The organism is Treponema peruense (genome assembly GCF_016117655.1).
GTDB lineage: Bacteria > Spirochaetota > Spirochaetia > Treponematales > Treponemataceae > Treponema_D > Treponema_D peruense.
In genome coordinates, this window is sequence record NZ_CP064936.1 from 745,418 (window position 1) to 1,206,790 (window position 461,373).

At 41.8% G+C, this 461,373-nt stretch carries 362 protein-coding genes, 12 tRNA genes, 6 rRNA genes and 6 pseudogenes (2 of these 386 only partly in view); 240 read left to right on the forward strand and 146 right to left on the reverse strand.

Features of this window, described 5'->3' with window-relative positions:
* From IWA51_RS03555 to IWA51_RS03580, 6 genes are all read left to right on the forward strand, one after another.
* Positions 1 to 5,727: the 3' portion of a hypothetical protein gene (locus IWA51_RS03555; RefSeq protein ID WP_198443244.1), read on the forward strand. The gene continues 111 nt to the left of window position 1, outside the view; 5,727 of the gene's 5,838 nt are visible here — the last part of the coding sequence; the start codon falls outside the window, past its left edge; it ends in the stop codon at positions 5,725 to 5,727.
* Positions 5,728 to 5,803: 76 nt separating this feature from the next.
* A complete protein-coding gene (locus tag IWA51_RS03560; RefSeq protein WP_198441892.1) occupies positions 5,804 to 7,042 on the forward strand; it encodes an IS256 family transposase in 1,239 nt (412 codons plus the stop codon).
* A 576-nt stretch (positions 7,043 to 7,618) separates the two neighbouring features.
* Positions 7,619 to 8,698, forward strand: coding sequence for a hypothetical protein (locus IWA51_RS03565; RefSeq protein WP_198443245.1), 1,080 nt, complete (start codon positions 7,619 to 7,621; stop codon positions 8,696 to 8,698).
* A 246-nt stretch (positions 8,699 to 8,944) separates the two neighbouring features.
* Positions 8,945 to 9,784, forward strand: coding sequence for a hypothetical protein (locus IWA51_RS03570; protein ID WP_198443246.1), 840 nt, complete (start codon positions 8,945 to 8,947; stop codon positions 9,782 to 9,784).
* A 20-nt stretch (positions 9,785 to 9,804) separates the two neighbouring features.
* Complete coding sequence (locus tag IWA51_RS03575) at positions 9,805 to 10,359, forward strand: hypothetical protein (protein ID WP_198443247.1); 555 nt, start codon at positions 9,805 to 9,807, stop codon at positions 10,357 to 10,359.
* Entirely contained in the window at positions 10,328 to 10,621 is a 294-nt protein-coding gene (locus tag IWA51_RS03580; protein WP_230402703.1) for an adenine-specific methyltransferase EcoRI family protein, read from the forward strand. The genes IWA51_RS03575 and IWA51_RS03580 overlap by 32 nt, the downstream gene beginning before the upstream one ends.
* A gap of 129 nt (positions 10,622 to 10,750) precedes the next feature.
* Here the strand turns inward: IWA51_RS03580 and IWA51_RS03585 are convergent, their stop codons facing one another.
* The 3 genes from IWA51_RS03585 to IWA51_RS03595 all read right to left on the reverse strand — a co-directional run bounded on the left by IWA51_RS03585 (position 10,751) and on the right by IWA51_RS03595 (position 12,749).
* On the reverse strand, positions 10,751 to 11,332 hold the full coding sequence (locus IWA51_RS03585; protein WP_198443249.1) for a hypothetical protein: 582 nt from the start codon (positions 11,330 to 11,332) through the stop codon (positions 10,751 to 10,753).
* A gap of 225 nt (positions 11,333 to 11,557) precedes the next feature.
* Positions 11,558 to 12,277 carry a hypothetical protein gene (locus tag IWA51_RS03590; RefSeq protein WP_198443250.1) on the reverse strand — a complete coding sequence of 240 codons (720 nt, stop codon included), beginning with the start codon at positions 12,275 to 12,277 and terminating at the stop codon, positions 11,558 to 11,560.
* Positions 12,264 to 12,749: a hypothetical protein gene (locus IWA51_RS03595; RefSeq protein WP_198443251.1), complete on the reverse strand. Its 486-nt coding sequence runs from the start codon at positions 12,747 to 12,749 to the stop codon at positions 12,264 to 12,266. Before IWA51_RS03595 ends, IWA51_RS03590 begins: the two co-directional genes overlap by 14 nt.
* 239 nt (positions 12,750 to 12,988) lie before the next feature.
* Between IWA51_RS03595 and IWA51_RS03600 the strand changes: the two genes are divergently transcribed.
* The 4 genes and pseudogenes from IWA51_RS03600 to IWA51_RS12645 form a co-directional block, all read left to right on the forward strand.
* The gene (locus IWA51_RS03600) at positions 12,989 to 13,918 is read left to right on the forward strand and encodes a hypothetical protein (protein WP_198443253.1); all 930 of its coding nucleotides are present in this window, start codon (positions 12,989 to 12,991) and stop codon (positions 13,916 to 13,918) included.
* Positions 13,919 to 13,991: 73 nt separating this feature from the next.
* On the forward strand, positions 13,992 to 14,978 hold the full coding sequence (locus tag IWA51_RS03605) for a hypothetical protein (protein WP_198443255.1): 987 nt from the start codon (positions 13,992 to 13,994) through the stop codon (positions 14,976 to 14,978).
* A 2-nt stretch (positions 14,979 to 14,980) separates the two neighbouring features.
* The gene (locus IWA51_RS03610) at positions 14,981 to 15,577 is read left to right on the forward strand and encodes a hypothetical protein (protein ID WP_198443257.1); all 597 of its coding nucleotides are present in this window, start codon (positions 14,981 to 14,983) and stop codon (positions 15,575 to 15,577) included.
* A 29-nt stretch (positions 15,578 to 15,606) separates the two neighbouring features.
* A pseudogene (locus IWA51_RS12645) lies at positions 15,607 to 15,864 on the forward strand (DUF4406 domain-containing protein); the annotation flags it as partial.
* Positions 15,865 to 16,485: 621 nt separating this feature from the next.
* On the opposite strand, the gene IWA51_RS03615 reads toward IWA51_RS12645, so the two are convergent.
* Positions 16,486 to 17,724: an IS256 family transposase gene (locus IWA51_RS03615; protein WP_198441892.1), complete on the reverse strand. Its 1,239-nt coding sequence runs from the start codon at positions 17,722 to 17,724 to the stop codon at positions 16,486 to 16,488.
* A gap of 237 nt (positions 17,725 to 17,961) precedes the next feature.
* Here IWA51_RS03615 and IWA51_RS03620 point away from each other — a divergent pair, with 237 nt between their 5' ends.
* Both IWA51_RS03620 and IWA51_RS03625 read left to right on the forward strand, forming a co-directional pair.
* Positions 17,962 to 23,592 (forward strand): defense against restriction DarA-related protein, encoded by a 5,631-nt coding sequence (locus IWA51_RS03620; protein ID WP_198443259.1) that lies wholly within the window; start codon positions 17,962 to 17,964, stop codon positions 23,590 to 23,592.
* Positions 23,593 to 23,697: 105 nt separating this feature from the next.
* A complete protein-coding gene (locus IWA51_RS03625; RefSeq protein WP_198441892.1) occupies positions 23,698 to 24,936 on the forward strand; it encodes an IS256 family transposase in 1,239 nt (412 codons plus the stop codon).
* Positions 24,937 to 24,953: 17 nt separating this feature from the next.
* Here IWA51_RS03625 and IWA51_RS03630 read toward each other — a convergent pair whose 3' ends face one another.
* The 7 genes from IWA51_RS03630 to IWA51_RS03660 all read right to left on the reverse strand — a co-directional run bounded on the left by IWA51_RS03630 (position 24,954) and on the right by IWA51_RS03660 (position 29,152).
* On the reverse strand, positions 24,954 to 25,280 hold the full coding sequence (locus IWA51_RS03630; RefSeq protein ID WP_198443261.1) for a hypothetical protein: 327 nt from the start codon (positions 25,278 to 25,280) through the stop codon (positions 24,954 to 24,956).
* A gap of 89 nt (positions 25,281 to 25,369) precedes the next feature.
* On the reverse strand, positions 25,370 to 25,870 hold the full coding sequence (locus IWA51_RS03635; RefSeq protein ID WP_198443262.1) for a hypothetical protein: 501 nt from the start codon (positions 25,868 to 25,870) through the stop codon (positions 25,370 to 25,372).
* 3 nt (positions 25,871 to 25,873) lie between these two features.
* Positions 25,874 to 26,257, reverse strand: a complete 384-nt coding sequence (locus tag IWA51_RS03640) for a hypothetical protein (protein WP_198443263.1) — start codon at positions 26,255 to 26,257, stop codon at positions 25,874 to 25,876.
* 15 nt (positions 26,258 to 26,272) lie between these two features.
* Positions 26,273 to 27,316 (reverse strand): ParB/RepB/Spo0J family partition protein, encoded by a 1,044-nt coding sequence (locus IWA51_RS03645; RefSeq protein ID WP_198443264.1) that lies wholly within the window; start codon positions 27,314 to 27,316, stop codon positions 26,273 to 26,275.
* A gap of 5 nt (positions 27,317 to 27,321) precedes the next feature.
* Positions 27,322 to 27,690 carry a hypothetical protein gene (locus tag IWA51_RS03650; protein ID WP_198443265.1) on the reverse strand — a complete coding sequence of 123 codons (369 nt, stop codon included), beginning with the start codon at positions 27,688 to 27,690 and terminating at the stop codon, positions 27,322 to 27,324.
* Positions 27,687 to 28,235, reverse strand: coding sequence for a hypothetical protein (locus IWA51_RS03655; RefSeq protein ID WP_198443266.1), 549 nt, complete (start codon positions 28,233 to 28,235; stop codon positions 27,687 to 27,689). Before IWA51_RS03655 ends, IWA51_RS03650 begins: the two co-directional genes overlap by 4 nt.
* Before the next feature lie 164 nt (positions 28,236 to 28,399).
* Entirely contained in the window at positions 28,400 to 29,152 is a 753-nt protein-coding gene (locus IWA51_RS03660; protein WP_198443268.1) for a ParA family protein, read from the reverse strand.
* A 423-nt stretch (positions 29,153 to 29,575) separates the two neighbouring features.
* Here IWA51_RS03660 and IWA51_RS03665 point away from each other — a divergent pair, with 423 nt between their 5' ends.
* Positions 29,576 to 30,625: an NAD(P)H-dependent glycerol-3-phosphate dehydrogenase gene (locus IWA51_RS03665; RefSeq protein WP_198443659.1), complete on the forward strand. Its 1,050-nt coding sequence runs from the start codon at positions 29,576 to 29,578 to the stop codon at positions 30,623 to 30,625.
* A 13-nt stretch (positions 30,626 to 30,638) separates the two neighbouring features.
* Positions 30,639 to 32,048, forward strand: a complete 1,410-nt coding sequence (gene ffh, locus IWA51_RS03670) for a signal recognition particle protein (RefSeq protein ID WP_198443270.1) — start codon at positions 30,639 to 30,641, stop codon at positions 32,046 to 32,048.
* A gap of 9 nt (positions 32,049 to 32,057) precedes the next feature.
* On the opposite strand, the gene IWA51_RS03675 is transcribed toward ffh, so the two are convergent.
* Positions 32,058 to 32,780, reverse strand: a complete 723-nt coding sequence (locus IWA51_RS03675) for an early set domain-containing protein (protein ID WP_198443272.1) — start codon at positions 32,778 to 32,780, stop codon at positions 32,058 to 32,060.
* Positions 32,781 to 32,935: 155 nt separating this feature from the next.
* On the opposite strand from IWA51_RS03675, the gene flcA reads away from it, so the two are divergent.
* Together flcA and IWA51_RS03685 are read left to right on the forward strand one after the other, a co-directional pair.
* A complete protein-coding gene (gene flcA, locus IWA51_RS03680) occupies positions 32,936 to 36,328 on the forward strand; it encodes a periplasmic flagellar collar protein FlcA (RefSeq protein ID WP_198443274.1) in 3,393 nt (1,130 codons plus the stop codon).
* Position 36,329: 1 nt separating this feature from the next.
* Entirely contained in the window at positions 36,330 to 36,959 is a 630-nt protein-coding gene (locus IWA51_RS03685; RefSeq protein WP_198443275.1) for a diacylglycerol/polyprenol kinase family protein, read from the forward strand.
* Between the two features lie 26 nt (positions 36,960 to 36,985).
* Here IWA51_RS03685 and IWA51_RS03690 read toward each other — a convergent pair whose 3' ends face one another.
* Positions 36,986 to 37,807, reverse strand: a complete 822-nt coding sequence (locus tag IWA51_RS03690; RefSeq protein ID WP_198443277.1) for a hypothetical protein — start codon at positions 37,805 to 37,807, stop codon at positions 36,986 to 36,988.
* Positions 37,808 to 37,953: 146 nt separating this feature from the next.
* On the opposite strand from IWA51_RS03690, the gene IWA51_RS03695 reads away from it, so the two are divergent.
* Entirely contained in the window at positions 37,954 to 38,658 is a 705-nt protein-coding gene (locus tag IWA51_RS03695) for a DUF2259 domain-containing protein (protein WP_198443279.1), read from the forward strand.
* Between the two features lie 135 nt (positions 38,659 to 38,793).
* On the forward strand, positions 38,794 to 39,903 hold the full coding sequence (locus tag IWA51_RS03700) for a lipoprotein TP_1001-related protein (protein ID WP_198443281.1): 1,110 nt from the start codon (positions 38,794 to 38,796) through the stop codon (positions 39,901 to 39,903).
* An 11-nt stretch (positions 39,904 to 39,914) separates the two neighbouring features.
* Here IWA51_RS03700 and IWA51_RS03705 read toward each other — a convergent pair whose 3' ends face one another.
* The 3 genes from IWA51_RS03705 to IWA51_RS03715 form a co-directional block, all read right to left on the reverse strand.
* Positions 39,915 to 40,664: a tRNA-uridine aminocarboxypropyltransferase gene (locus tag IWA51_RS03705; protein ID WP_198443283.1), complete on the reverse strand. Its 750-nt coding sequence runs from the start codon at positions 40,662 to 40,664 to the stop codon at positions 39,915 to 39,917.
* Positions 40,665 to 40,669: 5 nt separating this feature from the next.
* The gene (trxA, locus tag IWA51_RS03710; RefSeq protein ID WP_198443285.1) at positions 40,670 to 40,978 is read right to left on the reverse strand and encodes a thioredoxin; all 309 of its coding nucleotides are present in this window, start codon (positions 40,976 to 40,978) and stop codon (positions 40,670 to 40,672) included.
* Between the two features lie 116 nt (positions 40,979 to 41,094).
* Positions 41,095 to 43,179, reverse strand: coding sequence for a methyl-accepting chemotaxis protein (locus IWA51_RS03715; protein WP_198443660.1), 2,085 nt, complete (start codon positions 43,177 to 43,179; stop codon positions 41,095 to 41,097).
* 154 nt (positions 43,180 to 43,333) lie between these two features.
* On the opposite strand from IWA51_RS03715, the gene IWA51_RS03720 reads away from it, so the two are divergent.
* Positions 43,334 to 44,521, forward strand: a complete 1,188-nt coding sequence (locus IWA51_RS03720; protein WP_177528462.1) for a CobW family GTP-binding protein — start codon at positions 43,334 to 43,336, stop codon at positions 44,519 to 44,521.
* 96 nt (positions 44,522 to 44,617) lie between these two features.
* Here the strand turns inward: IWA51_RS03720 and araA are convergent, their stop codons facing one another.
* The 6 genes from araA to IWA51_RS03750 all read right to left on the reverse strand — a co-directional run bounded on the left by araA (position 44,618) and on the right by IWA51_RS03750 (position 53,574).
* Complete coding sequence (gene araA / locus IWA51_RS03725) at positions 44,618 to 46,123, reverse strand: L-arabinose isomerase (protein WP_198443286.1); 1,506 nt, start codon at positions 46,121 to 46,123, stop codon at positions 44,618 to 44,620.
* A 323-nt stretch (positions 46,124 to 46,446) separates the two neighbouring features.
* Positions 46,447 to 47,946 carry an arabinosylfuranosidase ArfA gene (arfA, locus tag IWA51_RS03730; protein ID WP_198443287.1) on the reverse strand — a complete coding sequence of 500 codons (1,500 nt, stop codon included), beginning with the start codon at positions 47,944 to 47,946 and terminating at the stop codon, positions 46,447 to 46,449.
* Between the two features lie 2 nt (positions 47,947 to 47,948).
* Entirely contained in the window at positions 47,949 to 48,218 is a 270-nt protein-coding gene (locus IWA51_RS03735; RefSeq protein ID WP_198443288.1) for a DUF6171 family protein, read from the reverse strand.
* Between the two features lie 9 nt (positions 48,219 to 48,227).
* The gene (locus IWA51_RS03740; RefSeq protein ID WP_198443289.1) at positions 48,228 to 49,736 is read right to left on the reverse strand and encodes an alpha-N-arabinofuranosidase; all 1,509 of its coding nucleotides are present in this window, start codon (positions 49,734 to 49,736) and stop codon (positions 48,228 to 48,230) included.
* 115 nt (positions 49,737 to 49,851) lie between these two features.
* A complete protein-coding gene (locus IWA51_RS03745) occupies positions 49,852 to 50,778 on the reverse strand; it encodes an ArsR/SmtB family transcription factor (RefSeq protein WP_177528457.1) in 927 nt (308 codons plus the stop codon).
* 285 nt (positions 50,779 to 51,063) lie between these two features.
* Positions 51,064 to 53,574 (reverse strand): alpha-L-arabinofuranosidase C-terminal domain-containing protein, encoded by a 2,511-nt coding sequence (locus tag IWA51_RS03750; protein WP_198443290.1) that lies wholly within the window; start codon positions 53,572 to 53,574, stop codon positions 51,064 to 51,066.
* Positions 53,575 to 53,854: 280 nt separating this feature from the next.
* Here IWA51_RS03750 and IWA51_RS03755 point away from each other — a divergent pair, with 280 nt between their 5' ends.
* The 5 genes from IWA51_RS03755 (at position 53,855) to IWA51_RS03775 (ending at position 59,313) form a co-directional block, all read left to right on the forward strand.
* Positions 53,855 to 54,934 (forward strand): bacterial Ig-like domain-containing protein, encoded by a 1,080-nt coding sequence (locus tag IWA51_RS03755; protein ID WP_198443291.1) that lies wholly within the window; start codon positions 53,855 to 53,857, stop codon positions 54,932 to 54,934.
* 46 nt (positions 54,935 to 54,980) lie between these two features.
* Positions 54,981 to 56,348 (forward strand): hypothetical protein, encoded by a 1,368-nt coding sequence (locus tag IWA51_RS03760; RefSeq protein ID WP_198443293.1) that lies wholly within the window; start codon positions 54,981 to 54,983, stop codon positions 56,346 to 56,348.
* 19 nt (positions 56,349 to 56,367) lie between these two features.
* Positions 56,368 to 57,084, forward strand: coding sequence for a hypothetical protein (locus tag IWA51_RS03765; RefSeq protein WP_198443295.1), 717 nt, complete (start codon positions 56,368 to 56,370; stop codon positions 57,082 to 57,084).
* An 8-nt stretch (positions 57,085 to 57,092) separates the two neighbouring features.
* Positions 57,093 to 58,496 carry a hypothetical protein gene (locus tag IWA51_RS03770; RefSeq protein ID WP_198443296.1) on the forward strand — a complete coding sequence of 468 codons (1,404 nt, stop codon included), beginning with the start codon at positions 57,093 to 57,095 and terminating at the stop codon, positions 58,494 to 58,496.
* Positions 58,497 to 58,932: 436 nt separating this feature from the next.
* A complete protein-coding gene (locus tag IWA51_RS03775; RefSeq protein WP_177528451.1) occupies positions 58,933 to 59,313 on the forward strand; it encodes a desulfoferrodoxin in 381 nt (126 codons plus the stop codon).
* A gap of 175 nt (positions 59,314 to 59,488) precedes the next feature.
* Here the strand turns inward: IWA51_RS03775 and IWA51_RS03780 are convergent, their stop codons facing one another.
* Both IWA51_RS03780 and era read right to left on the reverse strand, forming a co-directional pair.
* Entirely contained in the window at positions 59,489 to 60,208 is a 720-nt protein-coding gene (locus IWA51_RS03780; RefSeq protein ID WP_177528450.1) for a transaldolase, read from the reverse strand.
* Positions 60,209 to 60,323: 115 nt separating this feature from the next.
* A complete protein-coding gene (gene era / locus IWA51_RS03785) occupies positions 60,324 to 61,259 on the reverse strand; it encodes a GTPase Era (RefSeq protein WP_408059013.1) in 936 nt (311 codons plus the stop codon).
* Between the two features lie 217 nt (positions 61,260 to 61,476).
* Between era and glgX the strand changes: the two genes are divergently transcribed.
* From glgX to IWA51_RS03815, 6 genes are all read left to right on the forward strand, one after another.
* Positions 61,477 to 63,615 (forward strand): glycogen debranching protein GlgX, encoded by a 2,139-nt coding sequence (glgX, locus tag IWA51_RS03790; RefSeq protein ID WP_177528449.1) that lies wholly within the window; start codon positions 61,477 to 61,479, stop codon positions 63,613 to 63,615.
* 24 nt (positions 63,616 to 63,639) lie between these two features.
* Entirely contained in the window at positions 63,640 to 66,087 is a 2,448-nt protein-coding gene (locus IWA51_RS03795; protein WP_177528448.1) for a glycogen/starch/alpha-glucan phosphorylase, read from the forward strand.
* A gap of 137 nt (positions 66,088 to 66,224) precedes the next feature.
* Positions 66,225 to 67,154, forward strand: a complete 930-nt coding sequence (locus IWA51_RS03800; RefSeq protein ID WP_177528447.1) for a DMT family transporter — start codon at positions 66,225 to 66,227, stop codon at positions 67,152 to 67,154.
* A 118-nt stretch (positions 67,155 to 67,272) separates the two neighbouring features.
* Positions 67,273 to 68,094 carry an ABC transporter substrate-binding protein gene (locus IWA51_RS03805; RefSeq protein WP_198443297.1) on the forward strand — a complete coding sequence of 274 codons (822 nt, stop codon included), beginning with the start codon at positions 67,273 to 67,275 and terminating at the stop codon, positions 68,092 to 68,094.
* Between the two features lie 87 nt (positions 68,095 to 68,181).
* Positions 68,182 to 68,841 carry an amino acid ABC transporter permease gene (locus IWA51_RS03810; RefSeq protein ID WP_177528445.1) on the forward strand — a complete coding sequence of 220 codons (660 nt, stop codon included), beginning with the start codon at positions 68,182 to 68,184 and terminating at the stop codon, positions 68,839 to 68,841.
* Positions 68,842 to 68,863: 22 nt separating this feature from the next.
* A complete protein-coding gene (locus IWA51_RS03815) occupies positions 68,864 to 69,622 on the forward strand; it encodes an amino acid ABC transporter ATP-binding protein (RefSeq protein WP_177528557.1) in 759 nt (252 codons plus the stop codon).
* 24 nt (positions 69,623 to 69,646) lie between these two features.
* Here the strand turns inward: IWA51_RS03815 and IWA51_RS03820 are convergent, their stop codons facing one another.
* Genes IWA51_RS03820 through rsxC form a run of 7 tightly spaced genes read right to left on the reverse strand, consistent with a single transcriptional unit; the run spans position 69,647 to position 76,367 of the window.
* Entirely contained in the window at positions 69,647 to 71,275 is a 1,629-nt protein-coding gene (locus IWA51_RS03820) for an NAD(P)/FAD-dependent oxidoreductase (RefSeq protein ID WP_177528444.1), read from the reverse strand.
* A 58-nt stretch (positions 71,276 to 71,333) separates the two neighbouring features.
* Positions 71,334 to 72,134: an RnfABCDGE type electron transport complex subunit B gene (locus IWA51_RS03825; protein ID WP_198443298.1), complete on the reverse strand. Its 801-nt coding sequence runs from the start codon at positions 72,132 to 72,134 to the stop codon at positions 71,334 to 71,336.
* 8 nt (positions 72,135 to 72,142) lie between these two features.
* Positions 72,143 to 72,721, reverse strand: coding sequence for an electron transport complex protein RnfA (locus IWA51_RS03830; protein WP_177528442.1), 579 nt, complete (start codon positions 72,719 to 72,721; stop codon positions 72,143 to 72,145).
* Complete coding sequence (rsxE, locus tag IWA51_RS03835) at positions 72,718 to 73,335, reverse strand: electron transport complex subunit RsxE (RefSeq protein ID WP_177528441.1); 618 nt, start codon at positions 73,333 to 73,335, stop codon at positions 72,718 to 72,720. Before rsxE ends, IWA51_RS03830 begins: the two co-directional genes overlap by 4 nt.
* Positions 73,328 to 73,939, reverse strand: a complete 612-nt coding sequence (locus tag IWA51_RS03840; protein ID WP_198443299.1) for an RnfABCDGE type electron transport complex subunit G — start codon at positions 73,937 to 73,939, stop codon at positions 73,328 to 73,330. The genes rsxE and IWA51_RS03840 overlap by 8 nt, the downstream gene beginning before the upstream one ends.
* Complete coding sequence (locus IWA51_RS03845; RefSeq protein ID WP_198443300.1) at positions 73,936 to 74,985, reverse strand: RnfABCDGE type electron transport complex subunit D; 1,050 nt, start codon at positions 74,983 to 74,985, stop codon at positions 73,936 to 73,938. Before IWA51_RS03845 ends, IWA51_RS03840 begins: the two co-directional genes overlap by 4 nt.
* Positions 74,982 to 76,367, reverse strand: a complete 1,386-nt coding sequence (gene rsxC / locus IWA51_RS03850) for an electron transport complex subunit RsxC (protein ID WP_198443301.1) — start codon at positions 76,365 to 76,367, stop codon at positions 74,982 to 74,984. The genes IWA51_RS03845 and rsxC overlap by 4 nt, the downstream gene beginning before the upstream one ends.
* Before the next feature lie 110 nt (positions 76,368 to 76,477).
* Between rsxC and IWA51_RS03855 the strand changes: the two genes are divergently transcribed.
* Positions 76,478 to 77,359, forward strand: a complete 882-nt coding sequence (locus IWA51_RS03855) for a YitT family protein (protein ID WP_177528437.1) — start codon at positions 76,478 to 76,480, stop codon at positions 77,357 to 77,359.
* On the opposite strand, the gene IWA51_RS03860 is transcribed toward IWA51_RS03855, so the two are convergent.
* The 3 genes from IWA51_RS03860 to IWA51_RS03870 all read right to left on the reverse strand — a co-directional run bounded on the left by IWA51_RS03860 (position 77,317) and on the right by IWA51_RS03870 (position 80,004).
* A complete protein-coding gene (locus tag IWA51_RS03860) occupies positions 77,317 to 77,997 on the reverse strand; it encodes a hypothetical protein (protein WP_198443302.1) in 681 nt (226 codons plus the stop codon). The genes IWA51_RS03855 and IWA51_RS03860 overlap by 43 nt on opposite strands.
* Positions 77,998 to 78,059: 62 nt before the next feature.
* Positions 78,060 to 78,506, reverse strand: a complete 447-nt coding sequence (gene ndk, locus IWA51_RS03865) for a nucleoside-diphosphate kinase (protein ID WP_177528435.1) — start codon at positions 78,504 to 78,506, stop codon at positions 78,060 to 78,062.
* Positions 78,507 to 78,576: 70 nt separating this feature from the next.
* On the reverse strand, positions 78,577 to 80,004 hold the full coding sequence (locus IWA51_RS03870) for a CapA family protein (RefSeq protein WP_198443303.1): 1,428 nt from the start codon (positions 80,002 to 80,004) through the stop codon (positions 78,577 to 78,579).
* Positions 80,005 to 80,222: 218 nt separating this feature from the next.
* On the opposite strand from IWA51_RS03870, the gene IWA51_RS03875 reads away from it, so the two are divergent.
* The 10 genes and pseudogenes from IWA51_RS03875 (at position 80,223) to IWA51_RS03910 (ending at position 90,618) form a co-directional block, all read left to right on the forward strand.
* Entirely contained in the window at positions 80,223 to 81,656 is a 1,434-nt protein-coding gene (locus IWA51_RS03875) for a citrate/2-methylcitrate synthase (protein WP_198443304.1), read from the forward strand.
* A 214-nt stretch (positions 81,657 to 81,870) separates the two neighbouring features.
* Complete coding sequence (locus IWA51_RS12650; protein WP_230402704.1) at positions 81,871 to 82,083, forward strand: hypothetical protein; 213 nt, start codon at positions 81,871 to 81,873, stop codon at positions 82,081 to 82,083.
* Positions 82,032 to 82,358 (forward strand): annotated as a pseudogene (grpE, locus tag IWA51_RS03880) (nucleotide exchange factor GrpE); the annotation flags it as partial. The gene IWA51_RS12650 and the pseudogene grpE (IWA51_RS03880), both read left to right, overlap by 52 nt.
* The gene (gene grpE / locus IWA51_RS12780) at positions 82,274 to 82,480 is read left to right on the forward strand and encodes a nucleotide exchange factor GrpE (RefSeq protein WP_268969659.1); all 207 of its coding nucleotides are present in this window, start codon (positions 82,274 to 82,276) and stop codon (positions 82,478 to 82,480) included. The pseudogene grpE (IWA51_RS03880) and the gene grpE (IWA51_RS12780), both read left to right, overlap by 85 nt.
* A gap of 33 nt (positions 82,481 to 82,513) precedes the next feature.
* The gene (gene dnaK, locus IWA51_RS03885; RefSeq protein WP_177528431.1) at positions 82,514 to 84,475 is read left to right on the forward strand and encodes a molecular chaperone DnaK; all 1,962 of its coding nucleotides are present in this window, start codon (positions 82,514 to 82,516) and stop codon (positions 84,473 to 84,475) included.
* Between the two features lie 88 nt (positions 84,476 to 84,563).
* Positions 84,564 to 85,697, forward strand: coding sequence for a molecular chaperone DnaJ (dnaJ, locus tag IWA51_RS03890; protein WP_177528430.1), 1,134 nt, complete (start codon positions 84,564 to 84,566; stop codon positions 85,695 to 85,697).
* Between the two features lie 184 nt (positions 85,698 to 85,881).
* Entirely contained in the window at positions 85,882 to 87,282 is a 1,401-nt protein-coding gene (locus IWA51_RS03895) for a PP2C family protein-serine/threonine phosphatase (RefSeq protein ID WP_198443305.1), read from the forward strand.
* Positions 87,283 to 87,285: 3 nt separating this feature from the next.
* Positions 87,286 to 89,463, forward strand: a complete 2,178-nt coding sequence (locus IWA51_RS03900) for a PP2C family protein-serine/threonine phosphatase (RefSeq protein ID WP_198443306.1) — start codon at positions 87,286 to 87,288, stop codon at positions 89,461 to 89,463.
* Complete coding sequence (locus IWA51_RS03905; RefSeq protein ID WP_198443307.1) at positions 89,463 to 89,798, forward strand: STAS domain-containing protein; 336 nt, start codon at positions 89,463 to 89,465, stop codon at positions 89,796 to 89,798. The genes IWA51_RS03900 and IWA51_RS03905 overlap by 1 nt, the downstream gene beginning before the upstream one ends.
* Complete coding sequence (locus IWA51_RS03910) at positions 89,788 to 90,618, forward strand: M15 family metallopeptidase (protein WP_198443308.1); 831 nt, start codon at positions 89,788 to 89,790, stop codon at positions 90,616 to 90,618. Before IWA51_RS03905 ends, IWA51_RS03910 begins: the two co-directional genes overlap by 11 nt.
* A 63-nt stretch (positions 90,619 to 90,681) precedes the next feature.
* Here IWA51_RS03910 and leuS read toward each other — a convergent pair whose 3' ends face one another.
* Positions 90,682 to 93,354 carry a leucine--tRNA ligase gene (gene leuS, locus IWA51_RS03915; protein ID WP_198443309.1) on the reverse strand — a complete coding sequence of 891 codons (2,673 nt, stop codon included), beginning with the start codon at positions 93,352 to 93,354 and terminating at the stop codon, positions 90,682 to 90,684.
* A 189-nt stretch (positions 93,355 to 93,543) separates the two neighbouring features.
* Here leuS and IWA51_RS03920 point away from each other — a divergent pair, with 189 nt between their 5' ends.
* From IWA51_RS03920 to IWA51_RS03935, 4 genes are all read left to right on the forward strand, one after another.
* Positions 93,544 to 94,818, forward strand: a complete 1,275-nt coding sequence (locus IWA51_RS03920; RefSeq protein ID WP_198443310.1) for an O-acetylhomoserine aminocarboxypropyltransferase/cysteine synthase family protein — start codon at positions 93,544 to 93,546, stop codon at positions 94,816 to 94,818.
* Positions 94,819 to 94,943: 125 nt separating this feature from the next.
* The gene (locus IWA51_RS03925; protein WP_198443311.1) at positions 94,944 to 97,703 is read left to right on the forward strand and encodes a valine--tRNA ligase; all 2,760 of its coding nucleotides are present in this window, start codon (positions 94,944 to 94,946) and stop codon (positions 97,701 to 97,703) included.
* A gap of 69 nt (positions 97,704 to 97,772) precedes the next feature.
* Entirely contained in the window at positions 97,773 to 98,372 is a 600-nt protein-coding gene (locus IWA51_RS03930; protein WP_230402738.1) for a hypothetical protein, read from the forward strand.
* A 101-nt stretch (positions 98,373 to 98,473) separates the two neighbouring features.
* Positions 98,474 to 99,664: an ABC transporter ATP-binding protein gene (locus IWA51_RS03935; protein ID WP_177528422.1), complete on the forward strand. Its 1,191-nt coding sequence runs from the start codon at positions 98,474 to 98,476 to the stop codon at positions 99,662 to 99,664.
* A gap of 136 nt (positions 99,665 to 99,800) precedes the next feature.
* Here the strand turns inward: IWA51_RS03935 and IWA51_RS03940 are convergent, their stop codons facing one another.
* The gene (locus IWA51_RS03940) at positions 99,801 to 100,886 is read right to left on the reverse strand and encodes an AI-2E family transporter (RefSeq protein ID WP_177528421.1); all 1,086 of its coding nucleotides are present in this window, start codon (positions 100,884 to 100,886) and stop codon (positions 99,801 to 99,803) included.
* Positions 100,887 to 101,033: 147 nt separating this feature from the next.
* Here IWA51_RS03940 and IWA51_RS03945 point away from each other — a divergent pair, with 147 nt between their 5' ends.
* Genes IWA51_RS03945 through IWA51_RS03955 form a run of 3 tightly spaced genes read left to right on the forward strand, consistent with a single transcriptional unit; the run spans position 101,034 to position 104,651 of the window.
* Positions 101,034 to 101,960, forward strand: a complete 927-nt coding sequence (locus IWA51_RS03945; protein WP_198443312.1) for an NAD(P)/FAD-dependent oxidoreductase — start codon at positions 101,034 to 101,036, stop codon at positions 101,958 to 101,960.
* On the forward strand, positions 101,961 to 103,673 hold the full coding sequence (locus tag IWA51_RS03950) for a glycoside hydrolase family 3 protein (RefSeq protein WP_198443313.1): 1,713 nt from the start codon (positions 101,961 to 101,963) through the stop codon (positions 103,671 to 103,673). It begins immediately after the preceding gene.
* 15 nt (positions 103,674 to 103,688) lie between these two features.
* Positions 103,689 to 104,651: an RluA family pseudouridine synthase gene (locus tag IWA51_RS03955; RefSeq protein WP_198443314.1), complete on the forward strand. Its 963-nt coding sequence runs from the start codon at positions 103,689 to 103,691 to the stop codon at positions 104,649 to 104,651.
* Here IWA51_RS03955 and rsgA read toward each other — a convergent pair.
* Positions 104,626 to 105,588, reverse strand: a complete 963-nt coding sequence (rsgA, locus tag IWA51_RS03960) for a ribosome small subunit-dependent GTPase A (protein WP_177528417.1) — start codon at positions 105,586 to 105,588, stop codon at positions 104,626 to 104,628. The genes IWA51_RS03955 and rsgA overlap by 26 nt on opposite strands.
* A gap of 208 nt (positions 105,589 to 105,796) precedes the next feature.
* On the opposite strand from rsgA, the gene IWA51_RS03965 reads away from it, so the two are divergent.
* From IWA51_RS03965 to gap, 4 genes are all read left to right on the forward strand, one after another.
* Positions 105,797 to 105,878, forward strand: a tRNA-Leu gene (locus IWA51_RS03965).
* A 54-nt stretch (positions 105,879 to 105,932) separates the two neighbouring features.
* Positions 105,933 to 106,682 (forward strand): DUF554 domain-containing protein, encoded by a 750-nt coding sequence (locus IWA51_RS03970; RefSeq protein ID WP_198443315.1) that lies wholly within the window; start codon positions 105,933 to 105,935, stop codon positions 106,680 to 106,682.
* 11 nt (positions 106,683 to 106,693) lie between these two features.
* A complete protein-coding gene (locus IWA51_RS03975; protein WP_198443316.1) occupies positions 106,694 to 107,602 on the forward strand; it encodes a tRNA modification radical SAM protein MnmL/YtqA in 909 nt (302 codons plus the stop codon).
* 98 nt (positions 107,603 to 107,700) lie between these two features.
* On the forward strand, positions 107,701 to 108,729 hold the full coding sequence (gene gap, locus IWA51_RS03980; RefSeq protein WP_177528414.1) for a type I glyceraldehyde-3-phosphate dehydrogenase: 1,029 nt from the start codon (positions 107,701 to 107,703) through the stop codon (positions 108,727 to 108,729).
* Positions 108,730 to 109,167: 438 nt separating this feature from the next.
* Here the strand turns inward: gap and IWA51_RS03985 are convergent, their stop codons facing one another.
* From IWA51_RS03985 to IWA51_RS04000, 4 genes are all read right to left on the reverse strand, one after another.
* Positions 109,168 to 109,371: a helix-turn-helix domain-containing protein gene (locus tag IWA51_RS03985; protein ID WP_198443317.1), complete on the reverse strand. Its 204-nt coding sequence runs from the start codon at positions 109,369 to 109,371 to the stop codon at positions 109,168 to 109,170.
* Positions 109,361 to 109,807, reverse strand: a complete 447-nt coding sequence (locus tag IWA51_RS03990; RefSeq protein WP_198443318.1) for an RNA polymerase sigma factor — start codon at positions 109,805 to 109,807, stop codon at positions 109,361 to 109,363. The genes IWA51_RS03985 and IWA51_RS03990 overlap by 11 nt, the downstream gene beginning before the upstream one ends.
* Positions 109,808 to 109,877: 70 nt before the next feature.
* Positions 109,878 to 111,248 (reverse strand): MATE family efflux transporter, encoded by a 1,371-nt coding sequence (locus tag IWA51_RS03995; protein ID WP_198443319.1) that lies wholly within the window; start codon positions 111,246 to 111,248, stop codon positions 109,878 to 109,880.
* Complete coding sequence (locus IWA51_RS04000) at positions 111,241 to 111,906, reverse strand: MarR family winged helix-turn-helix transcriptional regulator (RefSeq protein ID WP_198443320.1); 666 nt, start codon at positions 111,904 to 111,906, stop codon at positions 111,241 to 111,243. Before IWA51_RS04000 ends, IWA51_RS03995 begins: the two co-directional genes overlap by 8 nt.
* A 252-nt stretch (positions 111,907 to 112,158) precedes the next feature.
* On the opposite strand from IWA51_RS04000, the gene IWA51_RS04005 reads away from it, so the two are divergent.
* The 5 genes from IWA51_RS04005 (at position 112,159) to IWA51_RS04025 (ending at position 115,870) form a co-directional block, all read left to right on the forward strand.
* Positions 112,159 to 112,911: a LamG domain-containing protein gene (locus IWA51_RS04005; protein WP_198443321.1), complete on the forward strand. Its 753-nt coding sequence runs from the start codon at positions 112,159 to 112,161 to the stop codon at positions 112,909 to 112,911.
* Between the two features lie 91 nt (positions 112,912 to 113,002).
* On the forward strand, positions 113,003 to 113,764 hold the full coding sequence (locus IWA51_RS04010; protein ID WP_198443322.1) for a LamG-like jellyroll fold domain-containing protein: 762 nt from the start codon (positions 113,003 to 113,005) through the stop codon (positions 113,762 to 113,764).
* A gap of 116 nt (positions 113,765 to 113,880) precedes the next feature.
* Entirely contained in the window at positions 113,881 to 114,825 is a 945-nt protein-coding gene (locus IWA51_RS04015) for a glycoside hydrolase family 43 protein (protein WP_198443323.1), read from the forward strand.
* A 96-nt stretch (positions 114,826 to 114,921) separates the two neighbouring features.
* Entirely contained in the window at positions 114,922 to 115,227 is a 306-nt protein-coding gene (locus IWA51_RS04020) for an autorepressor SdpR family transcription factor (protein ID WP_198443324.1), read from the forward strand.
* Positions 115,217 to 115,870, forward strand: a complete 654-nt coding sequence (locus tag IWA51_RS04025; protein WP_198443325.1) for a DUF1648 domain-containing protein — start codon at positions 115,217 to 115,219, stop codon at positions 115,868 to 115,870. The genes IWA51_RS04020 and IWA51_RS04025 overlap by 11 nt, the downstream gene beginning before the upstream one ends.
* A gap of 7 nt (positions 115,871 to 115,877) precedes the next feature.
* On the opposite strand, the gene IWA51_RS04030 is transcribed toward IWA51_RS04025, so the two are convergent.
* On the reverse strand, positions 115,878 to 116,720 hold the full coding sequence (locus IWA51_RS04030) for a hypothetical protein (protein ID WP_198443326.1): 843 nt from the start codon (positions 116,718 to 116,720) through the stop codon (positions 115,878 to 115,880).
* A gap of 178 nt (positions 116,721 to 116,898) precedes the next feature.
* Here IWA51_RS04030 and IWA51_RS04035 point away from each other — a divergent pair, with 178 nt between their 5' ends.
* From IWA51_RS04035 to IWA51_RS04055, 5 genes are all read left to right on the forward strand, one after another.
* On the forward strand, positions 116,899 to 118,692 hold the full coding sequence (locus tag IWA51_RS04035) for a glycoside hydrolase family 43 protein (RefSeq protein ID WP_198443327.1): 1,794 nt from the start codon (positions 116,899 to 116,901) through the stop codon (positions 118,690 to 118,692).
* 219 nt (positions 118,693 to 118,911) lie between these two features.
* Positions 118,912 to 120,225: an ABC transporter substrate-binding protein gene (locus IWA51_RS04040; protein WP_198443328.1), complete on the forward strand. Its 1,314-nt coding sequence runs from the start codon at positions 118,912 to 118,914 to the stop codon at positions 120,223 to 120,225.
* Positions 120,226 to 120,299: 74 nt separating this feature from the next.
* Positions 120,300 to 121,247, forward strand: coding sequence for a carbohydrate ABC transporter permease (locus tag IWA51_RS04045; protein ID WP_177527372.1), 948 nt, complete (start codon positions 120,300 to 120,302; stop codon positions 121,245 to 121,247).
* A 15-nt stretch (positions 121,248 to 121,262) separates the two neighbouring features.
* A complete protein-coding gene (locus tag IWA51_RS04050) occupies positions 121,263 to 122,150 on the forward strand; it encodes a carbohydrate ABC transporter permease (RefSeq protein WP_230402705.1) in 888 nt (295 codons plus the stop codon).
* 2 nt (positions 122,151 to 122,152) lie between these two features.
* Complete coding sequence (locus IWA51_RS04055) at positions 122,153 to 123,055, forward strand: arabinan endo-1,5-alpha-L-arabinosidase (protein ID WP_198443329.1); 903 nt, start codon at positions 122,153 to 122,155, stop codon at positions 123,053 to 123,055.
* On the opposite strand, the gene IWA51_RS04060 is transcribed toward IWA51_RS04055, so the two are convergent.
* Together IWA51_RS04060 and IWA51_RS04065 are read right to left on the reverse strand one after the other, a co-directional pair.
* A complete protein-coding gene (locus IWA51_RS04060) occupies positions 123,052 to 123,240 on the reverse strand; it encodes a hypothetical protein (protein WP_177527370.1) in 189 nt (62 codons plus the stop codon). The genes IWA51_RS04055 and IWA51_RS04060 overlap by 4 nt on opposite strands.
* Positions 123,241 to 123,386: 146 nt before the next feature.
* Positions 123,387 to 125,255: pseudogene (locus IWA51_RS04065) on the reverse strand (phosphoenolpyruvate carboxykinase (GTP)); the annotation flags it as partial.
* 239 nt (positions 125,256 to 125,494) lie between these two features.
* Here IWA51_RS04065 and IWA51_RS04070 point away from each other — a divergent pair.
* The 7 genes from IWA51_RS04070 to IWA51_RS12900 all read left to right on the forward strand — a co-directional run bounded on the left by IWA51_RS04070 (position 125,495) and on the right by IWA51_RS12900 (position 134,842).
* Entirely contained in the window at positions 125,495 to 126,025 is a 531-nt protein-coding gene (locus IWA51_RS04070; RefSeq protein ID WP_198443331.1) for an NUDIX hydrolase, read from the forward strand.
* Complete coding sequence (locus IWA51_RS04075) at positions 126,022 to 126,339, forward strand: hypothetical protein (RefSeq protein WP_198443332.1); 318 nt, start codon at positions 126,022 to 126,024, stop codon at positions 126,337 to 126,339. The genes IWA51_RS04070 and IWA51_RS04075 overlap by 4 nt, the downstream gene beginning before the upstream one ends.
* A gap of 26 nt (positions 126,340 to 126,365) precedes the next feature.
* Positions 126,366 to 126,437: transfer RNA gene (locus tag IWA51_RS04080), tRNA-Cys, on the forward strand.
* A gap of 130 nt (positions 126,438 to 126,567) precedes the next feature.
* On the forward strand, positions 126,568 to 129,510 hold the full coding sequence (locus tag IWA51_RS04085) for a hypothetical protein (protein WP_198443333.1): 2,943 nt from the start codon (positions 126,568 to 126,570) through the stop codon (positions 129,508 to 129,510).
* 204 nt (positions 129,511 to 129,714) lie between these two features.
* Entirely contained in the window at positions 129,715 to 133,284 is a 3,570-nt protein-coding gene (locus IWA51_RS04090; protein ID WP_198443334.1) for an HD domain-containing phosphohydrolase, read from the forward strand.
* Between the two features lie 11 nt (positions 133,285 to 133,295).
* Entirely contained in the window at positions 133,296 to 134,498 is a 1,203-nt protein-coding gene (locus tag IWA51_RS04095) for a BMP family ABC transporter substrate-binding protein (protein WP_198443335.1), read from the forward strand.
* 221 nt (positions 134,499 to 134,719) lie between these two features.
* Positions 134,720 to 134,842, forward strand: a complete 123-nt coding sequence (locus IWA51_RS12900; RefSeq protein WP_198443336.1) for a hypothetical protein — start codon at positions 134,720 to 134,722, stop codon at positions 134,840 to 134,842.
* Here IWA51_RS12900 and IWA51_RS04105 read toward each other — a convergent pair.
* The 12 genes from IWA51_RS04105 to IWA51_RS04160 are packed head-to-tail and all read right to left on the reverse strand — an operon-like array spanning position 134,803 to position 152,098.
* A complete protein-coding gene (locus IWA51_RS04105; RefSeq protein WP_198443707.1) occupies positions 134,803 to 134,943 on the reverse strand; it encodes a hypothetical protein in 141 nt (46 codons plus the stop codon). The two genes, IWA51_RS12900 and IWA51_RS04105, sit on opposite strands and share 40 nt — an antisense overlap.
* Positions 134,944 to 134,949: 6 nt before the next feature.
* On the reverse strand, positions 134,950 to 135,669 hold the full coding sequence (locus tag IWA51_RS04110) for a hypothetical protein (RefSeq protein WP_198443337.1): 720 nt from the start codon (positions 135,667 to 135,669) through the stop codon (positions 134,950 to 134,952).
* Entirely contained in the window at positions 135,670 to 137,433 is a 1,764-nt protein-coding gene (locus tag IWA51_RS04115) for a PglZ domain-containing protein (RefSeq protein WP_198443338.1), read from the reverse strand.
* Positions 137,430 to 140,228, reverse strand: coding sequence for a DEAD/DEAH box helicase (locus IWA51_RS04120; RefSeq protein ID WP_198443339.1), 2,799 nt, complete (start codon positions 140,226 to 140,228; stop codon positions 137,430 to 137,432). The genes IWA51_RS04115 and IWA51_RS04120 overlap by 4 nt, the downstream gene beginning before the upstream one ends.
* A 17-nt stretch (positions 140,229 to 140,245) precedes the next feature.
* A complete protein-coding gene (locus tag IWA51_RS04125; protein WP_198443340.1) occupies positions 140,246 to 141,949 on the reverse strand; it encodes an AIPR family protein in 1,704 nt (567 codons plus the stop codon).
* A 21-nt stretch (positions 141,950 to 141,970) separates the two neighbouring features.
* Positions 141,971 to 144,643, reverse strand: a complete 2,673-nt coding sequence (locus IWA51_RS04130) for a DNA methyltransferase (RefSeq protein ID WP_198443341.1) — start codon at positions 144,641 to 144,643, stop codon at positions 141,971 to 141,973.
* Positions 144,644 to 144,656: 13 nt separating this feature from the next.
* Complete coding sequence (locus IWA51_RS04135) at positions 144,657 to 145,460, reverse strand: hypothetical protein (RefSeq protein WP_198443342.1); 804 nt, start codon at positions 145,458 to 145,460, stop codon at positions 144,657 to 144,659.
* 9 nt (positions 145,461 to 145,469) lie between these two features.
* Positions 145,470 to 146,606, reverse strand: coding sequence for a DUF3696 domain-containing protein (locus tag IWA51_RS04140; RefSeq protein ID WP_198443343.1), 1,137 nt, complete (start codon positions 146,604 to 146,606; stop codon positions 145,470 to 145,472).
* On the reverse strand, positions 146,603 to 147,769 hold the full coding sequence (locus tag IWA51_RS04145; RefSeq protein ID WP_198443344.1) for a DUF262 domain-containing protein: 1,167 nt from the start codon (positions 147,767 to 147,769) through the stop codon (positions 146,603 to 146,605). The genes IWA51_RS04140 and IWA51_RS04145 overlap by 4 nt, the downstream gene beginning before the upstream one ends.
* A 13-nt stretch (positions 147,770 to 147,782) precedes the next feature.
* On the reverse strand, positions 147,783 to 151,460 hold the full coding sequence (locus IWA51_RS04150) for a DUF6079 family protein (RefSeq protein ID WP_198443345.1): 3,678 nt from the start codon (positions 151,458 to 151,460) through the stop codon (positions 147,783 to 147,785).
* Positions 151,461 to 151,472: 12 nt separating this feature from the next.
* Positions 151,473 to 151,880, reverse strand: coding sequence for a hypothetical protein (locus IWA51_RS04155; RefSeq protein WP_198443346.1), 408 nt, complete (start codon positions 151,878 to 151,880; stop codon positions 151,473 to 151,475).
* Between the two features lie 2 nt (positions 151,881 to 151,882).
* On the reverse strand, positions 151,883 to 152,098 hold the full coding sequence (locus IWA51_RS04160) for a helix-turn-helix domain-containing protein (RefSeq protein ID WP_198443347.1): 216 nt from the start codon (positions 152,096 to 152,098) through the stop codon (positions 151,883 to 151,885).
* Between the two features lie 131 nt (positions 152,099 to 152,229).
* Here IWA51_RS04160 and IWA51_RS12905 point away from each other — a divergent pair, with 131 nt between their 5' ends.
* The gene (locus tag IWA51_RS12905; protein WP_408059022.1) at positions 152,230 to 152,466 is read left to right on the forward strand and encodes a DEAD/DEAH box helicase family protein; all 237 of its coding nucleotides are present in this window, start codon (positions 152,230 to 152,232) and stop codon (positions 152,464 to 152,466) included.
* Between the two features lie 602 nt (positions 152,467 to 153,068).
* On the opposite strand, the gene IWA51_RS04170 is transcribed toward IWA51_RS12905, so the two are convergent.
* The 3 genes and pseudogenes from IWA51_RS04170 to IWA51_RS12910 all read right to left on the reverse strand — a co-directional run.
* A complete protein-coding gene (locus IWA51_RS04170) occupies positions 153,069 to 153,377 on the reverse strand; it encodes a hypothetical protein (protein ID WP_198443348.1) in 309 nt (102 codons plus the stop codon).
* 210 nt (positions 153,378 to 153,587) lie between these two features.
* Positions 153,588 to 154,475 carry a hypothetical protein gene (locus tag IWA51_RS04175; RefSeq protein ID WP_177527361.1) on the reverse strand — a complete coding sequence of 296 codons (888 nt, stop codon included), beginning with the start codon at positions 154,473 to 154,475 and terminating at the stop codon, positions 153,588 to 153,590.
* Positions 154,476 to 154,762: 287 nt separating this feature from the next.
* Positions 154,763 to 155,059, reverse strand: a pseudogene (locus IWA51_RS12910) (DUF4469 domain-containing protein); the annotation flags it as partial.
* A 344-nt stretch (positions 155,060 to 155,403) separates the two neighbouring features.
* Here IWA51_RS12910 and IWA51_RS04185 point away from each other — a divergent pair.
* The 4 genes from IWA51_RS04185 (at position 155,404) to IWA51_RS04200 (ending at position 160,477) form a co-directional block, all read left to right on the forward strand.
* Positions 155,404 to 157,356, forward strand: a complete 1,953-nt coding sequence (locus IWA51_RS04185) for a ribonuclease catalytic domain-containing protein (RefSeq protein WP_198443349.1) — start codon at positions 155,404 to 155,406, stop codon at positions 157,354 to 157,356.
* 79 nt (positions 157,357 to 157,435) lie between these two features.
* Positions 157,436 to 158,761: an aspartate kinase gene (locus IWA51_RS04190; RefSeq protein WP_177527359.1), complete on the forward strand. Its 1,326-nt coding sequence runs from the start codon at positions 157,436 to 157,438 to the stop codon at positions 158,759 to 158,761.
* 17 nt (positions 158,762 to 158,778) lie between these two features.
* Positions 158,779 to 159,570 (forward strand): 4-hydroxy-tetrahydrodipicolinate reductase, encoded by a 792-nt coding sequence (gene dapB / locus IWA51_RS04195; protein WP_198443350.1) that lies wholly within the window; start codon positions 158,779 to 158,781, stop codon positions 159,568 to 159,570.
* Positions 159,571 to 159,604: 34 nt separating this feature from the next.
* Entirely contained in the window at positions 159,605 to 160,477 is an 873-nt protein-coding gene (locus IWA51_RS04200; protein ID WP_230402706.1) for a M23 family metallopeptidase, read from the forward strand.
* Between the two features lie 14 nt (positions 160,478 to 160,491).
* On the opposite strand, the gene IWA51_RS04205 is transcribed toward IWA51_RS04200, so the two are convergent.
* Genes IWA51_RS04205 through IWA51_RS04215 form a run of 3 tightly spaced genes read right to left on the reverse strand, consistent with a single transcriptional unit; the run spans position 160,492 to position 162,841 of the window.
* A complete protein-coding gene (locus IWA51_RS04205; RefSeq protein ID WP_198443351.1) occupies positions 160,492 to 161,484 on the reverse strand; it encodes a tRNA-dihydrouridine synthase family protein in 993 nt (330 codons plus the stop codon).
* Positions 161,481 to 161,981, reverse strand: coding sequence for a C-GCAxxG-C-C family protein (locus IWA51_RS04210; protein WP_230402707.1), 501 nt, complete (start codon positions 161,979 to 161,981; stop codon positions 161,481 to 161,483). The genes IWA51_RS04205 and IWA51_RS04210 overlap by 4 nt, the downstream gene beginning before the upstream one ends.
* A gap of 8 nt (positions 161,982 to 161,989) precedes the next feature.
* Positions 161,990 to 162,841, reverse strand: a complete 852-nt coding sequence (locus IWA51_RS04215; protein WP_198443352.1) for an Mrp/NBP35 family ATP-binding protein — start codon at positions 162,839 to 162,841, stop codon at positions 161,990 to 161,992.
* Between the two features lie 236 nt (positions 162,842 to 163,077).
* Here IWA51_RS04215 and IWA51_RS04220 point away from each other — a divergent pair, with 236 nt between their 5' ends.
* From IWA51_RS04220 to IWA51_RS04235, 4 genes are all read left to right on the forward strand, one after another.
* A complete protein-coding gene (locus tag IWA51_RS04220; RefSeq protein ID WP_198443353.1) occupies positions 163,078 to 164,679 on the forward strand; it encodes a hypothetical protein in 1,602 nt (533 codons plus the stop codon).
* Between the two features lie 18 nt (positions 164,680 to 164,697).
* Positions 164,698 to 165,180, forward strand: a complete 483-nt coding sequence (locus IWA51_RS04225) for a hypothetical protein (protein ID WP_177527353.1) — start codon at positions 164,698 to 164,700, stop codon at positions 165,178 to 165,180.
* 111 nt (positions 165,181 to 165,291) lie between these two features.
* The gene (locus tag IWA51_RS04230; protein WP_198443354.1) at positions 165,292 to 165,786 is read left to right on the forward strand and encodes a hypothetical protein; all 495 of its coding nucleotides are present in this window, start codon (positions 165,292 to 165,294) and stop codon (positions 165,784 to 165,786) included.
* 76 nt (positions 165,787 to 165,862) lie between these two features.
* The gene (locus tag IWA51_RS04235; RefSeq protein WP_198443355.1) at positions 165,863 to 167,200 is read left to right on the forward strand and encodes a pseudouridine synthase; all 1,338 of its coding nucleotides are present in this window, start codon (positions 165,863 to 165,865) and stop codon (positions 167,198 to 167,200) included.
* Positions 167,201 to 167,212: 12 nt separating this feature from the next.
* Here IWA51_RS04235 and IWA51_RS04240 read toward each other — a convergent pair whose 3' ends face one another.
* Positions 167,213 to 167,374: a hypothetical protein gene (locus tag IWA51_RS04240; RefSeq protein WP_198443356.1), complete on the reverse strand. Its 162-nt coding sequence runs from the start codon at positions 167,372 to 167,374 to the stop codon at positions 167,213 to 167,215.
* Between the two features lie 80 nt (positions 167,375 to 167,454).
* Here IWA51_RS04240 and IWA51_RS04245 point away from each other — a divergent pair, with 80 nt between their 5' ends.
* A complete protein-coding gene (locus IWA51_RS04245) occupies positions 167,455 to 168,792 on the forward strand; it encodes an ASKHA domain-containing protein (protein WP_198443357.1) in 1,338 nt (445 codons plus the stop codon).
* A 131-nt stretch (positions 168,793 to 168,923) separates the two neighbouring features.
* On the opposite strand, the gene rny is transcribed toward IWA51_RS04245, so the two are convergent.
* The gene (rny, locus tag IWA51_RS04250; RefSeq protein ID WP_374047844.1) at positions 168,924 to 170,447 is read right to left on the reverse strand and encodes a ribonuclease Y; all 1,524 of its coding nucleotides are present in this window, start codon (positions 170,445 to 170,447) and stop codon (positions 168,924 to 168,926) included.
* A 169-nt stretch (positions 170,448 to 170,616) separates the two neighbouring features.
* On the opposite strand from rny, the gene IWA51_RS04255 reads away from it, so the two are divergent.
* From IWA51_RS04255 to IWA51_RS04275, 5 genes are all read left to right on the forward strand, one after another.
* Positions 170,617 to 172,101: a hypothetical protein gene (locus IWA51_RS04255; RefSeq protein ID WP_198443358.1), complete on the forward strand. Its 1,485-nt coding sequence runs from the start codon at positions 170,617 to 170,619 to the stop codon at positions 172,099 to 172,101.
* Between the two features lie 248 nt (positions 172,102 to 172,349).
* The gene (locus IWA51_RS04260) at positions 172,350 to 172,817 is read left to right on the forward strand and encodes a PTS sugar transporter subunit IIA (protein ID WP_198443359.1); all 468 of its coding nucleotides are present in this window, start codon (positions 172,350 to 172,352) and stop codon (positions 172,815 to 172,817) included.
* A gap of 380 nt (positions 172,818 to 173,197) precedes the next feature.
* On the forward strand, positions 173,198 to 175,168 hold the full coding sequence (gene tkt / locus IWA51_RS04265) for a transketolase (RefSeq protein WP_177527347.1): 1,971 nt from the start codon (positions 173,198 to 173,200) through the stop codon (positions 175,166 to 175,168).
* 370 nt (positions 175,169 to 175,538) lie between these two features.
* Positions 175,539 to 177,074 (forward strand): ATP-binding protein, encoded by a 1,536-nt coding sequence (locus IWA51_RS04270; protein ID WP_198443360.1) that lies wholly within the window; start codon positions 175,539 to 175,541, stop codon positions 177,072 to 177,074.
* 248 nt (positions 177,075 to 177,322) lie between these two features.
* A complete protein-coding gene (locus IWA51_RS04275; protein ID WP_198443361.1) occupies positions 177,323 to 178,054 on the forward strand; it encodes an Lcl domain-containing protein in 732 nt (243 codons plus the stop codon).
* Between the two features lie 147 nt (positions 178,055 to 178,201).
* Here the strand turns inward: IWA51_RS04275 and IWA51_RS04280 are convergent, their stop codons facing one another.
* Positions 178,202 to 178,642 (reverse strand): YkgJ family cysteine cluster protein, encoded by a 441-nt coding sequence (locus tag IWA51_RS04280; protein ID WP_198443362.1) that lies wholly within the window; start codon positions 178,640 to 178,642, stop codon positions 178,202 to 178,204.
* Positions 178,643 to 178,682: 40 nt separating this feature from the next.
* On the reverse strand, positions 178,683 to 179,966 hold the full coding sequence (locus IWA51_RS04285; RefSeq protein ID WP_198443363.1) for a deoxyguanosinetriphosphate triphosphohydrolase family protein: 1,284 nt from the start codon (positions 179,964 to 179,966) through the stop codon (positions 178,683 to 178,685).
* A gap of 54 nt (positions 179,967 to 180,020) precedes the next feature.
* Here IWA51_RS04285 and IWA51_RS04290 point away from each other — a divergent pair, with 54 nt between their 5' ends.
* Positions 180,021 to 180,650: a 5-formyltetrahydrofolate cyclo-ligase gene (locus tag IWA51_RS04290; protein WP_198443364.1), complete on the forward strand. Its 630-nt coding sequence runs from the start codon at positions 180,021 to 180,023 to the stop codon at positions 180,648 to 180,650.
* Here the strand turns inward: IWA51_RS04290 and IWA51_RS04295 are convergent.
* Positions 180,630 to 183,368 carry a peptidase M16 family protein gene (locus IWA51_RS04295; RefSeq protein ID WP_198443365.1) on the reverse strand — a complete coding sequence of 913 codons (2,739 nt, stop codon included), beginning with the start codon at positions 183,366 to 183,368 and terminating at the stop codon, positions 180,630 to 180,632. The two genes, IWA51_RS04290 and IWA51_RS04295, sit on opposite strands and share 21 nt — an antisense overlap.
* Before the next feature lie 99 nt (positions 183,369 to 183,467).
* Between IWA51_RS04295 and IWA51_RS04300 the strand changes: the two genes are divergently transcribed.
* Together IWA51_RS04300 and leuA are read left to right on the forward strand one after the other, a co-directional pair.
* Complete coding sequence (locus tag IWA51_RS04300) at positions 183,468 to 185,699, forward strand: DUF4954 family protein (RefSeq protein WP_198443366.1); 2,232 nt, start codon at positions 183,468 to 183,470, stop codon at positions 185,697 to 185,699.
* Positions 185,700 to 185,918: 219 nt separating this feature from the next.
* Positions 185,919 to 187,604 (forward strand): 2-isopropylmalate synthase, encoded by a 1,686-nt coding sequence (leuA, locus tag IWA51_RS04305; RefSeq protein ID WP_177527341.1) that lies wholly within the window; start codon positions 185,919 to 185,921, stop codon positions 187,602 to 187,604.
* A gap of 244 nt (positions 187,605 to 187,848) precedes the next feature.
* Here leuA and IWA51_RS04310 read toward each other — a convergent pair whose 3' ends face one another.
* A complete protein-coding gene (locus tag IWA51_RS04310) occupies positions 187,849 to 188,220 on the reverse strand; it encodes a helix-turn-helix transcriptional regulator (protein WP_177527340.1) in 372 nt (123 codons plus the stop codon).
* 130 nt (positions 188,221 to 188,350) lie between these two features.
* On the opposite strand from IWA51_RS04310, the gene IWA51_RS04315 reads away from it, so the two are divergent.
* From IWA51_RS04315 to IWA51_RS04350, 8 genes are all read left to right on the forward strand, one after another.
* Positions 188,351 to 190,723: an SLBB domain-containing protein gene (locus tag IWA51_RS04315; RefSeq protein WP_198443367.1), complete on the forward strand. Its 2,373-nt coding sequence runs from the start codon at positions 188,351 to 188,353 to the stop codon at positions 190,721 to 190,723.
* A gap of 1 nt (position 190,724) precedes the next feature.
* Positions 190,725 to 191,780: an MraY family glycosyltransferase gene (locus IWA51_RS04320; protein ID WP_177527338.1), complete on the forward strand. Its 1,056-nt coding sequence runs from the start codon at positions 190,725 to 190,727 to the stop codon at positions 191,778 to 191,780.
* A 106-nt stretch (positions 191,781 to 191,886) separates the two neighbouring features.
* Entirely contained in the window at positions 191,887 to 193,464 is a 1,578-nt protein-coding gene (locus IWA51_RS04325; RefSeq protein WP_198443368.1) for an SLBB domain-containing protein, read from the forward strand.
* 106 nt (positions 193,465 to 193,570) lie between these two features.
* Positions 193,571 to 195,145: a glutamate--tRNA ligase gene (gltX, locus tag IWA51_RS04330; RefSeq protein ID WP_198443369.1), complete on the forward strand. Its 1,575-nt coding sequence runs from the start codon at positions 193,571 to 193,573 to the stop codon at positions 195,143 to 195,145.
* Between the two features lie 118 nt (positions 195,146 to 195,263).
* Entirely contained in the window at positions 195,264 to 196,535 is a 1,272-nt protein-coding gene (argJ, locus tag IWA51_RS04335) for a bifunctional glutamate N-acetyltransferase/amino-acid acetyltransferase ArgJ (RefSeq protein WP_177527335.1), read from the forward strand.
* On the forward strand, positions 196,532 to 197,428 hold the full coding sequence (gene argB / locus IWA51_RS04340; protein ID WP_198443370.1) for an acetylglutamate kinase: 897 nt from the start codon (positions 196,532 to 196,534) through the stop codon (positions 197,426 to 197,428). The genes argJ and argB overlap by 4 nt, the downstream gene beginning before the upstream one ends.
* A gap of 65 nt (positions 197,429 to 197,493) precedes the next feature.
* Entirely contained in the window at positions 197,494 to 198,654 is a 1,161-nt protein-coding gene (locus tag IWA51_RS04345) for an acetylornithine transaminase (RefSeq protein ID WP_198443371.1), read from the forward strand.
* A 135-nt stretch (positions 198,655 to 198,789) separates the two neighbouring features.
* Positions 198,790 to 200,289 (forward strand): pallilysin-related adhesin, encoded by a 1,500-nt coding sequence (locus IWA51_RS04350; protein WP_198443372.1) that lies wholly within the window; start codon positions 198,790 to 198,792, stop codon positions 200,287 to 200,289.
* A gap of 11 nt (positions 200,290 to 200,300) precedes the next feature.
* Here IWA51_RS04350 and IWA51_RS04355 read toward each other — a convergent pair whose 3' ends face one another.
* A complete protein-coding gene (locus IWA51_RS04355) occupies positions 200,301 to 200,957 on the reverse strand; it encodes a hypothetical protein (RefSeq protein WP_198443373.1) in 657 nt (218 codons plus the stop codon).
* 150 nt (positions 200,958 to 201,107) lie between these two features.
* Here IWA51_RS04355 and IWA51_RS04360 point away from each other — a divergent pair, with 150 nt between their 5' ends.
* The 7 genes from IWA51_RS04360 to IWA51_RS04390 all read left to right on the forward strand — a co-directional run bounded on the left by IWA51_RS04360 (position 201,108) and on the right by IWA51_RS04390 (position 208,041).
* Positions 201,108 to 202,169: a hypothetical protein gene (locus tag IWA51_RS04360; RefSeq protein ID WP_198443374.1), complete on the forward strand. Its 1,062-nt coding sequence runs from the start codon at positions 201,108 to 201,110 to the stop codon at positions 202,167 to 202,169.
* Positions 202,144 to 202,422 (forward strand): hypothetical protein, encoded by a 279-nt coding sequence (locus IWA51_RS04365; protein WP_198443375.1) that lies wholly within the window; start codon positions 202,144 to 202,146, stop codon positions 202,420 to 202,422. The genes IWA51_RS04360 and IWA51_RS04365 overlap by 26 nt, the downstream gene beginning before the upstream one ends.
* A gap of 416 nt (positions 202,423 to 202,838) precedes the next feature.
* Positions 202,839 to 203,366 carry a hypothetical protein gene (locus IWA51_RS04370; protein WP_198443376.1) on the forward strand — a complete coding sequence of 176 codons (528 nt, stop codon included), beginning with the start codon at positions 202,839 to 202,841 and terminating at the stop codon, positions 203,364 to 203,366.
* 2 nt (positions 203,367 to 203,368) lie between these two features.
* Positions 203,369 to 205,282, forward strand: a complete 1,914-nt coding sequence (locus IWA51_RS04375; RefSeq protein WP_198443377.1) for a TonB-dependent receptor — start codon at positions 203,369 to 203,371, stop codon at positions 205,280 to 205,282.
* 259 nt (positions 205,283 to 205,541) lie between these two features.
* Positions 205,542 to 206,576 carry a 3-deoxy-7-phosphoheptulonate synthase gene (gene aroF, locus IWA51_RS04380; protein ID WP_198443378.1) on the forward strand — a complete coding sequence of 345 codons (1,035 nt, stop codon included), beginning with the start codon at positions 205,542 to 205,544 and terminating at the stop codon, positions 206,574 to 206,576.
* Positions 206,576 to 207,475, forward strand: a complete 900-nt coding sequence (locus IWA51_RS04385) for a prephenate dehydrogenase (RefSeq protein WP_198443379.1) — start codon at positions 206,576 to 206,578, stop codon at positions 207,473 to 207,475. Before aroF ends, IWA51_RS04385 begins: the two co-directional genes overlap by 1 nt.
* A gap of 20 nt (positions 207,476 to 207,495) precedes the next feature.
* Complete coding sequence (locus tag IWA51_RS04390) at positions 207,496 to 208,041, forward strand: adenine phosphoribosyltransferase (protein ID WP_198443380.1); 546 nt, start codon at positions 207,496 to 207,498, stop codon at positions 208,039 to 208,041.
* A 63-nt stretch (positions 208,042 to 208,104) separates the two neighbouring features.
* Here IWA51_RS04390 and IWA51_RS04395 read toward each other — a convergent pair whose 3' ends face one another.
* Complete coding sequence (locus IWA51_RS04395) at positions 208,105 to 209,160, reverse strand: DNA/RNA non-specific endonuclease (RefSeq protein ID WP_230402708.1); 1,056 nt, start codon at positions 209,158 to 209,160, stop codon at positions 208,105 to 208,107.
* Positions 209,161 to 209,320: 160 nt separating this feature from the next.
* Between IWA51_RS04395 and galT the strand changes: the two genes are divergently transcribed.
* Genes galT through IWA51_RS04410 form a run of 3 tightly spaced genes read left to right on the forward strand, consistent with a single transcriptional unit; the run spans position 209,321 to position 212,898 of the window.
* Positions 209,321 to 210,838 carry a UDP-glucose--hexose-1-phosphate uridylyltransferase gene (gene galT, locus IWA51_RS04400; protein ID WP_198443381.1) on the forward strand — a complete coding sequence of 506 codons (1,518 nt, stop codon included), beginning with the start codon at positions 209,321 to 209,323 and terminating at the stop codon, positions 210,836 to 210,838.
* Positions 210,839 to 210,859: 21 nt separating this feature from the next.
* The gene (gene asnA, locus IWA51_RS04405) at positions 210,860 to 211,894 is read left to right on the forward strand and encodes an aspartate--ammonia ligase (protein WP_198443382.1); all 1,035 of its coding nucleotides are present in this window, start codon (positions 210,860 to 210,862) and stop codon (positions 211,892 to 211,894) included.
* A complete protein-coding gene (locus IWA51_RS04410; RefSeq protein ID WP_198443383.1) occupies positions 211,891 to 212,898 on the forward strand; it encodes a hypothetical protein in 1,008 nt (335 codons plus the stop codon). The genes asnA and IWA51_RS04410 overlap by 4 nt, the downstream gene beginning before the upstream one ends.
* A gap of 7 nt (positions 212,899 to 212,905) precedes the next feature.
* Here IWA51_RS04410 and IWA51_RS04415 read toward each other — a convergent pair whose 3' ends face one another.
* Both IWA51_RS04415 and IWA51_RS04420 read right to left on the reverse strand, forming a co-directional pair.
* Positions 212,906 to 213,487, reverse strand: a complete 582-nt coding sequence (locus IWA51_RS04415; protein ID WP_177527321.1) for a manganese efflux pump MntP — start codon at positions 213,485 to 213,487, stop codon at positions 212,906 to 212,908.
* A 33-nt stretch (positions 213,488 to 213,520) separates the two neighbouring features.
* Positions 213,521 to 214,420 (reverse strand): DMT family transporter, encoded by a 900-nt coding sequence (locus IWA51_RS04420; protein WP_198443384.1) that lies wholly within the window; start codon positions 214,418 to 214,420, stop codon positions 213,521 to 213,523.
* 163 nt (positions 214,421 to 214,583) lie between these two features.
* On the opposite strand from IWA51_RS04420, the gene IWA51_RS04425 reads away from it, so the two are divergent.
* Both IWA51_RS04425 and IWA51_RS04430 read left to right on the forward strand, forming a co-directional pair.
* A tRNA-Gly gene (locus IWA51_RS04425) sits at positions 214,584 to 214,654 on the forward strand.
* A 60-nt stretch (positions 214,655 to 214,714) separates the two neighbouring features.
* On the forward strand, positions 214,715 to 216,787 hold the full coding sequence (locus IWA51_RS04430) for a tRNA uridine-5-carboxymethylaminomethyl modification enzyme MnmG/GidA (RefSeq protein WP_198443385.1): 2,073 nt from the start codon (positions 214,715 to 214,717) through the stop codon (positions 216,785 to 216,787).
* Positions 216,788 to 216,923: 136 nt separating this feature from the next.
* On the opposite strand, the gene pepF is transcribed toward IWA51_RS04430, so the two are convergent.
* Entirely contained in the window at positions 216,924 to 218,720 is a 1,797-nt protein-coding gene (pepF, locus tag IWA51_RS04435; protein ID WP_198443386.1) for an oligoendopeptidase F, read from the reverse strand.
* 79 nt (positions 218,721 to 218,799) lie between these two features.
* Between pepF and IWA51_RS04440 the strand changes: the two genes are divergently transcribed.
* The 4 genes from IWA51_RS04440 to IWA51_RS04455 all read left to right on the forward strand — a co-directional run bounded on the left by IWA51_RS04440 (position 218,800) and on the right by IWA51_RS04455 (position 224,465).
* Positions 218,800 to 220,134: an SH3 domain-containing protein gene (locus IWA51_RS04440; RefSeq protein ID WP_177527317.1), complete on the forward strand. Its 1,335-nt coding sequence runs from the start codon at positions 218,800 to 218,802 to the stop codon at positions 220,132 to 220,134.
* An 8-nt stretch (positions 220,135 to 220,142) separates the two neighbouring features.
* A complete protein-coding gene (abc-f, locus tag IWA51_RS04445) occupies positions 220,143 to 222,128 on the forward strand; it encodes a ribosomal protection-like ABC-F family protein (RefSeq protein ID WP_198443387.1) in 1,986 nt (661 codons plus the stop codon).
* Positions 222,129 to 222,235: 107 nt separating this feature from the next.
* Positions 222,236 to 223,222: a UDP-glucose 4-epimerase GalE gene (gene galE, locus IWA51_RS04450; protein WP_198443388.1), complete on the forward strand. Its 987-nt coding sequence runs from the start codon at positions 222,236 to 222,238 to the stop codon at positions 223,220 to 223,222.
* A 4-nt stretch (positions 223,223 to 223,226) separates the two neighbouring features.
* Positions 223,227 to 224,465 (forward strand): M20 family metallo-hydrolase, encoded by a 1,239-nt coding sequence (locus IWA51_RS04455; RefSeq protein WP_177527314.1) that lies wholly within the window; start codon positions 223,227 to 223,229, stop codon positions 224,463 to 224,465.
* Between the two features lie 46 nt (positions 224,466 to 224,511).
* On the opposite strand, the gene fabF is transcribed toward IWA51_RS04455, so the two are convergent.
* The 5 genes from fabF to IWA51_RS04480 form a co-directional block, all read right to left on the reverse strand.
* Positions 224,512 to 225,771 carry a beta-ketoacyl-ACP synthase II gene (gene fabF / locus IWA51_RS04460; protein ID WP_198443389.1) on the reverse strand — a complete coding sequence of 420 codons (1,260 nt, stop codon included), beginning with the start codon at positions 225,769 to 225,771 and terminating at the stop codon, positions 224,512 to 224,514.
* A 64-nt stretch (positions 225,772 to 225,835) separates the two neighbouring features.
* Positions 225,836 to 226,906, reverse strand: a complete 1,071-nt coding sequence (locus tag IWA51_RS04465) for an MraY family glycosyltransferase (protein WP_198443390.1) — start codon at positions 226,904 to 226,906, stop codon at positions 225,836 to 225,838.
* 127 nt (positions 226,907 to 227,033) lie between these two features.
* On the reverse strand, positions 227,034 to 228,692 hold the full coding sequence (locus IWA51_RS04470) for a class I adenylate-forming enzyme family protein (RefSeq protein WP_177527311.1): 1,659 nt from the start codon (positions 228,690 to 228,692) through the stop codon (positions 227,034 to 227,036).
* 129 nt (positions 228,693 to 228,821) lie between these two features.
* Positions 228,822 to 230,210, reverse strand: a complete 1,389-nt coding sequence (gene aroA / locus IWA51_RS04475; RefSeq protein WP_198443391.1) for a 3-phosphoshikimate 1-carboxyvinyltransferase — start codon at positions 230,208 to 230,210, stop codon at positions 228,822 to 228,824.
* A 195-nt stretch (positions 230,211 to 230,405) separates the two neighbouring features.
* Positions 230,406 to 231,905, reverse strand: coding sequence for a Do family serine endopeptidase (locus IWA51_RS04480; RefSeq protein WP_198443392.1), 1,500 nt, complete (start codon positions 231,903 to 231,905; stop codon positions 230,406 to 230,408).
* A 236-nt stretch (positions 231,906 to 232,141) separates the two neighbouring features.
* Here IWA51_RS04480 and rplU point away from each other — a divergent pair, with 236 nt between their 5' ends.
* The 8 genes from rplU (at position 232,142) to rsfS (ending at position 237,313) form a co-directional block, all read left to right on the forward strand.
* A complete protein-coding gene (rplU, locus tag IWA51_RS04485) occupies positions 232,142 to 232,459 on the forward strand; it encodes a 50S ribosomal protein L21 (protein ID WP_177527308.1) in 318 nt (105 codons plus the stop codon).
* Between the two features lies 1 nt (position 232,460).
* On the forward strand, positions 232,461 to 232,817 hold the full coding sequence (locus IWA51_RS04490) for a ribosomal-processing cysteine protease Prp (RefSeq protein WP_198443393.1): 357 nt from the start codon (positions 232,461 to 232,463) through the stop codon (positions 232,815 to 232,817).
* A gap of 29 nt (positions 232,818 to 232,846) precedes the next feature.
* Entirely contained in the window at positions 232,847 to 233,113 is a 267-nt protein-coding gene (gene rpmA, locus IWA51_RS04495; RefSeq protein ID WP_177527306.1) for a 50S ribosomal protein L27, read from the forward strand.
* Between the two features lie 133 nt (positions 233,114 to 233,246).
* Positions 233,247 to 234,374 (forward strand): GTPase ObgE, encoded by a 1,128-nt coding sequence (obgE, locus tag IWA51_RS04500; protein ID WP_177527305.1) that lies wholly within the window; start codon positions 233,247 to 233,249, stop codon positions 234,372 to 234,374.
* Between the two features lies 1 nt (position 234,375).
* On the forward strand, positions 234,376 to 235,035 hold the full coding sequence (gene nadD / locus IWA51_RS04505) for a nicotinate (nicotinamide) nucleotide adenylyltransferase (RefSeq protein WP_177527304.1): 660 nt from the start codon (positions 234,376 to 234,378) through the stop codon (positions 235,033 to 235,035).
* Positions 235,022 to 235,648 (forward strand): bis(5'-nucleosyl)-tetraphosphatase (symmetrical) YqeK, encoded by a 627-nt coding sequence (gene yqeK / locus IWA51_RS04510; RefSeq protein ID WP_198443394.1) that lies wholly within the window; start codon positions 235,022 to 235,024, stop codon positions 235,646 to 235,648. The genes nadD and yqeK overlap by 14 nt, the downstream gene beginning before the upstream one ends.
* Entirely contained in the window at positions 235,649 to 236,899 is a 1,251-nt protein-coding gene (locus IWA51_RS04515) for an LCP family protein (RefSeq protein WP_177527302.1), read from the forward strand. It begins immediately after the preceding gene.
* Between the two features lie 66 nt (positions 236,900 to 236,965).
* On the forward strand, positions 236,966 to 237,313 hold the full coding sequence (gene rsfS / locus IWA51_RS04520) for a ribosome silencing factor (RefSeq protein ID WP_198443395.1): 348 nt from the start codon (positions 236,966 to 236,968) through the stop codon (positions 237,311 to 237,313).
* 66 nt (positions 237,314 to 237,379) lie between these two features.
* On the opposite strand, the gene IWA51_RS04525 is transcribed toward rsfS, so the two are convergent.
* Positions 237,380 to 237,679, reverse strand: coding sequence for a hypothetical protein (locus tag IWA51_RS04525; protein ID WP_230402709.1), 300 nt, complete (start codon positions 237,677 to 237,679; stop codon positions 237,380 to 237,382).
* 189 nt (positions 237,680 to 237,868) lie between these two features.
* On the opposite strand from IWA51_RS04525, the gene ispE reads away from it, so the two are divergent.
* The 8 genes from ispE to lepA all read left to right on the forward strand — a co-directional run bounded on the left by ispE (position 237,869) and on the right by lepA (position 246,844).
* On the forward strand, positions 237,869 to 238,747 hold the full coding sequence (gene ispE / locus IWA51_RS04530) for a 4-(cytidine 5'-diphospho)-2-C-methyl-D-erythritol kinase (RefSeq protein ID WP_198443396.1): 879 nt from the start codon (positions 237,869 to 237,871) through the stop codon (positions 238,745 to 238,747).
* Positions 238,748 to 238,777: 30 nt separating this feature from the next.
* Entirely contained in the window at positions 238,778 to 239,068 is a 291-nt protein-coding gene (spoVG, locus tag IWA51_RS04535) for a septation regulator SpoVG (RefSeq protein WP_198443397.1), read from the forward strand.
* 29 nt (positions 239,069 to 239,097) lie between these two features.
* Positions 239,098 to 239,170 (forward strand) — tRNA-Gln (locus IWA51_RS04540).
* A 42-nt stretch (positions 239,171 to 239,212) separates the two neighbouring features.
* Positions 239,213 to 239,767: a 50S ribosomal protein L25 gene (locus IWA51_RS04545; protein ID WP_177527298.1), complete on the forward strand. Its 555-nt coding sequence runs from the start codon at positions 239,213 to 239,215 to the stop codon at positions 239,765 to 239,767.
* 67 nt (positions 239,768 to 239,834) lie between these two features.
* Entirely contained in the window at positions 239,835 to 241,217 is a 1,383-nt protein-coding gene (gene tilS / locus IWA51_RS04550; RefSeq protein WP_198443398.1) for a tRNA lysidine(34) synthetase TilS, read from the forward strand.
* A 21-nt stretch (positions 241,218 to 241,238) separates the two neighbouring features.
* Complete coding sequence (locus IWA51_RS04555) at positions 241,239 to 243,389, forward strand: tetratricopeptide repeat protein (protein WP_198443399.1); 2,151 nt, start codon at positions 241,239 to 241,241, stop codon at positions 243,387 to 243,389.
* Positions 243,386 to 245,029, forward strand: a complete 1,644-nt coding sequence (locus IWA51_RS04560; RefSeq protein ID WP_198443400.1) for a S1C family serine protease — start codon at positions 243,386 to 243,388, stop codon at positions 245,027 to 245,029. Before IWA51_RS04555 ends, IWA51_RS04560 begins: the two co-directional genes overlap by 4 nt.
* Before the next feature lie 9 nt (positions 245,030 to 245,038).
* A complete protein-coding gene (lepA, locus tag IWA51_RS04565) occupies positions 245,039 to 246,844 on the forward strand; it encodes a translation elongation factor 4 (protein WP_198443401.1) in 1,806 nt (601 codons plus the stop codon).
* 188 nt (positions 246,845 to 247,032) lie between these two features.
* Here lepA and IWA51_RS04570 read toward each other — a convergent pair whose 3' ends face one another.
* Positions 247,033 to 248,712 (reverse strand): 6-hydroxymethylpterin diphosphokinase MptE-like protein, encoded by a 1,680-nt coding sequence (locus tag IWA51_RS04570; RefSeq protein ID WP_198443402.1) that lies wholly within the window; start codon positions 248,710 to 248,712, stop codon positions 247,033 to 247,035.
* 9 nt (positions 248,713 to 248,721) lie between these two features.
* Positions 248,722 to 250,257, reverse strand: a complete 1,536-nt coding sequence (locus tag IWA51_RS04575; protein WP_198443403.1) for a peptidylprolyl isomerase — start codon at positions 250,255 to 250,257, stop codon at positions 248,722 to 248,724.
* A 169-nt stretch (positions 250,258 to 250,426) separates the two neighbouring features.
* On the opposite strand from IWA51_RS04575, the gene IWA51_RS04580 reads away from it, so the two are divergent.
* Positions 250,427 to 250,501, forward strand: a tRNA-Asp gene (locus tag IWA51_RS04580).
* A 41-nt stretch (positions 250,502 to 250,542) separates the two neighbouring features.
* Positions 250,543 to 250,615, forward strand: a tRNA-Pro gene (locus tag IWA51_RS04585).
* Between the two features lie 141 nt (positions 250,616 to 250,756).
* Here the strand turns inward: IWA51_RS04585 and IWA51_RS04590 are convergent.
* The 6 genes from IWA51_RS04590 to IWA51_RS04615 form a co-directional block, all read right to left on the reverse strand.
* On the reverse strand, positions 250,757 to 251,800 hold the full coding sequence (locus IWA51_RS04590) for a GGGtGRT protein (protein ID WP_177527291.1): 1,044 nt from the start codon (positions 251,798 to 251,800) through the stop codon (positions 250,757 to 250,759).
* 4 nt (positions 251,801 to 251,804) lie between these two features.
* Positions 251,805 to 252,506, reverse strand: coding sequence for an iron-sulfur cluster assembly scaffold protein (locus tag IWA51_RS04595; RefSeq protein WP_177527290.1), 702 nt, complete (start codon positions 252,504 to 252,506; stop codon positions 251,805 to 251,807).
* A 132-nt stretch (positions 252,507 to 252,638) separates the two neighbouring features.
* Positions 252,639 to 257,111, reverse strand: a complete 4,473-nt coding sequence (locus IWA51_RS04600; RefSeq protein ID WP_198443404.1) for a SpoIIE family protein phosphatase — start codon at positions 257,109 to 257,111, stop codon at positions 252,639 to 252,641.
* Between the two features lie 140 nt (positions 257,112 to 257,251).
* Positions 257,252 to 259,378: a hypothetical protein gene (locus tag IWA51_RS04605; protein WP_198443405.1), complete on the reverse strand. Its 2,127-nt coding sequence runs from the start codon at positions 259,376 to 259,378 to the stop codon at positions 257,252 to 257,254.
* A gap of 114 nt (positions 259,379 to 259,492) precedes the next feature.
* Positions 259,493 to 261,091, reverse strand: coding sequence for a 1,4-alpha-glucan branching protein domain-containing protein (locus IWA51_RS04610; protein ID WP_198443406.1), 1,599 nt, complete (start codon positions 261,089 to 261,091; stop codon positions 259,493 to 259,495).
* A 63-nt stretch (positions 261,092 to 261,154) separates the two neighbouring features.
* Positions 261,155 to 261,829: a DUF4912 domain-containing protein gene (locus IWA51_RS04615; protein ID WP_177527286.1), complete on the reverse strand. Its 675-nt coding sequence runs from the start codon at positions 261,827 to 261,829 to the stop codon at positions 261,155 to 261,157.
* A gap of 239 nt (positions 261,830 to 262,068) precedes the next feature.
* Here IWA51_RS04615 and IWA51_RS04620 point away from each other — a divergent pair, with 239 nt between their 5' ends.
* The 12 genes from IWA51_RS04620 to IWA51_RS04675 all read left to right on the forward strand — a co-directional run bounded on the left by IWA51_RS04620 (position 262,069) and on the right by IWA51_RS04675 (position 274,643).
* Positions 262,069 to 262,239 (forward strand): hypothetical protein, encoded by a 171-nt coding sequence (locus IWA51_RS04620; protein ID WP_198443407.1) that lies wholly within the window; start codon positions 262,069 to 262,071, stop codon positions 262,237 to 262,239.
* A gap of 30 nt (positions 262,240 to 262,269) precedes the next feature.
* A 16S ribosomal RNA gene (locus IWA51_RS04625) occupies positions 262,270 to 263,813 on the forward strand.
* 80 nt (positions 263,814 to 263,893) lie between these two features.
* A tRNA-Ala gene (locus tag IWA51_RS04630) sits at positions 263,894 to 263,967 on the forward strand.
* 83 nt (positions 263,968 to 264,050) lie between these two features.
* A 23S ribosomal RNA gene (locus tag IWA51_RS04635) occupies positions 264,051 to 266,993 on the forward strand.
* Between the two features lie 119 nt (positions 266,994 to 267,112).
* A 5S ribosomal RNA gene (gene rrf / locus IWA51_RS04640) occupies positions 267,113 to 267,221 on the forward strand.
* The 16S, 23S and 5S rRNA genes sit together here with 2 tRNA genes alongside, the layout of an rRNA operon.
* A 122-nt stretch (positions 267,222 to 267,343) precedes the next feature.
* A tRNA-Lys gene (locus IWA51_RS04645) sits at positions 267,344 to 267,416 on the forward strand.
* Positions 267,417 to 267,534: 118 nt separating this feature from the next.
* Positions 267,535 to 268,455 (forward strand): formylglycine-generating enzyme family protein, encoded by a 921-nt coding sequence (locus IWA51_RS04650; RefSeq protein ID WP_198443408.1) that lies wholly within the window; start codon positions 267,535 to 267,537, stop codon positions 268,453 to 268,455.
* Positions 268,455 to 269,405 (forward strand): PhoH family protein, encoded by a 951-nt coding sequence (locus IWA51_RS04655; protein ID WP_329601792.1) that lies wholly within the window; start codon positions 268,455 to 268,457, stop codon positions 269,403 to 269,405. The genes IWA51_RS04650 and IWA51_RS04655 overlap by 1 nt, the downstream gene beginning before the upstream one ends.
* Positions 269,377 to 271,173, forward strand: coding sequence for an HD family phosphohydrolase (locus tag IWA51_RS04660; protein WP_230402710.1), 1,797 nt, complete (start codon positions 269,377 to 269,379; stop codon positions 271,171 to 271,173). Before IWA51_RS04655 ends, IWA51_RS04660 begins: the two co-directional genes overlap by 29 nt.
* Positions 271,163 to 271,645 (forward strand): rRNA maturation RNase YbeY, encoded by a 483-nt coding sequence (gene ybeY, locus IWA51_RS04665; protein ID WP_177527391.1) that lies wholly within the window; start codon positions 271,163 to 271,165, stop codon positions 271,643 to 271,645. The genes IWA51_RS04660 and ybeY overlap by 11 nt, the downstream gene beginning before the upstream one ends.
* Before the next feature lie 21 nt (positions 271,646 to 271,666).
* Positions 271,667 to 272,455: a hemolysin family protein gene (locus tag IWA51_RS04670; protein ID WP_230402711.1), complete on the forward strand. Its 789-nt coding sequence runs from the start codon at positions 271,667 to 271,669 to the stop codon at positions 272,453 to 272,455.
* Between the two features lie 22 nt (positions 272,456 to 272,477).
* Complete coding sequence (locus IWA51_RS04675; RefSeq protein ID WP_198443409.1) at positions 272,478 to 274,643, forward strand: tetratricopeptide repeat protein; 2,166 nt, start codon at positions 272,478 to 272,480, stop codon at positions 274,641 to 274,643.
* A gap of 47 nt (positions 274,644 to 274,690) precedes the next feature.
* On the opposite strand, the gene IWA51_RS04680 is transcribed toward IWA51_RS04675, so the two are convergent.
* Together IWA51_RS04680 and IWA51_RS04685 are read right to left on the reverse strand one after the other, a co-directional pair.
* Positions 274,691 to 275,212, reverse strand: a complete 522-nt coding sequence (locus tag IWA51_RS04680) for a tetratricopeptide repeat protein (RefSeq protein ID WP_198443410.1) — start codon at positions 275,210 to 275,212, stop codon at positions 274,691 to 274,693.
* Positions 275,172 to 275,702, reverse strand: coding sequence for a hypothetical protein (locus IWA51_RS04685; RefSeq protein WP_198443411.1), 531 nt, complete (start codon positions 275,700 to 275,702; stop codon positions 275,172 to 275,174). Before IWA51_RS04685 ends, IWA51_RS04680 begins: the two co-directional genes overlap by 41 nt.
* Before the next feature lie 140 nt (positions 275,703 to 275,842).
* Here IWA51_RS04685 and IWA51_RS04690 point away from each other — a divergent pair, with 140 nt between their 5' ends.
* The 15 genes from IWA51_RS04690 to IWA51_RS04760 all read left to right on the forward strand — a co-directional run bounded on the left by IWA51_RS04690 (position 275,843) and on the right by IWA51_RS04760 (position 293,356).
* The gene (locus IWA51_RS04690) at positions 275,843 to 276,124 is read left to right on the forward strand and encodes a CRISPR-associated protein Cas2 (RefSeq protein WP_177527395.1); all 282 of its coding nucleotides are present in this window, start codon (positions 275,843 to 275,845) and stop codon (positions 276,122 to 276,124) included.
* A gap of 92 nt (positions 276,125 to 276,216) precedes the next feature.
* A protein-coding gene (prfB, locus tag IWA51_RS04695) for a peptide chain release factor 2 (RefSeq protein WP_177527396.1) occupies positions 276,217 to 277,363 on the forward strand; the annotation gives its coding sequence in 2 pieces (ribosomal slippage) (positions 276,217 to 276,285 and positions 276,287 to 277,363; 1,146 coding nt in all).
* A 2-nt stretch (positions 277,364 to 277,365) separates the two neighbouring features.
* A complete protein-coding gene (locus IWA51_RS04700; protein WP_198443412.1) occupies positions 277,366 to 279,126 on the forward strand; it encodes a hypothetical protein in 1,761 nt (586 codons plus the stop codon).
* Positions 279,127 to 279,152: 26 nt separating this feature from the next.
* Positions 279,153 to 280,025: a signal recognition particle-docking protein FtsY gene (gene ftsY / locus IWA51_RS04705; protein ID WP_198443413.1), complete on the forward strand. Its 873-nt coding sequence runs from the start codon at positions 279,153 to 279,155 to the stop codon at positions 280,023 to 280,025.
* 2 nt (positions 280,026 to 280,027) lie between these two features.
* Entirely contained in the window at positions 280,028 to 281,011 is a 984-nt protein-coding gene (locus IWA51_RS04710) for a hypothetical protein (protein ID WP_198443414.1), read from the forward strand.
* A gap of 2 nt (positions 281,012 to 281,013) precedes the next feature.
* The gene (locus IWA51_RS04715; protein ID WP_198443415.1) at positions 281,014 to 282,300 is read left to right on the forward strand and encodes an ABC transporter permease; all 1,287 of its coding nucleotides are present in this window, start codon (positions 281,014 to 281,016) and stop codon (positions 282,298 to 282,300) included.
* A complete protein-coding gene (locus IWA51_RS04720; RefSeq protein WP_177527401.1) occupies positions 282,293 to 282,985 on the forward strand; it encodes an ABC transporter ATP-binding protein in 693 nt (230 codons plus the stop codon). Before IWA51_RS04715 ends, IWA51_RS04720 begins: the two co-directional genes overlap by 8 nt.
* The gene (locus IWA51_RS04725) at positions 282,985 to 284,331 is read left to right on the forward strand and encodes an ABC transporter permease (protein WP_198443416.1); all 1,347 of its coding nucleotides are present in this window, start codon (positions 282,985 to 282,987) and stop codon (positions 284,329 to 284,331) included. The genes IWA51_RS04720 and IWA51_RS04725 overlap by 1 nt, the downstream gene beginning before the upstream one ends.
* 59 nt (positions 284,332 to 284,390) lie before the next feature.
* Entirely contained in the window at positions 284,391 to 284,936 is a 546-nt protein-coding gene (locus IWA51_RS04730; protein ID WP_177527403.1) for a UvrB/UvrC motif-containing protein, read from the forward strand.
* Positions 284,920 to 286,044 (forward strand): hypothetical protein, encoded by a 1,125-nt coding sequence (locus IWA51_RS04735; protein ID WP_198443417.1) that lies wholly within the window; start codon positions 284,920 to 284,922, stop codon positions 286,042 to 286,044. Before IWA51_RS04730 ends, IWA51_RS04735 begins: the two co-directional genes overlap by 17 nt.
* A 30-nt stretch (positions 286,045 to 286,074) precedes the next feature.
* The gene (locus tag IWA51_RS04740) at positions 286,075 to 288,633 is read left to right on the forward strand and encodes an ATP-dependent Clp protease ATP-binding subunit (RefSeq protein ID WP_230402712.1); all 2,559 of its coding nucleotides are present in this window, start codon (positions 286,075 to 286,077) and stop codon (positions 288,631 to 288,633) included.
* A gap of 53 nt (positions 288,634 to 288,686) precedes the next feature.
* A complete protein-coding gene (locus tag IWA51_RS04745; protein ID WP_198443418.1) occupies positions 288,687 to 289,988 on the forward strand; it encodes a valine--pyruvate transaminase in 1,302 nt (433 codons plus the stop codon).
* A 39-nt stretch (positions 289,989 to 290,027) separates the two neighbouring features.
* Positions 290,028 to 290,639, forward strand: a complete 612-nt coding sequence (locus IWA51_RS04750; RefSeq protein WP_177527406.1) for a phosphoribosyltransferase — start codon at positions 290,028 to 290,030, stop codon at positions 290,637 to 290,639.
* Positions 290,640 to 290,641: 2 nt separating this feature from the next.
* Positions 290,642 to 292,762: an FN3 associated domain-containing protein gene (locus tag IWA51_RS04755; protein WP_198443419.1), complete on the forward strand. Its 2,121-nt coding sequence runs from the start codon at positions 290,642 to 290,644 to the stop codon at positions 292,760 to 292,762.
* Positions 292,763 to 293,356, forward strand: coding sequence for a ribonuclease HII (locus IWA51_RS04760; RefSeq protein ID WP_198443420.1), 594 nt, complete (start codon positions 292,763 to 292,765; stop codon positions 293,354 to 293,356).
* Between the two features lie 49 nt (positions 293,357 to 293,405).
* Here the strand turns inward: IWA51_RS04760 and IWA51_RS04765 are convergent, their stop codons facing one another.
* Entirely contained in the window at positions 293,406 to 293,867 is a 462-nt protein-coding gene (locus IWA51_RS04765) for a DUF3276 family protein (RefSeq protein ID WP_177527409.1), read from the reverse strand.
* Between the two features lie 130 nt (positions 293,868 to 293,997).
* On the opposite strand from IWA51_RS04765, the gene IWA51_RS04770 reads away from it, so the two are divergent.
* Positions 293,998 to 294,942: a DNA-methyltransferase gene (locus tag IWA51_RS04770; RefSeq protein ID WP_198443421.1), complete on the forward strand. Its 945-nt coding sequence runs from the start codon at positions 293,998 to 294,000 to the stop codon at positions 294,940 to 294,942.
* Positions 294,943 to 295,016: 74 nt separating this feature from the next.
* Here the strand turns inward: IWA51_RS04770 and IWA51_RS04775 are convergent, their stop codons facing one another.
* From IWA51_RS04775 to tmk, 4 genes are read right to left on the reverse strand one after another with little or no spacing between them, the layout of a single operon-like run.
* Positions 295,017 to 296,195 (reverse strand): cysteine desulfurase family protein, encoded by a 1,179-nt coding sequence (locus tag IWA51_RS04775; protein WP_198443422.1) that lies wholly within the window; start codon positions 296,193 to 296,195, stop codon positions 295,017 to 295,019.
* A gap of 3 nt (positions 296,196 to 296,198) precedes the next feature.
* Positions 296,199 to 297,374, reverse strand: a complete 1,176-nt coding sequence (locus tag IWA51_RS04780; RefSeq protein WP_198443423.1) for a 3-dehydroquinate synthase — start codon at positions 297,372 to 297,374, stop codon at positions 296,199 to 296,201.
* A gap of 9 nt (positions 297,375 to 297,383) precedes the next feature.
* Entirely contained in the window at positions 297,384 to 298,016 is a 633-nt protein-coding gene (locus IWA51_RS04785) for a hypothetical protein (RefSeq protein ID WP_198443424.1), read from the reverse strand.
* A complete protein-coding gene (gene tmk, locus IWA51_RS04790; protein ID WP_198443425.1) occupies positions 298,013 to 298,663 on the reverse strand; it encodes a dTMP kinase in 651 nt (216 codons plus the stop codon). Before tmk ends, IWA51_RS04785 begins: the two co-directional genes overlap by 4 nt.
* A 90-nt stretch (positions 298,664 to 298,753) precedes the next feature.
* Between tmk and IWA51_RS04795 the strand changes: the two genes are divergently transcribed.
* The 16 genes from IWA51_RS04795 to IWA51_RS04870 all read left to right on the forward strand — a co-directional run bounded on the left by IWA51_RS04795 (position 298,754) and on the right by IWA51_RS04870 (position 324,264).
* A complete protein-coding gene (locus IWA51_RS04795; RefSeq protein ID WP_198443426.1) occupies positions 298,754 to 303,247 on the forward strand; it encodes a translocation/assembly module TamB domain-containing protein in 4,494 nt (1,497 codons plus the stop codon).
* A gap of 13 nt (positions 303,248 to 303,260) precedes the next feature.
* Complete coding sequence (gene bamA, locus IWA51_RS04800; protein WP_198443427.1) at positions 303,261 to 305,735, forward strand: outer membrane protein assembly factor BamA; 2,475 nt, start codon at positions 303,261 to 303,263, stop codon at positions 305,733 to 305,735.
* Between the two features lie 25 nt (positions 305,736 to 305,760).
* Positions 305,761 to 306,294, forward strand: coding sequence for an OmpH/Skp family outer membrane protein (locus IWA51_RS04805; protein WP_177527417.1), 534 nt, complete (start codon positions 305,761 to 305,763; stop codon positions 306,292 to 306,294).
* Between the two features lie 14 nt (positions 306,295 to 306,308).
* Positions 306,309 to 308,915 carry a DNA mismatch repair protein MutS gene (mutS, locus tag IWA51_RS04810; protein ID WP_198443428.1) on the forward strand — a complete coding sequence of 869 codons (2,607 nt, stop codon included), beginning with the start codon at positions 306,309 to 306,311 and terminating at the stop codon, positions 308,913 to 308,915.
* Between the two features lie 61 nt (positions 308,916 to 308,976).
* Positions 308,977 to 309,759: a ComF family protein gene (locus IWA51_RS04815; protein ID WP_177527419.1), complete on the forward strand. Its 783-nt coding sequence runs from the start codon at positions 308,977 to 308,979 to the stop codon at positions 309,757 to 309,759.
* Positions 309,760 to 309,870: 111 nt separating this feature from the next.
* Positions 309,871 to 310,359: a chemotaxis protein CheW gene (locus tag IWA51_RS04820; RefSeq protein WP_177527420.1), complete on the forward strand. Its 489-nt coding sequence runs from the start codon at positions 309,871 to 309,873 to the stop codon at positions 310,357 to 310,359.
* A gap of 37 nt (positions 310,360 to 310,396) precedes the next feature.
* Positions 310,397 to 311,506 (forward strand): DegT/DnrJ/EryC1/StrS family aminotransferase, encoded by a 1,110-nt coding sequence (locus IWA51_RS04825; RefSeq protein WP_177527421.1) that lies wholly within the window; start codon positions 310,397 to 310,399, stop codon positions 311,504 to 311,506.
* A gap of 4 nt (positions 311,507 to 311,510) precedes the next feature.
* Positions 311,511 to 312,365 (forward strand): NAD(+)/NADH kinase, encoded by an 855-nt coding sequence (locus IWA51_RS04830; protein WP_198443429.1) that lies wholly within the window; start codon positions 311,511 to 311,513, stop codon positions 312,363 to 312,365.
* Positions 312,358 to 314,061: a DNA repair protein RecN gene (recN, locus tag IWA51_RS04835; RefSeq protein ID WP_198443430.1), complete on the forward strand. Its 1,704-nt coding sequence runs from the start codon at positions 312,358 to 312,360 to the stop codon at positions 314,059 to 314,061. Before IWA51_RS04830 ends, recN begins: the two co-directional genes overlap by 8 nt.
* On the forward strand, positions 314,061 to 314,864 hold the full coding sequence (locus IWA51_RS04840) for a hypothetical protein (RefSeq protein WP_177527424.1): 804 nt from the start codon (positions 314,061 to 314,063) through the stop codon (positions 314,862 to 314,864). The genes recN and IWA51_RS04840 overlap by 1 nt, the downstream gene beginning before the upstream one ends.
* A gap of 18 nt (positions 314,865 to 314,882) precedes the next feature.
* Positions 314,883 to 316,094 (forward strand): HD domain-containing protein, encoded by a 1,212-nt coding sequence (locus IWA51_RS04845; RefSeq protein ID WP_198443431.1) that lies wholly within the window; start codon positions 314,883 to 314,885, stop codon positions 316,092 to 316,094.
* Between the two features lie 181 nt (positions 316,095 to 316,275).
* Positions 316,276 to 316,560: an OadG family protein gene (locus IWA51_RS04850; protein WP_177527426.1), complete on the forward strand. Its 285-nt coding sequence runs from the start codon at positions 316,276 to 316,278 to the stop codon at positions 316,558 to 316,560.
* A 41-nt stretch (positions 316,561 to 316,601) separates the two neighbouring features.
* Positions 316,602 to 318,689: a sodium-extruding oxaloacetate decarboxylase subunit alpha gene (gene oadA / locus IWA51_RS04855; RefSeq protein ID WP_198443432.1), complete on the forward strand. Its 2,088-nt coding sequence runs from the start codon at positions 316,602 to 316,604 to the stop codon at positions 318,687 to 318,689.
* Positions 318,690 to 318,702: 13 nt separating this feature from the next.
* On the forward strand, positions 318,703 to 320,142 hold the full coding sequence (locus IWA51_RS04860) for a sodium ion-translocating decarboxylase subunit beta (RefSeq protein ID WP_198443433.1): 1,440 nt from the start codon (positions 318,703 to 318,705) through the stop codon (positions 320,140 to 320,142).
* Positions 320,143 to 320,219: 77 nt separating this feature from the next.
* Positions 320,220 to 321,392 (forward strand): exonuclease SbcCD subunit D, encoded by a 1,173-nt coding sequence (locus IWA51_RS04865; RefSeq protein ID WP_198443434.1) that lies wholly within the window; start codon positions 320,220 to 320,222, stop codon positions 321,390 to 321,392.
* Between the two features lie 76 nt (positions 321,393 to 321,468).
* A complete protein-coding gene (locus IWA51_RS04870; protein WP_198443435.1) occupies positions 321,469 to 324,264 on the forward strand; it encodes an AAA family ATPase in 2,796 nt (931 codons plus the stop codon).
* A gap of 24 nt (positions 324,265 to 324,288) precedes the next feature.
* Here the strand turns inward: IWA51_RS04870 and IWA51_RS04875 are convergent, their stop codons facing one another.
* A complete protein-coding gene (locus tag IWA51_RS04875; RefSeq protein WP_198443436.1) occupies positions 324,289 to 325,344 on the reverse strand; it encodes a response regulator in 1,056 nt (351 codons plus the stop codon).
* 95 nt (positions 325,345 to 325,439) lie between these two features.
* Between IWA51_RS04875 and tyrS the strand changes: the two genes are divergently transcribed.
* Positions 325,440 to 326,684, forward strand: coding sequence for a tyrosine--tRNA ligase (gene tyrS, locus IWA51_RS04880; protein ID WP_198443437.1), 1,245 nt, complete (start codon positions 325,440 to 325,442; stop codon positions 326,682 to 326,684).
* A 40-nt stretch (positions 326,685 to 326,724) separates the two neighbouring features.
* Here tyrS and IWA51_RS04885 read toward each other — a convergent pair whose 3' ends face one another.
* The 19 genes from IWA51_RS04885 to IWA51_RS04975 all read right to left on the reverse strand — a co-directional run bounded on the left by IWA51_RS04885 (position 326,725) and on the right by IWA51_RS04975 (position 346,410).
* Entirely contained in the window at positions 326,725 to 327,141 is a 417-nt protein-coding gene (locus tag IWA51_RS04885; RefSeq protein WP_198443438.1) for a ParB N-terminal domain-containing protein, read from the reverse strand.
* A gap of 27 nt (positions 327,142 to 327,168) precedes the next feature.
* On the reverse strand, positions 327,169 to 329,778 hold the full coding sequence (locus IWA51_RS04890; RefSeq protein ID WP_198443439.1) for a penicillin-binding protein 1A: 2,610 nt from the start codon (positions 329,776 to 329,778) through the stop codon (positions 327,169 to 327,171).
* A gap of 288 nt (positions 329,779 to 330,066) precedes the next feature.
* Positions 330,067 to 331,041, reverse strand: coding sequence for a hypothetical protein (locus tag IWA51_RS04895; RefSeq protein WP_198443440.1), 975 nt, complete (start codon positions 331,039 to 331,041; stop codon positions 330,067 to 330,069).
* A 100-nt stretch (positions 331,042 to 331,141) separates the two neighbouring features.
* Positions 331,142 to 332,083 (reverse strand): M23 family metallopeptidase, encoded by a 942-nt coding sequence (locus tag IWA51_RS04900; protein WP_198443441.1) that lies wholly within the window; start codon positions 332,081 to 332,083, stop codon positions 331,142 to 331,144.
* 79 nt (positions 332,084 to 332,162) lie between these two features.
* Complete coding sequence (locus IWA51_RS04905; protein WP_198443442.1) at positions 332,163 to 332,333, reverse strand: DUF362 domain-containing protein; 171 nt, start codon at positions 332,331 to 332,333, stop codon at positions 332,163 to 332,165.
* A gap of 81 nt (positions 332,334 to 332,414) precedes the next feature.
* The gene (locus IWA51_RS04910; RefSeq protein ID WP_198443443.1) at positions 332,415 to 333,245 is read right to left on the reverse strand and encodes an exodeoxyribonuclease III; all 831 of its coding nucleotides are present in this window, start codon (positions 333,243 to 333,245) and stop codon (positions 332,415 to 332,417) included.
* A 24-nt stretch (positions 333,246 to 333,269) separates the two neighbouring features.
* Entirely contained in the window at positions 333,270 to 333,968 is a 699-nt protein-coding gene (locus IWA51_RS04915) for an SDR family NAD(P)-dependent oxidoreductase (protein ID WP_198443444.1), read from the reverse strand.
* Entirely contained in the window at positions 333,965 to 334,768 is an 804-nt protein-coding gene (locus IWA51_RS04920; RefSeq protein WP_230402713.1) for a VUT family protein, read from the reverse strand. The genes IWA51_RS04915 and IWA51_RS04920 overlap by 4 nt, the downstream gene beginning before the upstream one ends.
* A 195-nt stretch (positions 334,769 to 334,963) precedes the next feature.
* Complete coding sequence (locus tag IWA51_RS04925; protein ID WP_177527439.1) at positions 334,964 to 336,610, reverse strand: FAD-dependent oxidoreductase; 1,647 nt, start codon at positions 336,608 to 336,610, stop codon at positions 334,964 to 334,966.
* A 93-nt stretch (positions 336,611 to 336,703) separates the two neighbouring features.
* Positions 336,704 to 337,384, reverse strand: a complete 681-nt coding sequence (locus IWA51_RS04930; RefSeq protein ID WP_198443445.1) for a 4Fe-4S dicluster domain-containing protein — start codon at positions 337,382 to 337,384, stop codon at positions 336,704 to 336,706.
* 46 nt (positions 337,385 to 337,430) lie between these two features.
* The gene (locus tag IWA51_RS04935; RefSeq protein ID WP_177527441.1) at positions 337,431 to 338,261 is read right to left on the reverse strand and encodes an FAD/NAD(P)-binding protein; all 831 of its coding nucleotides are present in this window, start codon (positions 338,259 to 338,261) and stop codon (positions 337,431 to 337,433) included.
* Entirely contained in the window at positions 338,261 to 339,298 is a 1,038-nt protein-coding gene (locus tag IWA51_RS04940) for a 4Fe-4S dicluster domain-containing protein (protein WP_198443446.1), read from the reverse strand. The genes IWA51_RS04935 and IWA51_RS04940 overlap by 1 nt, the downstream gene beginning before the upstream one ends.
* Positions 339,298 to 340,287 carry a 4Fe-4S dicluster domain-containing protein gene (locus IWA51_RS04945; protein WP_198443447.1) on the reverse strand — a complete coding sequence of 330 codons (990 nt, stop codon included), beginning with the start codon at positions 340,285 to 340,287 and terminating at the stop codon, positions 339,298 to 339,300. The genes IWA51_RS04940 and IWA51_RS04945 overlap by 1 nt, the downstream gene beginning before the upstream one ends.
* Positions 340,269 to 340,721 (reverse strand): hydrogenase iron-sulfur subunit, encoded by a 453-nt coding sequence (locus IWA51_RS04950; RefSeq protein ID WP_177527444.1) that lies wholly within the window; start codon positions 340,719 to 340,721, stop codon positions 340,269 to 340,271. The genes IWA51_RS04945 and IWA51_RS04950 overlap by 19 nt, the downstream gene beginning before the upstream one ends.
* Before the next feature lie 18 nt (positions 340,722 to 340,739).
* Positions 340,740 to 342,752, reverse strand: coding sequence for a CoB--CoM heterodisulfide reductase iron-sulfur subunit A family protein (locus IWA51_RS04955; protein ID WP_177527445.1), 2,013 nt, complete (start codon positions 342,750 to 342,752; stop codon positions 340,740 to 340,742).
* Positions 342,753 to 342,761: 9 nt separating this feature from the next.
* Positions 342,762 to 343,157 carry a 4Fe-4S dicluster domain-containing protein gene (locus IWA51_RS04960; RefSeq protein ID WP_177527446.1) on the reverse strand — a complete coding sequence of 132 codons (396 nt, stop codon included), beginning with the start codon at positions 343,155 to 343,157 and terminating at the stop codon, positions 342,762 to 342,764.
* A complete protein-coding gene (locus tag IWA51_RS04965; RefSeq protein WP_198443448.1) occupies positions 343,150 to 343,986 on the reverse strand; it encodes a CoB--CoM heterodisulfide reductase iron-sulfur subunit B family protein in 837 nt (278 codons plus the stop codon). Before IWA51_RS04965 ends, IWA51_RS04960 begins: the two co-directional genes overlap by 8 nt.
* Before the next feature lie 29 nt (positions 343,987 to 344,015).
* Positions 344,016 to 345,401, reverse strand: coding sequence for a class II fumarate hydratase (fumC, locus tag IWA51_RS04970; protein ID WP_198443449.1), 1,386 nt, complete (start codon positions 345,399 to 345,401; stop codon positions 344,016 to 344,018).
* Positions 345,402 to 345,468: 67 nt separating this feature from the next.
* Positions 345,469 to 346,410 (reverse strand): L-lactate dehydrogenase, encoded by a 942-nt coding sequence (locus IWA51_RS04975; RefSeq protein ID WP_177527449.1) that lies wholly within the window; start codon positions 346,408 to 346,410, stop codon positions 345,469 to 345,471.
* Between the two features lie 371 nt (positions 346,411 to 346,781).
* Between IWA51_RS04975 and IWA51_RS04980 the strand changes: the two genes are divergently transcribed.
* The 9 genes from IWA51_RS04980 (at position 346,782) to IWA51_RS05020 (ending at position 355,740) form a co-directional block, all read left to right on the forward strand.
* Positions 346,782 to 349,232: a helicase C-terminal domain-containing protein gene (locus IWA51_RS04980; RefSeq protein ID WP_177527450.1), complete on the forward strand. Its 2,451-nt coding sequence runs from the start codon at positions 346,782 to 346,784 to the stop codon at positions 349,230 to 349,232.
* A 47-nt stretch (positions 349,233 to 349,279) separates the two neighbouring features.
* On the forward strand, positions 349,280 to 350,044 hold the full coding sequence (locus tag IWA51_RS04985) for a lysophospholipid acyltransferase family protein (RefSeq protein WP_177527451.1): 765 nt from the start codon (positions 349,280 to 349,282) through the stop codon (positions 350,042 to 350,044).
* Between the two features lie 114 nt (positions 350,045 to 350,158).
* Positions 350,159 to 350,332, forward strand: a complete 174-nt coding sequence (locus IWA51_RS04990) for a hypothetical protein (protein WP_177527452.1) — start codon at positions 350,159 to 350,161, stop codon at positions 350,330 to 350,332.
* 175 nt (positions 350,333 to 350,507) lie between these two features.
* Complete coding sequence (gene rpsT, locus IWA51_RS04995; RefSeq protein ID WP_177527453.1) at positions 350,508 to 350,798, forward strand: 30S ribosomal protein S20; 291 nt, start codon at positions 350,508 to 350,510, stop codon at positions 350,796 to 350,798.
* Between the two features lie 75 nt (positions 350,799 to 350,873).
* On the forward strand, positions 350,874 to 351,206 hold the full coding sequence (locus IWA51_RS05000) for an HU family DNA-binding protein (RefSeq protein WP_177527454.1): 333 nt from the start codon (positions 350,874 to 350,876) through the stop codon (positions 351,204 to 351,206).
* A 48-nt stretch (positions 351,207 to 351,254) separates the two neighbouring features.
* Positions 351,255 to 351,668: a bactofilin family protein gene (locus IWA51_RS05005; protein ID WP_177527455.1), complete on the forward strand. Its 414-nt coding sequence runs from the start codon at positions 351,255 to 351,257 to the stop codon at positions 351,666 to 351,668.
* 231 nt (positions 351,669 to 351,899) lie between these two features.
* Entirely contained in the window at positions 351,900 to 353,684 is a 1,785-nt protein-coding gene (rho, locus tag IWA51_RS05010) for a transcription termination factor Rho (RefSeq protein WP_198443450.1), read from the forward strand.
* Between the two features lie 188 nt (positions 353,685 to 353,872).
* Positions 353,873 to 354,082, forward strand: coding sequence for a 50S ribosomal protein L31 (rpmE, locus tag IWA51_RS05015; RefSeq protein WP_177527457.1), 210 nt, complete (start codon positions 353,873 to 353,875; stop codon positions 354,080 to 354,082).
* Positions 354,083 to 354,279: 197 nt separating this feature from the next.
* Entirely contained in the window at positions 354,280 to 355,740 is a 1,461-nt protein-coding gene (locus IWA51_RS05020; protein WP_198443451.1) for a DUF3943 domain-containing protein, read from the forward strand.
* 14 nt (positions 355,741 to 355,754) lie between these two features.
* Here IWA51_RS05020 and IWA51_RS05025 read toward each other — a convergent pair whose 3' ends face one another.
* Positions 355,755 to 356,918, reverse strand: a complete 1,164-nt coding sequence (locus tag IWA51_RS05025) for a class I SAM-dependent methyltransferase (protein WP_198443452.1) — start codon at positions 356,916 to 356,918, stop codon at positions 355,755 to 355,757.
* Between the two features lie 115 nt (positions 356,919 to 357,033).
* Between IWA51_RS05025 and IWA51_RS05030 the strand changes: the two genes are divergently transcribed.
* Together IWA51_RS05030 and IWA51_RS05035 are read left to right on the forward strand one after the other, a co-directional pair.
* Complete coding sequence (locus IWA51_RS05030; RefSeq protein ID WP_198443453.1) at positions 357,034 to 358,656, forward strand: DEAD/DEAH box helicase; 1,623 nt, start codon at positions 357,034 to 357,036, stop codon at positions 358,654 to 358,656.
* Between the two features lie 245 nt (positions 358,657 to 358,901).
* On the forward strand, positions 358,902 to 360,542 hold the full coding sequence (locus tag IWA51_RS05035; RefSeq protein ID WP_177527461.1) for an ABC-F family ATP-binding cassette domain-containing protein: 1,641 nt from the start codon (positions 358,902 to 358,904) through the stop codon (positions 360,540 to 360,542).
* Between the two features lie 51 nt (positions 360,543 to 360,593).
* On the opposite strand, the gene IWA51_RS05040 is transcribed toward IWA51_RS05035, so the two are convergent.
* The 3 genes from IWA51_RS05040 to IWA51_RS05050 form a co-directional block, all read right to left on the reverse strand.
* Positions 360,594 to 361,655 carry a S66 family peptidase gene (locus IWA51_RS05040; protein WP_198443454.1) on the reverse strand — a complete coding sequence of 354 codons (1,062 nt, stop codon included), beginning with the start codon at positions 361,653 to 361,655 and terminating at the stop codon, positions 360,594 to 360,596.
* 76 nt (positions 361,656 to 361,731) lie between these two features.
* A tRNA-Pro gene (locus IWA51_RS05045) sits at positions 361,732 to 361,804 on the reverse strand.
* A 6-nt stretch (positions 361,805 to 361,810) separates the two neighbouring features.
* Positions 361,811 to 361,883 (reverse strand) — tRNA-Val (locus IWA51_RS05050).
* A gap of 220 nt (positions 361,884 to 362,103) precedes the next feature.
* Between IWA51_RS05050 and IWA51_RS05055 the strand changes: the two genes are divergently transcribed.
* Positions 362,104 to 362,379, forward strand: coding sequence for an HU family DNA-binding protein (locus IWA51_RS05055; protein WP_198443455.1), 276 nt, complete (start codon positions 362,104 to 362,106; stop codon positions 362,377 to 362,379).
* A gap of 66 nt (positions 362,380 to 362,445) precedes the next feature.
* On the opposite strand, the gene IWA51_RS05060 is transcribed toward IWA51_RS05055, so the two are convergent.
* From IWA51_RS05060 to IWA51_RS05085, 6 genes are all read right to left on the reverse strand, one after another.
* Complete coding sequence (locus tag IWA51_RS05060; RefSeq protein ID WP_198443456.1) at positions 362,446 to 364,485, reverse strand: beta-galactosidase; 2,040 nt, start codon at positions 364,483 to 364,485, stop codon at positions 362,446 to 362,448.
* 66 nt (positions 364,486 to 364,551) lie between these two features.
* Positions 364,552 to 366,207 (reverse strand): ABC transporter substrate-binding protein, encoded by a 1,656-nt coding sequence (locus IWA51_RS05065; RefSeq protein ID WP_198443457.1) that lies wholly within the window; start codon positions 366,205 to 366,207, stop codon positions 364,552 to 364,554.
* A 41-nt stretch (positions 366,208 to 366,248) separates the two neighbouring features.
* The gene (locus IWA51_RS05070; protein WP_177527466.1) at positions 366,249 to 367,130 is read right to left on the reverse strand and encodes a carbohydrate ABC transporter permease; all 882 of its coding nucleotides are present in this window, start codon (positions 367,128 to 367,130) and stop codon (positions 366,249 to 366,251) included.
* Positions 367,131 to 367,148: 18 nt separating this feature from the next.
* Positions 367,149 to 368,096, reverse strand: a complete 948-nt coding sequence (locus tag IWA51_RS05075; RefSeq protein WP_198443458.1) for an ABC transporter permease — start codon at positions 368,094 to 368,096, stop codon at positions 367,149 to 367,151.
* A gap of 89 nt (positions 368,097 to 368,185) precedes the next feature.
* On the reverse strand, positions 368,186 to 369,724 hold the full coding sequence (locus IWA51_RS05080; RefSeq protein WP_198443459.1) for a response regulator transcription factor: 1,539 nt from the start codon (positions 369,722 to 369,724) through the stop codon (positions 368,186 to 368,188).
* 25 nt (positions 369,725 to 369,749) lie between these two features.
* A complete protein-coding gene (locus IWA51_RS05085; RefSeq protein WP_198443460.1) occupies positions 369,750 to 371,549 on the reverse strand; it encodes a cache domain-containing sensor histidine kinase in 1,800 nt (599 codons plus the stop codon).
* Between the two features lie 62 nt (positions 371,550 to 371,611).
* Between IWA51_RS05085 and IWA51_RS05090 the strand changes: the two genes are divergently transcribed.
* Together IWA51_RS05090 and IWA51_RS05095 are read left to right on the forward strand one after the other, a co-directional pair.
* Positions 371,612 to 374,554 carry a glycoside hydrolase family 3 C-terminal domain-containing protein gene (locus IWA51_RS05090; protein WP_198443461.1) on the forward strand — a complete coding sequence of 981 codons (2,943 nt, stop codon included), beginning with the start codon at positions 371,612 to 371,614 and terminating at the stop codon, positions 374,552 to 374,554.
* A 118-nt stretch (positions 374,555 to 374,672) separates the two neighbouring features.
* A complete protein-coding gene (locus IWA51_RS05095; RefSeq protein WP_198443462.1) occupies positions 374,673 to 377,102 on the forward strand; it encodes a WD40/YVTN/BNR-like repeat-containing protein in 2,430 nt (809 codons plus the stop codon).
* Between the two features lie 65 nt (positions 377,103 to 377,167).
* Here IWA51_RS05095 and IWA51_RS05100 read toward each other — a convergent pair whose 3' ends face one another.
* On the reverse strand, positions 377,168 to 378,355 hold the full coding sequence (locus IWA51_RS05100; protein ID WP_198443463.1) for an N-acetylneuraminate synthase family protein: 1,188 nt from the start codon (positions 378,353 to 378,355) through the stop codon (positions 377,168 to 377,170).
* Between the two features lie 177 nt (positions 378,356 to 378,532).
* On the opposite strand from IWA51_RS05100, the gene IWA51_RS05105 reads away from it, so the two are divergent.
* The 13 genes from IWA51_RS05105 to ribH all read left to right on the forward strand — a co-directional run bounded on the left by IWA51_RS05105 (position 378,533) and on the right by ribH (position 394,990).
* On the forward strand, positions 378,533 to 379,042 hold the full coding sequence (locus IWA51_RS05105; protein WP_198443464.1) for a TIGR03546 family protein: 510 nt from the start codon (positions 378,533 to 378,535) through the stop codon (positions 379,040 to 379,042).
* Between the two features lie 3 nt (positions 379,043 to 379,045).
* On the forward strand, positions 379,046 to 381,307 hold the full coding sequence (locus tag IWA51_RS05110) for a TIGR03545 family protein (protein ID WP_198443465.1): 2,262 nt from the start codon (positions 379,046 to 379,048) through the stop codon (positions 381,305 to 381,307).
* 124 nt (positions 381,308 to 381,431) lie between these two features.
* Entirely contained in the window at positions 381,432 to 382,181 is a 750-nt protein-coding gene (locus IWA51_RS05115; protein ID WP_177527475.1) for a YebC/PmpR family DNA-binding transcriptional regulator, read from the forward strand.
* A 63-nt stretch (positions 382,182 to 382,244) separates the two neighbouring features.
* Positions 382,245 to 382,733 (forward strand): crossover junction endodeoxyribonuclease RuvC, encoded by a 489-nt coding sequence (ruvC, locus tag IWA51_RS05120; RefSeq protein ID WP_177527476.1) that lies wholly within the window; start codon positions 382,245 to 382,247, stop codon positions 382,731 to 382,733.
* Positions 382,734 to 382,763: 30 nt separating this feature from the next.
* Positions 382,764 to 384,116 carry a flagellar motor switch protein FliG gene (locus IWA51_RS05125; RefSeq protein WP_198443466.1) on the forward strand — a complete coding sequence of 451 codons (1,353 nt, stop codon included), beginning with the start codon at positions 382,764 to 382,766 and terminating at the stop codon, positions 384,114 to 384,116.
* A complete protein-coding gene (locus tag IWA51_RS05130) occupies positions 384,113 to 387,115 on the forward strand; it encodes an insulinase family protein (RefSeq protein WP_198443467.1) in 3,003 nt (1,000 codons plus the stop codon). Before IWA51_RS05125 ends, IWA51_RS05130 begins: the two co-directional genes overlap by 4 nt.
* Positions 387,116 to 387,145: 30 nt before the next feature.
* The gene (locus tag IWA51_RS05135; protein WP_198443468.1) at positions 387,146 to 387,367 is read left to right on the forward strand and encodes a hypothetical protein; all 222 of its coding nucleotides are present in this window, start codon (positions 387,146 to 387,148) and stop codon (positions 387,365 to 387,367) included.
* Between the two features lie 57 nt (positions 387,368 to 387,424).
* The gene (locus IWA51_RS05140) at positions 387,425 to 388,600 is read left to right on the forward strand and encodes a hypothetical protein (RefSeq protein WP_198443469.1); all 1,176 of its coding nucleotides are present in this window, start codon (positions 387,425 to 387,427) and stop codon (positions 388,598 to 388,600) included.
* A gap of 164 nt (positions 388,601 to 388,764) precedes the next feature.
* Positions 388,765 to 391,371: an ATP-dependent chaperone ClpB gene (gene clpB, locus IWA51_RS05145; protein ID WP_198443470.1), complete on the forward strand. Its 2,607-nt coding sequence runs from the start codon at positions 388,765 to 388,767 to the stop codon at positions 391,369 to 391,371.
* A gap of 31 nt (positions 391,372 to 391,402) precedes the next feature.
* Positions 391,403 to 392,587, forward strand: coding sequence for a bifunctional diaminohydroxyphosphoribosylaminopyrimidine deaminase/5-amino-6-(5-phosphoribosylamino)uracil reductase RibD (gene ribD, locus IWA51_RS05150; RefSeq protein ID WP_329601793.1), 1,185 nt, complete (start codon positions 391,403 to 391,405; stop codon positions 392,585 to 392,587).
* Positions 392,572 to 393,228: a riboflavin synthase gene (locus IWA51_RS05155; protein ID WP_198443472.1), complete on the forward strand. Its 657-nt coding sequence runs from the start codon at positions 392,572 to 392,574 to the stop codon at positions 393,226 to 393,228. Before ribD ends, IWA51_RS05155 begins: the two co-directional genes overlap by 16 nt.
* Before the next feature lie 38 nt (positions 393,229 to 393,266).
* On the forward strand, positions 393,267 to 394,487 hold the full coding sequence (locus tag IWA51_RS05160; protein ID WP_198443473.1) for a bifunctional 3,4-dihydroxy-2-butanone-4-phosphate synthase/GTP cyclohydrolase II: 1,221 nt from the start codon (positions 393,267 to 393,269) through the stop codon (positions 394,485 to 394,487).
* Between the two features lie 20 nt (positions 394,488 to 394,507).
* Positions 394,508 to 394,990, forward strand: coding sequence for a 6,7-dimethyl-8-ribityllumazine synthase (gene ribH, locus IWA51_RS05165; RefSeq protein WP_177527484.1), 483 nt, complete (start codon positions 394,508 to 394,510; stop codon positions 394,988 to 394,990).
* A gap of 170 nt (positions 394,991 to 395,160) precedes the next feature.
* Here ribH and IWA51_RS05170 read toward each other — a convergent pair.
* Positions 395,161 to 395,232 (reverse strand) — tRNA-Glu (locus IWA51_RS05170).
* Positions 395,233 to 395,239: 7 nt separating this feature from the next.
* Positions 395,240 to 395,310: transfer RNA gene (locus IWA51_RS05175), tRNA-Gln, on the reverse strand.
* Positions 395,311 to 395,453: 143 nt separating this feature from the next.
* On the opposite strand from IWA51_RS05175, the gene IWA51_RS05180 reads away from it, so the two are divergent.
* The 10 genes from IWA51_RS05180 to lon all read left to right on the forward strand — a co-directional run bounded on the left by IWA51_RS05180 (position 395,454) and on the right by lon (position 407,281).
* Positions 395,454 to 397,196: a DUF5312 family protein gene (locus IWA51_RS05180; RefSeq protein ID WP_198443474.1), complete on the forward strand. Its 1,743-nt coding sequence runs from the start codon at positions 395,454 to 395,456 to the stop codon at positions 397,194 to 397,196.
* 3 nt (positions 397,197 to 397,199) lie between these two features.
* Positions 397,200 to 397,997, forward strand: a complete 798-nt coding sequence (locus IWA51_RS05185) for a purine nucleoside phosphorylase YfiH/LACC1 family protein (RefSeq protein WP_230402714.1) — start codon at positions 397,200 to 397,202, stop codon at positions 397,995 to 397,997.
* Positions 397,998 to 398,078: 81 nt separating this feature from the next.
* The gene (locus IWA51_RS05190; RefSeq protein WP_177527486.1) at positions 398,079 to 399,404 is read left to right on the forward strand and encodes an argininosuccinate synthase; all 1,326 of its coding nucleotides are present in this window, start codon (positions 398,079 to 398,081) and stop codon (positions 399,402 to 399,404) included.
* A 38-nt stretch (positions 399,405 to 399,442) separates the two neighbouring features.
* Positions 399,443 to 401,074, forward strand: a complete 1,632-nt coding sequence (gene malQ / locus IWA51_RS05195; protein ID WP_198443475.1) for a 4-alpha-glucanotransferase — start codon at positions 399,443 to 399,445, stop codon at positions 401,072 to 401,074.
* Position 401,075: 1 nt separating this feature from the next.
* On the forward strand, positions 401,076 to 401,630 hold the full coding sequence (locus tag IWA51_RS05200; RefSeq protein WP_177527488.1) for a chromate transporter: 555 nt from the start codon (positions 401,076 to 401,078) through the stop codon (positions 401,628 to 401,630).
* Complete coding sequence (locus IWA51_RS05205; RefSeq protein ID WP_177527489.1) at positions 401,627 to 402,184, forward strand: chromate transporter; 558 nt, start codon at positions 401,627 to 401,629, stop codon at positions 402,182 to 402,184. The genes IWA51_RS05200 and IWA51_RS05205 overlap by 4 nt, the downstream gene beginning before the upstream one ends.
* A 21-nt stretch (positions 402,185 to 402,205) precedes the next feature.
* Positions 402,206 to 402,907: a purine-nucleoside phosphorylase gene (gene deoD / locus IWA51_RS05210; protein ID WP_177527490.1), complete on the forward strand. Its 702-nt coding sequence runs from the start codon at positions 402,206 to 402,208 to the stop codon at positions 402,905 to 402,907.
* 120 nt (positions 402,908 to 403,027) lie between these two features.
* Complete coding sequence (locus IWA51_RS05215; RefSeq protein ID WP_177527491.1) at positions 403,028 to 403,939, forward strand: nucleotidyltransferase family protein; 912 nt, start codon at positions 403,028 to 403,030, stop codon at positions 403,937 to 403,939.
* A 29-nt stretch (positions 403,940 to 403,968) separates the two neighbouring features.
* Positions 403,969 to 404,775 carry a type I phosphomannose isomerase catalytic subunit gene (locus IWA51_RS05220; RefSeq protein WP_177527492.1) on the forward strand — a complete coding sequence of 269 codons (807 nt, stop codon included), beginning with the start codon at positions 403,969 to 403,971 and terminating at the stop codon, positions 404,773 to 404,775.
* Positions 404,776 to 404,875: 100 nt separating this feature from the next.
* Positions 404,876 to 407,281 (forward strand): endopeptidase La, encoded by a 2,406-nt coding sequence (gene lon / locus IWA51_RS05225; RefSeq protein ID WP_198443476.1) that lies wholly within the window; start codon positions 404,876 to 404,878, stop codon positions 407,279 to 407,281.
* Between the two features lie 101 nt (positions 407,282 to 407,382).
* On the opposite strand, the gene IWA51_RS05230 is transcribed toward lon, so the two are convergent.
* The 4 genes from IWA51_RS05230 to IWA51_RS05245 all read right to left on the reverse strand — a co-directional run bounded on the left by IWA51_RS05230 (position 407,383) and on the right by IWA51_RS05245 (position 413,673).
* Entirely contained in the window at positions 407,383 to 407,823 is a 441-nt protein-coding gene (locus IWA51_RS05230; protein WP_177527494.1) for a flavin reductase family protein, read from the reverse strand.
* Between the two features lie 104 nt (positions 407,824 to 407,927).
* Positions 407,928 to 409,535: a hypothetical protein gene (locus IWA51_RS05235; RefSeq protein WP_198443477.1), complete on the reverse strand. Its 1,608-nt coding sequence runs from the start codon at positions 409,533 to 409,535 to the stop codon at positions 407,928 to 407,930.
* A gap of 230 nt (positions 409,536 to 409,765) precedes the next feature.
* A complete protein-coding gene (locus IWA51_RS05240; protein WP_177527496.1) occupies positions 409,766 to 410,548 on the reverse strand; it encodes an outer membrane lipoprotein-sorting protein in 783 nt (260 codons plus the stop codon).
* Positions 410,549 to 410,919: 371 nt separating this feature from the next.
* Positions 410,920 to 413,673: an efflux RND transporter permease subunit gene (locus tag IWA51_RS05245; protein WP_198443478.1), complete on the reverse strand. Its 2,754-nt coding sequence runs from the start codon at positions 413,671 to 413,673 to the stop codon at positions 410,920 to 410,922.
* 431 nt (positions 413,674 to 414,104) lie between these two features.
* Here IWA51_RS05245 and IWA51_RS05250 point away from each other — a divergent pair, with 431 nt between their 5' ends.
* The 8 genes from IWA51_RS05250 (at position 414,105) to IWA51_RS05285 (ending at position 427,920) form a co-directional block, all read left to right on the forward strand.
* Positions 414,105 to 415,118, forward strand: coding sequence for an HAD-IA family hydrolase (locus IWA51_RS05250; protein WP_198443479.1), 1,014 nt, complete (start codon positions 414,105 to 414,107; stop codon positions 415,116 to 415,118).
* Positions 415,119 to 415,206: 88 nt separating this feature from the next.
* Positions 415,207 to 418,170, forward strand: a complete 2,964-nt coding sequence (gene uvrA, locus IWA51_RS05255; RefSeq protein ID WP_230402716.1) for an excinuclease ABC subunit UvrA — start codon at positions 415,207 to 415,209, stop codon at positions 418,168 to 418,170.
* On the forward strand, positions 418,160 to 421,474 hold the full coding sequence (locus IWA51_RS05260) for an LPS-assembly protein LptD (protein ID WP_198443480.1): 3,315 nt from the start codon (positions 418,160 to 418,162) through the stop codon (positions 421,472 to 421,474). The genes uvrA and IWA51_RS05260 overlap by 11 nt, the downstream gene beginning before the upstream one ends.
* A gap of 165 nt (positions 421,475 to 421,639) precedes the next feature.
* A complete protein-coding gene (locus tag IWA51_RS05265) occupies positions 421,640 to 422,023 on the forward strand; it encodes a hypothetical protein (protein WP_198443481.1) in 384 nt (127 codons plus the stop codon).
* Between the two features lie 259 nt (positions 422,024 to 422,282).
* A 16S ribosomal RNA gene (locus IWA51_RS05270) occupies positions 422,283 to 423,826 on the forward strand.
* 161 nt (positions 423,827 to 423,987) lie between these two features.
* Positions 423,988 to 426,930, forward strand: a 23S ribosomal RNA gene (locus tag IWA51_RS05275).
* A gap of 119 nt (positions 426,931 to 427,049) precedes the next feature.
* Positions 427,050 to 427,158 (forward strand): 5S ribosomal RNA (gene rrf, locus IWA51_RS05280).
* 33 nt (positions 427,159 to 427,191) lie between these two features.
* Positions 427,192 to 427,920: a DNA alkylation repair protein gene (locus tag IWA51_RS05285; protein WP_198443482.1), complete on the forward strand. Its 729-nt coding sequence runs from the start codon at positions 427,192 to 427,194 to the stop codon at positions 427,918 to 427,920.
* Here the strand turns inward: IWA51_RS05285 and IWA51_RS05290 are convergent.
* Positions 427,901 to 428,044: a hypothetical protein gene (locus IWA51_RS05290; RefSeq protein WP_198443483.1), complete on the reverse strand. Its 144-nt coding sequence runs from the start codon at positions 428,042 to 428,044 to the stop codon at positions 427,901 to 427,903. The two genes, IWA51_RS05285 and IWA51_RS05290, sit on opposite strands and share 20 nt — an antisense overlap.
* A gap of 24 nt (positions 428,045 to 428,068) precedes the next feature.
* Positions 428,069 to 428,650 (reverse strand): hypothetical protein, encoded by a 582-nt coding sequence (locus tag IWA51_RS05295; protein WP_198443484.1) that lies wholly within the window; start codon positions 428,648 to 428,650, stop codon positions 428,069 to 428,071.
* 208 nt (positions 428,651 to 428,858) lie between these two features.
* Between IWA51_RS05295 and IWA51_RS05300 the strand changes: the two genes are divergently transcribed.
* The 6 genes from IWA51_RS05300 (at position 428,859) to IWA51_RS05325 (ending at position 433,403) form a co-directional block, all read left to right on the forward strand.
* Entirely contained in the window at positions 428,859 to 429,332 is a 474-nt protein-coding gene (locus IWA51_RS05300; RefSeq protein ID WP_198443485.1) for a GNAT family N-acetyltransferase, read from the forward strand.
* A complete protein-coding gene (locus tag IWA51_RS05305; protein ID WP_198443486.1) occupies positions 429,329 to 430,825 on the forward strand; it encodes a glycoside hydrolase family 32 protein in 1,497 nt (498 codons plus the stop codon). Before IWA51_RS05300 ends, IWA51_RS05305 begins: the two co-directional genes overlap by 4 nt.
* 23 nt (positions 430,826 to 430,848) lie before the next feature.
* Positions 430,849 to 431,829, forward strand: coding sequence for a carbohydrate kinase family protein (locus IWA51_RS05310; RefSeq protein ID WP_198443487.1), 981 nt, complete (start codon positions 430,849 to 430,851; stop codon positions 431,827 to 431,829).
* Between the two features lie 44 nt (positions 431,830 to 431,873).
* Positions 431,874 to 432,008, forward strand: a complete 135-nt coding sequence (locus IWA51_RS05315) for a LysR family transcriptional regulator (RefSeq protein WP_198443488.1) — start codon at positions 431,874 to 431,876, stop codon at positions 432,006 to 432,008.
* Positions 432,009 to 432,147: 139 nt separating this feature from the next.
* Positions 432,148 to 432,777 carry a LysR family transcriptional regulator substrate-binding protein gene (locus IWA51_RS05320; protein ID WP_268969661.1) on the forward strand — a complete coding sequence of 210 codons (630 nt, stop codon included), beginning with the start codon at positions 432,148 to 432,150 and terminating at the stop codon, positions 432,775 to 432,777.
* Positions 432,778 to 433,103: 326 nt separating this feature from the next.
* Positions 433,104 to 433,403 carry an acyltransferase gene (locus IWA51_RS05325; RefSeq protein WP_198443490.1) on the forward strand — a complete coding sequence of 100 codons (300 nt, stop codon included), beginning with the start codon at positions 433,104 to 433,106 and terminating at the stop codon, positions 433,401 to 433,403.
* A 2-nt stretch (positions 433,404 to 433,405) separates the two neighbouring features.
* On the opposite strand, the gene IWA51_RS05330 is transcribed toward IWA51_RS05325, so the two are convergent.
* The 3 genes from IWA51_RS05330 to IWA51_RS05340 form a co-directional block, all read right to left on the reverse strand.
* A complete protein-coding gene (locus IWA51_RS05330) occupies positions 433,406 to 435,058 on the reverse strand; it encodes an ATP-dependent DNA helicase (protein WP_198443491.1) in 1,653 nt (550 codons plus the stop codon).
* 114 nt (positions 435,059 to 435,172) lie between these two features.
* On the reverse strand, positions 435,173 to 436,234 hold the full coding sequence (locus tag IWA51_RS05335; protein ID WP_198443492.1) for a hypothetical protein: 1,062 nt from the start codon (positions 436,232 to 436,234) through the stop codon (positions 435,173 to 435,175).
* 40 nt (positions 436,235 to 436,274) lie between these two features.
* On the reverse strand, positions 436,275 to 437,258 hold the full coding sequence (locus IWA51_RS05340; RefSeq protein WP_456243341.1) for a recombinase family protein: 984 nt from the start codon (positions 437,256 to 437,258) through the stop codon (positions 436,275 to 436,277).
* Positions 437,259 to 437,529: 271 nt separating this feature from the next.
* Between IWA51_RS05340 and IWA51_RS05345 the strand changes: the two genes are divergently transcribed.
* The gene (locus tag IWA51_RS05345) at positions 437,530 to 437,772 is read left to right on the forward strand and encodes a permease (protein WP_230402719.1); all 243 of its coding nucleotides are present in this window, start codon (positions 437,530 to 437,532) and stop codon (positions 437,770 to 437,772) included.
* A 143-nt stretch (positions 437,773 to 437,915) separates the two neighbouring features.
* Here the strand turns inward: IWA51_RS05345 and IWA51_RS12655 are convergent.
* Positions 437,916 to 438,815, reverse strand: a pseudogene (locus IWA51_RS12655) (DUF3737 family protein).
* 23 nt (positions 438,816 to 438,838) lie between these two features.
* Positions 438,839 to 439,087: a hypothetical protein gene (locus tag IWA51_RS05360; RefSeq protein WP_198443497.1), complete on the reverse strand. Its 249-nt coding sequence runs from the start codon at positions 439,085 to 439,087 to the stop codon at positions 438,839 to 438,841.
* Positions 439,088 to 439,246: 159 nt separating this feature from the next.
* On the opposite strand from IWA51_RS05360, the gene IWA51_RS05365 reads away from it, so the two are divergent.
* From IWA51_RS05365 to IWA51_RS12915, 8 genes and pseudogenes are all read left to right on the forward strand, one after another.
* Positions 439,247 to 440,128 (forward strand): LysR family transcriptional regulator, encoded by an 882-nt coding sequence (locus tag IWA51_RS05365; RefSeq protein WP_198443498.1) that lies wholly within the window; start codon positions 439,247 to 439,249, stop codon positions 440,126 to 440,128.
* A 714-nt stretch (positions 440,129 to 440,842) separates the two neighbouring features.
* Complete coding sequence (locus tag IWA51_RS05370; protein ID WP_230402720.1) at positions 440,843 to 441,313, forward strand: flavodoxin; 471 nt, start codon at positions 440,843 to 440,845, stop codon at positions 441,311 to 441,313.
* A 3-nt stretch (positions 441,314 to 441,316) separates the two neighbouring features.
* On the forward strand, positions 441,317 to 441,562 hold the full coding sequence (locus IWA51_RS05375) for a hypothetical protein (RefSeq protein ID WP_198443499.1): 246 nt from the start codon (positions 441,317 to 441,319) through the stop codon (positions 441,560 to 441,562).
* 229 nt (positions 441,563 to 441,791) lie between these two features.
* Positions 441,792 to 442,199, forward strand: coding sequence for a cupin domain-containing protein (locus IWA51_RS05380; RefSeq protein WP_215905262.1), 408 nt, complete (start codon positions 441,792 to 441,794; stop codon positions 442,197 to 442,199).
* 67 nt (positions 442,200 to 442,266) lie between these two features.
* On the forward strand, positions 442,267 to 443,055 hold the full coding sequence (locus IWA51_RS05385) for a formylglycine-generating enzyme family protein (RefSeq protein ID WP_230402721.1): 789 nt from the start codon (positions 442,267 to 442,269) through the stop codon (positions 443,053 to 443,055).
* A gap of 31 nt (positions 443,056 to 443,086) precedes the next feature.
* On the forward strand, positions 443,087 to 443,641 hold the full coding sequence (locus IWA51_RS05390) for a flavodoxin (protein WP_198443501.1): 555 nt from the start codon (positions 443,087 to 443,089) through the stop codon (positions 443,639 to 443,641).
* Positions 443,642 to 443,662: 21 nt separating this feature from the next.
* On the forward strand, positions 443,663 to 443,935 hold the full coding sequence (locus IWA51_RS05395) for a carboxymuconolactone decarboxylase family protein (RefSeq protein ID WP_198443502.1): 273 nt from the start codon (positions 443,663 to 443,665) through the stop codon (positions 443,933 to 443,935).
* A gap of 3 nt (positions 443,936 to 443,938) precedes the next feature.
* Positions 443,939 to 444,355 (forward strand): annotated as a pseudogene (locus IWA51_RS12915) (flavodoxin).
* 348 nt (positions 444,356 to 444,703) lie between these two features.
* Here the strand turns inward: IWA51_RS12915 and IWA51_RS05405 are convergent.
* Positions 444,704 to 446,050 (reverse strand): ATP-binding protein, encoded by a 1,347-nt coding sequence (locus IWA51_RS05405; RefSeq protein WP_198443504.1) that lies wholly within the window; start codon positions 446,048 to 446,050, stop codon positions 444,704 to 444,706.
* Positions 446,051 to 446,325: 275 nt separating this feature from the next.
* On the opposite strand from IWA51_RS05405, the gene IWA51_RS05410 reads away from it, so the two are divergent.
* Positions 446,326 to 447,378 carry a nucleotidyltransferase family protein gene (locus IWA51_RS05410; protein ID WP_198443505.1) on the forward strand — a complete coding sequence of 351 codons (1,053 nt, stop codon included), beginning with the start codon at positions 446,326 to 446,328 and terminating at the stop codon, positions 447,376 to 447,378.
* A gap of 11 nt (positions 447,379 to 447,389) precedes the next feature.
* Here the strand turns inward: IWA51_RS05410 and IWA51_RS05415 are convergent, their stop codons facing one another.
* The 3 genes from IWA51_RS05415 to IWA51_RS05425 all read right to left on the reverse strand — a co-directional run bounded on the left by IWA51_RS05415 (position 447,390) and on the right by IWA51_RS05425 (position 449,094).
* Complete coding sequence (locus IWA51_RS05415; protein ID WP_198443506.1) at positions 447,390 to 447,947, reverse strand: hypothetical protein; 558 nt, start codon at positions 447,945 to 447,947, stop codon at positions 447,390 to 447,392.
* A gap of 206 nt (positions 447,948 to 448,153) precedes the next feature.
* Positions 448,154 to 448,513, reverse strand: coding sequence for an ATP-binding protein (locus IWA51_RS05420; protein WP_198443675.1), 360 nt, complete (start codon positions 448,511 to 448,513; stop codon positions 448,154 to 448,156).
* Complete coding sequence (locus IWA51_RS05425) at positions 448,510 to 449,094, reverse strand: AlbA family DNA-binding domain-containing protein (RefSeq protein ID WP_198443507.1); 585 nt, start codon at positions 449,092 to 449,094, stop codon at positions 448,510 to 448,512. Before IWA51_RS05425 ends, IWA51_RS05420 begins: the two co-directional genes overlap by 4 nt.
* A gap of 351 nt (positions 449,095 to 449,445) precedes the next feature.
* On the opposite strand from IWA51_RS05425, the gene IWA51_RS05430 reads away from it, so the two are divergent.
* The 4 genes from IWA51_RS05430 (at position 449,446) to IWA51_RS05445 (ending at position 454,388) form a co-directional block, all read left to right on the forward strand.
* Positions 449,446 to 450,555, forward strand: coding sequence for a hypothetical protein (locus tag IWA51_RS05430; RefSeq protein ID WP_198443508.1), 1,110 nt, complete (start codon positions 449,446 to 449,448; stop codon positions 450,553 to 450,555).
* Positions 450,556 to 450,625: 70 nt separating this feature from the next.
* On the forward strand, positions 450,626 to 451,174 hold the full coding sequence (locus tag IWA51_RS05435) for a hypothetical protein (RefSeq protein ID WP_198443509.1): 549 nt from the start codon (positions 450,626 to 450,628) through the stop codon (positions 451,172 to 451,174).
* A 38-nt stretch (positions 451,175 to 451,212) separates the two neighbouring features.
* Positions 451,213 to 452,703 carry a hypothetical protein gene (locus IWA51_RS05440; protein WP_198443510.1) on the forward strand — a complete coding sequence of 497 codons (1,491 nt, stop codon included), beginning with the start codon at positions 451,213 to 451,215 and terminating at the stop codon, positions 452,701 to 452,703.
* A gap of 17 nt (positions 452,704 to 452,720) precedes the next feature.
* Positions 452,721 to 454,388, forward strand: coding sequence for a hypothetical protein (locus tag IWA51_RS05445; RefSeq protein ID WP_198443511.1), 1,668 nt, complete (start codon positions 452,721 to 452,723; stop codon positions 454,386 to 454,388).
* A 118-nt stretch (positions 454,389 to 454,506) separates the two neighbouring features.
* Here the strand turns inward: IWA51_RS05445 and IWA51_RS05450 are convergent, their stop codons facing one another.
* The 4 genes from IWA51_RS05450 to IWA51_RS05465 are packed head-to-tail and all read right to left on the reverse strand — an operon-like array spanning position 454,507 to position 460,142.
* Complete coding sequence (locus IWA51_RS05450; protein WP_177527863.1) at positions 454,507 to 454,965, reverse strand: FAD synthase family protein; 459 nt, start codon at positions 454,963 to 454,965, stop codon at positions 454,507 to 454,509.
* Between the two features lies 1 nt (position 454,966).
* Positions 454,967 to 456,052, reverse strand: coding sequence for a pyridoxal-phosphate-dependent aminotransferase family protein (locus IWA51_RS05455; RefSeq protein WP_198443512.1), 1,086 nt, complete (start codon positions 456,050 to 456,052; stop codon positions 454,967 to 454,969).
* Complete coding sequence (locus IWA51_RS05460; RefSeq protein ID WP_198443513.1) at positions 456,046 to 457,290, reverse strand: CDP-glycerol glycerophosphotransferase family protein; 1,245 nt, start codon at positions 457,288 to 457,290, stop codon at positions 456,046 to 456,048. Before IWA51_RS05460 ends, IWA51_RS05455 begins: the two co-directional genes overlap by 7 nt.
* A complete protein-coding gene (locus tag IWA51_RS05465) occupies positions 457,290 to 460,142 on the reverse strand; it encodes a YidC/Oxa1 family membrane protein insertase (protein WP_198443514.1) in 2,853 nt (950 codons plus the stop codon). Before IWA51_RS05465 ends, IWA51_RS05460 begins: the two co-directional genes overlap by 1 nt.
* 167 nt (positions 460,143 to 460,309) lie before the next feature.
* On the opposite strand from IWA51_RS05465, the gene IWA51_RS05470 reads away from it, so the two are divergent.
* Positions 460,310 to 461,373, forward strand: the 5' portion of a protein-coding gene (locus IWA51_RS05470) for a glycoside hydrolase family 5 protein (protein ID WP_198443515.1). It continues 115 nt past the right edge of the window; 1,064 of the gene's 1,179 nt are visible here — the first part of the coding sequence; it begins with the start codon at positions 460,310 to 460,312; its stop codon lies beyond the right edge, outside the window.

Below are 461,373 nucleotides of genomic sequence, written 5' to 3' on the forward strand. Positions count from 1 at the left end.
GATAAAAACAAGACTTCCTTGAGCATGGGCGCAATGGAAGTAATTAACGTAAAGGCTTCTGAAAAACAGAATTCAGCAAGTATTTCATGGTCTTATGATGATTCTGTCATCTTTGCAAAGACAGACAACTATTCTGCAGTCATTACGGGATTAAAGCCAGGAAGCACAACCCTTACAGCCCGATGCGGCTCTAATTCTGCTTCCTGCATTATTACAGTCTCTGCAGACAGCTATGCGGTAACTGTAACTAATCCTTACGTCTATGCCTCATCTGATTTTGTGAGCGTAAAGCCAAATGAAACTGTAAAAATCAGTGCGGCTCTTTTTGGCGGAACTGTTGCAGACATAAACGGTTTTTCATGGAGCATTGATAAGACTTCCGTAGCATCTTTATCTACAGAAGGAAACTATTGCTGGATTACCGGAATGAATGACGGAATTGCAAAAGTAACCGTTAAGCATAATAAGGCTGCTTACGGATATTCTGTTTTAGTAAACTGCTCATCAGACGGAACAAACCAGTGCTATATTACGACAACTGAAAATATCATTACTATAAACCTCAGTGAGGATAACACTGCTTCTTTTGCAATTGACTTGATGAATCCTCTTGTCTCTGATTATGCAAGCGGATTTACTTATTCTGTCGTAGATTCTCTTGGAAACGAAATGTCTTCAAAGCCAGTGGTCGTTTCTGGAGCCGGAAGTTTGAATGTGAGCCTTACAGCCTACAGCGTAGGGGAGTGCTATGTCCGCTGTAAACATCCTTCTGCAATTTATGACCTTGATGTTTTAGTTCGTGTAATTGAAAACGCAGAGACTGCATACATTGAGCCCTCCCAGACTCTTGTTACAGTTTCTGATGATATTTATCAGAACATTTCATTAAGTCTTTTAAACTATGCTGGCCATGTAAATCCTGCTTCTTACAGCTGGAGCTTTTCAGAAAATGCTTCTGAATATATAGATTATTCCATTTACAATGGGGAAGATGATGATACAGGCGATAACATCAATATCAAGGGAAAGAAGACTGGAACTGTTAAGATTACGGTTTCTTATCCTGGAGTTCCTTCAAGAAATATCATCGTGCTTGTAAGAAACATTGACAGCGAGGCAAGCGATGCTACTTACTACATATCTACAAGCCAGAATTACATCAGGATGAAAGAAGGCGATTCACCTCAACAGATAAATATATCACTTAAAAACGCTTCTTCAGATGAAATTTCAAACCTCAAATGGACTATTACAAATGATGCTGCAGACGGCTCTCGTGAAAAGGTCATCAATTGGAAAAGCGGAAACGGAACCGCTGTTCACAAATTTGCTTCAAGAAGCGTAATTGCTAATAACTCATCAGCTTATGCCGTAATTGAGCCTCTTAAAGAAGGTATGGCTTATATTGATATTTCTCATCCGAAAGCGATGTATTCTACAAGAATTACTGTTGTAGTAACAAAAGAAAATACTGTCGTTGAGAAAAAATCAGTTTTAAACCTTACTTCAAGCCCAGTATTGAATATCAAAAACGGGGAATCTTCTGAGATTGATGTTTCTTTTTCTGGTGATGGAGAAATGTCTGAAATTGTATGGCAAAGCGAAGGAGTAGCAACCGTTTCCGGCAACGCTAATCATGCCGTGGTAACGGCACCTCAAAGCGGCTCAGGAGGGTCAAGAAGCATAATTACCGTAACTCATCCTTATGCCACATACCCTGTCAAATACACTGTTGTCTGCTATGACAATGAAAGTGATTTTGAGCAGTATGCGGTAAAAACAATTTACTCATACTCAACCAATGAAACTATAAATACAGACAGTCAGACGACTCTTCATCTTGAGACTTCAGGATTTACTTCAGTTCCTCAGATTACATGGAATATAACGCAAGGAAGCTCTTGTGTGTCTTTATCAACGGAAAACCAGAATAAAGATGCCGTTGTGAACGGATTAAAGCCTGGAAAGGCTGTCATTAAGGCTTCTGTCTCTGGCTGTGATGACGTTACTTTTGTAGTAACTGTTGTCGCAGCAGGAGTTTTGAACCAGGATGCCGACTGCTATCTTTCTACTTCCTCAAACGTTCTTTACTTTGAGGACATCAATAAGTCGAAGTCTCTTTCTGTAGACTTATTCAATATTTCTTCAACAGAATATTCAAAGCTAAATTGGACTCTTTCAAACAGTAATTATGAAATTACTTACAACGGAAACCAGGCGACCGTTACTTCCATGACAAGTGAAGGTTCTGCAGTGCTTACAATAAGTCATCCGCTTTCACAGAATATTCTTACAGTCAACTTGAGAACCGGAAACCAGTTTGAATATAAAAACGAGGATTTCTGTTATATAACCACAAATCAGGATGTGTTCGAGCTTTATTCAGGTCAGGAAGAGGTCACTCTTGTCGCAACCCTTAACCATACGGAAGAAAGCGATGACGCTGCCGTTCCTCAAGGTTTTTCATTTGAATGTGAGGACAATACTGTCGCTTCGATCAGTTATGTAAACTATTCAAATACCTGCTACATAAAACCTTTGAAAAACGGAACGACTAAGATTTTTGTGCGTCACTCTGAAAGCGATTTTGAAAAGGAAGTTGTTGTAATCGTCAATAACGCTCCGAACGATTCTACAATCCCGTACCTTACAACGACAAACAATGTTATAACTGTTGTTCAGGGAGAGTATGCTACAGCAACCGTAACTTTGATGAATTCAAATACCGTTGACAACTCTGCCTGGCACTGGACTTCTTTGGATTCAAGAATATGTGACGTAATTGCTAACAACGGAACTTCTGCAATGCTAAGCGCAAACAGTCCTGGAACTGCAGAAATCAAAGTTACTCATAAAGACTGCCCTTATTCTCTAAAACTTATTGTTACAGTTTTTGATTCTTCTGTAATTGTTTCACGTCCTTATATCTCAACAAGTGCAAATATCATTACACTTCAAAAAGGCATGAGTACAACACTTACTGCAGAGATGATTGGCGGAAACACTGCAAGCGACAGTAACTACTTCCGCTTTGTAGGCTCTTCTTCATCAATGATTTTAGTAAACTCAGTTTCAGGTTCTTGTTACATTAAGGCATTGAACAAAGGCATGGCTTATGTAACTGTCTATAACTCACGCTATTCAGAAAGCTACAGTAAGACGGTTCTTGTTGTAATCGAGGATAAAATTGAAGACGGTGTTTACATTAAGCCTTCTACAAACATAATTAAGATAAAGCCTTCTGAAACAACGCTTACTACCGTTTCTGCAGAGCTTGTAAACGGGGAGGTTACTGACGGCAAAGACTTTATCTGGTGGGCTGATGACTATAACCTAATCGGTATTACTCCGGTTGCAGAACAGTGTTCTATTATGCCGACAGGTAAGACTGGTACTACAAAACTTCACATCAAGCACGCAAAGTCTTCAAAACAGGTTGATATTCTTGTAATGATAAGTAACTATGATACTTTTGCTTTCAGCCAGAAATCTGCAAACATAACAGCAGAAAAGCTTTATTTCTATCCTTTGCAGATTCCTTCAGTAGACGGTGATTTTGAGGTTCATTACTCATCTTCCAATGAAGATGTATGTCTGATTCAAGGCTCTAATGCCGTTGCCTGGGTATGCGGAAGAAGCTACGGAACGGCATCCCTTACGGCAAATATGACTTCATCTGACGGTACTGTTCTTGCTACAACCGAAATGCTCGTCTCTGTTACTGAAGTTGATCCTGCAGTTCCGGTCATCTCACTTGGAAACTCGATTCTTACCGTAGAAGCCGGAACCAGCCGTGTAATCTCTGCAACAATTACGGGAGAGGGAATTGAAGCGACAGAAAAGTTCAACCTTAAATGGAGCGTGAAGAATAAAGACAAGGGCATTTCTCTTATGGATGAAACGCCTGATAAGACTGCATACGGCTCAGACTGCTATGTGACTTTTAACTATGGCGGAGAATTTGTTCTTTCATGTACCCATGAGGCAACGGGAGCTAATGCAGACATTTATTTTATCGTAGAAGAGAAGGGTGAGATTGGAATTGAATTGAACTCTAACCTTGAGACTATGTTCAAGGATGACGGTTCTATTTCACTCACGGCTACTCTTACCAATGCTACAGAAGCTGATTATAAAAATATTACATGGTCTGCAGTAAAGGTAGGAGGACAGAACATCGTTGCAGTAAGCAAGGCAAAAGGTGCCATCTGTACCGTAACTCCAAAGAACGTTGGGCAGACAACCGTAATTGCAAAGCTTCCGAACGGAAACACTGCAAGCTGTATTGTAATCGTTAAGGCAAACACTGAAGTTACGATGGATGTGGGAAGCATTCACGTAATTCCTGGCTACACTGAGGTTATTAACTACAGGACAAATCCTGAAAACGCCACTATTAACTGGTATACTCAGATGACCACAGGCGCTTCTTCATTGTCTGGAAACATTACAAATTATTTCTCGATTGAAGATGATACTGCAAAAAGGCAGCTTCGTATAACAGGGCTTTTAGATTATCCTAACGGTGCTGCAGGAACCATTACAGCCTCTATGGTCGGAGCTTCTGCTGCAAACCTTCCGACAGTCAAGGTTTATGTTGAATATGATGTTGAAGTTAAGCTTCAGGATTTAGAGGGAAACAACCTCACGGTCGTTCAGAACACGGAGCCTGATACAAAGAACGTAAAGAAGTTCAACATTATTTATTATCCTACTGACCTTACGATTGACATCAAAAAGGACAGTAAAATTATTGCTTCCATTCCTAATGAAGGTAACAAGCCTCATACAACTACGCCCATTCCAGAGGTAACGGTCGGTGATGTTTCTAAGGAAATCATTACGGAAGAGGGCTTTGAAAAATGTAAAATGACAGTAACCCTGGTACCTCATACAGAATGCAGCTTTGACCTTTCTGTAAGCGGAACGCTTCCTTCTGATGAACACGGAGTTTACGCAGAGACAAAGACTTTCTATTACACAGCTTATTATGAAAAAGGCTATGATATTGAGCTTATAAACATGACACAAAACGGTGCCTTTACCCAGCCAATGTATGATTCTGAGGGTAAACTTACAAAGCTTGTTATTGGTGACGGTGAGGAAGCCGTGTTCTATCTTAAAATAAAGAACGAGAATGCAGCTGGAAAAATTCTGAATATAAAATCGGAACATTATGTGCCGGATTCTGGTAGTACTGGTGGTAGAAAAGATATTTATATGAATAATAACTCTTATGTAAGGCCTGGAACAAGCAGATTAGATAAGGCAAAAAATCTTTTTGAAGGTATTGAAAATAATGAAAATATCTATAAGATTTCTGCTAATAATTTGCCACCTAGTAAAGGACTTGTGTATCTTACTTCTGAAGCTGATGTCATTCCGAATGCTACTGTTTATCACCTGGGGCATGGCTGGGATTACTATAAGGATTTGCCGCAGGAAGTAACCGGAGATAACTGGTCTACTTATAGAAATAACAACAATTACTCAAACGATTTTATAAGAAACTTGAAAAACAAAGGAGTTGATTATTGGCTTGTTTCTAAAGAAATTGTAGTAAATAATGCCTATAGTTTTTTACATCCGGGAAAATCAAGATTTTCAAGTAAATGGGATGAAGGTGTTTCAAAGCAAAAAATTAGCAAGTTTTTACATTATGAATATAAGTTCAAGGGTTGGGTTGATTTAAAGTTGAGTTATAATCAAAAGTTGTGGATTGCCTGAGAAGGCATAGAAAAAGAGGTCTGTCTAAGGTATAGTTTTCTTTGGAAAAAAAAATAAACACCGAAGGAGACCTCTTATGAAAAGAATACTGGAAATTGAAGAAAATTCCAATAGTCCAACGATTGATTTGCTTGAAAAAGCAATCCGCGCAAGAGCACGTGAAGTAATTGAAAGTCTTTACGAGGATGAAGTTCAGCGTTTTCTTAATAAAACTTCTTCTATCGTAGACAAAACCGGAAACAAACTTGTAGTAAGAAACGGCTTTCACAAAGAACGGACAATTCTTACTACAAACGGTTACGTTACAGTCAGGCTTCCCAGAGTTGATGACCGTGCACTTGAAGAAAAGGATCGCTTTGTAAGCAAAGTCCTTCCTCCGTTTGCAAGAAAAACTCCGACAGTAGAAGCAATACTTTCCGCTGCCTACCTTGCAGGAATTTCTTCAAACAAGTTTTCAGCCATGCTCCATGATGTTCTTGGTAAAGAAGCAAAGGGCCTGAGTCCGTCAGTCATAACAAAGCTTACTGTAAAATGGCAGGCTGAATATGACGAATGGCGCAAACGAGATCTTTCCGGAAAGGAATACGTTTATGTTTGGGCAGACGGAATTTACGTAAAGTCCCGGCTTGACGGTGAAAAGACCTGCCTTCTGGTAATAATTGGCGTAACTGTTGAAGGCAAAAAAGAACTTGTGGCTGTACAGGCCGGAATTCGCGAGTCAACGGAAAGTTGGCGTGGAGTTTTGCTTGATTTGAAATTCCGCGGACTGACAAAAGCACCAAAATTGGCAGTCTGCGACGGAGCGCTTGGGTTTCAAAATGCAGTTGATGAAATCTGGGGCCAGCTAAAAATTCAGAGATGCTGGTTCCACAAGTCCATGAACATTCTGGACAAATTGCCTGACTGTGTGCAGACTCAGGCCACAAAAATGATTCGGGATATGTGGCAGGCAGACAAACGTGCAAACGCCTTGAAAGCCTACGACTTATTTATAGAAACTTTCGGAAAAAAATATCCGAAGGCAACGGAATGTCTTGAAAAAGACAAGGAGGATTTGTTCCGCTTTTATGATTATCCGGCGGAACATTGGGCTCACATTAGAACGTCGAATCCGATTGAATCGACATTTGCAACAGTCAGGTTGCGCCACAAGTCAACAAAAGGAAACGGCTCTTCCGCTGCTTCTGTTGCAATGGCTTTCAAGCTTTGTCTTCAGGCAGAGAAAAACTGGCGACGGCTCAGGGGATTTAAACAACTTGAACTTGTCGCCAAAAATATAATTTTTGTGGACGGTGAACAAATGAAGGCTGCCTGATGAAAAGACACTTTTTTTCAATCCACAACAATTGACAATAACTCTTTAAAGTTTAATAATGTAAATGTTTTCAGTATAAAAAATAATGATGATTCATATAACTATGATATAAGTAACAGTCTTTCTCCTTATTATAAAACTGTAATTCCTTTTGTTATTACTACCGAAGAACTTGTTTCTTCTAATTTAGTAAGACCTGATAAAGACCTTGATGTAGGTTATAAAAAAACAAAAGGGATTTTTTGGGATGAAAATTCATTTGATTCATTTGGACAAGGATGTAGTTCAAAAATAAAACTGTCAAAGTTAATAAGTTCTTATATTACTCCTACAGTTTCAAAAGAAAAAGAATCTGTAATAAGTCTTGGAAAAGCAAAACTCCAAATTCCTTATGAAGATGGTCATGGAGTTGAACAACATGATTTAGAGCTGAATATAGAATTTATTAAAAGAGAATGTGAAGCTTATACTTCAAATACTTGGATTAAAAAGGATGTTTCAGGAAAGCTACATTGGTATTTATCTGATAATCTTTATGACAGCTCTGCAGTTTCAACTCAACCTTACTTAAATATAATGGAGAACTATATTGAAAAAGAGGTTACAGAAGTTGTTGCAGATGTAAATGCACTTAAAGTTGAATATCAGTTATATCCTAAAGAAGCTTCTCTTACAGTAACAATTCCACCGTCAAATGGAACCGGAAATCTTAAGATTTCTTCTGGAGCAACGCTTGTTACAACACAGTCTGACGGAACTAAGATATATTCAATAACTTCACATGAGACTACTTCACAGGGAGCTGCCGGAGGTCATATCAATTTTTCTTTAGATGGAAGTTATGTCGGTAAAGTTACTATAAAAGGAACAGGTTCTTCACTAAATCAGATAAATTATCTTAATTTTAACATTACAAATAAAGATTTATTTGTTCCTGAAATTACATCTAAAACATCTACTGTTGGTAATGTAAATTCAATGTACAGTTATATAAACAAGCCTGAACGCATTTTAGTATTAGGTGATGGAGAAACTGTAAAAGGAAAAATCATAAATGAAGACTCTTCATCAAAAACAATAATAAAGAGCGTTAGCTTTGAAAATAATATGGAAGATCTTGTAGCAGGTGAAGTAACAAAAAATACATCTGGTGTATATGAGTTTAAATTAACAAATAATGTTGATTATGGTTACTTTGCATACAGCGGTAAAGTAAGGGATAAGTTTTATTCAAATAATTATTCTTTATCTGACGTGTCTGTAACTTCTGCGGACTATGAAACTGTTTATTTAAAGGACAGCGAAGGAAATCTTACTAAAAATATTGATGTTGAGAAAACTGAAAAAAACAGACAGAATGCAATAAAAAATAAACTTAATCAGATGAAGATTTCATATATGGAATCAAATATTGGTATTCCTAAGACATCTCATACACATTCTTACCATTATGAAAATTATGAATATATAGAAAGTTCAAAGACTTATTCTTGGACTGATATAGGCAAATTTATAATTACTTACAATGGTGAGGAAGGAGAAGAGACTAATCAGGAAATTATTATTGGCCTTAAGATAACAGAAGGACCTTGTGCAAAGACTTCTGATTACGGAATTGCAGTTCCGGCATCTTACTACTTAAATGTTACTGAATGATAAAGCTTGCCAGGTACGAGTTGAATCGTGCCTGGTGTTTTATCAGGTAAAAACTTATCGAGTTTTAATTTTGCTCTTGACAGCTAAAGGGTTTTAAAGTAATATTTAGATAACTTAAAAGTGTGTATTTTATTTAAACTGCCTGCGAGCAGTGCTTGTTTTTGGAAACTGCGCTTTCCACCTTTTTTGTTTGAGTGCCTCAAACGTCTTAAAAATCAACAAAAAAACTAAGGAAAGGAACTGAATATGAAGAAAATTGCATTTTATTTAACATTATTGTCTTTAATTATGATTTTTGCTGGCTGCCAGCAGCCGACTAATGATAATTCCTCTGATGAAGGAAACACTAATACTTATTCTCCGGCCCAGATTGCTGAATTGAAGGCTATATATGCAGAACTTATTGGAACTACATGGGAAAATTCTAATAATGAACGGAATGACCATTATATAGAAACAGCTGCTTTTGCGAGTGATTCTGTAACATTCAACAACGTTCAGTATTCATTAAATCAGAATACAGATCTTTTCTTTGAAAATGAAGTAACTGATGAAGCCGTAAAAGGGTGGTCATCTGTTGGTTATAATTCTGTGCTAAAAAAAGATAAAGGGTTTTATATTAAAATTAATAATGTTTTTTATGCTATTGGTGGTTGGGTTGATAAGAATACTCCCTATCGTGATGAAACTCCTTTAAATATTAAATGTGGAAATAATAGAGACAGCCTAGAGCTTACATCATCTTCTGGCGATAGTGAAGACACTTCTTCTGTAAACGGAAGCTATGCTTTCAACAGTGCTACTAAAAGTCAGGTTAATGGTACGATTACTCTTTCAGACGGAAACTTTACTTATAGCGGTGGTAAAAACCAGGCTCCTTCCAGCGGTACATACACTGTAAACGGTTCTGACATTACATTCAAGTGGACTGCAATGGGCTATGAAACAAGTACAACAGTAAACATGAGCAAGGATGGTTCTTCTGTTACCTTCAGCTCAAAAGAAGTCTTGTTCTTCAGTACATTCTTTGGAAGCACGGAACAATCTGGTGGTAAGTATACTTTGACTTTCACTTACTCAGAGTAAACACTGTTTAGTGTATTTATATGAAGAAGATTGATTTTAAATGCGTCATATGCTCATGCGTCATCCTCGTTATACTCAGCGTCATTTACTACGTCAAGAATGGAAAGAAAAATTTTTCGACCGTAGACGAAACCGCACTCTACCTCGACCATGAATATTTCTTATTTTCAGAGTACTACATCATTCTCCCGGCAGGCGGCGAAGTGAAAACGCTCACAATGAAACTTGAGAACGGAACGAAAGAAGATGCAAAGAAAGTAAAGTGGAAGTTGAAAAGCTATCCTGAAAAGATAGGAACTTCGGTCTGCAAGGTCGAGGAACTTTCTGAAAATGGAAACATTCGTAATTTCCAGATAACGCCAAAGTCACTTGGAATCGCGACTTTGGAATTCTTCAACAAATCTCTTTCTACTGGCAACAATTGGCAAGCCCTTTTTATCTCAGTCGTTACGGAAAGTGAGTATAAGAAGCTCGTGGAGAATGGATACATAACAAGTCTCACTCGAAAGCACGATGCCCAGAAAGAAGATCGCACAGGCAAACATGAAAGCCTTCATACGCGGAACGGAAGATGAGTTTTATACCCAGCTTTCAGATATAGAAAATGAGCTTTCTAAATATTCAGATTTAAAAGTCTTTGAAAATAAAACCGTAATCTGTAACTGTGACGAACCTTTTGGGTCGAACTTCACTCTCTATTTTTTGATGCACCTTAATTCATTAAAATTAAAAAGACTTATATCTACAGGCTATTCTACTTCCTCTATTATGGGTAAGGAATTACCGCTATACGTATGTGGGTGGGGGGGGGATATGAGGCATACTGCCTGGATATAAACTCCACAAAAAAGTATCTTAGCGGAGACCAGACCGACTTAGACAGCATTTCTGCAAAGAAAATGCTGGAAGAAAACCTAAAAAGTGAAATGTAATATCTTTAATTAGCGTCTTCGGGCGCTAATTAAATCAACTTACCTCATCAGGATAAATATACCAGAGGTCAGGATTTATTTCATCCCTCATTTTTAGGATAAATGATTCATTAGGAAGGGCCTTAAAGCACATAGTTCCTGTCAGTTTATTCATTCTTTTGTAGAGCATGTTTTTTAGAGTAAAAATCGATACGTCATAATATTCTGCAAATCGGGGAATAGACATATCCTTTACCATTTTGAAAAGCTTTTGATGGCCAAGGCTTTCCAGTGAAAGCATTTCAGAAATATCATGTTTAGGATTAAATTCTATTTTTTCTGGAAGAGTCTCGTTTATTTTGTAATACCATTTTGCTGGCTGCATTTTTCCACGGCAGTAAAATACTGAAGTGTTCGGAAGACTTAAACAGCGTCCGTTAAAATAATAATAAAGCTTCTGCTTTGCTACCTGTTCATTAGGAATTCCAAGTGAAACCATGAATTTCCATAACAAAGACTTCTGGGCAGCAGTCTTTAAATCGTGAATTGCATAAGTGTCTTCATCAGAGTATTCTCTAATATCTATGTGATGTTGAGGTTGGCTTTTTATAAACTCTTCTACATTCAGTTCTTCCATAACTCCAAATATAGATTTGTTTACACTTCTTGTCAAGACCTTTTTATTATATCGGCAAGTTTTTTAATGTCTTTTCAATTCCAGAAAAAAATGTTTTTACTGCATGAATGATTTTGTCTGCAAAGTCACCTGCAATAGGGAGTATCTTTGAGAGAATCAATATAATTGCAGCAACTATGACAATGTAAGTAATTAGACGGCAAGCCTTGTAAAATAAACGTAATATCATTTGATTCCCCTTTCAGTTAATGCTTTTATGTAACTGTCAATTCTCTGCTTGTAAGTAAGCGGAGAGTAATCGTATTTTATTGAGAGAATTGATACAATTTCTTTTTCAGACGTAGATTTTATAAGGCAGTTTTTAATTGAAGAAACAAGCGGAATCTGCTCGATTGGATTTCTGAATGAAAGATTTAAGCAGACTGTTTTATCCTTGAAAAAGTTTCCGCCTACGGTAGTTACCTTTGCACCGGAATAAGAAAGATTGTTTACAACACAAGGAAGCTGGAGCTTATCCGCAATAAGAACCTGCTCAATGCTCTTAAAATTTATGAGCTTTCCTTTGTCTTCATCAAGTCCGATTTCATATCTTGCTTCCTTTCTTTTATTCCAGCCTTCATTAAGATTTTCTATGTTTTTTAATTCGGAAAAGAAATGCTGCTTAAAAGCATCCTTGTTTCTCTCTTCTTCTGCAATTCCAATTTCATAGGTAAAGGAATAAATTGTGTCTTTTACTTTTTTCATTATGACTGCATCAAAATAAATAAAAGAGCCTCGATACTTTATTTTAAACTTTATATTTCCTTTAAGCTCCGAGGCATCTGAACTGACAAAAAAAGTCAATCCGCTGAACTCAAGCAGAAGACATGAATAAAGAATATCGTTTGAAATAATATAAGCAGTCTCAATCTGAAGGACATTCAATACATCTTTATAGACTTTCATAACTTCTCTCCAGGGATTTTTTATATTTATCTGTCAATAGATAAACCTGACGTTTTGTACCATTAGAACCTTTGCTTTTGTGTCTGACAGAATCTATGTAAGAGGCGAGAGTAAGCCAGTAGAGCGTTCCGTATTTGTAAAAATCCTTACCGTATTTTTTTTCAAGGTTATAGACCATCTGTTTCAAAAGGTCTATTTTGCGGCCTTTAGCTTTATAAAGGATTCTTACTTCCTGTTTTATATAAGGCATGTGAGCTTCTTCCATAGGAATAGTAAAATCATTTTCCTTTAATTCCTGGAATATAACAGCTCGCCTTGAATTAGAAGCTGAATAAAAGGCTATGGCTGTTCCTTCGATAAAAAGCATTGTACCAAGATTTTCATCTGGAAACTTTGCCTTTATATATCCGCTTACATAAAGAGAATACTCTTCTTTTAATTTCCCGTTAGGGATTTTTACTGCAATTGACATGATTAAAGTATAAAACATTTTTGCAAAAAACACTAGATTTATTTACACTTATGATTTATAATCATAATAGATTATATTACTCTATTTTGCGGAGTATATAGTTTATTCTTCTTAAAACTTGGGGTTATTGAAAATATAACCAATTATAGTCTTCTGTGAGGACACTGTAATTGACAGCCACTCTGAAAAACGAGGGGAAACTTTTCATAACTCCTGAAAAAAAACACAAGGAGTTGTTTATGGAACAGACTGTTTCAATCAATCAGTTTGGAGATGCCTTGAAAAACACATCTCCAATGCCCCTTTACGAGAAGAAGAGCAAGGAAAAGTCATCTTATGATTATTTCCAGGAACTCGGAGACACTCTCGTAAAATCCCTCAAAGATGGTACATCACCGCTTTTGCCAAACAAAGATGGTTTTGTAGATTTACAGCCAGCCTACAACGCAAGCAAAAACACAAAAACTGAAGGCCTTACTCAGATTATGCTTTTGACTAAGAAAGCAGAACTCAACGCACCTACAGCAGCTTTTGTTACTTTTGAAAGCGTAAAGAAAGCTCAGGAAGCTGGGGTTGAATGTAAAATTGCAAAAGGCTCTAAAGGTGTTACCATTCCTGCCGTGGACCTGAAAAACTGGTCAGAAATCAAGTTCAAGAACACATGGTTCAATTTCTCACAGGTTGAAGGTGCTGAAGCTCTCAAGGCATTCCTCGATGCAAAGATGACAGAACAGTACAAAAAGGATGTTCAGTACATCAACGAACATTATCCTAACTCAACTTACAAAGAAAAGAAAAACCCTGCTGATTTCGTTATGAACAAGGAAAACCTCAAGGCTATGCCTTTGAACGAAAAAACGGAGGAACCATATCAGTATCTTGCTCAGGTTCTGAATGCAGTAAACACAGGCCGCAAGCTTTATGTTACTCCTGAACAGGCTGAAAAGTTCAAGAACAAGGCTGTTGAAATCCTCACAGCTGAATATGAACCAGGAAAGCTTGACAAGGCTGCAATCATGAAGCTTTCAGTTTCTGCAGAAAATCTTTATAGAAAAAATAAAGAAATGCTGCAGGAATATTCTCAGAAAAAAGAAGTTGCTCAGGAATCTCCTAAAAAAGAAACTCCTAAAAAGAGCCGCCCAGCTCCTTCTTATGAAAGAGAAAGATAAAAAGTTTTAAATACACGGTGTAAACTAATCTATATATTTAGTTATGCCGTGTATGTTTTTACCAGGAGTTTTTATGAGCGATACTGAAATTAAAACACTTTCAACACAAGTCTTAAAAGATGACCTTTATAAAGAAATCAACTCTCTCATATCAGAAAATATCTTAAACAATTCTTTTCCTTATACAAAAACCACACCCCTTCCACAGGACATGAATGTAGTAAACGGAAGACATCTTGGTGACATCAATAAAATTCAGCTTGAACTTAAAGCTTCTTTAATCAGTGCAAAATCTCTCAAATGGATCTACGGGTCAGACGCAGCGTTATTAAACCTTGAACTAAAAGAGAATGAAAAGCCTCTCGTTGCGCTTGCTAATATTTCTAAAGACTCACACTTAAAAACTGATGCCCAGACTTTCTACCTTCTTGACCAGTTTTCTGAAAACTCATTACAAAAAGCTGTAAAAATCGTAAGGGATGAAAAAACACCTAAACAGAAAAAAATCATTGCCCAGGAAATGATTAAAAATATCACTGAATATGACTCAGGATTAAATGAAAAAGAAATCCGTGAAAATAAAAGAAAAAACATTTCAAACAATCTTTCTAAAAATGGAAATGTACTTGCAAATGTGCGTGAGGCTTTTTCCAATGCAACTGAAGGATATTCTCCTGAAGAAAAAACTCTTTTCAGCCTTTTGAATAATTATTTTGTGCAGCAGGAAACAGGAATTACAATTCAAAAGTTTCCTGATGAACAGAAATCAAAAGCTTTAGAAACTGTGAAGACTTTATCAATGGAAGACTCTCCAAAACTTACACGCCTTTTTACAGAAAGCTTTTTGTATTCAGAACGAATGACCCACTACAACTTTGAAATCAACAGAGTATTTACAAAAGATGACTTGAATAAGTCTCTTCCAGTTCTTTCTCCTTCTGCTTCTGCCTTTGAGCCTAAAAGAACACACGAACTTGAAGCACAGAAAAATATGGAACGACTTCTCGAAAGAGATATAGAAATCAAACCACGGCACATTAGCCATGACAGGAGGAGGTAATCATGAATGCTTTTGTTTCTCTTGAAAATTACATTGTAAAACAGGAACTCAATGCAGGAGTAGGGGTATCAGTTACTCTTGATGAAGCTGTCGCAAAATATGAATCTACCAGAAGGAAAGGTGTTCTTTCCTATAATAACTGGCTTTTAGTAAATATTCCTGGCGAAAACTTTTTTATCGACATGACAAAACCAATCAAAGAACAAAGTGATGATGTGCTTGCATCTTTAATGAAAAACGATTTTATCATGTCGCTTTTTATTTATGAAGCAAGAAAGATTTTTGAAAGCATGAATACTCTTCCTGATGAGCAAAACAACAAAGAAGAATACAACAAGAGGATGGAAAACTTTTCTAAAAAAAAGTACGAATTCCTTCTTTCTTTCAAAAGCGGTCTTGATTTGTTTAACTTCATAAACAGTAAGTGCATTACACATGACAGGGCAAAATCATCCTCTCTTCTTTACGATTTTGGAATCAAGGGCGCTCTTTATGATGATGAAACTGGAAAAAGGTTTTTGCTGTTCAATGCAAAAAAAGATATTGAACCAGTCGATTACAGAACCGGAATCTTAGAAGATTCCACCCTGGTTTTGTAGCAAAAATAATTAAGAAGGAAGAATAAACTATGAATATATATCTTTCAGGCTCAATTTCAAATGACCCGAATTTTAAAGAAAAGTTTGTTTTAAAAGCTGAAGAACTAACATCCAAAGGTCACAATGTTTATAACCCTGCCCAGCACCCTCCAATGTTTACCTGGGAGCAGTTTATGCAGCTTGATTTAACGGCTCTTTCTTTTTGCGATGCAATCTACCTTATGAATGGCTGGGAACAATCTAAAGGGGCAAAAATTGAGCATGATGCAGCAAAAAAACTGAAACTTAAAATCTTTTATGAAGAAAAAACTCAGGAAAAATCAATCAAGTTCTCAAAAACTATTCCTTCAAAAACCGGAACTGCATATAAGTGTTTCTATCTTAAAAACGGAAAACTTTATCCGCCTATGGTAAGTAACCCTAATGGAGAGGCAACACCTGTTGGCTCTTGGATAGATGCAAGTGTGGGAAACTTTGCCGGAACTACAAAGACTGGTCGCCCACAGGTTGAATGTGGTGGGCATGGAACACACACTTCAAAAGGAAAACTTGCATTAAGACCTGGCTGGCACCTGGGAACGCTTCCTATCGCAAATCAGTTCAATGTGACTAATCCAAAAAACGGCAAGAAAGAGCTTTTTCCTTCAGAACTTGTATGGGCTGAAGTTGAATATTCTATGGATAAAGACTACCAGAATGAAGCAATGAAAGAAGGAATAACGGATTCCGGTTCTTTTCGTTATTCATACGCTGGTCTTAAAAATATCCCTGAAAACGGTTTTTACAGATACAGGACAAATCCTGACCCGAATACAGAAGAATGGGTAATCGCAGGTCAGATTAAAGTAAACCGGATTTTATCCAGAGTTATTGTCAATTGTTGTGGATTGAAAAAAAGTGTCTTTTCATCAGGCAGCCTTCATTTGTTCACCGTCCACAAAAATTATATTTTTGGCGACAAGTTCAAGTTGTTTAAATCCCCTGAGCCGTCGCCAGTTTTTCTCTGCCTGAAGACAAAGCTTGAAAGCCATTGCAACAGAAGCAGCGGAAGAGCCGTTTCCTTTTGTTGACTTGTGGCGCAACCTGACTGTTGCAAATGTCGATTCAATCGGATTCGACGTTCTAATGTGAGCCCAATGTTCCGCCGGATAATCATAAAAGCGGAACAAATCCTCCTTGTCTTTTTCAAGACATTCCGTTGCCTTCGGATATTTTTTTCCGAAAGTTTCTATAAATAAGTCGTAGGCTTTCAAGGCGTTTGCACGTTTGTCTGCCTGCCACATATCCCGAATCATTTTTGTGGCCTGAGTCTGCACACAGTCAGGCAATTTGTCCAGAATGTTCATGGACTTGTGGAACCAGCATCTCTGAATTTTTAGCTGGCCCCAGATTTCATCAACTGCATTTTGAAACCCAAGCGCTCCGTCGCAGACTGCCAATTTTGGTGCTTTTGTCAGTCCGCGGAATTTCAAATCAAGCAAAACTCCACGCCAACTTTCCGTTGACTCGCGAATTCCGGCCTGTACAGCCACAAGTTCTTTTTTGCCTTCAACAGTTACGCCAATTATTACCAGAAGGCAGGTCTTTTCACCGTCAAGCCGGGACTTTACGTAAATTCCGTCTGCCCAAACATAAACGTATTCCTTTCCGGAAAGATCTCGTTTGCGCCATTCGTCATATTCAGCCTGCCATTTTACAGTAAGCTTTGTTATGACTGACGGACTCAGGCCCTTTGCTTCTTTACCAAGAACATCATGGAGCATGGCTGAAAACTTGTTTGAAGAAATTCCTGCAAGGTAGGCAGCGGAAAGTATTGCTTCTACTGTCGGAGTTTTTCTTGCAAACGGAGGAAGGACTTTGCTTACAAAGCGATCCTTTTCTTCAAGTGCACGGTCATCAACTCTGGGAAGCCTGACTGTAACGTAACCGTTTGTAGTAAGAATTGTCCGTTCTTTGTGAAAGCCGTTTCTTACTACAAGTTTGTTTCCGGTTTTGTCTACGATAGAAGAAGTTTTATTAAGAAAACGCTGAACTTCATCCTCGTAAAGACTTTCAATTACTTCACGTGCTCTTGCGCGGATTGCTTTTTCAAGCAAATCAATCGTTGGACTATTGGAATTTTCTTCAATTTCCAGTATTCTTTTCATAAGAGGTCTCCTTCGGTGTTTATTTTTTTTTCCAAAGAAAACTATACCTTAGACAGACCTCTTTTTCTATGCCTTCTCAGGCAATCCACAACTTTTGATTATAACTCTTTTATCCAACGAAGAAGTAGATAATATCCTTCTTAAAAACGGCAGAACACCGCCTAAAAGAACGGAATTAGAAAGTATAAAAAAACAAAATGAAATTACTATTGAAAGATAATTAAGGAGAATAAACTTATGGAAAATAGTGAAATCACAGAACAGCAGAAAGAAGATTCAAAAAAACTTCTTGAAACTTATGGAAATAAAAAAGAAATTGAAAATGCGGCAAAAAAAGTTTCTATTCTGGACTTTGTAAGCACAGATAAAACAAGAATGTTTATGAACGGTATCTTCTACGAAAATGGATTTGCCGTTGCTACAGACGGAAGAGTTTTAATTAAACAGAAAACAGATTATCCTGCAGAATATGAGGGAAAAATCATTAATCCAGAAAACGGAAAGGAAATTGAAGGTCAGTTTCCACACTATAAAAAAGTTTTTCCTTATAAAGACACACTTGTAGACCGCTCAAGCCGTCTTGCTCATATTACAGGCTATCTTTCAAATGCAACTGCTGCTATGGCTTTAACTGAAAAACTAAAGTATGGCTCTAAAAACATTGTTCCCGTTGTTTTTGAAAACACACTGGTAGCACCTAAATATCTACAGACTGCACTTCTATATGCCCGTGACAAAGGTTTCAATAAAGTTTATCAGTCAGATAATTTTGAAATTAAAGATGAGCCGAATGTACTTCTCAACAGAGCAATTGAATTTGATTCACCTGATGGTTCATCTATTTTAGTTATGCCTCAAAATCCAGAGAATTTATCACGAACTTATATTGATAAGGACGGAATTCTTCATAATTATGAAGAAAACACTTTTGTTAAAACAAAACTTTTGGGAAAAGGTGATGACTTTTATAAAAACATTGTAAGAGAGCTTCTTAAAGAATCTTCTTATAAAAATGCTGATGTTGATTCTCTTTATGCAGAAAACTTGAAGCTTGCAGAAGAAAAAATGAATCCGTCTATTTTTCCTCGTGACAAAAAGGAATGCCAGATTTATGCAACCACATTAACTTATGCGGATGCAATCGGACAGAATCTTGATAAAAATAATCTTGTTTACAGAAAAGACCAGGGGAAAGCAAATCTTGAACAGCTTATGTTTGAGCTTCACATGTCAAGGTTTAAGGATATTGCAAAAAAGCCGTCTCTTCTTTTTGATGCGTATAAAGATACTATAAATCCTGAACGCATTGTGGGCGTAGCTGAAGCAAACGATATAATTTCAAAAAAGCAGGAAGATGTTCAGCAGAATCTTTCAGAAGATTTTGAAAAGACAGAGAAGGTAAAACCTTTATACCGCTACTATCTTTCAGAACGCCCTGTTGGAATCGGCACACAGCCTAAAGACTTTTTACAGTTTGAAAACTTTGATGAAAAAAAGTTTGTTGAAGAAGCTGGAAAAGAAGCCTGGGCTTTTGTTGAATATGACCATGAGCTTTCAGAAAAAGAAATTAAAGAATATGAACTTACTCCGGTAAATTCGAAATCTTTAGAAATCGAAAAAGAAGAAACTGTTTTGAATGATGAAGAATACGCTAAAAACATTGCAGACTGGATCGTCCAGGAAGGACTTGGTGCATCATCATTCCAGGAAAACGCTCATATTTCTTTTGAAGAAATATATGAAAAAACAAATACACCTTCGGGCTGGCTTGAAAAGAATTATGACCTTGTAAATGACGCATTAAGCGACCATAACGATGAAGAGCTTCTCGATTATAATCCTTCTGAAAATGAAGCTGGAGAGTTTAATCTTTATTTCTGTACAAATGCAGAAAAAGAAGATGACCCTAACACTCTTTTCAAGCAGAACAAAGACGGCCGCTGGGTACGAAAGACTGAAGAAGAACTTCAGAAAGAGCTTGAAGAAAAGTTGGCTGAAGGTATGGAAGAAGCTGTATCAAAAGCTTTTGAAGAAGAAAAGGAAAGACAGTCTAAAACTGAAAACACAAAAGAGGATGTTTCTAAATTTGATTCTGAAATTGAAGCAATAGAACTTGATTTAGAAGAATCTAAAACAGAACCAACAGAAAAAACTTTGGAAGAAAAAATTTATGATAAATACATCGAAAACGATATTCCTCCAGTTTTTGGAAATAAAGAAAGTTACGCAAAAGAGATTGCCCAGGAATTAAGCTCAGCTCTGGAAGAAAAAAGCCCTGTTGATGTGGGAACTCTAAAAGCTCATTTATCACCGACAAATGAAAATGTCTCTTTAAAAGAAAAGAATCTTGTAAAAGAGATTTTTGAAGAAACTACTGGAATTAAACTTCCAGAAATTATTGATGGAAATGAACAGAATGAAATTCAGATTTGGAGAAATATTACAGAATGGTTCCACGGATATGAGCAGACACAAAATGTCTCAGAAGAAATTGAAAAAGAGCCTGAACCTTCAAAGCCAGAAATACAGATGGAAGAATCGAAGAAAGAAAAACCGCTGCCATTTTCTATTATAGATAATAAAGAAAAGGGAAGGATAAATATTAAGTTCAATACAAATTATGAAAATCCTCAGTTCGAGCAAATCGTAAAAGAACTTAAAAGTAACGGATGGAAATACGCTCCATCTACAAAGCAGTGGTACCCAGTTGGAAAGGCTGTCGAAAAAGCAATTGACTTTGCTCTCAAATTACAGGAAAAATATTCAGAAAAGAAAGTTCCTGAAAAGGAAAATGAAGTTTCTGAATATAAGGGAATTAAATTCTTTGACAGAAACTATAATGAGCCTGAAGAACTCACTGCATATTTGAATGAACATCTTTCAACTCATATTACGCTTGCAGAAACATCCGTAATTCTTGAAGCACTGGAACACGAAAATGTAGGTCTGCTTTCTAATAGAAACGAAAGACTCGGCTTGAACAGCGAAAATAAGCTTGTAGTTTTTTCCAGAAGAGAAGGAAACATTGATATTGAAGAACTCAATGATGTAAAACATCTTTTCAATTATGCACAGACCAAAGCCGGAAAAGACTTACAGGAAATCAAAGAAATGCAAACAAAGATGCAACAGAAGAATCCTGAAGTAGTTAATTTTATGGGGTCTATTTATGAAACGGCAATTAGTCGCAGAGAATCTATTGTTAAACAAATGAATTCCATCAAAGAAAGCTATTTCCCTGAAGTTGCTTACTCTTATGACCAGATAAAAGCTGGGCTTTCTGATGAAGAAATTAAAAGAATTAATGATGAAACTCGATATGATTCAGAAAGAACTTTTATTCCAGCTGAAGAAATCCAGAAATGGAAAGATGCAGAAAATTTTGAAGATTTTCACGAAAGAAATCTTGTTTGGTATAAAGTTTATACTCTCTTTGAAGAATATAATCTTCACGAAGAAAACAAGCTTCTTTTAAATCATCATTATTCAACACTTGAACAGATGTATGGAACATTCAATCCTGAAGAAACAAAAACAGCTGAAGTTGAAAATGAAATTAAAAATTTTGTTCCAGAAAACTTAATTCACCTCGGTTCTGAAAAAAGTGAAGATATAAAGTTTCTTGAAGATTATGCTTACGAACATGATAATGCTGTTTTACAGAAATATGCCTATATTTCCGGTTATAACAAAAAACCTGCTGAAATAATGCTCAAATCTGTAGAAGCGCTTGGTTATGAAGTGTATGTTACTCCAGAATCTAAACAGCTTTATATCTATGATGAACAGGACAAAGCAAAACCTTTCTCAGAATATGATTTGTATTCTTTATTTGAACTTGCAGAAGACGAAAACGTTCTTTCAAAAGAAGAAATGAATGTTCTTAAAGAAGCTGAGAATATTTATGACAAATCTTATAAACTTGCGAAAGAAAACATTCCTTATGTAGAAATTCCTTTCTCTGAAAACTCTAAATTCAAAAATAACTGTGCTGGTATAATGGCTCTTTCTGATTTCAATACAAAGCTTATTGAAACAGAAAAAATCATGGATAAAAACGAAGAGTTTTTCAGTGAAGGAGTTTCAAAATACGATGATGCTGGTGCGTATGGAAAATATGCTGATGCAAGAGAAAAAGGAACTTTAACACCGGACCAGGAATACGGATTAGGTTCTTATAAAACAGATGTTGTACTTCATCTTTTTGATGGAACGCCTGAAATGATGACGTACTCTATGACAATTGACTTGGGCCGCATTCATAGCTCAATTTTTGATTATGTAAAAGAAACCTGTTCTTATTCTGAAGTGCAAAATGCAATCAACGCTACGGAAGACAGGCTTTATCATTCATCAGTTACGGATGAAATTAAAACTCAAATTGCGACAATAAGAAATTCTGTTGCAAAAGATTTTGAAGTTTCTTATGAAGCTGATATGAATGTACTTAAAGAACTTCGTGATAATCAGAAATCACTTCGGTCTGCATGGATTGCAAATGCTTCTGACATTTCTAATGCTGATAAAGAACTTGAAAAAATTCAAAAGCAGTTTGCAGAAACATGCAAAGATTTTGGAAAAGAGTTTTACAAAAAAATTGATTTTGAGTCATTGCAAGAGTCTTCTGGTATAAATAAAGCTACGCTAAATAATTATATTCTTAAAGAAATCAAGAACATGATTATTGAACAGACTCATAAAGATTCAAGAAAAGAGTACACAAAGAATGTTGAAGAAAGGTTTGACTACGCTTTATGGCATGATGCAATGAAATTCATTCCTGAAAACACAGAGGAACTTGAAAAGTTCATACAGGATGCAGTAAAAGAGCCTGAAATACAGGTCGAACATACTAAAGAAGAAAAACAGAACAGGGTAATTTATTCAAGAACTTCTTATAGAGGCTGGGAATTTTCTCCTAAAAAAGATTTTTCTGTTTCTTCTTATGTCAGACCTTTTGACCAGAGCGACAGAAGCGGATTTATACTTATGACAGGACTCGAAGGAAAGGACGGATTCTGGAATGAAAAAGTCAATAAAGAGCTTTTGCATTCAGAAGGCTGGTCAAAAAAAGGTGCTTTATATAAAGCTCTTGAAACTCTTTCGATTTCTCCATTAACAAGAGACTTGCTTTCTCTAAAACCTGAACAGACTTTCAAAGAAATGGTTTCAGAATATTCTGTAATCAATATTGATACAGGTGAAGATGTAAGAAAAGAAATCCTGCCTGATGAGCTTCTCAGAGAGCTTTCATTAAATGAAAAACAGAGAGAACCTAATCCTCATGGTGTTGCTGAAGAAATTATGCGTATTGAAAACAATAAAGCTTTGTGGAGAGAAAATCATAAGTCTGTTAATGAAGGTGATACGATTGGTGAGGATTCTGTTTCTGAAGTTTTGAAACTTTCTGACGGTGTTTTTGAAGCTGTTCTTTCAAGAGACATGGGAGGAGCTGGTGCTGCTGCAAATTATCTAGTTATTAATAAAGCTGTCGCTTCTAAATGCAATAAGAATATTATTGCCCTGGCAAAAGAAACAGATGGTTTACTTGTATTCAAAAACAAAGCAGCTGAAGCATATATCAGAAAAGAACTCATCGACAAAAAACTCTGTCCTCTTCCTTCAAACAATGCAGATTATTATGAAAGACTTTCAGATTATGTCGAAAATCATCCGCTGAAATATATCTCTTTGCTTGCAAACACTGCATTTAATTTTGAAAATAATCTCAAAAAGATGCTTGAAATTGAACCTGAACAAAAAGATATTCTAACCCTCGGTAAGAAGCTGATCTCGATGGCAAGCTCAGAAGAGCAGAAAAGAATCGGACAGAAAATTCTTGAATCCGGTGGAAAAGATGAAGCATGAGTTATAATCAAAAGTTGTGGATTGCCTGAGAAGGCATAGAAAAAGAGGTCTGTCTAAGGTATAGTTTTCTTTGGAAAAAAAAATAAACACCGAAGGAGACCTCTTATGAAAAGAATACTGGAAATTGAAGAAAATTCCAATAGTCCAACGATTGATTTGCTTGAAAAAGCAATCCGCGCAAGAGCACGTGAAGTAATTGAAAGTCTTTACGAGGATGAAGTTCAGCGTTTTCTTAATAAAACTTCTTCTATCGTAGACAAAACCGGAAACAAACTTGTAGTAAGAAACGGCTTTCACAAAGAACGGACAATTCTTACTACAAACGGTTACGTTACAGTCAGGCTTCCCAGAGTTGATGACCGTGCACTTGAAGAAAAGGATCGCTTTGTAAGCAAAGTCCTTCCTCCGTTTGCAAGAAAAACTCCGACAGTAGAAGCAATACTTTCCGCTGCCTACCTTGCAGGAATTTCTTCAAACAAGTTTTCAGCCATGCTCCATGATGTTCTTGGTAAAGAAGCAAAGGGCCTGAGTCCGTCAGTCATAACAAAGCTTACTGTAAAATGGCAGGCTGAATATGACGAATGGCGCAAACGAGATCTTTCCGGAAAGGAATACGTTTATGTTTGGGCAGACGGAATTTACGTAAAGTCCCGGCTTGACGGTGAAAAGACCTGCCTTCTGGTAATAATTGGCGTAACTGTTGAAGGCAAAAAAGAACTTGTGGCTGTACAGGCCGGAATTCGCGAGTCAACGGAAAGTTGGCGTGGAGTTTTGCTTGATTTGAAATTCCGCGGACTGACAAAAGCACCAAAATTGGCAGTCTGCGACGGAGCGCTTGGGTTTCAAAATGCAGTTGATGAAATCTGGGGCCAGCTAAAAATTCAGAGATGCTGGTTCCACAAGTCCATGAACATTCTGGACAAATTGCCTGACTGTGTGCAGACTCAGGCCACAAAAATGATTCGGGATATGTGGCAGGCAGACAAACGTGCAAACGCCTTGAAAGCCTACGACTTATTTATAGAAACTTTCGGAAAAAAATATCCGAAGGCAACGGAATGTCTTGAAAAAGACAAGGAGGATTTGTTCCGCTTTTATGATTATCCGGCGGAACATTGGGCTCACATTAGAACGTCGAATCCGATTGAATCGACATTTGCAACAGTCAGGTTGCGCCACAAGTCAACAAAAGGAAACGGCTCTTCCGCTGCTTCTGTTGCAATGGCTTTCAAGCTTTGTCTTCAGGCAGAGAAAAACTGGCGACGGCTCAGGGGATTTAAACAACTTGAACTTGTCGCCAAAAATATAATTTTTGTGGACGGTGAACAAATGAAGGCTGCCTGATGAAAAGACACTTTTTTTCAATCCACAACAATTGACAATAACTCACTTTTTATACGCTCATACGTCACATATTTTTGAAATTCTGGTTCAAGTTCATATTTCTTATTTATAGCCTCAAGATTATTTGCCATTGCTTTTGTAGCTTGATTACTCTTTTTTTCATCAGAAAGTATATCCTGATAGATTAAAAGCAGCAGAAAATAAAACGTAGCTTCTACTTTATAATAGTTTTTCATTGTCAGTTCTTTCCTTAGAAAAAAGTCTTTCCACGGTAGAATTCCATTTCTACCGTGAATTAACTTTTGTGCTTCAGAATTCCACACATTTTTCTTTGCATAATCCATTAGGTTTATTCCCCTCCTGTTTTTTACAAAAAACAAAATAAACAAACCTAAGCCAACTATTTAAAAAAATGGAAGGAAAAGACTTCCTTTCATTTTTTTATAACCTTAATTTCCTGACCAGATAATGACAGCGGTGCGTCTGAATACACACAGCTGACCATAGCTCCTGAACACTCAACGGCCGTTCCATCTGCAAGAAAAAATCTGTAGCCAGGATTATTCGTTCCGTAAGTTCCGTCTACATCAGGTGACTCTCTGTTATAATTGTAACTATACGTTTCGGGCAAAAGATAACTCTGGGCTGAAGCTGGTTTTCCGTGAGTTATAAAATAACCAATGCAGTTTGAACCAATGAAAAAATATGTATAGCAAACTATATCCGGCTTATCCCATCTTTTAGTCCAGTCATATAGGGTTTTTCTTTCAAGAAAATTACCAGTTAAAGGAATTGGATATGCTGTATAGGCATTTTTTTCAATTTTTTCTTGAACAGCCGCAATTGGACCTGTATTTGAGCCAAAAAAGCCGTCTGCAAAACATGTTGTCAGGCATAGCATTAAACAGATAATAAAAAAACTGATTTTTTTCATAAGCTATTCTCCTTTTTCACCAAGTAATTCGTTTATTTCTATCTGATAAGGTAAGTCTACAGGCTTCCACATGGCTTTTGTATGATTCATCCTTGATTTTGAGTTATATTCTTCAACCATGTCCGAAAGAACCATTTTTATTGCTGTTTTTTCAGGTTCAGATGCCATTTTTGCCTTTGTAGCAGTTGAGTTGATTACTCCATACTGGTCGTAAAACCATTCATAGTTGGAAAGCCTTTTGTTTGCATCCTGTCTCATCCACGATTCCTTCAAATCATTGTCAAATGTTGCATATTTATCATTTGCTTTTCTGATGACATTACAAGAATTTAAAGACAAAACTGCAGCAAAGAAAAATGTAATTTTAATTACCGATTTTAATTTCATTTGTTATCTCCTCTTTTATTTATTAAATTCCTTCAAAATTTCTTCATTGCTTACAGCAAGTTCGAACTTTGGAGCAATTTCTGAATATGTAAAGTCTGTAAACAGGTCATCGTTTTCGATCTCTTCTACAGATTTACCTTCTTTAAGCATGGAAATGATTTTGTCATATACCTGATATGCACCTTCTCCAAATCCTTTTTTAAAGCCGTCAGTAAACCCTTCGGTATAACGCTCAACCATTCTTTTATCAATTTCACTAGGCTCTGGCGATGCAAAATGCTCACTCATGTCTCGACTTTTTACAGTTATTGAATGTGGATTTCCTTCATTGTCTTCAAGTGCATCTGACAAATCATCATCTTCATCACTGCTTTCTTTTTTTGATTTTTTTCCTTTGATTTTGTTATATCCGGCTGTCAAAGACATATCTCCGCTTTCAACTGCTTCAATTGTTTCTTCATCACCGCTTTTCAAAATTGCTCGGCCACGCTCAACTTGTCTTGTAGACATTCCCAACTGATCTGCAAGAGCTTCTGCAGATTTACCGTTTTCTTCCTCTGAGTCTTCTGCTTTTTTACCAGGATTTTTTAAGGCGTCCATTGCTTTGATTGCCATGAGTTTTTGACCGGATGTAAGGTTTCTTCTGTTAATCTGAAGCCCGTACATTGCAAGCAAAGCTTCTTTTCGTGTGTCAAATGTGACTTCATATACAGGGATTTTTTCAATTCCTGCTATTTCTGCTGCGGCAAGCCTTGTATGCCCGTCTCCAGGGAATGTATCGTTTTCTTCATTGATGTGAACCATGATAATATGCTGATGTTTGAAGAATCCGTTTTTCTTCATTGATTCGGCTATATTGTTAAGGTCTTTTTCATCTTTGTCATATAGCTTCTGAAATTCACCTTTTGGGTCAAGATGAATTTCTTTTAATGGAATCATCTTGATGTCAGATTCAGTAGCAGGAGCTATTTTAAGACTATCTGAAAATGCCTGAGCGAGCTGGTTTTTAGCTGAATTGTTATTTTTTGCTTCGTTATAGTTTATCTTCTTCATTGCCATATTACTTACTCCCTTGCACCAGAGTCTTCATAAGTTATCTTAGGTTTCTCAATGAAACCGTTTTCGATGCAACGTTTTTCGTCTATCCAATATTGACAAATTCTGTTAGTGGTTTGAGTCTTAAACGGGAGACTTCTGCCATGAAGCCATACAGCCACAAAAAGATAGCCGATAAGTTCTTTTTCAATTGCTGAATCAGAATTCATAGATGTAGCTATAAATATATTTCCAATTCTTAATGTTTCTCGCTGGAGGTTATCTTTTACGATATAATCCCAGTCATCTATTCCAAAGGCTTTCATTTTTGGCTCAAGGAACTTGATGACATGCTCCCGTTTTTCCTGCAACCCTTTCAGGTATTCGTTATCTGTCATAGTGCTGCCTCCTTGCTTTTAGTTATTCGCACTGCGTCGGCTTCCACAAGAATAATCATGTCTATCTTGTCACGGTAATCCACTCTTGGAGTGTTTATGGACTTAATCACTTCGTCAAAATCAATTGTTTTCATGGTCGCAATATGGCCGGAATATCCCATGTCTGCCCATTTAAGAAATGTTATTAGGTCTTCAGCTGATTCAATTCCATCGCAGAAAAATCTTTGTCTATCCATGCCGGAAAAACCGCTTGCTATTCTCATTGCAAGCGTCATAGCCTGACTAATTGACTCCAGTCCGGACTGTTCAAACTGAATCAAGTTGTTTCTGTATTTTTCCAGTTTGTCTGGTCTCACGAACATGAACTCCTCATAAGAAAAATAGGACGTAGTAAGTTGTGAGATTTCATTCAAAACCAAAGTATTTCTGTCTGCTGACGGTCCTGCAATAATTATGTTTCCTGATTCCTTGACGCACTTTAAAATTGTGTCCTGCAAATCTTTTGTTAATAAATTTAAAGATAAAACGCTATCTTGCTTTTTCATCGCTTACTCTCCCACCATGATTTTGATTTCTTTGTTGAAGTCTGCGTCAGGATGCCCGATGACTATTGAGCCTATAATTGTAATAGTCATAAAAATAATAAGACCTATCATTGCAAAAAGTTCCCATCTACAAAAATTTAGAATATTTCTCATTTCACAATTTCCTACATCACCGCTTCCGCAATATTCGAGATGACATTCAGGGTTTCTTTTTTTGTTCCTTGGAGATATTGGACAGGAGCATGAATTGACTGAGCTTTTTTAAAAGCTTGGTCTACAGGAATGATATAAAGTTCACAATCTGTAGATTCCTTAATTTCTTTTATAATGTCGTCCTGCTGAGTAAGGCGTAAATCACGGCTGTTAAGTATAAGTTTGTTGATTACAGGAAGGTCTGAATCATATCTTTTCTTCATTTTATTCAGATTTTCAAGAAAGATAATAAGACCATCTTTTGAAAACTCATCAATGTTCAAAACGGCAAGAGCTTCATCAGAAGCCAAAAAACAAGATTCTTCCAAGGCTCCAAAAGCAGGAGCTGTATCAATAATGCAATAGTCAAATTCATCTTTGAGTTCTTTAACAAGGTGTCTTATTGCGTAAGGTTGTTCTGTAGCGAGTGTTTTTTGATACAAGCGAAGTGAGCCACCTAAAGATGCAGTGGGAATTATTGATAAGTTTTCAATTGGTGTTTGAACAATGGCCTGTTCTGCTGAACACTTTTCCATTAAAACATCTGCAAGTTCATACTGAATTTCAATATCGTCATTTAAAATCCAGCTTGTAGCATTGCCCTGAGGGTCAATGTCAATTGTTAAAACTCTTTTTCCTTTGGATGCAAGTTCAACAGCCGTACTCATGGCTACTGTAGTTTTACCAGTGCCACCCTTTTGCAAATTAATTGTAGTTACTTTCATAGTTCAGTTCTCCTTTGAAAGTTCTCTTAAAATTAAAGAAACATACGTTTCTTTGATGGTCTTATCTGGATTTGAACCAGACCTGCTAAAAGCATCCCCTCCCAGCGCCAACCGAAAGGCTATATTCTCCAACAGTTGTACACCAAGTACATAAGACCGAAAAAAATAAACCACCGGAACTGAACGGTGGTTTATAAAAGAAATAACCAAAACCCTTCAATTCCAAGCACCAAAACTTGAATGCTTTAGCATTGACAGGTAAATTTGGCGCTTAAATGCGAACTTTTAATGAATCGCATCTAAGACGAATATATTCCAAATTGTTGATATTGTCCCTGCATGTACTGGAGTTTTTATTGATAATGATGTATTATGAAACTTAATATCCAGAGAGAACACCTAAAAAAAAACGGAAGGTTTGTAATGGAAACTTATACAGTTGGAATAATTGGCGCGGGAGCATGGGGTACCGCTTTGGGAACAGCTCTTGCCCGCGGCGGTCATAAAGTGCAGCTTTGGGCTATGGAAGAGGACGTTGTAGAGTCTGTAAACGGCAGCCACGAAAACAAGCGCTATCTTCCGGGACTTTCACTTTACCCGACGCTTACCGCAAGTACAGACATAAAGGAAGTAGCCAAAGACAAGCAGTTTCTTATCATGGGAAGCCCTTCCTTGTACCTGGCTTCTACAATTGCCAGATTTACCGATGTTCCGAATATTGCAGACGGAAGCACAATAATCGGCGCGCTTACAAAGGGTTTTGTTCCGGTAGGGGAAGAACCGCATTTTGTTCTTGAAACAATGGAAAGCGCACTTCCGGCATCATACAAAGATGCAACAGTTTACATAGCAGGCCCTTCACATGCAGAAGAAGTTGCCATGGGTAAAATTACCGGACTTATTGCAGCAAGCAACCACCACAGAAACGCAATCCAGATGAGGGATCTTCTTCGTGTTCCCGGAATTCTTGCATACGCTTCTTTTGACACGATTGGAGTTCAGGTTTGTGCAGCAGTAAAAAACGTAATTGCTGTTGTATACGGAAGTCTGGATGCCCTTGCAGAAACCAGCGAAGAGTTCGGTGACAATACAGAAAGCCTTTTGATGGCAGCAGGCCTTAACGAAATCCAGACAATAGGGTTTGCAATGGGGGCAACACATGCAGAAACCTTTACTTCCATAAGCGGAGTGGGCGATCTTGATGTTACCTGCAAGTCAAAGTACGGCCGCAACAGACGCTTTGGACAGGATATAATAAAGACAGACATGCTTGACCGGTTCAAGAATCTTGATGATCTGATTGCAAACGTAAAAAAGGTCGGCTATCTTCCCGAAGGTGCAATTGCCTGCAAATATGTGCACTATATTTCGCAGAAAAAAAATCTTAAGCTTCCGATATGCGATTCACTTTACCGCGTTCTCAACAAGGAAGCAAAACCCCTTGACTGTCTCAAAGAACTTGTAAGCCGCTAAAAAAGGAAAAATTATGCTCGAAAAAATAACAGGTACGTTCAGTAACATTATTCGCACATTAAGCGGAAAAGCGACAATCAGCGAAAAAAACATCGAAGAAACTGTAGAGCAGATAAAAATGGCTCTTCTCGAAGCCGATGTAAACCTTCGCGTAGTACGCCGCTTTGTAAATTCAACCATAGAAGAAGCCAAGGGTGAAAAAGTACTCAAGGCTGTAGACCCGGGCCAGCAGTTTGTAAAGATTATCTACGACAAGATAACGTCCATGCTCGGTGACAAGAAAACAGACCTTTCGCTCAAGGGACCAGACACGCAGTCTGTTATTCTTCTTCTGGGACTTCAGGGTGCAGGTAAAACAACTGCTGCACACAAACTGGCGGCAAGACTTCTAAAAGAAGGTCGCAAACCGCTTCTTGCAGCATGTGACCTTGTGCGCCCGGCCGCCGTGGAACAGCTTTCTGTTCTTGGAGAAAAAATCGGGGTTCCGGTTTACAAAGAAAACGGTGCTTCAAATGCCGTAAAGGTTTCACAGAACGCCGTCTCTTATGCAAAGAAAAACGGCTTTGACACAATAATTGTAGATACTGCAGGACGCCTTCAGATAGACGAGTCCATGATGCAGGAACTTGTTTCCATGAAAAAGGCTCTGAATCCTGTAGAAACAGTTCTTGTTGCAGACTCAATGACTGGTCAGAATGCTGTAGACATTGCAAAGAGCTTTGACGAACAGCTGGGACTTACCGGTGTTATACTCACAAAGTTTGACTCAGATGCCCGCGGTGGTGCTGCCCTTTCTCTGCGTTCAATAACAGGAAAACCTATTCTGTTTATAGGAACAGGAGAAAAAACAGAAGACTTTGAGCCGTTCCATCCAGACAGAATTGCAAGCAGAATTCTTGGAATGGGCGACGTTGTTTCTCTTGTAGAAAAAGCCCAGCAGACAGTTGATGCTCAGGAAGCCGAGCGCATGCAGAAAAAGATGATGCGCAACGAGTTTACGCTTCAGGACATGCTTGACCAGCTGCAGTCTGTAGAAAAAATGGGAAGCATGAGCCAGATTCTTGACATGATGCCGGGTCTTGCAGGCCAGATTTCAGAAGACCAGATAGACAAAGCCGGAATGAAGCACCAGAAAGCCATTATCCAGAGCATGACTCTTAAGGAACGCAGAAACCACCTTATTATAGGACCTGCAAGAAGAAAGCGCATTGCAAAGGGCAGCGGTACTTCTGTACAGGAAGTAAACAAACTTATAAAACAGTTTGAAAAAACAAAACTGGCAATGAAAAAACTTACAAGAAACAGGGGAATGCAGGCAAAACTTATGCAGCAGATGGGCGGAATGGATATGTCCGGTCTTGGCGGCATGGGCGGCATGAACCTTCCGCAGGGATTCAAAATGCCCGGCGGATTCAAGTTCTAGTTCAGGCTTTTAATTGACTACCAGGAGTGACGCTACTTTTCCGTCATTGGTGTAGCACCGTTCGGGGTTACTTTCGTCAGGGAAAGACGTCATTCCTGTATAAAATGCATATTCGTATGTTCCGGGAGGCAGAGGCAGATCAAGCTGGTATGTTCCCGGAGACACTTCTACAAGTTTGTAGATCCAGCTGTCCCAGTTTGTAAAATTCCCGCCAAGTCTTATACTTTCACCCGATTTTCCTTTATAAACAAAACGAACCGTTCCCGAAGAAATTGTTTCTGTTGCTTCTTCTTTTTCAATGTTTGTGTAAAAGCGTGACAGCATGAGGGATGTTTCGGGGCTGTAAACTGTCTGCGGATTGTTCGGGTCAACAGTCCAAAGTCCGTCTATAACAAGCCTGTAGTCAATCTGACTGGTATTTTTTGGAAGACGCATTACATAAAAATAAACCGAATCCTTTATTTCGTAATTTTCATCGCGCAGATTTTTTTTCATAAAAGAGTGGATTGTATTGAAATTCTCAAAGTCCACGGCAATTCCTACGTGACGGGCATTCTTGTCTGCCGTAAAGACCGCGTATCCGTTTTTGACATAAGGTTTTCCTGCAGTCTGAATTTCGGCAACTATTTCGGCAATGTCCAGCTCGGTATCGGTAAGGGGAGCTGGAGTTTCTGCCGCAAACACTGTGATTTGCAGTGCAAGCATAAGTGCGCAAAAAATGAGTCTTTTCATGCCTATATTTTCGGCCGGAATTCACAAAGCGTTTAGTGTTAAGAAAAAAATTGTTTTCTAACCCCCACGGTAAATTTTTCCGATAATTTTAGGGATATTCAGGCCGGCGTCAGTCGGTTGAAAAACTAGCCGTTTGCGGAGTATAATAACAGGTCATGCCAGGATTAAGCCAGCTTCAGAAGTTTAATGCAGATTTATTGAATCTCGGAGATGAGGTCAAGATTCGTTCGGCCCGCGGTGAAAAACCCGTGACCGTTTCCATTCCTTCAGATGTGGAGGACAGGGACGATTCTGATGACTTTAAACTGGGGATGCCGACGCTTTCAGAGGAAGAGCAGGCTCAGGCCGATGCCGCCGCTGCCGAAATGGAACGCGAGGCAAACGATTTCTCTGATATTACGGGCGAGTCTTCTGATTCCGATGAAGATACTGCTCCTCTGACACCTGTTGCTGCTGCCCCTGATGTTTCTGACCTTCTTTCGGCCGGAAGTGACATGGATTTTTCTGACCTTGATTTAAGCGACTTTCAGGATGAACCTTCTGAGCCAGAACCAGAACCTGAACCCATAGAAGTGCCCATAGAAGACATGGATTTGGATGCTCTTCTTGCACCAAAGCCCAAAACTGAACCTGAACCAAAACCTGTTTCCAAACCCCGGCCAAAACCTGTACAAAGACCTGTAAAAAAAGCAGAACCTGCGCCAAAACCGGAACAGCAGGTAAAAAAGCCTGCCGCCGCACAGAATACGCCTTCTTCTGAACCAGATTTTGGTTTTTCAGGTTTGTTTGATGAACCGGGCGATAAAGACGGTAAAAAAGAGGAAAGTGCACCGATTGCGTCTTCTACAGGCGACAGTGATTTTGACGGGGACTTTGAGTCAATCAATATGAACGACGGAATTCCGTCCGAATTTGACGGAATATCTGATGTCGCTCCCGAACAGCCGTTTCAGGATAAAAAGAGCCCCGAACCTGCACCCGAACCCGAATCTGCACCTGAGAGCGGAACAGACGATTTACCTGGTAACGAAAGTTTTGACGGTCTACCGGAAGATTTTGGCGCAGAAACTTCAGATTCCGCAGCAGAAGATACAGAAACGGATATGCCCGACTTTTCTGACATGCCCGATATTCCGGACTTTCCTGATACAGATGACGGCAGTAAAGAAAATACAGAAAACAACACTACAGCTGAACAGAATGAACCTTCAGAGTCTGTAAATGATATGTTCAACACCGACGGGCTGGACGACGACATAAGCGCCCCTTCTGATGAAGGTGATAAAACCGGCGGACTTGAAGCTGTTCCGGATGACTTTTTTAACCTTCCCGAAAAAGGCTCCGAGCCTGCACCCGACATGGATGTTCCCGAAGAAGTGTTCAGTGCACCAGAGATGGACGGCGTTGACTTTAGTTCTGAACCTGAATCTTCTTCTGATTCAGATGATTTTTCTTTTGGCGGAGATGGTGAATTCAGCATTCCGGGATTTTCTGATACAGTAACTGCCGATCTTGAACACAAGCCCAAAGTAGAAACACCCGATTATTCCGGGGCGATGGAAAGTCCCAAGAATTCCTTTACTGATGCCGAATACAAGCGTTTTCAGAAAAATCTTTCGGAATACCCGCTCAACGTTCGCATTGCACTTGAAGAACTTGTCGTTAAGGACGAATTTACCGACGACGCTGTTTTTTCTATACTGGAAAAAGTTTTGCGAAAGGTACCGGCGCGCAGTCTTGCATCTGACATAGAAAAAATGCTGGACATTACGCTCGAAGTACCGCGCGACTTTGAGAGAAGATCAGCCGCAGAATACGAAGCCTACAAAAAGTCCATGGAATACCAGCTCAAAAACCGCATTATACCGGGAGCTATTCTTACGGCCTTTGCGGCTGTCATGGTTTTCTGCATTTTTACGCTTACAAATGTATTTATTTACAAACCCGCGCGCGCCTCATCCCTTTACCACCAGGGATATACTCTTTTGGAAGCGGGACTTTATCCCCAGGCCGACGATAAATTCAACACGGCTCTTACTTACCATCCTTCAAAAAAATGGTTCTACAGATATGCGTCGGGCTTCCGCGAACACAAACAGTATGAGCGTTCACGCCTTATGTACAAGTCTATTCTGTCCCGCTACAGGCATGAAATTTTTGCCGGACTTGACTGGGCAGACATGGAACTTTACGATCTTTATAACTACGAAGAAGCAGAACGCATACTCAAGCGCGAAGTTCTTGACTACCATATAAATGACGAAAGGGCTCTTTTAAAGCTTGGTGATGTTTACCTGGAATGGGCTACAGAACGTGACCAGTCCAAATTTCCGCTGGCAGACGAGCAGTATACTCTTTTGATAAACATGTACGGTTCAAAGGATTTGTACCTTTCACGCAAAATGCGGTACAGTATACGCACAGACAACCTTGCCCAGGTTCTGTCATACAAGGAATATTTCTATCCAAGAAAGAAGGCACTCGGTTCTGATGACCTTACCGAACTTAGCGGATACCTTCTTGACAAGAGATTCGGCCGCCTGAGACCGTCTGAAGCACACCTTCGCTCTTCTATAGAAGATGTAAGGGATCTTCTTGAACGTGCAGTTAAGGCAGACGACAAAAATGCAGTTGCACTTTACAACATGGGACGCTATTACAGGGAAACCAGCAACAGTAAGGGTGCGGCGGCCCTGTTTGACTCGGCAATTGAACAGTTTGAAGCACAGAAGACACGCAGCCCGCGTGATACATACAAATTCATAAATGCATACAGATTCCGCGGTGAAGAATACAAAGATGCGCGCAATTATATTCCAGCCGAAGAAACCTATGCAAAGGGACTGGAGCTTTTTGAAAGGGAGCGCGAAAATGCGGGCTTTAAGGGAACAGAAGATGTAGGCCGCCTTTATGCAGATATGGGCGATATATATTATTTTGTGGCAGGTGATCCAGACAAGGCTCTTTCAAATTACGTGGAAGCCGTAAACAATAGTTTTGACACTTCTTCTGTAAGGTATAAGATAGGAAACATCCAGTATCACAAGAAAAATTATCCTGCAGCCCTCGGTTCGTTTATAAGAAGCCAGGATGCAAGCGCAAACGATACGCACCTTCTTCTGGCCCTTGCAAATACACTCAGTTTGAGCGGTGACAATTTTGTAGCCCGTGGATATTATGAGCGTCTTTTGGGAATTCTAGATTCAGAAAAAGAAAGACATCATATTCTGTTCCCGCAGGTAAGGGAAGATCAGGCAGATCTTGTTGACACATATATGCGTGCTGCAAACAATCTTGGCGTAACCCTTACCCGTATAGCCGGAATGACAGGCGACAGTTCTCTTAATGCACAGGCAATTGTAAATTACCAGAACAGTATGCGTGCGTGGGATGCCCTTACAAGAAACCAGACTACAATGATAAGAATGGAAGGTTCGAATCTTGCGGAACAGAACGTAAAGTATACTGTAACTACTGGTTCGGAATTCAACCCTGAAATTTATACCCAAATACCGCGAACGCTTTATGGTGAGGATATTCTTGAGTAATATGGAACTGAATGAAGGAATACGCAACCGGCAGAAATTCATAGGAATTCTAAAGGAAGTATTCAGAAAATCCATTCATCTCTGCAGTGCATTTGTACCGTCACTGCTTTCTGTCTGGTACATGCCGGTAATGGCTCTTCTTTTTGCAGCCCTCGTTCTATATTCAGCATCTGAGTTTTTAAGAATGACCGGGCATCCTGTTCCTGTTGTTTCTTCAATAACAGCCGCAGCTGCCCGCAAAAGGGATGAAAATAAATTTGTTCTGGGGCCTGTTACCCTTGTTTCGGGAATAATTGCTTCTTCTATTTTATGGCAGCCGCTTGCATCTTCTATCGGAATATATGCACTGGCTTTTGGTGACGGCCTTGCAAGTCTTTCAGGAAAACTGTTCGGAAAGGCGCACATTCCGCTTACAGGAGGAAAAACTGCAGAAGGAAGTCTTACGTGCTTTACGGCAATTTTTATTTCCTGTTTTGCAGCCTGCGTTTCTTCGGGGATTGAAAACTCTTCGTCTGTTGCGCTTATAATTGCTTCTGTAGGAATGATAATTGAACTTCTGCCGCTCAAGGACTTTGACAATATTCTTATACCGGTTCTGCTTGGCGGAATTTCACAGGCACTTCTTTTTTAAAAGCATCTGTTGTTCAGAAATGCGTGCTAAGACCACATGTACATATTGTGAATTGAAGTAAGATACCTGTAGGCTCCGTATACAAGAAGAACTGTTCCTGCTGCGGCAAGAATATAACAGTCAGCCGAACACAGCATAAAGTAGCCTGCCTCAAGTATTGTAATTCCTATGGCAGCTTTTAGATGGTCGGGGCTGTTTTTTACGTGCGATTCCACTGCCAGAATAGAAAATGTTGCTGCCATAAGTACCAGCTTCATGAGCATAAAAGGCGTTCTGAAACTCCAGAGAACTGTGCATGTAGAAGTCGTGTGCCCGGTGTCCAGAGGAAAAAGAAGCCCCATTACTATTGCAACAATAATCAGTATCATGAAATTGCGCTCTGCGTCCTGTCTGTAGTCTGTACCGCTGAAGGCCGCCGCAAAAAAAAGAGACAGGGGAGCGAGTATTCTGCCGCAAATTACTATCTTTCCTACAGCAACAATAAAAATTGAATATGTCTTCCAAAGATCGAACAGCGGTATTAAAAGCCGCATACATTCCGAAAGGCAGCCGATAAGAAAACCACAGAAGAAAAAGACTTCGAGCGACGGTGTTTTTTCAAAGCGCTTGAATATAATGAAGGAAAGAACCGGGGCCGCAAGAGACAGTACAAAAACAGATGCAATTACAGCGTGAAAACTGTATTTAAAAGCCGGCAGTGAAATGGAAATTGTTCTTATTACGCCTTCGGGAGGTGTGATTCCGCCTGAAAAAGCCGCCCATATGACAATAAGCGCGTTTGTAATGAGTGTCAGGGAACTTAAAATTAGAAATGCGATTAAAAGTCTGTTGCGCGTCTTGATGGTCATACTGTTAGAATAGCACGAGAGTTTGATTTTAGTAAAGTGCAGCATTTTTGATTCCGATAAACTAAATGAAGATTACCTTTAAAAACTTCAATTTGTTGGGGCTGTCTGGCTGTTGATTCAGTCTTTAAATATTTTTTGGAGGAGTAATGAAAAAACTTCTTTTGGGTTTGATTTTTGCCGGTCTTGGAGCTGCATTTGTTGCTGCCGGAGATGCTGCTGTTTTTGATGATATAGGATTTTCTGCAGACGGAAAAACTTATCTTTTTGGTCAGTATGGAAAAACCGATGTCAACTACAAGCCGTGGGCCGAAATCTATACGGTTGATGTTGCAAAAAATGATTTTGTTCCGGGCGGGGTATATAAAAATTCTTCTGAGTCTTCAAATTCAGAAATATCAGGAAAAAAAGCCTATTCTGAACTGAAAGACAAAGTTGAATGGAAAATTTCAAAGTATGCCGCATCCCCTGCCGGAACCGACACGCTTTTGTATCTTTATGAAGAAAACGGAAAGTCTGCTACAGATACAATTTCTTTCAAGGACTTCGAGAATTCAACTGAAGACAAATCTATTTTCTATGAAGTAACACTTGTTCCGTCTTATGAAGGAAAGGGAAAAAATGTCCGTTCACGCTTCTATATAAATCTTGTAAAAAAAGATGCGGCGGGTTCCGTGGTTGGTACATGGAAAGTCGGAACACCGGACTTTAAGCGCAAGGGAATTACTTCTTACAGAATAGAAAAGATTTTTGGTGACAAGTCAGGAAAAAGTCTTGTGTTTGTTGTACAGAAAACTCTGGAAGACGATACTGGAACTTCTATAAGGTATATGGTAGAAACAGTCAGATTCTGATTAAAACTTCTGATTTGAAAAAAAGTGCGGTTTTTTTTAGAAAATCGCACTTTTTTTTGCTTTAAAGAAAAAACAGATGCTATTTATCAAGTAGGGGTTATTTGAAAATCCCAAATTGAATAACAGAGGTTTTTTATGAGAACTTTAAGGCTTTATCTTCTTAAGTCGGTGCTTCCTGCTTTTGCACTGGTATTTTGTGTCCTGCTGGCGGTAAACTGCCGCTCGACTGTAGACGGAATCGGAATGCTTTCGGGCGACTACACTTCTCCTGAAATAGAGTCCTTCTGCGTGAATGATTCTTTGTCTTCTACAATTGAATTTTCAAAACCGGTAACGCTTGACAGCCTGTTTTTGTTTACCGGCGCAGCAAAAGGCAGTGGTTCGGGTACGCCAGCATCTTCTTCTGCGTCGTCTTCGGTTGAAACACACACAATTGAGTTTTCTGACAGAACGGTTATAGGCGAGTCTTATGTACTTGAAGGCCGGGCCAGTGACGAAAAGGGAAACTCACTTACGTTCAGCATTCCTTTTACAGGTTACAATGCCAGCCCGGCCGTTTTGTGTCTTTCTGAAGTACGTAACGCTTACGGAACGGCCACAGTTAACGGTGTTAAGACGCACAGGTGTGAATTTGTTGAACTTTATGTTCTTGAAGGCGGCAATCTGTCCGGAATGGAACTTTATTCCGCCGGTGACGGTAACGAACGCAAATATACATTTCCTGCAATAGATGTAAATAAGGGTGAGTATATTACGGTTCACCCGCGCCGGGGAACAACCGCCGATGTTGTTGAAGACGGTATGGTAAGCGAAACGGGTGACGATTTAACACTTTCTGTGCACATGGATTCATGTGATACTGCCAGAGACTTGTGGTCTGAAAATCTAAAGTCGTGCTATTCTGATTCAGACATAATTGTCCTTAAGGGCTCGTCAGGTGCGGTAATGGATGCCCTGGTTTTTGCAAAGAGCACTCTTACTGAATGGAAAGAAGAATATGCAAAAACAGTTTCTGCTGTAGAAGAGAGCGGTGTCTGGCTTGACAGTGAAGGAAACAAAAGCTGTTCTTTGGCAAGTGCCTTTTGCAGCGACTATATAACGACAACTGCTGCAACAAGAAGTATGGCAAGACAGAATCTGGAGTCGGTTGACCCGCAGAATATCTGCAGTTCCAAAAAAGACTGGATGGTTGTTTCTGAAACAACACCCGGTACAAAAAACAGCTCGAAAGAGTATGTAAAATAGGGAATTGTCCTTTATTTAATCACCTTTCGGGAACCCTGGTCGGCTTCTCTTCTACCGCCGATCTGGGTTCCGTCTGACAGTGTAAACGACGGTACATCCTTTATTTTTGTGTACTTCCAGTCTATGGCGTGTGTTCCGGGAACGCCCGACTCTATGCGTTCGTTTTCTTTTTCAAGCTGCCAGACTATCATTCTTTTGAAAGTGTCCATCAGAGGCTCGGGCTCTGCGTCTTTTGAAACAATACCGGCTTCCTGCATTTCTTTGATTATATAGTAGCACGATTCTATTGTAGAAACGCAGTATTCTGCAGGTTCGTGCTTGAAGGTAAAAATGCTTCTGTAATTTCCTGCAAATGAAAGTTTTGGAAGGGCAGTTACGTTGGGGCTCATTCTGAGCATCTTTTTTGAACAGAACCAGGTTGAATCTATTATGATTACAAGAAGTTTTTTTCCTGCAACCGACTGTGCAAAACCTTCCCTGCGGCTGGTCCAGGCGTCTTTTCCGGGGTACAAAAGTACCGGGTAATATGACGGGTCTGAAAGCAGTTCGCAGAGACGGCGGTTCTTTGTAAAATCTATGCCTACAAGAATTTCGCTTTGGGGAAGGCAAGCGGCGGCCATGCGTCCTGTTCCCGTGCGCTGTCTTTTTGCTTCTTTCGGGTGCATTAAAAAGACAAATTTAATTCCCGAATCTACTGTTTTTGTATATTTGCAGAAACAGGAAGACAGCGGTCTGAAACATTTGAGGCATATTTCTCTCATTTCTGTTACTTTCCGGCAAGTTTCAGAAGATCTGCTTTCTGGCAGGCACCGACAGTCTGTGCTGCGGGCTGTGCATTTTTGAATACAATAAAATTCGGAATGCTCATTATGCCGTACTTTGAAGCAAGAGAAGGATTTTCATCTACATTTACTTTGCAGACTTTTATATCCTGGTTTTCAGAAGCAATTTCTTCTACAACCGGCCCCATCATCTGGCAGGGACCACACCAGGGTGCCCAAAAGTCAACAAGAACTGTTTTTTCGCTCTCAAGGACTTCTGTCTGGAAATTTGATTCGTTTACATTAAGTGCCATACAAGCCTCCTATAGATATTGTTTTCATTTACAAGTATAGGAAAAAAACAGGTTGTAATCAATAAAAAAAGGGCCGCCCCGCATAAGGACAGCCCCTTCGTTCAATACGGAATAAATCAGACCTGGAACTGGTCTACTTCATCACCGATTTTTGTAATTGAACTCTTCATGTTTTCTGAGATAGATGAAAGGTTTGAGCCGGTTTCGTTGATTTTCTTTGCACCGATATTCATTTCTTCCATTCCTTCCTTCATGCTAAGTGTTGCATTCTGAAGTACTTTTATTTCTTCGAGGATAGTCTTGTTTCCTTCAGACATTTCAGAAGATGCCGTGCGCACTTCGGAAGTGCTGTCATTCATGCTGTTAAGGGCAATTGAAATCTGCTTGGAACCTTCTCCCTGTTCCTGCATTGCATTTTTTATTTCCTGAACAAGGTTGTTTATCATGTTGATGCCGCTCGAAACACTGGAGAACGAAATTCCTGCTTCCTGTGAAGCTGTGACCATTTCCTGAATGCTGTCGGTAATCTTTTTGAGCTGTTCACCGATAGTCTTTGACTGTGAACTTGAAGTTTCGGAAAGTTTTCTGATTTCGTCTGCAACAACGCTGAATCCTTTTCCTGCTTCACCTGCGTGGGCTGCTTCTATGGCCGCGTTCATGGCAAGAAGATTTGTCTGTTCTGCAATATTTGAAATTACAGTGTTTGCTTCCTGAAGAGCCTGTGATTCTGTTTCTATTACCTGAATGCGTGCGTTAACGTCGTCCTGCTTCTGAACACCGTCTGCGGCCTTCTGTTCAAGCTGGTTGAACTCTTCTGCCATTTTTGTGACGGAATTGTTTACCGAATTGATATTGCCTATCATTTCTTCTACTGCGGCAGAGGCTTCTGTTACGCTTGCAGACTGGTTTTCTATCATCTTGTTGAGTGACTCGATGTTTGAAGCAATCTGGTTTACCGCGCTGGCTGTCTGGGCAACACTTTCTGACTGGGCGCCTATGTTGCCTGTCATGCTTTCGATGTTGGCGATAATCTGTGTAATTGAAGCAGCCGTGTCTTCTGTGCTGTCGTTTAGTTTTGTTCCGGCCGCGACAAGTTCGGTTTTTGTCTGCTTCATTGCAATTATAATACACTGCAGTTTTTCTACAAAGGTGTTGAATTCGCTTGCGAGACGTCCAATTTCGTTGTCTGCATTTGTCTTTACCGAAATTCTCTTTGAAAGGTCTGCATTGCCCGACGAAATGCCCTGAAGTGTTTTTTCTACTACACCAAGCGGTTTCATTATTGAAACGACGCAAAGTGAAAGAACAAGAATAAGTGTTACGGCAAGAATTGCAGATGCGACGCCCATGTAAAGAATTATTTCGTTTGCTATACGGAATATCTGTGCGCCTTCAATCATTATAACAAGACTCCACTGGGTTCCGCTTATGCCGCTGAAGATGTTGAACTGCTTGTGGCCGTTAGGGTTCCTGTTCCAGAAGTGTCCTGCATATTCGGAAGTTGAGTTTGTCTGAATATGATTTTTTAAATCATTGTTTGCTTTGTCTGCGGCAAGGGTTTCCATTTCATCAAGATCGCCGCTGGTTGAAATAACTTTTCCGTTTCCTGAAAACAGAGTAGCAATACGTGTTTCGCCGAGTCTAATATCCTTTACAAGTTTATTTATTGTTTCCATAGAAACTATTCCTGTAAAGAAGCCTATGTTTTTACCGCCATATTTTACGGCACGGCAGACGTGGATTATTGTTTTTCCTGTAATCAAAGAAGTAGCGGGGTTGTCAATAAACTCGTCGGCACCGTTTTTTACGATTGCCTGGTAATAATCGCGCTGTGTAACAAAAGTTTCGTTACCGTTGTCTGCCTGGAACTTTCCTGTTTCATCTACCCAGGCAACGTAGTCAAACATTTTGTTTCTTTTTGATGTTGTTGTTCTGAGCCAGTCTACAATTTCTTCTGTGTCACCTGTTTGGGCAGCATCGGAATTTATATAAAAATCAAGGGCCGTTTTGTATTCTGACAGTTTAAGAACAACCTGACTGGCATAAGACTTTGTTAAATCTGTATAGTCAGATTCAATCTGCTGGTTTGTAATTTTTTTTGTTCTTTCTACAATAAGAACTACCTGAAAAGTATTTATAATCAGAAACGTCGCTGCAACGATAAGCAGAATTCTGGTTAACAAATGTTTTTCCTTTTTCATTTTTGACATGATAACTCCTGCTAATTAAGTTTTGTTAATAATCTTTCATAATATTATCGCCCATAATTGCTGAAAAAACAACTATAAAATTATTCCGCTGAATATGGTCATTTTGTGTAAAATTTATTACTATATTATATACGAGGTAATTAAAATGGAAAAGAAATTGACGCCGATGACGCTTTTGTGCGGATATCTCGGAGCCGGAAAAACAACTCTTTTGAACAGGGTTCTTTCCAACCAGAAAGGATACAAGGTCGCGGTAATTGTCAACGACATAGGTGAAGTGAATGTTGATGCCAAGCTTATTGCTGACGGGGCAAAGATTACAGATACAAGCAGCATTGTTCCGCTTACAAACGGATGCATCTGTTGTACACTCAAGACACAGCTTGCCCAGAACATAGAAAATCTTATCAAAACAAAAAAATATGACTATATCATGATAGAAGCCAGCGGTGTCTGTGAACCGATGCCTATTGCCCAGGAACTTGAAACCATCAGAAATGGAAAACTGGACAATGTTGTGGGCGTTGTAGATGCAGCCCGCCTTGTAGATGAATTTGCAGGCGGAGACAAGCTTCTTTCAAAAAACATGGGAGAAGAAGACATAGAGTCGCTTCTTGTACAGCAGATTGAATTCTGTTCTACACTTGTAATAAACAAGCGTGATCTTGTTACTGACGAACAGATGAAAAAAGTTCATGCCGTAATCAACGCAATTCACCCTGGTGTAAAAATTATTGAAACTTCAAGGGGCGAGGTTGCGGTAGAAGACGTTCTTGCTACAGGTTCATTTGACTTTGACAAAGTTTATGCAAGTGCAGGCTGGTGCCAGAAGCTTGAAGCAGATGAAGACGAAGATGAGCATAAAGAACATGAACATCATGACGAACATGATCACGACCATGAAGAGCATGAGCACGAACATGAGCATCATCATCACGAACACCGCCATGAAGGTGAAAGCGAAGACGAATACGGAATAGGAACTTTTGTCTATTACCGCCGCCGCCCGTTTGACAGACAGCTTCTGGACGAATATGCAAACAAATGGCCGCGCAACATTATCCGCTGCAAGGGACTCATGTGGTTTGCTGATGAGAGCGAAATGGCATGGGTTTTTGAAACTTCAGGAAGACAGATTCAGGCAGGATATTCAGGACAGTGGGTTGCTGCTTCTTCTCCTGCGGAACAGAAACGCATTCTTGCAGACAATCCGGCAATAAAGGCTGAATGGGATGAAAAGGTTGGTGACCGCATGATAAAACTGTGTATAATAGGCCAGAATCTTGACCGCGAAAAAATAAGCGCCGAACTCGACGCATGCCTTGCCAAATAAAATAAAAAAGGCTGCCACGGTTTTCCGTGGCAGCCTTTTTTTGGCAGTTGTGCAGCAACTGTAAGTTTTAATTAACAGCGGTATGACCGATGTTAATTAAATACATTTATTGTTGTAATAAGCAGCATTCCATCTCAATTCATTTCTGAACTGGGGAACAGTTGTATTTGCGTCGATTACGGCACATTCGATTCCTACCATCTCGCACCAGTCACGGAGCATGTCTGTAGTTATGATGTTGCTGAATGCTGTGTGGTGACCGCCGCCTGCAAGAATCCAGCTTTCTGCCGAAGTCGTAAGGTTTGGAAGCGGCTTCCACAATACGCGGGCAACAGGCAGTTTTGGAAGTTCTGCTTCTGGTTTTATTACGTCAAGTTCGTTGACTACGCAGCGGAATCTGTTGCCCATGTCAACGACAGCAGCGCAGAGTGCACTACCTGTGCTTGAGTTGAATACAAGACGTGCCGGATCTTCTTTTCCGCCTATGCCAAGCGGATGAACTTCAATGCGCGGTTTTGAAACAGCAATCTGCGGGTCAACTTCGAGCATGTGGCTTCCGAGGTCTGCTTCTTTTCCGGGTTCAAGATTGTAAGTGTAGTCTTCCATAAAGGCATTTCCCTTTCCGTTGCCTACAAGACCGTCTGTCATTACCTTGAATGTACGTACAAAAGCCGAAGTCTTCCAGTCACCTTCTGCACCAAAGCCGTATCCGTCTGCAAGAAGACGCTGTATTGCAAGGCCCGGCAGCTGTTTCATTCCCCAGAGATCCTGAAAGTTTGTACAGAGTGCCTTTCCGTTGTTGTCCTTAAGGAAGCGGCGCAGTGCAATTTCTATTTTTGCCTGTTCCTTTATGTGGTCGATTGTGTACTGTTTGTCGCTTCCATAAACAATTTCGTATTCTTCGTTGTAGCGGTCGAACAGTGCGTTGATGTCTGCTTCGCTTACTTCATTCATGTAGGCAACCAGGTCACCGATTCCGTAGTAGGGGACAGACCAGCCGAACTGAATCATTGCTGCAACTTTGTCTCCGTCAGTAACTGCAACTTCGCGCATGTTGTCACCAAAGCGCAGTACACGAAGTGATTTTCCGTCTGCTACGGCGCGTGCTACTCTCATCCAGTCGGCAATGCGTTTCTGCGTGGAAGAATTTGCCCAGTGTCCTACAATGACCTTGCGCGGAAGATCCATGCGGCTTGTTATGTAACCGAATTCGCGGTCTCCGTGTGCACTTTGGTTAAGGTTCATGAAGTCCATGTCCATTGTTGCGTACGGAATTTTTTCGTTGTACTGTGTGTTAAGCTGAAGAAGCGGCTTTTTGTAGGCGCTCAGTCCTGCAATCCACATCTTGGCCGGGCTGAATGTGTGCATCCAGCAGATTATTCCGGCACATTTGTCATCGGCATTTGCCTGTTCAAGAGTGCTGCGGATTGAATCCGGAGTCAGAAGTGTAGGCTTCCATACAAGTTCGCAGGGAAGTGCGCCGCTTGCGTTAAGTGATTCCACAATGTCCTTGGAGTCCTTTGCCACCTGTTTGAGTGTGTCTTCTCCGTAAAGATCCTGACTTCCGGTAATAAACCAGAATTCATATTTAGCCAGTTCCATATTTCCTCCTATAAAAACATTTGAAGACTGTTTCAACAGTCAAAAAGGTTTTTATTGCGTTTTGCAACGAAGTGAAAAACGCAGTTCTATAAGAAAGTTTGCAACGCAAACTTTGAGTTAAAAAAGCCGACGCCATTTCGGCGGATTTTTTATACTCCCTCCTATAAAAACATTTGAAGACTGTTTCAACAGTCAAAAAGGTTTTTATTGCGTTTTGCAACGAAGTGAAAAACGCAGTTCTATAAGAAAGTTCGCAACGCAAACTTTGAGTTAAAAAAGCCGACGCCATTTCGGCGGATTTTTTATACTCCCTCCTATATAGATTATTTTTCTGCCTGCATTTTGAATCTTATTACGTTCCATGATGCAGGTTTTAGTTCCAGTGTATAAATTCCGCTGTCGCTCTGTTCAAGCGGAACGTTTTTTGGACTTACGGCATCGGGATTTTCAAGTGAATTTCTTGCACTTAAATTATCGCCGGTGAGTTCTGTCCTGTAAATCATGCTTGTTTTTGCGAATGATTTCAAGTCTATTTCTGTGACCGAGCTTTCTGTTTTGTTTGTATTGAGTGCAAATACAGAAATTTCACCGTTTTCTTCGTTGTGCACGCATGAAAATATCACTGCCGGAACTTCGCCGTACTTTTTTGTTACTTTGTTTTCGCAGTTTACAATCGGCGTGAGTGATGTTCCGCGGCCAAAGAATGAGATGTCCCTGAACGGCCAGTAAATTGCCTGTCTGTATGCGCCTTTTCCCGGTTCCGTAAAAATCGGTGCAATTACATTTACCAGCTGGGCAAGACAGGCGGCTTTTACACGGTCTGCATGGTTAAGAAGGGTAATCGCCATTCCGCCGAAGGCAAGCGCGTCAAGAAGTGAATAGTGGTCTTCCAGAATTCTTGGTGCCGTCATCCACGGGTGCGGTTCTTTTTTCTGCTGGTACCAGATGTTCCATTCGTCGAACGAAAGATACATTGTTTTTGAACTGCGCTTCAATGCCTTTACATAATCGCATGTTGCCGCGCATGTTTTTATAAACTGATCCATGTCGTAGAAAGAAGCCAGAAAGTCATCGTCATCGCCGTAGTTTTCAAAATAACGGTGGATTGAAATGTAGTCTGCAACATCGTATGTGTGTTCAAGAACAATTCTGTCCCATTCCGGATAAGTGGGCATACTTGAAGAAGCGCTTCCGCATACTACAAGTTTTATGTCTTCGTCGGTCCACTTCATTATTTTTGCGGTTTCGAGCGCTTTTTTTCCGTAATCTTCGGCACTCAGGTGACAGATCTGCCACGGGCCGTCCATTTCGTTTCCTATGCACCAGGTTTTTATTCCGTACGGATTTTCGTGCCCGTTGCTGCGTCTCAAATCGCTCCAGTAAGTACCTTTGGGAAAGTTGCAGTATTCTACAAGATCGCCGGCGTCCTGCGGTGTGCCTGTTCCCATGTTAACGGCGCCCATTATTTTTGTTCCGGCTTTTTGGGTCCAGTCGTAAAAGTCGTCAATTCCTATAAGATTGGGCTCTATTGTGTGCCAGGCGCGATCCAATCTTACCGGGCGGTTTTCACGCGGTCCTATTCCGTCTTTCCAGTTGTAGCCCGAAAGAAAGTTTCCGCCGGGGTAGCGTACAAGGCTTACCTTAAGGTCAGAAACCATTTTTATTACATCACGCCTGAATCCCTGTTCGTCTGCGTCGGGATGGCCGGGTTCGTAAATGCCGGTATAAACGGCGCGTCCCAGATGTTCAATAAACGAACTGAATAAATTGTCGTCTACTTTTCCTATTTTGAATTCTTTTGCAACTGTAACTTTTGTTTTCATTTTTAACATCCTTGTGCAGCCCATTTTGCTCGCGGGCAGCTGCTTTTTTTGTTTTTTGCCCTGAACAGAACGTAGGCCCCGCATTCCGAACACATTATCTGTGAAACCAGTGAGGAACATTTTTCGCATACGCCAATTCTTTTTCTGAACTGGCTTTCACAGGCTGTTATTCCTTCAACATACTTCATGCCTGAAACTTCGCGTTCAAGGGATTCTTTTGTTATTGAACTCTGTATTGCGCGAAGTTCACATTCAGGACAGGGCTGCTTCATCTTTTCCTTCTAGATTTGAACGGTTACCGAAGCTACGGAATGTGCAGGCATTGTTATTGAAACAGTGTCTGCGTCCTTTACTGTTACCGAAAGCGTTTTTTCTGTAACGCGCTCGGGATCGTCAAAAGTGTTTATTGTGTTCATACAGTCGCCGGTAATTACTGTACCCGAAGCGGATGCAATTGAAGCGCCCAGGTTTGCAAAAGAGATGTCCACTTTCTTTGAAGAAGAAGCGTCTGTGTTTACGGCCGTAACAAGATAGCGCGGCTTTTGTGTTGCACTGTCTGTCTTTTCTGAAGCAGAAACGCTCAGTCCCGGAACTGTTATGTCCTTTTCGTAAAGTCCCGCACTTGAATATGCTGCCGATGTTCCAAGAAGGGTTGCGCCCTGATGTCCCTTGTACATGTGGAATACGTGCCAGGTTGGTGTAAGAACCATTTTGTCGCCTTCTGTAAGAACAGGAGCCTGCAGTACGTTTACAGCCTGTGCAATGTTTGCAATTTTTACGCGGTCGCTTCTATTGTTGAATATGTTCAACTCGATTCCTGCGACAACGGCATCCCGTACAGAATTCTGCTGGTAAAGGAAGCCGGGGTTTGTTCCGGGTTCGGGAAGATACCAGCTGCCCCATTCGTCTACAACAAGAGCTACGCGTTTAGCAGGGTCGTATTTGTCCATTATTTCTGAATGCCTGCGTACAAGTTCGTCCATGCGGAATGCATTCTTTAACGCCCTGTACCAGCCTTCTGTATCGAATTCTGTTGAAGATCTCTTGTCTTCCCAGCGGTATTCGTAAGTGTAGTAGTGAAGGGAAAGTCCGTCCATGAGCCAGTGTGCGTTTTTCATGAGAACATCGGTCCAGTTGTAGTCGTCTACGTTTGGTCCGCCTGCAATTTTCATGATTTTTTCTTTTCCATACTGGCGCACAAATGTCTGGAACCTGCGGTAAAGGTCTGCGTAGTATTCGGGGCGCATGTTTCCGCCGCAACCCCAGTTTTCGTTTCCTACACCAAAGAAGGGAAGGTTCCATGCTTCTTTTCTGCCGTTCTGTTCGCGCAGTTTTGCCATGGGGCTTTCACCGCTGAACGTCATGTATTCTATCCATTCGTCCATTTCCTGGACTGTACCGCTACCGACGTTTCCGCAGACATAGGGTTTGCAGCCCAGTTCGTCGCACAGTCCAAAGAATTCGTGTGTACCAAAGCTGTTGTCTTCTACAACGCCTCCCCAGTTTGTGTTAATGATACGCTTGCGGTTTGCTGAAGGGCCTATTCCGTCCTTCCAGTGGTACTCGTCGGCAAAGCATCCGCCCGGCCATCTAAGATTGGGTATGTCTATGTCTTTGAAAGCTTTGATTACGTCTTTTCTGTAACCGTTTATGTTTGGAATGTCAGAGTCTTTTCCTACCCAAAAACCGCCGTAAATGCAGCGGCCCAAGTGTTCGGAAAAGTGTCCGTATATATCACGGCTGATTGTGGACTTTTTGTCGGCCACATCAACAATTATTGATTCATTCATATTAAACCTCGCATAAATGATATTCTATCACCACTTTTGCGGATTTGCAACAAGAAAATCTGATATTTATCAAAAAAAAATGGGTTATAAAAATAACCCGTCTGTTCATGCGGCGTCAGTTAAAGTAGGAGCGCAGGACAATTCCCTGATCGTAGTTGCCAAAGCCTTTTCCGAAGATGTTCATTCCGCCCATGTGTTCGGCATCTTCTTTTACGCCTATTTTGACCCTGATTGAATGGTGCTCGGGGATTTTAAGGTCATCGAGTGTTACTTCGGAAATTTTCATTCCGTCTACAAAACTGCCTTCGTTTGTTACCGAAAAATGCTTTAAAAGACCGTACTGAGAGCCTTCTAGCTTCCACCAGGCCGGAGTGTATTTGCCGCGCTTGTCACCGAAGTCACCGGGCGAGACCCATGTACCGATGTCTGTTTTGTTGATCCACATTGTTATGTCTGACGGCCAGTTTGTGTTTGTTCCCGGAGTTTCGCTTGAAAGTTCAAGGGTTACTTCGAGTTTTGTCATCTTTTTGGACTCGTACATTGTGTTGTTGGGGAATTTGTATTCAAAAGTACCGCTTCCGCACCAGAGAAGTCCGGCTTTCATTCTTTCTGGGTTAAGGAAAGAGTCTGGAATGTCCAGAAGGCCTATAATGTGTTCCGAAGAGCACAGTCCGCATGGGGCAGTTACACGGTAGTCGGTAAAGATTCCGATAGGCATTTCTACTTCTATAAAGTCGCCGGACGTGTTGTGTTTTTCGGGGAACTGGATAAGAAGTTCTCTGAACGAAGGGCAGCACAGCTTTTGGTTGCCTTTTTTTGCCTTTACCGACTCTGTTGCAATAAGGCCTGCATCTTCAAGAATTGAAATGTGCGTGGCTACAGTTGACTGCGGCAGCTTGAGGGCATCAGATATTTCGTTGATGTTGAGTGTTTTTTCCCTTAAAAGGTTGAGCATTTGGATTCTTGGTTCTGAAGCGAGAGCCTTGAGTTTGTTTATGTCTTCCAACGGATTAATTACTAATGTTGATTCTATTTCCTGCATTCTGCTATCGTATCGCAATTTATTGATATTGTCCATATTTTTTGAATATTATTTGCAATTATTAATATTGATATTTATGGACTGGAATAAAAAAAACCGGCCTGAAAAAACTTTACAGACCGGCGAAAAAAAAGGAGGCAAGTTCGAACATACGGTATGAAAAGCGTATATTCGAACTTAAAATGCTTTTGTGCCAGCATTTTGTTTATATAAACCGGAACAAAAAGTGGCAGCTGTTCCGGAGTATACCTGTTTTAAGGTTCTTTTAATATTTCAAATTTACGTTTATTTTGTTTTTAACTTAAGCACCGTAACCGAATTTGCCTTTGTTTTGTACGTAAATGAATCAGAAATTCCTGTTATAGTCTCTGTTACGGGCGAAACTTTCTTTGGATTTGCAAAAGAGTTTTCGTCTTCGGGTTTTCCGCAGAGAATTGTTGCCTTTGCTGAAGTCTCAAGTGCCGGGGCATTTTTAAGGCTTATGTCTACGTTCTGGTCGCTTCCCGAAACATTTACGAGCTTAATGATTACTTTTCCGTCTTTTGTGTCACCGATGTGGGCATAAAGCGGGTCAAAGTTCATTGCGTCGGTATAGGAATGGATGAGCTGTCCGTCAAGATAGCAGCTGTAGGAGTCGCCCTTTACTTCTATCTTTATGTCATACCATTTTCCATTTACGAGGTTAAGGGGCTTTGCGTCACCAATTATTGTGCGGCCGTCTGCCGTTCCTTTTTCTATGCATGACTGTGTGTTTCCCCAGCCGCCCATGTTCCACCAGTAAAGCTTTTTGCCCTTTACTCCGAACATAATCAAAAATCCTTCTGCACCGCCTGTTTTCTGGGCTTTGAGTTCGTAAGTGTAATTCTGTATTCCTTCTGTCTGTGCTTCGTTGTTCAGAACTGCTCGTACGTTTATGTCTGCAGAAGACTGTACAATTACCGGGCCGCTCTTTGACCAGGCTCCTGTTTCCTGCCTGAAGTCGGTAATTTTTGAAGACTTTGCGTTTGAATCATAGAGTACTTCTTTGCTGTCTTCGTCGGTTACCTTTATGTCCTTGAACTGGGCTGTTGTTGACCAGGTTCCAAGACCTACTGTTCCGCCTATGGCATTCTTTTTCTGCGCTGTTTTTGGCTGTGTAAGACTGTAACTTACGGTATTGTCGCTTTTGTTTGTAGAGAAAAGCTGCTGAACATAATAGTCCGGTGTCTGGTATGATTCACTGTTGTTGAACCATATCATATCTGGAACCCACTGTGTTGAACCTTCCTTTGCAAAAAGCGGTGCGTAGGAAGAAATTTCTACTATGTCACCGTTGCGTTCGATTGATGTCATGTAGGCTGCCTCGGTAAGGGCTGCGTAAAGGTTGTTGCGTCTTCCGTCTACCCATGATGCATATTCGCCTATAAAGACTTTGGGCTGTCCTTCACCGCGCGGGTAAAAGTCCAGATTGTCATAGCGTTTACCATTTGTAAGGAACCATGCAGATTCGTTATAGTAGTGTTCGTCTACAAGGTCGCATATTCCGGCTGTCTTTTTGCCTTTTTCCCATGCGCGTACCTGGCTCCATGTGTTGTGGAAATTTACGTCGTTGTAGGTGTAGCCCGAAGAAATGATTGTCTTGATATGCGGATACTTTTCCTTTACGGCTTCTGCAATGTACTTGAAGCGTGCAAAGTAGTCCTGTCCGCAGTCTTCGTTTCCTATTCCAAGATAATTAAGTTTAAACGGCTGCGGGTGTCCTGCTTCTGCGCGGATTTTTCCCCATTTGCTTGTTGCGGGACCTGTTGCCCATTCAATCATGTCAAGCGCATCCTGTGCATATTTCTGGTAGTCTGATGCAGGGGATATTTCGCCGTTGTGTGCCATTCCTACGCTTAAAACAGGAAGCGGCTCGGCTCCTATATCTTCGCAGAACCTAAAGTACTCGTAGAATCCTATTCCGTAAGACTGCTGGTAGCCCCAGAAGTTGAGCTTTTCTTTGCGCTGTTCTACAGGTCCTACAGTGTCTTTCCATTCATAGCGGTTTTCGAGGTTGAGTCCGTGTACAATACATCCGCCGGGGAATCTTACAAAAGCAGGCTTTAAGGCTTCGAGCTTTTCTGCAAGATCTTTTCTGAATCCGTTGGGTTCGTTTCTGTAAATGTCTGCACGGAACAGTGAAATAAAGTCTGCGTCAAGTTTGCCCACAGTGTCTGCACAAACTGCAAGTTCACCGTTCTGTACTGTTTCTTCAGGAATAATCGTGAATTCAAATTTTTTCCATTCAGTTGTGATTCCTTCTATAGAAACTTTTGCTTTTTTTGCGTTTTTGCCTGAACCTCCGGCTGTTATTGTAACAGATTTGATTGTTCCGTCGGGGGAACGCAGGTAAAGTGAACCGGGATACTTCTTTCCTGCTTCGAAAGGCATTCCGCCGTAGCCTTTGTTGGCCATTCCGTCACCGGCTTGTTTTACGGTAAGTGTTGCGTAGACCTGGTTGTTTTCGTTGAGCGGTGCGGTTTTTGCAGCACGCAGGCGGCTTTTTGAGCTTGCACCGCTTATGTTTACGTCTTTCCAGGTTTCTGTAGGCGAGCGGTTTGACTTTCTGAATTCGAACGAACGGTTCTGCACCATTTCGCCGTAGAGTCCGCCGTCTGCTGCGTAGTTTATGTCTTCATAGAAGATTCCGTAAAGATTGTCACTTACGCTCGTCTTTTTTGAAAAATCTGCGGTAAGTGAAGCGCCTTGTGCAATAGCTGTTGCCGCAAGGCCTGCAGCCAGAATTGTGCACGCGGCTGTTTTTCTGGTTATTTTCATGGTTCCTCCAACTTCTTGTTTGTTTGCACGTTGAACTTTTTATTAATCATGCGGCATGAATTCAAGATTGTCAAGGAAAATATCAAAAAAAAACAATATATATCATATATCCATCGAATGAACTTGGCATTTACACGTGTTATACTACCCTGATTATCAAAAATTATTGAAAAACTGGGTTGAATATCGTAAAAAATCAATATGTATCAAAAATAATTTGACAAACATTTTTTGAAGGCTTAACATTCTCGTATCAAAAGTAAACAGGAGGAAATGGACTATGAAGAAGACGATGTTCATTTTAGGAGTCATTGCTGCAATTGCTGCCGCGGCCATGACAGGATGTCAGCTTGAGCTGAACAATACAGAAGACCGTGCAAGTGTTGGCGGATACGCGGTAAAGTCAATAGAAATAAGCGGCGGAACAAAATCGTTTGTTATTGGCAATACTTTTACAAAGGGCGACCTTAAGGTTATTGCACACAGCTATAACCCCGCAGAAGATGCAGCCGGAGTCGAAGTTACTGACTATACAGTTTCTATAGCAGAAGGAAGAAAGTTTGACAAAATCGGAACAAAGGAAGTTGTTGTAACATACAAGGGCTTTACAGCCAAATATTCTGTAGAAGTTACAAATGCAGTTAAATCAATCGCTGTAAACCCAAGTTCTGCAAAGACAAAGTTCTACGCATTGAAAGGAGAGGTGTTTGGTTTTGAAAGCAACGGACTTATAGTTACTGCAACATATTCAGACAATACATCTAAAGAAATAAGTGAATATAAAATAGATATATCTGCACTCAACTCTGTAACCGCAAGCGGAAAATATGCTGTCACAGTAAAATACAGCGATACAATCACCACAAGTTATTATGTTGATGTAACAGTAGTAACAGACGCCGGCTGGACAGGAAGTGCAACTTCTGCAGCATGGTGGACAGACATGGGGGGGGCATCTGATGCAAAGGTCGAAGCCGGTGCAGTTGTTTCTTCAAAGTTTACTGTTAATTCTGCAACAACAAGTAACTGGTGTCAGTTACCGTGTGTTGTACTTCGTTCTGAAAACGGTGCCGGAACAGAATATGTTGTAGTCCGTGGTGATAATTTTGGATGGGGCGGAAGTTATGAGGGGTGCGAACTCTCTTCTGACTGGAACTTTGATGAGTTTTGTTCATGGACAAACGGTGCTACATGTACAGTATCTGTAATCAACTGGGGTAACGGCACAGCAGAAGTACGCTATGACCTCGAAAAAGGCGGTACAACACACTTCCAGTACTACAAGAATATTGCGGTGAACGCAGATGTATTCTTCAGACTCAAGGGTGACGCAGGAACAAGCATTACATTTGCAGAATAATTGCCGTGCCGTCAGGTAAAAGAGACTTATTCTTATTGGAGGAAATATGAAACTTAATAAAATTATATTTACAGCTGCCCTTGCTTGTGCAGCAGGATTTGCGGGTGCACAGACAGTAACCCTTAAGGGAAATGTAGACTACACAAATTACGGTGTCATACAGACTTTTTCCAAAGCAGGCGATGCAGACATGAAGCACACAGACCCCGTAGCAGGACTTTCTGATGATGCAGAGACAGTAGTAGACCTTAACCTTAAGGCTGCAAATTTTGAATTCAACCTGGGAGTAAAACTCAACGAATCTGCAGGAGACGAAGGCGACAACGACTACACTGACTATACAGACGGTTACGACGGAACACCCTTCTATCAGGGAAACATGAAGATTGGTTTCTTTAACGACCAGCTCAATGTTTATACAGGAAAATTCGAAGACTTTAACGCAGGTTATTTTGCAGAAGGTCCTGTATTCGGCGACCAGAATATCCGCTACTTTGCTTCAAGTGACATGGGTCAGTATTACACAGCACTTAACTTTACACCTTATGTCGTAAGCGGACTCAAAGTTCTTGTAGGTGTACCTATTCTTCCTGTAGGAGGAAACGGCGTGCAGAACACTGTTGGCGCAAACATGTGGAAAAATCTTTACAAAAAGCTCAACGTTGCCGCAGGATACACAATCCCCGGAACAGAATTTTCTGTAACTGCCGGCTGGAGACCCGGAACATATTACACCGGTGTAAAAGCATACGACGCTTCTGAAGTTACAACAGGAGACGACGGTGCATTTACAAAGAGTGCATTTGGCGAAGCATTCCTTGCCTCAGAACTTAAGGGAATTACAGAAGGTCTTGACCTTATTTTTGCAGCAGACTTCCGCTACCGTGACGCAGAGTACACAAAGACAGATGCAACAACTGCAACTGCATTTACCTATGCCGGCGTATTCAGTGCAGGAGCCAATATTTCTATGATAGAGGCTCTTCCTCTCCAGGCTGAACTGCGCGTAATGTATGCAAACGACGACTACATCAAGGCAGACGAAAAACTTCTTGGCGGTGAACTGGGAGTTTCAGGACAGCACAAGCTTGCCGGAACAAACTGGGCACTGGGCTTTACACTCAAGGGAAAGTATTCTGTTGACGCACGCGGAACTTCTTACGAAGACGGTGAAGTAAGCGACATTTACTTTGATGACTTTGACCTTGGCGATTTGAACTGTGCAGCATCTGTTGCAGCCGGAAAATCCGCAAATTACATAAGCGCCTATGCAAATCCGTATGTTCAGTACAATCTTTCAAACGGATACATCCGCATGGGAGTCGAAGCACAGTATTCGCAGATCAAAAACGAAGACACATCAAACATGGCAATCAGTTACCGTGTTCCTGTTGGAATCTGCTTTAACTTCTAATCTTGCGGAGGCATGACCAATGAAAATAATCAAATTAATGGGAGCGGTTGCTGCAGCGGCACTTACTGTACTGTCTGTATCTTCCTGCGACCTTGAAGTAAGGGAAAAGCTTTCGCTGCCTTCTGCCGATCTCGGAGACATAGAAGTACCTTATGTCCGTACAGGAAGAATTATTACCGACTCAAAGGTTTCCTATGTAAAAGGAATAAATACAGATACTGGAGTTTCAATCAGTTATTACGTACAGGGTGGCTGTGCCAGCGACTGGGGAATGATTATCGTCACACAAAGCGGCAATATAGGCGGAACCTGTCTTCATTACAAGGAAAATTCCGTTTGGAAGGCAAATGCCTGGTATGGTGATGCAGCAGACACTTACGGAGAAGGTTATACAGCTACCGACTGGGCGGCATACAAAAATGCCGTAAACTCTGACGAAGGAGCTTATGTAACAATAAACCTTGACTCTGAAAGCGACTGTATCTCCTGGTACCTTAACGGCAATCTGTATGTAACATACAACAGTGGCCGTACAGCAAAGGATGCAGCATTCCCCGATATGTCTGAATGGATTGACATCATGGTAAAAGAGATAAACATGAACGGCTTTACAATCAATCCTTCTGACTCTTGGGCAAATCAAGGCAATGCCTACAAGGTAATAAAGGATCTGTCTGTAAAAACAGCCATGACGGCAGAAGAAGCAAAGGCAGCTTACGAAGCCTATTCAAAATGAGGAGCAGAATGATGAAAATAAGAAAAATTATCTTAGGTTCTGCAGCCTTGATTGCAGGAGCCGCTTTGGGAGCACAGAATCTGAACTTCCACGGCTACATGGACTATACCAATTTTGCGGTTGGCCAGGAAATAAACAAACTGTCAAAAGACGGGGAGTGGGATGTTTCCGAAGCGTCTGCAGAATACGGTTCTTTCTATAACGGACGTACCGAACTTAACGTAACCGGCGGCGTGGGACCCGTATCTTTTGCAACCGGTGTTCGCTTGGATTCATCTTTGGGCGAATGGTACAACCTTTACCGCGATGTATCTGCTTCAGGTTTGAATGAAACAATGTTCCACCAGGCAAATATCCGCGTAAGCATGCTGCAGGACCAGCTTGTGCTTCATGCAGGAAAGTTCGAAGAATGGAACTGCGGTTTTATTCTTAACGGATACCAGATGGGCGGTCAGCCTATTTCTGATCTTGCCATGCGCGACTATGGCCAGCACATGACGGGTCTTGAGTGGATTCCCAACATGAGCATTGCAAACGGTGCCCTTGTTGGTTTAAGAATGTACGCAGGTCTTCCGCTTCTTCCGCCGGGACAGGACTATGACTGGACAGAAGCAAACAAGTGGGAAAATCTCTGGAAAAAGACAAAGATTATGGCAGCCTACAAGTGGCTCAGGTACAATCTTCTTTTTACAGCCGGATTCCACAACGAATATTATGCGGGAACAAACAATTCCTGGGCATACGAAAACAATTATAACGACATCTTCTACAGTGAAGCGTTCCTTCAGGCAGATCTTCCGACACTCGTTTCTGGAGTCAAACTTAATGCTTCGTACGATTTGAGATGGCGCAAAGCTGAATATGAAGTTCAGGATGCATCAGGTGATATTGCAGACTGGTCAGAGCCGGTTTTTGCACATTACGTGGGCATTTCAGGAAGAACAGAAGCAATTCCTGCATGGCCAATTACATTCGAAAACCGTTTCTTCTATGCAGACGACCATTATCTTTCAATCAACGAAAAGGCTTTGATGGATGCAGTTGCTGTCGGCGTTTCACATGCCATTCCGGGAACTTCATACAAGATTGGTCTTAATGCAGTCGGAAAATATGCGCAGGATGCAAACGGAACTTCCTTTGGTACAACTGACGGTTACGCTCCTACAGACAGCGCACATGCAGGCGGACTTATGGACTTTCATACTGACTGGATGGACGGTCCTAACGTAACAACCACCGGCGCTGCAACACGCTACATTGGTGTTTACGCAAGTCCTTATTTCCAGAAGGATTTCAGCAACGGCTTCTTCCAGATTGCGCTTGAAGTTCAGTACATGAATGTTTCAAACGACAATGTAGAGGCAAACGGAATCAATTACCGCGTTCCGTTCAAGTTCTGCTTCTGGTTCTAGTCGCACAAATGGCGTCCTGCCATTTGTGCTCTGAGAGTTTTTATCCGCGGTTTTAACCGCGGTAAAAACTCTCAATCTTTTTCGGTAAGACTTGACGCGCCGTCCGTGGCGCTCGTTTACGGTTGCAAGTGCGCTTTTCACCTCGTGCCATTTTTGCTCTGAGAGTTTTCGTTAACAACTGACGCGCCGTCCTTGGCGCTCGTTTACGGTTGTAACTGCGCTTTTGCACTTCGTGTGATTTTTTCTTGCTAAGCGACTGTCTTTTTACGGTAACGCGCTGTCCGGCTTTTAACTGCGAACTTTCTAAAAGCAGCTTCTTACAAAATTACGTTCTTCTAAAAATATTTCTTGCAAAACAACCACCAAGGCCTTATATTTAAATTAACTTAAGTTTATAAGAGGGAGTATAAAAAATCCCTGTTCATGGAGGTGTGCTATGGAAAAAGTTGTTTTTTATCGCTGTATTCATTGCGGTAATATTGTAGAAATGGTTAATTCTTCCGGCGTCAATGTTGTATGCTGCGGGGAAAATATGACTGCCCTTGTTCCCAATACAACGGATGCCAGTACAGAAAAACATGTTCCCGTTGTAGAAGTAAAGGACGGTACTGTCAGTGTAAAAGTCGGTTCCGCCGAGCACCCCATGACAGAAGAACATTATATCCAGTGGATTTGCCTTGTTACAGACAAAGGTGTCTACCGCCGCAACTTAAAGCCGCTTTCAAAACCTGAAGTTCAATTTGCACTTAAAGACGAAAAGCCACTCGAAGTTTACGCTTACTGCAATCTTCACGGTTTGTGGAAAGCAGATTGCTGATAAAAAGAAAATGGTAAAAAAAAGCGGCTGTTCCCTTATCAGACAGCCGCTTTTTTTAGTTTAATGGAGCCTTTAAAAATTGCAATTTTTAAAGGCAACTCTGAAAATGCGATGTTCTAAGTCGCGCTATTATAGCGAATTAGAACTCGCTGGGAATCTCTGGAGATTCCCTTACTTATTTAAGAATGCTGAATCCCAGATCCTTGATGTCTTTTGCGAATGTAAGAACTGTGTTCTTTGAACCGGCCATTGGTGTTGTTCCCATTCCAGGAATCTTTGCAAGAACGCTGTTGGGTACAGTGATGATGTCACACTTGCATTCGTCTGCTTCTACCAGGTTGTAGAGTTCGCGTGTAGAAGCCCAGAGGCTCATTGTTCCCGGCTTTGAGCGGCAGATTTTTGAAGTCTTTTTCATAACAGGAATAGGATCAATTCCTGAGTCTGCAAGGCGTCCTGCAAATACAGAAACGATGTTCTTTGTTCCGGCCTTGAAAGCGTGAACGGCTGCACGAACCTGTGCAATAGTGAAAATGGCAGTTACGTTAAGCTGGATTCCCTGCTCAGAAAGCTTTTTGATAAGCGGGGCAGTAGAAGTTCCGTCTGTAAGCATAATTGGAATCTTTACAAATACGTTCTTTCCGAGAGCGCTTATAACCTTTGCTTCCTTTTCCATTGTTTCAAAGTCATCACCAAAAACTTCAAAGCTAAGGGGAAGATCAGGAATTGCAGCGCAAACTTCCTTTGCAAAAGTAACATAGTCAGTAACTCCTGCTTTCTTCATAAGGCTTGGGTTTGTTGTAAATCCCGTTACATAGCCTTTCTTGTATTCTGCGATCATCGCATCCTTGTCTGCACCGTCTGCATAAACAGCAACCTTCAACTGTTTAAAAGTCATTTTCTTTCACCTCGAAAAAATTGATATATACCTATTTTATCTGATTTTAATCAGATGTCAAGCCGTAAGATAAGTAACAAACTTAAGTTTTGAGTCTGCTGCTTTGTATTTTCCTCTAGCGCAGGATTTTGTTAAGAATCTTGTCTTTCTGCCGCCAGTTTTTGTCTACTTTTACCTGAAGATCAATGTCTACCTTGTACGGGAAAATCTTGCGGCATTCTTTCATTGACGCCACGCGTATGTCTTTGATCATTGAAGCGCCTTTGCCTATGACAATTCCTTTCTGGCTGTCACGTTCAACATAGATTGCGGCCCTTACTTTAAGAAGGTTTTCCTTTGCCATTTCCATGTGGTCAACGGTAACGTAAATTGCATGCGGAATTTCTTCCTTGAGCCTGTTGATTGCGTTTCCACGTATAATTTCTGAAATCCTGAAGTCAACTTCCTGGTCAGTGTAAAATTCTTCGGGATAAAGATGTGGTGCTTCGGGGGCCAGGTCGTAAAGGGCCTTGAGAACATCGTTTACATTTACATCATCTTTTGCACTTATTTCAATAACACGGTTCTTTGGAAAATCTGGAAAAAAATCTTCTATAAATTCATGTGATTTTGCTGCATTAGACTTGGGATCTTCTGTTTTGTTTATTGCAATAACCAGTTTGTCAGAAAAAGGGGAAGCCATTTTTGCAATAAGCTGTTCTTCTTCACCGTGTTCTCGTGTTGAATCAAGAATGTAAAGAATAGCGTCACTGTCCTTTATCTGGTCAGAAGCAATTTTTGTAAGCTTAAGGTTCAGCTTTTTGTCGCTTATGTGAAGTCCGGGTGTATCAATGAAGACAAGCTGACCCAAAGAAGTGTTTACTATTCCTTTGATTGCGTTTCTTGTTGTCTGCGGAATTTCTGAAACAATGCTTATTGTCTCACCGCTGGCCGTGTTCAGAAAAGTGGATTTTCCTGCAGACGGCCGCCCAATGATAGAAACCATTGCTGTTTTGGGGCCTGCCTTCGGAATTTCGTAATCTTCGTTTTCTGTTGTGGTTAGTGTATCCATGAACATATTATAGAACAAAAAGCCTCTGTTCTGCAATATTCTTGAGTTGGTGAGTTAAGCCGTTATTCCCCTTTATGTGTGCAGAATCTTAAAATAAACAAAAAGTATAACAAAATACTCTGATTTTTTATAAAAAGGGCTTAAATTCCCTTGAATTTACGTATTTTGTATTTTTTCATGTAGAAGAAAAAAATACAATTTGCTATAATCGCAAATTATGGAATTAATACAGACTTTACCCGGAAACCCTATGCCTCTAGGAGCTTCAGTCGTTAACGGGGGTGTTAATTTTGCAGTTTTCAGCAGAAATGCCACAAGAGTAATTCTTGAGTTCTTTAAAAATTCAGAAGACTGTGAGCCATATGCCCAAATTGAATTTGACCCTGAGGTAAACAGAACCGGCGATGTATGGCATGTTTTTGTACCCGGAATAAAACCTGGCGATCTTTATCTGTATCACGTTGACGGTCCTTTTGAACCTTCTGCCGGTCACCGCTTTAATGTAAAGCAGCTTCTTTTTGATCCCTATGCAAAGGCACTTACGCCTGTATCTTTGTTTCATAATCTTCCGCCGGTGTACAGAACGCCTGTAGACAAAACCGACGTTGAACTTGCAGAAAGCCATTATCATTTTCAGTTCCCCAAGTGTGTTGTGGTCAACGATTCTGACTTTGACTGGCAGGGGGATAAGCCGCTTAATATTCCGCTTTCAGAAAGCATAATTTACGAAACACATGTAAAAGGTTTTACAGCCGGCAAAAACGCAAATGTTTCTAACCCTGGAACATACGCCGGTTTTATAGAAAAGATTCCTTATTTAAAGAGTCTGGGCATTACATCTGTTGAATTTCTTCCTATTTATGAGTTCGATGAGTACGAGAATACAAACGTTAATCCCCGTACCGGCGAACGCATGAAAAATTACTGGGGTTACAGCACAATAGATTTTTTTGCACCCAAAGCAGGCTATTCCGCAGACAAGACACCGGGCGGTTGTGTACGCGAATTCAAAACACTTGTACGCGAAATGCACAAAGCAGGCCTTGAAGTTATTCTTGACGTTGTATTCAACCACACGGCAGAAGGCAATGAACATGGCATTACGCTCAACTTCCGCGGTTTTGAAAACAGCGTATACTATACCCTTGTAGGAAGCCATAAAGAATATTACATGAACTTCAGCGGCTGCGGAAACACAATGAACTGCAATCATCCTGTAGTAGAAGCATATATCCTTGACTGCTTAAGATACTGGGTTCTTCAGTATCATATTGACGGTTTTAGATTTGATCTTGCAAGTATACTCGGCCGCGGTCCTGACGGAACAATCATGCAGTATCCGCCGCTTTTGAATGCAATTTCAGAAGATCCGGTGCTTCATTCCACAAAAATCATTGCAGAACCGTGGGATGCAGGCGGTGCTTACCAGCTGGGTGGCTTTCCCGGAGGACGCTGGGCTGAATGGAATGACCGCTTCCGTGACGACATAAGGCGTTTCTGGCGTGGCGACGAATATGTTTCTACATCAGCAGCAACAAGAATAAGCGGTTCGAGCGACCTTTTTGCACTTTCGGGAAGAAAACCGTGGCACAGTCTCAACTACATAACATGCCATGACGGCTTTACTATGAATGATCTTGTAAGCTATAACGGCAAGCACAATGAGCAGAACGGTGAAGGAAACCGCGACGGTACTGACAGCAACTGGAGCTACAATCACGGTTACGAAGGTCCTACGGCAAATCCGCATATAGAAAAGCTGCGTTCAAAACAGATGCGCAATTTTATACTTACGCTTCTTATTTCGCAGGGAACACCAATGCTTCTGGGGGGCGATGAATTCCGCCGTGGACAGCAGGGAAACAACAATGCGTACTGTCAGGACAATGATATAAGTTGGTTTGACTGGACTAACGTAAATCTAAATGATAGGCTTATCACATTTACAAAAAGAGCCATTGCTTTAAGAAAAGCGCATGCCGTATTCCGCAGAAAGGATTTCTTTCACGGAGACAAAGCTGGTGCTTCTCCCGATATCCAGTGGTACAACATAGACGGAAGCAATCCTGACTGGAACAAGCTGTCAAGGTTCCTTGCATTCCGGCTGGGCGGTTCCTATTGCATTAATGACGACGGAACACCCGACAATGATTTTTATATTGCCGCCAATACAGACAGGCAGGACGCTATGGTTACAGTACCGACACTTACCGACGGTAAACGCTGGTACCGCGTAGCCGACACTTCCATAGATGCCGATGATGCAATTGTTTTGACGGACAAGGCAGAAAAGTTACGGGCTCAGGAGCGCTATATTGTTCCTGCCGGCTCATTAATTATTTTGATTGCTAAATAAAAGAAAAGTTCTTAGGAGGAACAAATGACTTTTGATGCAGAACAGTTTAAGGCGAATCTTACCGCACGTCTTCGCAGACAGTATGGTAAAGACATTTCCCAGGCAAACAAGCACGATCTCTTTGATGCAGTAAGTGCAAGTGCGCTTGAGATTATTATGCCGAACTGGATGGAAACACGCAGGGAATACGAAGCAAAGCCTACAAAGCAGCTTTATTACCTTAGTGCTGAATTCCTCATGGGTCGTGCTCTCAGCAACAATCTTATCAATTCCGGAATTATGGAGCAGGTAAAGGACGTTCTTAAGGGCATGAACATCAACTACGACATGATCGAGGACGAAGAGCCCGATGCAGGTCTTGGTAACGGTGGTCTCGGACGCCTGGCAGCGTGCTTCCTGGATTCTATCGCTACATTGCAGTACCCCGGTCATGGATACGGAATTCGCTATGAGTACGGAATGTTTGAGCAGCATATCGAAAACGGATATCAGGTTGAATACCCCGACAACTGGCTTAAGCACCGCGATCCGTGGGAAGTAAAACGTTCAGACCTTTCTGTTACCGTAAAATTCGGCGGACAGATCAAGTACGGAAAGACTCCGGACGGTCAGGACCGTTTCTATATCGAAAATGCAGAGGAAGTTACAGCAACTCCTTATGATATGCCTGTTGTAGGATATGGATGCAATACTGTAAATACTCTTCGCCTGTGGCAGGCAAGCAGTCCCAACGGTTTTGACCTTCAGCTCTTCAACGACATGCAGTACCACCGTGCTGTAGAAAGACAGAATGATGCAGAAGACATAAGCCGCGTTCTTTACCCGAACGATTCAGGTCCCAGCGGAAAGGAACTTCGCCTTCGCCAGCAGTATTTCTTTACTTCAGCATCTCTGCAGGATCTTATACATCACTTTGTAAATACAGTCGGAACAGATTTCTCTAAGTTCCCGCAGTATCACGTGATTCAGCTTAACGATACACACCCTGTAGTAGCAATCCCCGAACTTATGCGCATTCTTATGGATGAGTACAATGTAGGCTGGGATGATGCTTGGAGTATCGTTCAGAAGACATTTGCTTACACAAACCACACAATTCTTGCCGAAGCCCTCGAAAAGTGGCCTATTGACATCTTCCAGAGGCTTCTTCCGAGAATCTACCAGATTGTAGAAGAAATCAACCGTCGCTTTATGATTGAACTGCGCCAGAAGTTCCCCGAGGACTATGACAAGCAGAATCACATGTCAATAATCCATGATGGAAAAATCTACATGGCATGGCTTGCAATCCACGCTTCATTCAGCGTAAACGGTGTTGCAGAACTTCACACAAAGCTTCTCAAAGAGCAGGAACTCAAGAACTGGAATGCCATTTACCCGCAGAAGTTTAATAACAAGACAAACGGTGTTACACAGCGCCGCTGGCTTTTGAGCTCCAACCCTGAACTTGCTGAATTCATTACTGCAAGAATTGGACACGGTTGGGAAACAGACTTGAGCAAGCTTAAGGGACTCGAAAAGTTTGTTGATGACGAAAAGTCAATTGACGAACTTATTGCAATCAAGCTTCACAACAAAGAGCGCCTTGCAGACTGCCTCAAGCACACACAGAATGAATTCCTTGACCCTGAAAGCATTTTTGACACCCAGGTAAAGCGTCTTCATGAGTACAAGAGACAGCTTCTCAACGTTCTTCACATTATGTATCTTTACAACAGAATTGTTGAAGATCCTTCTTACAATCCGCCGGCACGCACATTTATCTTCGGAGCAAAGTCTGCTTCCGGATACCGCCGTGCAAAGCAGATTATCAAGCTTATCAATACTGTTGCTGAGCGCGTAAACAACGACCGCCGCGTTGGAGGAAAACTCCGCGTTGTATTCGTAGAAAACTACCGCGTTTCAATGGCAGAAAAGATTATTCCTGCCAGCGATGTTTCAGAGCAGATTTCTACTGCAGGATACGAAGCTTCAGGTACTTCAAACATGAAGTTTATGATGAACGGTGCCCTTACTTTGGGAACTCTTGACGGAGCAAATATCGAGATTGTAAACGAAGCGGGTGAAGACAACGCATTTATCTTTGGTCTTACAGCAGATGAGATCATCAAGATTAACAGCGAACATTCTTACAATCCGCAGAAGTATCTTGACCGCAGCCCGGCTCTTGCCAAAGTTGTAAACCAGCTTGTTGACGGAACATACGATCCTACAGGACAGCAGTTCAAGGAACTTTATGACTCTTTGGTTTACGGAATTGAAGGTCAGCGTCCTGACGTTTATTATGTTCTTGCAGACTTTGATTCTTATGTTCAGGCTCAGGAAAAAGTTGCAGCCGAATATACAGACAGAAAATCATGGGCAAGAAAGACACTTATTAATATTGCCAACAGCGGAAAATTCTCAAGTGACCGCACTATTGAGGATTATGTACGCGACATCTGGCACCTTAAAAAGGTTGTAGTAAAATAATCCGAAGTATCGAAAACTGAATTTTTAATTCGGTTTTAGGTTGCTTTCTGATTGTACTGAAATTTTCGCATTCTGCTCGCCGTGGATTTTTCTGCGGCGGGCATTTTTTCTTCAAATTTAAAATTCAGGAAAAAAAGATGAATTATAAAAGCCATTCCGTTCTTTCAAGCCTTGGACTTATTCTGACCGCAGCAATCTGGGGCTTTGCTTTTGTCATTGTTAAAGACAGCCTTGATTATGTAGGCGCGGTTTGGATGATTGCGTTTAGGTTTACAATAGCAGCCGTAATTCTTGCCGCAATTTTCTATAAAAAATTTGCACTTTTTAACCGCAGCTATCTTGTTCACGGGGCGGTTCTGGGGCTTTTTCTTTTTCTGGCATATCTTTTCCAGACTATAGGCTGCAAATTCACTACTGCAGGAAAAAACGCCTTTCTTACGACAGTTTACGTTATTCTTATTCCGCTTATAGGATGGCCAATGCGCAAAAAGAGACCGTCGTGGTATGTTTTTGTTGCGGCTGTAATGTCTGTAACAGGAATAGGACTTCTTGCCCTTCAGAATGACGGCGGAAATGTTTTTGAAATTAACATGGGCGACACGCTTACCCTTGTTTGCGGTATTTTTTATGCACTCCATATTCTTTTTGTAGAAAAATACGACGAAACCGAAGATCCTGTTTTTCTGACAGTCCTTCAGTTTGCATTTGCAGCTCTTTTCGGCTGGATTGTGTCGCCTTTTATGACAGACCCAAAACTTAACGGGCCGTTCCCGCTGGAATATCTTTCAAACCCGCGCGTTATTCTTTCCATGATGTATCTTGGTGTTTTTAGCACGATGGTTGCTTTCTTTTTGCAGAATGTGTGTCTTAAATTTGTTCCGTCTGCACTTGCGTCACTTTTCCTTTCGCTTGAGTCGGTGTTCGGTGTTCTGTTTAGCACACTGCTTTTGGGCGAGCATCTTTCGCTAAGGATGTGGGCTGGCTGTGTTCTTATTTTTGGCGCGCTTATGATGGCCGAAGTTATTCCGAATATAAAACGGCACAAAAGTGATTCTGCCATTGCATAAATTTGCATAAAATCTGTATAAATTATTGACACTTAACAGGATTAATTTTATACTTAAAAAGGTTAGGGACAACGACGTTTTGTACGTTCGAAGTCCCTATTTTTATTTGGAGGACAATATGAAAAAAATTGCATTGATTGCCGGTGCCGTTGTGGCGGTTCTTGCACTTACAGGATGCTCAAAAAAGCAGGAAGCAGCAAAGAAAGGTGAATTTACTGTAGAAGCAGGTAAACTTAAAGTCGCTATGGAAATCGGTTACCCGCCTTTTGAGTATTTTGCAGAAGACGGAAAGACACCGACAGGTTTTGATGTTGAACTGGGAAAGGCTGTTTCTGAACGTCTTGGACTTTCTGTTGAATTTGTAGATACAGCATGGGACGGAATTCTTGCCGGACTTGATACTGACCGCTATGACTGCATTATGTCTGCCATGACAATTACCGATGAGCGCAAGGCAAACTATGACTTTTCTACACCATATATTGGAAACGGACAGGCAATAATTCTTACAAAGGATTCAAAACTTTCTATCGCTGCTCCTGAAGATCTGAAAGGTCTTAAGGTAGGATACCAGGCAGAAACAACAAGTGATTTTTATCTTGAAAAATATGCCGCAGCACACGGATTCACATATGTTCAGAATGAGTACGACAAAGTTATGAACGCCTACAAGGATCTTGAGTTCGGAAGAATAGATGCTGTTATCAGTGACAGCCTTGTTGCCGTTTCTTATCTTGGAAAGCCGGACACTGTTTTCAAGCAGGTTTGGGCAGGTACTCCCGACGATTACTTCGGTGTCTGCGTAAAGAAGGGAAATAAAGCACTTCTTGACAAGATTAATTCTGCTATTGCCGACATGAAGGCAGACGGAACAATGACCAGGATTTACATGAAGATTTTCAATGTAGATCTTTCTGATAGCATTAAAGACGTTCAATAGTTTTTTAACAGAAAAAAACTTGTTTGGATCAGAAGGTTCTGCTTTCTGATTCAAACACTTTTTATTATGTAAGGGGTTCTGTTTAATATGGATACTTTGGAAAAAATCATCAGATGGATTCCTCAGCTTTTGGACGGCGCGAGGATAACTGTTTTACTTACATTGTGTGCTGTTACGGCAGGACTTTTTTTAAGTATTTTTCTTGCTCTTGGAGAAATGTCCAAATCCAAAATTATCAGAGGTATCTGCCATGCGTATGTTTTCTTTTTCCGCGGCACGCCTCTTTTGATGCAGCTTTATTTTGTATATTACGGCCTTCCCGAAATCAACAAGGCTCTTACCATAAACAATCAGTTTCTTGCGGCATTTATTGCTTATTCACTTAACTGCGGTGCATACTGTTCTGAAATAATCCGTGCCGCAATTCAGTCTATTGACAAGGGGCAGTTCGAGGCCAGCAAGGTTCTTGGAATGAGTTACTTCCAGACAATGAGGCTTATTATTCTTCCGCAGTCAATCCGCCGCCTTATTCCTCCTGTAGGAAATGAATTTATCATGATGCTTAAGGATGCTTCACTTGTTTCTCTTATTGCGCTTGCAGATATTACAAAAGTTACGCGCAGTATCCAGTCGTCAACGGCTTCTTCACTTGTTTATATTCCGGCCATGATTCTTTATCTTGTAATTACGGCTCTGTTTACTCTCGTATTCCATCTTCTGGAAAAGAAACATTCTGTTTACGAGTAATTTTTTGGAGGATTTTATGTCGATGATAGAAACTGTTGATATATGCAATTCATTCGGAAAACTTGATGTTCTGAAAAATGTTTCGCTTACCGTAAAACCCAGCGAAGTTGTCTGTATAATCGGACCGAGTGGTGCTGGCAAGTCTACTTTTTTGCGCGCACTCAACCACCTTGAGCACATTAACAACGGAAAAATCTTTATAGAAGGAAATTTGATTGCCCATTATGAAAACGGTGTTAAAAAACTTCATATAACTTCAAAGGAACGACGCCAGAGGCTTCTTGAAGTCGGAATGGTTTTCCAGCGTTTTAATCTTTTTCCGCACAAGACTGTTCTTGAAAATACAATGGTTGCACCGATGAATGTTCTTGGAAAAACAAAGGAGCAGGCACGTATACGAGGAATTGAACTTCTTGAGCAGGTTGGGCTTGGCGACAAAATTGACGCTTACCCGAACAAACTTTCGGGCGGCCAGCAGCAGCGTGTTGCTATAGCGCGCGCACTTGCAATGGATCCCAAGATTATGCTTTTTGACGAGCCAACCAGTGCCCTCGACCCCGAACTTGTAGGTGAAGTACTTGCGGTTATGAAGCAGCTTGCAGAAAAGGGAATGACAATGGTCGTTGTTACACACGAGATGGGTTTTGCGCGCGAAGTTGCGGACCGTGTTGTCTTTATGGAAAGCGGACGCATTCTCGAAGAGGGAACTCCGGAACAGATTTTCCAGAATCCCCAGAACGAAAGACTCAAGCAGTTTTTACGGGCAGTTATTTCGCAATAATAGTATTAATAACATATTGGTAAACTAATGTGTTATTAAACACGCTATTTCGGTGCAGGCGTTTTTTCCGTCCATTGCGGAACTTACAATGCCGCCCGAATAGCCGCTTCCTTCTCCTGCAGGGTAAAGGTGTTTTGCTGTACTGCATTCAAAACTTGTTTTGTCCCTGAGTATTCTTACAGGAGTGCTTGTTCTTGTTTCTGAAGCGATAAGAACAGCGTCGTTGCTTACAAAACCCTGCATTTTTCTTCCGAATTCAGTAAAACCGGACTTGAGTCTTGAGACAATCTGTTTTGGTAGCCATTCATCAAGACGGCTTGAAACAAGACCCGGCGCATAGCTTGACTTTGGCAGTTCAGCAGAAAGTTTTCCTTCCAGAAAGTCAATAAGTTTCTGCGCCGGCGCTTTTTGACCGTCACCGTGTGCTGCAGTTTCCTTTTCTATATATCTTCTGAAATAAAGACCCGCAAGTTCTGCACTTTTGTTTTTTACGGCCATTTCAGTGAATGTTGTCGGTATATCTTCAGGCCGTGTTTCTACTACAATTGCAGCATTGCTCCAGGCGCTGTTCCGTCCGGCAGCAGACATTCCGTTTACAACAATTCCGTCCGGCTCAGTGGCGCTCGGAACAACAAATCCTCCGGGACACATGCAAAAGCTGTAAACCCCGCGTTCATTCTGCTGCGATGTGAGCCTGTATTCCGCAGCCCCAAGATGCTGCCCCCTCTGGCCGTGATACTGTATTTTGTCTATAAGTTCGCGCGGATGTTCAACCCTGACTCCTATAGCGAAAGTTTTTGCTTCAAGTGAGCCAGGAATTTCTTTTGAAAGAATTTCGTAAATGTCCGAAGCGGAATGTCCTGTTGCAAGAAGAACTGCATCTCCTGTAAATTCTTTCTGTGAGCCGCTGGTTGTATTTACAGTTTTTATTCCTTTTACTACTGGAATGGCATTTTTCGTTCCGGCGGGTTTTTCGGTAATGAAGCCAGTCATTTTTGTATTGAAGTGGAATTCGCCGCCCATTGAAATTATAAAAGTGCGCATTGCTTTTATTATCTGCGGAAGTTTGTCTGTTCCGATGTGGGGGTGAGCGTCGGTAAGAATTTTTTTGTCTGCACCAAAGTGTACAAAAATTTTTAGGATGGAACTTATGTCACCGCGCTTTGAACTTCTTGTGTAAAGCTTTCCGTCGCTGAATGTTCCGGCACCTCCTTCTCCAAAACAATAATTTGAGTCTGAGTCAACAAGATTGTTTTTTCCTATCGCCGCTATATCACGCTTGCGGTCATAAACTTCAGAGCCGCGTTCTATAATAACAGGACGGATTCCGTATTCCAGAAGTTTAAGGGCACCGAACAGACCTGCAGGACCAGAGCCGACGATTATTACTGTATGTTCACTCCCAGCTTTTTTCCATAGCGGAATGGAAGACATTGCGTCTGCAGGATTTTCATCTATATAAACTTTGTAGCGCAGAATAAGTTTTACCTGCCTTCTTCTTGCGTCTACAGATTTTTTTACAAGAACAGGAATTATTTTTTTTGTTTCTGCATTTATTCCGTTTAGGGAAAGGGCTTTTTTTATTTTGCCCAGAATAATGCCGCTGTCGTTTTCTTCATGGGGAGCGGCGGTAATTGAAATTTCTGATGTCATTTTGCTGGAAAAATTAGTGGAAAAATCCGCCCCAAACGCATTCAGGGCGGACACGGTTTTAGTTAAAGAATTCCAGTACTTTGTCCGGACATGCCTTTACGCATTCTCCGCAGGAAGTACATTTTGTGTAGTCAATTTTTGGAATTCCAGACGAAATATCAATGCACTGTTCTGTACATTTTTTTGCACAAAGTCCGCACTTAAAGCAGCCTGCAGAACAGTCTTTTCTGATCTGCGGTTTGTTGTCGCTTTTTGAAGAACATTTTGCAACAGGACCTTTTGTTGCGGCAGGAATAATTGAAAACAGATGTTTTGGACATGCAACAGCGCATTTTCCACAGCCAACGCATTTTTCGCGGTTAACGTGCGGAAGTCCGTCGTTTCCCATAGAGATGGCGCCGAACGGGCAGACCACTTCGCAGTCACCGTAACCTATGCAGCCGAAAGCGCATTTTTTTATTCCGTTAACGGCAAGGTTTGCTGCGGCGCATGTTTTGACACCGTTGTATATTCCCTTTGAAAGGGCACACTCTTTTGTACCGGCGCAAGCAAGAAACGCAACTTTTTTTTCTGCACTTCCGGCGTCTACTCCAAGAATGGAAGCAATTTTTTCTGCAACAGAAGGACCGCCTGCAATACAGCCAGAAGCCGGTGCTTCACCTTTTACTACAGCCTCAGCAAAGGCATCACATCCTGCAAAGCCGCAGCCACCGCAGTTTCCGCCTGAAAGTACGTCTCTTACAGCCTGAACTCTAGGGTCAACTTCAACAGCAAAAATCTTTTTGAAAAGACCCAGCAGTATTCCAAGAACAAAGCCTACAAGAAGTGCAACGATTATTGTAAAGATAATTGTATTCATAAAATCACCTATTTAATAAGTCCCTTGAATCCAAGGAAGGCAAGACTCAAAAGGCCTGCTGCAACATAAAGAATGGGTGTTCCTTTGAATGCAGCCGGAACTTTTGCTGTCCTGAGCTTTGAGCGCACTCCAGACATAATTACCATGCTCATTAAAAAACCGGCGGCTGTTCCGAGTGCATAAACAATGCTCTGACCGTAATTGTAGTTTTTTCCGATGCAGTTGATTGTTACGCCAAGAACAGCGCAGTTTGTCGTAATAAGCGAAAGATAAATTCCCATAGAACTGTAAAGTCCCGGAGCAGATTTTTTCAGATAGAATTCCACAAGCTGGACAAGGGAGGCAATTACAAGAATGAAGAAAAGTGTCTGAAGAAATTCAAGTCCCAGAGGAACCATTACGAATTTATACAGCGGCCAGGTAACGGCAGTTGCGAGAATAATTACGAAAGTCGTAGCAAGTCCCATTCCTGTTGCCTTGCCGGTTTCACTTGTCATTCCTATAAAAGGGCAGATTGCAAGATATTGGATAAAGACAACGTTATCTATGAGGGCTGACTTTATGAAAAGCTGAATAAGGTCTGTCATTTTTTAGCCTCCGATTTGTTCTTGAAAGCCTGAACAAGGGCGCCCAAAAGTCCGAATACCATAAATCCTCCAGGAGCACTGTTAAGAATTCCAATTCTGTATGCTTCGGGAATAACGGTAATTTTAAGCGGGGTTCCTGCCATGAGTGTTCCGCCGCCAAGAAGTTCACGTACAAGTGAAATAAGAACAAGAACTATTGTATAGCCGAGTCCCATTCCAAGTGCGTCAAGAATTGAATTGCCGGTATTGTTCTTTGAGGCAAAAGCTTCTACGCGGCCCATGATAATGCAGTTGACTACAATGAGCGGCAGAAAAACTCCGAGTGCATCATAAAGTGACTGTACGTAAGCCTGAAGCACAAGCTGAACAATTGTCGTAAACGCCGCAATAATAATGATAAAAACAGGAAGTCTTATTGCGTTGGGAATGTGTTTTCTGAAAATACTGATTACAATTTCGCTCATCAGAAGAACAAAAGTCATTCCCATTCCCATTCCCAGTCCGTTGAAGATACTCGTCGTTACACCAAGTGATGAGCACAGACCGATGTTCAGAACAAGAAGCGGGTTTTCTCTTAAGAATCCATTTGTGAATATTTTAAGCTGTTTATTCATAGTCGTGTCCCCTGAAGTATTTTAGCATTGACGAAGTTCCGCAGGAAATCATGTCGGCAATAGCATTGCTTGTAATTGTTGCACCTGAAATTGCGTCAAAGTTAACTCCGGCTTTAAATCCCTGTTCCGCATTTTTTCCGTTGAACTGGCCGTAAAAAGTCTGTCCGTTCGGGAGTGTGAATGTAGGATCGTTTGCCTTGAGTCCGAATCCCGGTGAGTCTGTAAGTTCCAGAAACTGAAGGCCGGTAACTGTTCCGTCAACTGTCATTCCTACGATGATTGTTCCCCTGTCATAAGTTGGGCCCGAAACCTGGGCTGTTCCGCCTATAACTTTTTCACCTTTTTTTGCAAGATACATTTTTTCAATTGCAATGCTTTTGTTTTCGCCCTGGGCAAAGTCCTGAATCTGTTCAAAAGATTCTGCTTCGGGAACAACAGCTTTCATAGCCGCGTTTGCTTTGTCTATCTGGTTCTGAGAGATTTTTGGCCCGGTAAGATTGCTTACAACTGCAAGAACAGCGCAGGAAACCATTGCGTAAAGTGCAAGAACCAGTCCGAGCCTGATTGTTTCGACAGAAGATCTGTTTTTTTTGTTTTCACTCATTTCTGTTCCCCGGTCTTTGCGATTGTTGTGTCAAATTCCTGTACGATTTTTCTTGGTGCAGGACGCCTGTGTCCCTTCTTTCCGTAGCCGTACATTCTGCCTGTCACGTTGTTAAGGAAAGGTGCAATTGTGTTCATGATAAGTATGCTGAACATTACGCCTTCGGGATAGCCGCCGAATCTTCTGATAAGGAAGGTTATGAGTCCGCAGCCAAAACCGAAAATAAGGCGGCCAGGTTTTGTAACCGGTGCCGTTGCGTAGTCGGTTACCATGAATGTTGCACCGAAGAGAAGTCCTCCGGTAAGCATGGCCGCAAGTGTTTCCATTCCGGCGGCAGCGGCATTTCCTGTACCTGCAAGTGAAGACAAAAATGTTCCTGCAGCAACTGTAGCAGTCATTGCAAGCGGTGCCCTCCAGTCAATTATCTTTGTAAGTACAAGGAATGCAAAAGAAATGAGTATAAGAAGAATTGAAGTTTCACCGATACAGCCGGCACGGTTTCCAAAGAAATACTGGCTTACCATGTCCAGTGTAAAGGTCTGTGCGCCCGATTTTATTCCGCTCAGAATTGTTGCAGAAGTAACTGCGTCAAGCTGGGGGTCAAGCCATGATGCTCCAAGTGTCGCCGGAAAACTCAAAAACAAAAATGCACGTCCGGTAAGGGCAGGGTTAAACACGTTTGAACCTATTCCACCGAACAGTCCTTTTGCTATTACAATTGCAACAAGGTCCCCAAGAATTATCATCCACAAGGGTGTCGCAGGCGGAACAACAAGTGCAAGAAGTACTCCGGTAACGCATGCCGACAGGTTGGAAACACACACTTTCTGTCTTGTTATTTTCTGGAAGGCTGCTTCAAAAACCACACAGGCAGCGACAGAAACTGCAATAAGTGCAAACGCTTTCATGCCGAATGTTACTGTTGCGTAAATGCATTCTGGAAGAAGTGAAACAAGCACAATAGCCATGATGCCAGTAGTTGACCCGCCAAATTTAAAGTGCGGGCTTGAGGAAAGATAAATTCCTTTTTTTACATCGCCGCTCATTTTGAATCTCCGTTTGGTTTGTTTGAGTCCGCAGCTTTTTTTGCAGCTTCGGCTTTTGCCCTCTCCTGCGCCATTTGTGTACGGACAATGGATTTTCCCATCCTGAATCGCTGCACGAGTCTTATTCCGGCAGGGCATACATAAGCGCAGCATCCGCATTCAATGCAGTCCATGAGTCCGAACTTTCTTGCAGAGGCAATATTCTGTGCTTCCAGTTCCTTTGACATAAGAACGGGTGAAAGATGCATAGGACATGCACTGATACATTTTCCGCAGCTTATGCACTGGCTTTCGTCCTTAAGGAAAGTTTCTTCTTCTGTAAGGAAAGTAATTCCGCTTGTTCCCTTCACAATAGGGAATGCTTCTGTCGGCATGGAAAATCCCATCATCGGACCGCCGCTGATTATTTTTACGGTGCTGTCTTTTTTGTCAAAGAACTGGGGCATAAGGTCGCTTACCAGTGTTCCGACCGGGACTTTAAGGTTGCACGGTTTTGTACATCCGCCGCCTGAAACTGTAAGCGCACGTGAAATAAGCGGCATACCCAGTCTGAATGCGTCACTTATTGCACAGAATGTTCCGACGTTGCTTATAATTGTTCCTGCATCTGCCGGAAGTTTTGCAGACGGAATTTCTGCTCCCAGTACTGACTCTACGATAAATTTTTCACTTCCCTGCGGATATTTTGTTTTGACAAGTACAACTTCCATGTCGTCAGTGTAGCCGCACTTGAGAATCTGTTCTTCAAGAACAGGTTTTAAATAAGCCTTGTTGTCTTCGAGTGCGATTATTCCGTAAGCACCGCTTATTTTAAGTACAATGGCAAGACCGTCAATAAGTTTTTCCGGCGTTTCCTTCATTGTGCGTTCATCAACTGTAAGGTAAGGTTCACATTCCGCTGCATTTACAAGAACGTATTCTATGTCCTTATCTTCAGGCGGATTGAGTTTTACATGTGCAGGGAAAGATGCTCCTCCCATTCCCACAATGCCTGCCTGCTTGATGCGGTCAAGCGCCGCTGTCCGTTCGCACGTAAAGGGATCAAGCGGTTCCATGAAAGCTGTTGTGTCAGAACCGTCGGACTCAATAACGATGCACGGAACTTCAGTATTTCCGGTCGTAAGAAAGTTCGCAATTTTCTTTACTTTTCCGGAGACAGAAGCATGAACCGGAACCGACATGAATTTGTCACCGGACGCAATTACCTGGCCTTTTGCCACAACATCACCGACTTTTACAAGTGGAGTGTTGGGTGCGCCTCCCATGGTTACGGGAATAGTGACAGTGTTGGAAGAAGGAAAAGCAGGTGTTATGGGGCAGTCCCTGCTTAGTTCCTTCATTTCTTTTGGATGAATTCCACCCTTGAATGTGCGCGTTTTCATGCCGGTAATTCTACTGCATATAAGGAAAAAAGTCTATTTTATTGAATGCCGTTTACAGCATTTTGCCGCGCCTGTTTGCTTTATTTTCAAAAAATGTTATCTTTGAAGGCATGAACAAAAATCCTGTAACGACAATAATTCCGACTCCTTCTGCATGGAAAAGAACTGCCCTTGTAATATTGGGAGCAGTGCTTTTTGCGGTAAACTTAAAGACTTTTGTTTACACAGCAAATCTTTTTCCCGGCGGTTTTTCCGGTCTTTCACTTTTGATTCAGCGTGCGGTACAAAAATTTCTGGGCTTTGAAATACCGTATACACTTCTTTACGGAATTCTGAATGCTGTTCCGGTTTATATAAGCTTCAGGTTTATAGGCCGGAATTTTACAATTTTTTCGCTTATAATGATTGTTCTTTCGTCAGTGCTTACAGATTTTATTCCGGGAATTACAATAACTGATGATATTCTTTTGTGTTCTGTCTTCGGCGGAATTCTGAACGGCGCTGCAATTACACTTTGTCTTTATGCAGATGCAACAAGCGGCGGAACAGATTTTATTGCGATTTATTTTTCTGAAAAAACGGGACGGGACATGTGGAATGTAATCTTTGCGGGGAACTGCGTTGTACTTGCTGCAGCCGGACTTCTTTTCGGTTGGGAAAAGGCACTTTATTCAATAATTTTCCAGTTTGCGTCAACACAGGTTCTTAATCTTCTTTACAGGCGCTACCAGAAAGTAACAATGCTCATTGTAACCGACAAACCAGACGAACTCTATGAGATAATTCACCGGACTACAAACCACGATGCAACAAAACTTGAAGCTACCGGCTGCTACAAAAAGTCAGATAAGACAATGCTTTATACTGTTGTTTCGGGAGACGAAGCCGGAACCCTTGCAAAAGATCTGCGCCGTGCAGACCCGCTTGCCTTTGTAAACGTATTGCGTACTCAGGAAGTGCTGGGGCGTTTTTTTACACGGCCCAATGACTGACTTTTCTTTTTCTGAGCAGAAGACTTTGCTGACGTTTTTGCAGAAGGAACACTTTTCTTTGCGGAACCGCCACCGCTTTTACGCGGCCGCCCGCCTTTTTTTCCATTTTCACGTGACGCCGCGGCCTTGCGTTCAGATTTGACTGCGCCCAAAGCCGCCGCCGCGCTTTTTGCAGAAAGAGGTATGTCTTTTTCTTTCCATTCGACCAGCGTTTTTTTTGGCGCTTCTGCAAAATTTACAAGTTCCTGTATATAATTCTGCGCGGCTTTTATTCTGGCAAGAACGTTGTCTGCAAATTTTTTTTCTTTGCAGAGTTCAAGCGCGGCAGAAAGTTCGCAAAGTTCAGAAAAAATATTTTTTGCCGCAGCTGCAGTTCTTTCTACAGTCAAAGAAAAATTCTGCCCGTCATTTTTTTTTCTGAACTTAAGGAGCATATTTTTTACGGCTGCGTCACGGGTACCCAGGTCAACGGTTTTTGTTTCATCAGATGCACCCAGAAGAATAAGTGAAATATTTGAGTCTGCAATTCTGAGGTCAAACAGTACAGACGAGTCTGCTTCAGGAATTTTGCTGAGCCTTTCAATCTCGCCGAGAACATAATTGTGCAGGTTTTCTAATTCTGATAGTTCAACTGTCATGGCAAAAAAAAGGTCACCCCGTCTTGCGCAGTGACCATAAATTCCCTTAAGTTCGTAAGGTTTTAGAACCAGACAGAAGCCTGGTCTTCCCAGTCAATAAGCTCTTCGGGCTTAAAGAAGAGGGCAATTTCGCGCTCGGCACTTTCATCACAGTCGCTGGCGTGAATAATATTGTGCTGTGTGTGGCTGCAGAAATCACCGCGGATTGTTCCCGGGTGTGCTTCTGCCGGACTTGTTGCACCTGTAATCTTGCGTACCAGTGTAACACAGTCATCGCCCTGCCATACCATCGCAACGACAGGACCGCTTGTAATGTAATCTACCAGCGGATCATAAAAAGCTTTGCCTTTGTGTTCGGCATAGTGCTTTGATGCCAGTTCCGGACTAATGTTCATCAATTTAAGTCCGACCAGTTTCAGACCTTTTTTTTCAAGGCGGCTGATAACTTCTCCAACGAGCCTGCGGTTTAAGACACCGGGCTTAAGCATAGTAAAACATCTTGTACTCATTAAACAAAAATAGCAGAAAGTAAAAAAAAATTCAATAATTCAACCGTCAACCGCCATTTTGTTCCGCAGATTAGTTTGCACTTTCTTTAAGTGAAACCGAAGTTCCGTCAATGCGCGCCTGGTAGCGTTCGGCATAGACAGGTCTTCCTTTAAAAAATCCCAGCCTTATGATTTCACTGTCAGTCGCTCCGTACATTTCTTCCATTCCGTTAAAAATAAAATTTCCCTGCGAATAGGCAATAAGTGATTTTCCGTGCCATTCCACCGGCTGAAGAACATGCGGATGGCTTCCAAGAACGGCAGCGGCTCCTGCTTCACAAAGCTTTTCGTAAAAATCCCTCTGTTTTTTTGTCGGAACAAACGAATATTCCTGACCGCCGTGCACGTTTACTACAACAGTTCTTCCGGCTGAGGCTTCTTTTTTTACGGCTTCAATAAGCTGGGGGCTTTCCCAGAGAATTCCCGCTCTTGTTTCAGTTGCAGAGGCGGTTTTTTTTCCGTCAAAGCCCGAACGTTCAACAGGGTAGGCACCGCAGGAAATAATGGAAAATTCCTGCCCTTTTATTGAAGTTGTGTAGAATTTCTGCGCTTCATTTATATTCATTCCGGCACCGCTTGTGGGAATTCCGTATTCTTTAAGTGCAAGCATTGTTTCCCGAAAGCCTTCTTCACCAAAGTCATAGCAGTGGTTGTTTGTCTGCATAAGGTAGTTGAACCCGGCTCTTTTCAGTTCGGGAAGAACTTTTTTATTGAATCTGAACGTGTAGGTTTTTGCTGCGTTTTTTAAGGAATCTGTAATGACACCTTCGAGGTTTCCGGACATTATGTCATTTGACTGCAGAATCGGCAGTGTGTCTCTAAAAACTTTTTGAATTCCGTCAGGTCCCGAAAGAAGAATTTCCTGAACACCGCGTGCAACCATCATGTCACCGACACTTCCCAGAAAAACTGTACGGGCGGCCTTTTTTGCGAAAACAAAAATACGCGCGCATTCATCTTTTATTTCTTTTTTATATATGGAATTATAAACTTCACAGACAGCAGCGGACTTTTTTTCCAAAGCATAGCCTTCTTCACCGGCATATTTTTCGTTTACTGGAAGCGCCCTGAATCCCTGAGGAATGTTTTGTGCGTCAGTCAACGAAACAGAAAGTCCGGGGCTCAAAACAGTCTGCGCTTTTTTCGGGGCAGAAAAATCGGCCTTTACCGAAGGAAACAGGCATTCACTTTCGAGTTCAAAATAAATTTTGTCAGTGCCGTCACTGTTCTCAAGAGCCGGAAAATAAGTCTGCATTGTTACAGAAGCGGCAGCATTTTTCTTTGCAGGAAACTTGCTCTTTTTTATAAATTTAATTTTTGAACTGAAATCTTCCTTTATATAAGCGTCATAAAGCCTGTCATCAACTGCAACCAGCGGTTTTTCAGGGCTGAATACGGATACTGCAAGAATAACTGCGGCAAAAAGACCGTATGCCAAGAATTTAATTTGTTTTTTCATTTTTTTCCTGACCGAATGTTTTTTTCTATAGTATAGGAATCACGGTTGTCTTGCAAGTTTCGGTCTGTTTTGAATGCGCTGAATAAAGCTATGTGTTTTCAAAATCGGCAGACACATCAATATTGTTTCCCTTGATTAAAACTGTAAAAATTCGTATAATTATAACTGTTTTTTTCTTAATCAGTGCATAATTATGCACGCGAAATATAGGAGTACATATGTTTGATGAATCTGATGAATCCGGCGGCTTTGTAAAAAATCTTTCCAAACTTGCCGAAAATAACGATCCTATCGAAACATCTCTTTATGAAAAATATGATGTTAAGCGCGGACTCCGATATTCCGACGGAAGAGGCGTTCTTGTCGGGCTTACAAGAATCGGTGACGTTGTAGGCTATGAAATTGATTCTACCGGAAAAAAAGTTGCTGTTCCGGGCCGTCTTATTTACCGCGGTTACAGTGTCGAAGATATTGTCCGTGATACAGAACGGCGCCACCAGTTCGGGTACGAGCAGTGCGTTTATCTGCTTTTGTTTGGTGAACTTCCTACACAGCGCCAGCTTGACGAATTTACATCTTTTTTGGGAACGCTTAGAACTCTTCCGCCCAATTTTACAGAAGATATGATTATGAAGGCGCCTTCCAGCGATATTATGAACAAGATTGCACGCGGTGTTCTTGCATCCTATTCTTACGATCCCGATCCCGAAAACCGCGATATAGCAAATATCCTGCGCCAGTGCGTTGAACTTATTTCACGTTTTTCTACACTGGCAGCTTACGGCTATCAGGCAAAGAGGCGCTATTATGACGGAAAGAGCATGTATATCCATAATCCTGTTCCCACACTCAGTACAGCCGAAAACTTCCTGCGTCTTATAAGAAGTGACAAAAGCTATACAAGACTTGAAGCCGAAGTCCTTGACCTGGCACTTATTCTTCACGCCGAACACGGAGGAGGAAACAACTCTTCACTTACAATTCACGTTGTATCTTCTGCAGACACCGATACTTATTCCGCAGTGGCAGCTGCAGTCGGTTCTCTAAAAGGCCGCCGCCACGGTGGAGCAAACATCCGTGTTATAGAGATGATGGACGACATCAAGGCCCATGTAAACGACTGGAGTGATGAAAACGAAATTGCCGAATATCTCAGGAAAATAGCACGCAAGGAAGCCTTTGACCACACGGGACTTATCTACGGCCAGGGACATGCTGTTTATACCATAAGTGACCCGAGGGCAATTCTTCTTCGCGACAAAGCAGCTGAACTTGCCAAAGAAAAGGGATGTGAAGAAGAATTCAACCTTTATCGCATTATTGAACGGCTTGCCCCGCAGATTCTGTATGAATTTCACGGTGACAAAAAGCGTATCTGTACTAACGTTGACTTTTATTCGGGCTTTGTCTACACAATGCTCAATATTCCGCGTGAACTTTTTACGCCTCTTTTTGCCATTTCCAGAATTGCGGGCTGGAGCGCACACAGAATAGAAGAAATTGTTGCCGGAGGAAGAATTTACCGTCCTGCATACAAAAATGTGTCCGAAGAAAGAGCGTATGTTCCTATAGAAGACAGGGTGGAGCACGAGCCAATCTGTCCCGTAAAGAAAGATGACAGCGGGGTTGTTACGGGCGGTCCTTCAGACTGAATGTAAAACACTCATTTTTGAACTACTTTATATTCAATTTTCCAAAATCAGGGGTAATGCGGTTTAAAAACTGTATTTCCCCTGATTTTTTTTATTTTTTGTTGACGATTAATGATTTTTTTTATTATCTTATTCTATAAATAAAGGAATTATAGATGAGCAAGGAAGAAAAAAGGAATCTGCAGCACAGAACAAGGAAAATACTGGTTCTGAAATGCAGACTGAAAATCAGGAAACACCAAAAACAGAACTTCAGCTGGCGCAGGAAAAAATTGCTAGTCTTGAAAAGCAGGTTGAGGATCTTAAAAAGTCAATGCCGACCTTAACGATCAGGTTCTTCGCCGTGCTGCTGATTTTGATAACTACCGCAAGCGTTCCATTCAGGAAAAGCAGGAGGTCTTTGATTTTGCAAACACAAACCTTCTGAAAGATCTGTTGGACAGTCTGGACAATTTTGACAGGACAATTGATGCTGCGGCCACTGCGACAGACCCGAAAACCATCGCAGACGGAATCAGAATTATTAACAAGTCAATGGTAAGTATGCTGGAAAACAAATACAATCTGGCAGCTTACGGTGAAGTCGGTGATGCTTTAATCCTGATCTTCACGAAGCCATCGGATCTTCACAAGACCCTGTTGCTGAACCTGTTCTTAAGGCTGTTTATCTTAAGGGATACAAACTCAAGGATCGTGTCATAAGACATGCCAAAGTAATGGTATCAATGCCTGACGGTACTGTCACTGAAAACAAAGAGAATAATTCCGGTGAAGCGGAGGCAGAGGATGGAACTGCCAAAACTTCTCTGGATGAATCTAAATAAATTAAGGTATTAATAGAGGAGCTTAGAAATATTATGGGAAAGATTATTGGTATTGATCTTGGTACAACAAACTCTTGTGTAGCCGTCATGGAAAATGGCGAGCCGGTCGTAATCCAGAACTCAGAAGGCGGACGCACAACTCCGTCAATTGTCGGATTTACAGCCAAAGGAGACCGCATTGTAGGTCTTCCTGCAAAGAACCAGATGGTTACTAACCCAAAGAATACAATTTATTCAATCAAGCGTTTTATTGGTCACCGCTACAGCGAACTTGAAGGAGAAGCAAAGCTTGTTCCTTATACAGTAAAGGATCACGGCCAGGACGTCCGTGTAGAAGTAGAAGAGAACGGTACAAAGAAAGAGTACAGCCCTCAGGAAATAAGTGCATTTATTCTTCAGAAGATGAAGAAGACTGCAGAAGATTATCTTGGAGAGCAGGTTACAGAAGCTGTTATTACAGTTCCAGCTTACTTTAACGATGCACAGCGCCAGGCAACAAAGGATGCCGGTAAAATTGCAGGTCTAGAAGTAAAGAGAATTATCAACGAGCCTACAGCCGCTTCACTTGCATTCGGATTTAACAAGGATCAGAAGCAGGACAAGACAATTGCCGTATACGATCTTGGTGGCGGTACATTTGATATTTCTATTCTTGAACTCGGAGACGGTGTCTTTGAAGTAAAGTCAACAAACGGTAATACACACCTTGGTGGTGATGACTGGGACCGCCGTGTCGTAAACTGGCTTATTGACCAGTTCAAGAGCGAAACAGGAATCGATTTGTCAAAGGACAGCATGGCATTACAGCGTCTTCGCGAAGCTGCAGAAAATGCAAAGATTTCTCTTTCAAACCAGACAACAGCAGAAATTAACCTTCCGTTTATTACTGCCGATGCCACAGGACCGAAACACCTTCAGAAGTCACTTACAAGAGCCCAGTTCGAGCAGATGACAGATGACCTCTTTGAAGCAACACGTGAACCGTGCCAGAAGGCTATGCACGATGCAGAAATTACACCTGACAAGATAGATGAAGTTCTTCTTGTCGGTGGTTCAAGCCGCATGCCAAAGGTACAGGAAATTGTAAAGAGCATATTCGGAAAAGAGGGAAGCCGTGCCGTTAACCCTGATGAAGCTGTTGCAATCGGTGCTGCAGTACAGGGCGGTATTCTTGCCGGAGATGTAAAGGATGTTCTTCTGCTTGATGTAACACCACTTTCTCTTGGTATTGAAACAATGGGCGGTGTATTTACACCTCTTATTCCGCGCAATACAACTATACCTACAAAGAAGAGCCAGGTATTCTCAACTGCCGCTGACGGACAGACTGCAGTTACAATTCATGTTCTTCAGGGTGAACGCGGAATGGCTGCACAGAACAGAACACTCGGTAATTTTGACCTTGTCGGAATTCCTGCAGCTCCGAGAGGAGTTCCTCAGATTGAAGTTACATTCGATATTGATGCAAACGGTATCGTCCATGTTTCTGCAAAGGATATGGGAACAGGAAAAGAGCAGCATATTCAGATTCAGAGCTCATCAGGCTTGAGTGAAGACGAAATCAACCGCATGGTTAAGGATGCCGAAGCCAATGCCGAGTCTGACAAGAAAAAGCGCGAAGCTGTAGATGCAAAGAATGAGGCTGACAGCCTTGTTTATTCTACCGAAAAGACACTCAAGGATTTGGGTGACAAGGTTTCGGCAGGAGACAAGAGCAATATTGAGTCTGCACTTAATGAACTTAAAGAAGCACTCAAGGGTGATGATACAGAGAACATTAAGAAGAAGACAGAGAATCTTAAGCAGGCTTCTTACAAGATAGCAGAGGAAGTTTACAAAGCCCAGGCTGCTGCACAGCAGGCAGGTGCTGGAGCCCAGACAGGAGCTTCTGCCGGTGCTGACACTGGTGCCGGAGCTTCTTCAAATGCCGGCCCGTCAGGTTTTGACAAAGGCAAGGCTGACGATGTCGAGTATGAAGTTCACGATGACAAATAAATAACGTCATGTAAAGTTAGCCTCCGTCGTTGTGACGGAGGCTATTTTTTGATATAATCAGACGTAATTTAATTTCAGGAATAAAAAAATGGCTGCAAAACGTGACTATTATGAAGTTTTGGGCGTAGATAAAAGCGCTGACAAAGATACAATAAAAAAAGCTTACAGAAAACTTGCCGTAAAGTACCATCCGGACAGAAACCCGGGCAACAAAGAGGCCGAAGAAAAATTCAAGGAAGCAACAGAAGCTTATGAAGTTTTAAGCGACGAGCAGAAAAGGCCCATTTATGACCAGTACGGATTTGCCGGTCTTGACGGAATGGGAGGCGGTTCGCAGGGGTACAGCCATGCAGCCCAGGATTTCAGCGATCTGTTCGGCGGTATGGGCGGATTCAGTGATATCTTTGAGAATCTGTTTGGCGGCGGTTTCGGAGGCGGACGTTCTTCTTCCAGAGATTCAAACAGCGGTGCCAGTCTGCGTTATGATCTGGAACTCGACTTTAAGGAAGCGGTATTCGGATGCAAAAAGGAAATTACTTTCAGACATGACGAGCCCTGTCCTGAATGCCACGGTACCGGCGGTGCTGCAGGTTCAAGCAGGAAGACTTGTCCTACATGCCAGGGAATGGGCCAGGTCAGACGCTCTACGGGATTCTTTTCTGTTCAGCAGACATGTCCTGCCTGTAACGGAAAGGGCACTGTAATAGACCATCCGTGTCCGTCATGCAGGGGAGCAGGTGTTTACTCAAAGCATAAGGTTATGACTGTTACAATTCCTGCCGGTGTAGACAACGGAAAACGCATTACTATTCCGCATATGGGAAATGCTGGCGTTAACGGTGGTTCTACCGGAGACCTTATTATTGTAATAAATGTGCGCTCTGACAGATGCTTTGAACGGTCTGGAAACGATTTGTACTGTGCTGTTCCAATAACTATTTCACAGGCAGCCCTTGGTGCAGACATAAGCATCCGTACACTGGACGACAGAACTGTGGTTCTCAAGATTCCTTCAGGTACGACACAGGGCAAACTTTTAAGAATAAAAGGTGAAGGAGTTCCTTTTACCGGAACTACACGTAAAGGTGACCTTTATGTAAAAATTATGGTCGAACTTCCCACAAAACTTACAAGGGAACAGGCGGCAGTAATGCAGGAGTATGCAAGACTTGAAAATGCTACTACTTCTCCTGCACTGATTCCGCTTGAATCGCTCAGATAGTAAAAAAATTAGAGATACCCTATACAAAGACCTGGTTTCATTTTGCAGACCAGGCCTTTTTTTATGCTTTTTGAGTTGTGATAAACTTAACTACTAAAAAAAATCACCGTTTTTGTCGATAATATGATATAATAGTATAAGGTGTTTAAATTCTACCTGCTGAAATTCAAATTTGAGGTGCTAAATGTATAGGACAAGAAAACGTGTCGCCATTATACTGTCTACCGTGGCTCTTTTGATTATTTTGATTTTGTCTACGGTCAGTCTTGTTCCGGCAGCCCGCGAAAAAAATAAAGATGCTATGCCATTCGTTTTGGGAACAGCTTCGGCTTTGTTCTGTCTGGCAAGTGTTGTTATCTACAAAATAAGGTCCGAAATTTCCGACCGTGTAGATAAAAAAATAATGTACACCGGTGAAACGGCTCTTCTTACCGAATTTATTGAAAAACTGCGCTTCTGCTATTCTCTGGATGATTTTTACGATGCAATAGCTTCTGTTCTGGAGATACGCGGTGACTGTTCTGTACTTTATGTAGATAAAATCAAGAATTATGTTTTATATAACAGCCCCAGCAGGCTTTCTTGTTCTCCCGAAGTAATGAATACCCTTCAGCTTAATTATAATGCCGAATGGAAAAAAGGAATTTTCTATATAGGTGACAATTACGGAATCGTATCTGACTCTTCGCAGGCAAGAGGATTTTTTCTTTCAAATGCTTCGCACCATCTTTATGTATTCTGCCGCTATACAAAACTTTTTGACTTTGAAGTTTTTAAAAAGCTTTTTGAAGAATTCTGTCGCTTTCAGAGCAGAACCCAGACAATCAGCAATCTTTCAGAAATAAGCGCCCTTTCAAAGGAATGGAAGCAGCTTGCCGACACACAGCGCTCGTTTCTTCCGCCTGTAATGCCTCAAATAGACGGACTTTCTGTAGCTGCATACTTCAGGCCTTTGGTAAACGTTTCGGGCGACTATTACACGGTTCTTCCTATTTCAAAGACAAAAACCCTTCTTATGCTTGGAGACGTTTCTGGAAAAGGTCTTGCGGCTGCCCTGGTTATGGGTCTTGTTATGAATACCGTCAAGATTCTTGAAAACAAGGATAATCTTCCTGGAATGATTAAGGCTGTTGACAAAGCAATTAAGGGAATGAAACTTCAGGATAAGTATACTGTTCTTTTTCTGGGAATTGTAGATACAGAGAAAATGACAATCCGCTATGTTAACGCATCCATGTCTGACCCTCTGATTATTACGCGTTCTCCTGACGGATACAGAATAAAACCGCTGACTTCAAACTGTTCTCTTGTTGGAATTATTGATTTGCCCGAAGTGGAAGTCGCAGAGCAGCGGTTGTTCAGAGGAGATGTTATTCTTATGGCATCTGACGGTGTTTCAGAAGTAATGGATGATAGCGGTGAAGAACTTGGAAATACAAAGCTTTATCAGAATACAATCAAGGCAAGTGCAGTAAAAAGCCCCAAGGAATTTATAGACGATGTCGTTAACCTTGTAATGACATATAACGGCGGAAAAAAACTTCGCGATGATGTTACAATGATGGTCGCAAAGGTCGAGAGGTAATTTATGTTTTTTATTATCGTAAATATAGTTTTGTGTGCGGTTATGGTTGCCACTTCGTTTTCGATAGACCGTCACGGAAGAGTCAGCAACAATAATAATTCGCTTGTAAATATTATTTTGGTTCTTGCATCTCTTTTTGCCCTTATGGCATGTGATGTTGCTCTGTGTCTGTGGGGACCAAAGCAACTTTCACTTCTGTTGGGAAGATTTACGTATGTGGTTATGGGCTGGTTCTGCGTTTCTGTATGCAATTACATGATGGTTTTCCCGAACTACAATAAGAGCAGACTTCTTTCATTTACAAGATGGGTTTTCTATCTGCTTGCAGTTTATATAATCTTTTTTGCTCCGGGCGGATTTAAGAATATAGGCATAACACCCGTAGGCGCATTTTACATTGAGTCTGACTATATTTTCAAAACCGGAACATTCTCATCTTTGTTCCGTTTAAGATGGCTTGATTTGTATAAGATTTTTTATGTATTTGTAATTCCTGGCTTTACAATGCTTATGATTCTTGTGCGTTCTGAAAATGCAAAGAATAAACTTACGCGCCAAGATCTGGTTATGAATGCGTCTGGAATTATATGCATGTGGGCGCTGCAGCTTTTTATAAATTATTCAGAGACATTTCAGTTTATGGCCCCGGCACTTTATGTTGCAGGCTTTATGCCACTTGTTCTGATGCTTATTCATACAAGCCGCAATGAAGAAATCTGGGATGCAAAAACAGCAGTCCGCGGAATAATGCGCTTTGTTCTAAGGTATCTTATTCCGTCTGCTGTCTGCGGATTTGCATTTTACATAATCTGGCGCACGGTAAAAAATAATACTCTTCTTGAGTACGGCCTTTATTTTGCTGTTGTTTTCATGGTTTTTGCCCTCTGGATTTTCCTCAGAAAAACTTTCCACAACAAGGACTTTTTGAGAGACAACCGCTATGCTGCAAACTTTGAAAATGAAATTACTTCCATAGACTTTGACAAGGAACCTGTTGAAATTACAAACAGGGTATTCGAGATTTTCAAAAAGAATGTAGATACAACTTCAATGCGCATTCTTCTTGATTCCGGAAACGGATACCTTGATACAATTTATGCTTCTGACAACGAAAAGATTTCTGTTTCGGTAGATTCCATGACTTTTGATACTCTTCTTAATCTTCATCATCAGATTGTGTTCAGGGAATATGCCGAACGCAACACGACAGTTTCGGGAATAAGGGCTTCACTTCTTGAACTACTGGACAAAACCAATTCTGATGCATTTATTCTTCTTAATGAAGGACGCCAGATTTTAGGTCTTATTTTACTTGGAAAGAAGGCAAGTGGAAACGTCTATTCTGAATATGATTATACAACCTTCAACAAATTCTACTCAAATCTTTTTGTTATCGGATATTATGTAAAAAACATCATGAATGAAGCGGTTGTCGGTACAGTTAACCGCGAAATCAGAATGTCGGGACAGATAATCACTTCAATCCAGGAAAACATGGATCTTATCAAAAATCCAAAAATTGATGTTGGTTACATAATGGTTCCTGCGCATAACATTGGTGGTGAATTCGTAGATATGATCCGCCTTACCGACACAAGACATATTTTTATCATAGGTGCCCTGAGCGGAAAAGGTATTGCGGCTTCCATGAACATGGTTATTCTTAAGTCAATTATCAGAACCTTCCTTGCTGAGACTACGGACTTCAAGCTTCTTGTAGAAAAAGTCAATTCGTTTATCAGGGAAAGTCTTCCGAAGGGAACGTTCTTTTCGGGAACATTCGGTCTTCTTGACTTTAACACAGACACTCTTTACTACATCAACTGCGGAAGCCCTGCCTTGTTCCTTTACACGCGTGCTTACAATAACGTAATTGAAATTCAGGGTGAGGGAAGAATCCTTGGTTTTGCAAAAGACATAGGACATCTTGTAAAAGTAAAGAAAGTCAAGCTTGCACAGGGTGATATTGTTATGGCCTGTACAGACGGAATAATTGAAACCCGTTCTCTTCGCGGTGAAGTTTACGGCAAGTCCAGGGCACAGTCAGGACTTATGGAAAATTCAGGTTACCCAGCTTCAAAGATGGCCCAGTTCTCTTATGATTCTTTGGTTGAATTTACATCAAAGGAGCTTGAAGACGATATTACAGTTCTTATATTGAAATATCTTGGAGGAAAATAATGGATCAGTTGACAATTCGTGAAAAAGTCGGTGCAAATTATATTCTTCTTGAACTTTCAGGCGCGGTAAATGCATATACAATAAGTGAATTTCAGGAAAAAGTTTATTCTTACATCCCTGATTCAAATGTCGTTATTGATATGGCACAGGTTATCCAGCTTGATTCTTCGGGAATTGGTGTTGTAATTGCAGGGCACAATGACGGCGAGAAGTTCGGAACAAAACTTTTTATAATGAACCCGTCTGACGCGGCACGGCACTCCCTTGAACGGACAGGATTTCTGGATACATTCAATATAATCCATTCTGTAACGGAGGTTGCAGATGCTTCGTAAAAGTGTTGTTTTTGCAGTATTTGTTCCGATTGTATTGATGGCCTGTACAAAACCGGCAAAGGCAGACGCTTCATTACAAAAGGCGCAGAGCGGTACAGAAGCGGCTGTTTCACCTGAATTAAGAAAACTGGACACTGTTCTTTCTGTTATGTCTGAACGTGCAAAAGAGGCTGTTACAATCAGCAGCAAAAAAGAATTTCTTTCTGACCTTGAAGCCGTACTCACTGCAGAAAAAAAATACCGCAGTGATGATTTGCCGCTGTACACACTTATAGACAAGAAAAATCCTGTTTCAGCGGACTATGTTCCCAAAGATCTTGTTCCGCTTGTAAAAAATGATTTGTTCAGCATAAACAGAAATGATCTTTCACTCAGACCCGATGCGTACGAGGCGTTAAAAGAACTTTCTGCAGCAGCTCTTTCTGACGGAATAAAAATTCTTGTAAGTTCAACATACCGTTCCTATAAATATCAGGAAAATCTATTCAATTACTGGGTTTCTGTAGACGGGCTTGAAGAGGCTGAACGTGAAAGTTCGCGTCCTGGAACAAGCCAGCATCAGCTTGGTTCTGTAATAGATTTTGGTTCGATAACCGATGACTTTGCAGAAACAAAAATGGGGCAGTGGATTTATGCAAATGCTTCTGATTACGGATGGTCACTTTCTTTTCCGAAAGGCTACGAAGACGTAACAGGATACCGCTGGGAATGCTGGCACTTCCGCTTTATAGGAAAAGAAGCCTGCGCTTTCCAGAAAAAATATTTTTCCAATATACAGCAGTTTATGCTTGAATTTATAGATATCTGGAAATCGAGCTGAAATAGAAATAAAATGTAAAAATAAAGGGGCTGTCTCGTACTTTTGAGACAGCCCCTCTTTATTTTATTTTGCAACTATATTTACAAGTTTGTCAGGAACAACAACGGTTTTTATTATTGTCTTTCCTTCAAGGAATTTTTTTGCACCGGCAGTTTCAAGAGCCATTTCTTTGAGTGTGTCTCCTGCTGTTCCGGCTGCAGCTTCGAACTTGTCGCGGAGTTTTCCGTTTATCATGACAACAATCTGCTTGCTGTCTTCTTTGCAGAAGTCTTCGCTGAATTCAGGCCACTTTTCGTAGGTAAGGGTTTCTGTGTGTCCCAGTTTCTGCCAGAGTTCTTCTCCCAAATGCGGAGCGTAGCATGCCAGCATCTTTACAAATCCTTCCCACATTGCACGCGGCAGACGGTCAATCTTTGAACACTCATTGATGAAAATCATCATCTGGCTTATGGCCGTGTTGAAGTTAAGTGACGAAGTGTCGTCGGTAACTTTTTTTACGGTTTTGGCATAGGTTTTTCTGAGTGAAACAAGAGCCTTGTCTTCGAGTTTTGCTGTTATGTCAATGTCTTCCACCGGCTTTTCGCTTATGGACCAGATTTTGTCAAGGAAGCGGTTAACGCCTATAAGTCCCTGTGTGTTCCACGGCTTTGATACGGTAAGCGGACCCATGAACATTTCATACATTCTTACAGAGTCTGCCCCGTAAGTTTTGATCATTTCGTCGGGGTTAACGACATTTTTGAGAGACTTGCTCATCTTTGCAACAACGCGCTCAAGTTTCTCATGATCATCCTTTGCTTCGTAGATTCCGCTTCCCGGAGCTGTCTCTTCTACCTGATCAACAGGAACTAGTGATTTGTTTGCCCTCTGGAATGCAAACGATGTAATCATTCCCTGGTTTACAAGTCTGTGGAACGGTTCTTTTGTGCTTACAACACCAAGATCGTAAAGTACCTTGTGCCAGAATCTTGCGTAAAGAAGGTGAAGAACTGCGTGTTCAGCTCCTCCGACATAAAGATCAACAGGCATCCAGTATTTTTCTTTTTCAGAAGATACGAATTCACTGTTGTTTTTTGGGTCAATGTACCTTAAGTAGTACCAGCAGCTTCCTGCCCACTGAGGCATGGTGTTTGTTTCGCGTCTTGCACTTCCACCGCATTTGGGGCATTTGCAGTTAACCCAGTTGTCAATTCCGGCAAGAGGGCTTTCTCCTGTTCCTGTCGGCTGGTAGGTTTTTACATTCGGAAGTTCAAGAGGAAGCTCTTTTTCGTCAAGGGGAACTGTTCCGCATTTGGGGCAGTGAACAAGAGGAATGGGTTCTCCCCAGTATCTTTGTCTGCTGAATACCCAGTCGCGGAGTTTGTAGTTTACGGCTTTTTTTCCTATTCCCTTTTCGCTTATCCACGAAATCATTCCGGGAATTGTCTCTTTTGTAGGAAGTCCCGTGAACTGTTCAGAGTTGATTGCGTATCCGTCTTTTGCAGAAGTGCATTCCGCAGCAACATCAAATACTTCGGGGTGGGCCGCTGCAAGTTTTTTGTATTCTTCCGGATTTTTTGCCGCATTTCTGAGAAGTTCTGCTCCTTTTGCCTCGTCACCGCCGGCGAGTGAAGCAACTTCTTCTTTTGTTGCAACAACTTTTATTATGGGAAGATCAAATTTCTTTGCAAAGTCCCAGTCGCGCTCATCGTGTGCAGGAACAGCCATGATTGCTCCCGTACCGTAGCTTGTAAGAACGTAGTCAGAAATCCATATAGGAATGAGTTTTCCGTTAAGGGGATTAATTCCGTAACTTCCTGTGAAAACACCGGTCTTTGTTTTTGCAAGGTCGGTGCGTTCAAGGTCGCTCTTTTTTGCAGATGCTTCTACATAAGCCTTTATTTCTGCTTTTTTGTCTTCTGTTGCAAGTTTGTCTACAAGTTTGTGTTCCGGAGCTATGACCATGTAGGTTGCACCAAACAAAGTGTCTGCGCGTGTTGTGTAAACAGTAAGATTTTCAGAAGTCGGTTTTCCGTCAGTTCCGGCAACTGCAAAATTTACTTCGGCACCTTCTGAACGGCCAATCCAGTTTTTCTGCATGAGTTTTACGCTTTCGGGCCAGTCAAGTTCATCAAGATCTTCAATGAGGCGGTCTGCATAAGCCGTTATTTTAAGAATCCACTGACGGATTGTTTTGTGTGTAACTGTAGCACCGCAGCGTTCGCATTTTCCTTCTTTAACTTCTTCATTTGCAAGACCTGTTTTGCAGCTTGGACACCAGTTGATCGGTGTTTCTGCTTCGTAGGCAAGTCCTTTTTTGTAAAGCTGCAGGAAAATCCACTGTGTCCACTTGTAGTAGTCCGGGGTGCAGGTAAGAATGCAGCGGTCCCAGTCGTAGCTGAATCCGAGGGCCTTAATCTGCTGTGTAAAGTGTTCGATATTTTTGAGCGTGGTTGCAGCAGGATGTGTTCCTGTTTTGATAGCATAGTTTTCTGCAGGAAGACCGAATGCATCGTATCCCATTGGGTGAAGAACATTGTATCCGTTCATGCGCAGGTAGCGGCAGTAAATGTCTGTTGCCGTATATCCTTCGGGATGTCCTACATGAAGACCCGCTCCGCTTGGGTAAGGAAACATGTCAAGAATGTATCTGCGTTTTGACTTGGGTACACCGGGTTTTTCTTCTGCACGGAAAGTCTTGTGTTCGTCCCAGTATTTCTGCCATTTTGGCTCAATAGTATTGAATGGGTATGCCATCTCTAAACCTCTTGATTCGATTTTAAACGCGGTAATTATATCACTTTTACAATATTTATAGAAGACTTTGTACTTTTTGATGCATTTTTCATTGTCTAAACCGGCATTAAAAACTGTCTCCATATTAACACGGAATAAAAAATATACTATTATTGTTCAATTAACGATTACAAGAAAAGCGGGGAAAATATGGAAAAAGAGACAAAATGTATTCATGCAGGCTATGAACCAAAAAACGGAGAACCAAGAATGATTCCCATTATTCAGAGTACAACATTCAAGTACGATACCAGCGAAGATATGGGAAAACTCTTCGATCTCGAAGCAAGCGGATACTTTTACTCAAGATTGCAGAATCCTACAACAGATATGGTTGCGGCAAAAATTGCTGCCCTTGAAGGCGGAACCGCAGCTCTTCTTACGTCTTCCGGTCAGGCTGCAAACTTTTTTTCTGTATTCAATATAGCCGGCTCTGGTGATCATGTCATTGCTTCTTCTGCAATTTACGGCGGAACATTCAATCTGTTCAACGTTACAATGAGAAAAATGGGACTTGACTTTACGTTCCTGGACCCTGACTGTTCCGAAGAAGAACTGAATGCCGCATTCAGGCCAAATACAAAAGCCGTGTTCGGTGAGTCAATCGCAAATCCTTCCCTTAAAGTTTTTGATTTTGAAGTCTGGGCAAAGGCAGCTCACAGCCACGGGGTTCCGCTTATTGTGGACAATACTTTCGCAACTCCGATAAACTGCCGGCCTTTCGAGTGGGGTGCAGACATTGTAACCCATTCCACGACAAAATACATGGACGGGCATGACGCTACAGTAGGCGGCGCGGTTGTAGATTCGGGCAAATTTGACTGGATGGAACATAAAGAAAAATTCCCGGGTTTGTGTACCCCTGACGAATCCTACCACGGAATAGTCTATGCACAGAAGTTCGGAAACGCCGGTGCCTACATTACAAAAGCAACTGTTCAGCTTATGAGGGATCTTGGTTCTGTTCAGGCACCTGTCAACGCATATATGCTGAATCTTGGGCTTGAATCTCTGGCCGTACGCATGGAAAGACACTGTTCCAACGCTCTTGCCGTAGCAGAATTCCTTGAACAGAATGAAAATGTTGCTTGGGTGAATTATCCGGGACTTGCTGACAACCAGTACTATCGGCGTGCACAAAAATATATGAACGGCGGAACCTGCGGTGTCGTTTCGTTCGGTGTAAAAGGCGGCCGTCCTGCTGCAGAAAAATTCATGAAAAATCTTCATCTTGCAATGATAGCAACACACGTTGCCGACGCCAGAACATGCGTGCTTCATCCTGCTTCTTCCACACACAGGCAGATGACAGACGAAGAACTTGCGGCCGGCGGTGTTCCTGCAGATCTTGTAAGGCTTTCTGTAGGAATAGAAAATGTGTCTGACATAATCGCCGACCTTAAGCAGGCTTTGTCTTCACTGTAGTGGCAAGGTGGGGTAAAAAAAACTACTAGAACATGATTTTAAAATATATTACAATAAAAAATCAAAGTTGGCTTTAAAAATTGCAATTTTTAAAGCCTCACATCAGTAAAATACCGAGGTCGTGAATGAAAGCCATTGAACTGGAAAAAGCATATAATCCTAAGGATTTTGAAGATAGAATTTATAACGAATGGGTAGAAAAGGGCTGCTTCAAGCCTTCTTCTGACAGCCGTTCACCGCTGCACGAATGTTATTTGAATAAAACTTCCGGCGGAAAAACTGTTTCAAAATACACGGTTGTAATTCCCCCGCCGAATGTTACCGGTGTTCTTCACATGGGACACGGACTCAACAATACCCTTCAGGATATAGTTGTACGCTATCACAGAATGCTCGGTGACAATACGCTCTGGCTTCCCGGAACAGACCATGCCGGAATTGCTACACAGAATGTTGTTGAACGCCAGCTCAAAAAGGAAGGAACTTCAAGACAGGCTCTGGGCCGTGAAAAATTCCTTGACAGAACATGGGCAGTTACCCACGAGCACCATGACACAATCGTAAAGCAGCAACGCAAACTTGGAAACAGCGTTGACTGGGACCGTGAAAGATTCACGTTTGACGAAGGATTTTCAAAGGCAGTAAGAAACGTTTTTGTTACGCTTTACGAACGCGGCCTTATTTACAAGGGACATTATCTTGTTAACTGGTGCCCCCGCTGCGGAACAGCACTTGCAGATGATGAAGTTGACCACACAGACACAGACGGTTTTATGTACCACATCTGGTATGAATATGCCGACGGACCTGCTGCTGACGGTTCAACAAAAATAGAAATAGCCACGACCCGTCCTGAAACACTTCTGGGAGACAGCGCCGTTGCCGTAAACCCCGAAGACGAACGATACAAGGCAATCGTAGGCAAAAAACTCAAACTGCCCCTTACTGACCGTGTAATTCCAATTATTGCAGACCAGTACGTAGACAAGGAATTCGGAACCGGTATGGTTAAAATAACTCCTGCCCACGACCCGAATGACTGGGAAGTCGGCAAGAGACACAATCTTGAAGTAATTAATATTCTTAACCCCGACGGAACTCTTAACACAGCCTGTCCTGAAAAATACCGTGGTCTCAAATGTGCCGAAGCAAGAAAAATTATAATTGAAGACCTTAAGGAACTGGGGCTGTACAAAGGCGAAGAAAAGATTAAGCACTCAGTAGGACACTGTTACAGATGTGCGACCGTAGTTGAACCGTACCTGAGCGACCAGTGGTTTGTAAAAATGAAGCCGCTTGCAGAAAAAGCCCTCGCTTCATGGAAAAACGGTGACTTTGTATTCTATCCTAAAAAGTGGGAAAACACATTCCTTCACTGGATGGAAAATATACGCGACTGGTGCATAAGCCGCCAGCTCTGGTGGGGACACAGAATTCCTGTCTGGTACTGCAAAGACTGCGGCGAAACAATTGTATCGCGCGAAGACCCGGCTTCCTGTCCAAAATGCGGTGCCGGAGCAGACAGACTTGAACAGGATCCCGATGTTATGGACACCTGGTTCAGTTCGTGGCTCTGGCCTTTCGGAACACTGGGATGGCCAGAAAAAACAGAAGATCTTTCACTTATGTACCCGACAACAGCCCTTGTTACGGCTTACGATATTATTTTCTTCTGGGTCAGCCGCATGATTATGGCCGGACTTGAGTTTACTGGAAAAGCTCCGTTCCATGACATTTATATCCACGGGCTTGTACGCGACAAACAGGGGCGCAAAATGTCAAAGTCCCTCGGCAACGGAATTGATCCGCTTGAAATTATTGACATGTATGGCGCCGATGCCCTTAAGTTTACACTCGGCTATATGTGTGCACAGGGACAGGATGTTCTTGTAGACAAAGACAGCTTCAAAATGGGAAGCCGCTTCTGCAACAAAGTATGGAATGCAAGCCGCTATATTCTTGGAAATCTTGAAGGAAGAACCCTAGTTCCTGTACGTGACAGTGACCTTACAGAATTGGATAAATGGATTTATTCCTGTTTGGACCGTGCCGTAAGAGAAGCAAAGTCTGCCTTTGAAGGTTACCGCTACAATGAAGGTGCCTCTGCGCTGTATGAGTATTTCTGGTATGACTTCTGCGACTGGTATGTAGAAGCAACAAAACTTTCATTCCGCAACGGTGATGAAAACGAAAAGAACCGTGCAGTAAGTGTACTTCTTAACGTACTTGAGGAAAGCCTCAGACTCATGCATCCTTATCTTCCTTTTGTAACAGAAGAAATCTACGGAAAACTTCCTCTTGCAGAAATTGTTTCAAACCGAACAGCGGCCGGTAAACAGAGTATACTTGCTTCTGAAGAATACAAAGGCCTTCTTGTAGATGCCCCTTACCCGGAACCTGTCGGTGCCCGCGAAAATTCTTCCATAACTGCGCGCTTTGCTGTCCTTCAGGAACTTATACGCAATATACGCGGACTCAGAGCTGAATGCGGTCTTGATCCTGCAGCAAAACTTCATATTGCAGTAAATATTACAGCAGGTTCAAGTGCAGAAGTTATCCGTGAAAAAACAGACATGATAGAACTTCTTGCCGGAGTCAGTGCAATAGATTTCACTGATTCTACACCGCAAAAGTCAATCGGTTCTGTAGGAGACGGATTCGAAGCATTTCTTCTTGTAGACGAGTCAATAAACAAGGAACAGCTTGTTGCACGCTTTAACAAGGAAATTGCTGCAGAACAGGTTTCTGTAAAGAAAAGCGAAGCAAAACTTTCAGGAAAATTCGTAGAAAACGCACCTGCAGATGTTGTTCAGGCTGAACGTGACAAACTGGAAGCTTCCCGCCGTCGTATCGAGAAACTTGTATCCTACGTAAAAAGTCTTTAAATCCAGTTTACTGGATTTTTAGAGATGCCCTTTAGTTTTTTGGAAGTGCTTATGGCTAAAAAATTTGATATGGCAACAGAGAAACCTTCTCATATGGACAATATGCGAATGCTGCAGTTAAAAAGCATTTATACGGCTCCGTATATGCAACTTGCAACAAATCTTATTGGTAAGGCAAGGTTCGCCGGCGGAAACATGTTCCGGCATCAGATAGACACCATGGGCATTCTGATTGACTACGGCTATATAGACAGTGTTCTTCTTAAAGCCAGTTGCGTACATGATGTAATAGAAGATATACCGGGCTTTGATTCTGAATTGATACGCAATGCAGATGAAGAAGGGGAACAGGTTCTTGCTCTGGTAACCGAAGTAACAAAACGTCCGGGGCAGCTTAAGTCAGACTATCTGCGCGGAATAATTGACCACGGAAGCCACAGGGCAAAGGTCCTTAAGTGTGCAGACAGAATCAGCAATATGATAAGCCTGGGGTTTGTTACAAGCTGTGAATTCATAGAAAGATACTGTGATGAAACAGAAATGTTTATATTCCCCATAGCCCTGGAAGTTGACTACAATATGTATCTTGAACTTATAAATCTTGTAATGTCACGCAGACAATATCTTGAAGATTCAGGCTATTACGACAGAAAAAAATCAGAAGACTAAAATAAGTCAGAGATTGCCCTTGTTTTAAAAAAAATTATTTGACAACTTCTTTATCCCGGGGTTATAATATTAACATAATATAACCCCTAGGGAGGCCACAATTGGCAAAGGTAGAACTTAAGGGTATTGGTAAAATCTATGACGGCAATGTTCGTGCCGTACAGAATGCCAATATTACAATTGAAGACAAGGACTTCTGCGTATTCGTAGGTCCGTCTGGATGTGGAAAGTCAACAACTCTCCGCATGATCGCCGGTCTGGAAGAAATCTCTGAAGGTGAACTTCTCATCGACGGAGAACTCATGAATGATGTTCCGCCAAAGGACAGAAACATCGCCATGGTATTCCAGAATTACGCCCTTTATCCACACATGACTGTTTATGACAACATGGCTTTCGGACTCAAGATCCGTAAGATGGATAAGGGAGAAATCAAGCGCCGTGTAGACGAAGCTGCAAACAGCCTTGGTCTTACACAGTATTTGGACCGCAAACCTAAGGCTCTTTCTGGTGGACAGCGTCAGCGTGTTGCTGTAGGCCGCGCTATCGTTCGTAACCCGAAGGTTTTCTTGTTTGACGAACCTCTTTCAAACCTTGATGCCAAGCTCCGTGTAACAATGCGTGGAGAAATTGCTGCATTGCACCAGAGACTTCAGGCAACAATGATTTATGTTACCCATGACCAGATTGAGGCCATGACTATGGGAACAAAAATCGTTGTAATGAAGGACGGACACGTTCAGCAGATTGGAGAACCACTCTATCTGTACAACCATCCGATCAACAAGTTTGTTGCCGGATTCATCGGTTCACCGCCAATGAACTTCCTTACAGTAACAATCAAGAAGGAAGGCGATGCTATCGTTGCAGACGAAGGTTCATTTACCCTTACACCGACAGCAGAACAGCAGGCTGCTCTTAAAGACTATGTAGGAAAGGAAGTATACTTTGGTGTACGCCCGGAAGATCTTACATACTGCGACAAGCCGGCTGCAGAAAACAACATGAGAATGAAGGTTTCAAACAAGGAACCTCTTGGTGCTGAAACACATCTTTTCCTTGCAACAAAGGGACAGAACATCATTGCTCGTGTACTTGCTTCTGCTAAGGAAGGATTCAAGCTTGGTGAAGAAGTTAACTTCCAGCCAGCAATGGTAAGATGCAAGTTCTTTGCAAAGAATCCTGAAGATTTGGACGAAGAAAAGAACATCTGCGAAAAAATCGATGCACCGTGGCTCAAGAACCCCATTACCGGTCAGATCGGATACGACAAGATTCCGGCTGTAAAGTAATTTAGGTTTGCAGTAACCGCAGGAAGGGCTTTCTGGTAAGTTTAATGCTTATCGAAAGCCCTTTTTTTGTTTTTGAAAAATTACTAAATTTCAGTTTTTGGGCAATCCCGGTATAGTTTTATGGGTTTGTCTTGTATTATTCCTGACTGCTTTTTTTGGAAATTATCAAATCAAGAACTGTAAAGAAAAGAATTACCGTAAGCGGGCCTAAAATAAGTCCGTTTATTCCGAAAAGTTTAATTCCGCCCAGAATGGAAAAGAAAATTACAAGCGGGTGAACGTTGATTCTGTCTTTAAGGAAAAGCGGTCTTATAAAATTGTCCAGAAAACTTATGCAGAACCCTGAGAGTATAAGAAATATAATTCCCTTTACTACAGATTTTGTAACGCATATTGCTATTCCCACCGGAACCCAGACTATTGCTGCACCAAACATTGGTATAAACGAAGCAAACATCAGTATTACAGAAAAAAGAAGTGAGCCTTTGACTTGAAAACACGTCATGATTATAAATGAAGCGAGTCCCTGATAAAGTGCTACGAGTATGTAGCCTGCAAAAAGATTTTTTACGATTTCAGAGAATTTTTTTGTAAGAACATTCATGTATTCCGGGTCAATGGGAACGGCTTTTTTTACAAGCGAACTCAGATACGGTCCGTCAAGAAAGCAGAAGTACAGCGAGAATACCACGAACAGAATGGAAACAATAAATGAGCCTGTTTTGCTTACAACCGCTGTTCCCGCCGAAATGAATTTACTGCTGTAGGACTGGATGAAAGAAAGTACATTCTTTTTTATTTCGGCTGTATTCGGGTCGGGAAGTTCTATTCCGAATGAAGAAAGAAAATTTGCTACCTTTTGCAGAAGTTCGCCTTCTTTTGCAAAATTCTGGTTTTGTGAAATGAATTTTTCCGCGGAATCAAGAAATGAAATTCCCTGCTGAACAAGAAGAATGCAGATTACGGTAAGTGGTCCTATTATAAGAAGAAGTGTTCCTATAGAAAATCCGCCGGCAATTGCATGACGTTTTATTCCGTAAGTTTTTTTTGCTTTGTTCAGCTTTGTTTCGCATTTTATGTACAGCGGTCTTATCAAAAGGTAGAGCAGCGCCGTCCAAAGAATTACGGTCGAAAAAGGATAGAGCATTCCGATTAAAAGTGCAAAGAAAAATATAAATGTTGCAAAAATGCATATTGTCTGAAGTGTGTTTTTATTGTTCATACATTTATTTTAGGATATCTCTAAAATTCTGTAAACTTGCTTTTTGGAGATTGCCGCCGAGTTTTTAGTTTATTTTCAGAAATTAATCGATACGCTTGTGTGCGTTCTCTTCTTGTATGGTTTTGGGATATGCCTTATATTTAGTATATGGAAAAAAAGATTTTTGACCTGATTATAATCGGTTCGGGCCCGGCAGGACTTTCTGCTGCTGTATATGCATGCCGTTCGGGGCTTAAAACGCTGATTCTGGGTAATGCAGCCGCAAGTCAGACTTTCAGAATAGATTTGCTTGAAAATTATCCCGGGGTTTTTCCTGCACAAAAAGGATATGCTTTTATTGACTCAATGAAAAACCAGGCTGAAAAATTTGGCGCTGTTACTGACATGAACCAAGTTGTTTCTGTTGAAGTTCCTGCAGTACAAGGCGGAATGTTTGTTGTTAATACTGATAAAATAAGCTATACTGCGGTTTCTGTCATGCTTTGCACCGGCGCTGTTCATAAGAAACTGGGTGTTGAAGGTGAAGACACTCTTTATGGAAAGGGTGTGTCTTACTGCGCTACCTGTGACGGACCTTTTTTTAAGGGAAAGAAAGTTGCCGTTGTGGGAGGAGGAGACAGTGCGTGTTCAGAAGCGCTTTTTCTTTCTTCAATTTGTTCTGAAGTTATTCTGATTCACAGAAGAAATGAATTCCGCGCGCAGAAGTCACTTGTTGAACAGGTTGAAAAAAATCCTGTCGTAAAGATAATGCTTAATTCTGTTGTTCAGAGTATAAACGGCAGGGACAAAGTTGAATCTGTTACTGTCGGTGGTGAAAATATTGCTGTTGACGGTGTGTTTGTTTCTGTCGGAACTGTTCCTGCACAGACTTTTGTTCCGGAACTTAAAAAAGATGATGTCGGATATGTTGTTACCGGGGAAGATATGCAGACTTCTGTTTCGGGACTGTTTGCGGCCGGTGACATACGCTCGAAGTCAATGAGGCAGGTTGTTACTGCGTGTTCTGACGGAGCGGTTGCGGCAGGAGAGGCTCTTTTGTATGTAAAGAATTTAAAAAATGAGGTTCACAAATAAATGTTTTTTAAAAAGATAGTTACGCTCCTTTTTGCTGCATGCGCTGCAGTTTCTGTCGGTTTTGCAAAGACGGGCATTCCTTCAGATGCAGATTTCTGGAGTGATTATCCTGATGATGAACTTGCGACCGCCCTTACCGAAAGAATGACCGACGAAGAGCTTTTTGCACAGATTCTGATGTTCGGGTGGGCAGGTGCTGAACCGAGCGACCTTTTGAATTCATGGGTTATTGACCGCGGGCTTGGAAGCGTTAAGGTTTTCGGCTGGAATACTGACGACATAAGGCTTGTTGCAAAGTCCGTAAAAACGCTTCAGAAAGAGGCTGCTTCCAGAAGATTCAGAATTCCGCTTTTTGTGGCAACTGATCAGGAAGGCGGATGGATCAGGCATGTAAAGGGAGAAACTTCTGACACTCCGGGAAATATGGCTATTGGTGCTTCGGGGTATGCTTTTGATGCATATTATTCGGGCTTTTACATTAACCGCGAAATACGTGCTCTTGGAATAAACATGAACTTTGCACCGACGGTTGATTTGTATACCAACCTTGATTCCAGTGTTATAGGCCCGCGTTCGTTCGGCTCGGACCCTGTTACTGTAGGAATTCTGGGGGAAGCGTTTGCTGCAGGTTCAATGGATGCGGGTGTTATTCCGACTGCAAAGCATTTTCCAGGTCACGGAGATACAAGCCTTGACAGTCACGGAAGGCTTCCGCAGATTGATATAGATTTTTCTACCCTTCAGAACAGGGAACTGGTTCCGTTCAGGTATCTTATAGATGCAGATATTCCTGCCGTAATGAGCGGACATCTTTCTTTTCCTCAGATTGAGTCTGACGGAACGCCTGCCAGTCTTTCAAAGAAATTTCTTACTGACATACTGCGCAACAGAATGGGCTTTAAGGGGCTGATTATTACTGACGACATGATGATGAACGGAGCAACACTTTTTGCAGGTTCATTCCATAGGGCAGTTACAATGGCTGTTGAAGCGGGAAACGATATTATAATTTCTTCTACAACGGCAAATCTTTACGACAATATGTGGACGCGCAATATAGAAAGAATGCGTACTGTTCCTGAATTCAAGGAAAGGGTTCAAGATGCTGCACGCCGTGTAATTGAAGCAAAACTGAAGTATTTTAAAAGCGACAATCACGCACCTCTGTATCCTGACGAAACAAAAATTTATGAGAGCATTCCGGATAAGGAAGGGGTAAAGTTTTTTACCGAACAGGCGTGCCGTTCAATAAGCGTTTATAAAAGGGGTGAGGCTTTTCCGTTTGTGCCGAAGGAAGGGGAACGCGTTCTTATTGCGGGGCCGTTTCTTTCGCTGTTCAACGAAGGCCGTTCGCGCTACCCCAGAGCAGATGTATTTCACTTCAGCTATGAACTCAAGCAGGACAAAAGCAACTTTGACTCGTGGAATGCGGAAAGTCTTGCGTATGTTGCACGCGGGTACGATACTGTAATTATTAATGTTTATGACAGGCATACTGCTTCCATTGCAAAAAGACTCAGAAATTCCGGAAAGAAGGTAATTGTGCTTTCAATAATGTCGCCGGTTTATGTTCTTGAAGATTTTGACTGGGCAGACACGGTTCTCTGCGGCTACAGCTATTCGTCCTATTCTTTTGCAGCTCTGTTCGGCGCTCTTTCGGGAGAATTTGTTCCGCGCGGGGAAATTCCTCTAGGTAAACATCTTTTCAACTAAATCAGGGAAAATTTTATGGGTGAAAAAGAGTTGCTATCAGAAATAAGTCAGCGGCTTGATGTTTTTTTGCGGGAAAAGCTTCCGCCTCTTGTTGGAAGCGAAGTATCCAATTCAAAGATACGCAGGCTCATTATGGCCGGTGCAGTTTTTGTAAACGGAATTCAGCGCCGTATTCCTTCTTTTGTTCTGGCAAAGGGTGCGCGTGTGCGTGTGCGTGTGGACGAACAGAAACTTTTTTTTGAGCGTGAACCTGATGACATAAAATTTACACTTGACCAAAGCGGTGTACTGTACGAAGACGAAGATATAATTGTAGTCAACAAGCCGCCGTTTCTTCCTACAGAGGGGACGATTGTTAAGTCGCGGGCCAGTATGCATGATGCCGTAGTTGAATATCTTTGGAAACAAAACCCGGCACTGAGGAATGCACCCTATGCCGGAATAATGCACCGTCTTGACCGTGAAACCAGCGGCGCCCTTCTTTTTACAAAGCGCAGAACAGCAAATGCGGCGGTTCATGACATGTTTGAAAACCGTACGGCAAGAAAAATATACAGGGCAGTTTGTTTTGCTTCGGAAAAGTTCAGGCCTTCTGCAGGAGAATCTTTTTTTGTAGAAAACTATATCGGAAGAATAAGTGCAAAAAGTTCCAGGTGCGAGATGGGTGTTGTTCCGCAATCACGGGGCGGACTTTATTCCCGCACGGAATTTTATGTTGCCGCAGAAAAGGACGGGCTTTTTTATATTGACTGCGAACTCAAGACAGGCCGTACACATCAGATAAGGGTTCATCTTTCTTGCAAAGGGCTTCCTCTTGCAGGTGACAGTCTTTACGGCGAAACAAAGGCGCAGTCTTTTGCAAAGCGGGTTATGCTTCATTCTTGGAAGCTTGAGTTCCCGCATCCTGCAGACGGACACAAAGTATTGGTTGAAGCTCCACTTCCAGAAGGATTCAGTCTTCCCAACTGCCGTTTTTGAGTTCGTCGCTTATACGCTTCCAGCTGTCGTATCTTTGGGCACTTATTGTTCCTTCTTCGACAGCCTGCTTTATTGCGCAGCCTTTTTCGGTAAGATGGGAACAACTCATTCCAAATGCACATTTGCCCAGATGTTCCTTGAAGTCCCTGAAGTAAAGTGCAAGATTGTCTGCGCTTATGTCGTGAAGAATAAACCGTCTTACTCCGGGTGTGTCAATTATGTTTGCACAGGCACCTTTTCTTCCGCCCATGAGAGCTTCGTCAAGCTGAATGTGCATAAGTGAACCTTTTGTTGTAGTGTGGGTTCCCCTTCCGTATTTCTGCGAGAGGCTGCCGGTTTTTAAAACGACATTGTTGTCCAAAACATTTATGAGCGAACTTTTGCCGACGCCGCTCTGACCTACAAGTGCACTCAGATGGTTTTCTATAAGATTTGCCAGTTCTTCCATTCCTTCACGTGTTCTGGCACTGGAACGGATAACCTTGTAGCCTATGTCTTCCCAAATGGAAAGTCTTGTCTGGAAGTCTTCGTCTTTTGCAGCCGGAAGGTCATATTTGTTGCATACAATCACCGGTGTTATGTTCTGGTATTCTGCCTGTGCAAGGGCGCGGTCTATGAATCTTGGCCTGAACGGTGGTTCATCGGGAGTAGTGACTATGAGAAGATAGTCCAGATTTGCGGCCAGAAGCTGCGGCTGCCTTTTTTTTATGTTGAATCTTACAAATTCATTTTTGCGCGGAACCAGTCCCGTTATTTGTCCTTTGAATTCTTCAAGGGTTTCATCATCCAGTGTTACAATGTCTCCCGGTGCAATGGGGTTATAGTAGCCGTCGCTTTCTTTTAGAATTTTTCCTTTTATGGGGCAGTCACGTGTAATGCCGTCTTCGCATTCCACTTCAAAAACATTTTTGCTTCCGTTTAAAATAAGTCCTTGCATAAGTAGATTTAAATTCTGAATAAAAAAGCGTTGTATGTCAAGACCCGCAGGCCTTATGTGAGAGACGGAATAAAAAGTAAATCCCGGTAATTTTTTGATTTTGACTTAAGCGGTGGTTTTGAAAAAAAATATAAAAAAATGAAAAAAAAGAGAAAACCTTATTGACACGTTTGCTTCAAACTGATATATTCTAATCACGCTTTAACGCGCGGGGATGGTGGAATTGGTAGACACGTCAGCTTGAGGTGCTGATGCCGTAAGGTGTGCCTGTTCAAGTCAGGTTCTCCGCACTGTAAAAGGGACTGTTGCAAAACAGTCCCTTTTTTTTATCTCACGGGGTTTTTATGACAGCCGTTTTTGTAAACTGTGCAGCGGTAATTTTGGGTTCAATTCTGGGGCTTTTGTTTTCGGGAAGAATCGGTTCAAGAATGGAAGAAGTGATAAGAACGGGAGCCGGCATAGTTACTCTTGTTCTTGGCCTTCAGATGGCATTTGAGTTTCAGAATGTAGTTTATTTTACACTTGCAGTTATTGCCGGCGGAATAACAGGAACGGCGCTGGATATTGATGCAAAAATTCTTTGTCTTGGAAAACTTCTTGAGCGGCTTGTGTACAGGAATAAGGTTTCGGCTGCAACTGCTGCAGGTGAAGAAGTACAGCCTTTACGGAATTTTGCCCATGCTTTTTTAAATTCCAGCGTACTGTTTTGTGTAGGTGCCATGGCTATTCTGGGGTCACTCAAGGCTGGTATAGAGCATGACTATTCTGTTATTTTTACAAAAAGTATTCTCGATGGATTTATGGCCATTTCTTTTGCGGCTGCTATGGGTGCAGGTACAATATTCAGCGCGCTTTCGATTCTGGTCTACCAGGGAGCGCTTACCCTTCTGAGTACACTTGCTGCCCCTTACTGTACAGAGCAGATGATTGCCGAAATAACCGGTTCCGGCGGTGCCCTCATCTGCATGATAGGAATTAATCTTTTGGGAATACGCAATATAAAGACCGCCAATTATCTTCCTGCAGTTTTGTTTTCTGTAATATTTGTGCTGCTTGACCCGTATATTTCACAAATTCCGTCTTTATTCCGCTAGGAAAATTTTACATGGAATACAATTCGCTGGATTCTTATCTGAAGCGCACTTTTGGCGGTAAAGTTTACAAACTGGCACTTTCTATGGGAGCAACATGCCCTAACCGTGACGGTACAAAAGGCTGGGGAGGCTGTTCGTTCTGTTCTGCCGGAGGGTCAGGTGATTTTGCCGAAAACACACTTTCTGTTGGAGAGCAGATTGAACTTGCAAAAAAACGTGTCGATTCAAAGTTTCCTAAAAAAAATGATGTTCCGCGGATGTATATTGCATATTTTCAGTCCTTTACGTCGACTTATATAAGCGGTTCTTTGACTTTGCACTCCCTTAGGGAAAGGCTTATGGCGGCGGCTCTTAATAAATGCGTTGTGGCGGTTTCTGTGGGTACGCGCCCTGACTGTCTGGAGCCTGAAGTTATGCAGATTTTAACTGAAGTAAACCAAATAAAGCCTGTCTGGGTTGAACTGGGGCTTCAGACTGTGAATGAAAAAACTGCCGCCGTGTTTGGAAGGGGATATGAGCTTGGGACTTTTACAGACGCTTACTGCCGTCTCAAGAAAGCGGGGCTTTATGTCGTTGTTCATGTGATTCTGGGACTTCCTGGTGAAAGTGAAGACGATATGCTTGAAACGGTGCGCTTTTTGTCTGGCCTGACGCCGGTTCTTGACGGAATAAAATTCCAGCTTCTGCATGTTCTTCGAGGGACAAGGCTTGCGTGTGACTACGAAAAAGGGCTGTTTGAAACTATGGATTTTGAAGAATACTGCTCGGTTTTGGGAAAATGTCTGAAATTGATTCCAAAAGAGACTGTGGTTCACAGGATAACAGGTGACGGCCCCAAACGCATTCTTATTGCACCGCTTTGGAGTGCAGACAAAAAAAAGGTTCTGAATTCACTGAAAAAATATCTTTTATCTATATAGTGACCGAATTTTTTTACATTTTTTTTGCATGTTCTTGAATATTTTGCCGGAATTCATTAGATTTATAGTATAATTTTCATTTATAGGAGTAACCCACAATGGTTAAAGTTGCTATTAACGGTTTCGGTCGTATCGGCCGCCTCGCTTTCCGTCAGATGTTTGAAGCTGACGGCTATGAAGTAGTCGCTATCAATGATCTTACAAGCCCAAAGATGCTTGCTCACCTTCTTAAATATGATACAGCTCAGGGTGGATTCATGGGCCGCATCGGTGAAGGAAAACACACAGTTTCTGCTACTGAAGATTCAATCATCGTAGACGGAAAAGAAATCAAGATTTCTGCAGAGAAAGATGCTGCAAACTGCCCATGGGCAAAATATGATGTAGACGTTGTTCTTGAGTGCACAGGTTTCTACACATCAAAGGAAAAGGCTTCTGCTCACCTTACAGCCGGTGCAAAGAAAGTTGTAATTTCTGCTCCTGCAGGAAACGACCTTCCTACAATCGTTTTCAACGTAAACCACAAGTCTCTTACAAAGGATGACAAGATTATTTCTGCTGCTTCTTGCACAACAAACTGTCTTGCTCCTATGGCAAAGGCTCTTAACGACTACGCTCCTATCCAGAGCGGTATTATGAGCACAATTCACGCTTACACTGGTGACCAGATGATTCTTGACGGTCCTCAGAGAAAGGGTGACCTCCGCCGCTCACGCGCCGGTGCACAGAACATTGTTCCTAACTCAACAGGTGCTGCAAAGGCTATCGGTCTTGTAATTCCTGAACTCAACGGAAAGCTCATTGGTTCTGCACAGCGTGTTCCTACACCTACAGGATCTACAACTCTTCTCTTTGCTGTTGTTAAGGGAAAGGACATCACTAAGGAAGGAATCAACGCAGCAATGAAGGCTGCCGCAACTGAGTCTTTCGGATACAACGAGGACGAGATTGTTTCTTCTGATGTTATCGGTATGAGATTCGGTTCACTCTTTGATGCTACACAGACTATGGTATCTAAGATTGATGACGATACATACCAGGTTGAAGTTGTTTCTTGGTACGATAACGAGAACAGCTACACATCACAGATGGTAAGAACTATTAAGTACTTCTCAGAGAATTGCTAATTAGATTCTGATTTCTGAAGATAAGCCCTGTCTTTTTTAGCAGGGCTTATTTGTTTTTAAAAGGAAGTACTTAATAGTTCTTTCTGATTTTACTGGTCGGTTGTTCCTTCGGAAAACCTCCGGCACAACGCTACGCACCTGCTTGCGTTGTGGGTTAGACAATCAAATATTTCTCTGAGAACTGCTAATTAGATTCTGATTTCTGAAGACAAGCCCTGTCTTTTTTAGGCAGGGCTTGTTTGTTTTAAATGCAAATTGTTAGCAGTACAGTTGTGAAACAACTGTGGTTTTCATGAATGGCGAAATATTCGCCGTTCATGAAATACGTTCCTTCGGAAAACCTCCGGCACAACGCTGCGCACCTGCTTGCGTTGTGGGTAAGGACTATTAAGTACTTCTCAGAGAATTGCTAATTAGCTTCTGATGTAGACTGCGGGGCTATCCCTCAAAACGAAACTTGAAAAGTGCGGTAAGCAGCGTTTGGGTTATATAGTCCTCTGTATCTTGGTCTATCTGTCCGTTTACAAGGGCGACATATCGTATGTGGCTGCGGTAGTGCTGCAATACGGTGTTGACCGCTTCCGGCTCCCCGCTGGCGGCTTGTACGATTGTTTCATAGGGGAGAAGTCTGCTATTCCTCATACGCCATTCCCTTCATTTCCGCTTGTAGCTGCCGCAGGGCTTTTCGGATATGATAGCCCGCTGTGCTGCGGCTGCGCCCGTACCGTCTGCCGATTTCATGCTGCGGCACTTTCTGGAAAAAGGACAGGTAAACCATTTCCCGTTTCTTTGTGTCCAGCCGTGACAGAGCTTCCACAAGTAAGGCGTTACTGAAAATGACGGTATCGCCGCAAAGGGTAAGCGTGTATTCCTCGTCCGGCACCGGGGCTTGGAAATACTTATCTGCTGTGCTTAAAGGGTAGTGATTTTCTTCTGTGAGGTATTCAAGGGATATTTCTCTTTTGTACTTTCTGCTCCTTGCCCTTGCTGCGGTAATCGTTGCGTTGCGGATAACGACTTTGCAAAAGGCGTGAAAGGTATACTCGATATGTTCCCGGTAATCTTTTGTGCAGGTCATGGAAATTCCCCCTTTCCTCCTAAAAGCAAAGACAGGCGGGGCTGTCAATAGCGGACGTAGCCCGCTCATTTTACTGTGGACTAATATGTGTTGCATTTTTTTGTTTTTTTAATTCTATACCCACCAGTACAACAGATAGCACAAACGCTGAAAAATCAGCAACAGGTCCCGCTAGCAATACTCCCATAATTCCAAAACGAAGCGGGAGCAGCAGGGTAAGCGGAATCAAGAAAAAGGTCTGCCTTGTTAATGCCAACAGAGCACCTTTTAACGCTTTTCCTATTGCGGTAAAAAAGCTGGAAGAAAGCAACTGCACACCATTTACCAACACCATGAAAAGATAGGTACGCATGAACAAAACAGCAAATTCAAAATACAGCTCGTCCCCGTCTCCGAATAGTGAAATGATAGATTGCGGGAAAAATTGAAATGCGATAAAAGCAATAGTGGAAACAACAAGATTCCACTTTATTGCAAGCATGTAAGCCTCCCGTACCCGATGATATTGCCTTGCTCCATAGTTGAAACCGATAATCGGCTGTGTCCCTTGCGAGATTCCTACAACAATCGCAAGGATTATGGCATTTGTTTTCATAACAATTCCGCAAGCTGCCAAGGGAATATCCGTTCCATATTTTGTTAATGCGCCGTAATAAGTCAACGAATTGTACTGAATGATTTGAATCACGGTAACTGCAATCTGATTTGAGCTGCTGCTTATTCCCATGCTGCAAATTTTCATGCTTTCTTTGATGTCCAATAAAAACGACTCTTTTTCAAAATGGATTGTTTGGAAACGCCATAGATAACGGAGTGCGAGTATGAAAGAAAAAATTTGCCCAATAACCGTTGCCCAAGCTGCGCCGGCAATTCCCCAATCGCAAACAAAAATAAAAATGGGGTCAAGAATGGTATTGATAATAGCTCCCACAACCATGCAGACCATTGAATACTTTGGTTTTCCATCTGCTCGAATCAAATTGCTCATACCATTCGTTACAATGAGAAACGGCATTCCAATCAATGTTATGCTGGCATACTGCTTTGCATATGGAAATACATCTGTCGTTGCCCCAAATGCCTTTAGGAGCAAAGACAGAAAAGTTTCTCCAACCAGCAAATAAATAATTCCGAAAATTCCCATCAGAACAATACCATTTCCCGCTGCTTTGGCGGCAGCTTTCGGCTCTTTGCGTCCAAGACAGAGGGAAACACGGGAAGCACTGCCAATTCCGACCAGTAGTGCAATGGCAAGGCAGATGGTAGAAAACGGGTAGGCAACATTGGTTGCTGCATTTCCCAGATAACCGACCCCTTGACCAATAAAAATCTGATCCACAATATTGTAGATTGAGCCGACAAGAGACGCCACAATACTGGGAACAGCAAAATTTTTCAACAGCTTTGAAATTTTTTCATAGCCCAGAGGATTTTCAGTCATTGAACTCCTCCCCCTTTCTCTCTATATGGAGTTCCGATGTGATATTTCTGCCCGCCTGTATTAAGAAATCCATAAAAAGGTTCTGCTCGGATTCGCTCATACCCTGCAATAAAAGAGCTTCTGTCTTTTCGCATATCATCTGTATCTTGTCAATAATAGACAATGCTCTTTCTGTAGGATACAATTTACATGTCCGCTTATCCTTATCATTGGGAGAACGTGTAATCATTCCCTGCTTTTCTAATGCCGCAACTGTCCGTACAATATTGCTCGGATGAACATAAAACATATCCATTAAAGAATCCTGTAAAATGCCGGGCGAACGACAGATTTTAATCAAAAACATATATTGACTGTTGTTGATTCCATAGGGGGCAAGTTGCTTGTCCAAATAGATTTTGTAAAATCGGTCTGTTATGGAAAGCCATTTTAATAGTTGCATAGATATATACCTCCAAGCAGAACGTATTATACATAAATATGCGTGTGCACGCAAGTATATTTTCTGCCAACAAATATTTCCACAATGCTTGTCTTTTGGTCTTTGTTTTCTTTGGTTCGGAATAGTGTGGTGCTGGCGGTCTATCTCTTGTTTTCGGTTGCTTGCTTCTTTATCGTACATGAGCATTTTAGCAGGGCTTATTTTTTTTAAACGCAAATTGTTCGCATTACAGTTGTGAAACACCTGTGGTTTTCATGAATGGCGAAATATTCGCCGTTCATGAAATACGTTTACATGTACTCCTGCTTAACGTACAGCTGTTTATTTATCAAAAAAATATGATAAATAACAAAAAAAGTAAAAAAACATTTGCCAATATTGGGAAACGGGTGTAAACTATTAGAAATAGAAATGAATATTCCATGTTTAATTGGAATATATCAATATAAGTTAATACGGAGGATTTTTATGAAGAAAGTTGTGGGCGTTATTGTTGCTGTTACCGCTGCTTTTGGTTTACTGTCATGTGCTTCCGGGGCAAAGGCTTCCGGTGGAACACCGTTTACTATTACCGAAGATTCAGGTGTAGTGGGATATTATTCTTTTGATGAAGAAATAGTAGACAATGAAGTAATCGATCATTCAGGAAACGGACTGAACGTTTACACATCTGCACTTGACGGATCTGTCACTGTAGACGGAAAATCAGGTAAGGCACTCAAACTTAACGGAGAAGATGAATATATAACCCTTGATTCTGAACTTCTTTCAGGAGACGGATTCACAGTTGCTGCATGGGTTAAGGCTGACTCATGGGCTGTCTGGGGCCGTGTATTTGACTTTGGCGATACAAAGACAGACGTATTTGTTGCTGTCGACGGAAGAACTCCCGGAACACTCGGAATGCGCGAAGAAGGAACAGCTGCCCAGGTAAACTGTCCTCTTCCGCCGGTTGGATCATGGGTTCACGTTGCCGCAACATTTGGCAGCGGGAAAATGGCCCTTTATGTTAACGGAAAACTTTCGCAGGAACTTCCCTGTCCTGTTTCTGTAGAGCAGCTTTCTGCAGGAGACCCGCTCGGACTTTATGTAGGACGTTCAAACTGGGCTGCAGATCCGTTGTTCCACGGTGCACTTGATGAACTTCTTGTAGCATCACGTTCATTCAGCGCAAAAGAAATTGCATCTGTTTACGCGGGAATTATAGGTTCTGCAGAGTAACTTTTTTTTCATAAAGTATTTTTATTAATACGGGTGTGTTAAAATATATTTGACCGGCACACCCGGTTAATCTTTGTTCAGGAGGATTTTTATGAAAAAGATTATTATAGGAATTGTTTCTGCCGCTTCACTTTTTGCACTTACAGGATGCGGTACAACAAAGGAGGCTCCGCTTCTTCCGTATACGATTCACGAAGGTGACGGTGTAATCGGTTACTATACCTTTGAAGAAGAAATAGTTGACAATGAAGTTGTTGATCATTCCGGACAGGAAATGAATGTCTATACCGGTGCTCTTGACGGTTCTGTTCTTGTGGAAGGCAAGGATGGTCAGGCACTTCAGTTTAATGGTGAAGACGAATACCTTACTATTGACAGCGAACTTCTTTCGGGTGAAGGCGTAACAATTGCGGGATGGGTCAATCCTTCTTCATGGAAAGACTGGGCCCGTGTATTTGACATTGGTGACGGAAGCCAGTGCGATGTCTGGTGCGGAATGGACTTTAACACAAAGATGCTGCGCATGGATGTGTTCGGGGCTGCAGGAAACGTAACAATTCTTTCACCGCTGCCACCGACCGGCCAGTGGACACACATTGCAGCAACTTTCGGAAACGGATCTGCTGCTCTTTATGTTAACGGAAAACTTGCCCAGAAACTGCCCTGTCCTGTAAAGACTGCAGATATTGCCGCGACTGCTACAGGTATTTACATAGGACGTTCAAACTGGGCTGCTGATCCTTTGTTCAACGGTGCAATGGACAATGTTCTTGTTGCAAACAGGGTATTCTCTGATGTCCAGATTGCACAGCTTGCACTTGGTGCCGTTGCGCCTGAAGGTCCCGCAAAATAAGCGGAACAGATCGCTTTGAGTTAACAGCCGGCAGTTTTGTCCGGCTGTTTTTTTTAAATTAAAAAAATCGCATAGACTGCAACCTGCGTATAAATACTTTTTTTGGAGAAAAATTTATGAATATCACTGATATTACTGATGAAGATGAGAAAAAACCACTTGTGAGACAGACTGCTGACCCTTATGTTTACTTTCATAAAGACGGGTATTATTATTTTACTTATTCCTGCCCTGAATATGACAGAATAGAAATAAGACGTGCCTGGTCTGTAAAGGGACTCGAGGAGGCCAGACCGCTTACTGTCTGGAGAAAACATGCAGACGGTCCCATGAGCTGGCATATCTGGGCACCGGAACTTCATTATATTGATTCAAAGTGGTATTTGTATTTTGCGGCCGGCCGTGCAGAAGATCCCTGGTGGATAAGAACCTGGGTACTTGAAAATACGTCACAGGATCCTTTCTGCGGTGAATGGGTAGAAAAAGGCATGCTTGTTCCAGAATGGGACTCTTTTATGCTTGATACTACAGTTTTTGAAAACAAAGGAAAACACTTTGCTGTTTGGGCACAAAAATCACCTGAAAAGACAGAAAATTCATGCCTTTATCTGGCAGAAATGTCTTCTCCCTATGAACTTAAATTTCCTGTAACTATGCTTACACGCCCTGAATTTGACTGGGAATGCAGGGGATTTAAGGTTAACGAAGGTGCGGCCGTTTTGAAACGCAACGGAAAAATCTTCATTACATATTCAGCAAGCGCAACTGATGCAACATACTGTATGGGACTTTTGTATGCCGACGAAAATGCAGATCTTACAAAAGCACAATCGTGGACAAAACTTGAAAAGCCTGTTCTGGTGACAGATGAGGCCGCAGGAATCTTTGGACCCGGACACAACAGCTTTACGACAAGCCGCGACGGAAAAACAGATTATCTTGTTTATCATGCCCGCCCTTATGCAGAAGTAGATCTTGCTTTTGCACTGTATGACCCCAACCGTCATGCATGGGTAAAAAAAATCAGGTACGACGAAAAAGGCTTCCCTGTTTTTCAGTAAGTCTTCTATATTTAGAAAAAAATCTAAATAGTTATTGACATTTCCTTTCTTCTGTAGTTTACTAGTATTTAGAAATATTTCTAAATAGAGGTGGCTATGGCATTCCAGGACACTTTCAAGGCACTTTCCGATCCTGTGCGGCGTGAGATTCTTACACTGCTCAGAAAAGGAAAGATGTCTGCCGGTGAAATAGGTGCGGAATTTGATATGACCGGTGCAACGATTTCATATCATCTTTCCATTCTTAAAAAGGCCGGACTTGTAGATGAAACAAAATACAAAAATTTCATCTATTACGAGCTTTGTACAAGTGTTTTTGAAGAACTTGTACTCTGGATAAATCAGTTCAAGTCTTCGGGGAAAAATAATGGAAACGAAGCGGGAGAAGAAAATGGAAAATAACAATGAAAACAAAAAGCCGTATCTGGCGCTGATGTTTATTACGACTGCAGTGTGTTTTATGCCCATGCTGTTTGGGCTTGCCGCGTGGAACAATCTTCCTGAAAGTATAGTCGTGCACTTTAATTTTAACAACGAACCCGACAATTTTGCCCCGAAGTGGGTAACAGTTTTTATTCTGCCGGCACTTATGGCTGCCATGAATATACTGTATCACCTGCTTATAGAAAAATCTGCAAAAGGACAGAAAATGCCTGCCGGTTTAAAGCTTGTTTTGAAATGGCTTGCACCCGTTCTGTGCCTTGTAGTCAGTGCCCTGGTTTATGCCTATACGCTGGGAAATTTTATAAATATAAGCGGAATTCTCATTCCTGTAGTAGGACTTGTCTTTGCTGCTGTAGGAAATTACATTCCAAAAATGAATTCTTCTGCAATAAACCTGACGGGACTTGATAAGTCTGATTCAGAGGGCATTACCAAAGCCAAGCGCGTGGTCGGAATACTGTTCGTTGCGGCCGGCGTGCTTAACTTTGCCTGCGGTTTCTTTTATTTCGGAAGATACGTGTTTATGGCATCACTCCCGGTACTTCTGCTGGGGGCTGTTTTTGCCCCTTTTTTTCTAGTAAAGCGCAGTTCCCGAAAGTAATATAACTTTATTCCTGTTCCTGCACTGCCGGATCCGAAGCAGGTTTTTGCGGTGCGGGAATAATTACTGCTTCGTCCGGGACAGAAACGCTTTCTTCTGCGGGCGGGGTGGTGCTGTTGTATAGAAAGTCCATTGCAAATCTGTTTGAGAGAGTCTGAACTGTTTCTTCAAAATAAGAGCATACTTCGTCCCTGTTCCAGTTGTTGTTTCTTAAAGGCGTGTATTCTGCTGAACGACCTGTGTATTCTTTGTTTATAATTGTTTTTCCCTGTGAATCTGCCGCGTATACTGTCATGACAACCCTTGCGCATACTCCTGCATTTCTGAATCCTTCTTGTAGTGTTTCTTTCTGGAAGCGGAATTTAACATAAACAAGCGCTTTTGCCCCTGTCTGTTCTGCCGTCATTTTGTTGAGTTTCCGTGAAGATGAGCCTATGACGTCGTATCCTGTTGCTGCAACCGTACTGTTGAGTGTGTCAAAGAAACCTGTTCCGGCGTTTCTGTAGGCAGGGCAGTCTTTGAGTGTTGCCGGTTCAATTACCTGGATTCCGTTTTGGGCGAGAGTATCTGCAAAAATGCGTGCGGCACTGTCAACCCGTTCCTGAACCAGAAGTGTTTCGGGATTGTTTTTGTCGAGTGCGCGGTTTATAAAGCCTGTAAGAATTCCGTCTTCCTGCTGTTCAAGTTCGTAATTGTCTCCTGTTTTTTCCTGGTACCACGGAACACCGTTGTTTGAGTAAACGGTCATTATTGCTGCGGGTGAATAGTCTGCAAGATTTACGGCTGTTGTACGGCAGGATGTGAGCGCAAGGACTGCGGCCGACAGGTAAAGGACTGGTTTTATTTTCATGGAACTGCCTCTTTTTTAAGATTTGTATCGGAATTATAGCATATAAAACGGAATTTGCAACATCAGAACATTTTCCGGCCTTCGGGAAAAGAAATTTCTTTATTTCAACCGCAACCTGTGATATACTGTATCAAAATAAGTTAAAGTATATCAAAGAAATTAAGAACGGAAGGTTAAAATGAATAATTCAATTTTTGCAAAAACAGCTGCTGCTGCCGTTGCTGCCGTACTTGCTGCCGGAACTGCCTTTGCCGCCAAACGTGACGCAGATAAAAGCGTGTATACAAAATATGCAAGTCCACGGAGCGGAACACAGGCTGAATGGGGTACCCTTAACTGCCACGATCCCAAGATTTTTCAGGATGATGACGGAATGTACTATGTTTATTCCACAGATGCTGCTATCGGAGGGGCCGGACAGAAGGGGCTTCAGATAAGACGCTCTGCTGATCTTGTAAACTGGGAATGCCTTAACACGTCTGCAATTCAGCGCAAGTGGGACAAAGCCTGGCTTAAGTGGGTTGAATTTGACCGCGCGGGAGCTTCTTCGTGGGCACCTACTGTAATTAAACAGAACGGACTGTACTATATGTATCACGGAATCATTACCGACAAAGACCGTTCGGGAGATCCTGTTGCTGCAATTGCACTTGCCGTTTCTTCAAGTGTAACGGGGCCTTTTTATCCTGCACATGAAGCCGCGGCAAAAGACCCCAAAATAAAGGAAGTGTTTGACTCCCTGGGCGTTTCCTATGAACAGTCTCTTCTTGTACGCTACACATATTATGACAGAAGCTACACGAGCGATGACGAGTCGATTACAATGTACGACATGCTCAACACCGGTTCATATGACACTCAGAATGAAACAGACAGTGATTTTACCGGCATGGCATACGGCTTTGGCTGTATTGACCCTGAATTTGTTACCGACGTTTCTACAGGAAAACAGATGGTTTACAATGTGGGCGGAACAGACTGCTACGGAGTAACCTACGGCTCGTGGAAAGGTGGAATTGCCCTTATGTATGTGGACACTGTTTCGCTCAAACCTGTGGACAGAGAAGGAAATATTCTTGATGTTCCTGCAGATTCTGTTGAAGGCGCGTTCGGAAAGGCAATTGCCGGAGGTTACGGTGCTGCCTATGAAGGAGCGCAGGTTATCTACAACAGCAGTAACGGCTGGTATTATTGTTTTGTTTCGATGGGTTCTCTGGACTGGGACTACCGCGTCGGTGTGGGAAGAAGCCGTTCACCTGAAGGACCTTATATTGATGCTTCGGGCAGAAGTATGATGATTGGTCCTCTTAACGGAGCCGGTGAGTTCCATAAGATTGGCGGCAAAATAATAGGATCCCATGTTCTTAAGGGAGAACTCAGTTTCAGAAGCCAGGGTGGCCAGTCAATTCTGCGCACACAGGACGGAAAAGTTGTCTTTGCAAACCACGCACGCACAAATTTCCTGCCGGGATATTTTTTCTTCCTGCAGATACACCAGATGTTCTTTACAGAAGACGGATGGCCTGTCCTTAACCAGAATGAATACTACAACGACTATGACGGAAAAGACGAAGCTCTTGCGCCTTTGTCAGCAGAAGATATAGCTGGAACCTACGATACTATTCTTACCGTACGCAGTGACAGACAGGGTGACTATACTTTCAACGGAGATACAAAGCCCGTAACCGGTATCTATCTGGATGATGCAATTCCGACTGAATCAAAGGAAGTTGTTCTTGAAGCAGACGGAACAGTAAAAGGCACTTATAAGGGAACGTGGACTCTTTCTGACAACGGATGTTCTGTCGTAATAAAGATAAACGGACTGGGTGACTTTAAGGGATATGTCCTTAAGGCTACTGACTGGGCAAAAAACCGAAGTACAACGCGCAAAACAGTTACCTTTACGACACTTGAGTGCAGCGGAAAAGGTTGCGGTGAGTATTTCTGGGGAAACAGACGCGACAAGTAATTTTTTGCTAAATAACGAAAATTATTGATACAATATATTTTTACGGCCGGATTTAAGCATATTTTTCTTGAGTCCGGCTGTTTTTTTCTTGAAAAAGGTGGTTTAATTCAATAAAAAAAGATTTATATCAAATTTTCTTGACTTATAGAAAATCTGGGTTTACAATAAAATCATTAAGAAGATTACTGCTTCCTTACAATTATTCTCAGGAGGATACTTATGAAGAAAGTTTTGCTTTCAATTCTTGCTGCCGCTTCTGTATGTGCAGGCGCATTTGCCGTAGATGAAATCACGCTCATGAACTATGCACAGCCACAGGAAAAGGCAATTCTGGACAGTGTTGTAGCCCGTTTTGAAGAGACACACCCGGGAACAAAAGTAAAGTTCATTTCTGTAACAGGTGATGAATATGCTGCAAAGATTCAGGCGGCTCTTGCTGCAAACCAGCTCCCTGATGTTTTCTATCTTGGACCTGAATCTGTACGCCAGTATGCTGACAACGGAAAAGTTCTGGATCTTGCACCTTATATCAAAAATGCAAAGGGTGTAGATTTTGACGATTTGTATTCTTCTGCTGTAAACGCATACCGCTATGACGGAAAATATCTCGGACAGGGTGATTCGATCTGGGCACTTCCAAAAGACTTCGGACCTTTTGCATTTGCTTACAACAAAACTCTTTTCCAGAAGTACGGAATTCCGCTTCCAAGCAAAGATACTCCCTATACATGGGATGAATTTATTTCAGTCTGCAAAAAGCTTACAAAAGATACAAACGGCGACGGAATGAATGACACTTTCGGAACAGGACTCAATGTTCACTGGGCATTTATTCAGTTTGTATGGGGAAACGGAACAGACTTTTTGGACGAGACAAAAACAAAGGTAAATATTACCGACCCAAAATTTATTGAAGCACTTCAGTTCTGGGCAGACATGACAAACAAGTATGAAGTTACACCGAGCGCAACACAGGCTCAGTCACTTGATACATACCAGAGATGGCTTAAGGGTGAACTAGGATTCTTCCCTGCAGGACCGTGGGATCTTTCTACATTCAACAAGGTTCTTCCTTTTGACTATGACCTTATTCCGTGGCCTGTTCATACAAGTGAAAATGAAACCGCAACATACAGGGGCGGTGTAGGCTGGGCAGTTTCTGCTACAACAAAGAATCCTTCAAAGGCTGCTGAACTTGCACTTTATCTTTCTGCAGACAAAGAAGCAAATGAAATGTTCTGCGACCAGGATCTTCAGATTCCAAACCTTAAGTCACTGGCATCACGCTATACTTCAAAGCCGGGTAATCCGCAGAACCGTCAGGAGTTTATCAATATTATTGAAAAAACCGGACGCAGCTGGCCGTTTGACTACACATACAACCGCGTATGGTATGATAATTTCTATGTTGGAATTCAAAAGGTTCTTGACGGAAAAATGACCGCCGAAGAATACTGCAAGAAAATTCAGCCTAAGCTTCAGCGTGACCTGGACAAAGCCCTTGCAAGAGCACGTCAGAGCGCCAGAAGATAACGGAGTCTGACTTACACGGACGTATCTTTGCAAAGAGATGCGTCTGTGTGACTTTAACCAAATGGAGCTTCTTTATGAAAAATACTGAATTAAACAAATCAAAGAAGTGGAATGATGAGGCGCGCGCCGGTCTTCTTTTTGTAATAGCGCCTGTCGTGGGATTTTTTCTTTTTACGGCCGGACCATTCCTGTTTTCTATCTTTGCCAGTTTTACCAGTTGGGATTCAATGACAGACCTTACAAGTCTTCATAAGATGGACGAGATAGACAGGTCATTTTTTTATGTTGGATTTGAAAACTACAAGGAACTTTTTTCTGACCCGGACTTCTGGCATTCTTTGTGGAATACCTTTGTCTACATGATTGGAATTCCTCTCGGAATGATATGGGCATTTTCACTTGCTCTTGCATTCAACAAGGAGCTTCCCGGAGTAAAAGTTTACCGTGTTATTTACTATATACCGGTTGTTTCTTCGATAGTTGCCGTTTCACTTTTGTGGAGCTGGCTTTATAACGGTGATTACGGTCTTTTAAACCAGTTTTTGAACTGGGCATTCGGTGTGAAAGGACCAAACTGGCTTCAGAATGAACATACTGTAAAGCCTGCAATTATGCTTATGTGTGTCTGGCGCGGAGTCGGAAACACGGCACTTTTGTACCTTGGCGGACTTCAGAATCTTCCGAAGTCATACTACGAGGCTGCAGTTATTGACGGAGCCAGCGGCTGGACTATTTTCAGAAAGATTACCTGGCCTTTGATGCAGCCTATTTCCTTCTATATTATCATTACCGGAATAATCGGCGGTGCACAGATGATAGTTGAACCGCAGATAATGACACCGACCGGAGGACCTGACTACAGTTCTGCTACAATAGTATTCTATATCTGGCAGAAAGCTTTTGGTTCTGCAGATCTTAAGGGATATGCATGTGCAGCATCTTGGGTACTTGCAATTATCGTATTCGTCGTTACGGCGATTCAGTTTAAGCTGAGCCCTGCCAGTGAAAACTATCTGGAATAGGGAAAAGAGGTTTTTATGACAAACGCTATGACAAATCCGCCGGTAGCAAAATATGGTTCACAGAAACGCAATCAGACTCTGTCGAATTTTTTTGTATACTTTTTTCTGACTCTTGGTGCAGTTATAATGATTGTTCCGCTTTGGTGGATGTTTATTTCATCCCTTAAGACAAAGGGACAGTTTTTGATGACACAGCTTTCACTTGCTGTTCCAAAGGCACCGCAGTGGACAAATTATTTCAAGCGCGTATGGGAAATGGATCCCCAGTTACAGCGCGGAATTCTGAATTCAATTTTTATTGCCGTGAGCACAATTGTGATAGGAACACTTGTTTCTTCACTTGCTGCATTTTCTTATTCAAAGCTTCGTTTTCCGGGAAAGAACAAGCTCTTTCTTGCTGAACTTGCAACCCTTATGATACCATTTTCTATCATCATGATTCCGCAGTTTATAATTTATTCAAGAATCGGATGGCTTGATACATGGTACCCGCTTATTATTCCTGGAATGCTTGGCAATGTATCAATGATTTTCTTCCTGCGCCAGTACATGAGCGGAATTCCTACTTCGATGATAGAATCTGCACGTATTGACGGAGCCGGTTTTCTGCGCATTTTCTGGTCGATTATGCTTCCCAATGCAAAACCGGCAATTGCAGCTCAGGGAATCCTGTGGTTTATGGGCTCATGGAACGACTACTTTGCCCCGAGTATTTACCTTAATACACCGGAAAAGCTTACTGTTCAGGTTATGATTGCAAAACTTAACGCAATGTATGCTATCCAGACTGACTACCCGTTGCTTCTTGCGGCTTCAGTTATTGCACTTCTTCCTGTTCTGATTATCTTTATGGTTTTCCAGAAGCAGATTATTGCGTCAGTTGCAATGACAGGACTTAAATAATTATGCCTTTGCTTGAGCTTTGCGGATTTACTTCTACCCATGACCCGGTAATTGTCAAGGAAAACGGTTTGTATTACCGCTTTCAGACAGGACCTGGAATTCCGGTTGCGGTTTCTGACAATCTTTGCAGCTGGAAATACTGCAGAAAAGTTTTTGACGAAAACCCACGCTGGACGTCAGAGAAGATTCCCGGCTCAACGCATTTTTGGGCTCCCGAAGTTGTGTTCCGTGACGGATGGTGGCGCATCTACTATTCCGTTTCTACATTCGGGAGTAACCGTTCTGCCATAGGTCTTGCCCGTTCACGTACGCTGGATGTAAATTCAGCAGAATACGGATGGGAAGATCTGGGCGCAATAATTGAATCTGTTCCCGAAAATAACTACAACTGCATTGACCCTGCTTTAATCAGGGACGAAAACGGCACGGATGTTCTTTTGTTTGGTTCTTTCTGGGGCGGACTTCAGGAAATTGCGCTCGGTGCCGACGGTTTTGTAAAAAAAGGTGAAAAGCCCGTAACTGTCGCCAGCCGCGGAACAAATCCTAATCCGATAGAAGGCGGTTATCTTTTTAAACACGGAAAATATTATTATCTTTTTGCATCACACGATTTTTGCTGCAGGGGAACAGCTTCTTCTTACCACATTGTTGTGGGGCGTTCTGAAAGTGTCTGCGGTCCTTTTTATGATGACATTGGCGTGAGCATGAGTGACGGCGGCGGAACTACACTGCGCAACGGACTCAGTTATTCACGCTGGGCAGGCCCCGGTCACAATACCGTTTTTGCAGACACTGACAATAAAATATATCTTGTTTACCATGCATACGACAGGCTCAATAACGGGGAGCCCGAACTTCAGATAGAAGAATTAAAATGGAACGAATACGGCTGGCCTGAATTTTAGTCTTCACCGCTGAACTGTTCATCTGTTTTACTGTCTGTCATTTCTCTTTCTTCGAGCATTTCGGCATCTTCGCGCCCGTGCGGAACAGCCCATGATGAATATTTGCCGCTGCCGTTTTTCTTTTTTCTTTCAAGCGGATTCGTATACTGTCTTCTTAGTTTTGAATAATATTCTTCGTCGTCCATAATTTTTTTCCAAAGCTTCTATGTGAAAGCGCAGTTGTTACAAAGAGTAAACTCGGCAGAAGTGATACTGCGTAGGGAGCACGCGGGAAGCTGCAAAAAAAGGCTGCCCTTATGGACAGCCTTTCCATTAGAAATTGACTAATTCATTAAGCCTTGCTAAGACGAGCTTCGAGGTCATCAAGACACTCTGTAAGTTCCTTTGGCAAGTGCTTTCCGAACTTAGGATAGTGGTTTTCGCGGATGTCTTTGCATTCCTTGAGCCAGCCTTCCTTGTCAACCTTTGTGATTGCAGGAATCTGTTCCTTGTAAACTTCTGCAAGTCCGTCAAGGTTAAGAGAACCTTCTTTTGGCATATATCCGATTGGTGTGTCAACGAAGTTGTCTTTTCCGTCGCAGCGGTCAAAAATCCATGCAAGAACGCGGCTGTTGTCGCCGTATCCTGGCCACATGAATCCGCCGGGGAGCTTGTCGTTGTTTTCGTCCTTGCGGAACCAGTTAACGTAGAAGATTTTAGGAAGCTTGTCCTGATCCTTTGCGCTCTTTCCTATGCTGATCCAGTGTGCGAAGTAGTCGCCCATGTTGTATCCGCAGAAAGGAAGAATTGCGAACGGGTCGCGGCGAATCTTTCCAACCTGTGATGCATCGATTGTAGATGCAGCAGTGATTTCTGATCCGACGATTGATCCAAGGAATACACCGTGGTTCCAGTTGCGTGCCTGGTGTACGAGAGGAACTGTTGAAGGGCGGCGTCCTCCAAAGAGAATTGCACTGATAGGAACACCCTTTGGATCTTCCCATTCTTTTGCGATACACGGACACTGTTTTGCAGGTGCTGTAAAGCGTGCGTTAGGATGAGCCATTTCTTCGCCCTTTGGAGCCTTGTCCTTGGGGAATGCATCGCGTGTGTTTCCCTTCCAGTCAACAAGCTTGCCCTTTGCAGGGTAACCGATTCCTTCCCACCAGACGTCTCCGTCTTCTGTAAGTGCACAGTTTGTAAAGATTGTGTTCTTTTCTGCAGAAATAAGAGCGTTCTTGTTTGACTCTGCTGAAGTTCCCGGAGCAACACCAAAGAATCCTGCTTCGGGGTTGATTGCATAAAGACGTCCGTCTTCACCGAACTTCATCCATGCAATGTCGTCACCGACAGTTTCGACCTTCCAGCCAGGGATTGTTGGAATAAGCATAGCGAGGTTTGTCTTACCACATGCAGACGGGAATGCGCCTGTAACGTACTTGACTTCGCCCTGTGGGTTTGTGAGCTTAAGAATAAGCATGTGTTCTGCAAGCCATCCTTCGTCGCGTGCAAGAACAGTAGCAATACGAAGAGCAAAACACTTCTTTCCGAGAAGAGCGTTTCCGCCGTATCCTGATCCGTAAGACCAGATGAGGCGTTCTTCGGGGAACTGGCTGATATACTTGTGTTCAACATCAGCGCAAGGCCAGACTCCGTTGTCTTTTTCACCGTTGTTGAGCGGCTTTCCTACAGAGTGGAGACACGGTACGAATTCTGCGTTGGGGTCTGCATTGAAAATGTCAAGAACCTTTGATCCAGCGCGTGTCATGATGTCCATGTTAAGAACAACGTACTCAGAGTCTGTAAGCTCGATTCCGTTCTTTGAAATTGGTGAGCCGAGTGGTCCCATGCAGAAAGGAATGACGTACATTGTGCGGCCGTGCATACAGCCCTTGTAGAGGCCTTTCATTGTGGCCTTAAGCTCTTTCGGGTCAATCCAGTGGTTTGTAGGACCAGCATCTTCTTCTTTTACAGAAGAGATGAATGTGCGTGATTCAACACGTGCAACATCAGAAGGCAGTGAGCGGAACAGGAAACTGTTGGGCTTCTTGGCAAGCGGAGTTGCGAGTCCTGCGTCAACGCATTTTTTCATCAGGCGGTCATATTCAGCCGTAGATCCGTCGCAAACGTAAACCTCGTCAGGTTCGCACATAGCGACACATTCTTCAATCCAAGCCTTGATTTTTGGGTGCTTGATGTCATTGATAGTCATACAACTACTCCTATGATGGCGGGAATCAAAAAATGAAACAGAAGTTTTTACAACGTAGCCTTTCTGTTTTCATGTCCATGCGTCAGCGCAGACCTTTTGATTCCTATACAAAAAATATACATTTTTTTGCCTTTATTTTCAACCGATATTCAAAAAATATTCGTTTACACCTATGCGCGCGGATGTACTTTTACAGTGCATGTGCAGACAACTTGATTTTATCTTTTTAATATGCGTATATTTATGTTATGAAAGACAATAAATTCAATTTTTGTCCTGAATGCGGCTCAAAAAATATATGTACAAAAAACAGCGGGCGCAAGTGGGTTTGCCCTGACTGCGGTTTTGAACTTTACAACAATACCGCTGCGGCTGTAGGACTTCTTATACAGAATAAAAAGGGTGAGCTTTTATTTGAAAAACGTGCAAAGGAACCAAGAAAAGGGTTTTTGGCTTTTCCCGGCGGATTCTGTGAACCTGATGAAAGCGGTGAAAATGCAGCCGTGCGCGAGTGTTTTGAAGAAATAGGTGTAAGGCCGCTTTCTGTAAAATACATATGCAGTTACCCGAATACATATGTCTACAAAGATGTCGTCTACAAAACCTGCGATATGTTTTTTACCGCAACTCTTCCGGCTGGGGCACAGCTTAAGGCCGAAGAGTCCGAAGTGAGCGGATTTGAATGGGTTGGTGTAAAATCTGCGGAAGATGTAGAAAAAATACCGTTAGCATTTGTTTCTGCAAAAAACACACTGTTGAAGTGGCTGGAGACAAAATGAGTTTACCTTTAATTATGTGTATTGCGGGCGCGGCAGTTTTTATTTTTGTATTTTTCTTCTATATAATACGCATATCCCGCCTTAAAAAGACCCGCGCCGGCTCTTCTCTTGATGTACCGCGCGCACCGGTTTCGTACAAGGGCAGCATTGCAGCGGCTTTTGTTCTGGAAGCACTGCCTTTTGCGGTTCCCATGGAATTATATATGGTGGCGGTTTCACTAGCCTGCGGAATTCTTGGCGAGATAATTGTTTTTAAGGAAAGAATAGCAAAAATTTCCGAAAATGAGCCATCGGGTACTGGACAAAGTTCGTAATATTCTATATACTACTAATACTTTATGGCGTCTTACCCAAGCGGTAAGGGAGAGGTCTGCAAAACCTTTATGCAGCGGTTCGATTCCGCTAGACGCCTTTCATAAAAAAAAGGTATCCGGTTGGATACCTTTTTTTTATGCTTACGGACTGTTCGAGCAAAGCTGCGGTCCGATACAATATATTTTGTGCTGTCCGGGTATCCGGGCGGCACTTTTCTGGAGAGATTTATGAGAAGAGTTTTTGTTTTTGCACTTCTGCTGTCTTTTGTTTTGAGTTTTGTTTCTGCCGCCAGTATGCCTTCGCATTCTAAAATACGGATTTCTTCTACAAAGTGGTTTGACATCATCTATCCTGTAGAAAGTGAAAATTCAGCCCGGGAACTTTTTGACAAAGCCGATTCAATTTATGAAAAAATCTGTGCATCTTACGGAAAAGAGCCTGACTTTCGCATGCCGGTTGTAATTACTCCTGACACTGACGCTTACAACGCTTATTTTTCCAACGGACACTACAATCATATTGTTCTTTTTGATGCTGTTTCTGATGAAAGTATGGCTGTTTTTTCTGAGCCGCTTCTTGGAACTTTTACGCATGAACTGACCCATGCTGTTTCTATAAATATGCGCAATCCGTTCTGGAAAGTTATAGATTCTGTGTTCGGCGATATTTTTAATCCGGGCTCGGCTTTTATTATGACGACTCTTTTTAAGGAAGGGGCTGCTGTTTCTATGGAAAGTTCCGGCGGGGAAGGGCGACTTAACGATCCTTTTTACCTTCATATGTCGCGCCAGGCAAAACTTTCGGGCAAATTTCCTTCGGCGCAGGATGTGACAGGCGCAAGGGACAAGTTTCCTTCGGCATCGGCATCTTACGGTTTTGGCGGACCTTTTGCCGCTTTTATCCAGCAGAAATACGGAATGGAAAAATATGCCGAATTCTGGTACCGTGCAATAAATGCAAAAAGCCTGACTTATGAAACTGCTTTCAAGCGAATCTACGATGTGAGTCTTGGAACTGCGTGGAAGGAATTCAAAGATTCTGTTTATGTTCCAGATATTCCCAAAAATCCTCTTGAAGAAAAATTTGTTACTGACTTTTTTAACCCTAAGTCAGACAGTTTTTCAAGACAAAATCTTTTGGGTTCAAGGTTTTACGGCCTTTCGTCTTCTGATGTTTCGGTAAGTTACATTGACGGCGGGGCTGTCTGGCTTTGTTCTGCACAGGACGGGATGTTCGGCGTTCCAAAAAAACTGTTTTCGCGCGACGGAATTCTTTCGGCAAGGCTTTCTTCTGACGGGGAATTTCTTGCTGTAAGTTACGAAGATGACAACAGTTCGGGAACAAAATACAAATCTGCACTTTACGAAATCAAAAGCGGCAGGTGGCATGAAATAAAGCAGGCAGGACTAAGGGACGCGTGTGTTTATTACGCAGAAGGAAAAATTTATGTTACTGCAGTTTATGCTTTTTCTCAGAGCGCTTCCCTTGTGACGTTTGCATTTGACGGAAAATCTTTTTTAAGGGCAAGTGAAGTTTCTTTTGCAAGCGGCGAGTCTGTTTTTTCTCCCTGTTTTATTGAAGGAAATGTTTATGCTGTCTGCAGGTCGGGACTTGAGTGGACTATAAGATGCTTTGGGGATCTGCGGAATTCAAACGGCGTTAAAAATGAGACATATTCTTTTTTGCCTGATGCACGGCTCCGATGGCTTTCGGCGGGAATTCTTGGCGGTAAACCTGTGCTTTTGTTTTCTTATGCCGAGCCTGACACTTTCCCAAGGCTGGGATGGCTTGACCCTTCTTCAAAAGAAATGTTCCTTATGAATACTGACGTTTCGGGCGGCGTGTACTGGCCGGTTGCTGCCGCCGGATCTGTTGTTTACAGCTCTTATTTTTATGACAACAGAAAACTTTTGTGTCTGGACACAACTTCTCTTGACAATGCCGGCGGAGTTTTGAAACTGACCGCCGCCCGGTCTGCGGTTAACGAAAGCAGTGACGCTTTTTCTGAAAGCCACGGCGGTTCTTTAGAAGGGACTTTTTCTTCTAAAAAATACAGAAAACCTTACTGGCACAGGGGGACTCTTCTTACGGGTCCTGTTGTGCCCGGTTATCAGTTAATTCCTTATGTTGCGGATGATGTGAAGAATGATTCCCTTATAAATACTGTTCCGTTTGTCTGGGGTTTGACATGGATGACAAGTAACCCGTGGGATTCTGACACTCTTACACTGAGTGCCGGAACGAGTTTTGATGCAAAAGCATGGGGCTTTTCTGCAGGATTTTCGGGTTCAACCTCTACATCGCTTTTTTCTTACAATGAAATGCCTGCGGTTGTTGTGGACAAGGACGGATTTGTTCAGGCTTCAAACAATCTTTCTCTTTCTTCGGGCGTAAATCTTGGCGGTAAGGCTGACCTTTTGTTTTCTCTTGAGAATAAAGCCTTTTTTGGAAAAAATACATGGGGTTTTGGGGGCTTGATACTGGATTATATTGAAGATGACAACTTGTATTTTTATGACAAGAACAAAGTGTCTGCCAAAATTTCCACAATCCGCAAAATGGGACCCGGAACATTCGAGCTTGGCGGTATTGCGCTGTCTGTTGCCTACAAAACTGTAGTTATGGGAACAGCAGGCGGCCGTCACCAATACAATGTTTTTAATGAAGGCGATGATATGGTTCTGCAACAGTACCTTTACCCCGAAGTGAGTGTAAATATTCCGCGCCTTCTGCCGTTTTCATGCAGGGATTCGTTTACTTACAATCTGCCGGTTGCATTCAATGTGCAGATGTGCTCTTATATAGGAAAATTTCTTTCTTTTGAAGCCGAAAGTGTTATATTTGCGTATGAAATCCAGCGCGGAATTCCGTTTGTGCCGCTTTATTTTAACCGTTTTCTTCTTACGGCAGACTACTGCGGTTCTTTGGGTAATTCAGGAACGGACTATACTCTTTGGAATTTTGTAAAGGTTTTTTCTGACCTTTCTGGAGACAGAATGGGGTACAGGGATTTTTTGTCCCTTAAACTGATTCTGGAACCGTCATTCAATACCGGCCTTTTTGCAAATCCTTCTTCGCACGTGAGTGTTTATTGTTCTGTAGGCCTACCGTTGAAAAACTTTGACCCCGGCAATTTCAAACTATCCTTCGGAGTCGGCTCTCTATTTTAGGCGCAGTAGAGACAGTTGTGAAATAACAGTCTCAACTGTAATTTTTAAGAATGGCTTTGCTGTTCTTGAAATAAAAAATATTGTTTTTTTGTAGAAAAGTATTATAATAATAGCGAGTATAATGCGCCCTGAAAAAAATACAGAAATCTGAAGTGAACTAAGCTGTAAAAGTCGACAATATAATATTAAAATAGGAAAAAAGTGATGTTGGTAAAAGATAAAAGAGAGTATTTGATAGTTCCGTTTACGGTGATTGCGCTTTTGGTTGACCTTCTTGGAAGAGTTTTTGCCGAAAAACTTATGCTTCCGCTTTGGTGCGACTCTGTCGGAACTTTTCTTATCGCGTATTTTGCAGGTCCTGTCTGTGGCGCTATAGTTGGTTTTACGAACAATATAATTTACGGCATTTTTGTTGAACAGCAGTCGGTTTACTGCGTTACTGGCGCATTTATCGGTTTTTTAGCCGGACATTTTGCAAAAAAGAAGGTTTTTGAAAGCCAGTTTTTAACTATGACGATTGGAATGGGGCTTGCCGTAATTTCGACGGTTATTTCCGTAATCGTCAGCATAACAATGTATGGCGGTGATATCGGCAATATCTGGGCATCTCAGGTAATGCGTTTTTTTATGGACGCAGGTTTTCCAAAATATGTTTCCTTTGTGACTGGGCAGTTTTATATTGAATTTTTGGACAAATTGTTTTGTGTGGAAATAATTTATCTTTTAATAAAACTCGTAAGGTTTTACAGAAAAAAACGTGATGAAAACTTAGAGGAAAAAAAATCGTTCAAAAACACAGCTCCGTTTTTGACTTTTATTTTTGCTCTTTTCTTTGTTTTTCAGCCTAAGCCGGCTTTTAGTCAAAATTTTACCGATGAATACGACTCTTATGTTCAGACTGTTTTTTCAAATTCCGAAGGACTTTTGTCTGGCGAAGCAAACGACATAGAACAGACAAATGACGGAAAACTTTGGATTGGAACTTATGCCGGCCTGTTTAAGTATGACGGTTCAAAATTTAAGCTTATGAGTGATATTCATTCTGTAAAAAGCGTAAATTGTCTTTTTGTAGACGAAGAAGGAAGGCTTTGGACTGGAACAAATGACGGTGGAATTACGATTTTTATAAATGAACACGTGATGAATGTGATTGACGAAGAAAGCGGTCTTCTTTCAAATTCTGTAAAGGACATTGTCTGCGATACCGAAGGAAATTATTACATCGGAACAACGGAAGGAATTTCTCTCGTGTCTTTGAGCGGCGGAGTAAAAATTACAAAAAAATATGAACAGATTAAAAACGTAACAAAAATGTCCGCCGACAAATTTGGAAACGTCGTTGCTGTTACCGAACGCGGAGAGCTTTTTTGCTTTAAAAACGGAGAAATTTGCTGTTCATTTTTAAAAGGCGAGGAAAAGACTTCTTTTCAGAGTGTGGATTTTTCGGAAGACGGAAGGCTTTTTCTTGCAAGCCCGGACGATTCGATTTTTATCTACAGACTGACGTCTTCCGGGGCAAATTTAGTCCGCAAATTTAAAATTCCAGGAATCGAAGGCATAAATTCATTCTATTTTGCAGAAAATAATGGCGTTTTTGTTTGTTCTGACACGGGAATAGCCTTTTTTGACGAGAGTTTTAAAGCCAAAAAACTTTACACAAACAATTTTTCGAATTCAATCGACGCAATGCTTATCGATTATCAGGGAAATCTCTGGTTCAGTTCTTCAAGGCTTGGACTTCTCGAAATGTGCAAATCCACTTTTATCGAACTTTTTTCAGAAATTGAAGAAACGGCTGTTGTAAATTCTACAGAAAAATGGCAGGGACTGCTTTTTTGCGGCACTGACGAGGGACTTATAATTCTTGACGAAAAAAACGAAAAAAAACTCGAAAATAAAATAAGTTCATTGCTTAATAAAATAAGAATTCGCTGTTTGAAGGTGGATTCTATGGATAATCTGTGGATTGCAACGACTGGAAGCGGTATTTATAAGGTGAGGGTGGATTCTTCTGGCGAATACGAGATAAAGAATTTTTCACAGAAAACAGGACTTCCTGGAAACCGTTTTAGAAATATCTGTGAACTTAAGGACGGAAGAATTGCTGTTGCCGGAGATTATGGAGTTGCCTTTTTGAGGGGAGATTCCGTTGAAAAAGTTTTTACTGCGCAGGACGGTTTTGCCAACGAAAAATCTCTCTGCCTTCTTGAATACAAAAACGGCTGCTATGTAGGTTCGGACGGCGGTGGAATTTCAAAAATCGAAAATGACAAGATTGTTAAAAATATTGGAAAAAAAGACGGACTTTCTTCAAACGTAATTTTGCGAATGGTTTACGATTCTTTTTCTGACGGTGTATTTATTGTTACAAGCAACGGAATTTGCTATACGTCCGCAAAAGGAGAAGTCAAAAAACTCGATAATTTTCCGTATTCAAACAATTACGACATGATTTGCGATCCTGACGGAACATGCTGGATTTTGGGAAGCGCTGGAATTTTTGTGGCACAGTCAAAAGATTTGATTGAAAATTTAAAAACCGAGTATCCGCTCATAAATGCAAAGCATGGTTTTCGTTCGCTGCTGATTGCAAATTCATGGCCTTGTCTCGAAAACGACAATCTTTATCTTTGCTGCGACAGCGGAGCCGTAAAGGTTAATATGTCAAAATACGACATGGCTTCAAAATCTTACCGCATGATTTTGGATTTTGCGGAAGTTGACGGAATAAAGCATAGAATTAACCGTTCTGACGTTTTTAAGCTTTCGCCTCAAACTCAAAAGCTTGTGCTTGAGCCGGAAATATTGAATTATTCACTGAACGATCCTTACGTAAGATATTTTCTTGATGGAAATGATTTAAAACCTACAGAGTGTTTGCTCAGCGAACTTGGAAAAATTTCTTATTCAAACTTAAAGCCAAAGACTTACGTGTTTAAAATTTCGATTCTCGACGGATTGAACGGAAGCGTAATCGAAAGTGCAAATTACACGATTGAAAAAGAAACAGAAATGTATCAGAAAAACTGGTTTAAGCTCTATGTTATCTTGACAGGCTGTCTTGTTCTTGTCTGGCTTACCTGGTTTGTTACTAGAGTTCGTTCTCAGAAGACTTTGCTTAAACAAAAATACGAACTCGAATATGCAAAGAAGCAGATTAAAATGGTGAACGAAACTATTCTTTCTATTGCTCAAACCGTAGATGCCAGGGATCAAAACACGAATCAACATTCTCGCAGAGTGTCGGAGTATTCGGTTTATATTGCAAAAAAACTTGGATACTCAAAGGAAAAATGCGAGACTCTGCGGCAGATGGCGCTTTTGCACGACATTGGAAAAATCGCAATTCCAGATGCTATTTTAAAGAAGCCGGAAAAACTTACGGACGAAGAATACAAAATCATGAAATCTCATGTTATTCGTGGTGCGGAAATCTTAAAATATCTTACGACTGTTGACAATGTAAGCGTTGGCGCCCTTTATCATCACGAAAAATACGACGGAAGCGGCTATTGTCACGGTCTGAAAGGTGAAGAAATTCCTCTTGACGCAAGAATTATCGGCATTGCAGACGCATTTGACGCAATGACGGCAAATCGTATTTATCGCAAACAGCTGGATCTTGATTTTGTAATAAAAGAGCTTAAGCGGAACAGCGGAACTCAGTTTGATCCGAAACTTGTGGACATCTTGCTTTCTCTGATTGCTGACGGAACAATAGATGTGGAAAAACTTTACGAAAAAACAAAAAACAATCCGGCAGAAAACATTTAATGAGGAAAACTATGAATGTAAAAATGAAAAAAAAATATATTTTGTGCGCAATTACTTCTGTTGCAATGTGCCTGCTTTCTTTTGGAATTCATATTTTGACACGTTCCGAAGATAGAAGCCTGAAAGTTGGTTTTATTTTTGTAGGCGATGAAATAACTCCTTATACAGAAAATTTTATAAAGGCACAAAATCACGTTGTTTCGGTTTTTGGCGACAAAATTGAGTGCGTTACTAAGTACAATGTTACGGAAGACCAGATTGAACCTCCTCTTGAAGAGCTCGTAAACGAAAAGTGTGATTACATAATTGCCGCGAGTTATGGTTACGGTCCGGTTGTAAAAGATATGGCGGCACTTCATCCAGAAATTGAATTTTGCGTGCCGACTGGCGACAATGCAAATGATGAGCCAGTTCTTCCAAATTATCATAACTGTTATGGAACGATTTATCAGGGGCGCTATATTTGCGGCGTGATTGCCGGAGAAAAACTGAAGGAAATGATTGAATCGAAAGTTATAAGCGCAGAAGAGGCAAAAGTCGGTTACGTTGCGGCTTTTCCGTTTCCAGAAGTTATTTCTGGTTATACGGCTTTTTATCTTGGAGTTCAGTCGGTTGTTCCAGAAGCGACAATGCTCGTAAAATATACAGACACCTGGTCAAATTATTCTTTGGAAAAGCAGATTGCCGTAGAATTGATTGATGAAGGTTGCGTTGTAATTTCTCAGCATTCTGACACAAAAGGTCCTGCTGTTGCCTGTGAAAATTCAAAAAGAGCGGTTCCTGCCTATCACGTCGGATATAGCCAAAGTATGACCGATATTGCTCCGACACGTTCTTTGGTCAGCTGTTCAGTTGATTATTCTTACTATTTTGAGCAGTCAATAAATGCTCTTTTGCATGGTAAAAAAATTGAAGATTGCATTGACGGCAAGGTTTACGGTCAGGACGCAATGGCAGGAATCGAAAAAGGCTGGGTCCGCATTCTGGACATAAACTATGAATTTTTGCCGAAAAATGTTGATTCGATCGTAAAATCTGTTAGCAGCAAAATTGAAAAAAATGATATTGCAATTTTTTCTGGAAATTTTACAGGAACTGATCCGTTTGACAGTTCCAAAAAAATTGACTTAAGGACACCTTTTATCGAAAATGAAAAATCTTCATCACCAGCTTTTTGTTATGTCCTCGATGATGTAATCAAGGTTTTGCCTTAATTTAGCAATCCCACCACTGAGCGGCTGTTTGATCTGCCAATTGAAGCAAAATGACGAGAGGATTTTAATGATGTTCCTGTATTTCCTACTTCAAGCAAATTATTATTAAAAACTATTTTTACAACAACATTTTTTGATTTAAAGGTTTGCAACGGCCGCACAGCTTGTCAGCTACATAGTGGCTTTGTCCCGGACAGGATTCCAGCGGCAAGACAAAAATAATGCTTCCGCTGACCAAAGCTGGCAACCGCAGGGTCAGGGCGCTGTTCTGCGAGTCGGCGAAAGCGATAAAACGGACGAATCCTTACGGGCAGAAATGCCAGCCATTTGCAATAAATACCTGACCTTCCTGAATATCACAGGCGTGCTGAATGGGATTTTCGTATTTTTGCTGCAAATCCTTGTAATTGGCTTTTCGGACTGCGGTAATTTTGATTTTGTGCATAAAACCTCATTTCAACTTACAAATCACAACCTGATTAGAATAATCCTGCACAGTCTCTAAGATTTTAGTATTCTTCCAGTCAATTTTCAAATCAGATAAATAAGACATTACAGGTTCATAATACAAATCATTTATAGAAAGTGACTTCTTTCCATTCAATTCAAAGAATGTAGCAATCCAAGCCTCTTTTGCAAAACTTGTCGTAACGATATTAGTTCCTTTAGAAAAAAGCCCCGGTTTATCTCTTGTAATAAATTTACAATCTATTGCAGTCTTCAAAGCTGCTTCAATTCCATGTTCCAAACTCAAATTAGAACCATACATCGAAGCCATTTTCTCATTGATATATTGTTTGTTTACCAAATCTTGAATATTCAATAATTTTGAAAATGCAAACAACAAATCATAAGTAAATGGAAAACGTAGACAAACAAGCGACATAACGATTACATTTTTATCAGCCTCAGAAAGCTTATAAAAACTTTCTGGTGTAAAGTTCTTAACTATGGCCCTGTTTAATGCGCTTGATTTTGTAATTACAGAGTAAATTGCATTTGCAGCTTTCTTTGCTCGATTATCACCGGAGCTGGAGCTTTGCTCTTTTACCTTAAGAAGTAAGCCCTCCTTATCAATATCTTTTGTTTCAAGATATTCAATAATAGAGTCAATCATTATATCAACAGGAATTGGCTGTTCGTTTCCTATGATTTTCTTTTTTTCTGTCATTTATTTAATTACTCCCACTGGTATCAATAATTCAAGAATATGGCTTCCGCCATGTGTTATAACTTTTTCTCCAGAAGAACCAAATCCATTTGTATCTCTAAAATATACAGATTTATCTTTCTTTCCTAAACGATATTCTTTGTTGTTTTCAATAAAAGTAATAGCCTGTTCTTCTGTATCAAACTGAACGAATCTTTTACTCTTAGAAAGCATCACAGTTTTCTGACCGGCTGTAAGTTTTAGATTCAGTTCAGCTTCAATATTTCCATGGTCAGTAGAAATATAAACTTCATATCCGGCATTTCGTAGTTCTTTTACAGCATCGCAAATACAAGATTTTTCAATCCAAAGTTTTGTATTTATAAAAAGCTGCTCATATCCCAGAATATTTCCATGCATCAATTCATCAAGGCCGTTTGTAACAAAACCTGCTACTGTTACGTCAGAAGAAGGAACCTTTATTTTTTCGTTGTTCTTTACTACTTCATAAGAAACTTGATATGTCTGCTTTTGATGTTTTTCAATCCAATACTTCTTAAACAAGTCTCCTTCAGTTCTATTAGTAATAGTAAGATCTGGTTTCTTTCCGGCAAAAATTGACTGTCTGGCCCAAGCTGTAATGCTTGGAAGCCATGATAAAGTTGTTTTTTCCTCAACATTAAGTTTTTCGTTTTCAAGATAATGTTTTAATAAAGTCCATTGCCAGTAATTCATTCCATCAATTACAATAAAAGCAATCTTGTTATTTTTTGTACTGGCGGCTATATAATCCTGAACCTTATCAATGGTAATCGGATGTCTGAGGCCGCTCATCGAGAACAAAGAATCATAATGATTGTTTACAAAAAACTGGAAACGATTATTTATGGTATTTAAAATTTCATTGTATTTATCAAAATATTCTTTGTTATTTAGTTCAAAAATCGCATACCCCAATTCACCTAATTTTGGAGCAATTTCAAACCAATCCTTATACTGGTCTCCGATAGTTTTAATTCGTTCAGTAAGGAATTCAAAAAGTTCGTTTATTAATTTCTGTAAGTCTTTTTCCTGTTTTGATTCAATATTATTTTCAATTGAACCAGTAATCTTTAAATTTGCAATTTCTTTTGCAAGCATAGGATTTTCAAAATTAATTTCTTCGCTTTTCAATGCATTTATAAATTCCAAGAGTTTTTGTTTATCTGAAAAGTCTTTAACTTTAGTTCCAAAATAAGGTTTACCAATATTTTCCAAAAAATCATTAATTGCTTTGTTTGGTTTTTCATTATTTGTATAAACAGAAATCAAAATTGCAAGGCAGCGTTCCTTTGATTTATTCAGTTTCCATGCCTGGAAATCTATTCCATATAAATTTTCCAACATGAATTGAATTGTTTCTTCGTAAGATAATTCATTAAAGATGCTAAGAGAATCTATTGTAGAAAGAGCATTAAAACTAAGGCCACTAATTGCATTCTCATCAAAGTTTCTAAATATATCCTTCGGTTTTAGATCAACAACAAAGGCAGATTCCTTCATATCATCAACTAGAGGATATTTACCAGTGATAACAAGAATTGTTTTTTTTCTGCCTTTTACTTCAAGTTCATATTTCATACGAACTTGTATGCCAGGTTCAACAAAATTAACTTTGTAATCTTCCTGTATTAATCTATCTTGAACTTCTGTAATTTCCAGATATTTTTGAGAATCAATTACAATTATAGGTTTATTTGTAGACGGCGTAACCTTCTGTATTATTGTTTCAAACCATCTGCTCATACAGTCACCTTCAACATCATAAGACATTCAAGTTCTGGAATAACCTGTTTGTCAGTTTCATAGTTTGAAATCCAAGTATCATATTCAGACTTATACTTACGAACTCTATAATTTTTAATCTGCTCAATGCCAATTCGCTCTGCTTGTTGAATCTGGAAATTAAATGCCTTTTCTCTGTTTTCTCTCATTGTAACAGAATGAGCATTTATTTCACTTTCCATAGAAGAATAAACGGACTGCAAATGTTCTTCTGCAGTAGGCTGCAACCTTTCGAACAATTCTTTTGAATTATTATCCTGTCCATCAACCTTAGCACCAAGTTCACCCATACTAAGCTTTGTCCATAAGGCCTGTGAATATGGAGCAAAGTATTGATTTTCAGATGATATAAAAATCGGTACCACTTTGCTTTGTTTTTCATAAGCGTTATGGGCAGAAATATTCCATAACATAAATGTTCCGGCAGCGTTTCCTTCTTGCGGTACTTTAATCACAGGAACAGCCACATTCTCATTTACAGGAACTGCCTCAGTAAGCATTTTTTGAATTAAATCACTTTGAATAGTAAGAAGTTCTGGTACTGGATTATCCAAACTAACCTTTGTATCAAAAGTATAATATTTTGGTGGTTCATCCTTAAATAAGTTCACAGCCAAGCCGTCAAAGGTTAATTCATATTTTATATTTCTATCAAAGAAATATGCTTCGCACAATTTTCTAAGCCAAACAGGAATAGGACTATGCTTTATCTTTTCAGTTTCAGTAAGATTAATGCTGCCATCTTTTGTTGTAGGCAGCTGTTTTTCAGTAACTTTGTAGTCTGCAAGTTTTTCTTTAATACCACTAAGCCATTCTGTACTTTCATATTCAAAATTACTTGGATCAAGCAAAGAAGTTCTGTAAAGTTTATTTACAGTATTGATTTCAAGAGTGCTATCCAAAACATCATTTGTTTTATCAATTCCCATTTCTGCAAGAATTATATTAAGCTTGGTTTCAATAACTTCATAAACACGGCTGTCGATAGAATTATCAATCATCATGTTAATTGCAAGAACTTCATGGCTCTGTCCAATACGGTCAACACGACCAATACGCTGTTCAATCATCATCGGATTCCATGGTACATCGTAATTAATTACAATATGTGCAAACTGCATGTTCAAAGATTCACCGGCAGCATCAGTAGAAACAAGAATCTGAACTTTATCCTTGAATTTCTTAAGAGCCTCGCCACGTTCATCTGCATCCATAGAACCATTAATTGCAACAGATGTATAACCGCCACGATTAGACAGCTCCTGGCAAAGCATATTTTGAGTAGAAGTAAATTCGGTAAAGATAATGAACTTCAAGTCCATATTATTTTCTGCTTTTTTAAGTTCATCAAGTCTACGCAAAAGGTACTCAAATTTTACATCAACTTCATTGGCCTTACAGTGTTTTGCTTCTGAAAGTAAATCTTTTAATTCAGTTAGCTCAGTTTCATATGCTGCAGCTGTGTTTTGAATCTGTTCATTTATTTTTTCTTCAAAGTCTAAACTAAGCTGAGCGTCTGAATCTTCTTCCAAAATTTTCTGAGCCATATTCTCATGTGTTAAAGCCAGATTTTTTTCAGTTTCAAGTCTGTTTGCACGTTTTTCAATTGCATCAAAAATTGCCTGTGTAGATGATGACATCATTCTCTGGAATAAAACCATGACAAAAACATAAGATGTATTTTTAGTTTTCGTTGCTAAATCAAATCCTTTTTTTACATATTCAGTTACAGAATCATAAAGAGCCTGTTGAAGTTTGTTTTTTGAATCATCATATTGAGCAATAAGCTTCTCAGTTCGTCTTTTATTAAAAAGCGGTTTCCCTGAATAGTCTATTGCCTGACGTTTTTCAGTTCTAACAACATAAGGCTCAAGTTCTTCAAGTGTAGGTTTTGCTTCACCACTAAATGCATCATTATTTAAAAGCTTCATAATACGGCGGAAGTGGTCAGACTTTCCGCGGTGTGGTGTAGCGGAAAGAAGCAGTACATTAGGTATGGCAGAACACAGTTCTTTTGCCATCTGAAAACGTCCAACATTCTCATCGCTCCCGCCGACTTTATGACATTCATCTATAATTAACAAATCAAAGTCAGCATTAATAACACTTTCAATTCTATATTTATTATATGCGTCTATTTTTTCTTTGCTCCAGCCACGGCGAGATTCAAGCGGTCTCAAAGAATCCATAGAAACAATTATCTGATTATTCTGCTGCCAGATATTTATGTCGTTATCAGCATCTAGTCTACCAAATGTTTTAGCCATAGAGCCAATAAACTCAGAATCATAAATATGGAACTTTTCATTAAAATGTTTTTTTAATTCAGACTGCCACTGTATCATTGCAGAAAGAGGAACAACAATCAAAGTTCTTTTTACAATGCCTCTAAGTTTTAATTCTTTAAGACAAAGACCAGCTTCAATTGTTTTTCCCATACCAACTTCATCTGCAAGCAGATAACGGCAATAGGCACCATTCATAACTTTTTCAAGTGCAAGGATTTGATGTGGTAGCGGAATTACGTTGCTTTCATAAGGAGAAAGAATCGACTGGCTTGCCATCTCGTTTTTTATGCGGGCGGCCATAGCTCTGTACTGTAAGTTCTGCAAACTTACTTCTGGTGTTTCATCAGTAATTTCTTCTGTACGTACATCTATTGTTTGCCCGGTTGCGAGAATCCGGATTTTTGTAATTGATTTACCGAATACAGTTTTCGAGGAAATAATTTCGACTGGCTGATTATTGTACTGCATAATATTTTCTTTATTGTTTATTCTGAATAATTAAGGAAATCCCCTTTTAATTTCTCTTTAAAACTCGTCATTATTAATTTTCTTGAATCTGCTCTGCCATCAGGAGTCTTAAATTTTGACAATGCCGTTTCAAAGAATTTTATCATTTTTTCGTTTGTATCTAAAAGTGCATTATTCAGAGTTTTTAAGAACAAAATGTAAAAATTTTTTTGGTCAGAATAATCATACTGCTCTAATTTTTTATAGGCTTTTCTAATTTCAAAAAATGAATCAATGAGAACATCAAGTTTTGTTATGTCAAAATTTTTTACAAACAAATCATCATAGTATTTTTCAAATATAGCCTTTTTTTGATTTGAAGCTTTTTCTGGAAATCCAAAATTTGAGAACAGAATTTGGCCAAGACGTTCCATACTTATCTGTTTTGAGTACTTAGAAGAAGTATTTCCTATGTCGCCAGATTTTCTACTATATTGTATCCCCTTTTCTGATAAATACTGTTCTATTTGTATCTGTTCATTTGCTAGAGATTTCAAATCGATAATTGATATTTTATTTTGACTATTAGTATATTCTGCAATCTTGTTTTTTGTGTTAATCTCTTGCGAAGTTTTAAAAATTCTAAGCAAAAGTTGACAATTTGATAAATAGTTTTCTATATTCCGATTATCTAACTGTTTAAAATCATGGATTGTCCTTAAAGTTTGTCCACCATTTACAATTTGAAAATTATTAATTGTAAGTTTAAACTTTTTACCACCATTTGTTGGTATTGAAATTACATCTTCCGCTGTTAAAGTTAATCCATTATTATACATAAAGAATTTGGAAGGCTCTTTTTCTAATGTCGCAGCCATATTCTTATTAAATTTTGATTTAGCAATAAAACCTCTTACATTATCAAATAAAACACCAAAATCCATACTTGTATTATTTAGTAGAGAATAATCTTCCATTGAATAATCATTCCTATATTCTTGATTGTTGCAAGTTATTCGTAATAATTCATTTGCAGTAATTCTTATAATATAAGATTTAGATGAAGAGATATTATCTTCAGAAAAAGGAAGCAAAGCATCACTATCAACATGTAAAACCGCATTTATTGCAGAAGGACGCAATGTTATCATTTGTGAAATCTTTTCAAGTCCAATAGTAATAATTTCTAAATCATATAGTTCTTCAAGATTTGAAAATTCCGATATTTTAGTAGACAATTCTTTTGATTCATTACTCACGATATAAAATTTTAATTTCCACACGTCCTTTCCATTATATTTTACAATTATTTTATCTGCATAATCTTTAAGCATACCTTTTAAAGTGTTTGTTTTTTCATTTTGTATTGCCTGTATAAATTTTGTTGTAATAAATGATTCATTGACACTCTGTTGTCTATCTTTATCAAATTTTTCCCTGTATTTGAAATTGAAAATATTAATAACATTATTTTCCTCATCAAAAAATATGGCATCAACACCGCAATCTTCATTTCTAACATTGAAAACAGTTGAATTAAAATCCATATCTGTAATCAGAGGTGTTATATCCGATATATCTTTTAAATCGCACAGATTACTAAGCATTAAAAAATAAAATCCAAAACGTGCTTTTTGAATATCCGAAATACTCGATAAATCTTTATCCAAATCTTTTTCAAATAATTCGAAATAATGAAGACATTTTTCGTTAAGAATTTTAAAGTCATTAATATTTGTCATTTTAGATTCCCCTATATTTATTTACACCTTACTTGATGCAATATCATAATAGTTCAACAAGGTCTCATCTTCTGTAAGAAGATTCTCTGGAATCTTGTCACCGATTGTGACAATCCGCTTGAAGTCTTTTTTCTGGTAACTATCTTTAAAACCTGCTTTAACTGCTTCAAGACGAACATCTTTAAGTTTCTTTACTTTACCGGACTCAACCTGAGCACAATAATCTTCCCAAATTTTGAGCAGGGCTTTTGTACGGAGTGCGTCGCGGTCTTTCTGCTCGTTCATATCCGGAATACGCCAGGAACCGTCAGATTCTTGAATGAAGTTTTCTTCAAGCACGTCTTTTAGCTCAACCTCAACTTCGCCTTTTCGGTTGATCGTGTAGGCTTTTCGATAATCAGGCTGGATATCCTGGTATTTGAGCGGACCTGCTTCAAGTTTCTCTTTAATCCATTGTATTGCGTCATTCTCGCTTTCAATGATTGAAACGAACAAGCTTGGTTGATCTGTAATGTTGTGCTTTTTCTTGAGCTCGTGATATTGATTCAGTTGTGCAGATGTAAATATCATGCCGTCTTCTTGAATGTAGCGATTGCGCAAACCTTCTTGAAAGTCTGCCGCATCAAGAGGAACCGGGAGACCGCGCATAAAGAAATATGTGATAAGGCGGTCGTAAAGAACTTTCGGGCTGCGCTCAATTACGCTTGTTGTCCGCTCGTCTTTTACGGCTGGAATCGGCAAGTGTTCAAGATGCTCTGAAACAAAGCTCCAGGTATTTGCTCGCGAATCCTGAATCATAAACTGTTTTGTGAATGTTTCTGACGGTTTGTAACAGCTGATAACAAGGTCTTGTTTTACGGCGGTAGGTGTTGTGACAGCCTTAAAACTTCCTTGCTGTTTATCAAGAGACGATACATTTGCAATTACAAAACCAACTCTATTAAGTCCAAGCTGAATTGAATTCCATACAGATGCAGCTGTATTTGAAAACTCTATTGTAATCCAATGTCCCGGTTTTAATACGCGGTAAAACTCTGCAAAACATTTTTGCATTATATTTTGATATTCAAAAAGACCTTTATTTTGACTACCACTTTCAATGGCTTCTTCTTTATTGTTTGTTTTTACTTTGAGCCATGCTTCCTGAATAAAATTTAATTCAGAATAATTAATATTTGCACCAAACGGTGGATCTGTAAAAATATAATCGATTGAATTATCAGAGATATTAAAATTTTCAGCAGATGATATCAAGGTAAGATTTTTCGCTCCTAGTTTTTCATAGGCTTTAATAAAATCATTAAGTTTTCCTACAAATAATTTAAATACATTCGATTCAGCAATTAACGACGGAACATATAAAGTTCCTGCTAGATTTCCATTTCCTCTTTTTCCTTGATTATATCGGACTAATTTTGATGTAAGAAATGTATCAATTGAATCAAATACATTTAAAACTTTGTTTTTATCATTTATCCTATCGCGAATTGATGAAAGTATCCAAAGATTTCGTTTTGTATAAAATTGATGAACATTTGTTATTCCGTCTTTGTCATTTCTATGAGCCTCTCTACCTTCACACATTTCATCTTTTGGATACCAGTATGGAATATCAGAATTTTCAATTTTCTTTATCAAGTCAAAATCAAATTCATCAGGCTTCTTTTCATGTCTTTTGCCTTTTTTATCAACATACTGAATGAGAACTGGCACTGTTTTCGATTGCTGAATTGTCTTGTTCGTTGCCTTATCAAAAACAGTCTGCATAGCTTTTGAAACCTGTTTTTTTGTGTGTTTTGCTCCACAGTTTGGACAGGAAAATTCTTCTTTTACTTTTGGAATAGACATATCAACAGCGGCATCATAAAAAACAATCTCTCCGCCGCAATCTGGACAAATAAAAACATCGCTCCAAACAACATAATTAATCTTTCCAATGCTTCCGTCTGTGTGGCGGGTTTCATACATCCAGCCACATTCTTTTTCCACTTCCGCAAGAATTTTTTTTGCTTCAAGTTCAAAGCGTTTTGCATTTACCGGAGTGTTGTAATTGTATGCGATAAACGAGGCAATAGGGCTAAGGTCTCCCAAAACCGCATGCCGCGCTCCCCAGACAGGCTTTTTGTATTCAAGATTTTCAAACTCGTTTTCAATCTTGTTCTTCAAGTCAATGTCGCACTTTCCGCACATCTGAGCCGCAACGCCGGTCATTCCAGTTCCCGCAAATCCGTCAAGCACAATGTCGCCCGGCTGTGTGTAATGCAGAATGTAGCGCATAATTGCAGGGTGAGGCACTTTTGTATGATATGAGTGGGCGTTGTAAATCGGGTTGTTTTTTCCCTCGCTCACGTCGCTTGCATAGGGGTCTTTCACTTCAAAATCATTTTTGCGGAGTTTCTTGAATTCTGGAGATTCTTTTTCCTTTTCCCATTCAGCTACAAAATCTTTAAGCCATGGGTTCGGGCAGGCAGTGTAATACGGCGGGTCAGAAAGATTTATGATGTCGTCGTCTTCTCCGATTGGGTAGCCTTCCAGTCTTTTGAGTTCCGGCAGCTTTTTGCGAAGCTCTTCACGGAAATATTGGCGGCGTTCATTGTCGTTGGCAAAGGATTTTCCGAGAACGGTTACGGGTGTGTTATCGGTGTTGTTTATTTCGAGATTTGTTAAGTCTTCGTCGGTGAAAAGTGATGACATATGTGTGATGCTCCTACTTTGAATATTTTTCTGCTATAATGTCTGAAATCTTCTTTGTTTCGCGATAATTTCTGCCAGTAGTTTGAATTACCATACCTAAACCTTTATCTGTCCAATAAAGAACTAATTCAATTTGTCCATTAGGTTTTACATCTCTTATTAATTCTTTATCAAAACTATTAAATGGAAGAGAATTTATGCAAGATTCAACATATTCGCAGTTTTTCAGTTTATTCCAGAAGTCTTTTAACACATCAGTTCCATGGTCATCTCTGACATGAAATTGTTTTTTATCAATTGGAGTATTTGTTTTTAATAAGACAATTTGTTTAAGAGAATCAATCCATATTTGTTGACTATTTATATTTACAATTGTAGAAGCGTGATGTATCACTATATTCTTATCATTATCTGATTTATCAACAGCAGAAATAGTATCACAATTCCATTTTTCATTTGTTAAAAGACTAAAAGCTAGAGTATCGTAGGTATAAGCCCATTGAAATCCTTCTGTTTTTTGATTTTCAAAGTACAATTCATGTTGTATAAATTTTTCTTCTATCTCTTCAGGCATATTTGTTTTTTCAAAAGGTTCATGAAAAAATGAGAAGAAAAAATTTGTTATGACAGGAATTGAAACACCTGGTATTTTTTTTAAATAATCAAGTATTTCAGTTTTTATATCTGAACTTAATCTGCATACAGAAAAATTTTCTGATTTTAGTCGCTGATAACAAGCTCTAAGATTACTCAAAACTTCATAGTTTGCAGGCTTATCTTGTAGACATAATTCATTAAAGAAAATCTCGTTCTGCATATTTACCACCTAAAACAATTTTGCCATGAGATTTCCCCACTCATCCAAAAGACCTGTAGGATAACTATCCAACTCACCATTTTTATCTACATTGATAGGTGTAACTTCTGTTTCAAGTTTTGTTGTTTCATTCTTGTCAAAATAGAATAAACGAACTTTGTTAGAATCAATATTATTTTCTTTTACTGCAACTCGGATTCCATTAATTATATGATCACTATGTGTTTCACAAATTATTTGCACCCCACTTTGAGAAGCTAAAGCAATAAGTTTCCCAAGTTCTGCCTGTCCACGAGGATGTAAATGAGATTCTGGATTTTCAATAAGAACTAAATCCCCTGGTTGACTAATTAAAAGTGTTAAAATAAGTGGAAGAACATAAGGAATACCAAAACCAACATTTACAGGCGAATATGGATTTGTAAATTCACTCGTAATCTTTTTTTCTCCGCTCTTCAGTGTTGTCTCATATTTTTTTTCAAATTCTATCGACATTTTTACAATACCAAGTTCTGATATTTCTTCAGATAAAATTGTTGCACCTGGAGAAATTTCACTCATCCATGCGTCTAATTCATGTGCAATAAGATTTGATTTAGCTTTATTATGATGAAGTTTTGTGTTTAATAATTTTTTACCGCTAAGTTTGGCCAAATAATAAGGAGCATTCTCTCCGTTGTTTCCTAACTGATTATAAATATTATTAGCTGCGTTAGCTGCGTTATATGTTTTAGCAGGTGAAATGTGATCTGCTGCAAGATAATGGAAACTTTTTGTGAATAAAGCCAAATTCTTTTCATTTTTTGCAGATAAAATATCTCCACTCAAAACATCTACATCTTCTTTATATTTATATTTTACACTAAATGAAGATGTATTATTTTCAAGTGTGTATTTTATAGAGTCATCAGGATCTGCGTCTTGATAAAAGACATCTTTAGAGTTACCAAGAGAAACCAGTTCGTTATTTATATATAAATTTTTTATAGAATTATCGCGAATATAACTTTGTCGTAACATAAGTAGGGACTGTATTACAGAAGATTTCCCCATACTATTTAATCCCATAAATAGATTTAAATTTTTAAGGTTTAAGGCAACATTTCTTAATGATTTAAAATTCTCAATTCTAATAAAATTTATCATTTATAACTCCTTAATTTATTGTTTAAAAGGTTAGTTAATTCTTGATGTCTCATTCTTACATGGTCGATTAATCCTGTAGCACTATTAATTGCCCAATAAAATGGAGAATCAAAAAGTTTTTTATAATCAGCAAAAAAATCTTCTTTATTTTTTACAATCAAGTCTTGTTCTTCTGATGTTAATAAACCAAAACAACTTGATACACATTCAAATAAAGATTTATTAAGAGGGCCATATTTTTCGACGTCAGTATATAATATCTTTTTTCTGAATGCATAATTACCAAAAACATTTTTACAACATTTCATTGTTCTATCGAAAATTGAAAGTAATTCTTTTACTTTTTCATTTGAATATTCTTTCTTTACTTTTGTTAATCCTTTTTCAAGATATAAATCCATATTTCCGTCATAAGTTTCGTAACCAAGAACATAAAACGCTGTAAATCGTGTGGCTAAATCCCGATCGGCCATTCTTTCTGGAGAAATTCTATATCTTGTAGCTTCTTTAAAAGAATCTAAATTAGCCATATCTTTGACTAAATTTCCTGCGATTCCATGAAATATACAGTTTCTTATTTCTGCCAAACTTAAAACGAGGCCACCAGTATTAATTCTTTTAAAAATACTTATTGTAACATCATCTGGAGTTCCTTTACGAATACAATAAGCCTGAATTTGGCATTCTTGTATTCTTCTTTGCATATTTCTTGGTAAATCGTCATAAGAGTAATCTTGAAATTCATTTAGATATTCTAAATTTGTAAGTCTTAAACTTTTTTTGACTATAAATTCATTTAATGTTGTTATTCTTTGTAAGCCATCAACAATAGTCCATTTTTCATCAATCCTGCTATCAAAATAAAAAACAGGAAGAGGAATTTTTATAAGCATTGATTCTATTAGTCGACTTTTCTTTGTTTCATCCCACAATCCAGACTTTCTTTGAAAATCTGGATTTAAATCTATTTCATCATGTTCAATTCTGTCTAACAATAAACGAATTGTCATTGTATTTGGAATAATATCAACTTTATCAGGATCATAAGGTTCTTTAATTTCAGGTCCTTTAGAGTCATATTCTTTTTCATCTTTATCAAATTCTAAAGAATCTAACTGAGTTTGTTCCATTTCTTCTTGTTTCAATTCATTATCTTCTGACATTAAAAAAGCCTCCTTATTTTCCACTCAAAATAATACGAATTTTTCCGCGTTCCTTGCCAGCGCACTGAGTTTCAATAAATTGATTGAAAGCATTCTTTGCTTCATCAATATTCATCGGTTTATTGAATACACTTGCAAAGTCAGCATTTGTTAATTCAACTTTTTCAAAACCATTTGAAAGATTATTAATAATATCTCTCATCATGTTGCAATTATCTGGTGTAATTTTTGCAGAACCTTTCTTAAAGTTAATTGCAAGTGTTTTCTGGTCACCAGTAAGCATATTCAAGTTCTGGTCTATTCCTGGATCATTGAATGTTGCCTTAATTGCATCTTCCCATTTTGTATAAATTGAGTCCAGTTGTTCTTCTAACTGTTTTACAGTGTAAGATGGCTTGTCGTAATTTTCACGCGGATTAAAGTCTTGATAAGGATTTTCTTTAATTTTATCCTTTGTAACTTCAGCTTCAGCAGGTTTCAGACTTGTAATTGTATTACGCCAGTTTTCAAAGTCAGTTTTGTTCAAGATAGAAATGTCTTTTAATACTTCACAAATCTGTCTTGTATCACTGTTCAAGATACCATCTCGCTTCTGGGCATCAGTATAGTTCAAGCGATATTTTGTATACTGGGTAAGATAATAATCAGCATAAGAATCGATCAAGCTATTAAGTAATGACTCATACTGCTTTTGAACTTTATTATCTGCCTGTAATTTTTCAGAGAGTTCTGCTATGGCATTTTCCATATTGTCGTAAAGCGGTTTTTCACTTTCCACAACATAACTCTTTGCTTGAGTCATGTATTTAATAAGTCCTTCAAACTTATCTGCTTTTTCTTTAAGGTTAGATACAAGCTCGCAATACTGGTAAGCTTTAAATGCCTCATCTAATTCTTCTTCTGTATATTTAAATCCTTTAAGTTTTCCAAAGGTATCAAGATTACGAACAGTATCTAATACATTAATTAAATTATGGAGCTTAGCAGCGTAATCAGTTGTTGTGGAATCATCAATTAACGCAATTCCGTTACAGCGGATTCCATCTGTTAAGTATGAAATTGTCTTTACTACGTTGTCACTATAAGTTGTAAGATTTTTTGCAAGGCTAGAGAATGTTGATTGTTCTTTTAAACTAGATGTTAAATCCGGCAAACCTAAACAACTGAAAAGTTTCTTAAGCGGTTTAATTGGTAAACCAGATGGAGTTTTAATTGTATTGAATAAATAGAACTTATCCTCATCAAGAGTAAGAAGCTTTTCTGCAATATTACTTGCAGTAAGTGTTAGGTCTCCATTCCATGTAATTTCAATATCACCATTGAAAACAAGAGCTGCCAATACAACAAACTCTAGCTGATATTCAAGTTTATAATCGCAAGAATAGTACTGATTCAGTGCCTGATAATGCGTATAAATCACATCTTCACGATTCAATACTTTTCCTGGTCCGCGGTCTGTAAGCATCTTCTTGATTGAATCAGCATATTTAGAATTTTGAATATCAATTGAAGTTCCACCGGCTAAGCCTAATCCAGAGAGAATAGCCTGTCCATCACGGTTTTGAACATTGTATTTTACAATTTTTGTAAGAGCGCTCTTAACACGAGCATTCAAATTTTCAGGTGTATTTGCACTGAGCAAATCCTTAAACTGAGGGTATTCAGGGAATTTTGAATTGAACTTTTCATCAAGGATTGTAGATGTTACAGCACTAAAAAGGCTGAGCTTACTGCAGCCTTCCTGTGGAAGCTGGTAACTTCTAAGAGGAGCAGATTTTCCTTTGTAGATTACATTCATCTTATCTGCAAAATTCTTGTTAAAAAGATCTCTCACACGGTTGCGATGCTGGTCTGCCTGGTCCTGGAATAATTTCTTTTTATCTGATGAAGCATCATTCAATTTGGCCATACTAGAAGCGTACAAGCAAACTTCATTTTTAAATGTTTCATCAAAATTAGAGAAATCAAAATAAACTTCATCATCCAAATCGGTTCTATCTAGCTGAGAGAACAGCGGACAGAAGTACATATAGAATTCCTGAATTGGTTCTGTTGTTGAACGCTCATTAGGATTACCAAAGAAGATATAACCTAAGCGGAAAGACTTTGTAGATTTCCATTCGATTGAATAATCCCAAATATTAAAGCCAGTTCTATAAGGATTTGCCTCAATACCAAGCAGGAACTTCAATAAATTAAAGAAGCTCTGGTCTATATATGCTAAATCTTTTTTGATGTATTCGGCATAGTCTTTTACAATCTGTTCAACATTTATGCCGCCTTCAGTACGGATATAAAAATCTTCTGACTCTTCATCTTTTACAACATACTGTCCTTGTGTTGCAGTAATAAGATTATTTGCTGTAGTTGCAATTGTATCTTGCAAGAAGTCCGGTTCATCAATTCCCATGATTGTATAACACAGGTCTTCTTTTAATGTAAAAGCATTTGCACCAAGATGTTTATCCAAATCATCACACAATGCACGGATAGCTAATGCATTTGCAATTCGGTAGGCTAATGGCATTTTACTTTTAAGAGCAGGTTTTGATGTAAAATAATTTTTAACTTTTTCATCAATGATTTCTATTTTGTCATTAATTGCAGCAACGTCTGCAATTGAAAGCATAGAAGAATCTTTTTTCAAATCTTCAAAGTAACTGTCATAAGTAATAAGTCCAGGATTGTCTTCCGGTACGGTCTGATTTGCCATATCTTCAAAGCGATAACTCAAAATCTTTAAAATTTCACGCTTGTCTTTTCCATGTTTTATCTGCTGGAAAGTTGCAATATAACTTGGATGAACCGGGAACAATTCTACATAATCATTAAGATTTGTATTAAGTCCATCAAAGAGGTGTGAGAATTTATTTAAGTGCTCACGGATTCTTTGTTTCTGCTCAGGTGTCTTTTTCAAAAGACGATTCTTTACAACGAATGCAACATCTTCTTTTGTGATAAGAACTTCATCAAAACGAGCCTGTACTTTATTTAATGTATCAGCAGCTGGCGCAAGCATTGGATCACGATAAAGCTGTTCCTGAACACCATAGATTACTTTAAAACGAGAGCCATCACACATTTCACCCATTTGGCGTAATGTCATAAGGTCGCCGTTTACTTCCATAGCACTTCGGCTGCGCAAATATTCCAAAAGCTCATCAATAACAATAAGAAGATATTTATCCGGGTAAACTTCTTCAAATGCAGCCATCATCTGCTGCAGCTGCTCTTTGTATGTATCTTTAGAATCAGGATCAAAATGGAAATCTACATTAATTGAATTAAGGAAGTTTTCTATGCGATAGCAAACAAGTTCATAAAGAGGTTTTGTAGTTCCAACTTCAAAGCGAAGAACTTTATATTTTCCGGCAAAAGCTTCAAAATCCTGTTTAATTTTATCATTATGAACATACTGTAAGAAGTCAGCATCTTCTGCAACAGAAGAAATAACAGACATAAGATGAGATTTACCGGTACCAAAACTACCTACAACAGAGATACCTTTTTGTTCAGTTACTTTTCCACTTGTGTCCAGGTTAGGGACAACAACACCAGAAAGGAGATTTACCATCTTCTCAGAAAAAACATAAGTTTCTACATTATGCTTTCTTTTTTCAGCCTGACTATCATCTGCAAGTTTAATCACAGTTGTAAGTGGTTCAAATTCAATCAGTTCAGAGTATTTCATATTTTTCCTCTTTTATTCTTGATTCAAGTTTTCAATTACACCTTGAGCAAATTCAATTTTATTTTCTGGATTATCAACATTCCAGACAAGTTTATTTCCATCAACAATATTAAACGGCCCTTGCAATACGAAAACCTGATAATCTTTTGCATATTCTAAAAAGAATCTTGGAACATCAAGAGCAAAATCTTTTTCAAGAAGTATTCCTAAATTCGAAAAGACTATTCTAGTTTTACCAGGTTCTATTACGCTATCAATTATCTGCCGGAAATAACAAAAAGCATCAAACTTTGATTCCTTCTCAAAATCCGATGGATTCTTTTTATATTCATTTGCAAGAACTTTTCCAACATCTATAGTGCAACATTGGTCTTGCTGTTCATGAGGCATTCCCTTTATTACATAAATCTTGTTTCGCATTCCTATTTTTTTTCCTCAACTTCGTTTACTACACAAATATCGCCAACATCGCATTCCAAGGCCTTACATACTTTTTGAATGCTTTCCATAGAGACAAATTCGCCTTTATTCATCTTTGCTAAAACATTTGAAGAAATTCCAGCTACAGGAATCAGGTCTGTTTTTTTCATATCCTTATCAATCAATAATTTCCATAGCTTCTTATAATCTACATTCATAGTGTTTTCTCTAGCCTATATTATAGTACACTTATGAGTTTTTGTGGTGAAAAAACATCACGAAATGCAAATATTTTTTTTATATTGAACATCCTTAATCTGGTCTCCCTGCTCTCACACAAAAAATCAACATAAAAACATATTCCTTTCTTGCAAGAAACTACAGAAAATTTCCCTCGGACGAATATTCATACATCGTTGCAGATGAGGCACACCATGCAGTTGCACCGACCTACAAACGCGTGATTCAATATTTTTTGCCGGACTTTCTAATCGGACTTACCGCGACCGACCAGCGGCCAGACAAAAAAAACTTGAATAAATTTTTGGAGCCTATAAAACTCAGCTTTCTCTTTCCGAGGCGATGAGAAAAGGAATTGTCGCCCAGGCCTGGATTACAACGTGCCTGATGAAATGTATAAATGCTTCCAGTACAATGAACTGAAAAGGAAACGGGCTGCATAATTTTTTACACCTTAAACCTGTAAAAATTTTGTGTTGACTAAATAGCGCATTTTACCTCCCGCGAGCGTCGCGGTGGTTCTTGGTATCACATCGACGGCTGCTGCCCTGTTTCCTACCGTGACTACTTCAACCCGTATAGCCGCGACTACTACAATGGCGTGCGTGTGGTTCGTAACGCCAACTAGCGTTGGCTAGTTCTGTAAGGAAATTATTAAAAAACTTCCGCAGTCGCGGAAGTTCAAAGCCAGCTCTAATTAAATAAATAAATTTCAGGTGCTTTTAAAGAGCGCCCTTAAGGGGCACGATAGAAAGCACCTGAATTTGAAAAAAAATATTTCTTAATGTGGTTTCGACTGCCTCAAGTCGCAACTACGTTGCTTATCGAGTTTTTTCAAAACTCGCATATTTAGAAACTGTCCGCGTCGATTGAGCCTGTTGAAATCAGCGTTAGAATTTCCCTGTCATTCCGGACCTGATTCGGAATCTTTTATTCAGAAAAAGTTCTTTATAACTTTTGAATTTCCGCTAAAGACAATCCAGTACATTTTGCTATTGCAGAGACAGGAATACCTTCAATTTTAAATTTTTTAGCAGTTTCAAGAATTCCTTTTTTTATGCCAAATTTTTCACCTTCAATTCTGCCTTCAATTCTGCCTTCTGCTTTGCCTTCTTCAAACCAGTCGTCGTGTTTTTCTCTGTCATATTCTTCTTGATTAAATTCGGTCAAACTCATATTTAGCACCTCGCTTTTCTGTTTTTTGAAAAAATCGCCGTAAAAGTTATGTTTAATTGCGTAATCTACGGCGTCGGTCATTGCTTGTTTTGCATTAAGCCCTTTCTTTTTAGCCCGGCTTAAGGCTCCGCCCTAAGAACCTGACTTTTTCTTTGGCTTGATTTTTGTATTAAAGAATTCGCGTCGATTGAGCCTGCCGAAATCAGCGTTAGACTTTCCCGCCATTCTGGATTTTGGTATTTCCCCGTTATTCCGAACTTGATTCGGAATCTTTTATTCAGAAAAAGTTCTTTATAACTTTTGAATTTCCGCTAAAGACAATCCAGTACATTTTGCTATTGCAGAGACAGGAATACCTTCAATTTTAAATTTTTTAGCAGTTTCAAGAATTCCTTTTTTTATGCCAAATTTTTCACCTTCAATTCTGCCTTCTGCTTTGCCTTCTTCAAACCAGTCGTCGTGTTTTTCTCTGTCGTATTCTTCTTGATTAAATTCGGTCAAACTCATATTTAGCACCTCGCTTTTCTGTTTTTTGAAAAAATCGCCGTAAAAGTTATGTTTAATTGCGTAATCTACGGCATCGGTCATTGCTTGTTTTGCATTAAGCCCTTTCTTTATGTTGCTGTTAACTCTGTTTGCAAACTCTACATAATAATACAACGGTTCGCACTTTTTTTGAAGAGCTACATTGTGATTTTTGTTAATATTTAACATTTTTGCTGTCCATTCAAATTTTGGCGATTCTTGCGGAGTTATAAATGCGTTGGAAAGTTTGAATTCGACTTCATCTTCTGTTTCTTTTGGGCCGTTGTAAAAGACTATGAAATTCGGGTTCGGGATTTTTATCAGGCGGGTGCTGTATAAATTCCTTTTTATGCCTGTTAAATATTCCTGATAAAGCTGAGCATAATACATTAAGCCGCGCAACGGCATATTCGGGTTGTAAGTTGCCTGCTGCTCATAAAGCGTCATTTCAGATTCGATTAAGAATGAAACATCATTTTTTATCGTAACATAGATTATGTTTTCGATTGTCGTGAGTTGTAAGTCATTCGGGTTTTTGTAATTTGAATTGTTCAACGCGTTGTAAAGTTGCAGTAAATAATGCTTGTTTTCTTCGCTCCCGAAAATCTTTTTAAACAGCGTGTCGCGGTAATTTCTTTTTGGTTCTACATTCATGATTTTTCTCCAATTTTTTTTAATTTTTTTCTACATTATATATATAGATAATAAAATGTTTTTTCGGCAATGTTTTGGAGAAAAAGTTTAGAAATTTTGAAATTTTTTATGTTTTTTTATGTTTTTGAGAGCCTCAAGTCGCAACTTCGTTGCTTATCGAGTTTTTACAAAACTCGCAGAAATGACAGGATCAATCACCGCAGTGGTTTCTTCTTCAAGAACTGCAGTAGTTAAATCCGGCAAAGAATATTTTTTTTCTCTGCCGGAACGGTATTTACCTGTTTTTACTATTCAGCTGCTTTAACTGAAAAAATGTTACTTATTGTTTCAACAATTTCTTTTCTTTTTTGTTTTTTTGAAATGTAATTTGTGCGTATTACGATTCTGTATTTTTTTGTTGTTTCTAAAGAAGTTGGAACTAAAATATTTAATTCAGCCGGAAGGTTTCTGAAGATTGCAGCACTTTCTAGTTTTGTCCAAGTTGATTCATCTACGGTAATTTCTTCATTTTCATCACAAGGAGCAAAATAGATTCCGCAAAGTTCGTCTGTACCAATTTTTAATTTTGCACCAGTTACTTTAGCAGCACCTCCTGTGCGCCATTATTGATTATACTTTCATTTGCTAACCCGATCTAACTTAAAGTAATATCCTGCGAGATTTTTGCCGATAGGGCAGACTTCGAGAACACAGACAGAATTATAGTTCAAATTTGAGGGGTTTTGTGGTAAAAACATTTTAACCGATTCAAACCTCTTTTTCTATTCATGCCATATTAGGCAATCCACAACTTTTGATTATAACTCCAAATTAACACGGCTGCTCCATAACAACAAGCGGTACTTTGCAGAAAAATTAATTTCCCCACCGGCATATTGTTTACCCGTCCATTTTCCGCTACAATAATGCAATAAAAAGTGGGGAAACAATGCTTGTAAATAATTCTCTTGTACTATATAAAAATGCGGCTGCTGCAATTACCGGTGAATGTGTCAGCGGAAAATTTCCTGTAAGATTCAGAACAGCGCCGGCTACCCAGACAAAAAGTGCCGTATACGGAACGCAGAGTGTAAGAAATAAAGATTTTCTTGTTCTGTCAGAAACGCCCGTGTCCTCTTTGGAAAATGCACTTTCCTTTGCAGACACAAATGCACCTTCTGCAGACGACATGTATGACGCCCAGCCCAAAAATGCTATGGCAGTTCAGCTTAAGGAATGTTACGAACTTCTTGTTTCAGATGAAGAAACTGCCGCTGCTCCAATGGGGTTTGAAGAACTGGTGTCTTTGTTCCGCGGGACTTTTCATGCAGACGAAGCGTGGGCAGCATATTGCGCATTAAAAAATACAGTATATTTTAACCAGAGCCTTAAGGCGCAGATGGACGGCAAACTTGAATTTGTTCCGCGCCCGCAGTCAGAAATTGACGAACTTATGCGCCGTGCCGACGAAAAAAGTCGTGAAGGTGAAATTCGCGCAGCTTTTATTTCAAGACTCAAGTCACGCAAACTGGATCTTCCCGATGACGCACGCTACATGGTCGATGTAGAAGCACTGGCTCTTGGCAAAACAGACAAAAGCCGCACCATGCACGACGCGCATTTTAAGGAAACACCCGAGAACGCACACAAAATTCTTTTGGAAACAGGAATCTGGCCAATCACAAGAAATCCTTATCCGTTAAGATGGGGCCTTTCAATGCAGTCCGCAAAAGAAGGGCTTGCTTCACCTCCAAAAGATGAAGAGCGTGTAACTGTTCCTGGAGTTTCGTATGCAATAGACAATGCGTGGTCAGCAGATCCAGATGATGCCGTTGCCTTTGACGGAACATATCTTTGGGTTCACATAGCAGACCCCGCTTCTACTGTAATGCCCGGAAGTTCAATTGATGATGCAGCCCGTGCAAGAGGTTCAACGCTTTATATTCCTGAAGGTGCATCCAGAATGCTGTGCGAAGATTCACTTTCTGACTATGCGCTGGGACTCAATGAAATAAGCCGCGCACTTTCGTTCAGAATATTGCTTGATGAGTCCGGCGCCGTGGCTGACTGTTCTGTTTTAAAAACAATTGTAGATGTAAAACGCCTTACTTACGAACAGGCAGACGAACTCAAGGATACTCCTGAACTTGCACCGCTGTTCAAAATAGCAGAACGCAATATACACAGGCGCAACAAGGCCGGCGCTGTTCAGATAAGCCTTCCCGAAGTTCACATAACAGTAGACCCCGAAACAAAACAGGTTTCCATTCAGAATGAAGTACACCCGCAGAGTTCCGAGATGGTGCGCGAGATGATGCTTCTTGCAGGCGAAGGGGCTGCGCGTTTTGCTTTCAAAAATTCAATTCCTTTCCCGTACGTAAGTCAGGAAGCTCCCACTATTCCCGATGATATTCCCGAAGGGCTTGCCGGTCAGTTCAGATTGCGACGCTGCATGAGAAGACGTTCGGTCGGTGTTACTCCGGGTGTTCATTCAGGTTTGGGACTTGGAATGTACAGTCAGGTTACAAGCCCTTTGCGCCGCTACAGTGATCTTATCGCGCACATGCAGTTAAGGGCATTTATTGACGGCCGTAAACTTTTGGACAAAGACACCATGCTCATGAGAATAAGCGAAGGAGACGCCGGTTCACAGGCCGCACACAAGGCCGAACGCAAAAGCAACACGCACTGGACGCTGGTTTACCTTCTTCAGAATCCCGACTGGACAGGAGATGCAATCTGTGTGGACAAAGGACTCAAACAACCGCAGTTTTCAATACCGTCGCTTGGAATGGAAACTTATTTTACGCCCAATTCCGAAGTTGAACTCAACCAGTCCGTTAAGGTAAAAGCTGCAAATATAAATCTTCCCGAACTTACCGTGGACTTTATTCCTGTTTGATTCTGTTAGCAAAAAGCATACGTATGCAATATATTGCGCATATTGAGAATATTTTTGCATTTTGCTATAATAGCGCATTATGATAGTAATGAAGTTCGGCGGAAGTTCCGTCGCCAATGCGGAAAGAATCCGCCACGTAGCGTCAATTATTCAGGCGTATAAAAATGAACGTCCCGTTGTTGTTTTGAGTGCAATGGGAGACACGACAGACCACCTTCTTGAAGCAGCAGATGAAGCTGTCAAAGGGCGTGTTGATATTAAAAAAATCGAGACCCTTCATTATGATACAGCCCGCGAACTTGGAATAGATGTTCCGGCAATAAAAGAGCTTTTGGGTGAACTCGGAACCCTTCTTACCGGAATAAGCATGCTTCACGAACTTACAAAACGCACGCGCGACTATCTGGTTTCGTTCGGTGAGCGCATGTCCGTAAGAATGATGGCTGCCTTTCTTGAAAAGAGCGGTGTTCCGGCTAAGTTCTACGATGCGTGGGACATTGGCATGGTAAGTGATTCAAATTACATGTCTGCAGAACTTTTGGATGAAGTCTGGGACACAATTCCCAAAGCGTTCGATTCCTACAAAAGCGGCTCTTCACCCGAGATTCCCATCGTAACAGGATTCATTGCAAAAGACAAAAACGGAATAATTACAACACTCGGCCGTGGCGGAAGTGACCTTAGCGCAACAATGATCGGCGCGGCTCTTAAGGCAGACGAGATTCAGACATGGAAAGATGTTGACGGCATTATGACAGCCGATCCGCGCGTTGTAAAAGAAGCACATCCTGTTCCCGAAGTTACATACGAAGAAGCTCAGGAACTTGCCATGTTTGGAGCTCAGGTACTTCACCCGCGCAGTATGATTCCGTGCCGCAAAACAGGAACTCCGGTACGCGTAAAAAACAGTTACAATATAAAAAGTCCGGGAAGTATAATTGTAGAAAAACATTCCGGCGAGCGTCCTCTGGTTACTGCAATTACCAGCGTAAAAAATGTTTCGCTTATTGACATTCAGTCCAGCAGAATGCTCGGTGCCGCAGGTTTTCTTGCACACATATTCAACCAGTTTCTCAAGTGGAACATAAGCATTGATGTAATTGCAACATCAGAAGTTTCTGTAAGCCTTACTGTAAACGGAAAAACTCCTCTTGACGGAGTAATTGCCGATCTTTCAAGAGTTGCAGAAGTCAACGTAAAGAATTCAAAAGCAATTGTGACTGTTATCTGTGATGCATCGCGTTCAAGTTTTATTCTTGCAGATGCATTTGCCTCTCTTTCCAAAAACGGAATCAACGTACAGATGATAAGCCAGGGCGCAAGTAAGGTAAACATAAGTTTCCTTGTTGAACAGACCCAGGCCGATGACACTGTGCGCATTCTTCATTCAGCTTTGTTCAAATAATTTAACGGTGGAATAAAATGAAAATTGCTCTTGTCGGATACGGAAAAATGGGACACATGCTTGAATCTACCGCATTGTCTCTTGGTGATGAAGTTGTTGCAACAATAGATGTTTTTGCTCCAGATGCAAGTGTAAAAGTTAGTGCAGGTGACGGTGCTGCTGTGGCACGAGCAGTAAAAGAAAGCGGCGCAGAAGGTGTAATAGAATTTACACATCCTTCTTCGGTAATGGAAAATATTCGCGCTCTTGTTCCACTCGGCCTTCCTCTTGTAGTAGGAACAACAGGCTGGACAGATTGTGAAAAAGAAGTCGCTGAACTTGCTGCAAAAACCGGCGGTACCGTAATGCACAGCGCAAACTTTTCTATTGGTGTAAATCTCTTCTATAAAATAGTAGAAGAAGCATCGCGTCTGGTTTCTAACTTTGACGAATACGACAGCGCCGTTTGGGAAATGCACCACAATCAGAAAGCAGACAGTCCTTCCGGAACAGCACTCGATATTGCCCGCCGCGTAATGGCCGGAAACCCGCGCAAAACTTCCATGGTAACAGATGCATTCCATTCGCGCCCGTCACCTGAACAGCTGCACGTTTCTTCTACAAGATGTGGCCATGTTCCGGGAACACACACCGTGTTTTTTGACAGCGCGGCAGATACAATTGAACTGACACATACTGCAAGAAGCCGCCAGGGGTTTGCTTCGGGAGCCGTTCATGCACTTGAAAACCTTAAGCGCATGCTCGATTCCGGTGAGCTTTCAAGCGGCGCATTGTATTCAATGTCAGATGTTTTCCCTGGAATGTTCTAAACTTTTTCTGTTATCATGCCGAAAATTGAAGGGTATGAGTACGTCCTTTTTGAGCATGATAAACAGAAAATTAATAATAGCAGTTTTTGCAGTTCTCACTTTTTTTGCACCGGTGTTTTCACAGACGCAGTTTCATGAAGTCAAAAAAGGTGAGACTTTGTATGCCATAAGCCGCATTTACGGAATTACAGTTGATGAACTTTGTGCTGCCAATTCCATGACAAAAAATTCAGTCATAAAAGTAGGGCAGAAACTTGCTGTTCCACAGAAAAAAACAGATAATCTTTCAAAAAAAACAACGGTGCCGGCAAAAACCGAGCGCAAGTTTGACACATACACTGTTCAGAAAGGTGACACTTTTTACAGAATAGCCAAAATAAACGGAATTACCGTAGACGAACTCAAGGCGCTTAATAATCTTGACAATGACAGCATTCTTAAAGCCGGACAGAAACTCAAGATTCCGGTTACAATTGTTGATACTACAAACGTAAATCTTCCCGACCTTACGACAAATGATCCGCGTGTTTATTCTGCAAAAAAAGGAGACTCATCTCTGGTCTGGCCTGTTAAAAATCCGCAGGTAACATACATGAAAGGAAAGGTCAGCGGTGTTCAGCTTAGTGCAGCACGTAACGAAACTGTCACCGTAATCCGCGCAGGAACCGTAATGTATGTAGGAAACTACCGCGGTTACGGACAGGTCGTTTTTGTTCAGTCAAAGACGGGTCATATATATGCATATTCGGGGCTTGGTACAATCAAAGTAAAGCGCGGTGACTATGTTGTGTTCGGTGACGCTCTTGGTACAGCCGGAACAGACAGCATAAAGGGAACTTCGCAAATCTGTCTTATGGTATTTCAGAAATCAAATCCAATAGATCCCGCAAAGGCACCCAGGGGATAATTTTTGCAAAAGAGTCAGTAGGTTAAATATCTGTCGCCGCTTTCTTTTGAAAAATAATCTTTTACTTCAAGAATACTTTCTTCGGGCGATTTGTAGTTGAGCATTCTGGTCTGAAAATAATGGCCGAATGAAAACTGTTCGCAGTAGTAGTTGAAGAACCTCTGTATACGTGTTTTGTGAAATTCCGGCGGCTGGAACTTTACAACATTGTCTATGAAATCGAGCGCAACCTGCATTCTGTCTGCGGTTCGTTTTCCTTCATTCTGAATATTTTTAAGTTCGTCAAAAATCCATGGCTTTCTTGCGGCTGCCCTTGCAATCATAAAACCTTCTGCATCCGGTGCGGCATTTTGAGCAACGGCAAGGCTGTTTTTGTCTTTTATTTCACCATTCAGAAAAATTGGAATTTTATCTTTGTAGCGCAGGGCAAGTTTTTGTACGTATGCGTATTTTGGAAGACCGCGGTATTTTTCTTTTATTGTACGCGCATGAAGTGTAATTGCTTCGACGCCTTCTGAAACAAGCATGTCTGTAAAGTCAAAAAGTGATTTTTCGGTAAAATCTTCGGGACCAAGTCGGCATTTTACGCTCAGGCGCATGTGCTTTTCTGTCTGCTTTTCGTAACTGTCCAGCGCATTTTTTACTTTTCTTACTGCAAGGGCTGTTTCTTCCAGAGGTTTAAGCATCCACGCTATTCCGGCTCCTGTTTTGTATATCTGCGGGGCCGAGCATCCCATGTTAAGGTCAACGCCTGTTCCGCCGTATGAACAGACAATGGAAGCGGCTTTTGCAAGGGATTCTGCATCCCATCCGGTAAGTTGCCAGACAATTTTTTCGGGAACAGGTCCGTTAAGAAGATAGTATTTTTCAAACGGCCCCATTGTGGCAAGAGATGTGGCGTTTATCATTTCTGTAAAATATTCGTCACAGCCACCGAATTTTTCTACGGTTCTTCGGAAGGCTTCATGACTGAGCGTTGCCATTGGTGCGCAGATAAAGCGTTTCATTTTGCAGCAAGATATTCGGCAAGTATACGGGCAGCATCACCGCAGAGTTTGGCGCAGGGGCGCTTTTTGTAATATTCGCCGGTGCGTTCCTCAGAAACAGGAGAAGAAGCACTTCCTGCTACAGTGTTTGAAGCAAGGTATTTCTGCGATTCACCCATCGGGGCAAGTCCAAGAAGTTCGCGGCATATAAAAGAGCCGTTCTGTTCCTTAAACTTTTGCATAAGAAGCTGCCCTGTTTTGTAGATTCTGTCCTTTGAATCTTTGTCTTTCGGGTCTGCACTTCCTTCCAGAAAGCCTAAAGTCATAAGCATCCCTGTAACTGTTCCGCAGATTTCTCTCATGCGGCAGACTCCACCGCCAAAAGGCTGGGCTGTTTTAAGGGCAGTTTCCTGTGACAGTCCTATTTCGCTGCTGAAGGTGCACAAGACTGACTGTGCGCAGTTAAAACCTTCCTTGAAGTTCTGTTCAGCTTTCTGTGCTGCTTCTTCTGCCGTCATAATTTTTCCTATGCGTTCAAAGCTTCTACAGCATGTGCTGCTTCGTCAATGTAGCCTTCATCAAGTATTTCTATTTCGCCGTTGTCTACGGTTACCGACATTTTCTGTTCAATAGGAATGCGTGCAAGTACTTTAAGATTAAAGTCTTTTGCAATTCCTTCGATGTTGCTTTCACCAAAGATTTTCATTTCTCTTCCGCAGTCGGGACACTTTACGTAACTCATGTTTTCTATAAGACCCAGAACCGGAACATTCATCATGTTTGCCATGTTTACGGCTTTTTCTACAATGACGCGTACAAGCTGCTGCGGGGATGCCACAACAATGATTCCGTCTACGGGAATTGACTGGAATACGGTAAGCGGAACATCTCCTGTTCCCGGCGGGCAGTCAACGAACATGCAGTCTACGTCTTCCCAGACAACATCTGTCCAGAACTGGCGTACCGCTCCCGAAATTACAGGTCCCCTCCAGATAACTGGTGTTGTTTCCTCGGGAAGAAGGAAATTCATTGACATAATCTGAATTCCGCCCTTGCTTTTTACCGGTTTTATATACTGGCCGGCTTTTCCGTCTTTAAGTGTCATTGTTGCACTTTCGGCTTTTTCTTCACCAAGACCGAATGCCGTAGGAATTGAAGGGCCTGTGATATCTGCATCAAGAATTGCAGCCTTTAAGCCGTCGCGAGAAATTTTACAGGCCAGAAGGCTTGTTACAAGTGATTTTCCGACGCCACCTTTTCCGCTTACAATTCCGATTACTTTCTTTACTTTTGAACCTTCGTGAAGTTTTTCATGAAGATCGCGCTTTTCACAACTTTTGGAGCACTCTGAACATTCTCCGCTACAGTTTTCTGACATATCTTAACCTCTAAAAATGATTTGTTTAACGACTGCAATGCAACCCCTTATAATATAGTAAATTTGAGCACAAACGGCAATGCGGGAAGCTATGTGAAAACCGATTGAAAAGAAAGTTTATCTTTCTGCTCCTTCCGATGTAAATTAAGGGCGGGCTGGCGAAATTTCTACTTTTCTCTTGTATTTTAAAAATAATATGTTATAATTAACTTAAAGTTGATAGGAGTTTTAGAAATATGAATGTAATTTCACTTAAGTTAAAAGTAGTCTTTTGTCTTTCTGCAGTTTTTTTCCTGTTTTCATGTAAGAATCCATTTGATTTGACAGAAGAAACTGATACACCCGCAGATTGCGAAGTAGTGATCGGCGATGAAATGATTTATGGAAAAGAGTTTTCTTTCTCCAGTCTGTATACATCTCAGGCAAGAGCAGCTGCAGTACCTGAAGAAAATATGATTGAAATGGCTTATTTTTCAGTCTGTCCAACATCCGCCGATTCTGTTATGCTTGTAAATGATACATTCGGTTATCTGAATCCTGCAGAAATGAACAAAGAAATTATTCAGACCTGTGATGCTGACACCATAGTATTTAAAAAAGACGTTAGCGGGCAAATAGAAAATTATAATCCCGACGATTTGCTGAATCTTGGAATCAAGTATTATTATATTGACACAAAAGAAAATGTTGAAAACTATAAAGAACTTCTCGAGAATCTTGAAGTTATAGAAGAGTTTTCAATGCCCGAAGAAGAAGTTCTTGAAACTTCGGATGAAGAATCTGTAGAATCTGCAAGATGGATTTTTTCAAAAGTTTTTTCAAAATATTCAATCCGAGGTAAGGTTTATTACAATATTGAAGGTTGTGAACTTCCTGCCTACGGTCTTAAGATCAGCCGTGAAGGAAACTATAAAAGCAATACGGATATAAACGGCAATTTTTCTTTGGGAAGCAAACGCAACTGTTGGGGCCTTTGCTGGATTTATGCGAATTACGAAAACAGTGCCTGTACACTGTCAAATGTTCTTAATATAACAGCTTCTACTTTATTAAAAGTTGACTGGCCGTCAAAACTTACGAATGTAACGATAAAAGCCGATTCGGGATATGCAAAAACAAAGATGGCTGTTTGCAATGAACTGCTTACAAGATACAACGAAGAAACCAAAACACATGGACGCATTCCGCAGGCAAGAGTCTGGACAACGCAGGCAGGAAACGGAATTTCGTCAGCACCGTGTTTTCAATATTTGCTGGGAATAAAACTGCCTGATATTTTCCTTTCAAACTGCAGCAGGGCATCTTATAATAATTTATGTACTCTGCACCATGAATATACTCATTATCTTCACAATGTTTACTGTGAAAACAAAAATAACTTTTGGAATTCTGTAATCTTTTCAGAGATTGGAAGCACGCTTTCAAATATAAGTGTAGATCTTGTAAATGCTATTTTTTCAAATGCAGATTTTGAAAAAAAATATCCAACAGGTTATGATTTTTCGAACAAATACGTTTGTTTTACAGAGAATCTGGCGGAATGGTATTCGTATAACGGATTGTCTAAAGGACCTTTTGGCAAAAAGGCAAATTTAGGTTTAACAGCTAGAGATATTAACAGGTTGAATATTTATGTAAATCAAGGTGTATTTAAGAATTTGATATATCAAAATGTTTGTTCTGCTACCGATATTATTCTTTTGATAGATAAATATGATATAACAACTTTTAATGATTTTTATAAAATTCTTTTACGTATTTACCCGACAAGAAAAACGACCATAGTAAATACATTCAAATCCTATTATATTCCCTATGGAAATGAAATAGAGTATTAAAAAGGAGTGTTTTAAAATATGAATAAAAAAATCTTTTTTGTTGGACTGTGCTTATTTGCATTTTCTTTTTTTTCATGCGACCCTGCGGAAGCATTCTTCAAGCGTATAACGTTTCCAGTTATCTGTTTGGAAAATGATGAACAGCCTGCCAGTAATGTGTATGTAAATTTGAGAAATGATTCATTGTCAAATAAAGTGCTTGCACATGATGAAACAAATTGTAAAGGAGTAGGCTTTATTGTTTTTGTAGAAGTTCCGGATATTAATGGAAAATATAGGTACTTAACAGAAGCTGAATACCGGTGCGAAGATCTTTCCCCTATTGATGCCCAAATTGAAAGTACCGGGGAAACAGATTTCTATATCGTAGTAAATGACAAGGAAACAGAATATTATAATCCGAAATACGAAACAGAGATATTGTATCTTAATGAATTCGATGATGATAGATTTTTTGAAAAGACAGTTTATCTATTACCCAAATCGAAAAAAACTGAATAAAATTATGTGGGCTGGCGAAATTTCTACTTTTCTCTTGTATTTTAAAAATAATATGTTATAATTAACTTAAAGGTGAATGGAAATAATATTTCATATTAGGAGTTTTAGAAATTGAAAAATAAATTTTTAACTTTTTTTTTAATCATATTCATTTGTTTTTCTTTTTTTTCATGCGATCCTCCGGAAGTTCTTGGAAATTATGTACTTTGCATTCCTTTATCTTTATCAGTATTTTCAGAGTCGGAATTAAACACGCCCCTAGAAAAGGTATGTGTTTCTATACATAATGAATCTGTCTCCGACAGTATATTAGCGTATAATGTTACGGATGAATACAATAAAGCGCAATTATTATTTATCTATATTACAAAAGGTTCTTATACTCCAGAGATAAATGAATATGCATGTAAAAATCTGGAAACTCTGGAAACAGTGAAAGCCCAAATTGAAAGTTCCGGGAAAACAGATTTCTATATCGTAGTAAATGACCGGGAAACAGAATATTATAAACCGGAATACGAAACAAAGAGATTATATCTGAATAAATTCAATAATAAGTCTTTTGAAACGACAGTTTATCTTTCTTCTGCTTCCGATGTAAATTAAGGGCGGGCGGCTGGTATCGTTTTGGATGCTTTCTCCCATTGAAAGAGATAAAAAAATAAAATAAAATCTTTCTGTTATGTTTGCACCATTTGACCAGGAGAGTGCTTTTTTAATCTGCAAAAAATTATGTTCCGAACTCGACTCTGGTGTCTCAAAGCTTGTACGCGTTTCAAAATTAAGCGCGGAACGTGAAGGGCAGGGCGTTATGCTTGGCGCTGTTAAATGCACCGATTCTGACGGTAGCGAAGTATATGCGTATACAGTTTCGGGTTCGGCGTATGTTCTGGACAGAGGCGGCATTACGGACATGGTTTTTGTTCCGCCGATAGTTTCTCCTAAAGACATTGCCGCAGCCCTCTCAGAAAATGATGCACAAATACATTCACTTACGGAATGCATCAATGAAGCCAAAAAAAACGGCCGCCCTTATTTACAGATGTCACAGCAGCGCACTTTACTGACTTCTGCTTCTTTAAAAAAAGTAAACGTCCTTTACCGCTTTCACTGCGCAGACAAAAAAATACGCACGCTTAAAGAAATATGTGCCCAATACAACAACGACTCCCTTGCTCCGACCGGAACAGGAGACTGCTGTGCCCCAAAACTTCTGGACTACGCATATTCACACAATCTGGTTGTACAGAGCATGTGCGAAGTCTTTTATAATCCCGGTTTACAGAACGCAAATTCTGTTCCCTGCCCGCCGTGTGATTCCCGCTGCGCAATACTTCTTCCTGCAATGCTCGGTTTAAAAATAATTTACCGCGACGACAGAATAATTGTTGTAGACAAGCAGAGCGGGCTGCTGAGTATTCCCGGCCGCGGCGAAGACAAACAGGACTGCATAACGTCAAGATTAAAACGGCTTTTTCCCAACTGCATACAGCAGCCTTCTGTTCACCGTCTTGATATGGAAACAAGCGGTCTTATGGTACTGGCCTTTGATGCCGAAGCCCACCGCAACTTAAGCCGCCAGTTTCAGGAAGGAACTGTAAAAAAAGAATACGTGGCTCTTCTGGACGGTGTTCTTGCAAAAAAAGGAATACCCGAAGAAGGAACAATGACACTGTTCTTCAGGCTTGACATAGACAACAGACCGCACCAGATTTGGGACGACGTTTACGGAAAAAAAGCCGTTACTTCCTGGAAGATTCTTGATGTTGAACGTTATACTGCACCTGATGGCAGCGTAAGAAATGTAACAAGAGTTTTATTCAAGCCTCAGACGGGACGAACGCATCAGTTAAGGCTTGCATCTGCAGACCCGCACGGGTTCGGCATTCCGATTGTAGGAGACACGCTTTACGGTAAGTGTGAAGAAGGGGAACGTCTTATGCTCCACGCGCGCTACCTGGCTTTTGACCACCCGACAGACGGCCGCCGCATGGAATTTCAACTGGAAAGCGGGTTTTGACTAAGAGAGATGCTATTCTGTTTTGTAAGATTCTACCAGGCATTTATATCTTTTGTCTGCTTTGCCGAAGTTTCTGCAAGAACCTGCTTCAATTGCTGCATTCATTGCAAGAAGATTTGTCTGGCTTGAAATTTTTGAAATATATGTAAATGCAGTTTTTCCTGTTGGAACCATTGTATAATAGAAAGGTTTGCCCTTACACTCCTTTCTATTGTATTGTTTACAGTTTTTTGAATAAATTATAGAATCTTGTGATGTTATGCAAAGTATGCCGACGGTGCGGGCTTTGTGCAGGACCTGATGAACTAAAGACTTTCTCTTCCCAAAACGTATGTCTTTCAACAATTCTGCCTCATTCTTTTAAGGCTGAATCCGGCGGTTCTTCCTGTGACATAGGCATTGCCTTTGATTTGGGAACAACCACTATTGCGGCTGCTGCCTTTTCCCTGCAGGACGGAATGCTCCTTGCTCAAAAGGGCGAGACAAATGCCCAGGTTCCGTTCGGTGCCGACTGCATTTCAAGAATCTCTTTTGCGGCATCCGGCGGTTTGCAGAAGCTTCATGCAGTTGTTTCAAGCCAGCTTGCTTCCATAGCGCAGTCCCTCTTGATGACAATTGCTCCGGCATTTCTTTCGCAAAGAAGGGGACGGCCGCAGATAAAAAAAATTGTAATCGCCGGCAATACAGTTATGCAAAGTCTCGCCGCCGGCCTTGATGTACAGACGCTGGGTGCTTTTCCGTTTACGCCGCCATCATATTTTGGAAAGACTTTTGATGATGTCTTTAACGGAACTTCTCTTGAAGACTGTGGCGCCGAAGTCTTTTTTGCACCGGCAGTTTCGGGCTTTATAGGCGGCGATGCATTGTGTTCAGCCCTGTCATGCGGCCTGGTTTCTGATACAAACGCTTTCCTTGCCGATGTTGGAACAAACTGCGAGATGGCTGCCTACAACTCAAAGACACAAAAACTTTTGTTTGCATCTTCTGCGGCTGGCCCTGCTTTTGAAGGATACGGGATTTCTTGCGGCTCTTCTGCAAAGGGAGGTGCTGTTTCGCGTGTATATATGAAAGAAAACAACATATGCTGTTCGGTTATAGGCGGCGGCAGTGCACAGTCCATCTGCGGAACAGGCGTTCTTTCGGCTGTAAGCGCATTTTTAAAGGCAGGAATAATTGACTGCCACGGAACAATTGCAAATGGCAGCGATTTTATAAACATCGGCGGCAGTGTGCGTTTAACGCAGCAGGATATACGCAATTTTCAGCTTGCAAAGGCTGCAGTTATGGCAGGACTTACAATTCTTTCACACAAAGCAGGGGTTACATCAGATGCAGATTTGTATCTTGCCGGCGGCTTCGGCAGTTCGTTTTCACCGCAGGATGCAGCCTCAACCGGAATGATTCCGCGCTTTCTTTCGTCACGTACGCTTTCCTGCGGTAACGCCTCACTTTCGGGCGCGGCGATGATTCTTTTGAGCAGTACAGAAAGACAGCATATTCTTGATTTGGCTGCAATTGCAGAATTTACGGAACTTGCCGTTCAGGATGATTTTCAGGAAGTGTATATAAAATCTTTGGAATTTGATGTTTAAGTTCGGTAGACAAGATAAAAAAAAGACTGCCTCAAGTCTGAGACAGCCTTCTTTTTACTTTAATATCTACGAGTTTTAGCTTACTGAAACTCGCTAAGATAACGGGGATGTCTACATCTCCGTTATCTTATTTATCTTGCATATTCTATGATGCGGGTTTCCCTAATCATAGTAATTTTGATTCTTCCGGGATAGCGAAGGTCAGTTTCGATCTGTTTTGCTATCTGCTTTGCAAGTTCCTTGACCTGGTCGTCAGGAATTTTTTCGTTGTTGACAAGAATGCGCAGTTCGCGACCAGCCTGAATGGCATACGCCTGTTCTACACCGGGGAACTTTTTGGCAGTTTCTTCAAGGTTTTCGAGCCTGTTGGTATAATTGTCAACTGTCTCGCGGCGTGCACCCGGGCGTGCTGCACTTATAGCATCTGCAATCTGTACGATAACAGCTTCAATAGTCTGTGGCTCGCAGTCGTTGTGGTGGGCTGCAATTGCGTTTACTACGCGGGCATCTTCACCCATCTTTCTTGCCATTTCGGCACCGACTTCTGCGTGGTTCTGGTCGCTGTCGTTTTCTGCACCCTTACCGATGTCGTGAAGAAGTGCGGCTCTTTTGGCCAGTTCCCTGTTTGCCCCGACTTCAGAAGCCAGAAGACTTGCAATTTCTGCAACTTCCTTTGAGTGCGTAAGAACGTTCTGTCCGTAACTTGTGCGGAAGTAAAGGCGTCCGATAGCGCGTACCCCGTCCTGGCCCATGTTGTGGATTCCAAGATCAAAGAGTGCCTTTTCGCCTTCTTCGTAAATCTTCTGCTGTATTTCGCGTGTTACTTTCTGGACGATTTCTTCGATTCTTGCCGGGTGAATGCGTCCGTCGGTAATAAGCCTTTCGAGCGAAACCTTTGCAATCTCTTTTCTTACCGGGTCAAAGCAACTTATTACAACCGCTTCCGGGGTATCGTCAATAATAATATCTACACCTGTAAGGGTTTCAAGGGTGCGGATATTGCGTCCCTCACGGCCGATAATTCTTCCCTTCATTTCATCGCTCGGAAGTGACACTGTAGAAACTGTAATGTCTCCTGTGGTTTCAGTGGCGATTCTCTGGATTGCAGTAATAAGAATTTCCTGTGCTTTCTTTTCTGCAGTGAGCTGTGCTTCCTGGTCAACTTTGTTAAGAAGAGCCTGGGCATCATGACGTGCTTCATTTTCAAGATTCTTGATAATGAGAGACTTTGCTTCTTCTGCTGTAAAACCAGAAATGCGTTCAAGTTCAGAGCGAAGGCTTTCTTCCTGAACAGCCATTGCATCTTCACGCTTCTGCATTTCAATTATTCTTGCAGCAATTTCCTTGTCTTTTTTGTCGAATTCCTGACTTCTCTGGTCAAGGAGTTCTTCTTTTTTGCTTACACGACTTTCATAGCGCTGAAGTTCGGTACGGCGTTCACGGTTCTCCCGCTCCTGCTGGTTTCGATCCTGAATGAGTTGTTCTTTTGCCTGAAGCAGAATCTCTTTTTTCTGAGCCTCGGCTTCTTTTATAGCATCCTGTTTAACGCGCTCAGCTTTCTGTTCTGAGGCGGAAAGTTGAAATCTGGCATAAATCCAGCGAATTGTCCATCCAAGAAGAATTCCTGCAACGGGGAGAATGATGTACATTACCATGGGTGACATTACATTTTTCTCCTTATTTTATAATGGAATAGTTCAATGTTATATAGTAATATATAGAAAAAATATTGTCAAATAGAAAATAGTTCGATTGTTCAAAAAAATTAACTAAATATTTACATGTACTTTGCTATTTGAAAAAAAAGTATTAATATATAAGTGTATGCGTGTTACTGAAAAAGAGATTTCTGCGATGAAATTCCTGCGGACATACTGCAGCCTTTTCACACTCAAGGGAATGAAAAAAATACTTAACGAATCTGGAATTCCCGCTACTCTTGACGATACAAGAGATTTTCTTGAGGGAAATCCGAATGTGCTTGCGCTCAACAACAGCCGCTACATCACCAGGGCAGGTGCTTTTTCACATGAAATATTCAGTATACTTCCCACTGCACGTGAATTTGAACAGGGTGTTTTTATTCCGGGTTCAAGATGCATGCCTTTTGTTGATTCAGACAGGATTTCATCTTTGTTTTCATTTTATGCCGGTGACAAAAAACTCGGTCGCAAAGTAGCCGAATTTGACAGCGACGATGCCATAGACATGTTCCTCATGTACGGTGAAGAATACGCGCCGCAGTACATTTCGGCAGATCCTGCAAATGCTGATCTTGACATGGTGGACAGAAACTTTGAGCTTCCTGCAAAAGTGAAACTTACCGGAATAGACATTTCTTACCTCAAGCAGAAGTTCGGTTTTAAAAAAGGTGACAGAATTCTTTGCTGCGTAACCGACTGGGATGCCGGGAGAATAAACATTGCCGTTTCGCGTACTTCCGTAAACGATTTTGACCGCGGAGAAATTGGTGAAATGAGGCTGGGCTGGTATGCGCTTTTGGAAAAATATCTTCTTGAAAGCTTTGAGCGTTTTGGTCCGCAGGCTACAATAGAGGATCAGCTTACAAAAGTTATGTTCGAGCACCGCCAGAAACTCTGCGTTCCGTACTGCGGTTCGATAGAGGAATATATTTCAACCTATGCAAAAAAAGTCGGCCTCCAGCATTACGGGGTCGAAACGCGGCTGTGGTACAAAGACCAGGATGTTCCGGCTTTCGGAAAATGGAATATTACGGAATACCGGGCACATGCAAAATCTGTTTCGGCTTTTCCGCTCAAGGATTTTCTGCTTGCTGCTGTTCCGGACTATGTTATGGACGAATATGTTGCTGACGGTTTTTTTACAAGAAGCAAAAATATTGTGTCTGATGTAATTGATTCACTCTGCCAGGGTGAAGTGACGCTTGATGATGAAGATATAAGAGCCCTGTCCTTGAATTTGAAGGGTAGAGGTGATATAATTTCGCCCGCTTACAACTGGTTTTCTGATCAGGTTTTGGGACCTGTACGCCATAAAGCGCTGTCTTTGTTCGGAAAAATAAACATGCTTGTTACGAAGGCAGACTACTATGGTGCAGGTGCAGAAACTCCCTTCCAGCAGGATCTGGTAATTCTTTCGCAGTTATATTCGCATCTTTTGAGAATGATCGAGACAATTGCCTTTGATGCCGAAGCAGAGTCCGGTGCAGAAGCTTTTCTTCTTTCGCTGGACGGAATGGAGTGGAACTTTGAGGATATAGAAGATTCGGTTATGGCTTCAATAGAAAAAGCCAGGCTTGCTTCCTTCAAGGTTGTACAGCATTTTTGAAACAGTCTTCAAATATTTTTATAGGAGTGTGGATAAAAAATCCGCCGGTTGGCGTCGGGTTTTTTATCTTAAAGTTTGCGTTGCAAACTTTCTTATTGAACTGCGTTTTTCACTTCGTTACAAAACGCGGTAAAAATATTTTCGGCTGTTTAAACAGTCTTCAAATATTTTTATAGGAGTGTGGATAAAAAATCCGCCGGTTGTCGTCGGCTTTTTTATATAAAAGTGAACATTTATAGGAGTATTTTATGATCGGGGATTTTTCTGTTAGTTCGCTGCTGGAAAAGGGAGATGTTTTTTCTGACGTCAGGGGAAGTACTGCTGCCGAAATCTATGATTTTGTGTGTTCTTCTGCAAAACTTCCCGAAGGACTGGACGCGCAGGTGCTCAAAAACGAACTTGTGCAGAGGGAACTTGTGCTGAGTACTGCCGTAGGAAACGGTATTGCCATTCCACACCCCAGAAGACCCCTGCTGAAAAACACCGATGACGCACGCATTATAGTATGCTTTCCAAAAGTTCCTGTAGAAATGGAGTCTCCCGACGGACTGAGCGTTTACGCAATGTTTATTCTTCTGTCTGACTCAACACAGTCACATATACACACCCTTTCTGCTCTGGCAAAACTTTTCAGGGACGTTTCTTTCAGAAAAATTCTTTCGTCAAAGCCTTCAAAAAAGGTTCTTGTCGAAGAGATACGCTCACGTGGGTTTTAAGTCGGTTGATTTAAATAATAAAAGAGAGTATTATTAAAAAGTTGATATATATCAATTTATATAGGAGTGTAAGATAAAATCTGCACAAATGGTGCAGCTTTTATCTACCCAACGTTTGCGTGGCAAACGTCAATATAAACTTTACATTCTCACTTCGTTGCGAATGTATGTAAATGTTCATTCCTAAATCTGAAGATTTACTCATGAACATTTATAGGAGTGTAAGATAAAATCTGCACAAATGGTGCAGCTTTTATCTACTCAACGTTTGCGTGGCAAACGTTATAATAAAATTGTACATTCTCACTTTGTTGCGAATGTACGTAAATGTTCATTCCTAAATCTGAAGATTTACTCATGAACATTTATAGGAGTATAACATGGACAAAAAGGGAATCGAGGCCGCTGCTCTTTCAATCCGCAGTCTTTCGATGGATGCAATTCAGAAGGCGAATTCCGGACACCCCGGTCTTCCTCTCGGAGCCGCAGAACTTGCGGCCGTTCTTTACGGTGATGTCATGAAGCACAATCCCGCCGACTCAAAGTGGGTAGACAGAGACCGCTTTGTTCTTTCTGCCGGACACGGTTCCATGCTTCTTTACTCCGTTCTTCATCTTGCCGGATACAAAGTGTCAATGGACGATATCAAGTCATTCCGCCAAGTTGGTTCAAAATGCCCGGGACATCCCGAGTACGGCGAAACTGACGGTGTTGAAAGCACTTCAGGCCCGCTCGGACAGGGAATTGCTGTTTCTGTCGGAATGGCCATAGCCGAGTCAATGCTTGCCGCACGCTTTAACACACCAAAGCACACTATTGTAGACCACTATACATATACACTTGTAGGCGAAGGCTGTCTTGAAGAGGGTGTTTCTTCCGAAGCATCATCTTTGGCTGGAAACCTTCACCTTGGAAAACTCATTGCTTTCTACGACGAAAATAAAATTTCCATTGACGGTAACACAGACATTACTTTTACTGACGATATTGCAAAGCGCTACGAGTCCTACGGCTGGCAGGTTCTTCGCGGTTCAATGTACAACATTGGCGAAATTGCAGACCTTGTAAAAATCGCAAAGACCGAAACACAGAAGCCGTCTCTCATTATTCTCAAGTCCGTAATCGGAAAAGGCGCTCCCAAACAGGGTACAGCAGATGTTCACGGTGCACCGCTTGGAGCAGAAGGATGCGCAGAAGCAAAGAGAAATCTCGGTCTTCCCGAAAACGAGCAGTTCTACGTTGTTCCTGAAGCATACGAATTCTTTGCAAAGAGAAGGGAAGAGCTTGCACAGGCAGAAGCCGACTGGAAGAAGGAATTTGACAGCTGGGCAAAAGAAAATCCTGAACTTGCCAAAAAGTGGGACGAATACTGGAACCAGAAGCCAACCGGAACAGCCGCTGCCCCTGAATACAAAGTTGGTGACAAACTTGCAACACGCGACGCAAGCGGAAAGAGCCTTAACTGCATGGCCGACCGCTATGAGTGGCTTGTAGGCGGTTCAGCAGACCTTCAGGGACCAAACAAGACAAAGGTAAAGAATGACGACGGAACATACAGCGCTTCAAACCGCAAGGGCCGCACAATAGAGTACGGAATCCGCGAGTTTGCAATGAGCCAGGTAATGAGCGGAATAAACCTTCACGGAGGTCTGCGTTCATTCGGTGCAACATTCCTTGTATTCTGCGATTATCTCAGACCGTCACTTCGTGTTGCTGCTCTGAGCCGCCTGCCAAATATCTATGTATTTACACACGATTCAATTTATGTAGGAGAAGACGGACCTACACACCAGCCGATCGAGTCCCTCGCTTCACTCAGATGTATTCCTAACGTTCAGGTTTTGAGACCGGGCGATGCAGAAGAGTCACAGACAGCATGGGAAATGGCTGTTGCAAGCAAGGATCATCCGGTTTGTATGGCATTTACAAGACAGGCTCTTACTGTTTATGAAAAAGCAGACAAGAACTGGCGCGAAACTGCCGCAAAGAAGGGTGCATATATTGTTGCAGAAGGTTCTTCTTCTCCTGACATTACTGTTCTTGCAACAGGTTCAGAAGTAGAGATGTCCCTTAAGGCAGCAGCTCTTGTTCCTTCAAAAAAGATTCGCGTTGTTTCTGTTCTTGACAAGAATCTCTTTGAAGCACAGGGCGATTCTTACCGCGATTCTGTAATTGGCGGTGCAAAACGCGTTGTTGTTGCAGAAGCCGGTTGCAGCATGGGCTGGGAAGGATATGCAAAGAAGTCTGATCTGTTTACAATAAACAGATTCGGTGAGTCCGGACCTGCAGCAAAGGTTGCCGAAGACCTCGGATTTACTGCAGAAAAACTTGCAGAACTTCTGGCTAAATAAATAAAAAATGCTGCCCGACGGGCAGCATTTTTTTTACGACTTTTAGCAAGCTAAAACTCGTAAAAAAAGGCTGTCCTTATGAAGTGTTGGATAACTTCTAAGACAGCCCCGCAATGTCAGTTGAAGAATTAAAACAGATTATCTGGCGGTACGCCTTTGTCTATTACAACAGACAGCGTGTAACAACAGTAAATACAGTCGGCTGGCCTCCTTCAATCTACAGGATTTTTTAACTTTATAAAATAGATCTTGAAACGAGTTCAGAATGACAGATTTATTCAGTATAGCGGTAATGCGGAATTTATTGCAAAATATCTTAATATTGAATTATTTCATTGAAAACTGTATTTTTTTATAATATAATAAACTTATGGCAGAATTAAAACTTTTTCCAATAGGGTTACAGGATTTTTCTCAGATACGAAGAAACGGTTATTATTATGTAGACAAAACAGACATTGTTTACAAAATGACACATACAGACCGCGTTTATTTTTTGAGTCGTCCGCGTCGTTTTGGAAAATCACTTTTGATTTCAACCTTGCGTGATTATTTTTTAGGCAAGAAAGAACTTTTTGAAGGACTTGCAATCGAAAAACTCGAAAAAGAATGGAAGCAATATCCTGTTTTTCATTTGAGTTTTGCAGGAACAAAATTTACAGATTTAAAAACGCTTCAGATTTATTTGAATGATATGCTTGGTGAGTTTGAAGAAAAATATCAGATTACAAATACAAACCAATATGAATGGGGCAGCCGTTTTAAAAAAATCCTTAAATCCACTTATGAACAAACAAAAACAGAACCTGTAGTTTTAGTTGACGAATACGATGCACCTCTTTTAGATACAATGGATAACCCCGAACTTCAGCTCGTTTTAAAACAGGAAATGCGAAAGTTGTTCAGTCCTCTGAAAGATATGGGCGGAATTCTGCGTTTTGTATTTTTGACAGGAATCAGCAAATTCAGTCAGCTGAGTATTTTCAGTGAATTGAATAATCTTAATGTAATTACGATGGATAATGAATATGCTTCAATCTGTGGAATTACAAAAGAAGAACTTTTTTCTCAAATGAAGCCGGAAATCCAGGCGCTTGCAGATAACAACAATATGACTTACGACCAAGCTTGTGCAGCTCTTACTCAAAAATATGACGGCTATCATTTTACAGAAAAGTCACCTGATATTTATAATCCGTTCAGTCTGATAAATGCACTCAGTAAAAAGGAATTAAAAAACTTCTGGTTTGCAACAGGAACACCGACAATTCTTACGCGTCTTATAAAAAAGTATAATATGGATCCTGAAAGTTTTGACAAAGGATTTCCTGCAACACTTGAAATGTTTGACGCTCCGACAGAAACGGCGACAGACCCTGTTCCAATGCTGTACCAGAGTGGATATCTTACAATAAAAAAATATGATTCACCTGAATATGTTTTAGGTTTTCCTAATGATGAAGTTCGTGACGGATTCTGTAAAGCTTTACTTCCTTACTACGCTACAGAACTTGTAAGTCAAAATGATATTTTTGTTATGAAATTGGGACGAGCTTTCCGTGAATCCCGTCTTGAAGACGCCCTAAAAGAGATGAAAGCATTTTTGTCTTCAATTCCGTATAATGCAGAAAAGCAGGATGAAAATCATTACAAAACTTTATTCTATTTAATTGCAAGATTGTGCACACCGTATGTTGTCAAGACAGAAGAATGTTCAGCCGCCGGCCGAAGTGATATGGTTATAGAAACAGAAAATGCAGTTTATGTTTTTGAATTCAAACTTGACGGAACAGTAGAAGAAGCACTCGCACAGATTGATTCAAAAGGATATCTGATTCCGTATTCAGTTACAAAAGATAAAAACGGCAATGACAAAAAGCTTGGTAAAAGTGGGCGTAAGTTTTGATGCAGAAAAGCGTACGTTAGGTGAGTGGAAGATTATAGAAAATTGAATTTAAGTTGTTAAATTTTTTGTTATGTGATAAACTAATCTTAATAAAATAAAAAGGAGAGTTAGATTATGCAGCGCGACATGTTCTGTTCTGAAATAACTGTCTCTTTTAATAATTCAATAGAAACTTTTAAGGCATATTCTTTATGTGAATGGGAATGTGCCTTTTTTTATTTAAAAACGAACAATATTGGAGGCAGAAAATGAAAATTTCTACAAAGTTTTTGGCATGTGCAGTTTCACTGATTGTACTTGGAATGGGAAAGACGGTTTGTGAAGAACCTCATGATTACCCGAGAAGCGTTGCAGTCGGCGACATAATTTACACAGACGGCACAACAAGTTCAAAAGACGCAGAACTTACATCAGGAAAAACACCGGTGGCAGTTGTGGCAGGTTTCAATGAAAACGGCGTAATGTTCGGACTTGGTCTTAAGCAAAGCAGTTCTTCTTTAATGTGGGCACCAGAAAATACAACAGGGTACAGTACAAAATTTACCGGAATTATTGCTTATTCAGATAGAACAGGAATTGGGTATGGAAGTATTGCAACAATTACAGGCGACAAAGACGGAAGCGACAACTGGGAATATGTAAAAAGCATAGATCCTGAAGGAACGGCAGCTGCTGAAACAAATTATCCTGCATTCAATTTTGCTGCAACCTATGCAGCAACAGCCGGAATTACCGGAGAATTTGCAGAAGGCTGGTATATGCCGTCTATTGCAGAACTGTGTGAACTTTACAAAAATAAAGATATATTGAATACATCACTTTCTAAATGCGGTGGAACTACGTTTGGGTACAGGTACTATTGGTCGTCGTCGCAGAGCAGTAGCAGCTACAACGCGTGGGTCCTCGACTTTGGCGATGGCATCCTCCACGACAACTACAAGTTCGCCATTGATTATGTTTGTTGTGTGCGGGCCTTTTAAAAGCGTTGTTGCTTAGCAACATAAGCGATTTAACTATTTAACTATTTATTTGGGGTTGTCTCAAAAGTACGAGACAGCCCCTTTTTTTTTACGAGTTTTAGCAAGCTAAAACTCGTAAAAAAAAGGATGCAGACAGCCCCCCTTATCTTATTCCGTTAAGGGAATCCTGCTTTTGTAGACGGAAAGTTCTTTTTCTATTTCATTTTTGCAGTGATGTTCGCCGCAGTTTATTCCGGGGCAGACATTGCTTTCGTTGTCCCACGCTTTTTGTGAAGAAAGAATTTTTGTCCAAAATGGATAGCTTCTGCACTGGGCAGGGCGCGCAGAATATGCTTCGCAGCCGTTGTTCCAAAAGATGCAGTCGCTTTTGTTTTTGTCACGCAGACACAAATATTTTGTTCCGCTGTCATCTTCAAGAAAGCGGCAGTACACTTTTATAAATTGTTCCGGTGTAAGCTGTGCCCATTGTGCGAGGGAATTCAAATCTTCACGGCTTAACAGAACGGCTCCTCCTTCAAAACGGCAGCATCTTGAACACTGTCTGCACGAAAAGTCCAGCCCGTTTTTATAAAATACATTTTCTTCCATAAACAATTCCCGTATTCAGTATGAATTTATTCCGCAGAATTCAAAAAGACAGAATTTCCTGAAAAATACCGATTGCAAACTGGTCGGTCATTCCGCTTATGAATTCAATTACGCATTTTTCATAGCTTTCAAGGTCATCAATGTCAAAAACATTTGGTGTGCAGTAACGCAGAATTTTTTTCTTAGCTTCGTCATAGTTTGAATATTTTATAAGCCAGTCTATAAAAGTTCTGCATAAAGTCGGGGTATAACGCAGGTGGTATTCCATGCGGCGCTTTTGGGCGTAAATCTGGCCGTCCATGAGCATTCTGTAAATGCAGCCAAGTATTTCCTGGGCATAGCGTTTGAATTCAACCAGGCGCCAGTTGTTGTAAATGCAGGCAAAACTGAATTTCTTGAGTTCCCTTATAAAATTGTAGTAAGGTTCGCTGAATGAAATTCCTGTTTCGGGGGAACTTTTTTCGCAAAGGTCAACAATCATGTCGTTTATAAGAACGGTTGTGTTTACAGCGCGTCCGGAACGGTGAACCCCGCTTGTTGTGTGGTCGGAATGTTTTTTGTTGGGACCAAAGCCCAGTGTTCCGGCTACGATTTCCTTGAGTTGTCTGTAACAGGCCATGTCTATTATATGGTATGAGCGTGCATCTTCAAGATCGCGTCCCAGAAATGCAATTTTGTCGCTTATTTTTACGACGCATCCTTCCCAGGTAAAAGGCTGTACGTAACCGGGGCGCTTTATAGAATACAAATCCATGGCTTCTTTTCTGGGGGATATTCCCTGCTGGTCAATTTCTCCGCAGTGGCATACAAGACCGTCACGCACGGCGTATGTAAGGTCAAGATTTTTTTCGTTACCTTCGGGATCCTGGAGCGTTTCTATAAAGTCTGCAAAGAAAAGGCTGTTCCTTTCATGCCAGAATTTTTTTGGTGCGTTAAGTCCTTCCTTTTGGTTTGAAATGAGCGAGTTGAGTATTTCTTCTCCGGTGTGGCCGAACGGTGCGTGACCTATGTCGTGGCCTATTGCTATTGCTTCGGTAAGTTCGCGGTTAAGTCCCAGATAGCGCGAGATTGTTGAACTGACGCTTGCTACGTGTGTGACGTGTTCAATTCTTGTGCAGATGTGGTCGTTCTGCGGTGCAAAGAAAACCTGGGTTTTGTGCTTGAGGCGCCTGTAGGCCTGGCAGTGCAGAAGCCGCGTATAATCACGGTCAAATTCTGAACGTATTTCGTTTCCCCTTTTGTAGAGGGAATTTTCTCTTTTTATGCACTGTTCCCATGCGGGATTTTTTTCGTCGGTTCTTACGCTTATGAATGAATCTTTCATGCAAAGATATTAACGCTACTTTTATTTTTTTACAAGTTGAATTATTATCATGGAATGACCAAGCCAGAACTCAGAAAAATTTCACGCAGCAGCGTCGCAGAACTTTCGGTTTTTGAAAAAAAAGAATATTCGTCAAAAGCCTGTTCATTTTTTTTACAGTCAGAATTATTCAGCACGAGTGACATAATTTTTTCTTACGCGGCAACATCTTCAGAAATTGATCCCCAGCTTATTTCAAGGGCTGCTCTTTCCAAAGGCAAAATACTTGCTTTTCCAAAAACTGTTCCCGGAACATCAGACATGGACTTTTATCTTGCGCCGCAGGAAAGGAAATTTGAATCTTTTTTTACAGAAGGTGCGTGGGGAATAAAAGAGCCTGATTGCGGTTGTGAACTTTTTTTACCTGAGTCTGAATCTTTTAAAAAAATATGCGCGCATAAAAAAATATGCGTCATTGTTCCGGGTGTGGCTTTTTCCTGTGGCGGAACACGACTGGGGCACGGAAAGGGATTTTATGACATTTACCTGGAGCGGCTTCTGAATGCTGCATGTCTCTGCGGTGCAGAAGTTTTTCTTGTCGGAATGTGTTTTTCATGTCAGCTGAGGGATTCTGTTCCGGCAGAAAGCCATGATGCCGTGATGAATTTTATTCTTAGCGAAAAATCATTTTTTAGTGTCGGCTGAAAATATTACAAAGGCCTGTTCACGGTCCATTGTTCCTTCTAGGATTTTTATAAAGCTTTCTGCACCTGCACTGCGTATTGTTTCGTAAGAGTCTGTAAGCATCTGCGGGTTTTGTGACAGCCTCATTCCCTTAAGCATAAGAAGTGAGATTCCACCGTCGGTTTGTGCATCTTTCATAAAGTGCGTTGTCCAGCCGTTTTTTATTTTCAAAAGTGTGGCATCTTTTTTGTCTCCGGAAAGTTTTTTTAAAAGATGTGTGCATGCATTTTTGTATGCGTCCAGAAAGAAAGTGCGGTTTTTTGTTTTGCGGCATTCTATCATGCATGGCTCTGTCTGTGTTCCGGTGCGCGCGTAAAATAAATCTGTCTGCGTCTGTTCGTTCATGGTTTGTGCAAGTTCAATTGCGAGTGCATTTATTGTGTCACAGTCCGCGCTGTTTTGTGCAGGAATAAAATAAATCTGCGCCGGGTCGCTGAATTCTTTTGTGGGAACAAGAACAGGTGATTCCTTTGGCGCAAGTTCGGCCGGAAGATCAGAAGTGTAAGTGTGCCTGAGTTTTACTGTGGCCGTTCTTCTTGGTTTGTACTCCGGTGCTGTTTGTGTTTCTTTGTTTTTTATGTTTCTGTTTTTCAGAAGGCCGAATGTTTTTTTGAGGCTTCCTTCTGTTTTTGAAAAATCTATTCCGCCTGAAATACTTATTGAATAAAGTGATGCGTCAAGAAGTGTGCTGTATCCGAGAAGAATGTCTTTGTATTCAATCTGCGAAACTGAATTGTCCTGCGGAATTTGTCCTGCATACAGTACAGAATATGCTGCTGTTTTCATCTGGTTTGAAAGTGACGCTTCTGACATGAGCTTCTGGGCATTCCATTCGCCGATGAGTGTGTCTGCCGCAGAAGGTGAAATTTCTTCATATATAAGGGAACTGACTGTCGCTTCAAGAAGTGCGCCCAGGTTTTCTGAAAGCGCGTCGATTGTTATAAAAGAAGTGCCGCTTTCCCTCCACGACTTTATTACTGTCTGGTCGGCGATATTTTCTTTGACAGCCGCTTCCTGGATTTTTTGTGCAAGTGCATTTACAAGAACTGTGCGCATGTCTGAAGGCAAAAGCATTCCCCTGTCTGAGTCAATTGAAACCGAAACCGAAGAAGTCATGCTGCCTTGCGTTTTGTGAAGGACGCAGGGAATTCCGTTTGAAAGAGTGAATGTCTTTATCTGCGTTCTGCTTTCGTTTCTTGAAAATCCTGAATCTTCTTTTTTAAGCGGAACTTCTTCTTTTTTTTCTGCCGCGTTTTCCAATGCCTTTGCAAGAATTAGTTTGTCGTCGTACCAGGATGCATTTTTTTGCGTTACTGTTTCGTAGCCGAGTTTTTCAAACTGCGCCTTGTTTTTTGCATACAGTTTTTTTCCTACAAGCACAAATACAAAAGGCTCTTCTTTTGAAATATATTCTGCGGCCTGTGACTCCTGCGCGGAATGGATTTTGTGGAATGACTCAAGAAAGCTTTCGTAAAAATGAGCTGCGTCCGTTAACGGGGAAGCCGCCCAAAAATCTGCCAGTAGTGAAATTTCTGATGCCGCTGCAGATGTGAGTTTTCTGTTTTTTGCATCTATTTTTTTCTGTGCACCGACAAACTGTGCCCTTGAGATTTGCGTCATTTCTTTTGTGGCGGCAGTGAATGCCTGTGCCTGCAGGGGCGGCGGGTTTTGCGCGGGGGTTTCCATAAGTGCCTGGAATATGAGCCTTGAACTGCCGTTTTTTCTTGCTGACGAAACGTCTGTGTAGTCGGCCGAGCGTATGGAAAGTGTACTGTCTGCACATGCGCTTTTTTTGAAGTCCGAGTCCCCCGCGTTGAGTGCGGCTGCGGCAATGTCTGCCAGATGAAAGGGGAGAGTTGTGTACTGGACGGCAATCTGCGTCATGTCATCTGGGAATTCTTCAGAGGCAAGAACAAATTTTTTTTGTGCAGAGGGCGCTTCTGTTTTTTGTACGGCAGCCGCATCCTGTGTTTGTGCAGAGATTCCTTCAGAAATCGCGGGCGGCTCCCAGTTACCGAAGGCTTTGAGACAGGCAGTGTAAACATTCTGTTCACTTGTATCGGCGCTTATGAAAAGTGCACAAAGTTCAGGGCGGTAAAAGCGGGCTGCAAAATCGTACAGGGCCGTTCTTACTTCGGGAATTGTTTTTGAACCGAAAAGAGCCGGGTAGATTCCGCTTTCGTGCTTCCAGGGCGCATCTCGGAATATGCGTGAGTCAATAGCGCGGTTAATGAAGCCCGAAGAAGAGAGTGCATTTTCGTTTACTTCTGAGCGCAGTTCGTTATAGCAGCGCTTTAAGTCTTTATCAGAAAAAAATGGTTTTGTGACCTGAGCTGCCATTTGTGAAAGCGCCGTTTCAAGATAATCAGCGGCAAAGTCGGCAGAAAGTTTTGTGCAGTCGGCAAGACATTCTGCTCCGGTAAGCTTTGCAAAAAGAGGCGCTAGTCCGGTTGTGGAGGCTGTCTGTGCAGAAAATCCTGCGCGCGAAAGAAATTCTGCATGAAAAACAGGGGATGCCACGTCTTTTAGAAAATAAATTCTGAATCCGTTGGGAAGAGTCATTATTTTAAGCTGTCTCTGGGAGTTTTCTGTAATATAACTTTCTGTTTGTGCACTTACGGTAAATGTTGCGGCCAGTAAAATAAGAATAATCGCGGTTTTGCGCAGAAGTTTTTGCATTGTAAAATAATACCACACCCACTCTTTTGTGAAAAGTCATACTTGCGGAATGGCCGTGTTGCGTATATAATTTATTGCAGATGTATTCAGGGGGTTGTAATGTCAGTTGTAAGGGTTTTGGACGGGAAAAGTCCCATGAGGGAACCGCCTGCAGAGCTTTTGAAGGGAAAGCGTCATCTTACGGCGCAGGAAATAGAAATTTTAAAGTCCAACCGCAATACCTGTTATCTTGAGCGGTGGAATTTGATATATGTAAGCGAAGTTCCGGGGGAATTTGACCCGTCGCTTGTTATTCAGAATGATTTTTACGGTTATGTCGTAATGGGCAGAATCCGCAATGCACTTCTTAAATTCCACGATCTTGAACTTCGTGTCGGAATTTACCGTTCAGTGCTGGGTTTTGTTTCACTCGGCGACGACTGTGTAGTAAATAACGTAAGCTATCTTGTAAATTACCGCATTGCAAACCGCGTAATGCTTTTTAATATTCAGGAAATGTCCTGTACGTTTCATTCCAAATTCGGCGAGGGAATTCTTAAGGAAGGCGAACCCGAGTCAAACAGAATATGGATTGGCGTAGGAAACGAAAACAACGGCCGTGGAGTTCTTCCCTTTAAGGATATGATTCCGGCAGATGCCTGGTGCTGGTCAAGATACCGCGATGACAGTCAGCTTATGGACCGCTTTGTTGAACTTACGGAATACGGCAACGACGGCCTTAAGAACACTTACGGCATTGTGGAAGATGATGTTGTAATAAAAAACTGTACGCTTCTTAAAGACGTGCGCATAGGGGCAAATGCCTATATAAAAGGTGCATTCAAACTTAAGAATATTACGGTTTTGTCTTCCCCGCAGGAACAGAGCCAGATTGGCGAAGGCGTAGAAATGGTAAACGGAATAATGGGCTACGGAAGCCGCGTGTTCTATCAGGCCATTGCCGTGCGCTTTGTTATAGGAAGAAACTGCCAGTTAAAATACGGTGCCCGTCTTCTCAATTCCATTCTGGGCGACAATTCCATGGTTTCTTGCTGTGAACTGCTCAATAATCTTATTTTTCCGTTCCACGAGCAGCACCACAACTCTTCATTCCTTATTGCAGCGACACTTATGGGACAAAGCAACATCGCTTCTGCCGCAACAATCGGTTCAAACCACAACTCGCGTAGTCCTGACGGCGAACTTCTTGCAGGCCGCGGTTTCTGGCCGGGACTGTGCAGCGACTTCAAGTATGACTCAAGGTTTGCATCTTTTGTACTTGTTGCAAAGGGAAGCTACCAGAATGAACTCAATATTACGTATCCTTTTTCACTTGTGGCTAACAGCAATACGGACTGCACTGTTCACATAATCCCGGCATACTGGTTTCTTTACAATATGTTTGCGATTGTAAGAAACAAGTACAAGTTTGTTTCAAGAGACAAGCGTGTCGTAAAGGTACAGCATATAGAAACAAACCCGCTTGCCCCGGACACAATGCAGGAAATAGAAGCCTCTGTAGTAAGAATTATTGAACTTACCGGCCGTTACCTTAAGCTTCCTTATGAAACAGCAGCAAAAATGACTGAATTCAACCCAAATCCGAAACTTCTCGATGAATTCCGCGAAAGAGCCGCATTCTCAAAGGACGGAGAAGAACTGTACCACGTGGCAAAAGATTATCTTCACCAGAATTCAGAGTCAAAATTCTTTCTTTCGGACGACCGTTGCCAGAAAAAGTACGGCGCACTTATCTGCAAACCAGCCCAGGCATACAAAGAATACCGTCGCATAATGAAATATTTCTGCGTGGACTCGCTTATGGAATGGGTCTGCGAATGCGGAAGGGAAACTCTTGTTCCCGAAGACCTTGAAACCATAAGAAAAATTCCTCTTTACAAAAACTGGGTAAACGCCGGCGGCCAGATTATTCCGCAGGAAAAACTTGACGAAATGTTCTCGCTTGTAAAGGAACGCAGGATAAACACCTGGAATGAAGTACACGCCTTTTACGATGAATGCCAGAAATCCTACTGCGGCTACAAGGTGCGTTATGCTGTTTATCTTCTTGAACGCCTTTATTCCACGCCCATTACAATGTTCGGAAAGGACATGTTCGATGACCTTATGCGTGACGTTGCGTATGTTTCGCTCAATATGCTTGAATCTTCCATTTCTACGCGCGGCAAGGATTATACAGACTTTTTCCGCTCAATTACGTTCAGAAACAAGGAAGAAAAAAATGCTGTACTGGGTGAACTTTGCGACAATTCCTTTCTCAAAGACCTCAAACAGTCAACAGAAGCCTTTGATTCTGCACTTGAAAAACTGTTCCGCACGCTCATAACCTGACATACACAGGCGTCGTGTATATTGACTTTTATTTTATTTTGGAGTATAAAAATAATTATGAAATACTTTGAACTACTACTATCTTTGAATTTCTCCTCATTGAGCCGAATCTAAGGTGCTGGTAGGCAGGTATATTTTCAATACTTAAACTACAGACCTGTTGCTTCGGCAGCAGGTCTTTTTTTTGTACAAAATTTTTATGTAAGTCAGGAGTTTGCTATGACAATGAATCCAATGGGAAAGTACGCACCTATTGCAGATATTCCCCTTCAGAACAGAAAGTGGCCGTCACAGAAAATTACAAAGGCGCCTGTATGGTGTTCGGTAGACCTTCGCGACGGAAACCAGGCCCTCGTTAATCCTATGGGAATTGAAACAAAGCTTGCATTTTTTGATCTTCTGGTAAAACTCGGATTCAAGGAAATTGAAGTAGGATTCCCCGCTGCAAGTGACACGGAGTACGAGTTTATCCGCAGGCTTATTGACGAAAACCGCATTCCAGAGGATGTTACAATCCAGGTTTTGTGTCAGGCACGCGAAAAGCTTGTCAAAAAAACAATAGAATGCCTTAAGGGTGCGCCCCGTGCAATTTTTCACATTTACAATTCAACTTCTCCTGCGCAGAGAAAATATACGTTCGGCAAGTCAAAGGAAGAAATCAAGCAGATTGCCATAGACGGTGTAAAGTGCATAAAAAGCTGCATTTCTGAAGAAGACCGCAAAAGAATCCGCCTGGAATATTCTCCCGAAAGTTTTTCAATGACAGAAATTGACTATGCCGTTGAGATTTGTGAAGCCGTAAAAGCTGAATGGGGATGCTCTGCCTCAGAAAAGATTATATTCAACCTTCCCACAACAGTTGAATGTTCTACGCCCAATGTGTATGCTGACCAGATTGAATATTTTTGCACGCATATTTCTGACAGGGACAGCGTTATTGTAAGCACGCACTGCCACAATGACCGCGGAACAGGAGTTGCCAGCTGCGAACTGGGACTTCTTGCCGGTGCCGACCGCGTAGAAGGATGTCTGTTCGGAAACGGCGAGCGTACAGGTAACCTTGACATTGTGAATGTTGCGCTCAATATGTTCTCTCAGGGCGTGGACCCGGAGCTTGACTTCCATGAAATAGAAAAAGTTGCAGAACTTTACACTGAATATACAGGAATGAATGTTAACCCGCGCACACCTTACGCCGGGGAACTTGTGTTTACGGCCTTCAGCGGAAGCCACCAGGATGCTATCAGAAAAGGAATGGCAGCACGTGCAAAGATGGACCGCAATGCTCTCTGGGATGTTCCGTACCTTCTTATTGACCCGCATGACATTGGCCGCCAGTATGAGGGCATCATAAGAATAAACAGCCAGTCAGGAAAGGGCGGCGCTGCATATATTCTTGAGCAGGACTACGGTCTTACTCTTCCGAAGGCAATGCACCCGGCTTTGGGCGATGTAATAAAACATGCCGCAGACAAAGCACAGCGCGAGCTTAAGCCTGCCGAGATTTATGACCTTTTTGTAAAGCAGTGGCTTGAAGCAAAGGGTAATCTTGAAATCATGGATCTTGCCGAAACACACCTTGACGCCAAACAGAATTCCCAGTCAGAGGCAACGACACTCTGCCGTGCAGTCGTAGGCTGGAAAGGAAAGCAGTTTGCCATTGGAGAAAAAGGAAACGGACCGCTTGATGCATTTGCAAGTGCTCTTTCAAAGACGCCTGCACCCAAATTCAGCATTACGGCTTTTCATGAACACAGCATCGGTACAGGAAACGATACTTCGGCTGTAGCTTATGTCCAGATAACATGCGAAAACGGAAGCCAGTACTGGGGCGCCGGAAAGTCTACCAGCGTAGGCCGCGCGGGAATTGACGCCGTTGTAAGCGCAATAAACCAGATTTCCTGATCTGCAAACGTTTAAAAAGACCTGAAAAACCGCAGAATAAAAGAAAAACCCCGTCTGTTCAACGAACGGGCGGGGCTAAAGGAGAGGAGGATGCAGAAAACTTAAAAAACTGCAATTAGTTCACGGTGGAAAATGCTTGTTCCGTGAATCTATAAATATAACCTTCCAACCTTTCTGCGGTTACAGTCTATATTAAAAAAAATTGATTTATTCCTAAAAAAGTCAAAACAGCCGGTGTCTGTTGTTAAACTATTCTGGTTTCTTCCTTTCCTATCTTGAGTATCATTTCAATTATGGGCGACCTTATTTCGTAAGGCATTTTTCTGAGCGCACTTACTGCTGTCTGTAATATCTGCCTTGAGTCTGAATTTGCTTGCGGTTTTTGTGCCTGAAGGGGTGTTTCCTGACGAATGCGGCACTGGTCTTCCTTAAGCAGGTCTTCCAGCGGAACCCTTAGAACTTTTGATACGCGAAGGGCTGTGTCGGCTCCGGGCATACTGTTTCTTTCAAGTCCCAGACCGATTGACGCGTAAGAAATATTTGCCTTGTAAGCAAGATCTTTTCTGGATATACCCTGAAAAACTCTTTCCTGTTCGACATTATTCCAAAATCCCATATCTTTTTTTACTACAATAGATAAATAATGTTACTTGAAATATTACAATAGATATAATATATTACTATTGTAGTTTTAATAGTGGCTCTTTTGGGGCTGAATACCAACGTCTTTATTTACAGAGTGTTTTATGCGTTTAAATAATTTTTTTAAGTCATTTCTGCTTGTTTCGGCAGGATTTTTGTTTTCACTTCAGTCTGTTTATTCCGAGATTTTTGAACTTGATGACACACCGGCGTCTGTTCCCGAATCATCTGACAAGGAATATGCGCTTAATGCAAAGATGGCGCTGTCAAACCCAGACTATCCTGTTACTGCCGGCGATATTTATACGCTGTCATTTGTTGCAGGAAAAACACCTGTTTCTTATCCTATTACAGTAGATACAACCTACAGCCTTAAGATTGCAAATCTTGGTGTTATAAAAAACTGCGACGGACTTACCTACAAGGCTCTCAAGAGGCAGGTTGAATCTCTTGTAAGCAAAAACTATCCTATGGGTGCTGCCCAGTTTATACTTACCAGCCCCGGTGTGTTTTCTGTAAAAGTTACGGGACAGGTCAAAAAGGCCAGCGAAGTCAATGCCTGGGCTCTTACAAGACTTTCAGAAATTGTTACCAGGTCTGTTACACAATATTCTTCACTCAGAAACGTTAAGATTGTATCTTCTTCGGGAAAAACACGTGTCTGCGATTTATTCAAGGCTTCAAGGGACGGAGACTTTTCGAACGATCCTTACCTTAGGCCTGGTGACACTGTAGAAGTAGGAAGAATCTCTCGTCGTGTAAGTATAAGCGGAGCCGTAGAAAGACCCGGAACGTACGAACTTCTTGACGGAGAGGAACTTGGACGGCTTGTGGGCTACTACGGCGGCGGGCTTACCGAACGCGCAGACCCTGCACGCGTTACAATATCGCGGCTTCAGACACCTGACGGCAGCGTAATGTACTTGGACTCTTCGGCTGCAGATAATACGGCTCTTTTTAATATGGATTCTGTATATATAGGCAGTTATGATGAAGCTCTTCCGTACATAACAATGGAAGGAATTATACGCAATCCCGAAGAACAGGCTTTAAAAGCGGCTTCAGGAGAAAAAGATGTGGCAGAAGCTCCTTCGGAAATGGCCATGTACCGCAAGGTTGTCAAGTTCCATTCAAATGAAAACTATGCAGGCCTTGTGCGCCGTGAAGCAGGCAGTTTTGTAAACAATTCCGACCTCAAAAAATCATACATAAGGCGCGGTGACACAAAAATTACAATAGATATAGAAAGTTATCTTTTTGACGCAAGCCTCATGAGCGAATATTCGCCGCAGAAAGGAGACATTCTTGTAATTCCGTATACAAAGAATTTTGTAGACAAATTTGTAGTGGACGGGGAAGTCAAGGTTGTTACCGAAGTTTCTGCATGGCCGCTCAGACGCGTCTCTCAGATTATAGCAGACTACATGACGCCGTATTCTTCGGAGCGTTTTGTAACAATAACAGATGCAGACGGAAAAGTACGTGAATGTGACCTCTTCCTTGCCAAGCGTGACGGGGATATGACGCAGAACCCTTATGTCCAGGCAGGTGAAAAAATCACACTCAAAAGAATCTCTCGTCGTGTAAGTATAAGCGGAGCCGTAGAAAGACCCGGAACGTACGAACTTCTGGACGGAGAGGAACTTGGACGGCTTGTGGGCTACTACGGCGGCGGGCTTACCGAACGCGCAGACCCTTCACGAATGCGCCTTATACGAATATTGAATGAAAATTCTTCAGGAAAAGTCGTTTATCTGGACGAAACGGCAATTACAGACAATTATGCACTTTTATGCTACGATAGTTTGTTTGTTACCAGTCTTAACGATATAAACCCCGTTCTTTTTTTACAGGGTGCAGTTTCCCAAAAAGCTCCTGATTCTTCTGAAGCGGTTGTTCCCGAAGCGACAACAAGTATAAATATTACGGTAAAAAACGGAACCAACTATGCTTCTGTAGTGCGTGACAATGCCGGACTTTTTTCATCTGTTTCTGATCTGAAAAACGCCTATATAATCCGCAAGGAAAAAGAAGAAAAAGACGGTGCTGTCAGGATTACAGAAAAGCATATTCCCATTAATCTTGAAGAAATTCTTTACAACCAGGAATTTTACAGCAGTGAATATGTACAGAACAAGGACATTCTTCTTGTTCCGTTCAGGCAGTTCTTTGTTACTGTAGCAGGTGCCGTTCCCAACCCCGGAAGATACTCTTATATTCCTGACCGCGACTGGTCTTATTACGTGGGGCTTGCCGGAGGAATTGATACTTACCGGAACAGTCTTAAGGCTGTAACTATAACCGATGTTGACGGAAAACGTTATTCAAAAAAAGACAATATAATTCCCGAAATGACGATTGAAGTCGAAGAAAATTCGGGATGGTACAAGTGGAACAGAATTTCGGGCGGAATTACGGCTATTCTTACGATACTTTCTTCTACGCTTTCTATTCTTGCCGTTACGGGAGTATTCTGATATGCTGCCGTTTATTCTGTTTTCTTCCGGGGCATTTGTTCTTTCTCTTTCTTTGATTCCGCTGATAATCCTTTTCTGCAGAAAGTACAGTCTTTATGACCCGGTCAATGCGCGCAAAATCCACAGCGGAAACACGCCCCGTCTTGGTGGAGTTGCCGTAGTTGTTTCGTTTCTTGTAGTTTCACTTTTATGTGCGCTTATTATGCCGCAGATAAAGCTTATGGGAATACTCCCGCTTTTGTGTTCAGCTCTTATTATATTTTTGTTTGGATTTCTGGATGATCTTCTTGATTTGAAGGCAGTTCTTAAACTTTTTGTCCAGCTTGTTGCAGTAGGAATTGTCATTTGTTCAGGCTATAGATTTACGTATCTTTTTGCATGGAAAATGCCCGTGTGGATTTCTGTTCCGCTTACTTTCTGCTGGGTTCTGGGAATTATAAATGCTTACAATCTTATTGACGGACTGGACGGTCTTTGCGGTGGTCTTTCTATTGTGACACTTGCGACAATAGGAGTGCTCAGGCTTTCATCAGGGGATCCTATCGGTTTTTTATGCTTTATTCTTGCTGCTTCCATTATGGGATTTCTGGTATTCAACTGGCCTCCTGCAAAAATTTTTATGGGTGACTGCGGCAGTCAGTTTCTTGGTTTTGTGATTGCAGTTTTTCCACTTTGCGGAAAAGGGGAAGTTTTGGAATACAACCGCGTTCTTATTATGCTGGTTCTTGTTTCGATCCCGATGATTGATACTGTTGCGGCAATCTGGCGGCGGCTGCGGGATCACCGTCCCATTATGAGTGCAGACAGGTTTCATACGCACCACAAGCTTTTGAATCTGGGGCTGTCAAAAAAGGCTGTTCTTTACCTTATGCTTGGTATTCAGTTTGTTATCTGTACGGTTACGTTAACGGCTGTTCTTGCATGTCCGTATCACTGCACGATTATTCTTTTGGTAATGTATGCGTTGGTTCTTGCTGCCTTCTGTGTACTTCATTTTGTTCATAAAAGAAAGTTTCTGGCTGTGCAAAAGTCGGGGGGGGGTATTTCAGAAAACTGATTCCGCTTTTTTGCGAATAATTTTACATAATTTCTCGTTTTTATAACTTACTTGAAACGCAGTCATAATTGCTTTATACTGTGAAAAAATTAGATAAAGGTAAGTTATGGCTTGTTTTAAATCAGCTTCAAAAAAATATGCACTTTTTGCATTGATTTCCCTCTTTTTTCTGAATCAGGCTTTTTGTTATGATTTGTTGTCTTCTTCAGATACTGTAAGATCTTCTTCGGTCAACGCGGCTTCTTCTGGTGATAAAAAAGCTTCTGTCCAGGCACTTTCTGCTGCGGCCGCCGATCTTGCAGACCCGCGTCTTGCACTTTCAAACGATGAATACCCTGTTACAGCAGGCGATGTATACACACTTGCCTTTGTTGCTTCAAAAACTCCCGTTTCCTATACCCTTACGATTGACCCCGACTATTCCGTACGCGTTGCAAACCTCGGTATTATAAAAGACTGCGAGGGGCTTACTTACCGGGCTCTTAAAAAACAGGTCGTGGAACTTGTAGGCAAAAACTTTCCTTTGAGCGCCGTTCAGTTTGTTCTGACCAGTCCTGCCGTGTTTATGGTTTCGCTTACCGGGGACGTAGACAAGTCCTGCGAATACAAAGCGTGGGCTCTTTCGCGGCTTTCTTCTATATTAAAGGGACATCTTCTTGACTGTTCATCCGTACGAAACGTACGCGTGGTTTCTTCTTCGGGAAAGGCAAACGTTTACGATCTGTTTGAAGCCGTACGCAATGGTGACTTTTCAAACGATCCGTATTTAAGGCCCGGTGACAGAATAGAAGTTCTCCATGCAAAGAGGCAGGTGACTGTTCAGGGTGAAGTTGAGCGCCCCGGAAGATATGAACTTTTGGACGGTGAAAACCTCAAAGCTCTGGTAGAAAAATACGGTGACGGGCTTACACCCACTGCTGATACTTCCAGAATAAGCCTTTTCAGAACATACAAAAAGGAAAATTCCGGCGAAACAGAATATATTCCGGCCGAATCAATAGAAAAGGATCTTGCCCTTGAGAATTTTGACGTTATAAATATCAGAAGCTACCTTGAGATAAAACCGGGAATTTTTGTTACCGGTGCAATAAACTTAGGTACTGAAGGCGACACTTCCCTTGAAGGAATGTCCAAGCTGAGCGTTCGGTTTAATGATGGAATGCTTTATTATGACCTTGTAAGACAGAATTTAAATCTTTTTTCACCGCTTTCTGACCTTGAAAATGCCTATATAATAAGGGAAGTTTCTGATTCCGGCGAAGAAGTACGCATTCCAATCAATCTTTCAAAAATACTTTTTGACTCTTCCTTCAGAAGCACCGAACAGGTAAAAAACGGTGATACGCTTCTGATTCCGTTCAAGCAGTTCTTTGTTACGGTTTCTGGCGCTGTTCCTTCTCCCGGCCGCTATCCTTATATTCCTGACAGGGATGTTAACTATTATATAGGTCTTGCCGGCGGAATTGACTCTTACAGGAACAGTTTCAAAAAAATTACTGTAGTGGGTCTTGACGGAAAAAAACTAGACGCAAACAGTCCTATTGTTCCTGAATGCAATATCCAGGTTGAAGAAAATTCAGTCTGGTATAAATGGACCAGAGTTTCAGGCGGCGTAACAGCTATTCTGAGCGCAATTTCTACAGCCATTTCTATTCTTGCGGTTACCGGTGTTATTGGAAACTGATTCTGTTGAGCAAAGGCGCGCATTTTGATATAATAAATCAATAGGGCTTGCTCGGAACTTTGTTCTGTTGAAAAGCCTTTCTTTAGACTTTCAGAGGTAGAATTTTATGTCAGATGAAGTAAGAGTCAGATATGCGCCTTCTCCGACGGGAATGCAGCACATTGGCGGTGTCAGAACTGCCCTTTTCAATTATCTTTATGCCCGTTCCCGCGGCGGTAAATTTATACTGCGTCTTGAAGACACAGACAGAACGCGCTATGACGAAAAATACGTAAAGAATCTGTACGACACAATGGCCTGGCTTGGAATAGACTGGGACGAAGGCGGTGACAAAGGCGGCGAATACGGTCCGTACGTTCAGAGCGAGCGTTTTGAACTTTACAAAAAGTACGCAATGGAACTTGTAGAAAAGGGTGAAGCCTATTACTGCTTTTGCGATTCAGAGCGTCTTGAAAGAATACGCAAGATACAGACAGAAAACAAACTTCCGCCGGGATACGACCGCAACTGCCGCCATCTTACTGCAGAAGAAGTAAGCGCAAATCTCGCCGCAGGAAAACCTTATGTAATAAGACTCAAGGTTCCACTTGAAGGCGAGACAAAATTCCACGATCATCTTCTTGGTGACATTGTGTGGAAAAACGAAGATATTTCTCCCGATCCTATTCTTCTCAAGTCTGACGGATTCCCCACTTACCATCTGGCAAATATTGTTGATGATCATCTTATGCACATAACACACGTAATGCGTGCACAGGAATGGATTCCGTCTACACCGCTTCACGTTCAGATGTACCGTTCGTTCGGCTGGCAGCATCCTGAATTCTGCCATCTGCCTATGGTTAACGGAAGCGACGGAAAGAAGCTTTCAAAGCGCCACGGTTCTACGAGCCTCAATGAATTCCGCGCAAGAGGATATCTTCCGCAGGCTATCGTAAATTACGTTGCACTTCTGGGCTGCTCTTATGAAGACGGCCGCGATATGTATACGCTTTCTGAACTTGCAGCCGGATTCAAACTGGAGCATCTTAACAAGGCTCCTGCTGTTTTTGACTACAAAAAGCTTGAGTGGTACAACGGCCAGTATATTCGCGCGCTTACCGACGAAGAACTTTACAAGTGGACTCTTCCTTTTATTACGGGAACAGGAGACGCTGCGCTTGAAATAAACCCAGATAACCCGCAGCCAAAGCCAAAGGTCGGGCCTGAATATTCCGGCGTCGCTCTTGGTGAAGACGGTGAGCCTTACTGCACAGATTCATCCATGGGAATGACTTCTGCTGACGTAAAGAAGCATCTTCTTGAACTTATGCCTCTTATCAAGGAAAGACTGCACTTTCTTACCGATGCTGCCGAGATGGTGCGCTTTTTGTTTACAGAGCCGGTCGTTCCGCCAAAGACAGACATTATTCCAAAGAAGCTGGACGAAGCAAAGACACGCGAAGTTCTTGAAAAGTCGGTTTCATTTATAGAAAGTCTGCCTTCTCTTGACCACGAAGCCGCAGAAGCATTGGCAAAAAAGGATGCCGAAGAACTTGGAATAAAGCTTGGTGACTTTATGATGCCGATAAGACTTGCCGTAACAGGAAGCAGGGTTTCGCCGCCTCTTATAGGTTCTATTCTTATCCTTGGAGTAGACAAGGCTGTTGCAAGGGTAAATAAAACTCTGGAAACTTTCTAAAAAGCATTTTTATGCATGCCGGTTCATTGAATGGACCGGTTTTTTTATTGGCGGGTCTTGAAATAAACATAGCGCATTGCTATAATTATGCAAAATTATAATACGGGAGTGCATAAGTATGCAGTTTATAGACGGAGGAGTTACAGCTCCACAGGGATTTACCGCAAACGGTATGCTTTGCGGAATAAAGGCCGGCCGCACAAAAAATGATACGGCCCTTATTTACAGCGAAAAGCCGTGTTCTGCCGCGGGAATGTTTACGCAGAATCGTGTAAAGGCAGAGTGTGTAAAACTTACAAAAAAAAATATTGCAGACGGAATAATGCAGGCAGCCGTCGCCAACAGCGGTAACGCAAATGCCTGTACCGGGGAGCAGGGTGCGCAGAGTGCACTCAGAACAGCAAAGGCAGCAGCTTCTGTACTTGGCATTGCTCCCGAAAATGTAATTGTCTGTTCTACCGGAGTCATTGGCCAGCAGCTTCCTGTAGAAAAGATTGAGTCCCATATGGCAGAACTTGCAGCAGGTCTTTCAAAAAAAGGACACGAACAGGCACGTACTGCAATCATGACTACCGACACGCATTACAAAGAGTGCGCGGTTCTTACAGAAATCGGAGGTAAGCAGGTGCATATAGGTGCAATGTGCAAAGGCAGCGGAATGATTCACATTAATCTTGGAACCATGCTTGCCTTTATTACAACGGACTGTGCAATTTCTTCAAAGATGCTTTCTGAGGCACTTGAAAAGAGCGTTGAAAAAACATACAACTGTGTTTCAATAGACGGGGACACTTCTACAAACGACACGCTTACCATCATGGCAAACGGAATGGCAGGCAATGCTCCCATAGAAAGTGAAGGTGCAGACTTTGACGCGTTCTGTTCAGCACTGGATGCAATCAACGTTCAGATGGCAAAAAAGATTGCAGGCGACGGCGAAGGTGCATCAAGGCTTATTGAATGCAATGTAAAGGGTGCATGTGATGTAAAGACAGCGCGCGCCCTTGCAAAAAGTGTGATTTCTTCTTCTCTCGTTAAGGCTGCATTTTTTGGAAAAGACGCAAACTGGGGAAGAATACTTTGCGCCATGGGATATTCCGGTGAAAAGTTTGATCCTGACGGAACCAGCGTAAGTTTTGCAAGCTGCGAAAAATCTGAACGCTACGGTGCAACTGACTTTGTGGGCGAACAGAAAGGAAAGCGCAGTACAATAAAAGTTTTTGACCACGGGGTTCCGCTTGATTTTGACGAAATTCTTGCAAAGAAAATTCTTGACGAAAACGAAGTATGCATAGAAATTGAATGCAGCGACGGAAATGCATGTGGAACAGCGTGGGGCTGCGACCTTACATACGATTACGTAAAAATAAACGGAGATTACCGCACATGAGTGAGGAAAAAATACTTGATGAAGATCCAAGACTTGACAACGAGCACTGGGCCGGGGTTTTGGTACAGGCTCTTCCTTATTTTAAGCACTGGGTCGGAAAAATTGTTGTCGTAAAGTACGGCGGAAACGCAATGCTTAACGAAGAACTCAAGCATGATGTAATGGAAGACATTGTTCTTTTGAGCACAATCGGAATCCATGTTGTTCTGGTTCACGGCGGCGGTCCTGAAATTAACAATATGCTTCAGCGTGTGGGAAAAGAAAGTAAATTTGTTAACGGTCTGCGCTATACTGACGGCGAAACAATGGATATCGTGCAGATGGTTCTGACCGGTAAACTCAACAAGGATATAGTCGGTATTCTTCTTCAGCAGGGCGGAAAAGCCGTCGGACTCAGCGGCGTTGATTCTGGTCTTCTGCGTGCAAAAAAAATCAGCAAAGACGGGGCCGATCTTGGTTTTGTAGGGGAAGTTACGCAGGTTAATCCCGAAATAATACAGTCCCTTCTTTCGCAAGGTTTTATTCCGGTTGTTTCGACTGTTGCACTCGGTGAAGAAGGTGACACAAATCTTTACAATATAAATGCAGATACTGCGGCTGCCAAAATTGCGGTTGCACTTAAGGCCGAAAAATTTGTTCAGCTTACGAATGTTCCGGGTGTATTGCGTGATATAAACGATCCCAAGTCTTTGCTCCAGAGAATTCACATGAGCGATGTGGACGACTACATAAAGAACGGTACAATTGCCGGCGGAATGATTCCGAAGATTGAATGCTGTATGCTGGCAAGAAACGGCGGTGTTCCGAGAACCCACATAATTGACGGACGTGTTCCCCATTCACTGCTCATAGAAATGTTCAGCGACAGGGGAATAGGCACGATGATTTATTGATTGTTGGCTCTGGAAACTTTGGTTTCTGGAAATTGCAGAATGCTTAAAATAATATAGGGGTTGTTATGGGAAGCAGTAAGGTTTTGAATAATTACGGTTCCTTTGATGTTACGTTTAAATACGGAAAAGGTTCTGTTCTGACCGATGTGAACAATAAAAAATACGTTGATTTTCTTTCTGGAATTGCAGTCAACTGTTTGGGTCACGGTTACAAGCCGCTTGTAAATGCAATAAAAAAGCAGGCAGCACGCCAGATTCATATCTGCAATTATTTTATGAGCGACACCGGTACTGCATATGCAGATGAACTTCTGGCGGTAACCGGATTTGACGGTGTTTTCTTCGGTAACAGCGGTGCAGAAGCAAACGAAGCGGCAATCAAACTTGCAAGAAAATACGGCCAGCTTAACGGCGGTTCAAAAAGAAAGACAATAGTTACGCTCGAGCGCTCATTTCACGGACGCACTCTGGCAACTCTTACGGCAACAGGACAGGAAGTTTTTCATCCTGAATGTTTTGGCCCGTACCAAAGTGAATTCAAAACAATCCGTGCAAACAACTATGATGATTTGAAGACAGCTTTTGACGGTACAACAGCCGCGCTTATGATGGAGTGCGTTCAGGGTGAAGGCGGAGTCATTCTTCTGGACCCCGAGTGGGCACAGGCAGCAGCAAAGGCAGCCCATGAGGCAGGTGCCATAGTTATTGCCGATGAAGTTCAGACCGGAATGGGAAGAACAGGTGTTCTTCTTGCAAGTGATGAACTTGGTATTAACGCAGATGTTGTTACTCTGGCAAAGGCAATTGCAGGCGGAGTTCCGATGGGTGCCTGTCTTTACCGCGGAAAAGCAGATGTATTTAAAGCAGGGGATCATCAGTCTACCTTTGGCGGAAACCCTCTTGCCTGTGCAGCAGCGCGTGTTGTTCTTAAAACACTTACTTCTCCTGGATTTTTGGATAATGTAAAAAAGAACGGTGAATATATCCGCAGTACTGTAAAATCATGGAATATGAAGTGCGTTACAGACGTAAGAGGTAAGGGACTTATGACAGGAATTCAGGTTAACTGCGATCCTGTTGACATAGAAAAGAAATGTCTTGCAAAGGGACTTCTTTTTTCTACTGCAGGAAAAGATACACTCAGGCTTGTTCCGCCGCTGAATATTTCAAAGAAAGAAATTGATCTGGGATTGTCTGTCCTTAAGTCGGTTCTTGTATATTATTAATGACGATTGTATCGCCATTAATAATAACTTGCAGTTGCTGCTCAACTGCCATATTTAACTAAAGTTAAGTAACTAAAGTTAAGTAACTAAAGTTAAGTAATAGACTTTTGACCAAACCTGATGTATTATTGATAAATGCAAAAGAAAATAATCATCGGGCTTTTGGTCTGTGCAGTCGCTGCACTGTCAGTTGCCTTTATTGTAAAAAAGTATTTTTATTCTTCAGATAACCAGAAAGTTTCAGCCTCAATTGTTGTTCCGCGCGTAGAGTCAGAAAAAGAAAAGTCTGTAGAAAACAGTTCTGCAGTTGATGAAGAAAATACAATAACTTCCCTGATTCCTCTTCATTCAGATGAAACGCTTATAAGCATTGTGAGCATGGATTTTGACGGCGACAGTTTTGATGACCAGATAAATGCCGTAAAAACTTCATCTTCACCTTATCTTTCACTTGTTGTGGGGCTTTATAATCCTTCCATATCTGAGTACGAAAGAATGTCTGTTATTCCGACAGAAATCTCGCAGGTTAGAACTTTTACCTATACCGGAATGGATTTGACTGGTGACCACAGAGTTTCCCTTGTGTACCAGGGTTTTGCAGAAAACGGTGATTCCATATTGAAGGCATTTTTTGTCGGACGCAAAAACGGCAGGTTCAGCCTTCAGGTAATTGCAGATTTTCGCGGTGACGGTACAATTTTTATACAGCAGGTTGACCGCTATGACGAATATGAGCGTTCACGTGCAAAAGGCATGAGCTTTCCTATTTGGGTTTACAGTTCCGATGTGTCCAAAGAAAACACAACAGACCAGCTTCAGACAAGATATGACTGGAATGAAGAAAGCGGTAAGTATGAGCAGACGCGCCAGATTCGTGTTGCAGGAAGCCGTCTTGCAGCAAAGGAACTTGCAAGAATCCAGGACGGAACTGTTGCCACATTTGCCGGATTTTTGAACGGTCTCTGGGTTAAAAGCGGCGCCCGTGAAGGTGAAATGAGCAGCCTGTTTTTTGACTACAACCTTAAGGAAATAATTTTCTTCAGGGACGATGTTGAAGAAGTATACAACTGGGCACACAGCACAATCAGGCGCAACGGAATTTACCTTACCGCCATAAACCAGGAAATCCAAAATCTGCAGCGCCGTGTGGATGTTTCTTTGAGAAGCGTAGACAGCATTCATATAAGAATCCAGGACGATGTTCGCATGCCTATCATCGAAAGCAATGTCTGGGACGGAGACTACAAAAAATTTACAAATGCGTCACTTTCTTCACAGTATACAGATTCCGGAAAATCTTCTTCGAAAAAGATTTTGTCCCTGCTTGAATCAAAAAAATCCTGGACTACTTCTGACGGAACAGAAATTAAATTTGCAGGCGGAAGATATGTTTCTGCAGGTGAAGGCGAAAAGACTTCAGGCATTTACACAGACGTAAACCTTGGCAACTCTTCTTTTGTTCAGTTCAGGTCTGAAGCCGGTAATATTCTGGACGGATTTTTCCTTGCTGCAGAGGCAGAAGATTCAGCTAATATAATTCTGAGCCCTTACCGCGTGCAACCAGACAGCGTTTACCCCGAAGAAAAACGGCCTGTGGTTCTGACTCCCGGCGCAGACAAAGAAAGCGTTAACTGACCTGACGCCTCTTAGCGGACTGTGCGTATGTTGTCTATGTAGATTGTTCCGCCCCTGCTGCAGTTTTCTATTCGGAATGCAATTTCTGTTATTTGTGAGCCGTCGCACAGTTTGGGAACTGAGTTCTTATGTTCATCTTTAAGGCCGTGCGATAAGTCAAAATAGACGTTTGTGTTTTCGCCGGTTCCAAGAATTACGGGTTCGGTAAGAATTGTTTCTTCTGATTTTGCCGCAATTCGTATTGAAACAGGCTCTGAAAGTGTATTGTATATGTCTGCGACTGCAAGTGTTGCTTCTTCCCAGACTGCACTTTCTATGGACGTGCTGTAAAAGCTAGCGTAACAGTTTTGCGGTACTGAAGAAAAAGTCCACATTCCGCAACGCATGTTTTCACTGCACCATTCTTCGCTTACGTCAGCTTCTATTGAATAGTTTTTTGAGTCAGTTTCCCCGGCAGCCTGCCAGAAGCAGATGTCTTCAAAATCTTCGCAGAGTGTTATGTTCCCACCTGGTTCAGGATTATTTATACAGGGAACTTTTGCCTTCTTTTCTTTTGAGGCCGGCTTTTGAGGCTGTTCATCGTGTGCCGTAACTGTCTTTTTTGTTGTTACGCATCCTGAAAGTAATGCTGCCAGTAAAAATGCAACTGTGAGTAATAATTTCTTCATTGTTAGAAATATAACAAATTATAAAGAAGTTTGCAAGTTAAATTTCAATTAAATTGAATAATTTGAGCCTGTTTTTTTCAGCCTATTCTTAACATTGACTTAAATCGTGGTTTTATATAAAGTTTAAGCAGTTTCTCACAGGAGGTTTTTATGAGAAAAATTGTTTTGTGTGCAGCAGCTGTTTTGGGACTCTGTTCTGCAACATTTGCCCAGGTTCTTCCAAAAAATATGATGAAGAATACATCCTGGATTGGTTTTGGAAAGCCGCTTTCGGGCGACCCCATGTTCTACGGACTTACAGACACTTTCCAGGCAAGATTTGACATAGGTTCATTTACTATAGAAGGAATGCTTAACTGGAGTCTTCTTGCAAATTATGACAATGAAGGAGATGTAGACAACTTTTCATTCGGAACATCAAACAGAAATCCGCTTTCACTTCATTACGGATACAATTACAACACCAGCAAGTATCCTGCATTCTTCAATAACGCGGCAAATGTAAGCAACGTTATTCAGGATTCATACTATGTAAACTTTTTGTGGCACTTTTCACGCAATTTTGACTTTGGTGTCGGAACAAAACTCAACTGGCAGGTTGGTCCGGCCCCTCGCTACGGTTCATGGCTTTGGGAATCAGATGCTCATGTAAGACAGGGAGGATTCAGCACAAAATACGATGACAGGTCGGGCTCTTATGCAAGCACTTCTACAGAAGCCGTCGGTTCGTACAAATTCAGTGTGGACGTTCCGGGATCTGCTGACGTTGTAGGATTTGTTCCCTATGCAAACAAGTATGCCAAGCGCGCACTTGGAATAAGATTTGTTTCTGACGGAAATATCGGTGTGGAACTTGGTGCTGCAATTCCAAACGGATTCAACACAGACAATCCTGCCTTTAACTTTGCTGCAAAAATAATCCCGGTTGACTGGCTTGAAATTTCTGCTGTTATGGAAGGAGCCTTTGAAAGTCAGGCAAATTTCTATGCAGGCTCTACAATCGGTGCAGACAATTTTGTGCTTGATTTGTATCTTGCCATGGACTCACTCTTTACCGATGCAGAAGACGATGAAGCTTACGGACTTGGAGCGGCGATTACATTCGAAATTCCACGTACAGAAATTTCTTTGCGCCCTGAAGTTGGATTCAACTTCTTTGAGAATTCTGATTACACAATGGCCTGGTATGCTTGCAGGAGACCTTTCATTTGACATAACACGCGATGTAGGATTCGGACTGTGGGTTTCATATGCTTCGGGTTCTTCAAAAAAATCATGGGATGATAGGGAAGTAACAAAAGATTACGACGGCGGACATATATTTGATATAAGACCTTCAGTAGACTTTGCCTTCTCACGCAACATTGCGTTTACAGGCTATGCCGATCTTGAATTCAGGACTGCATTTGACGGCCAGTCAAGAGACTGCTGGTCTGCCGGCTGCTACATGACATACACATTCTGATTTAACCATGCGCGCTTTTTTTTGCAAAAGTTTATTGTATAAAAAAAGCGTGCATGTTAATATGTGCACACTGCGTGCGTTTCAACGGAATCAGGTGCAAAGCCTGAGCTGGACGCCCAACGGTATATGCGGAACAATATGTTCTTAGATTCGTAAAGTTGTGAAATTGAACCTCTGGTTTCAAAAGAATGCAACAATGTTTTTTATAAAACTTTTGGTTACAAAAACACATTAAGTTTCGACACAAAAACCTCATTTTTGTATCGAAACTAAGTCACTGAGTAAAAACTCGGGAAGGCACGAACAGCATTAGCCCGGAAACTTTGGCGCGCGCTGCCGGTTATTATGCCGGCAATGTCTTCGTATGAAGGCATAATTCAATTTGGGAACGGAGCGCTCCTGTTCCCGGAGTATATATGAAAAGCACACGCTTATCCCTTCTTCGCGCAAAGGCAGTTCTTTTTGCGCTTGTTTCTGTTCTGGCATTTTCTTTTTCTGCCTGTAATGTTACTACCGAACCTGAAGTCGAGCATGTTTATAAGCAGATCGATGCAGATGACCTTCTGGTCGGTACCTGGACCGGCGGCAGCACAGAGTGGCCCGAATCCTACACTATAACAAACACAACCTTTGAAAGCAAAGGCTCCTACAAAGGTAACAATCTTGTAGTACAGAAGCTCGACTCTACCAGCGGCTATATTTACATTAAGTATACTGTTGCAATGAATGCAGACTGGTCATATTCAGAAACAGCCCCTGATGTTGGCAAATGGTACGCAATTTCCTACAAAGACCTGGGTGCAGAGAAAATTTCTCTCTCCGGTGCATATAAAAAAGACGGCGCAACTTCTTGCAAAACTTTGGATGAAGCCGTAACTGAGTTCACAGTAGACAACGGATATTTCGGAACTTATTCATCCTGCACACGACAGAAGTCCGAGTAATATTGAAAAGACTTGCATTTACTGCCGCTGCATTTGTTTTGTTTACAGCAGCGGCAGTCTGCCAGGAAACAAATCTTCCCCATATAACAACAACTGTAATCCGCAGCCTTCCCGCAGATGCAGTTGTTATTGACGGTGAAAAGCTTAAAAATTTTTCTTCGGCAGAGCAGGCTTTGGAGTCTGCAGGATTTTCTTTCAAAAAAACAAACGACGAACTTACTTTTCATGGCTACTGGAATTCTTCAATCAAAGTTTACATAAACGGAATTCTGATGAACGATCCCAATACCGGAAAATTTGATTTTTCTACACTGGACTTTGATTCTGTAAAATCAATTAAAATAGACACTTCCGCAGCAGACGGAGCAGTGAGCGTTTATATAGGAACATTTTCTTCTGACTACAACAGCGCGCACGGTGAGTTTTCTGCCTTTTCAAAAAGTTATCTTAACTCAATAAACGATACATCGGGTGCAAAAACTTCTTTTTCTGTGCCGCTGGTTTTTGAGAGCGGTTCGGCACTGTACCTGCAGGAAAATTTAAGCGCGTCGCAGGAAAAAAATCATTACGGTTACCGCCAAACGGACTTTTCAAAAGCCCCGTCTTTTTTGCAGTCTTACAGCGGTTACAAAAAAGAATATGCAGGACACGAAAATATTTTGGCAAACAATTCTCTGTGTATTTCATATTCTGACGCGCGGCTTCCCGGAGCAACAGCGGCTCTTTCTTCATACATTTCTTTTGCTGACGAAAACTGTGGTGTTACAGGCGGAACATATTACACGCGTGAAAACCAGAAAAAAATTTCTTTTGCAACGTCTCTTCCTGTATTTATTCCGCATGAAAAATGGAATATAAAAATTCTTCCTTCATATAAATTTTCTGATTTGGACTACACAAATGATGCGCGTAAACTTTTTTTGCGCAACAGATATTCTGTAAACAACTGCACATTTTTTTCAGAAGCGACAGTTCTGGATTTTTTGAAATTCACCGCAAATATTTCGTATGACTTTTCTGACGAGAATCATTCAAATGTAAAAAAAACAGAAGACTCTTCACAAACTAACGCCGCAACTGAACAAAAAATTTCGCATACACTTTTTACATCTTCATTTTCTGCTGCCGCTGCCTTTGATTTTTACGGCTGGAATATTACACTTGCTTTGCCTGTAAATTATTTTGATCCATCAAAAACATGGACGCTTTTATACAATGCGTGCGTTCAGAAAAAAATTATTCTGCCGCGTTCAGATTCAATTGATTTTTTTATAAGAGCGTCGCGCAATTCCACAAGCCCAGTTTTTCAGCAGCTGTATTATTCTGGCAACGGGGGAAAGGGCAATGAATCTCTTGTTCCCGAAACTGCATTTTCTTTTACCGCAGGTTCAGAATACAAAGGAAAAATAAATGCTTTTGTAAAACCGTTTCTTGTTTTTTACAAAGACAAAATTGGCTGGAACTATAACGGAACAGAATGGCTTTGCAAAAATTTCGGTTCGTCTGTAAATTACGGCAGCGATTTTTTTGTTTCTTCTGCAAAACTTTTTGATCCTTTTTTTATAGATGCATCCTATACTTTCTGCCGTGCGCGCCTTACATCAGATTCTTCTGTAAGAGGAAACCAGATTATGTACACGCCCGTACATTCCCTTTCGCTTTCCTGCGGAATATCTTTTTTGAAAAATTTTAAATGGTCCGCGCAGTTTGCATATTTTTCAAAAAAATTTACAGACAATTCAAACAAATCTTTTATTCCGGATTATTACAATCTTGACACAAAACTTGAATGGAAAAGTTCCGGTCTGAGCCTATCGCTTCTGTGGAAAAACGTATTTGACTTTCAGTATGCCGCGGCCGACAGTACGCCTTACCCCGGAACCTCGCTGACACTTTCTGTCTCGTTAAGTTTTTAAAATATTCTTGACAGAATGTTGCCTGTCATGTTAGACTGTATCTGTTATGAGAAACACAACCCGTTGGGCGCTGATAATCAATAATTCCTCGTTGGCTTACCTTTACTTTAGCTTTTATTGGTTCTCTGACTGTCTGCGGAAGATTCGCTGCAACTAAGCGATATTGTGTTTACTGTTTTGGTAATTGCAAGGAACCTTCCGCACCGGAGGGTTCCTTTTTTTTACATAAATTTTTGTAAATAAATCATTGGAGGATAAGATGATTGTTATTCTTAAAAAAGAGGCTGCTGCAAAGGATATTGACAGTTTCGTAGACGGAATAAAGCAGCGCGGGCTTGGCGTGCATATTTCAAAGGGTGTGGACAAAACCATTATTGGTCTTCTTGGAGATACTTCAAAACTTTCACCCGAAGATTTTCTTGCAAATGATATTGTAGAAAGTGCAGAGCGTGTTTCGGCTCCGTACAAAATGGCAAGCCGTTCGTTCCATCCCGAAAACACTGTAGTAACAATCGGTGCAAACCAGGAAGGTGTAATTCCCTGTGTAATTGGTGACGGAAAATCACTTCCTGTTATTGCAGGTCCATGTTCTGTAGAAACAGAAGAACAGATTCTTGCTGCTGCCCAGGCTGTAAAGAAAGCAGGTGCCAGAATTTTAAGAGGCGGTGCATACAAGCCGCGTACTTCACCATACAGTTTCCAGGGACTTGGTGTAGAAGGCATAAGACTTTTGGAAAAGGCAAAAAAATTAACAGGCCTTCCTGTCTGTACAGAACTTATGGCAATTTCTGAACTTGAAAATTTTGAAAACGTTGACCTTATTCAGGTTGGAGCAAGAAACTTCCAGAACTTTGACCTTCTTAAGGAACTCGGAAAATTCCACAAGCCGGTTCTTCTTAAGCGCGGTCTTTCAGGAACAATCAGCGAGCTGCTCATGTCTGCAGAATACATCATGGCAAACGGTAACGAAAATGTTATTCTCTGCGAGCGCGGAATCAGAACTTATGACGGATACACACGCAACTGTCTGGACTTGAGCGCTGTTCCGTATCTGCACAAAGTTTCACATCTTCCTATAGTTATTGATCCGAGCCATGCCTGCGGAATCAGATGGATGGTTCCGGTTCTTTCTTCTGCTGCAGCGGCGGCAGGGGCAGATGCTCTTGAAATAGAAGTACACTGTTGTCCTGAAAAAGCATGGAGCGATGCTTCACAGCAGCTTCCTCCGTCAGAGTTTGAAAAACTTATGGACAAGCTTGCAAAATACGCAGCAGTTGAAGGACGCACACTCTGATGAAAAAACTGGGATGTCTTACTTACGGCATTGTCGGTCTGGGACTTATGGGCGGTTCCATTGCAAAGTCAATCCGTGAAAATGTTCTGGATGTTCAGGGTGCAACGGGAAAAATTCTTGGAGCAGACAGAAATGCTGCGGCCCTGGAACTTTCTCTGGAACAGCATATCGTTGACGAAACTTTCTGTATGGAAAAAGTTGACGTTATGCTTTCTGAGTGTGATTTTGTTTTTGTATGCCTGTACCCTCATGCAACACTGGATTTTTTATGCACGCACAGTGCCGCGTTTAAGTCAGGTTCAATTGTTACCGACATAAGCGGAGTCAAAGCGCTTCTTTTTGAAAATATTGAAAAGTTTTCACGGGAGGACGTTGACTTTATTCCTGGACATCCCATGGCAGGAAGCGAAAAAGAAGGCTTCGTAAATTCTTCGGGCGGAATTTTCAAAAACCACAATTACATAATTATGCCGGTTGCAGGTGTAAAAAAAGAAAATCTTGAGTTGTTCAAACTTCTGGTTTCTACAATGGGATTTACGCGTATTGTAGAAACAGATTCCGTGACGCATGATTCAAAGATTGCCTTTACATCACAGTTGTGCCATGTAATTGCTTCTGCACTTGTAGACAGCGCCGAAGATACTGGAGTTACGGCTTTTGGCGGTGGAAGTTTTGAAGACCTTACAAGAATTGCAATGATAAATGCGCCGCTTTGGACAGAGCTTTTTCTTGCAAATAAAAAGGAACTTCTTGCCCATATTTCATCTTTTGAGTCGTCTCTTTCAAAACTTAAAAATTTTATTCAGAACGGTGATGCTGCTTCCCTTGAAAAAACACTGACCGAGGTGCGCGAAAAAAGAATTTCAATGGGACGCATAGATTCAGTTTACAAGGCATAATATTATTTCAGGAGATTAGTATGAACAATAAGGATTTTGAGATTCTGGACAAAGCAATCAGACGCGTTAAAGATTTTCCCAAGCCGGGAATTTTGTTTTATGACATTACAGGTATTCTTCGTGTTCCGTCTGCGTTCAAATATTGTATAGACAAAATGTGCGAAATTTATTCTTCTGCCGGAATAGATGCAGTTGCAGGAATTGAATCGCGTGGTTTTATTTTTGCAGCACCGCTTGCAGAACGTCTTGGTATTCCGATGATTCTTATCAGAAAAAAGGGCAAGCTTCCGGGAAAAAAATATTCGTGCAGTTATGCCCTTGAATACGGAACAGCCGAAATCGAAGCCCATGTTGACGATATAGAAAAAGGAAGCAGAATTCTTTTGGTTGATGATCTTATTGCAACCGGCGGAACACTTAATGCTGCTGTTAATCTTATGGAGCAGGGCGGGGCTGTTGTAACTGATGTGTTCGGTGTAATAGGACTTCCTTTTTTGAATTATGAAAAAACACTCGGACCAAAAATAAAAGTAAAAACTCTTGTAAATTATAATTCAGAAAACTGAGAAAATAAAAAATAAGTTACGGTATTCTGTCAAAAGTGGAAGACCGTAACTTTTTTAATTTGTTCAGTTCAGGCAGTTTTTCCACTCTGAAAGGTTTATGTTTTTTTCGGTTTCGTTTTCTATACTGTCATCGAGTGCAGAAAAGAAGTCAATTCCTGTTCTTTCTTCTATTTCATCTATGCTCACTGCATAGTCCCAAATTTCGCCTTCGCATTTTTGGTTAGGCATAATGAAGGCAGCCATAATTGTGTCCCCGTTATTGCTTTTTGAAAGAAGTGCTTTGTAGAAAAATTCCGGAACGGCAACTTTATTGCTTCCTATTGAGGAATATTCTGCAGAAGGTTTTTCCAGAACGGGGCCTGTAACAACTGTTACTTCACCAAAATTCTGTGCCCATTTTCTTACGTTTTCTTCAAGTTCCTTCCACATTCCCCTGTTAAGCTGCGGTGCCTGAGGAGTCATGTTACTCATCAAAAAACTTTCGTGCATTGTTTCTGAACTCCACTGCATGTCTGCTGCCGGTGCAAGATGTCCCCTGTCATAGCCGCTGGCCTTGTAATCTGCAGGAGTTGCCGAGCCTGTCGTTATTGAAGTGTCTGCTCTGAAGTCATCGGTTCTTTTTATAACAGAAACAAGTTTTTCGCGGGTAATAGTGTAGGCGACCCATTCTGAATCTTCATAATCTTCCCTGTAGCATAATTCAAAGCCTGCATAGGTGTGAACTTCGTGGCCCGGTACATCGGAACCTTTTGTCATTGTTGCGGGACAAAGCGGAATTTCAACTGAAGACGCCCGGTAACTGTCGTTTCCTTCTAAAACCGGTGCTTCTGTTTTTGCTGATTCGTGCGTATTTTGTTCTGAGTCTTGTGCTGTCTGTTTTGAAGCTGCCTCTTTTGTAACTGAAGTTTCTGATGCAGCTGGTTTCGGCAGTTCCTGCTGCGGTTGTGCAATCTGTTCCGTGTAGGAAGAAGCTTTGTTCAGCGCATTCTGTACTTTTGTGTCAAATTTCTGCGTGAGTCCAAGATAATGAAGCACTGAATAAACAAGAATTATTGCAATGAAAATGTAAATCAGTTTTTGCAAAAATGATTTGTTTTTTGATTTTCTTTTTTTAGCCATATTCTGATATTACCATAATCGCACTGTGGTTTCAATCACGGCTAGCCTGTAAATTCGGGCGGCGGTCAGTGAGCAACGTTTGCACATAAGTGTAAACAAGGCTGCTGCTGTCTTGCCGGCGTTGATTGACACTTGATACAAATAATTTTATTATGTTTTCATGAATATTTTTGAAAATATCAATGAACTTGTAGGATACGGGCTTTCATGCGGGCTTATTAATGAAGAAGATTCAGTTTATACTCGCAATCGCATTATGGAAGTTCTTAAGATTGATGATTTTCCTGCAGAATATATTTGTGATTCTGTTCCGGAAACAAAAGTAAGTGAACTTGAAAAAATACTTTCAGAAGTGCTTGATTATGCTGCTGACAAAAAATTAATGTCTGACAACGGAATTGTAAGCCGCGATTTGTTTGATACAAAAATTATGTCTTGCCTTGTTGCACGTCCTTCAGAAGTTCAGGCTCAGTTTAAAAATCTTTACGCAAAAAATCCAAAACTTGCCACGGACTGGTACTATAAGTTCAGTCAGGACACCGACTATATAAGACGCTACAGAATCTGCAAAGATTTGAAATGGAAAACAAAAACAGATTACGGTGACATTGACATTACAATAAATCTTTCCAAGCCCGAAAAAGATCCCAAGGCAATTGCCGCTGCCCGCAATGCAGTCCAGAGCGGATACCCTGCCTGTCTTTTGTGCAAAGAAAATGAAGGTTATGCAGGCCGTATAAATCATGCAGCCCGCCAGACCCACAGAATAATTCCCATTGAACTTGCAGGAACAAAATGGGGCTTCCAGTATTCACCGTATGTTTATTACAACGAGCACTGTATTGTGTTCAGCTATGAACATACACCAATGAAAATAAGTTCACATACTTTTGAGTGTTTGTTTGATTTTATAAAACTGTTTCCGCATTATACTGTTGGAAGTAATGCAGACCTTCCTGTTGTAGGCGGTTCAATTCTTACCCACAATCATTTTCAGGGCGGCAACTACGAGTTTGCAATGGCGCGTGCTTCTGTTGAATACAAATTTTCTGTTGCAGGCTTTGAAGATGTTACCTGCGGAATTCTTCAGTGGCCTATGAGTGTAATAAGACTTAGTTCTACTGACCCACAGAGAATTATAGAGCTGTCTTCTGTTATTCTTGAAAAGTGGCGTTCTTATACTGACGAGGGTGCATTTGTTTTTGCACAGACAGACGGAGAGCCGCACAATACAATTACACCGATTGCAAGAAAACGCGGTGACCTTTATGAAATGGATCTTGTTCTCAGAAACAATATTACAACAAAAGAAAATCCGTGGGGAGTATTTCATCCGCATGAAAACCTGCATCATATCAAAAAGGAAAATATCGGTCTTATAGAAGTAATGGGACTTGCTGTTCTTCCTGCCAGACTTAAGTCAGAAATTGCAGAATTAAAAGAAGCAATTCTCTGCAAAAAAGATATTTCTTCTGTTGAAAGCATTGCAAAACATGCACAGTGGGTTTCAGAATTTATTCCAAAATATGAAAACGTAAGCGAAACAAATATTGATGATATTCTTAAAAAAGAAATCGGTCTTGTTTTTGCAAAAGTTCTTGAGGATGCCGGTGTATTCAAGAGAACTTCAGAAGGACTTGCAGCATTCAAAAAATTTACGGACTCTTTGTCCAGATAAAAAAATATAAGGGGTTAATTTATGTCACACTTACAGATTCCAGCCGGTTACAAACCGCTTTTGAGCGTTAAGGAAACTGAAAAGGCGATTGTTCTTTTAAAGGATTTTTTTCAGCTTGCACTTTCTACTGAACTTAATCTTAGACGCGTAACTGCTCCGCTTTTTGTCAGAAGCGGAACCGGAATAAATGATGATCTTAACGGAACTGAGCGTGCAGTAAGTTTTCCTGTAAAGGACATGAACGATGCCCGACTTGAAATAGTTCATTCACTTGCAAAATGGAAACGCATGAAGGTAAGTGAACTTGGACTCAAAAGCGGATTCGGAATTTATACAGACATGAATGCCATTCGCGCCGATGAAGAACTGGACAATATGCATTCACTTTATGTAGACCAGTGGGACTGGGAAATGTGCATTTCTGATTCAAACCGCAGTGTTGAATATCTTAAGGAAATTGTGCGCAAAATTTACGGCTGTCTCAAAAGAACCGAATTCTTTGTTTATGACAGATACGAGCAGATTGAACCTGTTCTTCCTGAGTCAATTACATTTATATATTCAGATGACCTTCAGCGCGAGTATCCGAAACTTTCACCGAAGGAACGTGAGACTGAAGTCTGCAAAAAGTATGGTGCAGTATTCATTATAGGCATCGGCGGAAAACTTCCCGATGGAACAATCCACGACGGCCGTGCTCCTGATTACGATGACTGGATTACAGAAGACGGCGGCCACAGGGGACTGAACGGTGATCTTATGGTATGGAACCCCGTGCTCAATATTGCGATGGAACTTTCATCAATGGGAATCAGGGTAAACAAAGAATCACTTCTGGCGCAGCTTAATGAACGCGGCTGTCCTGAACGTGCTTCGCTTGAATTCCATTCAAAACTTCTTTCCAGTAAGCTCAGCCAGACAATGGGCGGCGGAATAGGCCAGTCACGCCTGTGCATGTACTTCCTTAGAAAAGCCCACATTGGCGAAACCCAGGTAAGCACATGGCCCGAAAAAATGGTCAGCGACTGTCTTGCAAACGGAATAAATATACTTTGAAAAAAACAGAAAAATCAGATTTGAATGCAGTAGATATTTCTCTTGACGACGTATTTGCCCGTCTTTCTGAAATTTACGAATCCGGTGTAACAGAACTTTCGCTTCATGATGCTTCCCTTGCTTCTGATTCCGAAAAGCTTTGCTCACTTGCACAAAAGTTTTTGGACTTTGCTCCGGATATGTTTGTTTCTGTTGTTGTAGAACCGCACGCGCTTACAAAAAAAGTGATAGAAATGTTTTCACAACTGTATTCGTCCCTTGAAATTCCTGTGCGTGGAACCGAAAAAAACGGTACGCTTCTTTTTGACAAGAAACTGTTTTCTTCAAAGGCTGCTATGCTCAATTCCAGCGGTACCGTATTCGGATTTGAAATGGAATGGGCTGTGCAGACTGGTGATACATTCAGGCAGTTCAGGGACAGACTTGATTTTTCTGTTTCGCTTTATCCCAATCATATTGATTTTCCGCAGTTTGAAAAAAAAGAATTCTGTATTCCAAAGTCTACCGGAATCTATTCTTCAAAAGATATTGATTTTTCACGCGGAATGGCTTTTGCCTGTCTTGTTTTTTATACTTACGGAAGGGCTGTTCCATGGTTTTTGTCCGTAATAAAGCCTCTTAAAATTTCACCTTCATCTTTTTTTGCAGATTTTGAAGAATGGCAGCTTTGCAATAACTGTTCCTTTGAGTCAGGTTTTAAGCCGGCTGCTGTTGCGCACAAGGATATAGAAAAGATGCAGCTTGCTTTTATACGTGAAAAATATGAAGAAAAAAAATGCACCCAGTATCTTGCGGCTGCAGAAGATCTTATTAAACTCAACGGAGCCTTTAGCCGTGTCGCAGAAGAAGGGGAAGAATCTGTCGTTAAAACTTCATACAATCCTGACGATATTCTTTCACCTTATGCTTATGATCTTGCACAGTTCTGCGACAATGTTACGATGGAAGAATGCTCTGTCAAAGTTTTTGCAGCAAGCGATTCACCGGATTATAAAATTCTTTAGTTGTGTGCTAGAAGCTAATTACGCCAAGATGGCTCAGAAGTGTTTTTATTCCTATGAGCATAAGAGTAATTCCGCCAAGAATTTCTGCCTGCTTCTGGAATTTGTTTCCGAACACGCTTCCTATTTTTACACCGGCTGCAGAAAAAGAAAAAGTTGTTGCGCAGATAAGAGAGCATGCAGAAACAATTTTTGACATGCTGTCCAGAAGAAGTCCGAATGTGACTCCGACTGCGAGAGCATCTATGCTTGTTGCAACAGACATGGGGAGCATTGTTTTGAATGAAAAAGATGCTTCTGTATTTTCTTCGTTTTCTTTTTCAAACAGGGCTTCGCGTATCATGTTGAGTCCGATAAGTACAAGAAGAACAAAGGCAATCCAGTGGTCAAAATTTTCTATATAGCTTTTAAATCGTGAACCCAAAATCCATCCTATAAAAGGCATGAGTCCCTGGAATCCCCCGAACCAAAGGCCAGCAATGCACATTTCTTTTATTCCGGTTTTGCGTGCGGCAAGCCCTTTGCAAATCGAAACAGCAAACGCATCCATAGAAAGACCGATGGCAAGTATTATAAGTTCAATAAGTGACATAGTCAGAAAGTATATTTTTGCATCGCCAGAGTGTCAAGACAGATGTGCTTGGGTTTTCTGTTTGTGCGAGTTGTAGAAAAATACGGCGGCGGCACTTCCAATAATTATTGTATATCCTATAATACTTGTCGCATCCGGAATTTGGCCAAACGCAAGAAACCCCAGTATTGCAGAAAAAATAATCTGCGTATATTCGTAAATTGAAATCTTTGAAGCGGGGGCGTTAAAGTATGCGCCTGTTACTCCTATCTGACCGCAGGCTGCTGCTACACCCGCACCCAGCAACAGAAGAAGCTGTTTTGTGGTCATCGGCGTATAATTGAAAATCATGTACGGTACGGCAAGAAGGCACGAAAATGCAGAAAAAAATGCTATGATAAGATTTCCGTTTACCTTGTAGCTGTGAAGTTTTCTTACAAAAGTGTATGCAATCCCCGCTCCGATTCCTCCTGCAAATCCTACCAGAGCTGGAAAAAATTTTGTAAAGTCAAAGGACGGCTTTATTACAAGAAGCGAACCCGAGAAAGCTGCAATGAGCGAAAGAACAGAAACAAAAGTCGGCTTTTCACCAAGTATAAACATGCTGGCCAGAACAGAAAAAAACGGTGACATCTTGTTGAGCATTGCCGCGTCAGAAATATTCATTCTGTCTAATGCATAGAAGTTTCCGAAAATGCCTATGGAACCGAGTGCCGAGCGTAGAATAAGAAATTTAAGTGAGCCTTTGGGAATCTGCAGAACAGTTCTGTCATATCTTGCCTTTACTATAAGTGCAGAAAAAGCAATGAGAAAAGCAATAAGATTTCTGAACAGTGTTTTTTGTATAAATGGAATATCACCCGCCGCGCGTACAAGCATGCCCATTGTTGCAAAGCCTGATGCAGAGAGAAGAATAAAAAATATTCCGCGTTTAAGGTTGTAATCCTGTTCCATGATGCGAGTATATCAAAAAAAACAGATGATTACAATTTGAACAGAAACTTTATTCTGCATGATTGCGAAATATTACCTGTTTTACATATTCTGCATAATTGAAAAAAAAATTCTTTTTTGATAAGATATATGAAGTGTAAAACTACAATTTTTATACAGTTATGCGGATATAGTACAGCGGTAGTACACAGCCTTCCCAAGGCCGGGATGCGGGTTCGACTCCCGTTATCCGCTTTTTTTATTCTTTCTGTCTTCGTTGTACAATCTTAAAAAATTCTATATACTCATTTTACTATGTCCTTTTATGATTATTTTGACGTGGCTGTTGTTGGCGGCGGTCACGCAGGTATAGAAGCGTCTCTTGCCTGTGCAAAAATGGGGCTCAAGACAGTACTTATCACACAGACAATCGACTCGATAGGAAGAATGTCATGCAATCCGTCTATCGGCGGAATAGCAAAAGGCAATATTGTACGTGAAATTGATGCCCTCGGCGGCGAAATGGGAAAGCTCATTGACCGCTCTATGATTCAGTTCAGGCTATTGAACAGAAGCCGCGGACCTGCTGTTCAGGCACCGCGTTCGCAGGCAGACAAAATAACATACTCGCAGCTTGCACGACATAAGATTGAGACTGCAGAAAATCTGAGCACACTTATGGATACCGCAGTTGATATCCTGACCGTTGCCTCTGATACACCCATGCCGCCCCAAAGCGACAGTTCGGCCGCAGAAGGTTCCATCCCGGGAGAAAGGCGCGGAAGTTCAGCCTACGCTTATGCTACACAAGCCGCCAGAAGCGGAATGAGGCAGAAGGTTATAGGTGTAGTTACCGAACGCGGCCGTGTGATTCCCGTACGCTCCGTTGTGCTTACTACAGGAACTTTTTTGGGCGGCCGCATTTTTATAGGTGAATACGATGCACCCTGCGGAAGAATAGGTGAGGGCGGCGCATTTGGTCTTACCGAAAGTCTTGTGCGTCTGGGCTTTACTACAGGAAGGCTCAAGACAGGAACACCGCCAAGAATCCTGCGCCATACAGTTGACTTTACAAAGTTCGAACTTCAGGACGGTGACGAAGACGTTATTCCGTTCAGTTTTGAAGATGAAAAGGTTGAACGCCCCATGGTTCCCTGCCATCTTGTTTATACAAATCCTGCAACCCATGAAATTATACGGCAGAATATTTCACGCTCTCCGCTGTATTCAGGAAAGATACACGGTGTTGGCCCGCGCTATTGTCCTTCAATTGAAGACAAGGTTATGCGCTTTTCAGAAAGGGACAGGCACCAGCTTTTTGTAGAGCCTGAAGGTCTTGAAACAGACGAGATTTATCTTAACGGACTTTCATCTTCGCTTCCAGAAGAAGTACAGGACGCTTTTTTGAGAACAATTCCCGGCTTTGAAAACTGCACGGTGAGCCGCCCCGGTTATGCCGTAGAATATGATTATGTTGAACCTACGCAGCTTTTTCCGTCTTTGGAAACAAAACGTGTCGCAGGTCTTTTTAACGCCGGCCAGATAAACGGAACCAGCGGTTATGAAGAAGCGGCAGGCCAGGGCCTTGTAGCCGGAATAAACGCCGGTCTTTATGCAAGGGAACACAAAAAACAGTGCGGTCCACTCTGCGCTCCTGACTCTTCTGTAAAATCCTGTCCTGCAAGTTCTGTTCCGGGAAAATTTTCATGCCGTCCCGAATATTCGCAAAGCGACCTTGAACTTTTTGCACGCATTTCAGAAAGGGAAACACAATCGCTTTCACAGCTTCTTGAACGCACACAGTCTGCTGCAGGCTTTGATTCGTTCAGAAAAATTCCGGAATACACACCAATGATTCTTGGACGCGATGAAGCTTACATTGGTGTTCTGATAGACGATCTTGTTACACTCGGAACAAAAGAACCGTACAGAATGTTTACAGCCCGTGCAGAATACAGGCTCAAGCTGCGCCATGACACGGCAGACAGACGGCTGCGCAAAAAGGGATATGATGCGGGTCTCGTAAGTGAAGAAACCTACAATTCCACAATACAAAAATACGAACGCGTAGACAGTGCCCTTCTGCTTATAGAAAAAAATCCTTCGGCCGCAAACCCCGGAATATATTCAGATATAGAGTGGACGCAGGCGCAGAATGATTATAAATATAAGTATTATATAGAAAAGCAGGATGCCAGAGTTGCAAGAATGCACAAAATGGAAAATGCACGCATTCCGCCGGACTTTGATTACGGTAAAATTGTTGCTCTCTCTTCTGAAAGCCGCGGAAAGCTCGAAGCCGTTCGCCCTGTAACATTGGGACAGGCTTCAAGAATAAGCGGAATAAGAACCAGCGACATAATGCTGCTCATGGTCTATTTAAGGTAATAAAATAGAATACATTAACAGTATCGGACTCTTTAGCGCACAGACGTCTACTTAAGGTAAATAAAAACAGCAGCCGACGGGAATTTAATCGTTCCTTGCGGCTGCCGTTTTTTTTCACGTGCTATTCTGTGCTAACTTAAAGTTCTTTTTCAAGGCTGTCGACAAGTTCCCTGAAGGTATCAAGGGCAGCTTGTACAGGAGCGGAACTTTCCATGTCCACGCCGGCAACCCTTAAGCTTTCAATCGGGTATCTTGAACCGCCAGACTTAAGGAACTTAAAGTAGTCGTCCCTTTCCTGCGCTCCGCCTTCAGTGACGCGTTTTGCCAGTGCAAGTGATGCAGAAATTCCTGTTGCATATTTGTAAACATAGAATGCGTTATAGAAGTGAGGAATTCTGAGTCCTTCAAGGTCGCTGGACTTTTCAAAGTGCATTTCGCTTCCGAAGTACTGTTCCAGAAGGTTTCTGTAAATTGAACGCAGAACGTCTGTAGAAAGGGGATGACCGTTTTCTACTGTTTCGTGGGCCTTGAGTTCAAACTCTGCAAACATTGTCTGCCTGTAAAGTGTTGCAAGTATGTCGTTTGCGTGTGTGGCCATAAGGTAAAGGCGCATGTCACGGTTTTTTGCATTTTTTATAAGGTACTTGAACACCAGTTCTTCGTTGAATGTAGAGGCGACTTCGGCTTCAAAAATAGTGTATTCGTAGCTCATAAAAGGATTGTTTCTTACACTGTACCAGGAATGCATTGAGTGTCCGCCTTCATGGGCCATTGTGTAGACGTCCCTTATTGAAGTGTCCTTGTAGTTAAGAAGAATGTAAGGGTAACCGTCGTATGCTCCCGAAGAAAAAGCGCCACTGGTTTTTCCCTTGTTTTCGTATCTGTCTGCCCAGCCGTTCAAAAGTCCGCCGCAGAGAGTGTCCGTGTATTCTGTTCCCAAAACAGAAAGTGCGTTTCTTACGATTTCTACAGATTCTTCATAGCTTATTTTTGACTTAACCGATTTTACAAGCGGAACATAAACATCATAATGCCTGAGTTCTTCAACTCCCAGAACTTTTTTGCGCAGAGAATAGAATCTGTGCAGTGCATCAAAATTTTTGTGGACAGTGTCAATAAGATTTTTGTAAACGCTTACCGGAACCTTGTCTGAATAAAGGGCAGCTTCAAGCGAAGATTTGTAGCCCCTTGCTCTTGAAACAAAAATATCGTTGTTTACAGAGCCGGAATAAAGTGCAGAAAGGGTATTTGCATGTTTTTCAAAAGTTCCGTAGAATTTTTCGTATGCTTCCTTTCTTACATTTCTGTCCTGGCTTTCCAAAAAGTCGCTCCAGGTTCCCTGCGTAAGAGGCTTTTCAACACCGTCGGCCTTTACCGTTCCAAAGTCAAGGTCCACGTCGGTAAGAAGTGAAAATGCATTGTTTGCAGTCTGTCCGGATTCGGACTGAAGTGCCATTATTCGCTCTTCTTTTTCGCTGAGTGTATACGGTTTTATGTGCAGGGCTTTTTTTACGTAAACCCTGTAGTCACTGAATTCGTCCTGTTCAATCCACGTGTTTATTTTTTCATCGGGAATGGAAAGAAGTTCGGGAATGTAAAAACTTGTAGAAGCCTGTGCTGCCGTGTATGCCATCATTGCGCGGTTGTACATTTCCTGATATGCACTGTTTCCCTGGTCAGCGGAATTCAACAGGCTTGCGTAGTGGAATACTTTTTCTATTCTGCGGTCCAGCTCTTCGTCTGCCTTGAGTGCTGCCAGAAGCGTGTCTGCACCGTCTGCAAGTTTTCCCTTAAAGCTTTCAAGTTTTTCTGCAAGTGAAGGAATTGAGGCAAGGTCGGCCTCCCAGTCTTTATCTGATTCATAAATTTTTGTCAGGTCCCATTTGTCCTTTGAAGGAACGTCATTTCTTGACGGAATTTTTTCTGTATTCATACCACAATTTTAGCACAAAAAAGGCGGGTGTGTAACCCCTGTAGAAATATTCTTCCATATAGTGTATTATTCTTGGGTTATGAAATCAATTTTTAAACCGGCACTCGCGGCTGTTGCTTTATCTGCCGCATTTTTATTTTCATCATGTTCCGGCATAATCGGTTACAGCGTACTTTTGTGGAATGTTCCCGAACAGTCCCTTGCCGACGGAACAATTGTTCCTGTTTATGTAAAGTCCAATATTTCTCACGTTTATGTAATCGGTGTTCCCGAAACAAAAGAGAAAATTGAAGTTCCGCTTTGGAAACTTTCCGAACCCGAATCAAAGGGACGCGCACAGCAAACTGCCCGCCGCTATGAAAACTATGCAAATACCTATGCAAAATGCGTGCTTGACGGACTTCCTATCCGCGCAGACAAAGTGAATACTTCAAAGCAGGTTTACAGGCTCAAGAAGAACGAGATTGTACGTGCTCTTTATGAAGGTGAAGGCGCCGTTCCTACAAACGGAAAGCAGAACCTCGAAGGAAAGTGGCTGCGTGTTCTTACCGGTGACGGAACTTTGGGCTGGTGTTTTTCACACAACCTGCGTCTTTTTGTAATGAATGCAGACGGAACCTACGGAGACGGAGCAGAAGAGGCAAGTGTTCAGGAAACTGATGAAGTAATGGAAAAGATGCTTGCTACAAAATGGTATCCTGACTATTACAGCGGCATGATTTCTTCAAGAAGGATTGACCTTGAATATTTCACTACAGACTACATGTTTGATACAGGTGCTTCTTCTGGGACAGTGACTGTTAAACTTCCGACCCTTGACCTTTCTTACCCATATGCAGGTGTTAAGCGCGGAACAGACGGCGACTATTACTTTGAGGGAACACCGCTCAGGGTTACCGTAAGGAATTCGCGCGTGATTGTGCTTAAGTACACGGATGAGCGCGGAATGCCAAGTTCCTTTAATTTTGTTGCACTTGAAGAAGGAACGGATATAGCTGCAATAATAGAAGACGAAAAGCATGAGCGTGAAGAAAGCTATTTGGCAATGAGGGCAAACGGTCCGACATTCCGCAGCAGCAATTACGGAACCCTCACTTTTGATGAAGATGCAAAATTCCTCTGGTCAGGATTCAACCGTCTTGTTCCGGGTGTAATTCCCCGCGGAATAAAAGGCTCGGGAACTGTTCAGATGAAATACTTTATTCCTTCAAACCTCAAATCTGAATGGGACGGCGTTGTAAGTTTTATATTTGACGAAAGCGCAACCGAAGTCAACTTCCTTTACAAAACAGAAAGCAGCGGACTCAGACTTGCTGTTGCAGAGGTAGAAAAAATAATGAATGAGGCTACTGGAAGAAACAGGGTAACGGTAACGCTTCCTGTAAATTCAATAGTTCTCTTTTTCCAGAATTGAGGTAACTGATGTCTTTTGTTCAGTTTTCAAAAGTGTCCCTGGCTTTTGGGGACAGAGATATTCTTAAGGATGTTTCCGTAAATCTTGCAACGGGAACAAAGGCTGCCCTTACCGGTGCCAATGGTGCGGGAAAGTCCACTCTTATTAAAATTATGGCCGGAATAACGGAACCCGACTCCGGTGAGCGCATAACGCAGAAAGATACAAGAATTGCATATCTTCCACAGAGCGGCCTTGTTCACAGTGGCTGTACGTTAAGAGAAGAAGCCGACAAAGCCTTTGCGTGGGGATATGACATACAGGCCCGTGCAGACGCAATCGGTGACGCACTCAAATCTTCCCCAGAAAATTCAGACAAGCTTGCAGAAGAACACGCAGAACTTATTGCAAAACTTGACGAAAGTGGCTGGTACAGAAGAGCCGTTCTTGCCGAACAGGTTCTGCTTGGACTTGGTTTTTCGCGCGAAGATTTTTCAAAACGTACAGAAGCGTTTTCTGGCGGATGGCAGATGAGAATTGCACTTGCTAAAGCACTTATGTGCGGTCCTGACATTCTGCTTTTGGACGAACCCACCAACTATCTTGATATAGAAGCAAGAAACTGGCTTGAAAAATTCCTTTCAGAATTCCACGGCGGATTCCTTCTTGTAAGCCACGACAGATATTTTCTTGACCACACAATAAATGAAGTTTACGAACTTTTTAACGGAACCCTAAAGCGCTACCCCGGAAACTTCACTCATTATGAAGAAGTCAGAAAAGTCGAACTTAACACGCTCATTGCTTCATACGAACAGCAGCAGCAGGAAATTACGAAACTCGAAGACTTTATACGCCGCTTCGGTTACAAGGCAACAAAAGCAGCCCAGGCGCAGGAAAGACAGAAGCAGCTCGACAAACTTCTAGAAAACAAAATAGAAATTCCTGAAAGCCTCAAAAAAATAAGGTTTACTTTTCCCGAGGCACCGCATTCAGGACAGATTGTTCTAACACTTGACAAAATCTGCAAAACTTATGATGGAACATTCAATGTCATAAACAATCTTGACATGGTTATAGAAAAGAACGAACGCATTGTTGTAGCAGGACGCAACGGAGCCGGAAAGTCCACTCTTTTAAGAATTATTGCCGGGGCCGACAAGGATTACAGCGGCGAGGTGCGGCTTGGAAGCGGGGTTTCTGTAGGCTACTTTTCGCAGGACAGTGCAGAAAAAATAAAAGGCAGTGAAAGTATTCTTGACAGGCTTGAATCGCATGCCCCTCTTGAACTTATTCCAAAACTCCGTGACATGCTGGGAGCGTTTTTGTTCCGGGGCGACGATGTTTACAAAAGTATAGACGTTCTTTCGGGCGGTGAAAAAAGCAGAATAGCTCTTCTGGAACTTCTTTTGCGCCCGGTAAATCTTCTTGTGCTTGATGAACCGACAAACCACCTTGACATGCACTCAAAGGACGTTCTTCTTGATGCCCTCAAAGATTTTTGCGGAACAGTAATTTTTGTAAGCCATGACCGCGGTTTTATAGAAAGCCTTGCAACAAGGGTACTTGAGCTTCATCCCGGAACATTCAGGGTTTTCCCCGGTGACTACAAATACTACATGCAGCGCCTTGAAGATGAAGCGGCAGGTACTGTGGGTGCATCTTCTTTTGGCGGCGGAACAGCAGGCGCAGCGGTAACTGCCGGTACCAGGTCTTCTTCAGAAAAGGCTTCAGGCGCAGAAAAAGACACTTCGAGTGCAGTAAAACTTTCGTGGGAAGAACAGAAAAAGGCAAATGCAGAGCGCCGCAAAATAGAAAGAGAAGTGCAGAATCTTGAAGAACAGATAGAAGCTGCCGAAGCAAAAAAAGCGGAACTTGAAAACCAGATGGCAAATCCTGCGGTTTATTCAGACGGTGTAAAAAGCCGCGAAGTCCAGAAGAAAATAAATGATATTTCACTGGAACTCGAAAAGCTCAATTCAGCATGGGAAGAAGCTGCAGAAAAACTTGACTGAGGCTGTGGGCAAACGTTGCGCAGTCTGACTGCAATGAATTTTTCGTAAATTGAATAATTGTTTGCGATACATTATTATAAAACAAAGTTACACTTCAGGAGGTTTTTATGAAGGTTCTTGTTATTGGCGGTGCCGGATACATCGGAAGCCATGTTGTAAAGGAATTGATGTCAAAGGGACATACCGTAACTGTATTTGACAATCTCTCAAGCGGTCTTATCCAGAATCTTTTCCCCGAAAACGAATTTATTGCAGGCGACATACTTCATCCCGAAGATCTTGAGGCAGCTTTTGCAAGGGGTTTTGATGCATTTATCCACCTGGCGGCATTCAAGGCAGCAGGCGAGTCTATGGTAAAGCCCGAAAAATATTCCGTAAACAACATAAACGGAACAATAAATATTCTGAATGCAGCAACAGCACACAACTGTCTTAACATGGTGTTCTCTTCTAGTGCTGCAGTTTTCGGTGAACCGCAGTATCTTCCGATTGATGAAAACCATCCCAAAAATCCCGAAAATTACTACGGTTTTACAAAGCTTAAAATTGAAGAATTTATGGCCTGGTACGAAAAACTCAAGGGACTCAAATTTGCGGCCCTCAGATATTTCAACGCTGCAGGTTACGATCCCGAAGGTGTTCTTTACGGTCTTGAAAGAAACCCGGCAAACCTTCTTCCGGTAATGATGGAAGTTGCCTTCGGAAAGCGCGATAAACTCAAGGTATTCGGCAATGATTATCCTACACGTGACGGAACTTGTATACGCGACTACATTCACGTTTCTGACCTTGCTGTTGCACATGTTCTTGCACTGGAATACATTGCTTCCAAAAAAGAAAGCCTTACACTCAATCTTGGAACAGGAAACGGAATAACAGTTACCGAAATGCTAGAATCTACACGCCGCATTACAGGAAAAGAAATTCCTGCAGATTACGTGGAACGCCGCGCAGGAGATCCGGCACAGCTTACTGCAACTTCAAAACTTGCAGAAAAGACTCTCGGCTGGAAACCCGTTTACAGCGATGTAGATACACTGATCGGTTCAACATACAAAGCTTACGAAAAGTATTATTCAGAGCACAAGGAATAGAAAAATGGGTATTTCCGGGGAATTCAAAAAGGTAAGGGAAGGTATTGGCAGTGGTTTAAGGGATATAATTGAACTTGAATCAATTCTTACGCGCAACAAAGCACTTGCTCCTGAAAACGGCGGAGACGGTGAACTTCAAAAGTGTCTTGCGCTCGAAGAATGGCTTAAGAAAAACGGCATTACTGACCTCAAAAGGTATGATGCCCCCGATTCCCGTGTTTCTTCCGGAATACGCCCCAATCTTGTTGCAACAATAAAAGGACTTGATGACACAAAATGCATCTGGGTCTGCGCGCACCTTGACGTTGTTCCGGCAGGCGAAAAATCTTTGTGGAAAACAGATCCCTGGACTCTTACAGAAGCAGACGGCAAAATTTACGGCCGCGGTGTAGAAGACAACCAGCAGGGACTTTGCAGCGGTGTACTCGCCGCGCTTGCTTTTGTAAGAACAGGCATAATGCCAAAAACAACAATAAAACTTCTTTTTATGGCAGACGAAGAGGTTGGTTCAAGATACGGAGTCAGGTATCTTATAAAAGAATATCCCGATTTTTTTTCAAAGAATGACCTTATTCTTATTCCGGACGGGGGTGACTCCAATGGTGAAACAATAGAAATTGCCGAAAAAAATATTGCCTGGTTCAAATTCCACACTACCGGCCGACAGTCCCACGGTTCGCGCCCTGATCTGGGACGAAATGCACATCTTGCGGCCTGCGATCTGGCACTGCGCGTACACGACATGGAAAATTTCTTTGATGAAAAAAATCCGCTGTTTGACCCGCCTTATTCGACATTTGAACCTACAATGCACATGGCAAATGTAGACGGCGTAAACATAATTCCCGGCGATGACGTCTTTTGTGCAGACTGCCGCATTAACCCCGGATATACTCTGGATCAGGTACGCGCAGAACTTCAGAAAAGAATAGATGCCGTAGAAAAGAAATATGAAGTAAAAATAGATGTTGCCGAGCTTCAGGCTGAACAGAGTGTCGCTACAAAAGAAGATGCTCCCGTTGTGCAAAAACTAAAGTTTGCCCTTGAAACCGCACACGGCATAAAGGCACGCTGTGTAGGTATAGGCGGCGGAACAGTAGGTGCTTATCTGAGAAACGCCGGCTTTGACTGTGTAGTCTGGTCATCAATGGATGAACTGGCACACCAGCCCAACGAATATGCGTTAATTTCAAACATAGCAAAAGATGCCGAAACAATTGCCTGCATGGCAGTTATGGAGTAAAGATAAAAAAGGGCTGGCTCACGCTTTTGAGACAGCCCTTTTTTAATTACCTGTATTTTTTGATTATTATGCAGCCGTTGTGTCCGCCGAATCCTAGCGAGGCACTGGCAGCAGCTTCTATATCAAGTGAAATTCCCTTGTTGGGCGTGTAGTCAAGATCACATCCGCCTTCAATATCCTGGTTGTCAAGATTTATTGTAGGCGGAACAAAGCTTTCGTTGATTGCCTTTACGCAGAAAAGCGCTTCTATTGCACCGGCAGCACCAACAAGATGTCCTGTCATGCTTTTTGTCGAAGAAATGTGCAGCTTGTATGCATGTTCTCCGAAGGCAAGCTTGAGCATATTTGTTTCGCCGCTGTCATTTGCGTGTGTAGAAGTTCCGTGCGCATTGTAGTACTGGATATCAGCCGGCTGCATTCCTGCATCTTCAAGGGCTTCTTTTACAGCAAGTGCTGCACCGCTTCCGTCCTTGAGAGGGGCTGTAATGTGGTAAGCGTCACATGATGAGCCGAATCCTGCAACTTCTGCATAGATTTTTGCCCCGCGTTTTTTTGCGTGTTCAAGTTCCTCAAGCATGAATACTGCAGAACCTTCGCCCAAAACAAATCCGTCGCGGTCTTTGTCAAACGGGCGGCTGGCCTTCTTGGGAGTGTCATTGTACGAGCTGGAAAGTGCCTGAAGAGCCGTAAAACTTGCTACTCCAAAACCGTCAATCGCGGCCTCAGTTCCGCCTGAAATACAGACATCAAGTCTTCCAAAACGTATAAGATCAAGTGCAGCACCAAGAGCGTCAGTTCCCGAAGCACATGCTGTTCCGAGTGTCCATGAAAGTCCGTTAAGACCGTAATACATGCTTACGTTGGCGGCCGCTTCGTTAATAATCATCATTGGTGTCGTTAACGGCGGAATTCTTGAAGGACCGGCCTTTGGGTCAAAGTACTTCTGGTATCCGGCTTCAATAACATCCAGACCACCTATGCAGTTACCGACCATAACACCGGCCTTTTCGTTTTTGAGACTGTCCCTGTTGTATCCCGAATCATTTACAGCCTGAATTGAAGCGCAGAGCAGAAACTGTGTGAATCTTGCCATCTTACGCACATCCCTTTTTTCCAAACCGTAACGGGTTATGTCAAAGTTTTTTACTTCAGCGGCAATCTTTACAGGGTAATCTGTTGCATCAAATAAAGTAATGCGGTCAATTCCGCTTCTTCCGTTTTTGACAGCGTCCCAGGATTCTTCTGCTGTAGCTCCAACCGGGGAAACAGCGCCCATTCCTGTTATGACAACTCTTCGTCTGTTCATAGGTTACTCCAAAAATATATTTATAAAAGTCAAACACTTAATTCAAGGTTCCGAGTCAAAAGAATTATCTGATCTTAAAGAATATTCCCAGCATTGCCACGGTAATAAGAAGCTGTATTTCCATAAACTTAATAAGAACCTGTGTCGGTGACCAGCCTCTGTTTTTTCTCATGTGGTCATGAAGCGGGAACCGTATTTTTTCAAGAATATTGATGTGGCAGAACCGTTTGAGTGCGACCTTAAGAAGACCCATTCCGCCGTTAATGAAAATAATTGAAGATGTTGCAAGAAAAAGGAACGGGTTTCCGCTTACCATAACGCAGACTCCTGTATAAAAGCCCAGTGCCCTGGAACCTGCATCTCCCATAAGTACCGAACTTGGAAAAGCGTTGTGCCAAAGATAACCCATAAGAACTCCAGCCAGGCAGAACGTAATAATTGCCCATGAAGCGCCGTCCTTAAGATGCGGAACAAGAAGATATGCAGAAATATCCACGTGTCCCAGAATAACATAGAAAATTGCTCCCATAGTAAACAATGCAATCAGAACCAGTGAAGAACTGAGCCCGTCTACACCGTCAGTACAGTTTGTCGTGTTAACGGACATCCACAGCATTATGGTTGTAATGATTATGTAAAGCCAGTAAGGAACTTTGATTGTGTTGGAAACAAACGGCAGCCAGAAGCAAAGGTTTCCGTCTGCAGAAGTTGAACCCAGATAGTGAGCCGAAAGAAAAGCTGCAGATACAGCAATTACAAGATCCAGAAATCCCTTTAAATATTCACCCCAGCCCGAACTGCTTCTGTCATCAAGAAAGCCGGTAAGCATCATAAGCCAGGTAAGAAAAAGAATTCCTGCCTGAAGATAATCAAGAGGAGCAAACAGAAAACTCAGCAGAACAAATATTGTAATAAAAACTACACCGGAACCTGTAGGCTTTCCTTTTGCGGTTTCCTTTGTAAGTGTAAATTCCCGTCCCCTGTCAGAAGGAAGGAATTTATAAAACTTCGGAAGAATTATTTTTGTAAGGAAAAAACCCGTGTACAGGGCAATACCGATTAAGACTGCATAGGACTGAAGAAGTCTTGCTGGTCCCCAATAGTTTTTAAGGAGTCCGCCAAGATAGTAAAGCATAGTTATCCTCTGATTATAGGATTGAAATTTAAGCCTGTAAATTTAGATTTCCGCAGGTATCATATAATATCAGATATAATCGATGGTGACAACCTTGAAAACTATGCCGGTAAAACTCTCTGCCTCTTTAGCCCTTTACGAGAATTCCTGAAAGAACATCACCTTCAGCACGTTTTTTCATCATATAGTGCATTTTTTTACCGGTGGCAGTTCTTGGTATTTCATCTATGATTGCAAAATATCTGGGGCGCTTGTACTTTGACATCATAGGGCTTTTGGCACAAAACGCTGACAGGTCTTCAACTGTAAGCGAACTGTCTTCTGCAATTACGTATGCGGCTACTGCCTGTCCCCTTATTTTGTCCGGAACGGCCGTAACAATACAGTCCTTGACTTTGGGATGCTCGTTTATGGCTTCTTCTATCTGTGTCGGGTAAATGTTTTCGCCTGAAACAACCATCATGTCATCTTTTCTGCCACGTACAGTTACAAACCATTTGTCATCCCATGTTCCTGTGTCTCCGGTATACATCCAGCCCCTGTAGAATTTTTCTTTAGTCATTTCATCGTTGTTGTAATATGAATATGTCGTTTTTTCAGGGCTGCGGATAATTATTTCGCCTTCAGTAAGACTGTCGTGCGGTATCATTTCATCAGGTTCTGCCTTTTTGTCATCATAAATCTGAACAACGCGCACTTCATCGTCAATGCAGCTTCCGCCTACAGAACCGGCACCTTCGGGAAGATTGTACGGCCTCAAAAATGAATTCCAGAAAGTTTCGGTTGTTCCGTAGCCGTTGAAAATATTCGGTGTAAGCGTGTTGATGTATCTTATGCAGTCAACTTTGGAAAGAGGTGCACCCATTGTGATAATTCCCTTAAGCGAAGAAAGGTCTTTCGGTGTCCTTTCCTGTGCCCTTGAAAGCATCTCAAGATTTGCCGGCGCTCCCATAAGGAAAGTTATTGAATATTTTGAAACCCAGTCCAAGGTGTTCTTGGGCTGAAAAGCCCTCATTACAACAACTGCGCATCCGACATAAAAACTGGGGCACGGACCTCCGCAGTGGCATCCTCCCCTGTGAAACCACGGTGTCATGTTAAGACACGCATCGTTCGGATTAAGAGGGTAGTGCATTATTACGTCATGGGCAGAAAGAACTTCATTTATGTCATTGAGCGGTACACTTTTGGGAAGAGCAGTTGTTCCGCTTGTGCAGAGCCTCAGTACTTCATCATAAATATGCGGCCTGAAGTTAATCTGCGGTTCATCTTCGCTCATGCCTTCAATATAATCTTCATAACTTACATGACCTTCGGGAATCGCTTCGTTTTCAATATTGTCGGCAAGAATAAAACGTTCGGGCTTGTGGCTGCATTTTTTTTCTGCTTCCAGAATAACGTTTTTTATGTTTGCTGAATAAATTATGATTTTGGGTTTATTGTGGTCAATAAGAAGTGCCATTTCTCCTGAAGCCAGGTTAAAGTTTGCGGCAAGAAGAATTGCACCTATTTTTCTTGGGGCAACATAGGACATGGCAAAGGCCGGGGAATTTCTGAGTGCTGCCATAACAATATCATCTTTTTTTACCCCGTCTTTCTGCAGCGCATGAGCAAATCTGTTTACTTCTTTGTTCATCGAACCGTAAGTCCAGCTTCTGTTTGTTTCTGGATCTATTATGGCATTTTTTGCAGAAAATCTTCTTACATTCCTCATAAAACCGTTGAGCCAGGTATATTCATGCTCAAACGTGTCTATAAACATAGAATCGTCATAGGTGCGACTCATAAAATTACCTCAAAAAGTATGAAATTCAGGCAATCCCCGAAAACTTCATTTCAGGAGATTACCCTTGGAAAAACCGCTTCTCTTCTTTTAATTTGACAAAGTGAATAAAAATAGGTTGCAGTTTTCCAATTATAAAATTTTGAAATTTGCGCCGATTCCGTTCATTTTTTCAAAGAAATGCGGGAAACTTACTGAGCAGCATTCTGCATCTTTTACCGCAACAGACTGTCCTTCTTTGAGCCCGAGCCCCAGACAGGCAAGTGACATGGCAATGCGGTGGTCAAGATAGCTTTCGATTTCTGCACCGTGGAGAACAAATTCAGGATTTGCGCTACCGTCTGCCTTGACCGGGGAATGTCCGTGAATTACAAGAAAATCTTCACCTTCTTCTACAGAGGCCCCGAGTTTTGTAAGTTCTTCTCTGAGAACCTTTATTCTGTCTGTTTCCTTGCGACGGCATACACCAATATCTTCTATATATATGGTTCCTTCTGTAAAACAGGCGATTGCAGCAAGTGCACATACGGCATCAGGAAATCCCGAAAGATTAACATGCAGTTCCTTGCCGGGCAGTTCTTCTGTCGTAAGTCTTCCTGTTCCGTTTCTTGATTTTTTAAGTCCGCGCACTGTAATAAACTGTTTTTCGCGGTTCCATTCAATGTCTGCTCCAAGGTGTTTGAGAACATTTACAATTTCTTCGTCACCTTGGGTTCCACTGCCGTCAATGTTGTCAATTGTTATTTCACTGTCTGTTATTAAAGCTGCTATAAGCGGAAAAGCCACCGCTTCCCAGTCGCTCGGTATTGTGCAGTCAAAGGCTTTTATCTGTACCGGACCGTCAACTTCTACATTCTTGAAATCTTCTGACATTCTTACGGTAACGCCTGCTTTTTCGAGCCATTTTTTTGTCATGGTAAGGTAGGGAGTTTCCTTTGGGTCTGTAAGTTGAATTTTCAGTGTACCGTCCATTCTTGTGGCGGCCATCATCATTCCCGAAACATACTGGCTTAAACGGCCGTCAGTAACTACAGTATTTTTTGTGTTTATGGGACCGTTTATTACCATAGGGCAGGAATCGCTTCCGGGGCGGGCAATATATGCGTTTGCTCCAAGCTGGTTGAGTGCGTCGACCATATGCGTTACGGGCCTTTTTCTGATGCTGGCGTCTCCCGTAAAAATACTGCATCCTTCAAATGTAGCGGCGATTGGAGACATAAAATAGAGAAGGGAACCGCTGTTTCCTACATCAACTACGTTTTCGGGAAGGTGAACGTTTTTACCCGCTCCTTTTACAGTCCATGTGCTGCCGGCTTCTGAACTGCTCCCGAAATCTATCTTTGCGCCTATAAGCGGAATGGCATTTCCTGTGCTCAGACAGTCTGCACTCGGCAGAGGATTGTGTATTTTTGATGTTCCATCGGCAAGGGATGCCAAAAGAAGTGCACGTATTGTATGCGATTTTGAACCCGGTACTGTTATATGTCCTGAAAGTGTTGTGTTTGAGGAAATTGTTTTCATGAAGGCATTCTAGCACAGAGCGGTGTTTTTTTCAATTTGAATAATGTGCATTTGTGCCGGTGCGAAAGAAAAGCCTCCGGCAACGCCGGAGGCTTTTCAAAGGAGTTTCTATGAAGAAGATAAACGTTAGTGTGTCTGTCTTTCAATAATAATAACTATTATGCATTCCGCAGGTTACATTTTATTTAAGGAATTCTATTTGTTTTCGATTTTAAATCTTCCCGTACTGATTGTATGGCCTTCATTGTATATGTCAAACCATATTTCCTTTTTGCCGGTTGTATCAAGGGCTGCATAGAATTCTTCTACCGAGTCAATCTTTTTGTCGTTGACGGCTGTAATTACATCACCGTTCTGGAGTCTCAGGGCTGCTGCCGGGGATTTTTCCTGAATATTTGTAACTACAATTCCTTTTACTTTGGCATTCTCAAGATTAAGCTGTTTTTTTGCCTTGTCTGTCAGAGGACTTGCAATAAAGCCCGGCCAGAGTCTGCTGTTGTCTTTTTCGATGTCAGCAGAGCGCTCGTCAATTTTTACAGTAAGGTCAATTTTGTTTTCGCCTCTCATTACGGTAAAGACGGCTGTTTTTCCTGCAGGAATGCCTCCTACTTCTCTTACCAGCTGGTCTACGCTCTTTATGTCATGACCGTCAAGAGCTATGATAAAGTCACCTGCCTGCATTCCGCCCTTCATCGCCGGACTTCCAAGGAAAATCTCGCCTGCAAGAGCACCGTTTTTGTTTTCATCAACGCCAAGTTCCTTTTTGTATTCAGGAGTTACATCAAGAAGACTTACGCCAAGCCAGCCATATGCAATTTTACCCTTGCTTATAAACTGGTCAATGGCTGTCTTTATATTGTTGATGGGAATAGAAAAACCAAGTCCCTGGCTTCCGCCTGACTGTGAAGCAATCCATGTATTTATACCTATTATTTCACCATTGATGTTTACAAGAGGACCACCCGAGTTTCCCTGGTTAATGGCGGCATCTGTCTGGATAAAGTCGCTTATTGAACCAATCTGACCGCCGCTTCTTCCTGTAGCACTTACAATACCCTGTGTTACCGAAGCAAAGTATCCGAGAGGGCTTCCGAGTGCCAGAACAATGTCTCCCTGCTGAACCTTTGAGCTGTCACCGAGTTTTGCAACTTTGATAGTTGTATCGTCAGACTCAAATGCAACCAGGGCAATATCCATCCTTTCGTCAGCGCCAATCAGCTTTCCGTCAAATTCCCTTTCGTCGTTAAGCTTTATCTTGATTGTTGTCGCTTTTCCGGCAACGTGATTGTTTGTAAGAACATAATTTGTCTTTCCGCTTCTTCTTACAATAACACCGCTTCCGAGGGACTGCTGCTGCAATTCCCTCATGTTGTCTTCTTCTTTTTTGTCCTTTTCATCAGGATAGCCGAAAAAGAAAGGAAGTTCTCTGAACGGATTGAATGTCTGTACCTTTGTGGTTTCAGTTACGTCAACTTCTACGACAGCAGGAAGAACTTCCGAACTTATTGACCTGAATGTACTCTGAAGGGCCTGTGTTACTGCAAGCGGGTCGGCCGGTATTGAAACTGATGATGCGCCTTCTGCAAAAGCTACATTTGCCGCGCCTTTGTTAGCCCTGCAGGAAAGTGTTAGGACTCCGAATGAAAATGCCGCTACTGCTGCGGTGCCTATAATTTTCTTTGTTACTGACTTCATGATGGAATAAACCTCCGTGGTTTTTTTTCGGAACAACTGCATTCCGAATGTGTCTTTATTGAATATAACTATTTTGGGTGTGTTTGTGTTACAATTTTTTTAAAATCCTTTTAAATACCGCTAAGAATTCTATTGACCAATGCCGAATGAATTTGCTATTATATCCTACACTTATTGTGAATAAACTGCAGGAAACCCGTTACTTCCTGCGGCTAAAATGAATTCAGAGGTTTAAAATGTACGCAGTTGTTGAGTATAAAGGCAATCAGTACAAGGCAGAAAAAGATGCCGTTCTTCAGGTATCAAAGATTAATGACGCTAAGCCGGGCGACACAGTTACTATCGATACTGTTCTCCTTGTAAGCGACGGAGACAAAATTTCTGTCGGAACACCTTATGTTAAGGGTGCAAAGGTTACTGTAGAAGTTGGCGAGACATTCAAGGATAAGAAAGTTCTTGTATTCAAGTATAAGTCAAAGAAGGACTATCACCGTCTTATCGGTCACCGTGAGCAGTATACTACGGTTACTGTAAAGGACGTAGTTCTGGCATAAGGTGACTGAAGTTCTGTTGGTTTGCAGGGCGGATGGTGCCTTCAGAAGCTGCCGTGCTTCGGGACATGCACTGTTCGCATCCAGGGGAAATGATATTGTTTGTGCAGCAGAGACAATAATTCTGCGTACGGCAATAGATTTTCTTGAGCATTCCGGCGGAATTCTGGTTACAAAAGACACTGCTTCACGCGGAAAACTTTTGTTCTGCGCTGAAGTTTCAGAGACCGTTCCTTTGGAACAGCGTTTTGTTGCTTTGGAAAGGTTGAAAAGCGTTGCAGATTTTATAAGGATTGGAATCGGAAGTCTTTCTGGTGAATATCCAAAAAATGTGCGGCTGCTAGAAAAAACAGAAGATTAGACTGGTTCTTTTACCAGCGGAGGATTAAAATGGGACGAACAAAAGGTGGTAGCGGCGCAAAAAACGGCCGTGATTCAAACCCTAAATATTTGGGCGTTAAAAAATACAGTGGAGAAGTGGTAACTGCCGGTTCCATTCTTGTAAAGCAGCGCGGAACTCGTATTCACCCGGGTAACAATGTAAAGCGCGGTGGCGATGACACCCTGTTTTCTGTAGTTGACGGTGTTGTAAAGTACGGCGAACGCATGAACCGCAAGATTGTTTCTGTAGAACCTGTTGCAGAAGCCGGAAACTAAGTCGTATTTTTAGATAATATCTGACTTTTTCTCTGATACTGTATTCTATACAGAATGCCCAGTTTGGTTTGTTCCGGCTGGGCATTTTTATTTTACTATTATGGCAGTTGTGCTGTATGTAAGAGAGGTTCTGATGATTCAATTTGCTGATGAAGCAGTTATAAAAGTCCGCTCGGGAAAGGGCGGTAACGGCTGTGTTTCTTTCAGACGCGAAAAATATATTCCTAACGGCGGCCCTAACGGTGGTGACGGTGGACGCGGCGGTGATGTTATTTTTCAGGTAAGACGTAATCTTCGTACTCTGGCTCATCTTCGTTTTCATCCTGTGTTCAAGGCACAAAACGGCGGTGACGGAATGAGCTGGAACAAATACGGTAAGGACGGTGAAGATATTGTAATTCAGGTTCCGCCGGGAACAGCTGTACGTGACAATGAAACCGGTGAGCTTATCCATGACTTTACAGAAGCGTCTGGCGAAGAGTCCTTTAAATTTCTTACCGGCGGTAACGGCGGCTGGGGCAATGTACATTTCAAAAGCAGTACAAACCAGGCTCCAAGAATTGCAAACAAGGGTGAACCTGGTGAAGAAAGGGAACTTAGGATTGAGCTTTCAATAATGGCAGATCTTGGACTTGTAGGTTTTCCGAATGCAGGCAAGTCAAGCCTTCTTGAATACTTTACAAATGCACGCCCAAAAATTGCGCCGTATCCGTTTACTACAAAAGTGCCTAACCTTGGTGTTCTGAGGGTAGATGAAAACAGTGATATAATCATTGCAGATATTCCCGGAATTATTGAAGGGGCGTCAGACGGAGCAGGACTTGGAATCCGCTTTTTGAAGCATATATCCCGTACCGTGGGGCTTATTTTTATGATAGACTGCGGTGAAGAAGGCTGTGTGGACGCTTACGAAAAGCTTTTGAAAGAACTTTCTGAATTCGGTGCAGGGCTTATGGAAAAACAGAGAATAGTTCTCTGTAACAAAATTGACCTTGAAGGCGCCAAAGAAAATGCGGCTCTTGTTGCAGAACGCATAAAGTCAGTGGATCCAGGTGTAGAAGTTATTCCTGTTTCTGTTGCGGCCCGTACAAATATGGATGCTGCCCGTACTGCTCTTATAAAGCTTGCAGCCAGGGAAGATGTACTGGAAGACCGTGAAGAAAATGCTTTTGCGCCGACTTCAGCAAAAAAGAGCAGTTTTATGGCAGAACGTTCTGTTGATGACAGTATGGAAATTCAGTTTCCGGGTTCGGAGCAGTAGCTTGAAACTGGCAGTTCTTGGAGGCAGCTTTAACCCTGTTCATATAGGACACATGGCTCTTGCCGATGATGTGTGCTCCAGTCTTGGGTATGACAGGGTGCTTTTTGTTCCTGCAGCAGTTCCCCCGCATAAAGAAATGGTGCCGGGTGTTTCTGCCGAAGAAAGGCTTTCTATGGTACAAATTGCCTGCAGTACAGATTCAAGATTTGTTGCCGAGTCCTGTGAAATTGAACGCGACGGTGTTTCGTATACATGGGATACCGTTGATTATCTTGAAAAAAAATACGCTTCTTCTCTGGAAGGTAAAATCGGAATAATTCTGGGCAGCGATCTTTTTGCCGGATTCCATCTTTGGAAAAACGCCGCTCTTCTGGCAAAAAGATGTAATCTGATTCTGGCGCGGCGTCCGGAACAGTCGTCTTTTGCAAAATCGGCAAACAGGGCTTTGGGTGAATATGCTCAGCTTGAAAATTCAGGTGACAGTTTTGATATTTCAAAGGAACCTCTTTTTTCGGAAGCTGCCGTTCTTGACAATCCGCTGCTTCCTGTAAGTTCAACCCAGATAAGAAATCTTGCTTTGTCGGGCGGCGGTTTTAAATATCTTGTACCTTCAGGGGTTTTCGAGTATATTATTGGCGGTAACTTATATGGAAGAAAATAAATACACTGAACTTGTTGAAAATATCCGTTCCTATACAAAAAAATCAGTCAAGCAGAAGCGCTTTGAGCATAGTGTAAGGGTTGCTGTCCTTGCACGCGAAATGTGCGGAATGTACGGTGTCTCCCCTGAAAAAGGGTATATTGCAGGTCTTGCTCACGATATGTGCAAAGATATGGATGACAGTTCGCTTATGGCACTTGCGTCAAAAGACGGGCAGCCTGTTTCTGATGTAGAAAAAGAAAAGCCGTCCCTTCTTCACGGACGCGCAGCTTCTGTCATGCTTTCAGAAGATTTTGGTATTTCTGACAAAGATATTATTCAGGCTGTTGCGCGTCATACTCTTGGCGGGTCAAGTCTTTGTCCCCTTGCAAAAATAATTTATTCTGCAGACAAGATAGAGCCCGGAAGACCTCAGTCTACAGATGAATACAGGAGTGCACTTCTTGAAAAAAGCCTCAATGCGCTTACACTTTCTGTTCTTGAAGAAAATATCCGCTATCTTGAAGAAAACAACAAGACGGTTGCTCCTGTAAGCCTCAGATTCCGTGAGAGCTTAAAAAGGGATATGGCCAGGGAAGCCCAGATAGCCCTGAATATGGACGGTGGAAACTAAATGGTAGAAAACAGAGAAAAAAAGGGTGTAGTCTTTCTTGTTGTCATTCTTGCAATAATAATCGGAGTCGGTGTTTTTATAGCCGCCACTCTTCGTGTTGATCCTGTTGCCGAAACTCTCAAAAAAGAACCTGTAATAAAAATTCTTTTTGTGTTGTCAGACGACAGCGGTAATGCACTTTCTACTGACGTTTTTGTATATTATCCTGTTTCCAGAAAGGGTGCTCTTTTTGATATTCTTGGCAATACGGGTTCCATTTATTCCAGTCTGGGGCGTGTAGACAGAATTGATGCCGTTTATAAAGAAAAAGGTGTCGATACCTACAGAAAGGAAGTTGAAAAGCTTATTGGCAAAACAATTCCTTTTTCTTTGGAAATTTCCCTGTCAGATCTTGGAACACTTGCAGATTTGCTTGGCGGCCTGAAGGTTTTTATTCCGACTCCTGTTGATGCAAAGGGTGAAAACGGCGAAAGATGGCTTCTTCCAAGCGGTGCCGTAACTCTGGACGGCGATAAAGTCGCAACATACATGACTTACAGGTCAGAAGACGATAGTGACGGTGATGCAGGGGACCGCAGGCAGGGGACTCTTATTTCTCTGCTGGCTTCTATACGCGACAACAAAAACGTGATACTTGAAAAAAAGAATTTCCGCAGATTCGGCGAAAAATTCCGCTTTAACATGGATGAGTCAAGTCTGTACAAGCTTTTTCAGGAGATTGTAAATGTAGATGCAGAACGTCTTGCGCCCCAGACAATAACGGGAAGCCTTCGTGTTGTGGACGGAAAAACACTTTTGTTCCCGTATTATGACGGTCAGCTTATCAAAGATATTGTAAACCAGACAATCGGTTCGCTGGTAAATGACGAAAATTCTTCCCAGAACAGGATTTATGTTCTTGAGATTCAGAATGGAACCGGCCGGCAGGGACTTGCAAGAAACACATCGTTTCTTATGCAGAGCGCCGGTTATGAAGTTTTGGAAACACTCAACGCAGACAGTGACAATTATGCACATACTGTGATTGTGAATCATATCGGAAACAGGGAAGCGGCTCTTGCTTTGGGTAATTTTATCAGATGCCGTTATATTGTTGATGACGAGGTAAAACCGGGTACCGAAAGTTTTGACAGTGTAGCACGTGCAGATTTTACAATTATCCTTGGCGATGATTTTGACGGGCGTTTTGTAAAGGGTGGTTACAAAGGTCCTGAAGTTGAGGCTGCTTCGGATACTGATGGTGAGGAATAAAATTCTTTAGAAAAGGTAAACATAAGTTTTCTTAAGACTTGATTACAAGAATGGAAGGTAAATAAAATGGAAAAGACAGAAAAAGAAAAGGCTCTGGAAATTGCAGCCCTTATGGAAGACGGAAAAGGACAGGATGTTACTGTAATTGATGTTTCAAAGCTCAACAGCTGGACAGATTATTTTGTTATTACAACGGTTACAAGTAGTGCGCACTGGCAGGGTCTTTACAAAAGCATAAAAGACTATGCTGCAAAAAATGATATGGAAATACACCAGACTCACCAGAAGTCGTCACAGGGTGATGAATGGAATCTTGTGGATTTGGGGTCTGTTGTTGTTCATCTTATGAGTTCAGAGGCAAGAAACTTCTATGAACTCGAAAAACTCTGGCACGCCGGGGAATTTCTTAAGTAAGAAAAAAAAAGACTTGCATCGGAAACGGTGCAAGTCTTTTTTTTGTATGTTCTATATTTGTTTAAATTACATGTCTGAAGGATCGCTGTCTTCTTCTATTTCGTCTTCGTCATTGTAGAATCCGTCATCAAAACCGTGTCTTCTGTTGTCATAACCGTCTTCGGGTTCCTGATCATCAAAAGGCTCGTCGTAGGCATCATCATCTTCATCTAAAAAGCCGTCGTTGAAGTCATCTTCGTAGGAATCTTCATCGTCTTCGAAATCATCGTCAAAATCATCGTCCGAAGCCATATCGTCCGAATAGTCGTCATCATATGAAAATCCTGCCATTGATGAAAATTCAGAATAAAAATCCTCGTTGAACATGAGTGTATTCCCCTTCAGATAAGCTGGCATTTAACTCTAAGCGACGTTTTTAACTGTAATTGACAGACTATATTTTGTCAATCCATATTTTAGCAAATTTTACAAAAGTTTGACTTTTTTTAGAATTTCTCGCAAACAGGAGTTTTTGTCATTGACATAGTTCTCTTTAAATTGATATAATATAGATGTATGCATGAATGTGTTACTGTTCTTGCTCCGGCAAAGATAAACCTTGGTTTGCAGGTTCTTCCCCGCCGGAATGACGGTTTTCATTCCATAAGAAGTTTGTTTACAACTGTAAATCTTTGTGACCGGATAACGGTTTCTGTTTCCGATAAAAAAAACTTCTGTGGTGTGAGTTGTGAAGGAATGGCACTTCCTTCAGAAAATACATTTACAAAGGCGTACAAAGCTTTCTGCGTGCTGACCGGTGTGGAATCTGGTGTTTCTGTCGAAGTGACAAAGCATATTCCTTCCGGCGGTGGATTGGGGGGCGGCTCAAGTGATGCTTCTTCTTTTTTACAATCCATTGATACTATTTTCGGCACAGGTTTGTCTGAGACCGAATTCATGAAGCTTTCCGGCGAGGTAGGCAGCGACTGTTTCTTTTTTACAAAGGCTCTGCTTGCTTGCAAAAATACTGCGCTGTTCCGTCCTTTTGCGGCTTTTGTAGAAGGACGGGGCGAAGTTGTTACTGAACTTAGGGCCAGAAACGATTATTCTGTTCTTCTGGTAATGCCTGAGGTTTCGGTTTCTACACCTTTTGCCTATAATCTTGTTGACGCGGCAGGAACAACTGCTTTGGACAGGAATTTTGGCATTGAAGATGCGGCCGGTTTGTATGCAAAAGATGTTCTGGAGTGGAACTTTGTAAATGATTTTACGCTTCCTGTCAGAGGTGCGTTTGAAAAAGTAAATGAGGCACTTAACGATATTGGTGAGTCAGGTGCCGACTTTGCAGATATGTCTGGATCCGGATCTACTGTATTCGGTGTTTTTTCTGATGCGGCACGGGCCCGGAAAGCGCTGGCTGTTTTGCAGAAAAAATGGAGAGCTGTACTCGTTTAGCCGATTGGTGTAAGCGGGAGGAGGGAGTTTATGCAGATTACTGATATCAGAATCCGCAAAGTTGATGGAGAAGGTAAGCTTAGGGCTTATGTTACTGTTACTTTTGACAACTGTTTTGTTGTTCACAATGTAAAAGTAATAGAAGGAAAGTCAGGTAATTTTATTGCAATGCCCAGCAGAAGAACTGCGAGCGGAGAATTTAAGGACGTGGCTCATCCGATTAACCCTGAATTCAGAAATGAGATTCAGGAACAGATTCTTAAGGAATTTGACGCAGGGCATTTTGAAGATACAGGTGCTTCTGTCGAAGATGAAATTTGAATTAGGGGTGCATTGCCCTTTGAATATTTTGGGACGTCGTCAAGTGGTAAGACAACGGCTTTTGGTGCCGTCATTCCGCTGGTTCGAGTCCAGCCGTCCCAGTTTTTTTTATAAGGAAACTTAAAAAAATAAGGAGTTCTTTTTATGGAACAGTTTGTTGTTAATGCAAAAATCCGCAAAGAGGCAGGAAAGCGTGTCTCAAAGCAGCTTCGTGCGGAAGGTCGTATTCCTGCAATCGCCTATAACGAAAAGGGCGAGTCAATTATGCTTGACGTAGATGCAGCGGAATTCTCAAAAGCCTGGCGTTCAATCACTCCGACAACTCTTATCAACCTTAAGATTGACGGACAGGATAATATGGCTTATATTCAGGATACAGAGTACGATATCAAGACCGACAAGAATCTTCATGCCGACTTCCATATCGTATCAGGAACAAAGCCGATTACTGCTGTTCTTAAGATGCACTATTCTGGAACTCCTGTCGGTGTACTTAAGGGTGGTTTTATGGTAAAGCATGTTCCCGATGTAAAACTCAAGGCTCTTCCTGCTGATATGCCGGTTTCAATTTCTGCCGATGTTTCAAAGGTAGAAATCGGACAGAAGTTTACTGTTGCTGATCTTGGTCTCAGCGACAAGGTTACTATTCTTTCAAAGCCGACTGCGGTTATTGTTTCAATCGCACCTCCAAGAAAGTAATTTCAGGAATCTTTTGTTTTAAATTTTGCCCTCTGTTTTTTGCAGAGGGTTTTTTTTTGAGGCTGCCATGTCTGGTTCGGAACGAATTTTCGATTTTGAAAAAAAAGTGTCCCAGGGTCTTGCTGAATGCGGTGTAAATTTATTTGCAGACAAAAGTGCCCCTGTAGGAGTTGCAGTAAGCGGCGGTGCAGACTCGGTTTCTCTTCTTGTATCTCTTGTTCATATTTGTAAAAATCCCGGAAAAATAATTGCAGTTACTGTAAACCACAATCTTCGTTCAGAAGAAGAAAGTGGCGGGGATGCAGTCTTTGTAGAAAAGTTGTGCTCTTCCCTTGGTGTCAAGTGCAGAAGGTTTGATGTTCCGCGCGGAAAAATTCTTTCTGAGGCAAAAAAAAACGGTAGCGGTGTAGAAGATGCTGCGCGCAAAATACGCTATTCCTGTTTTGAAAAATTTATTCAAGAAACCGGCTCTTCATTTCTTTGTCTTGCACATAACCGGAATGACCGTATAGAAACTGTCGTGATGCGTTTTATGCAGGGGGCGGGTACTTCTTCTCTTGCAGGAATTCCGCAGCGCAGGGGTGTTTTTGTCCGGCCCCTTATTGGTATTCCGCGGGAAGAAATTGAATCCTATCTTTGTGAACAGGGCATTTCCTACAGAACAGATTCTACAAATTCAGATACCAGTCTGTTCCGCAACTGTGTGCGCAGAAAGATTATGCCTTTTTTGGATGAATGCAGTCCAGGATGGAGGAAAGCCGTACTTTCTCTTTCTTCAAAAATGGCCTGCGATGCTGACTTTATTGAACAAAGTGTTTCTGAGGCATGCAGCAATCCTTCGGTTTCGCTTTTGCTTTCAGAAGGGCGTGCCTCTTTATTGCGTGCAGGGTATTCAGCCCTTCATAAAAGCATACGCATACGGCTTCTTTACAAATGTATTTCTTATGCAGGGGCCGTTTCTAGAATTCCGTATAGCTTTGTAGAAGACTTTGACAAAAGTGTATATTCGGATTGCGGCGAAAAAAATATGTCTGCCTGCGGAATAAGTATGGTGGCCGAAAAAGATATAATTTGCATTCAAAAAAATGTAAAACCGGCGACAGAAAGCGTGTTTTTTGTTATAATAGAAAAAAATGGAACTTATGCACTCGGGGATCTTGTGGTGGAAGTTTCTTCGGAAGGCAAAGCAGTCAGCCTGTCCTGCGGGAACAAAACTGTTTCTTTGGGGAATACAGGGTTCCCGTTTGTTATAAGAAGCCGTCAGTCCGGAGATGAATTTCTACGTCCGGACGGAACTTCCAGGTCTGTTTCAAAAATTTTTGATGACTGGAAGTGCGGTATTCTCAGGGATAAGATTCCGCTGGTTCAGAGAGTGTGCGGGGACTGCAGTCAAAATATAGTTTTGATTTGGGGAGAACTCTATGGATTTAAAAACTGTTTTTCGGTTTAAGCCGGTTATTCGGATGGAAGTATGAGTACAAGATTTTCTTTTGGAATTTTTACTTTTGTTTTTTTTCTTTGTATTTCTGTAATTAAAGTTTCTGCTGATTCTATAATTCCTCCGGCAGGTGTTCAGTCTGCCAACCGCAGAACGGCATTGCGCTGTCTTTCCCTGTCAAAGGAATTTGTTGACTCACAGGACTGGAACGCTGCTCTTTCGCAGGCAACTCTCGGACTGTCCTATGATGATTCTGTTTCGGATCTCTGGTATCTTATGGCGGTTTCGCATTCGGGGCTCGGTGCACAAAGGTCTGTGATTATTCCGCTTCTGGAAAATTCACTTAAAAAAAACAACTGGGTTGACTATAACCGCGACGCAGCAAGACTTATGTATGCCGATGTTTTGAGCGATACCGGTGAAAGTAAAAAAGCAGTTGAAATTCTTGATTCAGAGCCTTTTGTTTATTCCGCAGATGCTGAATATGTCAGGATAAAAGCGCTTTACCGCATTGGTGATGAACAGTCTGTTTCATTGGCCAGAACAAAAATGGAGGGCGCCGGAAGAATTTATCCTTTTGATACAAGATTTCCGCTGCTTTTCTTTAAGAGTGAATACGGCAGGCCGCAAAGTGCAGCGTCGTCGGCAATTGCATCTTATTTTATTTCGCGTGTCTCTCAGTATGCAGAAGCTGCGCCCGATAAAGATGCCGAACTTGAAATTTATGCAGCATCTTTTGCGGCAGGAGAAATGCGCGTCCGTATGCTTAAGTCTTTTTCTGCCAGAGATTTAAGGCATCCTTTGTATGCAATTGTTGCGCTGGATGCAAATCTTCTTTCTGAACAGGATGCGCTTTCGTATATCTGTGATTTTTCTGATGATTCAATTGACTTTGATTTGCTGTCAGAGTTTTTGCAGAAGCTTGGCTCTGATGATGTAAAGAAGGAAGCAGCTGCTTATTTTAATTCGTATTCAGGTGTAATAGAGCAGGATACTGACCGCGACGGACTTGTGAATCTGTATGTCAAATATGGAAGAGGCCGTCCGCAGACTGTATTTTATGACAAAAATCAGGACGGAATTTCGGACTGGTCCCTTGCCTGCGATTTTGGTGCACCCGTGTCCGGTTCAATGAAAGTTCCCAGAATGGATTTTACATGGGATGATTTTCCTTATCTTTCTTCGGTTTCATTGCCTTCAGGTGAAAATGATATTCCGTCTTATGAATTCGGCCTTGTATCGCGCGAACTTGAATGGTCACCCGTTTTAATGAACGCCGGCAACAGTATATCGCACTCTCTTGGTTTTGATTTTTATTATCCTGTTTTGAATGAAGATTTGCGCAGTCTTTCCAAAGAAGAACTTTTGGCCTGTGCCTCATCCCTTTCTGTAAATACAAACGAAAACGGCGGAAAGCGGATTAAATTTCTTATTCAGAACGGACAAACTGTTTCTGCAGAATATTATAACGGGCAAAAAATGTATGCTGTTGCACGCTTTGACAGAAATACAGTTACAATGCGCGTTGTTGATTCTGACAGTGACGGCATTTTTGAAACTACAGAAATTTATGCGGCTGACCACGGCGGAACACAAAATGCTTTTTCTGATGAACAGCGTATTATGCAGAATTTGTTTGGAACTTCAGCTGCCGGTTCGGGTGTATATCTTCGTATGATTCAGGTAGATACAAACGCAGACAGTATCATTGATTTTACCGAGGAATATCTTGAAGACGGAACGGTTGTTTCTTCATGGGATACCGACGGTGATGCAAACTGGGATGTGCGGAATTTTCGTAATGACAAAGATGCATCTGAAACTGCAGAGTTCAGAAACTTTGACGGAAAAAATTCTATCTTTGTAACATTGCAGAATAAAATTCCGGCTTCTGTAAAAATAAATGAAAAGGAATTTTCTGTAACCAAAGATATTTCTGAAAATTTTTACTGGATAGGGGAAAAGAATCCCGCTTTTGCAGGTGATTTCTACAGTGAATGTGCACAAAAAGCTTTGGAGCATCTTGCCGCAATTTCCGGTGCGGCTGCTTCTGCAGTTCTTGAGTTTAAGGAAGATAACGGCTCTATAAGAATCAACTGCGTGCGCATGGGTTCGTTTAATTATGGAATGATTATTCCTTATTTAGAAACATTCCCCTCTTTGGAAAAGGAGACGGCTGAATGAAAAAGCTGGTTTTGTTCTTTGCTGCATTTGTCTTTGTTTCATGCACAAGTATTGATAAAAATGTTGAACTTATTCCGCGGCCGGATTATACAGAAAATGATGCACTGTCTGATGAGCTTTCTTTGGTTGCGGAGCTGCTCAAGACTGATCCTGTAAAAGCTTTGTGGCGTTCTTACCTGGCTGCAAGAAATGCACGCGAAAATGATTCAGCACAAAAACTGTTTGAAGAATGTTCCCGAAGTGTTTCTGAATTGTGTCAAAAGGCATATGACTCAAAAGATTATGTAGAGGCTCTGCGGTGTTTCAGATCGCTTTCTTCTGTAAATGCAGTTGATGAGAATGTCCTTCAGGTTGGGGAACAGAAACTTTATGCACTTGCGCTTTCAAATGTTCCGGGACTTTCTGCGGTTAACAAAAAAAATGCGGCAACAGTTTCTGATATGATTAAAGGTACAGTCACTGTTCTTGTAGACAAGGGAATAAAAATTGAACGTGGAATGGGGTATTCTGATTCTGTTTTGGGAAGCGGTTTTTTTATTTCTGAAGACGGCTATATTGTAACGAACCATCATGTTATTTCTGACATGGTTGACCCCCGCTATGAAGGGTTTGCACGGCTTTATATCAAACTTGCCGAAGATCCAGATACACGCATTCCGGCCAAGGTTGTAGGTTGGGATTCAACCCTGGATCTTGCTTTACTCAAGACAGAAATAAAAGCCCCCTATGTTTTTGAACTCGGCTCCAGTTCAGATCTTTCTGTCGGTGACAGGGTCTTTGCGATTGGTTCTCCACTCGGGCTTGACAAGACACTCACCAGCGGAATTATTTCTTCTGATGACAGGCATTTGTTTTCTGCGGGATTTGTTTTCCAGATTGATGCTGCCGTTAACAGCGGAAACTCAGGCGGACCTTTGATAGATGAAAAAGGCCGTGTCCAGGCAGTTGTTTTTGCAGGTGTAATGAATTATCAGGGACTTAACTTTGCAATCCCGGTTGAATACCTGCGCTATGATCTTCCGTTTCTTTTTGCCGGCGGTGAAAGAAAGCATCCGTGGTGCGGCGCTTATGGAAAGACAAAGAGACTTCCGGGTTCAGGCTCTGTTTCAGAAGGTGTTCTTGTAAATTACGTGATGCCCGGTTCGAGCGGGGATTTGTCGGGACTTACAGAAGGTGCGACTGTCGTTTCTGTTAACGGTGTTCTGGTATCATCGCTGGACGATCTGCACAGCTGCTTTATGCAGGAAAGTAAAGGGACAATTGTTCTACTCGAAGTACAGAATCCTATCGGCGGAACAACTTCCTTTGCTGTTTATCTTGAAGGCCGTCCTGAAAATCCCGGCTATGAAATTTACAGGCACGATTTGATTTCGGGCTCTCTTCTTCCTATTCTTGGAATGAGGCTTGTGGGAGTGTCGAGTTCAAATAAGAAAAAATTTTCAGTTGTGAATGTAATAAAAGGTTCTATTGCTGACAAAGCTGGATTCAGTGAAAATGATCCTGTTGATATTCTTAATGTTAAAATCAGCGATGAAAAAGATATTGCGTATGTAGAAATGTATGCGCGCAAAAGAAAAAACGGCTATCTTGACGTAAGCCTTGGATTAACGGCTTCTCTTGACAGTCCATATTATTTTTAAGGATTTACTATGACAGAACTCAAGTACAAAAGAAATTTTTGCATTACGGCTCATATTGATCACGGAAAATCAACTCTTGCAGACAGACTTATCCAGAAGGCCAAGATTATTGAAGACCGCCAGATGATGAATCAGATTCTTGACAATATGGATATTGAAAGGGAACGCGGAATTACAATAAAGAGCCAGGCAGTTACAATTCCGTATCACGCAAAGGACGGTCATGATTACGAATTGAATTTTGTTGACACACCGGGTCATGTTGACTTCAGCTATGAGGTAAGCCGTGCAATCGCTTCCTGCGAAGGTGCCCTTCTTTTGATAGATGCGACACAGGGAGTTGAAAGCCAGACTGTAAGCAATATGTATATGGCAATGGAGCATGATTTAACAATTGTTCCTGTTATTAACAAAATTGATTTGGCAAGTGCAGATGTAGAAAGTGTAAAGCATCAGATAGACCATGACCTTGGACTTGATTCTGCAGATGCCCAGCTTGTAAGTGCAAAGACGGGGCAGGGTATTGATGAACTGCTTGAGGCAATTGTAAATAAATTTCCGCCACCTTCCGGTGATGTAAATGCACCTCTTCAGGCTTTGATTTTTGACTGCCATTATGATGAGTACAGGGGCGTCGTTGTTCACATACGTGTCATGCAGGGAAGAATCAAGGCAGGAGACACAATCAGACTTATGAGTACAGAAACAGATTACCGTGCCGAAAAAGTAGGTGTCTTCAAGATTCGCTATGAGGAAACACAGATACTTGAAGCCGGTGATGTAGGGTACGTCATAGCCGGAATAAAAACTGTTTCTGACGTGCGCGTTGGCGATACAATAACAACAGTGAATAATCCCGCAAAAGAAGCCCTGCCCGGTTTCAAAGATGTTAAGCCTGTTGTATTCTCTTCAATTTATCCGATAGATTCAAATGATTACGAAGAACTCAAGGACAGCATGGAAAAACTTAAGCTTAACGATGCGTCACTTGTTTATGAAAAAGACAACTCTCTGGCACTTGGAAACGGATTCCGCTGCGGATTTCTTGGACTTCTTCACCTTGAAATAATTCAGGAAAGACTTGAGCGTGATTTTGACCAGGTTGTAATTTTTACAGCCCCGAGCGTAAAATACAAAGTGGTGCAGCAGGGACACGAAGAAATTTTTGTTGACAATCCTGCCGATTATCCAGAAGGAAAAATCCAGTCTTCAGAAGAACCGTATATTACAGCGACAATAATTACGCCTACTGAATATATTGGTCCTATTATGGAACTCTGCAGAATAAAGCGCGGAACACAAAAAAATATGCAGTATCTTGACGAAAAGCGTGTGGAACTTTCCTACGACATGCCGCTGGCCGAAGTTCTCTTTGATTTTTACGATAAACTCAAGTCTTACAGTCGAGGTTATGCAAGTTTTGATTATGAAGTAACTGATTACAGGCCTACTGATCTTGTAAAAATTGATATTCTCATAAACGGAAAACCTGTTGACGCCTTGGCCCAGCTTTGTTTCAGGGCAAGTTCCGCTGAACGAGCAAAACAGGTTTGTGAGCGTCTTAAAGGTGAAATTTCCAGACAACAGTTTAAGATTGCCATTCAAGGATCAGTCGGAAGTCAGATTATTGCGCGTGAAACTGTAAACCCCGTGCGAAAAGATGTTCTTGCAAAGTGCTACGGCGGAGACGTTACCAGAAAAAGAAAGCTTTTGGAAAAACAGAAAGCAGGAAAGAAGCGTATGCTTATGGCCGGTAATGTTGAACTTCCCCAGAGTGCATTCCTTGCAGTACTCAAAGAAAAGGAAGACAATTAAAAGTTTCATAGTTGCCTTCCTTAAAATTGAACGATTGAGCAAGTTTCAACTTGCGATTGAGTTCAATTAGTACGCGTAAGCGTACACGTAAATAAGGAAGTTTTTGCAAAAACTGTATTTTTCTTGAATGGCGCTATTTTTGCCGTTCAAGAAATACGTTGAATAATTGCAATTTTTTGAGGCAACTTTTATTTTTGTGCAATACTGAATTGCTTCAGAAAATACGGAATTTCAGCACGGATCCGCTTTAAAAAACCTGTTTCGTGTCTGAAAAAATTTCCGTCAGGAAAATGCCGCCAGAGGTAATCGCTTTGCATAAGAAGCGAGTCAAGCTGTTCGTCCAAAGAAATTCCCTCTATCCTGCAGACAGAATTATTTCCGTTTTTAAGAAGATCCCGTATTGTCTGAAGGTTTTTAATTTCTTCGGAATACAATTTTTCTGTATTTTTTTTGTTTGCTTTTTTTTGAATAAAAACAGAATCAGTTTCGGTATTTGACTGCTTCCTGTCAGAAAAATATTTTGTTAAATTCGAAAGTGTTTTTTCATCAAGATTCTGCAAATTCAAATCAAGACCTTTTGTTCCGAAAGAAAAAATATTTTTTTCGCCCGAAAAATGAATCTTAAACTGGTTTGCATAGGATTCCAAAGCTGGCGTAGAATAAACCTGGTTTCCGCTTTTGTCACTGCATTTTTCAGCTGAATATGAAAAAGCAGCCCCGTAGTTTTCTGCACTTTCAAACCTGTTGCTTTCTGAAAGCCTCAGTGTGCTTGCAGGCGTTCCTTTTGCATGTGTAAGTCCCGCAGAAAAGCAAAAATCCAGTCCGGAAACTATAATCGGAATATTTTCATCTGAACGGATCTTGCATGCAATATAGACAGCCACAAGTCCTACAGACCCCATCGCCGGAATCATCTCTTTTATAAGTCCTGTCTTTTTGAGTCTCTGCAAAAATAATGAATCAGAAGACTCTGAACAAAACCAGATTGTTTTTGCACACGTAAGTTCAGGAATTTCGGCACGGGAATTCAGGTCTGCAAACAAAACGGGAATTTTGCCTGCCGTTCCGATATACGCTTTTTGTATTGCAAACTGGCTTTCTACTCCAACTGCCGCATCGGGAATTATTTTTCTTTTTAAAAGAGCCGAAATTGCTGCGTCTACGGCAACAATATAGTAATTTTCCGGGGAGAAAGTTTTCTGCAAAAGAAATTCATCAAGGCTTTCTCCTGCTCCGCATACAAGAATCGGTTTGGAAATTGTTTTTTCTATTTCATGCAAATTTATTCCGCAGGAAAATTTTTTCAAATTGCGGATAATATTTCTTGAAAAAAGTTTTCCCATCTTTACCAGCGTAACCCTGTTTTTCCAGTAGCCTTCAATTATTCCGGTTATTCCAAACATGAGCTGGATGTACTTTTCCTCATATAAACGGGTGCCGGAACAAAAATCAATTCTTACGGCCCGACGTATTTTTCCTTCCGAACAAAGTGCGCGGATTTTTTCATCAAGTATAATGTAATCTTTTTGCCCGGTTAAACAAAAAAAATCTGATTCATAATCTATTGAAATTTTATTCTTCAAAGAAAGTTCATAAAGGCTTTTGTCTACTTCTATACAAATACATTTGCAGTCTGCAGGAAGTTTTTTCAAAAGTTCATCCATACCGTACCAAAGTCCCGGTGAACAGATTACAACCAGGGTTCCGCTCAAAATGTTTATGCTGTCGATAAGTGAGTATATTGGTTTTAGCGGATTGTACTTTGAATAGAGAAAGCGGCCTTTGTATTCTATTGTGTTTAAAATAGAAAAGCCCTGACCGGTACATTTTACCAGCCCGGGCTTATCTGAAGATTTATGCTCTTCCAACGGTAATCCTTATTTTGCAGACAAATTCATAAAGTTCTGGATATATGTCTGGAACGTGTTGTCTACAACCCTGTCGCTTACCATAAGAAGCCGCTGTGCACATGACTGGTCAGCCTGTGAAATTCTGGCTGCAAGAGAATCTGTGTTTTCTGCAACCTGTGTCTGGATTCCGGTGCACTGAAGAACTATGATGTTTGAACCAAGAATGAGCGGTTCGCTGATTCCGTTTACCTTAAGTGCAAATGCAGACTTCAATGCATTCTCGTTTGTAAGAATAGATGTAAGTCCTGCAACCGGAGCACCGGCTTTTTCGTCAACAAGAGTTGAGTTACCGTAATTAAGGCTGAATGCTGGAACATCTGTTTTTGTGAGTGAGAATTTTTTGCAGGCAGAATCAAAACCGTTTACCGCTGCATCAGCTGCAAAATTGGCAGCCTGTTCAGAATAATATGTTTCGATAGTTCCCTTTTCATTTGCTTTCATGTAAGAAAGTGCTGCATCTGCAGTCTCTGTTTTTGTAAAGTCAGGCTGTTCACTTTCTGTATCTGCCCTGAAAATTGTATAGCCCCTTGATGTTTTTATTACACTGCTCAAACTGTCCTTTGAAAGGGCTTTTACTGCATCCCTGTCTTTTTCATCTGGAATCATTGACACAAGCTGGTAGCCGTATGATGTAGTAATTTTTCCGTCTGAACCGGTATAATATTTCTGTGACTTTTCACTTACAGCGTCTTCAAATGTAATTTCTGTATTCTGAATCTGCTTGAGAATTGCCTTTGCTTCGCTTTCTGTTTCTGCTGTGATTGCCGAAAGAGAGTACTTTATAAACTTGTCTGAATTTTCTTTTCCGAATTTTACAGCTTCCTCTTTTGGATAATCTCCTGTGTCAAAGGTAACCATGTTGAAAGAATGTTTTTCTTCACCAAGTGAACTTATAAATGATTCTTCGGCTGCTGCAGATTTAAGACCGTACAAAGGCTTTCCGTTGAATTCTGTAGCACCTGTTCCGAACAGATCGTCAACATAGCGGCTGTAAACAAGGTTCTTTTCTGAATTGAGTCTCATAGTGTTAAGATCTGCATCGCTTATCTGATTGTAAAGTTTTTTTGAGAACTTTCCGTTTTCATCAGTGAATGCTGGAAGAATTGCGCGGTCAATGGCTGCTGCCGGAACTTTGTATCCGCTGTATTCTACTTCTTTGCTGAATGCAGAATTCATGACAGTCTGTGCAAATGCTGTTGTAAAAATTCTGTAGTATGACATATCTGTCGGCTGGTTTGAAAGTTCGTATGTAAGATTGTAACCATACTGCTGGTACATGTCTGCCAGATTTGCCGCTGCCTGCATAAAGTCTGAACCTGGCTCGTATTTGATTTTCTTACCGTCAAATGATCCGAAAACAGGAGCCTTGTTGGTATTGAAGATTGCCTGGAAAACTACTGCTCCACCTACAGGTAAAAATACTGCGGCCGAAATAATAAGTACTATTACAGCTCCGATTTTTGTATGCTGTTTCTTTGGTTTGATTACATTTTCTTGATTCATCGGAATGATACATCCTTTTCTTATAAAGTTATATTGTATAATTTTATCACTGTAAAAACCAAGTGTCAACGGTGGAATAAGCCACCCGGAGAAAATTGTAATTTTTTTTCAGAATTCGGGTTTTCTGTGTTGACATAAAATACGGATTTTGATATAGTGGGAACATCACGGGGGCGTAGCGAAGCTGGTTTATCGCGCTGGCCTGTCACGCCGGAGATCGAGGGTTCGAGCCCCTTCGCTCCCGTCTTTAGCCTGTTCTGCGGAATGGGCTTTTTTTTACATTAACGGGCAATAGCGCAGTTGGTAGCGCGCTAGGTTCGGGACTTAGAGGTCCCGGGTTCGAATCCCGGTTGCCCGACTAAAGGCTGTTCAGACTATTAATGGTTGTGGACAGCTTTTTTATTTTAAATCCGGTAGATACGGCCACAATAAAAAAACTCCGCAAACAGAACTGGTTATTCCGTCTGCGGAGTTTATCATTTAAGGCTTAAAGCGTAATTTATTTCTTAAATGCTTCTGCAACTGCAACAGCACAGGCAACAGTACAACCTACCATCGGGTTGTTTCCCATTCCCATGAAGCCCATCATTTCTACGTGTGCCGGTACAGAAGAAGAGCCTGCAAACTGTGCATCAGAGTGCATTCTTCCGAGTGTATCAGTAAATCCGTATGAAGCAGGACCTGCTGCCATGTTATCGGGGTGGAGTGTGCGTCCTGTTCCGCCGCCTGAAGCTACAGAGAAGTAGTTTTTCTTTGCAAGAAGACGCTCTTTCTTGTATGTTCCTGCTACAGGGTGCTGGAATCTTGTCGGGTTTGTAGAGTTTCCTGTAATAGAAACATCAACATCCTCGTGCCACATGATTGCTACACCTTCGCGTACATCGTCTGCTCCGTAGCATTTTACGATAAGGCGGTCAGGATTTGAACCGTATGGAACTTCCTTTACAATCTTGAGAGCCTTGTCTGTTCCCTGTCCGTTAAAGTAGTCAAACTTTGTCTGAACGTATGTGAATCCGTTTATGCGGCTGATAATCTGTGCTGCATCTTTTCCGAGTCCGTTAAGGATAACGCGGAGCTTGTTCTTGCGAACCTTGTTTGCGTTTGCTGCAATTTTGATTGCTCCTTCGGCTGCTGCAAAAGATTCGTGTCCTGCAAGGAAAGCAAAGCACTGTGTATCTTCGTTAAGAAGACGTGCACCAAGGTTTCCGTGTCCGAGACCGACCTTTCTGTCATCTGCTACAGATCCTGGGAGACAGAATGCCTGGAGTCCTTCTCCGATAGCTGCTGCTGCATCAGAACCTGTTATTGTTCCGGCCTTTTCACCCTTTTTGAGAGCAATTGCAGAGCCAAGAACATATGCCCACTTTGCGTCTTCAAAACAGATCTGCTGTGTTGACTGGCAGATTTCGTACGGGTCGAAACCTTTAGCCTTGCATAAATCGCGGGCAGCCTGAAGTCCGGCCTCTCCCTCTGCGAATCCGTATTCTTTTAAAGCCTTGTTCACCTGCGGAATGCGGCCTTCGAAATCTTCAAACAATGCCATAATTTTACTCCTTGCGCGGGTCGATGAGTTTTACCATGCCCTGGTCTTCAGTTACGCGGCCGTAGTGTGTGCGTGCCTTAGCAATTGCTTCCTTCGGGTCTGTACCTGCTTTAAGAGCGTCCATGAGTTTTCCGAAGTTGATGCAGTTGTAACCGATAATCTGTCCGTCTTTGTCAACAGCACATGTTTCAACATAGCCTTCTGTCATTTCAAGATAGCGTGGGCCGGTTTTGCGTGTTGCAAACATGGTTCCGACCTGTGAGCGAAGGTTCTTTCCAAGATCTTCAAGGGAAGCTCCGACTTTAAGTCCGTCCTTTGAGTATGCTGACTGTGTGCGTCCGTATACAATCTGGAGGAAAAGTTCGCGCATTGCTGTGTTGATAGCATCGCAAACAAGGTCAGTGTTAAGAGCTTCGATAATTGTCTTTCCGATAAGGATTTCAGAAGCCATAGCGGCAGAGTGTGTCATTCCTGAGCAGCCGATTGTTTCTACAAGGGCCTCCTCAATAACACCGTTCTTTACGTTAAGAGTGAGCTTGCATGCTCCCTGCTGCGGTGCGCACCAACCGATACCGTGTGTGAAACCGGAAATATCTTCCTGTTTTTTAGCCTGAACCCATTCTCCTTCTTCAGGAATTGGGGCCGGTCCATGATATGCGCCTTTTGCCAAAGGACACATATGTTCCACTTCTGCAGTGTACTTCATAGGTTACCTCTAATAAAAATATGTAGAAAAGAAACAGGCATTTTCTGCCGTTTATTCCAACTATAGCATAAAATACCACTTTTTTCAATAAGTCTGCATAAGAGTCAGAATGGTGCCCGTGCTTAATTGCGCTTATTTTTTCTTTATTGCAACAAGTGTCAGATCATCATACTGCGGATCTTCCCTCATTCCCTGGTATGCTGTTTGTGCTGAATTTTTGTCTTCTTCCGGAACAGCACTGCATAATTCAGAATACTGGACAAAATGTTCCCTAAGGAAAGCGTCTATTTTTTTGTCGGCATGTATTATGTCTGAATCATTCTGTTCTTTTGTTGTATACATACGGAACATCTTTTCTGCCGAAACAAGAGCCATTACAGCATCTTCTGCAGAACCTTTGCAGTCCCTGAAGTCAAATTTCAAGTCTTCTGCTGAATTTCCCGGATGGGCTTTGTGCAGAATATATTCCTTCTTTTTGTAAACTGCTTCGATAATGTCAGAAATGCGTTCGTCAGACATTTCTTCTCCGCTTTCTTTTGAATCAACAGGTTTTCCCGATCTGTCACGGAAAATCCTTTTTGCCTCTTCAATTCCGTCTGTATAAAGGAAAAGAACATCATCTTTTTTGAGTCTGAGTTTTGTGACTTTGTAACCGCCCTTCATGTTTATCATGTCCGTGCTGAACATTCCTGCAGCAGGAGTTTCCTGAAGGGTAATTGTTTTCTTTTTTCCAAGAGCACTGTCATAAATCTGTACAAGATTATCCCCGGCGTTGCAGAACCAGCAGTCACCGCTTTCGACATCAATTATGCAGAGTGTGAATGCTGCAAATCTTCCTTTGAAGCCGCGTGATTCAAGAAGATCATTTATCTGTCCTACTACAGGCGCAAGATTTGTTCCCTGTGAAGGATTACTCATGCTCCAGTTTTTGAAATAGTTAAGGAACAGTGTTGCAACTTCTATCATTATAAGTGCCGCCGGAATTCCATGTCCCGAAACGTCGCATTTTATGACGGCATAATGTGTTGCATCCAGTGCTTTGTAATCAAAATAGTCCCCCGAAAGTGCATCAGCCCCTGCATAGTAACTGAAGAAGTCTGCACCTTTCGTTTCAAGGCGGCCGGTTGTAAGTGAGTTTCCGGCTGAGTCTGTCTGTAGCGGAAGGAATTTTGCCTGTACTTCTTTTCCGAAAGTAATGTTTTTTGTCTGTGCCGCCGCTTCTGCAAGATTTTTTGTCATCTCGTTGATTGTGTCTCCGAGACGTCCGATTTCATCTTTTGTCCTGATTGAAATTTCTTTTCCCTTAAGTTTTTCCTTGTCTTTTTCATCCCTGATCATCGCAACATGTGAGTCCAGTTTTTTTATTGGCTTTACAATCAGTGAGGCTATTATTGAAGTGGTTATGAAAGAAAGAATTACGGCTACAATCATCAGAATGATTCCGGTATTGAGCATAAGTTTTTTTTCATCACCGAGTCTCTGCATGAGTGTGTCGGTTTCTATTTCCATGAGGGCAATTCCGTGAACGTAGTTTGAAGAACTTCCCTGACGGTAAATAATCGGTCTGTAGAAAATATAGCTGTGTACTGACGGATCAATTTTTTCTGTGCTGAATTCGGGAATTGTTCCGGAACCTTCGGTTGCAATTTCTTCAAGAATCAGGTCCAGTTTTGAAATAAGTTTTGATCTGATTGTCTGGAGTTCCGCTCTTTTTGCTGTGCTTGCTTCATCATTTTTGGAGGCAAGTGAAAGACCTTCTTTTGTAACTTCTGTAATTGCTTTTGAAAGTTCTTCCGCAGAAAGTGCAGCCTTTTCGTTTAACAATGCACATTTTGCTGCTACTTCTGAAATCTTTTCTGAACTTATTCTTGTCTTTCCTGGAATGAAAAGATTCTGTCCTGAGCCCAAAAGAATTTCTTCACTGGTTGTTGCCCACACCGCGTCCATCGATGTTGAATCATTTCCTTCCGGGTATCCTGTTATTGTCGCAAAATTGCATTCTGCGAGAGCTTTTGATTGGGAAACAATATCAGTAAGCGAAAGGTTGTCTGCACTTGTTGTTTGAGGTAGATAAATTTTTGCACCTGTGCACATGGAATCAAGCATGACAGACACGCGGTCGTAAAGACTTTTTGTAAGGGTTCTTTCCTGTGTTCTGTTCATGTATGTTCCGAATGCAATGAATATAAGAGTATCAAGTGAAAAAATCAGAACAGATGTATGCAGTACAAGTTTTGACTTAAGGCTTGATGCCATAAGTTTTCTTCCTGATTTTTTATTGTTCTTTTCAAAAATCATATTGTCTCCTTTCAAAATAGAGCGTGTTTGGTTTCTTGATTTTCTTGTGTCTTTCAGCGCAACGGTAAGTCCTTTTACTGCCGCAAATGCTGCTGTCAATGCCAGTGCGGCAAAAATTAAAATTATTGCATCAGTTATTGAAAAATTGATTTTTGCATTTGTACCTGAAAAAATCCATCCGGTAAACGGAAGTGCTGAAAGTTTTGATTTTACAGTACCTGTCTCTGTTACACTGAATCTTTCGCGTGCAGGAAAATAAAGTCCGCGGTCTGAATGAACAAGTCCAATTCTGTAGCTTCCGGTTTCGAGTCCGCTTATTTTTATTCCCGAAATTCTGGAGTCTGAATTTATTTTGTAATCCTTGCTACTGAGTTTAAGTATCCTGTCAAAAGGTTCTGTTCCGTCCCTATCCAGAATAATTGATGTTACTGTTCCGTCATATAAAAATCCGTTCCCGATAATTTCAATTTTCGTATCACCAAAGTCATCTGTTTTTGCATCTGCCGTTGTGATTGAAGTTACAGGAATATATTTGTTCAGAAGAATTTCAGCAGAGATACTCTGACCGATGTTTCCGCAGAAGTCTACGGCCGCAACGCTGAATAAATAAAGTCCGTTTCTTACGTTACTGAATTTTGCAACCGGATTTTTTGAAATAATTCTTGCAGGAAGGACAGGATTTTTTTTATCAAGTACAGATTCGTTTTTTTCAAGAAACTGTGATACGGAATTTTCCGCTTCTTCAAAAGACAGTTTTATTGGGTGGCGTTCAGTGTGTGCAAGTTTTCCCGGAAGTGTGTCAATCAGTTCAAGCGACCATGTGTATCCTTCTACATCATCGTCATTCTGGTTTTTATCCCATGCGATTTCAAAAGTGTTGGATTCCAAAAATCCAAGATCATCAAAAATCTGTTTTTTGAGTTTTACTTTTTCAGGGGGAGTTGTGTCATATACGTATGTAAAAACAGCAGGTTTTGACCAGTTTCCCGCATAGTCAGTTTGTGCAGCCTTGAAGTACCATGTACCGTCTTTGTCCGCAGATACATTTATTTTTGACCTGTCCTTCAAAACCAAAATTGTTTTTTCCGGATTTACAGAAGAGTCCTGCGACCATGACCATGAAAAACCTTTTATACCAGAAGGATCTTCTGTGCCAAGAATTTCAAGTTCTATATCCGGTTTTGCAGATTTTTCACCGTCACTGAATCCCAATCCGCTTAGTGATGGTGAAGGTGAACTTGTATCCTGTTTTAATATTTCTATTACGCCTGTTTTTCCTGTTTTATGCTCCCATATAAAAGAAATTTTTTTATCATTGACAGGGCAGGGAAGTATTGCTCCGTCAGTCGAAAGAATATTTTCTTCGTTCCATATAAGTCCCTGCAGTACAGACATTCTTGCACCGCCTTCTGAACTTCCGGCTCTGAACCATAGTGCATGAATTTTATTGTCCGATTCAAAAAGAACAGGACGCGACATTCTTCCTGTTTCTGAATTTATTTTTTCCGGAACAGAAACAATAGTTCCGTCAGATTTTATTTTTGCAGTAAAAATATCTGTTGTTCCAGGAGAAGAAAAGCTGGATCTTTCCCATGCCAGATAAATGTTTCCGCCTGAATATAAAAGAAAAGGAGCCTGATTGTTGTAGTTGTAGAATTTGTTTCCGTTTTCTACAGACTCTTCTGATGTAACTATTTTCGGGACAGACCAGTTTTTTCCGAAATTTTTTGTTTCCATTGCGAAAAGCTGGAAAGAAATCAAATTGTCTTTTGTGTATTGTGCCTGGTATACAAGAGTGTCGCCGCTTTCTGTTGCCGTCAGAACTGGAGCAATCGGATTAAAAAATCCATCGCCTTCTGCTGGAAGTAAAACAGGCTTTGACCATTTTACTCCATCTTTTGACGTTGTGTAAAAAATAGAAAACTGGTCTTCCTTCGCTGCAGAAATAAAAATATAAAATCCCCCGGAAGCAGAAACATAAACTTTTGGAATTAGAAAACTTCCGTAGTCCGGCAATGTGTTTTTGATTACTTCTTTTTTTGCCTGACTGAAATCTTTTTTTGAAGACCATATCTCCAGTGAACCGTCATCGCCGCTTGCTGCCAGAACAGTTGTTCCGGATTTGTTTGCCGCTGCAGAATAAATAAGCGGAACGTTTTCATTGTATTTGAAAGGACCTGCAATGTGTTCGTAAAGAATCCATTCCTGATCTTCGTATTTTTGTTTTAAGGAAATGTATATGCTGTTTTCATCATTTTCCTGCCAGAAAACGTATGATGCTTTTTTTTCGTTTATTTCTGTATTCAAAGAAAACGGGTAGGAGCAGTTTAATTTTGTGTCAGAAAAAATTTCACTTTTGTCAAAATAGTATTGAATTGAATTTTGCGCCGTTGAATAAAAAAATAAAGAGACCAGAACTGACAGAATAATTTTTTTTATGCACCGCATCATATTTGGGCCTCTATTCTTTTTTTAAGTCTTATAACTTTTGCAGACTGAAGATTGCCGTTGTTTTCAAGAAGGGCAGAGACTTTTATACTGGCCTCAATTATATTTCCGTTTCTGAGATCTTTCAGAGCAGCCTGGTATATATCTTCATCTTTTGCAGAAAGTGTAACTGCAGAATCAGAACCTGTCCTTAATGCAATTTCGTCAAGGATTCGTGCAGCTTTTTTGCTTTCTGAATTAAGGCTCTGTGCTTCTTCTGCTTTATCTCTTGCGGCTTCAAGTTTTATTTCATCCCTTCCAGCCTGTTTCAGAAGAGTCTCTGCTTCAATCAACAGAAGTTCTGCTTTTTCTGCGGATTTTTTTGAAACAGGACGCGGCCGCAAATTCATTTCAATTTCTGCACGCACAACTGTTTCTGCAAGTCCCGGATATTCTGGATTTATTTCCTGCAAATCCATCAAGTCAGAATAAGATTGTCTTGCAGCGGTATCGTTGGCAGAATAATCTGTTTTTACAAGAGTGTCTGCTTTTGCTTTGAATACTTCGCTGAATGTTCCGGGGGCAGCCAGCCGGTCTATTTTAAGAGACAGAATACCGGCATCTCTGTTTCTTGGATAATATATTTTAATCTGGTTTATTCTTTTTTTTGCTTCTGTAAGAATCTCACCTGCTTCTTTTTCATTACCGACAGAAATAAGATATTCTGCTTTTTCAAATCCTGCTTTTGCTTCCGAAAGATTTTTAAGCATTTCCGGAGCCTTCGGATCATAAGATTTTATTTCTCTTCCTTCTTTTATGGCAATCGCAGTGTTTGTAAAATCTTTAAGGCGCTCCAGTTCCCTGTCTGTTTCAATTTCCGAGTCCACAAGCTTTGACCATAAATTTCTCTGCGTGTCAGCTTCAAAAAGAAAGTCAACTGCTTTTTCAAAATTACCGGCATAATATGCAAGTCTGGCAGAATTTTTAAGACTGCGCATGTTTGAAAGAAATACAGGAGTCTGTGTTTTTACAGTTCTGTCTCTTATTGAATCTATTCTATCACGGACAGATTTCAATATGTCTGCATCGTTGTTCAGTTCGTCATAAATTTGTGAAAAAAGATTTTGTGCCCTGACAATATTTTTTAAAGATGATTCCAGATCACCGCCAATATTTTTTTCTGCGGAATTCAATTCAGAAGAAATTTCTTTTTCTGCAATGCTTGCTTTTATAAACTGCTGTTCAGATTTGTCCTGCAAAGAATCAAGTCTGCTGTTTAATTTCTGCAGTTCAGAAATTGTCCTGTCAATATTTTCCTGCTGTGCAATAAAATTTGCCCGGTAGATATAACCGTCATTCAGTCTTAATTTTGATTCTTTAAGAACAGCAATGTCCTGCGCAATATTTTCCTTTTCTGCAGGATTTTCTTTCAGTACCTGTCCGGGATGAGACTTTGCTTTTTCTTCTGCCGAATCAAGGTTTTCTGAATCAAGAGACAACATTTGTTCTGCTGTCTGCGAATAATACAAACTGACTTCCACCCAAAGGCTGATTGCTTTTTTTGTGCATAGATTTTCTACCGCTGTGCAGTTTTTTGAAAATGCATCTGCAAACTTTTTCCACGGATATTTTATTAATGAACTTCTTTCCAGAACTTTCATTGCCGAAGATTTTTTCCATGCAGCAGAAGTTCTTCCGTATGAAGAAAAATTTTTGGCAGAAGTAACCAGTGCCGCAGAATAAGCGTCACTTTTTTTTCTCATTGCAGCTACAGAATCAGAAGGCCTTTTTTTTATCTGAACAGTTTCTTTGTCAATAAGCGAAAGCATGTCAATGAATTTTACTGCATCTTCACATACATAAACCATATTTTCGCTTTCATTGGTTGAACCCGGATTCTGTCCGTTGTCCTGTAAAGAAAAATCCCAAAGAATTTGCGCATTGTTTTTAATTTCAAAAACGGCAGCTTTTGCGGCAGAATAATTTTCTTTTTTAAACCAGCCTTTGTCCATTTCCAATAAAGAAACGGCTTTTTCAATATTTTTTTCGGCCTGGGCAACAGCTTCTTTTTCAGTTACCGAGTAAGAAAAACTGGTAAAAAAAAATGCGAATATTAGTTGAATAAAAAATAATTTCTTTCCAGACACAATTCTGAATATATCAAAAATGTCTAAAAGTTACAATTACGACAGCCCTGTAACCTGTATTTTTTTGAACAAGGCTTTTTGTATGTACAGTGAAAAATCTTCTTTTGTGAAAAATTATTTTTTGCGGCAGAAAATCCTGTAGTTCATCCACGGAAAGATTTTTGTATTTTTTTCCTCGGAAGTAAGCCAGTCTGTCTTGACGGTATTGCTTGCCAGTGAATCAAAAACTTTTGTGAAAGAGCTGATTTTGTTTCTGAACAGCATGTCTGTGTAATCAGGAATTTTGCTTTCGTGAATCATCATCGGCCATTCACCGCTCTGTGCAAGAAGAACTTCCTTTGCACCAAGGCTCAGAAGTCTTGCCTTAAGACTTGATTCTGAAGGAAAGCGGTCTGCCAGGTCAATCATTCTTTCCGAAGCTTTTCTTACGTGTCGCAACATCCAGCTGTTTGAATTATCCGAAAGGTCTTCCCCGTAACCGAGTCCGTTTGCCGCACACGGGTAGGGTTCAATTTTTGGAAGAGAAAACTGGTTTTCAATAAGATTTCTGCACTGTTCCAGTTCAATAACATTGTTTTCGCAGACAAGCCGTATAACTTCTTCAAACCATTCGATTCCTTCAAACCATGTCTGTCCAAGAATCTCGGCCGGAATCGTGCATACAAGAACAGGATCTTCCCCGTTCATAAGAGTTTCTGCTTCTGTAAGTTTTGTCAGTTTTGATTCATAGAATTCTTTTGCGTCTGACTTTGCCTGCCTTAAAGCTTCATCCCTGTCATAAGCCGGCCTGTCATCTTCATCGCAGCCGTTGGCAAAGTATTTGAATCCGGTCTGAATTCGTGCACCGTTGCTTCCTTTAAAATCAGCAAGTTCGTCCCCTGACAGTTCAAATCCTATGTCATTCTGTACGCAAAGATACTGCTCTTTATTGCAGAAACCTTCATTTCCGCAAATTTCTTCAGTTGTTTCTGGATCTCGAGCAAAAAGAACCAGAGAATTTTCTGTCCGTACAGGTGCAAAAATTCCGGTTTCAGGACATTTTTCAGAAAACAGTATGCCTCTTGTGTCTACAATTGAATAGTTGACGCCGTAAGAACGCAGAATTTTTTCTATTCCCTTTGACCAGCCCATGTACGGAAGCCAGAAACCTTCACCGCCTTCTGAAAAAAAGTGGCGCTGGGAAAAAATACCTGTTTCTACCTGTGCGTTAAGGGCTTCTGGTAAATCTGCATAGTGGGGAAGAAATGCGTATGTCGCTGCTGTAGGAATTAATTCAATATATCCTTCATCAGAAAATTTTTTGAAGGCTGCCAGCAGGTTTTGACCGTAAGTTTCTGTAAAATCAGTTTTTGTCTGTGTAATTCTTGAAAGACATTCTTTGGCCTGAATTAAAAGCGGGTCGTCTTTAAGACGAAGAATTTCCTTTTCGCCAAGTTGAATCTGGCTGTCAAGATGTTCAATATATTCAAGCTGAACCTGCGGATCTTCCAGCAGCGTACAAAGTGGCGCCGAAATTACAAGACCAATCTTAAAATTAAGGGAATCCTTTTTAAGTCTTTCAAGCATATCAAGAAGAGGAATATATGTATTTGAAATAGCAGAAAAAAGAATATCGTTCTGTTCCCTGAAATTTTCATCAGAGCAGTTTGTTTCGCTTTTTCTCAGATAACCCTGGTGGGCTTCAATTATAAAAACCAGATTTTTCTTTGCCATTATTAGCTCCCCTAAATCCCATAAAATAGAAAGGTTTGAAACGTAAACTTCAGATAACAAGCCCTAGTCAGAAAAAGACTGTCTGTGATTCAGGTAATGATCGTGAAGCAGACATTTCATTCCGGAAAGCTTTACCAAAGGCTGAATATCCATTTTTTTTCCGGGCTGGCTGTCCTGTACGGTTTCATTTTCAGCCGGAATTTCAATCTGTTTTGTGCAGGCAAGAATTTCAGGACTTCTGCCGTCAAATAAACAGACAAGCTCAACCTGCATAAAGCGTTTTTTTGATGATACAAGAATATACTGCTCGCCGGTTGTCTCTTTTATATCTATATCAAAAGTGTCATCCTGTTTTTTTGACAAAGGACGATCAAAAAATGAAACATGAAGAAACAGACTTTTGAAATCAGGATCAGAAACCAGCTTTTTTTTCTGAAGCGCTTTGACATCCCAGTAGACATAAGCCCAAACGGGATTTCTTAAAATTGCACAAATTTCTGTTGTGTTATAGGATTCCGGAAGAAAATCAGGAACAGGAGAATCCTCGTCTGTAGTCTGAACATCATTGTTGTCAGACTGTTTGTTTTTTAATTCTTCGGCTGTTTCAAGAAGTTCACCAATAATAAAACGGCGGTTCAGATTGTCAGGAATATCAATCCCGTAGTCATCTGCGAGAGTAATTAAGTCAACAGTGGACATTGACTCAAGATACTGACGGGATAAAAAGTCTTTTTCCATAATGTTCAATATAATCGCTAAAATATTGCTTCGTGTCAAGCGAGGTTTGCGGCTGTTGGGTATGAAAATTGTTTTCTTTTTCCCGGATTGAATAATATGTCCTGTTGAATAAATCTGTTGTGATAATTTAAGATTTTCTTCTATTAAAACATAAATTTTTAAAGGCGGAAAAGCAAATTTAAGAATTTCAAAAAATTTTAAAAAAAAGAAGAATTTAGTGTTGACACAAACAGTGCTGAATGGTAATATCTCATTCACCTGCAGCAAACAACGCTGCAACGATGTTTGAGACGACAAGGGAAGGAAACAAAGACAGAATGAGCAGGAAAACTGTTCAGGAAGGTGACGCAAGGAAAAAGAAAAACCAATTCCATGTCAGTATGAGATGGAGCCGGTTCGTAACAAAATGAGAAATCCCAGGCCTTCGGGCCGAGGAATAAATCATGGAGAGTTCGATCCTGGCTCAGAACGAACGCTGGCGGCGCGTCTTAAGCATGCAAGTCGAGCGGGAACAGATAGCTTGCTATCTGCGAGAGCGGCGGACTGGTGAGTAACACGTGGGTGACGCACCCTTCGGACGGGGATAGCCTGTAGAAATACAGGATAATACCGGATACGAATCCACAGGTTAGAGATGTGGATGGAAAGCCCCTACGGGGGCGCCGGAGGAGCGGCCCGCGGCCCATCAGCTGGTAGGTGAGGTAAAGGCCCACCTAGGCAATGACGGGTATCCGGCCTCAGAGGGTGGACGGACACATTGGGACTGAGATACGGCCCAGACTCCTACGGGAGGCAGCAGCTAAGAATATTCCGCAATGGGGGAAACCCTGACGGAGCGACGCCGCGTGGACGATGAAGGCCGGAAGGTTGTAAAGTCCTTTTGCGGGTGAGGAATAAGGACCGGAGGGAATGCCGGTACGGTGACTGTAACCTGCGAATAAGCAACGGCTAATTACGTGCCAGCAGCCGCGGTAACACGTAAGTTGCGAGCGTTGTTCGGAATCATTGGGCGTAAAGGGCATGTAGGCGGTTACGCAAGCCTGGTGTGAAAGCCCGAGGCTCAACCTCGGGATGCGCCGGGAACTGTGCAACTAGAGTAGCTGAGGGGCAGCCGGAATTCCAGGTGTAGGGGTGAAATCTGTAGATATCTGGAAGAACACCGATGGCGAAGGCAGGCTGCCAGCAGATTACTGACGCTGATGTGCGAAGGTGCGGGGAGCGAACAGGATTAGATACCCTGGTAGTCCGCACAGTAAACGATGCACACTGGGTGTCCGCCCATGAGGGTGGGTGCCGAAGCAAACGCGATAAGTGTGCCGCCTGGGGAGTATGCCCGCAAGGGTGAAACTCAAAGGAATTGACGGGGGCCCGCACAAGCGGTGGAGCATGTGGTTTAATTCGATGGTACGCGAGGAACCTTACCTGGGTTTGACATGCACGGTGATACCGGGGAGATCCGGGGGTCCAGCAATGGAACCGTGCACAGGTGCTGCATGGCTGTCGTCAGCTCGTGCCGTGAGGTGTTGGGTTAAGTCCCGCAACGAGCGCAACCCCTACCGTCGGTTACCAGCAAGTAAAGTTGGGGACTCCGGCGGAACTGCCGGCGACAAGCCGGAGGAAGGTGGGGACGACGTCAAGTCATCATGGCCCTTATGCCCAGGGCTACACACGTGCTACAATGGCCGGTACAGAGCGAAGCGAGACCGCGAGGTGGAGCGAAGCGCAGAAAACCGGCCGTAGTCCGGATTGGAGTCTGAAACCCGACTCCATGAAGTTGGAATCGCTAGTAATCGCGCATCAGCACGGCGCGGTGAATACGTTCCCGGGCCTTGTACACACCGCCCGTCACACCATCCGAGTCGGGGATACCCGAAGTCGGCAGGCTAACCGGAAACGGGGGCCGCTGCCGAAGGTATGCCCGGCGAGGGGGGTGAAGTCGTAACAAGGTAGCCGTACCGGAAGGTGCGGCTGGATCACCTCCTTTCTGAGAGAAAGGTAAAGGCACCGGTGTACGGTGCAGTCCTTGAACACGGGTCTTTGTTTCCGGAACCGTCCTCACGTCGTGGGGATTTAGCTCAGTTGGCTAGAGCATCGGCTTTGCAAGCCGAGGGTCAGGGGTTCAAGTCCCCTAATCTCCATAGAGTTAGTTCTTTGAAATACAGAGGGAAGGAAACGAAATGAAGGCGCATCGATTGAAAGATAGATGCGGAAGGGTCAATATGGCCAAGCGAAAATAGGTCCATGGCGGATGCCTATGGAGCTGCGGGGCGAAGAAGGTCGCGGCAAGCTGCGAAAAGCCGGGGGAAGGAGCACACATCCAGTGATCCCCGGATAACCGAATGGGGTAACCCGGCGGAAGAGATTCCGTCACCGCGCAACTGAATAAAATAGGTTGGCGGAGCCAGACCGGATGAAGTGAACCATCTAAGTAATCCGGGAAAAGAAATCAAAAGAGATTCCGTAAGTAGCGGCGAGCGAAAGCGGAAGAGCCCAAACCGCGATAAGCGGTGTTGTAGGGCCGCACGGGGATGACCCGCGGAGAAAGCAAAGGGATGCGTAGCGGAAGGAACCGGAGAGTTCTGCCGAAGAGCGTGACAGCCGCGTACGCGAAACGCGATCCCACTCCGTGGTGCGGTACCTGAGTAGGGCGGGGCACGAGAAACCCTGTCTGAATCCGGGTCGACCACGATCCAAGGCTAAATACTGCGCAGCTACCGATAGTGAAGAAGTACCGTGAGGGAAAGGCGAAAAGAACCCCGGTGAGGGGAGTGAAATAGAACCTGAAACCATGGACCGGCAAGATGTCACGGGAATAGCTGCCTGTGGCGTGTCTTTTGTAGAATAAGCCTGCGAGTCACGGTGTGCGGCGAGGCCAAGGGATAGAAGTCCCGGAGCCGGAGCGAAGGCGAGTCCGAAGAGGGCGAAAAGTCACACGTCGTGGACCCGAAGCCAATGTGATCTTACTATGGGCAGGTTGAAGCAGGGGTGAAACCCTGTGGAGGACCGAACGGTAATCTGTTAAAAAAGGTAGCGATGACCTGTGGTAAGGAGTGAAAGGCTAAACAAACATGGAGATAGCTGGCTCTCCCCGAAATGCCTTTAGGGACAGCCTCGTGGAAAGTTTGTGGAGGTAGAGCACTGGACGGCCGAGGGGGAGTCAAATCCTACCGAATCCGATCAAACTGCGAATGCCACAAACCAGCCCACGGGAGTGAGACTGCGTGCGACAAGGTTCGTAGTCGAGAGGGAAACAGCCCGGACCGCCGGCTAACGGTCCCCAAATCATGCTGAGTGTGAAATGAAGTGCGGATGCACAGACAGCCAGGAGGTTGGCTTAGAAGCAGCCATTCCTTGAAAGAGTGCGTAACAGCTCACTGGTCGAGCACCCGTGCGCAGACAATGTAGCGGGGCTAAGCATGATACCGAAGCCGCGGATTCATACCGTAAGGTATGACTGGTAGGGGAGCATTCCGCCAACCCAGGAAGGCATGCCCGTGAGGGGTGCTGGAGGAAGCGGAAGAGAGAATGCAGGCATAAGTAACGCAAAGACGGGTGAGATCCCCGTCCGCCGAAAACCTAAGGTTTCCGGGGTAAAGGCAATCTGCCCCGGGTAAGTCGGCCCCTAAGGCGAGGAGGAAACTCGTAGCCGATGGGAAGGCGGTGAATATTCCGTCACTTCAATCAGTTTCGAAGGCAGGACGCATGAGGCGAAGTCCGGCGGGAGAACGGTAGTTCCCGTCGAGGCGGCAAGGTGAAGAGGCATACAGGCAAATCCGTATGCTGAGCTGAGCTGAGAGCGATTCCCTTTACGGAGGGACGAAGCGGACAGAGTCAAGGTGCCGGGAAATACTGTCTAAGGTCAGGCTGGTTGGAACCGTACCGGAAACCGACACAGGTAGGAAGGATGAGTAATCTAAGGCGCACGAGCGACCTCGCGTTAAGGAACTCGGCAAAATGCACACGTAACTTCGGAAGAAGTGTGGCTCCCGGTCGAAAGGTTTGGGAGCGGCAGAAAGCAGGCCCAGGCGACTGTTTATCAAAAACACAGCCATCTGCGAACCAGCAATGGGACGTATAGGTGGTGACACCTGCCCGGTGCCGGAAGGTTAAGGGGAGCGCTCAGGAGCAATCCGAAGGTGCGAACCGAAGCCCCGGTAAACGGCGGCCGTAACTATAACGGTCCTAAGGTAGCGAAATTCCTTGTCGGGTAAGTTCCGACCCGCATGAATGGTGTAACGATTCTGGGCACTGTCTCAACGCGAGACTCGGTGAAATTTATGTTCCGGTAAAGAAGCCGGATACCCGCAATCAGACGGAAAGACCCCGTGAACCTTCACCGCAACTTAGCATTGGGATTCTATTCGTCATGTGTAGGATAGCTGGGAGGCAGAGAGGCGTGGCCGTCAGGTTGCGCGGAGCCGCCGGTGAAATACCAGCCCTGACGGATGGGATTTCTAACGCTTTCCCTGAAGCGGGAGAGCGGACAGTGCTAGGCGGGCGGTTTGACTGGGGCGGTCGCCTCCCAAAGTTTAACGGAGGTGCGCGAAGGTCCCCTCACCCTGGTTGGGAATCAGGGCGCGAGTGTAAAGGCACAAGGGGGCTTGACTGCGAGAGAGACATCTCGAGCAGGTGCGAAAGCAGGTCTTAATGATCTGATGGTTCCGAGTGGAAGGGCCATCACTTAACGGACAAAAGGTACTCCGGGGATAACAGGCTGATTTTCCCCAAGAGTTCACATCGACGGGAAAGTTTGGCACCTCGATGTCGGCTCATCGCATCCTGGGGCTGGAGCAGGTCCCAAGGGTTTGGCTGTTCGCCAATTAAAGCGGTACGTGAGCTGGGTTCAGAACGTCGCGAGACAGTTCGGTCCCTATCTGTTGCGGGCGTTGGATGTTTGAGAGGAGCTGCCTTTAGTACGAGAGGACCGAGGTGGACGAACCTCTGGTGTACCGGTTGTTCCGCCAGGAGCAAGTGCCGGGTATCTAAGTTCGGAAGGGATAACCGCTGAAAGCATCTAAGCGGGAAGCCCGCCTCAAGATTAGACATCCCTGGGAGCATGACTCCCCTGTAGACCCCGGGCAGACCACCCGGTTGATAGGCCGCAGGTGCAGGTACGGCGACGTGCACAGCCGAGCGGTACTAATAGGTCGTGAGGCTTGGCCATATTGTTCCTTCAAAAATCATTTTGTTTCTTTCTGCGGACAGTGTTCCGCCAAGACTTTGCAGCCTGGAAGGGTACTTCCCTGAGGCAAAGTTTTCAGCCTCTGATGCGGCTCTTATGATGCCGGTGGCCATGGCGGGGAGGAAATACCCGTTCCCATTCCGAACACGGAAGTCAAGCTCCCCTGCGCCGATGATACTGCGAGAGCGGGAAAGTAGGTGGCCGCCGGCTTTTTTTTGTTTAAATCATTTCTTTTATAATTTTTTTTCAGAAATTTTACAAAAAAACTTAAATTGCTATTGACTAAAAATCTTCTATTGTATATAGTAGTAACACATTCGAAACGAATGGATGGGCTATTAGCTCAGTAGGTAGAGCAACGCCCTTTTAAGGCGTGGGTCTGCAGTTCGAATCTGCAATAGCTCAGTAAGGCAGTCTGTAATTTACAGGCTGCCTTTTTTTATGTTTCAAAGTCCAACTGATTGCATTATGATTTGTCTAATGATATAATTAATTGTTTAACGCAGTTTATTTGGAGGCTATTGTGTCTGTTAGAAAAATTATTTTGAGTTCCATCATTTTGATGTATACTGCATTTGCATTTGCTATAGATGAAGTGTTTTTGAACGGGTTTTCTTCAAGATTAATCAAATTGGACGGTGCAGTTTTTTCAATGGGTTCTGATTCTTTTGAGAAAAATGAAGCACCGGTTCACGATGTTGCAGTTAATTCTTTTTACATGCTTTCAACTGAAGTTACGCAGAATGATTATGAAAGTATTGTCGGTTTAAACTATTCCCATAATAAAAATCCGCTTAAGCCTGTTGAAGAAGTAAGCTGGTATGATGCTGTTGTTTTCTGCAATTTATTGAGCGCTGCATATGGATATGAACCCTGCTATTCTTTAATGGGAAAAACTGATGTTTTGGAATGGGGCGTTGTTCCCAGAGTAAATGACAGTGAAGAAATGAAAGCAGTATGGAATTCAATTGAATGCAATTTTTCTGCCGGTGGATTCAGACTTCCGACTGAGGCCGAATGGGAATATGCTGCAAAGTCAGCTTCAGGAGAAGAAAAAGATTCCTGGAATTTAAGCAGCTCTGATGGTTCAACAAGGACAGTTAGGTCTGGTTCTTCTGATTCAAAGGGATTTTACGATTTGGCCGGAAATGTATGGGAATGGTGTCAGGACTGGTACGGCTGGTATGACTCTTCTGTATTATGTAATGAAAATGATAAGGATTCTTCTGGACGCAGAATACGCAGGGGCGGTTCTTATTTAAGTGATGCTTCTTTCTGCCGTGCTGAAAACAGGGCAAGCAGCGAGCCTTCATTGCGCGGTGTAGATTTGGGATTCCGTGTCGTTAAATCTGCAGCTGATGTTACTGAAGATTACTTGGATTCAGAGTCTGAAGATATTGTAACAGAGTCTTCTGATGCCGTTGTTACTGACGCTGCCAAATAGTGTCTTTGTATACGATTATTATTCCGCAGAGTGAAGTATTACACAGAATCTGCGGAACCAACGATTCTAATCTTTCTCTGATTGAAAACTTTCTTGGTGTTTCTGTTTTTGCAAGAGGAAACGAGTTGAGTGTTAATTCCGAAGATAAAGAGACAACAGAGAATTTTAGATTTATTATTGACAGAATCAGCGATGAGTTTTCTGTAAATGAGTCAACAGGTACCGACAGAGAAATAATTCAGTCTGTGCTTAATACTGAAGTTTCGGGGAAAATATCTGATGTTTCGGTAAGTATTCCCGGAGCATTCAAAAGAATTTATCCTGAAACCAAAGGACAGGCTGATTTGATTTTGGCGATGCGCTCTTCTGATCTTGTTTTTGCTCTGGGACCTGCAGGAAGCGGAAAGACTTATCTTGCGGCCGCAGAAGCTTTAAGACTGCTTCTTTGTCATAAAGTTTCTTCTATTGTTATTACGCGGCCTGTTGTTGAAGCCGGTGAAAGCCTGGGGTACCTGCCCGGTGATCTTCAGGAAAAAATAAATCCTTATATTAAACCGCTTTATGATGCAATGAATTCTATTCTTCCCCGCGAAACTATTAAAAAACTTAACGACAATAATCTGATTGAAACAGCACCTCTTGCGTATATGCGCGGACGAACCCTTAAAAATTGTGCTGTTATTCTTGACGAGGCGCAGAATACAACTCCTGAACAGATGAAAATGTTTCTTACAAGGATGGGTGAAAATTCAAAGGTCTTTATTACAGGCGATCCGACACAGGTTGATCTTCCGCCAAGAATTCAGTCGGGACTTGTGCATTCTACAAAAATTCTGAACAATATAAAAGGTATTTCTATAGTTGAGCTTACCTCGACAGACGTGGTAAGAAATCCGTTGGTTAAACAAATTATTCAGGCTTATGAAAATGAAGAAAGACAGGGATTCTAATAAAAAAGGAACTTTTTCTTATATTATGGGATCGGTTGGACGGTATATTAAATCCAATTATTCGGTTTTAATAATGATTTTTGTGACTTTTGTCGTCTGTTCCGGACTTTCGTTTGTGAAGATTGCAACAACAAGTACAATTTCTTCCTATAATCTTGAGGATTATGAGATTGGTCAGATTTCTGATATAACAATCAAGGCTACAAAAAGTCTTGCACCTGATGCTTATAATCCTGTTTCTGTTGAAAAAGATGAAAAGGTAATCAGAAAAGGTTTTCCAATTACGGAAGAGGGGTATGCTAAACTCAAGAAAATGGCAGAGGCTCCGGCTTATATTGACTACAGGGCATTTGCCAATTCTGTTATCTTTCACCTTTTGAACTGTATTCTGTTTTTCTTTTTCAGAAGCCGTCTGTATTTTAAGAGAAAAATTGAATTTAAAGAAATTGTTACGGAATGTCTGTTCTATCTTGTAATTTATGCCATGGCTATTTTTGCAAGCAAGACAGTTTTGTTTTCTTCTGCATTTGCTATGCCTGTAATTATTCCTTCTACATTGTGTGTGGTTCTTGTGGCAATTCTTTTTGGCCAGCTTAATGCGGTCTTTTTTTCTATAGTTGTTTCCCTCGGGGTTCTTAACGCGGCTTCTTACCAGCTTGTGCCGTTTCTTTTTACGCTTACAATTTCGCTTGCTACTTCAAGGATTGTAAATAAAATTGAACGCCGCATTGATATGATTTTTGCATCTCTTTTGCAGGCTCTTCTTAATGTAGTTTTTCTTCTTGTGTTCAAGGTTATTTTCAATGATTCCATGAACGAAGCTGTTCTTTCACTTACCGGTGTTGCGTTTAACGGGTTTATTTCGGGAATTCTCTGTCTTGGACTTCTGACGCCTTTGGAAATGATTCTGAATACGGCATCGCCGTTCCGCCTGATGGAACTTAGTGATTTGAATAATCCTGTAATGAAAAAAATGCTTGTTACCTGCAGCGGTACTTACAATCATTCAATGATGGTTGCTTCTCTTGCCGAAGCTGCCTGCCGCGAAATCGGGGCAAATTCTCTTTTGGCAAGAGTGGGCGCTTATTACCACGACATCGGTAAAATGGATAATCCCGAGTATTTTGTTGAAAACCAGAATGGCGGTGAAAATATTCATAAGGCAATAAATCCTTCACTTTCTGTAAGCATAATCCGCAGTCATGTAAAGAGGGGAATGGAAAAGGCCCATGCAATGCGTTTGCCACAGCAGATTGTTGATATTATCGGCGAACATCACGGTAACCAGGTTATTGCTTATTTTTATAATGAGGCAAAGCAGTCCGACCCGAATGCCAGTTCTGATGATTATGCATATACAGGAAATCCCCCTTCGACAAAGGAAAGCGCTGTTGTTATGCTCGCAGATACAGTAGAAGCTGCCTGTCGTACACTTGAAAAGCCGTCTGTTCCGCGTCTGGATAAATTTATTTCGGCACTGATTAACGGAAAAATTGAACTTCACCAGCTGGATAACTGCGATCTTACTTTCAATGATTTGACAAAAATCCACGATTCGTTTGTTCAGATTCTGGCGGGGTATTATCACAGCCGTATTGAATATCCTGACCAGAAAGATCCTGATTCAGGAAGTGTTTCTGCAGAAAAAGACAGAACTCTTGATAAGAGCGCAGAAAAAACTTCAGTTCAGGAAAGTAAAACCAGAGAAAAAACTGCGTCAAAATCTGATGAGCCAAAGAAGACAAGGGGAAAGAATAATGCCAAATAGAATTCTTGTTGATACAGAAGAGGGAATTCCTGTTCCTGAATGGATTTCAAAAGTAGAGCCGTTTTTTTTGAAGGCAATGGACAGGGCCGGTTATGACGGTCAGGAAGTTTCAATTTTATTCTGCTCAGATGAGTTTATCCGCAAATTGAATTCTGATTACAGAAATATTGACAGCCCCACCGATGTTTTGAGTTTTGAAAACGGCGGAACTTATTGTGATGATGACGGTACAGAATGGCTTGAAGCAGGTGACATTGCAGTAAGCCTTGAGACTCTTCCGAAGAATGCAGAATATTTTGATGTTGACTGCAATGACGAACTTAAACGGCTGCTTGTTCACGGAATGCTTCATCTTAACGGATTTGACCATGGTGAAGAGCATGTTGAGAAAGGTGTTGAACCTGTCTGCGAAATGCTCAGAATTCAAAAAGAAATATTAGACTCTCTTGAGTCGGAAAAAATAATAGGATAATACTTTTATATGGGTTTATTTATGTTTGGTAAAAAAAAGTCAAAAAAAGAAGACAATTCTTCACTTGCAGTGGATGAAAAACAGCAGGATTTACTTGCCGAAGAAAAAAATGACATGATTCAGGGAGTTGAAGATCTTTCTGTTACTACGGTAAAAGAAGTTATGGTTCCCAGAATTGATGTGGATTTTATTTCGATAGAAACTCCTGAAGAAGAACTTCTTAAGCGTGTTACCGAAAGCGGACACTCGAGGTTTCCTGTTTATTCAGGTTCGATAGATAATGTTGTTGGCGTTCTGTATGTAAAGGATTTGATTAAGGCTTTTGCAAACAGGCAGAGCGTTGATTTGGAGCGCATTATACGCAAGGCATATTTTGTTCCGGAAAGCAAACGTATTGACGGACTGCTGCGCGAATTCAAAAGAAAGCATCTTCATATTGCCATCGCAATTGATGAATACGGCGGAATAAGTGGCATTGTCTGCATGGAAGATATTATAGAAGAAATTGTCGGTGATATTCAGGATGAGTTTGACAACGAAAGGGAAGATATAATTTCTCTGGGAAACAATGTGTGGATTTGTGATGCCCGCGTGGATCTGGATAATCTTAATGAAACAATAGGGGCATCTTTCCCGGCTGAAGATTTTGATACTCTGGGCGGATTTGTTTTTGATTTGTTCGGGAAAATTCCTGTTAAATTTGAAAAAGTTTCGTGGAATCAGTATGATTTTATAGTTCAGGAAATGGAAGGCCATAAAGTCAATACAATTAAAGTCGTTTATCACGGATCGGAAGATGACAGAAATTAATTTGCCTTTTACGGAGTGATACTTGAAAAAATCTGCATGTAAATTCATTTTATTTGTATTTCTCTCTTTGTTTGCAGCTGTTTATGCTTTTGCTGTTCCTTCAGGAACTTATTCTGCGCTGGATTATTTTTCTGAAGCTGAACAACTTAGAAACCGTAATGATTTTTTGGGGGCTACAGAACTTTACCGTGAGGCACTGGAATTGAACCCAAAGTACGGTGATGCCTGGTATAGTCTTGCACTGTGCTGTTACAATCTAAAGAATTATGATCTGGCTTTGGAATATGCCGGTAATGCAGAGAAATATTCAAAAAACATGGATTCTGTGCGAAATCTTCAGGGAATGTCTCTTGTTTGTCTTGGACGTCTTGATGAAGCAGAAAAGATTTTTTCTTCCATACTTGAAACAAGTCCCAATAATATTGATGCCCGTTTTGGACTCGCAGAACTGGATCTTCTTGACGGAAAAATTTCTTCTGCCGAATTTTTGTATTCCGAAGCGCTTAAACGTGATGGAACCAACCGCAAGGCTCTTTTGAGTCTTGCCCTGGTCAGCGCAGAAATGGGAAAAACAGAGTCGGCTGCAAATTATATATCGCAGGCACTGGAGTCACACAGCGGATCTTCGGAAGTTCATTACCTGGCTGCCTATCTTGCTGCAAAAAGCGGAAATCTTCGTGAAGCAGAACTCCGTGCGAGAAGTGCAATTCAGATTCAGACGGATTTTGATGATGCCTATGCTCTTCTTTCGTCTATACTTTATACTCAAGGCCGGTATGATGAAGTTTTGGATATATGTTTGTTCAGGATAGGAAGAAACAGAAATCTTTCTGACGCGTGGTATCTTATGGGCCTTTCGCAGAAAAAGAAGGGTGATGTTGAAGGCGCTCTTAAAAGTTTTGAAACAGGTCTTTCGCTGAACCCACAGGATGAAGTGATGCGTGCCTGTTTTGAACAAACTGTTGCCGACAATATTCCCGTAGAAGACAGCAGACGGCAGGGTTGGGCTTCTTTTCATATTTCAAAAGCCCGTGAATATGCCGCTAAATTTGACGGCCCGGGGGAACGTTTTGAATATCAGAAAGCTCTTTCTGTAGCACCGCTTGATTTGTCAGTAAGACAGAACTTTGCAGATTTGCTCAGCAGGGAAGGGCTTTACGAACTTTACCTGAAACAGCTTGATTTTATAAGTGCAAATTCTGTTCCGGTTGTGACGCAGGAAGATAATGTACGCAGAAATGAAAATTCGCCGGAAGTCAAAAAGACCGCTGTTCAAATTCGTAATGAAGATTCCGCTGAAGCCTTGAAGAATTTAATGGCCGGAAATCTTTCAGAACGATGGAATGTGGATCCGTTTTATCTGGACAAAACGCGGTGGAACATTGGTCTTTACTTTCAGAAAAAAAATGTAAGGCTTATTCACGCCGACTTGGAAGAGATTGCTGTTCGTGCGGCCGGTGATATTTTTTCTGCAGTTCCATCCACTTCTGTAGATGTTCTTACGGAACCGATCGGCGGTTATTCTGATGCATTCCGTCACGCGCGCTCTTCGGGAAGGGATTATTTTATTATTATTTCCCCCGAAGAAAGCGAACGTTCCTTTGGACTCAAGGCTTATATATATTCTGCAAGGACGGGAACAAAAACTACTGAAATTGACATATACAGGACAGGCAATGACTGTATGGCGCGCACTCTGCGAAGATTCAGACGGTCTGTTCTGGACATTCTTCCTATTCGCGGAAAGATTGTTTCGGCAACAAACGGAACACTTCTGGTAGATTTGGGGCGCAGTGACGGAATAACGGCAGGTTCAAAATTTGATGTTGTACGCAGGGGCAGTATACGCACAAAAGACAGGGGACCGGGAATTACTTATGATGAAAAAAATATTCTTGGTACCTTTACGGCCGTCACTGTCAATGAAGAACTGTGTTCCGGTGAATACAAAAAACGCGGTTTTTATGATGTGATGAATGCAGGGGATGAAGTTGTTCTTGTGGAACTTTCTGAAAATTCCGGCAGCAGTGAAAGTGTTGCTTCTTCTGCAAGACCTGCCGCTGATTCTTCTGGAGAGCCTGTGGTTCAGAATTCAGAAAGTAATGAAGATGCTTCTTCTGTTAAAGAGGCGCTTAAAATTCAGCCAAGAGAATCAGAACTGGTTGGTCTTATCAGAAATATAATTTGATTAAAAAAAACAGCCCGCTTTTTTGTGCAGGCTGCTTGGACATACATTTATTGTTCTATTGGTGCCCGGTACAAATCCAAGGAACTTTCTATCCAGCGGTTTGTAAGTTGGGGATAGGTTTCTGCGAGACCTAGAAATACACTGACAGCTGTGTCGTAATTTTCCATAAAGTAATGGGATTCTCCAAGATAAAAAGCTGCCCGCGCTGAAGTTTCTTTTGTTCTGTTCTGGGCAAGAAATTTTTGGAGAGAAACTGCGGCGTCTGAATATTTTTTCTTTATAAACGTTGTCTTCAGTATGTCGAACAGAAGGTAGTCGTCACCGCCAGGAGGACTTATCAGGTCTTCGTCAAAAATATACGGACTGAGTTTTTTTGTTCGTACGCTTTCTTTTTTCTGCCTGATAAAAGAAGACGCCGTTTCTTGTGTTTTTTTGCTTATTGTTTTTTCGTGTTTTGTTCCGTCTCCAAGAATGTCTACATAGGGAAGTGGAAGTTCCCTTATTTCACCGTTTTCGTATGTTTTTGGTTCAATAGTGGGCTGTTTTGCTGCTGTTTTTTCTGAAGACAATTGTTTTTTTTTCGTAATAAACGGACCTTGCTCCTATTACCGTGGAATTTACTCCCGGAATCAACACTTCGAGAAGGGTTCCCGCATTTTGTTCTGTTCCGCTGTCAAGCTCTTCGTCATAAAAAAGCGGCTCTGTTTCTTTTGTACCGCTTTTTGTGAGTGAAAGAACTGCATAGTAATATTCAACCGAAGGATTTACGGTGTCTGTGTAGGAGATTGTTCCGGCTGGAAGTATTGCAAGTGGCTTTAGTTCTGTAAGGCTGCGGAAGTCTTTTATTGGCCTTGTATTTCTGTAAATTTTAAAGCCGCTTACATATATTCCCTGCCGCTCTTTTGGAAGAATCCATGATACTGTTATTAAATTGTCTGCAGTTCCTTCTGCATTTATTCCTGTCACTACAGGTCTTGCACTTTGTGAAAAAACAGGTACTCTGAATATTGAGCAGACTGCGACTATTGTAAGGAAGTGAAAAATTCCGGTTGGTTTCATACACATATAATGTAACAAATTGAGGGATTTTTCAACCCGTAGATTTTTGAACTGTTTTTTGCTGGCGGAAAGGATTTGTGCGGCTGGAAAACCGGTGCCTGTGTTTGACAATAATTGCACTTTCATTTATTCTATATTGTATGTTTGTTTCGGTAATTGTCGAACCCGGTAGCATTGAAAGCGGAAAGGATTTGACTGATATTCTGACAAAATTTGCATTCTCGAAGATTCAGCGTTTCTGCTGGGAAAATATGCGCTTTAGTGAAAGTGATATTGTTGCATTGAAAAAAGACATTGACCGCGTGACAGATTATTATGACAAAGTAAGGTTCTATCAGTTTCCTGTTGAAGGCCAGTTTGTAATTACAGAACTGCGGCAGAAAAAATGGAGACGGTGTGCCTTTGCTCCCTGTGCAAAATAAATGGAATCTCTAAAAATTGCAATTTTTGGAGATAACCTAAATTGTTTTTTGCCCGCATGTATTTTGCGGAGAATATTTTTTGAGGATAAATTATGCTTGAGGATTTAAGAGTTCCTATTTCGGAGTTGAAGGAAAATATCATGGATGTCTGGGGGCGTCTTTGACCCGGATGAGATTGACAAAAAAATAGCAGAAAAAGAAGCTCTTACTACGGCACCCGGTTTTTGGGACGACAATGACAAAGCTACCAGGGTTATGAATGACATAAAAATGCTTAAGGGAAGAATTGAACCCTGGCGCGAACTTATTCAGGAAGTTTCTGATATGGAAACCCTGTATGACCTTGGTGTAGAAGAAAATGACCAGAGCGTCGAAAAAGAACTTAAAGAACTTTATGAAAAGGCAAAGGCAAAATACGACCACGAAAGTATATTGAATCTTCTTAGTGATGAAGTTGACAAAAACGACTGTTTCCTTTCTGTTCATGCAGGAGCCGGCGGAACCGAAGCCTGTGACTGGACATTTATGCTCAGCCGCATGTACCAGCGCTGGGCAGAACGCCACGGTTACAAAACAGAAGTTCTTTCTGAAGAAGAAGCAGAAGGCGGACTCAAGTCTATCAATATGAAGATTTCGGGTCCCTATGTTTACGGTTATACAAAAGGTGAGGCAGGTGTTCACAGACTTGTCAGAATAAGTCCTTTTGACGCAAATGCCAGAAGACATACTTCGTTTGCATCGGTTTACGTTTTTCCTGTTCTGGATGACAGTATTGAAGTCAAAATTGATCCGAAGGATTTGAGAATAGATACTTTCAGGGCCGGAGGAAAAGGCGGACAGCATGTCAACAAAACAGAGTCTGCCGTACGCTTTACGCATCTTCCGACAGGAATCGTTGTTCAGTGTGAAAGTGAACGTTCGCAGCTTATGAACAGAGCTACGGCAATGAGTATTCTGCGTTCAAGACTTTATGAATATTACAAGGAACAGCGCGAGAAGGACAATATGAAATTTGCCGGCGAGAAAAAAGATATTTCTTTCGGAAGCCAGATCCGCTCTTACGTTTTCCAGCCTTATACCATGGTTAAGGATCACCGTACAAAATATTCTGTCGGAAACATTCAGGGTGTTATGGACGGGGACATTGACGGCTTTTTGGACGAATACCTTTCTGCAAAATGGAAGGGACTGCCGGCATCTTCTTCTGACGATGATGACGATATCGGGGACGACGCATAAAGATGTTCTTTTTGAGACCGTCTGCGCTCAGGAAAACAGTTGCATCGTTTTTGATGACAGCTGCTCTTTCCTGTTTGCATGCGGATGATTGGGTAATAGCGGCAAGAAAATTCTCTTTTGCCCAAAAAGGGACACGCTCTTCTGTTGCGGAAGGCGCGGCATCCCTTATTCCCACTCTTGTTCTTGAAAGAATTTCGGTCGGGCTTGACAGAGAAACTTCGGCAGAAGAACTCAAGGACCGTGAGTATGAAAAATTCCGCACTGAACGGCAGTCTCTTTTTCTTCAGCTTTCGAAGGAAGTGAAGGAAAGGGATTCTGTTGTCGTTTCTGAGCGGAATGCAGACCGTGCACAAAAGAAAATTGCAGAAATTGAAAAAAAAATTGACGGAATAAAAAAGGATATTGATGAGAATATAAAAAAATCATCGCCCGATTATTCTTCTGAAAATGATCCTGAAAAAAAGGCGCCGTCTTTTTTTCATGCGCCTCCCTTTTTAAGAAAAAATCATGCTTCTGATATTCCGGCTCGGGAAGAACATGTTGTGCTTTACAAAAACAGTCCTGATTCTCTTTTTGAAGCTGAAGGTTCTGTCGGTGAAAGACGGTTTGAAAAAGCCGTGATTGATGCCAAAATAAACGGACTGATTGACGGAGTGATAAACGTTTACGGGGACTACGCTTCTGTAACATGCACTCTTAGGGTTTTTCCGGGCGCAAAGGTTTTGGGAACGGTTACAGAAGTCGGGCCGCTTTCTGATGTAATAAGCATTGCAGGAAACATTGCGCGCTATATTGTTCCAGTTGTGACGAACAGTCTTCCGGCAGAAATTTTTTTTGATATTCAGCCTGAGGAATGCCGTTCTTCTGTAAAAATTATTTTTGACGGAGTTGTATACAATAAAGTTCCGCCTAAAATAATTGCGCGTCCCGGAATTCATTCGCTTGAAGTTGAATGTGACGGTTTTGTTTCAAAATCTTTGGCATATAATTTTTCCGGCGGAATTCAGCACAGGGTTTTTATTCCCATGGAAAAAACAAATCCTGCCGTAGTAAGCCTGACTCTTTTTGATCCTGTTCCGGGAAGTCTTTATGCCGACGGAATTTTTTCGGGAAGAATTTCACATGGAATTCCGTCTGCTTCGGCTACTGTAAACGGAAGTCCTGTTATGGGACGGTTTGTTTCTGAAGAAAGAGGAATTGAAAAAGTAGAAGAAGAATATACTGATAGTTCCGGTAAGAAAAAAACAAGAATTGTAGAGAAGCCCGGAGACAAACTTGGATTTTTTTATTACATTCCTGAAAATCTTCAGAAAGACGGGGTGCAGCTTGTGGTAAAGGGAAAGAGCGTTGACAATGCTGCGGTTATTGACAAAAGACGAATTTGGACATACAGGGGATATACTGCACTGGTTCTTTCACTTCCTGTAACTTTGTTTGGAACAGGAAAATATAATTCTTCTGTGAACGCATATAATTCAGGATATCTGGGTGATATTTCTGAAGTTGAAAAATGGAATACAGTTCGTATTGTTTCTGGCGGTATAACAATTGCGTGTGCTTCTTTCTTTGTGTTTGAATTGGTGCGTTATCTCAGGGCTGCCAGTTCTGTTCTTCCGCAGAATGCAGTTTATGCCGATGATGATACTATTGAAGCGGCAAGGGAAAAGTCTCTTTTGATTGTGGATGAAAAAGTTTCTTCTGAAGTTTTGGAAGAGGCTTCTGATGTTTCTGAAGAAACGTCCGCTGAAAATGCAGATAAATAATTTTAAATATTTTTTTAGAGGTAATTATGGCAAAAACTTCTTTTGGACAGAAACTCAAGGCATTGTTCGGAATACATAAAAACAGCGATTCTGATTTTTTTGAAGAACTCACTGATGCTCTTATTGAAGGGGACGTTGGTGCCCGCACTGCTGTAGAAATTGTAGACAGTCTTGAAAAAAAATGCCGCGAAGGAAAAGTTTCAGGCGAAAACGCAATTACTTCTGAACTTGAAAAAATACTTTTGGAATTTGTCCATGCACAAAAACTTTCACCCGTCGAAGGAAAAGTAAATGTTTATATGGTTCTTGGTGTTAACGGTGTCGGCAAAACTACGAGCGTTGCAAAAATGGCAAAACTTTTTTCTTCTGCCGGAACCGGTGTAATTATGGCTGCCTCCGATACGTTCAGGGCCGCTGCTGTTGACCAGATTGCAATGCACGGCGAAAAACTCGGAATACGCGTTGTAAAGCACCAGATGGGAAGTGATCCTTCGGCCGTTGTTTTTGACGCTGCCGAAGCCTGCCGTGCCGGTGGAGGGGGACTCGTTCTTGCCGATACTGCGGGCCGTCTTCACAATAAAGAAAATCTTGTTAACGAGCTCAAGAAGATAGACAGAATTGCAGCATCAAAAGCTGATGAAGGCTGTTATAAAAAAATTCTTGTGATTGACGCGACAACAGGACAGAATGCACTCAGGCAGGCAGAAGTGTTTAATGAGGCAGTCGGTGTAGACGCTCTTGTTCTTACAAAATATGACTCTACTGCACGCGGTGGCGTTCTTATTTCTATAGGAAAGGAATTGGGAATTCCTGCAGCATTTGTATGCAACGGTGAAAAATATGCAGATATTGCACAATTCAATCCGCAGGGGTATATAAAGGAATTTCTGGGACTTTAACAATGGATTTTGCCACTGCTGTTCTCTCATTTTATCTTCTCTTTCCGAATCTTTATGCCTCTCAGAAATGGTTTAAGGCCGTTCTTCCTGTGCCGCAGCTTTTTGTTTCGGAACAAAGAAGAGAAGAGTCCGTTGAAGAAAAAATAAAATCAGTGCAGAATTTTCTCTTTGCAACCGATGACGCAATTCCGCAGGATTTTTTTTCAGAAGAAAATGTCGCAAATGTTTCCGAAGAAGAAAAACCTGTATCGGAACGTTTGTATCTGGATTCAGAAAATAAAATGAGACTGTTTGAATACGGCGAAGAAAAATTTATTCCGCTTGCTTCATATACAAAAGAAGTTGATTCTTCTCTTGGGCAGTCGCTTGTGTCTGTTAACAGTGATTGTGTTACCCGCGTTGAATTTGACAGTGATTATCTTCCGAAAGAAAAACTTGTCTGGGAAAATGCTTCAACAGAAAAAGACTCTGTTCTGCTTTCAAAGACTTCCTGGACTTATTCGGCACTGGGAGAGTCTGTTGTGACAGAAGAAAATTTTGCTGCAGGGACGGTTGTTGTTTCTGAAAAAAATGCTGCGGGTCTTGTTACAAAACGCAGTTTTTATTCGGTAAAAAAAGATCCACTTTCGACAGAAAATAATCCGCTTCCTGATATTAAGATTCTTGAATCTTCTGTGAGCATGACATGGGACAGTGAAAAAAGAATTCTTTCTGAAGAAGAAATTTTGTATTCCGCGGAAGAAGAAAATAAAAATGACAGCGGCTTTGTACGAAAAAAAGTTTTTTCTTATACAGGAATTTCTCAGACACCGGATATGCGTTTTTATGAAAACGGAAAACTCAGGCTTGTAAGCAGATATCTTGATGACAAAACCTGTATTGAAACAATGTACTTTGACGGCGGCTTTACTGTTATTGCTCGCTATGAAAATGGAATCAGGACTGATGAAAAGATTTCGTCACCGGGCTTTGAAGAAGGAAGGTAGTTTTGAGCGGCTTTAAGTGGATTTATTTTGTGTCCAGAAGAATCAGCAGAATAAACAGAAAGGGACGTACTTCGGTAACTTCGGCACTTGCTTCGTTGGGACTTTGTTTTGGTGTTGCATCCCTCATTGTTGTATTGAGCGTTATGAACGGTTTTCAGATGAGTTTTAAGGATGCCATTATGGAAATAAGTTCGTATGATGCGCGCGTTTCAAATATTACGGAGCAGCAGGAAGAAGAATTTTTGTCGTGGTGTTCGGGTCGCAGTGACGTTGAATGTGTTGTTCCGTTTTATGAAGCCCAGGGGCTTATGGCAGGAACAGGCGGTCGTCAGAGTGCAGCCCTTGTACGTGCTGTTCCGCAGAATACAATGCAGGAAGATGCAGGCTTTAAGAAACAGCTGCGCATGGTTGCAGGAAAATTTGATCTTTCGGGCGGTGACGGAATAATTGTAGGAAACACTCTGGCACACAATCTGGGACTTCATGTAGGAAGTCGCGTTAACATACTTGCGCTCAGCGGTTCTTCTGACGTAAGCCTTCTTTCTGCAAACAGGCAGTTTGTCGTAAAGGGAATTTTTTTCTGCGGATATTCTGACATAAACGCCGCATATTCTTTTATAAGCCTTGATGCCGGAAAAACGAATTTCGGTGCCGGGGCAAAAAAAACTTTCGGAATAAAAACATCCGGTTCTTCTGGGGAAATGGCTTTTCTTGGAGCCGTTAAGAATAAATTTCCTGATGCACAGGTTTCGGTCTGGCGCGATTACAACAGAAGTTTTTTTGGTGCACTAAGAATGGAAAAGACAATGATGTTCCTTCTTATTCTGCTGATTTTTGTTGTCGTTGCTGTAAACATTTACAACGGAATGCGGAGACTTGTGTATGAGCGTAAAGATGATATTGCGGTTCTTTCAGCCCTTGGCGCACATCCGCGTGACGTTCAAAACGTGTTTGTAATGCAGGGCGCTTCTGTAGGAATCGGGGGCTGTGTTCCGGGACTTCTTCTTGGGATTTTTTTGTGTCTTAACATAGAAGGCGTTTTTACCTTTTTGTCAAAGGCGCAGTATTTTTTTATGTACATAATTTATTCGATAATTTCACCGCAGTCGCTTCCTTATCTTTCCGAAAACCCGATGTTTGCAGTGTATGCCAATATTCCTGCAAGAATGTTCCCACAGGAAGTTGCGTTTGTTTTTTTATTCGGAATTTTTTCGTCAGTTCTGGCAGCAGCCCTTGCCGGAAGAAATATATTGAAAATGAAAGTAGCAGAGGTGCTCAGAGATGAATGATGCAGATAATATTATTTTAAAAATCAGCGCTCTTGAAAAAACATATGTTACCGGAAGTGAAAATCTTACAATACTGAAAGATCTGGATATGTCGGTTTCTCGAGGAACAAAATGCGTTATTGTCGGTGAAAGCGGAAGCGGAAAATCAACTCTGCTCAATATAATTGCCGGCCTTGATTCTGTAACAGGCGGAAGTGTCTGCGTTAACGGAAAAGATGTGGCAAAAATGAATGAACGCTCTCTTCCCGAATTCAGGCGCTCGGTTCTTGGTCTTATATTCCAGTTCCATTATCTTTTGAAAGATTTTACCGCTTTGGAAAATGTTTTTCTTCCGGCCTATATGGCTGGTGTTCCAAAACGCGCGGCTATGGAAAAAGCAAAATCGCTTTTGAATGATGTAGGTCTTTCTTCACGTGCAGAACATCTTCCGTCTCAGCTTTCTGGAGGGGAAAGACAGCGTGTCGCCGTTGCAAGAAGTCTTGTAAATGACCCAGAACTTATTCTTGCAGATGAACCTACAGGAAACCTTGATCCGGCAAATGCAGCCCTTATAGGAAACCTGCTTTTTACCATGGCAGAAAAATACAACAAAACGCTTCTGCTTGTAACACACGATATGACACTTGCGTCACGCGGTGACATAAAATACAGAATAGAGTCGGGCAGGCTCTCGGAGGCTTTCTGATGACAGTGCGTTCATCACTGATGTATGCAAAAAGACTGCTGTTCCCCGGACATAGTACCCGCCGTACATCCTCGAATGGAAGACGCAGTTTGCTGGGGGCAACACTCTGCATTGGAATAAGCCTTGTTCCGCTTGTTGCAATTCTTATAATTAGTGAAGGAATGATTCAGGGAATGACAGGACGTCTTATACATCTTTCATCCCACGACATAAGCGTTCACCTTGACTCATCATCTGCATCTGCCCAAAGTGCCTCTGCAATGCAGGAAGCCGCCGCCAAAATTCTAAAACTTGAAACCATAACAGGCGCTTTTCCCGAAGTAAGGGGAAGTTCACTTGCTGCGGCGGGCGGTTACAGAACGGGTGCGTCGGTAAGGGCAGTGGAGCCTGATATCTTTGTTAAAAACGAAAGCTTTTCTTCGCTTCTGAAAGTTGTAGAAGGAAAGGCAGATCTTGACAGTCCCAGAAACGCAGTTATAGGACAAAAAATTGCAGAACTTCTTGGGGTGCATCCAGGAGACAGAATTTCTCTTATCACCGCAGGAGGAAGTGCGCGTCCTGTTCCGAAAGTAGCGCAGTTTACCGTAACAGGAATTGTTTCATGCGGTTACCAGGAACTTGATGCGCTGTGGGTTTTTATTCCGCTTGAGGCAGGCTTTACTTCACTGGCAAGAAATTCTGTAAGTTTTGTAATTGGTCTTACCACGCAGAATCCTTTTTCAAAAGATTTTGTTTTTATTGCGCGCGATGTTCAGAAATTTCTTTTTGGGGAAGACGGAATCGAGGGTGCTTATGTAAGCCGCTGGGACGAAGAAAATGCCGCACAGTATGAAAATTTTTCTTCAACAAAGTCTCTTGTTCTTCTTATAATGCTTCTGATTGTTCTTGTGGCAAGTATAAATATAAGTTCGGCCCTAGTGATGGTGCAGATGGAACGCAGAAAAGAAATTGCAATCTTAAAGAGTGTAGGTGCTTCTTCAGGCGGAATTACGCTTTCATTTCTTGCTGCGGGAATGTTTTCTGGTGCTGCAGGGCTTGTGCTTGGTATTCCGGCAGGACTTCTTGTAGGCGTAAATGTCAATTCAATAATTCACGCTGCCGAATCTGTTGCAAATTTTTTCCTTCGGCTTAAGCTTGCACTTTTTTCTCCTGAAAATGCAGGTGCCACTGTAAATGTGCATATACTTGATCCTGCTTTTTATCTTCAGGAAATTCCTGTTGAAGTTCCGGCTGAAGGTATTCTGGCCATTATTTTGGGAACTCTGGTTCTTGTTTTTGCTGTTTCTGCTGTCCCTGCAATATGGGCAGGCCGTGAAAAACCGCTGGATACTTTGCGTAAAGTCTGATTTATGCTAGAATAAGGTGTTTAAATAAGAATTTTCAGGCTTATTTTTAGAGGAATTTTATGCTTTGCGATTTTTGCCATGAGAGAGAAGCTGTCATCTATATGGAACAGATAACCGGCGGCAGCCAGAAGCGCAGAATCAATATCTGCGTGGAATGTGCCGTTGAAAGGGGAATTAATCCTGACCCAAAAAGCATACAGGCATCGCTTGGAGTTTTGTTCAAGGAACTTGCTGATACAAAAAGAAGAATGGAAGAAGCCGACAAAAAACTCTGTCCTGTATGTGGAACAAGTCTTGGAAAAATAAAAAAGACACTCAATGTCGGATGCCCGGAATGTTATGCCATATTCAGGGACGATGTAACCGCACTTCTTTCACAAAAAGGACCGGTAGAACCGTACAAGGGAACAATGCCTGCGCGTCTTTCTACGGTACATTCTGTTCTTAACGACAGGATTATTTTAAGAAACAAACTTGATGATGCTGTTGCTGCCGAAAACTATGAAAAGGCCGCACTTTACCGCGATTATCTTAAGGCACTTGAAAAGACAGCCGTGTCAGGGGACGGAAGCTTTACGGGGGAAGACAATGGGCAGCTCTCCTGAAATAACCGACACCTGGTATGCACGTCCCGGAAGCGAACAGGATGTCGTTGTTTCTACGGCCGTGGAACTTCACAGAAATCTTGCCAATTTCCCGTTTCCCGAACGTCTGGATGATTCAGACGGCGCGCGTGTAATGTCAATCGTGTTTGATGCCTTCAACAGACTTGAAGATTCAGAGCGGTACCAGACAGTTGCTGCAAATCTTCTTGATTCCAATGCGTTCAGGATTATGCGCGAAAGAAATATTCTGCCTTCTGACGAATACAGGAATGCGGGTATAATTCTTCGCTCAGACGGAAAAGTTTCCTGTACAGTAAACTGCGGCGATCACGTAAGAATTGCTTCTTTTTTTTCAGGAATGGATTTTGACAGACCTCTTGTAATTACAGGCAAACTGGACTCTGATATTCAGCATTTTGTTCAGTTTGCCGCCAGTTATGATTTTGGTTATCTGACATCTTCAATAGCTGACTGCGGAAGCGGAATGAGACTTTCTTTTTCTGCACACCTTCCTTCTTTGTGCATGTTGGGACGTATACGTTCACTTTCAGAAGAAGTGGCGGCCGCAGGTTTTTCTATGTCTGCAGAATATGCAAGCGGCGGGGCAGGTGTACTTTCGGGAAGGAATTTTGACGGTGCAGCACTTGGCGGATACTACAGAATTTCAAGTACAAACTGCATTTCAGGAACAGAATTTGATCAGGTTGCTTCTATCATTGCGCTCTGTAAAAAAGTAATAGATGCTGAACGGGCAGCCCGTGAAGAATGCCGCAGAACTGTTCCGAGTTCGGTGCAGAATTATATGTACAGAGCCGCATCCATTGCGCGTTCCAGTGTATTTGTGACTTTGCGTGAAGCAATAGAAATAACTGGCGGCGTAAAGTGGGCACTTGATATGGGCTTTCTTTCCGGAATAAATGAAACTGATTTGCATTCACTTTTGTACAGAATTCAGGAAGGTCATTTAAGATATGTTCTGGACAACGGAAAATTTAAATTTGAAGATGATGTCAGTGGTTCTGAAGATAAAAAAATAGAAAGGCTTCGCGCTCTTATACTTCAGGAGGCGTTTGAAAATCTGCAGATTCAGCACAACAGCGCCCGCTGAAATCAAAATGATCAGAGGTACGGTAATTTTATGATGATAGAAAAACTTTCCCCAAGGGCACAGCGTCTCATGCTTGCACTGGCACCAGATGAAGCACGCAAGCTTGGTTCCATGCAGCTCGAGCCCGAACATATGCTTCTGGCTCTGCTAAAGTCGGCAGACGGTCTCGGTTATATTACACTCAGGCAGTTGAGAATAAATGTTCTTACAATGCAGCTGGCTGTGGAACAGAGCATGCCGTCGCGTTTTCCAGACAAAAGCCTTGATGATATTCCGCCTTCCGAAAGAACAGAAGGTCTTTTGAAAAATGCAGAATTCCAGTCGCATACAATGGGTGACGGCTATACCGGAACAGAACATATTCTTCTGGCGCTGGTAAACGAACCCAAGTCCATTGCGTCTACATATTTTGCCAAAGCCGGAATTGAATTTTCTTCTGTAAGACAGACAGTGCGTGATGTTCAGAAAAAAGTTCCGACTTCTGCACAAAAAAACCGGGAAGAGCAGGGAATTGAACGCAACTTTATTCCGCCAAGAATGAATGCAATGTCAGACGGAAGTTATTCTTCTGAAAAAAAACAGTCACGCTCTTCTTTTCTTGAACAGTACAGCCGCGATCTTACGGCAGAAGCAGCAAAGGGCGACACAGACCCTGTAATAGGACGCGATGCAGAAGTAGGTCGCGTTGTTCAGATTTTGTGCAGAAGAACAAAAAATAATCCCGTTCTTGTAGGAGAGCCGGGTGTCGGAAAAACTGCGGTTGCAGAAGGTCTTGCACAGCGCATTGCAATGAGAAACGTTCCGCGCGATCTTCTTGGAAAAAAAGTTCTTGCGCTGGATCTTGCAGCCCTCATTGCAGGAACAAAATACCGCGGTGAATTCGAAGAAAGACTCAAGCGCGTGATGAAAGAGATAAAGGAAAACAAAAACATAATTCTTTTCATAGACGAGCTTCATACAATAATCGGCGCCGGCGGTCCTGAAGGTTCAATGGATGCCAGCAACATGATTAAGCCTGCACTAAGCCGCGGAGAAATGCAGCTTCTTGGTGCAACTACGACAAAAGAATACCGCAAGTATCTTGAAAAAGACAGCGCGCTTGCAAGACGCTTCCAGGTTGTAAGGGTAGAAGAGCCTTCACAACACGATACAGAAAAAATTCTTGAAGGAATAAAATCTCGCTATGAAGACTTTCACCGCGTAATTTATGACGACGGGGTAATTCCTGCAATCGTAAAGTACAGCAGCCGTTATATCTCTGAACGTTTTCTTCCCGACAAAGCCATCGATGTAATGGATGAAGCCGGTGCCTCAAAAAAGATTCTGGGCGATGTGCGTCCTGCCGAAATTGATCGTCTTGAAAAACAGCTTTCAGAACTTTCTGAACGCAAGTCAAAACTTGTTGCCTCACAGGACTACGAAAGCGCTGCCCTTGTAAGAGATAAAATATCTGACGTAAGAAGAAAAATAGATCTCCTTAACAGCGAGTGGAAGGAATCTGTACGCTCTTCAAGAAAACATGTAACCGTTGATGATATATGCAGAATAGTAAGTTCAACTACGGGAATAGCGACAGACAGGCTTGATGACGGGGAAGGAAGGCATCTTCTTGATATGGAAAAAATCATTGGTTCTGAAGTTATAGGCCAGGAAGATGCTGTAAAGGCCGTGAGCAGTGCCATAAGACGCAGCCGGGCCGGTGTTTCGTCTCCAAAGCGTCCTGTAGGTTCATTCATTTTTCTTGGGCCAACAGGCGTGGGTAAAACAAAACTTGCAAAATCCCTTGCAAAATTTCTGTTCGGAAGTGAAGACGCACTCATAAGGGTAGACATGAGCGACTTTATGGAAAAACAGAACGCATCAAGACTTGTAGGTGCACCGCCGGGATACGTGGGCTACGAAGAAGGAGGAACCTTGACAGAAAGTGTAAGGCGCCGTCCTTATTCAGTAGTTCTTCTTGATGAAATAGAAAAGGCCCACAGCGATATATTCAATCTTCTTCTACAGATGCTGGAGGAAGGCGAACTTAAGGACAATCTTGGTCACGTTGTAAATTTCAGAAACACAGTCGTCATAATGACAAGCAACGCCGGCGCAAGGCAGATAACATCTGAAGGACGCGTAGGCTTTACTTCAATGGAAGAAGGTGTGCTTCCTTACGAAGACATAAAGTCCGGGGCTGTTTCAGAATTAAAGCGCATAATGTCACCCGAAATTCTTAACCGCGTGGATGACATTCTTGTATTCAATCCTTTGGGAAAAGAGCAGGTTTCAAAAATACTCGATCTTGAACTTGCCGAACTTTGCAGCCGTCTTTCTGAAAAGAACATAAGCCTTTGTATAAAAGACGAAGCAAGGGATTATCTTTCCAAAAAAGGCTATGATCCTTCAATGGGTGCACGTCCTATGAGAAGGCTTATCCAGCGTGAAATAGAAGATCCTGTAGCAGACATTCTTCTTGCCGGAACAGATCCCGACGGCGGTACGGTAACCGTTGATTTTGATTCCTCAGAAGAAGTCCTTTCGGTAAAATACAGGCGTCCCAGAAAAAATACAAAAAAAAGCATTACAGAAACTGCAAAAAAATAATGAAGCCTTCGCACAAATATGTTTGAAGAGCCAGATAAAGAGGTAAATATAAAATGTTTTCAGATTTTGGAAAAAAGATGACAGGTGATTCCGGAATATTAAGGCTCATGGAAGATTTGGGCAGTCCGCTTCCTCCGGGAATGCCGTCCTATTCTTTAGGCGGGGGAAATCCTGCACAGATTCCCGAAATTGAGGCAATGTACCGCCGCGAAATGGAACGGATTATGTCTGACGGCCGCAGGTTTGAAGATCTTATCGGACGCTATGACGGCCCTCAGGGACAGATAGATTTTATAGAGGCTGTTGCTTCATATCTGTCAAAAACATACGGCTGGAACGTAAAAAGCGAAAATGTTGCTGTTTGCAACGGAAGCCAGAGTGCATGTTTTTATCTGTTCAATCTTCTTTCGGGAACATTTACGCAGAACGGTGTTCAGCAAAAAAAGAAAATACTTTTTCCACTTGTTCCGGAATATGTAGGATACGCCGACCAGGGAATAGAAAATGACACGTTTGTAAGCATTCCGTCAAAATTCGAAGAATATGATGACCATACATTCAAGTATTTTGCTGATCTCGAAAAAGTAGAAAACTATCTTTCCCACCATGAAGAAGTTGCCGCAATGTGTGTAAGCCGTCCTACAAATCCTACGGGAAACGTACTTACAGATGTCGAAATCGAAAAGCTGTCGGCCCTTGCCAAAAAGTATTCAATTCCGCTTATAATAGACAATGCATACGGACTTCCCTGGCCGCATATTATATTCAGCAAAGATGCAACCCCTGTCTGGAACGAAAATATAATTCTGAGCATGAGCCTTTCAAAAATAGGCCTTCCAAGTCTGCGCACGGGAATAATTATTGCAAAAAAAGAAATTGTTACCGCACTTTCAAATCTTAATTCAATTATTGCACTTGCTTCTGGAAGTCTGGGTCAGTCAATTGCAGCAAATCTCATAAGATCAGGTGAACTTGTAAAAAATGCAGACAGTTGCGTGCGTCCCTTCTATGAAAGAAAAAATCTTCTTGCGCAAAAATGGATTCACAAATATTTTGCAGGAGGCGACTACGCTGTACACAAAGGTGAAGGTTCAATTTTTCTGTGGATTCTTATGCGCGATTTAAGCATTACAACAATGGAATTCTATGCAAAACTCAAGGAAAGGGGAGTGATTGTCGTTCCGGGTGAATACTTCTTCTTCGGATCCGATTCATCCTCTGATCTTCCCCCGGTACAGAATCATCCGCACTATTCAAAGTGCATAAGACTCAATTATGCCCGTCCCGACGATGAAGTGGAAAACGGAATCAGAATTATTTCAGAGGTATACAGAAAATACCGCCGTCCGTTGTAAAAAACACGGAATGACTGTATAATATTCTTTGAGGTTTTTATGAAAGAATTTCTTCAGTATGATAATGTCAGAAACGATGCACTTCTTCTGGCCCATAAGATTTACCAGAAAGACGGATTTGTTCCCGATATAATTTACACTTCACTCCGGGGCGGCGCTTACATGGCAAACGTCATAAGCGAATATTACAAGGTTGCGCTCAAAAACCACAAGCCCGTTCTTTATGCCGCAGTTGTTGCAAGAAGTTACAGCGATGTTCACAAGCACGAGTCAGTAAGAATTGACGGTTGGACGTATTCCCCGGACTACCTGCGCATGGGCGACAAGGTTATGCTTGTTGACGACATTTTTGATTCAGGAAGAACACTCAATTATCTGGTCGGAATTCTTCTCGAAAAAGGTGTTCCGCGCGAAAATATAAAAGTTGTTGTGCATGACTACAAAATTTACAAGTACAAGGAACAGCTTCCAATTCAGCCTGACTACTGGTGCCGCAAGTTTGAGATTGAATCTCCCGGCGACAACCCGTGGATCAACTACAACAGCCATGAACTTGTAGGACTTACGCAGACTGAACTTGAACAGAATTTTTACGCACCTTATCCTGAGCTGCGCGAAGTTCTGGAACCGATATTCAAGGACGCCAGATAGCCGTGAAATTCAAATTAAGGACGATTGTTTTTGCATTTTTTCTTCTTTGCGGAACTGCATTTGCATTTTCGGACAGGGACATTATAAGCCCCTCTGCCGGAGTATGGGGAAATGTGCAGGCTCTCGTTCTTGATGCAAGCGACGGCAGCGATCTCTATTATTCACTTACGGGAAGCGACCCGCTTGTTTCGGGCTTTGCCTACGACGGTCCTGTTGTAATAGACGGAACCGGTGATGTAAGTGTAAATATTACGGCTGTTGCAAAAGACGGAACGCGCTCGGACTTTTCGGTTTCGTATTCAGTTAAGGAAAGCGAAGAAATTCCCGAAAACTCGTCTGTCTTTATTCATTCAGTTTCAAAAAATCCGATAAGAAAATATATTTCGGGAACAGAATTTTCCATTCCCAAAGGCTTTTTGTATTCACTTTCAAATTCTGTTCCACCTTCATATGCTTCGGGAACAATTTCTCTTTCTGCACAAAACCAGATGGAAGCTTATGTACCATGTACAATATCTGACGGAAAAAATTTCTTTCACTTTGTAATACACGTTATTCCGGATGCGGCTGCTGTTTCTTCTGCTTCTGTTGCCGGAACCGCAGAAACTTCCGTGCCGTTTACTGTACGCGACTGGAATAACATTCAGTTTACAGGCGACAAACTTTTGTACCAGATCGACGATGAGTACTGGAGCGCAGACAAATCTGAACGCACAATAGACAGAACTGTTCCGCATACAATCCGCTGGCAGAGCATGGAGTATATGGAAGGAAATCCTGTAGGCGAGTGTGTGCTTCCTGTTGTTCCTACTCTTTTGTGCTACAGAAATGCAGACGGAATGCTTGAATTTTTACTTTCTGACGAAGGACGATCGCAGCTTTCTCCTGTCTCCCAGTCACTGTCTGCAGAAAAAATGGCGGCTGGGCTTTATTCTTCAATGAAGGCAGATATCTTTGACTGCGGTGAACTTTCAGGAACTGCAGTTTTTGACGTGTACCAGAACGGAGTAAGACAGGGAACACTTTCCTGTGATTATTTGCTCGATAAAATTCCGCCTGCAAAGCCTGTATTCAGTTCGTCATCAGATGCAGGTCTTGCACGCGATGAAGTTGTTGTTACCATGTCTTCTGAAACCGACTCGTTTGTCTTTTACAGCATAAGCGGTCCGGTCGAATCAGAAACGGCATTTCTTCCGGGAACACAGACAGATCTTCCAAAGCCTTCTCCCGAAAGTTTTGAATTCTATTCTGGACAGGAAATAAGGTTGCGCTCTCCTTCAGAAAAAGCTGCCCTTTACAAAGTGTCTGCGTTTGCTTCTGATGCGTTCGGCAACAGGAGCCCCGTTTCAGAATATACAGTCGTTGTAGACAAATTCAATTACTATATTTCAGGAAGCAGCACTTCTGAAAAACCCGACGGAACTTACGGGAACCCGTTTTCTACTTTTGACCAGGCTCTTGAAGTAATTAATTCGCAGGAATACATGCGTCTTTTTGTTGTGTCTGACATAAAGATTGAGACAAATGCAAAAATAGAGTCCGATTGTGACATCATAGGCGGCAGTTCGCGGATTGAATTTGCCCCTTCTGCGTCACTTGAAGTTTCGGGTGCAAAGGTTTTGTTAAAAGACTGTCTTATTGAGTGCGATTCATCTTCTTTGTCTTTGCAAAAACCGCTTGTTTCCCTAAAAAACGGTGCTTCACTTAGTGTAAATAACTGTGAAATTATTGGACTGTTTGATTCTGATGCCGTTCTGTTTGACTGCGCGGAATCATCTCTTAATGTCGTTGACAGCGGTCTTTCTGTGCAGTCGCGCACTTACGGCTGTGTTATTTCTTCGCAAAAATCTGATGTAAGCGTTTCTTCTTCAAGAATTACTGCTGTTTCTGAAACCGGCGTCGGCGCCAGCTGTTCGGGCGGAAAGTGTCTTTTTTATGGCAATGAATTTTTTGTAATTGCTTCTATGGGGCGAGCACTGGAATTTTATGCAGCAGATGCAGATCTTGAAAACAATAATTTTTCTGCCGTGTTAAGAAACGGGCCTTCGGGGGCAAGCGCTGTCTGGAAAGATGCCGACACTGTTATCCTGCAGAATTTGCAGAACAAGTCGGAGGGTTTTTGAATGCAGTCTCTTGTAGCCGGAATTGATGAAGCAGGTAGGGGACCTCTGGCCGGTCCTGTTACTGCTGGTTGTGTTATTCTGCCGCCGGACTTTCCTGTAGAAATGTTGAATGACAGTAAAAAACTTTCTGAAAAAAAACGGATTGTCGCCGAAGAACAGATAAAAAAATATGCCTGCTGGGGAATAGGTGTAATTGACCATACCATAATTGATGAAATAAATATTCTTCAGGCTACACTTAAAGCAATGAAAGTTGCCTTTGACATGGCTGTCATGAAACTGCCTGACTGGTGCAAAAAGAATTCACTTGTGCTGCCGGATGTTTCACAGATGAATGCTGTTGTTGACGGTATTTTTGTTCCTGAAATAAACTGCCTTGCAAGAAGTGAAGTAAAGGCAGACGCAAAGTTTCCATGCGTAATGGCTGCAAGTATAATTGCAAAAGTCGGGCGTGACAGAATTATGTGTGAATATGACAAAATGTACCCCGGTTACGGTTATGCGTCACATAAAGGTTACCCGACACCTGCCCATAAAGAAGCATGCCGCCGTCTGGGACCTTCACCCATTCAGCGGCTGTCGTTCAAATATTGAATATGTGGTACCTCTAAAAATCCAGTAAACGTGATTTTTGGAGATTGCTTTAATATTCTTCTGTTACTGTCGGAGTTGAAGAACGCTTTGATGTAACGTGAATTACACGGCCTGTTCTTTTTATTCCGTCATCCTTGCGCTCTGCACGTTTTTCTGCAACAAGACGGCTTTCTCCCTTTCTTCTGTAAACTTTTTTTGCAAACGAATCATCATCTTTTTGGGCTCCGGCTGCATACTTTGCTTCTTTTGCAGCTTTCTTTTCTGCACGCAACTTTGCCTTTTCCTTGCGGTCTTTGTCTATGAAACTTAAAGAACTGTCCATTCCTGAAAGAAATTTCTGCATGTCATCGGCAAAGACAACAATGGATCTTCTGTCGTCTGCTCCTTCTTTGATTTTGCTTTCAACAATCTGCAGAAATACATCGCCGTTGCGGTTTTCCTTTACGTTAAAAAAATATGACCTGTTGTCAAGATTCACCTGGTTTGTGTAAAGCTCGCCTCGTATTCCCATGATTTCCTTCCTTAAAAATGTAGTGGATTTTTATTTTTCAGACCTACTTATATTAGCATAAGTTGAAATTATTTTCAAGTGAGGGGGCGTACTGATACAAAAACAGAATAATATGATATAATCATTCCCCATGGAACAGAAGAAACGCGCGGAACGTAACAGGACGCTGACAATTTTGCCGCAGGAAGAAGAAGTATTAAAAAAGAATATTGAAACTTTGGAAACTGTAAGCCGGAGCAAAGATTTTATAAACAAAACTGTCAATGCGAATTTAATGGACGTACTTCCGCTCATTCCCGACGGATTTGCAAATCTTATTATCATTGACCCGCCGTACAATCTTACAAAAGACTTTAACGGAATGAAATTCAACGCAATGAAAGATAAAAATTACGAAGCTTATCTTGACTCATGGCTTCCTTTGGTCTGCAAAAAATTAAGTCCGGTTGGAAGCCTGTATCTTTGCGGTGACTGGAAATGCACTTCGTCTCTTCAGCGTGCACTTGAAAAAAATCTTACTGTAATCAACCGTATTACCTGGCAGCGTGAAAAAGGCCGCGGTGCCAGACAAAACTGGAAAAACGGAATGGAAGACATCTGGTTTGCCGTCAAAAATCCTGCGGACTATTATTTTAACGTAGATGCAGTCAAAATAAAAAGAAAAGTAATTGCACCGTATAAAATAGACGGAAAGCCAAAAGACTGGGATGAAGGTGAAGACGGAAACTTCCGTTTAACATACCCGTCAAATTTCTGGGACGACATTTCAATTCCGTTCTGGTCCATGAGTGAGAATACCGATCACCCGACGCAAAAGAGCGAAAAACTTTATGCAAAATTAATCCTTGCTTCTTCCAGACCAGGTGACATTGTTTTTGACCCGTTTCTGGGTTCCGGAACAGCAAGTGTTGTTGCAAAAAAACTCGGCAGAAATTACTGCGGAATCGAACTGAATTACGAATACTGCATGTTCGCAGCAAAACGCCTTCTTATGGCCGGCGATAATAAAGAAATACAGGGTTACCGCGACGGCATCTTTTGGGAACGGAACAGCCAGCTGTCTTCCCGCAGGTAAAAAACGGAATCAATCCGTGACTGCATGAACTTTCGGTAACTCATGTCAGCAATATTATTTTGTTATGCCTCATCTTATTTTGCAAACAGGGCGGCAGTTTTTTTTACGGCTTCAAAAAGTTCGTCCATGGCTTGGGGTGTTGTAAGCGGGCCAAAACTGAATCTTACTGCGGACTCTTTTTCTTCTGCCGGAAGCTGCATTGTGTCAAGAATAGGTCTTGCGTGTCTTCCTGCAGAACATGCGCTTCCTGTAGAAATATAAAATCCTTCAGAACTGAGTGCGCGTTCCATTACCTGACCCGGAATTCCTTTGAATGAAGCCTGAATAACCCACGGCGAAAATTCGTGTTCAGTATTGTCTGCTGTCCTGCAGTGCGGAATCATTGTGCATGACGGAATTGAAGCAAGTTTTTCTATAAAAGCCGCGGCATATTTTTTCTGAAGTTCATATCTTTCCATTGCCGTGCTGTTGCGTTCAGAAATAGCATATTTTTCAAGACAAAGGGACATTGCTTCTGCGCCAAAAAGATTTTCTGTTCCGCTTCTGATGTTTTTTTCCTGTCCGCCGCCCCTTAGAAACGGAACAAATTCTTTTGCCGTGTAAAGAATGCCTATTCCCCTTGGACCGCAGATTTTATGTGCACTGAAAGCCGCGCTGTCTATTCCGCTGTGGGTCAGATCAAGCGGTATTTTTCCTGCTGCCTGTACGCAGTCTACATGGAACATTGGTTTTCTTTTTCCGCGGCAGTGTTCGGTAAGTGCGTCTGCTATTTCATATACAGGCTGAACCGCACCGGTCTCGTTGTTTACGGCCATAACGGTAACAAAAGCCGTGTCATCGTGAAGGGCCGCAATTACCGCGTCTGCACTTACAAAACCGTTTTTGTCGGGATTGACTGTTATTGTTTTCCAGCCGCAGTTTTCTATCATTTTTGCCATTTCCCTTATTGCAGGGTGCTCGATGGCGCTTACAAGAACACTTCCTTTTTGCGGGCGCGTCAGAACAGACAAAAGTGCAATGTGGTCGCTTTCTGTACCGCCCGAAGTAAATGTTACCGTCTGTTCAGGAATTCCCAGTGCAAGGGCTGCGCGTTTTCTTGCGTTTTCAAGTGCTTTTTTTGCGTCGGTTCCGGCTGCATGTATGCTAGAAGGATTTGCCCAGTGCTCTGTGGAACACTCAAGTGCTTTCTGAATAATGTCTTTGTCTGCCGGGGATGTTGCTGCCCAGTCAAAATAATGTTCAGCGCTGATCATATTTTATTCCTGTTCCGTAAGTACTGAAAGAATTTCTTCGTCGTCTGCTTCACTTACAAAAGTCTGCTGCGGGCCCGACTGAAGCGTAAGTCTTATTTTTGCCGAATTGTTCTTTTTGTCTTTTTTCATTGCATTAAGAATCAGAGTGGCTGTTTTTTCTGAAGGAATGTTTTTAAGCGCACTGTGCACGGCCCCTGTTTCGTATCCGTAAAGGGCAAGCGTTTTTAATGTCTTATCTGCAAATTCTTTTGAACATACACCGCGGGCAAGCGATACACAAACTGCCCTTGACATTCCCCAGGCAACAGCTTCACCGTGTGTTACTTTTCCAAGTCCGGCAACAGACTCAAGCGCATGTCCGAAAGTGTGGCCGTAGTTAAGAAAGGCTCTGTCTCCGTGTTCCCTGAAGTCTTCTGAAACAATCTTTGCCTTTGCACGCGCACACTGTTCCACTATTCCATCAAGAACATCCTGTTCCCGTTTCATAACAGAATCTTTTTGTGAAAGAAAAAGTTCTGTAAGTTCAGCAGAAAAAAGAAATGCTGTTTTAATTGCTTCTGCCAGTCCTGAAATGAATTCATTCTGCGGAAGAGTCTGTATAAAACTGCTCCAGATGTGGATGTTTTTTGCAGGGTAGAATGCACCTATCATATTCTTGTAGCTTTCAAAGTCACAGCCGGTTTTTCCGCCTACAGACGCATCTACATCGGCAAGAAGTGTTGTGGGAACAAATTCTGCAAGGACGCCTCTTTTGAACATTGAAGCGGCAAACCCCGTCATGTCGCATACAACACCGCCGCCTATGCCCGTAAAAATGCAGTTTCTGTTGAAGTTGCCTTCAAGCGCGGTTCTTACTATTGAAAGTACGCTTTCTATTGTTTTGAATTTTTCGCCTGCACCAAGGATTATGAGTGCATCTTTGCCGCGTGTAAAGGTTTCGGCGGTTTTTCCTGCATGGGATTCTGCGTCAGCCTTAAAGGAAGATGTGAACGTTCTCATGCAGGGAAGGGCTGCTATTGTTGTATCGGTAACAAACAGTCTGCGTGCATCTGTTTTATTTTCTTCAAAAAAGAATTTGTTAAGGTCAGGACTGTTTTTGTGAAAAATTATTTTTGTTTCGTCAAATCCTGAATTTTCGGGATATCTGAGTGTGTAAACATTCTGTGCATTCTGAGTCATGCGGCTATTTTAATAGCTTTTTGAATTCATTGCAACGAGGTCAGAAATTACTTTGTCCAGTCTTGAAAGTTCACGGTTCAGAATATTTTTGTAGGAAAGCTTTCCCGTATTTATCCGTTCCCTTTCGTCTTCCCAGTTCTGAAGGCCGGTAATATACATAAAACCAAACTTTTTTGAACCTGCTTTTTCTGCCCAGAGTTCTGCTTCCTTCCAGTAAGTGTAGCCCGCTGTGTAGCAGGATTTTGCTTTTTCAAGATTCCGAAGGTATTCGTCTTTCCACGGGGCGTCGTAAAAAACAGCGGCTTTTTTGTCATAAATGCGGCCGAGCCTCAGGTGCTGTTCAATGAGCTTAAGGTTTATGTGCATCTGAAAAAGATAGCGGTATTTTTCCCACTGCAACTCGTTTTCTATCTTTGTATATGCATAAAGCGGGTTTGCAAAGTCGGCCTTGGCAGCCTGTTCCAGCCAATAAATGTTTTCTATACAGTCGTCGGGCAGCTGGCTGTAGTGAACGTGGTACAACTTAAGGTAGTCTTCCTTGTACTTGACCATGTATGACTGGGCTTTCTGCGGAACCAGAATGGCAGCCAGAATGAGGGCGAGAATAAATTTTAATCTGTTAAGTTTTGCAGGGAATTTCACGCTTTCATTATCGGAAGGTCGGCGATGTTAGTCCATATTATTTCAGAGATTTTTTCTACCGGAAGGGTTGCATCTATGTCTACAATTTTCATTCCGCTTCCTTTTTCGCCGCGGTATTCGTCTATAGCTTTTCTGTACTCAATTACGGTTTTTTCAAGAAAGTCAAGCTTTTCGTAAATTTCTCTGGAACCGCGTGAATCTACTCTGGAAAGGGCAGTTTTTGCGTCTATGTCAAAATAGAACAGAAGTTCAGGCAGCGGGAAAAGTGAATTGAGCATGCGCGGAACACTGGGGCTGCAGTCGATGCTCTGGTATGCAAGGCTTGAAAAAATATATCTGTCGCAGACAACGCATTTTCCCTGACCGCACGCTTTTTTTATTCCGCCGCAAAGAATGCCGTCTTCTGAAAAACTTATGTCTGCGTTAAGGTGTTCGTTTCTGTCTGCCGCAAAAAGATATGCTGCCGTTTCATTTGTAACGGGAACGTTTCCGCCAAGCATGGAACGAAGAAATTTTCCTACGGGAGAGCGGCTGGGTTCCGCAGTAAAAAGAAAGTTGCTGCCGCATTTTTTCTTTAAAATATTAAGTTGCGTAGTTGTTCCGGCACCGTCTATTCCTTCAAAAACTATGAAATTTTCAAGAATCATTTTTTATGCTCCTATTTTAAATAAGAAAAGACATTATGAATTATTGTATATCTTTTTTTTGTTTTCTGATAGAATACAATTTGCGGCCCTATGAAATCAAGAGCGTTTAGGACAATAACCGGAAGTTTTATTTTTTTACTCATAATTGCGGTCGTCGCTGCCGCTCTTCAGCCGGTTTATCATGCCGTTGATTCTGCCCTCAAAACCTGCGAATCTGTTTTTAAAACGCGTCTTTCAAAAGAAACAGGGCTGGGGCTTTCCTACAAGTCTCTTTCGCCGTCCCTTCTTACCGGAATACGCATTAAGGGAATAGTCCTTTATGAAACCGAAAATGATGCACCAATTCTTTCGGTAAGCAATGCGGTTCTAGGTTACAGTCTGCCCAAAATCATAAAAGGTGACTTTTCGCGTGCATTTACTCGCCTTGTTCTGACTGACGTTTCACTTGACTTTAGCGACAGCCGCTATAAGGCAATTCTTGACCGGCTGGGTTCATCCGGTGCGAACAACGGGGCAGACGGGGCTGCGGTTTCCGAAAAAAAAGCACCGCATTCATCAGATTCTTCCGACGCAACAGGAGAAGGTTTTGCTTCTGTTCTGGATTTCATTAAGGATGCACTTTTTTCACTGCCGTTTGATGTTCAGATAAGAAACATGAATCTTGGTTATGAAGTTGGGAACGACAGTTTTCATGCCGTACTCAACGACCTTTTTGTAAGGAAGGACGGGCTCAATTCTTCACTCTATTCCCGTGTTTCAGGCTATGCCTTTGCAAGACTTTCTGCACTTGGCTCAAAAACAGCAGGGTTCAGGTTCAGGGCAGAAGGAAATTTATTGAGCGTTTTTTCGGGAAGTTCGTGCAGAATCCTTTTGGACAGCTATTCCCGTGCAGACTACACACCGCGCAGAATGGAATATCTTCTTCATTATTCCAGCCCGGAATTTGTTTTAAGGTCAACGCAGCGTATTCTGCCGTATGCAGTCCAGATTGTGCTTGACAGGGATAGCCTTGATTTAAGCGCGGAACTTACTGCTCAGAATCTTGATCCCTTTGCACTTCTCGGAAATTCCTATTCGCTCAAACAATTTTCAAAGTTCCGGGGAAGTACGCTTTCGGGAAGTGCCGGTTTCGGAATAAATCTTGAAACTTTCCGCTACAAATGGAATGCGGACTTGAGCGCTTCACTTTCAAAGTCAATTGCTTCAGGCGGTCAGCAGGTTTCTGTCCGGGCTTTTGGCGACGATTCTTCTGTTACGGTAAAAAATCTTTCGGCAAAGGGACAGATTGCAGCGCTGTCTTTTGAAGGAAGCCTGGATCTTAAGGACAAAAGTCCGTCGGGAAGTCTTGAACTTGAACATTTTGTTCTTCCAAACGGCGGAATAATTTCGGGAAGCCTTTTGTGCAGCCCTGACAAAAACGGATTTTCGCTCTTTGTTCCCGAACTTTCGCTTGGTACAAGAAAATTTTCGCATATAGACATTTCTGTTCAGAATGAAGACAACGGCTCTTTAGGGTTTTCTGCCGAAGTTTTTGACTATTCACATTCAGAATATGACAATCCCGGAAAAATTATTGCCGACGGCTCTTTTTCATACAAAAACAATCCTTATCTGCAGGCTTCGGTAAGCGTAGACAGTTTTTTTGTTGATTCTGCGGTTTATGCTGCGGCCTTTTTTGCTGAAGGGAATTCTCCTGGCGGCATTTCTTCGGTGGCGGCATCCCTTGCGCCCTATATTACAAGTACGGAATTTTATATTTCCACGAATTTCAGCGGAATTACCTTTAACGTGCCCTATGCCGTTTTTGCAAATACAGAGAAGGATAGGGAAATGCTCTTTCTTTCATTCGACGGAACAGAAACTGCCCTTCAGGTAAGCCAGCTGGAACTTCTTTACGGCGGCAACTCGTTAAACGCAACTCTTGAAGCTGATTTTTCACCTGTAGACAAACAGGCCGCATTCCGCACGAACTTTAACCTTAATTCCATACCGTATTCGCTTTCGGGAACTTATGCTCTCGGGGAATGGATAAGCGTAATAGGTGACTACGGATTCAACGCTTCTGTAAATTTGGGAAAGTCTTGCGGTGGAACACTTGATTTTTCTTCCCTGCCGCTGTCTCTGGGAAAATACATGCTGTCCCTTTCTGCCATTGCCGAGTTCAGCTTTACATCGGCAGAAGACTTTAACGTAACGCTTTCAAATCTTACCGTGGATGAAATTACGGGACTTGTTCCGGGTAAGCCTAAATTTTCACTTGCAGCCACTGCAGACCAGAGCGGAATTGTACTTTCTTCACTTTCTTACAACGACACAATTTCCTATCTTCAGGGGTGGGGATATTTTCTGTGGAATATAAACGACGGAATCTTTGACAGCATGAATTTCAATCTTACGGCTGCAAATGATGTTACCAAAGAAAGTGTGACTCTTGCAGGCGATTTGTCAAACCCCATGCGGCAAAAACTTGATTTTGACACGCTCACAAAGGACTGCTACTTTTCTGCACAGGCAGATGTAAAATCTTTCCCGTGCGCGCGCTTTCTTTCGGAACAGGACGGCTCTGATACGGTTACTGCAACGATTACGGCCAGCGGTACTTTTGAAAACCCGTATATTTCTGCCCAGGTAAAAGAACTTTCGCTTAACGCAGGCGGTTCAACTCTTAAAGCCAGCGGAAATGCCTCTATTATGGAAGGAATTCTTACTGTTCCGCAACTTAACGGCAGCTGGAAAAACTTTACGCTTGAAAGTTCCGGGTCAAAAGTAGATTTAATGGCTTTTGAAGGTTCTGCATCCCTTTCTTTGTCAATGACAGGCGGGCAGAATTCGTTTACGGCGCCGATGCAGTTTACTCTGACAAACCTTTCGCCCTTTACCCGGAACACATTTGCTGTTCCCGAAGCTTTTTCGGTGGAATTTGACTGTGCTGGAATTTCGGGTGCAATGAAAGACAAACTTCCCCCTGTCCATATTTCGCTTATCCGTTCCCCCGGGCGCTGGGATATCATGACCGACGAAAACCTTGGTGCATACGGGGAATTCCTTGATGACGGTTCGCTGAGTCTTATGGTAAGGGAAGACAGGCCGCTTAATTTTAATCTTGACGGAACTCTGGTCAACGGGCTTATGAATCTTTCTGTCCGTAACCTTTACTGCGATACAGGTCGCTTTTCGTTCCTGTTCAATTCGCAGTTTTTCAGCGTGTACAGCGGTTTTGTAAATGCAAACCTTACACTGTCTGGGCTTGCGTCAGATCCCGATATTGACGGTTCTGCAGTTGTTACAGACTTTGACTTCAACATTCCGGTTTATATTCCGGAACATTTCAAGGCACATGAGGTTTCTGTCGAATTTACGCAGGATGAAATTGTTATTCCCGAGACAATATTTTCGGTAAAAGACGGAAGGGTTGCGGCCGATGCATACGTTAGCTTGGACAGACTTTCTGTTACTTCGCTTGAGTTGAATGTAGAAACTGAACGCAACCGCGATATTCCTGTTGATGTAAAAACACCTCTTGTACGCGTAACGGGACGGACTTCGGTTAAGGCTACTCTTGGAATAGAAGACAACGTTGTGGGAATAGACGGTTCCATTGCCTTGAGAAATGCAGAAATTTCATTTATCACAAACTTTGGAACAAACCAGGCGCCCCAGTCAGAAGAAGTAAGGTCAGATGCACCTTCGTCGCCGCTGGATTTGAGCCTAAACCTTGATCTTCTTGTAGGACAGAAAGTTCAGATTATACTGAATCCGCTTCTGCGCGGTCTTGTTGCCCCTGCCACACCGATACAAGTCTTCCTTGACACGGCGTCCGAGCTCTGGTCGGTAAAAGGCGACATTGTACTCCGGGGCGGTGAAATATCTTATTTGAGCCGCAACTTTTATCTGAAGGAAGGCCGCCTTATAATGGATGAAACACAGAACGGTTTTGACCCAAACATAACAGTACGTGCAGAAACCAGGGAACATGATGACAACGGTGAGCCGGTTACAATCTCACTTTCTGCAATAAGCCAGGATCTTTCTAGCTTCAGCGCAACACTTTCTTCAAGCCCCGCCAAGTCAGAAAGTGAAATTCTTTCCCTTCTGGGACAGATTGCTACAGGAGATAGCGATTCCGTAGGAAATTTCCTTGTTGCGGGAGTAGATTACGGCGTTCAGGTTACGGTTTTGCGAAAACTCGAAAATGCATTGCGTGATTTATGTAATTTTGATATATTTTCAATACGTACAACCCTTCTGCAGAATACAATCAGACAGGGATTCAATATGAACACCGAATCCGAGAAAGGTTCAATTATAAGTAACTTATTTGATAATTCGACTGTTTATATAGGAAAATACTTTGGAAGCACTATCTATGCCGATGCACTTATGCACTGGACTTACGATAAGAGCAGAGCCGATGCTTCGGGTGCAGATGCTGGCGGTGGTCTTGTATTCCAGCCCGAAATCGGACTTGAGCTGGATGCCCCGTTTGCAAACATACGTTGGAATTTTGCTCCTGATATAGGTCAGCTGCAGAAATCCTGGGTTCCGGCTACTTCCATTACTCTGTCATGGAGAATTTCGTTTTAAAAAAGAGGAATTTATGCGAACTAAGCATTCTTTTATGGTTTTTGTTGCTGCGGCTATTCTTGTGGCTGCCAGTGTTCTTCCTGCATTTTCACAGGATTCCGGCTGGTATTATGACAAACCCATAAAAACCATCACTTTTGAAAATCTTAAAAATGTAAAGCAAAATGATCTTGAAGGAATTACAAGCAGTTTTGTGGGACAAAAGTTTACCGACGAAGTCATCAGTTCTCTTTATGACAGAATGTTTGCGCTTGACTATTTTGAAAATGTCGAAGCAAAAGTTGCAAAGGCGGATGAGGCTGCAAGTTCTGTAAAAATCATTCTTGCGGTTACCGAGCGACCCGTTGTTTCTGCCATTATTTTTAAGGGAAACAGCCAGCTCAGAAAATCCGAACTTCAGGAAACCATTCTTATAAAAGAAAAGGATATTTTTGTTCAGTCCAAGCTTCTGTCCGACGAGCGTGCACTTCGCAACCACTATATAGAAAAGGGTTATACTGCGGCGACAGTTTCATCTTCGTTTGAAACACAGCCTTCGGGAATTGTAGTTACTTTCAACATTAATGAAGGGCAGCGCACGGTTGTAAGAAGCATTAAGTTCAACGGAATTGTAAATTTCTCTGAAAAAACACTTAAAAGCAAGATTACACTCAAGGAAGCCGGACTTTTTAACAAAGGTTCTTTCCAGGAAGCGTCTCTTTCAAATGATGCAAGAATTATTACGACTTATTATCAGAACCACGGCTATGCAGATGCAAGGGTTCTTAATGTAAAAAAAGATTCTTCCTTCAACAGTGAAAAAAATCTGAACGAACTTACAATTACCTTTGATATAAATGAAGGCGAAAAATATAAGTTCGGAGGAATGACCTTTCAGGGAAACAAGGTATTTTCTTCTGAAAGACTCCAGACTCTTGTAAGACTTCCTGTAGATGCCGTTTATAACGAGACAAAGTTTCAGGAAAGCAAGATGGCAATTCAGAATCTTTATTACGAAAACGGATATACTTCAAACCGTTTTGACACAGAAATGAAAAAGTCTGCTGACTCCCGCGTAATTTCATACGTTCTTCATATAACTGAAAATTCCAGAAGCCACATAGAAGACATTCTTATCAAGGGAAATACAAAAACAAAGGAATATGTTATAAGAAGAGAAATCCCCATCGAACCGGGTGATATTTTCTCAAATACAAAAATTACAAACGGACTCAGAAACCTGTACAATCTTCAGTATTTTTCTGCCGTTGCGCCTGAAGTTTCCCCGGGTTCAGAGGAAAATCTTGTGGACCTTGTATTCAGTGTAGAAGAGCAGAGTACAACTTCGCTTGACTTTGGATTTACGTTCAGCGGAGTTTCGAATCCTGATGATTTCCCGATTGCGCTTTATGCAAAAATCCAGGATTCCAACCTGTTCGGTGAGGGACGTTCCCTTTCTGCAGGTACAACACTTTCTACAGACGAGCAGTCAGTCAACATCGGTTACGGACAGAACTGGCTGTTCGGAAAACCTATAAGTACAAACTTTTCTTTGGGATATTCACATTCAAACAACTATACTTTAAGGGACAAATTTCTTCCTGACGGTTCCATTGATGATGATTATTATTACATGGAATACGAGCAGCACGAATTTAACCTGAGTGCTTCGCTTGGGCACCGCTGGACACCTGACTTTGCAATTCTTACCCTTTCCGGCGGTTTGAGCGGAAGTATCATCAACAATATTTATGACTCAAGCATTTATATTCCGTATGATTCTTCTGTAAGCCAGTACAACAACAACTGGGAGCCAAAGAATTCTCTGTGGTCTTCTTTCTCTATGGACGGCCGCAACATAAACTATGATCCTTCAAGCGGATGGTTCTTTAGCCAGCGTCTTGCCTGGTACGGTCTTCTTCCTGAAGGTGCAATTGCTTTTGCACCGCGCTGGGGAGAACGTGAATTCTATCTTCGTACAGACAGTAAAGTCGAAAAATATTTTACTCTTGTAGACAAGCCTGTTTCAGAAAACTGGAGTTTTAAGCTTGTACTTATGGGATATTCGGGACTTTCATTCCAGTTCCCGTTCTTTGACTCTGCAATCAAGCAGTCAAACCAGCTTTATATTGACGGTATGTTCAACGGACGCGGATGGTCAGTTTACAACAATGACGGCGGAAGGGGACAGGCTCTGTGGAGTAACATAATTGAGCTTAGAATGCCGGTTGTTCCCGGTGCAATTTCTTTTGACGCATGGTTTGATGCTGTTGCAATCAAGGACAGTGCACAGAATTTCTTTACGGAACTTACGTCCGAAGACTGGTACTTTAGTTTTGGCCCGAGTGTACGTTTTACAATTCAGCAGTTCCCGTTGCGTCTTCTCTTTACAAATACTTTCCAGATCAAAGACGGGGAAGTTGTGTTTGAAAACCGTGATGGAACAGGAGATAATGCCTGGTACAAGAACTGGAACTTTGTACTTTCATTCAACCTTGTGAACCGTTAATCAATATATTAAATTTGGTGGAATAATGAAAACTGTTAACTTAAAGAAAATTATCGTATTGTCTGTTGTAGCGTTTGCTTCTTCTTTCTGCGGAATTTTTGCCCAGCAGATTACTAAGTTCGGTGTAGTTGATACAGCACGTGTTTACCAGGCTTATTTCAGAGATTCTACACCTGTTCGCAACTACGAAAGCAAAAAACAGGAGTTTCAGTCAGAGATAGACAAAATGGTTTCGGACCTTCAGAATCTTCATGACAGAAAACTTGAGTACGAAAAGAACGGAGACGAGTCTGCGGCAATGAATATCGAAGCGCAGATTACAAAAAAGACCGATTTTATCAATGAATATACAAACGCAAAGAATGTAGAACTTGAATCGCTCAAGAAATCTCTTCAGGATAACGACGCCTTTTACAAGCAGCTTTACAATACTCTTTCACGCATTGCCGAAAAAGGCGGTTACAGTATGATTCTGAGCCTTCAGCAGTCAAACGCAATCCTCTGGTACAGCCGCTCTGTTGATATAACTGACGAAGTTATATCCCAGTTGGGTCGTTAAGTTCTGATACTGCCATGAACGAAGAAACTCCTCTTCTTGCTCAATACCAGCGCCTTAAGAACGAGCATCCCGGTGAAGTGTTGTTCTTTCGTGTCGGTGATTTTTATGAAATGTTCAATGACGATGCTGTAGAAGTATCAAAACTTCTTAACCTTACACTTACGCACCGTTCCGTTAATCCCATGTGCGGGGTTCCTTTTCATGCAGCAAAGATTTATATTGCAAGACTTTTGCGGCTGGGAAGAAAAGTTGCCATTGCAGAACAGATTGGTGAGATTGCAAAGGGAAAGGGGCTTACCGAGCGCAAGGTTATAGAAATTATTACTCCCGGAACTGCCGTAGAAAGCGAATATCTTGACGGTGGCGTAAATAATTTTCTGGCTTCGGCCTTTATTACAGGAAATAAAGCTGGGTTTTCGTACATTGATGTTACAACCGGTGAATTCCGTGCAACAAGTTTTCCTGTTTCGTCTATGGCAGAAAATCTTTCAAAGGAACTTGGCCGCTGTTCCCCAAGGGAGCTTATTCTTCCCGATTCGCTCCGTGACAATCAGTCTGTTTCACAGTGTCTTTCTCTTTTGACAAACGTTTCTGTTTCATGGTATCCGGACTGGAATTTTAATCTTGAAAACTGCCGCCGCCGTCTTTTGAAACAGTTTTGTACGGCAAGCCTGCGCTCTTTTTCACTTGGTGACGAAGCCCCTGAGATTCCGCCTGCGGGATTCCTTCTGGATTATGTAGAAAAAACTACAAATACGCTTTCCCCTCATATTAAATCAATTTCTGTATATTCAGACTGCCAGTACGTTATAATTGACGATTCTTCGCGCAGAAATCTTGAAATAACCAACAATCTGCGTGACGGTTCTTCCAAATTTACGCTTCTGGAATGCCTTGACAACTGCCGTACTGCTATGGGAAGTCGTATGCTCAGGGAATGGCTGGTTTTTCCGCTTAAAGACATTGCCTCCATTGAATCCAGACAGAATCATGTTGAATCTTTTGTAAAGGACAATCAGTTTTTAAGAAAAATACGCGAAAAGCTGGACGGAATTCTTGATGTTGAGCGACTTGCCGCCAGAATTGCCATGGACAAGGCTCACGCAAAGGATCTTCAGGCTTTGAGAAAAAGTCTTGAACTGTGGCTTGAGGCAAGAAAAGAACTTGACGGTCGCAATTTTTCTATGACTGATACAGACAGCGCCAAAAGCATTATTGATCTTATAGCAAATTCAATTCTTGATGACCCGTGTACTCTTCTTAACGAAGGCGGAATAATACGTGCCGGCTGGTCAGAAGAACTTGACCACTGGCGTGACGTGCGCGACAATTTCAACCGCATTCTGTCTGGATACCTTGACGAAGAAAAAACTGCTACCGGAATCCAAGGGCTTAAAATCCGATCGAATTCAAACCTGGGCTATTATATAGAAGTTTCCAGCGGAAAACTCGACAAAGTTCCGGAACATTTTATTCTGCGCAGAAATCTTGTAAACGGCGCGCGCTATACGACACAAAAACTTCAGGAACTTGAAGAAAGCCTCAATGAGTCCGGAACAAAGATAATTGAACTTGAAAAACAGCTTTTTCTTGAAGTACGCAACGGACTTAAAAAATATGTTCCCTATCTGCAGCGCACTTCGGGTGAAATTGCATACGCTGATGTTGCATCTTCTTTTGCAGAGGCCGCCGTTATGTACAACTGGGTAAGGCCTTCGCTGGAAGAAAACGGCTGTTTTGATGTAAAGGCCGGGCGGCATCCTGTCGTGGAACGGCATCTTCCCGGAGGTGAATTTGTTCCGAATGATCTTACACTTTCTACGGAAGATGACAGCAGGACATTTGCCCTTATTACCGGACCCAATATGGCCGGAAAAAGCACTTTTTTAAGACAGAATGCGCTTATTTCCCTTCTTGCCCAGACCGGCAGCTGTGTTCCGGCATCTTCTGCCAGACTGGGAATTGTAGACAGAATTTTCTGCAGGGTAGGTGCCAGTGACAATCTTGCCAAGGGTGAGTCTACTTTTCTTGTAGAAATGACCGAAACTGCACGAATTCTTAATTCTGCCACTGAAAAATCCCTTGTAATAATGGATGAAGTGGGCCGCGGTACAAGTACAGAAGACGGTCTTTCCATTGCATGGGCCGTAAGTGAATATCTTCTTGACAGAATAAAGTGCAAGACTCTTTTTGCAACCCATTATCATGAACTTACGCGTATGTCACATCCATCCCTGAAGAATCTGTGCATGTCTGTAAGCGAAAACGGCAGTGACATTGTTTTTTTAAGAAAAGTTGCAGACGGTTCCAGTGAAAACAGTTACGGAATCCATGTTGCAAAATTGGCAGGACTTCCAGAAACTGTTATAAAACGTGCCGAAGTTATTCTGAATAAAATACAGTCCGACGCTGACGGTAAGCCTGTTCTTCCGCAGATATCGGGCAGCGGGAATGAAGTAGAAAGTGAATGTTGTAGGTCTTCTGAAGCAGCCTCTCTTTCACTTTTTTCTGACGAAGAAATGGTGCTTGATGAAATACTTTCTGCAGATGTAGACAACATGACTCCTCTTGCGGCTTTGAGTGCTGTCTCGCGCTGGAAAAAATCCCTGTCCGGGCGCTGATTTTTTTAATTTTTTTTAAAATTTTGTCATTTTGAAAAAACGGAGTCTATATATAAGGTATATGGACTTTGTAGAAAAAATGCGCTGCCTTTGGTTCAGGCTGTTTTATTACTTTTCATATTATCTTCGCAAACTGTTATGCATGGCTTTTGGCGGTGAAGAGTGTCTTTGCTGTGGAAAGCTTTCGTTCGGGGCGCCGCTGTGTTCCCGCTGTGCAAACAAACGCCTTCTTGAGCCAAGTGTTTCTGTCTGTTCAAGATGTCCCGTCTGCGGAAGACCTTTGGTAAGTGAAAGAGGGCTTTGTATGGACTGCCGGCGTTCAAGGACTGTTTTCCATGCCGATTCTGTTTTTCCAGTATTTGCATACAGACTCTGGAAAAAAAATCTTTTGTTTTCATGGAAAATGTCAGACAGAAGATCTCTGTCACCTTTGTTTGCAGCCGTTTGTGACGGTGTCCTGAAAACCGGCTTTGGTGAAGGCTGTGTATTGGTTCCTGTTCCTCCGCGTGCAGGCAAGATAAGGCGCCGGGGATGGGACCAGATAGACGAACTGTGCCGTTATCTGCGGTTTTTTTACGGGTACAAAGTTCTTTATCTTCTGCGCCGGCTCAGTACAGTGCAGCAGAAGAAACTTGACCGTAGCCACCGGCTTAGCGGAATAGGCAAAGCCTATACACTGTCTTCTAAAGGACGTGCCTTTTGTGATAAAAAAAGAATGCCGGCGAAGGTTATTGTTATAGATGATGTGCTTACAACAGGCGCAACGGCCGAAAACTGCTGTTCTGTGCTTAAGGAAGCGGGTGTTTTGAAAGTTTGTTTTCTGTCCCTTTTTATAGTGGACTAGAATTGCTTAGTGTAGTAAAATAGGGAGGCTCTGAAAATTGCAATTTTTTTAGATGCCCAATAGTGTATTAATGCGGTTTACAGCCAATACAACAATATATAGGGGGATTCTATGGCGGAAGAAAACAATTCGTTTCAGCTTGTTACGTTTCAGCTCGGGGAAGAGCTGTACGGCGTGAATATCATGGATGTTAAGGAAATCGTTAAGATACAGTCTGTTCGTCCGATCCCTAACGCTCCTTATTATGTAGAGGGAATCATTAACCTTCGCGGTGAAATTATTCCTATTATCAATCTTCACAAGCGCTTTCATATAAAGAAAATGGACGTTTCAGAAGATTCCCTTGCCGACGAAAATGACGGTGGATTCATTATTCTGGACATTGAAGGAAACAAAATCGGCATAATTATAGACAGAATAGCTCGCGTTGTTCCTGTAGAAGGCGATGACATAAAACCGCCGCCACAGATGCTCTGCGGAATCGGAACTGAATACATTCATGGTGTAGTCCGCCAGGATTCGTCTTACCTGATTATCCTTGATACGCGCAGACTGTTCAATCCGAAGGAACTTCAGAAAATCATTGAGCCCGAAAGCTGATTCTCTTGAATAAATTAAATAAAGGAAAATATAAAAAATGATACAGACTTACAGCCCGACAATAAGACGAAAGGAAATGGAAGCCGTGCTTACCTGCATGGTTGACGAAAAAATCGGACCCGGAGAAATGGGTATTCGTCTTGTTCAGACTGTCAGGGAACTAACCGGATGTGACGGAGCCGTTGCTTTAAGAAGTCCGTCCCTTGCACTCGAATATGCGCTCAAGGCCATAGACCTTCCTGCACAAAGCGGGGTAATGATCAGTGCCCTTGCTCCTTCCTGGCAGATTCTTACACTTGAACGCCTCGGATACAAGCCCATCGTTCTTGATGTATGTGAAGAATCAGGACTTGTTACATGTGCCGCAGCAGAAAACGGAATAAAAGACGGCGGACGTGTTCTTGTTCTGGCAGAGTCTATGGGAGTGCTTCCTGACATTGGGGCATTTCTTTCTCTGGGTGTACCTGTTATAGAAGATATTTCGCAGTCAGCTTTTGCGCGCTATCCTGCAGAACCTTCTGAAAGCGAAGGTGCAAAATCTGCTGTTCAGGAACAGTCGGGCACAGAAGAAGCAAAGACAGGAGAGCCGTTGGGTAAATGCGCTGGAATGTACGGTGTGTATACAATATTCGGCATGGAAGACCGTGACATTGTTACTGCAGGCGGCGGGGCCGTTCTTATGGCACCTGGAAGACGCGAATGGATTGTCCTTAAAAAACTTGCAGAAGAAGCACCTTCCACAGACTTTATTCCTGACATGAATGCAGCCCTTGCAGTTGTTGAACTCAAGGAATTTGCACGCAACGAAAAGACAAGAAAAGAAATATACGCTCTTTATGCCAGGGCAATAATGTCTGTAAAACACAAGACATATGTAAGACAGAATGACGGCGGTTCGACAATATATTCGTTCCCGCTTGTGCTTAACAGCGGTTTTAAGGATGTAAAGTCCTATGCCCAGAAAAAAGGTATTGAAGTGAGACAGGCTTATGAAAATTCTGTCATCGCGCTCAGACAGGAAGAAATTGCACCGTCATGTATATGCGCAAATTCCCTTTTGCTCAGATGTGCACTTTTTCCGCTTTATCCCAGACTTGGGCAAAAAGATGTAGCCCGCATTGTAAAGGTTCTTTCGTCTCTTCCTTAAGCCTATGAAAAAATGTCTTGTAGTCGTAAATTCCTTCAAAACAGCCTCTGTTTCCCTGTCACATGAAGTGATGGCATTTCTTAAGGAAAGGGGTGTCTGCGCAGAATCTTTTATTTATGACGGAAACAATGCAGTTTCAGAAAGTGTTGCCGTAGATTTCAACGGATATGACTTTGTAATTACACTCGGTGGCGACGGAACAGTGCTTTTTGCATGCCGTGGCTGTGCTCCGCTTAAGATACCTGTGTTTCCCGTTAATCTCGGAGAATTCGGCTTTCTTGCGGGAATTCAGAAAGAATGCTGGAAAAAGGAGCTGTCTGATTATTTAGGCGGCAAATCTTCAACCAGCGAAAGGGGACTTGTAGAGTGTGAAGTGCTTAGAGACGGTCGCTCTGTTTTTTCAAATCTGAGCATGAATGACTGCGTTATTTCAAGTGCGGCTACATCAAGGCTCATCAATCTGAGTGTTGCCTACAACAGGTCGCTTCTTGGTCCGTTCAAGGCAAACGGTATTATTGTTGCTACTCCTACAGGTTCAACAGCATATTCTGCCGCAGCCGGAGGTCCCATTATTGACCCTGCAATAGATGCCATGGTTCTTACGCCCATAAGTTCGTTCAGCCTTTCTGCAAGACCTCTTGTGTTTGGTCCCCGTGGCGAGATAACAATAACAGTTCTTCCTGGAAGATCAGATGTGGTTCTCTCCTGTGACGGTCAGGTCGGCTTTGACTTGTGCGAAGGTGACGTTTTGATTCTTTCTATTTCTGAATATAAGGCCCGTCTGCTGGGTGCATCGCAGGAGCGTTTTTATTCGGCTCTCAGAAGCAAGCTGAACTGGTCGGGAGGCCCACGTGCTTGAAGAACTTGATATAAAAAATTTTGCATTGATAGACAGCGCTCATATTGAATTTTCCAAAGGTTTTACGGTTCTTAGCGGAGAAACAGGTGCCGGTAAGTCAATTCTTATAGGAAGCCTTGCGTTTCTTTTGGGCGGAAAAGCCGGTGTGGAACAGATACGTACTGGTTGCCATGAAGCCGAAGTTTGTGGAACTTTTCTTCCTGAAGGAAAAGAAGCCTTTGTCTGGCTTGAGGAGCGCTGCATAGAAAGTGACGACGGTAATGTTATCATACGCCGTGTCATGCGCGATACAGGAAAGTCTTCTGCCTGGATTTGCGGAACTCCTGTTACAAGGGCCGATCTTCTTGCTTTTTCGGCTTTTCTGGTAGACATTCACGGCCAGCACGAACAGCAGTCCCTTATGAAAGTTGCCGACCACCGGCGTTATCTTGATATTTATGCCAATATTGTTGACGAAGTTGACAATTTTAAGTCGCTTTATACAAAACTTGTAGAAAAACGCAATCTTCTGGCTTCCCTTAACGAAGGCGAGTCAGACAGGCTTGCCCGTATTGATATGCTGAATTTTGCGGCTGGTGAAATAGAAGCAGCTTCCTTAAAAGCCGGGGAAGACTCTGATCTTGAAGCCGAAGAATCAAGGCTTTCTTCCTATGAAAAACTTTTTGAAGAAATAGAAGAGGCAAACGGAGTTCTTGAAGGAACTGACGAAAGCGGGGGAGTTCTTTCCCTTTTGAAAAGACTCAAGTCATCCCTTGCAAGGGCAAAGGACATGGACTCTTCCCTTGACAGTCTGGACTCAAGAATTCAGTCTGCATTTTACGAGATAGACGATATTGCCGGAGAACTGAGGCGTTATTCATCGGAACTTGTATTTGATCCTGACCGCCTGGCCGAAGTTCAGGAGCGGCTTGATCTTATTTACAAACTCAAGAAAAAATATGCTCCTTCTTCCGGGGCAACTGTTGCAGATGTAATTGCATATGGTGAAAAATGCAGGCACGAACTCGAAGGACTTTCGGGTGCGGCAACAGACAGAACTGCGCTTGAAAACGAAATTGCAGGTCTTGAACGGGCCGTTTATACAGCAGCAAAAGCAATAAGCGAAAAACGCAGGGCTGCTTCTGACAGAATGTCCAAAGAAGTGGAATCTATTCTTGCAAGACTCGGAATGAAGGACACGCGCTTTAGAGTAGGGCTTTCTGTCAAGGACGGCGACGATGTGGAACAGAAATGCGGTCCTTACGGAATGGACAATGTTGAATTTCTTATAAGCGCCAACCCCGGTTCCCCTCTGCTTCCTCTGGCAAGAATTGCTTCAGGAGGAGAACTGAGCCGCGTTATGCTTGCCCTTAAGACGATTCTTTCTGCTGCTGATACTGCCGGAACCCTAGTCTTTGATGAAATTGACACCGGTATAGGCGGGGAAGTTGCCGTTGCTGTAGGAAGCCATATGAAGATGCTTGCGGCAAAAAAACAGGTGCTGTGCATAACACATCTTGCAAGTATTGCAGTTTACGCCCATAATCAGATGAAGATACAGAAAGGAGTGGAAGGAAATACCACTGCAACAAATGTTTTCCCCGTTACAGGGCAGGACCGCGTAAGGGAAATCGCAAGAATGCTTTCGGGCGACAGTGTTTCGGCCCAGTCGCTGGAACATGCCGCTTCCATGCTGCAGAAATTCGGAGGTGAATGATGGCTGTCATATCAGATTCAGCACGTGCGGAGTTTTTTGAAAAGATAAAGCCTGTAAAGGGTATGATTGAGGCTTCCCTCAAAAAAGAAAAGGATATGGAAGTTCTCATGAGACAAGATTCCGCCGGGATAGAGTACAAGAAGCTTTTTCTCTGCGAAGAAATGATTTATGCATCTACCCTTTACATGTCAATCAATTCGGTTTCGGTGGAACTTCTTGGCACAAAAAACAATGATGCCCTTAACGATGCGCGCAAAATGCTTTACAAGGCCGTTATCTACATGGAAAATGTCGTTTCGAACAAAGTTGACTGCCCTTATTCTGAACTTGAGTCCTATCTCGAAAAGATTGCCAATACTCCTCTTGAAAAAAGACTTGATCTTATGAAAAAACTGGGGGTTGCCATACAGATGCTTATAGATGCCTTCGGTGACAACTCAAAGTGGAAGCAGTCTTTTGTTGAACTTCGCGGCCGTTTTGTAGTAGTTGCAAAAAACTTTCTTGACATGAAGCAGGCTTCAAAGGATTATTTTGATCCGCGCTCGCCCGACTATGACAATACTGTAATTTACATTAATTTCCTCAAGAAAATGCTGGACAAAAGCGCCATGGAGTACAGGGACCGCTATGAACTTGCTTCAAGAAGAATTGATGACATGCGCATAGCAATAAATCTTCTTATAGCACTCAGGCGGATTGCAATGGCTATAAATGACAAGGTACTTGCAGAAGAAATAAGAAAGAAGGCCCTTGTCTGGAAAACCAAGATGGAAGCAGACACTCGTTCTGGTCAGAGCAAATAGCCTTTTTATAGGAGAGTTATGAACAGGGATTTTGCACTCAAAATATTTGAAGGATTTTCCATAACGCGCTGGAATGACCTTGTGCGTCCGTTCGATATTGTAGAAATGGATAAACATGCCGAAAAAATGTTTGTTGCCTATATCATCGGAAAGTACGAAGAAAACAGAGGCGTAAAGGTTGACTGGGAATGGATGATTTATGCCTCGCTGTTTGATCTTTTGAGAAAAATCCAGCTCTGTGACATAAAAAGTCCCGTTCAGAGTCTTATCCGCAGTGAGTATCCCGAAGAATTCAGGCGTCTTAACAGATGGGTTCTTGAAAAATACCGTGGACTTATTGAAGATAAAAAACTTTTTGACAGGTTTTCACTTTATCTTGACAGGCTTGGAGGTCTTGTTCCGAATGAAAAGTCACAGGAAGCCACAATAAGAATATTCCGCGCGGCACACAAGTATTCTTCACTTCGGGAACTCGATATGATATGCATGGTCAACGAGCCCTGCAGAATTGAGCCCATACGCCGTGAACTTAATGCAGACATACAGTCCTTTCTTGATTTGAGGGGACTTCAGCTTTTGTTTACAAGACAGAAGCCCTTTGATTTTCTTATCCGCATAGAGCAACTGCGATTTCAGACAAGATGGAACCAGACTCCGCGTGTTCCTGGGACATCGGTTCTGGGACACTGTTTTTTTGTTGCCGTAATAACCCTTTTGCTCAGCCTTGAGTCTGGTTCAAAAATGTGTGCAGCAAGACTTTATGACAATTTCTTTTCGGCACTTTTTCATGACCTTCCCGAAAGCGTCACAAGAGACATTATTTCTCCTGTAAAGCAGGCGACAAACGGACTTCCGGCTATAGTAAAAAACATAGAAGACCAAATTGTTTCAAAAGAACTTGTTCCTTTAATGGAAGACTTTTACAAGGATGAAATCCTTTATTTTACCAGCGATGAGTTCAGCAACAGAATTTTGGAAAACGGCAGGACAAAAGTTGTGTCATTTGAAGAACTCAATACCCTTTACAACAAAGACGAATATCATCCCGTAGACGGAAAAACCGTCAGGCTTGCCGACCATTATTCAGCCCTGCTTGAAGCCGATCTTTCAATAAAGCATGGAATTACCAGTTCGCAGCTAAGGGATGGAAGGAACAATCTTGTTTCGTCCCATGCCCCCGGGCTTTTTGTAAACGGAATAGATGCCGGAAAACTTTTTTCTGAAATCTGACCAGATCTGTACTTCAATATAAAAAAAAATTATAAAAAGCAAAATATTCTTCATTATTGTAATATTCACTGAATTAATTTATAATGATTTGGACCCGTTTTTATCGTAGGGAAAAACTTGAGTTTTATGATTTAATTCTTTGTATAATAACGAATTGAATGTAAGAACTTATGGAGGATTTATGACGATTTCAGAGATGCTTAGCCAAAGTGGTATTCTAACTTTGCTGGGAATGGGTGTCGTTTTTTCTTTTCTGATTGTACTTATTCTTTCTATGGGATTACTGCGTATTTTTGTACGCGCGTTCCATCTTGACAAGGATTTGGAAAAGAACGACACATCCGCTTCTTCCAGGCCTGCTTCTGCAGGAACTGCTCCTTCAGTACCTTCTTCACCGGTAGCTGCTGATAACGGAGCCGTCGTTGCTGCAATTGCGGCCGCCATAAAAGAAAGAGAGTCTTTATAATTTCTACGCTGATGCGAATTTCATACTAAGAGGTTAGATTTATGTCAAAAGTTGGTATTTCCGAACTTGTATTGCGCGACGCACATCAGTCGCTTCATGCAACACGCATGACAACCGCAGATATGCTTCCTGCATGTCCAATGATTGATAAAATAGGCTACTGGGCCGTTGAAGGTTGGGGTGGAGCTACATACGACAGCTGTATACGCTTTTTGAATGAAGATCCGTGGGAGCGCCTGCGCAAACTTCATGCAGCCCTTCCGAATAACAAAATAATGATGCTTCTGCGTGGCCAGAATCTTCTCGGATATCGCCACTATGCAGATGATGTTGTAGACAAGTTTGTGGAAACCGCTGCAAAGAACGGAATCGACGTATTCAGAATTTTTGATGCATGCAACGATCCGCGCAACCTTGAAAGAGCTGCAAAGGCAGCAAAGAAGACCGGCAAGCATGTTCAGATGGCAATTTCCTATGCCGTTACTCCTTATCATACAGTAGAAAAGTATGCAGAACTTGCCAAAACATATGCAGAATTTGGCGCGGATTCAATCTGTATAAAAGATATGTCCGGTCTTCTCAAGCCTTATGATGTTTACGATCTTGTTACAGCAGTAAAAAAGGCCTGCGATCTTCCGGTTGAGATTCATTCACATTCTACTACAGGTCTTTCTGTTGCAACTGAACTTAAGGCAACAGAAGCCGGTGCAGATGTTCTTGATACCGCAATTTCTTCTATGTCTATGGGAACTTCACACAGCCCTACAGAAACTATCGTAGAAATGCTTAAGGGAACAAAATACGACACTGAACTCGATATCAAGGCACTTCTTGAGATTGCTGCATATTTCCGCGAAGTACGCAAGCATTATGCTTCACTTGAGTCAAAATTCCTTGGTGCAGATACACGTATTCTTCTTTCACAGGTTCCGGGCGGAATGCTTTCAAACCTTGAGAGCCAGCTTAAGCAGCAGGGTGCCAGTGACAAGATGGATGAAGTTCTCAAGGAACTCCCGCTTGTCCAGAAAGACGTCGGTTATGTTCCGCTTGTAACTCCTACATCACAGATTGTCGGAACACAGGCTGTATTCAATGTTTTGTTCGGCCGCTATGAAAGAATGACCGGTGAATTCCGCGATCTTCTTGTCGGAAAATACGGAAAACTTCCTGCTGAACCGAATGCTGACCTTGTAAAGAAGGCTCTTGTTCAGAACTCAATGGAAGCTGCTATTACATGCCGCCCGGCAGACCTTATTGCTCCTGAATGGGACAAGATGGAAAAAGAAGCTGCAGAAAACGGCGGTGACGGTTCTGTAGAAGATACACTTACTTATGCCATGTTCCCGAAGGTAGCTCCAAAATTCTTCAAGGAAAGAAAGAACGGACCTGTTGATGCACAGACTGCATTCGGCCTTAAGGAAACTCCAAAGCCTGCAGCCGCTTCATCAAATGGTTCAAGCTATACAATTACCGTAAACGGTGCCGCATACAATGTTACTACAGGCCCTGCCGGTAACAATATGAGCGTAAATGTTAACGGAACAGCTTACAATGTTGCCTTTGGTGCAGCCGGAACAGCTCCTGCCGCTCCTGTTGCCGCAGCTCCGGTTGCCGTCGGCGGTGTAGAAATAAAGGCTCCTGTTGCAGGAACATTGCTCAAGCAGTGTTTTGCAAACGGTTCAAAGGTTTCAAAGGGACAGACTGTTATTCTCATTGAATCAATGAAGATGGAACTCGAAGTAAAGGCAACTGCAGACGGAACAATCAACTATTCTGTTGCAGCAGGAAGCCAGATAACAAACGGACAGGTACTTGCTTCTATCGGCGGTACTGTTGCCGCAGCACCTGTTGCTTCTCCTGCACCTGTAGCCGCTCCTGCAGCCCCGGCACCTTCTGCCCCTGCAGCCGCTTCAGGAACAGGAAAGCCTGTAAACGCACCTGTAGCTGGAGTTTTTCTCAGAACATGTGTTCCCGAGGGAGCTTCTGTAAACGCTTCTGACAACATCATTATCATTGAGTCAATGAAGATGGAACTTGAAATTAAGGCCGGTACTGCAGGAAAGGTTCACTTCCTTGCTTCTGCAGGCAGCCAGATTACAAACGGTCAGACTGTTGCCGAGATTCAGTAATAAGGATTTTAATATGCCCAGTACAAAGACAGAAAAAAATAAAAAGATAGCCTTTGTGATGCTTGCCATTATGGCAGCCGCTTCGGTTTTGTCTTTTGGCACGAAAGTTTTTGCCCAGGACGCAACTCCTGTCGTGCAGGAAGCTTCAGGCCTTGACAAGGTCATTAAAGGAACAGAGGACTGGAACGGAAAGTACGATATTTCTGTTTCAAAGTTCATCAGAAACATAGGAAAGTCAACAGGCATCTACAAGATGATTCATCAGCAGACAGCCGCCGAGATTGCAGAAGAGCGTGAAGCCGAAGAAGCAAAACAGGCCGGGCTCAAAAAAGATCCGTTTGCAGGAAAAAAGGCTCCGGGTTGGCAGTATGTTATCATGATTACAATCGGTTTCCTTATCGTTTATCTGGGAGCAGCAAAGGGATTTGAACCTCTTCTCCTTATTCCAATCGGATTCGGAACAATTCTTGTAAATATTCCGGGTGCAGGAATGGGGAATCCTCCCGACGGTATGCTGAATATAATTTACAGCGCAGGTGTAGGAAACGAATTCTTCCCGATGCTTATTTTCATGGGAATCGGGGCAATGACTGACTTTGGACCTCTTATTGCAAACCCCAAGATGGCTCTTCTTGGAGGAGCGGCACAGCTTGGCGTTTTCTTTACCCTGTTTGGTGTTGCACTCATGAACATTATTCCGGGAATTGACTACAATATGCTCCAGGCTTCTGCTATTTCAATTATAGGTGGTGCAGACGGTCCTACATCAATTTACGTTTCTGGAAAACTTGCTCCAGAAATGATGGCTGTAATTGCGGTTGCTGCATATTCCTACATGGCTCTTGTTCCGATGATTCAGCCGCCGATTATGAAGCTTCTTACCACAAAGCACGAGCGCACAATCCGCATGGACCAGCTTCGTCCTGTAAGCAAGGCAGAACGCACTCTGTTCCCGATGTTGCTTCTTGTTCTTACAATTCTTCTTCTTCCTCCGGCAGCTCCTCTTATAGGAATGCTTGCGTTCGGAAACTTTGTAAAACAGTGCGGCGTGGTTGATCGCCTTTCAAAAACAATGGAAAACGAGCTTATGAATATTGTCTCTATTCTTCTTTCTCTTGGTGTAGGAAGCCAGATGACACCTGAAAAAATCATAAACCCGAATTCTATTGGAATTATCATTCTTGGACTTGTGGCATTTGCCGTTGCAACAGCCGGTGGAATAATGATGGCAAAACTGATGAATCTTTTCCTTCCAAAGGGAAAGAAAATCAATCCGCTTATTGGTTCTGCAGGTGTTTCTGCTGTTCCTATGGCTGCCCGCGTAAGCAACAAGGTAGGTCTGGAGTATGACCCATCCAACTTCCTTCTGATGAACGCTATGGGACCGAATGTTTCTGGCGTTATTGGAACTGCTATTGCTGCAGGTATATTTATTGCAACATACGGAGCCTAAACGTATTCATCGTTTTTAATATGCATCTCCGGGAATTCATCTGGATTTTCGGAGATGTTTTTTTTTGGAGTGAATTAATGCGTTTTCTGCACACGGCTGACTGGCATTTGGGAAAATCTTTTTTTGAAAAATCCCTTGTTGAAGACCAGGCTTTTTTCCTGGAACAGCTCAAGACTGAACTAAAAAACAATTATGATGCGCTTATTGTAAGCGGCGACATTTACGACCGGTCAGTTCCGCCTTCTGACGCAGTTACCCTTTTGGGAAGTTTTTTGTCACAAATTCACGGCAGTTTTCCGGAACTTCACATTTTTCTTCTTGCAGGAAATCATGACAGTGCAGAGCGGCTTTCTTTTGCAAAGGAAATTCTTGGTGAAAGCAACATTCATCTTTGCACCGACTGCCGCGCGTTTACAGAACCTGTAATAATCGGTGATACGGCCGTTTACCAGCTTCCGTTTCTTACGGCAGGCTGTATCTGTAAAACAAATTCCGACGAAATTTTACGCAGCCAGCAGGATCTTCTTTCTGCAGCTGTAACAGAAATAGAATCTTTTCATAAAAAGAAATATCCTTCCCTGAACTCTGTACTGAGTGCACATCTGTTTGCAGCCGGCGGTTTAAGAAGTGACAGCGAACGCATTCCTGTCGGAACAGCAGATCAGGTAGACGCGGCTCTTTTGGACTTTTTTGACTATACGGCGCTTGGTCACCTGCACAGTTTTCAAAAAGCAGGAAAATCTGCCTGGTATTCCGGCTCTCCGCTTTCGTATTCTTTTGATGAAGCAGGTTCAGCAAAATTTATGCTTGATGTTAAACTTGAAAAACACTGCGCGTCCATCAATAAAATTCCGGTTAAGCCTCTCCACCGCTGTTCCGTAATAAAAGGAACTTTTGCTGAACTTAAAAACGCCTCATCTTTTTCTGAATACGAAGATGATTATGTTCAGGCTGTATGTACCGATTTGAGTGTCGTTGCAAATCCGATGGCTGTATTAAGAAAACGTTACGAAAATATTCTGTCTTTTGGATATGAAAGAAAAAATTCAAATAATACAAGGTCTGACTCTATTCAAAAGCGCAGGGAACTTCTTGACGCATCTTCTTCTGTAGAATCCTATTCAAAAGTGTTTGAAGCATTTCTTGATGATTTATACGGGCCGGGTTGCATTTGCAGTGACAACAGTTTTTCAAAAGAAGTTGAAGAATTCAAAAAAGCGTGTGATGAACTGAATAAATCAGGAGAATAAGGTAAAAAATCCGCCGGAATGGCGTCGGCTTTTTTACCTTAAAGTTTGCATTGCAAACTTTTTTATAGGAGTGGAATTGAAACCTTTAAAACTTAAGTTAAAAAATATTGGTCCTTTTTTGGATGAAACTGTTGATTTTTCGCAGTTGTCAGATATGTTCCTTGTACGCGGAAAAACAGGCAGTGGAAAGACGACCATCTTTGACGCAATGACATATGCTCTGTACGGCGAAGTAACTGGAATAAGACAGACAAAATCTGTTAAGCTTCACAGTGATTATGTTCCGGCAGAAGAAAGCGGGCTTGTTGTTTTTGAATTTCTGCTTAACCACCAGGTATACAGAATTTCCAGAACCGCAAAAGCCGATACACTTTCAAAAACAGGTAAACTGCGCCGGGCTGTAAACCAGATGACGCTTGAAAAAAAAGATGATGACAATTGGACTGTTCTTGACGGAACTCCCACTGAACTTACCCAGAAGGTGCGTGATTTGATTGGCCTAAGCCGCGAAGAATTTTCGCAGATTGTTCTTCTTCCGCAGGGTGAATTTGCAGCCTTTTTAAGACAGGATCCGTCAGAACGCAAGCAGACTCTTTCAAAACTTTTTCCTGTTGAATTTTATTCGTCACTCTGCGATTTTGTAAAACAGAAAGCGTCTGTTGCCGAACAGCAGATGTCTGCGCTGTCTGTATCCCTCGAGTCCGAAACAGAAAATTTTGACAGGGAAAGAGCCGTAAGTGAATCGCTTTCGATAAAAAATGAAATTGATTCTTTGAAAACCGCAAATGACGAACTTGCACTTTCCATACAAATGGTTTCTGCAGAAAAAGAAAAACTTAACCTGGAATTAAATTCTGCACTTGAAGCAGAAAAGCTTACGGCTCAGATTAAAAATCTTGAATTACAGAAAGAAAAAATCAAAAGTGATAGAAATAAAATTTATTTGAGTGAAACTGCCGCTGCAGTCAAAAACGCTGTTTTGCAAAGAGACCGCGCAGAAGTAAAACTTTTGGATACCCAAAACAATATTGCTTCTTCTAAAAAAGTACTTTCTGATTTGCAGAAAAAGTATGACGAACTTGACGGTCAAAAAAAGGAATTTTCCGACGTATCTCTGAAAATAGAAAAACTGTCACTTTCGGTAAATGATGAGATAAAAAAACTTGAACAGTCCGAGAAAATTGAGCAGGCAAAAAAGAAATTAACAGAAGCAAAAAGCAAACTGTGTGAATATTTTTCAAAAATTGTTCCAGCTTTGTCTTTATGCGAAAAACAGCTTGGTGAAAACAAACTGACTGTAACAGGAATTTCTGATAGTCTTGAAACTGCAGAGAATGCAAAAAAAGCTCTTGAAGCCGCACAGAATGACGAGCGTATAAACCATTCGGCTTCGGCTCTTTCCAAGGAATTAAAGGAAGGAAGTCCCTGTCCTGTCTGCGGCTCTACACATCATCCGGCTCCTGCAGTTCTTATTGAGTCTGGAAAAGATTTTGCTTCTCTTCTAAAAGTTCAGGAAGATGCTGTAGCAATGTACAGGGCAAAGCTTGAAAAACTCGAAAAAGATGCGCGCGATATTCTTTCAAAAAAGACACTCTTTGAAAGCTTTAAATCGCAGATTCAGAGTGCTGCACAAAGTTACGGGGTTTGTCTTCCTGCAGAAGATTCGCTGCCTGAACGCACAGATCCTCTTCCCAACGGAACTTTTATTCCCTCAATGCAGGACAAAATAAATTCTGCTGTAAACAATCTTTCGTGCAATTTTGCAGCCGCAAATACTGTTGATGTTGCATCATTTACAAGCGCGCAGGATATTGTTTCAAAAATCAATGCACTTAATGAAGAAAAAGAGCAACTTAAAGACAGACTTTCTGATTATGAAAAATCCTGTAATGACACCCGCTCCAAACTCGACTCTGTTAAAAGCAGAATTGATACACTTGGTGAAACAGAAAAAGAATTCTTGTCTGAACATAATGAGGCTGTTCAGAATGTCAGGACAGAACTTTCAAAAACCAATTTTACTGACGAGCAAAGTGCACTAGCCGCTGTTCTTTCTGATGATGATTACAATCTTTTGAAAAAAAACTGCGACTCCTTTGAAAAAGAATATGATTTAACAAAGGCAAAACTTGAATCAATCAAATGCTCGGGACTGAGTGCCTCAGAACTGTCACAGAAGTACAGCGAATCAGAGAATAAACTTAACGGACTTACTGAAAAGAACAATAAGAATTCAGATTCAATTACATCCCTTACTTCAAGAAAGTCCCTTGTAGATGACAAGTTGCGGCGCATAGAAAATCTTGAAGCGCAAATTCAGGAGCTTTCAGAAAAAAACAGTTCCCTTTTGAAACTTTCTTTAGATTTGGGAATAAAAAATCCAAAAAAGATTCCGTTTGACTCCTGGGTTTTGGGAACATTTTTTGAAGATGTGGTAAGCGCTGCAAATCTAAGATTCAGAAAAATTTCTTCAGGCCGTTTTGAATTCATTCTAAAGGAAGATTCTTCAGGCGGAAGGGGAGCGAAGGGACTTGACCTTGCTGTAGGAGACAGTTATACAGGACACGAACGTTCTACTGCATCGTTAAGCGGCGGTGAAACTTTTATGGCTTCGTTAAGTCTGGCTCTTGCACTTACAGATATTGTACAGTCCAGAACCGGCGGAATAAGGCTGGATTCACTTTTTATAGATGAAGGCTTTGGTTCTTTGGACGGCGAAACTCTGGACAACGCCATTTCAATTCTGGATGAAGTAAGGGAAGAGCGCATGGTAGGAATAATTTCCCATGTAGATTCTCTTGCACAGTCTGTTCCGTGCCATATTGATGTAGAAAAATCCAACTGCGGAAGCCGCATTCACGTGAGTGCCTGATGTGTTTTGGTATGGTATTCTACGCTAGAATTTATATGTTTTTCCGTAGAATACCATAAGTTCTTCTTTTGCATTTTTCATTATTTCAATAACGTCGGGTCTGAATGCACCCCTGTCGTCCATTATTGAATTGTATGCAACAGAAAAGTTTGAGGCAGTAGGACTTTCTTCTGCAAAAAAGTGGGTGCAGAAATCAATTGCGAGTGAACACATCTGCGTGTAAATATTGTTGATTGTGTCTTTGAGTCCGTGCGGCATTCCCTGTCCGTCGTATCTTTCATGGTGATGTGCACACATGTCTGCAGCTGTCTTTACAAACAGACTGACTGCAGGGCTTTGGTTTACAGAAACAATTTCTGCTCCCGCCAGCGTGTGTGTTGTAGGAATACTTTCTGTGTCGGCAATCGGGTACTTTTTCTGTTTGTTTTCTGAAGGAACAGCCATTCTTCCTATGTCATAAAAGTATGCTGCCCTGCTGATTATTTCTATTGCTTCAGGGCACAGACTGCGCGGAGCCTTTGTTGCAAAGTATTCTTCAAGCAGAATATGTACAACTTCGCTTACATGGGTGTAGAGTTCGTCGGTTTTCTTTTGGTTTGCAAGAAATGTTCTGTAGACGCGTTTGAGTTTTTCTTCGTAAATAAGGGTGTTTTTAAGTTCGGCATCTGTAATATTGTTGGCCGGAACAGTAACTGCCGATGCAATTTTTTTTCTGTCAAAAAATGTCTTGAGTTTTGAAAGTATCAGCGTGCTGTCGTATGGCTTTTTTATAAAACCGGTTACTCCGTAGTTAACGGCTTTTTTTATGTTTTCTGTCTGGGTTTCTGCAGAAATAAGATAAACAGGCATGGACATGAGTCTTGTTCTGTTCGTAAGGTCAAGGGTAGCAAAACCGTCCATTCCGGGCATTGAAATATCAAGCATGAGCGCATCAATCTGAATCGAAAAGTTATTCAGAATTTCTATTGCAGAAAAACCGCTGTTTGCTTCTATTACATCATATGACTGTGAAAGTATATTTTTAAGAATCATTCTGTCAATGTCAGAATCATCTACTATGAGAATTTTAATGTTGGACATACATAAATTATATCATGGATATTGGTTTTTGCAAGACAATCTGTTATAATAGGCGGAACTGGGTTACCCAGAATATATAATTTTTAGAGGTAAAAATGAACGCGGCTATAGAAACGCTTAAAGAGCGCGGTTTTTTTGCACAGTGTACAGATCTTGAAGGTCTTTCCGCAAAAATGGATAAAGGACCGGTTACATTTTATGTTGGCTGCGATCCTACAGGTCCAAGTCTCCATATCGGACACATGGTTCCTTTTTTTGCTTTGAGGCATCTGCGTAACGCCGGTCATCATGGTATTGCACTTATTGGCGGCGGAACAGCCCGTATAGGAGACCCCAGCGGCAAAACTGAAATGCGCAAAATGATTACCTATGAGCAGATTGATTCCAATGTAGAAAAAATCAAGGCACAGCTCGACAGGTTTATTGGTTTTGACGGAACAACAGCATTAAGCGACAACAATAAAAACTGGCTTGCAGATTTGAACTATATTGATTTTTTGCGCGATATAGGTTCATGTTTTTCTGTAAACAGAATGCTTACTTTTGAAGCATACAAACAGCGTCTGGAACGCGGGCTTTCTTTCATAGAGTTTAACTACCAGCTTCTTCAGGCCTATGACTTTTACATGCTTCACCAGAGACACGGTTGCTGCCTTCAGATTGGCGGTGATGACCAGTGGGGAAATATTACTGCCGGTGTAGATCTTATACGCAGAAAACTCGGCGGAACTACCGAACTTAACAAGGAACATGAAGTCTTTGGCCTTACATTCCCGCTTATTACACGTTCTGACGGTAAGAAAATGGGCAAGACAGAAAAAGGCGCAATCTTTTTGGATCCGTCACTTACAAGTGTTTTCGAATTCTTCCAGTACTGGCGCAATGTTGCCGATGCAGATGTAAGAAAATTCTTCCTTCTGTTTACTTTCCTTCCTGTTGCAGAAATTGATTCAATAGTGAAGGGGGACATCAATGCAGCCAAGGAACGTCTTGCTTACGAAGTTACAAAAGAGATTCACGGCACAGAAGATGCCGACAAAGCTTTGAGTGGTGCGCATGCTGCATTCAGCGGGGCAGGGGACAAATCTTCCATGCCTACGGTTGAACTTTCAAAATCTCTTTTTGAAGCCGGAATGAATGTCTGTGATTTGTATTTTGAAACAAAACTCTGTGCCACAAAGTCTGATGCAAGACGACTTATTCAGCAGGGGGGTGCAAGCATAAATTCAAAGAACATTTCTGACGTCAAGGCTGTAATTTCACTTGCCGACGTAGATTCAGACGGTGAATTTGTAGTCAAGGCCGGTAAGAAAAAAATCTGCCGCGTGGTAGTTGAATAAAAAATGGCTGTCCAAAACTAATTGGACAGCCATTTTTTATTTACTTCTTTTTTGTAAACAGATTTTTGAAGAACTTTCCTATTGCAATGAATATTCCGGCCAGGGCTTTAAGAAATTTTATATACCACGGCGGGTTTCTGAGTTTTTCGAGCCGTTTGTAGCCTTCAAGAAGTTCTTCGTCGGTAAATTCTTTTCTCTGGTTGTTTTCTTCTATTTCAATTTCCATCTGCTTTACATTGTCTACGCTTGAGTCAAGCACGATGGCATTGATTTTTTCCCAGCCCAGAGCCTTTGCTGCTTCAAGCCTTCTTTCGCCTGCAACCAGTTCATACTTGGAATTTATTGTAATCGGGTTAAGAAGCCCGTATGTTCTGAGACTGTCCTTAAGCGGTTCAAGGTCGCCAAGATTTTTTCTTATCCTTTTTTTTACAACAACATCTTCAATTTTAATAAGCATATTCTATCTGATCCATAAAAAGGCATACTATTGCAAAAGCCAGTTGCTGAAGTCATCCGGCTCCCTGTCCTGAATAATCTGTGTATCATCAAAATCGCTGCTGCTTTCGTTCTTTAACTCAGATGAAGGTACATTGCTTTTAAGGAAGTCAAGGTTCACACTCAGACTGTCATCTTCTTTCTGAATGTCAAACCTGTAGCCTGCCTGAATTTTTTCACGCTGAAGCCTGTAAATTCCAAGATTTGCGCTTGTATTGTTTGCATGCTTTGTGCACGGTTCCTGCGGCTCTGTTCCGGGGTAGTAATATGCAGTAATTTTGTTTTCACCGCATTCCGGGGTAAGAAGACCTCCGCTTTGTGAACAGACGTCCAGCTGGATAAGTCCTTCCGGAACACTTTCTGCAAAGTTTTTGAAAGGCTTGTCCTTGTTGACTTCATACATGTAGTCTCCCCAGGCAACACCCGCAAGAGTTGAACCTGTAATGGAAAGTCCAAGAGACTGTCCCGGTCTGTCAAAACCAAACCAGAATGCAGCGGTGTAATAGGGGGTAAATCCCAGCGTCCATGCATCAGCCCAGTTCTGTGTTGTTCCTGTTTTACCTGCTGCCGGCATTCTGAATTTATTGCCGTCTTTGTCGGTAAAGTCAAATTTTGTATTGCGACCTTTGCGTGTTCCGAGCGTCCAGTAAGTTGAATTCCAGTCAGCACCGTAGCGCAGTGTTCCTGACTCAACGGTTTTTTTAAGAAGTTCCTGCATAATAAATGCTGTCTGCGGACTTAAAATCTGAATGTTCTTTCCTTTGGAAACCTGAGCAGCCCTTAATTCACGTTCAGGATTAATGACAACGTTTCCGTTTTTGTCAGCAACATTAAGAATTGCAATCGGTGTTACTTCTTTACCGTTGTTTGCAATCGTTGCGAATGCCTTTGCCATTTCAACAGGTCTTACAGAACATACTCCCAGTCCAAACGGATATACCGGCAGGAAGTTGCGTTCGTCAAATTCAGAAGGTTTTATTCCAAGCAGTGCTGACGTTCTGTTAATTGCAGCGTCGAATCCGATTCCGTCCAGAACTTTTATTGAAGGAACGTTCATTGAATGTGCAAGCGCATACCAGAGTTCAACATCGCCTTCCCACTGTCCCTTGAAGTCCTGCGGAATATACGGCGTATTGTCTTCCTTGTAGAAAACCTGCGGTGTGTCACTGATGATTGTAGTCATGGTGTACTCGTGGGTATCAATGGCCGCAGAGTAGTAAAGCGGTTTGAACGTTGAACCAGGCTGGAGTTTTGCCTGAACTGCACGTATAAACTGATTTTCCTGGTTGTATTTTGAACCGCCGACCATCGCATCAATGTAGCCTGTTGAGTTTTCAAGTGCAATCATTGTTCCTTCGATGGTAGTGCGTTCTGCATTCTGTTTTATTAAAGCATTTCCCTTGTTGACTATGCCTGTTTTGAGCGGTTCAATTCCGAACATAAGCGACATTACGTCTACAACAGGGTTAATTTCGTTTCTGTACTGGCTCAGGACCGAAGACTGTGCACGCTGTTCGCTTACTTTCATGCTTGGCAGGTTGAATACAAGGCTTACAAGTTCTGAAAGCGGAATGTAGTTTTTGAATGCATCTTTTTCATGTGCATTCATTGTTCTCTGGTAAAGTCTGTTTGCCGTGCGTATGTAGTTGTCCATAGTTTCCTGCGCGGCCTTCTGGTGCGAAAGGTTGAGTGAAGTGTTTACGGTGAATCCTCCAGTGTAAATGTCTTCTTTTCCGTAAAGCATGTCGCTCAGTTCGCGGCGCACGTATTCGCTGAACCATGGTGCTTCATCATTGCGCATTGCATAGGCAGAAGAATTTGTTCTTGTATAGTCAAATTCTGCCCAGTAGTTGTCAAAACTTTTGTCTGCTTCTTCTCTTGTTATGTAATTTGACTGTACCATTGCATCAAGAACATCTTTTTGTCTTGCCATGGCTCTGTTTGGATATTCAAACGGGTTGTAAAAAGCAGGGTTTGAAAGCTGAATTACAAGAATTGCTGCTTCTGCGGGTGTAATTGCGGTTGCACTGTGACCAAAATAATACTTGCTTGCTGCATTGACACCGTAGGTTCCGCCACCAAAGTAAATTTTGTTCAGATACAGTTCAAGAATTTCGTTCTTTGAATAATGGCGTTCCATCTGGATTGCCCACCAAAGTTCCTTGAGTTTTCTTTTGATGGAGTATTCGCTTCTGTCGCAGTAAAGTGTACCTGCAATCTGCTGTGAAAGCGTGGAACCTCCTCCAAGTGAATTTCCTGTAAGAACACCAAGAACGGCTCTGGTAAGTGCTTTTGCGCTGAATCCGTGGTGGCTGTAGAAGATTCTGTCTTCGCGGGTAAGAAGAGCGTCTATCATGTGCTGCGGAAGTTTGTTCAGGGCAATGATTTCTCTCTTTTCGTCACTGGCAAATTCTGTTATAAGTTCTCCGTTTACATCAAGAATGCGGGTCGGAAGAGCTGTTTCAAAACTGGTGAAATTTTCTGTATTAATTGTATTTAAAGTGGCTGCAAGTGCCCCGCCCAAAAGAGAGCCGATCAAAAGGGCATTAAAAAACAGCAGGCCAACAAGAACCAAAGGCCAAGTTTTTCCTTTTTTCATTCCTTTATAATAGAAGAAAAAAGCCCTGTTGTCAACGTTGCAGGGTTTTGTGTACAGTTTGTGAAGTGCAGAATTTATATGTAAACTTGCTTTGTCAGTAAAAAAAAAGACCGGTTTTTAAGCCGGTCCTGCCCTCTCTGGGCTTTTCCGGACGCCAATGGGTGGGAGGGGATAAAATTGGGCGTCCGGTGCTGTCAATGGTCTTACCAAAGCAACCATTTTAATTATCGGCAGTTAAGGCTGAATCTTGAATTAATTCGGGAGGAAACACGCTGTTGGTGTATCCTGTTATTCTTCTTCAGAAACAACAGCGTCCATACTTACAGAAACATTGTAATTTATTCCGTTTGCGGCTTTTAGTGTTTTTACTATTTCGTAGTTTCCGACGACTATTTTTATGGTATGGTCACCCGGAACAGTCGGAATAAGCATTTCATAGTTTTCTACAGGAGTTTCGTCTATAAAAACAAGGCTTCCCTGCGGTACAAAGAGTCTTATCATGGGCGTAATATCCCTGAAGAGAATATGAAGGTTTTCTGTTTTTGCCTTTTCAATTGTTACGGTGCGCAGTTCGTTTCTGTAAAAGTCGCTCACTATGCTTACATCGTGGGAGCCTGTATCCAAAAGAATTCCGCCTTCAGGATTAACGTTTGTTCCGTCCACAAAGGTTGTAAACGGCTTGAGTTCTGTTCCTTCGGGAGGTTCTGTCTGAATGACAAGACGGCCTTTGTTTTTGAGTATGGGCTTTGCAGAAACAGAAATCTTTGCGTTTGTAAGTTCGTCGCCGGCACCTTTCATTGCAAGCTGGAATCTAAGAAAAATAAAACCCTGTTTTTGTGCATCGCTTATTTTTATAAACTGCGAATATGCATCTTCTTTTATATCTGAATCTTCAGATAGCGGAATTTTTATAATCTGGCTGAGTCTGTTTGCGAAAGTTCCGACGAAAACCCTTTTTCCTGAATAGTCAATGCGCTTTTCTGAAGGAACAGGTGAAATATCTTCGTAAAGGGACCATGCCACGCTGTCACGCCATTCCGTAACTATTTTGGGAACTTTTATTGTTATTTCCAGTCCCTGTACAAAAGTCATGTCCTGCGGAAGCGCAAGAATTACTGAATCGTTTATTCCGACAGAGACAGACTGGTTTTTATCTTCTGTTTCTGCACCCAGAAGATTGGTTTTGTGTACGCGGAAATCTTCGGCAAATGTACAGGCGGTGAGAAGCAGAAATGCAAAAACCATCTTTCCTTTTAGTTTCATTTTTATATTATAACTCTAATACGGCGTGTTTTCTAGTGGTTTAGGCGTTTGACTTGGCGGTTACCCGGGCTTTTGCAGCAGTTTTTATGTAATTTTGGGCTTATTTTTTCAGAATTGTCAAAGGATCCGTGTTTCTGCCCGAAACTTTTACTTCAAAATGCAGGTGCGGTCCGGTAGAAAGGCCTGTTGTTCCGACAGTGCCTATTGGTGTTCCTGCAGAAACATTCTGTCCTTCTTCAACAGATATTTTTTCCATGTGGGCATAAAAAGTGCGTATTCCGCCGGAATGTTCTATTTCGACACAGTTTCCGAAGACAGGATCACCGGTTTTTGCAGATACTATTGTTCCCGACTTGCAGCTTTTGATGACAGAACCTTTTTTTGCGGCAAGGTCAATTCCCCCGTGCATCATTTTGCGGCCGCTTATGGGGCTGTTCCTTATTCCGTATTCCGAAGAAACCGTATATTTTTCAAGCGGGAAAACGATTTCTTCCGAAAGAAAAAAAGCCCGTTCTGAAGGACTCAGTTTTTCTCCTCTCAGAAAAGAAATTTTTTTTGTCCCGAGAGTGATTTTTTCTGCACTCGAAATGCGTTCTGTTCCGTATTTTCCTGCAAGAAGAACCTGAAGACGTCCCTGAGGCGGCTGTGAAATAAAAATTCCGTCAGCCGAAGGAAGATAAAGTTGCTTTTCGGTTATATCTTGGTCTGCACTGTCTATTGCGTTAACGGTCGCAAGCGTTTCCTGCCTTATACTGCATCTTGCCGCAACTGAAATAATGCTGTCTGTTTTTTTTGCCTTGTAGCCGAACAGAAGAAGCGGATTTTTTTTACCGAGTGCCCACGCTTTGTTTGAAAGCTGAACTTCATCCTGATATTGTGAAAAAACGAAATTTCTGGAACTTAAGTCTGAAATGTTTACAATCGGTTCAGCAGTGGCGGGCAGGACTGAAAGTAAAAACAGGATAAAGAGTTTACAGGCCGAAGCTTTTTGTTTTGAAGAAAAAAACTGATAAAAGGTGGAAAGTAAACTGGAAAACCGCATGAAATGTATTACTGTTGGAAAAAAAAACTGCAAAAAAAAACAGGCCCCTTCCGGAACCTGTTTGTGCATATTCCGCAGATTATTCTTCGGAGATTGCTCCAACCGGACAAGCAGAAGAGCATGAGCCGCAGCTTACGCATTTTTCTGCATCGATTGTGCGCTTTCCGTCTGCTTCGGAAATAGCTTCTGAAGGACACTCGCTTTCGCAGGCGCCACAGTTGATACATTCATCGGAAATTTTGTATGCCATAAATAACCTCTTTGATAGTATGATTAATAAAATCTAGCATAAATCCTGCAAAAAATCAATTGCCCTTTATTCATGCCGAATTTATTCAATTTCGATTTCAACAGGGCAGTGGTCGCTTCCCGTAACGTCCTTCAGAATTATGCTGGATTTTACTTTCTTTGCCATTGACTCGTTTACGCACAGGTAGTCCAGCCGCCATCCTATGTCCTTTGCCCTTGCATTGAATCTGTAACTCCACCAGGTATAATGTCCCGGTTCGCTGCAGAATAATCTGAATGAGTCCTTATAGCCGTGTGTCGTAAAAAAATCCATCCAGGCACGCTCTTCGGGAAGATATCCTGCATTTTTTTCATTTGCCTTTGGGTTTGCAATGTCTGCCGGCGTGTGTGCAATGTTGTAGTCGCCGCAAAGTACAACGTCGTATCCTTTTGAAACAAGTTCATTGCACTTTTCATAAATGCAGGCGCAGTAACGGAGCTTGTAGTCAAGTCTTGCTGCTTCTGCCTGGCTGTTCGGGAAATATGCAGAAATTACAGCCGTCTTTCCGAAAAAAGCAATTGTTGTGCGGCCTTCATCGTCAAATTCGCTTTCCCCAAGGGCTGTAACAGAGTCTGGCTCTTTGAGTGAATAAATTGCCGTTCCCGAGTAGCCTGGTTTTTTTGCAGAGTTAAAGTATGACTTGTAAACTGCACCTTTCTGTTCACTCTCCAGTGCAGCTGCAAAAAGCGGGGCATCATTTTCCTCTTCCGCAGAAGAAAGTCCCGGAGCAAGAAGTTCAGGCGAAAGTTTGTCAGGAGAAGCCTTTGTTTCCTGAATGCATACAACATCAGCGCCGCAAGAAAGAAGCCAGTCTGTAAAACCTTTTTTTTCTACGGCGCGGATTCCGTTTACGTTCCACGATATGATTTTCATTCCACTAGATTACATTCAGCTTGACTAATTTTCAAGAGGTTTTTCTTCTTCGGGCCACACAAACAAATCCATGCAGTTTCTTTCACCGCCGGAAATATCAATAGCCTGTCCCGTACAGAACGTGTTTTCGGCTGTCATAAAGTGGCACCATTTTGCGGCTTCTTCTGCTGTTGCCCATCTTTTTAAAGGAGTAACGTCCATTATTTTCTGCCAGAGTTTTTCGTCTTTGGTAACGGGATTGTTCAGCTCTGTAAGAACTCCTCCGAAACAAAGTGCATTGCATGTTGCCCTGTATTTGTTTGCAAGAAGAATTGCGCAGTTTTTCATGTACCCGTTTATTCCGGCTTTGGAAACAACGTATTCCGGAAACTCATTGCCTGACATTGCCGAAACCGAACTTATGAAAAGCACCGACTTTATTTCTTTCTGGAACGCATATTTTTTGGTTACGGCCATTGTTCCCAGAAGATTTACCTTAATGTCGCTGTCTGTTCCTGACTGAATTCCTGCGTTGTTTATGAGAATCTGTATTCCGTCAATTTCGGGAAGACTTTCAGGAACAGAAATGTCTGCTTTGAAATGCGTGTATTTTCCGCTGAATCCTGCAGGATTTATTGCAGTAGGATTTATGTCAATTCCAAAGACGTCATGTCCGTTTTTCAGAAACAGAAGGGCAGTTTCATATCCTATTCCCGAAGCCGTGCCTGTTATTAAAACTTTCATTTTGCCTCAATTTGTTCAGCATTTATCTGTTTTTTTTGCAGAAAGTCAAAATATTCTTTACCGACGTTGTCTTTTTCCCAGCCGACGACAATTTTGTATCCTATTCCTGAAAAAAGAACTTCGCACAAAAGTTCACAGACAGCACCAATCGCCGAACATACCAAAACCTGCGTCCACGTCCAGCCGAAGAATATTTTTGACACAACAGTTGCAAATACAAGATTGTCTGCAAACTGGGCAATTGCAGTAGAAATATAGGAGCGTACGGCAAAAGAAAAGAAACCGTCTTTTTTGAAATGCTTTCCAACAGCTTCGTTAAGAAATGCGTTTATTATTGAAGAAATTATAAAGGCCAGGGCTGAACCTAGTACCACGTACCATGAGCCGCCGAATGTTGCGTTCAGGGAATCGTTTACCTGCTGGCTCTCTGTTGAATAGAATTCTCCCCATTTTCCGGGAGCCAGGGAGAGAAGGGCAAATGCTGCACATACAAAAAGGTTCATTGCAAGTGCCAGAACAGAAACTTTTATGGAAGCTTTTGCTCCCCACCGCTTGCAGATAGTGTCCATGCACAAAAACATAATCCAGCTGAATACGAATCCGCAGTCAAGGGCAACATATTTGAAACTTACCAGTTCCTTGTTTGCCATAAGATTTGCACAGACAACAGAAAGAACAAAAACAGCAATTGTTACTGAAGGAATATTTCTAAGAAGATATTTGTAGTCTCTCGCTGAATCCGAGAGTATTTTTTTTAAAGTACGCATAATGACGGCAGAACGCGTAGGCAATTCCGCCATGCCTCCTTAAGGATTTTGATTTTTAGTGCGCAGTATTTTTTGAGGGATCATAAACTGCGCAGAATAGTTTACCAAAAGTCAGAAAACGTACGTTTTCTGACTTTTGGTCTGTTAATAATTCGGCTTCCAAAAAAACAGGGTTTTTGGAGACTAAAGGGAGTCCCTAAAAATTGCCATTTTTAGAGATGTCCTGAATTATTTTGAAGCTCCTGGGAACGGTGATTTCTCGAATTCCTTGTTTCCGTGAGTGTATGAAGGAAGAATCTTTGGCGAAACTGCGTCACCCTTGATTCCTGCTGCATCGCGCTCTTTTTCGAAAGCTTTTACATGATCAAGATTCATTTTTGATGTATCTGCAAGTGCAATGTTCTTAATCATCTTTCCTGCTTCGATTCCGGCTTCACGTCCAAATACTACAACGTCAAGAAGGCTGTTTCCCATAAGACGGTTTGTTCCATGAACTCCGCCTGAAGCCTCTCCTGCTACGAGAAGATTTGATACGTTTGTATGACATGTCTTGTCAATTTCTACACCGCCGTTCTGGTAGTGAAGGGTCGGGTAAACAAGAATCGGTTCCTTTCTGATGTCAATGCCGTATTTAATGAACATATTGTACATTGCAGGAATTGACTTAAGAATTGTTCCTTCACCGTGGATCATATCAATCATCGGAGTGTCAAGCCATACTGCATCCTGAACATCGTTCTTTACACCGCGTCCGTTGCGTACTTCTTTGATGATTCCTGAAGCGTTAACGTCGCGTGTTTCAAGAGGATGAATATATACTTCACCGTCTTTATTGATAAGTTTTGCTCCGAGTGAGCGTACCTTTTCTGTAACAAGTTTTCCGAGAATCTGTGTAGGGTATGCAGCTCCTGTAGGATGGTACTGGAGTGAATCCTGGTAAAGAAGCTTTGCTCCAGCTCTGTAAGCAAGTACAAGACCGTCTGCTGTTGCACCGTAGTGGTTAGATGTCGGGAATCCCTGGTAGTGCATGCGTCCTGCTCCACCTGTTGCAATAATTACAACTTTTGCTTTTGCAATGCGGACTTCATTTGTTTCTATATTCATGAGAACAGCACCGCAGGCATTTCCCTTTTCGTCCTTGATGATTTCTACAGCTGCAGTAAAGTCTACAACAGTAATCTGGTCAGGGCGGTTAAGAACTTCATCACGGAGAGTACGCATGATTTCGGCACCTGAATAGTCCTTGCAGGCATGCATTCTCTTGCGGCTTGTTCCGCCACCGTGTGTTGTTACCATTGTTCCGTCTGCTTCCTTGTCGAATTCAACTCCAAGGTCATTGAGCCACTTGATAACAGAAGGAGCCTTATTTACAAGAGTGTAAACGAGCTCCGGCTTTCCGTCAAAGTGTCCGCCTCCGAAAGCGTCAAGATAGTGCTGTGCAGGGCTGTCATTCGGTTTGTCTGCAGCCTGAATTCCGCCTTCTGCCATCATTGTGTTTGCATCACCGATGCGGAGTTTTGTTGCAAGAAGAACTTTTGCTCCAGCTTCGCTTGCCATGATTGCAGCAGATGTACCGGCTCCGCCACCACCGATTACGAGAACATCTGTTTCGTAGTCAACGTGTGCAAGATCAATGTGTTCCGGCTCGAATCTTGGTTTTGCCTGAAGCATTGCTGCAAGTTCAATAGGAGCCTTCTGTCCTTTGTTCGGTCCGATTTTGAGCTCTTCGAACTGGCTTGCAATGCGGTCCGGGTGATATTCTTTAAGGAGCGCGTCCTTTTCATCTGCAGTAAGACGAGCGTGCTCGAATTTAAGGTTTTCTTCGCGTTTTGCAGCAACAATTTTGGCTGCTTCGTCAAGATAATTTCCGTACATGTATATTACCTCTGTAAATTAAGGTTTGTGCAGACAACGTGTGCCTGCGCTAAAACAACTTTTGTGCAGAACAGCCGTACAGGCCGGCTGCTGTTATTTTTCTATGTCTCTTGTGTTGTAGAGTTCCTTTATCTCGTCAAGAGGCTTGTTCATGATGTTCTGGATCATTGCTTCAAGCTTTCCTGATTCAATTTCTGCTACACGGTCAAGAAGATGCTGGCTCTGTGGCTGAATGTATTTTCCGTTCAGGCGGCGTGCAAGTTCTGCAACCTGCGGGTGGCTTATTCCTGCAGGACAGCGGCTTGAACAGCATCCGCACATTACGCAGTCAAAGGAAAGATCTGCACACTTTGCAAAGTCTCCGCGCTGGGCATATGCGATGTACTGCATTGTGTTAAGACTCTGCGGACATGCTCTTGTACAGGCATTGCATCCTACGCATGAATAAATCTCGGGGTAGAGCTGCATCATTACAGCCTGTTCCGGTTTCATTGTATTAAGGTCATAAACCTGTTTTACGAGAGGGAAGAACGGAAGAGTTGCAATGTACATGTTGTCTTCGACTTTCTTTGAACATGCCAGACATGTCTGAAGCTGGTTCTCGCTCTTAATGCGGTAAATTGTTGCACATGCACCGCAGAATCCGTTACGGCAGCCGCAGCCTCTTTTGAGCTGGTAGCCGGCGTATTCCATTGCGTTCATAATTGTAAGTTCTGCCGGAACTTCATATTTCTTTCCGAACAGGTATATTGTTGCCATCTGTTTTTCTGACATATTTACTCCTTATTGTAGCTTTTATAACTTTATCTGCCCGGCAATATTAATATTCCGGAGGAAGCTCTCCAAGCTGGTCAAAGCTGAAAACAGGTCCGTCTTTGCAGACAAATTTGTTTCCAATATTGCATCTGCCGCACTTGCCGATTCCGCACTTCATTCTCATTTCCATTGTTGTGAAAATCTGAGTATCCTTGAAGCCCAGTTTCTTGAGAGCATCGAGTGACAGGTGGATGAGGATTGGAGGTCCGCACATGATTACGGTCATGTCAGGGTTGGGATTGCATTCCGTAACAAACGGGGGAACAAAACCAACGTGGCCGTCCCAGCCTTCTTCTGCACGGTCTATTGTAAGGTCAATCGAACAGTTTGGCTGTTTCATCCAGACATTCTGCATTTCTTCCAGGCGAACAAGATCTGCCTTTGAGCGTCCGCCGTAAATAACCTGAATGCGGCCGTAGTTTTCGCGCTTGTCCATCATGTAGTTTACTACAGAGTGAACAGGGGCAATTCCGATACCGCCGGCAATTACCAGAATATCTTTTCCTTTAAGGGCACCTTCTACAGGGAATCCGTTTCCGATAGGTCCTCTTACGCAGATTTCCTGACCGACTTCAGCATTGTGAAGCCATTCGGTAACGCATCCGCACTTTTTGATGCTGAATTCCATGTGTGTTTCAAGTGTCGGTGAGGAAGTGATAGAAATCATTGACTCTCCGACTCCCGGAACTATAAGCATGGCGCACTGTCCGGGAATGTGCTCAAAAAGCTTTTTTCCGTCTTTGCCTACAACACTGAATGTTTTTACGTCCGGTGTTTCCTGACGGATGTCGATAATTTTTCCGACATAAGGAATGAATGATTCGTTCTGTTCCATTATTTTTCCTCCGCGGCTTCTTCGTTGAACGCCTTGATTACCTTGACAATGTTCATGTTGACAGGGCAGCTCTCAAGACATCTTCCGCAGCCTACGCAGGAACACAGTCCATCGTGTGCCATCGGATAGTATACGAGCTTGTGCATGAATCTCTGGCGGCTTCTTTCTTTCTGGGTATGGCGTGGGTTTTCTGCAGCCATCTGTGTAAAGTCGTTGTACATGCATGAGTCCCAGCAGCGCACCTGTTTGATTCCGTTTCCTGTGTCAAAGTCGCGTACGTCAAAGCACATACAGGTAGGACAAACATAGGTACATGTACCGCAACCAAGACAAGCCTCGCTTACACGGTCCCAAACCTTTGAGTTAAAGACTTTCATCATGTTCTTTCCGTCGAATTTGGAAAGATCAAGGTGTGCAAACGGAAGCTTTTCGAGTTTTTCAGAGATAGCCTTCTTTTCTGCGTCAACTGCCTTTTCATCTGCTTCTGAAAGAACAGATTTTACACTTTCAAGAAGTGATTTACCCTTGTCTGTGTTTGCAAGGAAGTAATATGTTCCGTCAGCAAGCCAGGCAGAAACATCACCTGCAGGATTTGCCGCATCAATTTTGTATGTGGGGCAGAAGCAGGTCTGTGCAGGTTCAGAGCAGGCGAGTGTAACTACAGTTCCATGATCGCGTCTGTTCTTGTAGTATGAGTCAACCGGAGTCATTTTAAGATAAACATTGTCGATTATCTCAAAACTCTTTGCGTCACAGGCTCTTACTCCGAATACAACGAAGTCTTCCACATCTTTGCGCGGATCTTCAACTGTAACTGACTTTCCGTCAATCTTGTAGTTTACAAGGTTCTCTGTCTTTGGAAAGAAAAAGTCTTTGGCAGAGCGTACAGTTTTGAGCTGTGAAGAAAGTTTTGTTCCTTCACTCCATTTCTGGAAGTTGGCCTTTCCTGAAGTATTGTCAACAGGTATGTAAAGATTCTTTGAAGCGGCAACAGCCTTGAAGAATCCGTCGATTTTTTCTGCTGAAAGAGAAAGCATTATTCTTCACCTCCTTCTTTGTCTGAAGAGCGGTCGTATACGATTGTAGGTTCCGCATCTCCTTCTGTGAAAGTAAGCATCGGAGGCTTGGTCTCCATGTCGCTTCCTGCAATATAAGGTCCGTAAATTTCGTTAATGTCCTTTGCAAACTTGCGGTTAAGCAGATGAAGCGGAATATGTTCCGGACAAACGCGTGAACATTCACCGCAGTCAGTACAGCGTCCCGCAACATGCCATGCACGTATAATGTGGTAAAGGCTTTCTTCGAAAGAAGTCTGAGCCACTTTCTGTGATGTATAAAGCTTGTTGTTGTCGAATACGCACTTTTCGCAGGTACAGGCAGGGCAAACATCGCGGCATGCATTACAGCGTATACAGCGGCTGAATTCGTTCTGCCAGAAGTTATAGCGTTCTGCTGCAGTCATTGCTTCAAGCTTTTCTACTTCATCAAATCTCTTTGATTCCAGAACATCGCCTTCTTCACCAATGAGTTCGTCATAAGTGATATGCTTTTTGCTCTTGCAGACTGAACATCTTTCAGAAATTCCGTTTGTTTCCGGATCTTTCATTCCGTCACAGGGAATTCCCACTGCATAGACATCGTCACGTGCAATGCGGTTTTCCTTCAAAAGTTCTGTAAAACTGTATGTGTCACAGGGCTTAAGGAAAACAAGAACCTTTTCGCTTGGTATGGGCTGGTCCTGTGCATTCGGGTCACGCTGCTTTGCCATCTTGTTGTTCATTCTGACAGTGCTTTTCTTTGTTTCGATTTCTCTTGTAATTTTTACCAGATACTTTGAAAGGTTTGCACCGCAGTTTTCATCATAGACAAAGTTCTTCTGAAGATCATCTGCAGAAGTGAAAACACTTGGAGTAATGTCATAGTCGAAGAGACCTTTTCTCCAGCCGACAACTTTCTGTACACTTCCGTCAGAAAGCTTCTTTGAGGCTTTTTCTATGAGAGTTGATGTCAGTTTGCTGTCTTGCATCTTACGTCCTCCAGCTTTTTGTTTTCGCCAAGCTCTGTAATCTTAGATACGAAATCGTTCATGATTCCAGCAAAGCGAACACCTTCCGCAGCTGAACACCATTCAACTCTTGTGCGGCCTTTTTCTATTCCAAGATAGTCCAGCATGCTGAACAGAAGAGTCATTCTTCTTCTTGCAAAATAGTTTCCGGTAGAGTAGTGGCAGTCTCCGGGGTGGCATCCGCAGAGAATAACTCCGTCAGCACCACGCTGGAATGCACGCAGAATAAACAGCGGGTTCAGTCTGCATGAACACGGAATGCGGATTATTTTTACGTTTGCAGGGTACTCAAGGCGGTTGTTTCCGGCAAGGTCTGCTCCTGCGTATGAACACCAGTTGCAGCAGAATGCTACGATTTTTGGTGTCCAGTTTGGATTATTTGTTTTGGTTTCCATAAGCAATTCTCCAGTAGGTTAAAGTACTGAATCCACCTCCGCAAGAATCTGTTTGTTGCTGAATCCGTTAAGATCCATTGCTCCTGAAGGACATGCTACAGTACATGCACCGCATCCCTGACACATTGCTGTGTTTACCTGGGAAACGTGGCGTGTGATTGTCGTGCGGTTTGGTCCGCGGAAGTCCTTGTCTATGTAAGAGATAGCTCCGTACGGACAAACATTTGCACACTGTCCGCAGCCGTTACATGCATTTTCATCAGGATGGGCTGTGCACGGATTGTTCTTGAGCTTGTCCTTTACGAGAAGACAGATTGCCTTTGCAGCAGCACCAGATGACTGTGCTACGGTTTCAGGAATATCTTTTGGTCCCTGGCAGCAGCCTGCAAGGAAAATTCCGGCAGTAGGGCTTTCTACAGGGCGCAGTTTTGCATGTGCTTCAAGGAAGAAGTCATTGTTGTCCATTGAAGTTGTAAGCATTGTGGCAAGAGGTCTTGCGCTCTTGTCTGCTTCGATTGATGCAGCAAGAACAACCATGTCTGCCTTGATATGAATCTGTCTGTTAAGGATAAGGTCGCTTCCCTGAACGTCAAGTGTTCCGTCGCTCATTGGTGTAACTTTTCCTACCTGACCTTTGATGTAGTGAACACCGTACTGTTCAACTGCACGGCGGTAGAATTCATCAAAGTTCTTTCCCGGAGTACGAACGTCTATATAGAAGACATAGCAGTTTGTGTCAGGGTAGTGGTCGCGTGTAAGAATAGCGTGCTTTGCAGTATACATACAGCATACTTTTGAGCAGTACTCGTGACCCTTTGTTGCATCTGCGGAACAGCGGCTTCCTACGCACTGTACAAAAACAATGTTCTTTGGTTCTTTTCCGTCTGAAGGGCGAAGAAGGTGACCGTTTGTAGGACCCGAAGCATTACAGAGACGCTCGAATTCAAGAGATGAAACAACATCGGGGCTCTGTGAATACGCATACTCATCAAACTTTGTAAGTTCAATCGGGTTGTATCCTGTAGCAACGATGATAGCTCCGTACTTTTCTGTGATAACTTCATCCTGTGCCTTGTAGTTGATTGCTCCAGCACCGCAGGCTTTTTCACAGAATCCGCATACATTGTCCTTGCCTTTTGCAAGAGCCTGCATGTGAAGACAGTAGTTTGCATCGATTGTGGCTACCTTTGGAACAGCCTGTGCAAACGGAATGTAAATGGCCTTTTTGTTGTTCAGATTAAGGTTAAAGTCATTCGGAACCTTTTTCATAGGACACTTTTCGATACATTCGCCGCAGCCTGTACATTTTGTTTCGTCAACATAACGTGCGTGGCGTTTGATGTCTATGCTGAAGTTTCCGATATATCCCTTTACGCCTACAACTTCTGAATAAGAAAGAATGCGGATGTTGGGGTTCTGGCTTACTTCTGTCATCTTTGGTGTAACAATACATGATGCGCAGTCAAGGGTCGGGAATGTCTTGTCGAGCATAGCCATTTTTCCACCGACTGTAGGTTTCTTTTCTACAATGTCAACGGGGAATCCTGCATCTGCAATGTCCAAAGCGGCTGTAATTCCTGCAATTCCACCACCAATAACAAGTGCCCTCTTTGTAACAGGTGTTTCTCCTGCTGTAAGGGGAGTGTCAAGAATAGACTTTGCTACGGCAGCCTTTCCGAGTGCAATGGCTTTTTCTGTTGCCTTTTCTACATCCTTGAGAACCCATGATGTCTGTTCGCGGATGTTTGCTACTTCTACTTTGTATGGGTTAAGACCGGCTCTTTCTGCACATGCGCGGAATGTCTTTTCGTGCATACGCGGTGAGCAGGAACAAAGAACAACGCCTGTAAGCTTGTCGTCCTTTATGTGGTCTTCAATCATTTTCTGTCCGGCAGAAGAACACATGTATGTGTAATGTGTTGAATAAACAACACCGTTTACTTTTCCAAGTTCTTCAGCGACTTTTGCTACGTCAACCGTACCGGCAATGTTAGTGCCGCAGTGACATACGAAAACACCAATTCTTTCCATCTGTCACTCCTATTTTCTGTATTTTCTGAATGCGCTCATAAGAAGCTGCTGGGGTGTGTCATCATCAAGCTTTTCAGGAACCTGAACAGGATCAAGATGAAGCGGACCTCTTTCGCGTTCTACAACAGTACGAACTGCATCGATAAGCTTTGCAGGTTCAACCTGGCGCGGACATCTTTCAAGACACGCAAAGCATGTAAGACAGGTGTAAATGGACTTGCTTTTAAGAAGGCTTTCAATTTCGCCGTTTTCGACCATCTGCACAAACTGATGCGGGTGATATTCCATGGAATCGTAGTTCGGGCATGTGCCTGAGCATTTTCCGCATACCATGCATTTTTTTGTGTTCACACCGCTTGTTTCAAGGATAAGATCCTTGTATTTCTGAATTTCAGAGTCAAGCATCAGCGTTCTCCTTAATTCCAAGAGCTTCGGCAAGAAGTTCTGTAAAATAAATTACATCGAGGTTGCTTTCACCCTTGTTCTTTATAAGATTGTAGCGGCAAAGAGGGCAACTTGTTACAAGGAAGTCTGCTCCCATGTCCTGTGCGTTGTCAAGAATTGCCCTGGCTCTTTTCTGCGGAATTGACGGATCTTCAAAACCTGCATATGCACCGCAACATTCATTGCGCTGTGAGTAAATTACAGGAGTTCCACCGATTGCCTTGATAAAATCTTCTATTATCTGGGGGTTTTCCGGATCATCAAATTCCATTACTTTTCCGGGGCGAAGAAGAAGGCATCCGTAATAGGCACCGATTTTCTTTCCTTTGAACGGATTCTTTACGGCTTTTTTTACATTGTCCCAGCCGATAACATCGCGGAGAACTTCAAGGAAGTGCAGAACTTTTGTTTCTCCGTTGTATTCGATTCCGTCCTGCTTGAGATAATTGTTAACGTGAAGAACAGTATTTTCATCATTCTTCATGTCATCATTCACCTGTTTGAGCACGTTGTAGCATGCAGAACAGAGTGTTACGAGAGTCTGGTTCTTATCTCTGGAAGCCGCAAGGGCACGGACAGAAGGAAGCTTGGAGGCAATTTCGTTTTTGCCTGTTGTGTACACACCGCCACAGCACTGCCAGTCTTCGATTTCTTCAAGATTGAAACCGAGAGCCTGTGCGCTCAGACGACCGTACATGTCCAAGTCCTTTGCCTTGTTCTTGAGCGTGCATCCGGGAAAATAAGAATAAGTAAGGTTCGCTGAACCTTCGTTTGTCTTGTTGTCACCCATTCTTGTTTCTCCAATATATTTCTATTAAACTATTTGCTCTGAGCCATCTCTTCGGGATGGAACACTTCGTCAAATTTTTCTGCCGTAAGGAAACCAAGTTGAACACAGGCATCCTTAAGGGATATGTTTTCTTCATAGGCTTTATGGCTTGTCTTTGCGGCATTTTCGTAACCGATGTACGGATTGAGTGCCGTAACGAGCATAAGGGAATTGTACAGATTAAAGTGCATCTTCTCTTTGTTGGCCGTAATTCCTACAGCACAGTTCTTGTTAAAGCTTACCATAACTTCTGCAAGAAGACGTACTGACTGAAGGAAGTTGTATGCAATTACCGGCATAAAAACGTTGAGTTCAAAGTTACCCTGACTTGCAGCCATTCCGACGGCAGTGTCATTTCCTATAACCTGAACGGCAACCATTGTCATTGCCTCGCACTGTGTGGGGTTAACCTTTCCCGGCATAATGGAAGAACCCGGTTCATTTTCAGGAATGTGAATCTCACCAAGACCACATCTTGGACCTGAAGCCAGCCAGCGTACATCATTTGCAATCTTCATGAGGTCTGCAGCAAGTGCCTTGAGGGCTCCGTGTGCAAAAACGATCTCGTCTTTTGATGTAAGGGCATGATATTTGTTGGGGGCTGTAATAAAATCCTTTCCGGTAAGTTCACTGACTTTCTGTGCTACGAGAGAATCAAATCCCTTTGGAGCGTTGAGTCCTGTTCCTACAGCAGTTCCTCCCAGTGCAAGCTGCTTGAGGTAGGGAAGGGAAGAAGAAAGCATTTCTTTGTCGCGTTCAAGTGAAGTTCTCCAGCCCGAAATTTCCTGGCTGAACTGAATCGGTACAGCATCCTGAAGATGTGTTCTTCCTGACTTTACGATGCCTTCGTTTGCTTTTTCAAGCTTTTTGAATGTATCTGTAAGAAGGTCAATCGCAGGGAAAAGTTTGTCTTCAAGTTCAACAACGGCTGCAATGTGCATTGCTGTAGGGAAGGTGTCATTTGAGGACTGGCTCATGTTGATGTCATCGTTCGGGTGGCACAGTTTTGTTCCTGCAATCTGATTGGCGCGGTTTGCAATAACCTCGTTTGTGTTCATGTTGCTCTGTGTGCCGCTTCCTGTCTGCCATACTACAAGAGGAAAATTCTCGTTGAGAGCGCCCGAAATAACTTCATCGCAGGCCTGGCTTATTGCTTTTACTTTTGCATCTGTCATCTTTTCGGGCTTGAGTGCGTTGTTTGCAATCGCAGCAGCCTTTTTAAGGTAACCGAAAGCCTTTGTAATTTCGCGCGGCATAGTTTCGATTCCGACACCGATAAGAAAGTTCTCATGGCTGCGTTCAGTCTGTGCTCCCCAGAGTTTGTCTGCGGGAACCTTTACTTCGCCCATGCTGTCGTGTTCAATTCTGTATTCCATAAGAAAAAATACTCCGGTAAAAAAGTCGCGGCGCTCTTTTGGGGGCACCGCTTTATGTTTTGTTAGATTAGAATTCGATGTGTTTGATTACGTCTTTGAGGCAGTCAGCAGAGTGCTTGAGCTGTGCAATTTCGCTGTCTGTAAGAGGGGCAACAAGTCTTCCTGTTATTCCGTTTCCTCCTACAACAGTCAGAATGCTTAGACATACATCGCTGATTCCGTATTCGCCTGTAAGCATTGAAGATGCAATTGTTACAGAATCTGTTGAGTTTTTGATTATCTCGCAGAGACGTGTTGTTGTGGCACCAATTCCGTAGTTTGTGCATTTTTTTGCAGAAATGATGATTCCGCCGGACTTGCGTACAAAGTCTTCGATTTCTGCATGGTCAGGCTTTGCAATTCCCTTTCCGTTAAGGCTGTCATAGTATGCGTCTACAGGAACAGAAGCTACGTTTACCAGTGACCACGGTACGAAAGAAGAATCTCCGTGCTCTCCGAATACGTATGCATGGAGGTTGGGCTGTCCGATTCCGTATACATCGGCAATCTTTGTGCGAAGGCGTGCTGTATCAAGAAGGGTTCCTGTTCCGATAATGTGGTCTGCAGGAATTCCTGATGTTTTTACGAACTGGTATGTAAGAATGTCTACAGGATTTGCAACGATTACGTAGATGGCATTGGGTGCGACTTTTGTAATCTGCGGAATAATTGATTTTGTAATGTTGACGTTTGTCTGTGCAAGTTCAAGGCGTGACTGACCCGGTTTGCGGGCTACTCCTGAAGTAAGGATAACAATGTCAGAATCCTTTGCATCTTCATAGTCTCCGTCATGAATGTTTACCGGACTCATATAGGGTGTTCCCTGACGAATGTCAAGAGCTTCGCCCATAGCCCTGTCCTTGTCAATGTCGATCATTACGATTTCTGTCGCTATGCTCTTAAGGCAGAGAGCGTAGGCAATAGAAGATCCTACCTGTCCCGCTCCGATGATGGTAATTTTGTTTGCCATAAATATCTCCTGTATAAAACAGCCACAAAGTTTGAATTTAACAATGGGCGTAACCCAAGTGAATGCCGACGGCATTTTCTATATAGTATAGAATAAAAGTGTTTTATTGTTAAGTAGGTTTCAAACCTAAAAATGTTATTTTATATCAATAAAGACCGATAAATTTTTGTTTTGTGAATTTAATAACAGGAGAATACATGTACTGTGAAAAAAATAACATGAAATAGAAATGATTTGAAAAATATGACCAAAATTTAAGGGTAATTTAAAAATACGGAATATTTTTATTAAAGTTCCGGTATTTTGTCCTGTTTAATATTCGCAGGTGTATATGTTGAACAAAAAGCCTGTCACGGGTAAAATCGGCTGTAATGGACAGTTTGGAAAGATTTTTACCCGGAATTATAGAATCAATGAGAATGGATATAGAACGCTCCGGAGGAAACGAAGTGTTCTGGTCCGGAACAGCAGGCCCCGACGGACGCATCTGCTCTGTAAAGGTAGGTTCGCGCGGAAACTCTGATTCTGTCGTTGTAAACCGCGGTGTTGCACAGCAGGGACAGGTTCTGATTCACAATCATCCGAACGGAATTCTTTACCCGAGTGCTGCCGACCAGGGAATTGCGGCTTCTGCTGCTGAAAATTCAATGGGTTTTTATATAGTAGACAATGATGTAAGCCGGGTTTATGCCGTTGTTGAACCGGTAAAGGCTCGCGAAATAAAAAATATTGACGCTGATTCTGCCGCAGCTTTTCTTTCGTCTGACGGTCCCCTTGCAAAACGTTTTAAAAACTATGAGGAACGTCCTTCCCAGATTGAGCTTCTGCGCAATGTGGTACAGGCCTTTAACGGTTCTAAAATAGGCGTGTTTGAAGCGGGAACAGGAGTCGGAAAAAGTTATGCCTATCTTATTCCAGCTATACTTTGGTCAGATGCAAACAAAGAACGCGTTGTAATTTCTACCGGTACGATAAACCTTCAGCAGCAGCTTTTTGAAAAGGATATTCCCGCAGCGCTTTCGATTACGGGCAAAAACATAAAGTCTGTGCTTGTAAAGGGAAGACAGAATTATATATGCAAAAGACGACTTGCTGAATGTCTTGCGGACAGGGATTTGTTCAGCGAAGACAATGAAATTCTTGAAAAGATAAATTCCTGGGCGCAGACAAGTCCTTCTGGAAGCCGCAGTGAAATGCTTTTTGTACCGCCTGATTCTGTATGGACAAGGGTTAACAGTGAAAGTGACGGCTGTATGGGAATGCGCTGCCAGTATCATGAGGAATGTTTTGTGATGAAAGTTCGCAAGGAAGCTTCTGATGCAGGAATCCTTGTCGTAAACCACCATCTTCTTTTTGCAGACATAGAAAGCCGCATGAACGGTGCAGGATATGAAGATGCAGCAGTTCTTCCTCCGTACAAACGCATTGTTTTTGATGAAGCGCACGGAATAGAAGACAGTGCCACAAGTTTTTTGAGTGAGACGGTTACGCGGTTTAAGCTTATGAAACAGGTGGGTCTTCTTTACAGAACCAGAAGGGGTTCACTGACGGGACTTCTTGTTCAGCTTTCTGCGCTTTCTATGTCAGAAATTCATGCCGAAGATGTGGGGTCTGCTGCAGAATCTGTAAAAAATGCCGTTCTTCTTTTGGATCAGGCGGCTCTTGCGGCTATGGAAACAGAAACTTCTGAAAGGGTCTGTTCCGCAACAGTACGCAGTCTTGACGGGGTTATGCGGTGTATGGAAGACCTGCGGCAATCTCTTGTAACACTGGTGTCACTTGCGCGCGAAATAGAAGACGGAATAGATGATGATGACAAGGATGTGCCCTGTGTCTGGGAAGCAAAAACCGTTCTTAGAAGACTGGATCTTCTTTCGGGACTGTGCGCAGATTTCTGTTCATGGCAGGAACATCCCGGACAGGTATTCTGGATGCAGAAAATGAAAATTCCGCCAAGAATTCCCGGTGAAGATTTTATCGAATACGTCCAGTTTGTACAAACGCCGCTGGATATTGCGCCCCTTATGAACAGTGGTGTCTTTGAGCCGCTTTCTACAGTTGTGTGCACGAGCGCAACTTTGCGTACGGGCGGGAATTTTTCATACTGGCTTTCAAGAACAGGAATTTCCCTTTCGGCACCGGAACGTGTCGTGAAGAAAAACTTTGAATCTCCTTTTCCGTACGCTGACAATGTACTTTTTGCTGTTACAAAGGATGCGCCCTTTGTTTATGAAAGCGGATTCCAGAACTATGTGGAACGGACACTGCCGCTTCTGATTCAGGCTGCCGGAGGACGCACACTTGTTCTGTTTACATCTTATGACAGTCTGCGTTATGCATACCAGTCTTCGTGCAGGGAACTTTCACGTGCCGGAATAACAGTGTTTAAACAGGGTGATGACGACAGATTCAGGCTTTTGGAAAGATTTAAGGCTGACAGGGAAAGTGTTCTGTTTGCAACTGACAGTTTTTGGGAAGGGGTTGATGTTCCGGGTGACAGTCTGAGCCAGGTTGTTATTGTAAAACTGCCTTTTTCTGTTCCGAATGACCCCGTTTTTGCGGCAAGAAGTGAAAGTATAGAAAACAGGGGTGGCTCTTCTTTTATGGAACTGAGTGTTCCGCAGGCGGTAATAAAATTCAGGCAGGGATTCGGCCGGCTTGTGCGAAGGGGTGATGACCGCGGTGCTGTTGTCGTTTTGGATCGCCGCATTGTAGAAAAATCCTACGGCAGAATGTTTACGTCAGGAGTTCCGCTTACAAAAAGAATGTACGCAGATTCTCAGGAAATTGCACTTGCCGTAAAGAAAATGCTGGAAAGCTGAATGTATCCTTGTGTAGACTTTTGTATGCAAATTCATATAATGGACTTATGTTAAGTTTTCTTACTGTATTATGTTTGAGCGGGGCATTGCTTTTTCCTACGTTTATGCTGTGCATTACGTACCCGCTTAGTCACAAATGGGCCTTGTTCTGGTCTGATTACATTACTTCACGTACGGCCCGTCTGGTTTTTGCCATTCTCAAGTATTACAGGCACTTTGAATTCCTTGGTTCGAAAAATGAACGTGACGGGCTTCCCGAACAGTTTGTTGTTGTTTCAAACCACCAGAGTCTTCTTGATATAGTAGTGTACTTTAAGTTTTTTTCAGACCACGTCGTAAGGTTTGTTGCAAAGGATACCCTCGGAAAAGTCCCTATGGTGGGTAAAATGCTCCGTTCCCAGGAACACTGTATGATTCCAAGAAAGGGAGGGGCGGCACTTGCAATGAAGTCAATCGAGCGACTTGGGGAACGTGTTCTTGAGCGCGGTCAGATTCCGGTAATTTTTCCAGAAGGAACAAGAAGCCGTGACGGAAACCTGGGACAGTTTTATTCAGCCGGATTCAGGCGCCTTGAAGAAACAGTAAAACTTCCCGTTGCAGTCTGTGCTCTTGACGGCGGATGGAAGATTTCAAAACTGGACAGTATTCTGCGCAATCTTTATAAGGGTGCATACCGTGTAAAGATTCTCAAAGTTTACCCGGCTCCTCAGTCCAAGGCAGAAGAAAAGCAGATTCTTGAAGAAGCACCGCATCTTATTCAGGCTCAGCTTGATAAGTGGCGTGCTCTTCCTGACGGATCTCTTGAAGTTTGAATTAAATTGATGCCGGTTGCACAATGTTTGCTGTGTAAGGTCTTTGTTACTTGACAGACAAGAATGAAATTGTGTATTATTTGCAAATATCGATATTAGTTATGGAGGAAAGTCATGGCCGGAGCCAGTAAGAACTCTCGTACTGCAGTTGCAACTCAGAAATTTATATGCCCGGATTGCGGCGGTGAGATTGTTATGAAAACCTTGTTTGAAAACGGAAAGCTTAAGAACCTTGCAGAATGCCAGAAGTGCAAGCGCACCGAACGCAGACCTAAGGATTTCAAATAAAAGGTAATAAATACCGTCTGTATCGGTGTTATACTAGAAAGGCTTCCCCCTTTGCCGGGCTTGGAAGTCTTTTTTATTAGAGTCTCTAAATAAATAGAATACAAGCATTTATATACTTGACTATTATTTTTGGATATTATAAACTAACCAATAGTTTTTGTTTGGGGGTATTCCTTTGGCAGTAAAAAAAACTTCTGCAGAAAAGAAGCATGCACAGAGCGAAGTTCGCCGTCTGCGCAATAAGGCTGTAAAGTCACAGGTACATACAAGTGCTAGAAAGTATTTGGATGCGGTTCAGAAGAAAGACAAGGATCTTGCTCTTGAGACACTCAAGGCACTTCATTCCGAGCTTGATAATGCTGGACGCAAGGGTGTTATGAAAGCAAATGCAGTTTCTCGCAAAAAGAGCCGCATGAGCAGACTTTATAACGTAACATTTACAGCTCCTGCCGCTGCAGCAAACTAATTAAGAACTGATAGGGTGTTGCTGTTGCAGCATCCTGTTGGTTCCTTTACTTTTCTATTTTGTAGAGGTGTATTTATGTCTTCCAGGAAAGTTACAAAATATGATTTGGTAGAAGCAGTGTACCAGAATACAAAATGTGAAAAGCGTGTTGTTCAGGATGTTATTGAAAATCTTCTTGTTCAGCTTAAGGATTCCCTTAAAGACGGAAATACAATAGAACTTCGGGGATTCGGAACTTTTGAGCCAAGACTCAGAAGGGGCAGGGCAAAAGCCAGAAATCCAAAGACCGGCGAGCAGCTTTCGGTAGCACCTCATTATGTAGCTGCCTTTCGTGCCGGACAGGAACTAAAAAAATCTTTGTGGTCTCTTCCTGTTCGTGACGGGTTTGGTGTAGAAGAAGATTTTTAATTTTTTAATCCGCATAAAAATTCAATTTAAATAGAAAGCAGAAAGTTTATGTCTAAAGAAAATGGAAATTTAACTGTCTTCGGACAGGAAACCGAATTTGACGGCGTTTTGGAATTTACTGACAGTCTTGTAATTACCGGCAAGTTCCACGGTACAATAAAAGCTACCGGGGATTTGGAGATAGACCGTTCGGCAGTTTGCGACGTTGACGTAATGAATGCGGAATCCATTGTTGTTTCAGGCAAAGTAACAGGACGCATTGAAGCTTCTGAACGTGTTGAACTGTGTTCCGGAAGCCGAGTTAAAGGCGATATAAAAACTGCAAGAATCAGAATATCTGACAATGTGGAATTTGAAGGCCAGGTTTCTATGCTTTCTGAAGTTCCTGATATAGATATTTTTTCAGTTGCGTCGGCAGAATACAAAGATGCACTTATCAAAAAAACAGACGAGGCCCGCTAGTTGAATTTTATTCTTTTTAGAGGGAATATTGAAAATACGGGGTTTTAGTCGCACTGTTTTGGTGTACTTGAACCTGCACGGAACCTTGTGAAAGGTTTAGGATTGCCTTTATTGACATAACTTGATTTTATGTCTAAACTTAAGATAATCATTTCTTTTTACCGCTTTTCATACGCGGTTTTATGCAATAAATAATTCTTTTAACATAAATAAATCACATGGAGTATTTTAATGGCATTTATCAAACGCCGGGGAACAGATTCGTCGGATGACGGTCAGCAGGATTTTTTTGAAGAGTCCGATGTTCATTCAGAAGAGGAGCAGTCTGTTCAATCTGCTTCTGAAAACGAAAAAACTTTGACAGCAGAAGAAAGTGAAGAAAAAGCTACGCCGAAGCCAAGAAGAAAAAGAGTCGTTAAGGCAAAGGCTGTTTCAGAGACCGGTTCTGACGAAAGTGTACAGGCTGCATCTTCAGAACCTGCAGCAGCAGAAACAGAAACCTCTGCAGAAACTTCTTCTTCAGAAACAAATACTGCTTCGGAACAGACAGAGTTCGGCACGCAGTACCAGAGCAGACCTCGCTATGACGGCAGTCAGAGCCGCCGCTGGAACAACAACCGCTATGTAAGCAACCGCCGTTACAATAATCGTGGCGGCAATTACGAAAGAAACCTTCAGTCAAGGCTTGAAGCTGTTCAGGCTGCACAACGCATAGAAAATCCTGAAGAATATGAGTCAAAGCCCCGTCTTCTTATAAATGATCTGACAAAAATGAGTATGCCGGAACTCAGAAATCTTGGTGTACAGCAGGGAATCAGTGCAGATGACATGGCTCCTATGAAAAAACAGGATCTTATTTTTTCTATTCTGCGCGCACATACAGAACACGGCGGTATTATTTTTGCAAGCGGTGCTCTTGAAATTCTGCCCGACGGATACGGATTCCTCAGAAGTCCGCAGAATTCATATCTTCCTGGCCCTGATGATATTTATATTTCACCAAGCCAGATAAGGCTGTTCAACCTCAAGACAGGTGATACAATCTATGGTCAGACAAGAAGTCCCAAGGAAGGTGAGCGCTTTTTTGCACTTTTAAGAATAGAGACAGTCAATTTTGATGATCCGTGTGTTGCCCAGACGCGAATTCCGTTTGAAAACCTTACACCGCTTTATCCGAATGAAAAACTTCGTCTAGAAACGGTTTCAACGGAACTCAGTACCAGAATAGTTGATCTTTTTGTTCCGATTGGAAAAGGCCAGCGTCTTCTGATTGTTGCTCCACCAAAGGCCGGTAAGACGATTCTTATGCAGAAAATTGCCAACGCCATTACAAAAAACAATCCGAATGTTTACCTGATTGTTCTTTTGATTGATGAGCGCCCTGAAGAAGTTACAGAAATGGAACGTTCAATCAAGGCAGAAGTTATTTCTTCTACTTTTGACGAGCAGGCTACAAGACATGTTCAGGTTGCAGAAATGGTTCTTGAAAAGGCAAAGCGTCTTGTTGAACACAAGCGTGATGTTGTGATTTTCCTTGATTCAATTACAAGGCTTGCACGTGCCTATAACCAGACTGTTCCTACTTCAGGAAAGGTTTTGAGCGGTGGTGTTGATGCAAATGCCCTTCATAAACCAAAAAGATTTTTTGGTGCCGCAAGAAATGTAGAAGAGGGCGGTTCACTTACCATTATTTCCACATCTCTTATCGAAACCGGAAGCCGCATGGACGAGGTTATTTTTGAAGAATTCAAGGGTACGGGAAACAGTGAAATTGATCTTGACAGAAAGCTTGCCGAGCGCCGCCTGTTCCCTGCGATAAATATCAAAAAGTCGGGAACACGCAAAGAGGAACTCCTTCTTACTGAAAATGAACTCCAGAAGATGTGGATTCTGCGCAAGGTACTCAATCCTATGGAAGATGCCGATATTCTTGAACTTATTATGGACAAGATGCGTAAGACAAAGGATAATGAAGCCTTCCTTGCCTCGATGAACCCCGGTTCCGCTGCTGAATAATGTAGTGTACGGCTCTTTATGGGTCAATGATATTGACTAGATTGAGTGCAGATTATATAATAGGCAATAATTTTTATCTTGTGGTATTGATTTGATTGCTAACGGTAAGGGAATGATAGGATTTCCTTTTGGAAAGAATAGGGCTGACCGGGTTTTCTTCAATATCGGGCAAGAAACAGGAGCATATAATGAAAAAGGGAATCCACCCAGACTACAAACTGACAAAGATTACTTGCGTTTGCGGTAATGTTATCGAGACACGTTCAACAGTAGAAGACATTCACGTTGAAATTTGTTCTGCATGCCATCCTTTCTATACAGGAAAGCAGAAGCTTGTTGACACAGCAGGACGTATTGACCGCTTTAACAAGCGCTACGGCATGAAATCTGCTGAGTAGTTCCATTTTATTTGGAAGCAACCCGGTGTTTTGAAGGCATCTTCATTGCGCCGGGTTTTTTGTTTGCCTTTTATTGACTTTTCTTTAAATTATTTTAAATTTATATTACTATTTTGTTATGGAAAGCTACAAAAAATCGGTTTACTGGATTTTTAGAGATTCCCTTATCTTAAAATGTTTATTTTCAGGAGGAAGTTGTGGCTGTTAAAAAAATTCCGGTCTTTCTTTGCTGTTTTTTTCTTCTTTTTTCAGAAATTCCCGTCTTTTCACAGGAGGTGGCTTTTGATTCAGAAATACTGACTGAAGATGCCGTTGGTGAAAGTGAAACGCCTGTTTTAAAAAAACATCCGCTGGTGGGAATTTCGGGAATGCTTGTGGCTAACGGTGTTATTTCCGGCTGGAACAGATTTGTTACGCGTTCAAGTTGGGCACAGGTTACTTTGGACGATATTCTAAACTTCCCAAACCGTACCGTATCGTTTGACACTGACTGGTACTGGACAAATTTTGTGCTTCATCCTTACCAGGGGGCCCTGTATTATATGGGTGCTAGAAATTCAAACATGAATATGCTGGAGTCTTTTCTTGTTACCTGCGCCGGTTCTGCAATATGGGAATGGGGATGCGAACTGAATGCCCCTTCTATAAATGATCTGGTTTACACAACAGTCGGTGCTTTTGCCGTCGGTGAAATGCTTTCGAGACTTTCTGTTGAAGCTGCTGCAAAAAGCGGTTTCTGGAGTGTTGTTATTAACCCTATGCGCCTTTATACTGTTCCGCTTACAGGTGAAAAACCTTCGGGAACTACGGGGAATCTGCGGTCGCTGTCACTTCTTGCGGGAATGGGGTGTGCTGCGGGTGGCGGTTTTTCGGGCGGGGACTTTGACGACAGTGTTGAAGTTTTTCCTGCTTTTGGAAGGGCAGAGGCAAATGTAGTTTACGGTAATCCGTTCGCTCTTGAGTCTTCTGTTCCTTACGGCCAGTTTGATCTTAAGGCAGGTTTTGCTGTCGGGCGCGGTTCGGGAGTCGGTGTAGAAAAACTTGATAAGCTTTTGATGTATGATATTCACATCTTTAGTGACGGAATGTTTTTTTCTTTTGCTCCTGACTGGGGAGAAAATACTGATACTACCATAGGAATGTCAATGCTTTATGATTTTATGCTGCATTCTTTTATGGAATTTTCGTCTCTGGCTCCGGCTTTTGCAATAAAGCAGAAAGTTTACCTTGAAGGTGCCGACTTTGGGTGGCAGACACATCTTGGTGCTGTTCTTCTTGGCACAAGCGACTATTATTATCTGCGCCGCGAAAAAATTCCGACTGACACAAGCCGCGGAACTGTGCGTGATTACGGCTATACATGTGGTGCCGAAGCTGCTGCTGCACTTTCATTCGCAACTCCTGGAGGCCTTTCTGCCAGCCTTGATCTGCGTGCTTACGGAATGTATAAGTATCCTTTCCAGAAGCAGTGGTGTGATGATACAGGCATAGAACTTTTTGCACTGGCTGATCTTTGTGTGGAATATGCCGTATCTGACACAATTTCCATGGGAATTTCCAACACTATTTTTGCAAAGACATGCTTTTTTGACGAAATGCCCAATGCTTCGTATGCTCTTTATTCCGGAAGCGTATATACAAGAATCCGCTTTATTTAATGGCTGTGTTTCAGTTATTCATGTGTAACTTTTGCCTTGATTTTCCAGGCGCGGTGAATGCGGCTGTTTCTGTAGTCTTCGGGAACAGTTTTTGAAGTTATGTCTGTTGCTTCGTACAGTTCTGTTCCGTCCTGTGAGGGAAGAAGTGTGCTGTCGAATTTAAGGCGCCGGCTGTTTGTCGAAAAGTACAGGGTTCCGTCGGGATTGAGTATTCCAAGACATTTTGCTACAAGCGAGATCCAGTCCCTGTTTATGTCAAGGGTTGTGTCTGTTCTTTTGGAATTGCTGAATGTAGGCGGATCAAGGATTATTATGTCGTAGCGGTTTGTTCCTTCTTTGTTGGGAACTTCTGCATTTTTCTGGTTCAAAAATCCGACTGCATCCTGTCTGCATACAGGGTATTTTTCTTCGTCAGTGAATCCGTTCAGTTTAAGATTTGATTTTGCCCATTCAGTGTAGGTTTTGCTCATGTCTACGCTTTCGACACGTTTTGCCCTTCCTTCTGCGGCATATACAGAAAAACTGCCTGTGTAGCAGAAAAGATTGAGTACTGTTTTGCCGGCACATTCTGACCTTACTGTGTCTCTGAGCGGCCTGTGGTCAAAGAAAATTCCCGTATCTATGTAGTCGGTGAGGTTTACCTTAAAGAGCTGCCCCTGTTCCTGTATTGTTCCGCTTATGTGAATCTGCGAGTCAATTTTGTCGTACTGGTCTCTTTTGCCGTTGTCGCTCTGGTGCCTGCGTGTTTTTGTAATGACATGATCGTGTTCCAGTCCCAGCGTTTTTGCTGCTGCTGCTGCCATTGTTTTGAGCCATTCGTCTTCTTCTGCATCGTCTTTTTCGTACGGGCGTTCGTAAAGATAAATGTGGGCGTAAGTGCGCTGTGTTTCTTCAAAGATAATCTGTCTTGCTTCAGGTCCGTTTGCGCTTATTGCCGTATTCTGTTCCATTAAAAAACGCGCGGCTTCCATTTTGTCTGTAATTTCTGCCGGAAGAAAAGTGTATATGTCGCATGCAAGTGGAATTTCTGGTATGTCACGGTCGTAAAGCCTGTAGCATGTTACTCTTGACCTGCGTGCCCATTTTCTTAACTGCTTGAGGTTTTTGGCCAGTCTGTTTGCGAAAAGTTCTGACTGGTATCTGTTTTTTTCTTCTGTATTTGCGTTTTGTTCAATCATTTGTTAATACTATACATTATTTGCGAAAAATAGTACAATGAAAAGAATACTTTTACATAAAAAATTGTCGTTTGATCCCGGTTTTGGCGGGAAAATCATATAATGCAGGAATAAAATGAAATTTACAGAATTTTCCTTGAATGAGAATTTGCAAAAGGGAATTGAGAATGCGGGCTATGTTGAGTGCACGCCGGTTCAGGAACAGGTCCTGAAGTCTTCCCTTGAGGGTCGTGATTTGTATGTTCAGTCACAGACGGGTACTGGAAAGACAGCGGCTTATCTTGTTTCGGTTATTCAGGAACTTTTGTCCAGACCCGATGTTTCGGGAAGAAAAGCCCTTATTATGGTTCCTACGCGTGAACTTGCGGTACAGGTTCAGGATGAAGCCGAAAAGCTCTGTTCTGCAAGCGGTCTTGTTTGCGGCAGTTTCTACGGCGGAGTAGGATATGACAGGCAGGTGGCGGCTCTTAAAAAAGGCGTTGACATTATGATAGGAACCCCGGGCCGTGTAATTGACCTTAACGAAGGCGGCCAGATGGATTTGAGTAGCGTTGCGTTCCTTGTAATAGACGAAGCCGACCGCATGTTTGACATGGGCTTTTATCCTGATTTGAGAACTCTTATAAAAGTTATTCCGGCTGCAGAAAAAAGACAGACAATGCTGTTCAGTGCCACACTCAATTCTTACGTAAAGAATCTTGCCTGGGAATATACACGTGACCCTGCAGAAATTACGATTGCAGCACAGAATATTACTGTTGATGAAATTGACCAGGAACTTCTTCATGTTTCCAGTGATGACAAAATGAAGCTTTTGCTTGGAATAATTTCTGCAGAAAAACCGGAAAGCTTGATTATTTTCTGCAATACAAAGCGTACCTGTGAAGTTGTGGCAAAAAGACTGCGCAGAAACGGATATGAAAGTGAGTTTATTATTGGTGATCTTCCGCAGTCAAAGCGTCTTGCCATCATGGAATCTTTTAAGGCAGGAAAGGTAAAGTGCCTTGTTGCCACCGATGTTGCGGCACGCGGAATTGATGTAAACGATTTGGCCATGGTAATAAACTATGATCTTCCCAATGAAGCCGAAAATTATGTTCACAGAATTGGACGCACAGCCCGCGCAGGAAAGTCCGGAAAAGCATATACTTTCTGTTCGGAACAGGATGTTTATTCACTGCCGGCAATTGAGCGTTATATAGAAAAACAGATTCCGTCACGTGTTGCCGATGAAAGTATGTTCTGTGAAGACAAGAGTGCGGGCGTCTATATAAAAACCGACTCTTACAGGGAAGAATACAACGACAAGAGTGAATTCGGCCGCCGTCGTCGCTCTGAATATGAAAGATCGGGACGGGGACGCAACGGACGCAGAAATTCAGAACGCGGAAGGGGAAAAGGCCGCTATTCTTCAAGAAATGAAGCTTCCAGAAATGAATACAAGCGCGACAGAAGGGTATTCAGCAACGAAGAAGAGGCAATGCTTGCTTCAATGTCTACCGATGAGCGCATGAAGCTTTACAAAGAAAAATTCGGTGGTGCAAAGTCTGCTGTCCAGAAAAAGACAGTCGGCAGTGCAAAGAAAAATGCATCTTCTTACAAAAAGCGCAGTAATTCTGCACCTGCAAAACGTGCAGCACCAAAACACTCACCTGTTTCAGGAAAAACTGCAGCGTCGGTCAAAAAAGCGGGTCTTTTCTCAAAGATAAAGTCCCTGTTTGGTGGCAAGAATAAATAGTGAACATTTATAGGAGTGAGTATAAAAAATCCGTCGGAATGTCGTCGGCTTTTTTAACTCAAAGTTTGCGTTGCAAACTTTTTTATTAACTGTACATTCTCACTTCGTTGCGAATGTACATAAATGTTCATTCCTAAATCTGAAGATTTACTCATGAACATTTATAGGAGTGAGTATAAAAAATCCGCCGGAATGGAGTCGGCTTTTTTAACATATTTACTCATGAACATTTATAGGAGTATAAATTGATTACAGTTTCTGACTTAAGTTTGAAATTCAGTGAAAAACCATTGTTCAAGGATGTAAACTTAAAGTTTATAAAAGGCAATTGTTACGGTATTATCGGTGCCAACGGTGCGGGTAAGTCTACTTTCCTAAAGGTTCTTTCAGGTGAACTCGAACACGATACAGGTGAAATAAGCATTACTCCGGGTGAACGCATGGCCGTTTTGAGCCAGGACCACTTTAAGTACGATTCTTATTCCGTTAAGGAAACCGTAATGATGGGGTACCCGAAGCTTTACGAAATAGGAAAAGAAAAGGACGCAATTTACGAAAAGCCTGATTTTTCTGAAGAAGACGGAATAAAAGCAAGTGAACTCGAAGCTGAATTCGGTGAACTTGGCGGATATGAGTCCGAAAACCAGATTGAACAGATGCTTTCGGGACTGGGACTTGAAGAAGAGTTTCATGACAAAATGATGTCAGAACTGGATGAAAGTCAGAAAGTGCGCGTTCTTTTGGCACAGGCTCTGTTCGGAAACCCCGACATTCTTCTTCTTGATGAGCCTACGAACGGTCTTGATCTTGAAAGCATAAGCTGGCTTGAAGACTTTCTTATGGAATTTGAAAACTGTGTAATTGTTGTAAGCCATGACCGTCACTTCCTTAACGCAGTCTGTACTTATGTCTGTGACATAGATTACGGAAAGATTACCCAGTTTACCGGTAACTATGACTTCTGGTATCAGATGAGCCAGATTATGCAGCGTCAGGCAAAGGATCAGCAGAAAAAGCGTGAAGACAAGATGGCAGACCTCAAGGAATTTATTCAGCGTTTTGCCAGCAATGCCTCAAAGTCTAAACAGGCTTCCAGCCGCAAAAAGGTTCTTGAAAAGCTTCAGCTTGAAGAACTTCCTGTTACAAGCCGTAAATTCCCGTATGTGCATTTCCAGAGCGAACGTTCCATCGGAAACTTTGTTCTTACTGCAGAAAAAATCAATTCAAAGGATGATGACGGAACAGTTCTTCTTGACAACTTTTCCATTACGGTTCATCCGGGTGAAAAGGTTGCATTTGTCGGAATGGAGCACAATTCAATAACTTCCTTCTTTGATATAATTTCAGAGCAGAAAAAAGCAGACTCGGGAACAGTTACCTGGGGACAGACTACAAAGCATACGTATATGGGACGTGATAACAGTGCCTATTTCAATAACGAGCTGAATATAACCGACTGGCTCAAGCAGTATTCCCCTGACCAGGATGATGCCTATGTACGCGGTTTTTTGGGTAGAATGCTTTTTACCGGTGATGAAAGCCTTAAGAAAGTAAAGGTTTTGAGCGGAGGTGAAAAAGTCCGCTGTATGCTTTCAAAAATGATGCTCAGCGGTGCGAATGTTCTTGTACTTGATGATCCTACAAACCATCTTGATCTTGAATCAATTGAAAGTCTTAACGAAGGTCTTGTAAAGTTTTCAGGAGTTGTGATTTTCTCGAGCCACGACCATGAGTTTATTTCTACTATTGCAAACCGTATTGTCGAAATTACACCCAAGGGAATTATTGATCGCATGATGAACTTTGATGATTACCTTAAGGATGAACAGGTTAAGGCTTTGCGTAAGGAATATTACGCCGGAACCGACAAAAAGATAAGATTCTAATTTATTGAAAAAGGGCAGGCTCTGTACCGAAGTCTGCCCTTTGTGTAAAACTCAGAATGCGCCGTTCATGTCTATGCGGATTTTGTTGCCACATACAGTTACATGGGCGGCACTTCCCATTATAACGGGCATGGACGGGCTTACGTGGCCTATATCTGCATCTGCAATAACAGGAACACCGAATTCCGAAAGAATGTCTGTAACGGCGTTGTACTGGTCTACACCCATTATTGTCTGTCCTAAAGCGGCAAGCGGCCTTCCTATAATAAAGCCCGAAGCTTTTTCAAACCACCCGCACTGTGCAAGATGCCAGACGCTTCTTCTTATATCCATGGGATTTAAATCGCAGGCTTCCAGAATCCATATTATTTTGTCTGCATCACGGTTGAATTCTTTCATGCAGTCAAATTTTGTTCCTGTAAGATTTGCCAGAACGTCCAGGCAGCCTCCGAGAAGAATGCCTTGTATTTCTGCGCTGTCCTTTGTTTCTTTAAGTGTACCGGATTGGGGAGTAAATGTTTTCAGAACCTTTTTTTCTGTAAGAACATATTTGGAAAGGGGATTTTCATTTTTTGCCTCTGTTCCTTTTTCGGGCAGCTGGAACATATCATAGCCTTCTACATACATTTTTGTTCCTTCCAGAAGTGCGAGTGCGTCATTTTCACTTTGTTCCCACGGTTTTCCAAAACCTGTTATATTCTGGCCGTAAATGGCTGCCGTTCTGCACTTTGTTACAAGCGGGAAAATAAAATTCGTGTTGTCGGAATAGCCCATGAACCATTTTGGAGGAGCTTTTGCTATTTTGTCAAAATCAATAAAGCCTGCTGTTTCACACATTAGTTCGCCGCCGCCGGCAGAAATAAGTGCCGAAGTTTCTGGGCTGCAGTAGAAGTCTGTAAGTTCTTTTGCGGCATCCTCTGGGTTTGTACTTATACCTTTGCCGTCGCTTTTGTAAACGCAGTTGCCGGTTTTTAAAGTGTATCCGGCGGCGGCGAATTGTTTCTGTGCTTCACCAAGCCTTGTTATATAAGGTTCTGTCGTGCACCCGAAGGAAGGAGCCGGAATTCCGATAGTTGAGTGTTTTTTAAGAAAAGGGGGAATGCGTATATTCATTTTTTGTCCGAAAAGTTTTTCTGGTAAGTACTCTGTATAAATAAAAAAAAGGATTCCCTTAACGAGAATCCTTGAGTCGGGATGACAGGATTTGAACCTGCGACCCTCTGGTCCCAAACCAGATGCGCTACCAGCTGCGCTACGTCCCGAAGTTATGGAGGATGACGGGATCGAACCGCCGACAACCTGGGTGTAAACCAGGTGCTCTCCCAGCTGAGCTAATCCTCCATAAGTGTTCGTATTCTAGCATTTTTTATTTGTATGTGTCAATAGTAAATATGCTATTCTGTGTTATTTATATTATTTTTTTTATTGCCGCAAAATTATTTTTGTGTTTTTTTTGTATTATTCAGGCTTTTTACTGGAAATTTCGGCAAAATTAGGGTATAATTGTAATGTTGCGCTTTAATCAGGTATTGCGCACAGAATTTTAAATTGGAGATATATAATGAACAAGACAGAATTGATTGATGCTATTGCAAACGACACCGGACTTACAAAAAAGGATGCGGAGTCTTCACTCAAATCATTCATCGAAAATGTTTCAAACGAACTTTCAAAGGGTAATGATGTCCAGCTTATTGGATTCGGAACTTTCTCTGTAGGAAAGCGTGCTGAACGTACAGGCCGCAATCCCAAGACTGGAGAGGAAATTAAGATTGCAGCTGCAAATACTCCAAAGTTCAAGGCCGGAAAGGCACTTAAGGACCGCGTAAACAAATAATTTCTGCTGTCTGAATAACGGGCAGGGTGGTGCAATGTTTTGTTCCGCCCTGCCTTTTTTTTTAATTTATTTTCTTACTTCAATTATGGCAACGTCTTTTGCATTGAGTTCCATTTTTTTTGAGACGTTTAATCCGCCCAGAAGTTCTGTTCCTGAAAAGTCAAATTCCACAGTTTTTTTGCTGTCAGAATGGTTCAGGATGAAAACAAACGCTGTTCCGTCTTTGGCAATTCTTTTTGTTGCTTCGATTCCTTCCTGCGGCTCAACGATGCTTTTTATTCCATGTTTTGCTGTTGTAAAGGAGGCGAGCTTTTGAAGAAACTTTGTGTTGTCTTTTGGAACGGCCGCTCCTATGTACCAGACTTCACCTTCGCCGAATTTATTTTTGCAGACTGCCGGTGTCTGTGCATAGAAGTCGCTTGCGTAAACGGCAACTGTCTGTGCTGTTTCTGGATGAATTATGTCACAGAGAATGGCTGCCGGGTATTCCCCGTCTATACCGGAATCTGACACTGTTTTTAAGGTGTTTGTGTGGCCTGGAAGAAGTGCATCTGTTTCTTCTACCCAAAGTCCGCATACTTTTCTGAGTCTTCCGGGGTACCCTTCTGTCGTGACAAGGTCGTTTTCATCTGCCATTCCGCTCATGCATGTTGTAATGAATGTACCGCCTTTGCGTACAAATTCTTCTATAGAAGCTGCGGTTTTTTCGTTGAGCATGTAAAGCGCGGGGGCTGCAACTATACTGTATGAATCAAGACTCTGTTCTGGAGAAATTACGTCTACCGGAATATTCTGTTTTGCAAAGGCATCGTAGTATTTGAATACTTCGGAAGTGTAGTCAAAGTCTACTGACGGTCCTGCAGAAAATGTTATTCCCCACATGCAGTTCCAGTCGAATAATACTGCAACCTGCGGTTTTTGGACTGAACCCAGAAATTTTGCGCCCAGTTTTTTTAATTCACTTCCAAGCTGTGCAGTTTCCTTGAATACGCGTGTGTCTGTTCTTGCGTAATGGTCTATTACGGCTCCATGGAATTTTTCACAGCAGCCGCGGGATCTGTGCATCTGAAAGAACATTACAGTATCTGCTCCGTGTGCTATGGCCTGATAACTCTGAAGTCTCATAACGCACGGGCGCTTCAATGAGTTGTAAGGCTGCCAGTTTGTTACGCTCGGGGTCTGTTCCATAAGTGCGAAAGGAATTTCTCTTTTGCAGCCGCGCATTACTTCGTGATTCAGTGCTACCCTTGTGTAGGGATCGTCGGGTGAAGGGTAGTTGTCCCAGGAAATAAAGTCCATGTAGGGAGCCCATTTGTGGTAGTCGAGTTCAGGGTAAGTTCCCATAAGGTTTGTTGTAACAGGAATTTGCGGCGAAACAGATTTGAGTACGTCTGCTTCGAGTCTGTAACATTCAAGCAGGCTGTCTGACTGGAATCTGTAGTAATCTATTGTCTGAATCTGACAGGATGTTCTGTTGACGGGCCAGCGTTCGCTTGTGTTCATGGGAACCTGAATGTCTTCCCAGTCGTAGTAGGTGTGTCCCCAAAAGGATGAATTCCATGCTTCGTTGAGTTTTTGTATTGTTTTGTATTTATTTTTGAGCCAGAGACGGAATGCCTTTTCGCAGTTTTCGCAGTAACACAGACCGCCGTATTCGTTGGAAATGTGGTACGCCAGAACACTTTTTCTGTTGCCGTAGCGTTCTGCGATTTTTTTTGCAAGCAGGACGGAATATTTTCTGTATGTTGGACTGTTGGGGCAGGAGTTCTGCCTTGCACCGAATCTGCGCTTGCGGCCGTCCAGATCTACCCTTAAAACATCGGGATATTTTCTTGCCATCCAAGCCGGGTGTGTTGCTGTTGCTGTTGCCAGACAGACGTTCATTTTGGCATCTTCTGCCATGTCCATTATTCTGTCCAAATCAGAAAAATCGTACTCTTCTTCTGAAGGCTGAAGTTTTGCCCAGCTGAATACATTGAGCGTAAGTATGTCTATATCTGCCTGCGGGAGCATTTTCATGTCATTTTTTCTTGTTTCTTCATCCCACTGTTCCGGATTGTAGTCACCGCCGAACGGAATTTTTTTTACTGTTTTTGCGTTTATCATAAGTTCTCCAAAAATAAAAAGGGCTACCCCGCAAAGAGCAGCCCCGTCTTACAGATTATATCAGAGCTATTTGCTCCAGAGTTTCATTTTCATTGCGATAAGTTCGGAAAGCGTGTCTCCTGCTTTATCAAGCCCCATCTTTTTGAGGGTTGTCTGCATTTCGCTCCACTTTGTATCGAAGTCTTCGGGTTTTCCAAGAACAATCTGCGCAAGTGCTGTCTTGACATATTCGTCGGCAGCAGTAATTCTTTCGTTCACATCTGTAGGAAGTGCATACTGCCAGACCTGTCCGTGTTTTGACATTCCGAGTTCTTCGGGTTTGGGAAAGAGATCAATCCACATTTCGGCGCCGTAAGCTGCAAGTGTTTCTTTTTCTGCATCAAGGTATTTTGAAATGATTATGTCTTTTGAAACAACGTTGATGTAGTCTCCGTTTGAATCAAGAGCGGCATTTCCCATCTGGGGGAACGGATATCTCCAGCGGCCGACACCTGTTTTTTTGGCGTAGTCAGGGTCTGTGTCTGCACGCTTTATCTCTTCCGGTGTTCTGTAGCGTTTTCCGTTGTCGTCGATAAAGTAGTTTACGCCTTTGATTCCCCAGTTTACAAGAATCTGTGCTTCTTCTGAACACATCCAGTCAAGGAATTTGAATGCCCTTACAGGATCTTTGCATGAAGAAGAAATTGCGATTCCCCATCCGCCTGAATAACCGTAGTTTTTGCGTGACTGGTCTTTGTATTCTTTGCCTGCTGTAACAGGAAGATATGCGTATGTTCTGTCACTCATTCCGTTCTGGATAAGGGCTGAACGTGCTTCACCGTAACCCCAGTTAGGGTAGGAGATACCGAGTACACGACCTGAAGCAATTTTTGCGCGCCAGATATCTTCTTTCTGTGTAAATGATTCAGGGTCAAGAATTCCTTCTGCGTTCATCTGGTTAAGCCATTTGTAGAACTTGTAGATTTCGGGGTGCAGGAATTTGTACTGGGCCTTGAGTGTATTCTGGTCTACAATCCACTGTCCGTCGTCTGGATAACCGATTGTGTAGTTTCCGGGGTTTGAAAGGTCAATGTACCATTGCCAAGTGTCTATAAGAAGTGAAAGGCCGATTGTTTTCTGGCCGTTGATTGTGGGGTAACGTTTCATGTATTCGCGCAGGACATTTGAATAGTCATCCAGTGTCTGAATGCGCGGATATCCGAGTTCCTTGAGAACAGCATGCTGAATCTGCATTGTTCCGCTTGTTTCAAAAACTGTTTCGTTTACGCCGTAAGTTCCTACGCTATAAATGTGAGGGTCTTCAAGTGAATTTCTGAGCTTTACAATCTGGTCTCCGTAAAGCTTTTTCATGTTTGTTCCGTATTTTTCTATAAGGTCGTCAAGCGGAATAACGGCTCCTGCATCGATGAGTTTTGTAAGTTCACCCTTTGCGTAAATAAGGTCAGGGAAGTCACCGCTGGCCATCATAAGCGGAATTGCCTGTGCATCTCCGGCAACAGGATGCTGTACTTCGAGGGATACTCCGGTTTGTTTCTGTATTTCAAGTGCAACCGGGTCTGTAAAAGGCATGTCCTCATTTGCATCCGAAGTAAAGAAAGAGAGTGTTATGTTTCCGTCAGAAGTCTGCTCTGTATTTTTCTTTGCACATCCGGTAAGAACGGCGCATACGGCAGCAGCAGCAATTACTGACTTAACCGCATTTCCTTTTTTTAGTAGTTTCATTTTAATTTCCTCCATGCTTTGCTGCGATTTATTTCTTGAACTTATTCTTTTACGGCGCCGAGTGTGATTCCGCTTACGAAATATTTCTGTACAAACGGATACACAATAAGAATCGGAACTGTACAGATAACAGTAATTGCCATCTTTATTGCTTCAGGATTTCTTTTTGCCATCTTGAGTCCTTCAGAGTGGATGTCTATCTGTCCTCCGGTGTTTACACTGTCAAGAACTTTCATGAGCTCAAACTGAAGTGTAGAAAGAATCGTTTTGTTCTGGCCGGTCATGTAAATGTATGTAGAGAACCAGTCATTCCACTGTGAAACCGCGACGAAAAGCATTACTGTTGCAAGAACCGGCTTACACATAGGCAGAATAATTCTGAAGAAGATTGTAATGTCGTTTGCACCGTCAATTCTTGCGGCTTCAGAAAGGGCAGCAGGAATATTTATCATAAATGAACGGATAAGAATAATGTTGTATGCGCTTATGAGTGTCGGAATAATATATACCCAGAATGTGTTCATAAGATGAAGGTTTCTTATGAGAAGGTACGACGGAATGATTCCGCCAGAAACATACATTGTTACGACTGTCATTTTAAGAAACGGTTTTCTGCATATAAAGTCGTGGCGGCTGAGCGGGTATGCAAACATAGCGCAACATATTGTTCCCAAAAGGGCACCGATAACTGTTCTTAAAACTGAATTTCTGAATGCTATTACAAGATTGCTTCCTGTTGCAAACAAGTCCTTGTAATTGTTGAGCGTAGGCTTGCGTGGAAAAATCGTAATTCCACCGCGGACTGTATCTATCGGGTCGTTAAGTGATTTGGCAAGAACGTTAAGGAACGGATAGAGGGTTACAATGACTATGAGAATCATTATGAAAGTGCTTATATAGTGTCTTTTCTTTAAGTTGACCATTTTATTCCTCCGTCTGCCTTACATTATGTTGCTGTCAAAGCGTTTTGCAATTTTATTTGCAATGATAAGAAGCAGAATACTTACAAACGACTTGAAGATACCGAGTGCGGTTCCGTAGGAGAAGTTGTAGTTGCTGATACCAAAGTCAATTATGTACTTGTCAAGAACAGAAGCGACAGGAGCTACAACCGGGTTACTCAAAAGCCACTGCTTTTCAAAACCGATGTTTATGATGTTTCCTATGTTTATGATAAGAAGCGTGATGATTGTGTTGCGGATTCCCGGAAGAGTTACGTGCCAGATTTTCTGCCATCTGTTGCATCCGTCTACAACTGCTGCTTCATAAAGCTGCTGGTCAATTCCTGCAATGGCTGCAATGTAGATGATTGCGTTCCATCCTGTTTCCTTCCAGACATCTGCAAATGTTACGATCCACCAGAAAAGCTTGGGCTGAGCCATAAAATTGTACGGCTCCTTGAAAATACCCAGATTAAGAAGCAGCTCGTTTACCATTCCGGTAGGTGAAAGTGCAGAAGAAATGATGTTTGCAACGATTACCCACGAAACAAAGTGCGGAAGATAAGATACTGTCTGCACGAATTTCTTGAATTTTATTCCCTGTATTTCGTTAAGGAATATTGCAAACATAATCGGGAATGAGAATCCGAATATAAGCCCCATAAGACTCATTCCGACAGTATTCAGAAGAACCTGCCTGAATTTGGGTGCAAGAATCGGATCTGTGAACATTCTTATAAAATGCTTGAGACCGACCCATTTTGAACCTAGAAATCCCAGGTTGGGCTTGTAGTCCTGGAATGCCATAAGCCATCCGGCAAGCGGAATATATGCAAAAATAATAAGCCATATTACAAACGGAACTGATAGCAGGAACAGATACCGCTGCTCGATGATTTTTTTCCATATGGAATGTGAATTTGCCAATTTAGTTTCATGCTCTTTCATGAGTTTAATTCTAGCACCGCAAAAACCCAAAAAAAACCTTAATATTTTTTACTGTTCCATGCAATTTTTACACTGAAAACTGCATGCTTTTATTCCGCTGAAATATCATAATCTTTTGCTGAACCGTGCTCCTGTTTGAATTCCTTTGGCGTCATTCCGGTGTATTTTCTGAATTTCATAAAGAAATAGTCAGTATTTGAATAGCCTACAAGTTTTGAAATCTGATAAACTTTCAGATCAGTTTCGGTAAGTTTTTTCTTTGCTTCTTCTATGCGGATTTTGTCAAGGTAAACGTTGAACTGAACGCCGGTGTACTCCTTGAATTTTTTTCCAAGATATGCGCTGTTGCAGTAAAAGAGGTCTCCCAGAGTTTCAAGCTTGAGTTCATTGGCGTAATTTGTCTTTATATACTGGATTACCTTGATTATAGTTGAATTTGCGGTGTTTGTATGGAACGCTTCCAGAAAACCTGTCGTAAAGTTTTCTACCAGTTCAAAAACCTCGCAGAAACGGGTTCGTGACAGAATCTGCGGAACAAGATCAAAGGCCGAAGCCGGCGGGAACTCGCGCTCTGGATATTTTTTAAGAATATGCGACTGAAGTTCTATGATGTAAGCAATGCATTGTGTTTTTACTGCATCAGGTTTATACCCCCCCCCATCACTTTTGGAGAGGTGTTTCCTGCTGTCTTCAAGAATCTGTGCAAGCCGTTCTTTGTCGTAAGTTTCTATGCAGAATACAATGTTGGGAATCTGTTTTTCAAACTCAAAGGGCTCAGGTCTTCCCTGTGTGTTCTGGACTGTTGCGTCTGCAAATTTTCCGTCATCTGCAAAAAAGAGTGCAGGAACTTCCCTTCGGCATTCCATAAAAGAAGCAAGAGCCCCGTTGACGCCTCTTTTCTTTGAACCAAGAACTGTAAAAGGATTTTTGGAAAGACGCTGTGCAAACCTCTCAAGCATTCTGTATACTGCGTCTTCCTTGCAGTTTTTGAAAACCGCCGCTACGTCTTCTTCGTAAATTACGGTAAACATATCCATGTTTGAAAAAGTGTCGGCTATTCTTTTTTCAAAGTCAGAAATTCTTCCTTCATAGCCGCTTCGTTTTGAAGAAAAAAGTGCTACCTGATAGTCGTTTTCATCTTCGTAGTCATCTTCAAAGGCGTCTTCTGCAACACCAAAAAGGAACATCTGCTCAAAGCGCCGTTTTATATCTTCTGATTTTGGAATTTCTTTTACCTGTGAAAAATGTTCTGCAATTGAGCGTACTTTTTCTTCCAGAAGATCTTCGTCAATCGGTTTTACAAAGTATCCCTGCGCACCGTAATTCATTGCCTCTTTTGCAAATTCAAAGTCTGAAAATCCCGACAGGATAAGAAAGTTTGTTTTTGACTTTAGTCCTTCAGCTGCGTTTTGTTCTGCAATTTTTTTAAGAACTTCAACTCCTGTAAGCCCCGGCATTTTTATATCCAGAAGAACAAGATCGGGGTTGAGTTCTGAAATCTTTTCAAAAGCTTCCTGCCCGTTTCCTGCTTCACCGCAGATTGAATAGCCGCAGTCTTTCCAGTCAATGATTTTTTTTAGTCCGTTTCTGATACTTTCTTCGTCGTCCGCAATAAATACTTTTAGCATATTACCCCAGTTTTGTTTCGTAATCTTATTCTGTAACAGGAAGGCGTATCGTTATTGATGTTCCTTCTCCAGCTGTACTTGTTATTGTCAGTCCGTACTCGCTTCCGTAATAGAGTTTGATTCTCTGGTTTACGTTTACAAGACCGATTGATGTTGAAATTTCTTCAACAGGTGTTGTCCTGAGTTTGTTGTTAAGGGCTTCCAGTTTGTCTTTTTCTATTCCGCAGCCGTTGTCCTGAATGGTAATAATCAATTCGTTTTTGCCTGGAACAGCTGTTTCTGTGCGTATAATAATGTAAATAAAGCCTCCTGAAATTTTTGATTCAAGTCCGTGTGAAAAAGAATTTTCTACAATAGGCTGGATTAAAAGAGGAAGTATGTTTATTTTCCTTGCATCGCACAAAAGCATTATGTCGTAGGAAATCCTGTTTTCAAAGCGCTTGTGCTGAATTTCAAGATAGTTGTTTACAATTTCTATTTCCTGAAAAAGAGGCACGCTTGTTCCGCTTACAGAAAGATTGTAGCGCAGTATTTTTGCCAGAAGCCTGAGCATATGCGGAACGTCTTTGTCGCTGGATTCAAGCGCCTTCATTCTTATATGTTCAAGAGTGTTGAATATGAAATGCGGATTAATCTGCGCCGAAAGCATTTTGAATCTTATGTCATTCTGTCTTGCAAGCAGTTGTTCTTTTTCTAGATTGCGTATGTAAACTTCGTCAATGAGGTTTTTGATATTGTGCGACATATCACAGACTGCATCATAAATTTCTGAAAATTCATCATGTCCGCCGATTGTTTCGGGAATTTCAAATTTTTTTGCAACAACATCTTTTATTCCGTAGCGTACTTTGTCTACGCGCTTTTGTATGTAGAAAGAAAAAATAAAAATGGCCATAAGTGAAAAAGCCATGCATTCAAGAAGAACAAAAATTACAGTCTTTACGATTCTTGTCGTTGCATCATTCAGCCTGTCAAGCGGAATTATATAGAATATTTCAAGAGGATCCGAGATTCCGTGTGAAGGGTAAAATGTTTTTTTCATAAGCCCTGTTTTTTTTCCGTCTATTTCTGTTTCTGAAATGCCGTCGTCAGGTTTGTTGTTGTCTATATACATTTTTCTGACGGCAGATTTTTTTAATCCTGAATTATCTGCAGCCGAAGAAAACAGCACAATTCCGTTTTGCGCAATAAAAGTGTGGTACGTTATGTTGTCAAGGTTTTTGTCTATGTAGGAATGGTTTAAGTTTACCGTCAGAACGCCTATGAATTTTTTTTCGGTTTCTTCCCAGACAGAGCGTACATTAGAAAGCGTGTATTTTCCTGTTACCGAGTCGCGCTTGTATGTCCAGAACGGCTGACCTCTGTTTTTCTTTGCTTTCTGGAACCATGGTGTGTTTTCTGTTTTTGGGGTACTGCGCATGATAAACGAATTGTCAAGAAGCGTTTCGTTGTTTGTATAAAGTCTTATGCTTGAAACCGAATTGTATACCGTCATAAATTCATCTATAAAGGCCAGGTTTGTGTAAGCATTGTAAACTTCTTTCGTTCCGTGGAATTCAGTTTGGATTATGGATTTTACAGTCCTGTTTACGTATATTCTGTCCGAAAGATCCGAGACTTCGCGCATTATATTGTTAAAAAAAGTTTCTGTCTTTTCAAAAGAAGATTCTGCCTGCTGCATTTCCCAGAAGGCAAGCGTTTTGTAAAGCCATGAAGTTGTAAAAAAAGCCATTATCAGAATTGGAGCAAGAAAACTGATGACGTACAGAATGAGAAGTTTGTTTTTTATCTTGAGATTACCAAGTAATTTTGAAATAAGTTGCATTTTTTCCCTTGACAAATTTTGAATGCGTCTATAATAATACCACACTTATGGAGATAATGCCAATGAAAAATAATTTTCCCTTTAACGACACATCCCTTGATCTTGAAAGCAGAGTTAAAAATCTTATAGGTAACCTTACACTTGAAGAAAAAATATCGCTTATTCCCACACAGCAGGCGGCCGTTCCCCGTCTTGGAATTGAAGCCTATGATATAGGTGCAGAAGGTGCACACGGTTTTGTAGACAGAAGCGGACTTTCCACTGTTTTTCCGCAGACAATTGCCCTCGCGTCTACGTGGAACAGGGAACTTTTGTTCAAAATAGGGCAGGTTATCGGAACTGAAGCCCGCGCTTACTACAACAAAAACAAACACGGCGGAACTTCACTCTGGTTTCCTACAGTCGATATGGAAAAAGATCCGCGCTGGGGCCGTACAGAAGAAGGTTACGGCGAAGATCCTTTCCTTGCCGGTGAACTTGCTTCTGAAATTGTGCGCGGTACTCAGGGAGACGATCCTTTTTATGTAAGAGCCACGTGTGCACCCAAGCATTTCTTTGCAAACAACAACGAAAAGGACAGAGTGTCATGTAGCTGTTCAGTAAGTGCGCGTAATATGCGCGAATACTTTCTTGAACCGTTCCGCCGCGTGTTTGAAAAGGGAAGGCCTTTTTCTATCATGACGGCATACAATGAAGTAAACGGAATTCCGATGATACAGCATCCTGCAGTGGGTGATATTGTAAAAAAAGAATGGGGCCTTGAAAACAGGGGACACGTTGTTTCTGACGGGGGCGATGTAAGCATGACTGTTACTGCACACCATTATTTTGCCGATCACGCGCAGACAATTGCTGCTTCGTTCAGGGCAGGTTCGGACAGTATGACAGACCAGCCGTCAATGGTTATTCCTGCGGTAAAATCTGCTCTGGAACAGGGACTCATTTCTGAAGAAGAACTCGACCTTCATCTTGCAAACATCATGCGCGTAAGATTCAGGCTGGGACATTTTGATTCAGACTGTCCTTACAATTCAATTGATGAAAGCAGCATGATGACACAGGAATCAAAGCAGCTTGCAAGACAGGCTGCAGTCCAGTCAGTTGTCCTTTTGAAAAATAAGTGCAACCTAAAAGAAAAAAAGCCCCTTCTTCCGCTTGATGCAAAAAACTGCGGGCATGTGGCTGTAATAGGACCGCTTTCTGACAAAGTCTATACCGACTGGTACAGCGGGAACCCTTCCTATACAGTTTCGCCGCTTGAAGCCATTGAGCGTGAACTTGGGGACAAAGTTATATTCGAGTCCGGAAACGATGAAATTTCTTTTTCTACAGACAATGGTGTTCCGCTTTCTCTTTCTGCAGCCGGAATCCTTGAGCCTTCAGAAAAAAGAGAAGCGTCTGTATTTGTACGTGATGACTGGGGTTGGGGTGCAAATACCCTTTATTCCGCAGAACGCAAAATGTATCTTCAGACAGTTGATGATCTTCCTTTTGACCACCAGCCGTCATCTGAAGAAATTGAACAGTTCAAAAAAAACGGAAGCCGCGGAAAAATTGTCTGTTCAGCAAAAAATACTGTAAGCTGGTTTGTCTCACCGCTGTTCAACATAATCGATAATGAGGCAGACGACGGTAGTAAATGCGTAATGATCAGAAGCTGGAACGGAAAATCCCTTGGTGTAAACGGAACTTCGCTTGAATCAGTTCAGAATGACAGTCCTCAAAACTTTAAAATGCATGTTGTAAAGGACGGACTTAAGGCAGCAGAAAATGCAGCGTCAAAGGCAGACACAGTTCTTGTTTTCTGTGGAAGCAATCCCATGATAAACGGAAAGGAAGAAGTGGACAGACCCTCGCTTAATTTACCGCCCAGGCAGCTTGAACTTATAAAGAGAATAGTTTCTGTAAACCCGCGTGCGGCTGTAATTCTTGTTTCGGGGTATCCCTATGCAAAAGATTCTGTTCTTGAAGAGGTTCCGTCACTTTTGTGGTGCGGCCACGGAATGCAGGAAGAAGGAAATGCCCTTGCAGACATTCTGCTTGGAAAAGAGTCACCGTCGGGAAGGCTGCCTTTAACCTGGTACAACAGCGAAAGTGAACTGCATGACATGATGGACTACGATGTAATTGGTTCCGGAATGACATACAGATATTTTGAAGGAAAGCCTTGGTTTGCATTCGGACACGGACTTTCTTATTCTGAATTTGAATATTCAGGCTTAAAGGTGTCTTCTGACAGAATTACAGAGCAGGGTGCAGAAGTGAGTGTAACTGTAAAAAATACGGGAAGTGCAGATGCTGCCGAAGTCGTCCAGCTTTATGCATCTTCAAAGGGCGGCCATGAGTGGATCAAAGTACCAAAACTGTTCCTTGCGGGATTTGAACGCGTGTTTCTCAAAAAAGGTGAATCGCGCACGGTTACGTTCAGAATATCTTCGGCTGACTTTGCGGTCTGGGACGTTACCAGGGATTGTTTTTTCACACAGGCTGGAACTTGTACTCTTCGGGCAGGTTCTTCGAGTGACAATTTGAAATGCACAACATCCCTTGAACTTTGCGGCGGAACAATACCCCCGCGCAGAACAGACAGTTGGGTGTATGCATGGAACTATGACAGCTGTTATGGCACAAGACTTCATGAAAGAAGAGGAAGCCCTGTTCCGGCTGTGTTTGCGAAATCTGAAAAAGAACGCGCCTGTGTAACGTACATGGACTGTATCTTTGAAGACGGCTCTGACACCTTTACTGCAGAATTCTGTGTCGAAGGTGAATGCTATGCCGAACTTCGTGACGGTTGTGAAAGCGGCGCTCTCATTATGCGTGTTCTGCTTCCTGTAACCGGCAATATCTGTTCTGTTCCCGGAACACCGGAGCGTGCGGTCTGGACACGGATGAGCTTTAAGACAGGGAATTTTGCCGGTGTAAAAAATCTTTGCCTTGTTTTGGAAGGAAACTGCGGAATTCAGAAATTCAAAATAAATAAAGGTTTTTTATGTAAAACTTAAGGTTTTAATACCTGAAAGGTGGCCGTATCCTATAAAGTGCATAGGACATAAGCTGAAGGAAATGTTTATTGCCCAGCTTTTAAAATTAATTTTATGACTTTATTTTAAAGGAGCGGTCATGAAGAAAAAGTTATTGTTGTCGGTTGCAGCATTGACGGCTGCAGCTGCCATTTCGTTTACAGGATGTGAAAGTTCCGGTTCATCTTTGCCCGGTGCCGTAAACCCGCAGTACACCCAGAAGGGATGGAAGAGTGCAAAGATTGTCGGCGGAGGAATGATTCCGGGTATTATTTTTAACACAACACAGCCCGGTGTTGCTTACGTCAGAACAGATATGGGAGGAGCCTACCGCTGGCATCCGCAGAGTGAAAGTTGGATTCCTCTTACAGACTTTGCGGGCGTAGAAGATTACGGACGACTTGGAATTGCAAGTATCGCAACTGATCCTGTAGAGCCCAACCGCGTTGTCATTGCTTCCGGTACATACACGAACGAATGGGAACAGGGACCGTCGCAGATGCTCGTTTCTGAAGATTACGGCGATACATTTACAAGAATCGACATGTACAAGAGCGACGGAACTCCGCTCAAGATGGGCGGCAACATGCCTGGACGCGGAGTCGGTGAACGCCTTGCAATAGACCCCAACGACAACAAGACAGTTTACTTCGGAAGTTTCGGTGACGGACTTTACCGCAGCCGTGACTACGGACATACATGGGAAGAAGTAAAATCTTTCCCAAAAAAGGGAAATGTCTATGACGAAGGATTTTCCACATGGTCACACTTTGAGCACTACTTCGGAATTATGTGGGTTCTTTTTGACCCTGCATCGGGAACAGCAGGTAGCGGTTCTAAAAACATTTATGTTGCCGTAGCAGATACCGGAACAACAATTTACGAGTCAAACGACGCTGGTGCAACCTGGCATCCTCTTGCCGGCCAGCCCGACATTGGACAGGATCTTACTCTTCCTGCATACGAACCTGGTTCCGCCTCGAAAGAAAAGAAACATGCGCACATGACAGGTGAAAGCTGTTCCTGCAAAAAGTATTATCCAATTAAGGGCGTTTATTCACCCAAGGGAGAACTTCTTGTAACATACAACCACGGATTCGGTCCGTACAGTTCTGCTTACTGGGGTGGAGCTATCTGGAAGTACAACTTTACTACAAAGGAATGGACAGATATTTCACTTCCAAAGCATGATCCTGACCCGAGCCGCGTTACACTTGACAGAGGTGTAGGTTCTGTTGCCGTTGACCGCCAGAATCCCGACACACTTGTTGCCGTTACCCTTAACGAATGGTGGCCTGACGAATACATATACCGTTCAACTGACGGCGGAAAAACCTGGGACCCCATCTGGTACATGGACGGATACCCCAACCGCGTAAACAAGTACACTCTTGACATTAAGGATTCACCGTGGCTTGACTGGGGCGAACAGAAGGCACTTCCTGAGCAGAACCCCAAGCTTGGCTGGTGTATTGCCGACATCGAAATAGATCCTTTTGACAGCAATGTACTTATGTACGGAACAGGTGCCACAATTTACGGAACACACAATCTTACTGACTGGGACAAGGGCAAGAGAGTTAACTTTACTGTAATGGCCGACGGAATCGAAGAATGTGCAATTCTTGACCTTATAAGCCCACCTGAAGGTGCAAACCTCATTTCCGGAATGGGAGACATAGGCGGTTTCGTTCACTATGATCTTAACAAAGCATCTACAATGATTGTTAACCCGAATATTGCAGGCGTAAACAGCCTTGACTATGCGCAGGAAGATCCATACTTCATCGTAAGAATGGGTGACGGAAAACTTATGTACACAGAAGACGGCGGCGACAACTGGTCTCCTGTAGGCAAATTCCTTGAAGGTGCAGACAAAGGCTGGAGCGGTGTAACAGCAGTTTCTCCTGATACTTCTGTAATAGTATGGGCACCGGGAAATCTTGTTGCCAACTGGTCAGATGACCTTGGACGCACATGGACAGAATGCAAAGGGCTTCCTGCTGGAGCAAAGGTTGTTTCAGACCGTGTAAACAGCAAAAAATTCTATGCATTCGGAAACGACGGAAAGACAGACACTTTCTATGCAAGTGAAGATGCAGGAAAGACATTTACTGCCGTAAATACAACATGGAATACAAGTTCAAGGAACCGTACTTCATGGGATTTGACTGCAGTAATCGGATGTGAAGGACACCTTTGGTTTGCAGCAGGTGAAGCAGGACTTTATCACAGTGAAGACGGCGGAAAAAACTGGACTTCAATAAAGGGATTCGATAATGCAATGATTATCGGTCTTGGAAAAGCAAAGGATAAGGATTCCTACCAGTCTCTTTACACCAACTCAAAGATTAACGGCAAATACGGAATCTACCGCTCTGACGATAAGGGCGCAACATGGATCCGCATAAACGATGATAAACATCAGTTTGGTGCCGCCAACTCTACAATAACTGGAGACCCGAGAATTTACGGCCGCGTATATCTCGGAACAAACGGACGTGGAATCATGTACCGCGATCTTGACTAGAAATAGTTAATATAAGAGCAAAACAGGCATTATGAAAGTCAGCGTTGACTTTCATAATGCCTTCTTTATTTTAAAAGGAAATCTTCAAACTGAACACCGGCACCGCCTTCTGTATCTTTTGAAAGAACAGCGCCTTCCAGTACAGAAAGAAATTCTGGCGGAATTCCGGGAGAAAGAATTTTTTCTGTTCTTAGAACTGCAATATCGCCTTCCAGAATTTTCCGGCCTTTTTTCATTGAGTGCATGTAATGAAGGGAACGGTTTGTTCTGCCGTAATTCTGTTTTTCACTTAAGGCAAGTTTTTTTATTCCGCTTCCGATGCATTTTATAACGAGGTCTTTGTCAAACTGCTGTGAAAGTTGTGAAACCGCCTGCATAACCGCTTCTTCAGGGATTCCTCTGTAAATGCAGTTAAGCTGTGCACTGCGTTCTTTTCTGAATCTTTCAAGAACTGCCTCTGCCTGTCTTGCGCAGTGTGCCATAAGCGCAAACTGTTCTGGTTCAAGGGCTACAGGGTCGTCAAGCCCGCTTGTATTTCTACTTAAAGTAATGTGTTTTTCTATAACAGTGGCCCCAAAAACAGCTGCCAGTGACGGAACCAAAACAGGATCCATGCTGTGGTCGCTTATTCCGGTTGGAAGTCCGAAAATTTCTGCCAGTGTTTTAACGCATTTTACGTTGTATTCACTTTCCGGGGCAGGATAGCACGTTTCGCAGTGAAGAAGTGTCAGCGGTGCAAGGCCGTTTTTGTTTTTTTTGAATGAGTCTCCATCTGAATCTGAAGAATTTGATTTAAGAATAGAAACAGCGCGTTCGATGTCGCCAAGTGAAGAAACCCCGCTTGAAAGAATAATCGGAATTCTTCCATAATATTGCGCACACTCTTTAAGCAGCGGAATATGGTTTACTTCGGGGCTTGCTATTTTTATTGCGTCAGGATTTATTTCCGCCAGCTCGTGAAGAGATTTTATTCCGAATGGGGAACATGCAAACAAAAGTCCCTTTCCGTGTGTATATTCCAGGCATTCAACAAAAAAGTCTTTGTTTACTTCAAGTTCCCTGAATCTGTCAAAAAGAGGGATTTTTCCGCCCGGAAGATTTACAAATCCTGTCTTCGGGTGAAGAATTTCGTCTGCGTACACCCACTGGAATTTTACGCAATCGGCTCCTGCTTCCTTTGCAGCATTAATGAGTTCTTTTGCCTTTGAAATTGAGCCTGTGTGGGCTGTTCCTATTTCTGCAATTATTGTCATGAGCAGATAATATTCCAAATAGAGCGTTTTTTCAATCTTAAAAATGCTTGTGCGGTTTGTGCATTTTTTTTTGCGTTAAGGGAATTTTTTTTCAGGAACATTCTGCACTTACCAAAAGGCGTTTCTGGCAGTCAGGGTATAGAATTTTATATTTTGCGGTGCTATAATTTTGCCATTATGCTGAAACCTTTAATGAAATTAATCAAGGCGCTTAGCTCAAACACTGATCCCGGTGCTTTGGCCCATGCGTTTTCTTGCGGAATCCTGCTTGGATTTCTTCCGAAGGATAACATGCTCTGGTATGTACTTTTCATCTTCATTTTTTTCATGCGAATCCAACGCTCGGTTTTTTCACTTGTTACAGTTGCCGCGTCACTTCTGGCGGCTCTTTTGGATCCCGTGTTTGATTCTGTCGGATACTGGATACTGACACTTGGAGGAGCCCAGAACTTTTATGCTGCGCTTTTGGAAATTCCGTTTGTTGCGTTTACAAAATTCAACAATACAGTTGTTATGGGCGCTTTGGTTGTGGGACTTGCTTCTTACATTCCCTTCTATATAGTGGCGCGCGTTTTCATATACCTGTGGCGTAAATATCTTGCTGAATCTGTAAGAAAACTCAAGCTTGTCAAAATGCTCAAGCAGATTCCTCTCATTACAAAAATTACAGAAATGGCAGGGAAGTAATTTATGGAAAAAAAGACAGACAAAAAAACAGAAAAAAAGACGGTTGCAAAAAAAACTGCACCCAAAGAAAAAAAGCAGAAGAAAGAAAAGGCAGAAAAAAAACTCCCTTTTTCAAAACTGCCTTCGCTTTTTAAAAAGTCATTTACGCAGAAAAAGTTTGACTCAAAAATCCTTAAAAAAATCTATATCCAGTCCGACCGCGAAAACGTCAGTTCACTTTTTGTTAAGGGAGCAAATCCAAAAAAAGTTGAACTTCTTGCCGTTCCGCGCGACAAAACTTTTACAAAAAAAGAGATTTTAAAGTACAAAACCCTTGCAAAAGAAATCAAAGGCCAGAAAGGACGCTTTAAGCTTCTTCCGCTGGTTGCAGTCGTGGCTTTTTGTGCAGTAGTCGGAATAGTGGTTACAACATTCAAAAATCCGATTGCGGCAAAAATAATCCGTTCAGGATGTGAAAGTGCATTCGGTGCAAAAACAGATGTAGGAAAAGTTAATCTTGAAATTTTTGGCACGTCACTTACGGTAGAAAATCTTGCCGTAGGAAACAAAGACGATGTGATGAAAAATCTTTTCGAAGCACAGAAAATCGAGGTTGCCTTTAGTCTTACCCGAGCTCTTCGCGGAAAATTCGATGCACAGAATCTTGAAGTTTCAGGTATTGCGTTCGGTACAGAAAGAAAATCAAGCTGCGAACTTCCGGCAAAGGCAAAAAAAGAAAAGAAGCAGAAGGCAGAACAAAAAGACAGCGCCTTTATGACATCCCTTAAAGCAAAGTCAGATTCTGCAATAGAAAACCTTAAGTCAGAAACGGCTTCCATGCTTGGCGGAACAGATGTTGAAAGCATTGTTGCAAACGTTCAGTCCCAGCTAAAAACACAGGCCGCTTCGGAACAGGCTGTTGCACAAAGTAAGGAAATGATTGCAAAGTGGCAGTCTAAACCTGCAGAAATAAAAACACAGGTTGACTCATTTTCTTCAAGTGTAAGCGAACTCCAGTCCCTGAATGTATCCAATATTAAAGATGTTCAGTCATTGAAAAATGCACTTGCAAAGATTGACTCTGCAATTAACCAGGGCAGGAATCTTCAGAAAACAATGACATCGGTTTCGGGAGAGATAAAAACAGATTCGCAGACAGTTCAGTCACTGGCAGCCTCTGTTCAGGAAGCAGTAAAGCACGATACTGATTTTGCCGCACAAAAACTTTCTTCTGCTGCCGATGCCTTCAAAAACGCAGGCAACATCTTTAATTCAGCGCTGAATTCAATCGGATACGGCGTTTTGGGCAAATACTACCCTTATCTTAAAAAAGGTGTGGATATGGTTTCGCAGATGAAGTCCGATTCCGCAAGAAGAGCCGGAACTTCTGACAAAAAGAAGGAAGCAAAAAGAAAAGAGTCCAACCGCCGGCTTCCTGGAACAACTTTCTGGTTCGGTTCACAGAGTCCTGCTTTTCTTATTGAACGCGCTTATGTTTCAGGCGAAGGATTTTCTGCCGAAGCAAATTTCATTACAAGTGACCAGGACCTTTTGGGAAAACCATCGTCTGCCAACGGAAAATTCGTTTATTCAGGCGTGACACATTCTGCAGATCTTGTTGTAGATGCACGCTCATATTCCAAAGAGCCTTTGATTGCCGTAGAATATAGCGGAAAAGGTTTCCCTCTTGAAGTAGACGGAACAAAAATTGCTGTCTCAAGCGGAATTCCTTCTGTAAGCGGAACAGCTTCTGTGTCTCTTAAAGGTTCGGCAGGAAAAGACACGTTTGCGGCTTCGGGACGTGTTGGTGTTAACCCTGTAAAACTTACTTCAGACGGATTCAGCAGCGAAACGGTTACAAAGTATTATAACCAGGCACTTTCTTCTGTAAGCCGCCTTGATTTAGGATATACAGCCGCTTTCACAGAAGCCGCGGGCGTAAATCTAGCCCTTACTGGAAACTTTGCAGATCAGTTTGCAAAGGCTCTTGAAACTGCCGCCCGCTCAATTGGTTCAGATGCAAAGAATGCGGCTCTTGCAAAGATAAACGCTTCCATAAAAGAATCTTCTGGCGGAGCGCTTGCAAAGGCAAATGAATTTATGGGCATTAAGGGCGATATTGACTTGCAGAATACAAATCTGTCAGATATTCAGAAAAAACTCGATGCCAAACGTGCCGAAATCGAAAAAAGAATCCAGGACAGTGCCAAAAGTGCAGTCGGGGATGCTTTGAAGGGCGCAACATCAGGTTCTGTAAAAAATCTGTTCGGTACTCTCAAACAATAGTGACGTCAGAAAAACTCCGTTGCCTGTTCCTCAGTGTACAGACTCCGGGGTTTACATATTGACCTAATCTTCCATAATATGGTATAGTATTAGTCACAATCTGTATTTATTAGAGGAGTTTCCAATGTCAGGACATAGTAAATGGTCTACCATCAAACATGCAAAGGGTATCGCAGATGCCAAGCGCGGACAGTTGTTTACGAAATTTATCAAGGAGATTTCTATTGCCGCAAAGATGGGAGGCGGTGATCCTAACTCCAACCCGCGTCTCCGCACAGCCGTTCTCAAGGCACGTGCAGCTTCAATGCCAAAGGACAATATTGAGCGCGCAATCAAGAAGGGAACAGGTGAGCTTGGTGCTACATCTTATGAAGAACTTGTATACGAAGGATATGCTCCTGGTGGAATAGCCGTTCTTGTAGATGTTCTTACAGACAACAAGAACCGTGCAGCTGCCAACGTTCGCAACTACTTTACAAAGAACGGCGGAAACCTCGGAACTTCAGGTTCTGTAAGCCGCATGTTTGACCGCAAGGGTGTAATTGAGTACGATGCAGAAAAAGTAAGCGAAGACGAGATTATGGAAGTTGCTCTTGAAGCCGGTGCAGATGACATCGTAACAGAAGACGGAGTTGTAACAGTAACTACAGATCCTGCTTCTTTTGATTCTGTTCTTGAAGTTCTACAGGGAAAGGGATTCGAGTCTCTTTCTGCAGAAGTTTCCATGGTTCCGCAGGTTTATACTGCAGTTGATGCAGATACAGCAAAAAAGATTCAGAAACTTATCAACAAGCTCGAAGAAGATGAAGACGTTCAGAATGTTTACACTACAGTAGAATATCCTGATGACTTTGACCCGGACAGCGTAGCCTGAGTTTTTTAAGTTGAATTTTACGGCGCTTTCCTAACCGAAGGCGCCTTTTTTATTTGGTGGAATATGGGAACAGTTAAGCGGATAATGGGAATAGATCCTGGTCTTGCCCACACGGGGTTTGGCGTAATTGACTTCTGTGCAGGTAAAATAAAGCTTGTGAGTTACGGGGTGATTGAAACTTCTGCGCAGGATTCCCATGAGATAAGACTTCTTTCCATTTACAACAGGCTGGAAGCGGTTGTAAAAGAATTTGCCCCTGATGAAGCCGAACTTGAAACTTTGTATTTTTCGCGGAATTCTTCCAGTGCGCTTGCCGTAGCCGAAGCAAAAGGTGTTGCAACTCTGTGTCTTGCCAAACTTGGAATTCCTGTTTTTATGTATACTCCCAATCAAATCAAGAATACAGTTACAGGATCTGCCTCGTCAGATAAAGATGTTGTGGGCCGCTATGTTCAGATACTGCTTAATCTGAATGAAGTGCCGCATCCCGACCACGCTGCCGATGCTCTTGCCGGTGCCATAACCCATGCACACAATTATTCGCACTTGTAATTCTCTTCTATATAAATTAAACTGAGCCTCATGGATTTAAACGACTATCGGCTGAATGCGTATGCTCACGCTTCAAAAATTTCAGATGATAAAGATGAAAAAAAATCAGAGCACCCGAAAAGTGTTTCAAGGGAAATAAGGCATTCTTCACCAAAGGGAAGGGAGCCTCTTGTACATAAACCCATTTTTGACCGTGTTAACAGTCGACTTTCAGAAATTTCGCAGCAGGCAAAACAGGACCAGCTTGAAAAAGACAATATAAAGCAGGCTGAACTTGCCGCAAAAACAGGCGCGTGGTTCCAGAAAAAAAATGCCACCGACGATGATGTACGTGAAGCTGCAAGTGCACTTACATCAGGCGGGCTTTTAAAAGTTCCCGGTGCAGCCGGCGAAGAAGACGGAATATACCGACGCGTTGCAAAATTTCTTGTAATAATTGGTGTAGATGAAGCTGCAAAAATTATTCCGCATCTTACCGAAGAGCAGACAGAAAAAATTATTCCTGAAATTGCTACAATCCGTTCAATAGAGCCCGAAGAAGCAACTCAGATTTTGGAAGAATTTGATTCTCTTGTAAAAAAAGCCCGCGAAGAAGGTGGAATCGAAACTGCCCGCAATATTCTTACAAAAGCGTACGGTACAAAAAAAGCCGAAGATCTTCTGAGCCGTTCCGTAAAATTCCCCGAAGGAAAACCCTTTGTCTATCTTGAAGATGCAGACCCCGAACGTATTGCGCTTTTGATTTCGGGCGAGTCGGTCGGTGTTCAGGCTCTTGTTCTTTCACAGATTGAACCGAAGAAAGCTGCGGCTGTAATAAATTCATTTGATGTTCAGAAAAAGAAAGATATTATTCTGCGTCTTGCAAAAATGAAGCCTGTTGCTCCTGAAGTTCTGGAAGAAATAAACAAAAGTCTTCACGAAAAAATGCTTACCCAGAATACAGAAAATTCACGCAACCTTGACGGACGCGGAGTTCTGGCCCAGATTTTAAAGAGAATGAGTCCTTCTGCAGAGTCGGGAATTATAAATACACTTAGCGAGCAGGATCCCGAACTTGGTGCTGACTTGAGACGTCGGCTTTTTACAGAAGAAGATGTTATCGGAAGCGACGACAGGTTTATTCAGAATAAGCTTCATTCAATGGAAGACAAGGATATTGCAATTCTTATACACGCAAAAAGTGATGACTTCAGAAACAAAATTCTTAAAAATGTTTCCAAAACTCGCGGTGAAATTATTCTTGATGAAGAAAGGCTTGCCGGAACAATTTTGCGCCGTGACAGTGAAGCAATAACTTCTGCTTTCTTTTCTTATCTCAGGCGTGCATGGGAAAACGGAGACCTGAGGGTTTCGGGCCGCGATGAAGATGAGGTTTATGTATGAAAAAAAATCAGATATACAAAGGATTCAAAGTACTTGAGATTATTCCTGTAGAAGACTGTGATTCTACCGGAATTTGGCTTAAGCATGAAAGAACAGGACTCGAAGTTTTTCATCTTCTCAATTCAGATGAAGAAAATACATTTGCCTTTGCTTTCAGAACACCGGTTTCTGACAGTACGGGAATTGCCCATGTTCTTGAACACTGTGTTTTGTGCGGTTCCGAGCGATATCCTGTACGAGACCCTTTTTTAAGACTTTCCAACCAAAGCGTTACAACTTATCTTAATGCATATACCGCCCAAGACAGAACTGTTTTTCCGGCAAGTTCACTTATCAGATCTGATTATTTTAATCTCATGTCAGTTTACGGAGATGCGGTTTTCTTTCCTCTCCTGCGGCCTGAAATTTTTATGCAGGAATGTCACCGGCTTGAACTTGAAGGAAACACGCCCAAAATCCAGGGTGTAGTTTTTAACGAAATGAAGGGAAATTATTCTTCTTTTGACAGTGTGGCCGGAGATGCCGTAGACAGGGCTGCCCTTGCCGGAACAGAGTATGCTTTTGATTCAGGCGGGGACCCTCTTGTGATTCCGTCGCTTACTCTTTCAAAATTGCGCGCATTTCACAAGAAATATTATTGTCCTGCAAACTGCCTGCTTTTCCTTTACGGAAACATTCCTACAGAAGATCAGCTGGATTTTGTAGAAAAGAATTTCCTGTCGCGTATAAAAGACGCAGGCCGCACAGCTCGTTTTCCAAAAGAAAATTTCGATGCCAGAATAAAAAGACGTGTGCGCGACTTTGGTCCTGCAGATGACGGTTCTTCTGAAAAAGGCGATTCTTCAAAAAACATTGCTTCTGCCGTCTGGAGAATAGGAGAGTGTGCCCAAAAGGAATGTGTTTCGGAACTTTCCATGGAGCTGATGTTTTTGGGAGAACTTTTGTGGGGTGACGACTGTGCTCCTGTGGCAAAAGCGCTTCTTGACAGCAACCTTGGTGAAGACATTGCGCCTCAGTCCGGTGAAGGAATAAACACACGCTATTTTACAATGTGTGTAGGGCTGCGCGGAATAAAAACTTCTGATGCAAAAAAAATGGACAGCGTAATAGACAAAGCGCTTTCAGAAATATGTTCCAACGGAATAAAAAAGGAAGATCTTGAAAGAACATGCATGGGCTTTGATTTTTCAAACAGGGAAATCAGAAGATTCCACGGACCTTATTCACTTGTTATCCTGCGGCGCTGTCTGAGGGGTTGGTGTTACGGAAAGACACCATGGGAAACTCTTTTGTTCAGAAGCCAGTTCGAAAAACTTCGTTCAAAAATCATTTCCAACCCGCAATATATTCCTCAGCTTGTAAAAAAATATCTTTTGGACAACACCCGCCGCTCTCTTGTAACCGTAGAGCCGTCTTCTTCCTGGTCAAACCGCCGTTTGCGTGAAGAAAAAAAACTTTCCAAAAAAATGTTTGCCGCGCTTGGAAGAAAAAAAGTTGAACAGTCTCTTTCAAAAATGAAAAGGTTCCAGTCGCTGGCAGAAGACGAAAATATAGTTCCGAGGGTTTCTGTTTCTGACCTCTGCGAATTCAACGATACAATAAAAATTGCAAAAAAAACGGCAGGTACAATTCCTTTTTATGAAAGTACAGAAGCAACAAACGGAATTGTCTATGCAGATGTTGCTTTTCCTGCAGATGTTCTTACCCCACAGGAATACACTCTTATTCCGCTTCTGGCCTCCTGCGTTACAGAAATGGGCTGGAAAAACATGAAGTGGGATGCTGCACAGTCACTTATCCAAAGAATTACCGGCGGATTCGGCTGTTATCCGAGAACTTCAAATGTTTCTGCCTGTTCCGCCGCCGCTGTACAAAAAAATCCGCTGGTTGTAGGAAGAGACTGGCTTATATTCCATTTTAAGGTCCTTCAGGAATATACTGGTGAAGCTTTTTCCCTGCTTTCTGATTGTCTTTTGAATACAGACTTTTCTGATCTTGACCGTCTCTCTGATATTCTTCGTGCCGACTTCAATAATGCCTGTTCTTCGCTTGTTCCGGGGGCGCATTATTTTTCTTCAATGCGTTCAATATGTACCGTAAACAGAAGCTGCGCAGTCCACGAAATTTGGGAAGGTGTTTCATCTGTATTTTTCCTTGCCGAATACAAGTCAATGCCGCTTGAAAAACTTTCTTCTCTTTTGAAAAGTACATTCAGCAAAATAAAAAAAGCCGGGGCAGTCCTTCACATTACGGCTGATTCAAAGTCAATGAAAAATGCAAAAAAGTATTCACTTGATTTTATTCAGAAAATGTCCCTTCATGCTCCCGTAGAAAAACGAATATCTTCTGAAAAAGAATTCTTTGAACTTACAGAACTTCCTGGAAAGACCGTCATTTCTTCAGAAAAAAAAGAAGCAGACGAAGTTATTCTCATTCCCGGTACGGTAGGGTTTGCGTCCTGTGCCGTAAGAAGTTCCAGCTTTGACACAAAAAACTGCATGTCAGACGAAGTACTTTCGCATCTTCTTGAAACTTCGGAACTCTGGAATTCTATACGTACTGCAGGCGGCGCTTACGGTGTGTATTTTTCCCCAAACAGCGACTGTTCCATGACAAGATTTACCACTTACAGAGACCCGTCCCCGTTTGACTCGCTCAAGGTGCTGGATTCCTGTCTTGAAAAACTTTCTGACAGAACTTTTACAGAAGATGAAGTTGAAAAGGCCGTAACCGGTGTTTATTCCGGCGAGATTGAACCGCGCACACCGGCCGCAAGGGGACAGACGGCATTTATGTGGGAACTTTACGGGCTTACCAATGCCCAGCGCAAAAGAAGGCTTTCAAGGCTGCTGTCTGCTACTGTCAAAGATCTGCGTTCTGCGGCAAAACGTTATTCTCAGGCTCCTAAGGCAGGAAAAAGAGTTGTTTTTTGCGCAAAAGAGATGATTTCTGATAAAATTTTAAAAAAATGTGGTAAAATTATCAAATTACCGTTATAATTGATATGAATACAAAGAAAGGAAGATTCCATGGATAAAAAAACTACATTGCAATTGGCAGAACTTATGCGGCAGCTGGTTTCGGACGTACAGGGTGCCCCGTATCCCGGAAATAATTTTGAGCCGGAATTATATACAATTTGGTATGAACATGTTCAGAGAAATGCCCAGAATTGCTTTGAATTTCTGGATGCCAATTTCCCTGCAGACAAAAAGGAATTTAACGAAACTCTGAAAAAAATGTTCAAATAGGAACCATACGTTGCCGAAAATAGACTGTAGAAAGCAGTAACTTTTTTGGTGGACCATATGGTAATGAAGAAAATCAACCGCAACGAACGCTTTATGCTAAGAGGCTCTCTTAGAAAAAACGGGTTTGATCGTTGGAGACTTGTAACAAATGCAATAAGTTGTGTTACAGGTGAAGAAAAAACTTTCTTTATTGAATTTTATATTGTTAATCCGCTGTTGTCCCCGGACGAATGTGTAATGGGATTTAAAAACCGTTGCGAACCTTCGCCCGAGGAACTTCAGTATGCTCTTGCCGGAACAGAATCTGCAGAAAATATTGCTCAGGAAAAATATGTTTCCCCGTCTTTTCTTATGATAAAGGCAGGCTGTCTTTCGGGAAGATGTGTCCAGATCAACTCTTATTTTCCCTTTTCTTCAATAGATTTTGGTTCCGGAGAATATATTCTTTCCGTAAAAGATTTGTCTGAGCGTGTCTGTATGCTTTCTGATGACTGCTCTTGCGGAGAAGTTTCTGTAACAGAACAGGAACTTGTCAGAAAACCGGAACTTTTAGGAAATGCAGGTTCCATGTCGTGGAATCTTAAATTCAACAAGGTTATTTCATTCCGCCCCGACTACAGAACTTCAGATATCTGCTGGTCTGTTAACGGAGGCCGTACGGACTTTTCGGGCACGATTGTTCTGAATGAAGAAGAATTTATTGTCAATCCAAGAAAATCGTTCGGCTTTTGCGACAAAAACTGGGGACGCGATTTTGCTGTTCCTTATTTTCATTTGAGTTCTTCAAACCTTTTGAGCAGAATAAGCGGTAAAAATCTTTTGTCTTCATGCTTTGCACTCCAGGGAATTTTTGGTAGCAAAATAGATGCTCTCATTTCCATTGAAGACCACAACTATGAATTCAGGGCTGCTTCGGGAAAAAAATATTCTGTCGAGTATGACTTTACAGAGCTTCCGTCTGATTCTGCCGACAGAAAACTCCACTGGAGCGTGAGTGTCCACAATACAAAATATGTTGTGGATATAGATATATTCTGTTTTTCTTCTTCGCTTCTGGTAAGGGATTTTGAATGTCCTGAAGGCGGCCGTTCCTTAATGAAGATTTTGAGCGGTGGTAAGGGAACCGGTGAAATACGCATTTACAAGTATGTTAAAAAGAATCTTGAACTTCTTGAACATGCCGAAATTTTTGACTGCCTGTGTGAATTCGGAAACAAAGAATATCCGCTCTGATTGATTTTATTTCATAGACACAACCTCCTTAAATCGAAGTTTACAGAGTTTTCCTAAATAAATTTGATTTTTTTCATTTAGTTTTGTATTTTCAAATTGAAGGCATAAAGTTCCCCTGGGATGGATTTTGGGAAACGGCCTTAATTAAAAATACGAGGTGAAAAATGAATTACGATCAAATGACGCTAAAAACCCAGGACGCGATTCAGGAAGCAAGTTCCATCGCCGCAAGAAAAGACCACGGTGAAATAGGAACAGAGCATCTTCTTTATGCTCTTCTTACACAGAAAGACGGAATTATTCCTCCGCTTGTGGAACGGATTGGTGTAAAAGTATCTGCTATACTTGAACCGCTTGAAAAACTTTTGGATTCTTATCCTGTCGTTACAGGACAGACACAGGTAAGCCTTTCTTCGGGTGCACAGAAAGTTCTTGCAAAGGCAGAAGGCGAAATGTCTGCCCTTAAGGACCAGTATCTTTCTACAGAACATATTTTCCTTGCAATGACCGCTTTTGATGACAAAACGGGTGATCTTTTGCGCCGTCTTGGCTGTACAAGGCAGGCTGCTCTTGAGTCACTGAAAGCTGTAAGGGGAAACCAGTCCATTGACTCGCAGGACCCCGAAAGCAAAATGCGCTCCCTTGAAAAATACTGTATTGATCTGACTGCACGTGCAAGACAGGACAAAATAGATCCTGTTATCGGACGCGATGAAGAAATAAGACGTGTTATGCAGGTTATAAGCCGCCGCACAAAAAACAATCCTGTTCTTATAGGTGAGCCAGGTGTCGGTAAAACAGCCATTGTAGAAGGTCTTGCCAGAAGAATCGCTTCGGGTGATGTGCCTGAAAGTCTAAAAAACAAACGCCTTCTTTCGCTTGATTTGGGACAGCTTGTTGCAGGTGCCAAGTTCCGCGGAGAATTTGAGGAAAGACTCAAGGGCGTTATAAATGAAGTTGCAAAGTCAGAAGGACAGATTATTCTGTTTATAGATGAGCTTCATACTATTGTTGGTGCAGGTGCCTCTGAAGGAAGCATGGATGCCGGAAACCTTTTGAAGCCGGCTCTGGCAAGGGGTGAACTGCATGTAATAGGTGCAACAACCCTTAACGAATACCGCAAATACATCGAAAAAGACGCCGCTCTTGAACGCAGATTTCAGCAGGTTTACTGTTCGGAACCGACTGTAGAAGATACAATCGCCATTCTGCGTGGTTTGCGTGACAAGTATGAGATTCATCACGGTGTAAAGATAAACGATGAAGCCCTTGTAGCCGCAGCAACGCTCAGCAACAGGTATATTACAAACAGGTTCCTTCCAGACAAGGCAATAGACCTTGTTGATGAAGCCGCCAGCCGCCTTAAGATGGAAATCGAAAGCCAGCCGGTTGAACTTGACCAGATTGAGCGCAAAATTCTTCAGCTTGCCATAGAAAAGCAGTCTCTTTCAAAGGAAGATGACCAGGCCAGCAAGGAAAGACTTGAAAAACTCGAAAAGGAACTTGCCGAATGCAAAACACGCCGCGACGCAATGAAACTCCAGTGGCAGAACGAAAAGCAGGTTATTGAAGGAAGCCGCAAGGTAAAAGAGGATCTAGAAAAAGCCCGCTTTGATGAAGAAAAATGCACTAGGGAAGGCAATCTCGAAAAAGCTGCCGAGCTCAAGTATTCTATAATTCCGGCTCTGGAGAAAAAACTTCAGGAAGAACAGAAGATGACAGAATCTTCTGCAAAGGACTCAATCAGTGATGAAAGAAAGAGCCTGCTCAGAAAGGAAGTTACCGAAGAGGATATTGCCCGCGTAATAAGTTCGTGGACGGGTATTCCTGTTGCAAAGATGATGACCAGCGAAAAGCAGAAGTATCTTCAACTCGAAGAAGTCCTGCACAGGCGCGTCATAGGACAGGAAGAAGCAGTTAAGGCTGTTGCAGATGCAATAAGAAGAAACCGCGCAGGACTCAGCGACCCCAACAGACCGCTCGGAAGTTTCCTGTTTATAGGACCGACCGGTGTAGGTAAGACAGAACTTGCCAAGACTCTCGCCGATTTTCTTTTTAACGACGAAAAGTCCCTTACCCGAATTGATATGAGCGAGTACATGGAAAAATTCAGTGTGAGCCGCCTTATCGGTGCACCGCCGGGATACGTTGGTTACGATGAAGGCGGACAGCTTACCGAAGCCGTAAGAAGGCGCCCTTACAGCGTTGTTCTTTTGGACGAGGTAGAAAAGGCCCATCCTGATGTATTCAATGTACTTCTGCAGGTTCTTGATGACGGAAGGCTCACTGACGGACAGGGGCGCGTGGTCGACTTCAAGAACACGATAATCATTATGACAAGCAACCTTGGATCTGATCTTATTCTTGAGGCAAAAACACCTGAAGAAAAGAAAGCTCTTGGTGTAAAACTTGATGCCCTCTTGAAGCAGACATTCCGCCCTGAATTCCTTAACAGGATTGATGAAACCGTTATGTTCAATTCGTTGGGCCAGGACAATATACGCGGAATTGTACGCATCCAGCTCGAAAGGGTTGCTTCAAGGCTTTCGGAACGCAGGATTACACTCAAATTCGATGATTCTGCCGTTGATTTTATTGCCGAAAAGGGCTTCGATCCTGCCTTTGGTGCAAGACCTGTAAAGCGAGCCATTCAGAATTATGTAGAGAATTCTCTTGCCAGGGAACTTCTTGAAGGAAAATTCCCTGAAGGTTCTGATATTACAGCGTATAGGACTTCTTCCGGTGAAGGACTGGAATTCAAAAGTGCTTGACAATAATTTTAGTTTGATATAAAACTAAAGTGTGAAAAATAGTTTTATATCAAACAATAAAGATGTTCTCCTCATGAGAAAAGCCATTCAGCTGGCTCTTCTTGGAGGGGGACATGTTCATCCCAATCCTCTGGTCGGGGCCGTTATTGCACGTAACGGGGAATTTCTGGCCGGAGGTTACCATCACGAATACGGCGGTCTTCATGCCGAACGTGACGCTTTGAAAAATGCCGCGGATTCCAATACCGATGTTAAAGGCGCAGACATGTATGTTACGCTTGAACCCTGCTGTCATACAGGAAAGCAGCCTCCCTGTACGCAGGCGATAATTGCTTCCGGAATAAAGCGCGTTATTGTTGGAAGCCGTGATCCCAATCCTCTTGTAAGCGGCAAAGGTTTTCTTGAACTTCAAAAAGCTGGAATTATTGTAGAAAGAGATTTTCTTCGTGATGAGTGCGATTCAATAAATAAAATTTTCTTCCATTATATTACAAAAAAAACACCTTATGTAATTGTAAAATATGCAGTTTCTGCCGACGGCCGTACCTGCGCAGATTCGGGTGACAGCAAGTGGATAACAGGTCCTTGTGCCAGGGAATATGTGCACAGAATGCGTTCCGGTGTTGCTGCAGTTATGACAGGCAGTGCAACGGTTGCAGCCGACAATCCGCTTCTTACATGCCGTCTTGAACCGTCAGAGAAATTCATTCCGCATAATCCCGTAAGAATTGTATGCGACACAAATCTTTCTGTTTCTCCTGACTGCGCACTTATGAAAACTGCGCGGGAAGTTCCTGTAATTATTGCCTGTTCCAAACACAGTTTTTCAAAAAATCAAGATAAAGCGGCCGTTTTAAAAGATCTGGGCGCAAAAATACTTTGTGTACAAGAATACGGCGGCCACCTTTCAATGCCGTCACTGCTTTGTGAACTGGGCAAAGAAGGTATAGACAGCATTCTTGTAGAGTCTGGCGGTACTTTAAGCGGTTCGCTGTTTTTTTCACCATGCGGATGCCTTGTAAATGAAGTCTGCTGCTTTATTGGTTCAAAAATTCTTGGCGGGCACCTTGCGCACGGGCCTGTAGGAGGGGACGGCTGCAGTAAAGTTTCAGAAAGCATAAGTTTGTCAAAGCCGTCTGTCCGTGTGTTCGGCAGCGATGTTCTTTTAAGTTACAGCGTAACGGGTAACGGGGAGGAGCAGTGTTCACAGGAATAGTAGAATCGACGGGAACAATAGCGTGTGTAAAGCGCAGAAGCGGGTTTTTTACACTCGGAATAAAATGCAGCTTTTTTGACAGTCTGTCACTTGGCGAAAGTGTTGCCGTAAACGGTGTATGCCTTACAGTTTCAGAATTGTCGGGCGGAACTTTCTTTGCCGACGTAACACCGGAAACTTTTTCCAAAACATCATTTTCCATTCTTGCAGCCACAAGCCGCGTAAATCTGGAGCGGGCCATGAGTGCTTCGGGAAGATTCGGCGGGCACATTGTTACGGGCCACATAGACGGAACTGCACGCGTCGTTTCTGTAAAAAATGACGGAAACTCTGTTTTGTTTGCCGTTTGTGTTCCGGATAAGCTTTCGCGCTATATTGTAAACAAAGGTTCACTCTGCATTGATGGAACAAGCCTTACAGTTGCATCTGTAAGTGAACATTCCGGACCGTGTGTGGTGACCGTGTCCGTAATTCCGCATACCTGGGCAAATACCGTCCTTTGCGAAAGAAAACCGGGTTCTATAGTGAACATAGAATGTGACATTATAGGCAAATATGTAGAAAAACTTGTTTCACTCTCTCCGGGGCAGAATTCTTCTGTCATGGAAAGTCTCAGGGACAGTTTTGTTTCGTATCACTGAATATCCGCAAACTTTGAAAATACAGGAGTTAAAATAAAATGAACAGCATTTATGAAAAAGCGTTCCACCGTGTTGAACAGGCCCTTGAAGATCTGAAGCAGGGCAAAATTATTATGGTAACCGACGATGACAGCCGCGAAAATGAAGGGGACCTTATTGTTGCCGCCGAATTTGCCACTGCGCAGAACGTTAACTTTATGGCGGTGAATGCACGCGGGCTTATATGCATGCCTCTTCCGCTTTCAAGGGCAAAGGAACTGGGCCTTTCACCGATGGTTGCAGACAATACAGACAATCACGAAACAGCATTTACGGTTTCCATAGACCATGTTTCTACAGGAACAGGAATAAGCGCCTTTGACAGGTCGGTTACAGCAATGGCTCTGGCAGATAAAAATACCCGCGCCGCTGATTTCAGAAGACCGGGTCATATGTTTCCGCTTACTGCAAGAAAAAACGGTGTACTCGAACGCCGCGGCCATACAGAAGCAACGGTTGACTTCTGTACACTTGCAGGACTTTCGGGCGCGGGACTTTGCTGTGAAATAATGTCCTCTGACGGAACCATGGCGCGCCGCCCGGAACTGGAGAGTCTTGCTTCAAAGTGGAACATGACACTTGTTACCATAGAAGATTTGTCCCTTTACAGAAAAGCGCGGGAAATGCTTGTACAAAAAGTAGCGCAGGCGTCTCTTCCCACAAAGTTTGGAACATTCAGAATTACAGGCTACAAAGATACAGTTACCAATGCCGAACACGCGGCTCTCGTTTACGGGGATTTGTCTTCGGAAAAATCAGTGCTTTGCCGCATACACAGCGAATGTCTTACAGGGGACTGCTTTTCTTCGTTAAAATGCGACTGCGGGGAACAGCTTGAACTTGCAATGAAAGAAATTGCAGATTCAGGCTGCGGGGTTTTGATTTATTTGAGGCAGGAAGGAAGGGGAATTGGCCTTTTGAACAAAATACGTGCCTATGCCCTGCAGGATGAAGGTTTTGACACGGTGGATGCAAATACAAAGCTTGGTTTTCCCGAAGATTCACGCGAATATTATGCCGCAGCCCATATTCTTAAAGACCTCGGTGTAAAAAAAATCCGCCTTATGACAAACAATCCGCTTAAAGTGAGCGGAATAGAATCTTACGGAACAGTGACTGTTACGGAACGGGTTCCTGTTCAGGTTAAGCCGTGTATGCAGAATATTTTCTATCTTCAGACAAAAAACAAAAGAATGGGACATCTTCTTACAAACGTGTAAAAAAATCCAGGAGGAAAAAAATGAATATAATTGAAGGAAAAATTCTTTCATCTGTAAACGGAAAAAAAATCCGTGTGGGAATCGTAGCCTCAAGGTTCAACGAATTCGTAGTTTCAAAGCTTGTAGGAGGGGCAAGGGACTGTCTTTTGCGTCATGATGTAGATGATGAAAACATAGACCTGTGCTGGGTTCCTGGGGCATTTGAAATTCCGCTTGCTGCAAAAAAAATGGCACAGAGTAAAAAATACGATGCGCTTATCTGTCTGGGGGCTGTAATCCGCGGGGCAACCAGTCATTACGATTATGTCTGTGCCGAAGTTTCAAAAGGAATTGCCCAGGTTGAACTTGCGTCTGAAATTCCTGTAATGTTCGGCGTTCTTACTACAGATACAATAGAGCAGGCTGTTGAACGTGCAGGAACAAAAGCCGGTAACAAAGGTTATGACTGCGCAATGGGTGCCCTTGAAATGGCAGGTCTTGTGTCAAAGTTTGGCAATCAATAATTAACGATACTGATCCTCATTCTATCTTGAAAATAGTCTTATATAGAACTTTTTTTCAATGGGAATGGGGTATGCTGGAATTTATAGGGGGCTTGCCAAACGCAACAACTGAAGTTTTGAAGAACAGCCGATTTAAAATAAAAAAAACTCCCGATTAGGGAAGTCACAAGCGGTCCCTACGGGAGTCGAACCCATCTTTAAAGATTGAGAATCTTTCGTCCTAGCCGATAGACGAAGGGACCTAAATCTTTCCCCAAGGAGGATTCGAACCCCCACAATCAGAACCAGAATCTGAGGTGCTACCATTACACAATCGGGGAATGTAAGGTGATTAAGAATATATAATCTAAAGAAAAAAATGTCAATATACCTTTGCTGTTTTTTGCATTTTTTTTTAATAAAAACGTATTCAATTCATAATATTCTGCTTTACAATTATCTGTCTTGAACATAGAATTAGGATATGGGTTTTACATCAGAAAGTGACAATTCAAATTTTGAAAGCATGTCTGCGAAACTTTCCGGAGAGGAACGCCGCGACCTTTTGAACAGGGTAGGGGCAACAACTTCAAAGGAAGAAGAAAATACATTAAAAAAAAGTACGGCCGACCGTGCATACAAAAATGACGGTTTTACACTTATGAGCAGTTTTTCGCAGGAACCGCTGCTTGTAAGAATTCTACTTTGGATTAAATCAATTCTGTTCGACACCGATATAGAAAATGTATATAACAGTTCAATGATCCGCCGTACTGCAGCAGAAATCCGCAGGGAACACCCGGGACTCATTGACTATAAAAGAAAAATCCTGACAGAGTCTTTCTGTGACAAGATACAGGAGCTTCGTTCTGCCCAGGTTTTCTTCAGAAAATATGTTGTTCCGTTGAAAAAAAATGCAGGTAACTTTTATATTCTGCTTTCATCCCTTGTTATGAGTGATTTTACAGAAGGAATAAAAAAAGCGTGTGACCCGTTTCAGTATCCTGCAGACAGGGAACCGGCTCCGGACACGCGTTCGTCCCTTCTTTCGCGTCTGTCAAAGGCGCTGGATTCCATTCCGCCGGAAAAGAAATCACTTATGTACGGGTGTGCACGGGCAGCGCAGTGGTTGCGTGCGTTTACTGTTCTTCCGACAGATTCCCTTTCAAATAAGTTTGTAACAGAAGACGGTGTAAAACACTGCGGTTTTGTACAGGCCCGCTCAGATTTTTCGTCTTTTGCTCAGGTTCTGGATATTGTTCCTGATATTTCAATGGAATTCCTTAAGGCTCTCTACCTTTTTTCAGTTAGAAGTACCTGTGATTTTACGACGGCTTCAGTTGAACTTTCCGACGAAGAACAGAACGGTTTTGCCAAATTCTATGACCGCGCTTCGGCATCTCTTTCGGCAGTAACGTGTTTTGTACAGGAAGTTCCAATGGCTTCCCTTGCAAAAGTAATATTTGAAAACTTTATGTACGAACCTCCTGTCCTGGGCGGTGGAGAAACGTGGAGTGTCAAATTCCGTGAAAAATGGAAGGCTATGTTTGATGCAAGATGGGAACAGTGGACTTCATGCATAAAAAAGGATGCACTCAGAAAAAAGCTTGCCGCTTATTTTGAGCTTCCCGAGTTTCCTCTCTTTCCTGTGCGACCCTGGGAAAATGTCTGGGATGGCGTTGTTTTTGCACATCCACTTACTCTGGGTTTCCTTTATTTCTTTATGAAACGCATTTTCAAGAAGTTTATGCCTTATCTGAGAGCCGTTACCCTTGAAGGTGATTTTTCTGTAAAGGACAATAACCTCGAATTTACAGACACAATGTCCGACATGGAAAAAATAAATTTTGACACCGACTCCCTCATTAATAAACTTTCTTCTGGAGGGGAATACGGTTCGTCTCTTTCGGGATATTCCGATCTTTCTACAAAAACGGCTTCTTCAGAAAAAAAAGTGAATGCAGTTATAGAAGAAATTGAAAATTCCGCGGAATATCTGATTGCGACTTTCTGCAAGTGCTGCCGCAGTTTTGAAAGCCTTCTGGGTGGAATAACAGGTGAAAAGACCAGTACCTGTTATGGTCCTTTGGTAAACCTTTCAAAAATCATGGGCAAGGACAATGCAGAATTCTGCGATTCAATAACCGCTTACCTTAGGGACGTAAGATATGCCCTTGATGTCATAATGGATATGGAACTTATAGAAAAATCATTTGTCGCGGAGTAAAAATTGCTTTGTTCTGAAAACACTTCGGTTCGTTTTTTAAGTGACCGTATATGCGGAAAATTCCTCTTTGACGGAAAAGTTCTGGAAAATGGTCCTGAGTGGGAAATGAGTCTTCTTTCTGCCGGGAACATGAGGTTTGAGTGGGGAATGCACAATCCAGCAAGAGAAAAATTTCTTTCAGAAAATGCCGGCTCTTCGCATAAAATTGCTGCGGTTGAACTCATTCATTCAAAAACTGTATATTCTGTAAATTCTGCACAGGAACTCAACGGCCTTAAGGGAGACGGTATTCTTACCCAAAACAAAGCTCTCATTCCCGTTGTTACTGTTGCTGACTGTATGCCGCTTTTTTTGTGCGATCCTGTGCGCGGTGTTTTCGGCACGCTTCATTCAGGCTGGAAAGGAACCGGAATAGTTCTTGAAGCGGTACACACTGCTGTAAACGTATACGGTTCTTCTGTAAAAGATATCTGCGTTGTTATGGGACCCCATATTCACAGCTGCTGCTACAAAGTGGATGACAGTCGTGCAGCATTGTTTTCTTCTGAATTCGGCTCTGAAAGCGTGGCGACTTTCTCTGACGGAACAAAATCGCTTTCCCTTGCCGCGGCCAATCTTTTTCTTTTGCGTAAGGCTGGTGTTCCTGATGAAAATATATGCATAAGAAATGAATGTACCTGCTGCGACAAAAGATTCGGTTCATTCAGAAGACAGACGGCGGGACTTCCTTCTGACATGCCGTTTTGTGAACGCAAAAACTATTTTACTGTTCAGGCTGCGTGGACAAAGTGGTCTGACTGATTAACGCAAAAATTCTTTCACTTGCATATTTATAAGTGAATATGTATAATGATTGTATAAAATTTCACTAAGAGGACTTTTATGGCAGTAAGAATTGCAAAGGATGCAAAGACTACAAAGACAACAGCTCGGGCTGCTAAATCAAAGAAAGACAAGGTTATTCTTGCTTATTCCGGCGGACTTGATACTACGGTAATTATTCCGTGGCTTCAGGAAAATTATGACTATGATGTCATTGCAGTTTGTATTGACGTAGGTCAGGGCGATGACTGGAAGTCTATCAAGGCACGTGCTCTCAAAACCGGTGCTGCTGCATGTTATGTTGTAGATGCACGCGAAGAGTACTGCAAGGAATATGTTTGGCCGGCAGTAAAGGGCGGCTGTGTTTACGAGGATGAGTATCTTCTTGGAACATCCACGGCCCGTCCTCTTATTGGTAAAATTCTTGTTGAATATGCACGCCAGGAAAAGGCCGTTGCCATCTGTCACGGTGCTACAGGAAAGGGAAATGACCAGGTTCGTTTTGAGCTTGCAATGAAGGCATTTGCCCCTGATCTTAAGGTTATTGCAGCATGGCGTGACCCGAAGTGGACTCTCCAGAGCCGCGAAGACGAAGTAAAATATCTTGAAGACCGCAAAATTCCGGTTCCTGTAAAGAAAGAGAATTCTTATTCCTGCGACGAAAACATCTGGCACATAAGCCACGAAGGACTTGAACTCGAAGAGACACCCAACGAGCCAAAGTGGGAGAATATGCTTAAGGAAACAAAGCTTCCTGAGCAGGCTTCAGAAAAGGGCGAATACGTTACAATAGAATTTGTTTCAGGCGAAGCAGTTTCTGTTAACGGAAAGAAAATGTCTCCTCTCGAAATTATGCAGGAACTCAACAAGATTGCCGGCCGCAACGGAATCGGAATCGTTGATCTTGTAGAAAACCGTGTTGTAGGAATGAAGAGCCGCGGAGTTTACGAGACACCGGGCGGAACAATCCTTATGTACGCACACGAGCAGCTTGACCACCTTTGTCTTGACCGCGATACATATCACTTCAAGCAGATGATCAGCCTGCGTGAAAGCGAACTTATCTATGACGGAAAATGGTTCACTCAGCTTATGGAAGGAATTATGGCTTTCCAGGACAAGATTGAAGAGAACGTAACCGGATGGGTAAAACTCCGCCTTTACAAGGGAACAATGCGCGGTGCAGGAAGTGATTCTCCGTACAGCCTTTACAACGAAAGCATTGCAAGTTTTGCTACAGGTGATCTTTATGACCACAAGGATGCAGACGGCTTTATTACATTGTTTGGTCTTCCTCTCAAGGTTCGCGCAATGATGGAACAGAAGGCAGGAAAGGGCCAGGCTGTTCCCGGAAGCAAGCGCCTTAAGAAGCGCCCGACCGAGTGATTCAATAGATTGATATAATTCTTATGCCCGGGCATGGTATGTGGCAGTACCTGTCCGGGCAAATTTTTGTTGCGGCCCGCGAGCCGTTGAAAACTGGAGGAAAAATGGAAAAGAGAGCAAGCGGTGTGCTTCTGCACATTACATCACTTCCGGAAACACCCGGAATCGGAACTATGGGAAAACAGGCATATAAATTTGCAGACTGGCTTCATTCAGCAGGCCAGACAATGTGGCAGATTCTTCCGCTTGGACCTACAGGCTACGGGGATAGTCCCTATGCAAGTTTTTCGACTTTTGCCGGAAATCCCCTTCTTATTGATCTTGACAATCTTGTGGAACGCGGCTGGGCTTTGGCCGGTGATATTGTTCCGCCTGAATATATAAAATGTGACGGTGACGTTGACTTTGGATCTGTCGTCTGGTGGAAGATTCCGCTTCTTTACAAGTGCGCAGAGTATTTCCTAAAGAACTGCAAAAAAGCTGACCGCGCAAAGTATGAAGCCTTTAAAAACGACAATCAGGTCTGGCTCAATAATTTTGCAGATTATACAAGCATCAAGAAATTCTACGATGCAGAAGCCCAGAAAAAGAATGTTACCGGAATAGACAGCATGTGGAACCGCTTCTGGCCGAAAGACCTGGCTTCCCATGACCCGGCAGCCGTTTCAAAGTGGGATGCAGAACATTCTGCTGATGTTGAAAGCATAAAAGTAATCCAGTTCTTCTTCTCGGAACAGTGGCACTCACTCAAGTCTTATGCCAACAAACTTGGAATCAGTATTATCGGTGATATTCCTATCTTTGTAGCAGGAGATTCTGCCGATGTCTGGGCAAACCAGAAGTTCTTCCAGTTTGACTCTAATACACTTTTACAGACTTCATGCGCGGGTGTTCCGCCGGACTATTTCTCTGCAACAGGCCAGCTTTGGGGAAATCCTCTTTATGACTGGGATGCAATGAAAAAAGACAACTATTCCTGGTGGGTTTCACGCATTCAGAATATGCTCCACCTGGTAGATATAGTGCGCATTGACCACTTCCGCGGTTTTGACACTTACTGGCAGATTCCGTACGGTGCAGACAATGCCATTGGCGGAAAGTGGGTAAAGGGCCCCGGACTGGATCTTTTTAACGAGATAGAAAAGCGTCTTGGAAAACTTCCGATTATTGCAGAAGATCTGGGAACTCTTACCCCTGATGTAGAAAAGCTCCGCGACGACTGCGGCTTCCCCGGAATGAAGATTCTGCAGTTTGCATTCAATGATAATCCGTGGTCAGATGAAAGTGCCCGCAACGATTATCTGCCGGATAACTATAAGACAGAAAAGTGCGTGGTTTATACAGGAACACATGACAATGATACTACTGTAGGAGTACTTTCTTCCAGTGCTGAACAGTACAGAATAAATATTGCCTCTTACTTCGGAATGGATAAAAACGCTTCTGTAAAGGACATTTCTCTGCGCCTGGTACAAGCTGCCTTCCAGTCAAAGGCTGAATACTGTATTATTCCGCTGCAGGATGTATATTGCCTTGGTTCAGAAGCAAGAATGAATACTCCTTCTACAACCGGTGCAAACTGGTCATGGAGAATGGACAGCAGTCTTTTGGATTCTGCCGGAGCCAATATGCTCAAGTCTCTTTCAGCAGAGACCTCCAGAAATTTGTAGGATGATTATGCTTCGGGAAATTCTTTCGCTTTTTGTGGTTTTCTTTAAGATTGGTTCTGTCACTTTTGGCGGCGGTCTTGCAATGCTTCCCATTCTTGAAAGGGAACTTATCCAGAAGAAAAAATGGATTACAAATGAAGAACTTATTGACTATTACGCAATCTCCCAGTCTACACCGGGCGTTATTGCAGTAAATGTTTCTACATTTGTAGGCCACAACCGTGCAGGAATTCCCGGGGCCGTTGCAGCCACTTTGGGTGTTGTTACTCCTTCTGTAATTATAATTACGTTTATTGCAGAATTTATTTCGAATTTTGATGCAATAGTGTGGGTTCAGAAGGCGCTTGCAGGAATAAACGTGGCTGTGGCGGCACTTCTTACTTATTCTGTGGTTACCCTCTGCAAAAAAACGCTTAAACGCCGTATTGATGTTCTTTTCTATGCACTTTCGTTCTGTGCAGTCTATTTCTTTAAGGTGAGCGGAATTTTTATTGTTCTGGCCTCCGTTGTTATCGGAATTGTCTCTTATCTTTTGCGCACGGGGAAGAAATCATGAATCTTTTCTTTCTTTTTCTGATTTTTTTCTACATCGGGCTTTTTGCCATAGGGGGAGGCCTTGTTGCAGCTACATTCATGCAGCAGGTTCTTGTCGAAAAGTATGCGCTTATTTCTGCAGAAAAATTCTATTCGATGCTTGCTATAAGCGAAAGTACTCCGGGGCCAATCGGAATCAATCTTGCCACCTATATAGGAACTGAACTTTACGGTCCCATAGGCGGAATTGTCACTACTTTGGGTGAAGTGCTTCCGTCTTTTATTGTAATAATTGCAATTGCCAGATTTTTTGCACATTTTCAGGACAAGCCTGCAGTCAAGTCTGTTTTTGCCACTCTGCGTCCTGCAACAAGTGGCATGGTTCTTATTGCGCTGATTCAGGTTTTTTCTATAGCAATTCTGAATCCGCTTGATACGATTACTTCCCCCCTTAATGCCGTAAAATGGCCGTCTCTTGCCTTTTATGCTGTTTGTCTTGCTGTTCTATTTTTGACAAAGCTTCATCCGGTTTTTATTGTTGTCGTCGGTGCTGTTTTTGGGGTGTTGTTTTTGTAATTTGTGTGCTAAAATATAGTAATGAGTATACATATTAACGCGCCTGAAGGTGCAGTTGCCGAGTCTGTTCTTCTTCCCGGAGACCCGCTCAGAGCCAGATTTATTGCCGAAAACTTTCTTGAAGATTCTGAGTGTTATAATGAAGTCCGCGGAATGTACGGATTTACAGGTATTTATAAGGGTTGTCGCGTTTCTGTACAGGGAACGGGTATGGGGCAGCCGTCTTTGTCTATTTATGCAACAGAACTTTTTAACGACTACAATGTGCAGAAGGCTGTCAGAGTCGGAACTTGCGGTGCAATCCAAAATGATATTCAGCTCAGAGATGTCATTATTGCTTCAGGCGCCTGTTCTGATTCAGGGTTGAATACAATGCGCTTCGGTTCAATGCATTTTTGCCCGGTAGCCGACTATTCTCTTCTTTCGGCTGCGGTTTCTGCTGCCAAAAATCTGGGGATAAATGCAAAAGTCGGTCTCTGTGCTTCGAGCGACATGTTTTATGACAGCCGTTCAACCTGGCAAACATGGGCAGAGTACGGTGTTCTTGGGGTAGAAATGGAAGCCGCCGAACTTTATACACTTGCGGCAAAATTCGGCAGAAAAGCGCTCGCCGTTCTTACTGCAAGCGACCACATTCTTTTGGGTACAAAAACCACAGCCGAAGAAAGACAGACTTCTTTTTCCAATATGGTCAGAATAGGTCTTGATGCCGTGACTGCCTGATGCTGCCGGTATTTTTTTAAAACTGTTAAAAAAGTGAAAATCATAGTATTTTTGTAAAAAAAATGCTACAATTAAATATATGTTCTTAAAACTGAAGATTTACTTATTATGGGAGTAGTTATGAAACCAACATTGCTTGTGCTGGCGGCCGGTATGGGAAGCCGTTATGGCGGAGTAAAACAGATTGATGCAGTAGGACTTAACAACGAGTGCCTTTTGGACTTTGCCGCTTATGATGCAAAAAAATGCGGATTCGGAAAGGTCGTTTTTGTTATCAGAAAAGATATAGAAAAAGACTTCCGTGAACGCCTTTTTGACCGTGTAGCCAAAAACTTCGATGCAGAATATGTCTTCCAGACAAAAGACGCACTTCTTGATGAACAGGAAATTGCACGCGCTGCAGACAGAACAAAGCCCTGGGGTACAATCCATGCCGTTCTCTGTGCAGAAAAGGCAATTAATTCACCTTTTGCCGTAATCAACAGCGATGACTATTACGGACGCGATGCCTTCAAAACACTGGGTGAATATCTTTCAAACATAGATCCCCATTCCCCTGAACATGCCATGGTCGGCTATGTACTCGGAAACACAATGAGCAAAAGCGGTTCGGTAAGCCGCGGTGTCTGTACCGTAAAGGACGGTTACCTTGAGTCAATTACAGAAAATACCAAAATCAGCTATAAAGGCGATGGCATTGTAAGCGAACTCGACGGAAAAGAAATTCCTCTTACCGGAAAAGAATGGGTAAGCATGAACCTGTTTGCATTCAGCCTTAAAGCCTTTACCGGTTTTCACAAATACTGGGACAACTTCAAGAAAACTTCACTTGAACTGCCCAAGGCCGAAGCCCTTCTTCCCGTTGCGGCAAGCGACATTGTAAAGGCAAAAGAGGGCAGTATAAAATTCTTTACTTCTACAGAAAAATGGTTCGGCATGACTTATCCCGAAGACCGTGCAATTGTAAAGCAGGAAATTGCAAAGAAAATTGCAGACGGCTACTATCCCGAAACGCTCTGGGAACACTGCTGAAAACATTGACTTTATAACGGAGAAAAAAAATGATAAAACTGAACGCAATAAAATCAGACAAGGTTTGGGGATATGAACTTTGGGAAGCATCAACCCACCCGAATGGTCTTCAGCACGAATTGCAGACATTTACCGGTGGGGACTATCCTCTTTTGGTAAAGGTTATTCAGGCAGATGATCGTCTGAGCGTTCAGGTTCACCCCGATGACGAAAAAGCCGAACTTTACGAGCATTGCCGCGGAAAAACAGAATGCTGGTACGTTCTTGATGCTGCCGAAAATGCACGCCTTGTTTACGGCCTGAACGGTGTCTATACTCCCAGTGAACTCAGGGGTGCAATACAAGCCAATTCAATCCAGGACTGTCTGCGCTATGTTAATGTAAAGAAGGGTGACTTTGTATATATTCCCGCAGGAACTGTCCATGCTATTGGCGGCGGGCTCAGACTTTTGGAAATACAGCAGTCAAGCGACATAACATACCGTCTTTATGACTGGGGCCGGGGAAGGGAATGTCATGTAGAGCGCGCTATTTCATGCATAAAGACCCAGGGAGAAAGAAATGTGTCTGCTTTTCCCGGCGTGTTTTCATGCCCGTACTTTACCCTCGAAGAAATTACGGTAGAAAACGAATATGATTCTGTGGTAGATTCAGCTCCCCACGATACCATGCCGTGTGATTTTGTTCTTGCCTTTATTATTGACGGAACGGGAACAATAAACGGAACAGAAGTAAAAGCCGAAGATACGCTTGTGTTTGCCCCTTCAGAAAAATTCTGTGCGCGCGGAAACCTTAAAATCATGAAAATTGTTCCGGCGGGACAAAGGTACAGATAGGGAGCAGTCAGTAAAACAGTCTGCATGCTGTTGCGCATGACATGCATATTCATAAGCTTTAAATTTGTATTTTTTGCGTATTTGGTTTATATTTGATGTTATGAAAGACAAATCATCAAATAATAATGATATCATAGGATTGCCTGCAGAACCTCAGCTTCCTAACAAACTGTCTATACTTCCTATAGGCGGCAGGCCTATTTTCCCGGGAATTTTTACTCCTCTCATGGTAAACAGTGAGGAAGACACAAATGTTATAGAAGATGCCCAGAACGGTGACGGTTATATCGGAATCGTTATGCTTAAAAACGACAAGGAAAATCCTACTCTTGTTGACCTTCATTCAGTGGGAACTGTTGCCCGCATTATAAAGAGAATTAATCTTCCCGATGGCGGAATAAATGTTTTTGTTTCTACAATAAAAAGATTCCGCATAAAGAAAATCCTGAGTTCTTCTTCGCCAATGGTTGCTGCCGTTGATTATCTTGATGATGAAGAAGATAATACCTTTGAAGTAAAAGCACTTACCCGCGCACTCATGAGTGAAATGAAGGAAATAAGTGAAAATAATCCCATGTTCAGCGAAGAAATGCGTCTTAACATGGTGAATATTGATCACCCCGGAAAAATCGCTGACTTTATTGCGTCAATTCTTAATATCGACAAAGACGAGCAGCAGAAGGTACTTGAGCTTGTAAATGTACGCAAAAGAATGGAACAGGTTCTTGTCTTTATAAAAAAAGAGCAGGAAATTTTGCGTGTACAGAAAAAAATCCAGACAGAACTCAATGACAAGGTAGAAAAAAATCAGAGGGAATATTTTCTTCGCGAAGAGCTCAAGAGCATTCAGGAGGAACTTGGTATTGCCGGTGACTCAAAGTCGAGCGATTATCAGAAGTTCAAGGCAAAGATAGATTCATTCAATCTGGAAGGAGAAGCCAAAGAAACAGTTTATTCAGAACTCGAAAAATTCCAGCTTCTGGACCCGCATGATCCTGAATACAATTCTTCAAGGGCTTATCTTGGTCTTGTTACAGCCCTTCCGTGGAATGATTCTCCTGCAGAGAAATTTTCACTTACCGACGCGCGCAAGGTTCTGGATGGCGACCATTACGGCCTTGAAGATGTAAAGAAACGCATACTGGAATATCTTTCTGTAAGAAAATTAAAGAAAGACGGAAAAGGTTCTGTTCTCATTCTTGTAGGTCCGCCGGGAGTAGGAAAGACCAGCGTAGGCCGTTCCATAGCAAAGGCAATGAACAAACCTTTCTTCAGATTCAGTGTGGGCGGTGAACATGATGAAGCAAAAATCAAAGGATTCCGCCGTACGTATATAGGTGCAATGCCTGGTCAGATTATAGAAGGGCTCAAGATTACAAAGTCAAAGTCCCCTGTCTTTATGATTGATGAAGTAGACAAGATGAATGCCAGTGCCCAAGGTGATCCTTCTGCGGCTCTTCTTGAAGTGCTTGACCCGGAGCAGAACATTAACTTCAGGGACACTTATCTTGATATTCCATTTGATGTAAGCAATGTATTTTTTATTCTTACTGCAAATACTCTGGACGGAATCCAACAGCCGCTTCTTGACCGTGCCGAAATTATTGAACTTTCGGGTTATATCGATCAGGAAAAAATGGAGATTGCAAAAAAGTATCTGGTTCCCAAAAATCTCGAAAAGAACGGGCTCAAAAAGTCTCAGGTTAAATTTACACGCGCGGCACTTTCCCTTATTGCAACGGAATATGCGCGTGAAGCCGGTGTGCGCAATTTTGAAAAGTGCATCGATAAAATTACGCGAAAACTTATTTTTGAACAGGTATTGGAATTTGAAAGTTCAGAAAAAAATGCTGATGCACTTGGACCGTCTGTAGCAAAAAAAGTTTTCAATATTGATGTTCCCGAAGTGCGAAAATATCTTGGAAAGCCGGTGTTTGACGAAAGCCAGATTAAAACGGCAGGTGTTGCGGGAACGGCCATTGGTCTTGCGTGGACGAGTATGGGAGGAGATACTCTTCTTCTTGAGTCCATTTCGTTCAAATCAGAAAAGGGCGGGCTGCAGCTTACGGGACAGATGGGTGACGTTATGAAAGAAAGTGCACAGATAGCCATGAACTGGTCAAAAAAATACGCCATTTCGAACGGAATAAAAGACGGAAAGTGGTTTGAAGAAAATACTGTTCATCTTCATATTCCTGAAGGCGCTACTCCCAAAGACGGTCCTTCTGCAGGAATAACAATGGCGACTACCTTTATGTCTCTTTTTACGGGAAAAAAGATAAAGCCGCATCTTGCCATGACCGGTGAGCTGAGTCTTACAGGACAGGTGCTTCCGATTGGCGGCTTAAGGGAAAAAACCGTTGCAGCAAAGCGTAATAAAATAAAGACAATTATCATTCCAAAGGCCAATGAGCGTGACCTTGAAGATATTCCTGAACACGTAAAAAAAGGAATTAAATTTATTCCCGTATCTGATGTGTCCGAAGTAATAAAACTTGCGTTTTGATATAAGGTGCAGCTAAGTATAAAAGCTGCATTTGTTACCCTGAACAGGTTTTGGTTTTATGCCTCAGGCACAGGACCGGAAGTTGTTCAGGGTCTTTTTTTTTACAGACTGTATGCAGCAACCGCTTCACCAAGGAAAAGTTCAACGGAGCCTTCTTTGATTACGCGGATAAGGCGACATTCAATCCAACCCTGAATTTCATTTTCGGGAATCATTAAATCGGTTTTCTTTGCTTTTGTTCCTTCAATGCCGAACATTTTGAACTTGTCTGCATGTTCATCAGAAACAGAACCTGCTTTTTCTATCCAGTGTGCATCCTGTGACTTTGGAATACAGACTGCAAATTCTTTTGTTTCCTTTACGTTGTGTGCGCACTGGTGGGCCGGGTCAGAACTGAATATTACTTTTGTAACAGGTTCGTAATCCATTGGCATAATCCATCCGTACGGCGTTATGTCGTAACTGAATTTTCCCTTTGACGCAACTACCGCTGTTCCGCTTATCATTTTGTAGGCATCTTTCAAATCAACTTCTTTGAACATAATTTTTCCTGCTTAATGTTTAGAATATAAAAAAAGCAGCAGTCAAAACGGCCGCTGCTTTTTTTTACCTGTTCAGTATATCTTAAAAAAGAAAAATATTCAATTCAGAATATTGCAGATACTCCGAGACATACAAAACTGTTGTTTCTCCATTCATAAAATTCGCTGTCTTCATCGCGGCATTTTATGTACATTCCTGAAAGCGTAAGGGCAAGGGCGGGGTCGGGTTTCCACTCCAGTTTGGGTTGAACTACAAGATCCCCACGTTCAATTCCCCACATTACGGTAACTTCAGGGCATATTTTTTCGTTCATCCAGGAGTCGGTTATGTTCACTACAAGTTTGTTGTTTGTATGTCCTGTGGGATTGTAGTCAACGTCATATTTTTCAAAAGTGCTTCCGTCAATTTTGCTTCCGTTGAGTACAAGGGTTCCTGTTTCCTGTACGTTGATGTTTATGTTGTTGAGCCCGATGTCCATGTCAAATCCGGCAAGCCATGACACGCTGTTGTTGTGAACCCACGGATCGTCGCCTTCAGTATCTTCGGTAAGAGTGTATGCTGCTTCACCCCTGAGATTAAGTTTCCAGAGAACAGTTGCTGCTTCAAGTCCGAATGTCTGCTTCTGGTCATAGGCAAGTTCCGGCATTTCTGAATTGAGAATTGTATTCTGCAGATTTGCCGACGGCTGCTTGAAGTGACCGTAGTACCAGCTTGCACCAAGATCTACTGTTCCGACTGTTCCTGTTACGCGGGCTCCGAACTGGCTGTAGCGCAGGGTATGTGTGTCAGGAAGAAGAGATTCCTGAGTGACTGTAGAAGCTGCAAGAAGTGTGTTTGTGTATTCTGTTCCGGCCTGTTCAAGATTTGCCTTTGCTTCATCAATGCTTGTGCATCCAAGATTTTCAAGGGCCACGTTATATGCTGCAGTCGCTTTTCCTGGAGTTCCTGCGGCGGCTTCTGCCTGTGCAAGGGCTGCAAGTGATGAAAGTGCACCTACGCCCGAAGTAAGTTTGGTGTATTTTTTGAATGAAGCGGCAACCTTTTTTTCCTGGACAGATTTTACCGTGTTGTACAGATTTTTGTACGCTGCAGGAGTCCATATTCCGTCTGAAGCAAACCTGTCAGGTTCTGTCCACGGTGTCCAGACTGCTTCTACAGACGTATTTGTTCCGGGAATATTGTAAACGGCTCTCATCATCGGCACTGCAAGTCTTCTGTCAATGTAGTCAGGGATTATAAAGTCCGTGTAGTCATCGGCATTGAAGTTGTCTATTACATGCAGCTTGTCGCCTTTTCCCCATACGATTTTCATTTTTCCGGCTTCGACTGTAAGGTTTCCCAGATAGCCGCGCACGTTCATTTCGTCCAGAACTGATTCAGGATGGTTTTCAAGAATATCTTTGTCAAAGGCAAGTTTTATTTCTGCATCTGACGAAGTTCCTGTATATGCAATTCCTGCATGTGCAGAAGCCTTTACCGTTACAGGAATTTTATTCATGTCGTAAATTGAGTCTGCTTCTGACAACGGTGTTTCTGATGCTTCGGGGTATGCCCTTGCCTGGAATTTTGTGCTTCCTGAAACGGTAACTGACTGCTGTTCTTCCTGTGAATCTGTACTGTCACCCCACGCGGCAAAATCGTCTTCCTGGGCGAACACAAGGGAAGATGCTGCCAAAAGAAGTGCAAGTGTTTTTGATTTTTTTGTATTCATTTTGTTTCTCCCATAAAAAGTCAATGAGTAAATCTTCAGATTTAGGAATGACTTTTTAAGTACATTCGCAACAAAGTGAGAATGTACAATTTTATTAGAACGTTTGCAAAGCAAGCGTGTTTGCAAAGCAAACTTGTTTGCTTCGCAAACTTCAAGTTAAAAAGCCGGCGGAACTCAGCGGAAACCAGCAGAAACCGGCGGCTTTTTTTTATACACATTCCTGCTGTTTTTTATCTTCCGTTGCTCAGGAAAGCCTGTGTAAATACTCTTTCTGGAATTGCAGTCGTTACGTCTACGCGTACTATCTTAAGTTGTGTAGTGTGGCCGGTCTGAACGTTTTCCATTTTGTTTTCCATAGGAATGTTGTATCCGTCGTGGTTTTCTATTTTTGCAACGGTAAGTACTTTTTCAAGGCTTCCGTTTTTGTCATAAAGTTCGGTGTAGACTGGGTACATTGTTTTTTTGTCTACCCAGACCATTCTGTAGCTGTACTGGCTGGACTTTTTGTCTACAGGAACTTCTTTTACAACATAGCAGTCCGGGTACGAAAGCTTTGGTTCTTCCTTGATATACTCGTGTGTGTCTTCTGAAAGTTCGCGGGTAGAAAGATCATCATATGTGGCATCTGTTCCCATAAATGATTTTGAACCTTCGCTGGAATTTATGCGGCGTGTGCTTTTGAGGGCCGGAAGATAAATCCATTTGTCATCGGCTGCATTTTTGTTTTCGCACTGAAGAAAGCGTGTGTTTTTGATGGAAGCAGGGGAAAGGAAAACCATTACGGCACTTGTAGTTCCGTCTTTGTTTCTTCCGTATTCTTCCATGCGCCTGACTTCTGTTGTTCCGTTTTTGTCGGTGAGTGTCATTTCGACAAGCGAATGTGAGTAAGCGGGTTTTTCTACAGCATGAACCTGTTCCATAATTTTGTCGCCCTGTTCGTCGGCAAATGCAAGTGCTGATGCTGCAACAAGTGCAGTTCCAAGTGTCATGATTTTTTTCAAATTTAATTTCATAATTTCCTCCATAGGTAGCGGATTTTTATACTCCCTCGTATAAAAATATTTGAAGACTGTTTCAACAGTCGAAAAGATTTTTATTGCGTTTTGGAACGAAGTGAAAAACGCAGTCCAATAAAGAAGTTCGCAACGCGAACTTCGAGTTAAAAAAAACCGACGACAACCGGCGGATTTTTATACTCCCTCGTATAAAAATATTTGAAGACTGTTTCAACAGTCGAAAAGATTTTTATTGCGTTTTGGAACGAAGTGAAAAACGCAGTCCAATAAGGAAGTTCGCAACGCGAACTTCGAGTTAAAAAACCGACGACAACCGGCGGATTTTTATACTCCCTCCAAAAGTTTAAGAAACCGTCGGCTTCGTAAACTTATTTTTCTTTCGGCCTGATGAATTTCGGGTCGGTAAGATTTAATATTCCCGGAATAATTGTCATTGCCAGGAAACTTGACGTAAACATAACAATTGCTACAAGTACGCCTATGTATTTCAGAACCGTAAACTTTGACAGACACAAAACCAAAAATCCCAGTCCTACAGCAACTGCGTTTGTCATTATTCCGTGACCGCTCTTTTTGAACGTCATTTTTGTGACAAGCACAATATCATCGCTTTTTGCACGTTCTTCCCTGTAAGTCGTAAGAAAGTGAATTGTGTAGTCTATTCCAACACCAACAGCGACAGAAGCAATGATGCTTGTTACAAGGTCAAGGTTTATGTGTGCAAAACCCATGGTCATGTAGTTCAGAAGAATTGCAAGAGCCAGCGGAACAGCACCAAGAAGTCCTGCCCAGACAGATTTGAACGAAACCGCAATGATTATAAATACAGATATGAGTGATACTGCAAGACTTGAGAACTGGCTTGAAACAATCATCTTTGTCATTGTGTATTCCATTTCTCCTGAACCTGTTGCTTCAAGAGTGTATCCTTCGGGGAATCTTTCCTGGGCAAATTTTTTGGCATCGGCAATTATTGAACCTGTCTCATCAGTTGAATGGCTTCTCAACTGACAGGTGATGCGCATTGTCTGAGGGTTCATGTCGTCATCAATGAATCTTCCTAGTGAACCGCTCAGAAGGGTAAGGTATCCGTTTACAACACCCTTGAGTTCTTCCCTGGATGCAACAGGATACTTTGCGGTGTCATACGGAATTTCATAATATGCAGCCCCGTTGTAGTTTGTCTTTTTCATGAGCTCATCTACTATTTCATCAGTAGTGGCATTTTTTCCGCCGGCTGCCGTATATGCTTCATTAAGAAGATCCAGCACTTCCTTTGTTGTCATTGTTCCGGAAAGAACCTTTGCATATTCAGTGTTGGGGTCATTGAACTGCACTTGCGGAACAGTTTCTTCTTCAGAAGTTTCATCGTCTCCCCAAGAAAGTGAATCACTGCTTCCCCAGTCTGAATCATCTCCCCATGAAAGGTCTGCTGTCTGTGCGCTGTCTTCTTCAGAAACCGCTGCAGTCTGTGTTTCCTGTACAGTTTCCGTAGTCGGAACATGCCACACCTGGTTTATGCGCTTGATGAATGTCGTAAGCGAAACAATTTTTCCAATGCTTTCGTGATCTTCCTGAAGCTGGTTCTGCATATCGTCTACGGCTTTGAGAAGTTCAGGGTTTGCAATGTCGCCTTTTTCGGGGCCCGTTATTGTAAAGAATACGCTGTTTGTTCCGGCAAAGTCTTTGTCTATATAATCAAGATCCTGCCTGAACTGCGCAGTCTTCGGGAAGTAGTTTATAAGCGCGGTGTCTATTTTGAGCAGTCTCAGACCCGTGAGCGAAAGGGCAACAATTGCAAGTGAAGTAAGTACAAGCCTTGTCTTTGAACCGCAGAAAAATTTGAATATGCTGTACAAAGTGTCTGCGCTTGCTTCATCTTCTTCCTTTCCGCCACGGAGTTTCTTTGCCTTTTCCAGGCGGGACTTCATTTTGTCTGTAAGTTTTGCTATTTTTCTGGACTTTGTTCTTACTTTACTCAAATCTTTAAGCAGAAGCACAGCCGGAATAAATGTTACTGAGAAAATCAATGAAAGGGCTACGCCTATTGCAGTAAAGACAGAAAAACTGTGGAGTGGTCCGATCGGGCTTGAAACTAGGGATATAAAACCGACGATTGTCGTAAGTCCTGCAAGAAGAACAGCCGTCCACACTTCCTTAAGTCCGCTGAAAACGCATTCTTCATATTTTTCCTTCGTGAGTTCGCCTTCAATACTGTCAAGTGCCACGTAGTAATGTGTAAGAACATGAATTCCGTATGCTGAACCCACTGCAATAAGCGCAACAGGAATTACGCTTGAAACCAGCGTAAATGTTACGCCGAACATGCCCATGAGTCCGCATGAAATAACCGTAGACATAAGAACTGTAATGAGCGGAAGAATTGTTCCATCAACAGTCTTGAAACTCAAAAACAGTGAAAGAAGAACTACAATGATTACCAGCGGAATAAGCCGCATAAGGTCAGACATCATGAATGCCCTTGAGTTTTCTGAAAGTACCGGTTCACCTGCTAACTTGAACTTAAGGCTGTGACCTTTTGTTTCTTCTTTTGCAATACTGCGTACTTCGTCCAAAACCCTCTGCTGCCTTGTTGAGTCAGATTCAGAAGTTTTGTTGGGGCTTATTGTAATCTGCATCTGGGTTGCCGTACCGTCGTCGTTTATAATTACACGGCCGTACATATCGTCCCATTCAGAAAGCCGTGAGCGCAAAAGGTTTATGTCTTCTTCTGTTCCCGTGTACGTATCCGGAATAAGCTGGGTTGCGCAGATTGAACCGTCCTGTTCGCATACATAGTCAATGTGTGTAAGGGAGTCAATGTTTTCTACTTCCTTTATTGAAAGTGCTCGGTCAGTAATTTTTCTTACAACGTCAATGTATTCCGGGGTAAGAATGGTTCCGTCCTTTGCTTCGAGCGTAAGTCCTATTGAAAGCATACTTCCGAACTGGTCTTCGGTTTCTGTCATACGTGTATAGGACACGTCTTTCTGCGGAAAAAACTGCCTGATAGAATTGTCAAGCGTAAGATTTTTTATGAAAAATCCACACCCTGCCGTTACCAGAAGACATACCGCAACAATCAGTTTTGGATGTCTGAAGAATTTTTTCAGGAATTTCATGTTCGTATTCCTCTTGAATAATAAATTAAACGTTTAACTACTTAAACGTACAAACATAGATATAAACAAGACAGAAAAAAAAATCAAGACAATTTTTAGAATTTTTTAATTTTTTTACAAATGCATATGTACAGAATACATTTCTTTAACAAAAGCGTATGTAAACGATGTCCGCGCGGGAGGACACGTTGCAGTTAAAATGATTAATCTTAACGAAAGTTCAAATGCGCGAAGGAGGACGCGGAAATAGGAAATGACTTGTTTTTTTGTTGTTTCTAAGTAACTGGTTACTTAGAAACTTTGCTGACTGGGAGCATTTTAACCTGCGCCGGCACTTATCTAGACGAATTGCGTCCACCCGCGCGGACATTCCGTAAATGCCGCATTCTGCTGTTGTTGACTTATTTTCTTTTCATCACTACTATTTGCGTATGTACATAGACAAAACCGAACTTGGAAAACTGTATGACATGTTCACAACCTGCGCTCCCATATTCACCGCACTCGGTGACGCAAACCGCCCCAAACTCATCCTTGACATAGCAGACGCCGGCGAAGGTGGAGCCAACGTAAGCACTCTTGCCGCAAAATCGCATCTGTCAAGACCAGCCGTCTCACATCATCTGAAAGTACTCAGGGACAGCGGTTTTGTAACGACCCTCAAGCGCGGAACACAGATTTTCTACAGACTCAACCTTGTACACAACCTTGACAAAATAGACACTCTTGTTCACGGAATTCAGGAAGTAATAGAAAGGGTAAAGGAAACCCAGCTTCAGGAACTGAACAGTTCAACACAGCGCGCCATAGATGCAATAATCTTTGACATGGACGGCGTGCTCTTTGACAGCGAAAGCATAACACGCAAAATGTGGAAGCAGGCCGCCCAGGAATATTCCGTAAGCGACATAGAAACAGCCGTGTCTGACTGTACAGGAAGAAGCATACCCGACACCTGCGCCTACCTTGTCAAAAAGTACGGAAGGTCTTTTCCTGCAATGGAATTCCGCAAAAGATGTTCCGAACTTTTTCACGCTTATGTAGATAAAAACGGACTGCCGCTCATGTATTATGCCCGCGAAATTCTCGATTACCTTAAACAGCACGGTTACCGGCTTGCACTGGCTTCTTCCACAAGAAAGTCAGTAGTAGAAAAGGAACTTGCAGATGCCGGTTTGCGCGGTTATTTCGAAACTGTAACATGCGGTGACATGGTAACCCATTCCAAGCCCGATCCCGAAATTTACATGGAAGCCTGCCGCAGTCTGGGTGTAGATCCGCTCAAATGCCTGGCAATAGAAGACAGTCCCAACGGAATACTTTCGGCTTACGGAGCAGGACTCAAGCCTGTAATGATTCCCGACCAGATTCAGCCCGATGACGAAATAAAGGCACGCCTCTTTATTCTTTGTTCAAACTTAAAGGAACTTGAAAAATATCTTTAGGAGCCTGCGCAGTTTTAAGGTATACAAATGGGCATGCGTTACAAAACATGTTGTTTAATTCGGCGTTTTTGATTATGATGTAAAAATCGTGAAAGCATCTGAAATTAAGGCCGTAAACGCTGTAAACGGTGACAAAATCGTTATTCAGGGTGCCAGAGAGCACAATCTTAAAAATATAAGCGTAGAAATTCCTCGCAACAAGCTGGTTGTCATAAGCGGCCTCAGCGGAAGCGGAAAATCGTCTCTTGCCTTTGACACTCTGTTTGCAGAAGGTCAGCGGCGTTATATGGAAAGCCTGTCTTCCTATGCACGCCAGTTTCTGGGACGCATGGACAAGCCCGATGTAGATTTAATCACTGGACTTTCCCCTGCAATTTCAATAGAACAGAAAACTACACATAAAAATCCGCGTTCAACAGTCGGTACGGTTACAGAAATTTACGATTATTACAGGCTGCTCTTTGCACGTATAGGACGCCCTCATTGTCCCCGCTGTGGCCGTGAAATAAACGAACAGTCCGTTGACCAGATAATAGATTCAATTCTTTCATGGGAAGACGGAACAAAACTCACGCTTCTGGCACCGGTTATCCGCGGAAAAAAGGGCGAACACCAGAAAATAATAGAAGATGCAAGAAAGTCAGGCTTTAGGCGCGCAAGAATAGACGGCCTCATGGTGGAACTCGAAGATTCAATCAAGCTTGACAAACAGAAAAAGCATACAATAGAAATTGTAGTAGACAGAATATCCTTAAAAAGCGACATAAGAAAACGTCTTGCAGGTTCGGTAGAGACTGCCCTTGAAAATTCAGGCGGAATAATCATCGTCTTAAGGCGTGTGTACAAAACAGATGAAGCCTATAAGGCAGTTGCTGCCGCTCTTGATGAAAAGGGAACGTCCTACGACCGCAATGCAGACTTTATTGAACAGGAAATTTTCTTTTCACAGCAAAATGCATGTCCCGACTGCGGAATCTCACTCCCCGAACTTCAGCCGCGCCTTTTTTCGTTTAACAATCCGTTCGGAGCTTGTCCAGACTGCACGGGCCTTGGCGGAAAAATGGAATATGACCGCGCTCTTCTTATGCCCGACCCGAAACTTTCGTTCAATGAACACGGAATCGCGCCGTATAATCCTGACTCGTCCTGGAATCATTCCATGTTTGAAGCAATTGCAAAAGCCGCAGGTTTTTCACTGGATGCTCCTCTTGATACGCTTACAAAAAAACAGTCAGACTTTTTGTGGAACGGCGATTCCGCACTCAATATAAAGTGGGTTTACAAAAAGCAAAGCGGTGAAGGCCAGAGTACATACAACCGGCCCTGGATAGGTGTGCTTGCAGACATGCGCCGCCGTTATGCAGAAGCGTGGGGTGACAATGCCCGTGAATCGCTTGAAAAATACATGTCACACTGTGAGTGCAGAAGCTGCCGCGGAAAGCGTCTCAGACCCGAAGCACTCAGTGTAACAGTCGGCAATAAAAATATCTGGGATCTTACAGAACTTTCCGTTGCAGATACAATTGAATTCTTTGACAATCTCAAACTTACTTCTACTGAACAGAAAATCTGCGCACAGGTACTCAAAGAAATAAAGTCGCGCCTTCAGTTCCTTAAGAATGTAGGGCTTGAATACCTTACGCTTGAACGTTCGGCCGCAACACTCAGCGGTGGTGAAGCTCAGCGCATACGCCTTTCTACACAGATTGGAAGCGGTCTTACCGGAGTAATGTATATTCTTGACGAGCCGTCAATAGGTCTTCACCAGCGTGACAATGAACGCCTTATTAAGTCGCTTACATATCTGCGCGATCTTGGAAACACAGTTATTGTAGTTGAACATGACGAACAGACACTGCGCACCGCTGACTGGCTTGTAGACATAGGCCCCGGTGCAGGTGTTCACGGAGGGCGCGTTATGGCTTCTGGAACCCCGCAGCAGGTAAGTCTAGTGGAAGACAGTGTAACAGGCCGCTATCTTGCAGGAAAAATCCGCATGCACTTACCCGCAGAGCGCAGAAAAGGCAACGGCAGTTTTATAAGCGTCCGGGGTGTAACGGAGCACAACCTTAAGGGAATTGATGCAGACATTCCGCTCGGAGCTTTTACATGCATAACAGGAGTTTCTGGAAGTGGCAAATCAACTTTTTTAAGCGACGTACTTTACCCGGCCGTAAGCAACAGAATAATGCGCACTGATTATCCCGTCGGCGCTTACAAATCAATTTCGGGACTCGAAGGAATAGACAAAGTAATAAACATAGACCAGAGCCCTATCGGAAGAACGCCAAGAAGCAATCCTGTAACATACATCGGTGTATTCGACAAAATCCGCGAACTGTTTGCATCCCTGCCTGAATCAAAGGCGCGCGGCTACAAGTCAGGCCGTTTTTCATTCAACGTAAAGGGCGGTCGCTGCGAAAACTGCCAGGGTGCCGGAACAATTACAATAGAAATGAATTTTCTTCCCGACGTATTTATCCAGTGTGATGTCTGCCACGGAAAAAGATTCAACCAGGAAACGCTCGACGTCATGTACAAGGGCAAGACCATAAGTGACGTACTTGACATGACAATAGAAGATGCCGCAGACTTTTTTGCAGGAATTCCGCATATAGCAAGAAAACTGGAAACCCTCAAAAACGTGGGGCTCGGCTACATTACGCTCGGCCAGAATGCACTTACACTCAGCGGCGGTGAAGCACAGCGTGTAAAACTTGCCGCGGAACTTGCCCGTCCTTCTACAGGAAAAACGCTTTATATCCTTGACGAACCCACAACAGGACTTCATTTTGTAGACATAAAGCAGCTTATGAAAGTAATACAACAGCTTGTGGACAAAGGAAACACAGTTGTCATGATAGAACACAACCTTGACGTAATATGCCAGGCCGACTACATCATAGATCTGGGTCCCGAAGGAGGCTGCGGCGGCGGAACAGTTGTCGCAACAGGAACTCCCGAAGAAGTTGCACTCTGTTCAAAAAGCTATACAGGAAAATTTATAGCAGAAATGCTTGAACGCGAAAAGGAAAGGAACATTGCTGAATAAAAACCGGCTCAGAATATTCAGATTTGCTTTCTCATTCATTTGTGTCTTTCTTGCGGCCGCAGTAAATCCGAATCGTCTTTTGGCACAGAAAAATTCTTCTGTAATAAGCATAGACAATGCCGAATCCACCGAATACAGAAAAAATCCCGACTCTGGAAACGAAGAAATAATCCTTTCAGGCTCAGTAATTCTTTCTGTCACAAGCGGAAAATCCAAAACCACAATTTCTGCTTCGAGGGTAACATACGACCGTGTAACAGAAATGCTTTTTGCCAGCGGAAACGTTACGTTAAGACAGACCGGCGGTTCTGAAGGCGGCCAGGACGTTACGGCACAGACGCTTCTTTTCAATGCACGCACCATGGAAGGAATTTTCGACGGTGGAAGGGTTGTCCAGACAAAAAGTGACGCAATAAACCTTCCTTCAGATTCTACGCTTATAGTTTCTTCAAAAATATTCGGCCGTGACACTTCCGGAACAATCGCCTTCAAAAATGCAGAACTTACCTTCTGCGATGATGAAAAACCGCACTGGAAAATCTGGGCATCAAACATCTGGCTTTTACCCGGCGGCGAATTTGCTTTCTTTAACGCAGTCCTCTCTGTCGGAAACATCCCTATTTTTTATCTTCCGGCATTCTATTATCCCAAAGACGAACTGGTGTTCAATCCTTCCTTCGGCTACAACGAGCGGACGGGGTATTTTTTTCAGACAACAACATATATTCTGGGAAGAAAACCTCTGGATACTTCTTCGGACAGTGATGCGGAAGATGACATAACAAAAGGACTCTTTAACTTCATGAAGTCCACGTCACTTAAAAAACAGGTCAGGGAAGGGCTTGTTCTGCATAACCTTGACGAAGATTACAAAGGTAATACCGACAATTATCTTAAAATAATGGGCGACTATTATACAAACCTCGGAATAATGGCCGGAATTCAGGGTGCATACAAACCAAAAAAATATATCAGCGGTATAGAAGGATTTGTCAAGCTTGGTTTTACAAATACAATAAATTCCACAAGCGGCGGTTATACTCCATATTTTGAATCAGGAAAAACTTATTCCGACTCGTCAAATTTTATGGGACTTGAACTTCCGTTCCGCTACGGGGCCAGTTTCAAACTTTCTATGTCAAAGCCTTTTTCACTTACACTGTCACTTCCTGTTTACAGTGACCCTTATTTTACCGAAGATTTTGACGAACGTTCCGAATACATTGACTGGCTGGGCTTTTTGATGAGCGGTGCCGGACAGACAAAGGAAGAAAATGACAAGTCAAGCCAGACATCATCGTTTACATGGAATGCAACAGGTTCCTATACAGTGCCGCTGCCCGATGCAGTAAAGCCTTTTATAAATTCCCTCTCTCTATCCGGAATAAATTCGTCTGTTGCCTTCAGTTCAAAGACAAGAAATTCTTCTGACGATCCTGAATTCTATTCACGCGAAAATAAAAATTATTCCCCCGAAAGAAGTTTTTATTATCCGTCACAGGTTACTCCGTTCAAAATAAGTTCAAAAATATCAGGAACAATTATACAATATCCCCCGTCTGTAAAAAAAGCAAAGTCTGCAGAAAAGATAAAATTCGACATACCGCTTGTGGCTCCTGAAATTATTTCTGTTCCGCAGAATAAGTCTTCAAAAAAAGAATCTGACGCTTCTTCTACAGAAGGTGGTTCCGCAGAAAATACAGAAAGAACCGCAGCTCTGGCAGAACAGGCCGACGGTAAAGAAGAAAAAGCTTCTGAAGAAACAGTCCTTTCAGAAAAGGATCTTCCGCTTCTTGAACCATCGCAGAAACATTCCCTTGTTACACTCGGTGGCCTTAAGTATACGCTCGGCTACAGTATAAACCCGCAGTATACGTCGCAGCTTTCATACAATTCGTCAGATTTGAAAAAGCCCGGTGACTTCAGCTGGAGCAACCTTTATTCTTCATACTACCAGGTAAAAGTTCCTTCAACGCTTACAAGCAGCTTCAGTTACGGCGGCTCATTTGCTTCCATGACAAATACTCTTTCGTTCAACCCAGTTTATCAGGAACACCCCAATCTTGACGGCTACACAGAAAGTTCAGCTTCTTCAGTCAGAAAAACAGACTACAATGCAAGAAAACTGGATCTTACCGGAACAAATTCAGTTTCATTCAATCCGTTTGCCTATTCAACAGTATTCAAAAATACCGGTTTAAACTGGAATACAACAGTAAAAGTTCTTCGCACCGAATTTCTGGGCGATGAAACCAATCCCGAATGGGACTACATCACATCGGACCTTACCGACAGTGACTCTGTTACCGCGCATACACTAAGTGCAACACTTTCGGCAGTTGAAGACAAATTTTCGCAGGTACTGACGCTTTCCACGACTCTTCCGCCTCAGGTAGATGAATACGATGCTTCATTAAAACTTACATTTCCTTTCCTGTCGCTGTCATTTTCTTCAGGAGTTGAACAGAAATCCAAAGATGACGAAACCTTTGTTTTGAAACCGTTTAAACAGTCAGCATCACTTAAACTTTTTGACAGTACGCTTTCTCTTACCGAATCATTCAACTACGAACTTGAAGACGATTATGCCGATGCGCTTAAAATAGCCCTTTCCTGGAACAATCTTCAGCTGGCCTACACAATGCAGTATACCAACGGCTACGAACCCAAAAAAGACGATCAGGGAAAACTTACTGACTGGGAAATGAAAACAGACAAAGAATTTATTCCGTATTCTGCCTCGCTTGCATATTCTACAAAGTCAAAAACGTACCGCTACTGGAAAAACCGCATTACATGGGCGCCGTCCCTTAGCACCAGTATTGTTTACGACTGTCTCAGGCCAACAAACAGTTATTTCAGGTTTGCACCGTCAATTTCGTTTAAGATCAACGAGTTTTTTGAACTTTCCTTTACTTCTGAATCAAGAAACAGCGTTATTTTCAGGTATTTCCAGGATTATATCGGTTATGAAGATACAATCGGCGGTGAAAAAAATCCTTTTGTAGACCTGTGGAATTCATTTGTTTTCTGGAGTGATGACGCATTTTTCGATCCCGACCAGACAGTAAGAAAATCTTCGGGGTTCAAAATTAAAAATCTTAAAATAAGTATAACACATAAGCTCTGTGACTGGGATATGTCTGCAAGTCTTACATTCAAACCAAGAGCCGTAACAGGGGATGACAATAAAAAATCCTACGACTACCATCCGTATTTTACTTTCGGAGTCACATGGCGCCCGATGGCAAGTATGAAAACCCAGATTGTTGACGAATATGGCGAATGGAAGCTTAATCCATAAAATTTTAAGGCTGAAAATAAAATAAAACTTGAATTCTGCTCTCTGTTGAATTAAATTTGCATATAGTATGCCTTGTACCGGGGTTTCCGGTTTGCATCGGATTTTTAACCCGAAGTTTGCGAAGTTAACTGGTTTGCAATGCGAACTTCCATATTGGAGGAAATTATGGCTGAAAATGATGTTTTGAATGAAGAAAAGGTTTCTGCCGGGAAAGAAGAATTATCTGACAAAAAGTCATCAGATTTGGGAAAGACAATTCTCGGCTATATCGACAAAGGTGTGGAGTCATCAAAAAAAGGGCTTAAAATTGCCGGTAACAGACTCAGTGAATTCGGCGACAAGTCAATGCATCGTATTGAAATAAGCCGTCTTAATTCCAAACTCGAAAAAACATATGCTTCTATTGGAAAACTTGTGTTCGAAAAATACACTTCAGATCCCGAATCTGCACAGATTTCTCTTTCTGACAGTGACTTTGCTTCAAATTTGGCCGAAGCGCAGAATATAACAAAAGAAATAGCACGCCATGAAGAATTTTTGAAAAAATAAAAGAATTTTTCACTTTTTTCGTCTTTTGCTATTGACGTGCTAATAGTGAATATGATATAGTCTTATACATCGCCACTAAACAGTGGTAGTAAATAAAAGTTATTTGACAGAAAAGGGAAGGAAAGAAGAGACAGAATGAGCAGGAAAAACTGTTCAGGAAGGTGACGCAAGGAAAAAGAAAAACCAATTCCATGTCAGTATGAGATGGAGCCGGTTCGTAACAAAATGAAAAATCCCAGGCCTTCGGGCCGAGGAATAAATCATGGAGAGTTCGATCCTGGCTCAGAACGAACGCTGGCGGCGCGTCTTAAGCATGCAAGTCGAGCGGGAACAGATAGCTTGCTATCTGCGAGAGCGGCGGACTGGTGAGTAACACGTGGGTGACGCACCCTTCGGACGGGGATAGCCTGTAGAAATACAGGATAATACCGGATACGAATCCACAGGTTGGAGATGTGGATGGAAAGCCCCTACGGGGGCGCCGGAGGAGCGGCCCGCGGCCCATCAGCTGGTAGGTGAGGTAAAGGCCCACCTAGGCAATGACGGGTATCCGGCCTCAGAGGGTGGACGGACACATTGGGACTGAGATACGGCCCAGACTCCTACGGGAGGCAGCAGCTAAGAATATTCCGCAATGGGGGAAACCCTGACGGAGCGACGCCGCGTGGACGATGAAGGCCGGAAGGTTGTAAAGTCCTTTTGCGGGTGAGGAATAAGGGCCAGAGGGAATGCCGGTACGATGACTGTAACCTGCGAATAAGCAACGGCTAATTACGTGCCAGCAGCCGCGGTAACACGTAAGTTGCGAGCGTTGTTCGGAATCATTGGGCGTAAAGGGCATGTAGGCGGTTACGCAAGCCTGGTGTGAAAGCCCGAGGCTTAACCTCGGGATGCGCCGGGAACTGTGCAACTAGAGTAGCTGAGGGGCAGCCGGAATTCCAGGTGTAGGGGTGAAATCTGTAGATATCTGGAAGAACACCGATGGCGAAGGCAGGCTGCCAGCAGATTACTGACGCTGAGGTGCGAAGGTGCGGGGAGCGAACAGGATTAGATACCCTGGTAGTCCGCACAGTAAACGATGCACACTGGGTGTCCGCCCATGAGGGTGGGTGCCGAAGCAAACGCGATAAGTGTGCCGCCTGGGGAGTATGCCCGCAAGGGTGAAACTCAAAGGAATTGACGGGGGCCCGCACAAGCGGTGGAGCATGTGGTTTAATTCGATGGTACGCGAGGAACCTTACCTGGGTTTGACATGCACGGTGATACCGGGGAGATCCGGGGGTCCAGCAATGGAACCGTGCACAGGTGCTGCATGGCTGTCGTCAGCTCGTGCCGTGAGGTGTTGGGTTAAGTCCCGCAACGAGCGCAACCCCTACCGTCGGTTACCAGCAAGTAAAGTTGGGGACTCCGGCGGAACTGCCGGCGACAAGCCGGAGGAAGGTGGGGACGACGTCAAGTCATCATGGCCCTTATGCCCAGGGCTACACACGTGCTACAATGGCCGGTACAGAGCGAAGCGAGACCGCGAGGTGGAGCGAAGCGCAGAAAACCGGCCGTAGTCCGGATTGGAGTCTGAAACCCGACTCCATGAAGTTGGAATCGCTAGTAATCGCGCATCAGCACGGCGCGGTGAATACGTTCCCGGGCCTTGTACACACCGCCCGTCACACCATCCGAGTCGGGGATACCCGAAGTCGGCAGGCTAACCGGAAACGGGGGCCGCTGCCGAAGGTATGCCCGGCGAGGGGGGTGAAGTCGTAACAAGGTAGCCGTACCGGAAGGTGCGGCTGGATCACCTCCTTTCTGAGAGAAAGGTAAAGGCACCGGTGTACGGTGCAGTCCTTGAGTTATATTCTTCTTTCCTTTCCTTATCTGTTAAATGATTATTAGTTCTTTGAAATACAGAGGGAAGGAAACGAAATGAAGGCGCATCGATTGAAAGAGAGATGCGGAAGGGTCAATATGGCCAAGCGAAAATAGGTCCATGGCGGATGCCTATGGAGCTGCGGGGCGAAGAAGGTCGCGGCAAGCTGCGAAAAGCCGGGGGAAGGAGCACACATCCAGTGATCCCCGGATAACCGAATGGGGTAACCCGGCGGAAGAGATTCCGTCACCGCGCAACTGAATAAAATAGGTTGGCGGAGCCAGACCGGATGAAGTGAACCATCTAAGTAATCCGGGAAAAGAAATCAAAAGAGATTCCGTAAGTAGCGGCGAGCGAAAGCGGAAGAGCCCAAACCGCGATAAGCGGTGTTGTAGGGCCGCACGGGGATGACCCGCGGAGAAAGCAAAGGGATGCGTAGCGGAAGGAACCGGAGAGTTCTGCCGAAGAGCGTGACAGCCGCGTACGCGAAACGCGATCCCACTCCGTGGTGCGGTACCTGAGTAGGGCGGGGCACGAGAAACCCTGTCTGAATCCGGGTCGACCACGATCCAAGGCTAAATACTGCGCAGCTACCGATAGTGAAGAAGTACCGTGAGGGAAAGGCGAAAAGAACCCCGGTGAGGGGAGTGAAATAGAACCTGAAACCATGGACCGGCAAGATGTCACGGGAATAGCTGCCTGTGGCGTGTCTTTTGTAGAATAAGCCTGCGAGTCACGGTGTGCGGCGAGGCCAAGGGATAGAAGTCCCGGAGCCGGAGCGAAGGCGAGTCCGAACAGGGCGAAAAGTCACACGTCGTGGACCCGAAGCCAATGTGATCTTACTATGGGCAGGTTGAAGCAGGGGTGAAACCCTGTGGAGGACCGAACGGTAATCTGTTAAAAAAGGTAGCGATGACCTGTGGTAAGGAGTGAAAGGCTAAACAAACATGGAGATAGCTGGCTCTCCCCGAAATGCCTTTAGGGACAGCCTCGTGGAAAGTTTGTGGAGGTAGAGCACTGGACGGCCGAGGGGGAGTCAAATCCTACCGAATCCGATCAAACTGCGAATGCCACAAACCAGCCCACGGGAGTGAGACTGCGTGCGACAAGGTTCGTAGTCGAGAGGGAAACAGCCCGGACCGCCGGCTAACGGTCCCCAAATCATGCTGAGTGTGAAATGAAGTGCGGATGCACAGACAGCCAGGAGGTTGGCTTAGAAGCAGCCATTCCTTGAAAGAGTGCGTAACAGCTCACTGGTCGAGCACCCGTGCGCAGACAATGTAGCGGGGCTAAGCATGATACCGAAGCCGCGGATTCATACCGTAAGGTATGACTGGTAGGGGAGCATTCCGCCAACCCAGGAAGGCATGCCCGTGAGGGGTGCTGGAGGAAGCGGAAGAGAGAATGCAGGCATAAGTAACGCAAAGACGGGTGAGATCCCCGTCCGCCGAAAACCTAAGGTTTCCGGGGTAAAGGCAATCTGCCCCGGGTAAGTCGGCCCCTAAGGCGAGGAGGAAACTCGTAGCCGATGGGAAGGCGGTGAATATTCCGTCACTTCAATCAGTTTCGAAGGCAGGACGCATGAGGCGAAGTCCGGCGGGAGAACGGTAGTTCCCGTCGAGGCGGCAAGGTGAAGAGGCATACAGGCAAATCCGTATGCTGAGCTGAGCTGAGAGCGATTCCCTTTACGGAGGGACGAAGCGGACAGAGTCAAGGTGCCGGGAAATACTGTCTAAGGTCAGGCTGGTTGGAACCGTACCGGAAACCGACACAGGTAGGAAGGATGAGTAATCTAAGGCGCACGAGCGACCTCGCGTTAAGGAACTCGGCAAAATGCACACGTAACTTCGGAAGAAGTGTGGCTCCCGGTCGAAAGGTTTGGGAGCGGCAGAAAGCAGGCCCAGGCGACTGTTTATCAAAAACACAGCCATCTGCGAACCAGCAATGGGACGTATAGGTGGTGACACCTGCCCGGTGCCGGAAGGTTAAGGGGAGCGCTCAGGAGCAATCCGAAGGTGCGAACCGAAGCCCCGGTAAACGGCGGCCGTAACTATAACGGTCCTAAGGTAGCGAAATTCCTTGTCGGGTAAGTTCCGACCCGCATGAATGGTGTAACGATTCTGGGCACTGTCTCAACGCGAGACTCGGTGAAATTTATGTTCCGGTAAAGAAGCCGGATACCCGCAATCAGACGGAAAGACCCCGTGAACCTTCACCGCAACTTAGCATTGGGATTCTATTCGTCATGTGTAGGATAGCTGGGAGGCAGAGAGGCGTGGCCGTCAGGTTGCGCGGAGCCGCCGGTGAAATACCAGCCCTGACGGATGGGATTTCTAACGCTTTCCCTGAAGCGGGAGAGCGGACAGTGCTAGGCGGGCGGTTTGACTGGGGCGGTCGCCTCCCAAAGTTTAACGGAGGTGCGCGAAGGTCCCCTCACCCTGGTTGGGAATCAGGGCGCGAGTGTAAAGGCACAAGGGGGCTTGACTGCGAGAGAGACATCTCGAGCAGGTGCGAAAGCAGGTCTTAATGATCTGATGGTTCCGAGTGGAAGGGCCATCACTTAACGGACAAAAGGTACTCCGGGGATAACAGGCTGATTTTCCCCAAGAGTTCACATCGACGGGAAAGTTTGGCACCTCGATGTCGGCTCATCGCATCCTGGGGCTGGAGCAGGTCCCAAGGGTTTGGCTGTTCGCCAATTAAAGCGGTACGTGAGCTGGGTTCAGAACGTCGCGAGACAGTTCGGTCCCTATCTGTTGCGGGCGTTGGATGTTTGAGAGGAGCTGCCTTTAGTACGAGAGGACCGAGGTGGACGAACCTCTGGTGTACCGGTTGTTCCGCCAGGAGCAAGTGCCGGGTATCTAAGTTCGGAAGGGATAACCGCTGAAAGCATCTAAGCGGGAAGCCCGCCTCAAGATTAGACATCCCTGGGAGCATGACTCCCCTGTAGACCCCGGGCAGACCACCCGGTTGATAGGCCGCAGGTGCAGGTACGGCGACGTGCACAGCCGAGCGGTACTAATAGGTCGTGAGGCTTGGCCATATTGTTCCTTCAAAAATCATTTTGTTTCTTTCTGCGGACAGTGTTCCGCCAAGACTTTGCAGCCTGGAAGGGTACTTCCCTGAGGCAAAGTTTTCAGCCTCTGATGCGGCTCTTATGATGCCGGTGGCCATGGCGGGGAGGAAATACCCGTTCCCATTCCGAACACGGAAGTCAAGCTCCCCTGCGCCGATGATACTGCGAGAGCGGGAAAGTAGGTGGCCGTCGGCTTTTTTTTGTTTAAATTCAATGGAGAGTTTCAAATTGTTTGATTTTACAAAATTACATTCCGATTTATTTTCTTATTCTGATTCAGAATTCAAACTATTTCAGTGCAGGCTGATTCCGGGTTTGGATTTAAATTCTGTAATTGGTGTTCGATTCCCTTTGTTGCGTCAGACTGCAAAAAAAGTTCAGGAGTATGGAAACACCGATGATTTTTTTGACAGTCTGCCGCATAAATATTTTGAAGAAAATGTATTGCATGGTTATTTAATTGAACGGATTAAGGATGCAGAAATTTGTGTTCAACGTATTGATCAATTTATTCCATTTATAGATAACTGGGCTGTATGTGATACATTAAAACCTTCTGCCTTGAAGCGAAAACCGGATTTGCTTTTGAAAAAAATAATGGAATGGATTTCTGTTGATAAAACTTACTACAAAAGATTTGCCATAAGAATGCTGATGTGCTTTTTTTTGGATGAAAATTTCAAGCCCTCTTATTTGAAAATAGTTGCCGACATTAAAAGTGATGACTATTACATTAATATGATGATTTCATGGTTCTTTGCCACTGCTTTGGCTAAACAGTGGGATTCAACTTTTATGTATCTTCAAGGTAGAAAACTTTCTGCATGGTGTCATAAAAAAACGATACAGAAAGCGATTGAAAGTTATAGAATTTCTGATGACAAAAAAGTAATTCTTAAAAATCTGTCTATAAATAACGCACCGCAACCGAGTTCAGCTACTTTTTGTACTGAATAATCCAATAACTTTTTCCATAGCCTTTGCGCTTGAATTCAGGTGCAATTCCGAGTGAACCAAAAGTCATTACAGAAAGTTCTGTTCTATCATCGCAAAATTTTTTGTCAATAAACAGAATATTCAACCTTAAAAAAATGAAATATGGTCGCTACTTCGTAAAAATCTTTGACAGATTGATTTTACATTTTATTCCCCATTTAATTTTGTTGGAAAAATAATCTGCAACCTGAGGAGAATTTAAATCTGAACGGTTTATTAAAATTCTGTAACTCAAAAACGGGTCAATAAAAACATAATCAAGAATCGAAAACTTCCAGCCTACAATCGGAGCGGCAACTGTTATGGCTGTTTCTTTTTGCATATTTGAATTTGAAAACATTACAAAATCTGTTCCCATCCCGGTACCGATATACGGACCGTCAAGACCTTTGAAAAACGGATAGAATAAAACATCAGCTTTTACACCAACAGTTGTGACAACTAAATCTGTTTCTTTTGGCCAGAGTGTCATGTGAGAAAAAGCAGGTCGCAGCGAAAGGAATTTGAACATCTGTATTTCATAATTTACGCCAAGACCCCAGCCACGGTTTTCAAGCCCTGTCTGAAGATATCCCAAATCAAATGAAAGAATTTTTTTGCCAACAAAACTTTCTGCAAAGGAATTTTGCGCGCATATTATACTTAGAAAAAAGATTATTGATGTTGTGATAAGGGTTTTCTTTGTATGCATTAAATTATTTCCATTTAGTTCGTAAAGTTCAAGATTTTCATATCCATTTATGGCACTTCTGCTCTTCGTATATTACAATATTTTCTCATCATAGTATATCTTAATTGAATAAATTAATGAATATTATTTAATTGTTTTATAATTGACAAAGTTACAGATTTAATATTCTTCCCTCGACTTCAATAAGAAAAAATGCTACTGTTTGTTTATGGAAAATTTATTCAGATTGATGCAAAAATCAGATTATGAAAGCGTTTATTCACTTTGGATGAAATGCAAAAATATGGGATTCAATAATGTTGATGACAGCGAAAAAGGCATTTCAAAATATCTGGAGCGAAATTCAAAAACGTGTTTTGTTTGTGTTCGGAATGAAAAAGTTGTCGGCGTTATTCTAAGCGGTCATGACGGTCGTCGCGGTTTTATTCATCATCTTGCAGTTGATCCCGATTTTAGGCGGCAGGGAATTGCAACTGAACTTTTGCGCCGTGCATTTGAAGATTTAAAAATGACAACAGTCTGGTGCGGCTATTACGAAGGAAACGAAAAATCAAAACGCGTTCAGCAAAAATGCGGCTTTGAATTTTTTGCAAAAAACGACAATGTTCCGGTTCCGCTGATGAATGAAATCCGCACAGGATATATGAACAGAATTACAAAAGAAATGTGGGGAAATTTATGACACACATGTTGAATAATGCCAATAATGAACAGAATAAAATTCAGAATGAGTTAAAAGCTGACGATAGGTTTGCTGAAGAACGCCCGAAGTTTCATTTTGCTTCGCCATGCGGTTGGATAAATGACCCGAACGGATTTTCAGTTTTTAAAAATGAGATTCATCTTTTTGCGCAATATCACCCGTATTCTACTCATTGGGGGCCGATGCATTGGGCTCATGCAACTTCAAAAGATTTTATTTTGTGGAATATTCAGGATGTTGCTCTTGCTCCTGATACTGATGTAGATAATGGCGGATGTTTTTCGGGAACAAGTTTTGAAAAAGACGGAAAACATATTATTGCTTACACAGGCGTTCACGAAGAAGATGGAAAAACTGTTCAGGAACAATGTATTGCAATCGGTGATGGAAAAACATATACAAAGTTTTGTGAAAATCCTGTAATCACTTATAAAAATATTCCGTTTGAATATCAGAGAAGCGATTTCAGAGACCCTAAGATTTGGGCTGAAGGCGATAAATATTTTCTTGCAGCTGTATTGAAGAAAAAAAATAATCTCGGTGCACTTGTTCTGTTTGAATCAAAAGATTTGCATGAATGGAATTATGTGGGGCTTGTTGACGAAAGTCGTGACGGTTTAAGCGGAATGTGGGAATGTCCCGATATTTTCAAACTTGACGGCAAAGATGTGATTATTTTATCTCCTCAGGAAATGAAAGAAGATGAAAAACTCGGCTTTCATAACGGAAACAACAGCGTGTATATGACAGGAAGCCTTGATTTGACTTCTGCAAAATTTGTAAGAGAAATTCGTTCTGAAAATAGTTATACTGCAGCCCAAATTGATTACGGAATTGATTTTTACGCACCGCAGACAACTGTTGCTAGTGATGGAAGAAGAATTATGATTGCCTGGATGCAAAGCTGGGAAAGTTATATTACTCCAAGAAAATATTTGTGGTCAGGAATGATGACAATTCCACGCGAAATTAATTTGCCTAACGGAAAACTTTACCAGAATCCTGTAAAAGAAATTGAAAATTACAGGGATAAAAACTTTTCGGGAATTATCGAATCTTCGGCAAAAAAACAAGTTATCAGCGGTTTGTGTTTAAGACAATTTGATGCAGAATTTGTACTTTCTGTTCCACAAAATGAAGAAGGAAAATTTATTTTGAATATTGCAGAAAGTAAAGATTATTCGGCAACAATTGTTTATGATGCAAAAACAAAAAAACTGACTTTTGACAGAAGCAGAACAATTGACGGTGGCGGAAACACAAAATCAAGAAGTATGAAAGTTCTTCCAAATTCCGACGGAAAAATAAAGTTACGAATTTTGTGCGATACATGTTCAGCAGAAGTTTTTGTAAACGACGGAGAATACGCTTTTACAAACGCATTTTTTATTCCGCTCGAATCAAAAACATTCAGCGTTGTAAATACTTTATCCGGCAATATTTTATATAATGCATACAGTTTTGCATTTTAAGTTATTCTGTAAGTGAGGGCGATATGAAAGATAAAAAATTTGATGTAGTTGCGCTTGGTGAACTGTTAATTGATTTTATCCAAAATGGAATAAGTCAGAACGGAAACTGGATGCTTGAGGCAAATCCTGGCGGCGCTCCGTGCAATGTTCTGGCGATGCTTCAAAAACTGGGTCACAAAACTTCGTTTATAGGAAAAGTCGGCGATGATATGTTCGGCAATATGTTAAAAGAAAGAATTGCTGCGTTGGGTATCGGAACTGAAAATCTTGTTATATCAAAGTCAGAAAAAACAACACTCGCCTTTGTAAGAACTGCAGAGGACGGCGACAGAAGTTTTTCTTTTTACAGAAATAACAGTGCCGACTGCTCGTTAAAAAAAGAAGAAATTGATTTTGACTTGATTGCTTCGTCAAAAATTCTTCATTACGGAACTCTTTCTATGACAAACGAGCCTGTAAATTCCGCAACAGAGGTAACGCTTGAATTTGCAAAAAAAAGCGACGTTTTACTTTCGTTTGATCCGAACCTCAGAATGATGCTTTGGGATAATGAATCTCACGCAAAAGAAAGAATTCTTTATGGAATAAGTATGTGCAATATTTTGAAGATTGCCGAAGAAGAACTTGAGTTTGTTACAGGAAAACCGCAGATTAAAGATGGAATTCTTGAATTAAGAAAAAAATTTAATATTCCGCTTATTACAGTTACAAGAGGCAAAAACGGCTGCGTCGGATTTTTTGATAACGGGAAAAGTTTGCTTGAAAAAGCTGTTCCGACTTTTACAAATGTCAAAACGATTGATACAACAGGTGCCGGCGACACATTCTGCGCATGTATTCTGCATGAAATTCTTCAAAACGGTTACAATGATTTTACAGAAGAACGCCTTGAACACATGCTTGTATTTGCCAACGCTGCTTCTTCTTTGATAACAACTAAAAAAGGTGCGCTTTGTGTTATGCCGAATAAAGAAGAAGTTGAAAAATTGATTCTCCAAAAATGAGAAAACTTCCTTAACCAAAAAATGTTTTATGGTATAGTTTTGTTATGGAAATTCGTACATTAAGATATTTTCTTGCCGTTGCGCGTGAAGAAGGAATTAACCGTGCTGCAGAAGTTTTAAATGTTACACAGCCAACTTTAGCCGCCAGATGCAGGACTTGGAAGAAAGCCTTGGTGTAAAACTTTTTATCCGCTGACCAAGAAAAATTACGCTTACAAACGAAGGTTTTTATTCCTCCGCCGTGCAGAAGAAATTCTTTCGCTTGTAGAATAAACTCAAAACGAACTTACAGAACAGGACGAATTTCTTGAAGGAAAAATTTCTTTTGGTTGCGGTGAATTGGCAGCTATGAAAATATTGCCTGAACTAATCAAAGATTTTAAGAATTTTCACCCGGCCGTAACTTACGATATTTTTACAGCAAATGCTGATGTAATAAAAGAACAAATGAAAAAAGGAATTATCGACATTGGAATTTTACTTGAACCGATTGATATAGAAAAATTTTCGTTTGTTCGATTTGAAAAATGTGAAGAATGGGTTGCTTTGATAAATGCAGATGATCCTTTGGCAAAAAAAGAATATATAACACCAAAAGATTTTGAAAACAAACCTTTAATTCTTCCACGCCGCTCTAATGTTCAAAACGAAATTCTTTCTTGGCTGGGTGAATATTTTGATGAAAAAAAATTAATGTTCACAAGTAGTTTTACTACAAACGGAGCATTAATGGTTCAGGCAGGGCTTGCTAGTTTTATTACAATCGGAAATTCAACTCCGTTTGAATATAATTCACCTTCTTCAAAAATTGTAAGTCGCCCGTTAAAACCAAAACTTACCGCAAACAGCGTAATTGCTTGGAAAAAAGGTCAGCCGCTTTCGCCGGCTGTCAGAAAATTTATTGAAATGTTCAGATTCAGTAAGTTTAACAGTCAGGAAAATGTTTGAATTTATTTATACCTTTAGGGCATGTCTTCTTATAAAAACAAAGTATTTTTCATAATCTGAATTTAGTGATAAATTCAGATTATGAAAGAACAAAGACCTGATTTAAGAATTCAAAATAAACCGCGCCACAAAAAAAATTACGCACGGCAAAAAGACTTTCATTTTTTAATAAAGTTCCACCCTTCTCTTGTCTGCATGAAATTGCGTTGAAAAAGATTTTTGGTTCTATGGGAGAAAACTGTTACATTCAGCCTCCGATTTACGTGAACATTGGCGATAACATTTTTATCGAGAACCGTGTTTCAATCAATCCGTATTTTAAATGTATGGCAGCAGGAAAAGTCACGATTGAAGATGATGTAAAAATTGCAATCGGTGTTTCTGTTTTGACAAACAAGCACGATTTTTATGATCGCTATGTTCTTACAATAAAAGATGTTCTGATTAAGAAAAATGCATGGATTGGAGCAGGTGCAATAATTCTTGCAGGCGTTACGATTGGGGAAAATGCAGTTGTAGGTGCCGGAAGTGTTGTAACTCATGATGTTAAAGACGGTGAAGTAGTTGCCGGAAATCCTGCAAGAGTTATAAGAACTCTTGATTTGAATAAATTTGAAAAAATTTGATTTCAATTTATTTCGCTCTTAAGCAAGGCCACATCATGACTATTATTCTTCGGTTCTAATCTATTAAGGACTTTCTTTTCCACCTCTTGTGTCCAATAAATTTTTAGTTTTTTTCTTGCACGAGTAATCGCAGTGTAAAAAATACTGTGAGTTATCAATTCATCAATCTCATCCGTTATAATAATTTTAACAGAATCATATTCCAATCCTTGTGCTTTGTGAATTGAAACAGCATATGCAATTTGAAACGGAACAATTGTTTTTGAAGCACCATCATCATCCTCATCTGTACTTTTGTTTTTATTAACTGCAAAGCGGATAATTGAATTGCCGTTTTCAGTACTTCCAATAATCTTAAAATCATAATCCTCCACATTTAGCTCAATAAGTGGTCTATCAATCTCTATATCAAATTGAATGCGCTCGGTTGGCTTGTCTTTATCCAAAGTTATAAAATCTAAAATTCGGGCTTTCATATTATTATGAATAATCGGCACTTGTTCTTTATTCTGACTAAAAAAATTATCAGCAGAATCATTAAACAGGATTGGATCACCAACTTTATATCGTTGTATCCCTCTCCATATCTCTTTGCCACTATTGTTTTCTTGCATAAAGTGATTAATATTATTAATTCCGTATAGTCCGCCATAATTCAGACAAAGAATTATTTCTTTGTCCTCGACAGAAGCAAAAATAGAAGGATCAAGGTTAGCTGAGAATTCACCACCTTGCAATCTATCAAGGACATCATCTTCCATTCTGCGTATATTATCCCATAATGCAAGTAGCTGCTTACTGTCACTTCTATATGGCTTAGTTAATTCACAAACTGCTGATTTCGGCAAAAAACTACGAACAGCATCAAACCAATTACCAAATTCAATAGCTTCTATCTGATAAGTGTCTCCAACTAAGACAAGTAGCTTGAATTTCGCAAGTTCAAGCAACTTTCTCATATTTTGATTACTAATAGTACTACATTCATCAATTATAAGAATGTCATAATCTCGTTTCAAATCCTTTGTATTTATAAACTTAGTAATCGTCATAAACTCACAATTTGATGATGCAGCAACTTTTCTCTTAAGATTATTCACCGCAGGATTTGTATGAGCTAAATAAATCCTAGAATAATTATTAAAAAGGTGCGAAACATGATTTATAAGAGTTGTTTTGCCGGTGCCTGCAGAACCATATATTACAGAAACCTGTGACTTGGTGAACATATTTATAAGTACTTTTCTCTTTTCGTCAGAATCAATTTGGTAATCTGTATTTTGAAGCCAATGATTCACCATATTAGAATAGTTTTCCACACCATTCATTGCCAAGCTTTTTATTCTTTGAATAATTGCAAGGGTATCATCTTTATAACTCTCAATAAAAATATGATCATTCTTTATTATTAACTTGCGAGCTTGTTGCTTTTCACTAGTATATAATTTCCTATTGTAGGTTTTAACGAGCATATCAACATCATTAATATCACCTAGCTTATACTTACTATCATTTTCACATTTTTCTAATGACGTAAAAAGAACTCCTTTCTGCTCTGTATTATTTTTAACCACCCATGCTAAAATCTCATGTTCACGTCCAGTAACATCAAGGCAATCAAATAAATCTGAAATGCTCGGTACGTGATGTTTCAAAGCGGAACAAAAAGGCATTGTATCAAAAGGAATACATTCATAAGCTAAATAAAGATGTGAAAGCTTAAAATTTCCTCCTACATATTCATACTTGCATTCTTGATAATTCCATTTTCAATGCTCTTTATACTGATCTTTAATAATTCTGTTCGTCATATGATGAAGCAAATACCGAAGAACATTGCAACCCGGTTTTTCATTTTTTATAATCGATCGACAAGTATCAAGTACATCAAAAAAATGTCGAGTGTTGCCTTTAGGTACTATTCTATCATGGACTTCTTGGTAAACCTCATCTGAAAACATAATAATTTCAGACAAACTTACTCCTGTTTCAGTTAAATATCGAGCAAAATTTCGCTGTTCTGATTGACCTGGAGTAAGTTCATTATTATCTATGAGTTTACTAAAATTTGAAAACTCGCATGGACGAATACTTACTTCCCAATCCACGATAATTCGAATCGGCATTTGTTTGTCAAACAAATCTATATAATTATCGGCAATGGCAAATTTAACCGCATAAAAATCTGTAATTTCAATATTAGTAAACGCAATTATACGGTCCGTTTTACTTGATCTATCATTTGCAGAAATAAAAGCAACTTCATAGTATATTTTATTGCCAAAAAAGAATGGTTTAATTGTATGAATATAGAAACGATCGAATCGGAAACCATTTCTAATAGGAGTTTTATATTGATCTACTTTTTGAGCAATTTTCTCATAATATTCTTTAAAACAATCATCAGCTTCTAATGGAAACTGTTCAAGATTGGAAAGCACGTCAATCGAATATTTTTCATGTAAAAAATTTTTTATACGAAGCAGGTATTCATAATATTTCAACATCAACCGTTCTGAATTCTCTTCTTCTAAAGTACGATGTGAAACTGATACTTGCAAAAAATGATGAAAGCGCGACAAATGACGTAAAGAACTCTCGTTTTTTACATATTTAACAGCTTTTTGAATATTTTCATGTGAATCTTCTATATCATCGTCATTAGCATAGACTTTTAGCATAATATGTTCTACAAAATGTCGAAGTTGAGAAAGAATGTCTTGCGAAATCTGCCCTCTTGATAAATTACTCATATTACTGATATGACGACATATAACTTTATCCGTTTTTAAAATTTGCTCATCAATTTGTAAATTAGGTTTTGCAATCATATTATCACTCCATCTGTATTTCTAATATTAATCATTACCTCTATGCTTCTTTTTTTGAAGTATACTTTTGGCTCTTTCGCTTACTACCACTATCCCCCCCCCTTACCATATTACTCCTTTGAGCCTTTTCAATCTGTACTGCTTCAAAAACTTCTTTAGATATTATCGCCGGGTTATTATTTGTTGCCATATAATGAACTTCGCTTTTACTTGTTTTCAACAATCGAACATCCCCTGTGTACTTCTCATTACTCAGCATGACATCTATTGTTCTCTTACACCATTTCTCTTTTCCTGTAGGAGAAGGAATTTTTCGCTTTTCAAGTTCTTTAATAATCCCCAAAATACTTTGATCACTCAAATATAATTCAAATATCAGCTTTACATTTTCTGCTGTTTCTTCATCAATAATTAACTTACCTTCTTCATTATGTTTATACCCATAACACTTTCTATCATATAATTTTGAGGTTCCTGAAGCTGCTCCTTGCTTAATGCCCCATTTTATATTTTCACTTCGAGACTCATTTTCTGCTTGTGCAAAAGATTCAATAATTGAAATCATTAAGTCACTGTCTGTGTTTGCTGTATCAAGTTCTTCCTGTTCAAATATTACACGAACACCAGCTTTCTTTAATTTGCTCAATGCTTCTATAGTTTCAACAGTATCTCTTCCAAAACGGCTAATGCTCTTCGTAAAAATAATATCTAATTTATGGGATGTACAATCATCCAGCATACGGTTAAATTCCTTGCGTGAAGAACCTGTTTTGCTAGTAGAAATATCCATATAAACATCCACAAGAAGCCATTGCGGTGTAGCCGCCGTTATTTTTGTTAAATGTGATACTTGAGCGACCAAACTGTGTAACTGCTCTGAACTATTCGTACTGACACGACAATAGATTCCGATACGCTTGTCTCGTTTCTGCGGTATGTGGTGGTATGAAATGAACTTTTTTATAATTGTCCATACCTCATCTCCTCTACAAATAGGTAATCTACTCTGATAACATTTCCATATAGGCTAATCAACACTTATATTCATTATTGTACATGATAACTAGCCCTTTTACAACCATTTTATCTACTCAACCCCCATTTAACAATCCTATCTCCACAACCTTCCCATATCAATCCCGTGTACTCAATCCTCTGCCTATTTTTCATCTTGATATGTTTCCACGGAGCAATCAGACATAAAAAATCCGGGAGCCAGAACCGTTGTCTAAACAGTCCCAACTCCCGGAAATCCCTTGTTTCCTACACTTTTTCAGTTCCTTATTTACCAACCCTTGACATCAATACTACCGTCTCAACATGTCTGCGGTGGCGGAACAGTTCCACTTTTACAGGAATGGCTTTACAATGGAATGAGTGCTGGAAGTGCTGCCGCTTTTATGATTACAGGACCTGCAACAAAAATTACAAATCTTGGCGCATTGAAAACTTCACTCGGAATCAAACATTTTGTGTTTTATATTTTGTTTGTGTTTTTATTTTCGCTTTTGACAGGCGTTTTTGTGAATTTGTTTTAAGTGAAAAAGGACAGTAATTTTTTTGAGGATAATTTTATTTGCTAAAAATGGAAGTATACGCGCACTCATAGAAAGATTTTCCGACAAACTTTAATTATTTTGTCATTGTTCCCAGATGCAGAGCTGTTTCCATATTTATTATTTTACAAACTTGTTAAAACAGGATTTTTTAGGTAATCGTAAACTCTTTTTACTTCACTTGGTTTAAGAGTGTCAATCAATATTTTTCCTTTTGCCTGGGGAATATCAAAAATTATTTTTCCTACTTCCGGAACACGAATTACTCCTGAAAGCGGATTTTTTATACTTTCTACATAAGATGTAATGTTGGCTTGAACTTCTGATCTTTCAAAACATAAATCGGTATTCACCATTTCGCACTCAACAAGCTTAAGATTTTTACAATAACAAAACGGCTGTGTTCCGCTGATTTTACAATTGATCAGAGTCAAATTATCAGAATACCAGGCAAGATATTCCCCGTTTACAGTGCTGTTTCTAACTGTTACATTTTTGCAATGCCAGAATGCATCTTTTGTATCAAATAAACAGTTGTCAAATTCGGCATTAATAATATATTGAAAAGAATATTTTCCATTAAACTGAACATTTTCAAATTTTAAATTTGAAGAACGCATCATAAAATATTAACTTTCTGCTGAAGTATTTTTCATTTGGATTTTGTTTACTGACCAACCGAATTCCGGAGAATTAATATCGCAGTTTTCAATAACAACATCGTTGCATTCTCTAAGAGCTTTTATTCCGTGCATTTTTGTATTTTGAATTTCAATATTCGCTGAATACCATAAAGCCGCCCTGCAGAATTCTGTCATATTTGAATTTGAAATTTTTAGTCCGCGATTGTGCCAGAAAGGATAACGGAGATTAAAAAAACAGTTGTCAACTTCAATTTTACGGCATTCTTTTAATGCACTTTCACCGTCTGCGATTCCGTCAAAAGAACAGTTTTTAAGTATTAATTCTGAACTATCGTACAAAGCTCTTTCTTCGTCAAATTTCTGATTTTCTATTGTTTTCATTCTACTTTGAGAATCTCCTTTATTTACTGTTCTTTATTCCGTTTAATCTGATAAACAAGATAATCAAGACAGTCAATTTGTTTTTCTTTATCGTGAATTAAATTTAAAAGACAGCTTCTGTGTTGTTCCAAAAGTTTTGACAATTCTTCAAAATCATCTTCTTCCAGCTGTGTCATAATGCGCTGAACCATTTTCTGTGTACATCCTGCATCCTGTAAATTTTGTATAACGACCTGTCTGGAACCGTAATTTTCAGATTTTTCCAAATTCATTTTAAACACCTTTTTTTATTTACAATCAAATTATAGTTTTATTCAAAAAACTTATCAAATACTTATTTTTAATGCATTTTTATATTTTAAAACTATAGAAAAATGTGATATTATATTTTTGTATTCAGACAACATTCAAAAAACGGAGGAAATTGTAAAATGGAAATTCGTGTTTTAAAATATTTTCTTACGGTAACAAGAGAACAAAGTATAAATCGTGCTGCTGAATCACTTCACTTGTCACAACCATCTCTTTCAACTCAAATTCGAAATATGGAAGAAGAACTCGGTAAACAGCTTTTAATCCGCGGAACAAAAGGTACAAGAAAAATCACTTTAACCGAAGAAGGAATGATCTTAAAAAAACGTGCAGAAGAAATCTTAAATCTTATAGAAAAAACTGAAAATGAAATTTCACTTTCTGATAATATAATTGCAGGTGATGTGTATATCGGAGCCGGCGAAACAGATGCAGTAAGACTTCTTGCAAAAATTGCAAAAGAAATTCAATCAAATTATCCAGACATTCATTATCATATTTCAAGCGGTAATGCAGAATTTGTTCTGGAACAGTTGGACAAAGGCTTGATTGATTTTGGCCTGGTTTTTGGAAATGTCGATTCAAAAAAATATAATTCCTTAAAACTTTCTTCTAAAGATACTTGGGGAGTTTTGATGCGTAAAGATTCAGAACTTTCACACAAAAAGTACATTACGCCAAAAGACTTGTATGACAAACCGCTGATCATTTCACATCAAAGAAATCAAGGTGGAGACTTCAGTTCATGGCTTAACTGCAATCTTGAAAAGTTGAATATTGTTGCAACTTACAATTTATTATTCAACGCATCTCTTCTTGTAGATGAAGGATTGGGTTATGCAATTGTACTTGATAAAATAATCAATACGGGAGATAACAGCAATTTGTGTTTTAGGCCTCTTGAACCTGCAGTTGAAGCTGAACTGTCATTTATCTGGAAAAAATACCAGGTTTTCTCAAAAGCTGCAGAACAGTTTTTAATTAAGCTTAAGGAAAGTTAACAGTTATTTGAAAAATGGGAATGAAATTTAAAATAAATTGACCTGCCAAAAAAAATAAGCTTAAATAGGACTGTTTCCCAGATTAGCTTATTTTTATATTACAGAAGGTTACATATCTTTTATGCCCGTCACATTGAAGATAATATAATCAATCCTGAAAAAAAGATGCAAGACATTTTAAGACTTAGGCCGGAGCATTTCCTTTAGCAAAAATAGGAGATGGTGGAATTGTCTGTACAGGCTCCGAACTCCTCCTCGTGCATAAAGGTGTTACAACAATTCCGGTAGAATATTTGTAAAAAAATTAAGAAAGCTATTATGGAAGAAAAAATGAAATTTATAAACTTTTACAGTCTTGCATTTATGTTTTTAATAATTCCGTCAACAATTTTTCTGGTAAGTGAAATTTTTACACATTACATTCCTCTTATTGCATTGGCTGTAATTTTTGCACCTTGCTATGTATTTTCCTGTAAATATAACATTCTTCCTTGCTTAGAATTTTGTTTATTTTAACACATGGGTATTTTTCTATTCAAATACTTTGTTATCATGAAACGATATACTTTAAAAGTATAATTTCCTATAAAAACAAAGTATTTGTAATGCTTCTGAAATCGTTGTAAATTAATTTTATAAAGAATTTTGTGAGAGGTAAATTCCATGAAAAAAATCATTACATTGTTCACAGCGTTATTTATTGGAGGAATTGTTATGGCACAATCAAAATCGGCAGTAATTTATTTTTCTGCAACTGGAATTACAAGATCAGTAGCACAAAAAATTGCAGGAATTACAGGAAGCGATTTAATAGAAATCAAACCGGAACAGCCTTATACTTCACAGGATTTGAACTGGAATGACAATAATTCACGCACAACAAAAGAATGCAACGCACTCGAAACAATTCGTCCTGCAATGAAAGTAAAAATTGATATTTCAGGTTACGACACAATTTACTTGGGATATCCAATCTGGTGGTATCAGGCGCCGAATATCGTTTACACATTTGTAGAAAGCGCAGACTTTTCAGGTAAAACAGTTTATCCGTTCTGCACATCGGGTGGAAGTTCAATCGGAACAAGCGCAACAAATCTTGCAAAAAAAACACCTGGCGCAGTTTGGAAAAGCGGCAAAAGATTTGGCAGAAATGTGAGTGAAAACGAAGTTAAAAACTGGAGGTAGAAAATGAAAAAAATATTTTTTCTATTTTCAATTTTTGCATGTGTATTAGCATCGTGTTTTGCTCAGACTGTTGGAGCGTCCATTTCAGGTTCAGGAAAAAGAACTGACATCGACATTACAAAACTTGATTATGCAGTTACAGACAGAAATGCGCCGGCAGTTTATTTTAGCCGCGATATTTCTTCAGAAAACATTTTAAAACTTTATCGTGCTACAGGAAAAAAAAACTTACAGACAAAACTGCATTAAAAGTTATTTTTGAAGAACCCGGAGAACAGTATCTTGATCCAAAACTTCTTACAGGTCTTGCAAAAGAAACAAACGTAACTTTTATTGACAGCCTTTATCTTTCGTCACATCGCGGAACAGATGCACAGACTGCAAGATGGAATTCAATGCACGGCGTTGATACAGTTCTTAACGGTGCCGAAAAAATCGGTGTCGGAAAACAGAACTACAGAATTATTGAGGTAAAATAATGAATACAAAAGTTACGCTTGAAGAATTAAAATCACAAATGCCGTTCAATATCGAAAAACACAACGACGGCTTTGCACAATATTTTTCAGGAAAATCATTTCTTGAACCACTCTCGACAGAACAAGTAAAAATATTCAATGTAACTTTTGAAAGCGGTTGCCGCAACAACTGGCACATTCATCATGCAAAAGAAGGCGGCGGTCAGATCTTAATTTGCGTTGCAGGAAACGGTCTTTATCAGGAATGGGGAAAATCTGTTCAGCATTTAAAACCGGGCGATGTTGTAAATATCAAACCAGGAATTAAGCACTGGCACGGCGCTGCTGACGATAGCTGGTTTTCGCATCTTGCAATAGAAGTTCCCGGTATAGACTGTTTTAATGAATGGCTTGAAAAAGTTGAATAAAAATCGAGGTGAAATAATGAAAAGGTTTTTAATTTTTTTATTTTTTGTTTTTCTTGGAGGAATTGTGATGGCACAAAGTTTTTCCGGTGATTTTGTTCTTGTTCCGTCAGGAAGTTTTATGATGGGAAGTGCTGTAACAGAAGACTGGCGTGAAAACGATGAAATGCAGCACAAAGTTTTTATTGATTCATTTTATATTGCAAAATCAGAAACTACGCAGGAAGAATATGAGCGCGTTATGAAAAAAAATCCGTCACAATTCCGTGGAAAAAATCTTCCCGTAGAGAATGTAAGTTTTTTGGACGCTGTTGAATATTGCAATGAAAAAAGCAAGTTTGAAAATCTTACTCCATGTTATTCAATAAACGGTCAAAAAGTTACGTGGAATAAAAACGCAAACGGCTACAGACTTCCAACAGAAGCTGAATGGGAATACGCATGCAGAGCCGGAACAAAAACTCCGTTCAACCTTGAAAAATCTTTGGACGCCGATGATGCAAACTTTTACGGTCATTATCCTTATCAGATTGAGCAGAATTATTTTGATTCTTCAAAACTTGAAGCGCAGCCCGGAACTTACAGAGGGCACACTGTTTCTGTAAAATCTTTTAAACCCAATAAATGGGGAATTTACGATATGCACGGAAATGTCGCAGAATGGTGCTTTGACAATTACGCAAAATATTCAGTTGTAGAATCAAAAAATCCAGTGTGCGACAACGGAAGTTCAACACGAATTGTTCGAGGCGGCGGTTGGAACGATTTTGCAAAACATATGAGAAGTGCTTACAGAAGTTCAATTCCGCAGGATGATATTTTTTCTTCATGCGGATTTAGAATTGCAAAAAATAAATAAATTTTCAGGAACAAATTGGAGGAAGAATTTTATGAAAATAAAGAAATTGTTTTTGATTTTAACAGCAGTTTTTTTTGGAGGAATTGCAATGGCTCAAAATTCAAATTCATCAAAAAAGCTTTTGATTGCATATTTTAGTTGGGGTGGAAATACTCGCGGAATTGTACAGGAAATTGCAAATCAGATCAGAGCTGATATTTTTGAAATTGAACCGAAAGTTCCTTATTCAACAAATTACAATACAGTTTTAAAACAGGCTCAGGAAGACCAGCATAAAAATGCACGGCCGGAACTCAATGCAACTGTAAAAAACTTTTCGGAATATGACACAATTATTTTGGGCTATCCGAACTGGTGGGCTTCGATTCCAATGCCAGTTGCAACCTTTTTGGAAAGTTATGATTTTGCTGGAAAAACAATTATGCCTTTTTGTTCACATGGTGGCGGTAGATTTGGTCAGAGCATAAGTGCAATTACAAAACTTGCTCCGGACGCAAAAATTATTCAGGGACTTTACGTTCATTATTCAGGCGGCAGCACGTTAAAAAGCGATATTGCAAAGTGGCTTAAAGATTCAGAAATTTAATTTTTATAAAGAGGAAATATTATGGCAGTAAAACAAACAGCAGGTTGCGATTCGCTCGGAACTTTTGCTCCGGAATTTGCGCATTTGAATGATGATATTTTATTCGGTGAAGTCTGGAGTCGAGAAGAAAAACTTTCGTTGCGCAACCGCTCCCTTGTAACAGTTGTTTCTCTTATGTCGCAGGGAAGTGCAATGGAACATTTCAGGGCAAAGGGCGACGCAGACAAATCGGGACTTGATGCGGTTACTTCTGCAAGTGTTGTTGTTCCGGAAAATACTGCGATGATTGCATAGTGGATAAAAGAACAAAACGGTGCAGATACATTTTCTATTGTTGCAAAAGAAGCATGTCCAAGCGACTACAACGATTGCATGGACAGAGCATATCGCGAAAAATCAAGAAGAATGCGTCCGCAATTAAAAACTCATATTTTAAACTTTGACGATTACGATGTAATTTATCTGGGATTTCCAAACTGGTAGTCAAGTCTTCCAATGCCTGTTTTGACTTTTCTGGAAGAATATGATTTTGCAGGAAAAACAGTTATTCCTTTTTGTGCACACGGAACAAGCGGAATTGAAGCAATACTCCGCGAATTAAAATCGGCTCTTCCAAAATCTGCAACAGTCTTAGAACCAATAGGCGTTTACCGCGCAGAACTTTTGCAGTCAAAAGAAAAAGTCCAACGCTGGGTTTTAAAAACTACAAAATAATTTTTTAATTTGTAAGAAATAATTTTCCTTTTCCTTTCAATGCATACCAAATTTATTCCTACGATTTATGAATGTGTCTAGGTTGAGCAGATCCAGGTTTTAAATGTACTTCTATGATTATAACTTGTTTGTTACTCGATTTTTTTGGATTCAAAAGCTGTTTTGAAACAACCTCGGTATTGCTTCTGAATTTAATCGAAAAGGGTACGGAAAAAAGCTTTTGGATTATTCAGTACAAAAAGCAAGTGAACAATATTTTGTTTCCGACGAGTTGGTAGAAGAATTTGATAAAACCTTTGAACCAAAAGAAAAATTAAAACTTCAGGGTCAGTTGTTTTAGAGAAAAAATTAATTTAAACCTTCTATGTCCAGTTTATAAATTACTTTTTTTTCTTGATTTTTTTGAATAAACATAATCATATAAATTGGAAGATAAATTATTTTTTTAGCAATTTTTAAATTATCATTGCAAAGGACAAAAGATTTTTTTATCTCATATTCCTGATTATTCAATAGATTTAAGAGTGCATTATGTCTTTCATAATATTTACCAGATTTTACTTCAATCGGAATCACTTGAGAATCCTGTTCAATTATAAAATCAACTTCACCTTGCGTTTTGCTGTTAAAATAATATAAATCAAAACCGTGCGCTTTTAGTTCCTGTGCAACAGCATTTTCGTATATTCCACCATAATTTAAATTTATTTCATCATTTATAATTTTAAGTTGTATTGAAGAATCATATTGACATGCTAATAGTCCGACATCAGATTGAAATAATTTGAATAAATTCCTTGATTTTGAAAGAATAAGAGATGTCTTTGGTTCTTGTACATTATATGTTGGCAAAGCAACTCCTGCATCTTTTAACCAAATAAAACTATTTTCATAACGCGAGAATTTAATATTTTCATTTAACTTCTTTAAAATAAAGCGTTTGTTTTTTTCATTTAGTTCTGCAGGAAGAAGCTCGAAAATTTCATTTAAATATAATTTATTTTTTTTATCATATTTTGAAATATCTTTTTTATAAAGTTCAAGAATATAATTCTGACTTTTCCATACTTCAAAAAGATTATTTGTTTCAAGATATTTTAAAACAACTTCCGGCATTCCTCCAACAACAAGATATAATCTAAATAAAGAAAGAATTTTTTTATGAATAAAATCATCTACCGGAATAAGTTTTTCAAAACAGTTTTTTAAAGCAGAAAAAATATTTTGATTTATTCCACAAGCAGTTAGAAATTCTTCAAAATCTAAAGGATACATTTGTTTTATTGCTAAAAATCCAACAGGAACGGATCGCAAATCTTTTAATTCAACTCCTAACAACGACCCACTTAGAATATAAGAATAACTGCCTTCTTCTACAAGAAATTTTATGATAGTAACAATTTCTTCACATTCTTGAATTTCATCAAAAAAAATCAAAGTTTTTTTAGGAATCATTTTATTTCCAAATTCTGAAGAGAGTCTTAGAATAATTTCTTCAACATTTCCTACATTTTGAAAAATTGATTTTAAACCAGGGTTTTCAATAAAATTTAATTCAATAAAGTTTTCAAAATTTTTTGTTCCAAATTGTCTTACGGCATAAGTTTTTCCAACCTGGCGAGCACCCGTCAACAAAAGTGCTTTTTTTTGAGTTTTAAAAAAATCTTCTAAAAACAAATCAATTTTTCTTTGCATTATTCTTTCCTGCGCTTTATCCGTTTTTCTAACGTTATTTTAACATTTTTTGTCCGTTTTTCCAAGGTAAATTTACTGAATTTTGTCCGTTTTTCCAAGAGTCGAGAAATTTAAGTGTACCAGTTGTACCAACGCTGGATCGCAAAATCAATCATCGACTGCCACAATGTGTTAATAAACTAACTATCGCAAAATTTGCGACAGTTCAACTTGAAGAAAATACTCCGTGCAAAAACTATCTTGACGTTTTTTAATTAAAGATATAGCATGTAATTATGCAAAGAGGCATCCTTCTTTTGAGGGGTGCTTTTTTTATTTTAAATTACGGCGGAACAATTATGCTTTCACTAAACGACTACCTTTATTCCGGTGACACGGTGTTAAAAATACTTCACTGCTATTCTGATGACCTCAGGGAAAATGGAATTAAAAATCATAATCAGATAGATTTGGTTCACAGCAATTTTTTGATACGCATTTCTGAACTTCTGCAGCACAATGAATTCCTTACTTCGCAGTCACAGCGTATTCTTGAGTTTTACAAATTCATGGCGAGGGAATATCCTTTTCTTGCTTTTACACTCAAAGGCCGAATAAAATCCCTGATTCGTGCAGAAGAAAAATTCAACGGAAAAATTGTAGGTCTTGTTTACAAACACTATCTTGCTAACGGAACTTTTCCTTCTTTGCCTGAACTCAAGGATAAACTCAGTAAGATACGAGATTTAATTGCGTACAGATTTGTAATTTCACTTCCGCGCTGTCATCTTGCACAGGGACAGAACCGCGAGAGTGAAGAAATAAAATATCTGTACGAGCTTGCAAATGCACTTCCAGAAATTCTTGAAGAACACGGGTTTGCCTCACAGCTTGCATCTTCCAATACAGCACAGGCCGGCAGTCCTCTTTGCGAAGATGTGCGTCCTTATTACAAGGATTATATTTTTGGCCAGAAAGAAGCCGGCTATCGTTCGCTGCATATTACGCTTTACGACAACCTTTCGCGCAGTTTTGCCGAAGTTCAGCTCAGAACAAAAGACATGGATGACTTTGCAGAAATAGGGCCGGCCAATCATCTTGGCTACGAAAAGCGGCAGGAAGCGGAACGCGCAAGGCGTGATAAAATTCCGGTAGGGGAGTGTCAGTATTTTGATGAAGCCTACGAGCGCGGAATGATGCTGCAGAAACTTGATCTTTCAAAAATCGATGTGAACATGTTTTCTGCAGTCGATAATTCTTTAATCAATGATGGCTGCGGACTTTTCAGGGGAAGACTTATTCTTCCTTACGAACATCTGTCGCGCTTTCAAAATGATTTGATTGACTAAAGAGGAACAGATTATTTGCGTTTGGGTTTTGCAACTTTAAAAAACTCCGGAGCCTTTGCAGATATATGCCAGCCGCCTGTGTAAAATCCGTTTTCATTTGCGGTTGGCGTTACAAAAATTACTTTTGCAGGGTTTTCTGTATTGTAAATAAATTCATTCGAAGTCCAGTTTTCTTTTGCGTTGATTGTTTTATTGAGCTGCTTTTCTTTTGGTGTAGAAAAAGTAATTGTGTATTTTCCAGGCTGTAAGTGAAGGTGCATTGCCATTCCGCCGGAAAGATAGATTGACCGCTCGTATTTGTTTATTACATCGGGATTTGAAATCCACTCGTAAGTTGCGCTTATTCCGTTGGGATAATTTTGCGCAGAAACTTTTATTTCACTTCCTTTATCATCGCGCAGGGTAAGCCAGCAGCGTTCTTCATTTATCTGCGCTGAATTTTCAGGCCGGTAAATTATCAGTTCCCACGGATTGTGCGAAACTTTCTGCAACTCCTCTCCCCAAACAGAACAAACTGCAAGTGCAAAAAGAAGCGCTGCGGTTAGCCCAATTGGATTTTTTTTTATCATACTTTTATTATATTGCAGAAAAGCGTTAATTGCAAGAATTTGCTTGCAGAGCGCGGCAGACGGCAAATACAGAAACAGCAGAAATTATACAAATACTTTGTCAGGATTTGATAAATATTTCCATGCAGTACCGGTTTTATCTTCGATTAGATAATTCTGTTCAACCAGCTTTCCTAGAGTTTCTTTTCTAAAATATGTTGATGCATTTATTCCCAGATATTCAGCGATTTCTTTTGCAGAACGGGACTTTGAAAAACAATAAGAAAGAATTTTGAAATCATTTTTTCATTCAAAATACCTTCAATATGAATTTCAGGAATTGTATTTTCATCGATAACACCCGGCGCAAAAGTAAGATTAGGCAGAATAAGCGTAAAGGAACTGGTGTCGGCAGAAATATAAGGCTTATAAGATTCCCCTTTACCGGCATAGTCCTGTTCAATTTTATCAAAAACGGAACCTTTGGATTCCATATACCTGCAATATTCAAGAATTGAACAAATTACTTCATTGCGGCGGCGTGGAATAATTGAAGAAATATTTTTTTCTTTTTTAAGAACTTTTATGCCTTTTCTGTAAGGGGATTTCCAACTCTTTCATTATATAAATCAAAAAGTTTTTTGAATTCCTCGCGTAAAAATTTTTTCTGCGTAAACGGCTGGTCAAAAGGATTATTATCACTCAGCAAAACCAAATCACGAACCTGTTCCGGAGTAGCAAGAACTGAATTTCCAAAATTACGGATATATATTCCAAGCAGATTATCTTCGTGCAGCATAACAGGAAGAATCTGACTCTTTGCAATGCTGACTTTTAAAATATAACGAGTACTTTCTTTTTCTTTAACCGGAATGGATTCAATTTTATAAGATACAGCAGGTTCCAGTCGTTGTTTTATCTGCCGGTGAATTAATAGTACCTGTTTATCTGCGGTTTCATGATCCATTGTAATAATATTATGGCTTTTATTGTCGACTCCGATGTAAACAGTACCGCCATCTGTGTTTGCAAAGGCTGCAAAAGATTTGAGCCATCCGATTTCTTTATTTTTACCGGAATCTTCGGATTTTCCTTCTTCAAGGAAACGTTTGAATTCTGTTTTATCATCTTCTATATTAATACCGGGAATCAGTTCTTCTAAAAGCATAAATGACCTCTTGGTTATACTGTATCAGAAAATTAAATCCTTATGAAGTAGAGTGTAGTAAAACTACACTCTACTTCATAACAAACTGCACAACTGCATTGTTTTTGTAAAATTGCAGGAATTTGTTTCCATAGTAAAGGGCGGCAGGGCAGAAAAATACGTACTTTTTTTACAAATTGCGTTACTAAACTAAAAAAATAATGTTTTTATTGAAATTTTTAAGGTTTTAAATTGGCACATGTGGGCTTACTCTATAATTACGAAGCGGAACAGAACGGTTTTTGCTGCCCGTCGTTCCGTGGAGTAAACGAGTTTCTGTATTGAAACAAACAAATTATGGAGGATATTCCTATGAAAAAACTCAACTGGCTTGCGGCAATGGCCGTAGCATCAATGGCACTTCTTGGCTGTGAAAACGGAACCACAGACAACAACAAACCGGACACACCTGATACACCGCCAGTAGAAGTAACAGAAAAAAATAATATTGAACTTAAAGCGATTTATAGTGGATGGCCTGATGGAGCTGCTGATGGCACTTATAATACTGTAGATACAATTTCTACAGTTCTTGACCTAGGCTCTGAATTTGATGCTGCAACAGCAAATGCTATTACAGTAAGCATGAAGGCTGCTTCATGGAAAGGTATCAGTGCTCTTGCTGTTGGGTTTAGTGCAACAGAAACTATTCCTGAAGAACTTGAAACAGTTGAAGTAAAATTCCCGGAAGGTTCTATGACACTGAAAGATGGTGCAGAAATTAATGATGCATTGTTTGAAACCCTTGCATCAGAAGGTACAGCTCTTACGTTACAGTTGTCATGGGATAAATTCCCTGTAGAAAAAGGAAAGTTCCGTTATATTATCCTTCAGAATTCAAAATCTAATGACTGGGGTTTTGGGTCTGTTCTTCTTACAAATGTAAAGGCCACTGCAGATAATTCAGAAAGAAAAGAAAAAGAATATGTTTGGGTAGAAGGAACTCTCGAAGCCGGTAAAGTTGATTCTTCTAAAACAGTTGCAACAGAGCTGAAAAACGAGAAAGGTAACGAGAAAGGTTCAGTCTATGCAGATATCGGATATTCAAACCCGTGGGCAGACTGCTATGTAAAGGAACTTAAAGATCTTGCAAATCTTCCAGTTATTACAGCTCTCAAGGTTGAACTGACTGTAAGTGGAATTACAAAGAGTTATGGTAACTTTAAGATGTATGCACAGGCTCTCGAGGCTGGTAATGAACTTACAACAGATGTAGTTGAGATAACAAAGGATGGTACATATACATTTATCCTTAAGGGACTTGATTGGACTCTTAAAGCTGCTCCAGAAAGTTGGGGTTGCAATGCAAATCTTTCAAATCTCAACTGGTATGTAAAATCTGACGCGGCTACCGACGACTGGGTTGCAGATGAAATTGCAGGAATTACTTTTGAATCAAAAGTTTTCTATGCTTCAAACTAATAATCCGGTAATTTAATTATTGGATACAGGGCTGTCTCTTTTGACAGCCCTTTTTAATGAGGAGGATAACTTGAAAAAAAATATTTTTAAGATTTTCTTTATTTCTTTATTGGTAGGATCTTTGTTTTCCTGCAATTCCGACCCCAACGAAGTTTTTGATGTAGAAACAAAACTTCATTACCAGTTGGTTTCAGAATTAAAAAAAGACACAAATAAATGTGACTTGGAAAGAATAAAGAGCATTAAAATTTTTGACTATTGTTGTGACAGCGGATGGGCCAATCTTCCTGTTACCTTTACACTCTATTCTGCCGGTGAAAAATACCGACCGCACAGTAAATATACAGATTTGCTTTTTGAAAATGTTCCTTTTGAAAATTATAAAACAGACAAATGGGGTAATGCAATAGTCTGGTCTTCTGAAGATACAGGTAACTATAGCGGTTCTCCAAAAGTATTTTCTTTGTCTAAAACGCTTAATTTAACAAAAATAGACAGACTTGTTTTGACCTATACACTTAAGGTTTCAAAAAAGTTTGTCAACGGTGGCGGTATACAGATTGCTTTTGTTGATAAAGACGGCAACGAAAGTGAAAATATTTATTTGAACGGTAAATAAAAAAAAACTCATACATAAATCCCCAGGAGGAGGAAAAAATGAAACGTGTTAATAAACTGCTTTGCGCAGCTGTATGTGCCTGCGCTCCATTTACGTTGTTTGCTCAGGAAGCCGAAACCCACGCACAGGAAGTAAAGTCAGACCACTTCATGCAGGTTTCAAGCCAGGGACGTCTTGGTGTAGAAGCCGGTACAGAATTTGTAATGGACATGAACGACAAATCTGCCGGTCTTGAAACAAACGTTGGCATAGAACTTTATCTTCCGCTTTTTGACAAGGCAGACAGAGGTGCTGTAAGCGAAAACGGCTACATGCAGCCGGGCGTTCGTCTTATTGTAAAGGACATGTGCTTTCAGTGGATGGAAACTTATTTTGCAAAGGGCGGCAACTACGAACAGGACAATGTTAACTCATGGGCTTCACGTCCGCTTGTTTTGAGTTACGGTGACATAAGCGCCGACGTTGTCTGGAAGAATTTCTATTTTCAGGTTGCAGGAACAACAAACCCCATGGAAGTTTCACAGGCATCACTCAATTCAATTTTTGATGATGTCATGGACACAGACGACCGCTGGTACATCAAAAAGGATTATGCCCTTTATTCAAAGACACGCTACAACAAACAGGGACTTCCTCTTTTGGGAACAGCCCTTACAAGAGATTTTGTAGACCCCGACTACAAGGATGATATTTCGGGACAGCTTGGCTTTGGTGTAGAGTTCAGCAAGTTTACTGCTCTGGCAAAGGCAGCGTCCCTTTACAACGGCCGCGATAATGACAACAACGCATGGCTTTTTGGTCTTGAATCAACTGCATATCCTGTAGAAAACATGAAGATAGAAGCAAATGTTCTTGCAGGCGTTAACTGCGATGCAGATCTTGGCGAAAATCCGTTTGCAGCAGGAATCAGTGCAGACTACAAAATTCCGCTTGTAAAAAAAGTTGTAATGAAACCTTTCGTTGGGTTTGACTACAACATGGATCTCCAAAATACTTCAAACAAGAGCTGGGAACTTGGTGCGGGAACTTACATTTACTTCCGCGGCGAAGACTACCTTGCAAGCCATCGTGAAGTTGACTACGACGAAATTGTTCCGGTTGGAATTTCACTTGGTGCAAACCTTGCAAAACTCGGTGATGCAGACATGACAACAAATCTTGTGTTCAGCGCATTTGAGATTGCAGACCGTCGTGCTCTTATTCCAAACCTCGGATACTTTGCTCAGCTCGAAATGAGCGCAATTGCATCTGACAACATGCACACAGCAGTTTGCGGACAGCTTGAATATCTTATCAACGGAAAATTCCTTCCGTATGTTTACGGCAAGTATGCTCCGGAGCTTTCTGCCAACGGTGAGCACTTTACAGGAAAAGACATCGTAACCGCAAAGGTTGGATGCTACATGACTCCTGTTCAGTATTTCTCAATTGACCTTAACTACTCTCTTGATTTTATCACAAAGGGTAAGGAAGACAGCGATATTCAGGATAAGGGTGCCCTTGGTATTGCCTGTGTAATTCGTCTGTAATTTTGGGAGGTGTCACAATGAAACGATACGCAAGTTTATTACTTGTCCTGATTTCCTCCGCACTTATGTTCGCAGACGTTGCAGTTCCGTTCTTTGGCGGAAACAACATGGGCATGGACTTTAACACAACGTTCGCCGCCGACCTTAACGACGGTTCTACGGGACTTGAAACAAATCTTGGCTGTGACTTGTGGTTTGAGTTTACGCCGTACAAGGACATGGGACTTAACCCAAGACGTGACAGACTTTCTGCCGCACTCAAGATGTCCAATACTGCAATTTATGCCTGGCGCGGATATAATTTCAATAATTCCGGATCGTCAAATATTAACGACATTGGTGTAAGGGATCAGGCAAAATCTATCTGGTTCAATACCCTTATTGCAGAACTTCAGTATGGTGAATGGTGGCTTCGTGCTGCAGGAATTGACCCGCAGATTACAATGAGCCAGGCTTCAATTCGCTCTATGCTGGACAACAACATGAGCAACCGTACCGGAGACAAAAACCAGTACTTCAGGCTTCCGCTGTTCCATTCAGGCGGACCTTATTCAGGAAACGGTGGTACTGTTTCTGTTATTGGACGCGACCTTGTTCACCTGTCACGCCGCGAAGTAGAAATTTACGGTATGTACAGCGCCGGCTTTAACGGAGTTGACTTTCAGGCAAATGTAAAGGCAGGCTCCTGGAAAAACGGCAAGAATAATGACGACAATTCCTGGGTATTCGGTGCAGATGCAACATGGAACCCGACTATGAAACAGAAGGTTTCACTTTCTGCCCTGTATGCCATAAACTACGGAACCTATACTGCGCCTGCAGATACAAGCCGCGAGACTTTGCCGTCAGACAGTGAAGAGATTACTACTACTGTTGTTGTGTCCGGTGCAAATGATCCCGAAGCCGACGCTTCTGCTCTTGTAGAGGCACCGCTTGCACTTGGTCTTGGCTACGAGTACAACATTAACATTGGCGGTTTTGGTGTTCTGCGACCTTATGCCGGCTTTGACTTTGTTTACCAGACAGCACTTGCAAGTGAAGCAATTCACGATGACTATGACTGGGAAGTCGGTGGCGGTCTTCAGTGGCTGTTCCGCGGAACCGGTGCACAGTTCAAGCGCGACAAAAAACTTGGCGGAATGCAGCTTTCTGGAGATACAGCAAACCAGGTTGGATTCGGTGCCGGCTTTAACATGAACAAAGATGGTGTTATTAACGGAATCCTTTCGTTTAACGAAGATCCTGCTGCAAGCCCCATCAGAAATCTTGGCGGCTTCTTCCAGATGGAATTCATGAACATTGGCGGCAAGGAATATACAGCCCCCAACGCTCAGGTTTATGACGAGTTCCTTTTTGCATGTATTGCACAGATGGAATACCGCGTAAACCGCAACGTTATGCCTTATATCTTTGCCTGGTATGTTCCGAGCATTGACTACGGTGCTGCAGAAGGAACAGATGCCGACGGTAATACAATCTATTCACGTCAGGCATACAACAACTTCAACGACAACCCTACGTACGATGCCGACAATCTTACGCTTACTACAAAACTTGGATGTAAAATTACTCCATTCGAGAGATTCTACATTGATGTGTGGTATGAGCGCACAGACCAGAAGGCAGGGGATACTTGGAGTCTTGATGCCGGTTTGATTTCTGTTTGCTGCGGAATCAACCTGTAATAAAATGAGCATTCATTCCGGATTCATTCCGGAACCTGTCATAAGCAGTTACTGAAATAATTTAAGTTTCCATCGGTTTTTTCAAAAAACCGATGGAATACTTTTTTTTAGACGCAGTTTATTTTATCTGAATGTCGTTTGGAAAATGATTGTCTGCTTCGTGGTGAAGCTTCTTGTAGCGTTCGTAAATGCGGTTCTTTAATTCAGTAGAACTTATTCCCTGTCCGTAAGGAAAGTAAACTACAGTCACACCCTGTTCTTCAAGGTAGTCATATTTTCCAACCCAGTCATCACCAACAACAAAGATGTCAAAATGAAGTTTTTTTACTTTGTCTGCGTGGTCAAGTGACTTTTGCGGAATTACGATGTCGGGGTATTTGAGCGCCTTTACCAAAGCAATTCTTTCGTCAAAGGGTATAATTGGTTCTGACTTGTATGAAGCAACAAGTTCGTCTGTGTTTACACCAACAATCAGAATATCACCTAAAGCTCTTGCATATTCAATCATTTTAATGTGATTTGCATGCAGCATGTCAAAAGTACCGCTGGTGTAGACAACAGTTTTGTTTCCTATCATTTTAGTTTTCCTCCAATTTTGCAAGGGCTTTCTTTAACGCTTCTGCAAGTGAATCGTAATCAGATAAAGACAGGTTTCCTATATGACCCACTCTGAATACTTTGTCCTTAAGCTCGCCGCCGTTGGGACAAATCCATATTTTATATTCATCCTTGACAACTTCAAAAAGTCTGTGTGCAGAAACTTTTTCATCGTTGACTTTAAGGGCTGTAACACAATTTGACAGTGCTGATGAGTCGGTAAAAACAGTAAAGGGAAGTTCTTTTATTATATTTCTGAAGTAAGAAGCACGTTCTGCAATTTTTGCGTGTTCAGATTTGCCATTGTCTTTTGCAAGTTCCTTTAATCTTGAGTTTAACTGGATAAGTATAGAAACGGCCGGTGTAAAAGGAGTTTGCCCGCGCTCGCCGTTTTTAAGGTAAGAGGCAAGATTAAAGTAAAGTGAGTGTACTTTGTTTGTATTGCAGCGCTCAACTGCTTTTTCATCCATGCAGATAACAGAAAGTCCCGGTGGAAGGGCAAGTGCTTTCTGGCTTCCTGTTATTGCTGCGTTGATGTTCATTTTTTTCATGCTTATTTCATCTGCAAGAAAACCCGAAACCGCGTCTACAAAAAGAAACATGTTGTTGCGCCTGCAGAAGTCTCCGATCATATTCATATCGTAACGTACACCGGTAGATGTTTCGCATAGCTGTACAAGAAAGCCGGTATATCCTTTGTTTTCGTAACTGCCAAGAATTTCTTCTGTCAGCGGTTTACCGCTTTGAAGTTTTATCTGCGTGTATGGAATCTCATGTATTTCACACAGTTCGGCAAGACGTTCACCAAAACTTCCGCCGTTTACTACAAGAACTTTGTCTTTTGCAGTAAAAAAATTCATTACACCGGCTTCCATTGAGGATGTTCCGCTTCCTGTCATGAAAATACTTCTTGAATTTTCTGGCGCGTCAAACAGTGAAAGAATTATTTTTTCATTTTCTTTCATGAGTGCCGAAAATTCATCTGTTCTGAAATATGGAACCTGTTCTTTTCCCAGCTCCAATATATCTTCCTGAATTTGTACAGGTCCGACTGTAAAATTTAACATATAGTTTCCTCCATTATTTGAGTTTGTTTGTTTGCAAGATATTCAAAAACTTTTGTTACTGCGTTTCCCGGGTTATCCCAGCACTGTTTTCTTATCGCGTTTCTTTTGCGCTCAAGTGTTGTGCTTTTTATTGCAGATAAAATGACATCTTTTATGTTCGCAAAATCTGTTTCCTTTAATTCAATTCCCAATTCCGGTAATACTTTGAATGTCCATCTTTCTTCGTTAAGCCATGACTGCTCGTAGGGGGCGTCATCAAAAGCTTGCGGCCTGGTGTATAAAAGCGGTTTGTCAAAAATCATTGAGTAGTCAAAAATAATGCCTGAAAAATCAGTAATCATTATATCTGCATTCTGCAGGCATTCAAAATTGTCATTGTCATTATTCCAGACTATTCGGGTATTATCTGCATATTTTGCTTTTAAGTTTTGCAGAAGTTTTGGTTCTGCCGTATATGACTGCGGATGCGGTCTTATTATGATATTGAATCCGGAACTGCTCAGCGAATCCAGTAAATCTGTTCCGTATAAATTCAGAAGGGAAGATTTTCCCCAGCTTGGAGCAACCAGAACCGTTGTTTCTGTTTTTTTGTCAACTGCACTTTTTAGTACCCTTTCTTTCATGGAATCAAAATGAACGCACCCGCAGACTGTTATTTCTTTTGGACTTTCGTTTCTTGCTTTTTCAAGACTGCGGATTGTATCTTTTTGATTTGTCCCCGTAGCCAAAACTGCATCGTAAAAATCAAGAGCAAACATTCTGTACCCTGCCAGCTCATCAACAGTGTGCGGAATGTGCACATACCATTTTACGTTTCTGCTTCTTTTCCATTGAAGAACATCAAGACCGGGTGTTGTTGAAAGAAGTATATTTGCTTTTAACATGTTCAGTCTTGCAAATCCTTTGTTTCCTTCTCCTATAAATTCCGGCTTTACGAATTTGTAGTCACAGCCAAATACAGGGTCATCTTTAGATTGTGTCAAATACAAAAGTCCGGTTTTTCTTTTTTCAAATTCATCGCAAACCGGTTTGAATATATTCCAATAGCGTTTGTGGTCTGAATATACAGCATAAGGAACAATTGAGTTGTCTTCTTTTAGTTTTCCGCCACTGAAAAGGAATTTAAGTTTAAGAATCAGTGCTCTTCCTGCAAACACGGCTGTAGTTGCAAGTCCGATAAAAAGAGAAAAAAGCATTGAGCCTGTTCCCGGGTCTATGTATAAAAGCAAAGTATTCATTATTTTTCTCCGTTAACTTTTACACCGCAGAGGGCAGCCCTTTCTTTGTCGCCGGGGTTTGACTCAAACCATTTGTCAAGCGGAATCCAGTTTTTCTGATTAAAGATATTGTCCTGCACATGAAAACCTCTTTCGAGGTACAGGTTAAACTTTGTATTCTTTTTCTGGATTGACGGATCGTAATCTCTGTCTGTCATATTCGCATTGTACAGATTGAATCCTCCAGTTTTGTCTGAAGAAAATTTTTTTCCTGTAAAAGGATTAGAATCTGCAAGCCCAAGATTTTTTAGAGTCAATTCAGGAGTGTCTGCATTTGTCATAAATGTGTTGTCTGTTTTTATTTCTCCTTCAGCATTAAAATCTTTAACCATCAGGAGAGGCTGGTAGCAGCCGTAATCTGTATTCCTTGAAAAACCCGGGGCAAGGTATTGTATTGTATCTCTGAAACCGTGGTCTGAAACAATTATTATTTTTGTATTGTTGTAGCAGTGATTTTCCTTTAGGAAATTCAACCAGTCTGCAATTCTCAAAAGGGCAGATGCATTTACTTCATAATGTTTTATGTCAGAATAATCATTGTGAATAGAGTAAGGGTATGTGCATTTTGAACCTGCGGGAATTCCGCTCAGGTTTTTTGAAGGCATGTAGCCAGGTTGTTTCAATAATGTGGGGTTATGAGTGAGCATATTGTGCATTATAGTATAAGTGTTGCGCTCTGCCTTAAAATCTGTCATTTGCCTAAGGTAATAAAGTTCGCTGAAACTTTTTATAAAATCCTTCGACAGTGATATGTATTCTCCTGAAAAATATTTTGCGCCGTTATAGTATGTGTTTCTTGCAATCGGTACAAGCATCTGAAGAAGCGCAAATTTAGGTAGCGTTTTCTTTACCCTTAAGTCGGCATTTGAAAACTCAGAAAGTTCTGGGTGGTCAGAAATATATTTTTCACTTATTCCACTTACATGGGACAGAACCTTTGTATTGTGCAGTCCTTCAAAAGGAGAAAAATCATCTGTGCTTGAATAATTGGGATTCTGCGGATCAAAGTCTGTTACCTGCCATCCTGCCTCTGAAAATATTCTGGGCAGCACAAGAAGGGCTTCATTATTTTTTTCAAGTAAAAGCTCATCTTTTCTAAGATTCATCTGTTCCGGTGTGTATTCATACCCGCCATAAAGTGCAGGTGCTGCTTTGTTTGTGGAATCAGAAAAAGAGATTGTGTTTGGATAAAATGTAAATCCTGAATAGGTATTTTTTAGTTCCGGAAATTCTTCAAATATATATGGTGTAAAAATTCCTATTGCCCTGTCCAAAAAAAGTACAAATACATTTTTTCCGCTTTTCGAAAGACTGTAGACTGTCGGAATCTGTTTATTGTCTGCTGTGTTTTCTGCCGGGATTTTTTTTGCAGAAGCTTCTTTGTATACTGAATTTATTGAAACAATATTTTTGCATGAAATTCCTGTATAAACCAGGCAGACAGACAGCATGGCCGGGAAGATATAATTCAGTTTCTTTTTATTCTCAAGCAGCAGAATAATTGCTGTAAGTATGACAATTACAAGAGCAGGTCCTGCCAGCTGAATTACTGTCAGATGCTTTAGGGGTGAAGAGTTGTCCAGTTCTCCAAAAATGCTGACTGTTCCATAATTTTGGCGGAATACCAGGGAATTAAACAGCACTGATACCCCCCCCCATACAAAAATATAGGTTAAGGCGTATTTAACTTTATCGTTGAACATTAAATAGACAGCAAGCGGCCATAATACAAAAAGACCCAGTGCAAAGGCAAAAGATGATGTTAAATATGAAAGAGGTGGGTCTGTGTTCCCCAAAAATGAAAATTCTACAGGACTGGTAGAAATCATACTTGATGTAAGATAAAGTCCGCAGAGTATAGCCATACCCAGTGCAGAAAAAATAAACGCAAGAAAGTATGATTTTTTGTTTTCATTGAAAATTATTTTTCTTTTTTCGAAGAATTTGCTGTAGGAATTCAAAATGAAAGGAAGTACAAAAACCACAAGGCTTGCCAGATAAACAACACATTTCTTTTTGAAGCCTGTTTCGGGTTTAAAGAACATAAAATACAGGGAGGCAAACGCAAAGATAATGTCAAAGCATGCGGCTACAATGATACCCGGCTTTTTAACGTATTTCTGTATTATGTTTTTTGCAAGGCTGAACAGATTGTTAAGAATCCAGTAAAATACAAGTCCGCTGGGCGAATCATACAGCAGGAATAGAAAAATCGCTGCAAGAACATAAATCTGGACTTTTTCTCTTGGAGGAGCATCTTTTGAATAAACAAATCCTGAAACACAGTTGATTACCGTCATTATTATGGGGAGAACATGAATGGCTGTATTTTCTGTTTTAATCAGAGTGTCCGGTTTTCCAAGGTTTTCCAGAATAAAAAAAGACTGGTTCAGCAGTACATCACATTTTGACAGATAGTTATAGGCTGCTATAAAAAAAGGGATTTCTATAAGTATGGACAGTGAAGAGCGCAAAGCATAAACAGGGCTGTAATTGTTTATCCTGTAATATGCATTGAGCATCATGTACTGTTCATCGCCCTTAAATGTTTTTTTGATATGGCTTGTCCATTTTTCCATTCTTTTTTGGGCGGCTCTTTCTTTTAGTTGAATTTCATCTGCTATATTGTACAAGGGAAGGGCAAGAAAGTTTACGGTCAGGCTTACAAGAATAATGGCTCCCCCGGCTCCAAGCATAGACATCTTACTTATTGAAAAGTTGAAAACAAATTCAATTACGGCTTCGATTGGAAGAATGATAACTGAATATAAAAAATCCCCGATTTGCATGATTAATCCTTTGTTAAATATCAATTAATAATTATATATGAAATTTAATTAAAGTAAATAGGGGCGGGCACAAGGGTATAAATAGGGAAGACAGTTTCTTTGTTGCGGCCGTTCACATACACAAATCTCAATGTAAATTAATGCAATATTTGCGGTTTCGCAGTCTGTACCTGTACCCTTACAATATAGGCATGAATACACACAAAACCCTGGCTGTTCTTCTTACGGCTGTTTCTTCATTAATGCTTTTCTCCTGCGGTGAACCCGCGTCGCTTTCAGGTGCTGCACAGGCAGATCTTGCAGACTTTGACATGACATACACAGACAAAACTGCCGCAACCGTAATCAAAGAAATGGGCAACGGCACAAATCTTGGCAATACGATGGAAGCGGTGTGGAGCAGCGACCTTGACGGCGGAATGCCCAAAACTTCACTTCGAATGATGCAGGGACTCAAAAAAGCCGGATTTGATTCAGTAAGAATTCCTGTTGCCTGGTCAAAGGGAATGCAGACAGAAAGCGGCAGCGACTACAAAATTTACACTTATTTTATGAACAGGGTAAAAGAAGTTGTTTCCTATGCACTTGCCGCCGATTTGTATGTTGTTCTGAACGTTCACTGGGATAACGGCTGGTGGAAAGGCTTTGCAGACAGCGATATGGCAGTAAGAAAAGAAACAATGCGCCGTTACGAAGGGCTCTGGACGCAGATTGCTCAGGAATTTTCTGACTGGCCCGAAAAACTCATTCTTGAAGGCGCCAACGAAGAACTGGGCGAATTTTCGTGCAAGGGCGGTTCTCTTACAGACGATGAACGCTATAAAGTTACAAACGAAATAAACCAAAAGTTTGTGGACATAGTGCGCTCTTCAGGCACAAACAATACAGGTCGTGTTCTTCTTATAGCAGGCTACAATACCGACATTACAAAAACCTGTGACGAAGGCAAAGCAAGATTCAAAATGCCCTCAGATATTCACAGCGCAGATGACGCAAGACTCATGATTTCTGTACATTATTATACACCCTGGGACTACTGCGGCTGCAATGACCCCGAAAGCCCTCCCTATTACGGCCATAACTTCGAAACCTGGGGAAGCGAAGAAGACATCGCAGAAATGCGCAGACTTTTTACAATGATGAAAACGAATTTTTCTGACAAAGGCTATCCCGTAATAATAGGCGAATACGAAGTAATCCACTGGAAAAACGGCTCTCTTAAAGACAGAACCATGGACTTTTTGGGAACAGTCGT

What these genes read in the sequence shown, in the direction of transcription:
- IWA51_RS03560 (WP_198441892.1), top strand. Translation starts at nt 5,804, where the DNA reads ATGAAAAGAATACTGGAAATTGAAGAAAATTCCAATAGTCCAACGATT.
- IWA51_RS03565 (WP_198443245.1), top strand. Translation starts at nt 7,619, where the DNA reads ATGGAGAACTATATTGAAAAAGAGGTTACAGAAGTTGTTGCAGATGTA.
- IWA51_RS03570 (WP_198443246.1), top strand. Translation starts at nt 8,945, where the DNA reads ATGAAGAAAATTGCATTTTATTTAACATTATTGTCTTTAATTATGATT.
- IWA51_RS03575 (WP_198443247.1), top strand. Translation starts at nt 9,805, where the DNA reads ATGAAGAAGATTGATTTTAAATGCGTCATATGCTCATGCGTCATCCTC.
- IWA51_RS03580 (WP_230402703.1), top strand. Translation starts at nt 10,328, where the DNA reads ATGAAAGCCTTCATACGCGGAACGGAAGATGAGTTTTATACCCAGCTT.
- IWA51_RS03585 (WP_198443249.1), bottom strand. Translation starts at nt 11,332, where the DNA reads ATGGAAGAACTGAATGTAGAAGAGTTTATAAAAAGCCAACCTCAACAT.
- IWA51_RS03590 (WP_198443250.1), bottom strand. Translation starts at nt 12,277, where the DNA reads ATGAAAGTCTATAAAGATGTATTGAATGTCCTTCAGATTGAGACTGCT.
- IWA51_RS03595 (WP_198443251.1), bottom strand. Translation starts at nt 12,749, where the DNA reads ATGTCAATTGCAGTAAAAATCCCTAACGGGAAATTAAAAGAAGAGTAT.
- IWA51_RS03600 (WP_198443253.1), top strand. Translation starts at nt 12,989, where the DNA reads ATGGAACAGACTGTTTCAATCAATCAGTTTGGAGATGCCTTGAAAAAC.
- IWA51_RS03605 (WP_198443255.1), top strand. Translation starts at nt 13,992, where the DNA reads ATGAGCGATACTGAAATTAAAACACTTTCAACACAAGTCTTAAAAGAT.
- IWA51_RS03610 (WP_198443257.1), top strand. Translation starts at nt 14,981, where the DNA reads ATGAATGCTTTTGTTTCTCTTGAAAATTACATTGTAAAACAGGAACTC.
- IWA51_RS03615 (WP_198441892.1), bottom strand. Translation starts at nt 17,724, where the DNA reads ATGAAAAGAATACTGGAAATTGAAGAAAATTCCAATAGTCCAACGATT.
- IWA51_RS03620 (WP_198443259.1), top strand. Translation starts at nt 17,962, where the DNA reads ATGGAAAATAGTGAAATCACAGAACAGCAGAAAGAAGATTCAAAAAAA.
- IWA51_RS03625 (WP_198441892.1), top strand. Translation starts at nt 23,698, where the DNA reads ATGAAAAGAATACTGGAAATTGAAGAAAATTCCAATAGTCCAACGATT.
- IWA51_RS03630 (WP_198443261.1), bottom strand. Translation starts at nt 25,280, where the DNA reads ATGGATTATGCAAAGAAAAATGTGTGGAATTCTGAAGCACAAAAGTTA.
- IWA51_RS03635 (WP_198443262.1), bottom strand. Translation starts at nt 25,870, where the DNA reads ATGAAAAAAATCAGTTTTTTTATTATCTGTTTAATGCTATGCCTGACA.
- IWA51_RS03640 (WP_198443263.1), bottom strand. Translation starts at nt 26,257, where the DNA reads ATGAAATTAAAATCGGTAATTAAAATTACATTTTTCTTTGCTGCAGTT.
- IWA51_RS03645 (WP_198443264.1), bottom strand. Translation starts at nt 27,316, where the DNA reads ATGGCAATGAAGAAGATAAACTATAACGAAGCAAAAAATAACAATTCA.
- IWA51_RS03650 (WP_198443265.1), bottom strand. Translation starts at nt 27,690, where the DNA reads ATGACAGATAACGAATACCTGAAAGGGTTGCAGGAAAAACGGGAGCAT.
- IWA51_RS03655 (WP_198443266.1), bottom strand. Translation starts at nt 28,235, where the DNA reads ATGAAAAAGCAAGATAGCGTTTTATCTTTAAATTTATTAACAAAAGAT.
- IWA51_RS03660 (WP_198443268.1), bottom strand. Translation starts at nt 29,152, where the DNA reads ATGAAAGTAACTACAATTAATTTGCAAAAGGGTGGCACTGGTAAAACT.
- IWA51_RS03665 (WP_198443659.1), top strand. Translation starts at nt 29,576, where the DNA reads ATGGAAACTTATACAGTTGGAATAATTGGCGCGGGAGCATGGGGTACC.
- ffh (WP_198443270.1), top strand. Translation starts at nt 30,639, where the DNA reads ATGCTCGAAAAAATAACAGGTACGTTCAGTAACATTATTCGCACATTA.
- IWA51_RS03675 (WP_198443272.1), bottom strand. Translation starts at nt 32,780, where the DNA reads ATGAAAAGACTCATTTTTTGCGCACTTATGCTTGCACTGCAAATCACA.
- flcA (WP_198443274.1), top strand. Translation starts at nt 32,936, where the DNA reads ATGCCAGGATTAAGCCAGCTTCAGAAGTTTAATGCAGATTTATTGAAT.
- IWA51_RS03685 (WP_198443275.1), top strand. Translation starts at nt 36,330, where the DNA reads ATGGAACTGAATGAAGGAATACGCAACCGGCAGAAATTCATAGGAATT.
- IWA51_RS03690 (WP_198443277.1), bottom strand. Translation starts at nt 37,807, where the DNA reads ATGACCATCAAGACGCGCAACAGACTTTTAATCGCATTTCTAATTTTA.
- IWA51_RS03695 (WP_198443279.1), top strand. Translation starts at nt 37,954, where the DNA reads ATGAAAAAACTTCTTTTGGGTTTGATTTTTGCCGGTCTTGGAGCTGCA.
- IWA51_RS03700 (WP_198443281.1), top strand. Translation starts at nt 38,794, where the DNA reads ATGAGAACTTTAAGGCTTTATCTTCTTAAGTCGGTGCTTCCTGCTTTT.
- IWA51_RS03705 (WP_198443283.1), bottom strand. Translation starts at nt 40,664, where the DNA reads ATGAGAGAAATATGCCTCAAATGTTTCAGACCGCTGTCTTCCTGTTTC.
- trxA (WP_198443285.1), bottom strand. Translation starts at nt 40,978, where the DNA reads ATGGCACTTAATGTAAACGAATCAAATTTCCAGACAGAAGTCCTTGAG.
- IWA51_RS03715 (WP_198443660.1), bottom strand. Translation starts at nt 43,179, where the DNA reads ATGAAAAAGGAAAAACATTTGTTAACCAGAATTCTGCTTATCGTTGCA.
- IWA51_RS03720 (WP_177528462.1), top strand. Translation starts at nt 43,334, where the DNA reads ATGGAAAAGAAATTGACGCCGATGACGCTTTTGTGCGGATATCTCGGA.
- araA (WP_198443286.1), bottom strand. Translation starts at nt 46,123, where the DNA reads ATGGAACTGGCTAAATATGAATTCTGGTTTATTACCGGAAGTCAGGAT.
- arfA (WP_198443287.1), bottom strand. Translation starts at nt 47,946, where the DNA reads ATGAAAACAAAAGTTACAGTTGCAAAAGAATTCAAAATAGGAAAAGTA.
- IWA51_RS03735 (WP_198443288.1), bottom strand. Translation starts at nt 48,218, where the DNA reads ATGAAGCAGCCCTGTCCTGAATGTGAACTTCGCGCAATACAGAGTTCA.
- IWA51_RS03740 (WP_198443289.1), bottom strand. Translation starts at nt 49,736, where the DNA reads ATGAATGAATCAATAATTGTTGATGTGGCCGACAAAAAGTCCACAATC.
- IWA51_RS03745 (WP_177528457.1), bottom strand. Translation starts at nt 50,778, where the DNA reads ATGCAGGAAATAGAATCAACATTAGTAATTAATCCGTTGGAAGACATA.
- IWA51_RS03750 (WP_198443290.1), bottom strand. Translation starts at nt 53,574, where the DNA reads ATGAAAATAACCAGAAAAACAGCCGCGTGCACAATTCTGGCTGCAGGC.
- IWA51_RS03755 (WP_198443291.1), top strand. Translation starts at nt 53,855, where the DNA reads ATGAAGAAGACGATGTTCATTTTAGGAGTCATTGCTGCAATTGCTGCC.
- IWA51_RS03760 (WP_198443293.1), top strand. Translation starts at nt 54,981, where the DNA reads ATGAAACTTAATAAAATTATATTTACAGCTGCCCTTGCTTGTGCAGCA.
- IWA51_RS03765 (WP_198443295.1), top strand. Translation starts at nt 56,368, where the DNA reads ATGAAAATAATCAAATTAATGGGAGCGGTTGCTGCAGCGGCACTTACT.
- IWA51_RS03770 (WP_198443296.1), top strand. Translation starts at nt 57,093, where the DNA reads ATGATGAAAATAAGAAAAATTATCTTAGGTTCTGCAGCCTTGATTGCA.
- IWA51_RS03775 (WP_177528451.1), top strand. Translation starts at nt 58,933, where the DNA reads ATGGAAAAAGTTGTTTTTTATCGCTGTATTCATTGCGGTAATATTGTA.
- IWA51_RS03780 (WP_177528450.1), bottom strand. Translation starts at nt 60,208, where the DNA reads ATGACTTTTAAACAGTTGAAGGTTGCTGTTTATGCAGACGGTGCAGAC.
- era (WP_408059013.1), bottom strand. Translation starts at nt 61,259, where the DNA reads ATGGATACACTAACCACAACAGAAAACGAAGATTACGAAATTCCGAAG.
- glgX (WP_177528449.1), top strand. Translation starts at nt 61,477, where the DNA reads ATGGAATTAATACAGACTTTACCCGGAAACCCTATGCCTCTAGGAGCT.
- IWA51_RS03795 (WP_177528448.1), top strand. Translation starts at nt 63,640, where the DNA reads ATGACTTTTGATGCAGAACAGTTTAAGGCGAATCTTACCGCACGTCTT.
- IWA51_RS03800 (WP_177528447.1), top strand. Translation starts at nt 66,225, where the DNA reads ATGAATTATAAAAGCCATTCCGTTCTTTCAAGCCTTGGACTTATTCTG.
- IWA51_RS03805 (WP_198443297.1), top strand. Translation starts at nt 67,273, where the DNA reads ATGAAAAAAATTGCATTGATTGCCGGTGCCGTTGTGGCGGTTCTTGCA.
- IWA51_RS03810 (WP_177528445.1), top strand. Translation starts at nt 68,182, where the DNA reads ATGGATACTTTGGAAAAAATCATCAGATGGATTCCTCAGCTTTTGGAC.
- IWA51_RS03815 (WP_177528557.1), top strand. Translation starts at nt 68,864, where the DNA reads ATGATAGAAACTGTTGATATATGCAATTCATTCGGAAAACTTGATGTT.
- IWA51_RS03820 (WP_177528444.1), bottom strand. Translation starts at nt 71,275, where the DNA reads ATGACATCAGAAATTTCAATTACCGCCGCTCCCCATGAAGAAAACGAC.
- IWA51_RS03825 (WP_198443298.1), bottom strand. Translation starts at nt 72,134, where the DNA reads ATGAATACAATTATCTTTACAATAATCGTTGCACTTCTTGTAGGCTTT.
- IWA51_RS03830 (WP_177528442.1), bottom strand. Translation starts at nt 72,721, where the DNA reads ATGACAGACCTTATTCAGCTTTTCATAAAGTCAGCCCTCATAGATAAC.
- rsxE (WP_177528441.1), bottom strand. Translation starts at nt 73,335, where the DNA reads ATGAATAAACAGCTTAAAATATTCACAAATGGATTCTTAAGAGAAAAC.
- IWA51_RS03840 (WP_198443299.1), bottom strand. Translation starts at nt 73,939, where the DNA reads ATGAGTGAAAACAAAAAAAACAGATCTTCTGTCGAAACAATCAGGCTC.
- IWA51_RS03845 (WP_198443300.1), bottom strand. Translation starts at nt 74,985, where the DNA reads ATGAGCGGCGATGTAAAAAAAGGAATTTATCTTTCCTCAAGCCCGCAC.
- rsxC (WP_198443301.1), bottom strand. Translation starts at nt 76,367, where the DNA reads ATGAAAACGCGCACATTCAAGGGTGGAATTCATCCAAAAGAAATGAAG.
- IWA51_RS03855 (WP_177528437.1), top strand. Translation starts at nt 76,478, where the DNA reads ATGAACAAAAATCCTGTAACGACAATAATTCCGACTCCTTCTGCATGG.
- IWA51_RS03860 (WP_198443302.1), bottom strand. Translation starts at nt 77,997, where the DNA reads ATGACAGTTGAACTATCAGAATTAGAAAACCTGCACAATTATGTTCTC.
- ndk (WP_177528435.1), bottom strand. Translation starts at nt 78,506, where the DNA reads ATGAGTACAAGATGTTTTACTATGCTTAAGCCCGGTGTCTTAAACCGC.
- IWA51_RS03870 (WP_198443303.1), bottom strand. Translation starts at nt 80,004, where the DNA reads ATGAAAAAACAAATTAAATTCTTGGCATACGGTCTTTTTGCCGCAGTT.
- IWA51_RS03875 (WP_198443304.1), top strand. Translation starts at nt 80,223, where the DNA reads ATGTTTGATGAATCTGATGAATCCGGCGGCTTTGTAAAAAATCTTTCC.
- IWA51_RS12650 (WP_230402704.1), top strand. Translation starts at nt 81,871, where the DNA reads ATGCAGACTGAAAATCAGGAAACACCAAAAACAGAACTTCAGCTGGCG.
- dnaK (WP_177528431.1), top strand. Translation starts at nt 82,514, where the DNA reads ATGGGAAAGATTATTGGTATTGATCTTGGTACAACAAACTCTTGTGTA.
- dnaJ (WP_177528430.1), top strand. Translation starts at nt 84,564, where the DNA reads ATGGCTGCAAAACGTGACTATTATGAAGTTTTGGGCGTAGATAAAAGC.
- IWA51_RS03895 (WP_198443305.1), top strand. Translation starts at nt 85,882, where the DNA reads ATGTATAGGACAAGAAAACGTGTCGCCATTATACTGTCTACCGTGGCT.
- IWA51_RS03900 (WP_198443306.1), top strand. Translation starts at nt 87,286, where the DNA reads ATGTTTTTTATTATCGTAAATATAGTTTTGTGTGCGGTTATGGTTGCC.
- IWA51_RS03905 (WP_198443307.1), top strand. Translation starts at nt 89,463, where the DNA reads ATGGATCAGTTGACAATTCGTGAAAAAGTCGGTGCAAATTATATTCTT.
- IWA51_RS03910 (WP_198443308.1), top strand. Translation starts at nt 89,788, where the DNA reads ATGCTTCGTAAAAGTGTTGTTTTTGCAGTATTTGTTCCGATTGTATTG.
- leuS (WP_198443309.1), bottom strand. Translation starts at nt 93,354, where the DNA reads ATGGCATACCCATTCAATACTATTGAGCCAAAATGGCAGAAATACTGG.
- IWA51_RS03920 (WP_198443310.1), top strand. Translation starts at nt 93,544, where the DNA reads ATGGAAAAAGAGACAAAATGTATTCATGCAGGCTATGAACCAAAAAAC.
- IWA51_RS03925 (WP_198443311.1), top strand. Translation starts at nt 94,944, where the DNA reads ATGAAAGCCATTGAACTGGAAAAAGCATATAATCCTAAGGATTTTGAA.
- IWA51_RS03930 (WP_230402738.1), top strand. Translation starts at nt 97,773, where the DNA reads ATGGCAACAGAGAAACCTTCTCATATGGACAATATGCGAATGCTGCAG.
- IWA51_RS03940 (WP_177528421.1), bottom strand. Translation starts at nt 100,886, where the DNA reads ATGAACAATAAAAACACACTTCAGACAATATGCATTTTTGCAACATTT.
- IWA51_RS03945 (WP_198443312.1), top strand. Translation starts at nt 101,034, where the DNA reads ATGGAAAAAAAGATTTTTGACCTGATTATAATCGGTTCGGGCCCGGCA.
- IWA51_RS03950 (WP_198443313.1), top strand. Translation starts at nt 101,961, where the DNA reads ATGTTTTTTAAAAAGATAGTTACGCTCCTTTTTGCTGCATGCGCTGCA.
- IWA51_RS03955 (WP_198443314.1), top strand. Translation starts at nt 103,689, where the DNA reads ATGGGTGAAAAAGAGTTGCTATCAGAAATAAGTCAGCGGCTTGATGTT.
- rsgA (WP_177528417.1), bottom strand. Translation starts at nt 105,588, where the DNA reads ATGCAAGGACTTATTTTAAACGGAAGCAAAAATGTTTTTGAAGTGGAA.
- IWA51_RS03970 (WP_198443315.1), top strand. Translation starts at nt 105,933, where the DNA reads ATGACAGCCGTTTTTGTAAACTGTGCAGCGGTAATTTTGGGTTCAATT.
- IWA51_RS03975 (WP_198443316.1), top strand. Translation starts at nt 106,694, where the DNA reads ATGGAATACAATTCGCTGGATTCTTATCTGAAGCGCACTTTTGGCGGT.
- gap (WP_177528414.1), top strand. Translation starts at nt 107,701, where the DNA reads ATGGTTAAAGTTGCTATTAACGGTTTCGGTCGTATCGGCCGCCTCGCT.
- IWA51_RS03985 (WP_198443317.1), bottom strand. Translation starts at nt 109,371, where the DNA reads ATGAGGAATAGCAGACTTCTCCCCTATGAAACAATCGTACAAGCCGCC.
- IWA51_RS03990 (WP_198443318.1), bottom strand. Translation starts at nt 109,807, where the DNA reads ATGACCTGCACAAAAGATTACCGGGAACATATCGAGTATACCTTTCAC.
- IWA51_RS03995 (WP_198443319.1), bottom strand. Translation starts at nt 111,248, where the DNA reads ATGACTGAAAATCCTCTGGGCTATGAAAAAATTTCAAAGCTGTTGAAA.
- IWA51_RS04005 (WP_198443321.1), top strand. Translation starts at nt 112,159, where the DNA reads ATGAAGAAAGTTGTGGGCGTTATTGTTGCTGTTACCGCTGCTTTTGGT.
- IWA51_RS04010 (WP_198443322.1), top strand. Translation starts at nt 113,003, where the DNA reads ATGAAAAAGATTATTATAGGAATTGTTTCTGCCGCTTCACTTTTTGCA.
- IWA51_RS04015 (WP_198443323.1), top strand. Translation starts at nt 113,881, where the DNA reads ATGAATATCACTGATATTACTGATGAAGATGAGAAAAAACCACTTGTG.
- IWA51_RS04020 (WP_198443324.1), top strand. Translation starts at nt 114,922, where the DNA reads ATGGCATTCCAGGACACTTTCAAGGCACTTTCCGATCCTGTGCGGCGT.
- IWA51_RS04025 (WP_198443325.1), top strand. Translation starts at nt 115,217, where the DNA reads ATGGAAAATAACAATGAAAACAAAAAGCCGTATCTGGCGCTGATGTTT.
- IWA51_RS04030 (WP_198443326.1), bottom strand. Translation starts at nt 116,720, where the DNA reads ATGAAAATAAAACCAGTCCTTTACCTGTCGGCCGCAGTCCTTGCGCTC.
- IWA51_RS04035 (WP_198443327.1), top strand. Translation starts at nt 116,899, where the DNA reads ATGAATAATTCAATTTTTGCAAAAACAGCTGCTGCTGCCGTTGCTGCC.
- IWA51_RS04040 (WP_198443328.1), top strand. Translation starts at nt 118,912, where the DNA reads ATGAAGAAAGTTTTGCTTTCAATTCTTGCTGCCGCTTCTGTATGTGCA.
- IWA51_RS04045 (WP_177527372.1), top strand. Translation starts at nt 120,300, where the DNA reads ATGAAAAATACTGAATTAAACAAATCAAAGAAGTGGAATGATGAGGCG.
- IWA51_RS04050 (WP_230402705.1), top strand. Translation starts at nt 121,263, where the DNA reads ATGACAAACGCTATGACAAATCCGCCGGTAGCAAAATATGGTTCACAG.
- IWA51_RS04055 (WP_198443329.1), top strand. Translation starts at nt 122,153, where the DNA reads ATGCCTTTGCTTGAGCTTTGCGGATTTACTTCTACCCATGACCCGGTA.
- IWA51_RS04060 (WP_177527370.1), bottom strand. Translation starts at nt 123,240, where the DNA reads ATGGACGACGAAGAATATTATTCAAAACTAAGAAGACAGTATACGAAT.
- IWA51_RS04070 (WP_198443331.1), top strand. Translation starts at nt 125,495, where the DNA reads ATGAAAGACAATAAATTCAATTTTTGTCCTGAATGCGGCTCAAAAAAT.
- IWA51_RS04075 (WP_198443332.1), top strand. Translation starts at nt 126,022, where the DNA reads ATGAGTTTACCTTTAATTATGTGTATTGCGGGCGCGGCAGTTTTTATT.
- IWA51_RS04085 (WP_198443333.1), top strand. Translation starts at nt 126,568, where the DNA reads ATGAGAAGAGTTTTTGTTTTTGCACTTCTGCTGTCTTTTGTTTTGAGT.
- IWA51_RS04090 (WP_198443334.1), top strand. Translation starts at nt 129,715, where the DNA reads ATGTTGGTAAAAGATAAAAGAGAGTATTTGATAGTTCCGTTTACGGTG.
- IWA51_RS04095 (WP_198443335.1), top strand. Translation starts at nt 133,296, where the DNA reads ATGAATGTAAAAATGAAAAAAAAATATATTTTGTGCGCAATTACTTCT.
- IWA51_RS12900 (WP_198443336.1), top strand. Translation starts at nt 134,720, where the DNA reads ATGCTTCCGCTGACCAAAGCTGGCAACCGCAGGGTCAGGGCGCTGTTC.
- IWA51_RS04105 (WP_198443707.1), bottom strand. Translation starts at nt 134,943, where the DNA reads ATGCACAAAATCAAAATTACCGCAGTCCGAAAAGCCAATTACAAGGAT.
- IWA51_RS04110 (WP_198443337.1), bottom strand. Translation starts at nt 135,669, where the DNA reads ATGACAGAAAAAAAGAAAATCATAGGAAACGAACAGCCAATTCCTGTT.
- IWA51_RS04115 (WP_198443338.1), bottom strand. Translation starts at nt 137,433, where the DNA reads ATGAGCAGATGGTTTGAAACAATAATACAGAAGGTTACGCCGTCTACA.
- IWA51_RS04120 (WP_198443339.1), bottom strand. Translation starts at nt 140,228, where the DNA reads ATGCAGTACAATAATCAGCCAGTCGAAATTATTTCCTCGAAAACTGTA.
- IWA51_RS04125 (WP_198443340.1), bottom strand. Translation starts at nt 141,949, where the DNA reads ATGACAAATATTAATGACTTTAAAATTCTTAACGAAAAATGTCTTCAT.
- IWA51_RS04130 (WP_198443341.1), bottom strand. Translation starts at nt 144,643, where the DNA reads ATGTCATCACTTTTCACCGACGAAGACTTAACAAATCTCGAAATAAAC.
- IWA51_RS04135 (WP_198443342.1), bottom strand. Translation starts at nt 145,460, where the DNA reads ATGCAGAACGAGATTTTCTTTAATGAATTATGTCTACAAGATAAGCCT.
- IWA51_RS04140 (WP_198443343.1), bottom strand. Translation starts at nt 146,606, where the DNA reads ATGATAAATTTTATTAGAATTGAGAATTTTAAATCATTAAGAAATGTT.
- IWA51_RS04145 (WP_198443344.1), bottom strand. Translation starts at nt 147,769, where the DNA reads ATGTCAGAAGATAATGAATTGAAACAAGAAGAAATGGAACAAACTCAG.
- IWA51_RS04150 (WP_198443345.1), bottom strand. Translation starts at nt 151,460, where the DNA reads ATGAAATACTCTGAACTGATTGAATTTGAACCACTTACAACTGTGATT.
- IWA51_RS04155 (WP_198443346.1), bottom strand. Translation starts at nt 151,880, where the DNA reads ATGCGAAACAAGATTTATGTAATAAAGGGAATGCCTCATGAACAGCAA.
- IWA51_RS04160 (WP_198443347.1), bottom strand. Translation starts at nt 152,098, where the DNA reads ATGAATGTAGATTATAAGAAGCTATGGAAATTATTGATTGATAAGGAT.
- IWA51_RS04170 (WP_198443348.1), bottom strand. Translation starts at nt 153,377, where the DNA reads ATGACCGACGCCGTAGATTACGCAATTAAACATAACTTTTACGGCGAT.
- IWA51_RS04175 (WP_177527361.1), bottom strand. Translation starts at nt 154,475, where the DNA reads ATGAATGTAGAACCAAAAAGAAATTACCGCGACACGCTGTTTAAAAAG.
- IWA51_RS04185 (WP_198443349.1), top strand. Translation starts at nt 155,404, where the DNA reads ATGCTTGTAAATAATTCTCTTGTACTATATAAAAATGCGGCTGCTGCA.
- IWA51_RS04190 (WP_177527359.1), top strand. Translation starts at nt 157,436, where the DNA reads ATGATAGTAATGAAGTTCGGCGGAAGTTCCGTCGCCAATGCGGAAAGA.
- dapB (WP_198443350.1), top strand. Translation starts at nt 158,779, where the DNA reads ATGAAAATTGCTCTTGTCGGATACGGAAAAATGGGACACATGCTTGAA.
- IWA51_RS04200 (WP_230402706.1), top strand. Translation starts at nt 159,605, where the DNA reads ATGAGTACGTCCTTTTTGAGCATGATAAACAGAAAATTAATAATAGCA.
- IWA51_RS04205 (WP_198443351.1), bottom strand. Translation starts at nt 161,484, where the DNA reads ATGAAACGCTTTATCTGCGCACCAATGGCAACGCTCAGTCATGAAGCC.
- IWA51_RS04210 (WP_230402707.1), bottom strand. Translation starts at nt 161,981, where the DNA reads ATGACGGCAGAAGAAGCAGCACAGAAAGCTGAACAGAACTTCAAGGAA.
- IWA51_RS04215 (WP_198443352.1), bottom strand. Translation starts at nt 162,841, where the DNA reads ATGTCAGAAAACTGTAGCGGAGAATGTTCAGAGTGCTCCAAAAGTTGT.
- IWA51_RS04220 (WP_198443353.1), top strand. Translation starts at nt 163,078, where the DNA reads ATGAATGTAATTTCACTTAAGTTAAAAGTAGTCTTTTGTCTTTCTGCA.
- IWA51_RS04225 (WP_177527353.1), top strand. Translation starts at nt 164,698, where the DNA reads ATGAATAAAAAAATCTTTTTTGTTGGACTGTGCTTATTTGCATTTTCT.
- IWA51_RS04235 (WP_198443355.1), top strand. Translation starts at nt 165,863, where the DNA reads ATGTTTGCACCATTTGACCAGGAGAGTGCTTTTTTAATCTGCAAAAAA.
- IWA51_RS04240 (WP_198443356.1), bottom strand. Translation starts at nt 167,374, where the DNA reads ATGGTTCCAACAGGAAAAACTGCATTTACATATATTTCAAAAATTTCA.
- IWA51_RS04245 (WP_198443357.1), top strand. Translation starts at nt 167,455, where the DNA reads ATGTTATGCAAAGTATGCCGACGGTGCGGGCTTTGTGCAGGACCTGAT.
- rny (WP_374047844.1), bottom strand. Translation starts at nt 170,447, where the DNA reads ATGGTAATGTACATCATTCTCCCCGTTGCAGGAATTCTTCTTGGATGG.
- IWA51_RS04255 (WP_198443358.1), top strand. Translation starts at nt 170,617, where the DNA reads ATGCGTGTTACTGAAAAAGAGATTTCTGCGATGAAATTCCTGCGGACA.
- IWA51_RS04260 (WP_198443359.1), top strand. Translation starts at nt 172,350, where the DNA reads ATGATCGGGGATTTTTCTGTTAGTTCGCTGCTGGAAAAGGGAGATGTT.
- tkt (WP_177527347.1), top strand. Translation starts at nt 173,198, where the DNA reads ATGGACAAAAAGGGAATCGAGGCCGCTGCTCTTTCAATCCGCAGTCTT.
- IWA51_RS04270 (WP_198443360.1), top strand. Translation starts at nt 175,539, where the DNA reads ATGGCAGAATTAAAACTTTTTCCAATAGGGTTACAGGATTTTTCTCAG.
- IWA51_RS04275 (WP_198443361.1), top strand. Translation starts at nt 177,323, where the DNA reads ATGAAAATTTCTACAAAGTTTTTGGCATGTGCAGTTTCACTGATTGTA.
- IWA51_RS04280 (WP_198443362.1), bottom strand. Translation starts at nt 178,642, where the DNA reads ATGGAAGAAAATGTATTTTATAAAAACGGGCTGGACTTTTCGTGCAGA.
- IWA51_RS04285 (WP_198443363.1), bottom strand. Translation starts at nt 179,966, where the DNA reads ATGAAAGATTCATTCATAAGCGTAAGAACCGACGAAAAAAATCCCGCA.
- IWA51_RS04290 (WP_198443364.1), top strand. Translation starts at nt 180,021, where the DNA reads ATGACCAAGCCAGAACTCAGAAAAATTTCACGCAGCAGCGTCGCAGAA.
- IWA51_RS04295 (WP_198443365.1), bottom strand. Translation starts at nt 183,368, where the DNA reads ATGCAAAAACTTCTGCGCAAAACCGCGATTATTCTTATTTTACTGGCC.
- IWA51_RS04300 (WP_198443366.1), top strand. Translation starts at nt 183,468, where the DNA reads ATGTCAGTTGTAAGGGTTTTGGACGGGAAAAGTCCCATGAGGGAACCG.
- leuA (WP_177527341.1), top strand. Translation starts at nt 185,919, where the DNA reads ATGACAATGAATCCAATGGGAAAGTACGCACCTATTGCAGATATTCCC.
- IWA51_RS04310 (WP_177527340.1), bottom strand. Translation starts at nt 188,220, where the DNA reads ATGGGATTTTGGAATAATGTCGAACAGGAAAGAGTTTTTCAGGGTATA.
- IWA51_RS04315 (WP_198443367.1), top strand. Translation starts at nt 188,351, where the DNA reads ATGCGTTTAAATAATTTTTTTAAGTCATTTCTGCTTGTTTCGGCAGGA.
- IWA51_RS04320 (WP_177527338.1), top strand. Translation starts at nt 190,725, where the DNA reads ATGCTGCCGTTTATTCTGTTTTCTTCCGGGGCATTTGTTCTTTCTCTT.
- IWA51_RS04325 (WP_198443368.1), top strand. Translation starts at nt 191,887, where the DNA reads ATGGCTTGTTTTAAATCAGCTTCAAAAAAATATGCACTTTTTGCATTG.
- gltX (WP_198443369.1), top strand. Translation starts at nt 193,571, where the DNA reads ATGTCAGATGAAGTAAGAGTCAGATATGCGCCTTCTCCGACGGGAATG.
- argJ (WP_177527335.1), top strand. Translation starts at nt 195,264, where the DNA reads ATGCAGTTTATAGACGGAGGAGTTACAGCTCCACAGGGATTTACCGCA.
- argB (WP_198443370.1), top strand. Translation starts at nt 196,532, where the DNA reads ATGAGTGAGGAAAAAATACTTGATGAAGATCCAAGACTTGACAACGAG.
- IWA51_RS04345 (WP_198443371.1), top strand. Translation starts at nt 197,494, where the DNA reads ATGGGAAGCAGTAAGGTTTTGAATAATTACGGTTCCTTTGATGTTACG.
- IWA51_RS04350 (WP_198443372.1), top strand. Translation starts at nt 198,790, where the DNA reads ATGCAAAAGAAAATAATCATCGGGCTTTTGGTCTGTGCAGTCGCTGCA.
- IWA51_RS04355 (WP_198443373.1), bottom strand. Translation starts at nt 200,957, where the DNA reads ATGAAGAAATTATTACTCACAGTTGCATTTTTACTGGCAGCATTACTT.
- IWA51_RS04360 (WP_198443374.1), top strand. Translation starts at nt 201,108, where the DNA reads ATGAGAAAAATTGTTTTGTGTGCAGCAGCTGTTTTGGGACTCTGTTCT.
- IWA51_RS04365 (WP_198443375.1), top strand. Translation starts at nt 202,144, where the DNA reads ATGCTTGCAGGAGACCTTTCATTTGACATAACACGCGATGTAGGATTC.
- IWA51_RS04370 (WP_198443376.1), top strand. Translation starts at nt 202,839, where the DNA reads ATGAAAAGCACACGCTTATCCCTTCTTCGCGCAAAGGCAGTTCTTTTT.
- aroF (WP_198443378.1), top strand. Translation starts at nt 205,542, where the DNA reads ATGATTGTTATTCTTAAAAAAGAGGCTGCTGCAAAGGATATTGACAGT.
- IWA51_RS04385 (WP_198443379.1), top strand. Translation starts at nt 206,576, where the DNA reads ATGAAAAAACTGGGATGTCTTACTTACGGCATTGTCGGTCTGGGACTT.
- IWA51_RS04390 (WP_198443380.1), top strand. Translation starts at nt 207,496, where the DNA reads ATGAACAATAAGGATTTTGAGATTCTGGACAAAGCAATCAGACGCGTT.
- IWA51_RS04395 (WP_230402708.1), bottom strand. Translation starts at nt 209,160, where the DNA reads ATGGCTAAAAAAAGAAAATCAAAAAACAAATCATTTTTGCAAAAACTG.
- galT (WP_198443381.1), top strand. Translation starts at nt 209,321, where the DNA reads ATGAATATTTTTGAAAATATCAATGAACTTGTAGGATACGGGCTTTCA.
- asnA (WP_198443382.1), top strand. Translation starts at nt 210,860, where the DNA reads ATGTCACACTTACAGATTCCAGCCGGTTACAAACCGCTTTTGAGCGTT.
- IWA51_RS04415 (WP_177527321.1), bottom strand. Translation starts at nt 213,487, where the DNA reads ATGTCACTTATTGAACTTATAATACTTGCCATCGGTCTTTCTATGGAT.
- IWA51_RS04420 (WP_198443384.1), bottom strand. Translation starts at nt 214,420, where the DNA reads ATGGAACAGGATTACAACCTTAAACGCGGAATATTTTTTATTCTTCTC.
- IWA51_RS04430 (WP_198443385.1), top strand. Translation starts at nt 214,715, where the DNA reads ATGTCCTTTTATGATTATTTTGACGTGGCTGTTGTTGGCGGCGGTCAC.
- pepF (WP_198443386.1), bottom strand. Translation starts at nt 218,720, where the DNA reads ATGAATACAGAAAAAATTCCGTCAAGAAATGACGTTCCTTCAAAGGAC.
- IWA51_RS04440 (WP_177527317.1), top strand. Translation starts at nt 218,800, where the DNA reads ATGAAATCAATTTTTAAACCGGCACTCGCGGCTGTTGCTTTATCTGCC.
- abc-f (WP_198443387.1), top strand. Translation starts at nt 220,143, where the DNA reads ATGTCTTTTGTTCAGTTTTCAAAAGTGTCCCTGGCTTTTGGGGACAGA.
- galE (WP_198443388.1), top strand. Translation starts at nt 222,236, where the DNA reads ATGAAGGTTCTTGTTATTGGCGGTGCCGGATACATCGGAAGCCATGTT.
- IWA51_RS04455 (WP_177527314.1), top strand. Translation starts at nt 223,227, where the DNA reads ATGGGTATTTCCGGGGAATTCAAAAAGGTAAGGGAAGGTATTGGCAGT.
- fabF (WP_198443389.1), bottom strand. Translation starts at nt 225,771, where the DNA reads ATGAACAGACGAAGAGTTGTCATAACAGGAATGGGCGCTGTTTCCCCG.
- IWA51_RS04465 (WP_198443390.1), bottom strand. Translation starts at nt 226,906, where the DNA reads ATGCTTTACTATCTTGGCGGACTCCTTAAAAACTATTGGGGACCAGCA.
- IWA51_RS04470 (WP_177527311.1), bottom strand. Translation starts at nt 228,692, where the DNA reads ATGAGTCGCACCTATGACGATTCTATGTTTATAGACACGTTTGAGCAT.
- aroA (WP_198443391.1), bottom strand. Translation starts at nt 230,210, where the DNA reads ATGAAAACAATTTCCTCAAACACAACACTTTCAGGACATATAACAGTA.
- IWA51_RS04480 (WP_198443392.1), bottom strand. Translation starts at nt 231,905, where the DNA reads ATGAAGTCAGTAACAAAGAAAATTATAGGCACCGCAGCAGTAGCGGCA.
- rplU (WP_177527308.1), top strand. Translation starts at nt 232,142, where the DNA reads ATGTACGCAGTTGTTGAGTATAAAGGCAATCAGTACAAGGCAGAAAAA.
- rpmA (WP_177527306.1), top strand. Translation starts at nt 232,847, where the DNA reads ATGGGACGAACAAAAGGTGGTAGCGGCGCAAAAAACGGCCGTGATTCA.
- obgE (WP_177527305.1), top strand. Translation starts at nt 233,247, where the DNA reads ATGATTCAATTTGCTGATGAAGCAGTTATAAAAGTCCGCTCGGGAAAG.
- yqeK (WP_198443394.1), top strand. Translation starts at nt 235,022, where the DNA reads ATGGAAGAAAATAAATACACTGAACTTGTTGAAAATATCCGTTCCTAT.
- IWA51_RS04515 (WP_177527302.1), top strand. Translation starts at nt 235,649, where the DNA reads ATGGTAGAAAACAGAGAAAAAAAGGGTGTAGTCTTTCTTGTTGTCATT.
- rsfS (WP_198443395.1), top strand. Translation starts at nt 236,966, where the DNA reads ATGGAAAAGACAGAAAAAGAAAAGGCTCTGGAAATTGCAGCCCTTATG.
- IWA51_RS04525 (WP_230402709.1), bottom strand. Translation starts at nt 237,679, where the DNA reads ATGTTCAACGAGGATTTTTATTCTGAATTTTCATCAATGGCAGGATTT.
- ispE (WP_198443396.1), top strand. Translation starts at nt 237,869, where the DNA reads ATGCATGAATGTGTTACTGTTCTTGCTCCGGCAAAGATAAACCTTGGT.
- spoVG (WP_198443397.1), top strand. Translation starts at nt 238,778, where the DNA reads ATGCAGATTACTGATATCAGAATCCGCAAAGTTGATGGAGAAGGTAAG.
- IWA51_RS04545 (WP_177527298.1), top strand. Translation starts at nt 239,213, where the DNA reads ATGGAACAGTTTGTTGTTAATGCAAAAATCCGCAAAGAGGCAGGAAAG.
- tilS (WP_198443398.1), top strand. Translation starts at nt 239,835, where the DNA reads ATGTCTGGTTCGGAACGAATTTTCGATTTTGAAAAAAAAGTGTCCCAG.
- IWA51_RS04555 (WP_198443399.1), top strand. Translation starts at nt 241,239, where the DNA reads ATGAGTACAAGATTTTCTTTTGGAATTTTTACTTTTGTTTTTTTTCTT.
- IWA51_RS04560 (WP_198443400.1), top strand. Translation starts at nt 243,386, where the DNA reads ATGAAAAAGCTGGTTTTGTTCTTTGCTGCATTTGTCTTTGTTTCATGC.
- lepA (WP_198443401.1), top strand. Translation starts at nt 245,039, where the DNA reads ATGACAGAACTCAAGTACAAAAGAAATTTTTGCATTACGGCTCATATT.
- IWA51_RS04575 (WP_198443403.1), bottom strand. Translation starts at nt 250,257, where the DNA reads ATGAATCAAGAAAATGTAATCAAACCAAAGAAACAGCATACAAAAATC.
- IWA51_RS04590 (WP_177527291.1), bottom strand. Translation starts at nt 251,800, where the DNA reads ATGGCATTGTTTGAAGATTTCGAAGGCCGCATTCCGCAGGTGAACAAG.
- IWA51_RS04595 (WP_177527290.1), bottom strand. Translation starts at nt 252,506, where the DNA reads ATGAAGTACACTGCAGAAGTGGAACATATGTGTCCTTTGGCAAAAGGC.
- IWA51_RS04610 (WP_198443406.1), bottom strand. Translation starts at nt 261,091, where the DNA reads ATGGCAAAGAAAAATCTGGTTTTTATAATTGAAGCCCACCAGGGTTAT.
- IWA51_RS04615 (WP_177527286.1), bottom strand. Translation starts at nt 261,829, where the DNA reads ATGGAAAAAGACTTTTTATCCCGTCAGTATCTTGAGTCAATGTCCACT.
- IWA51_RS04620 (WP_198443407.1), top strand. Translation starts at nt 262,069, where the DNA reads ATGGTAATATCTCATTCACCTGCAGCAAACAACGCTGCAACGATGTTT.
- IWA51_RS04660 (WP_230402710.1), top strand. Translation starts at nt 269,377, where the DNA reads ATGAAAATGAAGAAAGACAGGGATTCTAATAAAAAAGGAACTTTTTCT.
- ybeY (WP_177527391.1), top strand. Translation starts at nt 271,163, where the DNA reads ATGCCAAATAGAATTCTTGTTGATACAGAAGAGGGAATTCCTGTTCCT.
- IWA51_RS04670 (WP_230402711.1), top strand. Translation starts at nt 271,667, where the DNA reads ATGTTTGGTAAAAAAAAGTCAAAAAAAGAAGACAATTCTTCACTTGCA.
- IWA51_RS04685 (WP_198443411.1), bottom strand. Translation starts at nt 275,702, where the DNA reads ATGAAACCAACCGGAATTTTTCACTTCCTTACAATAGTCGCAGTCTGC.
- IWA51_RS04690 (WP_177527395.1), top strand. Translation starts at nt 275,843, where the DNA reads ATGTTTGTTTCGGTAATTGTCGAACCCGGTAGCATTGAAAGCGGAAAG.
- IWA51_RS04700 (WP_198443412.1), top strand. Translation starts at nt 277,366, where the DNA reads ATGTTCTTTTTGAGACCGTCTGCGCTCAGGAAAACAGTTGCATCGTTT.
- ftsY (WP_198443413.1), top strand. Translation starts at nt 279,153, where the DNA reads ATGGCAAAAACTTCTTTTGGACAGAAACTCAAGGCATTGTTCGGAATA.
- IWA51_RS04710 (WP_198443414.1), top strand. Translation starts at nt 280,028, where the DNA reads ATGGATTTTGCCACTGCTGTTCTCTCATTTTATCTTCTCTTTCCGAAT.
- IWA51_RS04720 (WP_177527401.1), top strand. Translation starts at nt 282,293, where the DNA reads ATGAATGATGCAGATAATATTATTTTAAAAATCAGCGCTCTTGAAAAA.
- IWA51_RS04725 (WP_198443416.1), top strand. Translation starts at nt 282,985, where the DNA reads ATGACAGTGCGTTCATCACTGATGTATGCAAAAAGACTGCTGTTCCCC.
- IWA51_RS04730 (WP_177527403.1), top strand. Translation starts at nt 284,391, where the DNA reads ATGCTTTGCGATTTTTGCCATGAGAGAGAAGCTGTCATCTATATGGAA.
- IWA51_RS04735 (WP_198443417.1), top strand. Translation starts at nt 284,920, where the DNA reads ATGGGCAGCTCTCCTGAAATAACCGACACCTGGTATGCACGTCCCGGA.
- IWA51_RS04740 (WP_230402712.1), top strand. Translation starts at nt 286,075, where the DNA reads ATGATGATAGAAAAACTTTCCCCAAGGGCACAGCGTCTCATGCTTGCA.
- IWA51_RS04745 (WP_198443418.1), top strand. Translation starts at nt 288,687, where the DNA reads ATGTTTTCAGATTTTGGAAAAAAGATGACAGGTGATTCCGGAATATTA.
- IWA51_RS04750 (WP_177527406.1), top strand. Translation starts at nt 290,028, where the DNA reads ATGAAAGAATTTCTTCAGTATGATAATGTCAGAAACGATGCACTTCTT.
- IWA51_RS04760 (WP_198443420.1), top strand. Translation starts at nt 292,763, where the DNA reads ATGCAGTCTCTTGTAGCCGGAATTGATGAAGCAGGTAGGGGACCTCTG.
- IWA51_RS04765 (WP_177527409.1), bottom strand. Translation starts at nt 293,867, where the DNA reads ATGGGAATACGAGGCGAGCTTTACACAAACCAGGTGAATCTTGACAAC.
- IWA51_RS04770 (WP_198443421.1), top strand. Translation starts at nt 293,998, where the DNA reads ATGGAACAGAAGAAACGCGCGGAACGTAACAGGACGCTGACAATTTTG.
- IWA51_RS04775 (WP_198443422.1), bottom strand. Translation starts at nt 296,195, where the DNA reads ATGATCAGCGCTGAACATTATTTTGACTGGGCAGCAACATCCCCGGCA.
- IWA51_RS04780 (WP_198443423.1), bottom strand. Translation starts at nt 297,374, where the DNA reads ATGACTCAGAATGCACAGAATGTTTACACACTCAGATATCCCGAAAAT.
- tmk (WP_198443425.1), bottom strand. Translation starts at nt 298,663, where the DNA reads ATGATTCTTGAAAATTTCATAGTTTTTGAAGGAATAGACGGTGCCGGA.
- IWA51_RS04795 (WP_198443426.1), top strand. Translation starts at nt 298,754, where the DNA reads ATGAAATCAAGAGCGTTTAGGACAATAACCGGAAGTTTTATTTTTTTA.
- bamA (WP_198443427.1), top strand. Translation starts at nt 303,261, where the DNA reads ATGCGAACTAAGCATTCTTTTATGGTTTTTGTTGCTGCGGCTATTCTT.
- IWA51_RS04805 (WP_177527417.1), top strand. Translation starts at nt 305,761, where the DNA reads ATGAAAACTGTTAACTTAAAGAAAATTATCGTATTGTCTGTTGTAGCG.
- mutS (WP_198443428.1), top strand. Translation starts at nt 306,309, where the DNA reads ATGAACGAAGAAACTCCTCTTCTTGCTCAATACCAGCGCCTTAAGAAC.
- IWA51_RS04815 (WP_177527419.1), top strand. Translation starts at nt 308,977, where the DNA reads ATGGACTTTGTAGAAAAAATGCGCTGCCTTTGGTTCAGGCTGTTTTAT.
- IWA51_RS04820 (WP_177527420.1), top strand. Translation starts at nt 309,871, where the DNA reads ATGGCGGAAGAAAACAATTCGTTTCAGCTTGTTACGTTTCAGCTCGGG.
- IWA51_RS04825 (WP_177527421.1), top strand. Translation starts at nt 310,397, where the DNA reads ATGATACAGACTTACAGCCCGACAATAAGACGAAAGGAAATGGAAGCC.
- IWA51_RS04830 (WP_198443429.1), top strand. Translation starts at nt 311,511, where the DNA reads ATGAAAAAATGTCTTGTAGTCGTAAATTCCTTCAAAACAGCCTCTGTT.
- IWA51_RS04840 (WP_177527424.1), top strand. Translation starts at nt 314,061, where the DNA reads ATGGCTGTCATATCAGATTCAGCACGTGCGGAGTTTTTTGAAAAGATA.
- IWA51_RS04845 (WP_198443431.1), top strand. Translation starts at nt 314,883, where the DNA reads ATGAACAGGGATTTTGCACTCAAAATATTTGAAGGATTTTCCATAACG.
- IWA51_RS04850 (WP_177527426.1), top strand. Translation starts at nt 316,276, where the DNA reads ATGACGATTTCAGAGATGCTTAGCCAAAGTGGTATTCTAACTTTGCTG.
- oadA (WP_198443432.1), top strand. Translation starts at nt 316,602, where the DNA reads ATGTCAAAAGTTGGTATTTCCGAACTTGTATTGCGCGACGCACATCAG.
- IWA51_RS04860 (WP_198443433.1), top strand. Translation starts at nt 318,703, where the DNA reads ATGCCCAGTACAAAGACAGAAAAAAATAAAAAGATAGCCTTTGTGATG.
- IWA51_RS04865 (WP_198443434.1), top strand. Translation starts at nt 320,220, where the DNA reads ATGCGTTTTCTGCACACGGCTGACTGGCATTTGGGAAAATCTTTTTTT.
- IWA51_RS04875 (WP_198443436.1), bottom strand. Translation starts at nt 325,344, where the DNA reads ATGTCCAACATTAAAATTCTCATAGTAGATGATTCTGACATTGACAGA.
- tyrS (WP_198443437.1), top strand. Translation starts at nt 325,440, where the DNA reads ATGAACGCGGCTATAGAAACGCTTAAAGAGCGCGGTTTTTTTGCACAG.
- IWA51_RS04885 (WP_198443438.1), bottom strand. Translation starts at nt 327,141, where the DNA reads ATGCTTATTAAAATTGAAGATGTTGTTGTAAAAAAAAGGATAAGAAAA.
- IWA51_RS04890 (WP_198443439.1), bottom strand. Translation starts at nt 329,778, where the DNA reads ATGAAAAAAGGAAAAACTTGGCCTTTGGTTCTTGTTGGCCTGCTGTTT.
- IWA51_RS04895 (WP_198443440.1), bottom strand. Translation starts at nt 331,041, where the DNA reads ATGAAACTAAAAGGAAAGATGGTTTTTGCATTTCTGCTTCTCACCGCC.
- IWA51_RS04900 (WP_198443441.1), bottom strand. Translation starts at nt 332,083, where the DNA reads ATGCGGTTTTCCAGTTTACTTTCCACCTTTTATCAGTTTTTTTCTTCA.
- IWA51_RS04905 (WP_198443442.1), bottom strand. Translation starts at nt 332,333, where the DNA reads ATGGCATACAAAATTTCCGATGAATGTATCAACTGTGGCGCCTGCGAA.
- IWA51_RS04910 (WP_198443443.1), bottom strand. Translation starts at nt 333,245, where the DNA reads ATGAAAATCATATCGTGGAACGTAAACGGAATCCGCGCCGTAGAAAAA.
- IWA51_RS04915 (WP_198443444.1), bottom strand. Translation starts at nt 333,968, where the DNA reads ATGAAAGTTTTAATAACAGGCACGGCTTCGGGAATAGGATATGAAACT.
- IWA51_RS04920 (WP_230402713.1), bottom strand. Translation starts at nt 334,768, where the DNA reads ATGGCGGAATTGCCTACGCGTTCTGCCGTCATTATGCGTACTTTAAAA.
- IWA51_RS04925 (WP_177527439.1), bottom strand. Translation starts at nt 336,610, where the DNA reads ATGTACGGAAATTATCTTGACGAAGCAGCCAAAATTGTTGCTGCAAAA.
- IWA51_RS04930 (WP_198443445.1), bottom strand. Translation starts at nt 337,384, where the DNA reads ATGTCAGAAAAACAGATGGCAACAATATACCTGTTCGGAAAGAAATAT.
- IWA51_RS04935 (WP_177527441.1), bottom strand. Translation starts at nt 338,261, where the DNA reads ATGGAACAGAACGAATCATTCATTCCTTATGTCGGAAAAATTATCGAC.
- IWA51_RS04940 (WP_198443446.1), bottom strand. Translation starts at nt 339,298, where the DNA reads ATGCTTTCTCTTTCAGCAGAAAAAATCGACGGATTCTTCAAGGCTGTT.
- IWA51_RS04945 (WP_198443447.1), bottom strand. Translation starts at nt 340,287, where the DNA reads ATGCAAGACAGCAAACTGACATCAACTCTCATAGAAAAAGCCTCAAAG.
- IWA51_RS04950 (WP_177527444.1), bottom strand. Translation starts at nt 340,721, where the DNA reads ATGGAAACCAAAACAAATAATCCAAACTGGACACCAAAAATCGTAGCA.
- IWA51_RS04955 (WP_177527445.1), bottom strand. Translation starts at nt 342,752, where the DNA reads ATGGAAAGAATTGGTGTTTTCGTATGTCACTGCGGCACTAACATTGCC.
- IWA51_RS04960 (WP_177527446.1), bottom strand. Translation starts at nt 343,157, where the DNA reads ATGCTTGACTCTGAAATTCAGAAATACAAGGATCTTATCCTTGAAACA.
- IWA51_RS04965 (WP_198443448.1), bottom strand. Translation starts at nt 343,986, where the DNA reads ATGGGTGACAACAAGACAAACGAAGGTTCAGCGAACCTTACTTATTCT.
- fumC (WP_198443449.1), bottom strand. Translation starts at nt 345,401, where the DNA reads ATGGAATACAGAATTGAACACGACAGCATGGGCGAAGTAAAGGTTCCC.
- IWA51_RS04975 (WP_177527449.1), bottom strand. Translation starts at nt 346,410, where the DNA reads ATGGCAAACAAAATTACCATCATCGGAGCGGGACAGGTAGGATCTTCT.
- IWA51_RS04980 (WP_177527450.1), top strand. Translation starts at nt 346,782, where the DNA reads ATGGACAGTTTGGAAAGATTTTTACCCGGAATTATAGAATCAATGAGA.
- IWA51_RS04985 (WP_177527451.1), top strand. Translation starts at nt 349,280, where the DNA reads ATGTTAAGTTTTCTTACTGTATTATGTTTGAGCGGGGCATTGCTTTTT.
- IWA51_RS04990 (WP_177527452.1), top strand. Translation starts at nt 350,159, where the DNA reads ATGGCCGGAGCCAGTAAGAACTCTCGTACTGCAGTTGCAACTCAGAAA.
- IWA51_RS05000 (WP_177527454.1), top strand. Translation starts at nt 350,874, where the DNA reads ATGTCTTCCAGGAAAGTTACAAAATATGATTTGGTAGAAGCAGTGTAC.
- IWA51_RS05005 (WP_177527455.1), top strand. Translation starts at nt 351,255, where the DNA reads ATGTCTAAAGAAAATGGAAATTTAACTGTCTTCGGACAGGAAACCGAA.
- rho (WP_198443450.1), top strand. Translation starts at nt 351,900, where the DNA reads ATGGCATTTATCAAACGCCGGGGAACAGATTCGTCGGATGACGGTCAG.
- rpmE (WP_177527457.1), top strand. Translation starts at nt 353,873, where the DNA reads ATGAAAAAGGGAATCCACCCAGACTACAAACTGACAAAGATTACTTGC.
- IWA51_RS05025 (WP_198443452.1), bottom strand. Translation starts at nt 356,918, where the DNA reads ATGATTGAACAAAACGCAAATACAGAAGAAAAAAACAGATACCAGTCA.
- IWA51_RS05030 (WP_198443453.1), top strand. Translation starts at nt 357,034, where the DNA reads ATGAAATTTACAGAATTTTCCTTGAATGAGAATTTGCAAAAGGGAATT.
- IWA51_RS05040 (WP_198443454.1), bottom strand. Translation starts at nt 361,655, where the DNA reads ATGAATATACGCATTCCCCCTTTTCTTAAAAAACACTCAACTATCGGA.
- IWA51_RS05055 (WP_198443455.1), top strand. Translation starts at nt 362,104, where the DNA reads ATGAACAAGACAGAATTGATTGATGCTATTGCAAACGACACCGGACTT.
- IWA51_RS05060 (WP_198443456.1), bottom strand. Translation starts at nt 364,485, where the DNA reads ATGATAAACGCAAAAACAGTAAAAAAAATTCCGTTCGGCGGTGACTAC.
- IWA51_RS05065 (WP_198443457.1), bottom strand. Translation starts at nt 366,207, where the DNA reads ATGAAACTACTAAAAAAAGGAAATGCGGTTAAGTCAGTAATTGCTGCT.
- IWA51_RS05070 (WP_177527466.1), bottom strand. Translation starts at nt 367,130, where the DNA reads ATGGTCAACTTAAAGAAAAGACACTATATAAGCACTTTCATAATGATT.
- IWA51_RS05075 (WP_198443458.1), bottom strand. Translation starts at nt 368,096, where the DNA reads ATGAAAGAGCATGAAACTAAATTGGCAAATTCACATTCCATATGGAAA.
- IWA51_RS05080 (WP_198443459.1), bottom strand. Translation starts at nt 369,724, where the DNA reads ATGCTAAAAGTATTTATTGCGGACGACGAAGAAAGTATCAGAAACGGA.
- IWA51_RS05085 (WP_198443460.1), bottom strand. Translation starts at nt 371,549, where the DNA reads ATGCAACTTATTTCAAAATTACTTGGTAATCTCAAGATAAAAAACAAA.
- IWA51_RS05090 (WP_198443461.1), top strand. Translation starts at nt 371,612, where the DNA reads ATGAAAAATAATTTTCCCTTTAACGACACATCCCTTGATCTTGAAAGC.
- IWA51_RS05095 (WP_198443462.1), top strand. Translation starts at nt 374,673, where the DNA reads ATGAAGAAAAAGTTATTGTTGTCGGTTGCAGCATTGACGGCTGCAGCT.
- IWA51_RS05100 (WP_198443463.1), bottom strand. Translation starts at nt 378,355, where the DNA reads ATGACAATAATTGCAGAAATAGGAACAGCCCACACAGGCTCAATTTCA.
- IWA51_RS05105 (WP_198443464.1), top strand. Translation starts at nt 378,533, where the DNA reads ATGCTGAAACCTTTAATGAAATTAATCAAGGCGCTTAGCTCAAACACT.
- IWA51_RS05110 (WP_198443465.1), top strand. Translation starts at nt 379,046, where the DNA reads ATGGAAAAAAAGACAGACAAAAAAACAGAAAAAAAGACGGTTGCAAAA.
- IWA51_RS05115 (WP_177527475.1), top strand. Translation starts at nt 381,432, where the DNA reads ATGTCAGGACATAGTAAATGGTCTACCATCAAACATGCAAAGGGTATC.
- ruvC (WP_177527476.1), top strand. Translation starts at nt 382,245, where the DNA reads ATGGGAACAGTTAAGCGGATAATGGGAATAGATCCTGGTCTTGCCCAC.
- IWA51_RS05125 (WP_198443466.1), top strand. Translation starts at nt 382,764, where the DNA reads ATGGATTTAAACGACTATCGGCTGAATGCGTATGCTCACGCTTCAAAA.
- IWA51_RS05130 (WP_198443467.1), top strand. Translation starts at nt 384,113, where the DNA reads ATGAAAAAAAATCAGATATACAAAGGATTCAAAGTACTTGAGATTATT.
- IWA51_RS05135 (WP_198443468.1), top strand. Translation starts at nt 387,146, where the DNA reads ATGGATAAAAAAACTACATTGCAATTGGCAGAACTTATGCGGCAGCTG.
- IWA51_RS05140 (WP_198443469.1), top strand. Translation starts at nt 387,425, where the DNA reads ATGGTAATGAAGAAAATCAACCGCAACGAACGCTTTATGCTAAGAGGC.
- clpB (WP_198443470.1), top strand. Translation starts at nt 388,765, where the DNA reads ATGAATTACGATCAAATGACGCTAAAAACCCAGGACGCGATTCAGGAA.
- IWA51_RS05160 (WP_198443473.1), top strand. Translation starts at nt 393,267, where the DNA reads ATGAACAGCATTTATGAAAAAGCGTTCCACCGTGTTGAACAGGCCCTT.
- ribH (WP_177527484.1), top strand. Translation starts at nt 394,508, where the DNA reads ATGAATATAATTGAAGGAAAAATTCTTTCATCTGTAAACGGAAAAAAA.
- IWA51_RS05180 (WP_198443474.1), top strand. Translation starts at nt 395,454, where the DNA reads ATGGGTTTTACATCAGAAAGTGACAATTCAAATTTTGAAAGCATGTCT.
- IWA51_RS05190 (WP_177527486.1), top strand. Translation starts at nt 398,079, where the DNA reads ATGGCAGTAAGAATTGCAAAGGATGCAAAGACTACAAAGACAACAGCT.
- malQ (WP_198443475.1), top strand. Translation starts at nt 399,443, where the DNA reads ATGTGGCAGTACCTGTCCGGGCAAATTTTTGTTGCGGCCCGCGAGCCG.
- IWA51_RS05200 (WP_177527488.1), top strand. Translation starts at nt 401,076, where the DNA reads ATGATTATGCTTCGGGAAATTCTTTCGCTTTTTGTGGTTTTCTTTAAG.
- IWA51_RS05205 (WP_177527489.1), top strand. Translation starts at nt 401,627, where the DNA reads ATGAATCTTTTCTTTCTTTTTCTGATTTTTTTCTACATCGGGCTTTTT.
- deoD (WP_177527490.1), top strand. Translation starts at nt 402,206, where the DNA reads ATGAGTATACATATTAACGCGCCTGAAGGTGCAGTTGCCGAGTCTGTT.
- IWA51_RS05215 (WP_177527491.1), top strand. Translation starts at nt 403,028, where the DNA reads ATGAAACCAACATTGCTTGTGCTGGCGGCCGGTATGGGAAGCCGTTAT.
- IWA51_RS05220 (WP_177527492.1), top strand. Translation starts at nt 403,969, where the DNA reads ATGATAAAACTGAACGCAATAAAATCAGACAAGGTTTGGGGATATGAA.
- lon (WP_198443476.1), top strand. Translation starts at nt 404,876, where the DNA reads ATGAAAGACAAATCATCAAATAATAATGATATCATAGGATTGCCTGCA.
- IWA51_RS05230 (WP_177527494.1), bottom strand. Translation starts at nt 407,823, where the DNA reads ATGTTCAAAGAAGTTGATTTGAAAGATGCCTACAAAATGATAAGCGGA.
- IWA51_RS05235 (WP_198443477.1), bottom strand. Translation starts at nt 409,535, where the DNA reads ATGAATACAAAAAAATCAAAAACACTTGCACTTCTTTTGGCAGCATCT.
- IWA51_RS05240 (WP_177527496.1), bottom strand. Translation starts at nt 410,548, where the DNA reads ATGAAATTAAATTTGAAAAAAATCATGACACTTGGAACTGCACTTGTT.
- IWA51_RS05245 (WP_198443478.1), bottom strand. Translation starts at nt 413,673, where the DNA reads ATGAAATTCCTGAAAAAATTCTTCAGACATCCAAAACTGATTGTTGCG.
- IWA51_RS05250 (WP_198443479.1), top strand. Translation starts at nt 414,105, where the DNA reads ATGTACATAGACAAAACCGAACTTGGAAAACTGTATGACATGTTCACA.
- IWA51_RS05265 (WP_198443481.1), top strand. Translation starts at nt 421,640, where the DNA reads ATGGCTGAAAATGATGTTTTGAATGAAGAAAAGGTTTCTGCCGGGAAA.
- IWA51_RS05295 (WP_198443484.1), bottom strand. Translation starts at nt 428,650, where the DNA reads ATGCATACAAAGAAAACCCTTATCACAACATCAATAATCTTTTTTCTA.
- IWA51_RS05300 (WP_198443485.1), top strand. Translation starts at nt 428,859, where the DNA reads ATGGAAAATTTATTCAGATTGATGCAAAAATCAGATTATGAAAGCGTT.
- IWA51_RS05305 (WP_198443486.1), top strand. Translation starts at nt 429,329, where the DNA reads ATGACACACATGTTGAATAATGCCAATAATGAACAGAATAAAATTCAG.
- IWA51_RS05310 (WP_198443487.1), top strand. Translation starts at nt 430,849, where the DNA reads ATGAAAGATAAAAAATTTGATGTAGTTGCGCTTGGTGAACTGTTAATT.
- IWA51_RS05315 (WP_198443488.1), top strand. Translation starts at nt 431,874, where the DNA reads ATGGAAATTCGTACATTAAGATATTTTCTTGCCGTTGCGCGTGAAGAA.
- IWA51_RS05325 (WP_198443490.1), top strand. Translation starts at nt 433,104, where the DNA reads ATGGCAGCAGGAAAAGTCACGATTGAAGATGATGTAAAAATTGCAATC.
- IWA51_RS05335 (WP_198443492.1), bottom strand. Translation starts at nt 436,234, where the DNA reads ATGATTGCAAAACCTAATTTACAAATTGATGAGCAAATTTTAAAAACG.
- IWA51_RS05360 (WP_198443497.1), bottom strand. Translation starts at nt 439,087, where the DNA reads ATGAATTTGGAAAAATCTGAAAATTACGGTTCCAGACAGGTCGTTATA.
- IWA51_RS05365 (WP_198443498.1), top strand. Translation starts at nt 439,247, where the DNA reads ATGGAAATTCGTGTTTTAAAATATTTTCTTACGGTAACAAGAGAACAA.
- IWA51_RS05370 (WP_230402720.1), top strand. Translation starts at nt 440,843, where the DNA reads ATGGCACAATCAAAATCGGCAGTAATTTATTTTTCTGCAACTGGAATT.
- IWA51_RS05375 (WP_198443499.1), top strand. Translation starts at nt 441,317, where the DNA reads ATGAAAAAAATATTTTTTCTATTTTCAATTTTTGCATGTGTATTAGCA.
- IWA51_RS05380 (WP_215905262.1), top strand. Translation starts at nt 441,792, where the DNA reads ATGAATACAAAAGTTACGCTTGAAGAATTAAAATCACAAATGCCGTTC.
- IWA51_RS05385 (WP_230402721.1), top strand. Translation starts at nt 442,267, where the DNA reads ATGGCACAAAGTTTTTCCGGTGATTTTGTTCTTGTTCCGTCAGGAAGT.
- IWA51_RS05390 (WP_198443501.1), top strand. Translation starts at nt 443,087, where the DNA reads ATGAAAATAAAGAAATTGTTTTTGATTTTAACAGCAGTTTTTTTTGGA.
- IWA51_RS05395 (WP_198443502.1), top strand. Translation starts at nt 443,663, where the DNA reads ATGGCAGTAAAACAAACAGCAGGTTGCGATTCGCTCGGAACTTTTGCT.
- IWA51_RS05405 (WP_198443504.1), bottom strand. Translation starts at nt 446,050, where the DNA reads ATGCAAAGAAAAATTGATTTGTTTTTAGAAGATTTTTTTAAAACTCAA.
- IWA51_RS05410 (WP_198443505.1), top strand. Translation starts at nt 446,326, where the DNA reads ATGCAAAGAGGCATCCTTCTTTTGAGGGGTGCTTTTTTTATTTTAAAT.
- IWA51_RS05415 (WP_198443506.1), bottom strand. Translation starts at nt 447,947, where the DNA reads ATGATAAAAAAAAATCCAATTGGGCTAACCGCAGCGCTTCTTTTTGCA.
- IWA51_RS05425 (WP_198443507.1), bottom strand. Translation starts at nt 449,094, where the DNA reads ATGCTTTTAGAAGAACTGATTCCCGGTATTAATATAGAAGATGATAAA.
- IWA51_RS05430 (WP_198443508.1), top strand. Translation starts at nt 449,446, where the DNA reads ATGAAAAAACTCAACTGGCTTGCGGCAATGGCCGTAGCATCAATGGCA.
- IWA51_RS05440 (WP_198443510.1), top strand. Translation starts at nt 451,213, where the DNA reads ATGAAACGTGTTAATAAACTGCTTTGCGCAGCTGTATGTGCCTGCGCT.
- IWA51_RS05445 (WP_198443511.1), top strand. Translation starts at nt 452,721, where the DNA reads ATGAAACGATACGCAAGTTTATTACTTGTCCTGATTTCCTCCGCACTT.
- IWA51_RS05450 (WP_177527863.1), bottom strand. Translation starts at nt 454,965, where the DNA reads ATGATAGGAAACAAAACTGTTGTCTACACCAGCGGTACTTTTGACATG.
- IWA51_RS05455 (WP_198443512.1), bottom strand. Translation starts at nt 456,052, where the DNA reads ATGTTAAATTTTACAGTCGGACCTGTACAAATTCAGGAAGATATATTG.
- IWA51_RS05460 (WP_198443513.1), bottom strand. Translation starts at nt 457,290, where the DNA reads ATGAATACTTTGCTTTTATACATAGACCCGGGAACAGGCTCAATGCTT.